Origin of the sequence: Erythrobacter sp. KY5 (assembly GCF_003264115.1) — a bacterium.
In the GTDB taxonomy this organism is placed as follows: domain Bacteria; phylum Pseudomonadota; class Alphaproteobacteria; order Sphingomonadales; family Sphingomonadaceae; genus Erythrobacter.
In genome coordinates, this window is sequence record NZ_CP021912.1 from 1,261,488 (window position 1) to 1,722,860 (window position 461,373).

General features: G+C 61.1%; 426 protein-coding genes, 9 tRNA genes, 1 other RNA gene, 2 pseudogenes and 1 riboswitch (2 of these 439 running past the window's edge). Of the genes and pseudogenes, 228 read left to right on the forward strand and 210 right to left on the reverse strand.

Annotated elements, in window-relative coordinates; all coding sequences use genetic code 11:
- From CD351_RS05990 to CD351_RS06005, 4 genes are all read right to left on the reverse strand, one after another.
- Positions 1–258, reverse strand: partial view of a P-II family nitrogen regulator gene (locus tag CD351_RS05990; protein WP_007163302.1) — the 5' portion only. Its footprint begins 81 nt before the window's first position; only the first 258 of its 339 coding nucleotides appear in the window; its start codon is at positions 256–258; the stop codon falls past the left edge of the window.
- 240 nt (positions 259–498) lie between these two features.
- Positions 499–1,425 carry an N-acetyl-gamma-glutamyl-phosphate reductase gene (gene argC / locus CD351_RS05995; RefSeq protein ID WP_111991757.1) on the reverse strand — a complete coding sequence of 309 codons (927 nt, stop codon included), beginning with the start codon at positions 1,423–1,425 and terminating at the stop codon, positions 499–501.
- 20 nt (positions 1,426–1,445) lie between these two features.
- Entirely contained in the window at positions 1,446–1,799 is a 354-nt protein-coding gene (locus CD351_RS06000; RefSeq protein WP_111991758.1) for a hypothetical protein, read from the reverse strand.
- 91 nt (positions 1,800–1,890) lie between these two features.
- Complete coding sequence (locus CD351_RS06005; RefSeq protein WP_111991759.1) at positions 1,891–3,288, reverse strand: M17 family metallopeptidase; 1,398 nt, start codon at positions 3,286–3,288, stop codon at positions 1,891–1,893.
- Between the two features lie 65 nt (positions 3,289–3,353).
- On the opposite strand from CD351_RS06005, the gene CD351_RS06010 reads away from it, so the two are divergent.
- The gene (locus CD351_RS06010) at positions 3,354–4,181 is read left to right on the forward strand and encodes a DUF4163 domain-containing protein (protein ID WP_162627629.1); all 828 of its coding nucleotides are present in this window, start codon (positions 3,354–3,356) and stop codon (positions 4,179–4,181) included.
- Between the two features lie 54 nt (positions 4,182–4,235).
- On the forward strand, positions 4,236–5,060 hold the full coding sequence (gene map, locus CD351_RS06015; RefSeq protein WP_111991761.1) for a type I methionyl aminopeptidase: 825 nt from the start codon (positions 4,236–4,238) through the stop codon (positions 5,058–5,060).
- Between the two features lie 3 nt (positions 5,061–5,063).
- Here map and CD351_RS06020 read toward each other — a convergent pair whose 3' ends face one another.
- The 3 genes from CD351_RS06020 to ccmA are packed head-to-tail and all read right to left on the reverse strand — an operon-like array spanning position 5,064 to position 6,990.
- Entirely contained in the window at positions 5,064–5,750 is a 687-nt protein-coding gene (locus CD351_RS06020) for a DUF2306 domain-containing protein (RefSeq protein ID WP_111991762.1), read from the reverse strand.
- On the reverse strand, positions 5,747–6,397 hold the full coding sequence (locus CD351_RS06025; protein WP_234027252.1) for a heme exporter protein CcmB: 651 nt from the start codon (positions 6,395–6,397) through the stop codon (positions 5,747–5,749). The genes CD351_RS06020 and CD351_RS06025 overlap by 4 nt, the downstream gene beginning before the upstream one ends.
- Positions 6,394–6,990: a heme ABC exporter ATP-binding protein CcmA gene (ccmA, locus tag CD351_RS06030; RefSeq protein WP_111991763.1), complete on the reverse strand. Its 597-nt coding sequence runs from the start codon at positions 6,988–6,990 to the stop codon at positions 6,394–6,396. The genes CD351_RS06025 and ccmA overlap by 4 nt, the downstream gene beginning before the upstream one ends.
- A gap of 60 nt (positions 6,991–7,050) precedes the next feature.
- Here ccmA and CD351_RS06035 point away from each other — a divergent pair, with 60 nt between their 5' ends.
- Positions 7,051–7,353 carry a 4a-hydroxytetrahydrobiopterin dehydratase gene (locus tag CD351_RS06035; RefSeq protein WP_111991764.1) on the forward strand — a complete coding sequence of 101 codons (303 nt, stop codon included), beginning with the start codon at positions 7,051–7,053 and terminating at the stop codon, positions 7,351–7,353.
- Here the strand turns inward: CD351_RS06035 and CD351_RS06040 are convergent.
- Both CD351_RS06040 and CD351_RS06045 read right to left on the reverse strand, forming a co-directional pair.
- Complete coding sequence (locus tag CD351_RS06040; protein ID WP_111991765.1) at positions 7,350–8,156, reverse strand: SDR family oxidoreductase; 807 nt, start codon at positions 8,154–8,156, stop codon at positions 7,350–7,352. The genes CD351_RS06035 and CD351_RS06040 overlap by 4 nt on opposite strands.
- Positions 8,157–8,211: 55 nt before the next feature.
- On the reverse strand, positions 8,212–10,158 hold the full coding sequence (locus CD351_RS06045; protein WP_234027253.1) for a S9 family peptidase: 1,947 nt from the start codon (positions 10,156–10,158) through the stop codon (positions 8,212–8,214).
- 225 nt (positions 10,159–10,383) lie between these two features.
- On the opposite strand from CD351_RS06045, the gene CD351_RS06050 reads away from it, so the two are divergent.
- The 3 genes from CD351_RS06050 to CD351_RS06060 all read left to right on the forward strand — a co-directional run bounded on the left by CD351_RS06050 (position 10,384) and on the right by CD351_RS06060 (position 13,535).
- A complete protein-coding gene (locus tag CD351_RS06050; RefSeq protein WP_111991766.1) occupies positions 10,384–11,259 on the forward strand; it encodes a hypothetical protein in 876 nt (291 codons plus the stop codon).
- A gap of 150 nt (positions 11,260–11,409) precedes the next feature.
- Positions 11,410–11,721 (forward strand): hypothetical protein, encoded by a 312-nt coding sequence (locus CD351_RS06055; protein ID WP_111991767.1) that lies wholly within the window; start codon positions 11,410–11,412, stop codon positions 11,719–11,721.
- Between the two features lie 134 nt (positions 11,722–11,855).
- Positions 11,856–13,535 (forward strand): alpha/beta hydrolase, encoded by a 1,680-nt coding sequence (locus tag CD351_RS06060; RefSeq protein ID WP_111991768.1) that lies wholly within the window; start codon positions 11,856–11,858, stop codon positions 13,533–13,535.
- A 9-nt stretch (positions 13,536–13,544) separates the two neighbouring features.
- On the opposite strand, the gene CD351_RS06065 is transcribed toward CD351_RS06060, so the two are convergent.
- On the reverse strand, positions 13,545–14,162 hold the full coding sequence (locus CD351_RS06065; protein ID WP_111991769.1) for a DNA-3-methyladenine glycosylase: 618 nt from the start codon (positions 14,160–14,162) through the stop codon (positions 13,545–13,547).
- A gap of 107 nt (positions 14,163–14,269) precedes the next feature.
- Here CD351_RS06065 and CD351_RS06070 point away from each other — a divergent pair, with 107 nt between their 5' ends.
- The 29 genes from CD351_RS06070 (at position 14,270) to CD351_RS06210 (ending at position 46,966) form a co-directional block, all read left to right on the forward strand.
- Positions 14,270–14,584: a 2Fe-2S iron-sulfur cluster-binding protein gene (locus CD351_RS06070; protein WP_111991770.1), complete on the forward strand. Its 315-nt coding sequence runs from the start codon at positions 14,270–14,272 to the stop codon at positions 14,582–14,584.
- 42 nt (positions 14,585–14,626) lie between these two features.
- Entirely contained in the window at positions 14,627–15,649 is a 1,023-nt protein-coding gene (locus CD351_RS06075) for a cysteine synthase A (RefSeq protein ID WP_111991771.1), read from the forward strand.
- A gap of 36 nt (positions 15,650–15,685) precedes the next feature.
- Entirely contained in the window at positions 15,686–16,069 is a 384-nt protein-coding gene (locus tag CD351_RS06080) for a hypothetical protein (RefSeq protein WP_111991772.1), read from the forward strand.
- A gap of 7 nt (positions 16,070–16,076) precedes the next feature.
- Entirely contained in the window at positions 16,077–16,898 is an 822-nt protein-coding gene (locus CD351_RS06085; RefSeq protein WP_111991773.1) for a DUF4350 domain-containing protein, read from the forward strand.
- A gap of 451 nt (positions 16,899–17,349) precedes the next feature.
- Positions 17,350–17,850, forward strand: a complete 501-nt coding sequence (locus CD351_RS06090) for a division/cell wall cluster transcriptional repressor MraZ (protein WP_111991774.1) — start codon at positions 17,350–17,352, stop codon at positions 17,848–17,850.
- Positions 17,847–18,788 (forward strand): 16S rRNA (cytosine(1402)-N(4))-methyltransferase RsmH, encoded by a 942-nt coding sequence (rsmH, locus tag CD351_RS06095; RefSeq protein WP_111991775.1) that lies wholly within the window; start codon positions 17,847–17,849, stop codon positions 18,786–18,788. The genes CD351_RS06090 and rsmH overlap by 4 nt, the downstream gene beginning before the upstream one ends.
- Positions 18,785–19,351 carry a hypothetical protein gene (locus CD351_RS06100; protein WP_111991776.1) on the forward strand — a complete coding sequence of 189 codons (567 nt, stop codon included), beginning with the start codon at positions 18,785–18,787 and terminating at the stop codon, positions 19,349–19,351. The genes rsmH and CD351_RS06100 overlap by 4 nt, the downstream gene beginning before the upstream one ends.
- Positions 19,348–21,180 carry a penicillin-binding protein 2 gene (locus CD351_RS06105; RefSeq protein ID WP_111991777.1) on the forward strand — a complete coding sequence of 611 codons (1,833 nt, stop codon included), beginning with the start codon at positions 19,348–19,350 and terminating at the stop codon, positions 21,178–21,180. Before CD351_RS06100 ends, CD351_RS06105 begins: the two co-directional genes overlap by 4 nt.
- Entirely contained in the window at positions 21,177–22,679 is a 1,503-nt protein-coding gene (locus CD351_RS06110; RefSeq protein ID WP_111991778.1) for a UDP-N-acetylmuramoyl-L-alanyl-D-glutamate--2,6-diaminopimelate ligase, read from the forward strand. The genes CD351_RS06105 and CD351_RS06110 overlap by 4 nt, the downstream gene beginning before the upstream one ends.
- Positions 22,676–24,136 carry a UDP-N-acetylmuramoyl-tripeptide--D-alanyl-D-alanine ligase gene (gene murF / locus CD351_RS06115; protein ID WP_111991779.1) on the forward strand — a complete coding sequence of 487 codons (1,461 nt, stop codon included), beginning with the start codon at positions 22,676–22,678 and terminating at the stop codon, positions 24,134–24,136. The genes CD351_RS06110 and murF overlap by 4 nt, the downstream gene beginning before the upstream one ends.
- A 20-nt stretch (positions 24,137–24,156) precedes the next feature.
- Positions 24,157–25,227, forward strand: a complete 1,071-nt coding sequence (gene mraY / locus CD351_RS06120) for a phospho-N-acetylmuramoyl-pentapeptide-transferase (RefSeq protein ID WP_111991780.1) — start codon at positions 24,157–24,159, stop codon at positions 25,225–25,227.
- A 10-nt stretch (positions 25,228–25,237) separates the two neighbouring features.
- Positions 25,238–26,620: a UDP-N-acetylmuramoyl-L-alanine--D-glutamate ligase gene (murD, locus tag CD351_RS06125; protein ID WP_111991781.1), complete on the forward strand. Its 1,383-nt coding sequence runs from the start codon at positions 25,238–25,240 to the stop codon at positions 26,618–26,620.
- Positions 26,617–27,825 (forward strand): FtsW/RodA/SpoVE family cell cycle protein, encoded by a 1,209-nt coding sequence (locus CD351_RS06130; protein WP_111991782.1) that lies wholly within the window; start codon positions 26,617–26,619, stop codon positions 27,823–27,825. Before murD ends, CD351_RS06130 begins: the two co-directional genes overlap by 4 nt.
- A complete protein-coding gene (gene murG, locus CD351_RS06135; protein ID WP_111991783.1) occupies positions 27,822–29,033 on the forward strand; it encodes an undecaprenyldiphospho-muramoylpentapeptide beta-N-acetylglucosaminyltransferase in 1,212 nt (403 codons plus the stop codon). The genes CD351_RS06130 and murG overlap by 4 nt, the downstream gene beginning before the upstream one ends.
- Positions 29,030–30,478 carry a UDP-N-acetylmuramate--L-alanine ligase gene (murC, locus tag CD351_RS06140; protein WP_111991784.1) on the forward strand — a complete coding sequence of 483 codons (1,449 nt, stop codon included), beginning with the start codon at positions 29,030–29,032 and terminating at the stop codon, positions 30,476–30,478. Before murG ends, murC begins: the two co-directional genes overlap by 4 nt.
- Positions 30,475–31,449 carry a UDP-N-acetylmuramate dehydrogenase gene (murB, locus tag CD351_RS06145; RefSeq protein ID WP_199797907.1) on the forward strand — a complete coding sequence of 325 codons (975 nt, stop codon included), beginning with the start codon at positions 30,475–30,477 and terminating at the stop codon, positions 31,447–31,449. The genes murC and murB overlap by 4 nt, the downstream gene beginning before the upstream one ends.
- The gene (locus CD351_RS06150; RefSeq protein ID WP_111991785.1) at positions 31,446–32,417 is read left to right on the forward strand and encodes a D-alanine--D-alanine ligase; all 972 of its coding nucleotides are present in this window, start codon (positions 31,446–31,448) and stop codon (positions 32,415–32,417) included. Before murB ends, CD351_RS06150 begins: the two co-directional genes overlap by 4 nt.
- Entirely contained in the window at positions 32,410–33,333 is a 924-nt protein-coding gene (locus CD351_RS06155) for a cell division protein FtsQ/DivIB (protein ID WP_111991786.1), read from the forward strand. Before CD351_RS06150 ends, CD351_RS06155 begins: the two co-directional genes overlap by 8 nt.
- On the forward strand, positions 33,333–34,655 hold the full coding sequence (gene ftsA / locus CD351_RS06160) for a cell division protein FtsA (protein WP_111991787.1): 1,323 nt from the start codon (positions 33,333–33,335) through the stop codon (positions 34,653–34,655). The genes CD351_RS06155 and ftsA overlap by 1 nt, the downstream gene beginning before the upstream one ends.
- Positions 34,656–34,880: 225 nt before the next feature.
- Positions 34,881–36,476 (forward strand): cell division protein FtsZ, encoded by a 1,596-nt coding sequence (gene ftsZ / locus CD351_RS06165; RefSeq protein WP_111991788.1) that lies wholly within the window; start codon positions 34,881–34,883, stop codon positions 36,474–36,476.
- 102 nt (positions 36,477–36,578) lie between these two features.
- Complete coding sequence (locus CD351_RS06170; protein WP_234027254.1) at positions 36,579–37,925, forward strand: SPOR domain-containing protein; 1,347 nt, start codon at positions 36,579–36,581, stop codon at positions 37,923–37,925.
- 156 nt (positions 37,926–38,081) lie between these two features.
- Positions 38,082–38,588 (forward strand): YbjN domain-containing protein, encoded by a 507-nt coding sequence (locus tag CD351_RS06175; protein WP_111993622.1) that lies wholly within the window; start codon positions 38,082–38,084, stop codon positions 38,586–38,588.
- 29 nt (positions 38,589–38,617) lie between these two features.
- On the forward strand, positions 38,618–39,427 hold the full coding sequence (locus CD351_RS06180; protein ID WP_111991790.1) for a pyrroline-5-carboxylate reductase: 810 nt from the start codon (positions 38,618–38,620) through the stop codon (positions 39,425–39,427).
- A gap of 149 nt (positions 39,428–39,576) precedes the next feature.
- The gene (locus CD351_RS06185; protein WP_111991791.1) at positions 39,577–40,335 is read left to right on the forward strand and encodes a Bax inhibitor-1/YccA family protein; all 759 of its coding nucleotides are present in this window, start codon (positions 39,577–39,579) and stop codon (positions 40,333–40,335) included.
- A 202-nt stretch (positions 40,336–40,537) separates the two neighbouring features.
- Positions 40,538–41,479, forward strand: a complete 942-nt coding sequence (locus CD351_RS06190) for a hypothetical protein (protein ID WP_234027255.1) — start codon at positions 40,538–40,540, stop codon at positions 41,477–41,479.
- Between the two features lie 17 nt (positions 41,480–41,496).
- A riboswitch (cobalamin riboswitch) is annotated at positions 41,497–41,717 on the forward strand.
- Positions 41,718–41,835: 118 nt separating this feature from the next.
- Positions 41,836–43,737: a TonB-dependent siderophore receptor gene (locus CD351_RS06195; RefSeq protein WP_111993624.1), complete on the forward strand. Its 1,902-nt coding sequence runs from the start codon at positions 41,836–41,838 to the stop codon at positions 43,735–43,737.
- A 40-nt stretch (positions 43,738–43,777) separates the two neighbouring features.
- Positions 43,778–44,854, forward strand: coding sequence for a GTPase ObgE (gene obgE, locus CD351_RS06200; protein WP_111991792.1), 1,077 nt, complete (start codon positions 43,778–43,780; stop codon positions 44,852–44,854).
- A 59-nt stretch (positions 44,855–44,913) separates the two neighbouring features.
- The gene (proB, locus tag CD351_RS06205) at positions 44,914–46,047 is read left to right on the forward strand and encodes a glutamate 5-kinase (protein ID WP_111991793.1); all 1,134 of its coding nucleotides are present in this window, start codon (positions 44,914–44,916) and stop codon (positions 46,045–46,047) included.
- 4 nt (positions 46,048–46,051) lie between these two features.
- Entirely contained in the window at positions 46,052–46,966 is a 915-nt protein-coding gene (locus tag CD351_RS06210; protein WP_111991794.1) for an NAD(P)-dependent oxidoreductase, read from the forward strand.
- A gap of 10 nt (positions 46,967–46,976) precedes the next feature.
- On the opposite strand, the gene CD351_RS06215 is transcribed toward CD351_RS06210, so the two are convergent.
- The 10 genes from CD351_RS06215 to CD351_RS06260 all read right to left on the reverse strand — a co-directional run bounded on the left by CD351_RS06215 (position 46,977) and on the right by CD351_RS06260 (position 55,964).
- Positions 46,977–47,549 (reverse strand): hypothetical protein, encoded by a 573-nt coding sequence (locus CD351_RS06215; RefSeq protein WP_111991795.1) that lies wholly within the window; start codon positions 47,547–47,549, stop codon positions 46,977–46,979.
- A 38-nt stretch (positions 47,550–47,587) separates the two neighbouring features.
- Positions 47,588–48,379: a phosphoadenylyl-sulfate reductase gene (locus CD351_RS06220; protein ID WP_111991796.1), complete on the reverse strand. Its 792-nt coding sequence runs from the start codon at positions 48,377–48,379 to the stop codon at positions 47,588–47,590.
- Complete coding sequence (locus tag CD351_RS06225) at positions 48,372–48,842, reverse strand: DUF934 domain-containing protein (RefSeq protein ID WP_111991797.1); 471 nt, start codon at positions 48,840–48,842, stop codon at positions 48,372–48,374. Before CD351_RS06225 ends, CD351_RS06220 begins: the two co-directional genes overlap by 8 nt.
- A complete protein-coding gene (locus CD351_RS06230; protein ID WP_111991798.1) occupies positions 48,835–50,478 on the reverse strand; it encodes a nitrite/sulfite reductase in 1,644 nt (547 codons plus the stop codon). The genes CD351_RS06225 and CD351_RS06230 overlap by 8 nt, the downstream gene beginning before the upstream one ends.
- Positions 50,478–50,777, reverse strand: a complete 300-nt coding sequence (locus tag CD351_RS06235) for a DUF2849 domain-containing protein (RefSeq protein WP_111991799.1) — start codon at positions 50,775–50,777, stop codon at positions 50,478–50,480. The genes CD351_RS06230 and CD351_RS06235 overlap by 1 nt, the downstream gene beginning before the upstream one ends.
- Complete coding sequence (gene cobA, locus CD351_RS06240; RefSeq protein WP_111993625.1) at positions 50,774–51,529, reverse strand: uroporphyrinogen-III C-methyltransferase; 756 nt, start codon at positions 51,527–51,529, stop codon at positions 50,774–50,776. Before cobA ends, CD351_RS06235 begins: the two co-directional genes overlap by 4 nt.
- Positions 51,530–51,628: 99 nt before the next feature.
- Positions 51,629–52,738: a mechanosensitive ion channel family protein gene (locus CD351_RS06245; RefSeq protein ID WP_111991800.1), complete on the reverse strand. Its 1,110-nt coding sequence runs from the start codon at positions 52,736–52,738 to the stop codon at positions 51,629–51,631.
- Complete coding sequence (gene metC / locus CD351_RS06250) at positions 52,735–53,952, reverse strand: cystathionine beta-lyase (RefSeq protein WP_111991801.1); 1,218 nt, start codon at positions 53,950–53,952, stop codon at positions 52,735–52,737. The genes CD351_RS06245 and metC overlap by 4 nt, the downstream gene beginning before the upstream one ends.
- Entirely contained in the window at positions 53,949–54,818 is an 870-nt protein-coding gene (locus CD351_RS06255) for a sulfurtransferase (RefSeq protein ID WP_111991802.1), read from the reverse strand. Before CD351_RS06255 ends, metC begins: the two co-directional genes overlap by 4 nt.
- Before the next feature lie 48 nt (positions 54,819–54,866).
- Positions 54,867–55,964 carry a hypothetical protein gene (locus CD351_RS06260; protein WP_162627630.1) on the reverse strand — a complete coding sequence of 366 codons (1,098 nt, stop codon included), beginning with the start codon at positions 55,962–55,964 and terminating at the stop codon, positions 54,867–54,869.
- Between the two features lie 55 nt (positions 55,965–56,019).
- On the opposite strand from CD351_RS06260, the gene CD351_RS15685 reads away from it, so the two are divergent.
- Together CD351_RS15685 and queF are read left to right on the forward strand one after the other, a co-directional pair.
- Positions 56,020–56,319 (forward strand): hypothetical protein, encoded by a 300-nt coding sequence (locus CD351_RS15685; protein WP_162627631.1) that lies wholly within the window; start codon positions 56,020–56,022, stop codon positions 56,317–56,319.
- A gap of 327 nt (positions 56,320–56,646) precedes the next feature.
- Positions 56,647–57,120, forward strand: coding sequence for a preQ(1) synthase (gene queF / locus CD351_RS06265; RefSeq protein ID WP_111991804.1), 474 nt, complete (start codon positions 56,647–56,649; stop codon positions 57,118–57,120).
- Positions 57,121–57,202: 82 nt separating this feature from the next.
- Here the strand turns inward: queF and CD351_RS06270 are convergent, their stop codons facing one another.
- From CD351_RS06270 to CD351_RS06280, 3 genes are read right to left on the reverse strand one after another with little or no spacing between them, the layout of a single operon-like run.
- Positions 57,203–60,247 (reverse strand): CHAT domain-containing protein, encoded by a 3,045-nt coding sequence (locus CD351_RS06270; protein ID WP_111991805.1) that lies wholly within the window; start codon positions 60,245–60,247, stop codon positions 57,203–57,205.
- Positions 60,247–70,809: a hypothetical protein gene (locus tag CD351_RS06275; protein ID WP_162627632.1), complete on the reverse strand. Its 10,563-nt coding sequence runs from the start codon at positions 70,807–70,809 to the stop codon at positions 60,247–60,249. The genes CD351_RS06270 and CD351_RS06275 overlap by 1 nt, the downstream gene beginning before the upstream one ends.
- A gap of 16 nt (positions 70,810–70,825) precedes the next feature.
- Positions 70,826–72,562, reverse strand: coding sequence for a ShlB/FhaC/HecB family hemolysin secretion/activation protein (locus CD351_RS06280; protein WP_111991807.1), 1,737 nt, complete (start codon positions 72,560–72,562; stop codon positions 70,826–70,828).
- Between the two features lie 376 nt (positions 72,563–72,938).
- Between CD351_RS06280 and CD351_RS06285 the strand changes: the two genes are divergently transcribed.
- A complete protein-coding gene (locus CD351_RS06285; protein WP_111991808.1) occupies positions 72,939–73,478 on the forward strand; it encodes a hypothetical protein in 540 nt (179 codons plus the stop codon).
- Positions 73,475–75,778: a GAF domain-containing protein gene (locus CD351_RS06290; protein ID WP_174214249.1), complete on the forward strand. Its 2,304-nt coding sequence runs from the start codon at positions 73,475–73,477 to the stop codon at positions 75,776–75,778. Before CD351_RS06285 ends, CD351_RS06290 begins: the two co-directional genes overlap by 4 nt.
- Before the next feature lie 7 nt (positions 75,779–75,785).
- Here the strand turns inward: CD351_RS06290 and CD351_RS06295 are convergent, their stop codons facing one another.
- The 5 genes from CD351_RS06295 to CD351_RS06315 all read right to left on the reverse strand — a co-directional run bounded on the left by CD351_RS06295 (position 75,786) and on the right by CD351_RS06315 (position 85,945).
- Entirely contained in the window at positions 75,786–77,435 is a 1,650-nt protein-coding gene (locus tag CD351_RS06295) for a DUF885 family protein (RefSeq protein WP_111991809.1), read from the reverse strand.
- Between the two features lie 68 nt (positions 77,436–77,503).
- Positions 77,504–79,288: a gamma-glutamyltransferase gene (gene ggt, locus CD351_RS06300; RefSeq protein WP_111991810.1), complete on the reverse strand. Its 1,785-nt coding sequence runs from the start codon at positions 79,286–79,288 to the stop codon at positions 77,504–77,506.
- A gap of 28 nt (positions 79,289–79,316) precedes the next feature.
- Complete coding sequence (locus CD351_RS06305; protein WP_111991811.1) at positions 79,317–79,844, reverse strand: PepSY-associated TM helix domain-containing protein; 528 nt, start codon at positions 79,842–79,844, stop codon at positions 79,317–79,319.
- Between the two features lie 57 nt (positions 79,845–79,901).
- Positions 79,902–83,165, reverse strand: a complete 3,264-nt coding sequence (locus tag CD351_RS06310) for a glycosyl hydrolase (protein ID WP_234027256.1) — start codon at positions 83,163–83,165, stop codon at positions 79,902–79,904.
- Between the two features lie 191 nt (positions 83,166–83,356).
- On the reverse strand, positions 83,357–85,945 hold the full coding sequence (locus CD351_RS06315) for a M14 family zinc carboxypeptidase (protein ID WP_111991813.1): 2,589 nt from the start codon (positions 85,943–85,945) through the stop codon (positions 83,357–83,359).
- A 162-nt stretch (positions 85,946–86,107) separates the two neighbouring features.
- Here CD351_RS06315 and CD351_RS06320 point away from each other — a divergent pair, with 162 nt between their 5' ends.
- Positions 86,108–88,522 carry a prolyl oligopeptidase family serine peptidase gene (locus CD351_RS06320; protein WP_111991814.1) on the forward strand — a complete coding sequence of 805 codons (2,415 nt, stop codon included), beginning with the start codon at positions 86,108–86,110 and terminating at the stop codon, positions 88,520–88,522.
- A 207-nt stretch (positions 88,523–88,729) separates the two neighbouring features.
- On the opposite strand, the gene CD351_RS06325 is transcribed toward CD351_RS06320, so the two are convergent.
- Positions 88,730–89,155, reverse strand: a complete 426-nt coding sequence (locus CD351_RS06325; RefSeq protein WP_111991815.1) for an SET domain-containing protein — start codon at positions 89,153–89,155, stop codon at positions 88,730–88,732.
- Between the two features lie 3 nt (positions 89,156–89,158).
- Positions 89,159–89,536 carry a hypothetical protein gene (locus tag CD351_RS15690; protein ID WP_162627633.1) on the reverse strand — a complete coding sequence of 126 codons (378 nt, stop codon included), beginning with the start codon at positions 89,534–89,536 and terminating at the stop codon, positions 89,159–89,161.
- A 36-nt stretch (positions 89,537–89,572) separates the two neighbouring features.
- Here CD351_RS15690 and CD351_RS06330 point away from each other — a divergent pair, with 36 nt between their 5' ends.
- Complete coding sequence (locus tag CD351_RS06330; RefSeq protein WP_234027257.1) at positions 89,573–89,824, forward strand: hypothetical protein; 252 nt, start codon at positions 89,573–89,575, stop codon at positions 89,822–89,824.
- Positions 89,821–90,771 (forward strand): calcium/sodium antiporter, encoded by a 951-nt coding sequence (locus CD351_RS06335; RefSeq protein WP_111991817.1) that lies wholly within the window; start codon positions 89,821–89,823, stop codon positions 90,769–90,771. Before CD351_RS06330 ends, CD351_RS06335 begins: the two co-directional genes overlap by 4 nt.
- A gap of 28 nt (positions 90,772–90,799) precedes the next feature.
- Here CD351_RS06335 and CD351_RS06340 read toward each other — a convergent pair whose 3' ends face one another.
- Positions 90,800–91,372, reverse strand: a complete 573-nt coding sequence (locus tag CD351_RS06340; RefSeq protein WP_111991818.1) for a hypothetical protein — start codon at positions 91,370–91,372, stop codon at positions 90,800–90,802.
- A 106-nt stretch (positions 91,373–91,478) separates the two neighbouring features.
- Positions 91,479–91,721, reverse strand: coding sequence for a hypothetical protein (locus CD351_RS06345; RefSeq protein WP_111991819.1), 243 nt, complete (start codon positions 91,719–91,721; stop codon positions 91,479–91,481).
- A 236-nt stretch (positions 91,722–91,957) separates the two neighbouring features.
- Between CD351_RS06345 and CD351_RS06350 the strand changes: the two genes are divergently transcribed.
- The gene (locus CD351_RS06350; protein ID WP_111991820.1) at positions 91,958–93,529 is read left to right on the forward strand and encodes an amino acid permease; all 1,572 of its coding nucleotides are present in this window, start codon (positions 91,958–91,960) and stop codon (positions 93,527–93,529) included.
- 40 nt (positions 93,530–93,569) lie between these two features.
- Complete coding sequence (locus tag CD351_RS06355) at positions 93,570–94,349, forward strand: sulfite exporter TauE/SafE family protein (protein ID WP_111991821.1); 780 nt, start codon at positions 93,570–93,572, stop codon at positions 94,347–94,349.
- A gap of 212 nt (positions 94,350–94,561) precedes the next feature.
- Here the strand turns inward: CD351_RS06355 and CD351_RS06360 are convergent, their stop codons facing one another.
- Positions 94,562–95,032, reverse strand: coding sequence for a universal stress protein (locus tag CD351_RS06360; RefSeq protein ID WP_162627634.1), 471 nt, complete (start codon positions 95,030–95,032; stop codon positions 94,562–94,564).
- A 15-nt stretch (positions 95,033–95,047) separates the two neighbouring features.
- A complete protein-coding gene (locus CD351_RS06365; protein ID WP_162627635.1) occupies positions 95,048–96,769 on the reverse strand; it encodes a cation:proton antiporter in 1,722 nt (573 codons plus the stop codon).
- Positions 96,770–97,232: 463 nt separating this feature from the next.
- On the opposite strand from CD351_RS06365, the gene CD351_RS06370 reads away from it, so the two are divergent.
- A complete protein-coding gene (locus CD351_RS06370; protein WP_234027258.1) occupies positions 97,233–98,228 on the forward strand; it encodes a DUF5694 domain-containing protein in 996 nt (331 codons plus the stop codon).
- Between the two features lie 176 nt (positions 98,229–98,404).
- Here CD351_RS06370 and CD351_RS06375 read toward each other — a convergent pair whose 3' ends face one another.
- Complete coding sequence (locus tag CD351_RS06375; RefSeq protein ID WP_111991825.1) at positions 98,405–99,946, reverse strand: PepSY domain-containing protein; 1,542 nt, start codon at positions 99,944–99,946, stop codon at positions 98,405–98,407.
- Complete coding sequence (locus tag CD351_RS06380) at positions 99,943–100,479, reverse strand: hypothetical protein (protein ID WP_162627636.1); 537 nt, start codon at positions 100,477–100,479, stop codon at positions 99,943–99,945. Before CD351_RS06380 ends, CD351_RS06375 begins: the two co-directional genes overlap by 4 nt.
- 124 nt (positions 100,480–100,603) lie before the next feature.
- Here CD351_RS06380 and CD351_RS06385 point away from each other — a divergent pair, with 124 nt between their 5' ends.
- Complete coding sequence (locus tag CD351_RS06385; RefSeq protein ID WP_234027259.1) at positions 100,604–102,808, forward strand: TonB-dependent receptor; 2,205 nt, start codon at positions 100,604–100,606, stop codon at positions 102,806–102,808.
- A 53-nt stretch (positions 102,809–102,861) separates the two neighbouring features.
- Here CD351_RS06385 and CD351_RS06390 read toward each other — a convergent pair whose 3' ends face one another.
- The 3 genes from CD351_RS06390 to rsgA form a co-directional block, all read right to left on the reverse strand.
- A complete protein-coding gene (locus tag CD351_RS06390; RefSeq protein ID WP_162627637.1) occupies positions 102,862–103,686 on the reverse strand; it encodes a hypothetical protein in 825 nt (274 codons plus the stop codon).
- Between the two features lie 496 nt (positions 103,687–104,182).
- Entirely contained in the window at positions 104,183–104,938 is a 756-nt protein-coding gene (locus CD351_RS06395; RefSeq protein ID WP_111991828.1) for a VOC family protein, read from the reverse strand.
- Positions 104,935–106,026 (reverse strand): ribosome small subunit-dependent GTPase A, encoded by a 1,092-nt coding sequence (gene rsgA / locus CD351_RS06400; protein WP_111991829.1) that lies wholly within the window; start codon positions 106,024–106,026, stop codon positions 104,935–104,937. The genes CD351_RS06395 and rsgA overlap by 4 nt, the downstream gene beginning before the upstream one ends.
- A gap of 624 nt (positions 106,027–106,650) precedes the next feature.
- Here rsgA and CD351_RS06405 point away from each other — a divergent pair.
- Positions 106,651–107,055: pseudogene (locus tag CD351_RS06405) on the forward strand (VOC family protein); the annotation flags it as partial.
- A gap of 114 nt (positions 107,056–107,169) precedes the next feature.
- Here the strand turns inward: CD351_RS06405 and CD351_RS06410 are convergent.
- Positions 107,170–107,245, reverse strand: a tRNA-Thr gene (locus CD351_RS06410).
- 202 nt (positions 107,246–107,447) lie between these two features.
- Between CD351_RS06410 and CD351_RS06415 the strand changes: the two genes are divergently transcribed.
- Positions 107,448–107,864, forward strand: a complete 417-nt coding sequence (locus CD351_RS06415; RefSeq protein WP_234027261.1) for a TM2 domain-containing protein — start codon at positions 107,448–107,450, stop codon at positions 107,862–107,864.
- A 106-nt stretch (positions 107,865–107,970) separates the two neighbouring features.
- On the opposite strand, the gene CD351_RS06420 is transcribed toward CD351_RS06415, so the two are convergent.
- Both CD351_RS06420 and CD351_RS06425 read right to left on the reverse strand, forming a co-directional pair.
- On the reverse strand, positions 107,971–108,885 hold the full coding sequence (locus CD351_RS06420; RefSeq protein WP_111991831.1) for a hypothetical protein: 915 nt from the start codon (positions 108,883–108,885) through the stop codon (positions 107,971–107,973).
- Positions 108,878–110,239, reverse strand: a complete 1,362-nt coding sequence (locus CD351_RS06425; protein ID WP_111991832.1) for a replication-associated recombination protein A — start codon at positions 110,237–110,239, stop codon at positions 108,878–108,880. Before CD351_RS06425 ends, CD351_RS06420 begins: the two co-directional genes overlap by 8 nt.
- A gap of 115 nt (positions 110,240–110,354) precedes the next feature.
- Here CD351_RS06425 and CD351_RS06430 point away from each other — a divergent pair, with 115 nt between their 5' ends.
- From CD351_RS06430 to CD351_RS06440, 3 genes are all read left to right on the forward strand, one after another.
- Positions 110,355–111,008, forward strand: coding sequence for a PadR family transcriptional regulator (locus CD351_RS06430; protein ID WP_234027262.1), 654 nt, complete (start codon positions 110,355–110,357; stop codon positions 111,006–111,008).
- 122 nt (positions 111,009–111,130) lie between these two features.
- Positions 111,131–111,535, forward strand: a complete 405-nt coding sequence (locus tag CD351_RS06435) for a hypothetical protein (protein ID WP_162627638.1) — start codon at positions 111,131–111,133, stop codon at positions 111,533–111,535.
- Between the two features lie 124 nt (positions 111,536–111,659).
- Positions 111,660–112,088 carry a hypothetical protein gene (locus CD351_RS06440; RefSeq protein ID WP_111991834.1) on the forward strand — a complete coding sequence of 143 codons (429 nt, stop codon included), beginning with the start codon at positions 111,660–111,662 and terminating at the stop codon, positions 112,086–112,088.
- A 19-nt stretch (positions 112,089–112,107) separates the two neighbouring features.
- Here the strand turns inward: CD351_RS06440 and CD351_RS06445 are convergent, their stop codons facing one another.
- Positions 112,108–113,307: a glycosyltransferase family 1 protein gene (locus tag CD351_RS06445; RefSeq protein ID WP_111991835.1), complete on the reverse strand. Its 1,200-nt coding sequence runs from the start codon at positions 113,305–113,307 to the stop codon at positions 112,108–112,110.
- A gap of 187 nt (positions 113,308–113,494) precedes the next feature.
- On the opposite strand from CD351_RS06445, the gene CD351_RS06450 reads away from it, so the two are divergent.
- From CD351_RS06450 to CD351_RS06460, 3 genes are all read left to right on the forward strand, one after another.
- On the forward strand, positions 113,495–114,673 hold the full coding sequence (locus CD351_RS06450) for a phosphoserine transaminase (protein ID WP_174214250.1): 1,179 nt from the start codon (positions 113,495–113,497) through the stop codon (positions 114,671–114,673).
- Between the two features lie 146 nt (positions 114,674–114,819).
- Complete coding sequence (gene serA, locus CD351_RS06455) at positions 114,820–116,400, forward strand: phosphoglycerate dehydrogenase (protein WP_111991836.1); 1,581 nt, start codon at positions 114,820–114,822, stop codon at positions 116,398–116,400.
- Positions 116,401–116,477: 77 nt separating this feature from the next.
- Entirely contained in the window at positions 116,478–117,596 is a 1,119-nt protein-coding gene (locus tag CD351_RS06460; RefSeq protein ID WP_111991837.1) for an ATP phosphoribosyltransferase regulatory subunit, read from the forward strand.
- Between the two features lie 41 nt (positions 117,597–117,637).
- On the opposite strand, the gene CD351_RS06465 is transcribed toward CD351_RS06460, so the two are convergent.
- Entirely contained in the window at positions 117,638–118,708 is a 1,071-nt protein-coding gene (locus tag CD351_RS06465) for an alpha/beta hydrolase (RefSeq protein WP_111991838.1), read from the reverse strand.
- A gap of 252 nt (positions 118,709–118,960) precedes the next feature.
- Here CD351_RS06465 and CD351_RS06470 point away from each other — a divergent pair, with 252 nt between their 5' ends.
- The 3 genes from CD351_RS06470 to CD351_RS06480 all read left to right on the forward strand — a co-directional run bounded on the left by CD351_RS06470 (position 118,961) and on the right by CD351_RS06480 (position 122,945).
- Positions 118,961–120,700: a hypothetical protein gene (locus CD351_RS06470; protein WP_162627639.1), complete on the forward strand. Its 1,740-nt coding sequence runs from the start codon at positions 118,961–118,963 to the stop codon at positions 120,698–120,700.
- Positions 120,701–120,985: 285 nt separating this feature from the next.
- Entirely contained in the window at positions 120,986–122,275 is a 1,290-nt protein-coding gene (locus CD351_RS06475) for an adenylosuccinate synthase (protein WP_111991840.1), read from the forward strand.
- A gap of 73 nt (positions 122,276–122,348) precedes the next feature.
- Entirely contained in the window at positions 122,349–122,945 is a 597-nt protein-coding gene (locus CD351_RS06480) for a murein L,D-transpeptidase family protein (RefSeq protein ID WP_111991841.1), read from the forward strand.
- Here CD351_RS06480 and CD351_RS06485 read toward each other — a convergent pair.
- On the reverse strand, positions 122,942–123,316 hold the full coding sequence (locus CD351_RS06485) for a DUF6768 family protein (protein WP_111991842.1): 375 nt from the start codon (positions 123,314–123,316) through the stop codon (positions 122,942–122,944). The genes CD351_RS06480 and CD351_RS06485 overlap by 4 nt on opposite strands.
- Positions 123,313–123,870: an RNA polymerase sigma factor gene (locus tag CD351_RS06490; protein WP_111991843.1), complete on the reverse strand. Its 558-nt coding sequence runs from the start codon at positions 123,868–123,870 to the stop codon at positions 123,313–123,315. Before CD351_RS06490 ends, CD351_RS06485 begins: the two co-directional genes overlap by 4 nt.
- Before the next feature lie 129 nt (positions 123,871–123,999).
- Here CD351_RS06490 and CD351_RS06495 point away from each other — a divergent pair, with 129 nt between their 5' ends.
- Complete coding sequence (locus CD351_RS06495; RefSeq protein WP_111991844.1) at positions 124,000–125,007, forward strand: MarR family transcriptional regulator; 1,008 nt, start codon at positions 124,000–124,002, stop codon at positions 125,005–125,007.
- On the opposite strand, the gene CD351_RS06500 is transcribed toward CD351_RS06495, so the two are convergent.
- From CD351_RS06500 to argH, 4 genes are read right to left on the reverse strand one after another with little or no spacing between them, the layout of a single operon-like run.
- Positions 125,004–125,840, reverse strand: a complete 837-nt coding sequence (locus CD351_RS06500) for a bifunctional precorrin-2 dehydrogenase/sirohydrochlorin ferrochelatase (RefSeq protein ID WP_234027263.1) — start codon at positions 125,838–125,840, stop codon at positions 125,004–125,006. The two genes, CD351_RS06495 and CD351_RS06500, sit on opposite strands and share 4 nt — an antisense overlap.
- 7 nt (positions 125,841–125,847) lie before the next feature.
- Positions 125,848–127,107, reverse strand: coding sequence for a diaminopimelate decarboxylase (gene lysA, locus CD351_RS06505; protein WP_111991846.1), 1,260 nt, complete (start codon positions 127,105–127,107; stop codon positions 125,848–125,850).
- Positions 127,108–127,119: 12 nt separating this feature from the next.
- Entirely contained in the window at positions 127,120–127,356 is a 237-nt protein-coding gene (locus CD351_RS06510; protein ID WP_111991847.1) for a hypothetical protein, read from the reverse strand.
- On the reverse strand, positions 127,356–128,744 hold the full coding sequence (gene argH, locus CD351_RS06515) for an argininosuccinate lyase (RefSeq protein WP_111993631.1): 1,389 nt from the start codon (positions 128,742–128,744) through the stop codon (positions 127,356–127,358). The genes CD351_RS06510 and argH overlap by 1 nt, the downstream gene beginning before the upstream one ends.
- Positions 128,745–128,784: 40 nt before the next feature.
- Here argH and CD351_RS06520 point away from each other — a divergent pair, with 40 nt between their 5' ends.
- Positions 128,785–129,384 (forward strand): TlpA disulfide reductase family protein, encoded by a 600-nt coding sequence (locus CD351_RS06520; protein ID WP_111991848.1) that lies wholly within the window; start codon positions 128,785–128,787, stop codon positions 129,382–129,384.
- A gap of 67 nt (positions 129,385–129,451) precedes the next feature.
- Here CD351_RS06520 and CD351_RS06525 read toward each other — a convergent pair.
- From CD351_RS06525 to CD351_RS06535, 3 genes are all read right to left on the reverse strand, one after another.
- Positions 129,452–129,527: transfer RNA gene (locus tag CD351_RS06525), tRNA-Val, on the reverse strand.
- Positions 129,528–129,593: 66 nt separating this feature from the next.
- Positions 129,594–130,928 (reverse strand): alkaline phosphatase PhoX, encoded by a 1,335-nt coding sequence (locus CD351_RS06530; protein WP_111991849.1) that lies wholly within the window; start codon positions 130,926–130,928, stop codon positions 129,594–129,596.
- Between the two features lie 109 nt (positions 130,929–131,037).
- On the reverse strand, positions 131,038–131,193 hold the full coding sequence (locus CD351_RS06535) for a DUF1328 domain-containing protein (RefSeq protein WP_111991850.1): 156 nt from the start codon (positions 131,191–131,193) through the stop codon (positions 131,038–131,040).
- A 153-nt stretch (positions 131,194–131,346) separates the two neighbouring features.
- Between CD351_RS06535 and CD351_RS06540 the strand changes: the two genes are divergently transcribed.
- Positions 131,347–132,327, forward strand: a complete 981-nt coding sequence (locus CD351_RS06540; protein WP_111991851.1) for an asparaginase — start codon at positions 131,347–131,349, stop codon at positions 132,325–132,327.
- A gap of 54 nt (positions 132,328–132,381) precedes the next feature.
- On the opposite strand, the gene CD351_RS06545 is transcribed toward CD351_RS06540, so the two are convergent.
- From CD351_RS06545 to fmt, 3 genes are read right to left on the reverse strand one after another with little or no spacing between them, the layout of a single operon-like run.
- Positions 132,382–133,497 (reverse strand): zinc-binding dehydrogenase, encoded by a 1,116-nt coding sequence (locus tag CD351_RS06545; RefSeq protein WP_111991852.1) that lies wholly within the window; start codon positions 133,495–133,497, stop codon positions 132,382–132,384.
- A 15-nt stretch (positions 133,498–133,512) separates the two neighbouring features.
- The gene (truA, locus tag CD351_RS06550) at positions 133,513–134,256 is read right to left on the reverse strand and encodes a tRNA pseudouridine(38-40) synthase TruA (protein ID WP_111991853.1); all 744 of its coding nucleotides are present in this window, start codon (positions 134,254–134,256) and stop codon (positions 133,513–133,515) included.
- Positions 134,253–135,158 (reverse strand): methionyl-tRNA formyltransferase, encoded by a 906-nt coding sequence (fmt, locus tag CD351_RS06555; protein ID WP_111991854.1) that lies wholly within the window; start codon positions 135,156–135,158, stop codon positions 134,253–134,255. Before fmt ends, truA begins: the two co-directional genes overlap by 4 nt.
- Before the next feature lie 53 nt (positions 135,159–135,211).
- Here fmt and recR point away from each other — a divergent pair, with 53 nt between their 5' ends.
- Together recR and CD351_RS06565 are read left to right on the forward strand one after the other, a co-directional pair.
- The gene (gene recR / locus CD351_RS06560) at positions 135,212–135,808 is read left to right on the forward strand and encodes a recombination mediator RecR (protein WP_111991855.1); all 597 of its coding nucleotides are present in this window, start codon (positions 135,212–135,214) and stop codon (positions 135,806–135,808) included.
- 261 nt (positions 135,809–136,069) lie between these two features.
- A complete protein-coding gene (locus tag CD351_RS06565; RefSeq protein WP_111991856.1) occupies positions 136,070–136,642 on the forward strand; it encodes a peptide deformylase in 573 nt (190 codons plus the stop codon).
- A 64-nt stretch (positions 136,643–136,706) separates the two neighbouring features.
- On the opposite strand, the gene CD351_RS06570 is transcribed toward CD351_RS06565, so the two are convergent.
- The gene (locus CD351_RS06570; protein ID WP_111991857.1) at positions 136,707–137,111 is read right to left on the reverse strand and encodes a four-helix bundle copper-binding protein; all 405 of its coding nucleotides are present in this window, start codon (positions 137,109–137,111) and stop codon (positions 136,707–136,709) included.
- Positions 137,112–137,661: 550 nt separating this feature from the next.
- Here CD351_RS06570 and CD351_RS06575 point away from each other — a divergent pair.
- Complete coding sequence (locus CD351_RS06575) at positions 137,662–139,083, forward strand: DNA recombination protein RmuC (protein ID WP_111991858.1); 1,422 nt, start codon at positions 137,662–137,664, stop codon at positions 139,081–139,083.
- Here the strand turns inward: CD351_RS06575 and CD351_RS06580 are convergent, their stop codons facing one another.
- From CD351_RS06580 to CD351_RS06610, 7 genes are all read right to left on the reverse strand, one after another.
- Positions 139,084–139,884, reverse strand: a complete 801-nt coding sequence (locus tag CD351_RS06580; protein ID WP_111991859.1) for an RNA methyltransferase — start codon at positions 139,882–139,884, stop codon at positions 139,084–139,086.
- Positions 139,885–139,920: 36 nt separating this feature from the next.
- Positions 139,921–140,199 carry an HPr family phosphocarrier protein gene (locus CD351_RS06585; RefSeq protein ID WP_111991860.1) on the reverse strand — a complete coding sequence of 93 codons (279 nt, stop codon included), beginning with the start codon at positions 140,197–140,199 and terminating at the stop codon, positions 139,921–139,923.
- Between the two features lie 7 nt (positions 140,200–140,206).
- Positions 140,207–140,638 carry a PTS sugar transporter subunit IIA gene (locus CD351_RS06590; protein WP_111991861.1) on the reverse strand — a complete coding sequence of 144 codons (432 nt, stop codon included), beginning with the start codon at positions 140,636–140,638 and terminating at the stop codon, positions 140,207–140,209.
- Positions 140,639–140,739: 101 nt separating this feature from the next.
- Positions 140,740–141,669: an RNase adapter RapZ gene (rapZ, locus tag CD351_RS06595; protein WP_111991862.1), complete on the reverse strand. Its 930-nt coding sequence runs from the start codon at positions 141,667–141,669 to the stop codon at positions 140,740–140,742.
- A 49-nt stretch (positions 141,670–141,718) separates the two neighbouring features.
- Positions 141,719–142,147 (reverse strand): HPr kinase/phosphorylase, encoded by a 429-nt coding sequence (locus tag CD351_RS06600; RefSeq protein WP_111991863.1) that lies wholly within the window; start codon positions 142,145–142,147, stop codon positions 141,719–141,721.
- The gene (locus CD351_RS06605; protein WP_111991864.1) at positions 142,147–143,733 is read right to left on the reverse strand and encodes a stimulus-sensing domain-containing protein; all 1,587 of its coding nucleotides are present in this window, start codon (positions 143,731–143,733) and stop codon (positions 142,147–142,149) included. The genes CD351_RS06600 and CD351_RS06605 overlap by 1 nt, the downstream gene beginning before the upstream one ends.
- Positions 143,734–143,738: 5 nt before the next feature.
- Positions 143,739–144,506, reverse strand: coding sequence for a response regulator transcription factor (locus tag CD351_RS06610; RefSeq protein WP_111993632.1), 768 nt, complete (start codon positions 144,504–144,506; stop codon positions 143,739–143,741).
- A 316-nt stretch (positions 144,507–144,822) separates the two neighbouring features.
- Here CD351_RS06610 and CD351_RS06615 point away from each other — a divergent pair, with 316 nt between their 5' ends.
- From CD351_RS06615 to CD351_RS06625, 3 genes are all read left to right on the forward strand, one after another.
- Positions 144,823–146,439, forward strand: coding sequence for a phosphoenolpyruvate carboxykinase (locus CD351_RS06615; RefSeq protein WP_111991865.1), 1,617 nt, complete (start codon positions 144,823–144,825; stop codon positions 146,437–146,439).
- A gap of 123 nt (positions 146,440–146,562) precedes the next feature.
- The gene (locus CD351_RS06620; RefSeq protein WP_111993633.1) at positions 146,563–146,925 is read left to right on the forward strand and encodes a hypothetical protein; all 363 of its coding nucleotides are present in this window, start codon (positions 146,563–146,565) and stop codon (positions 146,923–146,925) included.
- A gap of 30 nt (positions 146,926–146,955) precedes the next feature.
- Positions 146,956–147,504 carry a DUF937 domain-containing protein gene (locus tag CD351_RS06625; protein ID WP_111991866.1) on the forward strand — a complete coding sequence of 183 codons (549 nt, stop codon included), beginning with the start codon at positions 146,956–146,958 and terminating at the stop codon, positions 147,502–147,504.
- Here the strand turns inward: CD351_RS06625 and CD351_RS06630 are convergent.
- From CD351_RS06630 to CD351_RS06640, 3 genes are read right to left on the reverse strand one after another with little or no spacing between them, the layout of a single operon-like run.
- The gene (locus CD351_RS06630) at positions 147,501–149,141 is read right to left on the reverse strand and encodes an FAD-dependent oxidoreductase (RefSeq protein WP_111991867.1); all 1,641 of its coding nucleotides are present in this window, start codon (positions 149,139–149,141) and stop codon (positions 147,501–147,503) included. The genes CD351_RS06625 and CD351_RS06630 overlap by 4 nt on opposite strands.
- Before the next feature lie 44 nt (positions 149,142–149,185).
- Positions 149,186–151,051, reverse strand: coding sequence for a DUF885 domain-containing protein (locus CD351_RS06635; protein WP_234027265.1), 1,866 nt, complete (start codon positions 151,049–151,051; stop codon positions 149,186–149,188).
- Between the two features lie 36 nt (positions 151,052–151,087).
- Positions 151,088–151,462 (reverse strand): DUF3597 domain-containing protein, encoded by a 375-nt coding sequence (locus tag CD351_RS06640; protein WP_111991868.1) that lies wholly within the window; start codon positions 151,460–151,462, stop codon positions 151,088–151,090.
- A 99-nt stretch (positions 151,463–151,561) separates the two neighbouring features.
- On the opposite strand from CD351_RS06640, the gene CD351_RS06645 reads away from it, so the two are divergent.
- Complete coding sequence (locus CD351_RS06645; protein ID WP_369880803.1) at positions 151,562–151,789, forward strand: hypothetical protein; 228 nt, start codon at positions 151,562–151,564, stop codon at positions 151,787–151,789.
- Positions 151,790–151,814: 25 nt separating this feature from the next.
- Here the strand turns inward: CD351_RS06645 and CD351_RS06650 are convergent, their stop codons facing one another.
- Both CD351_RS06650 and CD351_RS06655 read right to left on the reverse strand, forming a co-directional pair.
- A complete protein-coding gene (locus CD351_RS06650) occupies positions 151,815–152,504 on the reverse strand; it encodes an energy transducer TonB (protein ID WP_111991870.1) in 690 nt (229 codons plus the stop codon).
- Positions 152,505–152,900: 396 nt separating this feature from the next.
- On the reverse strand, positions 152,901–153,557 hold the full coding sequence (locus tag CD351_RS06655) for an alpha/beta hydrolase (RefSeq protein ID WP_111991871.1): 657 nt from the start codon (positions 153,555–153,557) through the stop codon (positions 152,901–152,903).
- A gap of 174 nt (positions 153,558–153,731) precedes the next feature.
- Between CD351_RS06655 and CD351_RS06660 the strand changes: the two genes are divergently transcribed.
- From CD351_RS06660 to CD351_RS06680, 5 genes are read left to right on the forward strand one after another with little or no spacing between them, the layout of a single operon-like run.
- Entirely contained in the window at positions 153,732–154,655 is a 924-nt protein-coding gene (locus tag CD351_RS06660) for an aminotransferase class V-fold PLP-dependent enzyme (protein ID WP_234027266.1), read from the forward strand.
- Positions 154,652–154,909 carry a hypothetical protein gene (locus tag CD351_RS06665; RefSeq protein ID WP_162627640.1) on the forward strand — a complete coding sequence of 86 codons (258 nt, stop codon included), beginning with the start codon at positions 154,652–154,654 and terminating at the stop codon, positions 154,907–154,909. The genes CD351_RS06660 and CD351_RS06665 overlap by 4 nt, the downstream gene beginning before the upstream one ends.
- A complete protein-coding gene (locus CD351_RS06670; protein WP_111991873.1) occupies positions 154,906–155,985 on the forward strand; it encodes a cysteine desulfurase family protein in 1,080 nt (359 codons plus the stop codon). Before CD351_RS06665 ends, CD351_RS06670 begins: the two co-directional genes overlap by 4 nt.
- Positions 155,976–156,311, forward strand: a complete 336-nt coding sequence (locus CD351_RS06675) for a 2Fe-2S iron-sulfur cluster-binding protein (RefSeq protein WP_111991874.1) — start codon at positions 155,976–155,978, stop codon at positions 156,309–156,311. The genes CD351_RS06670 and CD351_RS06675 overlap by 10 nt, the downstream gene beginning before the upstream one ends.
- A 6-nt stretch (positions 156,312–156,317) precedes the next feature.
- Entirely contained in the window at positions 156,318–157,100 is a 783-nt protein-coding gene (locus tag CD351_RS06680) for an ion transporter (RefSeq protein WP_111991875.1), read from the forward strand.
- A gap of 156 nt (positions 157,101–157,256) precedes the next feature.
- Here CD351_RS06680 and CD351_RS06685 read toward each other — a convergent pair whose 3' ends face one another.
- Entirely contained in the window at positions 157,257–157,811 is a 555-nt protein-coding gene (locus CD351_RS06685) for a type 1 glutamine amidotransferase domain-containing protein (RefSeq protein ID WP_111991876.1), read from the reverse strand.
- Between the two features lie 170 nt (positions 157,812–157,981).
- Here CD351_RS06685 and parC point away from each other — a divergent pair, with 170 nt between their 5' ends.
- A complete protein-coding gene (parC, locus tag CD351_RS06690; RefSeq protein WP_111991877.1) occupies positions 157,982–160,276 on the forward strand; it encodes a DNA topoisomerase IV subunit A in 2,295 nt (764 codons plus the stop codon).
- A gap of 242 nt (positions 160,277–160,518) precedes the next feature.
- Here the strand turns inward: parC and CD351_RS06695 are convergent, their stop codons facing one another.
- From CD351_RS06695 to CD351_RS06720, 6 genes are all read right to left on the reverse strand, one after another.
- Positions 160,519–161,097: a hypothetical protein gene (locus CD351_RS06695; RefSeq protein WP_111991878.1), complete on the reverse strand. Its 579-nt coding sequence runs from the start codon at positions 161,095–161,097 to the stop codon at positions 160,519–160,521.
- Positions 161,098–161,360: 263 nt separating this feature from the next.
- Positions 161,361–162,551, reverse strand: coding sequence for a CCA tRNA nucleotidyltransferase (locus CD351_RS06700; RefSeq protein WP_111991879.1), 1,191 nt, complete (start codon positions 162,549–162,551; stop codon positions 161,361–161,363).
- Positions 162,552–162,609: 58 nt separating this feature from the next.
- A complete protein-coding gene (locus tag CD351_RS06705; RefSeq protein ID WP_111991880.1) occupies positions 162,610–163,209 on the reverse strand; it encodes a CoA pyrophosphatase in 600 nt (199 codons plus the stop codon).
- Positions 163,210–163,214: 5 nt separating this feature from the next.
- On the reverse strand, positions 163,215–163,763 hold the full coding sequence (locus tag CD351_RS06710) for a DUF1285 domain-containing protein (protein WP_111991881.1): 549 nt from the start codon (positions 163,761–163,763) through the stop codon (positions 163,215–163,217).
- A 72-nt stretch (positions 163,764–163,835) separates the two neighbouring features.
- Positions 163,836–164,369 (reverse strand): GNAT family N-acetyltransferase, encoded by a 534-nt coding sequence (locus tag CD351_RS06715; protein ID WP_111991882.1) that lies wholly within the window; start codon positions 164,367–164,369, stop codon positions 163,836–163,838.
- Between the two features lie 50 nt (positions 164,370–164,419).
- Positions 164,420–165,586, reverse strand: coding sequence for a PQQ-dependent sugar dehydrogenase (locus CD351_RS06720; RefSeq protein WP_111991883.1), 1,167 nt, complete (start codon positions 165,584–165,586; stop codon positions 164,420–164,422).
- Between CD351_RS06720 and CD351_RS06725 the strand changes: the two genes are divergently transcribed.
- From CD351_RS06725 to CD351_RS06750, 6 genes are all read left to right on the forward strand, one after another.
- Entirely contained in the window at positions 165,585–166,205 is a 621-nt protein-coding gene (locus tag CD351_RS06725; RefSeq protein ID WP_111991884.1) for a ribonuclease HII, read from the forward strand. The two genes, CD351_RS06720 and CD351_RS06725, sit on opposite strands and share 2 nt — an antisense overlap.
- Before the next feature lie 42 nt (positions 166,206–166,247).
- Positions 166,248–167,234, forward strand: coding sequence for a calcium/sodium antiporter (locus tag CD351_RS06730; protein WP_111991885.1), 987 nt, complete (start codon positions 166,248–166,250; stop codon positions 167,232–167,234).
- Positions 167,235–167,438: 204 nt separating this feature from the next.
- On the forward strand, positions 167,439–168,569 hold the full coding sequence (locus CD351_RS06735; protein ID WP_369880804.1) for a site-specific DNA-methyltransferase: 1,131 nt from the start codon (positions 167,439–167,441) through the stop codon (positions 168,567–168,569).
- 361 nt (positions 168,570–168,930) lie between these two features.
- Positions 168,931–169,713 (forward strand): outer membrane protein, encoded by a 783-nt coding sequence (locus tag CD351_RS06740; protein ID WP_111991887.1) that lies wholly within the window; start codon positions 168,931–168,933, stop codon positions 169,711–169,713.
- 352 nt (positions 169,714–170,065) lie between these two features.
- On the forward strand, positions 170,066–171,196 hold the full coding sequence (gene folP, locus CD351_RS06745; RefSeq protein ID WP_111991888.1) for a dihydropteroate synthase: 1,131 nt from the start codon (positions 170,066–170,068) through the stop codon (positions 171,194–171,196).
- Between the two features lie 72 nt (positions 171,197–171,268).
- The gene (locus tag CD351_RS06750) at positions 171,269–172,477 is read left to right on the forward strand and encodes an alkaline phosphatase D family protein (RefSeq protein ID WP_111991889.1); all 1,209 of its coding nucleotides are present in this window, start codon (positions 171,269–171,271) and stop codon (positions 172,475–172,477) included.
- A gap of 3 nt (positions 172,478–172,480) precedes the next feature.
- Here the strand turns inward: CD351_RS06750 and CD351_RS06755 are convergent, their stop codons facing one another.
- Positions 172,481–173,251, reverse strand: a complete 771-nt coding sequence (locus CD351_RS06755; RefSeq protein ID WP_111991890.1) for an SDR family NAD(P)-dependent oxidoreductase — start codon at positions 173,249–173,251, stop codon at positions 172,481–172,483.
- 47 nt (positions 173,252–173,298) lie between these two features.
- Positions 173,299–174,693, reverse strand: coding sequence for a sigma-54 dependent transcriptional regulator (locus tag CD351_RS06760; RefSeq protein ID WP_111993636.1), 1,395 nt, complete (start codon positions 174,691–174,693; stop codon positions 173,299–173,301).
- A 394-nt stretch (positions 174,694–175,087) separates the two neighbouring features.
- On the opposite strand from CD351_RS06760, the gene CD351_RS16020 reads away from it, so the two are divergent.
- From CD351_RS16020 to CD351_RS06830, 15 genes are all read left to right on the forward strand, one after another.
- Positions 175,088–175,210, forward strand: a complete 123-nt coding sequence (locus CD351_RS16020) for a hypothetical protein (RefSeq protein WP_007163447.1) — start codon at positions 175,088–175,090, stop codon at positions 175,208–175,210.
- 16 nt (positions 175,211–175,226) lie between these two features.
- Positions 175,227–176,351 (forward strand): NAD(P) transhydrogenase subunit alpha, encoded by a 1,125-nt coding sequence (locus CD351_RS06765; RefSeq protein WP_111991891.1) that lies wholly within the window; start codon positions 175,227–175,229, stop codon positions 176,349–176,351.
- 4 nt (positions 176,352–176,355) lie between these two features.
- Positions 176,356–176,637, forward strand: a complete 282-nt coding sequence (locus CD351_RS06770; protein ID WP_007163450.1) for an NAD(P) transhydrogenase subunit alpha — start codon at positions 176,356–176,358, stop codon at positions 176,635–176,637.
- A gap of 3 nt (positions 176,638–176,640) precedes the next feature.
- A complete protein-coding gene (locus CD351_RS06775; protein WP_174214252.1) occupies positions 176,641–178,098 on the forward strand; it encodes an NAD(P)(+) transhydrogenase (Re/Si-specific) subunit beta in 1,458 nt (485 codons plus the stop codon).
- 18 nt (positions 178,099–178,116) lie between these two features.
- On the forward strand, positions 178,117–178,482 hold the full coding sequence (locus CD351_RS06780; RefSeq protein WP_111991892.1) for a hypothetical protein: 366 nt from the start codon (positions 178,117–178,119) through the stop codon (positions 178,480–178,482).
- A 60-nt stretch (positions 178,483–178,542) separates the two neighbouring features.
- Positions 178,543–180,084 carry a tetratricopeptide repeat protein gene (locus CD351_RS06785; RefSeq protein WP_162627641.1) on the forward strand — a complete coding sequence of 514 codons (1,542 nt, stop codon included), beginning with the start codon at positions 178,543–178,545 and terminating at the stop codon, positions 180,082–180,084.
- A 60-nt stretch (positions 180,085–180,144) separates the two neighbouring features.
- Positions 180,145–181,329 (forward strand): parallel beta-helix domain-containing protein, encoded by a 1,185-nt coding sequence (locus CD351_RS06790; RefSeq protein WP_111991894.1) that lies wholly within the window; start codon positions 180,145–180,147, stop codon positions 181,327–181,329.
- The gene (locus CD351_RS06795) at positions 181,329–182,339 is read left to right on the forward strand and encodes an SO2930 family diheme c-type cytochrome (RefSeq protein ID WP_111991895.1); all 1,011 of its coding nucleotides are present in this window, start codon (positions 181,329–181,331) and stop codon (positions 182,337–182,339) included. Before CD351_RS06790 ends, CD351_RS06795 begins: the two co-directional genes overlap by 1 nt.
- Before the next feature lie 5 nt (positions 182,340–182,344).
- Positions 182,345–183,307, forward strand: coding sequence for an alpha/beta fold hydrolase (locus tag CD351_RS06800; protein WP_234027287.1), 963 nt, complete (start codon positions 182,345–182,347; stop codon positions 183,305–183,307).
- A gap of 116 nt (positions 183,308–183,423) precedes the next feature.
- Entirely contained in the window at positions 183,424–184,134 is a 711-nt protein-coding gene (locus tag CD351_RS06805) for an aspartate/glutamate racemase family protein (RefSeq protein ID WP_174214253.1), read from the forward strand.
- Positions 184,135–184,468: 334 nt separating this feature from the next.
- Positions 184,469–185,662 (forward strand): deoxyguanosinetriphosphate triphosphohydrolase, encoded by a 1,194-nt coding sequence (locus CD351_RS06810; RefSeq protein ID WP_111991897.1) that lies wholly within the window; start codon positions 184,469–184,471, stop codon positions 185,660–185,662.
- Between the two features lie 27 nt (positions 185,663–185,689).
- Complete coding sequence (locus CD351_RS06815; protein WP_111991898.1) at positions 185,690–186,418, forward strand: NAD(P)H-binding protein; 729 nt, start codon at positions 185,690–185,692, stop codon at positions 186,416–186,418.
- A gap of 23 nt (positions 186,419–186,441) precedes the next feature.
- A complete protein-coding gene (locus CD351_RS06820) occupies positions 186,442–186,885 on the forward strand; it encodes an ABA4-like family protein (RefSeq protein ID WP_111991899.1) in 444 nt (147 codons plus the stop codon).
- A 92-nt stretch (positions 186,886–186,977) separates the two neighbouring features.
- The gene (locus CD351_RS06825; RefSeq protein ID WP_111991900.1) at positions 186,978–188,540 is read left to right on the forward strand and encodes a long-chain-fatty-acid--CoA ligase; all 1,563 of its coding nucleotides are present in this window, start codon (positions 186,978–186,980) and stop codon (positions 188,538–188,540) included.
- Positions 188,541–188,556: 16 nt separating this feature from the next.
- Positions 188,557–189,156 carry a DUF938 domain-containing protein gene (locus CD351_RS06830; RefSeq protein ID WP_111991901.1) on the forward strand — a complete coding sequence of 200 codons (600 nt, stop codon included), beginning with the start codon at positions 188,557–188,559 and terminating at the stop codon, positions 189,154–189,156.
- Between the two features lie 9 nt (positions 189,157–189,165).
- On the opposite strand, the gene CD351_RS16025 is transcribed toward CD351_RS06830, so the two are convergent.
- The 3 genes from CD351_RS16025 to CD351_RS06840 all read right to left on the reverse strand — a co-directional run bounded on the left by CD351_RS16025 (position 189,166) and on the right by CD351_RS06840 (position 190,519).
- Positions 189,166–189,294 (reverse strand): hypothetical protein, encoded by a 129-nt coding sequence (locus CD351_RS16025; protein WP_007163463.1) that lies wholly within the window; start codon positions 189,292–189,294, stop codon positions 189,166–189,168.
- A gap of 113 nt (positions 189,295–189,407) precedes the next feature.
- The gene (locus tag CD351_RS15865; RefSeq protein WP_007163464.1) at positions 189,408–189,536 is read right to left on the reverse strand and encodes an entericidin A/B family lipoprotein; all 129 of its coding nucleotides are present in this window, start codon (positions 189,534–189,536) and stop codon (positions 189,408–189,410) included.
- Between the two features lie 53 nt (positions 189,537–189,589).
- A complete protein-coding gene (locus CD351_RS06840) occupies positions 189,590–190,519 on the reverse strand; it encodes a DMT family transporter (RefSeq protein ID WP_111991902.1) in 930 nt (309 codons plus the stop codon).
- Between the two features lie 64 nt (positions 190,520–190,583).
- On the opposite strand from CD351_RS06840, the gene CD351_RS06845 reads away from it, so the two are divergent.
- Positions 190,584–190,826: a hypothetical protein gene (locus tag CD351_RS06845; protein WP_111991903.1), complete on the forward strand. Its 243-nt coding sequence runs from the start codon at positions 190,584–190,586 to the stop codon at positions 190,824–190,826.
- On the opposite strand, the gene CD351_RS06850 is transcribed toward CD351_RS06845, so the two are convergent.
- Both CD351_RS06850 and CD351_RS06855 read right to left on the reverse strand, forming a co-directional pair.
- Positions 190,823–192,373, reverse strand: a complete 1,551-nt coding sequence (locus tag CD351_RS06850) for a CpaF family protein (RefSeq protein ID WP_111991904.1) — start codon at positions 192,371–192,373, stop codon at positions 190,823–190,825. The two genes, CD351_RS06845 and CD351_RS06850, sit on opposite strands and share 4 nt — an antisense overlap.
- Before the next feature lie 286 nt (positions 192,374–192,659).
- Positions 192,660–193,949 (reverse strand): sulfatase-like hydrolase/transferase, encoded by a 1,290-nt coding sequence (locus CD351_RS06855; RefSeq protein WP_162627642.1) that lies wholly within the window; start codon positions 193,947–193,949, stop codon positions 192,660–192,662.
- 526 nt (positions 193,950–194,475) lie between these two features.
- Between CD351_RS06855 and CD351_RS06860 the strand changes: the two genes are divergently transcribed.
- Entirely contained in the window at positions 194,476–195,939 is a 1,464-nt protein-coding gene (locus CD351_RS06860) for a hypothetical protein (protein ID WP_162627643.1), read from the forward strand.
- On the opposite strand, the gene pseI is transcribed toward CD351_RS06860, so the two are convergent.
- Genes pseI through CD351_RS06900 form a run of 8 tightly spaced genes read right to left on the reverse strand, consistent with a single transcriptional unit; the run spans position 195,936 to position 204,079 of the window.
- Positions 195,936–196,994 (reverse strand): pseudaminic acid synthase, encoded by a 1,059-nt coding sequence (pseI, locus tag CD351_RS06865; RefSeq protein ID WP_111991907.1) that lies wholly within the window; start codon positions 196,992–196,994, stop codon positions 195,936–195,938. The two genes, CD351_RS06860 and pseI, sit on opposite strands and share 4 nt — an antisense overlap.
- A 16-nt stretch (positions 196,995–197,010) precedes the next feature.
- Positions 197,011–197,694: a PIG-L deacetylase family protein gene (locus tag CD351_RS06870; protein ID WP_111991908.1), complete on the reverse strand. Its 684-nt coding sequence runs from the start codon at positions 197,692–197,694 to the stop codon at positions 197,011–197,013.
- Positions 197,691–198,383 carry a formyltransferase family protein gene (locus CD351_RS06875; RefSeq protein WP_111991909.1) on the reverse strand — a complete coding sequence of 231 codons (693 nt, stop codon included), beginning with the start codon at positions 198,381–198,383 and terminating at the stop codon, positions 197,691–197,693. The genes CD351_RS06870 and CD351_RS06875 overlap by 4 nt, the downstream gene beginning before the upstream one ends.
- 58 nt (positions 198,384–198,441) lie before the next feature.
- The gene (pseG, locus tag CD351_RS06880; protein ID WP_111991910.1) at positions 198,442–199,938 is read right to left on the reverse strand and encodes a UDP-2,4-diacetamido-2,4,6-trideoxy-beta-L-altropyranose hydrolase; all 1,497 of its coding nucleotides are present in this window, start codon (positions 199,936–199,938) and stop codon (positions 198,442–198,444) included.
- A 5-nt stretch (positions 199,939–199,943) separates the two neighbouring features.
- A complete protein-coding gene (gene pseF / locus CD351_RS06885; RefSeq protein ID WP_111991911.1) occupies positions 199,944–200,636 on the reverse strand; it encodes a pseudaminic acid cytidylyltransferase in 693 nt (230 codons plus the stop codon).
- Positions 200,633–201,790, reverse strand: a complete 1,158-nt coding sequence (gene pseC / locus CD351_RS06890) for a UDP-4-amino-4,6-dideoxy-N-acetyl-beta-L-altrosamine transaminase (RefSeq protein ID WP_111991912.1) — start codon at positions 201,788–201,790, stop codon at positions 200,633–200,635. Before pseC ends, pseF begins: the two co-directional genes overlap by 4 nt.
- Entirely contained in the window at positions 201,790–202,797 is a 1,008-nt protein-coding gene (pseB, locus tag CD351_RS06895; protein WP_199797909.1) for a UDP-N-acetylglucosamine 4,6-dehydratase (inverting), read from the reverse strand. The genes pseC and pseB overlap by 1 nt, the downstream gene beginning before the upstream one ends.
- Positions 202,790–204,079, reverse strand: a complete 1,290-nt coding sequence (locus tag CD351_RS06900) for a lipopolysaccharide biosynthesis protein (RefSeq protein ID WP_162627644.1) — start codon at positions 204,077–204,079, stop codon at positions 202,790–202,792. The genes pseB and CD351_RS06900 overlap by 8 nt, the downstream gene beginning before the upstream one ends.
- Before the next feature lie 162 nt (positions 204,080–204,241).
- Between CD351_RS06900 and CD351_RS06905 the strand changes: the two genes are divergently transcribed.
- The 4 genes from CD351_RS06905 (at position 204,242) to CD351_RS06920 (ending at position 211,081) form a co-directional block, all read left to right on the forward strand.
- On the forward strand, positions 204,242–205,726 hold the full coding sequence (locus tag CD351_RS06905; RefSeq protein ID WP_162627645.1) for a hypothetical protein: 1,485 nt from the start codon (positions 204,242–204,244) through the stop codon (positions 205,724–205,726).
- Between the two features lie 51 nt (positions 205,727–205,777).
- Entirely contained in the window at positions 205,778–206,692 is a 915-nt protein-coding gene (locus CD351_RS06910) for a DMT family transporter (protein WP_111991916.1), read from the forward strand.
- 98 nt (positions 206,693–206,790) lie between these two features.
- Entirely contained in the window at positions 206,791–208,614 is a 1,824-nt protein-coding gene (gene glmS, locus CD351_RS06915; protein ID WP_111991917.1) for a glutamine--fructose-6-phosphate transaminase (isomerizing), read from the forward strand.
- A gap of 103 nt (positions 208,615–208,717) precedes the next feature.
- The gene (locus CD351_RS06920; RefSeq protein ID WP_111993639.1) at positions 208,718–211,081 is read left to right on the forward strand and encodes an EAL domain-containing protein; all 2,364 of its coding nucleotides are present in this window, start codon (positions 208,718–208,720) and stop codon (positions 211,079–211,081) included.
- Between the two features lie 35 nt (positions 211,082–211,116).
- Here the strand turns inward: CD351_RS06920 and purQ are convergent, their stop codons facing one another.
- Positions 211,117–211,806, reverse strand: coding sequence for a phosphoribosylformylglycinamidine synthase subunit PurQ (purQ, locus tag CD351_RS06925; protein ID WP_111991918.1), 690 nt, complete (start codon positions 211,804–211,806; stop codon positions 211,117–211,119).
- The gene (purS, locus tag CD351_RS06930) at positions 211,806–212,057 is read right to left on the reverse strand and encodes a phosphoribosylformylglycinamidine synthase subunit PurS (protein ID WP_111993640.1); all 252 of its coding nucleotides are present in this window, start codon (positions 212,055–212,057) and stop codon (positions 211,806–211,808) included. Before purS ends, purQ begins: the two co-directional genes overlap by 1 nt.
- Before the next feature lie 301 nt (positions 212,058–212,358).
- Between purS and CD351_RS06935 the strand changes: the two genes are divergently transcribed.
- The gene (locus tag CD351_RS06935; RefSeq protein ID WP_111991919.1) at positions 212,359–214,593 is read left to right on the forward strand and encodes a TonB-dependent receptor; all 2,235 of its coding nucleotides are present in this window, start codon (positions 212,359–212,361) and stop codon (positions 214,591–214,593) included.
- Positions 214,594–214,700: 107 nt separating this feature from the next.
- Here the strand turns inward: CD351_RS06935 and CD351_RS06940 are convergent, their stop codons facing one another.
- From CD351_RS06940 to infA, 8 genes are all read right to left on the reverse strand, one after another.
- Positions 214,701–217,628 (reverse strand): pitrilysin family protein, encoded by a 2,928-nt coding sequence (locus tag CD351_RS06940; RefSeq protein WP_111991920.1) that lies wholly within the window; start codon positions 217,626–217,628, stop codon positions 214,701–214,703.
- A gap of 51 nt (positions 217,629–217,679) precedes the next feature.
- Positions 217,680–219,137, reverse strand: a complete 1,458-nt coding sequence (locus tag CD351_RS06945; RefSeq protein ID WP_111991921.1) for a caspase family protein — start codon at positions 219,135–219,137, stop codon at positions 217,680–217,682.
- A gap of 79 nt (positions 219,138–219,216) precedes the next feature.
- Positions 219,217–220,020 carry a phosphoribosylaminoimidazolesuccinocarboxamide synthase gene (gene purC, locus CD351_RS06950; RefSeq protein WP_111991922.1) on the reverse strand — a complete coding sequence of 268 codons (804 nt, stop codon included), beginning with the start codon at positions 220,018–220,020 and terminating at the stop codon, positions 219,217–219,219.
- Between the two features lie 27 nt (positions 220,021–220,047).
- Positions 220,048–220,122 (reverse strand) — tRNA-Phe (locus tag CD351_RS06955).
- Between the two features lie 123 nt (positions 220,123–220,245).
- Complete coding sequence (locus CD351_RS06960; RefSeq protein ID WP_111991923.1) at positions 220,246–220,467, reverse strand: DNA gyrase inhibitor YacG; 222 nt, start codon at positions 220,465–220,467, stop codon at positions 220,246–220,248.
- On the reverse strand, positions 220,464–221,465 hold the full coding sequence (locus CD351_RS06965; protein ID WP_111991924.1) for a ribonuclease E/G: 1,002 nt from the start codon (positions 221,463–221,465) through the stop codon (positions 220,464–220,466). Before CD351_RS06965 ends, CD351_RS06960 begins: the two co-directional genes overlap by 4 nt.
- Complete coding sequence (locus CD351_RS06970) at positions 221,458–222,030, reverse strand: nucleoside triphosphate pyrophosphatase (protein ID WP_111991925.1); 573 nt, start codon at positions 222,028–222,030, stop codon at positions 221,458–221,460. The genes CD351_RS06965 and CD351_RS06970 overlap by 8 nt, the downstream gene beginning before the upstream one ends.
- A 12-nt stretch (positions 222,031–222,042) precedes the next feature.
- Positions 222,043–222,288, reverse strand: a complete 246-nt coding sequence (infA, locus tag CD351_RS06975) for a translation initiation factor IF-1 (RefSeq protein ID WP_007163491.1) — start codon at positions 222,286–222,288, stop codon at positions 222,043–222,045.
- Between the two features lie 244 nt (positions 222,289–222,532).
- On the opposite strand from infA, the gene CD351_RS06980 reads away from it, so the two are divergent.
- Positions 222,533–225,703 carry a hypothetical protein gene (locus tag CD351_RS06980; protein WP_162627646.1) on the forward strand — a complete coding sequence of 1,057 codons (3,171 nt, stop codon included), beginning with the start codon at positions 222,533–222,535 and terminating at the stop codon, positions 225,701–225,703.
- 25 nt (positions 225,704–225,728) lie between these two features.
- On the opposite strand, the gene CD351_RS06985 is transcribed toward CD351_RS06980, so the two are convergent.
- The 4 genes from CD351_RS06985 to CD351_RS07000 all read right to left on the reverse strand — a co-directional run bounded on the left by CD351_RS06985 (position 225,729) and on the right by CD351_RS07000 (position 231,169).
- Positions 225,729–226,541, reverse strand: a complete 813-nt coding sequence (locus CD351_RS06985) for a triacylglycerol lipase (protein WP_111991927.1) — start codon at positions 226,539–226,541, stop codon at positions 225,729–225,731.
- Positions 226,542–226,627: 86 nt separating this feature from the next.
- Entirely contained in the window at positions 226,628–228,238 is a 1,611-nt protein-coding gene (locus CD351_RS06990; RefSeq protein WP_234027267.1) for a wax ester/triacylglycerol synthase family O-acyltransferase, read from the reverse strand.
- 188 nt (positions 228,239–228,426) lie between these two features.
- Positions 228,427–229,551: an NAD(P)/FAD-dependent oxidoreductase gene (locus CD351_RS06995; RefSeq protein WP_234027289.1), complete on the reverse strand. Its 1,125-nt coding sequence runs from the start codon at positions 229,549–229,551 to the stop codon at positions 228,427–228,429.
- Positions 229,552–229,720: 169 nt separating this feature from the next.
- A complete protein-coding gene (locus CD351_RS07000) occupies positions 229,721–231,169 on the reverse strand; it encodes a heme peroxidase family protein (RefSeq protein WP_234027268.1) in 1,449 nt (482 codons plus the stop codon).
- A gap of 221 nt (positions 231,170–231,390) precedes the next feature.
- Between CD351_RS07000 and uvrC the strand changes: the two genes are divergently transcribed.
- Together uvrC and CD351_RS07010 are read left to right on the forward strand one after the other, a co-directional pair.
- On the forward strand, positions 231,391–233,352 hold the full coding sequence (uvrC, locus tag CD351_RS07005) for an excinuclease ABC subunit UvrC (protein WP_111991930.1): 1,962 nt from the start codon (positions 231,391–231,393) through the stop codon (positions 233,350–233,352).
- A gap of 316 nt (positions 233,353–233,668) precedes the next feature.
- On the forward strand, positions 233,669–234,352 hold the full coding sequence (locus tag CD351_RS07010; RefSeq protein ID WP_111991931.1) for a DUF6445 family protein: 684 nt from the start codon (positions 233,669–233,671) through the stop codon (positions 234,350–234,352).
- A gap of 16 nt (positions 234,353–234,368) precedes the next feature.
- On the opposite strand, the gene CD351_RS07015 is transcribed toward CD351_RS07010, so the two are convergent.
- Positions 234,369–235,187 (reverse strand): universal stress protein, encoded by an 819-nt coding sequence (locus tag CD351_RS07015; protein ID WP_111991932.1) that lies wholly within the window; start codon positions 235,185–235,187, stop codon positions 234,369–234,371.
- Positions 235,188–235,322: 135 nt separating this feature from the next.
- Here CD351_RS07015 and CD351_RS07020 point away from each other — a divergent pair, with 135 nt between their 5' ends.
- Both CD351_RS07020 and CD351_RS07025 read left to right on the forward strand, forming a co-directional pair.
- On the forward strand, positions 235,323–236,939 hold the full coding sequence (locus tag CD351_RS07020; RefSeq protein WP_111991933.1) for a carotenoid oxygenase family protein: 1,617 nt from the start codon (positions 235,323–235,325) through the stop codon (positions 236,937–236,939).
- Positions 236,940–237,051: 112 nt separating this feature from the next.
- On the forward strand, positions 237,052–237,666 hold the full coding sequence (locus CD351_RS07025; protein ID WP_111991934.1) for a superoxide dismutase: 615 nt from the start codon (positions 237,052–237,054) through the stop codon (positions 237,664–237,666).
- 67 nt (positions 237,667–237,733) lie between these two features.
- Here CD351_RS07025 and CD351_RS07030 read toward each other — a convergent pair whose 3' ends face one another.
- From CD351_RS07030 to hisG, 8 genes are all read right to left on the reverse strand, one after another.
- Positions 237,734–238,651, reverse strand: coding sequence for an acyl-CoA thioesterase II (locus CD351_RS07030; RefSeq protein ID WP_111991935.1), 918 nt, complete (start codon positions 238,649–238,651; stop codon positions 237,734–237,736).
- 60 nt (positions 238,652–238,711) lie between these two features.
- The gene (locus tag CD351_RS07035; protein ID WP_234027269.1) at positions 238,712–239,593 is read right to left on the reverse strand and encodes a cupin-like domain-containing protein; all 882 of its coding nucleotides are present in this window, start codon (positions 239,591–239,593) and stop codon (positions 238,712–238,714) included.
- Entirely contained in the window at positions 239,590–240,753 is a 1,164-nt protein-coding gene (locus CD351_RS07040; protein ID WP_234027270.1) for a GNAT family N-acetyltransferase, read from the reverse strand. The genes CD351_RS07035 and CD351_RS07040 overlap by 4 nt, the downstream gene beginning before the upstream one ends.
- Before the next feature lie 203 nt (positions 240,754–240,956).
- A complete protein-coding gene (locus CD351_RS07045) occupies positions 240,957–243,080 on the reverse strand; it encodes a sodium-translocating pyrophosphatase (protein ID WP_111993644.1) in 2,124 nt (707 codons plus the stop codon).
- Between the two features lie 158 nt (positions 243,081–243,238).
- The gene (thiL, locus tag CD351_RS07050; RefSeq protein ID WP_111991936.1) at positions 243,239–244,096 is read right to left on the reverse strand and encodes a thiamine-phosphate kinase; all 858 of its coding nucleotides are present in this window, start codon (positions 244,094–244,096) and stop codon (positions 243,239–243,241) included.
- A 59-nt stretch (positions 244,097–244,155) separates the two neighbouring features.
- Positions 244,156–244,623 (reverse strand): transcription antitermination factor NusB, encoded by a 468-nt coding sequence (gene nusB / locus CD351_RS07055; protein WP_111991937.1) that lies wholly within the window; start codon positions 244,621–244,623, stop codon positions 244,156–244,158.
- A 307-nt stretch (positions 244,624–244,930) separates the two neighbouring features.
- Positions 244,931–246,223 carry a histidinol dehydrogenase gene (hisD, locus tag CD351_RS07060; protein WP_111991938.1) on the reverse strand — a complete coding sequence of 431 codons (1,293 nt, stop codon included), beginning with the start codon at positions 246,221–246,223 and terminating at the stop codon, positions 244,931–244,933.
- Positions 246,223–246,924 carry an ATP phosphoribosyltransferase gene (gene hisG / locus CD351_RS07065; protein WP_111991939.1) on the reverse strand — a complete coding sequence of 234 codons (702 nt, stop codon included), beginning with the start codon at positions 246,922–246,924 and terminating at the stop codon, positions 246,223–246,225. The genes hisD and hisG overlap by 1 nt, the downstream gene beginning before the upstream one ends.
- 67 nt (positions 246,925–246,991) lie before the next feature.
- Between hisG and CD351_RS07070 the strand changes: the two genes are divergently transcribed.
- Together CD351_RS07070 and CD351_RS07075 are read left to right on the forward strand one after the other, a co-directional pair.
- Positions 246,992–248,104, forward strand: coding sequence for a DUF2332 domain-containing protein (locus CD351_RS07070; protein WP_111991940.1), 1,113 nt, complete (start codon positions 246,992–246,994; stop codon positions 248,102–248,104).
- Between the two features lie 37 nt (positions 248,105–248,141).
- The gene (locus CD351_RS07075) at positions 248,142–248,597 is read left to right on the forward strand and encodes a hypothetical protein (protein ID WP_111991941.1); all 456 of its coding nucleotides are present in this window, start codon (positions 248,142–248,144) and stop codon (positions 248,595–248,597) included.
- Between the two features lie 6 nt (positions 248,598–248,603).
- Here CD351_RS07075 and CD351_RS07080 read toward each other — a convergent pair whose 3' ends face one another.
- From CD351_RS07080 to CD351_RS07105, 6 genes are read right to left on the reverse strand one after another with little or no spacing between them, the layout of a single operon-like run.
- Positions 248,604–248,831, reverse strand: coding sequence for an amphi-Trp domain-containing protein (locus tag CD351_RS07080; RefSeq protein WP_111991942.1), 228 nt, complete (start codon positions 248,829–248,831; stop codon positions 248,604–248,606).
- 43 nt (positions 248,832–248,874) lie between these two features.
- A complete protein-coding gene (locus CD351_RS07085) occupies positions 248,875–249,762 on the reverse strand; it encodes an alpha/beta fold hydrolase (protein ID WP_111993645.1) in 888 nt (295 codons plus the stop codon).
- Between the two features lie 5 nt (positions 249,763–249,767).
- Positions 249,768–250,580 (reverse strand): SDR family NAD(P)-dependent oxidoreductase, encoded by an 813-nt coding sequence (locus CD351_RS07090; RefSeq protein WP_111991943.1) that lies wholly within the window; start codon positions 250,578–250,580, stop codon positions 249,768–249,770.
- Between the two features lie 24 nt (positions 250,581–250,604).
- Positions 250,605–251,495, reverse strand: a complete 891-nt coding sequence (locus CD351_RS07095; RefSeq protein ID WP_111991944.1) for a pirin family protein — start codon at positions 251,493–251,495, stop codon at positions 250,605–250,607.
- On the reverse strand, positions 251,492–251,950 hold the full coding sequence (locus CD351_RS07100) for an NUDIX hydrolase (RefSeq protein ID WP_111991945.1): 459 nt from the start codon (positions 251,948–251,950) through the stop codon (positions 251,492–251,494). Before CD351_RS07100 ends, CD351_RS07095 begins: the two co-directional genes overlap by 4 nt.
- Before the next feature lie 10 nt (positions 251,951–251,960).
- Entirely contained in the window at positions 251,961–252,233 is a 273-nt protein-coding gene (locus tag CD351_RS07105) for a BolA family transcriptional regulator (protein ID WP_111993646.1), read from the reverse strand.
- Positions 252,234–252,305: 72 nt separating this feature from the next.
- Here CD351_RS07105 and CD351_RS07110 point away from each other — a divergent pair, with 72 nt between their 5' ends.
- A complete protein-coding gene (locus CD351_RS07110) occupies positions 252,306–252,899 on the forward strand; it encodes a DnaJ domain-containing protein (protein WP_111991946.1) in 594 nt (197 codons plus the stop codon).
- A 55-nt stretch (positions 252,900–252,954) separates the two neighbouring features.
- Here CD351_RS07110 and CD351_RS07115 read toward each other — a convergent pair whose 3' ends face one another.
- A complete protein-coding gene (locus CD351_RS07115; protein ID WP_111991947.1) occupies positions 252,955–253,806 on the reverse strand; it encodes an oxygenase MpaB family protein in 852 nt (283 codons plus the stop codon).
- 172 nt (positions 253,807–253,978) lie between these two features.
- Between CD351_RS07115 and cobS the strand changes: the two genes are divergently transcribed.
- The gene (cobS, locus tag CD351_RS07120) at positions 253,979–254,968 is read left to right on the forward strand and encodes a cobaltochelatase subunit CobS (RefSeq protein ID WP_111991948.1); all 990 of its coding nucleotides are present in this window, start codon (positions 253,979–253,981) and stop codon (positions 254,966–254,968) included.
- 45 nt (positions 254,969–255,013) lie between these two features.
- Entirely contained in the window at positions 255,014–257,149 is a 2,136-nt protein-coding gene (locus CD351_RS07125) for a transglycosylase domain-containing protein (protein WP_111991949.1), read from the forward strand.
- On the opposite strand, the gene CD351_RS07130 is transcribed toward CD351_RS07125, so the two are convergent.
- Positions 257,146–257,550, reverse strand: a complete 405-nt coding sequence (locus CD351_RS07130) for a PaaI family thioesterase (protein WP_111991950.1) — start codon at positions 257,548–257,550, stop codon at positions 257,146–257,148. The genes CD351_RS07125 and CD351_RS07130 overlap by 4 nt on opposite strands.
- Positions 257,543–258,055 (reverse strand): PaaI family thioesterase, encoded by a 513-nt coding sequence (locus CD351_RS07135; protein ID WP_369880807.1) that lies wholly within the window; start codon positions 258,053–258,055, stop codon positions 257,543–257,545. The genes CD351_RS07130 and CD351_RS07135 overlap by 8 nt, the downstream gene beginning before the upstream one ends.
- A gap of 131 nt (positions 258,056–258,186) precedes the next feature.
- Between CD351_RS07135 and CD351_RS15695 the strand changes: the two genes are divergently transcribed.
- The 3 genes from CD351_RS15695 to CD351_RS07145 are packed head-to-tail and all read left to right on the forward strand — an operon-like array spanning position 258,187 to position 260,217.
- Entirely contained in the window at positions 258,187–258,351 is a 165-nt protein-coding gene (locus CD351_RS15695) for a hypothetical protein (protein WP_162627647.1), read from the forward strand.
- Positions 258,352–258,373: 22 nt separating this feature from the next.
- Entirely contained in the window at positions 258,374–259,330 is a 957-nt protein-coding gene (locus CD351_RS07140) for a hypothetical protein (RefSeq protein ID WP_111991951.1), read from the forward strand.
- Positions 259,330–260,217 carry a transposase gene (locus CD351_RS07145; RefSeq protein WP_111991952.1) on the forward strand — a complete coding sequence of 296 codons (888 nt, stop codon included), beginning with the start codon at positions 259,330–259,332 and terminating at the stop codon, positions 260,215–260,217. Before CD351_RS07140 ends, CD351_RS07145 begins: the two co-directional genes overlap by 1 nt.
- Here the strand turns inward: CD351_RS07145 and ruvX are convergent.
- From ruvX to pyrE, 7 genes are read right to left on the reverse strand one after another with little or no spacing between them, the layout of a single operon-like run.
- Positions 260,214–260,684: a Holliday junction resolvase RuvX gene (ruvX, locus tag CD351_RS07150; RefSeq protein WP_111991953.1), complete on the reverse strand. Its 471-nt coding sequence runs from the start codon at positions 260,682–260,684 to the stop codon at positions 260,214–260,216. The two genes, CD351_RS07145 and ruvX, sit on opposite strands and share 4 nt — an antisense overlap.
- Positions 260,681–261,889, reverse strand: coding sequence for a DUF3089 domain-containing protein (locus CD351_RS07155; RefSeq protein ID WP_111991954.1), 1,209 nt, complete (start codon positions 261,887–261,889; stop codon positions 260,681–260,683). Before CD351_RS07155 ends, ruvX begins: the two co-directional genes overlap by 4 nt.
- A gap of 20 nt (positions 261,890–261,909) precedes the next feature.
- Positions 261,910–262,887: a signal peptidase I gene (lepB, locus tag CD351_RS07160; RefSeq protein ID WP_111991955.1), complete on the reverse strand. Its 978-nt coding sequence runs from the start codon at positions 262,885–262,887 to the stop codon at positions 261,910–261,912.
- Between the two features lie 24 nt (positions 262,888–262,911).
- On the reverse strand, positions 262,912–263,316 hold the full coding sequence (gene acpS / locus CD351_RS07165; RefSeq protein WP_111991956.1) for a holo-ACP synthase: 405 nt from the start codon (positions 263,314–263,316) through the stop codon (positions 262,912–262,914).
- Between the two features lie 3 nt (positions 263,317–263,319).
- Positions 263,320–263,601, reverse strand: a complete 282-nt coding sequence (locus tag CD351_RS07170; protein ID WP_111991957.1) for a pyridoxal phosphate biosynthetic protein — start codon at positions 263,599–263,601, stop codon at positions 263,320–263,322.
- Positions 263,598–264,341 carry a pyridoxine 5'-phosphate synthase gene (locus tag CD351_RS07175; RefSeq protein ID WP_111991958.1) on the reverse strand — a complete coding sequence of 248 codons (744 nt, stop codon included), beginning with the start codon at positions 264,339–264,341 and terminating at the stop codon, positions 263,598–263,600. Before CD351_RS07175 ends, CD351_RS07170 begins: the two co-directional genes overlap by 4 nt.
- Positions 264,342–264,350: 9 nt before the next feature.
- Positions 264,351–264,956, reverse strand: a complete 606-nt coding sequence (gene pyrE / locus CD351_RS07180) for an orotate phosphoribosyltransferase (protein ID WP_111991959.1) — start codon at positions 264,954–264,956, stop codon at positions 264,351–264,353.
- 240 nt (positions 264,957–265,196) lie between these two features.
- Here pyrE and coxB point away from each other — a divergent pair, with 240 nt between their 5' ends.
- From coxB to CD351_RS07255, 16 genes are all read left to right on the forward strand, one after another.
- Positions 265,197–266,300: a cytochrome c oxidase subunit II gene (coxB, locus tag CD351_RS07185; RefSeq protein WP_111991960.1), complete on the forward strand. Its 1,104-nt coding sequence runs from the start codon at positions 265,197–265,199 to the stop codon at positions 266,298–266,300.
- 60 nt (positions 266,301–266,360) lie between these two features.
- Positions 266,361–268,088: a cytochrome c oxidase subunit I gene (ctaD, locus tag CD351_RS07190; RefSeq protein WP_111991961.1), complete on the forward strand. Its 1,728-nt coding sequence runs from the start codon at positions 266,361–266,363 to the stop codon at positions 268,086–268,088.
- An 87-nt stretch (positions 268,089–268,175) separates the two neighbouring features.
- Positions 268,176–269,144, forward strand: coding sequence for a heme o synthase (locus tag CD351_RS07195; RefSeq protein WP_111991962.1), 969 nt, complete (start codon positions 268,176–268,178; stop codon positions 269,142–269,144).
- On the forward strand, positions 269,141–269,266 hold the full coding sequence (locus tag CD351_RS16030; RefSeq protein WP_007163544.1) for a hypothetical protein: 126 nt from the start codon (positions 269,141–269,143) through the stop codon (positions 269,264–269,266). Before CD351_RS07195 ends, CD351_RS16030 begins: the two co-directional genes overlap by 4 nt.
- Positions 269,267–269,269: 3 nt before the next feature.
- Entirely contained in the window at positions 269,270–269,866 is a 597-nt protein-coding gene (locus tag CD351_RS07200) for a cytochrome c oxidase assembly protein (protein WP_111991963.1), read from the forward strand.
- A gap of 33 nt (positions 269,867–269,899) precedes the next feature.
- Positions 269,900–270,769: a cytochrome c oxidase subunit 3 gene (locus CD351_RS07205; RefSeq protein ID WP_111991964.1), complete on the forward strand. Its 870-nt coding sequence runs from the start codon at positions 269,900–269,902 to the stop codon at positions 270,767–270,769.
- Positions 270,770–270,864: 95 nt separating this feature from the next.
- Complete coding sequence (locus CD351_RS07210; RefSeq protein ID WP_234027271.1) at positions 270,865–271,149, forward strand: DUF983 domain-containing protein; 285 nt, start codon at positions 270,865–270,867, stop codon at positions 271,147–271,149.
- Positions 271,146–271,718, forward strand: a complete 573-nt coding sequence (locus CD351_RS07215) for an SURF1 family cytochrome oxidase biogenesis protein (RefSeq protein WP_111991966.1) — start codon at positions 271,146–271,148, stop codon at positions 271,716–271,718. Before CD351_RS07210 ends, CD351_RS07215 begins: the two co-directional genes overlap by 4 nt.
- Before the next feature lie 73 nt (positions 271,719–271,791).
- On the forward strand, positions 271,792–273,198 hold the full coding sequence (gene thrC, locus CD351_RS07220; protein WP_111991967.1) for a threonine synthase: 1,407 nt from the start codon (positions 271,792–271,794) through the stop codon (positions 273,196–273,198).
- The gene (locus tag CD351_RS07225) at positions 273,198–274,085 is read left to right on the forward strand and encodes a class I SAM-dependent methyltransferase (RefSeq protein ID WP_111991968.1); all 888 of its coding nucleotides are present in this window, start codon (positions 273,198–273,200) and stop codon (positions 274,083–274,085) included. Before thrC ends, CD351_RS07225 begins: the two co-directional genes overlap by 1 nt.
- Before the next feature lie 12 nt (positions 274,086–274,097).
- Complete coding sequence (locus CD351_RS07230; protein ID WP_111991969.1) at positions 274,098–274,481, forward strand: dihydroneopterin aldolase; 384 nt, start codon at positions 274,098–274,100, stop codon at positions 274,479–274,481.
- A complete protein-coding gene (locus CD351_RS07235) occupies positions 274,481–274,813 on the forward strand; it encodes a Rossmann fold domain-containing protein (protein WP_111991970.1) in 333 nt (110 codons plus the stop codon). Before CD351_RS07230 ends, CD351_RS07235 begins: the two co-directional genes overlap by 1 nt.
- Positions 274,806–275,858 (forward strand): GTP 3',8-cyclase MoaA, encoded by a 1,053-nt coding sequence (moaA, locus tag CD351_RS07240; RefSeq protein WP_111993648.1) that lies wholly within the window; start codon positions 274,806–274,808, stop codon positions 275,856–275,858. Before CD351_RS07235 ends, moaA begins: the two co-directional genes overlap by 8 nt.
- Before the next feature lie 6 nt (positions 275,859–275,864).
- Positions 275,865–276,107 carry a MoaD/ThiS family protein gene (locus CD351_RS07245; protein WP_111991971.1) on the forward strand — a complete coding sequence of 81 codons (243 nt, stop codon included), beginning with the start codon at positions 275,865–275,867 and terminating at the stop codon, positions 276,105–276,107.
- 13 nt (positions 276,108–276,120) lie between these two features.
- Entirely contained in the window at positions 276,121–276,570 is a 450-nt protein-coding gene (locus CD351_RS07250; RefSeq protein ID WP_111991972.1) for a molybdenum cofactor biosynthesis protein MoaE, read from the forward strand.
- Between the two features lie 80 nt (positions 276,571–276,650).
- Positions 276,651–277,082 carry a hypothetical protein gene (locus CD351_RS07255; protein WP_111991973.1) on the forward strand — a complete coding sequence of 144 codons (432 nt, stop codon included), beginning with the start codon at positions 276,651–276,653 and terminating at the stop codon, positions 277,080–277,082.
- A 41-nt stretch (positions 277,083–277,123) separates the two neighbouring features.
- Here the strand turns inward: CD351_RS07255 and CD351_RS07260 are convergent, their stop codons facing one another.
- Both CD351_RS07260 and CD351_RS07265 read right to left on the reverse strand, forming a co-directional pair.
- The gene (locus CD351_RS07260) at positions 277,124–277,813 is read right to left on the reverse strand and encodes a Crp/Fnr family transcriptional regulator (RefSeq protein WP_111991974.1); all 690 of its coding nucleotides are present in this window, start codon (positions 277,811–277,813) and stop codon (positions 277,124–277,126) included.
- Entirely contained in the window at positions 277,813–278,271 is a 459-nt protein-coding gene (locus CD351_RS07265) for a hypothetical protein (RefSeq protein ID WP_111991975.1), read from the reverse strand. The genes CD351_RS07260 and CD351_RS07265 overlap by 1 nt, the downstream gene beginning before the upstream one ends.
- Positions 278,272–278,538: 267 nt before the next feature.
- On the opposite strand from CD351_RS07265, the gene rplU reads away from it, so the two are divergent.
- The 4 genes from rplU to CD351_RS07285 all read left to right on the forward strand — a co-directional run bounded on the left by rplU (position 278,539) and on the right by CD351_RS07285 (position 280,747).
- The gene (gene rplU, locus CD351_RS07270) at positions 278,539–279,057 is read left to right on the forward strand and encodes a 50S ribosomal protein L21 (protein ID WP_111991976.1); all 519 of its coding nucleotides are present in this window, start codon (positions 278,539–278,541) and stop codon (positions 279,055–279,057) included.
- Positions 279,058–279,072: 15 nt separating this feature from the next.
- On the forward strand, positions 279,073–279,342 hold the full coding sequence (gene rpmA / locus CD351_RS07275; protein WP_007163560.1) for a 50S ribosomal protein L27: 270 nt from the start codon (positions 279,073–279,075) through the stop codon (positions 279,340–279,342).
- 198 nt (positions 279,343–279,540) lie between these two features.
- The gene (locus CD351_RS07280; protein ID WP_234027272.1) at positions 279,541–280,083 is read left to right on the forward strand and encodes a GNAT family N-acetyltransferase; all 543 of its coding nucleotides are present in this window, start codon (positions 279,541–279,543) and stop codon (positions 280,081–280,083) included.
- 67 nt (positions 280,084–280,150) lie between these two features.
- Positions 280,151–280,747, forward strand: coding sequence for a TetR/AcrR family transcriptional regulator (locus tag CD351_RS07285; RefSeq protein ID WP_111991978.1), 597 nt, complete (start codon positions 280,151–280,153; stop codon positions 280,745–280,747).
- A 1-nt stretch (position 280,748) separates the two neighbouring features.
- Here CD351_RS07285 and CD351_RS07290 read toward each other — a convergent pair whose 3' ends face one another.
- Both CD351_RS07290 and CD351_RS07295 read right to left on the reverse strand, forming a co-directional pair.
- Positions 280,749–281,480, reverse strand: coding sequence for a folate-binding protein YgfZ (locus CD351_RS07290; RefSeq protein ID WP_111991979.1), 732 nt, complete (start codon positions 281,478–281,480; stop codon positions 280,749–280,751).
- On the reverse strand, positions 281,477–282,364 hold the full coding sequence (locus CD351_RS07295; protein WP_111991980.1) for a RimK family alpha-L-glutamate ligase: 888 nt from the start codon (positions 282,362–282,364) through the stop codon (positions 281,477–281,479). The genes CD351_RS07290 and CD351_RS07295 overlap by 4 nt, the downstream gene beginning before the upstream one ends.
- A gap of 82 nt (positions 282,365–282,446) precedes the next feature.
- Between CD351_RS07295 and pyrC the strand changes: the two genes are divergently transcribed.
- On the forward strand, positions 282,447–283,484 hold the full coding sequence (gene pyrC / locus CD351_RS07300; RefSeq protein ID WP_111991981.1) for a dihydroorotase: 1,038 nt from the start codon (positions 282,447–282,449) through the stop codon (positions 283,482–283,484).
- Here the strand turns inward: pyrC and rarD are convergent.
- Positions 283,481–284,401 (reverse strand): EamA family transporter RarD, encoded by a 921-nt coding sequence (gene rarD / locus CD351_RS07305; RefSeq protein WP_111991982.1) that lies wholly within the window; start codon positions 284,399–284,401, stop codon positions 283,481–283,483. The genes pyrC and rarD overlap by 4 nt on opposite strands.
- Before the next feature lie 367 nt (positions 284,402–284,768).
- Between rarD and CD351_RS07310 the strand changes: the two genes are divergently transcribed.
- Positions 284,769–285,491, forward strand: coding sequence for a hypothetical protein (locus CD351_RS07310; RefSeq protein ID WP_111991983.1), 723 nt, complete (start codon positions 284,769–284,771; stop codon positions 285,489–285,491).
- A 12-nt stretch (positions 285,492–285,503) separates the two neighbouring features.
- On the opposite strand, the gene astD is transcribed toward CD351_RS07310, so the two are convergent.
- A complete protein-coding gene (astD, locus tag CD351_RS07315) occupies positions 285,504–286,901 on the reverse strand; it encodes a succinylglutamate-semialdehyde dehydrogenase (RefSeq protein WP_174214308.1) in 1,398 nt (465 codons plus the stop codon).
- 331 nt (positions 286,902–287,232) lie between these two features.
- Here astD and CD351_RS07320 point away from each other — a divergent pair, with 331 nt between their 5' ends.
- Together CD351_RS07320 and CD351_RS07325 are read left to right on the forward strand one after the other, a co-directional pair.
- Positions 287,233–290,925, forward strand: coding sequence for an S-layer family protein (locus CD351_RS07320; protein WP_111991984.1), 3,693 nt, complete (start codon positions 287,233–287,235; stop codon positions 290,923–290,925).
- Between the two features lie 18 nt (positions 290,926–290,943).
- Positions 290,944–291,501, forward strand: a complete 558-nt coding sequence (locus tag CD351_RS07325) for a hypothetical protein (protein WP_234027273.1) — start codon at positions 290,944–290,946, stop codon at positions 291,499–291,501.
- Between the two features lie 9 nt (positions 291,502–291,510).
- On the opposite strand, the gene CD351_RS07330 is transcribed toward CD351_RS07325, so the two are convergent.
- A complete protein-coding gene (locus tag CD351_RS07330) occupies positions 291,511–292,908 on the reverse strand; it encodes a protein adenylyltransferase SelO family protein (RefSeq protein WP_111991985.1) in 1,398 nt (465 codons plus the stop codon).
- An 80-nt stretch (positions 292,909–292,988) separates the two neighbouring features.
- On the opposite strand from CD351_RS07330, the gene CD351_RS07335 reads away from it, so the two are divergent.
- The 5 genes from CD351_RS07335 to CD351_RS07355 all read left to right on the forward strand — a co-directional run bounded on the left by CD351_RS07335 (position 292,989) and on the right by CD351_RS07355 (position 298,813).
- Positions 292,989–293,852 carry an alpha/beta fold hydrolase gene (locus tag CD351_RS07335; RefSeq protein WP_111991986.1) on the forward strand — a complete coding sequence of 288 codons (864 nt, stop codon included), beginning with the start codon at positions 292,989–292,991 and terminating at the stop codon, positions 293,850–293,852.
- An 8-nt stretch (positions 293,853–293,860) separates the two neighbouring features.
- On the forward strand, positions 293,861–295,000 hold the full coding sequence (locus CD351_RS07340; RefSeq protein ID WP_111991987.1) for a glycosyltransferase family 4 protein: 1,140 nt from the start codon (positions 293,861–293,863) through the stop codon (positions 294,998–295,000).
- A gap of 115 nt (positions 295,001–295,115) precedes the next feature.
- Entirely contained in the window at positions 295,116–295,886 is a 771-nt protein-coding gene (locus tag CD351_RS07345; protein WP_111991988.1) for a tetratricopeptide repeat protein, read from the forward strand.
- 61 nt (positions 295,887–295,947) lie between these two features.
- Entirely contained in the window at positions 295,948–297,276 is a 1,329-nt protein-coding gene (locus CD351_RS07350; protein WP_369880809.1) for a PQQ-binding-like beta-propeller repeat protein, read from the forward strand.
- Positions 297,277–297,406: 130 nt separating this feature from the next.
- Positions 297,407–298,813: an isoprenylcysteine carboxylmethyltransferase family protein gene (locus CD351_RS07355; protein ID WP_111991989.1), complete on the forward strand. Its 1,407-nt coding sequence runs from the start codon at positions 297,407–297,409 to the stop codon at positions 298,811–298,813.
- Between the two features lie 7 nt (positions 298,814–298,820).
- Here the strand turns inward: CD351_RS07355 and CD351_RS07360 are convergent, their stop codons facing one another.
- From CD351_RS07360 to CD351_RS07380, 5 genes are all read right to left on the reverse strand, one after another.
- On the reverse strand, positions 298,821–299,120 hold the full coding sequence (locus CD351_RS07360) for a putative quinol monooxygenase (protein WP_111991990.1): 300 nt from the start codon (positions 299,118–299,120) through the stop codon (positions 298,821–298,823).
- Positions 299,121–299,209: 89 nt separating this feature from the next.
- Entirely contained in the window at positions 299,210–300,520 is a 1,311-nt protein-coding gene (locus CD351_RS07365) for a hemopexin repeat-containing protein (RefSeq protein WP_111991991.1), read from the reverse strand.
- A gap of 172 nt (positions 300,521–300,692) precedes the next feature.
- Positions 300,693–300,995 (reverse strand): putative quinol monooxygenase, encoded by a 303-nt coding sequence (locus CD351_RS07370; protein WP_111991992.1) that lies wholly within the window; start codon positions 300,993–300,995, stop codon positions 300,693–300,695.
- 44 nt (positions 300,996–301,039) lie between these two features.
- Positions 301,040–302,410 carry a glutamate--cysteine ligase gene (locus CD351_RS07375; protein ID WP_111991993.1) on the reverse strand — a complete coding sequence of 457 codons (1,371 nt, stop codon included), beginning with the start codon at positions 302,408–302,410 and terminating at the stop codon, positions 301,040–301,042.
- Positions 302,411–302,492: 82 nt separating this feature from the next.
- Positions 302,493–303,254 (reverse strand): 16S rRNA (uracil(1498)-N(3))-methyltransferase, encoded by a 762-nt coding sequence (locus CD351_RS07380; protein ID WP_111991994.1) that lies wholly within the window; start codon positions 303,252–303,254, stop codon positions 302,493–302,495.
- A 40-nt stretch (positions 303,255–303,294) separates the two neighbouring features.
- Here CD351_RS07380 and CD351_RS07385 point away from each other — a divergent pair, with 40 nt between their 5' ends.
- A complete protein-coding gene (locus tag CD351_RS07385; protein WP_111991995.1) occupies positions 303,295–303,699 on the forward strand; it encodes a hypothetical protein in 405 nt (134 codons plus the stop codon).
- The gene (gene ubiA / locus CD351_RS07390; protein ID WP_111991996.1) at positions 303,696–304,604 is read left to right on the forward strand and encodes a 4-hydroxybenzoate octaprenyltransferase; all 909 of its coding nucleotides are present in this window, start codon (positions 303,696–303,698) and stop codon (positions 304,602–304,604) included. Before CD351_RS07385 ends, ubiA begins: the two co-directional genes overlap by 4 nt.
- A gap of 80 nt (positions 304,605–304,684) precedes the next feature.
- Here the strand turns inward: ubiA and CD351_RS07395 are convergent, their stop codons facing one another.
- The gene (locus CD351_RS07395) at positions 304,685–305,089 is read right to left on the reverse strand and encodes a VOC family protein (RefSeq protein WP_174214254.1); all 405 of its coding nucleotides are present in this window, start codon (positions 305,087–305,089) and stop codon (positions 304,685–304,687) included.
- Positions 305,090–305,219: 130 nt separating this feature from the next.
- Between CD351_RS07395 and soxR the strand changes: the two genes are divergently transcribed.
- On the forward strand, positions 305,220–305,675 hold the full coding sequence (gene soxR, locus CD351_RS07400) for a redox-sensitive transcriptional activator SoxR (protein ID WP_111991998.1): 456 nt from the start codon (positions 305,220–305,222) through the stop codon (positions 305,673–305,675).
- Here the strand turns inward: soxR and CD351_RS07405 are convergent.
- From CD351_RS07405 to CD351_RS07420, 4 genes are all read right to left on the reverse strand, one after another.
- The gene (locus CD351_RS07405) at positions 305,672–306,214 is read right to left on the reverse strand and encodes a histidine phosphatase family protein (RefSeq protein ID WP_111993652.1); all 543 of its coding nucleotides are present in this window, start codon (positions 306,212–306,214) and stop codon (positions 305,672–305,674) included. The genes soxR and CD351_RS07405 overlap by 4 nt on opposite strands.
- A gap of 192 nt (positions 306,215–306,406) precedes the next feature.
- Positions 306,407–307,270 carry a sterol desaturase family protein gene (locus CD351_RS07410; RefSeq protein WP_111991999.1) on the reverse strand — a complete coding sequence of 288 codons (864 nt, stop codon included), beginning with the start codon at positions 307,268–307,270 and terminating at the stop codon, positions 306,407–306,409.
- Between the two features lie 110 nt (positions 307,271–307,380).
- Positions 307,381–308,463 (reverse strand): helix-turn-helix domain-containing protein, encoded by a 1,083-nt coding sequence (locus CD351_RS07415; RefSeq protein ID WP_111992000.1) that lies wholly within the window; start codon positions 308,461–308,463, stop codon positions 307,381–307,383.
- Positions 308,460–311,249, reverse strand: a complete 2,790-nt coding sequence (locus CD351_RS07420; protein ID WP_111992001.1) for an ATP-dependent DNA helicase — start codon at positions 311,247–311,249, stop codon at positions 308,460–308,462. Before CD351_RS07420 ends, CD351_RS07415 begins: the two co-directional genes overlap by 4 nt.
- 78 nt (positions 311,250–311,327) lie before the next feature.
- Here CD351_RS07420 and CD351_RS07425 point away from each other — a divergent pair, with 78 nt between their 5' ends.
- The gene (locus tag CD351_RS07425; protein ID WP_111992002.1) at positions 311,328–311,771 is read left to right on the forward strand and encodes a nuclear transport factor 2 family protein; all 444 of its coding nucleotides are present in this window, start codon (positions 311,328–311,330) and stop codon (positions 311,769–311,771) included.
- A 308-nt stretch (positions 311,772–312,079) separates the two neighbouring features.
- The gene (locus CD351_RS07435; protein WP_111992004.1) at positions 312,080–313,690 is read left to right on the forward strand and encodes a lysine--tRNA ligase; all 1,611 of its coding nucleotides are present in this window, start codon (positions 312,080–312,082) and stop codon (positions 313,688–313,690) included.
- 141 nt (positions 313,691–313,831) lie between these two features.
- Here CD351_RS07435 and CD351_RS07440 read toward each other — a convergent pair whose 3' ends face one another.
- Together CD351_RS07440 and CD351_RS15935 are read right to left on the reverse strand one after the other, a co-directional pair.
- Positions 313,832–314,500, reverse strand: coding sequence for a 2OG-Fe(II) oxygenase (locus CD351_RS07440; RefSeq protein WP_111992005.1), 669 nt, complete (start codon positions 314,498–314,500; stop codon positions 313,832–313,834).
- A gap of 87 nt (positions 314,501–314,587) precedes the next feature.
- Positions 314,588–315,805, reverse strand: coding sequence for an RcnB family protein (locus CD351_RS15935; protein ID WP_234027274.1), 1,218 nt, complete (start codon positions 315,803–315,805; stop codon positions 314,588–314,590).
- A gap of 124 nt (positions 315,806–315,929) precedes the next feature.
- On the opposite strand from CD351_RS15935, the gene CD351_RS07450 reads away from it, so the two are divergent.
- Positions 315,930–316,574 (forward strand): pyridoxamine 5'-phosphate oxidase family protein, encoded by a 645-nt coding sequence (locus CD351_RS07450; RefSeq protein ID WP_234027275.1) that lies wholly within the window; start codon positions 315,930–315,932, stop codon positions 316,572–316,574.
- Positions 316,575–316,579: 5 nt separating this feature from the next.
- On the opposite strand, the gene CD351_RS07455 is transcribed toward CD351_RS07450, so the two are convergent.
- Positions 316,580–317,263: a diguanylate cyclase domain-containing protein gene (locus CD351_RS07455; protein ID WP_111992006.1), complete on the reverse strand. Its 684-nt coding sequence runs from the start codon at positions 317,261–317,263 to the stop codon at positions 316,580–316,582.
- Positions 317,264–317,563: 300 nt separating this feature from the next.
- Entirely contained in the window at positions 317,564–318,061 is a 498-nt protein-coding gene (locus CD351_RS07460) for a hypothetical protein (RefSeq protein ID WP_111992007.1), read from the reverse strand.
- A 140-nt stretch (positions 318,062–318,201) separates the two neighbouring features.
- On the opposite strand from CD351_RS07460, the pseudogene CD351_RS07465 reads away from it, so the two are divergent.
- Positions 318,202–318,501: pseudogene (locus CD351_RS07465) on the forward strand (GIY-YIG nuclease family protein).
- Between the two features lie 107 nt (positions 318,502–318,608).
- Here CD351_RS07465 and CD351_RS07470 read toward each other — a convergent pair.
- Both CD351_RS07470 and ettA read right to left on the reverse strand, forming a co-directional pair.
- Positions 318,609–319,079, reverse strand: a complete 471-nt coding sequence (locus CD351_RS07470) for a DUF4375 domain-containing protein (protein WP_111992008.1) — start codon at positions 319,077–319,079, stop codon at positions 318,609–318,611.
- A gap of 66 nt (positions 319,080–319,145) precedes the next feature.
- A complete protein-coding gene (gene ettA / locus CD351_RS07475) occupies positions 319,146–320,819 on the reverse strand; it encodes an energy-dependent translational throttle protein EttA (RefSeq protein WP_111992009.1) in 1,674 nt (557 codons plus the stop codon).
- 204 nt (positions 320,820–321,023) lie between these two features.
- Between ettA and CD351_RS07480 the strand changes: the two genes are divergently transcribed.
- The 3 genes from CD351_RS07480 (at position 321,024) to CD351_RS07490 (ending at position 325,153) form a co-directional block, all read left to right on the forward strand.
- On the forward strand, positions 321,024–322,247 hold the full coding sequence (locus CD351_RS07480; protein WP_111992010.1) for a GGDEF domain-containing protein: 1,224 nt from the start codon (positions 321,024–321,026) through the stop codon (positions 322,245–322,247).
- Positions 322,248–322,384: 137 nt separating this feature from the next.
- Positions 322,385–323,644, forward strand: a complete 1,260-nt coding sequence (locus CD351_RS07485) for a GGDEF domain-containing protein (protein ID WP_234027276.1) — start codon at positions 322,385–322,387, stop codon at positions 323,642–323,644.
- Between the two features lie 48 nt (positions 323,645–323,692).
- On the forward strand, positions 323,693–325,153 hold the full coding sequence (locus tag CD351_RS07490) for a M28 family peptidase (RefSeq protein ID WP_111992012.1): 1,461 nt from the start codon (positions 323,693–323,695) through the stop codon (positions 325,151–325,153).
- A gap of 3 nt (positions 325,154–325,156) precedes the next feature.
- Here the strand turns inward: CD351_RS07490 and CD351_RS07495 are convergent, their stop codons facing one another.
- The 8 genes from CD351_RS07495 to CD351_RS07530 form a co-directional block, all read right to left on the reverse strand.
- A complete protein-coding gene (locus tag CD351_RS07495) occupies positions 325,157–326,326 on the reverse strand; it encodes a DUF1501 domain-containing protein (RefSeq protein WP_174214255.1) in 1,170 nt (389 codons plus the stop codon).
- A 7-nt stretch (positions 326,327–326,333) separates the two neighbouring features.
- Entirely contained in the window at positions 326,334–327,773 is a 1,440-nt protein-coding gene (locus CD351_RS07500) for a DUF1800 family protein (protein ID WP_111992013.1), read from the reverse strand.
- 88 nt (positions 327,774–327,861) lie between these two features.
- The gene (locus tag CD351_RS07505; RefSeq protein ID WP_111992014.1) at positions 327,862–328,488 is read right to left on the reverse strand and encodes an isochorismatase family protein; all 627 of its coding nucleotides are present in this window, start codon (positions 328,486–328,488) and stop codon (positions 327,862–327,864) included.
- A 1-nt stretch (position 328,489) separates the two neighbouring features.
- Positions 328,490–329,707 (reverse strand): CaiB/BaiF CoA transferase family protein, encoded by a 1,218-nt coding sequence (locus tag CD351_RS07510; protein WP_369880810.1) that lies wholly within the window; start codon positions 329,705–329,707, stop codon positions 328,490–328,492.
- Positions 329,671–331,566: a hydantoinase B/oxoprolinase family protein gene (locus CD351_RS07515; RefSeq protein ID WP_111992016.1), complete on the reverse strand. Its 1,896-nt coding sequence runs from the start codon at positions 331,564–331,566 to the stop codon at positions 329,671–329,673. The genes CD351_RS07510 and CD351_RS07515 overlap by 37 nt, the downstream gene beginning before the upstream one ends.
- A gap of 3 nt (positions 331,567–331,569) precedes the next feature.
- Complete coding sequence (locus CD351_RS07520; protein ID WP_111992017.1) at positions 331,570–333,627, reverse strand: hydantoinase/oxoprolinase family protein; 2,058 nt, start codon at positions 333,625–333,627, stop codon at positions 331,570–331,572.
- Between the two features lie 55 nt (positions 333,628–333,682).
- Positions 333,683–334,612: a hydroxymethylglutaryl-CoA lyase gene (locus CD351_RS07525; protein ID WP_111992018.1), complete on the reverse strand. Its 930-nt coding sequence runs from the start codon at positions 334,610–334,612 to the stop codon at positions 333,683–333,685.
- A gap of 5 nt (positions 334,613–334,617) precedes the next feature.
- Positions 334,618–335,286: a GntR family transcriptional regulator gene (locus CD351_RS07530; RefSeq protein ID WP_111992019.1), complete on the reverse strand. Its 669-nt coding sequence runs from the start codon at positions 335,284–335,286 to the stop codon at positions 334,618–334,620.
- Positions 335,287–335,465: 179 nt separating this feature from the next.
- On the opposite strand from CD351_RS07530, the gene CD351_RS07535 reads away from it, so the two are divergent.
- Positions 335,466–337,997 carry a TonB-dependent receptor gene (locus CD351_RS07535; protein WP_111992020.1) on the forward strand — a complete coding sequence of 844 codons (2,532 nt, stop codon included), beginning with the start codon at positions 335,466–335,468 and terminating at the stop codon, positions 337,995–337,997.
- Between the two features lie 150 nt (positions 337,998–338,147).
- On the opposite strand, the gene CD351_RS07540 is transcribed toward CD351_RS07535, so the two are convergent.
- The 3 genes from CD351_RS07540 to CD351_RS15700 all read right to left on the reverse strand — a co-directional run bounded on the left by CD351_RS07540 (position 338,148) and on the right by CD351_RS15700 (position 339,258).
- Positions 338,148–338,224: transfer RNA gene (locus CD351_RS07540), tRNA-Pro, on the reverse strand.
- A 303-nt stretch (positions 338,225–338,527) separates the two neighbouring features.
- Entirely contained in the window at positions 338,528–339,082 is a 555-nt protein-coding gene (locus CD351_RS07545; protein WP_111992021.1) for a sigma-70 family RNA polymerase sigma factor, read from the reverse strand.
- Positions 339,082–339,258, reverse strand: a complete 177-nt coding sequence (locus CD351_RS15700) for a NepR family anti-sigma factor (RefSeq protein ID WP_162627648.1) — start codon at positions 339,256–339,258, stop codon at positions 339,082–339,084. Before CD351_RS15700 ends, CD351_RS07545 begins: the two co-directional genes overlap by 1 nt.
- A gap of 175 nt (positions 339,259–339,433) precedes the next feature.
- Between CD351_RS15700 and CD351_RS07550 the strand changes: the two genes are divergently transcribed.
- The 3 genes from CD351_RS07550 to CD351_RS07560 all read left to right on the forward strand — a co-directional run bounded on the left by CD351_RS07550 (position 339,434) and on the right by CD351_RS07560 (position 342,853).
- Positions 339,434–340,210 (forward strand): response regulator, encoded by a 777-nt coding sequence (locus CD351_RS07550; protein ID WP_111992022.1) that lies wholly within the window; start codon positions 339,434–339,436, stop codon positions 340,208–340,210.
- Between the two features lie 50 nt (positions 340,211–340,260).
- Complete coding sequence (locus tag CD351_RS07555) at positions 340,261–341,358, forward strand: sensor histidine kinase (RefSeq protein WP_111992023.1); 1,098 nt, start codon at positions 340,261–340,263, stop codon at positions 341,356–341,358.
- Positions 341,359–341,449: 91 nt separating this feature from the next.
- Positions 341,450–342,853 (forward strand): sensor histidine kinase, encoded by a 1,404-nt coding sequence (locus tag CD351_RS07560; RefSeq protein ID WP_255413054.1) that lies wholly within the window; start codon positions 341,450–341,452, stop codon positions 342,851–342,853.
- Between the two features lie 35 nt (positions 342,854–342,888).
- On the opposite strand, the gene CD351_RS07565 is transcribed toward CD351_RS07560, so the two are convergent.
- The 3 genes from CD351_RS07565 to CD351_RS07575 all read right to left on the reverse strand — a co-directional run bounded on the left by CD351_RS07565 (position 342,889) and on the right by CD351_RS07575 (position 345,932).
- A tRNA-Ile gene (locus CD351_RS07565) sits at positions 342,889–342,964 on the reverse strand.
- A 79-nt stretch (positions 342,965–343,043) separates the two neighbouring features.
- Positions 343,044–344,030, reverse strand: a complete 987-nt coding sequence (locus CD351_RS07570; RefSeq protein WP_111993655.1) for a polysaccharide deacetylase family protein — start codon at positions 344,028–344,030, stop codon at positions 343,044–343,046.
- Positions 344,031–344,150: 120 nt separating this feature from the next.
- Positions 344,151–345,932: a histidine kinase dimerization/phospho-acceptor domain-containing protein gene (locus CD351_RS07575; RefSeq protein ID WP_111992025.1), complete on the reverse strand. Its 1,782-nt coding sequence runs from the start codon at positions 345,930–345,932 to the stop codon at positions 344,151–344,153.
- 296 nt (positions 345,933–346,228) lie between these two features.
- Between CD351_RS07575 and CD351_RS07580 the strand changes: the two genes are divergently transcribed.
- From CD351_RS07580 to CD351_RS07590, 3 genes are read left to right on the forward strand one after another with little or no spacing between them, the layout of a single operon-like run.
- Positions 346,229–346,690 (forward strand): Lrp/AsnC family transcriptional regulator, encoded by a 462-nt coding sequence (locus tag CD351_RS07580; RefSeq protein ID WP_111993656.1) that lies wholly within the window; start codon positions 346,229–346,231, stop codon positions 346,688–346,690.
- Positions 346,691–346,700: 10 nt separating this feature from the next.
- Complete coding sequence (locus CD351_RS07585) at positions 346,701–347,147, forward strand: GFA family protein (RefSeq protein ID WP_111993657.1); 447 nt, start codon at positions 346,701–346,703, stop codon at positions 347,145–347,147.
- Positions 347,148–347,199: 52 nt separating this feature from the next.
- Complete coding sequence (locus CD351_RS07590) at positions 347,200–347,583, forward strand: hypothetical protein (RefSeq protein WP_162627650.1); 384 nt, start codon at positions 347,200–347,202, stop codon at positions 347,581–347,583.
- On the opposite strand, the gene CD351_RS07595 is transcribed toward CD351_RS07590, so the two are convergent.
- Complete coding sequence (locus tag CD351_RS07595; protein ID WP_111993658.1) at positions 347,580–348,899, reverse strand: NAD(P)/FAD-dependent oxidoreductase; 1,320 nt, start codon at positions 348,897–348,899, stop codon at positions 347,580–347,582. The genes CD351_RS07590 and CD351_RS07595 overlap by 4 nt on opposite strands.
- A 287-nt stretch (positions 348,900–349,186) precedes the next feature.
- Between CD351_RS07595 and CD351_RS07600 the strand changes: the two genes are divergently transcribed.
- On the forward strand, positions 349,187–350,386 hold the full coding sequence (locus CD351_RS07600; protein ID WP_162627651.1) for a sensor histidine kinase: 1,200 nt from the start codon (positions 349,187–349,189) through the stop codon (positions 350,384–350,386).
- Between the two features lie 38 nt (positions 350,387–350,424).
- Here the strand turns inward: CD351_RS07600 and accC are convergent, their stop codons facing one another.
- The 9 genes from accC to CD351_RS07645 form a co-directional block, all read right to left on the reverse strand.
- Positions 350,425–351,774, reverse strand: coding sequence for an acetyl-CoA carboxylase biotin carboxylase subunit (gene accC, locus CD351_RS07605; RefSeq protein WP_111992028.1), 1,350 nt, complete (start codon positions 351,772–351,774; stop codon positions 350,425–350,427).
- A 6-nt stretch (positions 351,775–351,780) separates the two neighbouring features.
- Positions 351,781–352,299 (reverse strand): acetyl-CoA carboxylase biotin carboxyl carrier protein, encoded by a 519-nt coding sequence (accB, locus tag CD351_RS07610; RefSeq protein WP_111992029.1) that lies wholly within the window; start codon positions 352,297–352,299, stop codon positions 351,781–351,783.
- 118 nt (positions 352,300–352,417) lie between these two features.
- Entirely contained in the window at positions 352,418–352,867 is a 450-nt protein-coding gene (locus CD351_RS07615; protein WP_234027278.1) for a type II 3-dehydroquinate dehydratase, read from the reverse strand.
- Positions 352,868–352,963: 96 nt separating this feature from the next.
- Positions 352,964–354,553, reverse strand: coding sequence for a hypothetical protein (locus CD351_RS07620; protein ID WP_162627652.1), 1,590 nt, complete (start codon positions 354,551–354,553; stop codon positions 352,964–352,966).
- A gap of 170 nt (positions 354,554–354,723) precedes the next feature.
- Positions 354,724–355,122, reverse strand: a complete 399-nt coding sequence (locus CD351_RS07625) for a BLUF domain-containing protein (protein WP_111992031.1) — start codon at positions 355,120–355,122, stop codon at positions 354,724–354,726.
- Between the two features lie 59 nt (positions 355,123–355,181).
- Positions 355,182–355,595 carry a holin family protein gene (locus CD351_RS07630; RefSeq protein WP_111992032.1) on the reverse strand — a complete coding sequence of 138 codons (414 nt, stop codon included), beginning with the start codon at positions 355,593–355,595 and terminating at the stop codon, positions 355,182–355,184.
- Between the two features lie 92 nt (positions 355,596–355,687).
- Entirely contained in the window at positions 355,688–356,569 is an 882-nt protein-coding gene (locus CD351_RS07635; protein ID WP_111992033.1) for a CoA ester lyase, read from the reverse strand.
- A 40-nt stretch (positions 356,570–356,609) separates the two neighbouring features.
- On the reverse strand, positions 356,610–358,739 hold the full coding sequence (locus CD351_RS07640; RefSeq protein WP_162627653.1) for a TonB-dependent siderophore receptor: 2,130 nt from the start codon (positions 358,737–358,739) through the stop codon (positions 356,610–356,612).
- A 121-nt stretch (positions 358,740–358,860) separates the two neighbouring features.
- Positions 358,861–358,937: transfer RNA gene (locus CD351_RS07645), tRNA-Pro, on the reverse strand.
- Between the two features lie 265 nt (positions 358,938–359,202).
- On the opposite strand from CD351_RS07645, the gene yajC reads away from it, so the two are divergent.
- The 3 genes from yajC (at position 359,203) to secF (ending at position 362,279) form a co-directional block, all read left to right on the forward strand.
- Positions 359,203–359,523, forward strand: coding sequence for a preprotein translocase subunit YajC (gene yajC / locus CD351_RS07650; RefSeq protein ID WP_111992035.1), 321 nt, complete (start codon positions 359,203–359,205; stop codon positions 359,521–359,523).
- Positions 359,524–359,612: 89 nt separating this feature from the next.
- Positions 359,613–361,286: a protein translocase subunit SecD gene (secD, locus tag CD351_RS07655; RefSeq protein ID WP_111992036.1), complete on the forward strand. Its 1,674-nt coding sequence runs from the start codon at positions 359,613–359,615 to the stop codon at positions 361,284–361,286.
- A 12-nt stretch (positions 361,287–361,298) separates the two neighbouring features.
- Positions 361,299–362,279, forward strand: coding sequence for a protein translocase subunit SecF (gene secF, locus CD351_RS07660; RefSeq protein WP_111992037.1), 981 nt, complete (start codon positions 361,299–361,301; stop codon positions 362,277–362,279).
- Between the two features lie 131 nt (positions 362,280–362,410).
- Here secF and CD351_RS07665 read toward each other — a convergent pair whose 3' ends face one another.
- Together CD351_RS07665 and CD351_RS07670 are read right to left on the reverse strand one after the other, a co-directional pair.
- Positions 362,411–363,592, reverse strand: coding sequence for a glycosyltransferase (locus CD351_RS07665; protein WP_111992038.1), 1,182 nt, complete (start codon positions 363,590–363,592; stop codon positions 362,411–362,413).
- Positions 363,593–363,693: 101 nt separating this feature from the next.
- Positions 363,694–364,287: a helix-turn-helix domain-containing protein gene (locus CD351_RS07670; protein WP_111992039.1), complete on the reverse strand. Its 594-nt coding sequence runs from the start codon at positions 364,285–364,287 to the stop codon at positions 363,694–363,696.
- 106 nt (positions 364,288–364,393) lie between these two features.
- On the opposite strand from CD351_RS07670, the gene CD351_RS07675 reads away from it, so the two are divergent.
- The gene (locus CD351_RS07675) at positions 364,394–364,864 is read left to right on the forward strand and encodes a DUF6456 domain-containing protein (protein WP_111992040.1); all 471 of its coding nucleotides are present in this window, start codon (positions 364,394–364,396) and stop codon (positions 364,862–364,864) included.
- Between the two features lie 15 nt (positions 364,865–364,879).
- On the opposite strand, the gene CD351_RS07680 is transcribed toward CD351_RS07675, so the two are convergent.
- The 3 genes from CD351_RS07680 to CD351_RS07690 form a co-directional block, all read right to left on the reverse strand.
- Complete coding sequence (locus tag CD351_RS07680; RefSeq protein WP_111992041.1) at positions 364,880–365,242, reverse strand: nuclear transport factor 2 family protein; 363 nt, start codon at positions 365,240–365,242, stop codon at positions 364,880–364,882.
- Between the two features lie 188 nt (positions 365,243–365,430).
- Positions 365,431–366,015 carry a uracil-DNA glycosylase family protein gene (locus CD351_RS07685; RefSeq protein ID WP_111992042.1) on the reverse strand — a complete coding sequence of 195 codons (585 nt, stop codon included), beginning with the start codon at positions 366,013–366,015 and terminating at the stop codon, positions 365,431–365,433.
- The gene (locus CD351_RS07690; RefSeq protein WP_111992043.1) at positions 366,012–367,826 is read right to left on the reverse strand and encodes an ABC-F family ATP-binding cassette domain-containing protein; all 1,815 of its coding nucleotides are present in this window, start codon (positions 367,824–367,826) and stop codon (positions 366,012–366,014) included. Before CD351_RS07690 ends, CD351_RS07685 begins: the two co-directional genes overlap by 4 nt.
- Positions 367,827–367,922: 96 nt before the next feature.
- On the opposite strand from CD351_RS07690, the gene CD351_RS07695 reads away from it, so the two are divergent.
- From CD351_RS07695 to CD351_RS07715, 5 genes are all read left to right on the forward strand, one after another.
- Positions 367,923–368,681 (forward strand): SIMPL domain-containing protein, encoded by a 759-nt coding sequence (locus CD351_RS07695; RefSeq protein ID WP_234027279.1) that lies wholly within the window; start codon positions 367,923–367,925, stop codon positions 368,679–368,681.
- An 84-nt stretch (positions 368,682–368,765) separates the two neighbouring features.
- A complete protein-coding gene (locus CD351_RS07700; protein WP_111992044.1) occupies positions 368,766–369,104 on the forward strand; it encodes a PepSY domain-containing protein in 339 nt (112 codons plus the stop codon).
- A 129-nt stretch (positions 369,105–369,233) separates the two neighbouring features.
- Positions 369,234–369,911 (forward strand): response regulator transcription factor, encoded by a 678-nt coding sequence (locus CD351_RS07705; RefSeq protein WP_007163658.1) that lies wholly within the window; start codon positions 369,234–369,236, stop codon positions 369,909–369,911.
- A complete protein-coding gene (locus CD351_RS07710) occupies positions 369,862–371,388 on the forward strand; it encodes a HAMP domain-containing sensor histidine kinase (RefSeq protein WP_111992045.1) in 1,527 nt (508 codons plus the stop codon). Before CD351_RS07705 ends, CD351_RS07710 begins: the two co-directional genes overlap by 50 nt.
- A gap of 62 nt (positions 371,389–371,450) precedes the next feature.
- The gene (locus CD351_RS07715) at positions 371,451–371,888 is read left to right on the forward strand and encodes a hypothetical protein (RefSeq protein WP_111992046.1); all 438 of its coding nucleotides are present in this window, start codon (positions 371,451–371,453) and stop codon (positions 371,886–371,888) included.
- A 7-nt stretch (positions 371,889–371,895) separates the two neighbouring features.
- On the opposite strand, the gene CD351_RS07720 is transcribed toward CD351_RS07715, so the two are convergent.
- On the reverse strand, positions 371,896–372,216 hold the full coding sequence (locus CD351_RS07720; protein WP_111992047.1) for a chorismate mutase: 321 nt from the start codon (positions 372,214–372,216) through the stop codon (positions 371,896–371,898).
- A gap of 66 nt (positions 372,217–372,282) precedes the next feature.
- Here CD351_RS07720 and CD351_RS07725 point away from each other — a divergent pair, with 66 nt between their 5' ends.
- The 8 genes from CD351_RS07725 (at position 372,283) to CD351_RS07760 (ending at position 381,552) form a co-directional block, all read left to right on the forward strand.
- The gene (locus CD351_RS07725) at positions 372,283–373,293 is read left to right on the forward strand and encodes a polyprenyl synthetase family protein (protein WP_111992048.1); all 1,011 of its coding nucleotides are present in this window, start codon (positions 372,283–372,285) and stop codon (positions 373,291–373,293) included.
- Positions 373,294–373,312: 19 nt separating this feature from the next.
- Positions 373,313–375,739 carry an ATP-dependent helicase HrpB gene (hrpB, locus tag CD351_RS07730; RefSeq protein WP_234027280.1) on the forward strand — a complete coding sequence of 809 codons (2,427 nt, stop codon included), beginning with the start codon at positions 373,313–373,315 and terminating at the stop codon, positions 375,737–375,739.
- Positions 375,740–375,775: 36 nt separating this feature from the next.
- The gene (locus CD351_RS07735) at positions 375,776–376,054 is read left to right on the forward strand and encodes an ETC complex I subunit (protein WP_111992050.1); all 279 of its coding nucleotides are present in this window, start codon (positions 375,776–375,778) and stop codon (positions 376,052–376,054) included.
- A gap of 109 nt (positions 376,055–376,163) precedes the next feature.
- An RNA gene (ffs, locus tag CD351_RS07740) (signal recognition particle sRNA small type) lies at positions 376,164–376,258 on the forward strand.
- 57 nt (positions 376,259–376,315) lie between these two features.
- Positions 376,316–378,139, forward strand: coding sequence for a DNA polymerase III subunit gamma/tau (locus CD351_RS07745; protein WP_111992051.1), 1,824 nt, complete (start codon positions 376,316–376,318; stop codon positions 378,137–378,139).
- A gap of 19 nt (positions 378,140–378,158) precedes the next feature.
- Positions 378,159–378,500, forward strand: a complete 342-nt coding sequence (locus tag CD351_RS07750; RefSeq protein WP_111992052.1) for a YbaB/EbfC family nucleoid-associated protein — start codon at positions 378,159–378,161, stop codon at positions 378,498–378,500.
- A 111-nt stretch (positions 378,501–378,611) separates the two neighbouring features.
- A complete protein-coding gene (gene lon / locus CD351_RS07755; RefSeq protein ID WP_111993661.1) occupies positions 378,612–381,008 on the forward strand; it encodes an endopeptidase La in 2,397 nt (798 codons plus the stop codon).
- Positions 381,009–381,279: 271 nt separating this feature from the next.
- Positions 381,280–381,552: an HU family DNA-binding protein gene (locus CD351_RS07760; protein ID WP_007163670.1), complete on the forward strand. Its 273-nt coding sequence runs from the start codon at positions 381,280–381,282 to the stop codon at positions 381,550–381,552.
- 130 nt (positions 381,553–381,682) lie between these two features.
- On the opposite strand, the gene CD351_RS07765 is transcribed toward CD351_RS07760, so the two are convergent.
- Entirely contained in the window at positions 381,683–382,576 is an 894-nt protein-coding gene (locus CD351_RS07765; protein ID WP_111992053.1) for a hypothetical protein, read from the reverse strand.
- A 26-nt stretch (positions 382,577–382,602) separates the two neighbouring features.
- Entirely contained in the window at positions 382,603–383,400 is a 798-nt protein-coding gene (rlmB, locus tag CD351_RS07770) for a 23S rRNA (guanosine(2251)-2'-O)-methyltransferase RlmB (RefSeq protein WP_111992054.1), read from the reverse strand.
- 161 nt (positions 383,401–383,561) lie between these two features.
- On the opposite strand from rlmB, the gene CD351_RS07775 reads away from it, so the two are divergent.
- Positions 383,562–383,647: transfer RNA gene (locus CD351_RS07775), tRNA-Tyr, on the forward strand.
- Between the two features lie 611 nt (positions 383,648–384,258).
- Complete coding sequence (locus CD351_RS07780; RefSeq protein WP_111992055.1) at positions 384,259–384,915, forward strand: class I SAM-dependent methyltransferase; 657 nt, start codon at positions 384,259–384,261, stop codon at positions 384,913–384,915.
- A 283-nt stretch (positions 384,916–385,198) separates the two neighbouring features.
- Here CD351_RS07780 and CD351_RS07785 read toward each other — a convergent pair whose 3' ends face one another.
- From CD351_RS07785 to CD351_RS07795, 3 genes are all read right to left on the reverse strand, one after another.
- Positions 385,199–387,367, reverse strand: a complete 2,169-nt coding sequence (locus CD351_RS07785; RefSeq protein WP_111992056.1) for a S46 family peptidase — start codon at positions 387,365–387,367, stop codon at positions 385,199–385,201.
- A gap of 176 nt (positions 387,368–387,543) precedes the next feature.
- Positions 387,544–388,227, reverse strand: coding sequence for a DUF2490 domain-containing protein (locus CD351_RS07790; protein ID WP_234027281.1), 684 nt, complete (start codon positions 388,225–388,227; stop codon positions 387,544–387,546).
- Positions 388,228–388,474: 247 nt separating this feature from the next.
- Complete coding sequence (locus CD351_RS07795) at positions 388,475–389,059, reverse strand: phosphoribosyl-AMP cyclohydrolase (RefSeq protein ID WP_111992058.1); 585 nt, start codon at positions 389,057–389,059, stop codon at positions 388,475–388,477.
- A gap of 204 nt (positions 389,060–389,263) precedes the next feature.
- Between CD351_RS07795 and CD351_RS07800 the strand changes: the two genes are divergently transcribed.
- From CD351_RS07800 to CD351_RS07815, 4 genes are read left to right on the forward strand one after another with little or no spacing between them, the layout of a single operon-like run.
- Positions 389,264–390,355, forward strand: coding sequence for a sensor histidine kinase (locus CD351_RS07800; RefSeq protein ID WP_199797911.1), 1,092 nt, complete (start codon positions 389,264–389,266; stop codon positions 390,353–390,355).
- Positions 390,352–391,005: a response regulator transcription factor gene (locus tag CD351_RS07805; protein ID WP_111992060.1), complete on the forward strand. Its 654-nt coding sequence runs from the start codon at positions 390,352–390,354 to the stop codon at positions 391,003–391,005. The genes CD351_RS07800 and CD351_RS07805 overlap by 4 nt, the downstream gene beginning before the upstream one ends.
- On the forward strand, positions 391,002–392,951 hold the full coding sequence (locus CD351_RS07810; RefSeq protein ID WP_111992062.1) for a PAS domain S-box protein: 1,950 nt from the start codon (positions 391,002–391,004) through the stop codon (positions 392,949–392,951). The genes CD351_RS07805 and CD351_RS07810 overlap by 4 nt, the downstream gene beginning before the upstream one ends.
- A 4-nt stretch (positions 392,952–392,955) precedes the next feature.
- Positions 392,956–393,402 (forward strand): response regulator, encoded by a 447-nt coding sequence (locus CD351_RS07815; RefSeq protein ID WP_111992063.1) that lies wholly within the window; start codon positions 392,956–392,958, stop codon positions 393,400–393,402.
- On the opposite strand, the gene CD351_RS07820 is transcribed toward CD351_RS07815, so the two are convergent.
- Together CD351_RS07820 and CD351_RS07825 are read right to left on the reverse strand one after the other, a co-directional pair.
- Complete coding sequence (locus CD351_RS07820; protein ID WP_111992065.1) at positions 393,399–397,052, reverse strand: SDR family NAD(P)-dependent oxidoreductase; 3,654 nt, start codon at positions 397,050–397,052, stop codon at positions 393,399–393,401. The genes CD351_RS07815 and CD351_RS07820 overlap by 4 nt on opposite strands.
- The gene (locus tag CD351_RS07825) at positions 397,049–402,562 is read right to left on the reverse strand and encodes an AMP-binding protein (protein WP_234027072.1); all 5,514 of its coding nucleotides are present in this window, start codon (positions 402,560–402,562) and stop codon (positions 397,049–397,051) included. The genes CD351_RS07820 and CD351_RS07825 overlap by 4 nt, the downstream gene beginning before the upstream one ends.
- Before the next feature lie 248 nt (positions 402,563–402,810).
- Between CD351_RS07825 and CD351_RS07830 the strand changes: the two genes are divergently transcribed.
- Positions 402,811–403,977 carry a beta-ketoacyl-ACP synthase III gene (locus CD351_RS07830; RefSeq protein WP_111992067.1) on the forward strand — a complete coding sequence of 389 codons (1,167 nt, stop codon included), beginning with the start codon at positions 402,811–402,813 and terminating at the stop codon, positions 403,975–403,977.
- Here the strand turns inward: CD351_RS07830 and CD351_RS07835 are convergent.
- A complete protein-coding gene (locus tag CD351_RS07835) occupies positions 403,938–405,068 on the reverse strand; it encodes a phosphatase PAP2 family protein (protein WP_162627654.1) in 1,131 nt (376 codons plus the stop codon). The two genes, CD351_RS07830 and CD351_RS07835, sit on opposite strands and share 40 nt — an antisense overlap.
- A 152-nt stretch (positions 405,069–405,220) precedes the next feature.
- Here CD351_RS07835 and CD351_RS07840 point away from each other — a divergent pair, with 152 nt between their 5' ends.
- A complete protein-coding gene (locus CD351_RS07840) occupies positions 405,221–405,973 on the forward strand; it encodes a phosphatidylserine decarboxylase (protein WP_111992070.1) in 753 nt (250 codons plus the stop codon).
- A 43-nt stretch (positions 405,974–406,016) separates the two neighbouring features.
- Entirely contained in the window at positions 406,017–406,883 is an 867-nt protein-coding gene (gene pssA / locus CD351_RS07845; RefSeq protein WP_111992071.1) for a CDP-diacylglycerol--serine O-phosphatidyltransferase, read from the forward strand.
- On the opposite strand, the gene CD351_RS07850 is transcribed toward pssA, so the two are convergent.
- Positions 406,861–407,133, reverse strand: a complete 273-nt coding sequence (locus CD351_RS07850) for a hypothetical protein (RefSeq protein ID WP_111992073.1) — start codon at positions 407,131–407,133, stop codon at positions 406,861–406,863. The two genes, pssA and CD351_RS07850, sit on opposite strands and share 23 nt — an antisense overlap.
- Positions 407,134–407,454: 321 nt before the next feature.
- Here CD351_RS07850 and rpsB point away from each other — a divergent pair, with 321 nt between their 5' ends.
- Positions 407,455–408,237 (forward strand): 30S ribosomal protein S2, encoded by a 783-nt coding sequence (gene rpsB, locus CD351_RS07855; RefSeq protein ID WP_111992074.1) that lies wholly within the window; start codon positions 407,455–407,457, stop codon positions 408,235–408,237.
- A 110-nt stretch (positions 408,238–408,347) separates the two neighbouring features.
- The gene (gene tsf / locus CD351_RS07860; protein ID WP_111992075.1) at positions 408,348–409,274 is read left to right on the forward strand and encodes a translation elongation factor Ts; all 927 of its coding nucleotides are present in this window, start codon (positions 408,348–408,350) and stop codon (positions 409,272–409,274) included.
- 168 nt (positions 409,275–409,442) lie between these two features.
- Here tsf and CD351_RS07865 read toward each other — a convergent pair whose 3' ends face one another.
- Positions 409,443–410,900: a serine hydrolase gene (locus CD351_RS07865; protein WP_111992076.1), complete on the reverse strand. Its 1,458-nt coding sequence runs from the start codon at positions 410,898–410,900 to the stop codon at positions 409,443–409,445.
- 81 nt (positions 410,901–410,981) lie between these two features.
- Between CD351_RS07865 and CD351_RS07870 the strand changes: the two genes are divergently transcribed.
- From CD351_RS07870 to CD351_RS07930, 13 genes are all read left to right on the forward strand, one after another.
- Positions 410,982–411,509 carry a MarR family winged helix-turn-helix transcriptional regulator gene (locus CD351_RS07870; RefSeq protein WP_111992077.1) on the forward strand — a complete coding sequence of 176 codons (528 nt, stop codon included), beginning with the start codon at positions 410,982–410,984 and terminating at the stop codon, positions 411,507–411,509.
- 88 nt (positions 411,510–411,597) lie between these two features.
- Positions 411,598–411,849, forward strand: a complete 252-nt coding sequence (locus tag CD351_RS07875) for a hypothetical protein (protein WP_111992078.1) — start codon at positions 411,598–411,600, stop codon at positions 411,847–411,849.
- Between the two features lie 342 nt (positions 411,850–412,191).
- Positions 412,192–412,923, forward strand: a complete 732-nt coding sequence (pyrH, locus tag CD351_RS07880; protein ID WP_174214256.1) for a UMP kinase — start codon at positions 412,192–412,194, stop codon at positions 412,921–412,923.
- 3 nt (positions 412,924–412,926) lie between these two features.
- Entirely contained in the window at positions 412,927–413,484 is a 558-nt protein-coding gene (frr, locus tag CD351_RS07885; protein WP_111992081.1) for a ribosome recycling factor, read from the forward strand.
- A 77-nt stretch (positions 413,485–413,561) separates the two neighbouring features.
- On the forward strand, positions 413,562–414,203 hold the full coding sequence (uppS, locus tag CD351_RS07890; RefSeq protein WP_234027292.1) for a polyprenyl diphosphate synthase: 642 nt from the start codon (positions 413,562–413,564) through the stop codon (positions 414,201–414,203).
- Positions 414,190–414,924, forward strand: a complete 735-nt coding sequence (locus tag CD351_RS07895; RefSeq protein ID WP_111992085.1) for a phosphatidate cytidylyltransferase — start codon at positions 414,190–414,192, stop codon at positions 414,922–414,924. The genes uppS and CD351_RS07895 overlap by 14 nt, the downstream gene beginning before the upstream one ends.
- Before the next feature lies 1 nt (position 414,925).
- A complete protein-coding gene (gene dxr / locus CD351_RS07900) occupies positions 414,926–416,089 on the forward strand; it encodes a 1-deoxy-D-xylulose-5-phosphate reductoisomerase (RefSeq protein ID WP_111992086.1) in 1,164 nt (387 codons plus the stop codon).
- On the forward strand, positions 416,082–417,203 hold the full coding sequence (rseP, locus tag CD351_RS07905; RefSeq protein WP_369880222.1) for an RIP metalloprotease RseP: 1,122 nt from the start codon (positions 416,082–416,084) through the stop codon (positions 417,201–417,203). Before dxr ends, rseP begins: the two co-directional genes overlap by 8 nt.
- Positions 417,204–417,496: 293 nt before the next feature.
- Complete coding sequence (gene bamA / locus CD351_RS07910; protein ID WP_174214257.1) at positions 417,497–420,196, forward strand: outer membrane protein assembly factor BamA; 2,700 nt, start codon at positions 417,497–417,499, stop codon at positions 420,194–420,196.
- A complete protein-coding gene (locus tag CD351_RS07915; RefSeq protein ID WP_111992096.1) occupies positions 420,196–420,882 on the forward strand; it encodes an OmpH family outer membrane protein in 687 nt (228 codons plus the stop codon). Before bamA ends, CD351_RS07915 begins: the two co-directional genes overlap by 1 nt.
- A gap of 33 nt (positions 420,883–420,915) precedes the next feature.
- Positions 420,916–421,395, forward strand: a complete 480-nt coding sequence (gene fabZ, locus CD351_RS07920) for a 3-hydroxyacyl-ACP dehydratase FabZ (protein ID WP_111992098.1) — start codon at positions 420,916–420,918, stop codon at positions 421,393–421,395.
- A gap of 451 nt (positions 421,396–421,846) precedes the next feature.
- Positions 421,847–422,071, forward strand: coding sequence for a 50S ribosomal protein L31 (gene rpmE, locus CD351_RS07925; RefSeq protein WP_007163702.1), 225 nt, complete (start codon positions 421,847–421,849; stop codon positions 422,069–422,071).
- Positions 422,072–422,192: 121 nt separating this feature from the next.
- Positions 422,193–422,519 (forward strand): multidrug efflux SMR transporter, encoded by a 327-nt coding sequence (locus CD351_RS07930; protein WP_111992100.1) that lies wholly within the window; start codon positions 422,193–422,195, stop codon positions 422,517–422,519.
- Positions 422,520–422,528: 9 nt separating this feature from the next.
- Here the strand turns inward: CD351_RS07930 and CD351_RS07935 are convergent, their stop codons facing one another.
- Positions 422,529–423,164, reverse strand: coding sequence for a 2OG-Fe(II) oxygenase (locus CD351_RS07935; RefSeq protein ID WP_111992102.1), 636 nt, complete (start codon positions 423,162–423,164; stop codon positions 422,529–422,531).
- Between the two features lie 237 nt (positions 423,165–423,401).
- Between CD351_RS07935 and CD351_RS07940 the strand changes: the two genes are divergently transcribed.
- The 11 genes from CD351_RS07940 to CD351_RS07990 all read left to right on the forward strand — a co-directional run bounded on the left by CD351_RS07940 (position 423,402) and on the right by CD351_RS07990 (position 432,213).
- Positions 423,402–423,478, forward strand: a tRNA-His gene (locus CD351_RS07940).
- 60 nt (positions 423,479–423,538) lie between these two features.
- The gene (locus tag CD351_RS07945; protein WP_111992104.1) at positions 423,539–424,606 is read left to right on the forward strand and encodes a Glu/Leu/Phe/Val dehydrogenase dimerization domain-containing protein; all 1,068 of its coding nucleotides are present in this window, start codon (positions 423,539–423,541) and stop codon (positions 424,604–424,606) included.
- An 86-nt stretch (positions 424,607–424,692) separates the two neighbouring features.
- Positions 424,693–425,454: a heme ABC transporter permease CcmC gene (ccmC, locus tag CD351_RS07950; protein ID WP_111992105.1), complete on the forward strand. Its 762-nt coding sequence runs from the start codon at positions 424,693–424,695 to the stop codon at positions 425,452–425,454.
- Complete coding sequence (ccmD, locus tag CD351_RS07955) at positions 425,451–425,591, forward strand: heme exporter protein CcmD (protein ID WP_111992106.1); 141 nt, start codon at positions 425,451–425,453, stop codon at positions 425,589–425,591. The genes ccmC and ccmD overlap by 4 nt, the downstream gene beginning before the upstream one ends.
- Positions 425,588–426,058 (forward strand): cytochrome c maturation protein CcmE, encoded by a 471-nt coding sequence (gene ccmE, locus CD351_RS07960; RefSeq protein ID WP_111992107.1) that lies wholly within the window; start codon positions 425,588–425,590, stop codon positions 426,056–426,058. Before ccmD ends, ccmE begins: the two co-directional genes overlap by 4 nt.
- 6 nt (positions 426,059–426,064) lie before the next feature.
- Positions 426,065–428,080, forward strand: a complete 2,016-nt coding sequence (locus CD351_RS07965; RefSeq protein WP_111992108.1) for a heme lyase CcmF/NrfE family subunit — start codon at positions 426,065–426,067, stop codon at positions 428,078–428,080.
- Positions 428,077–428,604 carry a DsbE family thiol:disulfide interchange protein gene (locus CD351_RS07970; protein WP_111992109.1) on the forward strand — a complete coding sequence of 176 codons (528 nt, stop codon included), beginning with the start codon at positions 428,077–428,079 and terminating at the stop codon, positions 428,602–428,604. The genes CD351_RS07965 and CD351_RS07970 overlap by 4 nt, the downstream gene beginning before the upstream one ends.
- The gene (locus tag CD351_RS07975) at positions 428,604–429,038 is read left to right on the forward strand and encodes a cytochrome c-type biogenesis protein (RefSeq protein WP_111992111.1); all 435 of its coding nucleotides are present in this window, start codon (positions 428,604–428,606) and stop codon (positions 429,036–429,038) included. The genes CD351_RS07970 and CD351_RS07975 overlap by 1 nt, the downstream gene beginning before the upstream one ends.
- Entirely contained in the window at positions 429,035–429,676 is a 642-nt protein-coding gene (locus CD351_RS07980; protein ID WP_111992113.1) for a tetratricopeptide repeat protein, read from the forward strand. The genes CD351_RS07975 and CD351_RS07980 overlap by 4 nt, the downstream gene beginning before the upstream one ends.
- 116 nt (positions 429,677–429,792) lie before the next feature.
- The gene (locus tag CD351_RS07985; RefSeq protein ID WP_111992115.1) at positions 429,793–431,748 is read left to right on the forward strand and encodes a potassium transporter Kup; all 1,956 of its coding nucleotides are present in this window, start codon (positions 429,793–429,795) and stop codon (positions 431,746–431,748) included.
- Between the two features lie 66 nt (positions 431,749–431,814).
- A complete protein-coding gene (locus CD351_RS07990) occupies positions 431,815–432,213 on the forward strand; it encodes a hypothetical protein (RefSeq protein ID WP_111992116.1) in 399 nt (132 codons plus the stop codon).
- 1 nt (position 432,214) lies between these two features.
- Here the strand turns inward: CD351_RS07990 and CD351_RS07995 are convergent, their stop codons facing one another.
- The 5 genes from CD351_RS07995 to CD351_RS08015 form a co-directional block, all read right to left on the reverse strand.
- Positions 432,215–432,862, reverse strand: a complete 648-nt coding sequence (locus CD351_RS07995; protein ID WP_111992118.1) for an inner membrane-spanning protein YciB — start codon at positions 432,860–432,862, stop codon at positions 432,215–432,217.
- Positions 432,862–433,776 carry a signal recognition particle-docking protein FtsY gene (ftsY, locus tag CD351_RS08000; RefSeq protein ID WP_111992120.1) on the reverse strand — a complete coding sequence of 305 codons (915 nt, stop codon included), beginning with the start codon at positions 433,774–433,776 and terminating at the stop codon, positions 432,862–432,864. Before ftsY ends, CD351_RS07995 begins: the two co-directional genes overlap by 1 nt.
- A complete protein-coding gene (locus CD351_RS08005) occupies positions 433,773–434,963 on the reverse strand; it encodes a MiaB/RimO family radical SAM methylthiotransferase (protein WP_234027073.1) in 1,191 nt (396 codons plus the stop codon). The genes ftsY and CD351_RS08005 overlap by 4 nt, the downstream gene beginning before the upstream one ends.
- Entirely contained in the window at positions 434,945–435,754 is an 810-nt protein-coding gene (gene dapF / locus CD351_RS08010; RefSeq protein ID WP_111992122.1) for a diaminopimelate epimerase, read from the reverse strand. Before dapF ends, CD351_RS08005 begins: the two co-directional genes overlap by 19 nt.
- A 75-nt stretch (positions 435,755–435,829) precedes the next feature.
- Entirely contained in the window at positions 435,830–437,512 is a 1,683-nt protein-coding gene (locus tag CD351_RS08015; RefSeq protein ID WP_111992123.1) for a bifunctional diguanylate cyclase/phosphodiesterase, read from the reverse strand.
- Positions 437,513–437,708: 196 nt separating this feature from the next.
- Here CD351_RS08015 and CD351_RS08020 point away from each other — a divergent pair, with 196 nt between their 5' ends.
- The 3 genes from CD351_RS08020 (at position 437,709) to CD351_RS08030 (ending at position 439,213) form a co-directional block, all read left to right on the forward strand.
- On the forward strand, positions 437,709–438,119 hold the full coding sequence (locus CD351_RS08020) for an EVE domain-containing protein (RefSeq protein ID WP_111992125.1): 411 nt from the start codon (positions 437,709–437,711) through the stop codon (positions 438,117–438,119).
- An 84-nt stretch (positions 438,120–438,203) separates the two neighbouring features.
- Positions 438,204–438,953, forward strand: a complete 750-nt coding sequence (locus CD351_RS08025; protein ID WP_111992127.1) for an SDR family oxidoreductase — start codon at positions 438,204–438,206, stop codon at positions 438,951–438,953.
- A gap of 89 nt (positions 438,954–439,042) precedes the next feature.
- Positions 439,043–439,213, forward strand: a complete 171-nt coding sequence (locus CD351_RS08030) for a CsbD family protein (protein WP_007163721.1) — start codon at positions 439,043–439,045, stop codon at positions 439,211–439,213.
- Between the two features lie 64 nt (positions 439,214–439,277).
- On the opposite strand, the gene CD351_RS08035 is transcribed toward CD351_RS08030, so the two are convergent.
- Positions 439,278–440,966, reverse strand: coding sequence for a thiamine pyrophosphate-binding protein (locus tag CD351_RS08035; protein WP_111992129.1), 1,689 nt, complete (start codon positions 440,964–440,966; stop codon positions 439,278–439,280).
- Positions 440,967–441,132: 166 nt separating this feature from the next.
- Between CD351_RS08035 and CD351_RS08040 the strand changes: the two genes are divergently transcribed.
- Positions 441,133–441,408: a hypothetical protein gene (locus CD351_RS08040; RefSeq protein WP_234027074.1), complete on the forward strand. Its 276-nt coding sequence runs from the start codon at positions 441,133–441,135 to the stop codon at positions 441,406–441,408.
- Between the two features lie 3 nt (positions 441,409–441,411).
- Here CD351_RS08040 and CD351_RS08045 read toward each other — a convergent pair whose 3' ends face one another.
- Positions 441,412–442,827, reverse strand: a complete 1,416-nt coding sequence (locus CD351_RS08045; protein ID WP_111992130.1) for an MFS transporter — start codon at positions 442,825–442,827, stop codon at positions 441,412–441,414.
- A 147-nt stretch (positions 442,828–442,974) separates the two neighbouring features.
- Here CD351_RS08045 and pgsA point away from each other — a divergent pair, with 147 nt between their 5' ends.
- Positions 442,975–443,583 carry a CDP-diacylglycerol--glycerol-3-phosphate 3-phosphatidyltransferase gene (gene pgsA, locus CD351_RS08050; RefSeq protein WP_111992131.1) on the forward strand — a complete coding sequence of 203 codons (609 nt, stop codon included), beginning with the start codon at positions 442,975–442,977 and terminating at the stop codon, positions 443,581–443,583.
- A 16-nt stretch (positions 443,584–443,599) separates the two neighbouring features.
- On the opposite strand, the gene CD351_RS08055 is transcribed toward pgsA, so the two are convergent.
- From CD351_RS08055 to rnd, 3 genes are read right to left on the reverse strand one after another with little or no spacing between them, the layout of a single operon-like run.
- A complete protein-coding gene (locus CD351_RS08055) occupies positions 443,600–444,271 on the reverse strand; it encodes an HAD family phosphatase (RefSeq protein ID WP_234027075.1) in 672 nt (223 codons plus the stop codon).
- 7 nt (positions 444,272–444,278) lie between these two features.
- Positions 444,279–445,175: a hydrogen peroxide-inducible genes activator gene (locus tag CD351_RS08060; RefSeq protein WP_111992135.1), complete on the reverse strand. Its 897-nt coding sequence runs from the start codon at positions 445,173–445,175 to the stop codon at positions 444,279–444,281.
- Positions 445,176–445,182: 7 nt separating this feature from the next.
- Entirely contained in the window at positions 445,183–446,385 is a 1,203-nt protein-coding gene (gene rnd / locus CD351_RS08065; protein WP_111992137.1) for a ribonuclease D, read from the reverse strand.
- 192 nt (positions 446,386–446,577) lie between these two features.
- Between rnd and aspS the strand changes: the two genes are divergently transcribed.
- Complete coding sequence (gene aspS, locus CD351_RS08070) at positions 446,578–448,392, forward strand: aspartate--tRNA ligase (RefSeq protein WP_111992139.1); 1,815 nt, start codon at positions 446,578–446,580, stop codon at positions 448,390–448,392.
- Between the two features lie 169 nt (positions 448,393–448,561).
- On the opposite strand, the gene CD351_RS08075 is transcribed toward aspS, so the two are convergent.
- Together CD351_RS08075 and CD351_RS08080 are read right to left on the reverse strand one after the other, a co-directional pair.
- Positions 448,562–448,996, reverse strand: coding sequence for a PA2169 family four-helix-bundle protein (locus CD351_RS08075; RefSeq protein WP_111992141.1), 435 nt, complete (start codon positions 448,994–448,996; stop codon positions 448,562–448,564).
- Between the two features lie 142 nt (positions 448,997–449,138).
- A complete protein-coding gene (locus tag CD351_RS08080) occupies positions 449,139–450,152 on the reverse strand; it encodes a histone deacetylase family protein (protein WP_111992142.1) in 1,014 nt (337 codons plus the stop codon).
- 16 nt (positions 450,153–450,168) lie between these two features.
- On the opposite strand from CD351_RS08080, the gene CD351_RS08085 reads away from it, so the two are divergent.
- The 7 genes from CD351_RS08085 to CD351_RS08115 all read left to right on the forward strand — a co-directional run bounded on the left by CD351_RS08085 (position 450,169) and on the right by CD351_RS08115 (position 455,206).
- A complete protein-coding gene (locus tag CD351_RS08085; protein WP_111992144.1) occupies positions 450,169–451,005 on the forward strand; it encodes a hypothetical protein in 837 nt (278 codons plus the stop codon).
- 99 nt (positions 451,006–451,104) lie between these two features.
- A complete protein-coding gene (locus tag CD351_RS08090; RefSeq protein WP_007163734.1) occupies positions 451,105–451,341 on the forward strand; it encodes an acyl carrier protein in 237 nt (78 codons plus the stop codon).
- Positions 451,342–451,482: 141 nt separating this feature from the next.
- Positions 451,483–452,742: a beta-ketoacyl-ACP synthase II gene (gene fabF, locus CD351_RS08095; RefSeq protein ID WP_111992146.1), complete on the forward strand. Its 1,260-nt coding sequence runs from the start codon at positions 451,483–451,485 to the stop codon at positions 452,740–452,742.
- Positions 452,743–452,746: 4 nt separating this feature from the next.
- A complete protein-coding gene (mltG, locus tag CD351_RS08100; protein ID WP_111992148.1) occupies positions 452,747–453,715 on the forward strand; it encodes an endolytic transglycosylase MltG in 969 nt (322 codons plus the stop codon).
- A 2-nt stretch (positions 453,716–453,717) separates the two neighbouring features.
- Complete coding sequence (locus CD351_RS08105; RefSeq protein WP_111992150.1) at positions 453,718–454,251, forward strand: 2'-5' RNA ligase family protein; 534 nt, start codon at positions 453,718–453,720, stop codon at positions 454,249–454,251.
- A gap of 74 nt (positions 454,252–454,325) precedes the next feature.
- Positions 454,326–455,018, forward strand: coding sequence for a cyclic nucleotide-binding domain-containing protein (locus CD351_RS08110; protein WP_111992151.1), 693 nt, complete (start codon positions 454,326–454,328; stop codon positions 455,016–455,018).
- A gap of 111 nt (positions 455,019–455,129) precedes the next feature.
- Positions 455,130–455,206, forward strand: a tRNA-Met gene (locus tag CD351_RS08115).
- 52 nt (positions 455,207–455,258) lie between these two features.
- On the opposite strand, the gene CD351_RS08120 is transcribed toward CD351_RS08115, so the two are convergent.
- The 4 genes from CD351_RS08120 to CD351_RS08135 form a co-directional block, all read right to left on the reverse strand.
- On the reverse strand, positions 455,259–455,606 hold the full coding sequence (locus tag CD351_RS08120; protein ID WP_111992153.1) for a transposase: 348 nt from the start codon (positions 455,604–455,606) through the stop codon (positions 455,259–455,261).
- Between the two features lie 92 nt (positions 455,607–455,698).
- Positions 455,699–456,292, reverse strand: coding sequence for a TetR/AcrR family transcriptional regulator (locus tag CD351_RS08125; protein ID WP_162627655.1), 594 nt, complete (start codon positions 456,290–456,292; stop codon positions 455,699–455,701).
- A gap of 95 nt (positions 456,293–456,387) precedes the next feature.
- Positions 456,388–457,809, reverse strand: a complete 1,422-nt coding sequence (locus CD351_RS08130) for an efflux transporter outer membrane subunit (RefSeq protein ID WP_111992157.1) — start codon at positions 457,807–457,809, stop codon at positions 456,388–456,390.
- 47 nt (positions 457,810–457,856) lie between these two features.
- Positions 457,857–458,498, reverse strand: coding sequence for a TetR/AcrR family transcriptional regulator (locus CD351_RS08135; RefSeq protein WP_111992159.1), 642 nt, complete (start codon positions 458,496–458,498; stop codon positions 457,857–457,859).
- 285 nt (positions 458,499–458,783) lie between these two features.
- On the opposite strand from CD351_RS08135, the gene CD351_RS08140 reads away from it, so the two are divergent.
- Together CD351_RS08140 and CD351_RS08145 are read left to right on the forward strand one after the other, a co-directional pair.
- Positions 458,784–459,779 carry an efflux RND transporter periplasmic adaptor subunit gene (locus tag CD351_RS08140; RefSeq protein ID WP_162627657.1) on the forward strand — a complete coding sequence of 332 codons (996 nt, stop codon included), beginning with the start codon at positions 458,784–458,786 and terminating at the stop codon, positions 459,777–459,779.
- On the forward strand, positions 459,776–461,373 hold the 5' portion of the coding sequence (locus tag CD351_RS08145; RefSeq protein ID WP_111992163.1) for an efflux RND transporter permease subunit. 1,525 nt of this gene lie beyond the right edge of the window; 1,598 of the gene's 3,123 nt are visible here — the first part of the coding sequence; it begins with the start codon at positions 459,776–459,778; its stop codon lies off the right edge, out of view. The genes CD351_RS08140 and CD351_RS08145 overlap by 4 nt, the downstream gene beginning before the upstream one ends.

Here is a 461,373-nt window from a genome sequence, read left to right on the forward strand (position 1 = left end):
GATCCTGCCCGTCTGGGCCGCTGCGGCGACCGCTTCGACCACGCGGTCGGCCTGGTCATCAGGCACTACGACTTCAAGCTTCACCTTGGGGAGGAAATCGACGACATATTCAGCGCCGCGATACAGTTCGGTGTGGCCCTTCTGACGGCCAAAGCCGCGCGCTTCGGTAACGGTGATGCCCGAGACGCCGATTTCATGGAGCGCCTCCTTCACTTCGTCGAGCTTGAAGGGTTTGATGATCGCTTCGATCTTCTTCACTTGGAACGCTTTCCCCGTATTTGCACCCGAGCCCCGTATTTTCACCCGAGGCGGCGCGTGTTCTTGGCATTTATCGATCAAGAATCGTGCCAATGGCTGTCACACTTCGGTAGCCGATCCCCGCGCGGGCGCAAGGATCATTCCGAGTGCCCGGATTTAGTGCATGATTGTGCAGCGCAGCGCAACCGTGCTTAAGGGGAGGGCGGGCGCTGCCTAATTATTGGGCAGTGCGTGCGCGGATCAGAGGCGCAGGCCGGTGGTTTCGGGCAGGCCGCACATGATGTTGAGGTTCTGGATGGCCGCGCCGGAAGCGCCCTTGCCGAGGTTGTCGAGACGGGCGATCAGGCGGACGTTCCAGCCGCCCTCATTGCCGCAGACGAACAGTTCGATGCCATCGTTCGCCTCCGCGCCGTCGCGCAGGAGCAGCTCGGCAGGAGCTTCCCCTTCGCCTACGTGCACGATCCGCGATCCAGCATAAAAACTCAGCAACTCGGCTTGCAGAGTATGGGCGTGCGGATCGGTGCTCATCGCGCCAAGGTGCAGTGGCACCTCGACGATCATGCCGCGAAAGGCAGGCACGACAGAAGGTGCAAACAGCACTTCGTGTTTGAGACCCGCGTGCAGCTTCATTTCAGGCCGGTGCTTGTGAGCCAAGGTAAGCCCGTAAGTGCGAAACGCGATGTCCGGCTCGGCAGCGAAGCGATCGATCAGCGCGTTGCCGCCGCCCGAATATCCGCTGACCGCGTTGACGGTGAAGGGCCAGTCGGCTGGCAGCAACCCGGCGCGGACCAGCGGCGCAATCAGCGCCAGAAACCCCGTCGGGTAACACCCCGGATTGCTGACGAAACGCGCATTCGCGACTCCCTTGTGTCCAATCAGCTCAGGGAAACCGTAAGTCCATCCCTCCGCCACCCGGTGCGCACTCGATGCGTCGATGATCCGCGTGTCCGATCCCTCCGCCAGCTTCACCGCCTCGACAGCGGCGTCATCGGGCAGGCACAGGATTGCGATATCCGCTTCGTGCAAAGCCTCCTTGCGCGCACCAACGTCCTTGCGCTGCGCATCGTCCAGCACGAGCAGCTCGAACTCCTCGCGCCCTTCAAGCCGGTCGCGGATTTCGAGGCCGGTCGTCCCGGCAGCACCATCGATGAAAATGCGGGTAGCCATGGCGCAAAGCCATAGCCGGATCAGTCAGCGAGGCAATGGGCCTTCATGTAGCCGCTTGGCCCCTGAGGGCCGAGGCAACCCCAGATCCATTCGCCCGCGACGTCCAGAACCTCGATCATCGTCCCGGCTTCGAAGCGGGTGATGATCGGCGAATCGTCGCGGGTGTTCTCCATCACGTCCGCGCCGCTTTCTCCGATAATGCGGACATGGGGGATGACGTAATGCGCCGCGAGATGTTTCCCGGCGAGTGCGATGTGAGCAAGATCGCCGCGCAGCGCGAGCGTTCCGGGCGCAGGTTTTTCGACCGGGCCTTTAAGACCCAGTGCGCCTTCAGGAACCGTGTATTCGTGATTGTGGCTGCCAGCGCCGCTCATTCAGATCGTTTTCCTATTCGCCCCTGCTCGCGGCGCTTAGCGGCAGTCGAGTTGATCGGCAAGCCACGCGCTTTGCTTGGGCTGCTAACGTTCACCCGCCAAAGCGGTTCCGTAGCATATGCCAGCTTGCGCGCAGGCCATATGCCGCGCCTCCCTTGGAACGGCCCGGCTTGGCAAACGGGCGCCAGGCGAAGGTGTCGAAGTGCACCCAGTCGATCCCTTCGCCGACGAAGCGGTCGAGGAACAGCCCGGCGACGCTTGCTCCTGCATAAGGATTGGTGTGCGCATTCGAGATGTCGGCGATGTCGGAATTGAGATATTCGCGATAGCTGTCTGGCAGGGGCAGACGCCAGGGTTCATCGTCATTCGCCTTGCCCGCTTCGGTCATCTGGGCGGCGGTGTCGTCCTTCCTCGCCATCATGGCGGCGTAATCGGGACCAAGCGCCACGCGCGCCGCGCCGGTGAGCGTCGCAAAGTCGATGATGAGCTCCGGTTCTTCCTCGCTCGCCCGCGTCAACGCATCGCCAAGGATCAGGCGACCTTCGGCATCGGTGTTGTGAATCTCGACCGTGAGCCCCTTGCGGCTGGAGAGGACGTCGCCGGGGCGAAAGGCGTTTCCGGCAATCGCGTTCTCGACAGCGGGGACCAGCAGGCGCAGGCGCACTTTCAACTTCGCCTGCATGATCAGTTCGCCCAGCGCAATCGCGTGCGCCGCACCGCCCATGTCCTTCTTCATCAGGCGCATGCCCGTTCCCGGCTTGATATCGAGCCCGCCCGAATCGAAGCAAACGCCTTTGCCGACGATTGCGAGAACCGGATCGCTGTCCAAGCCCCAGGTGAGGTGCATGATACGCGGCGCGTGCTTGCGTTCCGCCGCGCGCCCGACGGCGTGGACCATCGGATAACCTTGCTCAAGCGCATCGCCGCGCGTCACTTCAAGCTCGGCCTTGTAGGTTTTGGCAAGCCGCTCGAACTGAGCTTCCAGCGCGGCGGGTCCCATGTCTTCGGCAGGCGTGTTGACGAGATCGCGCACAAGCAGCTCGGCGCGCGCTTCGGCCATCGCGGCGTCGATCTTACCGGCCTCTCCGGTCAGCAGAACGCGCGGGCCGGCCGCGTTCTCATCCTCTTTGTATCGCGTGAAGCTGTACTGCGCCGTGAGCCAGCCGAACATGGCCGGACCAGCGCCCGTCTCTGCAGCTTCCCCGGCGAGGCGATACGTGCCTTCGGGAAGCGCCTCGGCAAGCCTGGCAAGGCACCAGCTTGAAAGCTCCTTGGGGTTCGCCACCCCGCCAACCGCGAAGAAACGGTCGCCATCGGGCACAATGCCGACCTGGTATCCCTTGCCCTCGAATTTCTGGCCGGAAAGGCTCGCGCGCTGGCTGGCGGAAAGCGACTTGGTAAAATCGTCAAACCCGCTCTCATTGACGAGGTATATGTCGATCGCGTCCTGTCCGCGATCGGGTTGGATAAGGTCTTGGATGTCGGTCATGGCCTGTCCATAATCGCGCTGGCATGCATGTCACGCAGGAATTGGGCCGTGAGGGGAGTTTACGCATGATACGCTGGATGGTTGTCGCAGGTGTGGCCGTGTGCCTTGCTGCCTGTTCGACGCCCGAAGAAATGGATCAGTCGATCACGGATCAGGTTGGCGAAGGGCTGACCGAAACCGGGCGCGAGACGCTGGAACGCCGCGTGCCGGTCAATGCCGAGGCTGGCGAGGTACTGATCGAGAGCGACACCTATGAATTCGCCTATCGCTGGCCCAGACAAGCTGCGGCGATCCCTGCTCTGGATAGCGCGCTCAAGACCATGGCCGAACGCACCCGCGCTGAATTCGAAGCCAGCGCCGTGGAAGCAGAGGCGGATGCGGCGCAATTCGGTTACGATTATCGCCGCTATGCTTCCCAGTGGACATGGGAGGTCGCCGCCGACACGCCGCGTTTCCTTGCGCTTACCGGCAGCCGATATTTCTACACCGGCGGGGCGCATGGCAACTCGACCTTCGATGCGATCCTGTGGGACCGGGAGGGCGATGCATCCAAAGGCCCGCTCGAACCTCTCGCGGTGTTTTCCGACGTTCCCGCACTCTATGCAGCGGCGAGCAAGCCTTACTGCATAGCCCTTGGCAAGGTGCGGATCGAGCGTATCTCGGAAGCAGGCCTGGGCGATGCCATCGAGGACATATGCCCCGAGCTGAGCGAACTCACAATCTCGCTAGGCACGTCGAACGGCCGCACGATTGACCGGCTGGTGATGATCGCCGCGCCCTATGTGGTGGGGCCATATGCGGAAGGCTCCTATTCGATCGAAGTGCCGATGAATGCCGAGATGCTCGCGCTGGTAAAGCCCCGATACCGCGCGGGATTTTCGCTCGCGGATTAGAGGAGCGCGCGTGGCCTCTCGCATTCGGGCGCGCCTTTCGCTATATGACCGCGCATGACAGAATACCAACTCGTCGAGAACGAACAGACCGTCTATCGCGACGGCACGATCAAGCTTCACACGCAGGAAGGCTTTGACGGCATGCGCGCTGCGGGCCAGCTGGCCGCGCGTATCCTCGATGAGGTTGCGGACATGGTGCAGCCCGGCGTCACGACCGAGAGCATCGACACGCAGATCCGCGAAATGATGCTGGATGCAGGCGCGGTTCCTGCAACGCTGGGCTATCGCGGCTACACTCACTCAAGCTGTATCTCGATCAACCACGTAATCTGCCACGGCATTCCGGGGCCCAAGGTGTTGAAGGATGGCGACATCCTCAATGTCGACGTGACCCCGCTGCTAGACGGGTGGCACGGTGACACCAGCCGCATGTTCTTCGCGGGCGAGCCGTCGATCAAAGCGAAGCGGCTGGTCGATGTGACTTATGAATGCCTGATGCTAGGGATCGAGGCAGCACAGCCCGGCGCTCGTCTCGGCGACATCGGCGCAGCTATCGAGGCGCACGCCAAGCAGTTCCGTTACGGCGTCGTGCGCGAGTTTTGCGGCCATGGTCTGGGCCGCCTCTTCCACGATGCACCCGAAGTCGTACACGCGGCAAAGGCTGGCACGGGTCCGGAGCTGAAGCCCGGCATGTTCTTCACGATCGAACCTATGATCAATCTCGGAAAGCCCTGGGCAAAGGTGCTGGGCGACGGCTGGACCGCCGTGACCCGCGACAAGTCGCTCTCGGCCCAGTTCGAACACTCGATTGCGATCACCGAAGACGGGAACGAGATCTTCACGAAGAGCCCGACGGGTAGGGATGCGCCGCCTTATTGACGGCTACTCCCGGCTCGATACCGGGAGTGAACCTTCCAGCGGCACAAAGGCCAGCAACGCGCCGGCCATCACCACGATCAATCCCATGGAAAAAGCGAGCATGGCGAGCGTCGGCTTGGTCAGGCGCTTTTGCGTGACCCACTCATAGGCTAGAGCGACAACGATTGTGATTGGCGGCTGGATTGCGATGGCGACGGGGTCGGGCAGTTCGAGCACCTGAGTCACGCGTGCATAGGCTGGCGTCATGAAGGCGAGCGTCCCGATCAGCATCGCCATGCGGTGCTCGGCAATGCGCTTGCGGCGTGCGAACCATAGGGCCGCGATGTACAGCGGGATGAAGGTCGCAAAGGCGGCGATGTTGACGATGGTCACTTCGACGCGGCCCAACTCCTCACCGATATTGACCGACAGGATCAGGCCCGAAACGGTCATTATCACGACGAGCACAATGGAGGATCGTCCCAGCGTCCGGTGAAACGCGAACCTGCCGCCAGCCGCGAGAAACGCCTGCCCGGCCAGCAGCGCCAGCCAGGCGATCATCGCTACTGCGTGAGTGATGACGAGCGGCGTGTAGCGCACCTGCACTTCAGGGTGAGCGATTGCTTTGAGGCCGAATGCAAGAATGCTGGAAACCACCAGCGCAACGGCTATCCACCCCAGAAGCCGGTTTGCTTGCTCGAATGGGCTCATATCTCGCGTGCAGCCCTGATCGCCGCGCCCGCCGCAAACGGAGCGATGGCGACCAACAGCAGGCTGATCGCGGCGACAAAGCCAATGCTGGCGGCATCCGACCGGGCGAGCGCGCCTGCGCCGAAAATCAGGATCGGCAGTGCGAGCGGGATGAGCAGCAGGCCCGACAGGGCGGCTCCGGCGCGCAAAGATGCGGTGAGGGCGGCGATCATCAGGCCAATGGCCGCAAGCCCGGGAGTGCCTGCGAGCAGACCAAGGACAAGCAATTGCAACGTCGGCCCATCGAGCGCCAGCAGCGCGGCGGCCGGGAATGTCGCAAGGATCAGCGGCGGCCCAAAGCTCAGCCAGTGTGCTACAAGTCGCACCGCCATCATGAGTTCCTCGGTAACGCCGCGCAGCTTCAGTTGGTCGAAAACGCCCAGCTCGATATCCTGCGCGACCAGCTTTTCCAGCGGAAGGATCGCCGCGAGCAGGGCGGCGATCCACACGACGCCGCCGCCGGTGCGCGACAGCAGGTTCACGTCTGGTCCGACCGCGAAGGGGTAAAGCATCGCCACCGCCACGAAGAAAACCACCGGCAGCGCCGCGCCTCCGCCAGCAAAGGGGAAGAACTTCGACAGGTCGCGGCGAAGCATGGCGCCGATCACAGCGCTTCTTCCCGCGCGGCGAAGTCCTCAATCGCAAGCGTGCGCAATCCCGCAATTGCGAGCGGCTGGTGCGAAGCGATGAGAGCGATGCCGCCGCCGCCGACATGAAGGGCGATCAGCGCGGTCACCTGCTCGATCGCCGCCGTATCCAACCCGCTCAGCGGCTCATCAAGCAGCCAGATCGGCACTCCGCGATTAAGAAGTGCGGCAAGCCCGGCGCGCTTCCTCTGCCCGGTCGAAAGGTAACGCACCGGCACGTCGAGCAGCGGTTCGAGGCCAAGCACGCCGAGCGCCCGTGTTGGATCGGTGCATCCATCAACGCGCTCCCAGAAATTGAGCGCCTTGCCAAGCGGCAGATCGGGATCGAGCGCTGTTCGCTCATCGAGCAGGCCGAGCGCACCGTTCACCGTCACGTCCCCCGCAAATGGCGAAGCCAGGCCGGCCATGGTCCGGATCAAGGTCGTCTTGCCGGTCCCGTTTGCGCCCGTCAGGTGGAGAGCCTCGCCCGCGCCGAGATCGAACGAAAGCCGCTTGAAAAGCAGTCGGTCGCCGCGCCTGCAGGCAAGGTTTGAGGCTGACAGTTGAGCTTGCATCGTCAGTGCGTTAGGCAAAAGCGGTGCTCCCTACAACACAATGCAAGAGGTTCCTCCCCGATGGCCAATGTCCCCGAATTTGACGAAGCCGAACGCAATCAGCTGCTTGCCGACCACCCGGAATGGGAGCTGGCGCGCGAGGGCAAGGCGATCACCCGCACTTTCCAGTTCGGTGACTTTTCCGAAGCGTGGGGCTTCATGAGCCGCGTCGCGCTCGCCGCCGATGCACAGGATCACCATCCCGAATGGTTCAACGTCTACGCCAAGGTCGAGATCACGCTGACCACGCACGATGCAGGGTCGAGCGGCGGGTTGTCACTGCGCGATGCAAAGCTGGCGCGCGCGATCGACCGGCTGGTCTAGAGGTCGGTTCCCACACCTTGCGTGCGGACCTGTTTGCGAACCATGCCGGGCAGCCAGCGCGTCAGGAAGTGGAGGCGCTTGGCTGTTTTTCCGACCGTGTAATCCAGCTTGTCGCCATGGACCGCCTCCCAGACCACAGGGGGAACAGTACTGACGGGTGAAACCTCGATCCCGGCTTCTTCAAGCCGTTCCTTGCCCGTCTGGTTCGAATCGGGCGTCACGTTGTCTATGATCGGGGTGTCGATGAAGCCGGGGCAAAGCGCGGTGACCTTGATGCCATCTTCGGCCCATTCCGCATCGAGGCTGCGCGTCATCCCGCGCACGCCCCACTTGGTTGCGCAATAGACGGCAAGGTTAGGCGCGCCGATTATTCCGGCAAGGCTCGCCGTATTGATCAAAACCGATCCCGGTGCCGTTTTCCTGAGGTGGGGATGCGCAGCCTGCGCGCCGTAGATCACGCCTTTGAGATTGATGTCGAGCGTGGCCTCGATCTCATCGGAGGTCTGTTCACCGATCGGGCCACCGTGCCCGATACCGGCATTGTTGAACATCACATCGATCCGGCCACCCGCGGCAGTCGAGGCGGATTCAAGCGCGACATCCCACGCAGCCCGGTCGCGCACGTCAAGCTGATGCGAGTATTTGTAGCCGCCGGGGATCAGGCCAAGTGTATCGGCCATGCCCTGAACATCGACGTCAGCCACGGTGACGAACCAGCCACGCTCGCCAAAATAGCGAGCGACTTCGCGGCCGATGCCCGATGCTCCGCCCGTGATGAAGATATGGCGGCGTTGTTCAGCCATGTTCGTGATCCCTCTTCCCCGATTTCAATTTGAAACGGGTCTAAGGCGCGAGAGGCTAGCCGCCAAGTCCTTTCACATGGGTTTTGCCTTCCACGATTTGCGCTGTCGAAGGCTCCAGCACATCGCCCAGCGGCTCGGCGCGACCGCCCAGCGTTTCAGCAAGGAAATTCTCGGTGATCGCGTAAAAGGCAAGGTTGTTTTCGGGCTTTGCAAAGCCGTGGCCTTCATCCGGGTAGAGCACGTAAGTGACCGGAATACCCGCATCCTTCATCGCGCCGACGATCTGGTCGCTTTCGGCCTGCTTGACGCGCGGGTCGTTGGCCCCTTGCGCGATCAGGAGCGGCTTGGTGATCTGGTCCGCCTTGTAAAGCGGGCTTGCGGCCTTGAGCAGCGCGAGGCCTTCCTCGGTTTCGGGATTGCCCATGCGTTCGTGGAAGATCTTCACCATCGGCGCCCAGTAAGGCGGGATCGTGGAGAGCAGGGTTTCAAGATTGGACGGGCCGACCACGTCGATACCACAGGCGAACACCTCCGGCGTGAATGTCAGGCCAGCAAGCGTTGCATAGCCGCCATAGGAACCGCCCATGATCGCGACCTGATCGCGCGGGGCAATGCCTTGCTCGATCGCCCATTCGACAGCGTCGATGAGGTCGTCATGCATGGCAAGGCCCCACTGCTTGTTGCCTGCGTTGATGAAGTCCTTGCCAAACCCGGTCGAGCCCCGGAAGTTGACCGACAGCACGTGATAGCCGCGATTGGCGAGCATCTGGTGCTGCGAGTTGAACCCATATTCGTCGCGTGCCCACGGTCCGCCATGGACAAGCAGCACCATCGGTCCGGGCTCTTTCGGCTTGCCATCGCCGTCAGGGTCGCTTCCCGCAGCGAGCGTCAGGAACGAGGGCAGCGTCAGGCCATCACGGCTCGTGATCTCTATCCCGTGCATCGGTTGGAGCGGCGCGCCTTCAAGTTCGGGCCGCGACACGTAGAACGGGTCGAGCGTGCCCGCCTGTCGGTCATAGATGTATGTCGTCACCGGCGCTGTTAGCGGGTCGTTCCATATGATCCAGATGTCGTCATCTTCGGTCCGGCTCGAAATGCCGAAATCGCCTTCGAGCTTGGATTCCAGGAAATCGAACGATGCGCTGATCCCAGCGTCAAGCGCGGTGAACTCGCGGCGCAGATATGTGACGGTGTAGCCGAGTACCTTGCCAGACTTCTGGTCGCGCAAGGTGCCGCTGATATCGGCCTTGTCGTCCTGCGCTATGAGTGTGCGTTCACCGGTCGCCGTGTCCTGCGCATAGAGCGCAGCGGTATTTCGCCCGCGCCCGTCGAGCCAGTACAGGACACTGCCATCGACAGTGTAGCCTGCGGGCGAGGTGGTCATGGAATCTTCCATCGCGGTGGTCTCGAACGGTTCTTCTTCGACCGCGCCATCGCTAAAGCGGAAATAGTCGGTCCCGCCCGCATCATTCTGAGCCATCGCCATGCGCAAGGTCAGCGTGTCATCCGCCATGAACCCTGCATAGGCGTTGTTCTCATAGACGAGTTCAAGCTCGCCCGTCGTCAAGTTCAAGAGATGAACGTCATGCCATTGCTCATCGCGGTTGTTGAGGCCGATGAGGATCGCGTTCTTGATCGTCTCCGAAGAGCCGACAATCTGCACGCGGGTGTTCTCGAACGGGGTCAGCGTCGTTTCATCTCCGCTCACGACATCGACACGGTAGAGAAGGAAGTTCTCATCACCCGCCTTGTCCTGAATATAGAGCAGGCTGGTGCCGTCCGGTGACCACATGTGCTGGCGAATGGGCCGGTCTGTCGCCTTGGTCATCGCCTTTGCGTCATCAGGATTATCGCGCGGTGCCATCCAGATATTGAGCACGCCTTCATAGGGTGCGAGCCAGCTGAGCCACTTCCCGTCCGGACTGATCTGTCCCTGCGCTTTCGTCGGATTTCCGAACAGGTGACTGCGCGGGATCATCGGGATGGTGTCGAGTGCTGGCATGGTGTCTCCCAGAGAGTGTTTCCTGAATGCGGTCACACCTAGGAACCGCATCGCGCGATGCAACGTGAAACTCCACCAGCGGCACTTTTGCGACGAGCGGAGTCATTAAATCGCGATTTTATACCATCTGGGACATTCTTCACGGCAATCGCCGCGAATAGTTGGACGATCAGTCACGACGAAGGCCCCGACGGGCGGGGCCGAAATGACAAGGATCGTAAACTGATGAAAACCATGATGTTTGCCCTCGCTGGCGTTTCCCTCTCGGCCGGGCTTCTGGCTCATGCCGCGCCTGCCGATGCGCAATTCCGCAGCCTGCGCAACGCGGTCAAAAAGGTTGAAGACACCGCCAACGACGTGCGTGAAGCGGCCGAGGATGTCGAAGCCGCCGCACGCACTGTCGAAGGTGTCGCCAACAGCGATGGCCGCTCGATCGTCGGCGCTGTCACGGGCGGACGCGGCGCTGCTGTCAATCAGGCGATGCGCCAGCGCAGCAACTATCCGCAGACCGCGCGCGCACCGGACCATGTTGGCCGCGCCGCGCCGGCACCTGCCAAATTCGTCGACCAGATTTCCTGCGCGAATCTCAATGTCGGCGACGCTTTCGTTGCAGAAGCGGGCGACTACACATTCAGCCAGGGTATCTCGACCGAGACCCGCGGCGGCCTCATAAATCGCGCTCCAACGAGCCCGGCGAATGGCTGTTTCTTCCCCGGTCTGGGTGTTGGCGATGTGCTTTACGTGGAAGTCGACAAGGCGGCTTACGAACGCGGAACCTATCGGATCCAGTGCGTGTCCTACGACGGCAGTGAGCAGCTCGACAATGTGTACGGACCCAATCAGGGCAATTACACAGGCAAGGATGTGATGCTCCACACCGGCCACTCGCTCGGCTACACCCCGACGGCCACCGGCAGCAACTCGGACCGTTCAAACGCTTACCGCGACTACCTCAACCAGCGTGGCCGCGCGATGCTGACCTTCAACTTCGCCCCGCTGCACACGGACAAGTCGGGCACCGACTTCTTCTGCCAGTGGTACGACCGCGACACGAACAAGAGCGCGGTTGCCTTCACCTATCGTCGCGGACCGCAGGGCTGAGGCCAGGCGACGCGATACTCGAAAACACCGGGCAAGGATTAGCGTGCCCCCTTCTCGGTGTGCGGCGGTCGGTTTTCTCCACAATGCGACCCAGAGGCTAACCGGCCGCCGCAACCTTTATTCCTTTCAAGATCAATGAGAGTTCAAACCATGTTCAAACCCCTCATCGCTCTTTCCAGCGCCGCCATCATCGCGCTTGCGCCGATGGCCGCCACGCCTGCGATGGCCCAGTCGAGCTCAAGCTCGGTTCCCAAGGACGGATCGTGCCCCACCGGCTTCAAGCAGTCAGGCTCGAACTGCACCTCCAACAGCAAAGTGGCGCTGCCCAAGATCGGTTCTTGCCCCACAGGTTTCCGCGCTTCGGGCAATTACTGCGTGGGCGACGGTGACGATTATGCCGAGGTGCGCGATGGCTCGTGCCCGTCGGGCCTCAAGGCCTCGGGCCGCTACTGCGTGAAGTGATCGCACACCCCATCTGCGATTTTCTGCGGCGCAATGGCGGGGGAGGCCGGGCTTTCGGGTCCGGCCTTTACCTGTCATGTGCAATATTGCGAATCGGCTGGTTATTCAGGCGTTTGGTATAGGGATCGAAATCGATGAGCGACCATCAAAGCGAACCAAATCAGGACGTGAGCGAGGCGCTGCAGGCCGTCGTGGCCAAGGCCTATGCCGCCGTGGCCGAACCGCAAAGCTTCGTGCCGCTCCTCAACGACCTGATCGAAGCCGACGCGCAGATGGGCGGCATCGGCGAGGCTGCAGACATGCACTTCGCCAATGCCGAAGCGATCTTCGACAAGGTCTATCCGCTCGACGAAGCGGACTATTCCTCGATGCTGACGCACCTGGAAACCAGCCTTGAATGCGACCTTGCCATCGACAGCAAGCTGCGTGTGATCACGGTGAACGAACGCGTATTCGAAACCGGCGTCGAGGCGGAAAGCTTCGCGCCTGAATGGTTGTTCGATCCCGCGCGTATCAAGGTGGAGCAGGCGCGCCTGCGCAAGGCGGCAGTGGGCGATGACCGCATCTTCCTGCGTCTCTTCACCGACCCCGAAGACGAAGCGGGACGCTGGTTCTCAGCCTACCGCGTACCCTACAGCGGGGTTCACATCATCGCATTGCAGGCCGTGCGTCTGCGCTGGGACGAAAAAAGCGCCGAGGCATTCCAGCGGGCCTTTGCCCTGACCGAAACCGAAGTTGCGCTGACAAAGCATCTGGTTCGCGGCGGTTCGACCCGCGAATTTGCCGAGCTTCGCGGGCGCAGCGTTGGCACTGTGCGCAACCAATTGAAGGCGTTGCAACGCAAGCTCGCGATCAATTCCAAGGAGCAATTGCTGCTTCTTTATGCAGGCTTCATCCATTCGCTCGACCCGCCGCATGAAGGCGACATGGAATTCGAGCATGAATGCAACTTTCTCTACGCCGATCCACAGGGCCGGTTGATCGCCTGGGAGGAGCACGGCGATCCCAAGGGCAAGCCGGTATTGTTCTTTCACGCGCTTGAAGGCCCGTTGTTTACCCCGCAGGTGAGCGAGGCAGCGCGCGCAGCGGGGCTGAGGATCATCGCTCCGTGGCGTCCTTTCTATGGCGAGACGACAGGAGAGAAACAGGGGCCGCAATCGCCGCTGCTGTTCGCCGACCGCCTGACCGATTTCCTCGACCATCTCGGGGTCGATAAATGCGTTGCCCTCGGCACACAGGCAGGGACGCCGTTCCTCGCCGCGTTTGCGCAAAAGCATCCCGAACGGTTGCACCGAGCCATCGCCGCCGGACCGTTCCTTCCCATAGTGGACAGCGACGATTACCGGTTCCTCACCACGCGCCAACGCACCCACTTCAAGATTTCGCGCGTCGCGCCCGCCTTTGCCCGCGTCTATATGCGCGCAATGCTGGCAAGCATGGGGACAGGCGAATTCTACAAGTTCGTCGAGGATTATTACGACAGCTGCTCGCGCGAAAGCGCGACCGTCCAGCGGCCCGAAGTCGTGCGCAATTTCCGCAAGGCTGCCAACTACGTGCTGCCGCGCGGCAAGATGGGTCCGGGCGACACGATGCTGAACTGGTCGGCGCAGTGGGGCGGCTTGCTGGAAGGGCTGGGGGACCGGCTCACCCTGCTGCTGGGGGACGAGGACGCCAACACGCCGACCGAATTCGCGCGGCTTTCCGCCAAGCGTTTTGGCCTGAGCGAACCGGTCATTATCGAAGACGCAGGCAGCTTTCTCATCGAGGACCAGCCTGAGGCCGTGTTTGAGGCCGTGCGGAGCGCCTTTGCTTGAGCCAAGCCCTTAAAGCGCCGGGTTGGCGTAAAAGTGCCAGGTGAAGATCGCCATCGCCCCGCGATGCGGTGACCAGCGTTCGCCCAGCTCGCGCGTCTCCTTTTCCTTGGGCCGCTCTTCCATATCGAGCAGGCGTTTGACGCCTTCCTGCACAGCCAGATCTCCGGCTGGCCAGATGTCGGTGCGACCTTCCGCAAACAGCAGGTAGATTTCCGCCGACCAGCGCCCGATTCCCTTGATCCGGGTGAGCTCTTCTATCGCGTCTTCGTCATCGGCGGGAAGGTTGTCAAAATCGAGCTCGCCCGCGTCGACCAGCTCGCACAGACTGCGCGCATAACCCTGTTTCTGGCGCGACAAGCCGCAGGCACGCAGCGTGTCGAAATCGCGTTCCAGCAGGCATGCGGGCGTGAAGTCCTCGCCCAGTTCGGCTTCCAGCTTGTTCCACATCGAAGTCGCCGCCGCGACCGAGACCTGCTGCCCCACAATGGTGCGAAGCAGGGTCTTGTAGCCACGGTCACGCAGGCGCGGTGCGGGGTAGCCAATGCGCGCAAGTTCCTCTCCCACCCGCTCGTCCTTCGCGGCCAGTGCGTCCATTTCTCGAGTGATGATTTCGGCAGTCAGCCCCATGGTCCAAACCTCTAGGTTGCACTTGGCAATGGAACTCCCTAGCTGACAGGCCACATTTTCCAAGCGCACTTCCTTGCGCTCAACCTTTTCGAGAAGGACATGCCTTTATGCCCAAGCTGGTCGTCACCAATCGCGAAGGCGAAACTAGCGAGATCGAGGTCGAAAGCGGCCTCAACGTGATGGAAGCCGTGCGCGACAACGGCTTTGATGAATTGCTTGCGCTGTGCGGCGGATGCTGCTCGTGCGCGACCTGTCACATCTATGTCGATGAGGCACCGGCTGATCTTCCTGAAATGAGCGAAGACGAAGACGACCTCCTTGAAAGCAGCGACCACCGCAACGAAAAGTCGCGTCTGTCGTGCCAGATCCCGCTGACCGACGAGCTGAGCGGGCTTAAGGTAACTATCGCCCCTGAAGATTGATGTTGTTTGCGGCGAGGCGGGCCAGCGCCTAAATCGCTCATCATGAACATCACTCAACCGTTCGGCGATACACTCGCCCTTATCGGAAACACACCGCTTGTACGCCTTGCCGGACCCAGCGAGGCGGCGGGCTGTGACATCTGGGGCAAGTGCGAATTCGCCAACCCCGGTTCGAGCGTGAAGGATCGCGCGGCGCTTTACATGATCCGCCACGCAGAAGCGCGCGGAGAGCTGAGGCCCGGCGGCACCGTGATCGAAGGTACGGCTGGCAACACCGGCATCGGCATTGCGCTGGTGGCGAATGCGCTGGGCTACAAGACGGTCATCGTCATGCCCGACAACCAGTCGAAGGAAAAGATGGACACGCTAAGAGCGCTTGGCGCCGAGCTGGTCCTCGTCCCTCCGACAAAGTACGCCGACCCCTGCCACTTCCAGCACGTCTCGCGCCGCATGGCGCAAGAGACGCAAGGCGCGATCTGGGCGGGCCAGTTCGACAACACCGCCAACCGGCGCGCTCACATAGAAGGCACCGCGATCGAGCTGTGGGAGCAGACCGGCGGGAAAATTTCAGGCTTCACCTGCGCGGCTGGAACGGGCGGGACGATTGCGGGCGTGGGCATGGGGTTGAAAGAGAAGAACCCCGACATCCGCATCGCGCTGACCGATCCGCACGGCGCTGCGCTTTTCAATTACTACGCGCATGGCGAATTGAAGGGCGAAGGCTCTTCCGTGGCCGAAGGTATCGGGCAGGGGCGCATAACGGCCAACCTCGAAGGCGCGCCGATCGACACGCAATTCCGCATCTCGGACGAAGAGGGCCTCGTCTGGGTCGAGCACCTTCTTCGCAAGGAAGGGCTGTGCCTTGGTCTGTCGAGCGGCATCAACGTCGCGGGCGCTATCGAACTGGGCAAGCAGCTGGTCGCAGACGGGGTCGAGAACCCGCAGATCGCCACGATCCTGTGCGACACCGGCTTCCGGTATCTCTCGACGCTATACAACGCTGAATGGCTCGCTTCGAAGAACCTGCCGGTGTTTGACTGGCTCACGCAATCGACAAGCGATTAATCGACAGGCCAGCAAAGCCGCGCTAGGTCGTTTCACATGACCGGCGGACGATTTGAATCGAGCGCGAGTGAAAGCGAGGGGCCACCCGAAGGTGCACCTCTTGGCGGGACACGTGCAGAAGCGGCGCAGCGCCTCCAGGTGGGGGTATTCGGGATTGTCTCGATGATCCTGCTTGTGGGCCTTGCGAGCATTATCGGCACGCAGGCCGACCGGACCGAGAATGGCGCAGTCCCGGAAGCCGCTCCGACTACCGAACCCACAGAAGCTTCATCGCAGCGCGACCCGCTGGCCGATGCAGGCATCGTCCCCGACATGCCCGCAGAGCCGAGCCCGACGCCTACGGCAAGCCCGACCGGCCCGGCGCTGGACCTCCCGAATGCGCCCGCAGGCACGGGTCCGACCGGCACGCCCGACCAGTAGGATAGAAATGCGCACGATGCCTTGGCGGCTCCCCGCACTCTCGGCGATCCTTGTCGGCTCGGTGCTGGCCTTCGCCTACTTCTACGAGAGCGGCGAGGAAGTGGAGCGTGTTCAGTCGACCGTCGAAAGCGCCACTTCAGTCGGCGCCCCCGCCGATGGAGAATCGCAAGTCGGGCTGATGACCAGCTTGCCGATCTATTGGCCGCTTGAGACCGAGTTTGCCGACCTTGCATCGGGCGACGTTGAAGTACCGTGGCAGCGAAAGGTGATCGAGGCGCGCTACGAGGTCGTGCCTCTCGATACGCTTTCACCGATCCCGGCGCTCGACCCGCAAGCGCCGCCAACCGATCCGCTGGAAGGGTTGCAGTATCTCGCCGTGATACAGCCCAGGGGGCTATCTCCTGCGGACAATGTCGCGCTCGATGAGTGGGTGAAGGGAGGTGGACGGCTCCTGCTGGTGCTCGATCCGCTTCTGACCGGGCATTACCACATGCCGCTTGGCGATCCGCGCAGGCCTGTCGATGCGGCGTTGATCCCGCCGGTAGTCGAGCGCTGGGGACTGGCAGTCGAGTTCGACGAGGAGCAGGCTCCGCTTCGCGGCGTGTCATTCGCCAATAACAGGCTGGAACTCGCTATGGCCGGAGCAATCGTGGTTGACGACGCGGCGCGCGAGACTTGCGAAGTCACCGCTGGCGGAGCGATGGCCCGCTGCGATGTGGGTGAGGGGCGAGTGACACTGCTCGCCGATGCAGCCGCATTCGAAGCAGAGCGGCTATCGGACGACCGATCTGCTACGCTTCAGGCGCTCGCACGCTATGCGTGGGAGTGACAATCGGTTTGGGAATATTGCGGGAACGCTCCCTCGTGCAGCCGGAAATGGTGAGACTCGGGTGGGAATTGTTCGCGGATTCGCCCTCAAACACCCGCACTGGAACGGGAAAACGCGGGATTCATGGGATCAACAGGGGTTTGACAGGTACGTAGGTAGTCACAGAAAAATACCGTAAATCAGATATTTACCGCGTAATCCCTAGATATTCCTAGAAAAACCCTAGCCACCCGGTTGCTTCCCGGATATTAACGGGACCCATCGAACATGCCGATTTGCCCTGCGCTGGCCAGATGTAGCCGGCGCACTGCTCTCGCTCGCGCGGGGGTGGTGACGGGGAAGTCGTGTCTGCACTTGATCAGAGGCAGGCACACAATTTTCGGCATGAGCGAGGAGGAATGAGGCCAGCTCTCCCGTTTGCGGGTGAGCCAAATGGGTAGGGGTTCGACGCGTGCCAGCGCAGGGAGCATATAATGGACAGGCCTATTCGCCAGTTGGCGATAAGGGTCGCTATGTCCTGCCCCCTGCTTTTCGCAAGGCGGTGAAGGAAAGCTCGGACGGCTCGAAGACGCTGTGCCTTGCGGTCCACGACAAGTACGATTGCCTGATCGGTTTTGGCCTATCGCGCATCGACGAACTTCACGCGCAGCTTGAGAAAGAGGAAGAGCGCGCCATCCGCCTGGGTGACAGCGATTTCGACCCGGACGAGCGTGCGCAGCAGCTGTTCGGGTTCGAGCAGGTGCCTTTCGACGACAGCGGCCGCTTCGTGATGCCTGAGCATCTCAAGGAACTCGGCATGGTCGAGGACGGGCTCTACTTCCACGGCGCGGGCAAGTTCTTCTTCGTGTGGAACCCCGAAGAGCTTTCGCGCATGGGCCCTGCCTTCCGCGGCGCGCAGGCAAGCTGCCGCACGCAGATGGCGAAGGCCAAGGCGAAGGGAGCGAAGGCATGACCGCTCCTCATATTCCCGTCCTGCTCGACGAAGTCGCCGCCGCAATCCAGCCAGCGCCCGATATGGCCATCATCGACGCGACCTTTGGCGCGGGCGGCTATTCGCGTGCGCTGCTTGAAAAGGGCGCGCGCGTCTATGCGTTCGACCGCGATCCGAACGCGATCCGCGACGGGCAGGGCATGGTCGCCGAATTTGATGGGCGTTTGTCGCTGCATGCAGAGCGCTTCTCCGCCATGCGCGAAGAAATGACCCGCATCGGCGTGCCGCACGTCGATGCGGTGGTCATGGATATCGGCGTATCCTCGATGCAGCTCGACCAGGGCGAGCGCGGCTTTGCATTTAGCGCCGACGGTCCGCTCGACATGCGTATGAGCCAGGCTGGCGAGAGCGCTGCTGATTTCCTCAACACCGCCGACGAGGCCGCGATTGCTGACGTGCTCTACCAGTACGGCGAAGAGCGCCAGTCGCGCCGCGTCGCCCGCGCCATTGTCGCCGCGCGCCCGCTGGAGACGACCGGCGATCTGGCGCGCGTGGTGCGCAGGGCATTGGGGCACAAACCGCACGACAAGAAGGATCCTGCAACGCGCAGCTTTCAGGCGGTGCGCATCCATGTGAACGATGAGCTTGGCGAACTGCGCGCTGGTCTCAACGCGGCAGAAACTCTGCTGCGCGAAGGCGGGGTGCTGGCGGTTGTCAGCTTCCACAGCCTCGAAGACCGGATCGTGAAGCGTTTCCTCAAGGAAGCCAGCGGCGCAGGACGCGCCGTGTCGCGCCACCTTCCGGGCGAAGTCCCCGGACCGCCGCCGACCTTCACCAATGTCTCCAAAGCCATCCGCCCGAGTGATGCAGAGATCGAGCGCAACCCCCGCTCGCGTTCCTCGATCCTGCGTCACGCCATCCGCACTTCCGCCCCCGCAAGAGAAGGAGTTCAGCCATGATCACCCCCGGTTCGCGCATTCGCCAGATGGGCTGGGTCGCGGTGCTGGCGGCGTGCGTGGCGCTGTTCGCCCTGCTCAGCTTTCAGGTCCAGACCGTGCGCAGCGAAGTGCTTCTGGCCGAGCGCGAAATCATCGGGCTCGAACGCGAAGTGCAGATGCTGGAAACCGAGTTCCAGACCCGCGCCAGCCAGCGCCAGCTCGCAGAATGGAACGCTGTCGAGCTTGGCTATCAGGCCCCGCGTGCGGACCAGTATCTTGATAATGAGCGGCAGCTTGCAAGCCTCGGCGTTCCTGCCGGTCCCGATGCGCCTTCGCCGATCCGCGTGGCGCGCTCCGATCTCGCTGGCCCCGATGCGAGCCCGCGCGACATGGTCTCGCCCATCACCGGCGCTCCGGTAACGCTTGCATCGCTCGATGCCGACGACGATGCAGGTGCCGTGTTTACAGAGGCATTCGGCGACTTCCTGATCGAAGCGTCCCCAATTCGCGCCGCCAAGGCGCAGAGCGGTGCGCCGACACTTCGGTCTGATGCTGTCCTGATGTCAGCGGATATCTCGCAATGACGACGTTGGCCCTCGATCGGGGGCACCGTCCGACACGCACATCGACGCCGCGCGAAGTGAAACGGGTGGAGACCCGGCCGGAACCTGGGCTTGAGAACGATAGCGGACCAGCCATCCCGGCAGGCCGCATTCATTCGGTTCACATGCGCCAGTCGCTGCTGGTTACCGCGCGCCTCCGGCTCTTCATCATGGTCGCACTGCTTGGCGTTGTTGCGCTTATCTCGCTGCTTCGCATCGGGTATGTCGGTTTCGTCGGTGCCGCGCCAAGCCAGACCAGCCTTGCAGAGGCACTGCTGCCAAGCCGCGGTGAAATCACCGATCGGCACGGCACACCGCTCGCCCGGACGTTTCCGGCATATGCGCTCTGGTTCAACCCGCGCGCGATGGAGGATGAAGGCTCGCCGCTCGTCGCAGATCCGGCGGATGTGACCGCGCGCCTGATGGAAATCTTCCCGGACCTCGACAAGGAGCGCACTCTGGCGATCCTTAAATCTCCACGCGGAGGATATATCCAGCGCCGCATCCTACCCGAAGATGCCAACCGCGTATTTGGTCTTGGCGAGATCGCGCTCGAAATACCGCGCGAATCCGATCGCCACTATCCGCAAGGGGCGCTCGCCGCGCATATCCTTGGCTACGTCAAGGAGGACGAGAACCGCCGCTTCGAAGGGCGGCTTGGCATGGAACAGGTGCTCAATGAGCAGCTTTCCGACAAGGCGATGCGCGCTGAGCCCGTGGCGCTTTCGATCGATCTGCGGGTACAGGGCGCTCTGGAGGACGAACTGAGCAAGGGCATGCTCGCGACCAATGCGATTGGCGCAGCTGGCATCGTGCTCGACGTTGATACTGGCGAGATCATGGCGATGGCCTCGCTGCCTGCGTTCAACCCGAACCTTTCCGATGCGCACAAATCGCCCAACATCTACAACCGCGCGACCAACGCGACCTATGAGCTTGGATCGACGTTCAAACCGATCACGGTTGCCGCTGCCATCGATGCAGGTGTTGTTCGCAACATGTCGGCCGCATGGGACGCAAGCCCGGTCGAACTGGCCGGGCGCACCTTCCGCGACCTGAAGCCCAAGGGCGACACGCTGACCGTCCCCGAAGCGCTGGCGTATTCTTCCAACACCGTCACCATGCGCATCGCTGACGAGCTGGGCGAGGAACGCCTGCGCCAGACCGTCATTGATTTGGGTATGAAGGAACGCCCGGTGATCGAATTGCCAGCACGCGGCATGCCGCAATGGGCCGAAGAACGCCCAAATGGAACATGGTCGCGGCTCACGAACATGGTGGTGAGCTATGGCCATGGTCTGGCCGTTACGCCGCTGCACTTGGCGACAGCCTACTCCGCGCTTGTGAATGGCGGCATCTGGCGGCCTGCCACGCTGCGCAAGATCGAACCGGGCGCAGCGCCGCGCGGACGCCGCGTGTTCAAGGCATCGACCTCTTCGCGCATGCGTCAGCTGCTTCGCATGATCTCGATCTACGGCACCGGTCAGAGCGCTGATGCGCCGGGTTATCGCGTGGGCGGCAAGACCGGCTCTGCTGAAAAGCCGGGTGCTGGCGGCTATCGCCAGACCGCACTGATTTCGTCTTTCGCGGCCGCGTTTCCGATGGATCGCCCGCGCTATGTGGTCGTGACAATGCTCGATGAACCTAAGGGCACCAAGGCTGCGCGCGGGCAACGCACCGCGGCCTTTACGGCGGCTCCTATCGTAAGGGAGCTGGTCCCGCGCATCGGCCCGATGCTGGGTGTTCGTCCTGATACCAATCGCGATGTCGATATCTCCGACCTGCGCTATCTGATCGAGAACCGCAAATGAGACTGGCAGCCTTGATCGAGCGCGCTGGCCTGCCAGCGACTGATGCAGGTGATGCCAGCGTCACCGGTTTCGCCATCGACCATCGCAAGGTCGCGCCCGGCACAGTTTTCGGCGCTTTCCGGGGCGCGAACTTCAACGCCGAGGATTTCATTCGTGCCGCTATCGAGGCCGGGGCTGTCGCCATCGTTGCGCGCAGCGAGGCCAAGGTCGAAGGCGCGCTTCACATCGTGAGCGACGAGCCGCGCCGCGTCTTTGCTCAGCTTGCCGCCGGGTTCTTCACGCCCGCGCCGCAAACCATCGTCGCAGTGACAGGCACGAACGGCAAAACCTCAACGGCAGAGATGACGCGCCAGATCTGGCGGATGTGCGGAGAGCGTGCGGCGAGCATCGGCACGCTTGGTGTGACCACGCCCGATGGTAGCGTCTCGACCGGCCTCACGACCCCTGACATCGTCACGTTCCTATCGAACATGAGCGGTCTGGCGCGCGAAGGCGTTACCCATGTCGCCTATGAGGCATCCAGCCACGGCCTCTCGCAGTTCCGCAACGAAGGTTTGCGCGTCAAGGCGGGTGCCTTCACCAATTTCAGCCGCGATCACCTCGACTATCACGAAACGATGGACGCCTATTTCGAAGCCAAGATGCGGCTGTTCGACGAGGTGGTCGAGGACAACGGCAAGGCAATCATCTGGGACGGCGGGGAAGAATGCGAGTGGACCCGCCGCGCCATCGAGCACGCGCTATCGCGCAAGCTGCACGTGCTCACAGTGGGCGAGCGAGGCGATTTCCTGCGCCTTGCCGCCCGCGAGGCGACCCAGCTGGGGCAGGTGCTGACGGTCGAATATGATGGCGAAAGCCGCGCGGTCAAACTGCCGCTGATTGGTGCCTACCAAGCTGCCAACGCCCTTGTTTCGGCTGGTCTCGCAATCGCAACCGGATCGGCCAGCGCGCAGGTCTTCGACGCGATCGGACGGTTGCAGCCCGTGCGCGGACGGCTTGAACGCGCATGCCTTACTGCAAGCGGCGCGCCGGTCTATGTCGATTATGCGCACACGCCCGACGCGCTCGAAGCCGCGATTGCCGCACTGCGTCCGCATGTTGACGGCGAGAAGGGCGGCAAACTCATCGTGGTCTTTGGCGCAGGCGGAGACCGTGACACGGGTAAGCGCGCGCCAATGGGCAAGGTCGCTGCCGACAGCGCGGATCTCGTGATCGTTACGGACGACAATCCGCGCGGCGAGGATCCCGGTGAAATCCGCGCAGCCGTGCTTGAAGGTGCAGGCGGAGCGGATCATGTCCGGGCCATCGGCGGACGCCGCGAAGCCATCGCGGCTGCGATCGCGCAGGTTGGAGCACATGACATTATCCTCGTGGCAGGCAAAGGTCACGAGCAAGGACAGATAATCGGGTCGGGAGAGACAATGCGAGTTATGCCGTTCGACGATGTCGAAGTCGCGCGTGAATGCGCGGCGCTTGCTGCTAGGGAGGCGTCGCAATGAGCGCCGCTCACGCACTGCTCAAAGCCTGGCCCGCGAACCCGCGCGATGCCTTGCCGCTCGCCCTTTGGGACGCCGAGGGCATTGCTGCAGCAACCGGTGGCAAGGCGAGCCACGCCTTCCAGGCATCCGGCGTCGAGATGGACAGCCGGGACGTGCGGCCAGGCGATGTCTTCGTTGCGCTCAAGGGCGATGCGATGGACGGGCACAAGTTCATCGCCGCAGCTTTTGCCAAGGGCGCGGTCGCCGCGATCACCGACCGGCCCGTCGATTTTCCGCATGTGTTGGTCAACGATACGACCAAGGCGCTGCACGACCTTGCTCACGCGGCGCGCGAACGCGGCTTTGCCAAGCGTATCGCGGTCACCGGCTCAGTCGGCAAAACTGGCGTCAAAGAGGCCATCTTCGCCTCGCTCGACCGGGCCAGCCGCGGCGCGGCGCATCGCAGCGTTCGCAGCTACAACAACCATGTCGGCGTGCCTTTGAGCCTTGCCCGGATGCCAGCGCGCGCCAAATTCGGCGTGTTTGAAATGGGCATGAACCACGCGGGCGAGATTGCGCCACTTTCCGATCACGTTCGCCCGCATGTCGCGCTCATCACCACGATTGCCCCGGCTCACATCGAGAACCTGGGAACGATGGAGGCAATCGCCGACGAAAAGGCGCAAATCTTTACCGGCCTCGTCAAAGGCGGCACGGCGATCATTCCGGCGGACAGCGAGTATGCGAAACGCCTGATCGGCCACGCAAAGGCGCTCGGCGTGAAGATCGTGACTTTCGGACGCAGCGAAACGGCCGATGTGCGCTTGCTCGATGCCATTCCCGGCCCCAGCGGCGGCTCTATGGTCACGGCAGACCTTGGCGATACGCGCCTGTGCTACACCATTGCCGAGCCGGGAGAGCACTGGATTGCCAACTCGCTGGGCGTGATCGCTGCTGTGCGTGCGGCAGGCGGCGATCTTGCAAGCGCCGGCCTCGCGCTCGCCGAGATGGGCGGGCTGAAGGGGCGCGGCGCGCGCTTCGACATCCCGGCTGCTGGCGGTAAGGCTTTGCTGGTCGATGAAAGCTACAACGCTAACCCGGCTTCGATGCGCGCGACGCTGCGCGCGCTTGGCCAGACACCGGCGCACCGCCGGGTCGCGGTTCTGGGCTCCATGAAGGAGTTGGGCGACTTCGCGCCGCGCTTCCACGCGCAGATCGCCGAGCCGCTGATTGAGGCCAAAATCGACCACGTGATCCTTGTCGGCGACGAGATGCGCGCTCTTGCTGTCGAATTGGGGAGAAGGCCTGCCAACTCGCTTGGCTTTGCGCCCAGCTTCGCCCAATGCGATAGCCCTGCCGAAGCGATTGCGGCGCTCGAGGAATATGGCCTGACGCACGGGGACGCTGTGCTGGTCAAGGGCTCCAATTCGGTTGGTCTTGGCAGGTTGGTACAACACTTTACGAAGGCGCGTGGATGAAGCGCCTCATTGGGATCTAGATGCTCTACCTGCTTGCCGAATGGCTGGGGTTCGAAGGCCCGCTGAATCTGGTCCGCTACCAGACCTTCCGGTTCGGGGCGACATTGATGACGGCGCTGATCATCGGGATGATTATTGGGCCAAAATTCATCAACATGCTGCGCGTTCGTCAGGGCAAGGGCCAGCCGATCCGCGAAGACGGGCCGCAATCGCACCTCGCTAAGCGCGGTACGCCGACGATGGGCGGGTTGATGGTGCTGGTGGCGCTGACGCTGTCGCTGCTGTTGTGGATGGACCCGCGCAGCCCGTTCGTCTGGGCATGTCTCGCGGTGACGATGGGTTTCGGGATCATCGGTTTTCTCGATGATTATGACAAGGTGACCAAGGCGAGCCATGCAGGCCTGTCTGGCAAGGTGAGGCTGCTGCTCGAATTCGTGGTTGCCGGCATTGCGAGCTACATCATCGTCAGCCAGATCAGCACTGATCTTTATATCCCGTTCTTCTCTGACGTGCAGATTCCGTTAGGGCCTGCCTATTACGTCTTTGCCGCCGTGTTCATTGTCGGCTTCGGCAATGCGGTGAACCTGACCGACGGTCTCGATGGCCTGGCCATAATGCCGGTCATTATCGCGGCGGGTACATTCGCGATCATCGCCTACCTAGTCGGGCGCACCGATTTCACCCAGTATCTCGGCATTCCGTATGTTGAGGGGGCGGGTGAGCTTGCAATTTTCTGCGCCGCCATCATGGGAGCGGGGCTTGCCTTTCTGTGGTTCAATGCGCCGCCTGCCGCCGTGTTTATGGGCGACACTGGCAGCCTCGCTCTTGGTGGGGCGTTGGGCGCGATTGCGGTTGCGGCTCATCACGAAGTCGTGCTGCTGATCGTGGGCGGATTGTTCGTGGTCGAAACCGCCAGCGTCATCATCCAGGTCTTCTGGTTCAAGCGCACTGGAAAGCGTGTCTTTCGCATGGCGCCGATCCATCACCATTTCGAACAGCTCGGCTGGTCGGAAAGCAAGGTCGTGATCCGGTTCTGGATCATCGCCATCGTGCTGGCTCTGGTCGGCCTGTCCACTCTCAAGCTGAGGTAAGGACGCTTTCGTGATCACCTCATCCGCCTTTTCCGGCCAACGCTTTGCAATCCTGGGCCTTGCGCGCTCCGGGGCGGCAGCGGCTGAGGCCCTGTTGGCGAGTGGGGCGCAGTTGACGGTCTGGGACCGGCAGGATGTGGCGCGCACCCCGTTCGAGGGGCGTTGCGAGATCGCGGATCCACTGGAAATGGACCTCTCGGGCTTCGATGCGCTCGTCGTATCGCCGGGTGTGCCGCTCAACACCCACCCGATCGCCGGTCATGCCGCGAAGCACGGCGTTCCGATCATCGGCGATATTGAGCTGTTCGCCCGCGCCCGGTCACAGCTGCTGCCGCACAAGGTGGTCGGCATCACCGGGACCAACGGCAAATCGACGACCGTGGCGCTGGTCCATCACATTTTGAAGATGGCCGGCATCCCGTCGCTTCTCGGCGGAAATATTGGAGAGCCGATCATGGCTCAGGAACCGCTCGCGCCCGGAGAGAATGGCGAGGGCGTCTATGTGCTCGAGCTGTCGAGCTACCAGATCGACCTTACCACCAGCCTTGATTGCGATGCCGCCGCGCTCACGAATATCACGCCCGACCACCTTGACCGGTATGACGGCTTTGCCGCCTATGCTGCCGCGAAGGAACGGTTGTTCTTCATGCAGTCGGCGCGAAACCTTGCCGTCTTCGGAACGCTCAAGGAACCGGTGGGCGCAATCTATCGTCGCCAGCTTGAGCTTCGCGGTGAAGATCGCGCGGTGGCTGCCGATCTTGACGCGCTGCGGGAGCGGCAAGGCGAATGGCCCAGCCTCCAGGGGCCGCATAATCTTGAAAACGTGGCCGTGGCTGTCGCTATCGTCGAGGAACTGGGCGTAACCGAGGCGCAGTGGCAACACGCCCTGCCTCGCTTCAGAGGTCTACCGCATCGCATGGAAATCGTGTGCGAAGAGGACGGCATTCTCTTCATCAACGACAGCAAGGCAACCAACACCGATGCGAGCGCCCCGGCGCTTGTCGCTTTCCCGCGCTGCGACGGTGGCAAGGCGCGCATTCACTGGATCGTCGGCGGACTTGCGAAGGAAGACGGGCTTGGCAAGTGCGCCGAGCATCTGGAAGACATTGCTGCCGTCTATACCGTTGGTGAAGCAGGGCCACGTTTTGCCGACCTTCTCGAAGGCCGGGTTCCGCGCGTTGAACGGTGCGAGCTTGTGAGCGAGGCTGTTCGCCGTGCGAAGGAGACCGCTACCGAGGGAGATGTCGTCCTGTTTTCGCCTGCTTGCGCGAGCTTCGACCAGTTTCGCGACTACGAAAAGCGCGGCGAGCATTTTCGGCAGTTGGTCGGCGTGATCGCTGATTGCGACGTCGATTGCTCGGCAGCATGGTCGGCAAAGGACAGTGCACTATGAGCGGCGCCTTCATCCCCACGCGCGGCGATGCAAAGTTTCACGCGCCGGTGCCGCAGAACCGGGGTTTTGCCGATCGGGTGCGGATCTGGTGGCGCGAGATTGACAAGTGGCTTCTGGGCATGGTGCTGTTGCTCATGGCGCTCGGCACGGTCGCGGTCGCGGCCGCTTCACCAGCGGCGGGGCGTCAATATCAGGTCGCCGAATTCGCGTTCTTTCAAAAGCACGTGATCTTTCAGGTTCTCGGCATAGGCGTGATGCTGTTCGTATCGCTTGCGAGCCGCGATAACGCGCGGCGCATGGGTATCGTGATGGCGGTCGTCATGCTGGGCCTGATGCTGCTTGTCCCCGTGATCGGGGTCGAAGTGAATGGAGCGAGGCGCTGGATCAATCTCGGCATGCGCCTGCAACCGAGCGAATTTCTGAAGCCCGGCTTTGCCATCCTGCTTGCGTGGATGCTTTCATGGCGCCTGCGCGATCCGAGCTTGCCGGTGGTCGCCTATGCTACGCTCACCATGGCGCTCGTCGCTGCGCTTCTGATGCTTCAACCCAACCTTGGCGCGACGATCCTGTTCGGCGGGGTCTGGTTCGTGCTCGTCCTCCTCTCGGGTGTCTCGCTTCAGCGGCTAGGTGCTCTGATCGCGGTGGGTGTGAGCGGTTTGACGGCTGCCTATTTCCTCTATGACAATGCGCGCTATCGCATCGACAGCTTCTTTGGCGGCGGCGTCGCATTCGACCAGGTCGATCTTGCGCAGCGCACGATCCTCAATGGCGGCTGGACTGGCACCGGCCTGTGGCTTGGGCGGCGCAAGATGAGCTTGCCCGAAGCGCACACCGATTACATCTTTTCGGTTATCGGCGAAGAATTTGGCCTGCTTATGTGCGCCTTGATCCTGCTTCTGTATGCCGCCATCGTTGCGCGTGTGCTGATAAGGATGGTGGACGAAGACAATCTGTTCGCACTTCTCGCAGGAGCGGGGCTGGTGTCGCTGATCGGGGGTCAGGCTTTCATCAACATGGCGGTCAACCTGCAGCTGTTTCCGTCCAAGGGCATGACCTTGCCGCTGGTAAGCTACGGGGGATCATCTACGCTCGCTGTGTGTTTCACTCTTGGGCTATTGCTCGCCATCACCCGCCGGAATCCGTTCCTTGAGCGCGAAAAGCCGGGATTGAAGAACCTGTTCGAGAGGAAGGAAGGCCGCGCATGAACAGCGAAACCGCGACAGGCGCGTCACGCCACTTTGTCCTTGCCGCAGGCGGCACCGGGGGGCACCTTATCCCGGCCTTTGCACTGGCCGAGGAACTGCACCAGCGCGGCCACCACGTCGCTCTCATCACCGATGATCGCGGGGCCAACATTCCGGGCAAGCCCGATTATCTGACAGCACATGTTCTGCCTGCGGGCCGTTTCGGCAAGAACCCGCTCAAGTGGATTGGCGGTATCCGCGCAGTGCTCGAAGGGCGCAACATGGCGCTGCGCCTGTTCGAAAGCTTCGAGCCGTCTGCCGTGATCGGCTTTGGCGGCTATCCCGCTTTGCCAGCTTTGCTCGCCGCGACCTCCGCCGACATCCCAAGCGTCGTCCATGAGCAGAATGCGGTGCTTGGCCGAGTGAACCGGCTGCTAGCTGGCCGGGTGGAAGCGATTGCGACCTCTTATCCCGATGTTGCCCGGCTCAAACCGAAGTTCGCGGGTAAAGTCCATCTGGTCGGCAATCCCGTCCGCGAAGAGGTACTGGCGCTGCGCGATGAGGATTTTCCTGCCTTTACCGAAGAAGGCTTGCTGCGCGTTCTCATTACCGGCGGCAGCCAGGGCGCAAGCGTGCTTTCCGAGGTCGTTCCCGATGGCCTCGCCATGTTGCCCCCTGCGCTTTGCCAGCGCCTTCAGGTGACGCAGCAGTGCAGGCCCGAAGACGTTGACGCCGTGCGCGAACGCTATGCGAGCCACGACATCCCGGCAGAGCTCGGCACCTATTTTGAAGACATGCATGAACGCCTCGCAGGAACGCACCTCTTTATCGGACGTGCGGGCGCATCGACCATTGCCGAACTTACCGCAGTAGGCCGCCCGGCAATCCTCGTGCCATTGCCAATCGCAACCGACGACCATCAGGCCGCCAATACGCGCGAGATCGTGAAGGCAGGCGGGGCACGGATGATCCGGCAGGCGAATTTCACACCCAAGGAACTGGCAAAGCAGATACAGGCACTTGCTCAAAAGCCCGACAGCCTTTCAAACGCTGCACATGGCGCGTGGAATTGCGGTCGGCCCAAGGCTGCGCGGGATCTTGCCGACCTCGTTGAAAGCTTTGGCGGAGTGGACCTGATGGACGTAATCCGCGTGGGCGAACACAACACGCGCGGCGCATCACAGGAAGCTCCCGTCGCCAAGCCGGCAACGAAGGACCGCGCAGCATGAAGGGCGTTGGCACCGACATAGGCGTCATCCATTTCGTCGGTATCGGCGGGATCGGTATGTCCGGCATTGCCGAAGTCATGCACAATCTCGGTTACACAGTGCAGGGCTCCGACATCAAGGAAAGCCCGGTGATCGAGCGCCTGCGCGAACAGGGTATTTCGGTTCGCATCGGGCACGAGAAAGAGAACGTCGAAGGCGCTGCCGTGGTCGTGACGTCGAGCGCGGTGCGCCGGACCAATCCCGAAGTCGCTCACGCGCTTGAAAACCGCACGCCTGTCGTCCGCCGGGCGGAGATGCTGGCCGAGCTCATGCGCCTTAAATCGACCGTCGCGGTCGCGGGCACGCACGGCAAGACAACAACCACCAGCATGATTGCCAGCCTGCTCGATTGCGGCGAGATCGATCCAACGGTGATCAATGGCGGCATTATTGAGCAATATGGCTCAAACGCGCGCATGGGCGGCAGTGACTGGATGGTGGTCGAGGCCGACGAAAGCGACGGCAGCTTCCTGCGGCTCGACGGCACGATCGCGGTCGTTACCAATATCGACCCCGAACATCTCGACCATTACGGCGATTTTGACGGGGTGAAGAAGGCATTTGTCGAGTTCATTCACAACGTGCCATTTTATGGCGCGGCAATCCTCTGCGTCGATCACCCCGAAGTTCAGGCGGTGATCGGCGATGTGCGCGACCGCAAGGTCGTCACATATGGTTTCTCGCTTCAGGCCGACATTTGCGGGGTCAACGTCCGCCCTACCGAAAGCGGCAACACGTTCGACGTAATCGTGCGCCAGCGAGGAGAGGAGGACCGCCGGATCGAGGGCGTGCACCTTCCCATGCCGGGTCGCCACAATGTGCAGAACGCGCTCGCAGCGATAGCGGTAGCGATCGAGATGGGTTGTTCTGACGAGACCATCTGCAACGGCTTTGGCAGTTTTAGCGGGGTCCGCCGGCGCTTCACCAAGGTTGGCACTGTGCCGTTTCCGACCGGCCACGCTACGATCATCGACGATTACGCCCACCACCCTGTCGAAATCCGCGCCGTGCTTGGCGCAGCGCGCGAAGCGACCGAGGCGGCAGGGGTGGAAGGCCGCGTGATCGCGGTCATGCAGCCGCACCGCTACACACGCCTCAACGATTTGATGGACGACTTTCAGAACTGCTTCAACGAGGCCGATATGGTGTTCGTCACGCCTGTCTACGAAGCAGGCGAAGAGCCGATCGAAGGCGTGAGCTCCGAAAGCCTCGTCGCGGGCCTTAAGTCGCGAGGGCACCGATCGGCGCGCACGATAGAGGATCATGATGGCCTTGCGGCAACACTCGCCGAGGAATTGCGCGAAGGCGACATGGTCGTGTGCCTCGGCGCGGGGGATATCACCCGCTGGGCGGCTACCCTTGCCGAAGCGATTGAATCACAACGGCCAAAGAACAGGGGCGCATGAACGAAATGGTGCAACCGGGCGACTGGTACGACATGGACGATGGCTCCGCTCCGACAAGCTCGGTCGAGGGATCGGCTGGCGGCGTGGTTCCGACCGATGATATTCGCGGCACACTGACCAAGGATGCGCCGCTGGAGAAGCATGTCTGGTTTCAGAGCGGAGGCAAGGCCGACTGGCTGTTTGAGCCCGCTGATGTCGACGATCTGAAAAGCTTTCTCGACCGGCTGGACAGGCAGATGCCCGTGATGGCGCTGGGCGTGGGTTCCAACATGATCATCCGAGATGGCGGTGTGCCCGGCGTGGTCATCAAGCTGGGTAAACCGTTCATGGACGTTGAGATCACTGGAGACACCACGCTGAAAGCCGGTGCGGCGACCCCGGTCAGCATGGTCGCACGCCGCGCCGCGAAGGCCGGGATCGACGGGCTGTCCTTCTATGTCGGCATTCCCGGCTCGGTTGGCGGCGTCACCCGCATGAATGGCGGATGCTATGGGCGCGAGACCTGCCAGGTGTTGACCGATTGCGATGTGCTGATGCCCGATGGCGAGTTGGTGACGCTTACCAACGCGGATCTGCAGTATTCCTACCGCCATTCCGCGCTACCCGATGGCGCGGTGGTGGTCGAAGTCCGCTTCGAAGGCTTCCCCGGCGATCCCGACACGATCAAGGAGGAGATGGACCGCATCTCCTCGCAGCGGAAGGATTCGCAACCCATCGGTTCGCGCACGGGCGGCTCGACCTTCAAGAACCCCGATGGCCACTCTAGCTGGAAGCTGATCGATGATGCCGGCCTTCGCGGCTTCAAACATGGCGGCGCGATGGTGTCTGAAAAGCACTGCAACTTTCTGATCAACACCGGCGATGCCACCAGCTCCGATATCGAGGGGCTGGGCGAACTGGTGCGCGAGAAAGTCTACGCCAATTCGGGCATCCAGCTCGAATGGGAGATCAAGCGAGTTGGTAGGCCGTGAGCGACGCCGCGCCCCTCCATGTCGCGGTCCTGATGGGCGGCTGGGCGAATGAGCGTGAGGTTTCTCTGATGTCCGGCGCAGGTGTGTCCGATGCGCTTGAAATGAACGGCCACCGCGTCACTCAGATCGACATGGGCCGCGACGTTGCGCAGCGTATCGCCGAGATAAAGCCTGACGTCGTGTTCAACGCGCTTCACGGAGTGCCGGGCGAAGATGGCAGCGTTCAGGGCATGCTCGACCTCATGGGCCTGCCCTACACCCATTCGGGAATGGCGACCTCGGTTATTGCCATCGACAAGCAGCTGACCAAGCAGGCGCTGATCCCGCATGGCGTTCCTTTTCCGGGCGGACGGATAGTGGCGACGAAGGACATTTTCGAGCGCGATCCGCTTCCGCGCCCTTACGTTCTCAAACCCGTTAATGAAGGGTCTAGCGTCGGCGTCGCCATTGTTACGGAAGACTCCAACGTGGGCAACCCGATCAATCGCGACGCGCTCGGACCGTGGCAGCAATTCGACCGGCTTCTCGCCGAGCCCTTCATCAAGGGGCGTGAGCTTACCACTGCCGTGATCGACAGCGCTGATGGGCCGCGCGCGCTTGGCGTGACCGAACTCGTTATCGAGCACGGCTTTTACGACTACGAGCACAAATACACCGAAGGACGCACCCAGCATGTGTGCCCCGCCGACATCCCCGCCGAAATCGCTGCCTTGTGCGAGGACTACGCGATCCGTGCGCACACGGTGCTCGGCTGCCACGGCACCAGCCGCACGGATTTCCGCTGGGACGACGAGGCAGGCGAGGATGGCCTTTTCGTCCTCGAAACCAACACGCAGCCGGGCATGACGCCGCTCAGCCTCGTCCCCGAGCAGGCCAAGCATGCCGGTATCAGCTACCCCGAACTCGTCAAACTGATTGTTCGCGAGGCCCTCAGGGTTCACGCCGCGAAAGGAGGCGCAGATGGCTAAGATCAAGCGTTCGAGCGGCAAGGGCGTTCGCCGTGCTGCAAAGTCGCAAAGCCGAGCAGCAGGCGCACGCCGCGCAAAGGCCAGGACCAGCGGCTTCGTCGACAGCGCGATGGGCGTGCTGCCGTTTTCCGAAGAACAGTGGAGCACGATCTGGCTCACGGTGATCATCGGCGGTGCGGTCTGCATTGCATTTGTCATCGCTAACCTTGCAGGCGTGCCTGCCATGGCACAGGCGCAGGTTGCCGCCATGGCGTCCGACGCTGGCTTCGAGGTCAAGCGTGTGCGTGTCACCGGCACAGACCGCATGGACGAACAGGCCGTCTACGCCATCGCGCTCGCTCATCGCGACCGGCCTATGCCCGAAGTCGAGCTTGAGGCGCTGCGCGAGCAACTCAAGACGCAGCTTCCATGGGTGAAGGACGCGCGGGTGTCGCTCCAGCTGCCCTCGACGCTAGCCATTGATATTGTCGAGCGCACCCCTCATGCGGTGTTGCAAAAGCCGGATCGCCTGATGCTTATCGACCTTGAAGGCGCTGAACTTGAGCCGATTGCCCGCGAGGATGCTGGTGAGATGTTGCAAATTTCCGGCCCCGGCGCCGCGCAACAGGTCGCGCCGCTCGGTCAGCTTCTCGCAGCAGCCCCCGCGCTTCAGCCCCAGGTCGAGACTGCCGAATGGGTCGGCAATCGCCGCTGGAACCTGACTTTCAAGAGCGGGCAGGTGCTTGCACTTCCCGAAGGCGCGGAAACGTCGGCCAAGGCGCTGGTCAAATTCGCGCGCATGGACGGACAGAACCGCCTCATTGGCGGTGAAGTCGCGACTTTCGACATGCGTTCGCCGCCGCGCATTTATATGCGTGTGCCCGGCCGGGCCGATGCAATTGAACTGGCTGCCAATTCGTCTGCGGAGTCGCAGTGATGGCCTCCAAGCCCTCCGCTAAAGCTTCCGGTCGCCTCGCCAAGATTTTCGGCGCGGTGAATGTCGGCTCTTTCCGCATCTCGGCGATGATCATGGGCGAAACCGAAACCGGCGACCTTGTGGTTCTGGGTTCGGGACATCGTGCCAGCGCGGGGGTCAAGCGCGGCTATGTGACCGATATGAAGGCCGCGACCTACGCCATCCGCGATGCGGTTGAGCGTGCTGAGAAGAATGCGGGAACCAGCATTCAAAGCGTTTGGATCGCCTGTGCCGGGGCAGGGCTCAAAAGCTCTGTCAGCAAGGTCGAAATCGAGATCGGCGGTCGCCGGATCGAGGAAGAGGACATCGAGCACCTGCTGATTGAAGCGCAGGGCATGATCGAACCGGACGGGCGCAGCGTGCTTCACGCCATCCCTGCGCACTACACGCTTGATGGAGCGCATGGCGTCGCCAATCCGCGCGGTCTCCATGCAGAGCGGCTGGGTGTCGATATTCATGTCATGCTCGCCGATGGTGCGCCGGTTCGCAATCTGATGGAAGCTGTTCAGAACGCTCATCTCGAAGTCGAGGCCGTCGTCGCGACTCCGCTTGCCTGCGGATATGCCTGCCTGACCGAGGAGGAGCGCGAACTGGGCGTGGCGCTGGTGGAGATCGGCGCGGACGTTACCAATGTTTCGGTCTTTGCGGCAGGAATGCTGCTTGGCCTTCGCGCGATACCGATGGGATCGGGCGATATTACGGATGCGGTCGCGAGCGCTTTCGGGATCCGCCGGTTCCAGGCCGAGCGGCTGAAATGCGTTTCGGGTTCGGCCATTGCATCGCCTTCCGATCACCGCGAGATGATCCCCGTCCACGGTCCGAACGAGGGTCCTGGCGAAGCAGGTTCACCTCAGGCACGCGGTGCGGATGACAAGAACCGCATCCCGCGCGCAGAGCTTATCTCCGTCATCACGCAAAGCCAGTCGCAGTTGACGACAGAGATCGGAAAGGCCTTGAAACAAATGGGCTTTTCGGGGCCGCGCGCAGGTCAAGTTGTCATCACCGGCGGCGGCGCGGAGCTCGCTGGGTTGGCCGAATTCACGCAAAGCGCGCTCGCCATGCCAGTGCGAATTGGCCGCGCACCCACGCTCACAGGCCTTCCTGAAGCGCATGCGACACCGGGCTTTGCTGGCCTTGCAGGGCTGTGCCTTTATGCGGCGGAAGACCCGGTCGACATTCGCGCGATTGGAGCGCGCTATACCAGAACACGCGACTTTGGAGGGTCACTTGATCCCTTTATGGGTATTGCCCGTTTATGGAGAGCGCTGCGCGAGAATTTCTGAAACATGCGTCTTGCGGGCCTCGAATTAAGGCCAAGCGGGATTCAACTTGCGCGCGAGTTGGTATAGGAACGTTATTAACCGCCTGTGGATAAGGAAATGTGCGGTATAACTAGCCCATGACTATTATGTCACAGACGGTATGACGCCGCGGAAACTGGGCGAGACAGAACCTAAAACGGGCCCCCTAATGCGATATCTGACGGGGCGTCTGGAGGAATAAAAGCGATGAGCATCAATATCGGACCGGCAGCCACTGAAGAACTGCGCCCCCGCATCATGGTTGTGGGGATCGGCGGAGCAGGCGGCAATGCGATCGCCAACATGATCTCTACCGAGATCGAAGGCGTCGACTTCATCGTCGCGAACACCGACGCGCAGGCGCTGAGCCAGTCGCCCGCTGAAAAGCGCATCCAGCTAGGCCCGGATATCACCGGGGGCCTTGGCGCAGGCGCGCGGCCCGAAGTGGGTAAGGCGGCAGCCGAGGAAACCGTTGCCGACATCGAGGAAGCGCTTGAAGGCGTGAACATGGTCTTTATCGCAGCCGGTATGGGCGGCGGTACCGGCACGGGCGCTGCTCCGGTCATTGCCGAGGCCGCACGGCGCAAGGGCGTGCTGACCGTTGGCGTCGTGACCAAGCCGTTCCTGTTCGAAGGCACCCGCCGGATGCGCGCTGCCGAAGCCGGCATCAACGAGCTGCAGTCGCATGTCGACACGCTGATCGTCATTCCCAACCAGAACCTTTTTCTCGTGGCCAAGCCTGAGACGACCTTCAAGGAAGCATTTCAGCTTGCCGATGAAGTGCTTCAGCAAGGCGTGCGTTCGATCACGGATCTGATTGTCAATCCGGGCCTCATCAACCTCGACTTTGCCGACATCCGCGCGGTGATGAGCGAGATGGGCAAGGCGATGATGGGAACCGGCGAAGGCGAGGGCGAAAACCGCGCACTCAACGCAGCCGAACAGGCGATTGCCAACCCGCTGCTCGATGGTGTTTCGATGCAGGGCGCGAAGGGCGTCATCATCTCGATCATTGGCGGCGAAGACATGACGCTGATGGAGCTCGACGAAGCGGCGAATTACATCCGCGACCTCGTCGATGAAGATGCAAACATCATCTGGGGCAGCGCATTCAACCCGGACATGTCGAACAAGATCCGCATCTCGGTCGTCGCGACCGGGATAGAGGCAGGCGCAAGCGGAGAGGCGCCGATGCCGCGTCCGGCTTCCCTGATGGAATCGCGCGCTCCCAAGCGTCCTGTCCTCGAACTCTCGGAAGAAACCGATGTCGAGGACGAGCTGGCTGAGGAAGAAGAGGCGCTCGATGCACCGGCCATTCCCGAAGGAATGCCAGAAGAAACGGATGAAACCGACGCAGGCGAAGCCGAACACGAAGACAGCGAGCCCTTCGATCTGACCGGCATGCAGGCCGGCGATGATATGGGTGATGAAGGCGACGACGTAGACGAGATCGTCGACCCTCTCGCAGGACTTCGCGGTGCCGAGGAAGACGATCAGGATGACCTGCTCGACAGCGCTGACAGGCTTGCCGAGGAAAACCGGCCCGTCCAACCCAGCTTCGGCCGATCAGGCGATGGCGGCGGATCTGGAGGCTCCGGTGGAGGCGGTCCGGCTGGCGGAAGCACCCTGTTCGAGCGCATGGCGAACCTCTCGCGCTCGTCTGGATCCGACGATGACCCCGACGATGAAGAAGACGAGGGCGAGGACATGAGCGGCGACGCGTCCGATGGAGGCGATGAGGACGGTGACGATGCACCTGCACTATCGATCCCGCGCTTCCTGGGGCGTCAGAACAACCAGTAACGGGCGCGCGACAGATCGGCTTGCCGAACAAGGCGAGCCGTTCGCCTCGCATTCAGCGAGAGACGGCTAGCGCGTTTGTGAGAATTCGCTAGCGACCCCTACGTGACACTGTTTACCAAAACTCTCAGTCTTTCGCTGATGGCTGCCGCGCTCGGCGCCGCTACAGCCTCGAACGCTCAGGATCCGACTTCGCGAGCGGTTGTCCAGCCCCTGCCTTCGCCCGAGGTGCAGCGGCTGAATCGCGCGCTGATGGAGCTCGCGCGTCGACCGCGCGATCTGCGCAGCCTTCTTGAAGCTGGCGAGGCATCGCTTGAGGTGGGCGATTATGATGCGGCAGCCGGATTCTATGGCCGCGCTGCCGATCTTGAGCCCAATGATGCGCGCGTGAAGCTTGGCCTTGGACGGGTGTATCTGCGCTCAGGCCGACCGCTCGAAGCGATTCAGCTGTTCAATGCGGCGAATGCTTCCGGTGCAAGTGCGCGGGACTTGCTTCCCGATCAGGCGCTCGCCTTCGATATGGTGGGTGATCAGGAGGCCGCGCAGGCGGCCTATCTGCGTTCGCTCGAACTCGCACCGCAGAACAGCGAGGTGCGCCGCAGGCTTGCGCTCAGCTATGCGATTTCAGGCGATGCCGACGGCTTCCAGACAACGCTCGCCCCACTGCTCGAAGAGCGCGATCCGGCTTCTTTCAGGGCGCGTGCGTTTGGCCTCGCTATCCTTGGGGAGCAGGAGCGGGCCGAAGGGATCGTCAATGCGACGATGCCGCGCGATCTTGCTGGCCGCATCAATCCCTACCTCTCCTTCATGCCGCGCCTTACCGCGTCGCAGCAGGCCGCAGCGGCCAATCTCGGCATTTTCCCGCGTGCAGCGGATATAGGCCGCGAGGATCCCCGCATTGCCCGCTTCGCTGCCGAAGGAGCAGTCGGATCGCTGCTGGAGCCTTCGGGGGAGCCTTTTGGCGCTCCGGTCGCGACGAATAGCACCCCTATAACGCAGCCAGTCGCGCAAGTCGTGCAAGCCGATCCGCCGGTTCCGGCGGCACGGACAGAAGACGTGGCTAACGCTTTTGCCGATATCGGCGAAGGCGAGCTCCCGGTTGATGTGGGATCGGGCGACGCAGTGGATATCGCTGCGATTGATGTCCCGCGCGAGGCGCCGCCAGCACCGGCCGCGCCTCAACACCCCCGCCGCATCTGGGTGCAGCTTGCGACAGGCCGCGATATCGATGCGCTCAAGTTCGACTGGCGCAGATTCCGGCGTCAGGCTCCCGAATTGCTTGGTGACTTCGAGCCTCACACGACCCCTTGGGGGCAGGCAAACCGCTTGCTCGCCGGTCCGGTTGCCGATCGCGCGGCTGCTCGTGAACTGGTCAATGCGCTTTCGGCCAAAGGGTTGGACACCTTTGCTTATACCAGCCCTGAAGGTACGGAAATTCAAGGACTTGATTAATCGAACCGGCTCATCCCCGGCTTTCTTTGCACAAGCTTTGAACAAGCGAGATCGGTTCTCCCCAGCGCTGCGCGAGGCGCGAATTGCCAAGGCCCAAGGTTAACGTGCATTCGTAAATCCGATGCACATGACCAAACCTTTCACGAGCGCATGGCGATGAGACCCCGCGAATCTGAATACAACGCCGAAGACGATGCGGCGCCGGTAGAGATGCTGGCCGCGCTCTTCGAAGCGCGAGGCTGGGACTGCGAAGTTGTCTCTGACGATGAGATGGTTGGCGAGGTCCAGGGGAGCTGGGCCAAGTACCAATTGCGCGCAATCTGGCGCAGCGCTGACAATGTGCTGCAGTTTCTTTGCCTTCCCGATATCCGGGTCAGCAAGGAAAAGAAGCACAGCGCCTTCGAATTGCTCAGCCTTGTCAATGAACAGGTGTGGCTCGGCCATTTCGACATCTGGTCGCAAGGCGACGTGCTGATCTATCGTCACGGCGTTTTGATGGGCGATGATGGCATGCTTTCGATCGCTCAGGCGCAGGCGCTGGTTGAAAACGCGATCGACGAATGCGACCGTTTCTACCCCGCATTTCAGTTCGTCCTGTGGGGAGACAAGACCCCGCAAGGCGCTCTTGAAGCCGCAATGGTTGACGCGGCGGGGGAGGCATAACCATGTGAGCCCCCAAAGGGGACTTACCTGTGTCAGAAATCAACCAACTTCTCATTATCGGCTGCGGAAACATGGGCGGAGCGATGCTCGCGGGCTGGCTCGCCGCCGGGGTCGATCCTTCGCGTTTTGCAATTCTCGATCCGGGCATGGAAGCAGCGCCCGAAGGCGTGACCCACTACCGCGAGCCTGCGCAGGCAGAGGCGGCCGGCACTCACGATGCTGTGCTGCTTGGCTTCAAGCCGCAGCAGCTTGGAATGCTTGCACCAGGACTTCAGGCACTGACGGGCAAAGGAGTGACGATCTATTCGTTGCTGGCCGGGCTCACGCTTGATCAGCTTAGGCAAGCTTTCCCGGCAGCATCGGCACATGTACGGGTGATGCCCAATCTTGCCTCGCGGATAAACAAGTCGCCGATCATTCTCCTTGAAAACGGCTTGGACGAAAGCCAGCGCGACGCGGCGTACGCGCATTTCGACCTGCTCGGCACGGCGGTATGGCTCGAGGAGGAGAGCAAGTTCGACCTCGTGACGGCCCTGGCTGGATCAGGCCCCGGTTTCGTTTATCGCTTCATCGATGCACTCGCCGAGGCGGCGCGCGATTTGGGTCTGGACAGTGAGCAGGCCACCAGTCTGGCGCTGTCGATGGTCGACGGCGCGTCTTCGCTCGCTGCCGGGGCCGATGTCTCTCCGGGAGAACTCGCCGATCGGGTTGCCAGCCCCGGCGGAATGACTCGCGAAGGGATGAATGTTCTCGATGCAGACAAGGCCCTCGTCAGGCTGTTGACGGAGACGCTGACCGCGACGCGCGACCGCGGTGCCGAGCTTTCGGCTGATGGTTAAGCAAGTTTTCGTTAATCATACCGTCCGGTAAAATGAACGACTTTCGTCGAATTGGGTCCGGTTTCGCTTGAAAAGCCACCCGAAAGCACCGATATTCCCCGACAGAGGCGCGTATTTTCGCGCCGGCTTTTGGACACAAGGGATCCATAATGGCTGATTGGAAAGACACACAGCGCACCACCCAGGGCTTCGGCTCGGTGCCGCGCGCAGGCGGCGATGTAGCCAGCCGCGCGTCTTATGACGAGGGCCTGCGTTCGTACATGCTCTCGATCTACAATTACATGGCATCGGGCGTATTGCTGACCGGCATCGTCGCGATCCTGTTTTCCTGGGGCGGCAACGAGTCCGCTGTCGCGTGGCTGTACATGAATGGCGGCCCGCTGCTGTGGATTATCAAGCTCGCACCGCTGGGCTTCATTCTCGCGATGACGTTCGGCCTTAACAAAATGAGCCAGGCGACGCTCCAGATCGTGTTCTGGGCCTTTGCAACCGTAATGGGCATGTCGATGTCGACGATCTTCCTGGTTTATACCGGTGAATCGATCGCAACGACGTTCTTCGCGACGGCTGCAGCCTTCGCGGGTTTGTCGCTGTTCGGCTACACCACTAAGAAGAACCTGTCGGGCTTCGGCAGCTTCCTGATCATGGGCGTTATCGGCCTGATCGTTGCGATGATCGTCAATTGGTTCCTGCAGTCGGAAGCAATGGCTTTCGTCATCAGCGGCCTCGGCGTGCTGATCTTCGCAGGCCTTACAGCCTATGACACGCAGCGCTTGAAGAACGACTACGAGTACCTTCGCGGTACCGAGTTCATGGGCAAGGCGGTAATCATGGGGGCGACCAGCCTCTACCTCGATTTCGTCAACATGTTCATGTTCTTGCTGCAGTTCCTGGGTAGCCGCGAATAAGCGCTGATCCCACACTAAACTGTTGATATAGTTGAATGCCCGGAGCCTAATCGTAGGCTTCGGGCATTTGCTTTGCCATACAGCGCAACTAACCCACGGCGTGTCCGTATTCGGTACGCATGCTTCAGCGCCCAGAAAGGCGAGTGACAGTATGATAGCGACGCGGTGCGAGGGGGCACACTTTATGAGAGGCGACTTTGGTATGAGCATTGAGAATGCGACGCGCGGCAAGATACGCGCACCGCTGAAGATAACCGCCGTGGCGACAATGGTCGCCATGCTCTCTGCCTGTGCGACAACGCCGCCACCACCGCCGCCACCCCCTCCGCCTCCGCCACCACCGCCTGTGGTCGAGCGCACGCCCTATCGTCCGCTTCCACCGGGCGGGGCAGCTTATGTGATGAACATCCCCGCCAGAAACATGGTCGGCCAGCGCGAGACCATCAATCGCGGGATCACTGACGACGAGAAAGTGTGGCACTTCCGCTCCGCGTGGAATGTGGCGGCGCTCAACTGCACATCGGCGCAGTACGAGCCGGTCCTGTCTGCCTACAGCGCGTATATCGCAGATTTTGCCCGGCCTCTTCGCCAGGTCAACGAGAGGATCGATCGCACATATCGCCAGGAAATGGGTGCTCGGCGCGCCGGAATTCTGGCTCGTGAAGAGCAGATGACCGCCGTCTACAATTTCTTCGCGCTGCCCCCGGCGCGCGCGCGTTTCTGCCGCGCGGCACTGGATATCTCGAACCGCTACAATGCTGCCCGGCCTAGCGATCCGGCTGCCTTTGCAATCGATAACTTTGCCTTGCTCGAAGCGCCATTTGACCTGTTCTTCGACGAGTATGAGCAGTACCAGCGCGCGTCTTACGAATGGGACGTGAAGTATGGCGACATGTTCGGACCTTCGCAGCCAGGCTGGGTCGCGGTGCAGGCTGCCAAGGCAAATGGCGTACCCGTTCCCGGACCGACCAGCGATCCTTCGGCAGTGCTCGCCAATCCGACAGCCGCTGCAGGCACGGTAACGGATCCGGAAACCGGAGTCGCAGTGCCTGTCATACCGGTTCAGGAAAATGTCGTTTCTCAACCGGTCGTCGAACCGGTGGCAACTGAACCGCCTGCGCCAGATGGCGGCTCTACACTCTGACAATTGGCAGCTTGCCGAACATTCTGCACGCGGCTAGATCGCCAAATACGCATCGGTAACGGGAATGCGGTGCGCCCTTCACGGGCAATTCCGCAGCTGTCCCTGCAACTGTAAGCGGTGAGTTTCTCGCGCGTGCTCCCTTCATCGGGAGCGACCACTGAGCGGTTAACGCTTGGGAAGGTGCGAGAGAAGCAGCGACCCGCAAGCCAGGAGACCGACCGGAGCGTGTCGCTTGTTGCCCCTCTCAGGGATTGGAGAGGCGCGGATAACTTTCGTTTCGAGCGACGACTTTGAACTGCCGTGAGAGGTTCGCCTTTCGCGGTGCATTGTTGCTCATTCGGAAGGAATACCGGACGTTGAAAAATCTATTCTTGTTAAGCGGCGCGTCGATTGTAGCGCTGATTGGTTGCGCCCCTGTTGCGGCGCAGGTTGCCTCGCAGAGCGAACCTCGCATCGTAGTCAGTGCAAGCCGCGACGACGATGAGGTCCTCGCCGAGGATTACACCGGGTCGGTAACGATCATCACGGAACGGCAGCTTGAGCAGCGCCAGACCCGTGACATCGCTGACGTGCTGCGCGATGTGCCGGGAATTGCGGTAAGCTCGGTCGCAGGCCAGACACAGCTGCGCCTGCGCGGGACCGAGGCCAACCAGGTTCTCGTACTCGTTGACGGGATCGAAGTCTCCGATCCCGGCAGCGGGGAATTCGATATCGGGACATTGCAGGCTGAAATCGGCAGCCGCGTGGAAGTGCTGCGGGGGCCGCAATCGGCGCTTTACGGCAACGATGCGATCGGCGGTGTGGTCGCTTACGATAGCGGCTATTTCGACGGTTTTGGCATCCGGTTAGAAGGGGGCGAGAACAACACCATCAACGGCGCGGCGCGCTGGGGCGTCGATGACGGACCTCTCGCAGCCTCGCTTTCGGCAACAGTCGTGAGCACAGATGGCGAACCCAACGCACGCGCGGTCAATGGCAACGGGCTGCGCGACATAGGGCGCGACAGCTATACGTTCTCTGGGAAACTCGCGGCCCAGCTGTCAGAACGCTTCGAATTGCGCGCCACCGCCCGCTACGTCGAGACACAGGGCGAGACCAATGATCAGGATTTCGCATTCGGCAGCCCGACATTCGGCCTCGTTGTCGATAGTCCGGGCGTCGGGTTTGAGAACCAGGCGATCTACGCGCTGCTCGGTGGGCGATTGGATACCCTCGATGGCGACTGGACTCACGATCTGTCTGTTCAGGTCGCCGATGTTTCGCGGGAGACTTTTGCGCCAACCGGCCTGACGAGCGAGACAGAAAGCGACCGTTTCAAGGCGTCTTATGTATCAGCCTTCCGGGTCAATGATGAGGGCGGCCTCACGTTTGCAGTCGATTACGAGGTCGAAGGCTTCAACAACGTCGCAACCTTCGACGATCGCAAAGAGACCGAGAATGTCGGGCTAGTCGGCGAATACCGCCATTCAGGCGACAAGTTCGACTTTGCGGCAGCCATTCGACATGATTTCAACGACCGCTTTCAGGATACGACCACATTTCGCATTGGCGCTGGCTACGACTTGACCGAGACCACGCGTGCTCGCGCTGCCATCGGCACCGGGGTCAAGAACCCGACTTTCTTCGAGCTGTTTGGTTTCTTCGATGGCACCTTCATCGGCAATCCCGACCTTGAGCCGGAAGAATCGACCAGTTGGGAAGTGGGCCTCGACCAGACTTTTGCCGATGGCGACGCAGTCCTGTCGGTGACCTATTTCGATGCAGAGCTTGAAAGCGAGATCTTCACCACGTTCCTGCCGCCGACCTTTGTGGCGACACCCGGCAATCGGACCACCGAGAGCAATCAGCAGGGCGTGGAAGTCGCTTTGGCCGCGCAATTCGGCCCGCAATGGAGCCTCGATATTGCTTACACCTATCTGGATGCAGACGAAGACGGCGCGATCGAGGTCCGCCGCCCGGAAAGCATCGCAAGCGCCGCGCTCAATTGGACTGCCCCGGACAAGAAAGCTTCGGCAACTCTCGTGGTGCGCCACAATGGCGAGGCTTTCGACAGTGATTTCTCTGCCGGCACTTTCCCTGCGCCGCTGACCGCGCTCGACGACTACACGCTCGTCAATCTCAACGCGCGTATCGAGATTGCTGAAGGCATTGACGTGTTTGCCCGGGCTGAGAACCTCTTGGACGAGGACTATGAGCAGGTGTTTTCGTTCGTATCCCCGCGCCGAACCGTGATCGCCGGTTTCAGCGCGAGTTTCTAAACGCTCGCAATCTGTCGAGGAAATGCATAGATGCGCATCCATGCATTTCCTCGATCAGGCTAAAATCTATCTCAAGTCGGGCGCCGGCGGACCGGGAGCGGTCTCGTTCCGGCGCGAGAAGTATGTCGAATATGGCGGACCCGACGGCGGCAATGGCGGCAAGGGCGGGGATATAATTTTCGAAGCCGTCCCTGGCCTCAACACGCTTATCGATTTCCGTTATTCCCAGCATTTCAAGGCAAAGCGCGGCAATCACGGTCAAGGCAGGGACAGGACCGGAGCAGGCGCCGATGACCTTGTCATCAAGGTGCCGGTCGGCACTCAGGTCCTGTCGGAAGACAGGGAAGAGGTGCTTGCCGATTTTACCGAGGTTGGCCAGCGCTTGATCTTCCTGGAAGGCGGGATGGGTGGACGCGGAAACGCATCGTACAAAAGTTCGACCAACCGCGCCCCGCGCCAGCACCAACCGGGTGAGCCTGGTGAAGAAATGTGGGTCTGGCTGCGCCTGAAACTGCTTGCTGACGTAGGCCTTGTTGGCCTGCCCAATGCGGGCAAATCGACCTTCATCAATGCGGTCTCCAATGCGAAGGCTAAGGTCGGGCATTATGCCTTTACCACGCTGGTTCCCAAGCTTGGCGTGGTGCGTCACAAGGGCCGCGAATTCGTTCTTGCCGACATTCCCGGTCTTATCGAAGGCGCGGCAGACGGTGCCGGGATCGGTGACCGCTTCCTTGGCCATATCGAACGTTGCCGCGTGCTCATTCACCTGATCGACATCGCGGGCGACGATCCTGTCGAAGCCATGCGCATCGTGCGCGAAGAGCTTGAGGCTTATGGAGCCGGTCTTGAAGACAAACCGCAACTGGTCGCGCTCAACAAGCTCGATCTCGCTGATGAGGAACTGGGCGCTGCTTTTTCCGAAGAACTGATCGCGGCAGGTGCGGACAAGGTCTTCACTATCTCGGGCGCGAGCGGAGACGGGATCGATAAGCTTATGGATGCGGTGCTGGGTTATCTTCCCGATCGGACCGCAACCGAGAACAACGCTCTGCCTAGCGAGAGCGTTGGCGATGGTGAAGATGGCGGGGATGAAGCGGACGATTGGTCACCAATCTGATGGCGCACGAGTCCCGTGTCCCTTAAATTGGTCGCGCCAATCGTTAGGTGCACTGCAACATGACTATCGAAACCCTTCTCGATTTTCGCGATGTGTCCAAATGTCCGACCCTGGTCATCAAGATCGGATCGGCGCTTCTCGTCCATCCTGACGGAACTCCGCGCTTCGACTGGCTGCGTAGCGTTGCACACGAAGTCGCAGGAGCACGTGAGCGCGGACAGAAAGTTATCGTCGTGGCTTCGGGCTCGGTCGCGTTAGGCGCCGCGATGCTCGAGCTTCCCGGAGGCGGACGCGAGACGCTGGCTCATGCGCAGGCTGCTGCTTCGGTCGGGCAGGTCTTTCTGGCGAGCACATGGGCACAGATGTTCGCCGAACATAACCTGATGGCAGGTCAGATGCTGCTTTCGCTCGATGATCTTGAAAATCGCGGACGGTATCTGAATGCGCGTGCAACGTTGCGCGAACTGCTTGAGCGCGGGGCAATCCCGATCATCAATGAAAACGACACCACCGCGACGCAGGAAATCAAGTTTGGCGACAATGACCGCCTGGCGGCTCGTGTCGCGCAGGCGGCTGGCGCAAATGGCGTGATCCTGCTGACCGATGTGGAAGGGCTTTACACCGCGCATCCAAGCAATCCGGACGCCAAACTGCTCGAAGAGGTGCGTGGCGTCACACCCGAAATGCACGCGATGGCCACAGGTGGTTCTGGATCGGGTATGGGGTCGGGCGGCATGAGCTCCAAGCTGCTCGCTGCCGAGATTGCCGAACGTGCCGGAATCGCCCTCACGATCATCAAGGGGGTCGACGACTACCCGATTGGCAGGGCGCTCAGTGCAAATCTCGGAACGGTTTTTCTACCAAAACGCGATGACAACGCCTTCAAATCGTGGATCGGCGGTAGGATGCGGTTCAACGGTTCGCTCAGGATCGATGCCGGTGCCGTTGAAGCGCTGCGCGGTGGCAAAAGCCTGCTTGCTGCGGGTGTGACCGATGTGTTTGGCAAGTTCGAACGAGCGGATGTCATTGCTATCGAAGACCCCGATGGACGCATGATCGCCAAAGGCATGGTCGAATACGATTCGCAGCAGTGCAATTTGATCAAGGGGCTGCGCAGCGAACAATTGTCCGAAAGGCTCGGCACTATTCCGCGCTCTGCGGTGATCCACCGCGATCAGATGGTCCTTTTGTAGCGCCATGGCCACTGTAGCGATCACCGGAGCAACGGGTTTTGTGGGCAAGGCGACTCTCGACGTCGCGATTCACAAGGGCCTCAAGGTTCGAGCACTTACCCGGCGCAATGCCGAACCGCGCGAGCGTGTAATCTGGGTACCGGGTACGCTAGACCTGGTTGAGGCGTTGGAGGAACTGGCGAGCGGGTGCGATGCCATCATCCACATCGCCGGACTTACAAGCACGCCCAATCCTAGCCGATTTGAAGCCGCGAATGTGACGGGCACGGCCAATATGATCGCAGCTGCCAAGTCAAAAGGCGTCGAACGGTTTGTGTTCGTCTCCTCGCTCTCTGCGCGTGAACCGGAACTTTCCGCCTATGGCGCGTCGAAAGCGAAGGCTGAAACACTGGTTGAGCAAAGCGGGCTCGACTGGACCATAGTGCGACCTCCGGGCGTATACGGTCCGGGCGACAAGGATTATCTCGATCTTTTCAAGGCTGCCAAGCTTGGGATCGTGCCTGTACCCCCGGAGGGAAAAAGCTCCCTGATCCATGTCGAGGACCTTGCGCGCCTCCTGGTCGCGCTCGTCCCGGTCAACCCGGTGACCCGTGGGCAAACCTATGAGCCATGGGACGACAATGCGTTCGGCTATTCGCATACGGAACTGGCCGAGATGATCGGCGAAGCGGTTGGCAATTCCGGCGCTAAGGCAATCGCGCTCCCGCCAGCGGCGATGAAACTGGGCGCCCAGATCGACGGTTTCCTGCGCGGCGGGAAAGCAAAGCTGACGCAGGACCGGGTCGGCTATATGCTGCACGACGATTGGGTCTGCGACCTCAGGAAAGCGCCGCCGATCTCGATCTGGCAAGCGGTCTGGGGAGGCGAGGCGGGCCTGAAAATGACCGCCGAGTGGTACAAGGAGCAGGGGCTGCTCTAGTCCCGGTAGCTCACGGCCTGACGAAGCATTCTTCGGTGCCGTAGGCTTGCTTGTAGGTCTTGCCCCAGCACCGCGCGAAGCCCTCCAACACTGGCAGATTTGGCGGCCAGCTCATCTGGATCACGGTTCCGTCGGGACGTGTGAAGCTGTTGTTCTCAGGCTCGGGAACTTGCTTCAGTCGCTCGATTGCCGTGTCGAGCCTTTCCCGGTCATCCTGGAGGAAGGCGATGGTCCCATCGACGTAATGGTTCCATCCAAAATCGGTGTCCTGATCGGGCGACTTGTAGGTCAGCTCAAACAAGGCGATGGCCTCATCTGTCTGACCGCCCGACGCACGAAGTTGGCCCTCGTGCCAATAGAGAATGGAATCGTGAGCGCGCTTTTCGTGCCGCCATGCCCGGATCAGTTCGGCGGTGGCGATCTCGCAGCCTTCGCGCATGCCGAGCGGGCGCCAGCCGCCGTCCATATCCTGATCGAAGGATCGCTGATCCAGCTCAAGCATGGCTTGAAGATCGTATGAGCAATCGGGTTCCGCCTGCGCGGGTTCGGTCTGCGCCATGGCGAGTAAGAGCGAAGCAATCATGCCTCTTGGCTATCAAAACCCGCTCACCGATCAAGTCCTTACAGAAACGGTTCCTCGCCCGGCTTGTGGATACCGCATTCGGTCTTGTCCCAGCCCTTCCAGCGGCCTGAACGCGGGTCTTCGCCCGGTGCGACCTTGTGGGTGCAGGGCTCGCAACCGATCGAGGGGAAACCGCGCGCGACCAGCGGGTGGCGCGGGAGGTCGTGCTCCTCGAAATAGGCAGCGATATCCTCGGCGCGCCAGTCGATCAGCGGGTTGATCTTGAGCCGCCCTTGCGCGTCGCTGGTGTCGATTTCGAAACGCGGCAGGTTTGCGCGGGTCGAGGACTGGAATGCCTTGCGCCCGGTAAAGCTCGCGTCGAACTGGTCGAGGGCTTTTGCCAGCGGCTTTACCTTGCGTATCTCGCAGCAGCCATCGGGGTCGTAGGACCAGCGAAGCCCGCTTTCATCCTTCTCGGCCAGCTCGGCCTCGTCCGGCGTCAGGATCTGCAGATTGGTAAGGCCGATCTTCGCGACCACCTCGTCGCGGTATTCGAGAGTTTCTGCGAAGTGCTTGCCGGTGTCGAGAAAGAGGACAGGGATGCCCGGATCGACTTGCGCAATCAGGTGCAACAGCGCCGCGCTTTCCGCGCCGAAGCTCGATACGATCGCGATGTCGCCGGCCAAATTTCCCTCGATCACAGCTTCCAGCATTTCTTGCGTTGAGGAGCCGCGGAACATGCGGTTGAGGCGCACCGCATCATGCTCGGTAAAGCGCGGGCCTGTTTCAAGCCGATCAACCGCGCGAGCGCGCGCTTCTTCGGTGGTAAAAGGGGCTTGTGGCTTATTCATGGCGCAGCTCCGGGATAGTGCGCCGCGCCCCTCCACGTGTGTCTACGGCGTGCTGATAAACGTTCTCCCATGTCGCGAAAGCACGCTTTGCGTCCTCTTCGTTGAGCGGGGTGTCGGGCGCAAAGGCGTCGAAGCCGCAGCGCCGCATATGGCTCAACTGGTCTATGCCGATATCGCCCACGGCGCGCAGTTCGCCGGTATAGCCTTCTTCGCGAAGGATGCGCGCAGCAGAATAGCCGCGCCCGTCGCCAAAGGTTGGGAAGTTGACTTCGACGAGCGCGATCCGGTCGAGATAGGGTAACAACACGCGTGCATCGTCGCCCGGTTCGATGCGGACTGCCGTGGCGTTGGTCTGTTCGCAGCAAGCATCGACAGTGACAGTGCCGTGGTCGGCGACCTCGTCATCGCGGAACCGGAATTGTACGTCATCGGGGGAAGTGCCGAGGTCTTGACGTTCAGCCATAAAGCGCCTCCTTGAACGGCTCCATGCCGATACGGCGATAGGTGTCGAGGAAACGCTCCTCGCCTTGCTTGTTGGCGAGATAGACGTCGGTGACTTTGTCGACCGCTTCGATCACCCCGTCTTCGGTGAAGCCGGGTCCGGTGATCTTGGCGAGGCTTACGTCTTCGGCTTCCGATCCGCCGAGCGAGAGCTGATAGTTCTCGACGCCCTTTCGGTCGACGCCGAGAATGCCGATATGGCCTGCATGGTGATGCCCGCAGGCGTTGATGCAGCCTGAAATCTTGAGCTTGAGTTCGCCCAGTTCACCGGTCTTGCCCGAAGCATCGAAACGCTCCGATATGCGCTGAGCAAGCGGGATCGAGCGGGCATTGGCGAGGCTGCAATAATCGAGCCCCGGACAGGCGATCATATCCTCGATCGTGTCCATATTGGGTGAGCCTAGGCCAGCGGCCTCAAGCTGCGTCCAAAGCGCGTGCAGGTCCGCGATCTTCACATGCGGCAAGACCACGTTTTGAGTGTGCATGATGCGCAGCTCGTCGAAACTGTACTGCTTGGCGAGCTTCGCCATCAGGCGCATCTGCTCACCGGTTGCGTCACCGGGGATGCCGCCGACGGGCTTTAGCGAAATGACCGCGCTGACATAGCTGTCGTGCTTGTGGCGGTGCGTGTTGCGGTCGACCCAGGCAGCGAAGTCGGGGTCCGAGCGGTCGAGGTTTTTCGGCCCGTCCTCGAAGGGCGGATCGGCGAAGAATGGCTTGATCCGCTCCAACTCCTCGCGAGGCGGTTCGATACCCTGCTTCAGCATGTGAGCGAATTCGTCTTCAACTTGGCGCGTATATTCGTTCGCGCCGAGTTCGTGGACCAGGATCTTGATGCGGGCCTTGTACTTATTGTCGCGGCGACCGTAGCGGTTGTAGACGCGAAGGCAGGCCTCGGCATAGGTGATGAGCTGATCGAGTGGTACGAACTCGCGGATCATCGGCGCGATCATCGGAGTGCGACCCATGCCGCCACCAACGAAGAAGCGCGCTCCGATCTCGCCCTCACCGTCTTTGGCGTCGTTCCTGACGATCTGGATGCCGATATCGTGCAGCCGCATCGCCGCGCGATCCTTCTCCGCCGCGATCACGGCGATCTTGAACTTGCGCGGGAGATAGGTGAATTCCGGGTGGAAGCTCGACCACTGGCGCAGCAACTCAGCGTAAGGGCGCGGATCGACCAGTTCGTCATGCGTCGCGCCGGCGAAATGGTCGCTCGAAATGTTGCGAATGCAGTTCCCGCTGGTCTGGATCGCGTGCATTTCGACCTTGGCAAGGTCGGCGAGGATATCGGCAGCATCCTCCAGCTTGATCCAATTGTATTGCAAGTTTTGGCGCGTGGTGAAGTGGCCGTATCCGCGGTCATACTTGTCGGCAATATCCCCGAGCGCAATCATCTGCTCAGAATTGAGCGTGCCATAGGGGATGGCAACGCGCAGCATATAAGCGTGCAATTGCAGGTAGAGGCCGTTCATCAGCCGCAGCGGCTTGAACTGGTCTTCGGTAAGCTTGCCTTCCAGACGACGACGCGCCTGATCGCGGAATTCCTTCACGCGAGCATCGACCATCTGCTGGTCATAATTGTCGTACTTGTACATCAGATTACCCAGTCAATCGCTTCGGGGTCTTTGGGTTTGAGTGTGAGATCGGGCCGCACCGTAGGGCCAAGGGCGCGAATGCGGTCCTTGATGTGAGCAGGGCGCACGCTGCCATCGTCTTCGCGAGTAGCCTCGATCACGTAGGGGACGTTGACACGGCGTGCGGCTTCCTCGGCGGCGAGGATTTCCTCGACCCGTTCGCCCGCGTCGACCGCCTCGTCGACATGGCGTGACCAGGTCTCGCCTGTCCACCAGACAACATCGCCTGTCTTGAGATCGTTTCCTGTGAGAACTCTCATTGATGCGCCTCCACGGCGAAATGGGCGATGGCAGCGTCCTCGCGCGCGGTAACTTCGCCAATGACTATCAGGGCAGGGCTCTTGACGGCTTCCCGCGTGACGAGATCGGGCAGGGCGGCCAGCGGTCCGCGCAGCACGCGCATTTCGGGGCGCGCTGCGTTCTCGACCACGGCAAGCGGCATGTCAGGGGCAAGGCCATCTGCCATCAGCTTTTCCGCGATTTGAGGCGCGGTCTTGACGCCCATATAGATGACCAACGTTCGACCCTTTCCAGCAAGGCCGGTCCAGTCCTGATCGGACAGGCCCTTGCACTGGCCAGCAACGAAGCTGACCACGCTTGATGCGTCACGGTGAGTGAGAGCGATCTGGGCCGCAGCTGCCGCGCCATTTGCAGCGGAGATGCCGGGAACGATCTCGACAGCGACACCGGCAGCGCGCGCATCCTCGGCTTCCTCGCCTCCGCGACCGAAGATAAGCGGATCGCCGCCTTTCAACCGCACCACATCGCGTCCAGCCTTCGCCTCGCGGACGAGCAAGGCGTTGATCTGATCCTGTGGCAGAGTGTGCTTTGAGCGCTGCTTCGCGACCGAAATCAACTGCGCGTCAGGCCGCGCCATTGCGAGGATATCGCGACTGACAAGCCCATCATGCACGATCACTTCGGCCCGCTCGATCAGCCGGGCAGCGCGCACGGTCAGGAGGTCAGGGTCACCCGGACCCGCGCCGACAAGGTAAATGGTTCCGATTTCCATGGCTTGCGAGATGGGCGAACACGCGCCCACTCGCCAGTGAGAATGGATTGGGGGAGCGCAAGGAAAGCTTTCGGCAGTGCCTTCTGGCTATGCTGGCAGCTAGTCGCTCGCGACTTTTCCGCCGCTCATCATCTCGACAATCTGGTCGAGCTGTTTCGAGGAGCGCAGGTGCAAATCGCGCTGCGGGAACGGGATTTCGACATCATGCTCTTTGAACAATTGCCATATGCGCATGTATACATCGGACCGGATATTCGCGAGGCCTTCTTCGGGGTCCTGAATCCAGAAGCGGATCTCGAAATTTACCGAATTGTCGCCGAATTCCATGATGTTAACGCGCGGCTTGGGGCGCGAAAGAATTCGGTTTGTCTCATCGACCGCCCGATACAGAAGCTCGGTCACAAGCTCGAGGTCGCTGTCGTAAGAGACCCCCACGGGAGCTTTTACGCGCACATCGCGGCTTGAGTACGACCAGTTGACGACCTGGTTCACCATGAGGTTTTCGTTGGGGATGAGGTGTTCGGTCTGGTCGCGGGTGATGACTGAAATTGCGCGAATGCCGATCTTGCGGATTTGTCCGACCGCTTCGTTGCCGGCCTGGTCGGAAACAGAGATCACGTCGCCAGGCTTGATCGACTTGTCGAGCAGCAGAAGGATGCCCGAAATCAGGTTTCCGAAGGTCTTCTGAAGACCGAAACCGATGGCAAGACCAAATGCACCGCCGAAGAATGCCAGCGCGGTCAGATCAATCCCGACAAGGTCGACCGTGATCAGAAACGCCAGCGTCCAGATGACGATGGTCAGCAGCTTTTCGGCAAGCACCTTTTGCGCTTCATCGAAGCGCGAGACCTTGCCAATCACACGACGCGCAACGCGGGTGAGCGCCCAGGCAAACGTTATGACCAACCCGATCGTGGCAATCAGGAACAGAACGTCGAATGCCGAAATCCGGATATCGTCTACGACCAGCGCCCAGCTGTCGAGCGTCTCGATCAGCGCGCCCAGCGTTTCACTGCGCGATGCGATTGCTTCCTTGGAGCCTTCGGCAACTCCGACAATCTCTTCGATCTGAGCCGTTTCTTCGGCATAGCTCCAGACCTGACCCGGTTGCAGATCTTCGGGAGCCTGCTCGACAGGCGCTTCAACCTGTGCGCCTTCCTGGCCAGTCGTGTCGATCGGGTCTTGTGATGCAGGCGTAGTCGCGGTCATGAATTGTCCAGTTGCGAGAGAGCGCGTTTAAGGTCCGCAATCAGGTCCCCCGGCTCTTCAAGCCCTATCGATAGGCGAACGGCTGGCCGTGTACCACCCCCGCTTGCCGCTGTCGGCGACGCCATGACGTTGCGGTGCTGATGCGGGAAGATGGGAAGGGCAAGGCTTTCAAACCCGCCCCAGCTGTAGCCGATGCCGAAGAGCTCGAGTGCGTCGACAAACTTGCCGCTCGCGTCGGGGTCGGAGGATTTGAGGACGAAACTGAACAGTCCGCATCCACCCGTGAAGTCGCGCTTCCACAATTCATGGCCTTGCGAGCCGGGTAGCATCGGGCACATCACTTGGGCCACCTGCGGCTGCTCGCGCAGCCACTCGGCTATCTCCAGCGCGCTTTGCGTAGATTGTCTGAGCCGTACTGCCATCGTTCGCAGTCCGCGCGCGGCGAGTGCGGCGTCGTCAGGCGAAACCACCTGCCCCAATTGCTGCGATGTGAGGCGAAGCGCCTTGTACCAGCGCTCGCCAGCGCTGGCTGAACCCATCATAAGGTCGGAATGTCCGCCGACATGCTTGGACAGGCTCTGCATCGTGATGTCGCAGCCGTGAGCGAGCGCAGGAAAACCCAGCGCGCTTGCCCATGTGTTGTCTATCAGAGTGACAGATCCTGCCTGCCGCGCGATACGGGCAAGGGCAGGGATATCGCACACGTCCATCGTCAGGCTACCCGGATTTTCGAACCAGACAGCGCGCGGTGAATGTTGAGCGACCACTTTTTCGAAGGCAGGCAGATCGAGCGGGTCGAAAAAGGCGTGCGCGATGCCCATGCGCTTGAGCAGGCCGGTCGCCATGCTGCGCGACGGATCGTAGGAATTATCGCTCATCAGCAGAGTGTCGCCGGGCCTTAGGACGGCGAGCAACGCCCCGGCAATCGCTGCAACCCCGCTGGGATACAGAACGGTGCCAAAAGCGCCGGGCTCGATTTCGGTCAAAGCCTTGGCGAGCGCCCATTGCGTCGGCGCACCGCGGCGGCCGTAGAAGAATTCGCCATCCTCGTTTGAGCCTGTCGCGGCCTTGCGCTGTGCTTCGCTTTCATAAAGATGGGTCGAAGCGCGCCAGACCGGCGGATTGACCACCGGCCCTGTCCATTCCGCCTGGCGACCAGCGCGCGTGACGCGCGTTCCCGGACGCAGGTTCTTGTCGTCGCTCGAGCCGCTCATGAGCCGGTCGTATCCTTCGGGCCTTGTGCCTTGGGCGTTGCCGGATCGGCCTCCCACTCTTGCCAGCTGCCATCATAGAGCCTCACGTCCTCCTTGCCCGCCAACCTGGCAGCAAAAAGCAGGACGCTTGCGGTGACGCCGCTTCCGCAGGTTGTGACAAGGGGCCGCTCCATATCGACCCCTGCCTGTTCGAACTCGGCACGAAGCACGGCAGGCTGTTTGAAGGTGCCGCCTTCTGTGAACACCTGGCCAAAGGGCAGGTTCAAAGAGCCGGGGATGCGCCCATTTTGCCCGCCGTGGACGGGATCTATCCCTCTCCCGAACACCCGGTCGGCTGCGCGCGCGTCGAGCACCTGTTCGGCTTTGCTGCCAATGTTCGCCAGCATCTCGGCCTTTGTGGCTGCATCGTTGCCGTCGTGCAGAGCAACGGGAGCTGCAGCGGGGTATTCGCTTACGCCGCTTTCAAGCGGGTGACCCTCAGCCTTCCACTTGGCGAGCCCTCCGTCGAGGATCGCGACATGCTCAAGACCATGCGAGGTCAGGGCAAGCCACGCACGCGCGCTCGTCTTCACAGCGCTGTCGTCGTAGAGCACGATGCGGTGATCGGGTGTGACGCCAAGCAGGGCGAGCCTTCGTGAAACCTGTTCAGCCGTAGGCAGCGCGGCGGGAACCGACGATCCAGCATCGGTCAGCGTTTCTAGATCGAGAAAACGCGCGCCGGGAATATGGCTCGCTTCGAATTCGGCGCGCGGATTACGATTGGCTGCGGGCAGGTGCCGCGATGCGTCCAGCACGGCGATATCGGCAGCTTCGAGATTGCCTACAAGCCACTGGGTCGAAACGAGGATCGGGAACGCATCAGCCATGTCTTGCGATGACTAGCGCGGCTGGTTGCGCGCGCCAAGCTTTGCCGATCAGACCTCTTCCGTATCGCCCTGAGCTGGCTGGGTGACAGGCTGCTTGAGCGGCTGGGCACGCATGGGAGGAAGGCTGCCCGGAGGCCCGTCAAGCGGGAGAGGGTGCACCCGGTTGCCGCTCGCCGCGCTTGGAGTGCCAAGGACGAAGCTGCGAGTGGTGGAGTGGACGCCTTCTCCTTCGAAAGTGACGTGAAGAAGCGGGATGAAAAGCGGCTTTGACCCCTGACGGATCGCGGTCACTTCAGCGAGTGGCAGCTGCATCTTTCCTGTAACCCTGCGGCTTTGTTGGGGGCCGATACGTTCGATTGTGGCGATCGGTTGTCCGCCGGCTGCTGGCGCTGCGTTGCTCCCACCCTTGCGGGCGCAGGCGAGTTTGGCGGCGATTGTCAGGTCGCGAACAGCCCGGTCTGATCGGTTCGCCACTTCGAGGCTGAATTCGATCATGAACATCATCATGCTGCGCGAAGCCAGCGGGATATCGATATCAACGTCAATTCGCGCAGGTTCGACATCGGTGAGTGGCGGCGCCGGTGTCAACGGCTCAGGCGGAACGGCTTCCAGTTCCGGCTGCGCGCTGGCTTCTGGCTCAGAACCCTCAGGGCCGTCAGACGCAGGCTGATCAACTTGCGCATCGACCGGCCCGACATTTCCCGATGGCTGCTGCGGCTTGGGATTGCGACCAGGGATCGCGCCGAGCACGCCTGACGCAAGGACCGTGTTCGGTATCTCCTGCCCGCTCATTTCCTCACGTCGCCTGCGCCACCAGATGACGCCGGCAAGCACAGCAAGAAGGCCGAGGAGAGCTGCGAATGCGGCGATAATACGGTTCTGGGTGCTGTCCAGCGGACCTTCCGGAGTGAAGCCGGGCGTGGGCGTCGGCACGCTGCGGCGCAAACCGGCATTGGAGCTTGCTCCAACCTCTCCATCACGTCCGACATCGTACCAGCCATCGGGACCGACCGGCACAAGCTCTTCATTTTCCGGATCGAGCGTTTCAAACCCCGGGTTGATCCGGTCGCCCAGTGGTACTCGGGTGCCAGAGGCCGGATCGTCGATGAGATCGTCTGATGGCAATTCAGCGGCCGTTTCGGCCAATGGCTCTGACGGTGCCTGCTGAACCGGGGGTGCGGGTCGCCGCGTGAGCGTGCGATTGAGCCGCTGGGGTGCGCTAGGCGTCTGTGCTGGCGTCGACGTCGCCCTGTTTGTCGAGGGTGTCCGGGGAAGCTCCCTTTCCGATGAGGTTCGCGTTGAGGCGGAGCTTGCTGCGGGCTGGTTCGTGCCTACTGGCTCTCGCTCGACGATGGGCGTCTCTGCAGGAGCCGGTGTAGGTGTGGCAAGCGACTGGACAGGCCCCTGCGCAGCTCGCGGTGTTGGTGTCGGTGTCGGCGTTGGCTCGCGGATCACGCGCGGCCCGATTTGCACTCCCGCGCGCTCATCAATCGGTCCTTGAGGCGCGCTCGTTGACGTCGGAGTGGGCGTCGGCTCAGGCAGAGAAAATGTGCGCTGCGCTGCGAGCGGACTCGCCAAAATCAGCAGGGACGCCACCGCGGTCCCGCTTATCATCGGGATAAGACGGTTCGAGTGAAGCGATATCAGGGGCGGCGCGCGCATCATGCGGGTGTTTCTTGACGGTTCGTATCAATCGAGCGGCGAGCATTCGGCGGGCTGCCTGTCTCTCACCGCTTGGCGTAATCTTACCCTATGTCACATAATTCCCAAATCCTGCCCGTCCAGTTCCTCGCTTGCAAGCGAGCGCCTTTCACGGCAACAGCGCGGCATGGAAAGCACACCTGAAAACCCCCGAGGCGCGCCCGCATTTCTGGGCAAGGACACTCCGCTGCCCGCTTCACCCGAAGAGGCACAGCTTGACTATGTGCCCAATCCCCGCGCCGGATCGCTCTTCCTCGTGCGTTTCGCAGCGCCCGAATTTACCTCGCTGTGTCCGGTGACGAGCCAGCCCGATTTTGCCCATCTTGTGATCGACTACGCGCCGGGCGAAACGATCGTCGAATCAAAGAGCCTCAAGCTGTTTCTTGGCAGTTTCCGCAACCACAATGGTTTTCATGAGGACGTGACGGTCGGAATTGGTCAGCGGCTGTTTGAGGAAATGAACCCGAAATGGCTGCGCATCGGCGGCTATTGGTATCCGCGAGGCGGCATCCCGATCGACGTCTTTTGGCAGAGCGGCGCTCCGCCCGAAGGTCTTTGGCTACCCGATCAGGGCGTGGCGCCTTATCGCGGGCGCGGCTGACGCCAGCGATCGAGCGTAACAGGAAAACGGCGCGGTCACCTTATGGGGTGCCGCGCCGTTTTTCGTATCGATGCTGACCGGTTTAGTTGCTGCCGATCGGCTTGGTACCGTCGCCGAGCACGATGAAAGCCGCCCAATAGAACGGGTGTGAGGTGTTCGGGTCATCCATAAGCTCGCGCTGCGCATCTCCGAGCGAGCCTGAAAGTCCTGCACTCTGGTTGCCCGAAATGAGGCCCTGTACGAGCCTTTGCGTTGCATCGAAATCGTCCGGAACCGGCCAATGGCTTGCGACCACTGCCCGTGCGCCCGCTCCGACGAAGGCTCGTACCAACCCGTCGAGTGCGTAGTTGCCTCCCCCGACAACGCCCGCCTCGCGCGAGGCTGCGGTCGTGGCCATGCCTGCCGTGTCGCAAGCAGAAAGGATCACCACATCGGCATCCAGCTCAAGGTCGAAAATCTCCTTGAAGGTCAGAAGACCGTCCGATGCCTCGTTCCCGAATGAGGTAACAAGTGCAGGGCGGGCAGGGCAGTTGGGGCGAGGCGCGGTGACGAGGCCGTGCGTTGCAAAGTGCACCACCCGATATTCGGACAGATCATCGTTCTTGAGAAGCGCCGTATCCGAGAACTCCTCCTTGATAGCGACGTTGCTGTTCGCCTCGCCGTAGCGCTGGGCCGCGAAGAACAGCTCACCCGGATCGATCGGATCACGCCAGGTGTTGAGGCCCCACGCACACGGGTCGCTCGAAGGTTCACGCCCCGTGGGAAGGGCGTTCGACCCAAGGCCAAGATAGGCTTTGGTCGCTTTCGACGGCGCGATCCGGCGGATGTCGAGGAAGCCGCGCGGGCTCACCGCGATAGAAACATCGCGCGATTTTCCGAGCCAATCAATGCCGCGATAGTCGAACATTTCCTCGTCGGTTTGTGCGTCTGCGGTTCGGTCGAGGTAGGCATCCACGCCTTCCTGCGAGGCAATCAGCACCTGCGGCGGCAATTGCAGCATCGGACCGTCGGGTTCGAAGATCAGATGCTTGATGCTTGCCATTTCGGCTTCGACTGGCCCGAACAAGGTGAGATAAAGTTCACGCGCGCGCTCGACGTCGTAGGGGTAAGTCGTTGTCTCACCCGCTTCGTAGATCACGATGGAATCGCGGATGAAGGCGACCGCATCGTCCAGCTCGTCAAGGCCACCTTCGATCTTGAAGCTGCGCGCATCCTTTTGTGTGATCCACAGCGTGAAGACTTCTTCGCCCAGCAGCACAACCTTGTAATAGGCTTCGCCCGGCTTGAGCTCCGCCTGCAACTCCGAGAGCTGAAGGCGCGTTGGCGAAAGAGCCCGGAATCGGGGGAAATCAGCAAGCTTGGACACCAGCGCGGTCTGTTCGGCACGCAGATATTGGAGCGTATCGCGCGCTGCGATGAGACCTTCCGCCTGAAGCGGCGTCGGGTCGGTCAGCGCGGCAAGCCGGTCGGCGCGGGCCTGCGTTCGAGCGATTTCACGGCTGCGGTTGCGCGAAAGGCGGAAGAGCGCGGAAGCCTCGTCGTCCCCCTCGGACATCTGGCGAGCCAGAATGGCCTGCGTTTGCGCAACACCGGGGCGTTGGAGCAATTGTGAGGCCGTGAAGAATTCTGCAGTTGCTTCGGGTGTGCCTTGTTCGGCCAGCAGTTCGAAATAGGGCTGCAGAAGGTTGCGAAGGCTGGCACCGCTGTCGGTGGTGTTGGCAGCACGGTCGACCACTTCGCCAAACAGCGCGCGCGCTTCATTATCCCGGCCGATACGCAGGAGAAAGCCTGCTTTCCTTGCGAATGCGGCAAGTAGCACCGGCGATTGCGGATAATCGCGTGCGATAGCCTTGGCGGCGATGTCGTAGGCATTGATGGCAACATCGTTGCGGCCCAGTCCTTCGGCGACCAAGGCCCGTTCGATAGCGATCTCGGAGCGCAACCAGCGCGCCGAGGCGACCCGTCCTTCGCGGACATCCGCAATCCGTTCGTCAGCCTGCCTCAACAGCATGCGAGCGTCTTCGAGCCGGTTTTGCTGGCGTGCGATGGACCCCGCAATTGCATCGGCCTGCGCGTCGAGCAGTTCGGCCCGTTCGAGCGGCGACAGGCCTAGTTCAACTCCGCCGATACGCTGGAGTGCGACGTTTTCACGGTTGATCTGAGCGGAAAGCGGGTTGTCGATAAACCCTTCACGGATCGAGAGCGTTTCGGTTTGCGACGTGACTTCGCGCATCTCAGCTGCGAGCGCATCGAGCGCGGCTTCGGGGAAGCGGCGGTTGAGGAAGTTGATCGCCCGATAGTTGCGGATCAAACGCTGGGCGACGCCATCGTTGCGGGTAAGTGAGGCATCAGCCTGATTGAAGAGGCGTTCGGCTGCCCGGAAATTGCCAAGATTGCTTTGTTGAAGACCTTGATTGGCAAGAACCTCTGCATAAGCGGATGTGCTCTGCTCGGTGCGTCCAAGCAGGTTTTCGAAGAATTGCCCGCTTTCGGCAAATCGGCCTGAATTGTTGCGCAGATAGGCTTCGGTCAGGGCGTCAAATTCGCTCAGCGCACCAGCCTGCACACGGGCAAAGGCAGCAGCATCGCTCACTTCGGTCTGAGCCACTTCGATGGTGCCCGGGAGCGCGCGTTCGTTCACGACCGACGCAACGGCGAGGCGCAGGACCGGATCGTAGCCCGCAACACCTTCGACGATGTAAGTTCGGCCATCGCGTTCAAATGAGTAGCTGCGATAGGACACACCGACCACCTGGTCGGTGCAGGTCAGCTTGGTGACATCGCCGACCATGTCGATGTTGTCGGTTTCGGGCGACTGGCACTGGGTTTCGTTGCCCGCACCTGTTGGCTGAGTGCTCACACCCGATGGATCGCGCAAGACCAGCAGCGTGCCCACCGCTCCCGCCGCATCGCGACAGGTGAGGCGATAGGCGCGGTCGAACATGCCTTTGAGACGCGGTTCTGCGGGCGCATTCTGTGCAGTGCAGCGGACGCCTGCGTCGCCAACCCGGAAATTGGTGCGGATCGACAGCGGAACGTCCTGCGAGGCCGCAGGCGTTACCATCAGCGCTCCCGTGAGCGTCATTGCCGCGCCGGTTGCGGCCAAGGCGATGGTCCTGATTTTCATTACTGGCCTCCTGGTTCAGATATGGGACCAACTTCAATCTGTGGGTCGAGCAGGGCCGGATTACCGGCGCCGCTGATAGGATCGTTGATGGTGCCACGCTGTTCGAGCGTGTTGGTGTTGATAACCGGCGGTGGAGGATTGATCGGACCGCTGGTCGGGCCTTCGCTGTCCTCTTCTTCTTCAGAGGCTTCCTCTTCCGCCTCTTCCTCTTCGGATTCCTCCGATTCTTCGGTCTCTTCCGATTCTTCGCCCTCGCTTTCGCTTTCGTCGGACGAGTCGCCTTCATCGGAACTGTCGCCTTCGTCCGAGGAGCCGTCGGAATCGCTTCCACCGTCTTCGCCGCCGTCGTCGAGTTCGAAGTCTTCGTTCCCGCCGCCGCCATCATCGACATTGTCGGCGTTTACGTCGCCGCTGCCGTCGCTGCCGCCAGTAACGGTGCCTGCGCTTGCGCCTGCACCCGTATCGTCGGAATCTTCGCCGCCGTCATCGCTGCCATCGTCGCCGCCGTCACCACCTTCGCCAGTGCCACCGCCGGACTCGCCGCCGCTGGAGCCAGCACTTCCTGCGCCGGAGCCGGTGCCCGTGCCAGCTGTTCCACCAGAGCCGCCGGTGTTGACCGCACCATTGACGGAAGCCGAGACAGTCGAGGTCACTTCGCCAGCGGTTTCTGCGATGCAGCCGGTGAACAGGCAGGTGTTGATCTGACTTCCCGCTGTGAAGAGGCTGTTGCCTTCCAGCGCTCCGAGAATCGCAGTCGCTGCATCGTCGCCCGAAATCGTCACGCCGTCAGCGCCCAGGATCTGGCCGCTGATTATCGCCACCGCTCCTTCGTTGATGCTACCGCCGATCACGAGATTGCCAGCGCCGCCGACGAGGAAACCGGCAGGCAGTTCTTCGGTGCCAGAGTTCTGGATCAGCAGGCGGTCGTTTGCGAACAAGCTCAAGGTTACGCCGGTCAGCACGCCGTCAGGCTGGGCGTTCGTGGCCCCTGCATTGAACAGCTCTGCCAGCTGTTCGGCGGTCTCCTCGCCGGTCAGGCTGTCGAGCAGCGTGCCTTCGCCGATGAGAATGTTCGATCCGCTAATAAAGACATTGCCACCGCTGCCGATCAGGTCGATCCGGCCCGTGGTCGTGTCGAGTTCAAAGCGGGTGGTGAAGAAGCTCAGATCGACGCCGTTGCCTCCTTCGACCGTTCCGGTCACGCGAATGGTTCCGCCCAGACCCGGCGCGCCAAGGGACAGCGTATTGATGCCGCTTGTCGAACCAAGATCGAGGTCGGTGAGGGTCAGGCTGCCGCCATTGTCGCCGCCCAGCGCGGTAATGCGAACCTCGCCGCCCTGCAGCCGTCCGAGTTGATCGGCGTCGAAAACCTGGCCTTCGAATTCGTCTCCGCCGGTGCCAACCAGGACGCCGTTCGGATTGTTCGAAACGATGCGCAGGGTCCCGTTTTCACCGGCCGCAACCAGACCTTCCGCGCCGACAAAGAAGTCGGGGGCGGTCGCGCTGATGGTTTGCGCCTGCCACGTACCGCCAATTTCGATGACATTTGCGGCAACCGCGTTGACCGATCCCGCGGTGATATCATCCAGCCCGATCGCGTCGAAAGCCTCGAGGCTGACCGCACCAATTGTTTCGACAAGACCATCGCCGATTATCGAGCCGCCAAGCGCGCGCGAAGAGAGCGAGCCGGCGGTAACGTTTCCAAGCGAGACAAGGCCTGCTGACGTCAGCGTCACCGCGCCTTCGACGTCCGTCAGGCCAGAAAGCGAGATGTCGCCATTCGCTGTCCTCGCATCGAGAGCGCCTGCCGTCACATCGGCCAGAGTGATTGCTCCGAATGCATCAAGGTCGAGCAGCCCATCGAGAACGATCGGAGCGCTTGATGTGATGTCGCCTGCGGTCGAGGTCGCGACGATCGAGGATGCATCAATGCCGCCAAGCGCAATCGACGCCGCCGAATTGATCGCCACCGTTCCGTCGAGTGCTGTCAGCGTCCCGGTCGAAACGCCAGCACTCGCCGAACTCAGCTGGATGGACGACGCAACAATGCTGCCCGTATTGACCGCGCCGTCTGCAAGCAGGTTTAGCGTGCCAGACAGCGTGATATTGCTGAGCAGCGTCGCTGCACCGCCGCGCGCAAAGCCGGTGAAGCTTTGCGCATCGACCGAACCAAGCGTCAGTGCGCCCGCTGCGTCAAACAGCGCCGATGTTTCGACGTCGATGGCGTCCTCGCCTTCGATATCGCCGTTGGACGAACGCGCGAGCAGCGCATTTGCCGTAATCTGAGCAAGACGAATAAGCCCGGTCGCATCGAGTGTAAGCGCCGTGTCGACCGTTACCGGGCCGATCAGTGTGATATCGCCGCCGAGAGCTTGTGCGTTCAGCGACCCCGAAGCGATCTCGCCGATGGTGATACCCGTCGCCGAGACGAGGTCGGTAGCGCCCGCAATATCGAACACTCCATCAAGGGTGATGGCTCCGTTGGCAGTCATCGCGTTGAGCGATCCCGCCGTCACATCGGCGAGGGCAATCGATCCGAAGGCGCTGAGGTCGAGAAGGCCGGTCAGCGCAATCGGCGCGCTCGACGAGATATCGCCTGCGGTTGAGGTTGCGATGATCGAGCCTGCTTCAATGCCTCCAAGCGCAATCGAGGCCGCCGAATTGATCGCGACCGTACCGTCGATTGCGGTCAGCGTTCCGGTCGAAACGCCTGCGGTAGAGGAACGGAGCTGGATCGAGTTCGCGCTGATATTGCCCGTATTGACCGCGCCGGTAGCGAGCACGTCCAGCGCTCCCGCCAGGCTAAGGTCGCCTATCACCGTCGCATCGCCGCCCCGTGCGAACGCGGTTAGGTCTTGCGCTGACACCGACTGCAAGGTCAGGGCACCGGCGGCATCGAAGATCGCTGATGTTGCGACGTCGATGTCCTCTTCGCCTTCGATATCGCCATTGGACGAACGTGCGAGCAGCGCATTTGCCGTAACTTGCGCCAGCCGGATAAGGCCCGATGCTTCCAGGCTTAGCGTGGTGTCGACATTGACCACGCCGAGCAGGTTGATGTCGCCGCTCTGCGCGACGGCATCGATTGAGCCTGCCTCGATTTGCCCAATTGATACTCCGCCAGCTGAAAGCAGGTCGACTGTAGCGACAAAATCGAAGGCCCCGTCGAGCACGATATTGCCTGATTCAGTCACGGCATTCAGCGAACCCGCCGTCACGTCGGTAAGCTGGATTGCTCCGAAGGCGTTGAGGTCCATCAGACCGTCCAGAGTAATGGGCGCGATCGAGATTATGTCACCGGACTGCGCAACGGCATTGATTGAGCCTGCGCCGATATCGCCCAGTGTGATGCCCTGCGCCGAGAGCAGGTCGACGATACCGTCAAAGTCGAACACGCCGTCGAGCGTGATGTTGCCGCTGCGCGAGCGTGCGATCAGAGATGCCGCGACCACATCGGTCAGAGTGATGGCACCGGCAGCGTCAAGATCGAGCAAGCCCGTGAGCACGATTGGTGCGCTCGACGAAATGTCCCCGCCGGTCGAGCGGGCGATGACCGAGTCTGCGATGATACCGGCAAGCTCGATTGATTCCTCAGTCGTAATCGTGACCGTGCCACCCGGCGAATTGACCGCGCCGGTCATGATCATGCCGTTCGCTGCGTTAAGCGACAGGGTTCCCGCGGTGAGGTTGCCGACATCGATGCCGGCAGCGGAGTCGATCAGAAGCGTGCCCTGCGTTGCCAGATTCGCTTCCGTCGTAATGCCGCCCGAAGACGAAATGAGTTGCAGGCCTTGTGTCGCAGTGACCGTCCCTGGAACCGGAGCAGGGTCAGGTGGCGGCGCGTTCGGGTCGGCTTCAGGAAGAACAATCGCGGCTGCGTTGATCGCAAAAAGGCGCGAATTGATCTGCGAACTGTCGAGGGTGAGCTGGAATTCGCCTGACGTGGCGATGTCGATCACGTCCGAAGTCAGTGTCGCATTCTCGAGAACCAGGCCGAAAGGCGTGGTCGCCGCCGGGGTGCCATCGTCGAACAGGAAGTCTGCCGGCGTGTCGCCCATCAGCTGAATATCGATCGATCCAACCTGCGCGTCGGCCTGGCGAACGAAGAAAGAGCCAAACCGCGCAAAGTTGTTTGCGCCAGCAATGGCACCGCTGCCGCCGACCCCTCTTGAACGGGCGAAGAAGCTGCCAAGGTCGAGGCTGCCGCGACCCGGATTCTCGAACGCCTGGGTGACCGCTGCCTGCACGCTGCCGCCGACACCGTCGCCGCCATTGCCCTGCGTCTGGCCGGACCCGCCATTACCGCCGATCCCGTTGGTTTCAAACGTGATGCTGTCCGCTGTCACGTTGGCCCCGCGTACGAGCAGCGACATATTGCCGCCCAGAGCAAGGCCGCCATCGCCGCCTGTGCCGGTTGATGCGGCACCGCCATTGCCTGCTCTATTTTGCTGGAACGCCGTGATGGTCGAAAACGTCGCCGAGCCATTGACGGCATCGGGGATGGAAGTTCCGCTGGCCGTGCCGATGTTCAGATTGCCGCCAACGACATCGCCGCCGGCGCCGCCATTCACACCCGCACCACCGTTGCCGCCAAATGCCAGCAGGTCGATAGTAGTCGCGCCATCAACCACAAGCGTACCGTCGAAAGCGCGACCGAAGATGAGCCCGTTGATATTCGTGGCCTCGCCTCCGGCTCCCCCGTCAGCTCCGTTAAGGCCATCGCCGCCGTTGCCGCCCCGGATCGTGATATCGACGTCGAGCGAACCCAACGTGACAAGGGAGGGCGCTTCGCCCGGAAGATTGAAAGCGTCGACGCGGTAGATAGCACCGCTTGCATTGCCGCCGGCACCCGGAGTGTCGCTAGCCAGTCCGTTGCCGCCCGCTGCGCTGCCGCTGAGATCAAGGACGCCTGAAATGTCGAGCGTGCCCTGCTGCGCGAAAACATTCAGGTTCACACCCTCTGCATTGCCGCCCGTCTGTCCGTCACCGCCGGTCGCAAACGCGTTCAACACCGCGTCGCCATCAATGAAAATGCCGCCGCCGACAGCAACTACTTGAGCAGCACCGCTCAATGCGCTGCCTCCTAGCCCGTTAGCTGCCCTGCCGCCGGTCGCTTCGGTGAGAAGATCGACATTGCCGTTTATAACGCCATCGGCGCCACTGAAGGTCTCGATTCCGGCGCCGTTACTGTTGGCCTGGCCGCCATTCCCGCCGAGCCCCCCGGCATCACCGCCGGTTGCCGAAGCGACAAGCTCGACCTGGGTATTCAAAGTGCTTACGCCGCCGGGTATTGGTTCTCCGGTCTGACGATCGAAATCTGCCTCAAACCCGATAAACGACCGGTCAGCCGTTGCCTGCCCACCGTCACCGACGCCGCCCGCGCTTACCGAACCGCCCACTGCGGTAGTCGATGCCGAAAGCGACTGCGTATTCAGCTCTCCATCGGCGCGCGCAGCAATGAAGTTGGCGGCCACGTTCGCATTACCGCCGGCCCCGTTGACGGAGTTGCCGCCGATCCCGGTCGCGCTCACATCGACCGCGCCTGCGATATTGACCAGCCCTCCAAACGTCACCCCGATGAAGTCGGTGTTTGCGTCGCCACCTCGTTGGAGACCTGACCCGCCAAGCGAGGTCATCGAGGAGATGAAATCTCCCCCGATGGTCACCGTCGAATCTATGAAAGTGGGGCCGAGGTTGCGGGTGAAGGAATTGCCGCCGATCTGGCCTGAGCCGCCTTGTCCGAACCCCGCGAGGATCAAATCGCCTGCGACATCGAATATTGACTGGTCGATGTCGAAAGCCAGTGTGCCGACCTCGACGTTGCCGCCATTGCCGAGCCCGTCGCTCGATCCGTTGCCGCCAAAGTGGTCGAAGGTGAACTGATCGAGAGCGATCGAGACGTCGCTTCCAAAGACGTTGAAGCGGCTGAACTGCCCGGACGTGCTGCCGCCGCTTGTGCGCTCGGCATTGCCGATAGCCGAGCCGCCGCGAGCAAGCATCTGGATCGACCAGCGCCCAAGATCCGTGGCGGTGTTGGTGATGCTCCAGAAATTGCTGCCGGTTTGGGCGAAACCACCCTCCGCATCGCTGGCAGACGTGTCGCCGCCAATCGCGATGTTCGTCATCAACAGCGGGCTGCCGACCACATCGGGAAGCTCGACTTGCGCACCTTGCGACACATTGAAGTTCAGGCTGCCTGCGAAAGCGGATCCGCCATTGCTTGTGACGCCTTGCCCGCCGAAGGCATTGGCCGACATGAAGTCGAGCCCGCCTGTGGCTGGATTACCGGTGACGTTAGGGGACAGGACCCGCATCAGGCTGCCGGGATCAGATACGCTAATCTGAACCGATCCACCGATAGCGTCGCCAGCGATGTCACCGTTGTCATCGCCGCCACGCGCATCTGCGGAGAGACCAAGCTCGTTGACGGACAGGAAACCGCCTTGCGATACGAACACCTCTGCGGTTCCCGCGAATGCGGTGCCGCCGAACGCTGCGACCGCATCGGCACTGATGCGCAGCATGCCTGCAATGTCGACATCGCTGTTTCCGAACGCGGATATGCGGGCGAACCCACCCGCTGAACCCAGACCATCGATCGCATCGTCACGCAGGTTGCTGACATCGAGTGTGACATTGCCTTCGAAAATGGCGATGGCGTCGTTCTGAATATCGATCGTAGCGTTTCCGCTGCGGACGATGCCGTCTAGATCCTGATCGTCGACCGCACTCGATGCCAACGTCACGTCGCCGCGCACAGTGAGGCTCGATCCGCCGAAAGCGTTCAGGGCTGCAAAACCGGCATCGCTATCGAAACTCGGCGCGCTTCCGTCGAGGAAAACCGAGCCATCGATAAGGAGCGAGCCCGGAATGCCGGTGTTGAAATCCTGATTGACACTGATCTGAGCGAACCCGCCAACCAGAGCGACGTCCCCCGCGATCGTTGCAGCACCGCCTCTGAAATCAAAAGAGATGCCATGGGTGTTTCCGACAGTGCCATCGCCATCCAATGCGAAGGCCGAGGCCTGAATTCCCGAAAGAATGTCGACCGTGCTGTCTTCGAAATTGAAAGCAAGGGGATCTACTGTAAGCGTCCCGTCTCCGCCCAACCCGTCGTTTGATCCGGAGCCAGCAGTGGCGTTCAAATCAATGCTGCCGACACCGAACTCAATGTCCGAGCCAAAGATATTGAACTGACTGAAGCCTGAGAAAACGCTGCCGCCCGAGCTGCGCTCAGCGGGTCCGAAGGCCGAACCAGCCCTTGTTGTCTGGACGACCGAGAGAGTTCCAAGCCTTGCATTGGAACCTGTAATACTGACGAAGATGTTCCCCGTGGTTGCGTCTCCACCGAAGCTGTCGCTCGCCTCGGTATCGCCGCCCGTTACCACGTTTCGGATAACATAGGGGCTTGTCGGTACATCGACGAAGTTTACGCTCGCCCCATCCGCAATGTTGAAGTCGATAAAGCCACGGTCCGCGAAGCCGCCTGCGCCGACCACGCCGTTGCCGCCAAACGCTCCTGCGAAAAGCAAGTTGTCACCATTTAGGTTGCCCGTCGCGATATCCAGCGAGCTGCCATTACCGAACACGGTAAGGCGCGCCGAACCACCAGAAGCGGCGCCAGCGCCAAAACCGATATCGTCTCCGCCCCTTGCAAGCGAATTGACCGACAGTCCGCCTGTGTTCAATGCACTGCCGTTGACAATGTTCACTTGGGAATTGCCGCCGCGCGCCGTGCCGCCATCGCCAGCAATCGCATTGGTGGCAATTCGCGTCATTCCGCCAACGTCGATCGTGCCACCGGAATCAAGGAAGACTTCTGCAAATCCACCTTCAACCGCGATCCCGGAAGAGTCGCCGCTGAGGTTCACGCTTGCATCAAGCGTTACGTCTCCGCCAACGATGATAAGGCTGCCGGCGTCGCGGGCGCTGATTGTCGCGTTGCTGCTGCGTATCACACCATCGCCGTCGCTATCGCTCGAGGCGTTTGCGCGCGCCGTATAGTCGCCGCCGATGATGATCGAAGAGCCCTGCGTGGCCGTAAGTTCCGCTCCGCCCACATCGATGCCGAACGAGCCGAGGTTCGAGATGAGCGCTACGTCACTCGCTACTTCGATTGCCGATGGAGCGCCGGAGTTAAATTCAGTTTCCGCGAAGACCTGGGCAAAACCTCCGGTGAAGAAGATGCCTCCGTCGACGAAGACATCCGAACCATTGGCGAATAGCGAGAAACGCTGACCCTGACCGTCCTGCCCCTCGCCATCAATGCTGACTGCGGTCGCAACAAGGTCGGAGGTAATATTCAGGATCGAATTGTTTGGACTGATATCGAAACTGTTGGCCGTGATGTCGCCGACAAGTCCGGCGTCGGACCCGGTGCCTGAAATAGCAGTGTAATCGATGCCTTCGAAGGCAACGGTAACATCCGCGTTGAACATATCGAACCGTGTGGAGCCGAGGAATGCGTTGCCGCCCTGCGATCCAACCGCCGGAAAATCGACGTTCCCCCCAACAGCTCTCACTTCGAAGCTCAGGCGTCCCAGATCCGCCGTGCTGTCGCTAACCTGCCAGAGGCTGAACCCGGTTTCGGCATTGCCAGCCAAAGCACCGTCCGCACCGGTCGCTCCGCCGATCGCGACGTTCACAATCTCCAGCGGCCGACCGGCGACATCGGGAAGATTGATAGTCGCGCCGCCGATGACATTGAGGTTCGTACTGCCCGACTGTGCCGAGCCTCCGAACCCGATTTCACTCGATCCGCCGACTGCGACGGCGTTCATGAACTCGAGCGGGCCCACATCTGCTGGGCTAAGCACCGTCAGATTGCTGCCAACGCCATTAACGGTGATATCGGTCCCGCCACCAATGGCGTTTCCGCCATCGTCGGAATTGAAATCACCGCCAAGGAAGTCAATCGGACCGCCTGCCACCGCGGCTGAACTGAGGCTCAACTCGCCTGTCGTGAACTGCGCCCCATTGAGCACCTGAACCTGCGCAAGACCGGATGTCGCGTCGCCGCCCCTGGTTATCGCATCGGTGCTGACATTTGTGACGCCGTTGACATTCAGCGTGCTCGTGCCGTCCATCGTAACACCGGCAAAATTCGTGCGAGTACCGATGTTCGCGCCGCCGAATGGTCCACCGGTAGCGGTGCGAACGGTCAGATCGCGGCCCACATTGAGGATCGAGCCCGCGCCGCCGACGAAGACGGTCGCGACCCCTGATTCGACGATCCCATCGCCATTCACGTCATTTGGGGCAAGGCTCACGACGCTCAGATCGCCATCAATATTGGCAAGGGCACCGTCAGAAACATCGAAACGGGCAGACCCTGCATCGGCGCCAAATCGCGGGGTGAAACTCTGGGCGGTGAAGCTACCGAGCACGTCGAGTACTGCGCCGCCAAAAACGTTGGTGTTTACTTCACCCCCGCGCAGCGACACATCGCCGAAGAAGCCAGCGGTGTCTGAAATGGTCGTGTTGATGTTGCCGGCAGCAAGCGCGGTAAGACTGCTGTCGATGAAGACGTCTGTGCCGATGCCATTGAAGAAGGTGTCGATGACAATTGAATCGTCTTCGTTTCCTACGAGCGTGCTATCGGTATCGCCGACGATAATGTCGTAGCCTGCGGTCAGGACCACGGCGCCGTCGGCCACGAAAGCGCCCTGCGCTATGTCGAAGCCGAGATCGCTGCCGCCTTGGATGGCGAGGGTGGTCGCGGTGTTTTTTGAGACCGCCACCATGTAGATGCGGTGGTTGTCGCCCGCTCCGGTGCTGGCCGGACCGCGGATCGAACCACGCGTCGTGATGCCCTGAGGATCCTCGGTGCCGATAGCGACTTCGATGCTGAACAGACCATCAGGACTGAAGGTAATCGTACCGGCCTCGGCTGCGACGAGCGCAGCCTGTCCATTTACATTGATATCGCCGTTATGCTCGATCCGCGGGGCAAAGAGCGCGACATAGCTGCCCTCGGCCAGCGCATTGATCTGCGCGCCCTGGTCGACCGTGATGCTTGATAAAGGGTCGGCTTGGCCAAACTGAACCTGGTTGCTGCCATTGATAAAGCCGCCGCTGCCGTTGGTCACTGGCGCAGCGGTCGTCAAGCCAAGGCTGCCTACGTCGATAACGGCATTCGACCCGATGACGATCCCGCCGGGCGTGTAGAAAAAGACGGTGCCCCCGATATTGCCCTGAACCTGTGAGATGATGGTGCCATCGAGAATGATGCGGCGCGACAGGTCGAACGGCAGGATGCGGTTCAGAACGGCGAAGTCGGCGATTCCGGTGCCGTTCTCAAACGTAGCCGTGGTCCCGGCCTGCTGGAACAGGATGTCGCCGATGCCCTGATTGTCATCAGGCGTCCAGTCGATGACAGCGCTTTGGGATTCGACCGTGATATTGGTTGTGCCAGACCCTTCGGTGATCGTGGCTGCACCCTCGGCGACGACGCCTTGCCCTTCGAACGACTGCGCGAAGGCAGGCGTCGAGGCAAAGGCAATCCCCGTTGCAAGGGCCATTGCAGAACACTGCGCCATCTTCAGCTGGGTTTTGTAGGCCACGATCAATTCCTAACGCTTAGAAGCTTGCAGTGAGTGTGAAGAGCACGCGAACATCGCCCCGCTCAGTCTGAAGACCGGCGCGCTTGAGCGGCACCGCGACCAGCGCATCAAGGCCATAACGTCCTGCGAACGACAGGCGCGCACCTGCGCCGGTCGAGTACAATTCGTCATTTGGCTCTGCGCCCTCGTTCCAGGTTTTTGCGAGGTCGAAGAAGGCATAAGGCTGAATCGCCATGTTGCCCGGTCCACCAAGTGGAAGCGTGGTCGTGCGCAATTCGGTCGTCATGGCAACGCCATCGTCTCCGATAATCGTTCCCGGATCATAGCCGCGACCGACGGTAAAGTTACCGGCAGCGAACTCCTCAAATCCAAACAGTCCGCCGCCGAGCGACCATTGCGCTCGAGGCCTGAAGGACAGCGCCAACAGCTGCGAAAGGGCGAGTTCCAGATCGCCGGTCGCGCGAATGATCGACGAGGTCGGGCTGCCATCGAGCCTTCCCGGATTGATCTGATCCGCCGGGCAGGTCGGGCCGAGGCATACAGACGAGGCGCCGAAAATATCGAAACCCTGCCTGAACTCGAGGCTGGCGGATGCCTGATATTGCGGTACGCGGTTGGCGAGGTCGATGGAGTCGTACTCGACCCGCAACCAGCCCACGCGAATGCGGTCACGCGAGAGCGGGGCGATGAAATCGACGTCCTGGTCGATGTAGTCGAAGCCTGCGCTCGCAAAGACGTTCTCGCCCTGCGTTCGCAGGATGGGATAGCCAGCCGAAATCCCCGCAACCAGCGTTTCTGCCTGAAGGTCCGCGACCGGTACGCCGACGGCTGCAGCGGTCCCGAGATCGGGCGCTGTCCACGCGTAAGTGAACTGGCCCGCAATGACCAACCCGTCGCCACCGGGGCGGAATTCGTGCCCTGCATTGATGACGTGCTGCTCGCTGAAATCGCTGCTGGCGAAATAGGATAGCGAGGTCACATCGCCGAGGCCGGTCAGCCCAAAGAATTGCGCTTGCACCTGCGCACCGAGCGGACCTGTCGCATCAGCGCCATAATTCTGCATTGCGAAATTGAACGCGTATTTCTCGCGCTGGACGGTGACTTCACCGATCAGGTCGCCCGGACCTTCGCCGCCGGGGCGAAGCGTCAGGTTGACGGCGTAGCCGGGCAAATCGCGCGCGAGCAGCAAGGCGCGCTCCGCCTTGTTGCGGTCAAAGATCTCGTCTTCGGCTAGGCGGCCAAGATATTGTTGAAGCTTGGCTTCGGCGCCGCGCGTTTCGCCGCGTGCGCGCACCGCACTGATGCGGCCATACAGAACCTCGAAATTGACCGAGCCATCCTCGATCCGCTGGGTAGGGACCTGGGTCGCTGCCAGATATCCCTTATTGCGCAGGATCGTCGCAGCGGCATCGCGGATTTCGCAGAGAACCGCGACCGGGTGCTCCTCACCTTCAAAAGGTTTCCATGCCGGCTCAAGCTCTTCGGGCGCTGCGCCTTTCAGTCCGTTGAAATTGACTTCGCGGATCGTCAGTGTGACGTCTGCATATTGCGGGTCGGCAAGAGCGCATGGCGAACGCTCGATGCCCCCTTCGATGTTCAACCGTGGTGCGGGAAGCTGCTCGGTCCTGGCAATTCCTTGAAGCTCTTCGCGGGTAGGCGCGATTTGTGCATTCGCGGCGCTTGCGGTCATCATCGCAACCGGCCCGACCGATAGGGCCAGGCCACCTGCAATGCAGGCCTTCTTCGTGCTCATTTTTCCCCCTTGCCGTCCCCGAGCCGGCAAACCCCACGATTGTGGCATTTTCTTAGATAGAATGCGTCTTGGCGAAAATCGGGGTCTGCGGCAAGTGATTGGAATACTTATTTTTTGGGGAAACGATGTCTCATGGGACCGTTCACATACGCTTTTACCCCATATTTTGAGTTCATTAAGCTGTAATACGCCAGATCAGAGTTAATACGCGAACCGCCCCGCGCATTGTGCGCTAACAAGGTAACTCACAGATCTAGGGTAAATGCCCTTGATTCCTGCGCTTTATGGTTCGATGGTCGCGTGGGTGCATGGTCCGGTTGATCGCTCGACAGAAGCGAATTCCCGGTGTTTGGGGAACTTACGAAGCTAAATTAGCATGTCTGAAAACTTATCCGAATTCCGCAGCGATCCGCTTGCGGAGAACCGCCAGTTGCAACGTGCGATTGCGACTATGCGCGACGCGTTGGAAGACAAGGAACATGAGGCGCGCAGGCTGGTTCAGGAGGCCCAAGCCGAAGCCGCCGGCGAGATCGCTCAGCTCAAGGATATAGCGCAGGGCCTGCGCGATCGGCTGGAGGCGGAAGCCCATGAGGCTGCCAGTAAAGTCCAGGCAGTCCGGGCCGAAGCGGCCGCCGAAATTCGCGAGCTGAAAGACACGGCACAGGCTCTTCGGGACGCCTTGGAAGACCAGCGCGCAGATGCAGAACAGGCGCTGCAGGCCGAACGTCAGAGCGCCCATGCAGAAGCCGCTCAGTTGCAGCAGGCGCTTCGGGACCAACGCATCGTCATCGATAATCTGCGTGCCAGTCTTGCATCTGAAAAACAGGCGATGATCCGGGCGCACCGCGATGAAATCAGCGAGCTTGAAGCGATGGTCCAGAACCTGCGCGAACGGCTGACGGAGACTCAGGCATGAACGAGCAGACAACGAAGATCGAAGAGAGGGCGCCGGCGAAAAAGACGACCCTGACCCAGGCACAGCGCCTCAAGCAGTTGCAGATGATCCTCGACGTATCGCGCCAGGTGGCGTCGCTCGAAACTCTCGACGCGGTGCTCGACACGCTAGTGACGGTAGCGGTGGAGACGACCGGCGCGGCGCGCGGTTCGCTGTTTCTGCACGATCCGTCGACTGGCGAGTTGTACAGCCGGATTGCGCAGGGCCTGAAACGCCGCGAAATCCGTATTCTCGATACGATCGGGATTGCGGGAACGACGTTCCAGAGCGGCGAAGGGCTTATCATCCGCGATCCCTACAATGACCCGCGCTTCAACAAGAATGTCGATGCGCAGACCGGGTTCAAGACCACCTCTATCCTCGCCAGCCCGATCCGCAACGCTCGGGGCGAAACGATTGGCGTCGCGCAGGTTCTGAACAAGGTCACCGGCGAGTTTACCGAACAGGACCTGCAGGTGCTTGAAGGCATCACCTCGCAATGCGCGATTACGCTGGAATCGATGCAGCTGGTTGAGCGGATGGAAGATTCGCGCCGCCGCGAGATCGAATTCCTGAACATCGTTTCCGAGATGACTTCGGAACTCGAGCTCACCACCCTGCTACGCCGCGTGATGACGGAAGCGACAGCGATGCTGGATGCCGAACGCTCGACACTGTTCATCAATGATGAGAAGACCGCGGAGCTTTTCAGCCATGTTGGCGAAGGGCTCGACGCGATGGAAATTCGCCTGCCTAATCACCTTGGCATTGCAGGATCGGTGTTTACCAGCGGCGAGGCGATTAACATCCCTCATGCCTATACCGACCTTCGGTTCAACCCGGCTTTCGACAAACAATCGGGCTTCTTCACCCGTTCGATCCTTTGCGTTCCGGTGGTGAACAAATCGGGTGAGACGATCGGCGTGACGCAGGTGCTCAACAAGCGCGGCGGGCCTTTCAACGAAGAAGACGAGAGCCGCCTCAAGGCATTCACCGCGCAAATCGCCATCGGCCTCGAGAATGCCAAGCTCTTTGCCGACATCCAGTCGATGAAGAATTACAATGAGAGCATGCTCCAATCCATGTCGAACGGTGTCATTACCTTCGACGAAGAAGGCGCGAACCGCACCTGCAATCAGGCCGGCGCACGCATCCTGCGCTGCGAACCCGATGAATTGACCGGGAAGTCTGCGGCAGAGGTTCTGGGTGAAGAAAATCAGTGGCTGATCGACAAGATCGCCCGCGTGTCTGAGCGGCGTACGCCAGAAAGCCTGCCAGATACCGAGCTTGTCTTTGCAGGCGAGACCGTGTCCGCCAACGTGACCGTGCTGCCGATGGAATCGGGAGAGGGCACTTCGCTCGGCACGCTTGCCATGATTGAGGACATTTCCGACGCTAAACGCGCCAAATCGACCTTGTCGCGCTACATGGACCCCGGCCTTGCATCGCAAATGCTCGCAGGCGGGGGCGAGGACGACATTCTTGGCGGAAAGGATACGACAGCAACCGTCCTGTTCTCCGACATTCGCGGCTTTACCACCATCACCGAAAAGCTGGGCGCGCAGGGGACTGTCGCGCTGCTCAACGATTATTTCGAGCTGATGGTTGATTGCATCTCCGAACAGGGCGGCATGCTCGACAAGTTCATCGGTGACGCGATCATGGCCGCCTTTGGCATCCCTGTCGGCCATGACGATGACGAGGATCGGGGTCTTCGCGCGGGGATCAACATGATCTCCGAATTGTGGCGCTGGAACGAAGAGCGCGAGACACGCGGAGAGATGCCGCTCGACATGGGTCTGGGCCTCAACACTGACCGGATCGTCGCGGGCAATATCGGCTCGAAAAAGCGCATGGATTACACCATGATCGGCGACGGAGTGAACCTTGCCGCGCGGCTTGAAAGCGCGTGCAAGCAGTACTCGGCGCGCATCCTGTTGTCCGAATACACGGTCGCCAAACTGAAGGGCGTCTATCGCCTGCGCGAAGTCGACCGCGTCGTGGTGAAGGGCAAGTCGGAGCCAGTGGGCGTGTACGAATGCCTTGATTACCACTCCGATGCGACTTTCCCGAACCTCATGGATGTGCTCGGCAATTTCAATGAAGGCGTGAAGCTCTATCGCGGACAGCAATGGGACCGGGCGGCTGGCTTCTTCGCAAAGGCGATGGAAGCGAACCCTGACGACAAGCTCAGCCAGACCTATATCGACCGCTGCCAGCTGATGAAAGAGGCTCCGCCGGGCGATGACTGGGACGGGGTCTGGATCATGAAAGAGAAGTAGGCTCCGCTTACTCAGGGATCGGCGGCGTGTCCCAGAACAGCGCTACTTCCTCGTCCAGCTCGGTCATCTCGTAGCGCACTAGGGCGATCGGGAGGCGACCCGCGGCGAGGAATTCGTCGTGAAACTCGCGCAGGGAAAAGCCCGCTCCCAATTGGCTCGCCCGGTCGGCCAGCAGCGCGTCCATCTGTAGCTTGCCAATCGTGTAGGCGACGCCGTAGCCGGGCGGGCGGCGAAGATAAATTTCAGCGTCCACGCGCGCGACGTCTTCGTCGAGCCACGGGGTCTTCTCGCGCATGTAAGCGACCGCTTCGGGCACACTCCAGATGTTGTGCTGCATGTAGACATCGGCGGGCACGCGCGCGGCGCGGAAAATGCCGAAAATCTGCATGAATTCATCGGCACGCGGCGAGTGCGCGGTGCCGCCTGCGAGCATGGTCGCTTCCTCAAGATAGGTTGCCCAGCCTTCGGCGCGGCCTCCATCGCTGTAACGTCCACGGATCGGTCGTTCGTCGCGGGCGGCGAGGACTGCGTCGAAGCGGTGGCCGGGAATGACCGCGTGGACATGGTCTGGGATGGGATCGCGGAACTGGATCTGCTCCCAGAAATTGGGGCCGGTCGGGCGCTCGATATAGGGAGTGTTGCTGCCAAGCTCTCCAACCCAATCGGGGATGGTGACGAAGTCGTCCTCGGTCAGGAAGCGGCGCACAATGGCGTCGGTCGTGGCGATCTTCTGGCGCTGTTCCTCGGCGCTTTGCGACAGCTCAAGCTGCGGCAGATCGCGATTGCGATGGCGCAGCAGGGCGAGCGCGGCGGTCATGCGCTCATGCTCGCGCTCGGCCAAGGTCACCATCTCGCCCGAAGTGAGCGGGATCATGCGCACGTGGCGAATGTACCAGTCGTACTGCTGGGCCCCGACACCGCCTAGGGCGGTCATCGAGGGGCGCTCCGCCCTCAGCCAGTCGCGAAACTCAGTGAGAGCATCGCGCGCAGCGGTAATGTCGGTTACGAGGTCGGGGCGCTGTGTTCGGCTGCGTTCGAGCAAGTCTTCGTACCACCCGATAATGCCCGGCGGCGGCACTTCGCGGTAGGGATGGTAATGGTTCACCCCGTCGCTGTTCTCCAGATTATGGAGCGCGAGGTCCGCGAAGTCGCCAGCAACTTCGGTGAGGTTCGCGCGCGCAGAAGCAAGTAGCGGCGGGACGAGTCGCAGCCGCTCAAGCAGTTGCTCGACCTCTTCGCCATCCTCGGTGACTTCGGCAAAGGCGACGCGCATCAACGGATCGAGATAGAAGCCCGGATCGCGCTTCCACGGGCGAAGCACCACGAGATTGAAGCGGTATCCGTTGAGGATCGACTTCACCGCGAGGTATTCGACTTGGCCCGCGCGCGACCACTCGGAGACGGGCAGGGCGGACAATTCGCCGTCGAAATAGGTAAGCCCGCCAAGTTTTTCGGCCATCAGGTCGTCGCCGTAGACCTCTCCTATTCGCGCGCCTGAATCGAGTACCACGCCGGCGGTGAAGCCGGGGACCATGTATTCGCGCAGTTCCTCGTGCAATTCGACAAGGCGATCATAGCCGTCATCGCCCGCGTCCTGCGCTTGCGCTGCGCCGATGAAGAACAGCGCAAGGCTCACAAATCCAACGAGAAACCGCATACCCACCTCCTGTTGATGGGAGGATGCGGGAGCGCGCGCCCCATGTCCAGTGGGTTAGGTCAAGAGCGTCAATAGCCGCTCGCCTGACCGTCCTTGCGCATCTCGGTCGCGCCTGCATAGACGCCCGTTTCCGCATCGCGCATGATCGCTTGATAGCCGCCGAACATGATGCCGTTCGAAACCACGCGGACATTATGTCCCATCTCGCGCAGCGCCTCGACGGTGGCTTCGGGAATGCCGGGTTCGACGTTCAGCGTGCCCAGTGGATCGGCAGCAGGGCCGGTCAGCGCCTCGGTCGGCTGGCGGCCGCCATCGTGATTGATGCGCGCGGCATCGCCCGCTTCCTGAATGTCCATGCCAAAGTCGACCATGTTGATGAGCACCTGCACATGCCCCTGCGGCTGCATTCCGCCGCCCATCAGACCGAGCGTCATGAACGGCTCGCCATCCTTTTTCACGAAAGCCGGGATGATGGTGTGAAACGGACGTTTGCCCGGCTCGTAGGCATTGGGATGCGCCGGATCGAGGCTGAAGAGCTCGCCGCGGTCCTGGAACATGAAGCCCAAACCATCGGGCACCAGCCCGCCGCCCATGCCGCGATAATTCGACTGGATGAGGCTCACCATCATGCCGCTCTCATCGGTGACGGTGAGGTAAGTCGTGTCGCCTTCGCCTTCGAGCTTGGGTTCGCCGGGTCCGAATTCGGGCGTTGCGCGCGACGGATCGATCAGCGCGAAGCGTTCGCGGCCATATTCCTCGCTCAGCAGTTCCTCGGGGAAACGGGTGAAATCGGGGTCGGCATAGAAGCGCGCCACGTCGGCATAGGCGAGGCGCTTGGCTTCGGTGATATAGTGGATGACTTCCGGGCTACCGCGTTCCCATTGCGATAGGTCCACATTCTTCAGAATGTTGACCATCTGGAGCGCTGCGAAGCCCTGCGTGTTAGGCGGCAATTCGCACAGCTCGAACCCGTCGCGATATTCGGCGCAGGCGGGTTCCACCCAGTCGCTCTTGTGCGCGGCAAAGTCCTCCATCGTGTAGGCCGAACCTTGCTTTTGCAGGTAGTTGACCATGGTTTCAGCAAGCGCGCCTTGGTAAAACGCATCGCGCCCCTCGCGACCGATCGCTTCCAGCGTATTCGCGAGGTCCGGGTTCTTGAAGATCTCGCCCGCTTCGGGCGCCGTGCCATCGGCGAACCAAGTCGCGCGGGCATTGTCGAACTCGAAATCGTAGCTGTCGAGCCGGCGTGTGTAGGCGCTGAGGCTCCGATCGAGATACATTGCGATGATTGGCGCGACCGGATGCCCTTCGCGCGCATAGTCTACCGTGGGCGCGAGGATGTCGCTCATCGGCAGTTTGCCGAAACGTTCATGCATCGCGAACCAGCCATCGACCGTGCCGGGGATCGTGACGGGAAGGGGACCGACCGGGGGAAGCGCATCCGCACCGTCCAGCTTCTCCAGCAACTGGTCGAGCGTCTGCCCCATCGGCGAGCGGCCCGAGCCGTTTAGCCCATAGAGCTTGTCGGTCGCAGGATCGTAGATGATCGCGAAGATGTCGCCGCCGATCCCATTCCCGGTCGGCTCCATCAGGCCAAGCGCCGCATTGGCTGCGATGGCTGCATCCACCGCGCTGCCGCCATCGCGCAGGATTTGCAGAGCGATCTGCGTTGCCAGCGGGTGAGCGGTCGCGGCCATCCCATGCTCTGCATAGACCGGACTGCGCGACCAGCTCGCGCCTACCGGTCGCCCGCCAGCGCCGATCTGTTCCTCGACCGGCTTGGCCTCCTGTGCGAATACCGGAACGGCGGCGAGAGCGAGGGCCGAAATCCCGGCTGCTATAGCAAAACGCATGATTGTCTCCTTTGGAGGGAATAACGCTTCAGGCGGTCCTTTTGTCCCGCTTCTTTCGCGCTTTTACGATGCGGGGCAACAGGAACAGATAGCCACCTGTCCCCCACATGATGATGAGCAGTATGCCAGTCGGCAGAAAGATATAGAGCTTCACCCACTCGGCAAAGAATGACCCATCGTGGATCGTCTCGATCAGGTCGGAGCGGCGATAGGCGACCTTGAGTACTTCGGCCGTTTGCGTATCGACCTGAACTTCCCATCCTGAGTTGGCCCGCAGCTTCGCCAAGCCGCGATCGACGCGCAGGTCGATGCGGTCGATGTCGGACCATTCCTCAATGCCCGCTTCAGGGTGTTGGCGCGCGGCGGCGAGCATCTGATCGAAGCTCGCCTGCGGCAATTGCGCCTCGGCCACGCCGCGCTCGGTGCCTGGCTGAATCCACTCGATCTCTTTCTTGAGCATGAGAAAGCCCCCGGCGACGAACATGATCGCGGCGGGGACGAAAACGGCGAGGGACAGCCAGTAGTGGACCTGACGGAACAGGCGTTTGGGGTTCATGGGGTATTCCTGGCGCGGGGACCTACCCAAGGCAAGCCCCCGCGCTGGGTCTTTCAGTTATTGCGGAAGCGCGCTTCCCGGCACCCAGGGCGCGCCCGCCGCTTCCAGCTCTGCCTCGAAGGCGGGGATGGTGCTCTCGGTTAGCGTGCGCAGACGGTCGCGGATCGCGCCAAAGTCTGCCTGTGCATAGCCGAACTGCTCGCGTTGCGTTTGCGTCGGACCATAGGTCGACCCGCTCACCCCGAACATCACGCGGCCAAGGCGGCTGCGCACCGTCGGCTGGGTACGCTCATAGATCGCGTTGCGCGCTTCGTTGCCATTCAGCATTTCGTCGAGCGTGTGCACCTCTGCGCGGATCGCGTCGAGGCGGTTGTCGAGCGTGGTCGGATCGCCGCCCGGTGCTGCTCTGACTGCCGCAGCCATCAGGCCAACGCGGCGCTCGACATCATCAAGCGTCGATGAGACCGCCGAAACACGGCGACTGAACGCGGAGATCTCTGCCCAGAACTCGGCTGCGCCAGGCTGTGCCGGAAGCGCCCCTTCGCGAAGCCGTTCGACGGTGAAGGGCTGTGGGCCGACAAGTTCGGTCGTTTGCCCGCGTACGCGCTTGGACAGCGACACAGTGTACTGACCCGGCGTCACGAGGAAGCCCGACCGCTCCGATCCTTCGCGCGCTACCGATGTCGATGGGTAACGCAGGTCCCAGTTGACGCGGTGAAAGCCTTTCTTCGCAGGCCCCTGTATCCGGCGAACCACGTTGCCATCTGCATCGCGCACGGTCAGCCAGATCGCCGGGTCTTCTTCCTGCAGCTCTGCCGTGAGCGCATCGAAGCTCGGGAACGGCGTATCGTCGCCCGCTTTCACCAACGGACGCTCGCTCTCCTGCCGAATGGCTTCGAGCGACTGGATGTTCTCGGCAAGATAATAGGTGAAGTTCGCGCCGAATTCGGGGTTGGGAGCCATGTAGTAGCCATGCCCCTGCGAACCGCCGCGCGAGAAGGCGAGTTCGGGCTTTTCGATATACCACCATGCCTTGCGGCCCGGGAAAAGCATAGCTTCCTGCTCTAGGCTGGATTCGCTCAGCGTGCGAAGCGGCGAGATGTCATCGACGATGAAGAAGCCGCGTCCAAAGCTTGCGGCGACAAGGTCATCCTCGCGCCGCTGGATCGTCACGTCACGGAACGAGATGGTTGGCGCATTGCCCGAAAGCTTGGTCCACTTCGCGCCGCCATCGAGGCTGAAGAACAGGGCAAATTCGGTCGCGGTGAACAGCAGGTTGGGGTTCACGTGGTCCTGAACCAGACGCCAGACGATGTGGCGGTCGGGAATGTCGCCTGCAATGCTGCGCCATGTGCGCCCGCGGTCGCTGCTTTTGAGAAGATACGGTTTGAAGTCGCCATATTTGTGATTGTCGAGCGCGACGTAGACGGTGTTCACGTCATGCAGATCGGCGCGAATGTCGTTGACGAAGGCCGTCGCCGGAACGCCCGGAAGCGAGCCGACTTCGACCCGGCGCCAGTTCGCGCCGCCATCCTCGCTCACCTGGATGAGACCGTCATCGGTGCCGACATAAAGAAGGCTTTCGTTGAGCGGCGATTCCCCGATCGATGTGATCGTGTTGTACTGGCTCATCGCATAGATGTCCCACGGCGCATCCCAGCTCCACTGGCGGCCCATGACGGGCAGACGCATGCGGTTTTCGTTGCGGGTGAGATCGCCCGAGATCGCAGTCCAGCTGTCGCCGCGATTGTCCGAACGCCACAGGCGCTGCGAGGCAAAGTAGAGGCGGGTGGGCTCATGCTGGCTGACCCAGATTGGCGAATCCCAGTTCCAGCGCGGAATGTCATCGCCCGGCGCGGGCTGCGGCTGGATGTTCACCACTTCGCCGGTAATCCGGTCGATCCGGGCAAGGTTCCCCTGCTGCGACTGCGCATACATGATATTGGGATTGCCCGGCTCGGTCGCGGACTGGTGGCCGTCACCGCCAAGCGTTACGAACCAGTCGTCGTTGCGAATGCCCTGACGGTTGTCGGTGCGCGACGGACCGCCTTGCGAATTGTTGTCCTGCGTGCCGCCATAGACATAGTAGAACGGCTCGGCATCATCGACCGCCACCTTGTAGAATTGCGTGATCGGCAGATTGTTGATGAAGCGCCATGTCTTGGTGTGATCCCAGCTTTCATAAAGGCCACCGTCAGAGCCGAACATGATGTATTCTGGGTCGGTCGGGTGGAACGCGATGGCGTGATCGTCGACGTGCTTCAGGTCGTTGTTGAGGCCGTAGAATGTCTTCCCGCCATCGTTCGAAATCTGCGAGGTGTTAGAGACGAGGTAGATGCGGTCGAAGAAGTGCGGGCTGGCATAGAATTCCTGATAATAGTGCGGTCCGGTGCCGCCGCTGACCGTGTCGGACATCTTGGTCCAGCTCGATCCGCGATTGTCCGAACGCCACACGCCGCCTTCGCGACGGTCCAGTTCGATTGCGGCATAGACGACGTCGGGCTGCATGGGAGAGATGGCGAGGCCGATCTTGCCTTTGTTGCCGCCGGGAATGCCGCTCTTCAGCTCGGTCCATGTGTCACCGCCATCTTCGCTGCGCCACAGGCCGGTTTCCGGGCCGCCGCCGATATAAGCGGCGACGGTGCGGTGACGCTGCCACATGGCGGCATAGAGTCGGTCGGGGTTGGATGGGTCGATGACGAGATCGCCAGCGCCGGTATATTCGCCAGCGGACAGGACGTTCTCCCAAGTCTCACCGCCATCGGTGGTTTTGTAGACGCCGCGCTCACCGCCCGGTGACCAGAGCGGGCCTTGCGCTGCGACCCAGACGATGTTCGAATCTTCCGGGTGGACGATGATGTTGCCGATCCGCTCGGTCCCTTCGAGGCCCTTCTTGGTCCAGGTCTTGCCGCCGTCTTCGGAGAGGTAAATGCCATCACCAAAGCCTGCGTGACGCCCGCCGTGGTTCTCACCCGTGCCGACCCAGATGCGGCTGGGATCGGAGGGGTCGAGGCCCAGCGAACCGATTGAATAGGAGCCTTGTCCATCGAACAGGCTGGTCCATGTCGTGCCGGCATTCTCTGTCTTCCAGACGCCGCCGGAGCCGACCGCCACATACCATGTCGCGGGATCATCCTGATCGATCGCGATGTCGGCAATGCGGCCTGACATGAAAGCAGGCCCGATATTGCGAAGCTTGAAGGCGCTGAACGTGCCGCTCGAAAGGGCGGGTTTCTCTTCAGCCGTATCGTCCTGCGCGATTGCGACCTGGCCGAGCCCGAAAATGGCAGCGGCGGCTATGACAAGCCTCGAAAATTTCATGTGATTCAGCCCCTCGTACAAAGAACGCGAACGGTTTCTCCCCGGCCGCGCGCTCGCAAGCTCCAGCCGATGAACGGCCAACGAATATCGTTGGTCGTCGCAATTGGCGTCTCGGACAAGAGTGTAACGAAGTTGACCGACAAATCCAGCCTCAATGTAACACTATATCATTGAGACTGGATGGCAGGGGTTCAATCGTGCTGGTGCTCGCCCGCTTCGTACTCGCCGCGCGGGGCGTCGATCAGGCCGGAGAAGAATATTGCGTTCATCAGCAGCTTCTCGGTCCCGGCATAGGTGCCCCGGAAGACCGGGTTGTCCGCCATCAGGATGACCGTCCCGCGCCGCACACGCTCCGCAACGACCGACGGTGTGCCGCCGATCTCGTCGAGCCGTTTGCGCGAGGCATAGCCCGAAAGCAGCGGGCTCTCGTTATACTGCACCGGAACCGCATAGGGGTTCCCCTCGGGCCGCATCAGTGTGAAGGCGACGTTGCGATGGACAGGCAACTCGCGGTTCGCATAGCCGAAGCCGAGCGGGTGGCTGGTGTCGAGGTCGGCTGCAAAGATCGATCCACCGATCACGTCCTGCGCATCTCGAACGGCGAGCTCGGAGAAATTCAGACGCTCGGTCGGCTCTTCGCTTTCGCTTTCGTCTTTCTCCTCGTCCTCGTCTTTCTTGCGACCAAGGATAGCGCCTTGCGCCCAAAGCGCCGCGCTGCGCGTGGCGATCAGAGTGCCGCCATCCTCAATCCAGCCCTTGACCTCTTCGGTCACACCTTCGCTCAGAGCAGCATTGCCGCCGACAAGCACGAGATGCGTGTAGTCACTCCAGGGAAGCGAGCCGAGGTCATCCTTCTTGACCAACGTCACGGGCATGCGGTGATTGTGGTCAAGCGTCCACCATACCTCGCCGTAATCGTAGCGTGACAGACCGCCATCATAGGCAAGCACCACGCGCGGATTCTCAAGCGAACGGAAAACCCCTGCCGCGCCAAGGTCGCGGCCCGTGTCCGGCGTCGAGCCGGACGATACCGCGTAAACGGGCACTCCGTCTTCAGCCGCGATGGTCTGCATGATCGCGTGGATGTCGGCTTGCGACGTTTCCTGCCGCGCGAGCGGGACGAAGATCGAGCCGCGACCGAACTGGACGTTGCCAGCAGTAGTCGGGAACATCGCTTCCTCCATCGCGGCGCGAGCCATGATGTCCTTTGACAGAATGCGATTGAGCGCGCGCGGCGCGTAGGTGTGCGACCAGTCGAAGACATAGCCATACTGCGCCCGCTCAGGCGCAGGGGCGCTCTCGAATTCGCCGTCCGCGCTTGTCCCGGCATTGCCGCTGCCGATGCGCGCATATTCGAGATCGTAAGCGAGCGGGAGCGTCCAGCCAGAGACGTCGTAGAAGATGTTCTCTTCAAATTCGGTGATGCGTTCGAAGATGCCGCGGATCATCCGGTTGTTGCTCTGCGCATCGGGCACGAAATAGCTGGTCGAAGCGCGGAAAGTGCGCCCGTCCGCGGTGACGTCCGAACCCAGCCGGGTGACGCGAATGTCGTGCATGTTGAGCAGGCGAACGAAGCGAGCCGCGCGTTCTGGATCACCCTCGGCAGTGAAGACCCAGCCGCCAGCGCCGCCATTCCTCGCATTCTGGGCGAAGAAATCGCGCTGGTAGGCGGTGATTTCATTGCGCAGATCGAGCGAGCCCTGAATCGAGGTTAGCGCCGTGCGGAAATGCGTGCGCGCATTGTCGGCTGTGGTGACGAGGCCGCGCTCGGTCTGGATCGCGCCGCCGCGCGCTGCGCCCGCTTCGAACAGGATGCCCAGAGCACCGTTGATCTGCGGGTAGGTCGAACCCTTGCCGATGTAGAAATTGTCGAAGCCTTCCTCGCTGGAATAAAGGCGCGCTTCGCTGTCCATCCATGCGGCATGGCGCTGGGCGATCTGCTTGGTGAGGTCACGCGCGCGCATCGGGATGAGCGGATTGCGACGCAGCTCTTCGCCGGGGTGGAAGTAGTATGGCGAGGCCGAACCCATCTCGTGATAGTCGACCGACACCATCGGCTTCCACCTGTGCCATTCGCTGATCCACGCCTGGCTTTCAGGCTGCGTCAGCAGCAGCCATTGGCGGTTGAGGTCGAAGCCGTAATGGTTGGTGCGCGCATCGACCCACAAATTGTGCGCAGCATCGTTCGGGTCGGTGTTGTCGGCATAGGACCAGAACTTCTCGACATGATCGACGCGGCGCGAATGACCGTCGGGGTTGAAGGCGACGGTGAGCACGATCACTGCATCGCGAAGCTGCGCCTCGATCTCAGGTCCCTGTGCGGCGGCGAGGTGATAAAGCGTCGGGATCGAGCCGACCATGCCGGTCGTTTCCGCACCGTGCACGCCCCAGTTGATCCACAGCACCATCGGCGCAGCGCCGGGCGCGGCGTTGCCCTGCGCGCGGGCCAGGTGGGTCTGGCGAATGCTCTCGATACTCGCGTGGTTCTGTGGGCTGGTGACGGTGAAGGTGAGGATCGGGCGGCGTTCGTGCGAGTAGCCGATCGTTTCTACCGTGATCCTGTCCGAGCGCGCCGCAAGATCGCGCAGATAGGTGACGAGGTCGCCATATCGCACCGGACGCTCACCAATTTCGTAGCCCGCGCTGTCCTCAAAGGATGGGATGCTCTCGTCATAGGTGACGCCTGCAACCTGAAAGAATTCGACCGGCTCGGCAGCGGCGGGCACCGCAGCCAACGGCATCGAAAAAGCGGCAAGGGCGGCGAGAGCGCGGCGCAGCATGGGCAATCCTCGTGAACGTGACTGTTTGAGCCAGCGTCCTGGACAAGACGCCGTGAGTGCTTCTCGCTAGCTCATGGGCCGCGCAAGTCAAATCCCGATCGAAATGGCCGCTTGATGCGAGCCGCATGCCCGCTATGGTTTCGCCAAAGGGGAAAACAACTTATGCGCGCATCTTTTATCGCAACCACCGGACTTGCAATGGTTTTTGGTCTTGGAGCCACCGTGCCCGCATCGGCGCAGGACGGTTACCAGACCCCGCCGCCGGAGGTGACCGATATCGTCACCCGCGCACCTGCACCGCGCGTCTCGATCTCGCCTGATAATGACCTCATCCTGCTGATGGAGCGCGAGGCCCTGCCGCCGGTTGCCGATCTTGCGCGGCCGATGGAAAAGCTCGCCGGGATCCGCCTCGATGCGAGCGTCAACGATCGTTACGGCACGCGCGACTTTGTCGGCCTGTCGCTTCAGGACATCGCCACCGGAGAGGTACGCTCGATCGACCTGCCGGCCAATGCGGACATCTCGGACGTCGCGTGGTCCACCGACGGGTCGAAAATCGTCTTCACCAACACGCGCGCTGACGCGATGGATGTTCACGTCCTCGATACCGCCAGCGGGCAAGTTACGACATTGATGACCGGGGGAGTGAACCCGGTATTCCAAAGCCCGACATGGCTGCCCGGCGGCTCGCTTCTGACACTCGCCATCCCGTCCGATCGGGGCGAAAAGCCGATGGAATCGCTCACCCCGCAAGGCCCGGCGATCCAGGACGCATCAGGCGGCCAGGAAGCGCAGACCCGCACGTTTCAGGACCTGCTCGAAAACCCGCATGACGAGGCGATGTTCAAATGGCTCGCCACCAGCCAGCCGGTGATCATGGACGCCGATGGCTCGAACATTCGCATGGTGGGCGAACCGCGTATCTACACCAACGTCAGCGCATCGCCCGACGGCCAGTACCTGCTGATGGAATGGATCAGCGAACCGTTTTCGTACCAGGTGCCGTGGTATCGCTTCCCGCACACAAGCGCGGTCTTTACGATGGACGGCGACCTCGTCTCCACAATCGTCGAACAGCCGCTTGCCGACGCTCTACCCGTACAGGGCGTCGTCACCGGAAGGCGCAGCATCCAGTGGCATCCGGGCGAAGATGCAATGCTGATGTGGGTTGAGGCGCAGGACGGCGGCGATCCGAGGACCGAAAGCGACAATCGCGACAATGTGCTCGCCTTCGAGGCCCCTTTTAGGGGTGAGGGCAGAGTGCTCGCACGGCTCGAAGACCGCGCATCGGGCGCGATGGGGATTGAGGGGACCGACGACCTCATCGTCTACGAATATGACCGCGACACCCGCGAGCTTCGCCAGACACTGGTCGATGTGCGCGACGGCGAAGCGGCGCGCGAGATCGGCCTTCGCAACATTCAGGATGCGTACAACGATCCCGGCAGCCCGCTGATGACCACCAACGAATACGGCAAATATGTCGCTCGAAACGTTGACGGCAAACTGTTGCTGACCGGTTCTGGTGCGACACCGGAAGGGCTGCGCCCGTTCCTGAGGCGTTTCGACCTCTCAACGCTCGATACCGAAGAGCTTTGGCGCAATTCAGGAGAGCAGCTGGAATCGGTGATCGACGTCGTGACCGAGGACGGAAGCGAGTTCATCACCTTCTACGAAAGCCCGACCAATCCGGGCAATGTGAAGCTCTATTCCGGCGGGTCAGAACAATTCCTGACGAACTTCCCCGATCCGCACCCCGAACTGACCGGCATCAAGCGCGAACTCGTGACCTACACCCGCGAAGACGGAGTGGAGCTGACGGCAACGCTCTACCTGCCGCCCGAATACAAGGAGGGCGACAAGGTGCCGGTCGTGGTCTGGGCCTATCCGCGCGAATTCAACGACGCATCCACCGCAGGCCAGAACCGCGATTCGCCATACCGCTTCACCCGGATCGGAGGCTATTCGCATCTGTTCTTCCTGACGCAAGGGTACGCCGTGCTCGACCGGGCCTCGATGCCGGTGGTTGGCTCCGATCCGGAAACGGTCAACGACACCTTCATCGAACAGGTCGTCTCCAATGCTCAGGCCGCAGTCGACTTCACGGTCGAGCGCGGCTTTGGCGACGGAGTGCGGCTGGGTGTCGGTGGGCACAGCTATGGCGCTTTCATGACCGCTCACCTCCTGGCGCGCAGCGACCTGTTCCGCGCAGGCATCGCGCGTTCGGGCGCATACAACCGCACGCTCACCCCCTTCGGTTTTCAGGCAGAACGCCGCATCTTCTGGGACACGCCCGAGACCTACTACCGCCTCAGCCCCTTCATGGCGGCGAACATGATCAACGAGCCGGTGCTGTTCATCCACGGCGACAATGACAGCAATTCAGGCACGTTCCCGCAGCAGTCAGAGCGCATGTTCGCAGCGGTCAAGGGCACGGGTGGAACCGCGCGGCTCGTCATGCTGCCGCACGAGGACCACGGTTATCGCGGCCGCGAATCCGTGCTGCACACGCTTCACGAGATGTTCGAATGGTTCGATGCCCACGTGAAAAACGCAGAGGTAGAGACGGCCGAATGAAGCGCAACTTGGTTGGAAGGGATCACGCGTTCCACCAACGCTGAGTCAAATTTCAGCAGGCAGGCTCCCGATCGGCTGAGAAGCATGCGTATCCAATGGCGGCTTCGCGCCGTCATATTGGACATTCTGGCCATCAAGGTGAGGGCCCGAAAGCGGGACTTCTGTTTCGCCCGTTCCAGCTCCTGCACCTCTTTCAGCGAATAACGCTCAAAGAGGTGCAGGGTCCTGTTCGGGTCGACTGGCTGGAATGAATTGGCGCCCCTCGTCCATCACGAACTGCGGGTCGAATTCACCATAATCGCAAGTGATTTCTTCTCCGGCTGCAATGTCCCTGATCGCCCAACCTATGTTGGGATCGGTGAAGTCGGTATTCGGACGATCCGCATGGTTCATAAAGCGCCCGTTGTCGAACTCGACAACAGTGAGACCGGGACGCGTCATGTGCGGGTAGCCGTAGCGTGAGACGAAACGACGAAGAACTTCCGGGAGCGCGTCGATGTCGGTAATCGAGGACAACTGGTCGAAGCGTTCGTCGAGGGTCCAGATTGCGCAGCCGGAAGAGATGGGCTCCGCAGCGAAAACTCCGACCCCTTCGATAAGGCTGGGGCCGATATATGTAGGAACGATCAGCATCGCTCATGATCCGGGTGCGCAGGAAGCGGCCACCCACGCGCCATCGTGACCATTCTCGACAGCGGCGAATAATTGCTCGCGATTGCGATTCTCGACAATAGGAAATCGTCTGATCAACGATAAAAAATGGTCGTTTTTGGTGGCCCCGATCATCGACCGGGCTTTGCTCAAGAGCAACCGTTCGTCGTCTCTCCAGAGCAAGCCCTGCAAAGACAATCGCCAGACTGTTCGACGCGCGGATTTTTTCGCATCACAATCCTTGACGAAGCGTGCGCCTGACATAAATCGCAAGATGTCGCCGGGCCCCTCTGGCGAATGCCGCCGGTGCATTCGCGATGTCGGAACGATATTGTCCCAACGACCGGCCCGGTTTGAAACCATGCTTTCAATCCATGCGTCTAGCTACCTGTCCAGATGATGACGACGCTCATCGACACGCTCGATATTCTGATTGTCGTTGCCGCGCTTTCTTCTGCATGGCTGTGGTTCAGGTCCAGTCGCAGGAGAGTGCGCCGGGTCAGCCGACATGAAGAATTCAATCACGCCGACCTCAACCGCGTGGTCACCGCTCTCAACCGCACCCAACTTCTCAATTCGCGCGCCGCCCTGGCGACGGCCATCGCGGGTTTGTTCGCAGGCTTCCGGTGGCTTCTGGAGTTGTTCAGATGACCTATCTGGTGGTGCTCGGCGGGCTCGTGCTGCTTGCGATTGGCGGAGATCTCTTGGTGCGAGGCGCAGTGGGTCTCAGCACGAAGCTCGGCGTGTCGCCTTTGCTAGCCGGCCTGACAATCGTCGGGTTCGGAACGTCGACCCCTGAACTCGTCACCAGCCTTCAGGCAGCGCTGCAAGGGTCACCGGGGATCGCCATCGGCAATGTGGTTGGGTCCAACATCGCCAACGTCCTGCTTATCCTGGGGGTCTCGGCGGTCATCCTTCCGCTTGCGATAGAGCCTCGCGCGTTCCGGCGTGACGGGCTTGCGCTGATCACAGCAACGCTCGCTTGCGTAATCGCGGTGCTGATCGGGGAACTCACCAGACCTATTGGCATTGCGCTACTCGCGGGGATGGTCGGCTATGTCCTCTACGCCTATTTCGGCGAAAGACGTGCCGCGACGGTGGAAGGCGAAGTGCATGTCCTGAAGGCGCAAGATGCGGGCCCGGCCACGCGCTTTGGGTTCGTTATGCTTTCCGCATTCGTGATTGCGGGCCTCGCTGCGGCCATCCTCGGTGCCAATCTGCTGGTTCAAGGTTCCGTCGAACTCGCGCGCTCCTTTGCGATTTCGGAGGCCGTGATCGGGGTGAGCGTCGTCGCCCTCGGCACCTCGCTGCCCGAATTAATCGCCTGTGTCGTCGCCGCCTTGCGCAAACATGGTGACGTTGCGCTCGGCAACGTAATCGGCTCCAACATCTACAACGTCTTCGGCATCCTCGGCATCACCGCTATCGTCGAGCCACTCGATGTGCCAGCCGAGATTATCCGTCTCGATATCTGGGTGTTTGCCGCTGCCACCATGCTCTTGCTGGCATTCCTGCGTTCGGGCTGGCGGATCAGCCGGATCGAGGGGGCCACCTTCATCGCCGCCTATGCCGGGTACTGCGCTGTCATCTTCTCGTAGAGCCAGCCCCGCGCGAAGACTGCTGACATCAGGCAGTGATCGATGCCGCGACGTCGATCGCCACAAGAGCCGCGACGGCGAAAAGCACCAGATTGACCGGATGTTCGCGGGTTCCGTCCTGAATGACCCAGACGCGAAACAGCGCGATCAGCGCCGCCACGCCCGCAAGCAGGACCAGCAGGCGCTCGAACTGGGTTTGTCCGAAGAACACCTGACCGCATACGTTGGCGGCGAAGAACCCCGCCCAGATATAGAAGGCTGAAATACAGACCTGCGCGGCGGAGAACTGTTGTAGCGAATTTCTCATATGTGTGACCGGTTTGATCCCCACGATTTTGTGCAACCTCATCAAGAGTGTGCGACAAGAGAAATGATGCCGATCGCACAAATGACGATGGTTGCGAGGACCAGTGGGGCCTCGATGCAGCGCGATATCGCCTTCGCGTTTTCCGTTCGTAACTGCTCGGCCTTGCGCGCCAGATGAAGTTATGAGTTCGAAAAGCTTATCTTCCCGTTTTTCGGGATAGCGTCGAAGCAACGTTGCGATGCGATCGCGACGCGCCTGATTTCCTTCGGCGAGCGACGACATCGTATCGACCATGATGGACACTCCGCAACGCCGCCGGCATTCTGGCGGGCAGTGCTGAAGTTCGAAGGGTCAGGAGCGAGGATACCTTGCGATACCCCGCTCCTTGCCTCTCTCCTCCTTATTGCGTCGGAGCGGTTTCGCCCTCGGAAGGAGCTTCGGTTTCTTCTACAGCGCCTGGAACCGCGGCATCCGGTTCAGGAGCAGGTTCGGTGACAGCAGGAGTTGTCTCGGCGGGTTCGACAGGACTCTCAAGAACGGGCGTTTCCGTTTCGGTGGCGACCGGTTCGGACTTGGGGCCATCACATGCAGCAAGCGTCAACGCAGCGAGGCCGACGCCAAGCGCGAAATTCACCTTGTTCATCTTCGGTTTTCCTAAAAGACCCACGATCACAAGCGATCGGGGACGCGCGCAAATACTCCTCTCCAATGAGTCGCACCAGCCACATTTTTGCAATTCTTACCCTCTTGCGCAGGTATTTACGCCGAAATGCATGGCTCGCGTAACATTCGTGTTTGTACCGGGCATATTTGGTGTTAATTTGCTCGCTGGCTGGCAGGACGCAGATACGCGGTCGCGGGCCGTGGATTTGCTCCCGTATGTTTCTCGACCGGGTGAAGCCCCTCGACGCCATCCTTGCAGCGGCGGAGAAAAAATCGCTCAAGCGTTCGCTTGGCGGCCTTCAACTGATGCTGTTCGGCATCGGCTGCATCATCGGAACGGGCATATTCGTCCTGACCGCTGCGGGAGCGCAGAAAGCCGGACCGGGCTTGATGCTGGCCTTCGCCATTGCTGGGATGATCTGCGTGGTCGCGGCGCTGTGCTATGCCGAAATTGCCTCGACCATTCCGGTTTCCGGTTCGGCCTATACCTACACCTATGCGACGATGGGCGAGTTCCTCGCATGGACGGTGGGCTGGGCGCTGGTGCTCGAATACGCGATCGCGGCGAGCGCGGTCTCGGTGGGGTGGTCTGGCTATTTCGTCGGAACGATCCTTGGCGAAACGTTCGGCATCGTTCTGCCAGCATCGCTTTCAGGCGGTCCTTTGGCGCTCGGAGGTGTGGAAGGAGGTCTGATTAATCTGCCGGCGCTAGCAATCGCGCTGCTTGTTACCGTGCTGCTGATGATCGGCACTAGCGAGAGTGCGAAGGTCAATGCTATCCTCGTGACGATCAAGGTGTCCGCACTCACGATCTTCATCGCGCTCACCCTGCCTCAGGTCGATCCCGAAAAATTCAACCCTTTCCTGCCTGCGGGTGTCTTCGGAGGGTGGGGCAGCGGTCTTGGCGCAGTCGGAGCCGCAGCCACGATCTTCTTCGCCTATGTTGGGTTCGACGCGGTATCGACCGCCGCCGAGGAAACGAAGAATCCGCAACGCAACGTGCCTGTCGGCCTCGTGGGCTCGCTGCTGTTTTGCACGTTGTTCTACATCGCCGTCGCCGCAGGGGCGATCGGAAATATCGGCGGGCAACCGATCACGGGGCCTGATGGCATTCCCTTCCCCGCTGGCTCCGAAGAGCTCGCTCGGCAGTGCGCACTGCCGGCATATTCTGCGGCACTCGTCTGTTCGGACGAAGCGCTCGCTCATGTGCTGCGCGAGATCGGCTGGTCGGGTGTTGGCAACGCGCTTGGTTACGCAGCTTTTCTTGCGCTGCCGTCGGTCATTCTCGTTCTGTTGTTCGCCCAGACCCGCATCTTCTTCGTGATGAGCCGGGACGGGTTGTTGCCCGAAATCCTCAGCAAGGTGCACCCCAGATGGCAAACGCCTTATGTTGTAACGGCAGTGACGGGCATGGCGGTCGCCCTTGCCGCCGCCTTCTTCCCGGTCGGTCAGCTGGCAGACATCGCCAATGCCGGCACGCTTTATGCCTTTGCCCTGGTGGCCATTGCCGTGATGGTGCTGCGGAGGACGCGGCCCGATGTGAAGCGCCATTTCAGAGTACAGGGTCTCTGGTTTGTCGCGCCCGCAGCAGTTTCAGGCTGTCTGTTCCTGTTCTTCAACCTTCCGTTGGAAGCCATGATCGTGCTCCCGCTTTGGAGCTTTGTCGGTATCGCAATCTACCTTGGTTACGGGAGACGCAGGAGCCATCTTGGCCGCGGCATCATCGAGGTCGTGGATGACGTGGCCGGTGACGAGACCCTGATCCCGATCCACCCGCCGCGCTCCTGAAGCAGAGCGCGAAAGTCACTTGAGAATTGAGCAGGACGCGATGCTCGCCGAACTCCCCCAGTGGCTGATCGAGTTGTTGCCTTTCATCGCGATCGGCTTTGCGGCGCAAATCGTCGATGGCGCGCTCGGCATGGCGTTTGGAGTGATAACCCAGACCATGCTGGTCGGCGTCCTCGGCCTGCCCCCCGCCACCGCGTCCGCCAGCGTCCATTTCGTCGAAGTGTTCACCACCGGCGCTTCGGGCTCAAGTCATTTGTGGCGGCGCAACATCGACTGGAGGCTTTTTCGCCGTATCGTGCCTGCCGGTGTCCTCGCGGGCGCCGCCGGAGCCTACGTGCTGTCAAATGTCGATGCATCTATCGCCAGACCGGTCATCCTCGTTTATCTTGTCGCTATCGGTTTCTATCTTCTGTTCAAGGCGATCCGGTTTGGGAAGAGGCGGCGCGCAGGCAGGCCTCGCTTCATAGCACCGTTGGCGGCCGTCGGCGGCTTTCTCGACAGTGCGGGTGGCGGCGGATGGGGCCCGATCGTGACATCGAACCTTCTGGTGCAAGGAACGGACCCGCGCACAACCATCGGGACCGTGAGTGCATCCGAATTTCTTCTGACGTTGACTGTGTCGATCGCTTTCACGCTGACGCTGGGTCTTGCCGCGTTCACGAATGTGGTGGTGGGACTGATTATAGGCGGTGTGATCGCCGCTCCGTTCGGAGCGATACTCGTCAGCCGCATTCCGCCAAGGCTGCTGCTTATAGCGGTAGCGCTCGTACTTATCGCCACGAGCGCCTTCGGCCTATGGGCGTTCGTGTCCGCGAAGTGAGTGCGGCGAATGCGATTGGGCGCCTGGAGTGGTCTGGTGTCGCTTCACCTTCGCGTGTTCTTTGACTTTCTGTCCGCTCTCTCGCGCATATTCCAAAGAGCAAACCGTCCGTTCCCGGCCCATGTCGAGACCACATACGATGGTCGAAATCGAGCGATGAGCGAGCGGACTAGCGTGGCCTACATACGTTGAGACACGGGGTCAGCAGCGGCTCAAGGAGCCCGGTTGCCGGTCAAGCGATGTCTCTTCTGATCCCTCGACTGACGGACGACGATGACGTCGCACGGGGCGTCGCGAACAATTGCATGCGTGTTCGTACCAAGCAGAAGACGTCCGAGATCAAGCCTGTGCGCCGTCACGCAGATCACTTCCGCTTCTAGCGACCTGGCGAGCTTCACCACCTCACGCGCAATTGATCCAGACGGCGCGTGCACACCCGCCAGCGAAGTCGAGATTTCGTGGTGCGCCGCATAGTCGCGAAGCCATCTCTTCGCACCGCTTTGATCGTTCAAATCCCAATTCTTCGGCATTTGCGCCAGATACGAGCGGGGCAGGGGTGTGCGGACATGTACAAGATGAATTGCCATCTCGCCGTCAATCGCAAGCGCACGGCATCGCGCGCCCATCAATTCGGATCCGGCCTCGTCCTCCCGATCGAGCGCTATCAGAGCAGAGCGGTACACAGGCATGGTCCCTTCTCAGATTTCCGTAAGCGGACGTTCTAGTTCAACCACTTGATTGGCAACATCACTGTCGATCCCGAACTCGATCAACAGCATTTCCGCCAGTCGCAGACTTCCTTCTATTGTTTCAGGCACCGCGACATGGGCCCCATCGACGAGCAGCTTGTCCGCGTGAGAGACATCTCGCGCGCGGGCAAGGATCGGGAGGCGAGGGGCGAGCCGGTGGATTTCGTTTGTCAGAGCCTCGGTTGCGTCCTTGTCGCCGATTGTAATCACGACGGCGGCCGCTTTGTCGAGCCCTGCCTCGCGCAGAACTTCGAGCCGCGAAGCATCGCCCATGCGCACCGGCCGGCCATCACTTGCAGCCTTGCGCGCCAGCTCCGGGTCGCGGTCGATCGCGATGTAGCGGATATCCTGACGATCCAGCACATTTGCGATGGTCGCTCCGACCCTGCCATATCCGGCAAGGATCACATGCCCGCCGATCTCGCTCGCCCACGCGGTTTCCTCAAAGCCGGCTTCCGCCTCGCCGCGTTCGAGCGCGGCACCCACGCGCCGCGCCAGCCAATCCAGTCCCGGCGTTACCAGCATGGTCAAGCCCACCACGATCAGCATGAATTGCCCGGTGTCAGCGGGCAGCAGGCCCACTGTGATGGAAAGCCCGATGACAAGGAAGCCGAACTCGCCCGCTTGCCCGAGCATGATCGCGACTTTGGCCGCCCTGTGCCTCGGCAATCGCCAGGCGAGGCACAGGGCAAAGTTGATCGCGATCTTGATCAGGACGAGACCAATCGCGGAGGCAATGATCAAGAGCGGATTGTCGATCACCATCCGCCAGTCGATCCCCATGCCGACCGACAGGAAGAACAGTCCAAGCATCAGTCCCTTGAACGGCTCGATATCGATCTTCACCTGGTGGCGGAATTCGGTTTCGGCGATCAGCAAACCGGCAAGGAACGCGCCGAGCGCCATCGACAAGCCGGCAAACCCAGTGAGTGCCGCTGTACCGACCGCGATAAGCAAGATGATTGCGATAAAGGCTTCGCGGCTGTCCGTGCCTGCCACAAGTTGCAGAAGCGGCCGCAGGGCCAGCCGGCCGACGGCATAGATGGCAGCAATCACGAGGAGCGCCTGGCCTGCGGCGAGCCCGAAGCCGAGCGCAACATTACCGACGGCCATCGTCCCAAGCACGCTGACTGCAAACAGGATCGGTACAACGGCGAGGTCCTGCATCAGCAGGATCGAGAACGTTGCCCGGCCGCTAGGCGTGCCCAATCGCCCTTTTTCGATCAGCAGCTGCGTGACTATTGCGGTCGAGGAGAGCGCCAGACAGGCCCCCAGAATTATCGCGGGTGCCGTTGCATTGCCCCATAGCATGGCGATGGCCGCGATGATCGCACCGGTTACCAGAATCTGCGCGCTTCCAAGGCCAAAGACCAGTCGTCGCATGGTCCAAAGCCGCTCGAAGGAAAGTTCGAGGCCGATCACGAACAAAAGGAAGATCACGCCCAACTCGGCAAGGACGGTCACGCCTTCGACGTCGGTGATGACCAGATAGGATACCGGCTCGTAAACATCCGCCAGGAGGCCCAGTCCGAAGGGGCCGATAAGGCCCCCGACGATGAAATAGCCGATTACGGGGCTGACGAGGCGCTGCAGCAGCGGAACCGCAATCCCCGCTGCCAGCAGGAAAACGAGAACCTCACGCAGGAAGGGGATATGGACATGTGATTCCATGAATCCTTGTTCGGTCATAGCTTGGCCAGTTGCAAGCTAAGTTACCGGTGCAATTACGGATTAACGCATCCATGCTGAAAGTGAGGATGAGCTCAGCCAACGCCTGGCAAACCGCTGTGTCCGTAATCAGGGCCAGCGACCGAATGTCCGCTTCGTCAACAGGCTCACCGGAAAGCGGACTGACCGCTTTAGCCCAGTTCAAGTCATCGACGAACGTCTTAGACGGGGTGGGGAGCGGATTGTCTGCTTTCGAGGATCCAAGGAAAGAGAGCGGACTCAGCTTCTTTGGTATCGACACCGCCCCAGAAATTTGGCGTTGTGACTTGGATGTCATAGAAGCATAGTGTATTAATTCACTAAGGCGGTTGAAATGATTAGATGTGTCGCGATTCTGTTTGTGGTGTGGTTCCAAATGACTTCCCTAAACGCTCAACCATATGAACCAGCTTTTCAGCCCGATGAGATGGAAGATCGTCCGGCGGGACCGCCGAACGAAGTCTTGGTTCTGGGTACACCTCACTTGAGAGATCTCCCGGATAACTTTCAACCGAATATGGTCGGTCCGATTATTGAAAATCTCGCGAATTGGTCCCCGGATTTTATTGCGATCGAAAATACTTCCGGCCTGAGATGCGCGGCGATGAAACAGATGCCATCGAGGTTCCAACCATCCACAGTCTCGCGCTGGTGCTACGATACCTTTGCTGCAGGGATGGCTTCCGGATTGGATGTCTATGAAGCTAACGCTCAGATCGAAGACAGATTGGAAAAACGCGAGGAAGGTTTTTCCGCCGAAGATCGGCGGCGCAATGCGTTGCTCTTTCTAGCCGCCGGAGAGCCAGCATCCGCCCTGGTCCAGTGGCTGTATCTACAGATAGAAGAACGGATAGCCGCAGACGGACTGACCGAAGAGTTGGTGACTGGACTCGAACGCGCCCAGAATTACCAAAACGAGGTGAACCTCATCGCTGCACCTGTGGCCGTGCGCTCAGGCTTGGAACGGCTTTGGAGCGTTGATGCGCAGGACTTTTATGCTGGCAAAGGTGATGGTGACGATGAGGCATATGCCGCAGCGATCACTACTGCTTGGAATAATCCAGCGGGCGAAAAGCGCAGCAAAAAGGACGATGCCCTAAAATCTGCGCTTGGCGAGCCAGACGGCCTTCTGGATTTGTATCGAGCTTTCAATGCGCCCGAATACGCAGCTCTTGCCTATGCATCAGATTTTGGCGCGGCGCTCGTTGAACCCTCTCCCGGCCGGTATGGCCGCAGGTATGTCTCCTACTGGGAAACTCGCAACCTTCGCATGGTTGCAAACATGCGCGAAGTGCTGGGTAGGTCGCCCGGTTCAAAGATGCTCGCGATCGTGGGTGTCTCGCACAAGGGATACTACGAAGCGTACCTTTCCCAAATGCGTGATGTTGAGTTAATCGACGTGCTACCAATGCTGAGTGAGTAGTTGAGGCGAAACGCTGTTCGCCGATGTCGGCTTTTGGGTGTCGCCGACGATGAAGGAAATGACCGAGATCAGGGTCGTAACCTGAAAGGCAGCTTTTCGCCTTTTTGTGGCCAGAGCCGGACGGTCCGTAGCCGGCCCGTAGAGTTACACGGTTCGCGGTGTTAATCTGGAGTTGCTCACTCAGCCGGCTGCGGCGCGAGTTCGTTTGCTGTAGTCATTTTTCCGAGGGCAGGGGACAACCGAACCGCGCTTGCAATCAGCCCGAGAGCGCATGCGGCGATGACCGCGTTCACCAGCATTGATGTTGCGTCACCTGACCAGGACACCGCCATGTTTACGCAAACAGCGATTACCAACAGGCCAGCACTGATGAGCCATATGAACTTTACAATGACGACTGGCTGTTTCGAGAAGTAAACCGCTGCCAAACCGAGTGCCCAAAGCGCCAGACAGATCGGTGCCATAGGCAGCGTCATTCCACTTGTCGCCATCACAGCACCCGCTGCCAGGGAAAGCGTCAGACCGGTTGTCATACCCCGCCATGCCGCCTCTGTTTTCAGCTTCGGCTGACCCTGCTGCATCTTGCGCTTGAACCAGATCATCATTCCTGTGCTGGTGATATAGGTCAGCGCGAGTGCAAGGACAAAGTACAGCAGCTTTATCGGATAGCCTCCGAAGGTGCCGTAATGCAGGGGCTGAACTGCGCCGAATATACGGGCGCCTACCTCGCTTCCGCGTCCTCCGAACTTCTCAAGAAACTCTCCGTTGTTGCGGTAAATGTCGGAGGATCGCATGGAAAGAATGCCATTTTCGCCATAGACGATCGAGGTTGTCTGACCGCTGTCCTTCGGGTTGTTTGCGACCAACAAGGCGAACGAGCGACCCGGTTGTTCCGATCGACGCAGCATCGAGGCATAGTCCGGCGAACTTTCCATAGGAGGCGCACCCTCGATAGCTTGAGGGCCGTTGATTGCTGAGATCGCTTTCTCGGTATCGCCTTCAAACGCCACGAAAGCGAGTGCTGAAACGGTGATACCCGCCACTCCAAGGAACGCTCCGGTGAAAGTCAGTACAAGGTGATAAGGCAGTCCCCAAACGCTCAACCGGTTGTGCATGTCTGTCCATGCCAGACGCGCATTTCGATCGAGCCGCATTTTGAACGCGTCTTTAAAAATGGTCGGGTGTGCAAAGATTCCGGACAGAATAAGCGTGAACATCACCACGCCCACGAGACCGACGAGATAACGGCCCCACGGCCTTGGTAAGTGCAAGACGGTATGCAGATCCTCAATGAAGTGGGCATAAGGCGCATCGATCTCGCTTAGGAGTTCGCCGCTGTTTGGGTCCACTATCCAGTCGGTCGATATCAGCTCGCTTTGAGCATCAGGACGCTCATTGAGGCGCACGGTGGTGTAGTTCTTGAATTCGTCAGGCGCGTAGAGCACCACGTTGAGTATCTCATTACCCGGCTTCAGCTGGGCCTCGGCATTGTGTGCCGCTTTGGCCGCGATTTCAGGGGAGATGCTTTTCGAAGTGGCGACACCGCGATTTTCCCAAAGGGATATTTCGGGCACGAATAGCGTGAATGCTCCTGTTACGCTGACGATATAGATCAGTGCTGCAAGACCCAGTCCCAGCACCGAATGCGAGTCGATCATGCGACGCACGAAGGAGCCCTGCTTTTCGCCATCAGCGGCCGCTGCCAATTGGTCGGTCATAACAGGAAGAAAACTCCAAAGGTAATGATCGAAACGACGATTGGCACCAGCATGACGCGCCACAGGTTGAGATCGACAGTCGCGTGAAGCGCGCCAATCGACCAGAATAGCGGAGTGGAGAGGCCCCCGATAAATAACCGTGTGAGCTCCGTGGCCCAGGGTTTGGTGGCAATCAGCAAGCTGAGGCCGAGTGCTGCGATCAGGTAAAGTGGGCCTGCGGAGATCAGTTTTGCAGTCAGTCGCCACTTCGACCCGCTAGGAGGCGTCGGCATCCGCCGGGTTGAACGTGGGACGCGATCATGGCCGATTGCCTGCGCACGAAAGAACGGGTGCAGGATGAGGATGTAGGCGGCAACTGAGATCGTCGTGAGTGCCCAGGTGATGCCCAGTTCCCATCCGAGGCCTTGCCCCATCAGCCAAACCGATGCGGCGAACAGCAAAAGACTGCTCAACCAGATACCGAAGTTCTGGCGCTTCTGCGCTTCGCGCAAGATTGCGACGCCCGCCAATTGTGCAATGATTCCGCCAGACACAAACATTCGAGTCCCCAAAAAGCTGAACCCTCATAATTTCTTCTGCATACCTTGTAAATGCTAATCATTTGCAATAGCGGAGTGACTTACTGCGAACGACTCGCAGCATATGTAGGGGTGTCTCGTGCGTTTCAATCTTCTAAATTCGGCCTCGTGTGCCGTTATCGCAGCGGTCGCTTCAACAAGTGCTCTGGCAGAGACCAGTTCGGTCGAAGGATCGGCAGACGTCCTCGATGACGATCAGCCGGTTATCATCGTGACCGGGCAAAAAACCGAGCAGTCGCTTCAGGACGTCACCGCGAGCGTCGATGTGACGACCGCTGAGGAGATTGCACGCGAGCCGATCATCGACCTGTTCGACATTGTAGAGCGCATCCCGAACGTCACCGCGTCCTTTGGCGAGCAGGGTTTTGCCATCCGCGGGATCGACCAAAGGGGCATTGGAGGCACGGGCGCGACCCTCATCGTGTTTGTCGATGATAGTCCGCTCAGCAATCAGACTGCTTTCTTTGGGCCGACAGACAGTTGGGATCTGGGACAGGTCGAAGTCTTTCGCGGTCCGCAATCGACCAATTTTGGGCGCAACGCTTTAGCCGGGGCAATTTATCTGCGCACCCAGGACCCAACCTACGAGTGGGATTTTAGGCTGCGCGGGGAGGTGGGCGATAATGGGCAACGCCAAGCGGCGATTGCGGGCGGCGGCCCAATCATCGACGATGTGCTCGCCTTTCGTGTTGCTGCCAATTATCGCGAAAGCGATGGTTTCGTGTTCAACACCTTCTTGAACGAAGAATACGACAACACCGAACTCACCACCGGTCGCTTCAAGCTCCTGTTCGAGCCGACCGACAACCTCTCGATCATCTCGACCTCATCCTACACCGAGAATTTCGCAGGTGAGGACGGGATCGACCCGACCAATGGTAATCCCGGCAATCCTGTTTCACCCGAGGACGTCATTCGTGAGGTCGCCGTCGACGCACCGGGGCTTGAGGGAACAGAGACCTTCATCCAATCGATCAATGCGACCTGGGATGTTTCCGATCGCGTTCAAATTCAGTCGATCACAACTTATCAGGATACCGATTATGTTCGCCAAGAAGACTTCGACGGTACGCCTGCGCCGATAGCGGCGCTGGATCGAACCGGCGCTGATGAGGCCTTTTCGCACGAACTCCGGGTCAAGTATTTTGGCGATCGTCTCACCGTGGCAGGCGGTGCCTATTTCTTCACTAACGAAGATGGGTTCACGGACAATTTCACCGTTCCGGCGACCGCGGTGAACCCGGCATTGCCCGCTAGCATTCTTATCAACCGCGTGGCGCAGACCACCAATGAAACGACGAATTATGCTGTCTTCGCGGACGGTGAGTTTGCCCTGAACGACGCGGTCGATCTGTTGTTCGGATTTCGGTACGATCACGAGGAATTCGAAAACACGGCGATCGCAGACACATCGACTGTAGACCCGCTTCCTCCAGGATTCGTATTCCTCGCGGCGCTGCTTGGACAAACCGAGGCGATTACCGAGGCCGAATACGAAGCCTTTCTGCCCAAATTCGGTGTGCGTTGGAACATCAATCCGGACGCCAATATCGCCTTCGTGTCGCAACGCGCTTATCGCGCTGGTGGAGCGCAAATCTCGGTTCTGGACGGAGCGGTGAACGAGTTCGATCCCGAGTTCTTGTGGAATTACGAGCTTTCGGCCCGTACCATCTGGCTTGACGGGCGGCTGCGTTGGAATGCCAACATCTTCTATTCGGATTGGAGCGACCAGCAGGTGCTTGAACCGCTCCCTGGAATTTCGGATTTCTTCCGAACGGTCAATGCCGGCGAGTCCACCCTTTACGGCTTTGAGACGGACTTCAGTTTCGATGCGAGTGACGAGATCGAAATCTATGGCGGCCTCGGCTACTCTTTCACCGAATTCGACGACTTTCAAAATGGCCGTTTCGACCCAGCACTGCCTGCGAGCGAGACCAACCAGGAAAATTTCGCAGGCAACCGCTTCCCCTTCGCCCCGCGTTGGTCAGCGAACTTCGGGGTCGCCTACGCTCAGGAGCAGGGGCTGTTTGGCGGCGTGGACGCAAACTATCAGTCAGACGTCTTCAACTCCTCGGAGAACTTTGCGATCAATCGGTGCTGCCAACGCATCCTGGTCAATGCACGCATCGGCTACACGTGGCGAAACTTCAGCCTGAGCGCCTATGTTCGCAATGCGTTCGATGAACAGTATTTCTCGTTCCTCGACGCTTCGGCCCCCGGAGAGGAATTTTCCCGTCTGGGTGACCCGCGTACATTCGCAATCCGACTGGACGCAGACTTCTGAAGGAAGCAGGTTGGACGGCGAGGCGGTAAACACTCGCCCCGCCGTCCATCATCTCACCGTGCAGGCAGAGCAAGAAGAAAGGCCGAGCCAGAAGCAGTCAGGGCGCTTTGGTCTGCATCGAGCTTTGGCGGCATTTCTGCGCCAGGATATGCTTTTGCCAGAAGCGCCAATGCTGCGGTCAGGCGCGCATGCAGGTCCGCGTCCGCTTGTTTGATCTCGCTGTCTGACGCCGCGAAGATCACTTCTGCCGCTTTGTAGAAGCCATAGCCATCAAGGTAGGGCGGATAGATGCCGTCGCTCGCGGCTTGTCGGTACATCGAGATTGCACGATCGATCTGGTCGGCGACCACGCCCGCTTCGACCATCGCGTCGCTTGTCCCGTCGTCCGGCGCTTTTCCAGCGGCAGCTCGCAATGCTGACACAATTGCGTTGAAGCGCTCGTTTATCTGCGCTTCGCTCTCCCCGTTCAGGACCGCCGCCGAAGCGTCGCTGAACAAGGGTTTGAAGTCGTCTACGCCAAGCTCCGAGAAAACCGGGTCCATATTGAGCAGCACCTCTGACACGGGGTGAGCGAACATCTCAGCCGCTTCATCGGTTCTTCCGATTGCAAAAGCGTCGCGTGCGGCAATTGCGTGAGCCTCGGCTACTGCAAGCGCCGAGCCGTATTCGACCGGATCGGTGCTTGCAGAAGCGAAGTCGACACCGCCTTCTCCGCTCTCACCACCTTCTCCGCCTTCGCCCGGGCCCATTTCTCCGGGCTGGGAGGATTGCGAGGCGTCAGAAGTTGCCACAGGCTCATCCGAGCATCCGGCTAGCCCCGCGCCAGCAAGCGCCGTCGCCAAACCTAGTCCCGCCCATACCTTCAGTTCCACTTTCATCGCAATCCTTTCACAACAACCACACTGGAAGCAGTAGTGGCTTCGGCGCGTATTGCAAACGATTCGCAACTTGTGGGATGGGTGATCCTGACAATGTGTCTGACCAGCTAAGCGAGCAGCCTCATTTACGTCGGTCGGAGAATAGAGGCCGCTTCTTGGCAGGATGGTAGTAGCATCAAATCCAATGAGAAGCCGTCGTGACGGACGCGGCAGGCTGGTCTCGCTTTAGGTCGCTTGCCCAGGGTCTGCTTTTGCGTTGCCCGAGCCGAAATCGGCAGGACCGCTGAAGGCCTAGTCTGGGTCCTTCCACCGTGGTTCGCTCGAAAGGCAACATTTGGGCCTTATACGGACAGTCCGGTTCTGGCCGAGGAAGTAGCAAAAGCGGCAATTCGGCTTTCGACCCTAATGGCGGACGTTCCAGACCGACGAGGGTCAACCCAAAAGCGGACCTCTTCCGGCTCTGTAAGCCGTGTCCTGATGTGGTCGGCGTCCTCCGCTAGCTATCCACCAGGCATAAAGAGGCACCCCCGGGATCCCTCAGGAACACAGGATTGCTCTCCCACTCATTGGAGGACCTGCCCTCGAGCAGCTGGGCTCCCTGCACCTTGGCTTCCAGCGCGGCGCGATGCGCGTCATCGACCCGCACGCTCGGCAGCCACATCGCCTGCGTATCCTGACCACCAGCATTCAGAAGCCGCCCAATATCGGTGGAGGAAGGTCCGACGATGCGGCACTCTCCATCGGTGCGCGCCGATGCTGCCGAGAGCTCCCAGTCGAACAGCTCCAGATAGAACCCGGCGGGGAACGCGGACCGTCCCGACAGATAGATCTCGGGTCCGAACTGCCGGGTCGGAGCGGGATAGTCATGGCGCGAGAGCGCCAAACCGATCAGCGCACCGGCAGGGTCTCGCAACAATGCGTTTCGGCCCACCCCCGGAACCTCGAAGGGTTCGCGCAGGATGGTCCCGCCGAGCTCCTGCGCCTGGGCACATGACGCATCGACATCCGCGACTTCGACATAAGCAATCCAGCTGTTCGGAAACGCCTCGGGTGTTTGCGTACAACCGGCGCCGGCTTCCCCGTCCAGCAGCGCGAGAATGAAATCCTTCTCGCCCCCGCCCCACGCAAAGTCCGTCGCGTGCTCGTTCTCATAGCGCCAGCCTGCAACGCGCCTGTAGAAGTCCAACGAGCGCTGAAGGTCGCTCGAGAACAGGTCATGCCAGATGATCCGGCCGATCTTCTCCGAGTTCATGATGCTCCTCCTTCGTCGAATTTCGCTTGCTTGATCCGGCGGACGATCTTTCCGAATTCCTTGTCTCTTGATCGGCGTTCGGCGAGGCTGGCATTGTTGAAGGCCTCTTCCGCCTTGAGCTTGCGCCAGCGGTTCAGCCGGGCCTCGTCGATAGCGCCATGTTCGATGGCATCCAGGATCGCGCAACCCGGTTCAGCCTCATGCCGACAATCCTTGAAGCGGCACTGGGACGCCAGTTCGTGCAGATCGGCAAAGACACTGTCGATACCGGACGCTGCATCGGTCAATTGCAGCTCGCGCATGCCCGGCGTATCGAGAACGACGCAGCCGCCCGGGATCAAGTGCAGCTGACGCCGGGTGGTCGTGTGGCGTCCCTTGGCATCGTCCTCGCGTATCGGCTGAGTTGCGATGGCATCGCTTCCGGCCAGAGCATTGGTGAGGGTCGATTTCCCGACACCCGACGAGCCGAGAAACGCGACGGTTTGTCCCGGTTTGCACCATGGGCCGAGCTTCGTTCCGGGCTCGTCGCCTCGCGCATCGAGAGCAATGACCGGAACCAGATCGGAGATCGCCTGAGCTTTGGCGAGATATTCCTCGACGCCTTGTGCCAGATCGGACTTGGTCAGCAGGATGACCGGAGCGATGTCTGCTTCGAAAGCGATGGCAATATAGCGTTCCAGGCGCGCGACATTGAAATCCTGATTGCACGAGGAAACGATGAAAATCGTGTCGATGTTGGCAGCGATGAGCTGCACATGCCGGTCCGTCCCAGGTGCGCGACGCTTGATCAGGCTCTTTCTGGCGAGGATGCGGCTCGCGCCCGGTCGCTGGGGGTTCAGCATGATCCAGTCACCGATGGCTACGCCGTCGATGGGCACGATGGCCCGATCGATACCATCGCCGACCACATGCATGGCACCGCGATGGACTTCGACGATCCGGACAGGTGGAGTCTCAGACAGCTCATCGGCGCTGACTTGCCGAGAGAAGAACGGTTGCCAGCCAAGCGTTTCGAGAGGTGTCGGTTGTCGTTGGTCTCGTCCGCCCAAAGCCTTGGATGGACGGAACACGGAAAAATCCTTGGTCATTGTGAGTAGCTTTCATGTCGCTGCCGCGAGCGTTGCTCGGGCGCAAAGTGTCAGAAATTACTGAGGTCGCAGACGAAGGAAGTCACCCAGGCGAACCTGGCAACCGTGACGCTTCGTCAGATTTGCACCGGGAGGAATGGTCTTCCTCCCCACTTTAGCAGGACATCAAAGCTCCGTTTTTCCTGTAACCATTGATAGTCGTTTTTCGACCGAATCACAAGGTCCACAGGACGGGTGGTCTCTGGCAGGATGCAGACGCTGATGCTGCCGATTGAGCGTGTTGTCCCGCCAAAACCAGACCGTCCGCTTTCCACCCAATCTCAGCCGATTGCATGGAAGTATCTCGACCATGAAACCTGGCAGCCTTGTGCGTCCAGCTAATCGAAAAAATGGGGCCGTACACGGACAGTCCGGTTTTGGACGCGGTTTTACCGAAGCTGCCATTCGCCGTTCCAATATCAGTGCCCGTTTCCGAACAGATTGAGACATTCATTTCAGGCAGCACAAACGTCTCAATCTCACAAAAACAGTTTCTGGGGCTGCTTCAGTCCGTCCGGCGGGACGGACTACTGATTTCGGCGCTATCCGGCTTGTCGGTCGGTAGTATCGGGGTCGGAATTCTATGTCCCGCTCATCCCCGACAGCTCCATCGACAACGTGTTCGAGCACGGTCAGACCGACGATCCTATGATCGTCGAGTTCACCCTTGGCGGCGCACCGATGATGATCCTCACCGCAGGCCCGCATCACAAGTTGACACCGGCTGCGTCGATTAGCGTGCTGACCAGGGATCAGGCGGAGACCGACCACCTGTGGAGCGCACTCGTCGCCAATGGCGGAGAGGAAAGCCAATGCGGATGGCTGGTCGATCGCTTCGGCGTCTCCTGGCAAATCGTCCCGGAAAACCTGCCGCGCCTGCTTGGCCAACCCGACCGTGCAGCCGGAGCGCGGGCGCAAGCTGCGATGATGCAGATGCGCAAGATCGATATCGCCGCGCTCGAGGCGGCGGCAAGGGAACCCGCACGATGATCAGGCTTTACGGAACGGGCGCAGGTCGCGCATGTCTTCCCTGAATCAGCGGAAGTGAGCCGGTTCTCGGACAGTTGAGTCAGGCATCGTGAGGTCCGACAAAGAGCAGGGCGCTGGTGCCGGTTAGAGGATTCGAACCCCTGGCCTGATGATTACAAATCAACTGCTCTACCAACTGAGCTAAACCGGCGTGCCAGTGCGGCGTTCTTGCGAAGAGAGCGCCCGCTAGCCGCAAAGCGCCCCTTCTGTCCAGATGGCAAAACAACCAGACTGCAATCGGGCTGCACAATTCGGTTTGCCGAAGGCAGTTTGCGCTTTGTCGAATGGGGCGCAAATGGCCTTGCATCCCGCCTGCTTAAGATACATCTTAGTGCCACAGAAAGGGGCAAATGGTGGACGACAATCTGCACAAACAGATGGTATTTGAAGAGAACCGAAAGTCGACGGGGGTTGCATATCTCCTGTGGCTTTTCCTTGGCTGGTTCGGGGTCCACCGTTTCTATACCGGCAACACCAAATCAGGCGCGATCCAGCTTGTCCTTACGCTGACGGGGATCGGGTTCCTGCTTGTCACCTTCTGGTGGTGGCTGTTTGATGCACTGCTCGTGCCGGGCCTTGTGAATGAGCGTAACCGCAACACGATCGACATGATCAACGCGTCTATGTCCTATCGCGACGGCGAACATGTCGAAGAACCGCGCCGGATCGAGACCGAGGCCGACCGCAAGCGTGAAGCGATGCTCGAAGACCTGCGTCAGACCGGATACCGCAAAGAACGGCGCAGCGATTTTTCGCAGTTGTATCGTTGAGTTTGCGCGCCCGCATCCGCGGGTGCGTCCTCGCTAGACGCGCAGCAAAGCTGCGCCCGCTGCGGGCGGGCGGTCGCCCTTGCGGTCGCTGGCGCGACCGAAATTCCTACAACCCTCCAAACGTCCATCCTTCTGTCCAGGCGATTTCCGCCGTCAGGCAGCGCGGTTCCCAGCGCTCGGGTTCGCTCGCGGTCTTGCGCAGCCATGCGGCGGTCAGCAGCGCGTCCGAAGAGTGGTCGTCAATCTCGCCAAACTTGTCGACCGGCGGACTGTCCAATGCGCCTATGGCTGCGTTCAGGTCGGCAAAGGTGAGCAGTTTGGTGCGCGTCCCGTTTCTGCCGCCCAGCGCATCGGCGGCTTCGCGCGAGGCGAGGCCGGTATAGATCTCGACCAGCATCGAGCCGCCCTGTTTGAGCCGTTTTTCAGGCACCGGGTCCATCGGCCAAACCGGCAAAGACCCGCGCAGTTTGTGCAGCATCCGCATTCCGGTTAGCGAGCTTTTGCCCACCTGCGCCGCACCCACCAGATTGAAATTTGAAACAGGGCGGCACTTCTGGCGCCACTGGGCGACTTCGGCCTCGCGCAACCGGCCCGTCTTGCTCGCCGCATCGGGCAGGTGGAAGCGGTCGCCCTCATCGCCCTTGCCGTGTCGGAAGTATCGCCGCGCCTCGACATGTTCGACAAAACTGTGCGCGCCAAGCTGCGGGTCGCCCTCGCATATCTCGTCGATCAGTGCCCAGAGCTTCTTTGCATGGCTGGGAGAGCGGTCCCAGCCGGGAAAGAACGCCCCGCAATCGTTGAAGGGCAGCGAAATACCAAGGTCGATGCCGACAAGTGTGTTGGCGGGCAGTTCGTCGCGCAGCAGGCGATAGACATCGACCCGCGACCACCCGCCTGAGGGTGGCTCCACCAGCACCGGCGGGCCACCCGCCGCCTCGGCAATGGCGAGCGCTATGCCCTTGTGCCGCTCACCTTTCGCGCCCGACCAGTCGACGGCGAGGAAGTGGTCCCAATCACGCATTTTTTCGTCCTACCGCTTCGCTGCTTGAGGACGCAGGACTGCCGCGCTGCTCCCGCAGCTTGTCCCAATAGGCGATCCGCTCGCGCACCTTGCGCTCGAACCCGCGTTCGACCGGCTCGTAGAAAGTCTGCGGCTCCATCTCCTCGGGCCAGTAATTGTCGCCCGAAAAGCCTTCGTCGGTGTTGTGGTCGTAGGCGTAGCCTTCGCCGTATCCGATATCCTTCATCAGCTTGGTCGGCGCGTTGAGGATGTTGGCTGGCGGCATCAGCGAACCTGTCTCCTTCGCGGCGCGGAAGGCGGATTTTTGCGCTGCATAGGCGGCGTTCGATTTGGGCGCGGTGGCGCAGTAGAGGCAGGCCTGCACAATCGCGAGCTCGCCCTCGGGGCTGCCCAGGAACTGGTAGGCATCCTTTGCCGCAAGACACTGGGTGAGCGCCTGCGGGTCGGCAAGGCCAATGTCTTCAGAAGCAAAGCGCACAAGGCGGCGCAGCACATATAGCGGCTCTTCCCCGGCGGTGAGCATTCGCGCGAGGTAATAGAGCGATGCCTGAGGATCGGAACCGCGCAAGGATTTGTGAAGCGCGCTGATGAGGTTGTAATGCCCGTCGCGGTCCTTGTCGTAGACCGCAACGCGCCGTTGCAGAAAGGCGCCGAGAGCCGCCGGGTCAAGCGGTGCGTCAAGCTTCGCATTGTAGAGTGTCTCGGCCTGACCGAGCAGGAAACGCCCGTCTCCATCGGCGCTTGCAATCAAGGCTGCGCGCGCGTCCTCGGTAAGGGGGAGGGGGCCTTCGAGTTCCTCGGCGCGGGTGAGCAGCTTTTCCAGCGCTTCATGGCTTAGCCGTTCGAGGATCAGCACCTGTGCCCGGCTAAGCAGTGCAGCGTTGAGGGCAAAGCTGGGGTTCTCGGTCGTCGCACCGACCAGCGTGACTGTCCCGCGTTCGACAAAGGGGAGAAAGCCGTCCTGCTGCGCGCGATTGAAGCGGTGGATTTCGTCCACGAACAGCAGCGTTGTCTTGCCCGCCTGCGCCATCTTGTCTGCCTCGGCAAAGGCTTTCTTGAGGTCGGCGACGCCCGAAAACACCGCGCTGATCGAGACGAAGCGCATTCCCACCGCATCGGCGAGCAGGCGGGCAATGCTGGTCTTGCCAGTGCCCGGCGGACCCCACAAAACCATGCTGGCGAGCTTGCCCGCCGCAACCATCCTTCCGATTGCGCCTTGCGGCCCGGTCAGATGTTCCTGCCCGATCACTTCCTCCAGGGAGCGCGGGCGCAGGCGGTCGGCAAGCGGGGCGTCCGCGCGCGGTTCGTCGCTCGCGCGGGCGGACTGGGGTTCATCTGCAAACAAATCGGCCATTCGTGGATCGAGATAAGCCACTCGTCGGAAAAAGCCATATCGCGTGATCAGAGCTCTTGAAGAGATAGGTCAAAGATATATCTTGGGCGTCATAAGAACTATCAGGAGACCTATGATGACGAGAAGGTATGGACGTGGCGGCTGGAACCAGTTGGGCCCGATGCTTGCCATGATGGCCGCGCAGGCCGCGAATGAATGGGATTCCAGCAGCGAGCGTGACGAGCGCCGTTCGCGCCGCTCGCGCACCTGGCATGACGGAACGAACACGCGCAAGCGCCGCGGCCGCATGTTCGGCACGGGCGAACTTCGCCTCGCGCTGCTTGCGCTCATCGCCAAGGAGCCGCGCCATGGATACGAACTGATCCGCGCGATCGAGGACATGACCGGCGGCAGCTATGCCCCGTCGCCCGGGGCGGTCTATCCCACGCTCCAGATGCTTGAGGAAGAAGGCCTCATCAAACCGGCCAAGGTCAAGGAGAGCGCCGACGACGAGGACGCCAGCAGCAAGAAACCGTTCAAGGTGACCAAAGCCGGCAAGGCCGAACTCGCCGACCGCGAAGACGAGGTCGAAGAGCTCATGGGCCGCCTCGGCGAACACGCTGTGCGAGCCGAAAAGGTCAAGGCCAAGTCGCCCGACCTGTGGCGTGCAATGGGCAACCTTGCGACCGTGCTCAAGAACCGCGCGCGGGCGGGCAAGCTCGACCAGAAAGCGATCGACGAGATCGTCGACATCATCGACGAAGTCGCCAAGCGGATCGAGCGCCTCTAGGCGGTTTAACGCCTGCGAAACCACAAGGCTTTGCTTTAAGAACACGTCTCCGGGTGCATGAAGAACACTCGCGCGGGCCCGGATACGCGGTTCGCAGTCCTTCAGACCCGGAGACTTGATCCATGCGAGCCATTCTTTCCAGACGCGACGTACCGGGCGAGGCAATGCCGTGGCACATGCTTGCGGTGGGCGTGCTCGTGCTTGCGTGGTCGGTCATGGTGTTTGCCAAATACGGTGTGCTCGGCACGGCGTCGGGCGAAATCTCGGGCTGGACACAGGTTCACGTCGCGGCATGCGTCTGGGGTAACTTTGCAGGCGCGATCCTGCTGCTGGCCCGGTCGCGCTGGGCTGTGCAGGCTTTCGTGACCGGCATCGTGGGTATCATGGCAGCGTCATTGACGCTCATCATCCAGAACGGCCCTGCGGCCAGCATCTACCATATGCCGGCGCTGTTCGGCCTTTGGGTCATCACGCAGACCGCGCTGCTTTATGCACTGCGCGTACGCTCTCGCGGGCTGCTGCGCTAAAGCGCTTGGAAGAAAGCGATATGTTCCTGATCGAAGCCGCGCTTGCGAGGCGCAGCGCGATCTGACACTTCTCATACCCGACGGGTCGCCGATCAATGGTCGCGATATCGCGGGGAGAGACATAATGAACATAATCGGGCGCGCAAAGACACCGTGGCACCTCTGGGTGGTCGGCATACTCACTTTGCTTTGGAACGCGGTTGGCGGGTTCAGCTATACGATGACCCGGCTCGGTATGCTCGAAAGCCTCGGAATGAGCGAGGCCGAGATCGCCTTTTTTGAAAGCCACCCGGTCTGGGCGAACACGTTCTGGGCGATGGGCGTGTGGGGTGCAATCGCGGGTTCAATCCTGATCCTGCTGCGTTCGCGTTTCGCAGTTCATGCAACGGTGATTGCGATTATCGGCCTGATCGGCACGACCATCTTTCAATATGCGATGATCGAAGTGCCCGCGAGCCTGCAAAGCCCCGCGCTTACGATCATGATCTGGGTGACCACGCTGTTCATGCTGATCTACGCATCGCGCATGACGCAAAATGGCGTGCTTCGTTAACCAGCCTGCGTCGGCCAGCCTACTGGGCTTCGGCCGCCTGCAATGCGCGGCGGTCTTCGATGAGGCGGATATAGGTATCGGCGACGACCTGGTTGATCGCGTCCCAACTGTATTCGAAACTGCGTTCTTCGCCCGCGCGTCCATGCGCCATGCGAAGCGCGGGGTCGGTGCAATAGGGCGCGATAGCCTCGGCCAGTCCTTCGCTGTCGGGGGACTGATCACCTTTCTTGCCGGTAAGCGGGACAAGCCTGCCGGTGACGCCGTCATTGACGAGGCTCGATGCACCGGTTGCGCCAGCTGCGACGACAGGCAGGCCGCAGGCCATCGCTTCGAGCGTTACGTTACCGAATGTCTCGGTGACGCTGGGATTGAAGAAGATGTCTCCGCTCGCCAATGCCTGCCCCAGATCCTCGCCGGTCTTGAACCCTGCAAAGATCCCTCCGGGCAGCGCGTCCTTGAACCAGTCATGCGCAGGCCCGTCGCCGATGACCAGCACCTTGTGCGGGACCTGGCGCTTTCTCAACTGAACGATGGTTTCGGCAAAGACGTCGAGGCCCTTTTCCATCACCAGCCGCCCGAGGAACACGATCGCCACGTCGTCGTCCTCAAGACCCATGGAGCGGCGCCATTCGAGATCGCGCTTTTGCGATGAGAAGATCGTGCGATCCACCCCGCGCGACCACAGCGCGATATCGTCATGCATGTCCATCGCGAGAAGTTCGTCGATCATGCTTTGCGAAGGCGCGACCAGCGCATCGCAGCGATTGTAAAAGCGCTTGAGAATGCCGACCACCAGAGGCTCGGTAAAGGCGAGGCCGTAATAGCGCGGATAGGTTTCGAACCGGGTGTGAACGCTCGCCAGAACGGGAATGTCGTGCTGCTGCGCCCAGCGCAGCGCCGCGTGCCCCGCCGGATCCGGCGAGGACAGGTGGACGATGTTGGGCTGAAACTTTTCCAGATCGCGCTTGACCGCGCCGCCAAGGCGCAGCGGCAGGCGATACTCCCCGCGACCTTTCACCGGCATGCGCACATTGGGCACTCCGACAAGGTCGCCGGTCGGCGGAAAATCAGGCTCGGCAACCTTGGGGGAATAGACGCGTACCTTTGCGCCCTTGTCGAGGAGCGAGCCGACAAGGCGGTTCAGCGCCTGGTTCGCTCCATCTCGGGTGTAGTTGTAATTGCCGCTGAAAAGGGCAATGCGAAGGTCATCGGTCTGCATTGCCGGGCACATCTAGGGCACTCGCGCGTTGAATGCGAGAGCCTTGCGACAAGCATTTGATCTTTGCCCAATTCACTTTCACCGGTTGCGTGCGATTTCGCATTGACTCTTTCCAGCGCAACATTAGTTCGGCCAGCGGGCCACGCGGTCCCAACGCCGCGCGTGCTCTCTGTAAGGAGAGAATACAATGACTGACTACACCCGCGGGCTCATGCATGAGCCCCCGCTCAAACCTGAGCGCCCCCAATTTTCTTCCGGTCCCACGGTAAAGTTCCCGGGCTGGTCTCTCGACAAATTGAAAACCGATTCGCTCGGGCGCTCGCACCGCTCGGCAACCGGCAAGGCGCGTCTGAAATACGCGATCGACCTGTCGAAGGAACTGCTCGGCATTCCGGAGGACTATCTGGTCGGCATCATGCCGGCATCGGACACCGGCGCGCTTGAATGCGCGATGTGGACGATGCTCGATCCCGCGCGCCCGGCAACGGTCGCCGCGTGGGAAAGCTTCGGCAATGTCTGGATTCAGGACGCGGTGAAGCAGCTGAAGCTTCCTAATTTGCAAACGCTTTCAGCCGATTATGGCGAGATCCCCGATCTCTCCACCATCCCGCAGCGCAATGACGTGGTGTTCACATGGAACGGCACGACCAGCGGCGCGATGATCCCGAACACCGACTGGCTCGAACCGGGCCGTGAGGGCGTGACCATCAACGATGCGACCAGCGCCATTTTCGCTCAGGAAATGGATTGGCCCAAGCTCGATGCGACGACCTACAGCTGGCAGAAGGTGATGGGGTCCGAGGCCCAGCACGGCATGCTGATCCTGTCGCCAAAAGCGGTCGAGCGGATCGAAAGCTACGATCCGCCTTGGCCTTTGCCCAAGCTGTTCCGCCTCAAAAAGGGCGAAAAGCTCAATCGCGGCATCTTCGAAGGGGCGACGATCAACACGCCTTCGCTGCTGGCGACCGAGGATTACATCGCGGCGCTCGAATGGGCAAAGTCGATTGGCGGGCGTCAGGCGATGTTCGAACGCGCCGATACCAACGCCAATATCGTCAAGGACTGGATCGAGGCGAAGCCGTGGCTGCGCAACATGGTCTCCGACCCGGCGAAGCGCACCAATACCGGCGTCTGCATGATGTTCCAGGGCGACTGGTACGAAAGCCTTTCGGCAGACGATCAGGCAGCCGTGCCGAAAAAGATCGTCAAGATGCTCGAAGAACGCAATGTCGGTCTCGACTTTAATGGCTATCGCGACGCGCCCCCGAGCCTACGCATCTGGTGCGGCGGCACGGTCGAGGCGGAGGATATCAAGCGCCTCCTGCCGTGGATCGAATGGGCTTACGAATCCGTCAAGAACGGCTGATTTACCGCCTCTTACCTGATTTCTGGCGTCACCCCGGACTTGGTCCGGGGTCCCGCTAGTTCCCTTTTCTCCTCCCGCAACAAGAAGCGGGGTCCCGGATCAAGTCCGGGATGACGATTGGAGTATTTCCAATGAGCAAACCCCCAATGAAACCTCGCGTCCTCATTTCCGACGAGATGGACCCCAATGCAGCGCGCATTTTCGAAGAGCGCGGCTGCGACGTCGATGTCATCACCGGCGAAACGCCTGAAGAACTGAAAGCGCGGATCGGCGAATATCACGGCCTCGCCATCCGGTCCTCGACCAAGGTGACGGCCGAAATTCTCGATGCGGCGACCAACCTGAAGGTCATTGGCCGCGCCGGGATCGGTGTCGACAATGTCGACATTCCTTATGCGAGCGGCAAGGGCGTCGTGGTGATGAACACGCCCTTCGGCAACTCGATCACCACCGCCGAACACGCCATTGCGATGATCATGGCGCTTGCCCGGATGATCCCGGCGGCAGACGCGCGCACGCAAAAAGGCGAGTGGCCCAAGAAGGATTTCATGGGCATCGAAGTCACCGGCAAGACGCTTGGCCTGATCGGGGCCGGCAATATCGGCTCGATCGTTGCAAGCCGCGCGCTTGGCCTTCGCATGAAGGTCATCGCTTACGATCCGTTCCTGACCGAGGACCGCGCGGTCGAAATCGGGGTGGAGAAGGTCGATCTCGACGACCTGCTCTCGCGCGCCGACTTCGTCAGCCTGCATACCCCGCTGACGGACGAGACCCGCAACATCCTGAGCCGCGAACGACTTGAGAATGCCAAGCCCGGCATTCGCATCGTCAATTGCGCGCGCGGCGGGCTGATCGACGAAGCCGCGCTCAAGGATTGCCTTGAAAGCGGGCAGGTCGCTGGCGCCGCGCTCGATGTGTTTGCGCAGGAACCGGCGACGGATAATCCGCTGTTCGGTGCGCCCAACTTCATCTGCACCCCGCACCTTGGCGCATCGACGACCGAAGCGCAGGTCAATGTCGCGCTGCAGGTGGCCGAACAGATGGCCGATTACCTCGTCAATGGCGGGGTGACCAACGCGCTCAACATGCCATCGCTGAGCGCGGAAGAAGCACCGAAGCTCAAGCCGTATATGGCGCTTGCCGAGAAACTGGGCAGCCTCGTGGGACAGCTTGCCCACGGCAACCTCACCAAGATCAGCATCGAGCGCGAAGGCGCGGCGGCTGAACTGAACGGCAAGCCGATCACAGGCGCGGTGCTGGCGGGCTTCATGCGCCGTTATTCGGACACGGTGAACATGGTCAACGCGCCGTACCTTGCGAAGGAACGCGGCCTGGATGTGAGCGAAATCCGCCATCAGCGCGAAGGGGCGTTCAACACGCTTATCCGCGTGTCGGTCGAAACCGATGCGGGCACGCGCTCGGTCGCCGGCACCTTGTTCGGCAAGGACGCGCCGCGCCTCGTTGAGATTTTCGGCATCGGGATCGAAGCCGACCTCGAAGGCAACATGCTTTACGTCGTCAACGACGACAAGCCGGGCTTCATTGGCCGCATCGGTACGCTTCTGGGTTCGAACAGCATCAATATCGGCACCTTCAACCTTGGTCGCCGCGATGCGGGCGGGGAAGCGGTGCTGTTGCTCAGCCTGGACGATGAGCCGGGCGCCGAAGTGCTGGCCGAGGCCGAAAAGGTCGAAGGCGTGAAGATGGTCAAGGCGCTCAGCTTCTAGATTTTGCTGCCAATCCTCTCAAACTCGCCATCCGAGCTTTACGCTTGGGTGGCGATTTGAGTAGGGGTCGCCCCGACATGACCAAACCTTCAAAAAACCTTCCCGGCGATCTCCTCCCCGTTGGCCTTGAAGACAGGCTGCCCAAATCTGCCGCGCGGATCACCGCCGCGATGCGCGCCTGTCTCGATACGCTGGGGAGCCATGGCTATGACCGGGTGCGGCCGCCGTTGCTCGAATTTGAAAGCGCGCTTGCGGCCCGGATGGAAGGCGTCGCAACGCGCCGCACCTTCCGCATGGTCGACCCGGCGAGCCTTCGCACGCTTGCTTTGAGGAGCGACATCACTCCGCAAATCGGGCGGATCGCCTCGACCTCGCTCGCCAGCGCACCGCGTCCGCTGCGGCTCGCTTATTGCGGCGATACCGCGCTCATTCAGGCGAGCCAGCTCGACCCGGCGCGTGAACGATTGCAGCTGGGTGCAGAGCTGATCGGGGCGGACACGGTTGAAGCTGCTGGCGAGATCGTCAGCCTCGCGATCGAGGCGCTTGGTGCAGCGGGTCTCACCGGCATTTCGGTCGACTTCACGCTGCCCGATCTGGTCGACACTCTGGCAGCGCGCGATGGCCTTGAGCCGGGTACGATCGAAGCAATCCGGCGCGAGCTCGATACCAAGGATGCTGGCGGGCTGAAGCAGGCGGGAGGGAGCGATTACCTGCCGCTGCTTTACGCGACCGGCCCGTTCGAAGACGCGCTCACCAAACTGCGTGAGATTGACGCGGGCGGGGTGCTCGCCACCCGGCTCGACGGGCTCGAAGCGATTGCAGCGCGCGTGGGTGACACGGCGCGGATCACGCTCGACCCGACAGAGCGGCATGGGTTCGAATATCAGAGCTGGTTCGGCTTCACGATCTACGCGGACGGCGTGCGCGGCGCTGCCGGGCGCGGGGGTACGTATCGCATAGGCGGAAGCGAAGAGGCGGCGACCGGCTTCACGCTTTATGTCGACCGTCTGTCAGAGGCCGCTCCGCAGCCGGAGACCCCGCGCACGGTCTATCTGCCGACAGGTCACGACACTGCGAAAGCTACAGAACTGCGCGCCGATGGATCGCGCACGATTGCGCAGCTGGTCGAGGGCGAAGACCCCAAGGCGCTGGGCTGCACGCATGTATTGAACGGAACGGACTTGAGCGAGCTTTAGGAGCCGATGGCCTAGATCGACTTCATCCGCGACACATGTGATCAGTTGAAAACCCGCGCCAGAAACGCGTCGACCGCCTGCGTTTGCGCAGCGCCCGCCTCGGTGCCGAGCTCGCGGTTCATGCGGCTGTGGTCGGTGCCGCTAATGGGCACGGCTTCGGCCTGGCGCCCTTCAAGACCCAGCGCGCTGGCGAGCGTTTCGGCCTGTAATTTCGCTTCGGATCGTTCGGCGACATAGAGCGCAAGCCAGCTGGGCGCGTCCTCTCCGCCGACATGGGTGACCGGCGACAAGGCCGCCTGCCGCGCAGGATCGGTGCCAAAGGCGTTGTTGTAGATCTGGAACGCCTGCGGTTCGGCATCGGCCATGTTGGCGGCGATGTCATATCCCGCGCCATCAAGAAGCACGACGCCCCTGATCGCACCGAAAGCCTCGCCCGCATAGCTGGGATCGGTCGCCACCAGCGCGGCGAGATGCGCGCCCGCGCTATGCCCCATCAGTACAATCCGGTCCGCGTCAATTCCAAGGCTCGCCTGTCCACGCAGCGCCTTGATCGCGTTGCCCACGTCGCGCGCCTGTTCCTCCACCGGAGCGCCGGGGAGCACACGGTAGCCGGTCGAGGCGAAGTGATAACCTGACTTGTTGAAGTGGCCGGGCTTTGCCTGCACGTTCTCATGGCTGCCGAACGACCACCCGCCGCCATGGATAAACAGCACGACCGGCAATTCGTCCACTGCATCGTCGGGCGCATAAATGTCGATCTGCTGGCGCTGGTGGTTTCCGTAAATCACCGTGTGAGAGACTTTCGCCGGGATGTAACTCGCGGATATATCGGGCCTCTGCCCCTCCTCGCCGCCGCGTCCTTCACGCCCGCCACGGCGTTGCTCCATACGTTCGCGAATTTCGCCTGCGCAGCCGTCCGACAGTTCGGCAAAGCGTTCCTGGAGGCATGATCGGATTTGCGAGCGGTCGGACCCGCACAATTGCCGGATCTCGCTCATGCAGGCTCGCGAAGGGCGATCGCGCTGCTGGGCGTGCCCGGTGCTGGCAAAGACAAGACCGCCAAGTGCGACAAGACCTGCGGCCTGACAGGCAAGTGGACGGGAGAAGCGCATGCGGAAGGTTCCTCTCTTCGAACGGGGGGCTTTGGAATGAAGCCAATCGCGCTGCCAAGAGCAAGAGCAAGCGGGTCGCGCTTTGTAACAGCGCGCCGTGGCGCATGGCTCTTCCCGTCGGTTTTCGCGCACGAACTGAACGGGTTGCGAAGGCGAGCCCGGCAATCAAGCTGTCATTCACCTGTGAAACGCTATAGTCTTTTCCTCGAATCCACTCTCTCAAACCCCGCAACTCACACGAAGGGGACATCCATGATCCGGACCCACTGGCCTATGAAAGCTTCACTTTTGGCCGGGGCGGCAATGGCTGCTCTCACCGGTACAAGCGCTCATGCCGCGGTGGATGACTACACGATCGAAGCTGCGGGCCGCGTGACGATCAATCTCGATGTGTGTTCTGCAGAATCGCAGCTTGTGGTGCGCGGCGACACCGGCACCGATCTCGATTTCGTTGTCACCGACGCCGCCGGGAATAACCAGCATGAGGACACCGGCGTCGATGATTACCTGTCGGTCGTGCTCGAAAAGCAGGGCGATGAGTGTGAGACCTTTGCCCTGGGCGTCTCGAACCTTGGCGAGGAAGCCAATGCGTTCGTGGTCGTCCTCGAACCGATAACCGAGGGCACGACCCGCGTTCAGAAATACATCGTGCAGGCCTCCGAAACGCAGACCGTGTCGTTCAAGGCCTGCGGGACAAGCGCGCGGGTCAGCGCGCGCGGCGACGGGGACACCGATCTCGATTTCGTGATCCGCAATGCAAATGGCGGCGTGGTTCACGAAAACGACGACACGACCGACGAAACCAGCACCACTCTGGAAGGGCTGCTGGGCGATTGCGAAGTGTTCGAGATGGACATTGTCAATATCGGCGAGGTCTACAACGCCGTCATGCTGGTGGTCGATCCCGAAGGGACAAGCGACACAGCTTTTGCCGGTACGCAGCCGACCACAAGCCTCGCCTCTGCCACGCAGGCCGCCGGCTCAACCGCGCGCACCAGCAGCACTGCCGAAACCAGCGGGGCGGGCGAATATACGGCAGATGCCAACGCCTCGCTGAAGGTGAACTTGCCGGTCTGCGGCGCGACCCGATTGGAAGTGCGCGGCGATGGCGACACCGATCTCGATTTCACGATCAATGATGAGGCCGGGAATGTCGTCCATTCCGACTTCGATACGTCGGACGTGACCTTTGTGCTTCTCAGCCCGTCGCAGGAATGCGAGACTTTCGCGCTCGAAGTGGACAATCTCGGGGACGTCTACAACGTCTTCACCGTCGCCCTCATCGACCCCGAAGCGCGTGCCTCTCTTCAAGGTCCGGGCGAATACCGGGTCAGCGCAAATGCGGCGACCAAGGTTGCTCTGCGGGTATGCTCGGTTACCAAGGTCAGAGCGCGCGGCGATGGCGACACCGATCTCGATTTCGATGTGACCGACAGCGCGGGCACGTCGATCCATTCCGACTACGACACGACAGACGCGACCGAATTCACGCTCGATCCGGGAAGCGAGTGCGGCGACTTCCAGATGGCGGTCGAGAACCTTGGCGATGTCTACAACATGCTCACGATTGATTTCGGAGAGAACGACGTGCTGAACGCGAAAGCGCCGGAGCGCAGAGGGACGATGGAACGCGGGACGCCCAATCGCGGCGCGCTTGGAGCGGTGAAGTCGACGCTTGCACCGCCGGGCCAGCTTGTCGGAACCCGTCGTCCGGCCGTCAGCCCAGATGGGCAGGATCGGCGGCTTTCGATCCTCAACCAGACGGGCGAGACACTGAGCGAGATTTACTGGAGCAATTCGGCCACGCTCGAATGGGGTTACGACCGGCTTGGCACGGGCTACACCCTGTCGCGCGATCAGCAGTGGAACGTGACCGTGCAGGACGGATCGTCGGCTTGCATTTTCGATTTCAAGGCCGTGACTGAAAATGCGCGCGAGATCGAACTGCCCGCGATCAATGTCTGCGAAGAGGAAAGCATCGTGATCGAATAGGCGAAGCGTTCAACGCTTTCCTACTGCGGGGCGCTTGGGGCATGATGCGCGCATGGTCATTCGCATTCATCGACGTGTCGCGGGCGGGCGGGTTTTGCGCGAAACCGGAAAGTCACACGTCCAACACGCGATTTTGCAAATTCGCGCTATTCTTCAGCCACTTGCGGGAAAACCGTATTTTTCGAAGCATAGGCCTGTGTGGTCCACCCCCATGCGCACTTGCCCTTGCCCAGCGATGCCCCTAGGCCCCGCGCGGATTTGTATGCGTGAAGGACATTCTGACTGATGGCTAACGTTACCGTGATCGGCGCCCAGTGGGGCGATGAGGGCAAGGGCAAGATCGTCGACTGGCTCGCCAGCCGCGCCGATGCCGTGGTGCGTTTCCAGGGCGGTCACAATGCAGGCCACACGCTCGTGATCGACGGGACAACCTACAAGCTCTCGCTGCTGCCGTCGGGCATCGTGTCGGGAACGATGAGCATGATTGGAAACGGCGTCGTGCTCGACCCGTGGGCGCTGCGTGATGAGGTCGAGAAGCTTGAGGGGCAAGGCGTTGCCATCAATGACGACAATCTGGCGGTTGCCGACAACTGCCCGCTGATCCTGCCGCTCCACCGCGACCTTGATGGATTGCGCGAAACGGCGGCTGGCAAGGGCAAGATCGGGACCACCGGGCGCGGGATCGGCCCTGCTTACGAGGACAAGGTTGGCAGGCGCGCGATCCGGGTTTGCGATCTTGCGCATCTCGACAGCCTTGAACCGCAGCTGGACCGGCTTTGCGCGCACCACGATGCGCTGCGCGCGGGCTTCGATCAGCCGCCGGTCGACCGCGAAGACCTGCTCGCACAACTGCGCGAGATCGCGCCCTTCGTGCTGCGGTTTGCGCAGCCGGTGTGGAAGCGATTGAAGAAGGTCCGCAAGGCGGGCGCCAAGATCCTGTTCGAAGGCGCGCAGGGCGTCCTGCTCGATATTGACCACGGCACCTATCCCTTCGTCACCAGCTCGAACACGGTCAGCGGCACGGCGGCTTCGGGAAGCGGCCTTGGACCCAACGCAACCGGTTTCGTCCTCGGCATCGTCAAGGCGTATACGACGCGGGTTGGCTCCGGCCCGTTCCCGACCGAGCTTGAGGATGAGGTTGGTCAGCGCCTGGGTGAACGTGGCCATGAATTCGGCACGGTCACCGGACGCCAGCGCCGCGTCGGCTGGTTCGACGCCGTGCTGGTGCGTCAGACCTGTGCTGTCTCGGGCGTAACCGGGATCGCTCTTACCAAGATCGACGTGCTCGACGGGCTGGAGGTGGTGAAGATCTGCACCGGATATCGCCTTAACGGCAACGTCTACGACTACCTGCCCAGCCATGCGGCCGATCAGGCCGCGGTCGAGCCGATCTACGAGGAGATGGAAGGCTGGAGCGAAAGCACGGCGGGCGCGCGCAGCTATGCCGACCTTCCGGCAAACGCGATCAAGTACATCCAGCGCGTGCAGGAGCTTATCGAGACACCGGTCGCGCTCGTCTCGACCAGCCCGGAACGCGATGACACGATCCTGATGCGCGATCCGTTCGAGGACTGATCGTCCCCGCACGGGACATCAGGGAAAGGCCGCAATTGCAGCGCCGGGTAAGGGCGCTTAGGATGGCTGCGTTATGCGATGCCTGACCGTCTTCGTGGCTGCCCTCTCGCTCACCGCCTGTGCGGGCTCGGGCGGCGTCGGCACGGGCCAGCAGGCGGCTGCGACTTCCGACTTTCCTACTCAAACCCGGCCCGCTACGGATCGCGGCCCAACAAACCGCGGCTATGCCAGCAGGTCGATCCCGAACGGGCCGCTGGTCGCCGATTACCTGTTGGTCGACAAGTCCGAGCGGTTGCTGATCGCTTACAGACAGGGTCGCCCGATCAAGGCTTATCGCGGGCTGCAATTTGGCGATGCGCCCATGGGCCACAAGCGCTTTCAGGGTGACGAGCGCACACCCGAAGGGCTCTACACAATCGACACGCGCAACCCGCAGAGCCGCTTTCACCTGTCCCTGCGCATCTCCTATCCCAACCGCCAGGACCGCGCCTTCGCCTCGCAATATGGTCGCTCTCCGGGAGGAGACATCTTCATCCACGGCCAACCCACGGGCCGCCCCGGCAGGATGCGCGGCGACTGGACCGACGGTTGCATCGCTCTTTCCAACGCCGAGATCGAAGAGCTGTGGCAGATCGTGCCCGACGGAACTCCGATCGAGATCAGGCCTTAACCGCGCTCCTCGGACAGCATCGCGACCTGCACCTGCAACCGCTTCACCTCCGACAGCACGGTCAGCATATTCATCCGGGCAAACATCCATTCCTTCAGAAAGCCCTGCATGATCAGAAGGCCAAGGGTGGCGAGCCCCCAACCGACCATGGCATCGCTGGTGTCGGCGGTGACGGCGCGAAAGAAGCAATAGGCAAGGCCAAGCCCGATCACGATCGCAATCGCGAAACTGAACTTGGCCCATCCGCCCAGCGGCCCCTTCCAGCTGTCGCCGATCTGCTTGAACATGCCGCGATCCGTATCGAGGGTCGCCAGAAAAGCGTGATCGTCATGGTCGAGCGCGGCTGTGATCCGTTCGTCTTGAGTGGTCATAGGAGTTCTCCTTCATCAATCGGTGTAAGCGCTGCTTTGAGCTTGCGACGCGCATGGAAAAGGCGGCTCTTCGCCGTTCCTTCGGGGATGGCCTGCACCTCGGCAATCTCGGCCAAGGTCAGCCCTTCGGCGAAATACAGGTGAGCCGCGAGCCGCTGGTCAGGCGGCAGGGTTGCAAAGGCCTGAGCGAGCGCCGCGCTGTCCGCTTGCGTCGGCTCATGCCCGATGTCGGGGGAGGGAGGGGCGTCCGTCATCGTTCCGCGCTCCCTGACCACCCTGCGAAGCTGATCGGACCCTCGCCGATGCAGAACGGCAAACGCGTAACTGCGAAACCGGCCTGGATCGCGAAGGGAGCGCAGCCCCTTCCAGATCGCCAGCCAGCATTCCTGAACCAGATCGGCGACCATGGAACCGTCGCCGCAATATCGCCGCGCCGCTCGCAGCAATCGCGGATTCCAGCGGGCATAAAGGCGCTCTGCCGCGCGCTTGTCACCTCGCTGTACCTCGATGACCAAAAGCTGGTCGAACAGGTCGGAAGAGTCTTTGCGGGCCATCACACTGGTAGTCGCGCAACCGGGGCAAAGAGTTCAACCGCCAGCGCAAGAAATCAGACAAACCTATGATAATCTTGACTTGAACACGTTTTGTTCTACTCTCGTTCTCATTCAACAGGGGGTGATTCGATGAAGCAGCCGGAACACGTAATGCACGATTTCTCTTATGGCGCGGTTGAGGATGCATCGGGGCTCCCGGCGCGGGTCGCGATTTTTGCCGATAACGGCCCCGCGCGCGCACAGATTGAGGAAGATCTGAGCGGCGCAGGGTTTCGCACTGTCGATGGCGGCGCGATCTCCAATTTGCTCGATGGCCCGATCACCCTGATGGGCGATGTCGTGATGGTCGATTGTCCGCTGGTCGATGCAGGCGCGCTGGCCGCTCTTGCGCGGCTGGACATGCGGGTTGCACGCGCCGGGGCGAAACTGATCGTGATCACCGCGATTGACGCGCTCGATGCGGTGTTTGGATCGCTAGACCAGTCTGACCCGCAGATCCTTGTACAGCCCACTCGCGGCGAACGTATCGTCGCCGTAGGCCGGGTGCTTGCCGATATCGGTAACTCCCGCGTTCGGGAGATGACCGAAGAAGACCGGTTGAGCCTGCTGCACCTTTCGCGGCAGGTCGAAGCCATTGCATCAAAGCTCGAAGGACTGACCGGTTCATCAGGCGGCGCCGCTTCGCCGCAATCGGCTCTGCGTGCGCATGCCGAAAAGGGTCAGAGCACCGCCGGCGCTGTTGCTCCTTCGCAAACGCCATCTCTGTCCAATTCGCCGCGCGCTGCCATGCCCGACCCACGGCTGGTGCGCGGTATGATTGCCGCACGTCAGGCACGCTCGAAGTTCTTCGAGGCAGAGCTCTTCGCGGACCCGGCGTGGGACATGCTGCTCGACCTCACCGCTGCCAAGGCCGAGAGACAGCAAGTCTCCGTCACTTCGCTGTGCATCGCGGCAGAGGTGCCTGCCACCACTGCGCTGCGCTGGATCAAGCAGCTGGTCGATACGGGTGTCTTCCTGCGCGTTGCGGACCCGTCGGACCGGCGGCGTGCCTTCATTGCGCTTAGCGAACAGTCTTCAGACGCAATGGCGCGTTACTTTGCGGAAGTAGAGATGCCGCTGCTCCAGCAGGCAGCTTAGGAGACGTCGGGCAAACGCAGGACGACGGTGAGCCCCTCATTCTGACCAGAGGCGCGGGCCTTGGCACATTCAGAGCTGCCCCGACACTGCGCATTTTCGCATGTAAAGCGCACCGCATCGGCGCGCGCCTTGGCTAGAACGTCCGATGGGACCTTCTCGTCGGCACATACGGTGTCAGCCTCGCCCAGGAGGCGCGCTTGCTTAAGGGTGAGGTCTTCTGGATCGGCGCTCGCGAGCCAAAGCTCCAGCGTGCGGGCCTCCGCAAGCTTGCCCGGTTGCTCAAGCCACAGGTCCACACGCTTTGCCGAATCTCCATTGAGCGCATCCAGCGCGCCCCCTTCGCGCAGAGCCGCATCCAACGCACGGCGACGATCCGCGCCGTTCGGGAAAAGCGCGCGCAATCGCGGACGTGCCGCAAAGAGCGCTTCGGCCAACCGACCAAGCGATTGGGGAAGTATCCGTTCAAGCCGAAGCCGCACATGCTTGGCGAGCCCGGCAGAGGCACCTCCCGTCCCAACCGCTATCAGAACGGGATTGCGGTCGAGAATGCTCGGCGTGGTGAAATCGCAAAGGTCCGGGCGATCGACGACATTCACCAGCACACCGGCACAGCGAAGGTTGATTGCCGCTGCCTCGCAAGCCCTTCGGTCCTCATAGGCGATGAACGCCAGTCGCACGCCCTCGTCAATCGCGCGCTGTTGGTCATCAACCACCACTCCGCCTGCACGCTCGACCAGTCGCCGCTTCGGTTCTGCCGCTTCGCCCTCGCCAAGCACCAGAACGCTCTGCCCGGCGATGCGATGGAACAGCGGAAGGCTGGCAAGCTCGCTCAAGCTGACGCTATTCCAGCCATTCCGGCACGCGCTCGGCGTCCATGATGGCGCCTGCATCAATGCGGTCGGCGACCACGGCGAACTTGTCGCCATCGACGAGAACCTCGGCGACGAAGCCGCGCGAATTGTAGGACGAGGCCATCGTCGCGCCATAAGCGCCCGCCGTGCGGAACACCGCGAGATCGCCCGATTCCAGCTTGTCGGTCAGACGGCCCATGGCAAACGTGTCGCCAGTCTCGCAAATGGGTCCAACGATATTCGCGGTCATGTCGCTGCCCTTGGGCTGGACCGCGACAAAATCGTGATAGGCACCGTAAAGGGCAGGGCGCGCCAGGTCGTTCATCGCTGCATCGACGATTACGAACGGATCCTTGATACCGCGCTTTACGCGAACCACGCGCGTCAGAAGCACTCCGGCATTACCAGCGATGACACGTCCCGGTTCGAATATCAGGCGGACCCCCCAATCCCTCGTCACTCGGGCCACCATCGTCCCGTATTCCGCAGGTGAGGGAAGTTCGTCATCGGCCCGATACGGAACGCCAAGCCCACCGCCGAGGTCGACATGCGTGATCGTGTGACCCGCACCGCGCAGCGAGGTGACGAGTTCACCCAGCTTGGTGAATGCGCGCTCCAGCGGGTCGAGTTCGCCCAGCTGGCTGCCGATGTGGACCGCAACGCCGCGCAGGCGCACGCCCTCCTGCACTGCCAGCTTTCCGAAAATCTGGCCCGCCTGGCTGATCGGAACGCCGAACTTGTTGTCCGCCTTCCCGGTTGAAATCTTGTCGTGGGTGCCGGCATCGACATCGGGGTTGATCCGAAGCGCGCATTGCGCCTCGCGGCCCAGATTTGCGGCGAGTTCGGCAAGCTCCAGGCCTTCTTCCTCGCTCTCGATATTGAACTGGCCAATGTTCGCCTCGAGCGCAGCCAGAAGCTCGGCCCGGGTCTTGCCAACACCGGAGAACACGATCTTCTCAGGTGGCATTCCCGCCGCAAGAGCACGCCGCATCTCTCCGACCGACACCACGTCCGCGCCGTACCCTTCGCGGCTCAAAACCTTGAGAACGGAGAGGTTCGGATTGGCCTTCACCGCAAAAGCGATCAGCTTGTCAGGGACGCCATCCAGCGCTTCGCGGAAAACGCGCGCATGCCGCTCAAGAGTGGCTCTTGAATAGACGTAAACAGGGGTGCCGACATCCTCGGCTATACGCGGCAAGGGCACGTTTTCGGCGTGCATCACGCCGTCGCGGTAAGTGAAATGGTCCATGGTTCCGGGAAGTCAGTTTGGGGGAAGGTCAAACGGATCGTCTTCGCGCTCTTCGGAACGACGGCGCAATTCAACGCTGCGTTCAGGGGCGGCGAGCGCTTCGAGTTCGAGCAACTCTTCGGGCTCTGGCCGATCATTCGCCCCGTGCGGCGCAGGAGGCAGGCTTGTCCCTTCGAGCGGCGCAAGCGGCGCACGCGAACCGCATGCGGCGAGAGACAAGGCGGCAAGGGTGATCAGGGCGGCGCGCATCAATCCTCCGGTGAATTCTCGGACGCAAGGCTTACTCGCGCCTCGTCAACGCGCTGCTTTACCTGATCGGGCGCAGTCCCGCCATAGGATGCGCGCGATGCAACCGATGCGTCGATTGAGAGGGCCTTGAACACCCTCTCGTCAATGCGCGCGTCGATGGATTTGAGGTCGTCCAGCGACAAGTCTTCGAGGCTGCAAGCCTTGCTGTCCGCCAGCTTCACTGCCTCGCCGGTAATGTGATGCGCTTCGCGGAACGGAATGTCAGCTTCGCGCACCAGCCAGTCGGCAAGGTCTGTCGCGGTTGCGTGTCCGGCCTGTGCAGCTGCGCGCATGCGGTCGGGCTTGAAAGTGGTTTCGGCGATCATGCCGGTCATCGCGGCCAAGCTCAGGTCGAACAGGCCGGCGGCCTCGAAGACCGGCGGCTTGTCGTCCTGCATGTCCTTCGAATAGGCGAGCGGCAGGCCCTTCATCGTGATCATCAGCGACGTAGAGGCGCCTACGATCCGCCCGCTATGCCCGCGCACCAGTTCGGCCGCGTCCGGGTTGCGCTTTTGCGGCATGATCGAGGAGCCGGTCGAAAGTTGGTCGGGCAGCGATGCGAAGCCGAAGGGCTGGCTCGCCCACAAGATCAACTCTTCTGCAAGGCGGGACAGGTGGATCGAGCACTGGCTCGCCGCCATCAGATAGTCGAGCGCGAAATCACGGTCGGAAACTGCGTCGAGCGAATTGCGCGTAGGCGCGTCAAAGCCCAACGCCGCAGCGGTCGCCTCACGATCGATCGGAAAGCCCGTTCCCGCAAGCGCAGCCGAACCCAGCGGGCATTCGTTGAGCCGTTCTTGCGCTGCTGCGAAGCGCGCAGTGTCACGGGTCAGCATCTCATAATACGCCATCAGGTGATGGCCCAGCGTCACCGGTTGTGCAGTCTGAAGGTGGGTGAAGCCGGGCATGATCGTCTCGGCATGTTCGCCTGCGCGATCGACCAATGCCGAGCGCAACGCCCCAAGCGCCGCAAGCGCGCGGGCGTTCGCAGCGCGCACCCACAGCTTGAAGTCGGTCGCGACCTGATCGTTGCGGCTGCGCGCAGTGTGCAGGCGACCAGCGACCGGACCGATCAGTTCGGTCAGGCGCGCCTCCACCGTCATGTGAATGTCTTCAAGGTCCCAGTTTTCGGGAACGCCATCGCGCTCGTACTCCGCCGCGATCTGGTCGAGGCCGCTCGCTATGGTTTCGGCATCCTTGGCAGTGACAATGCCTTGCGCGCCCAGCATTGCGACATGCGCTTTCGATGCGCGGATGTCCTCGCGCCAGAGTGCCTTGTCGAAAGGGATCGAGGCATTGATTTCGCGCATGATCGCGCTAGGCCCTTCAGCGAACCGGCCGCCCCACATCGTGTTGGTGGCTTTGTCTTGCTGTGTAGGAGTGTCGCTCATGATCCGTTCGATTGCATTGGTGCTGCCAGTCGTTCTGGCTCTGGCGGCCTGCGATAGTGGGGCAGGGGGGCCTGCGCAAGAAAGCGCTGCTAATGGCGGGGCAAGCGAGGCTCCTCCTCCTCCGCCGCAGCTGCCAGGTCAGGTGGTAAGGGCGTTCGCAGGGACGCAGCTTCCGCCGCTGACTTTCAACGACCCTGAAGGCAACACGCTGGACCTGGGCGCGCTCGATCAGCCGGTTCTGGTGAACCTGTGGGCGACGTGGTGCGCCCCTTGCGTAATCGAGATGCCCGCGCTCGATAATCTGGCCGCGGAGTTCGAAGGCGATCTCAAGGTCCTCACCATCAGCCAGGACGTGCGCGGGGCAGAGGTCGTGCAACCATTCTTTGCAGCGCGCGATTTCCAATACCTGGAACAATGGCTCGACCCCGAAAACGAGCTGGCGCTCGCATTCAGCGATGGCGGGCTGCTGCCAGTGACGATCCTGTTCGACGCGCAAGGTCGCGAAATCCTGCGCGTGGCGGGCGGTTATGAATGGGACAGCGAGGAAGCGATCGCACGGGTCAGCGAGGCGCTGGCCGACGCTGAAGGGGCGTCCTGAACCGTTTATCTGTGCTGGGGAGAATTGGATTTGAAGCGCCGGTCCGACGTTTTCATCCAGTCAAATCTGGTGGGCGATGACAGGCTCGAACTGCCGACCCTCTCGGTGTAAACGAGATGCTCTACCAACTGAGCTAATCGCCCCAGAGACTTGGGAAGCGCGCAAATAGGCTCGAAGCTTTGCGCGGTCAAGTCACGCTTTGCGCAAAATCATGCAGCCCATGGTCCGGTGATCGCGAGCGTGCGGGTCGGGCCATAGGCATTGACAAAGAACCACTTGCCATCGGGTGAGAAACACCCGCCAGCGAGTTCAGTCTGCATGTTGAGCTTTGCAAAGTCGTACGGGCGACCATCGGGGGTGATGCCCCGAATGTGGTTGTCCACCACCTGCGTATACTGGTCCTCGCACACCAGCAGGTGGCCGTTGGGACCGACAGTCAGGTTGTCACCATAATTGAATTGGTCCTCGCTCTCGCTTTCGAAGAACAGCTCGAACCGGTCGGGGCCAGCACCGCGACCGGGTACGAGCCGGAAGATCTGACCGAGTTTCTTCGCACCTCCGCTGGTCGAGCAGATGTAGAGATCGTCCATCCCCATGTGGATGCCTTCACCGCGCGCGATAAGAGCGGCGCCTTTTGCAGCGGCACGGGTGCGCAGGTCATCTTCAGGAGCTTCGACATCGTCGAGGTCGACCCAGTTGACATTGAACGCACGGCGCAAGGGCATCGTTGCCCCGTCCCAGTTGCGCGTGTCTGGTGGGCCTTCGATCACCATTGCCTGAAGCTTGCCGCCTTCGATGAGTGTGCCGGGCGTGTTCGGGATGAAGCGATAGAGCACGCCTTCGTCGCGATCTTCGGTCTGGTAAACGTAGCCTGTTGCGGGGTCGACGCAGGCGGCTTCGTGGTTGAAGCGGCCCATGGCGCGAAGGGGGACAGGGTCCACCAGTCCGGTTGCATTGCCGGGCACTTCGAATACCCAGCCGTGATTGACCGCAAGCCCATCGCCATAGCGCTGGCCCGGACCGGTTGGCGCTTCCTCACAGGTGAGCCAGCTTCCCCACGGCGTCACTCCGCCCGAACAATTGCGGATCGTGCCGCCAAGGGTGCGGAATTGGCGTTTCACCTCCAGGGTGTTCGCATCGAGCACGATGTTGGTCGTGCCGCCGGGAACGATTTCGCCATTGCGGGTGCCGAAGCCCTTCGCGATCGGGCCGCCAGCATCGTCCATGGGCACAAGTTCGTGATTGCGGACGAGGACGATTTCTCCATCGCCAAGGTCGAGACAGCCCATGCCGTCGGCCTTGTCGGGCACGGTGCCGCCATCGCTCATCGCATCGCCCAGGCTCGATAGCAGGCGATAGGAAAAGCCTTGCGGAAGATCGAGCATCCCAGCGGGATCGGGCCGCAGGGGCCCATATCCTGAAAATGCCGAGCTGCCCGACGCCAGCGATGCCCCTCGCGTGTAGCACCCGCTCGCCATGAGGGCGGCGAAAGCAGCTGAGGTGGCACCGAGAAACTGGCGCCGGTTCGAATGGGCAAATGGCATGGACGAATCCCCTGACTGTGGCAGGGGATATCTAATGCACTTTTGCGAAAGGCAAGCGACACGCGTCCATTAGTGCGCGCGATGGCATTCGCGCGCACGCTGGGGCCGCTCAGGTCTTTCGGCGAACGAAGGCGATCACGGCAAGGATCAGGAATACGACAAAAAGAACGTAAGCGATATTGGTCGCTGCTCCGGCCAGTCCGCCAAAGCCGAGAATGGCCGCGACGAGCGCGATAATGAGGAATGTGATAGCCCAACCAAGCATGATATTTTTCCTTCAAATCAATGCCGTCCTGTACATCCAAGCGCCGGGAGACAGTTCGGTTCCAATTTACACGCTTCCAGCCAGAGTTCTGCAGCGGGCCGTGGACAGCCTGTGCTTGTCCCGGCGGCGCATTGGGGAGTAGGGCACGTGCCCATGACGAACCCACGAATCCTTGTACTCGGAACTGGCGGAACCATCGCGGGCATCGCGGGCGATGCGATGCGACACGACTATCTGCCCGGCCAGATCGGGATCGACCAGTGGCTTGAGGATGCGGGCCGCTATGCGCTTGATGTGGAGTTTGTCGGACAACAGGTCGCCAATGTCGGGTCAGAGGATATGGGGCCGGTCATATGGGGGAAGCTCCACCGCGCGATTGCCGAGGCAATGGAGGATGACAGCATTGACGGCGTGATCGTCACGCATGGCACGGACACCGCCGAGGAGACCGCTTTTCTGCTCGACCTGACTTTGCCTTTGAACAAGCCGGTGGTGCTTGTCGGCGCGATGCGGCCTGCCGATGCGGTGGGCAGTGACGGGATGCGCAATTTCGTGAATGCGGTGCGCGTCGCGGCTGCTGAGAGCGCGAAGGGACGCGGCGTGCTGCTCGTTATGGGCGACCGCGTTCTGGCCGCACGGGATGCACGCAAGGTGAGGACCCGCGGCACCGACGATGCATTTCGCGGTTTCCCGCGCGGCTCTGTCGCGATCGTGACGCCAAGCGCCCTTGATTGGTTTGGCAAGCCATGGCGGGACGATGCGCGCCCGCGTTTTGCATTTCCGGATGAGTTTCCCGAAGTCCCGATCCTCTATGCGGCGGGAGGAATCAGCCCTGCGACGGCGGAACGTCTGCTTGTGGATGCGAAAGGGGTCGTGGTCGCCGGGGTGGGCGAAGGCAACATGCCCGATGCCGTGCGCGCTGTGCTGGCCGACCGCGCATCAAAGGGGCTGCTTGTGGTCCGCGCGAGCCGGGTGGATGAAGGGTTAGTCGACCGCGAACCTGAAGACGATGAAAACCGCTTCGTCGCCTCGCGTGCTCTCAACCCGCAAAAGTCGCGGATATTGGCGATGGTGATGCTGGCAAACGGGGTGAGCGACCCTGCGGACTTTCAGGCGGTGTTCGACCGGCCTTGATGTTCGAAGATTGGGCAAGGTCAGGCCCCAAGACCTGACCTTGCAGCAAAGACACTATCCCCAAGGCGTGACGAGATACTTCTCGCCGGTCTTCATCTGGCGATAATCGAGGATCGCATCCTTGGTCAGCATCCCTTCCAGATTGACCTTGGCCTTGTAGCTGGAGGCGAAGGTGGTGGTGAGGTTTTGCTGCACGCGGGTGCGCATTTTGACCACGGTTTCCATGCCAGCCCTGGCAAGGAACGGCGTCAGCAGCCAGCCCGAAACGGTCCATTGCAAACCGTAGGACGGCGTGAGGATGGTCGGGTTCTGGAGGTCCAGACGCCCGTACATGTACATCTTTTTGTCCTGGTTCGAACCGTAGCGCGAATATTCGTCCATTTGGCTGACCGCGACCTGCTCCATGGCTTTGAGCACGTGATCGGTGTTCTGGCCGCCGCCAATCGGGTCGAAGCCAAGGAACGCGCCGGTCGCTTTGATCGCCTCGCGCAGCTGCTTCATGTAATCGTCGTCCGACGAGTTCACGACATATTCCGCGCCCTGCGATTTCAGCAGGTCGACATGCTCCTGACGGCGCACGATGTTGACGAGCTTCATGCCGTCTTCCTGGCAAATCTTGTTGAGCATCTGGCCAAGGTTAGACGCCGCGGCGAGGTGGATGATCGCGTCGTGCCCTTCCATTCTTGCAGTTTCAACAAAGCCGAGTGCGGTCATCGGGTTGACGAAGCTCGATGCGCCGACTTCCGACGAATGCTTGCCCAGCGGCAGGCACATCATCGCATCGGCGATGGCGTACTGGCTGAAGGCATTGCCCGGAACGCAGGCGACGCGCTGGCCCATGAGAGCCTTTGCCATGTCGCTGTCGCCTGTTGCCACGACTGTTCCCGCGCCTTCGTTACCGGCGGGAAGACGCTGCCCGTGACGACCGCGCTGACCCGACAGGAAGGGCTCGGGCATATCGGCAACGACCTTGCCCTCCGAATATTCCGCGTTCTCGAAATCAGCCGCACTCGTCAGGATCGCAAGGTCCGAAGGGTTGATCGGGGCAGCTTCCATCTTGACCAGCACCTGATTGCCTGTCGGTTCGGGAAAGCTTTCTTCGCTTACTTCGAGCGTCAGCTTGCCGTCGGCGCTCAGGGTCGTGAAAAGCTGTTTTCCGGTGGTGGTCATGCAGGAGTTCCTCTCTCAATCTGGATAAGTTGCCTCGACGAAGTATAGACCTTGCGGCGGCGCGTTAAGTCCTAATTTGCTACGGTCTTTTGCGGCGAGCGCTTCTGCCACCTGTTCTTCGCGCCATGAGCCTGCGCCAACCAGCTTGAGGCACCCGACCATCGAGCGCACCTGATGGTGAAGGAAACTGCGTGCGGCAGCGTGAATGTGGATTGCATCGCCGATCCGCTCGACATCGAGCCGGTCCAGCGTCTTGACAGGATCTTTCGCCTGACAATGGGCCGAGCGGAAGGTGGTGAAGTCATGACGTCCCACCAGCGCCTGTGCAGCGCGGTGCATGGCTTCGTGGTCAAGCTCATGCGCGACCTGCCATGCGCGGTTTCTGGTAAGCGTCAGCGGGGCGCGGCGGTTTGCGATTGTGTAGACATAACGCCGCCCCACGCATGAAAAGCGCGCATGCCAATCCTCCGGCACCACCTCGCATGCGAGGATCGCGATAGGGTCAGGCCGCAAATGTGCATTGAGCGCTTCGGAAAGGCGGAAAGGGTCAATATCCTTTTCCAGATCGACGTGGCTGCGCATACCAAGAGCGTGGACCCCGGCGTCGGTGCGGCCCGCGCTGTGCAGGGTCGCGTTTTCTCCGGTGATCCGGTGCAACGCCTCTTCGATAGACTGCTGCACGCTCGGCCCGTGTTTTTGCCGCTGGAGCCCCTGAAACGGCGTCCCGTCAAATTCGATGGTGAGCGCAAAGCGGGTCAAGGAAGCACCGTGCCTGGCTCGACCGGTCGCCCGCGCAGGAAATCGTCCAGATCCATTGCCGGTTTGCCCGCTCGCTGAAGCCGTTCGGGTCGGATGGCGTCGGAACCGCAGGCAATGCCCAATGATGCGTCGATCACGGTTCCGGGTGAGCCTTCAGCGCTGACCATGATGGCCTGAAGCACTTTGACCCGTTCGCCCTCAAGTTCGAACCAGGCCCCGGGGAAGGGGGCAAGGCCGTGAATATGGCGAACGATCTCGCTTGCGCCGCGCGACCAGTCGATGCGCGCTTCGGCCTTGTCGATTTTGGGAGCGTAAGTGGCGAGGCTGTCGTCCTGCGGCTGGGCCTCATACTGCGCGAAATTCGCCAGCACCTCGACCATCGCGCCAGCACCCAGTTCAGCGAGTTCAGCGGTGAGATGGCCCGTAGTCTTGGCGCCGATCGGAGTGCGAACGATGTGGAGCATCGGGCCGGTGTCCAGCCCCGCCTCCATCTGCATTATCGTAACGCCGGTTTCTTCATCGCCTGCCATGACCGCCCGGTGTATCGGCGCAGCGCCGCGCCAGCGCGGCAGGATCGAGGCATGGATGTTGAGGCAGCCATGCATCGGTGCATCGAGGATCGCCTGCGGAAGGATCAGGCCGTATGCCGCCACCACCGCGACATCGGCATCAAGCGCGGCGAACGCCTGCCTTTCTTCCTCGCCCTTGAGCGATTTGGGCGTGCGCACTTCGATGCCCAGCTCCTCCGCCTTTGCCTGGACAGGCGAGAGACGCAGCTTTTTCCCGCGGCCCGAACGGCTCGGCGGCTGAGAATACACGCACACGATCTCGTGTCCCGCTGCATGCAGCGCGGTGAGCGCCGGGACGGCAAAGTCAGGCGTTCCCATAAAGATAATGCGCATAAGCCTCGCTCTCACGCTTTGTGATTAACGCGCCAGCCCCTATCTCTCCCCCCATGGCATCGCAAGAGATCGAGGCGCTTTCCTCTGCGCTCGCCCGGTTGCCGGGTCTTGGCCCTCGCTCGGCGAGGCGTGCGGTATTGTGGCTGGTGAAGAACCGCGAGCAGGCCTTGCCCGCTTTGCTTGAAGCGCTCGATGCGGTTTCCGAGACTCTGGTCGAATGCGATATTTGCGGGAATGTCGACACGCACAAACCTTGCGGGATATGCGCCGATACACGCCGCGATCCCAAGAGCCTGTGCGTAGTCGAGGACGTTGCCGATGTATGGGCACTTGATCGCGCTCGGCTGTTCCAAGGGCGCTATCATGTATTGGGCGGCAAATTGTCGGCGCTCGACGGAATTGGGCCCGAAGATCTCAATATTGCGAGCCTGATGGAGCGCGTTTCGTCTGGTGAGGTCGAAGAAGTCGTGCTCGCGATGAACGCAACGCTCGAGGGACAGACAACTGCACATTACCTCGCAGAGCGACTTGAAGAATATCAACTACGTATTACCCAGCTCGCCCACGGGTTGCCAGTCGGGGGAGAACTCGACTATCTCGATGAAGGGACGCTTGCTCAAGCATTGAGAGCAAGACGGCCGGTGGGGTAGTAATGGTGCGGCGAATTCTATCAAAATTGCTCGGCGATGACGCCGATACTGAGTCTGCACGATGGACTGCGAAATGTCCCAAGTGCGGGCACGCTCAGGATCTCGAAGACCGGGGCGGCATTCGCTACGCGTCGCGTGGTCGCAAGCGTATCCTGCGAAGTTGCGGCTCCTGTGGTAAACGCACGATGTTAACGGTCAGTCGATCACGCTGATCGAAGCGAAGCGCTTGCAGCATCGCCGCCGCGAGCCTATTTTACCCGCATGGCTATTCGTGAAATCTTGGAAGTGCCGGATCCCCGGCTCAAAGTCGTGTCCGAACCTGTTCGCGAGGACGAGTTCAATGATGAGCTGAAGCAGCTTGCCGAGGACATGTTCGAAACGATGTATGACGCACCGGGTATCGGTCTCGCGGCGATCCAGGTCGGCGTGCCAAAGCGTTTGCTTGTTATCGACCTCCAGCCCGAAGATCCCGATGCGGAGCCCGTCGAGTGCGAGCATGATGGTCACAAGCACACGCACCCGGCGACCAAGAAAGAGCCGCGCGTTTTCGTGAACCCCGTCATCCTCGATCCGGCAGACGAGGTGTCGACCTATAACGAAGGTTGCCTTTCGGTGCCCGAGATTTACGCCGACGTAGATCGCCCCGCGACCTGCACCGTCCAATATCAGGACCTCGACGGCAATCATCACGAAGAACAGCTCGAAGGTCTGCTTGCGACCTGCCTGCAGCACGAGATGGATCACCTCGAAGGCATCCTGTTCATCGACCATCTCTCACGCCTGAAGCGCAACATGGCGCTCAAAAAGCTGAAGAAGCTGCGTCAGGCGGCGTAATCGGGTTGCGCGCCCGCAAGGGCGGGCGCGCCCCTCGCGGTCCGGTTTGGCCGAACCGGTCGCCTCAGTCGTGATCCTTCATTTCTTCCAGCGCCGCTTTGACGTCGCGGATGACTTCATTGCACATCCGGGCGCAGCGTTTGCAGTGCGCATCATCATGCATCGAGCAGTGTTGGAGGCACTGCTCGCAAGCGACGATTGTCGCCATGGCCATCGCCTTGATCGTCGTCACGTTGCCGCCGGTGCGGCGTGAGCCGATGCGATAGAACGCGGTGCAAGCGTCCGAGGCGTCCATGCAGCGGCGGATACATTCGAGCCGCTCGGCCACATTGGCTTCTGCAAGACACGCATCCGCGCATGAATTCATGATCGCCGCGCCGTACATGGCATGCTTTATCGCATTACCCAGCGCATCGTTGTAGTCGTCCCCGACCTGCGGGTGCTCCCGGATCATTTCCTTGATCGACATAGTGTTTTCTCCTTGTGCCAAGACCAACGGGCGAGGCTGAGGGATGGTTCCATGCTGGAGTGGGTTGGTGATAAGGACCTTAGGCCATGTGAAATCTTCGGAACTTGTGGTAAGAAGCGCTGTCCGGTCAGCATGGGCGGCACGGACTAGGGCGAATGCCTGAGTTTTGCAGGACCCTCGAACTTAGTTGTATCTTTTCAGACCAACCGCATCCCTCGCATAAGCGGAAAACCGAGCGAGCATAGCGGCAAAGCTGATAACGGCGACAAAGCGACGGCCCCCACAAGATGAGCCCGAAGCACAGGGAGGCTAGCCATGTTTTCATGGTCCGTTGAGCTGTGCTTGGAACAATCGAAGTGGTATTGGCAATGCCGTGACGTAGCAGGCAACTTTGTTTGCCGCTCGACTCGCTTTTTCAATACGAAGGATGCTGCAATGCGGGATTTCGAGCGCCAGTTCGAAGACCATTACGCATGTATGCGTTGCCGCTTCGCTTAGAAGAGCGCAGCCGGGGTAGCCTTCGGGCTACCCCAATGCGCAAGGAGTCGAAATGGAGCAGTCAGTTTTTCTCTCACTCGCGAGCCTTCTTGGGCTCACGGTTGGCATGGGTGTCGGCTGGTTTTTCGGATCGCGGCCCGTTGCAGACATTAAGGTACGTCTTGATGAGGCCGAAGCCGAGACCAAGGCTCTGAACGAGAAGTTTCGCAACAGCGTGACCGAGCTTGCGACCATGTCCGAACGCGCCGCGCGCGCGGATGGGCTGGCGCAAGAACTCAACAAGACGCGCGCCGAGAACGCCGATTTCCGCGCCGAGCGCGCAGGCTTCGCCGAGCAGAAGCGACTGCTCGAGGAATCTCGCGAGAAGCTGCTCAAGGAATTCGAAAACACCGGCGCCAAGGTTCTCGAAGCTGCGCGTGAGCGGTTTTCGAGTGAGGCGAGCAAGCGGTTGGGCGAGGCGGAAGCGCAGAACAAGGAAGCGGTTGCGAACCTGCTTAAGCCGGTGAGCGAGCGGCTGCAGAAGTATGAAGATCAGGTCGGCAAACTTGAGAGCCAGCGCGCCGATGCCTTTTCGCGGCTGCACCAGCAGATCGAAGGGCTGCGCCTGTCGCAGGACGAGGTTCGCAAGGAAGCGCAGCGGCTCGGCAATTCGCTAACCAACGCTCCGAAAGCACGCGGGCGCTGGGGGGAGCGGGCCTTGCAGAACGTCCTGGAGCAGTGCGGTCTTGCCGAACACACCGATTTCCATCTCGAGCAATCGCTGGATACCGATGAAGGGCGCCAGAGGCCTGACGCTATCGTCAATGTGCCCGGTCAGAAAAAGCTGGTGATCGACGCCAAGGTTTCGCTCAATGCCTATCAGGCGGCGTTCGAGGCCGATGAAGAGGAAGAGCGCAAGCGGCATCTCGACCTGCACGCGAAATCCATGCGCGGCCACGTTCAGACGCTCGGCAGCAAAGGCTATCAAAGCCAGTTTGACGACGCGCCCGATTACGTGGTGATGTTCGTGCCCGGCGAACATTTCGTGGCGGCCGCGCTCGAACATGATCCTGAGCTTTGGGACTTTGCGTTTCACAACAAGGTGCTGCTTGCGACACCGACCAACCTCGTTGCGATTGCGCGCACGGTTGCGCAGGTCTGGCGGCAGGATAAGATGGCCGAAGAGGCGGCTGAAATCGGGCGCGCGGGGGCTGAACTCTATGATCGCCTTGCCGTTGCAGCCGAGCACATGAAACGCGTCGGCGGGGGGCTTGAGACAGCCGTAAACAATTACAACAAGTTCGTCGGCAGCTTTGAGCGCAACGTCCTTTCGTCAGGACGCCGCCTTGCGGAAAAGGGGATCGAGATCGGCAAGCGCGAGATCGACGAGGTGCCGCTGGTCGAATCCAGCCCGCGTTACAACAACGATGATGTTGCCAAGATCGAGGACGCAAGCGAAGCCGCGCCCGAAGAAAAACGCGACGCCGCCGAATAATCAGCTCTCGATGTTCGCCAGAACCTCGTAAGCCAGCACCGCGCCCGCAACCGCCGCATTCAGCGAGTCCGCACGCCCGTTCATCGGCATGGTGACGCGCAGGTCGCACTCGGCCTCATACGCTTCGGGAAGACCTTGCGATTCGTTGCCGACAAGAATGAAGCAGGGCGCTTGGTATGCCGCCGCGCGATAGGGCACCGCATCGCGCAGCGAAGCCGCGACAAGCTGACCCGGTCCGCTGCGCAGCCACGCGACGAATTCATCCCATCGCGCCTGTGCGAGCCCTTGCGTGAACACCGCGCCCATGCTGGCCCGCACCGCTTCGGCGCTAAAAGGATCGGCGCAGTCATCGATCAGGATCAACCCGCCGGCTCCTACAGCGTCGCCCGTGCGCAGCATCGTGCCCAGATTGCCCGGATCGCGCAGATCTTGTGCCACCAGCCAGATCGGGGCAGCCGCCCGGTCAAGTTGCGCAAGCGACGTCTCGAATTCGTCGAACACGCCAACCACGCTTTGGCTGTTCGACTTGCCGGTGATCTTTGACAGAATGTCCGGTGTCGTGGTGATGACTTCGCCGCCCGCAGTCTCGACCTCTCCTTCGAGCCGGTCGATCAGAGCGTGAGGAGCACGGTTTTCCGCCATCACAAGCTGTCGCGGCAGATGACCTGACACGCGCGCATCCTCAAGCAACCGCAGCCCCTCGACAAGGAACTGACCCGCACGCCGACGATGTTTCTTGTCGCGCAGCGAGCGCAGGTACTTGACCGTCGGATTGGAAAAACCGGTGATGTGCTTGCGCATAAGGCGCGCCTTCGTCCCGTTTACGTGCCTGTCAGCTTAGTCTTCGCCGAAACCGTCTTCGACCAGTGCGACGAGTTGTGCCAGCACAGCCTCAGATCCATCGCCGCCTACGATCACTTCCACCTGATCGCCCTTCGCCGCGCCCAGCATCATCAGGCCGAGGATCGAGCCGCCGGCAGCTTCGTTTCCGCCCTTGGCAACGCGCACCTGACCCGGTTCGGGAAGGGCTGAGACCGCGCCGACGAACTTCGCGCTGGCACGCGCATGCAAGCCGCGCTTGTTGACGATGGTGACGGTCTGGCGAACTTCGCTCATCGCAGGGCTATTTCCCTCCGCCTGCTGCGCGTTTGGGCGTATCGTTGCCCAGCAATTCGCTGGCGACCGTGATGTAGTTTCGCCCGGCTGTCTGTGCCGCTTCGACCGCTTCGACCACGCCCATCGATTTGCGCGCACCAGCAAGACGGATGAGCATCGGCAGGTTGATCCCTGCAATGACTTCGACGCGTCCCGTGTCAAGCAACGAGATCGCGAGGTTCGAAGGGGTCCCGCCGAACAGATCCGTGAGGATCACAACACCCTCGCCCGCGTCGACTTTCTCGATCGCATCGGCGATTTCAGCGCGCCGTTGTTCCATGTCATCGTTCGGGCCGATGCACACGGTTTCGACGGCCTCCTGAGGACCAACGACATGTTCCATCGCTTCGACAAATTGATCGGCCAGGCGGCCGTGGGTAACCAGGATCAAACCGATCATACGTATTTCAGTCCGTTAGTATCCTTGCGGCTTATCGCGATATCGCAACATAGATCCGCTAACCCAATTACCACCATGCGATGCAATCTTTCGAGGTCGCTTCAGCGCGGCTCGCCTTCGATGGCATCTGCCGCCCGCGACTTCAGATTGCGGTGCCGGACAGTGGGCGAAAACCCCGCCTTGCGCAAGCCTTCAGCCATCGCTTCTGCGGTGAAGACTGAGCGGTGTCTCCCCCCGGTACAACCGAAAGCGACATGGACATAGGCCTTGCCTTGCGCCGAATAGCGGGGGAGCAAGGTCAACAGCAGCGCTTTGATCTGTTCGAATGCCTGCGCGAATGCGGGATCGGCCTGGATATGGTCGCCAACGGGCGCATCGAGCCCGGTTAACTCACGCAAGCCATCGATCCAGTGCGGATTATCGAGAAAGCGCATGTCGAAGACGAGGTCGGCCAAAGGTGGCATACCGCGCGCAAATCCAAAGCTTGAGATCGTCAGGCTCGGCTCGGTCGACTGTTCGTCATTGAACAATTCGCGCACGTGACCTTGCAGGTCATTGGAGGATAATTCGGTCGTGTCCACAACCACTTCGGCCCAGCGGCGCAGCGGTTCAAGCAGCTCGCGCTCGGCTGCGATGGCCTCTTTCACGGTCCGGTCCTGCGCCATGGGATGGCGGCGGCGGGTCTCGTTATAGCGCCGCTCGATCTCGGCATCGGCGCAGTCGAGAAAGACGAAGGTCAACGCGATGTCGGACCTGTCGGCCAGCGCTTTTACGAGGTCGATAATCTCGGAAGGGACAAAACCGCGTGTGCGCGAATCGAAGCCAATCGCCAGCGGCGTGCGGCCGGTGTCCCTCCCGCTTTCGGTGTCGCCGGTAAGACGTTCGAGCATGCGGACCGGGAAATTGTCGATCGTCTCCCAGCCAAGGTCCTCAAGGACGTCGAGCGCGGTCGATTTCCCCGCACCGGAAAGGCCCGTGACAAGCAAGAGCCGCTGTTGCGATTGTGCAGGATTGGCGGGGCCGGTCGTCATAGGCCTCTAGATGCGTCTTCGCGCTTCAGAATGGAAGGGCGGGTGGCGCTCATTTCGCCAATCCATGCATTCTCAATGCCCATTGTGCACGCTCGGCAGGGGCGATGCTGCCGGGGTTGAAGGGTAGGCAAGGAATATCACAGCCCATGATCGTTCTTGCAGGCACGCTTTCGGGCAGTCGCTCGCTCTCCACACCAAGCGTCAGGATCAGCGACACTGGAGCGGGCTGGGCGACCGGCAATTGGACAAGACCGACACCGCGCACTTCGATGAGGCCTGCGATATTGGGCGGAACGCTGGCGATCAACTGTTCGCCAGTTCGCGTGATCGTCACACCATCGTCTCCAATGAGCAGCGCGCCTCGGCCAATCAGGGCCAGCGCGAGCGACGACTTGCCGCTCCCCGGCTCGCCTTCGATCAGGAGCGCCCGCCCGTCAATTGCGACGGCGCTGGCCTGCATGATCAGGCTGTCGGCCATCAGGCGGCTGCCGGCAGGCGCAGCCTCAGACAGGCGCCCGGTTTCCCGTCGGGCCGCGCCACTGCGCTGAGCGATCCGTCATGCGCCTCGGCGATGGTGCGTGCGATGGCGAGGCCCAGTCCGGAGTGGTTGCCGAAATCCTCTTCATCGGGGCGAACTGAATGGAACCGCTGGAACACCTTTTCGCGCGATTCCTCAGGGATGCCCGGTCCGGAATCGCTTACGGTCAGCGTGACGCAGTTGCCGTCATTGTCGATCGCCACTTCGATCGGCGCTTCGGGAGGCGAGAAGGAGACGGCGTTATCAAGCAGGTTCTCGACCACACGTTCAAGCCGCGCACCCACCCCATCGACATTGGCCGCAAAACCGCGCGTGTCGAGCTCGATCCGGTGGTTTTCGTTCTCTGCGCGAAACTCGCGGCTGCCGATGATGGCGCGCACCAACTGCGCAAAATCGATCCGTTCGCGTGTGGCGCGCGACATTTCAGCATCGATCCGGCTCGCATCGGAAATCTCGGTGACCAGCCTGTCGATCCGGCGCACGTCATGCGTGATGATCTGTTCAAGCTCGCGGCGCGTGTCGGCATCGGTGACCTTGGGTAGCGATTCCACCGCGCTGCGCAGACTGGCGAGGGGGTTCTTGATCTCGTGCGCGACATCTGCGGCGAAGCTGTCGACCGCATCGATCCGTTGGCGCAGGGCGAGCGTCATGTCAGAGACAGAGCGTGCAAGCTGACCAATCTCGTCGCTGCGTTCTGGCAGGCGAGGGACCTCAACATCGCGTTCTCGGCCCTGACGCACCTTTTGCGCGGCGCTGGCCAGCAATTGGAGCGGAGAGACGATTGTGCGCGCCAGGTAAAGCGACAGGAGCGCCGATGCGCCGAGAACGACAAGCACGGCAAACATCAGCGCCGAGCGTGCAGAGCGCACGCTTTCTGTTATGTCCACCGGGTTGCGCACCGTGAGCAGGGTCGCGCCTTGAAGGCCGACCGGCGCGGCGGCCGTGATTACCGGCGTGCCGTCAACCCAGTCGTAGAGGCGGATCTGGCTGAGGCCGTCCTCTCGAGCCTGCACCAGCTCGGGCCATGCATCGGCTGTCTGTGCTTCGGGTTCGACATAGTCGGTGACCGCTTCGGCGCTGACGATCGTGTCGACCGTGCGGTCGAGCCAGCGCGCGAATTGCTGTTCCCAGTTGTCATCGGTGATGTCGTTCAACTCGAAAGCGGGTTCTGCCAGCGCAAAGCTGTCAGCGGTCAAGGCACCGTCGGCATCGAACAGCCGCATGCGCATTCCCTGTTCGCGGCCAATCTGTACCAGCAGCGCCTCCTGCCGCTCGCGCGTCGCCCCGGCGAGCGCCTCAGCAGTGATCTGCGCTTCGATACGGGCAAGCTTGAAACGCTCGTTGATGAGCTGTGTGCGGTAGGTGTCGAGATAGAAAAGCCCGCCCGAAAGCAGCGCGAGCGGAAGGATGTTCACCGCCAGAATACGCGCGGTAAGCGACAGGCGACCGGCAAGGTCTGGTCGTTCGGGCGCGCGACCGATCGCTGGCTGGGCATCACCCAGCGCTTCTCCTGCAAGTCTACCCATGTCGGCTAGCCATCGTTGAAACTGTAGCCGGCGCCGTAAAGCGTATCGATTGCGGAAAAGCTGGAATCGACGACCCGAAACTTGCGGCGCATGCGCTTGATGTGGCTGTCGACGGTGCGATCATCGACGAACACATCGTCGGGATAGGCGGCGTCCATCAATTGATTGCGGCTCTTGATCACGCCGGGGCGCGAGGCGAGCGCTTCGAGGATCAGGAACTCGGTCACGGTGAGGCTCACCGGCTTGCCGTCCCAAGTCACGTGATGGCGGGCCGGGTCCATGAAGAGCCGCCCGCGGTCGATGCTTGGGTGGACCGGATCGGGAGCGCTCGCCTCATGTCCGAGCGCACGGTCGGGTTCCGCCCGGCGCAAAATCGCCCTGATGCGGGCGGTCAGCAGACGCAAGCTGAAAGGTTTCGCGATGTAATCGTCCGCGCCCAGTTCAAGCCCTGCTTCTTCGTCGGCCTCGTCGTCCTTGCTGGTCAGGAAGATCACTGGGATAGCCTGATGCGCGCGGACCCTGCGCAAAAGCTCCATCCCGTCCATCTTCGGCATCTTGATATCGAACACGGCAAGGTCGGGCGGATTGTCTATCAATGCGCGCAAAGCGGTCTCGCCGTCTGAATAAAGGCGCGTGACAAAGCCTTCTGCCTGGAGGGCGATCGATACCGTGGTCAGGATATTGCGATCATCGTCGACCAGAGCGATCTCGATCGCTTCGCGCCGGGTCTCTGTGTTCGCAGACGCACCTGAGGCGACCTCTGTGCTTTGCATGTCGCTGATTTCGCCTGCCATGATCGATTGCGCGCCTCCTTATGCGCAAGGTCAGCGGTAGCGCTTTACGACGGGCGAAACAATCGGCTTGCGTCCATGAAGTCACGGGTGCGCGACGGCTCAAAATATTGTGCAATGCAGCGAAGTTAGGCCGGTTTGACGGAGGCCGAAAGCACGGATATGCCGCCCCTGGGATCGCGGACATTCCTCCGTTCGAATCGCTTTATCAGGCTTCATTGCACAGCGCTTCGCAACGGTTGGCGGGCCCACACGAAAATTCGGACACGAAACACTTGTCGTACCAGGAGAAGATACGTTGATCCCCCTCGCCCAGCCGCTTAGCTCCCAGGGCATTGAGACCGGAGCTGAAATCCATTCCAACCTTGGCACATCCGCGCTGGTCGAAGCGTCGATCGCTGCTGGCGAAGGCAAGCTTTCCAAGCACGGCGCGCTCGTCGTTCAGACCGGCGCAAAAACCGGCCGCAGCGCGAACGACAAGTTCATCGTTCGCGACGAAACGACCGAGGACACCGTGTGGTGGGGCAAGGTCAACAAGAGCATGACGCCGGAGCATTTCGCCAACCTCAAGGCCGACTTCATGAAAGCGGTCGGGGGCAAGGAAACGCTCTACGTCGCCGACCTGTTCGGTGGTTCGCAGCCAGAGCACCGCGTCAATGTGCGCGTGATCAACGAGCTTGCCTGGCACAACCTGTTCATCCGCACGCTGCTGGTGCGTCCGACTGCTGAGGAACTCGGGGATTTCGCGCCCGAATATACCATCATCGACCTGCCGACATTCAAGGCAGATCCCGAGCGCCACGGCACCAATTCCGAGACAGTGATCGCGGTGAACCTCACCGAAAAGCTGATCCTGATCGGTGGAACGCGTTACGCCGGTGAGATGAAGAAGAGCGTCTTCGGCATTCTCAACTATCTGCTCCCGACCAAGGGCGTGATGCCGATGCACTGCTCGGCCAATATCAGCGCCGATGGCAAGACTGCTGTGTTCTTCGGCCTGTCGGGCACGGGCAAGACGACGCTTTCCGCCGACGCTTCGCGCACGCTGATCGGCGATGATGAGCATGGTTGGTCCGACACGGCAGTCTTCAATTTCGAAGGCGGCTGCTACGCCAAGATGATCCGGCTGAGCGAAGAGGCGGAGCCGGAAATCTACGCGACCACGCGCCGTTTCGGCACTGTGCTCGAAAACGTCGTGATGGATGACGAAACGCGCGAGCTCGATTTCGACGACAACACGCTCGCCGAGAACACGCGCGGCGCTTACCCGATCGATTACATTCCGAACACGAGCAAGGACAACCTTGGCCCGGTGCCGAGCAACGTCGTGATGCTCACCGCCGATGCGTTTGGCGTGCTGCCTCCGATTGCGCGTCTGACGCCCGATCAGGCGATGTATCACTTCCTGTCCGGCTACACCGCCAAGGTCGCAGGCACGGAAATCGGCGTGACCGAGCCAGAGGCGACCTTCTCGACCTGCTTTGGCGCGCCATTCATGCCGCGTCACCCAAGTGTTTACGGCAACCTGCTGAAAGAGCGCATCGCCAAGGGCGGCGTGCAGTGCTGGCTGCTCAACACCGGCTGGACCGGCGGCAAGTACGGCGTCGGCAATCGCATGCCGATCAAGGCGACCCGCGCGTTGCTCAACGCGGCGCTCGACGGCGACCTTGATAATGTCGAATGCCGCAAAGATCCGAATTTTGGTTTCGACGTGCCCGTGCACGTACCTGTTCTGGCCGAAGCGGGGATCGACCAGTCGATCCTCGACCCGCGCAGCACTTGGGCGGACAAGGACGATTACGACGCCACCGCGCAAAAGCTTGTGCAGTTGTTCATCGACAACTTCGCCGAGTTCGAAGCGCATGTCGACGAAGGCGTCCGTCAGGCAGCACCTGCATCGCCGATCGCTGCGTGACCCACTGAATTCACAGTTGGAGAGGAGGCCCCGCCCGGTCCACAAGCCGGAGCGGGGCTTTTTCTTTGAATTGCCGTGCCTTTGCTCCACACTCGCCAGCGATTCGAAATGGGGGAGATTACAATGAGCGCGCTCGACAGCATTCTGAAACAGGTATCCGGTTCGCCCGACACCGTCGCCAGCCTCGCGGCGCAGGTCGGCCTTGATCCGGCACTGGTGGAAAAAGGGCTGGCCGCCCTTGGGCAAGCCCATGACGAGCCGGGCGACACCGTTGAGCACGCAGCGCAGAAAAGCCCGCTCGACACAGGCGCGCTTCAGGCCATCGTTGCGCAACTTGGCGGCGAATCTGCCCTTGGTGAAATGGCCAGCAAGGTTGAGGGCAGCGACCAGATTTCAGGTTTCGCCGCATTTCTCGACCGTGACGGCGATGGCAGCGCGATCGACGATATCGCGGGTATCGCATCAGGCCTTTTCGGTCGGAAGTAACGGGCTGTCTGCCCAAACAGGAGAATATATATGAGCCTTGCTGCAATGCTTCAGCAGACCGGAGCCATCTCCTCGATGGCGCGAGAATTGGGTGTCGATGAGGGCACCGCCAAGACTGCGGCGGGCGCTCTGCTCCCGGCAATCGTTGCCGGCTTGGGCCGGAGCGCGACCGGCGGTACGACCACGCCTGATCCGATGGGCGGGCTGGGCGGTCTTGCAGGCGCGATCCTCGGCGGCGGCGGCGGGTCTGCGGCTGGCGGGCTTGGCGGGATGCTGGGCGGCGGACTTCTCGACGCAGTCCTGGGGTCAAGTCCGACCCCGACCGCACCGGGCAACGACATTCTCGGCAACATATTCGGCAGCAAGGATGTCAGCCGTTCGGTAGCAGGCGAAGTCGCCGCAATGACCGGCCTCGATGAAGGCCTGCTCAAGAAGATGCTTCCGATCCTGGCGATGGCGGTGGCCGGCTACATGGCGAAACAGGCAACCGGGCAGGCACCCAGCGGCGCTGGCGGCGGATCGAGCAATCCGCTGGGCGGCATTCTCGGCTCAATCGTCGGCGGAATGATGAAGCGCTAGCCGTCGGTGGCTTCGTCTTCGTCGGCGCGCAATTTGTCGAGATAGGTCCATATCCGGCTGACGACGACGGAGCCTTCGCCGACCGCGCTGGCAACGCGCTTGACCGAGCCCGAGCGCACATCGCCAACTGCGAAGATGCCGTCTGTGCCGGTTTCGAACGGGGTCTCGCGCCCGACCTCTGCGCCTGTTCGCACAAAGCCATTGTCCTCTGTTTCGACGAGCCCTGAGAGCCACTCGGTGTTGGGGGCCGCCCCGATCATGATGAACAGTGCGCGCGTATCGAGCCGGCGCTCTCCATCATTACCGAAAAGAGTGACACCGTTCAGCCAGTCTTCGCCGTGAAGGGCGGTCACTTCGGTGTTGTAATGGATGTTGATCCGGTCATCGGCCTCCAGCCTGCTCGAAAGATAGCTCGACATGGACGAGGCGAGACTGTCCGAACGCACGACAAGGTGAACGCATCTGGCGCTGCGCGACAGGTACATCGCGGCCTGCCCTGCCGAATTGCCGCCGCCGATCACAACCGCTTCGGTGTTGGAGCAGAACCGCGCTTCCATTTCGGTCGCGGAATAGAAGATGCCGGCACCTTCGAGACGTTCGAGGTTGTCGAGCGGCAGGCGCCGGTATTGAACCCCGGTGCTCACCAGAACGGCCTTGGCACAGATTTCGTCGTCATCGTCGAGCTTGGCGCAAAACGAACCATCCTCGCGCTTGGTCAGTCCGATCACGCGGCGCGGCATGACAAAGCGCGTTCCGAATTTCAGCGCCTGTATCTGTCCGCGATAGGTCAGATCAGTGCCGCTGATGCCGGTCGGAAAGCCCATGTAGTTTTCGATCCGGCTCGACGTTCCGGCCTGACCACCCACTGCCATATCCTCGATCACCAGCGCATCGAGCCCTTCGGATCCTGCATAGACTGCCGCCGCGACACCTGCAGGGCCGCCGCCGACGATCAACAGGTCGAACTCGCGCTGTGAGCAGATGTCGAGGTCGAGATTGAGAAATTGCGCGACCTTGCGCGGGGTGGGATCGTTGAGCTTCTGATCGGTCCCGAGGATCACGCCGGGTTCGTGGTTCAGAATGTCGCACGCTTCCAGCGTCTCGCTATCGCCCGAATCCATATCGTAGCTCGAAAAGGGAATGCGGTTGCGCGACAAGAACCGTTCGACTTCCTGCACCGCGCCATCGCGGTCGGCTCCGATCACTTTCACCGAACCGTTGGACATTTCAAACTGAGCGCGGCGCCTCGCGGCGAAGACCGTTATGATGTGGTCCGACAGCTCCGGAATGCGCTCCATCAGCCTGAGCATGTCGGGGCGCGGCGCTTCAATCACGCGTGTGTCCTTGGCCGCCCGCATCTTGAGATAATTGGTGCCGCGATTGAGAAAGCCGATCTCGCCCATGAACTGTGTCGGACCCAGCGACGCCTCGAGCAAACGCTCACCCGTATAGGGATCGACCACTTCGATCTCGCCTTCGAGGACGTAGACGAAGGTGTCCATCGGATCGCCGATATCGGCCACGGTGTCGCCTTTGGAATAGCTGCGTTCGTGGCCGATCTTGCAAATCTCTTCGACATGGGAATCCGCCAGTGGCACGCGGCGCATCGTCTCAAGGTCTTGTCCGAGTTGCTCCACCTGATCTCACTCCAAATGCGGCCCGCAAAGGCGGCGGGGGCACCCTAGGCGCGGGCGTCCCTGATATAGCGACCGACTGTCTTGCCGACCACGTCGAGCGGCGCATTGCCGCCCAAGATGACAGCAGTGTTGAATGCGCGGAAATCGTAAGCACTGCCAAGCTCGGCCTGAGCGCGGCTGCGCTGGCGCAGGATCTCGGAGTGCCCGATCTTGTATGAGCACGCCTGACCCGGCCAGCTGCAATAACGATCGACCTCGCTTGCGACTTCCTCTTCCTTGGAGCCGTTGCGCTCGACGAAGAACTGGCGCGCCTGCTGGCGTGTCCAACGCTTGTTGTGGAGGCCGGTATCAACGACGAGGCGACAGGCGCGGAAGGCGAGGCTTTGAAGGTATCCGAGCCGTCCGACCTTGAAGTCGTCATAAGCGCCCAGCTCATCGGCCATCTGCTCGCCATAAAGCGCCCAGCCTTCGCTGAACGCGCCGAATGCCAGGATCGAGCGGATGAGCGGCAGGCGGTTTGAATATTCGCCCTCCCACACATGGCCGGGGATCGCTTCGTGGAAGGTGAGGTCTGGAAGGTCGTATTTGCGGTGCAGGTCGGTCGTGCGAAGGTTGATCCAGAACCGGCCCGGTATCTTCCCATCCTTGCTGCCAGCCCCGCCATAAGCGCCCGGCGCACCCGCTTCTTCAGCAACCGGAATGCGGCGCACTTCCATGTTGGGGTCAACCAGCTCGGTGAAGGCGCGCGGCATTTGCGCCTTGATCCATTGGATCTGTTCATCGATGAATTCGAAGATTTCCTCGCGCCCCTTGTCCCCTTCGGAAAACTGGTAGCGCGGGTCTTCGGATAGGCCTTGCATCCGTTCGCCCACGGTGCCCTGCGTGTAGCCAAGCTCGCGCAGGATCGGGTCCATACGGCCATGCAATTCGGCCAGCTCCTCGAGACCCTGCTCATGGATTTCGTCAGGGGTGAGCGACGTGGTGGTCGAGGCGCTGGTCGACCAGCTGTACCATTCCTCGCCCTCAGGCTGCGCCCACATTCCGGCACTTGAGCCTGCAAGGCCGCGCTGGATTTTCAGTTCTGCAAGCTGGCGCTGGAGCGCGGGGACGATTTTCCCGCTCGTAATCGCCTCGGCCTGCTGAGCGGCTGCATTCGCAGCAGCGAGATCGGAAGCACGCAGCGGCTCAGCATAGGCGCCGCCCGCATCGGCAGCTGCCGCGATGTTCGCTTCCATCTGGGCGATGGTCTTGTCGAGCAGGAAGTCGGGCGGGACAAGGCCCATGCCGCGCGCTTCCTGAATACGGTCAAGCTCGCCATCGAGGACCGCGCTGACTTCATTCAGTCGGCCAAGGTAATATTCAACGTCCTGCGCATCGCGCAGCGGCTGGGTCGCGCCGAAGAAACGCGGGAAGTCGATATAGCCGCCGACATTCTGGATCACGAGATAGGGCGCATTGCGCCAGCTGCCGACCGCGACATCGCCATAAGGCAGGTTCATGCCGTCGATAGCCTTGGAAAAGGCGCTTTCGACGACCTCGAAACCTACCTGCTGATCGGCGGTCAGACCTTGCTTTGGGTAGTTGCGCGCGTCGGCGAGCAATTCGGTAAGGGTGGTCTTGTAAGCCTCGCGCCCTTCGCCGCCACTCGCGCCAAGCGTACCGCGCCAGTCTGCGAACTCGCCGGTATCGACGCCAAGTCCGGTCGCACGGCCCGGTTCATGCCGCAGCATCGCATAGGCAATGCGGTCGAGCATTTCGTCGGGGCCATACGTGGCCGGTGCGCCGGTGACGGGTTCGTACGCCGCCCCCGCACATCCTGGGAGCAGCGCAATCGCAGAAACGCCGCCAAGCCCGGTGCCAATTCGACCCAGAGCTTGGCGGCGTGTGAAGTTTGTTGGAATGTCGTTCATGCGCTCATGGCTTACCGGGCGCATGACGCGTGTCAATCAGCTCTTCAGATCGCCGGGCACGACACCGCCAGCAAGCGCGATCTTGTTCATCACGGCGCGGTGGAGAGCGATGTTCTGCTCTGCCGTGCCCGAATAGTCGACCATCCCGAGTTCGGTGGCGAGTTCCTTGCGGTTCTCATAGCTCGGATCGATCTTCACCAGCTTCATCAGGTCGACGATCGAGGTCTGCCAGTTCAGCTTGTCAGCGCCCGGAATGTTGCCAATGCGGTTTTCCACCTCGTCAAGCGTGATTGCGGCGCGCTCTTTGGGTCCGCTTGTCGCGGTTGGTTTGGTGTCCGGCCTGTCGACCGGCTTCTTATCCTCTTCATCGTCGCCAAAAATCGCGTTCTTGATTGAGCTGAAAATTCCCATGTGTCTCTCCATTTTACCGTCCATCGGGCACGCTAAACGCTAGTCACCACTTGTGCCAGTGCTATGACAGTTTCGCGCTTTAAAGGAGCTTCTCGTAAAGTGACCGTAGACCTTGTTCTGTCGATCGTGATGCTTGCCGCGATCCTGCTTTTGCTGGGTGCCTATGCCATGTGGAAGCGCACCGGCGAGGCGAAACAGCCCGCGCTCATGGTCGTTCTTGCGATTGTGGCGATTGCGAATGTGCTGATCTGGACAATTCCCAATTCGGACGGGTCATCGCCGATGGGGAGTGCGCCGGATGCGAGCGGGGCGGCTGAAGGGCAATAGGTTCAGCCGCCCGCTTTTGCCCGCCTTACTGCGGAATTTCCCACGCAACCTGATTGGAATAGCGCCCTGCAACCGGCGCTCCGTTGCTGTCGCGCGCCGGATTAAACCGAGCGCGGCTCTCAATCAGGCGGCAGGTCGCCTCGTCTAGCGCCGTGTGCCCGGTCGAGCGGGTGATGGAGCAATCCGTGACCTTGCCACTTGCATCAATGCTGAGCGTGAAGCCGGCAACGCCCGAGTAACCGCGATTGATCCACGGCGTGAGATAATCACGGTCGGTGATCCAGCGGCCCGGGCTCCCGCGCGGCGCGGCCGCCACCGGGTCATAGCGCGGTGAAGGAGTGGGGAGCACGAAATCGCCGCCGACCCCGCCTGTATCAATCTCGCCAAGACCGGGCAGGCCCGTGATCGGTCCGCTTGTGTCCAGGCCAACGTCAATCGGTCCTGATGGCGGGAGAGGACGCGGGGCCGGGGTTTCCGGGGCGCGGAAGTCTGTAGGATCAGCCTTGGGCGGCTCAGTGGGATCGACCACTGGCTCGACCGGCTCCTCGATCGGTTCGATCGGGACGGTGACGCCCTTGATGCCCGGTATCTCGACAGGAGGGACGACCGTGACCGCCAGGCCAAGCACCAGAACGGCACCGACTGCGGCGGGTATTCCAAGCGCGCCTAAAGCGGCTGCGGGATTGGGACGATTTGCGGTGTTTGCATAACTCATGCGGACATCTCCTCTTCTTGTCGCGACGAGCGCTGCGGGGCCTGCCTGTCAGGGCCTGTTGACCTCGCAGAAGAGGAATGTTGCAACATTACATCGGGCTGGCAAGAACTATCGAGTTGCCAAATGCGACCCGTTCGCAATCGCAACCTATTGAGAAATGGAGATTATTTGCGCGTCGGCGCAACAATCGGTCGCGATGACTTTCCGGTTGTCATCCTCGCCAGAGAGACCGTTCCATGTGCAAGTGCGTGACAGGTCGTTCGACGATGCCAAAGGCGTCGCAAGCGCGACCGCGCGACCGCAGGCGCCCAATTGAGCGAAGCGATTGAGGAACAGCGCCGAGGAGTTCGCCCGGATGGGCGAACGCCATCTGGAAACGATCAAGTGGTCGTCAAATCACTTGATCGGACAATCCGGCGAGAGGCGGAAGTCGAGATAGTTGTCGACGCTCGCCATCATCTCTTCCATTTCGTTTTCGAAGAAATGGTTCGCGCGCGGGATCTCGTCGTGGTGGATCGTGATGTGCTTTTGCGTGCGCAGCTTGTCGACGAGCTTCTGAACGGCGTTCGGCTGGACCACGGTATCGGCAGCTCCCTGCACGAAAATGCCGCTTGCCGGGCACGGTGCGAGGAATGAGAAATCATACATGTTCGCAGGCGGCGCGACCGAGATGAAGCCGCGCACTTCAGGGCGGCGCATCAGCAATTGCATTCCGATCAGCGCGCCGAACGAATAACCTGCAACCCATGTGGTTTGCGCCTCGGGGTGGATAGACTGCACCCAGTCAAGCGCGCTAGCCGCGTCGGAAAGCTCACCGACCCCATTGTCGAAGCTGCCCTGAGAGCGCCCGACACCGCGAAAGTTGAAACGCAGGACCGCAAACCCCCGGTCGGCGAAGGTCTTGTAGAGCCGCTGAACGATCCGGTCGTTCATCGTGCCGCCGCCTTCAGGGTGCGGGTGCAGGATCATCGCAACCGGTGCGCGCGGGCGGGGCGGAGGAGAGAAACGACCTTCGAGGCGGCCCTCGGGACCGGGAAAGATGACTGATGGCATCTGTAGAACCTTGTGAAATGGGTTGCGCTGACAACCGGCTGGCAGCAGCGAGGCTGCGCTCTATATACGAGTCGCAATCCATTGTGCAATTTATCGAGAATCGTTCTCATTAAGACACGTATTTACCTCGACCACGCTGCCACTTCGCCCCTGCGCCCCGAAGCGCGTGCGGCGATGGAGGAGGGCTTTGCGCTGTGGGCGAACCCGTCCTCGCCCCATGCCGAGGGGCGCAAGGCGAAGCAGGCACTCGAAGACGCGCGCGATCGGATCAAGCGGGCGCTTGGGTGGGATGGCGAGGTGATATTCACCAGCGGTGCGAGTGAGGCGCTTGCCCTCGCGCTTGGCCGGTCGAAGGCAAAGCGCCGGGTGGTGAGCGCGATCGAGCATGACGCTGTATTCCGCGCTGCGCCAGATGCGCCGATCTTCGACGAGAACGACCCGCCCGATGGCGATACGATCCTTTGCTTGCAGCACGTGAATTCGGAAACGGGCACCATCAACCCGGTTTCGCAAATGGCCGAGACGGTGAGGCGCACGGGCGCGCTGATCCTCTCCGATTGTTCGCAAAGCGCGGGCAAGCTGGACCTTCCCGATGCGGACATGCTTGTGGTTTCCGCGCACAAATTCGGCGGACCGATCGGGATCGGCGCGCTGCTGGTCCGCGATTTCAATCTGCTTGAGCCTATGGGCGGGCACGAGCGGGGATACAGGCAGGGGACCGAAAATCTTCCCGGCGCAATGGGCATGGCGGCAGCGCTCGAAGCGGGTGAGTGGGCAACCACTGCTGATGAGCGCGCCAATTTTGCCAAGGCCCTGGGCGCAGACCGTCTGACCATCGGCGAAGCGGTCGATTACATCGTCGCACTCACGCACCCAACCATGTCGGCCCAAGCGCTATTGATCCGGCTCGACGCGATGGGCATTGGGGTGTCTGCGGGCAGTGCTTGCTCCTCGGGCACGCTCAAGAAAAGCCGCGTGCTCGATGCGTTCGGCGTACAGGACGATGTCGCCTCGCGCACGATCCGGGTGAGCATCGGCTGGTCGACTACGCCGCAAGAACTGGAACAATTTGCAGAAGCTTGGAGGTCGCTCTCGTGACGCTCAGCCAGTGGAAAGTCTATTTCAAACTCGGCCAGTTCGCATGGCTGATCCCCATGATCGAGGTTTGGGTCAATGACACCGCGTGGAGCGGCCTCGCCGTTCTGGCCGCGCTGTTCTGGCCGCTGATCTCGCTGCGCTGCATGAATTGCGGGCTTTCGGGTTTCAATCACAAGATTTCGGCCCATTTCCGGGGAGTGGAAACGCTTCAGAACTGTCCGAATTGCTCTAAACCCATGGTGCCCAGCGCATGATCTATCTCGACTACCAGTCCACGACCCCGCTCGCACCCGAAGCGCGCGATGCGATGATGCGGTGGCTCGACGGGCCTGACGGGATGGCTTTTGCCAACCCGCATTCGCCGCACAAGTTGGGGAGACTGGCCAAGGCGGCGATTGAACTCGCGCGTGAGCGTGTTGCGGCGCTGCTGCCACCGGGTGGACGCATAATCTTCACCGGCAATGCCTGCGAGGCGATCAACCTGGCGATGCGCGGATCGGGTAGCGGCGGGTCCATTTCGATATCGTCCATCGAACACGCCGCCGTATCCGAGACGGCCACCGCGCTGGGCGGTGCGCATGTCCTCAACGTGTCGAGTGAGGGCCAATGCAACACCAGGCAGGACCTGCCTGACGATTGCCGCCTTGTCGCGGTCATGGCAGTCAACAATGAAATCGGGACGATCCAGCCCACGATCGACTGGCATCGCAAGGCGAAGGAGAACAATGCGTTGTTCCTGATCGATGCGGTGCAGGCTTATGGAAAGATCGAGATAACCCATGCCGACATGATCGCGATCAGCGCGCACAAGTTTCACGGACCCAAAGGCATCGGCGCGCTTTGGGTCCGCGACGGGCTGGAGCTTCAACCGCAGATCACCGGCGGCCTTCAGGAAGGCGAGCGCTCAGGAACGCTCAGCCCGGCTCTCATCGCAGGGTTCGGCGCGGCAGCCGCGCTTGCGAAAGAGCGCATGGCTGGGGATGAGCAACACGTCGAAGAGCTATGGAACCGCGCCCGCGACCTGTTCGACGGGTGGGAATTGAACGGCAGCGACACGGCTCGTTACAAGGGCAACTTCAACATTCGAAAGGACGGCCTCGACGTTGCGCGCCTGATGAGCGAGTGCCGCGATGTGATGTTCTCTGCGGGAAGCGCCTGTGCCAGCGGATCTGGCCGACCGAGCCACGTGCTCAAGGCCATCGGGCTCAGCGACAAGCAGGCGAAGTCCTCGATCCGCCTGGGCTGGGGGCGCTATACATCGCCGGATGACATTGAGACTGCTGCCAAGGCGATCAATGCAGCGGCCAAGGAGCAGGAAAAGTGGGGCTGAAAGTCACATTTATCGACCCGCGCGGCAACGCCATCGAATGCGAGACGGAAGCGGGAGAAAACCTCCTGAAGGTCGGGCAGGCAGCCGGACTTCCGCTCGAAGGGACGTGCGAAGGGCAGATGGCCTGTTCGACCTGCCATGTGATCGTCGCGGCTGAATGGTGCGACAAGCTTGCCGAAGCTTCGGAAGAAGAGGAAGATATGCTCGATTTCGCCGCCGGCGCGCGGCGCACCTCGCGCCTGTCGTGCCAGATCGACCTCACGCCAGAGCTTGACGGGCTCACGGTCAGCGTGCCCGGCGAAAGCCACGACGCGAGGCGGATGTAGCTGCGCATGACCTTGCAGGAACGCGCCAAAGCGCTGGTCGAGACGCGCGGCTTTGAGCGCTTCATCATCACCATCATCGTCATCAACGCGATCGGTCTGGGGCTGGAAACATCCTCCGAAGTCATGGCGGCAGCGGGCGGGATCGTGTCGCTGCTCGACAGGATTGCGCTCGCGATTTTCGTAGTCGAACTTTCGATCAAGCTGTTCGCTTACCGCCTTGCCTTCTTCAAGAATGGCTGGAACGTCTTCGACTTCGTGATCGTGGGCGCTGCTTTGCTGCCGGCGGGCGACCAGTTCTCGGTCCTGCGCGCGCTTCGTATTCTTCGGGCATTGCGGCTCATCTCGGTCGTACCCAGCATGCGCAAGGTTATCCTTGGCCTTTTCCGCGCCATCCCGAGCATCGGGACCGTGATCGTGATGCTGCTCCTGCTTTTCTACATCAGCGCAGTCATGACGACGAAGCTGTTCGGTGCGGCCTTCCCGGAGTGGTTCGGCAACCTTGGGGCTTCGCTCTATTCGCTGTTCCAGATCATGACGCTTGAAAGCTGGTCGATGGGGATCGTGCGCCCGGTGATGGAGCAGTTCCCTTACGCTTGGGCGTTTTTCGTGCCTTTCATTCTGCTCACCAGCTTTATCGTTCTCAACCTGTTCATCGGTGTGATCGTGAATGCCATGGCGGAGGCGACCGAAGACGAGGCGCATGGTGAGCGCGAGGAAATCATCCATCAGCTCAAGATGCTGCGCGACGATGTCGCCGCGCTACGCAAAGAGCGAGACGCGCCGGACTGACCGCAGTTACACACGCAAAAACCCCGCCGCGCTTGGAGGGGCACGGCGGGGAAGGGAGCCGATGGCCGACCCCATGAAGGGGTGCGCCAAGGGCCGACCATAACTCCACATCTTTGAACAAAGGCGCGGTGTCAGGCCTTGAGGTGTTCGTCTGGATCAGGCGTTTTCGAGAACGCGGTCAGCTTCGCTCGAAATCGTCGTTGCATCCATCAGCGCTTCGGTGAAGGCGGGGACGTCGTTCGGATTGCGGCTCGTGATGATGTTGCCATCGACCGCTACGCGGGCGTCGATTACTTCACCGCCTGCATTTTCAAGGTCGGTGCGGATCGAGGGCCAGCCGGTCACGGTCTTGCCGTCGACGAGATCGGCTTCGATCAGAAGCCACGGTGCGTGACAGATCGCTGCGATCGGCTTGCCGGCATTGTCGAATTCCTTGATCAGGTTGATCACCGATTCCTCCATGCGAAGGATGTCGGGATTCATCTGGCCGCCCGGCAGAAGCAGCGCGTGATAGTCGCCAACGCTCACTTCATCGATGGTCAGGTCGACAGGCACGCTTTCGCCCCAGTCGCCATCTTCCCAGCCCTTGATCTCGCCATCTTCGAGGCTTGCGACGATGGTTTCGGCGCCTGCTTCTTCAAGCATCTGTTTGGGCTGCATAAGCTCCGATTGTTCAAAGCCATTGGTTGCGACGATAAGTACGCGTTTCATGTCTGTATCCCTTCATTGGTGTGTCTGTGTACGTCTAAGCTACAAAGACCGGGGCCTTTGCGTTCCAAATCCGCCGATTGCCCGTGCCAGAGATGAGATCAGCGGGAGATGCGCCTTTCCCTGTGGAAACGCCTCTCCACCCACCGGCAAGGCGTTGCTAAGCGGGTGGGATGGCTGAACCCACGACTACCGATGATTCTGATGAATTCGACACGATCGTCGATGCGCCGTTCGATGCGGCATTGTCCGAACGATACCTTGTCTATGCGCTCTCGACGATCACCGCGCGCTCGCTGCCGGACCTGCGTGACGGGCTGAAGCCGGTTCACCGGCGGCTGCTGTGGACCATGCGCCAGCTGAAGCTCGCGCCAGACAGCACGTTCAAGAAATCCGCGCGCGTCGTGGGTGAGGTGATCGGTAAGTATCACCCGCATGGCGACACCGCCGCTTATGACGCGATGGTCCGTCTCGCTCAGGATTTCTCGCTGCGCTATCCGCTGGTCGAAGGGCAGGGCAATTTCGGCAATATCGATGGCGATAACGCCGCCGCCTACCGCTACACCGAAGCGCGTCTGACCAAGACCGCGATCCAGCTGATGGACGGGCTGGATGCGGGCACGGTTGATTTCATCCCGACCTATAATGGCGAAGAGGAAGAGCCCGAGCTTATGCCGGGGCTGTTCCCCAACCTGCTCGGCAACGGGGCGAGCGGGATTGCGGTGGGCATGGCGACCAACATCCCTTCGCACAATGTCGCCGAAGTGATCGACGCGACGCTTGAGCTGATCGACAATCCGCATGTCGAGCATGAACGCCTGATGGAGCTTATGCCGGGGCCGGACTTTGCCACCGGCGGTCAGCTGGTCGACAGCGCGCAGGTGTTGTCCGAAGCATACCGCACCGGGCGCGGGTCTTTCCGCCTGCGCGGCGTGTTCCACGCGCCCGAAGCCGAAAAGGCCGAGGACCAGGCTGCAGGGATCGAGCGGCTGGGCGGTGGCCAGTGGCAGCTGGTGATCTCCGAAATTCCCTATCAGGTCGCCAAGGGCAAGCTGATCGAACAGATCGCGCAGGCGATCGCGGACAAGAAGCTGCCGATCCTGGAAGATGTGCGCGACGAGAGCGATGAGAGCATCCGCATCGTGCTCATTCCGCGCAGCCGCAATGTCGATCCGGAATTGCTGAAAGAGTCGATCTTCAAGCTGACCGATATGGAGACCCGCTTCGGGCTCAACATGAACGTGCTCGACGCGACGCGCACGCCTATGGTGATGGGTCTGAAAGAGCTGCTCCAGAACTGGACCGCCTCGCAGATCGAGATCCTCCAGCGGCGCACGCAGCACCGTCTCGACCAGATCGCGCGGCGGCTGGAACTGGTCGAGGGATATATCATCGCGTTCCTCAACCTCGACCGGGTGATCGAGATCATCCGTTACGAGGATGAGCCCAAACAGGTGATGATGGCCGAATTCAGCCTCACCGACCGACAGGCCGAGGCGATCCTCAACATGCGCCTACGGTCCTTGCGCAAGCTTGAGGAGATGGAGCTCAAGCAGGAGAAGAGCGACCTTCTGGCCGAGCAGGACGACCTGAACAAGCTGCTCGAAAGCCCGGCCCGCCAGCGGACGCGATTGAAGAAAGACCTGCGCACACTCCGCAAGGATTATGCCGAAGACACCGCGCTGGGTGCCCGCCGCACGCGGATCGAGGAAGCCGCTCCGGCGGTTGAATTCAGTATGGACGCGATGATCGAGAAGGAGCCGGTCACGGTCATCCTGTCGCAAAAGGGCTGGATCCGGGCGGCCAGAGGCCACGTCGATCTGAGCCAAGAGTTCAAATACAAGGAAGGCGACGCGCTCGCCTACATCCTTCACGCGCAGACCACCGACAAGCTGCTGATCGCAGGCAGCGATGGGCGGTTCTACACGCTGGGCGCGGACAAGCTGCCGGGCGCGCGCGGGTTTGGCGAGCCGGTGAGGACGATGGTCGACCTGCCCGCCGAAACGCAGATCGCCGCGATGCTGGTGCACAAGGAGGGCGGCCGACTGCTGCTCGCATCCAGCAACGGCAAGGGCTTTATCGCCGAGACCAAGGAACTGCTGGCCGAAACAAAGAAGGGCAAGCAGGTCGTCAACCTCAAGGGCGATGCAAGGCTTCAGGTCATTCGCGAAGTGCCCGAGAACCACGACCACGTCGCGGCAGTGGGCGAGAACCGCAAGCTGATCGTCTTCAATCTTGAGGAAATGCCGATCATGGCGCGCGGGCAGGGCGTGATGCTGCAACGCTATCGCGATGGCGGACTGTCGGATGCGACGACCTTCGTGCTGGAAGACGGCCTCAGCTGGCAGATGGGCGGATCGGGCGAACGGACCCGGACCGAGAACGAGATCTGGCAATGGAAGGTCGCGCGCGGTGCAGCGGGAAGACTGCCGCCGCAGGGCTTTCCGAAGAATAACCGTTTCCTTTGAACCTAGCCGTCATTGCGAGCGCCCGCAGGGCGCGCGGCAATCCATGGGTCGAACTTATCAACTCGCGAAAGCTAGATAGATTGCGCGATGGATTGCTTCGTCGCTGACGCTCCTCGCAATGACGAAGATGAACAAGCGGGTTGAACAGGCTACTTCCAAACAAAAAGCCGCAGTCACCATCCCCGATGACCGCGGCTCTTGTAAGACCCTCTTTCGAAGGCCCTTGCAATTTTAAGTGAGCGTTACTCGCTCGCGCCTGCCGTATCTTCGCTTTCGGCTGCCTTGGCCGCGGCCTGTGCCGGGGTCAGGATTTCAGCGCCTTCAGGAACGGCAGTGGTGTTCGCGGTCAGCTGTTCCATCGAATACAGAGCCATCAGCTGGCCGTTTGCATCCGTTGCGAAAGCTTCGCGGGTGAGGGTAACGATGCCGCCGTCATTCTTCACGATGACGGTGTCTTCGCTGTCGACGGTGTAGATGACACCGGCGGGCATGCCGTCTGCGCTCATGACCGTCGCGCCTTCGGTGAGAGCGGCGTCACGCGCTGCATTGGCCTGAGCGACCTGCTGGTCCATCATGCCGTCGATCTGCGCCTTGGTGGCGTTGACGGTCCACTTGCCTTCGCGTTCTGCGAGGAGGTTTGCGGGCAGCGGGGCGGCGTGCTTGCCGGTGTTGACGGTGACGATGCCGTCGGCGTTGGCTTCGACGGTGCCGATGGGCGCGTCGTCATTGCCGTAAACGGTCGCGCCAACATCTTGGGCGTTCGCTGCGATCGGGGTCACAGCCATGGCGGTGGCCAGGACAGCCAGCTTTGCAAACTTCATAGTGATAACTCTCCAGTTACTGTATTCCTCGGATGGCCGCCGTATGATGAGAGGGCAGCGCGCGCATGAAGAACTTACTGGTTCACGGCGCTCAAAACCGGCGCGTATACCTGATGGCAGTCCAACAGCGATGGAAGCGCGCAACAACCGATAAACGGCCAGGGCGCAGTGCGGTTCCCTAACGGCACGGGGCCAAATTGACAAGTCGATGACTTGAACCCCTGTCTAGGGAAGCCCGACTGAAGCTCACCTTAACGTAAAGGTCAGGCGGAAAATCCCGCCTGTTCAAGCTCTTCGCCAAGCAGCGCTTGGACCCGGTCTTCGGCGGGGAAGCCTTCCCTGACCCAACGCTTTTCGACGAGTTGAAGGATGCGCGCGACGTCCGGACCCGCTGCTACCCCGCGCGCGACGATCGCGCCGCCTTTGAGCGGGAAGGTCGGAGCCTGCCAATCGGCGATGGTCGTCGCGTCTTCGCCCAGCAGCAACAGACGGTCCACCGCAAACGCAGTCCCCAGCTCATAGGCGAGCACCTTGTGGCTGCTGATATCGTGTCCGAGCCTTTCGGATGCGGAGACAAGCTGCGCACGCTGAGCCCGGGACAGACGCAAGCGGGCCGCGACCCCTTCGGCGACGTCGGGGGAGGGCGGCAGCAGTGTCGCAAGACGGCGGATCGGATCGGCAGCAAAGCCTTGCTCGGCCTCGCGCTCGATCAGCTCGCGCAATTGTTCCACATGTCGCAGCGCGGTTTCGGGCAGGATCACGCGCAGCACTGCGCGGTCGAACATGCGCTCTAAAGTTGCGCCTGGATCGGGGAGGGAGAGGAGCTTGAGCAGTTCATCAGCGACCCTTTCCCGGCTGAGGCCCTTGAGCGTTGCCGACAGATCGGCGCAGGCTTCTTCGGCTTCCTTGTCGAGTTCGGCACCAAATCGCGCCTGAAACCGGTAATAGCGCAGGATCCGCAAATGATCCTCCGCAATGCGCTGACGGGCATCGCCGATGAACCGCACGCGCCGTTTTGCAAGGTCATCGAGACCGGTGAAGTAATCCGATATCTCCAGCGTTTCCGGGTGAGCGTAGAGCGCGTTGATGGTAAAGTCGCGGCGCGCGGCGTCATCGCGCCACTCGGTCGCAAAGCTAACGGTCGCGCGCCTGCCATCGGTCGCGACATCGCGGCGCAAGGTGGTGACTTCGACCGGTCCGTCTTCGAGGATTGCGGTGATCGTCCCATGGTCGATGCCTGTCGGAACGGTGCGGATACCCGCTTCGCGGCACAGATCGATCACCTGATCGGGCGTGTGGATCGTCGCGCAGTCAACATCGTGGACGTCGACGCCCAGCAAAGTGTCGCGCACCGCTCCGCCGACCCAGCGCATATTGTCCGCGCCAAGCGCAGCGGTGAGCGCGGCAAGGCCTTCGCGGCGGGGCCATTCGGCGTTTTGAAGCGGGTTGGTCACGGCTTTGTCCGCTAATCCAAGACAAGGGTTAAAAACAAGCGCTCGAATGACCCTGCGCTCACCGCAGGCGAGAGGCGTCGATGCGTTTCGACAGGTTCATGATGATCGCGGCGGTGACGCCCCAGATGCGAAAGCCGTCGTAATCCATCTCCAGATAGCGCCGCATCTTCCCGCGCCAGAAGACCTCGTTCATGGACCAGTTTTCAGCGTCGAGCAGAAGGTCGAGCGGCGCTTCGAACCATGCGGCGACTTCGGATGGGCTGGGTTCGAGCGGCAGATCGGGCGGGACGACGCCGACCACCGGGGTCACGTCAAAGCCCGTTCCGGTCTGGTAGAGATCGGTGGTGCCGATCAGGCGCACCTCGCTGCGGGGCAGAGCGAGCTCCTCCTCAGCTTCGCGAAGGGCGGCGGTTACCACGTCCTCGCCTCTGTCGACCTTGCCGCCGGGAAAGGCGACTTGGCCGGGATGATCGCGCATATCGTTGGGGCGCTGGGTCAGCAGCACGCCGGGCCGATCGCGCTCTGTAATCGCTATCAGCACTGCGGCCGGTGTCTGACGTTCGGTCTGCGCGAAGGCCGCGTCGGTCAAAAGGCCATCGACGTCGTGCGAATGGCCTTCTTCGAACAGCGACGAGAGCGTGTCGAAAAGCTCGCCCAAACGCCTCAGCCCCTCAGCGAGAAGAGCGCACCCTGGCTTGAGACGATCCAGTCATCTCCGCCGGTCTCAAGCGCGATTTCGGCAAGCTGGGTGTAGGTCGAACGGTTGAGCCGCGCCTCGCAACCGCGCCGGACGTGGAGATAGATGGCGGGCGTGTCGGGATCGCCAGCGACACGCAGCGCATGGTCCGGGCCTGCGATCACGAGGTCGTCGGTGTTCAGCCTGAAGGCGAGATCGCCTTCGGTCCGGGTGCAATCGACCGCGATGAAGGCGGCGTCCTCGACCTCGATGGTGAGCTTTTCAAACGGGGTGACGAGCCAGTGCTGGCCGCTTTCATCGCGGGTCAGCAGGCCTGAAAAGGCGCGCACCATGGCGGGGCGACGGATCGGATCGCCTTCGTGATACCATGTGCCGTTCGCTGCGATGCGCATCTGGCTGTCGCCCGATTTCTGCGGTGCCCAGCCTTCGACCGGGGGCAACTTTCGCTGCGCCACCTGCTCGGCGATTTGGGCAAGGGTGAGTTCGGCGAGATAGGGAGGGGGTTCGTAGGGCATCGCAGCGTGCGATGGCAGATCAGCGCCATGTAGTGAAGGGGTGTTTGTTACCGCACCCGCATCCGCGCTCTTTCACTTACCCCACGGCCCCAGCATCCCCTCCGCCGGCATTGCGCCCAGCGCTGCGCCGCGCGCAAGCAGGCGCTCTTGTTCATAAGGGCCGGGGCATTTCCATCCGCTGGTCGCCGCCGCGCTGAAGCCGAAGCGGCCATAATATTCCGCATCGCCGATCAGGACCTGCGCCAGCGGCGGCGCGCCGTCGGCGGCCATGCGGCGCTCTGCATCGAGCATCGCGGTCATGAGGCCCACGCCGAACCCTTCGCCCTGCCTTTCGGGCACAACAGCAACCGGCCCCACCATGACGAGCGGCACAGGGCGTCCCTCCCGATCATGGAGTGCCACCGGCCAGCACTGGATCGTCGCGACCAGCATGTCGTCGGCATCCAATGCGGCGAAGCTCAAGGCTTCGAGCCAGTTCATGCCCGCACGAATGCGATAGGCGGTGCGCGCATGGCGATCCCCACCGAAGACGCGGTCCAGCAATTGCTCGACCATGGCCGGTTCAACCGCGCTCAGCGGAATCAGGGTGGCGGTGTCGTTGCTCATCGAGCGGCGCGATTACTCGCTGTGACTGCGGCCTGCAACAAGGCGAGCAATTACATGCTGACCTTCATCACCTTGCCCTGATCGGTTGCCAGCCAGATCGAACCGTCGGGTGCCTGGTCGAGCGAGCGCACGCGGCCATCGATGTCGATTCGCTCCGCCTCGACCGCGCCGCCATCGCTGGTAAGCTCAACGCGCACGATGGCGTTGCTGGAAAGGCCCGCGATCAGCGCATCGTTCTTCCAGTCCGCGAACATGTCGCCGGTGTAGAAGATCATGTCGCCCGGCGCGATCACCGGGGTCCAGTGGACGGCGGGCTTGGTGAAGCCATCGTCTGGCGAGTGATCGGTGATCGGGTCGCCATTGTAGTGATTGCCGTAGGAGCGCGTGGGCCAGCCGTAATTTGCGCCCTCAGCCACAAGGTTGAACTCATCGCCGCCAGCCGGGCCGTGCTCGACATCCCAAAGGCGACCCTGCGCATCCCAATCCATGCCGAGAATGTTGCGGTGGCCATAAGACCAGATCTCAGCCGTCACGCCGCCCTGATCGGCAAACGGATTGCCCTGCGCAGGTGTGCCGTCAAGGTTGAGGCGCACAATGGTGCCGAGCGTGTTGGTGAGGTCTTGAGCAGGCGTCAGCTTCTGGCGATCGCCGCTAGCGACATACATGTATCGACCGTCGGGCGAGAAAGAGATGCGGTGCGAATAGTGGCCGCGCCCGGTGACCTTGGGTGTCTGACGCCAGATCACTTCGAGACCTTCGATGTTGCAGCTGTCGGCCTCGCCGCAGACAAGCTGGCCCCGGCCCACGACTGCGCCGCGCGTGTCTTCGTCGTCGCCGAACTCCGCCCAGCTCAGATAGATCGTCCGCGTGTCCAACGTTGCGGAAGCCTCGCTCTCAAGGAAGGCCACATCGCCAAAGCCGCCCTGACCACCAAAGGCCACTTCCGGCACACCTGTAACCGTACCCATCCGGCCCGCGCCATCATTGGCGGCGGTGTCGATGAAACGCATTGTGCCTTCCTTTTCGGTGATGAAAAGGACCGAGGTTCCCGGCGCGAATTCGATTGCCCAAGGCTGTTCGATATCAGCCATCTCGGTGATCGACATGCCATCCGCGCCTGCCGAAGCGGCGCTTTCCACGCTTTCCGCCTGCGCACAGCTTGCGAGTGCGAGAGCGCTGAGCGAAAATCCGGCGGTCATCTGAGCAAAGGTCTTCATGGTTCAATCTCTCAATCAGGCGTCTGATAGCCGGTCCATCACCATCGGGGTCGATGAGGCCGGGCGTGGGCCGCTTGCTGGACCGGTGGTCGCAGCTGCGGTTGTGCTGGGGGAGGGACTACCCGCAGGGATCGGGGATTCCAAGAAATTATCGGCCAAGCGGCGCGGTGCGCTCGACGAGGAACTGCGCGCCTGCTGCAAATGGGCGGTCGCAGTGGTCGAGGCGGACGAGATCGATCATCTGAACATCTTTCAGGCGACGATGGAGGCGATGACACGCTGCGTGCGCGACCTGGCCGCGCAATTGCCCGGCGCACCCGATATTGTCCTTATCGACGGCAACCAGACGCCCGAGCGGCGCTGCGGTGAATGGCGCTGGCCTGCGCGCGCTATTGTCGGCGGGGACGGGATTGAACCGGCAATCGGAGCCGCGTCCATCATTGCCAAGGAATGGCGCGACCGGATGATGATCGAAGCGGCCAAGCGCCATCCTGCCTACGGGTGGGAGCGCAACAAGGGCTACGGAACCAGGGAGCATATGGAGGCGTTACGCCTGCATGGTCCCACGCCCTTACACCGCCACAGTTTTGCGCCGGTCGCACAGGCAAGCTTACTCTGATTCATATTGTGATCGCGAAGCTCTGGCCCTAGGCCCCGCTGCATGACTGAAGCGATCCTGTTGAGCATTGCGGGCCTTGTGGGCCTAGCGATTGGTGGCGAACTGCTGGTGCGAGGATCGGTCGGGATTGCGCAAAAGCTGGGCGTCTCGACCCTGTTCACCGGGCTCGTCATCGTCGGCTTTGCGACCTCGATGCCTGAAATGGTGGCGAGCGTTCAGGCCAGCCTTGCGGGATCTCCCGAGATTGCGTGGGGCAATATCGTCGGCTCGAACCTTGCGAACACGCTGCTGATCCTCGGCGTGTCGGCGTTGGTCATGCCGATTGCCCTGATCGGGACAGGGCGGCGCGATGCGGTCGTGGCGCTGGGTGTGACGCTGCTCCTGTGGGCACTGGCATGGTCCCAGATCGGCGCGCGCTGGGTCGGGTTCGTGTTTCTGGCAGGGATCCTCGTCTATATCGTGTGGCGCTATCGCCATCCGGGCGCAGCCATGGTCGAAGAGGAGGATTCCTCGGACAAGCCAACCGGTATCGTCGTCGCGTCGGCCCTGTTTCTGGTGGGTTTGGGCATTCTTGTGGCGGGAGGAAACGCGCTGGTGACAGGCGCAATTTCGCTGGCGACGATTTTCAAGGTGCCTGAAACGGTGATCGGCCTGACCGTGGTGGCAATCGGAACCTCGCTCCCAGAACTCGCCGCATCGATTGCGGCGGCGCTTCGCGGCAAGTCGGGCCTCGCCATCGGAAACGTGCTTGGCTCCAACATCTACAACATCCTGCTGATCGGCGGGGCGACGATGAGCATCGCGCCTTTTGCGCTGCCTCAGGAGCTTGTCGGACTACAGATGGCCTTGCTGACGGCGAGCGCGGTGGGGCTGCTGGCGGTGCTGTGGTTCTTCAAGGAAATCGGAAGGGCGCTCGGCGCGGTTCTGCTGGTCGCGTTTGTCGCCAACACCTTCCTGCTGTTCAGTGCGCCCGAAGCGGCGGCCTCTGACGAGATCGAAATTGAGGCGACAGCCGAGTCTTTAGGGTAACACCACCCGATCTGGAGTCCGCGCAGCCAGCCCGGACTCAACATCTAGTGGGGTCTCGTTTCGTTCCGCCTTCGCTTGCGAGCGTTTACCAAGCATTAACCATAAGTCCTCAGAATCTCAGCGCTTGACGCGGAGTCCGTGAGGACTCATGCCTGTGGATAAGTTTGGCGAACACTATCACTCGAAGGCAGACCAATGGGCGTAATGGAAAAACAGAAGCTGCGCAGCGCAGGCTCTCAAAGAGTCTCAGAAGATGCGCGCAAGTCATTGCCATTGGGCCAGATTCTCGATGGCGACTGTATCGAGGCCATGCGTTCGCTGCCGGACAATTCGGTCGACTGCGTGTTCGCCGATCCGCCCTACAATTTGCAGCTGGGCGGCGATCTCAACCGCCCCGATGGCAGCGAAGTCGATGCGGTGACCGATCATTGGGACCAGTTCGAAAGCTTCCGCGCCTATGACGAATTCACGCGCAGCTGGCTTGCCGAAGCGCGACGCGTTCTGAAGCCCGATGGTTCGCTGTGGGTCATCGGCAGCTATCACAACATCTTCCGCTGCGGTACAATCCTGCAGGATCTGGGCTTCTGGATCCTCAACGACATCGTTTGGCGCAAGACCAACCCGATGCCCAATTTCAAGGGCACGCGCTTCACCAACGCGCACGAAACGCTGATCTGGGCGAGCCAGGGTGAAAAGGCGCGCTATCACTTCAATTACCGCGCGATGAAGACGCTGAATGACGAGCTCCAGATGCGTTCGGACTGGGTGCTGCCGATCTGTTCGGGCGGGGAGCGCCTGAAGGAAAACGGCAAGAAAGCCCACCCGACCCAAAAGCCCGAGGCGCTGCTTTACCGCGTGCTGCTCGCAACGACCGAAAAGGGCGACGTGGTGCTCGACCCGTTCTTCGGGACCGGCACGACCGGCGCTGTTGCAAAGCGCCTTGGCCGTGAATGGATCGGCTGCGAGCGTGAGGAATTCTATCGCGGCGTTGCGATGAAGCGGATCGAGAAAGAGCTGCCGCTCGATGAAAGCGCGCTCACCACGATGCAGTCCAAGAAGTCCGCCCCGCGCGTTGCCTTTGGATCGGTGGTGGAAAATGGCCTGATCCCGCCGGGCACGCAGGTGTTCGACAAGAAGCGCCGCTGGACCGCCACCGTGCGCGCCGACGGGTCGCTTGATTGCGGGGGCAAGGTTGGCTCGATCCACGGGCTTGGCAAGGATCTGCAAGAGGCGCCCAGCTGCAACGGCTGGACATTCTGGCACTACGAAAATGGCGGAGAGATCAAGCCGGTCGATGCCGCCCGCGAACTCTACCGCCTCGCTAACGAAGACTGAGCGCGCTTAGTCCAAAGCGGCGGTTGACAAGACTGCCGTATCGAAAACCACATATTCCTCGAACGCCGGACGCTGTGCCGGTTGTGCAAGGGAAGCGCGTGCACGAATTGCCCGATCCCGGCCGACTTTCGGTCCGGTTCAAACGGGGCAGCGCACGCTCAAGGGTAAGGCCGTCCACCCTCGGCAACGCTCCCTAAGCAATCGCGTTCGTCATCGCCCAGGATGCACGGGTCGTCGTGCTGATTTGCAACCTTTCGGCATCCTTCTTTGTAGCCAGCGCAAACTCCCCGCGCATTTCATTGCCGATGCGTGTGCTTGGCCAAACAGAAGGCCAAACAGAAGGCCCAAGAAAAGGAAAGCCATGAAATACCGAAGTAAGCTCTCGATCATTCCTGTCGCTCTTGCAGCTCTGATTGCCGTTCCCGCGGCGGCTCAATCCGAACCCGGCCCCTATGTCGGCGTAAGCGGCGGTGTGAGCCTGCCGGGCAACAGCACCAATGAAGGTGAGCTTGATTCCGATGTCCCGGCGACGAATGATTTTGCAGCGATCCCCGCCGGTGCCGAACTTCAGTGGGTGACCGATTTCGACGACGGCTATACGATTGCAGGGCAGGTCGGCTACGCATTCGAAAACGGCATCCGCATCGAGGCCGAGGGCGTCTATTCACGCTATGACGTTGGCAGCCACCGCGATCTCCAGATTGGCGGCGCGAATATCGGCGGCGTCGATTCCGCAATCCTGACGCGCACCGCTGCAAGTCCGACCAATGCGACTGTCGGCGAAGTCCTCGCAGACGGACGCGGCGATGTTCGGACCTATGGCCTGTTTGCGAACGTCTATTACGACTTCGAAACGGGCAGCAATTTCCGCCCCTATGTGGGCGCAGGCATCGGCTATCAGATGATCGACGTCGACTACCAGCCATCGGGCCTTGCGGTGGCAGATGATGATGACGGCGCGATCACGTACCAGCTGATGGCTGGCGCAAGCTTCGAAGTCAGTTCCGGGGTGGAGCTGTTCGGCCAGTATACCTATCGCCAGATGACCGACGAAGCTGACATTCCGCTGACGCTGCTTCCGGGATCGCTTGAAGTCGAAAGCCAGCAATCGCTCGTCACCGCAGGTGTTCGGATACGCTTCTAAAGCGGGACAATCCGCACCTTTCCGAAGAGCTTCAGGGGCCGTGCAGCGCTGCGCGGCCCTTTCCGTATCAAGTCTGGGCAATTCGCAGCCCGCGTGGCTGTCCTACATGGCCTTCGCGCGCTAAGGGCTTTGCCATGAGCTTCATGAGGATAGCGCAGTTGGCAATCGCAAGCGCCGGGCTGGCCGTGTCATTTTCTGGCGATCAAGGGTTACGGTTTTGCGCCCCAAGGTCACACAAATGGGCCTCAAGGTCACACTTTGCCCGCCCAGGGTTACACTTTGGCCGTTTTCGCCCTGGACCGTGTAACATGCGGTCCACTTCTCCCAACATCACCGCATCTGGAGGTGTCGCATGAGCGCTCGCGTCTATGTTCAGCCCATCGGTCTCGCCACCGGGCCACAGGCCGAAGACGGTGCGGCAATCCGCTTGGCAGGCACGATGGCCTATGCCGCGCGCTTTGCGTTGATCGTGCGCGAGGGCGGGGCGGTAACGCATCGCCGCGTCTTTGGCATGCGCGAGGCGGCAGAGGCGCTTTCGGAACCGGGCGGCGAGCTGGCATCTGAGGCCGAACGCCAATGGGCCAACCTGCAACTGGTTCACGCGCCGCTGCAACTGGGAGAGCGCACCGTGCGCCTCGACCAGCCGCAGGTGATGGGCGTGCTCAACGTAACGCCCGACAGCTTCAGCGATGGCGGCGAGTTCCTCGAAAAGCCCGATGCGGGCCGCGCTCACGCCTTCGCGATGCTGGAGGCGGGGGCGGCAATCATCGATATCGGCGGCGAAAGCACACGCCCCGGCGGCGCTGCGACTTGGGAAGGCGACGAGATCGAGCGCGTGGCCCCTGCGGTCGAATACTGCGCGAGCATGGGGGCCGCGATCAGCGTCGATACGCGGCGCGCAGGCGTGCTGGAGGCAGCGCTGACCAAAGGCGCGCATATGGCGAACGACGTGTCCGCCATGCGCTATGACCCGCGCATGGTCGAACTGGTCGCGGGTGCCGGTTGCCCGGTGGTGCTGATGCACGCGCCGGGGGCGGGCGACGATCTGCATGCCAAAGACAAGCTGGACGGCGGTGACTACGGCGACATCGTGAGCGAGGTGTTCGACACGCTCAGATCGGTGCGCGAAGCCGCGATTGCGGGCGGCGTTGCGGAAGAGCGGATCATGCTCGACCCCGGCATCGGCTTTGGCAAGACCCTCGCGCATAACCTCGCGCTCTTGAACGCCCTGCCGCTGTTCCATGCGCTCGGCAGTCCGCTGCTGGTAGGTGTGAGCCGCAAGCGGATGATCGGCGCGCTTTCGAACGAGGAGCCTGCTCACAAGCGGCTTGGCGGGTCGATCGCGCTGGCGGTCAAGGCGATGGATGCAGGCGCGCACATGCTGCGCGTCCACGACGTTCCCGTGACGGTGCAGGCGCGCAATGTCTGGCGCGGGATGCGCGATGCGGCGCTGACCGACTTCACCCAACTGCCGCCACTGTGACCGGCACCTTGTAGCAATAGAGTCACGCTGGCGCGGCAAAGGCGCTGGCACACGAACAGGAGATACGACCCGATGCGCACCATGACGCTTCTCACGCTTGGAACCGCTGCCGCCGCGCTCGCCGCTGCACCGTTGATGGCCGATGCCCATATGGAAGGCTCTCACGCAGCGGTGCACGCCCATCATCATGGCGACGGGCACGTGCCGATCTACCCGGAAGACCTGCTGGCGGCATACTATGACAAGCTGGAAAGCCGCATCGAGCTGCCCGTCGCGCCCGCTGGCGCCACGCTGAGCGAGGACACCACCATCACCCGCCTCGCTTTCGGCAGCTGCAACCACCAGCTGCGCCCGCAGGACATCTGGGGCGAGATTGCCGAGACCAATCCGCAGCTGTTCCTGTTCATCGGCGACAACAACTATGGCGACAACGGCTGGACCGGCGAGGCGACGTTGGAAACCTTGCGCGAGGCGTACCGGGTGCAGGCGAACACGCCCGAACTCACCGCCTTCCGCCGGCAGGTGCCGATGATGGCGACCTGGGACGACCACGATTACGGCATGAACGATGCGGGCGGCAGCTTCGCCTTCCGCAGCTGGGCCGAGACGATCTTCGAGACGTTCTGGGGATCGTCGGACGCAGTGAAGTCGCGCCCCGGCGTCTACGATTCGGCGATGTTCGGCGAAGAGGGCCAGCGGACGCAGGTGATCGTGCTCGACACGCGCTACTTCCGCTCCGACCTTGCGCGCCTGCCCTATACGCTCGAACGCCCACCGCTCGGGCCCTACGCGCCAAGCGACGATTGGGCCAAGACGATGCTGGGCGAAGAGCAGTGGAAGTGGCTTGAGCAGGAGCTCGCCAAGCCCGCCGACTTCCGCATCATCGCGTCATCCGTACAGGTCATCACCGACGCGCATGACTATGAGAACTGGGAGAACCTGCCGCTTGAGCGCGAGAAGCTGTACCGCATGCTGGCCGCGCGCGAAGAGAGCGGAATGGTGCTGCTGTCGGGCGACCGCCACGCGGGCGGCATCTACACTGATGTACCCGAAGCCGCAGGCGGTGAGCAGATCTGGGAGCTGACGAGCTCCTCGCTTAACTACGCGTTCTCCTCGACCGAGCGGAACACCGCGCGCGAACCCGATCCGAAGCGCGTGACCGACTTCATCTCGGAAGAGAACTTCGGCCTCGTCGACATCGACTGGAACGCTCGCACCTTCACCATGTCGATGCGCGGGAGCGAGGGTGAGGTCCGGGTGACGCGCACCGTCAGCTGGTAAGCGTCAGAGCGTGAAGCCGCCGTCGCTGACGAGGACGTGGCCGGTGATATTCAATCCGGCGTCTGAGAGCATGAAGAGGATCGTGCCTGCGATCTCTTCGGAGGAGGCGAAGCGCCCTGAAGGCGTGGTCTTGGCCATGCGCGAGATGGTCTTGTCGCGGCCGATGGCCTCGACCGAGCGGTTGAAGTCCTCGCCTGTCTCCCAGATGGCGGTGTCGACGCCACCGGGTGCGATGGCGTTGACGCGGATGCCGGCCTCGGCGTTCTCCATCGCGGCAATGCGCGCCATGTGCGCCACCGCGGTCTTGGCAGGGCCGTAAGGGCCGATGCCGGGCACGGGCTTCACGCCAGTTGAAGAGCCGGTGATGACCACGCTGCCGCCTTCGTCCTTGCCGTTTGCGCGGATGGCTCTGAGCGCGGCGCGAAGGGTCAGGAAGGCGCCGTCGAGGTTGACGTTCATCACGCGCCGCCACTCGGAAAACTCGAGGTCGGCGATCGCTCCGAAGCCGCCGATGCCAGCGTTGACGACAGCATGGTCGAGGCCTTCGAGGCTGGGCGCTAGGTCCATCCAGAGCCGTTCGTCGGCAACGCTGCCGGTGATGGCTTCCACCTCGCAATCGAGATCCAGCGCGGTCATGCCATCCTCATCGACATCGACAAGGATCAGCTTCGCCGCCCCGCGCTGCGCCAACAGCTTCGCACACGCCGCACCGATCCCCGATGAAGCGCCAGTGACGAGCGCGGTGCGCCCAGTGAAGTCTTGAAGAGTAGTCATGGCACCAAGCGCTAGACGCGGCGGTGACTGCGATCAAGCAGCCCGTGTCACGCCGCGTTGTCGATGCCCAGATCGGATAGCTTGCGGTAAAGCGTCGAGCGCCCGATGCCGAGCCTTCGCGCAACTTCGGTCATCCGGCCGCGATAGTGGCCGATGGCGAGGCGGATGACGTCGGCCTCGATATCCTCGAGCGGGCGCAGGTTGCCGTCTTCGGTGTAGAGCATGACGCCCACGCCTTCGTGCAGGTGCGAGCTGTCGCATGCTTCGAGCTCGCCCAGCAACTCGGAAAGCTGCGGGAAACTGTCTGCGGTCAGCGTGTCGCCTTCGCAATAGACTGCAGCGCGGAACAGGACCGATTGAAGCTGCCTCACATTGCCCGGCCAGTCGAACGCACCCAGAAGCCCAAGCGCGCCGTCTGAGACCGAGAGGTGAGTAAGGCCCGGCTGTTCGCCGATCCGCTGGAGGAAATGGCGGGTGAGGGCAGGGATGTCACCGGTGCGTTCGCGAAGGGGCGGAAGCTTGATCCGCGTAGCGCCCAACAGCTCTGCAAGGATCTCGTCGAACAGTCCGCCTTCCACGATCTGGGAAAGGTTGCTGTTGGCAGCCGACAGGATGCGCACGTCTACCCGAAAGCCATGCGATGCTCCGACAGGGCGAACGATGCCTGTCTCAAGCGCGTCACGCAGACGGGTCTGTACCGCCATGTTGAGCCGGTCGACCTCGTCGAGCACCAGAGTGCCGCCATCGCAATGCTGAAGCGCGCCGATCTGGCGATCAAACGCTCCGGGAAAGGCGTTGGGTTCGTGGCCGAAAAGCACCGACTCGATGGAATTGGGGGGAACGCTGGCAACATTGATGATGCGCAGGTTCTCCTTGGCGCGCGGAGAGGCTGCGTGCATTGCGCGCATCAGCATCTCTTTGCCGGTTCCGCTCTCTCCCTGGATCAGCGCGTGGCCGTGGCCGCGTGCCGCCTTCGCGGCTTGCGCCAACGCGGTGCGGAATGTGGGAGCGGTGCCGATCATCGCGTCGAAATCGAGGGTCGCCGACATCTTCTCGGTCAGGGGAGCAAGCTCGTCGCGCGGCGCTTCTCTGGTGGTGACAGCGCGAAGGGCTTCCATCAGGCGGTCGGGCGAGACGGGCTTTACAAGGTAATCGCTGGCGCCCGCGCGCATGGCTTCGACCGCCAGAAGCGGGGAAGCCGACGTCGTCAGCATGAGGATCGGCAGAGCAGGGCGGCGTTCTTTGAGCTCGGCAATAAGCGTGCAGGCATCATCGCCCGGAACCCACTGGTCGAGCAGAATCGCGGAAAGCTGCATGCCTTCGCGCGTGCCGAGCATGGCAATCGCGGTCTCAGCGTCGCCAGCAACAACGGTGCGCCAGCCTTCTCGGGCTGCGATGGCGGTGATCAGGCGGCTTTGCGCGGGCTCATCGTCGATCAGCATGACGATGCGGGTGGCACCCTGCTGCTCTGCCTGAGGCGCTTGCGCTCCGGCTGCGCCCGAGACCGGCACGCTATCAGTTGGCGCATCCGCGTGTGACATAGGCGAGCCTTTGATTCCTCCGGCCCCCGGCAATCGTCCCGGGGTGAAACGTTCCGATGGTTTAAGGCGCTCAGGTAAAGACTGAATTAAGGCTGTTAGCGGGAATTGCGGGTGTCGCATTTCGGCGCGCTTTTGCAGGCCGTTGTCGCGAAGGTGGGTTGAGCAACACCGCTTGCTTCGATACGGGATACCGAACCAATCGCTAACTGGCGCGCTTTGGTCAGTCGGGATCGCAATCCGGCATATCGAACCTGGAAAGGGGCGCGCCGCACATTTTGCAAAGGGATACGCAAGAATGAGCACGCATGACATGGACAAGGCACGCTCGACCTATGACAGGTTCATGGGATCGCTGAAGTGGATCGTGCCTGTGATCGCCGTGATCACGCTTTTCGTCGTCACGCTGATCGCGCCATAAGGAAACCCGACCCTATATGAAAATCGCAGTTCTGAAGGAGCGCAGCCCCGGGGAAACCCGCGTGGCAGCGACGCCCGAGACGGTGAAGAAATTCATCGCTCTAGGTACGCAAGTCGCTGTCGAATCAGGCGCGGGAGAGCATGCCTCCATCAGCGATGACGCTTTTGGCGATGCCGGGGCCACCACCGGCGATCTTGCATCGACGGTGAAGGATGCGGACATCGTTCTCGGCATTCAGGCTCCTGACGTAGAACTGCTGAATGGCGCGAAACCCGGTGCATGGGTGGCGGCGCTCTTCAACCCGTTCCAGAACGGCGATCTGGTCGAGGCATATGCCAAGGCGGGGCTTGAGGCCCTGAGCATGGAATTCATGCCGCGCATTACGCGCGCGCAGTCGATGGACGTGCTTTCGAGCCAGTCGAACCTGGCCGGCTACAAGGCGGTGCTGACCGCAGCCGACACTTATGGCCGCGCTTTTCCGATGATGATGACCGCTGCCGGCACCGTGCAGGCAGCGAAGTGCTTCATCATGGGTGTGGGGGTCGCAGGGCTTCAGGCGATTGCGACCGCGAGGCGTCTGGGCGCGCAGGTCTCCGCGACCGACGTGCGCTCCGCCACCAAGGAACAGATCGAAAGCCTCGGCGCCAAAGCGATCTTCGTGACCGATGTCGAGGGCATCGAAGGCGAAGGCGCGGGCGGATACGCCACCGAGATGAGCGATGAATACAAGGCCGCCCAGGCCAAGCTGGTGAGCGAACACATCGCCAAGCAGGACATCGTGATCACCACCGCGCTTATCCCGGGACGCGCCGCGCCGGTGCTCATCACCGATGAACAGATTGCGACGATGAAGCCGGGAAGTGTCATTTACGATCTGGCCGTTGCGCAAGGCGGCAATGTCGAAGGCTCAAAGCCCGACGACATGGTCGAGCGCCACGGCGTCAAGATCATGGGTTATGCCAACACGCCTGCGCACCTTGCCGCCGACACATCGGCGCTGTTCGCGCGCAATCACTTCAACTTCCTCTCCGCTTTCTGGGACAAGGAGGCGGGCAAGCCGGAACTTGACGAAGAGATCGGCGACGCGATCCGCCTGACCAAGGGCGGCGAAGTTGTGAGCGAACGGCTGAAGGGAGCCTGATCAAATGGATTTCATCAGCATTCTCTCGATCTTCGTGCTGGCGTGTTTCGTCGGCTATTACGTGGTCTGGTCGGTCACACCGGCGCTTCACACGCCGCTGATGGCGGTGACCAATGCGATCTCTTCGGTGATTATCGTTGGCGCGCTGATCGCGGCGGCAGAGTCGACCGATCCGGTGGCCAAGTATCTGGGGCTTGCCGGGGTGGTGATGGCCAGCATCAACATCTTTGGCGGCTTTGCTGTCACGCAGCGTATGCTCGCGATGTACAAGAAAAAGGAGAAGTAAGAGATGACCTTCTCCATTCTAGCAGGCGCCGCTGACAGCGCCGGAGCCACTCCCGCCTGGGCTATGCTTGCCTACCTTGCGGCCGGTGTGTTCTTCATTCTCGCCCTGCGCGGCCTATCCAGCCCCACAACGAGCCGCACCGGCAACCGCAATGGCATGATCGGTATGGCGATCGCTCTCGTGACGACGCTCGTCACGCACGACATTGCCAATATCGTCGAGATCGGCATTGCGATCTTCATCGGTGCCATTGTCGGCGTAACGATTGCGCGCAAAATCGCCATGACCGCGATGCCGGAACTGGTCGCTGGCTTTCACTCTCTCGTCGGCATGGCCGCCGTGGTCGTGGGCCTTGCCGCGTGGCTCAATCCGGGGGCATTCGGCATTCTCGATGAGGCGGGCCAGATCCTGATGGTCAGCCGGATCGAGCTGGGTCTTGGCATCGCCATCGGTGCGATCACCTTCTCAGGCTCGGTCATCGCCTTCCTAAAGCTTTCGGGCCGGATGAGCGGTTCTCCGATCCTTCTGCCAGCGAGGCATGTGATCAATCTCGGCACGCTTGCCGCGATCATTGGCATTATCGGCTTTTACGCGGTCTCGCCCGATGGCGGGCCGGGCGTCGGCTGGCCGATCATTGCGATCACCGTGCTGGCGTTCGCGATCGGCTTCCTGTTGATTATCCCCATCGGCGGTGCGGACATGCCGGTCGTCGTGTCGATGCTCAACAGCTATTCGGGCTGGGCCGCGGCTGCAATGGGCTTCACGCTGGGCAATACGGCAATGATCATCACCGGCGCTTTGGTTGGCTCGTCGGGCGCGATCCTGAGCTATATCATGTGCCGCGCCATGAACCGCAGCTTCATCAGCGTGATCGCGGGCGGGTTCGGTGCCGAAGACGGCGCTGGCGCAAGCGGTGAACCGCGCGAACAGCGTCCCTACAAGCAGGGCAGCGCGGACGATGCCGCCTTCATGCTCGAACAGGCCGAAAAGGTCATCATCATCCCCGGCTACGGTATGGCGGTGGCGCAGGCGCAGCACGCGCTGCGTGAGATGGCCGAAGTGCTTGAAGAGAAGGGCGTCGAGGTCAAATATGCGATCCACCCGGTCGCAGGCCGCATGCCCGGACACATGAACGTCCTCCTCGCCGAAGCCAGCGTCGACTATGACAAGGTGTTCGAGCTCGAAGACATCAACAGCGAATTCGCCACCGCAGACGTCGCCTTCATCATCGGCGCAAACGACGTTGTGAACCCGGCGGCCAAGACCGACAAGTCTTCGCCGATTTACGGAATGCCGGTGTTTGACGTGGACAAAGCCAAGCAGGTCTTCTTCATCAAGCGCTCGATGGGCGGTGTCGGCTATGCCGGGGTCGACAACGACGTGTTTTACATGAACCAGACGACGATGCTGCTTTCCGACGCCAAGAAGATGGTCGAGGAAATCGTCAAGGCGATGGACTAGGGCTCACTGTCGAAGGCCATGCGTTTCCTCGTCATCATGCTGCTGGTTCTGGCGTTCGGAGTGGGGGTCTACTACGTCTTTCGCGGCGACGGGATGCTCGAACGCGTTACCGAGCAACGTGTTGAACAGGCTTTGCTCAACAACGGGGTGCCTGCCAACATGTCCGAATGCATGGCTCCGCGCCTCGTCGACCGACTCTCCATCGCGCAATTGCGCAAGCTGGAACGACTTGCACCCGAGGAAGGGGAAAACCGCGTGCCGCTTTCCACCGGTGAGGCGATGGCACGCATTCGCCGTGTCGATGATCGCGACGCGGTTGAGCAGTTTGTGCGGGTCGCCGGTGGCTGCGGGCTGGAAATCGGATTTGAGATCTTCGGGCGCTGACCCGCTTGCAATCCTCCCCCGGCCTGCTGCACAATGACAGGTAAGCTAGGGAACTTTGCCATGAGAACAATTTCAGCGATCGCCGCGGCGCTTCTTGCAGGCTCTGCCGCGAGTACGAGCCTGCCGGTATCGGCCCACGAAAGCCATTCCGAAGAGCAGGAATTCGCGCCCAAACAGGTCGGCGCACAATTCATGGTCGTGGAAACCACGGCCAACGATGCGGCGCGTGAGCCATTCCTGCGCGGCCTCGCCCTTCTGCATAACTTCGAATACGATTACGCAGCCGAAGCCTTCCGCGCAGCGCAGGCGGCCGATCCCGATTTCGTCATGGCCTATTGGGGCGAGGCGATGACTCACAATCATCCGCTATGGGAGCAGCAGGATTACGAGGCCGCGACCGCCGTTCTTCAACGCCTGGGCGAAACGCGTGAGGCCCGCGCCGCCAAGGCTCGCAATGCGATTGAAGCCCAGTGGCTCGGCGCGATCGAGACGCTGTATGGCGATGGCGAAAAGGAAGCGCGCGACCTTGAATACCTGGCCGCGATGCGCGCCATGCTGGCCGATCATCCCGGCGACATCGACGTGCGCGCCTTCACTGGTCTTGCGGTGCTTGGCACCTCGCATGGCGGACGTCAGGTTCCGCTTTACATGGAAGCGGCTGGCATCCTCGAGCCCGGTTTCATGACCAACGAGTTCCACCCCGGCATCCTGCATTACCTGATCCATTCCTATGACGACCCGGTCCACGCGCCGCTCGGCAAGCGAATGGCAGAGCGTTATGCGGTGGTCGCTCCCGAGGCGGGGCACGCGCAGCACATGGTCAGCCATATCTTTCATGCGCTCGCCGATTGGGAGGCGAGCGAGAAGGCCAATATTCTGGCAGATAGAGTGGTCGATCAGCAGCGCGCTGCGTCCGGCCGTCCGTCTTCCGATTGCGGGCATTATAACGAATGGCTGGTCTATGCGTTGTTGCAGCAAGGTAAGGACGCGAGCCAGCGCGTTGCAGCGTGCCGCGTTGCTGCGCAGGAACAGCTGTCAACAGGCGCTCGCAATCGCCTCGGTTTTGGCAACGCGTCTAGCTATGCCTCGATCGCGGCATGGCACGGTGTGGATACCGGCAATTGGCCCGAGCCGATGGCGATCTCTGGCGACGGCTTCATCCTTTTGCGGATGATGCAGGCTCACATGCGCGCGCTTGAGCATATGGATGATCCTGCAATTGTCGGCGAAGCGCTCAATGATTTGCGAAGCTTGTCCGGCGAATTCGCCCAAGTGCTCTCTCAAGTTGCACCCGATGATCGAACCAGCACTCCCTGGCTGGAACGGGCGGTGGACCAGGTGGATGCAATCAGGGTTCTCGCATCGGGAGACACCGACGCAGGTCTTTCAGCGCTTAGAGCTGCAGCCGAAGCGGAAAGCGCGCTCCCTGTGGTGTTCGGCCCACCTGCCATCGCCAAACCGAGCTGGGAGCTTCTGGGCGAGCAATATCTCGCATTGGGACGCTTCGCAGAGGCTGCCGAGGCGTTTCGAAAGTCGCTCCAATTTGCGCCGGGACGTCGCCTTTCGCGCGAAGGGCTTGAAATGGCTCGGTCTGGCGGCTGAATAGGTCTTGTCTTGCAACCTCTTGGCCTTCATCATGCACGGCCGAGAGGGAGACACGCAATGATCAGGATTTCGTTCGCCGCCGTGCTGCTAGCCAGCGCCGCACCGGCTTTGGCTGAGACGCATACGGTAAGCCCGGGCGACGGCGCACAGGAGCGCTTGCAGGAAGCGCTAATCCTGGCTGAGCCGGGTGACACGATCATGCTGGAGGCCGGGCGTTACACGCTCACCGACGGGTTGAGCCTCGATGTCGAAGGCGTCACCATTCGTGGGGCCGGGATGGACGGAACGGTCCTCGATTTCACGACACAGGAAGGATCGGGCGAAGGCCTGCTTGTCACCAGTGATAATGTGACCTTGCGTGATTTTGCGCTTGAGAACCCCAAGGGCGACGGGATCAAATCGAAGGGCGCAGACAATATCGTCTACTACCGCGTTCGCGTGACATGGACGAATGGGCCGGATCCCTCGAACGGCGCCTATGCGATCTACCCGGTCGAGAGCACGGGTGTGCTGGTCGACGGCGTGAAGGTGACGGGCGCATCGGACGCAGGGATATACGTTGGTCAGTCCAATCGCATAACTGTGCGCAATTCGATTGCAGAGGCGAATGTCGCCGGTATCGAGATCGAGAACAGCCGCAACGCGCTGGTCGAGCACAATATCGCGACACGCAACACCGGCGGTATTCTCGTCTTTGATTTGCCGGGTCTCCCGGTGATGGGCGGCGGCAATGTAGTGATTGCGAACAACCTCGTGGTTGCGAACGACACCGCAAACTTCGCCCCTCCGGGCAATATCGTTGCTGGCGTTCGCAGGGGCACGGGCATCATGGTGATGGCGAATGAAAGCGTCCTCATCGAAGACAACATCATCGACGAGAACCCCACCGCGCCGATCATGGTAATCGCTTTCACCCAGCAGTTCGAAGACGAGCGCTATAATCCGCTCGCCCGCAATATCGTTATAGGAGAAAACCTTTATGGCCGCGGGGGCGATGATCCGCAGCTTGAGGGCGCGGAGATGCTGATGGCGGCTTTCGGAGGTTCGCTGCCCCCGGTGATGTGGGATGGACTTGGTAGTCTCTATGCGGTCGCGGACACGGCCGGATGGACGCTCAACTTGCCCGAGCCTGGCAAAGGCGTCGCTGGGGCCAGCCCTGCTCCGCTCAGTGTTCCTGAGCCAGACGGTGAATTCGACCGAAGCGGTATTGGCGCGCCGCCTGAACTTGAAGAGCGCATCTGATGCGCTTTGCCGCCCTTCTGCTTGCGTGCGGCGCGGTTGCGCTGGGCGGCACAATGGCCGAGGCGCGGCTGGTCGCACCCGAGGTGTCGGATTTAGCCATCACGCAGGATGGCTTTCCGCGCACGCTCGATGAATATGGGTTCTTCATCCACGCCGATGTGCAGATTCCGACAGCGGACGTCATGCCATACGAACTAAACACGCCGCTCTATTCAGATGGTGCGGACAAGTTGCGCTTCATTTACGTGCCCGATGGCGAGACGATCAAAGCGAATGCGGACGGGTTGCTGCAATTCCCGGTCGGTTCCGCGATCATCAAGACCTTTGCTTTTGGCGAAGGCAGTGACCGGCGGCTGATCGAAACCCGTGTGCTGTTGAACCGTGCAGATGGCTGGCTCGCGCTGCCGTATCGTTGGAACGAGGAGCAGACCGAGGCACGGCTGGCGCTGGCGGGTGGCCGCATTCCCATCATCACGCCGGCAGGCGAAGAGATCAGCTACCGGATCCCGAACAAGAACCAGTGCAAGGCCTGCCATTCGCTCGATGATGCGGTCCTTCCCATTGGCCCGAAAGCGCGCAATCTGGCACCTGAATTGCTCGAACTGCTTTCCGAGCAGGGTAAACTCGACGCGGTGCCGGACGTATCGAGACCAATGCCTCGCTGGTCCGATGCCAACGCCGCGAAAGAGCCGCTTGCAAGGGCATATCTCGACGTGAATTGCGCGCATTGCCACAGGCCGGGCGGCGGCGCGTCCAATTCAGGTCTCGACCTGCGCTGGGAGCAGGATGCCCCCTTCGCGCGGGGCGTCAACAAGCCGCCAGTCGCCGCTGGGCGCGGGGCAGGGGGGCTGCTTGTCTCGATCGAGCCGGGTGACCCTGACGCCTCGATCCTCGTGCACCGGATGAATTCGAATGAGCCGGGTGTGGCGATGCCTGAACTCGGGCGCTCCACGATTGACGAAGAGGCGGTCGCACTGATGCGAGACTGGATTGCGGAGATGGGCAATTGAAGTGGGTGCTGCGGATTGTCGGCGTCCTCGCCGCTTTATTGCTTGTCGTCTTCCTGATCTTCCGAACGCCTGACACCGACGCAGAAGAGATGCGCGCAAAGTATGGCGGCGCACCGTCGCAATTTGTCGAGATTGAAGACGGCGTGACCGTCCATCTTCGCGACGAAGGGCCGCGAGACGGCCTTCCCATTATTCTCCTGCACGGTTCCAATGCGGATCTTCACACCTGGGAGCCTTGGGTAGAAGGGCTTGCCGACACTTACCGCGTCATCCGTTTCGATCAGGTCGGGCACGGTTTGACCGGTCCAGATCCGGCGGATGATTACAGCCGCGCAAACTACGCCGAAGACATCCGCGAAGTGGCAGACGCGCTCGGCCTCGATCGGTTTGTCATCGGTGGCAATTCCATGGGCGGCAAGCACACGATGGCGTTCGCCTCGGCCTATCCTGAGCGCGTAATGGGCATGGTGCTCGTCGATGCGGGCGGCATCCCGATGAACCAGATCGAGGTTCAGGAAGAAGACGATGACAGCGGCAATATCGGGTTCGCGATTGCAAGGATGCCTGGCATCAACAAGATCGCCGAACAGATAACCCCGCGCAGCCTGATTGCCCAAAGCCTTGCGCAATCGGTGTCGGTCAAAGAGATCGTGACCGATGAAATGGTGGATCGGTATTGGGAACTGCTTCGTTACCCCGGCAACCGCGCAGCGACCATGGCGCGGTTCAGCACGGATTATGAGCCGCTCACCAAAAGCGAGATCGCCGAGCTGGACATGCCAGCACTGATCCTTTGGGGAGAAGAGGATCGCTTGATCCCTGTGAGCGCAGGGCGCTGGCTCGATGAAACGCTGCCCCAAAGTGAGCTCATTATCTATCAAAGTATCGGTCATCTCCCTCAGGAAGAGATCGTCGGACCATCACTCGCCGATCTTCGCAAATGGCTGGGAACACTTGAGCAAGGCTGACCGTTGAGACGGTGTTAGCCATCTAACCGGCTAATTCATCTAAGCAATCCACGCCCTATGGACGGATAGCGCGCTTGGTGGCTACATCGTTGTGCGGCGCAGTATGGATTCGAGGAATGGCTTTGCGAAAATTGGGACTGATCGGCGGCATGAGCTGGGTGTCGACCGGAATTTATTACGACCGGATCAACCGGATCGTGCAACGCCGCGCAGCTCCCATGGCTTCCGCTCCGATGCTGATCGAAAGCCTTGATTTCTGCCAGCTTTACGCGCTTCGCGAAGAAAAAGACTGGAAGCGCGCAAGCGGGATTCTTTCGGAAAGCGCCAAACGGCTCGAAGGCGCAGGCGCTGAAGCGCTCATCATCGGGGCAAACTCGATGCACAAGCTTTACGATGAAGTGTCGTCCAACGTCGGGATACCGATCCTCCATATAGCAGATTACGTGGGCAAGGCGCTGAAGCGCGAGGGGCACAAAACCGCTGCCCTGATCGGCACTCGCAACGTCATGACCGAGAGTTTTTATCGCAAGCGGCTCGTCGCGCACGGCATCGACCTGCTTCCGCCCAACATGGTCAACGTCGAAACGCTTGACCGGATCATTTACGATGAGCTGATGGTTGGCAAGGTAACGCGCGATGCGCAGCGCGCGATGAAGACAATCATCACGAACAAGGCTCAAGAAGGGGCGGACTCGATTGTTCTGGCCTGTACGGAACTCGACCTTGTCGTCGATGTCGATGCCAATGTTCTGCCGGTTTTTGATTCAACCAGAATTCACTGCGAAGCGGCAGCGGACTGGATCCTTGAACAGGAATTGGTGAATTAGTCTGCAACTCGACCCTTCCACGAAACGCTTGGCCGCATAGCAGCATTGCATGGGGTGCAACGTGGGCGCGCTCGCTATACCTGCGGCGAGGAATTTGTCATCGAAAAGTAACAGGCAGATTCCGGGTCTTCGGGTCGCTCCGAATGACCCAAGAGCTTTAGGGCTCTTGGGGCCGCCTACCACCCCCCCATTGCACCCGGTGGGCGGTCCCTTTTTTTCCGGACTTGTGCACAACCGCGCCTTCCCACACCTTGGCTTTGGCCCTGTCCACGGCATTCATGGGAGGTTGCCGTTCTGTTCCCGTTGAGCGCGTGGCATCGGTGACCTAAGCGATATGCCCGTGACCACACGTGCTCCCTACTCCGCTGACCCCTTTGCCCATGGCGGGCGCGAGTTCGCTTCGCAGGGTACCCCTTCGCCGCTTGACGTCGGTGGAGAGACGCGCGGGCCGCGCACCGATTTTCAGCGCGACCGCGATCGTATCATTCACTCAATGAGTTTTCGTCGGCTCAAGTCCAAGACGCAGGTGTTCATTGCCCCTGATGGCGATCATTACCGCACACGACTGACCCATTCGATAGAAGTCGCGCAGATTGGACGGGTGCTGGCGCGCGCTCTTGGCGTTGATGAAGATCTGACTGAGGCGCTGTGTCTCGCTCATGATCTGGGGCATCCGCCTTTTGGTCACGCGGGCGAGGCGGCCTTGTCTGAAGCGATGGCGCGACATGGCGGATTTTGCCACAATGCCCAGGCCTTGCGCACGGTCATGCGGATCGAATCCCCATATCCCGGCCATGATGGATTGAACCTGACCTGGGACCTGCTCGAAGGGCTTGCCAAGCATAATGGCCCGGTCGCGGCGCCCAATTGGGCACTTGCACAGCTGGACGAAGCCTTCCCGCTCAACCTTGGCACCTGGCCCTCGCTCGAAGCGCAAATCGCGGCGATTTCGGACGACATAGCTTATGACAATCACGACATCGACGATGGTTTGCGCGCAGGCTTCCTAAGCCTTGATGACCTGATGGAACTGGAATTCCTCGCAGACCAGTGGCGCTCGGTCGAAAAACGCTTTCCCAATGCCCCGCGTGAGCGCCTGCTGCGAGAACTCATCCGCGATCAGATCGGCCTGATGGTGAACGACGTGCTCGAAAACACGAAAGAGCAGGTGAAGGGCATCGGTTCGGTAGACGAGGTGCGGGATGCAGGGCGACAACTGGCGGGCTTCTCGCCGGATATGGAACACAACGAACGGGCGCTCAAATCCTTCATGTATGAAAAGCTTTATTACCACCCGGAACAGGTCAGCGCCGCTGAGCGGGCAAGGGACGTCATCGCGCGGCTCTTTGCTGCATATTCTCAGGACCCGCGCCTCATGCCCGAGGAATGGCAAGCTCGCCTGCCGGAGACTGAGCCGGGTCGTAGCCGCACGATCGCCGACTTTATCGCCGGGATGAGCGACCGTTTCGCCATTCGCGCATGTGAAGCGATTTACGGCGAGCAGCCGCAGGGGCTCGTCAATGTCTGATCGCATCATCGTTGAGCGGAGCGCAGGATGACCGAATACGGAGCGCACGAGAAGACGCCGGTTCGCATCGGCCTGGTCGGATCGACCGGCATGATCGGTCGGCGGCTTATCGAGATATCGAGCGCAGGAGACCAAGCTCGCATTGTGGGCATCGCGCGGCGAGAAATGGAACTGCCCAAGGGCGCGCGGGTCGAGATGTTTATCGCCGATACCGAGAAATGGGGCGAAGTCCTTGAGGCTGTCCGGCCAAGAGCGCTGATCTGTGCACTCGGCACGACATGGAAGAAGGCAGGCCGCGACGAGGCCGCGTTTCGCGCTGTCGACCACAATCTCGTTCTGGCGACAGCACATTCCGCCGTCGAAGCGGGCATTCCCAACATGGTGCTGATCAGCTCTGCTGGAGCCGATCCGCGCCAGAAAAATTTCTACCTCAAAGTGAAGGGCGAGGTTGAAGCCGAGGTGTCGAAGGTGGGCTTCAAGCGCCTCGATATATTGCGACCGGGGCTGCTGCGCGGCCAGCGAAAAGGCGATCTGAGGCCCGTTGAAGCGGTGGCGCGGTTCGCGAGCCCTGTGATCGATCCGCTGCTGCCGACGAAGTGGGAGATGTATCGCTCCATCTCATCAGATCTGGTTTGCGAAGCAGCGCTCGGCCTGGCGATGCGAAAGGCGGCGGGCCGCTTTACGCATGATAACGAGGCCATGAAACGAGCTGCGCGCGAATGGAGGGCAAAGGCCGAGGCGCCTCTGCCCGAATAACGGGTCTGGATAGGGGTACGATCATGGACTGGGGGACGGTATTTAACGGCGCCAATTTGATGGCGATGCTTGCTTGGGCTGCGCTGATTCTTCTGCCGCGATGGCCCGCTTTGCTGTCGGCGCTATTGTATCTTGGCGTGGGCGCGCTTTGCCTGCTTTATGCTGGAATTCTCGTAAGCCTGCTGACCGGTCTTTCGGCAGGAAGCGATGGCGGCAGCTTTACCAGTATCGAAGGGGTGCGCACCCTGTTCGGAAGCGATGCAGGGTTGACGCTGGGATGGGTGCATTACCTGGCTTTCGACCTGTTCGTCGGCCTCTGGATCGCGCGGGATGGCGACGCAAAAGGCATCTCGCGCATCCTTCAGGCCCCGGTTCTGCTCGCAACATTCCTGTGCGGCCCTGTCGGCCTGCTCGTTTGGCTGATCGCGCGCGAGCCCGCTGCACGCAAGCAGGGGCGGCCAGCCTGAACCTGCCGACACCATCAAAAAGTTGGACGCGGCGCCATTATCTTGGCTAACCCTACGGCAAGCGAAGAATCCGGGATTAGAGAGGGTAGCATATGGCGAGCGAGGCCGATCACGACATGTTGAGTTTCGACGATTTCCTGAGCTTTTGGAGCAAAGAGCGTCCTGACGGCATTGCTCTGGAAATGGGGGGCCGCGCCACGACCTATGGGGAAGCGGATCACCAGACCCGGCAGCTGATCGCGTGCTTTCAAAGCCACGGCGTCGGGCATGGTGACCGGATCGCCTGGCTGGGCAAGAACTCGGACCGTTACTTCATGCTTCTCTATGCTGCGGCACGTGTGGGCGTCGTGATGGCTCCGATCGGCTGGCGACTTGCCCCGCCTGAAATTGCTTACATCCTAGGCGACACCGGCACTAAGGTTCTGTTCGTTGAAGAGGCCTTCATCGACACGGCAAGCCAAGTGACCGGCTCGATGGAAAATGCCCCCAAAGTGGTGGAAGTCGAAACCGCCTTTCGGCAAGCTCTCGAAATGGAGCCTGCCAGCTATGAACCCGCGCATGGCGATGATCCGGTGCTCCAGCTCTACACATCAGGCACCACGGGCAACCCCAAGGGTGTGGGACTTTCGAACAAGAACCTGTTCTCGCTGCGCAAGCCCAGCCTCGATGAGCAGGCTCCGTGGCACAAATACGAAGAGGGCGACTGCATTCTCGCCGCCATGCCCTGCGCGCATATTGGCGGGACCGGGCTTTCGGCCATTGCTGTTGCCAACGGCATTCGGGGGCACATCCTGCCCGAATTCACACCCGACGGGGTACTCAGCGCGATCCAGAACGGCGCGACGCACATGTTCCTCGTGCCTGCTGCGATCCAGTTCGTGATTCAGCATCCTATGGCCAAGGAAACCGACTTTTCGAACTTGCGCTACCTCATGTATGGCGCGGCGCCCATGCCGCTTGAATTGCTGAAGGCAGCGGTGGGGACGATGCCTGGAACAGGCTTCCTCCAGGTTTACGGCATGACCGAGACGACCGGGACGGTGACCATGCTCCCGCCAGACGATCACTCGCTCGAAGGCAACGAACGCATGCGTTCGGCGGGCAAGGCGGTTCCGGGGGTGAAAATCGAGATCCGCGGAGAGGACAACACGGAAGTGCCGATTGGCGAGATTGGCGAAATCTGCATCCTGTCGCCTTCGAACACCGCGGGGTACTGGAAGCTTCCCGAGGCCACTGCCAACACGATCGACGCCGATGGCTGGCTGCACACGGGCGATGCGGGGATCATGGACGCGGACGGCTATGTCTATATTCAGGACCGCATCAAGGACATGATCATTTCGGGCGGTGAGAATGTTTATCCCGCAGAGGTTGAGAACGCCATCTTCGGGCACCCTGCGATTGCCGAGGTCGCCGTGATCGGCATCCCGTCGGAGCGCTGGGGCGAAGAGGTGAAAGCGTGCTGCGTCCCGAAGCCGGGCATGGAGATCGAGGAAGGCGACGTGCTGGCCTATGCACGCGAACGGATCGCCCCTTTCAAGGTGCCCAAGAGCATCGACATCATCGCGGAAATGCCGCGCAACGCTTCTGGCAAGATCCTGCGCCGACAGTTGCGTGCGCCCTATTGGGAAGGGCAGGACCGACAGGTTTCCTGACAAACTTGACTCGCCGATGAAGAAGCACGCGCCCGCCACCTTGCGCAATCGCGAAGCCATTGCGAAAATACTGGCAACTGAGTTGCCCGAAAGCGGGCGTGTGCTTGAGATCGCCAGTGGTTCAGGTGAGCACGCCGCTTTCTTTGCGGAGCGTTTTCCCGCGATACACTGGCAACCGAGCGACTGTGACCGTGACGCCATCGCCTCGATCCTTGCCCATCGCATCGATTACGAGGGTGCCAATCTGAGCATGCCGATGGTGCTCGATACGCAAAGTCCGGGCCCGTGGGAGGTGATGGGCGTTGATGCAATTGTGTGCATCAACATGGTCCACATCGCGCCTTGGGAGGCGACCAAGGGGCTGTTCAGGGGCGCTGCCCAATTGCTGGGCGGCAAGAATCTGCCGCTGATCCTTTACGGCCCATATTTTGAGCAAGGTGTTGAAGCGGCGCCGTCTAACATTGCCTTTGACGAAAGCCTGCGCGCCCGAAACAGCGAGTGGGGCATTCGTACTGCCGAAGATTTGGGCAGGCTCGCCAGCGAACATGGCTTCGCCCGCACTGCACGTTACGAAATGCCTGCCAACAATCTGACGCTGGTTTTCCGCAGCGCCTGAAGCCAGAGCTCAGGTTTCGTCGTCGACCGCGTCGGCAACCGATTTCAAGTCATCGCCCATGCCGCGAACGGTATTGCAGGCCGCGGTTGCGGTGAGCATTGCGCCAAGCGCGACGGCGGTGAGGATCTTGCGTTTCATGGGGTTAGGGCTCCTTTGCGATGATCTGATAATCGCTGTAGCCTGTACCGGGCACAACAAAAAAGGGCTCACCTGCGATAGGTGAGCCCTTTTTGCTTCGAGTGGGGGACTGCTCAGGTTTCTTCGTCAACCGCATTTGCTGCTGACTGAAGGTCTTCGCCAGCGCCGCGAACGGTGTTGCAAGCGGCAGCGCCGAGTGTCATCGCGCCAAGGGCGACTGCGAGAATTGTCTTGCGGATCATGGGGTTCTCCTTCGGGGGTTGGTGATCACCAAACCTCAACAAACCAGCATGCGCTAAAGTTCCATTGTTTCGATGCGACGCGCTTTTGCTGCGGCCAGCTGCTTCTCGCGCCATGCAATAAGAAGCCCTGCGGCGACGATCAGCGGGGCGCCGAGCCACAGGGTTGTAGGCGGAGTTCTTTCAAAGATGCTCCACCCGTACCAGGTCGCCCAGAGAAGCGAGGTGTAGTCCATGAGGAGAATCACTCCCGCCGAACCGAAGCGCAGCGAGGACGTAAGCAAAATCTGCGCGAGCGCACCGCACAAAGCCATCGCGATGATGAGCCCCCACGTATCGGCATCATGCGGACCGATCACAAAGGGCAGGGCAAGCGCCATCAACGGCGTAGTGAACGCCGTGAACCAGAACACGATGCTCCATGGGGCTTCGGTTTTGTTCAAATCCTGGATCTGAAAGCTGATGACCGCCACCAGTGCGGCTGCAACCAACGCAACGCCAGCGCCAATCAGGCTGATGGGCGTTTCCGAACCAAGGCCAAATGCCGGCTGGGTCAGAACCACGACTCCTGCAAAACCAAGTGCGACCGCGCCCCAGCGATACCGCCCGACTTTCTCCTTGAAGAGCAGCACCGAAAGCAAGACCGCGAAAAAAGGCGCGGTAAAGCTTAGAGCGGTCGCCTCCGCAAGCGGCAGGAGCATGACCGCGCCGTAGACGAAAAACATGCCGACAATGCCAAAGACTGCGCGCCTCGCATGGGCTCCCAATCGCTTCGTCTTGATATCGGCAAGTCGACCCATCGCTGCGAGAAGAACCGCGACGCACACCAGCGTGATGGCCTGGCGCCAGAAGATGAGTTCGGTCAGTTCAACGCCGCGCTCACCGGCCACTTTGACCAGCATCGACATGGTCGCAAGCGTTCCGGCGGTGGCCAGTCGCAGGCTGAGCGCCAGATAAGGGCGAGGGCGTGCAACCGAGCCATCCATGGCGCACGCTTTATAAGCATGCCGGGATTGCGCAATGGTCAGCGTTGCCTAAATCGTCGCCACCATGGAATTGCTCACACAGATAGCGCTTGCGAGCGACGCGGTTCAGCTTGCGCTGGTCGGAGCCTTCTGCTGGGCGTTGGCTGTGGTCTGTCTATTGATGGATCGGATGCGCGAAAAAAGGCGCTCGCCCGAAAGGCTGGAAAAGGTCGGCTTCATGCCGTGGACGAGCCTGTTCGTTGCACTGGCTATCATCGGAGGCGGGTGCCTCGCGACGAGTCTACCCGTCGTGCTCGGTAGCCTTTAGAGGCACGCCTCAAGATATGCCTGGTCGAAGCCGAACTGGCGCGCTTTTTCGAGTGTGTAGGGACGCAGGCCGGACGAACGAAACTCGCCCATGATCTTGCCGTCCTCGCTCTCGTCGAGATATTCGAATTTGAAGAGCTCCTGCGTCACGATCACGTCGCCTTCCATCCCGATCACTTCGGTGATGTTGGTGGTGCGGCGCGAACCGTCGCGAAGACGTTTCACCTGCACGATCAGGTCGACCGATTCCGCGATCTGGCGCGAAATGGCCTCCTTCGGGATCTTGATGTCGCCCATCAGGATCATGTTTTCCATACGGCCAAGGCACTCTCGCGGAGAGTTGGCGTGAAGCGTACACATGGAGCCATCGTGGCCGGTGTTCATGGCGGCGAGAAGGTCGAAACACTCCGCGCCACGAATCTCACCCAGGATGATGCGGTCAGGACGCATACGCAGGGCGTTCTTCACAAGGTCACCAATCGTGATCGCGCCTTGCCCTTCAAGGTTGGGCGGACGTGTTTCGAGTGGCAGCCAGTGCGGCTGTTGCAGACGAAGTTCGGCCGCGTCCTCAATGGTCAACACACGCTCACCCGGGTCGATCATCTTCGACAGGGCGTTGAGCATGGTCGTTTTACCCGAACCCGTACCGCCCGAGATAACGACGTTCATCCGGCATGCGCCCGCGATCTTCAACGCGGTACACATCTTTTCTGACATCGAGCCGAATTCCTTGAGCATATCCAAGGTGATCGGCTTTTCGGAGAACTTACGAATTGAGATGGCGGTGCCGCGCAGTGAAAGCGGAGGCACGATGACGTTCACACGCGAGCCGTCTTTCAAACGGGCGTCGGCAAGCGGTGTGGTCTGGTCGACGCGGCGGCCAACCTGGTTCACGATGCGCTGTGCGATCTGGAAGAGGTGCTGTTCATCGCGGAACCGGATCGGCGCGATGGTGAGCTTACCCTTCTTTTCAATGTAGGTCTGGTCCGGACCGTTGACCATGATATCGGACACGTCCGGGTCGTTGAGCAGCTCTTCGAGCGGACCAAAGCCCAGCAACTCGTCGATCAGCACCTTTTCGAGCGCAAATTGCTCGCGGCGGTTGAGCGTGACCTTGAGTTCGGCCAGCACTTCCATGATGATCGGACGGAATTCTTCCGACAGCTCTTCCTTCGTCAGGGTCGCTGCGGCTTCCGGGTCAACACGTTCAAGCAGGCGCGGGAGCACCTGTTCCTTGATCTTGTGAACGCTTGCCTCGAAGCCACCGGCTTCGCTTTCGGCAGCGTTGACCGAGTTCATCCGTTCGGCCAGACGATCCATCGCACTGGCGGTCGCGTTGCCGCCACCCTGCGCTGGAGATGGCGAGGCGGGCTTTGCCCTTGCTGGCTCTGCGCTGCCGCCGTCACCGGGGAGGGGCGGAAACTGCTCGCCGCCATTTGCTTCGTCACTTTTCGGGCTGCCGCCCTTCATCGGCCGGGCTACGCCGAAAGCGGGCTTGGCGCCTGGCCTCATACCGCCAGCGCCACCCTTTTTGCCGAATGCGCTCATTCTTAAGCCCCCAGGCACTAAATCAATCCATGCGCAATCGCGGGTTATCGCGAAGAGCGCCTCTCGAAATGTGGTGAATAAATGGGAAAGCTTATTTTTTTCTAAAATTTCCCGCAGGTTTCAGATGGATTGCGCTTCGCGGTCAGTGCGATGGGCCGGGCAAATCCCTCGCAAGCCATGGTAAATATGGGATTACGCGGCTGACTGCGAGGATTCCGATACGTGCAAAGAGTTTCCGACCGAGCAGAAATGATATTGGCAGGATCTTAAAAGCGGGACGCGAAAATCAGCCGCGCCATTTGAGCATCAACCACGGTACTCGATCCGGGGCGAATTGCTGCCTGTTGTGCCGGTCGAAATAGGGCGGCATGTGGTCGCCCACGATAAGGATGTCGGTAGGCGGGAAATCGGAAGCAAGGATTTCCTTCACCAGCGCTTCGTCCATCGCATCCCAGATTGCGAACTGGCGACAGATCATCGGATAGTCCCTTGCGAGTTGCGGCGAAATCCGCTCGCAATTCTCAACGTCGAGATTGCTCTCCAACGGAACAGGCAAATGCGAATTCACGGAGAGCCAATAGACGAATTGCGGCTCTGCCGTTTCCTTGAGGCGCGCCGCTATCTGGGCAGGAACATCGCGGTCGCACACTCCGGGGAACACACCCCCGCACCTTTCAGCGCCGCCTTCGGCCAGGGACTCCCGGAAATGCGCATCCTCGAAACCGATATTCGGATACCACAGGTTACGATCGAAAAACTTGCCGTCGAATGAGTGATAGGCGGTTGTTTGCACGCCTTGCGCGGCCAATCTTGCCGGGAGACAGCCTGAATCGGTTGTTTCGCGCAGGTCATGATACTCGCCCCAGCGCCCGCACAACTCGCGGATTTCGCCCGACGTGGTCGAGCTGTAATATGTGGTTGTCCCTTTCGAGACCTCGAAGCGCGATTGAACATTCGGATTGGCAAACTGGCGAAATAGTAGGGTGTCCATCTCTTCGTTTCCTACCGGAACACCCATGGATTCCACCATGATCACCAGCAGGTTGCGTTCAATCGCTCCCGAGGCCGGAACGATCTTCGAATTTTCAATTGCTGATTCAAATGGCGCTCCCGCGGCCGCCACGCGGTTGTAGTGACCGCGCATGCCGTAACCCATATACAGATCGACCAGCGCAAGCGATAAGGTTGCGCCAGCGGCGAGCAGGGTCATCCGCTGATCCTCGAACGATGTCGGACGCCGAAGCGCGAGCATCGCGATGACAATTAGCCCGCCAATGAAAATGCTCCCGGCGACATATTCATATGACTGGCTGACATCGAGCTCTGCAAAGAACATGATCGAATGCGTCAGCGATGCCATTCCCAGATTGAACAGTCCTGCGATGAAGGACAGGAGAGAGAAGGCCATCAAGGCGAGGAAGGCGGCCAGCTGAACGATGTAAGAACGCTTGCGCACAACAAGCCCGACCGCACCGAATATCATGATTTCGAAAAAGCGCGGGGGCGATCCGACAAGATACATAAGCGCAAAGCCCGCATTCGCGAGCACAACCCAGACCAGCAGCCAATTCCTCAAGGCTCGCCACTCGCCTGGTTCGACAGACGACCAGCGCGGTGAAGATACAGTCGCTAGTGCTGCCGCATCGGCCATGTTTGTCGTGTTCCCGTCAACAGAGCACCGGGCGTGCCGCGACGTCTCAATCGTCGCGCAAGGCATCCGGCAATTTGCGTTCTTTCTGCGTCACCTGTGAAGAATAAAGGTTAGGACGCGGTTAAGCGAGCGGCCATGGGATGCTATCGGAACCGACCGGGATCGAGGGTTGTTTGCTCGCGCAAAGGGCGCGGCGAACTGAAGTTCTTCGTGCTACGACTTTCTGCGATCGGGCCGGTCTATCGTTAACCAAGCTCAAATGGTTTAGCCCTAGTCACCTGCATCGGCGCAATACGCCTTGCGCCGCCAACACGATAGGGTGGGGATGAACTCCGAAAAGACAGACCGCATGGCGATACCCGTTCGCATCGGCACAGGTTCGGCTGGCGGGCTGAATGCGACCGGCTGGGGCGGTCCCGTGCTTTTCGCGGCTTTCGCAGCGACTTTCCTGGTGTGCGTTCTGGCCTTCTATCTGTTGATCTACTCTCCGCATCAGGATCTGGCGGGCATAGCGCTTTCTGCCCAACTGGCGGATGTGCTCGGCGAAGCATTTGGCGAATACAGCCTGTATTTCCCGCCGGCAGAGCGGGCATGGTACGGTCTGGCCGTTCCCCTGAGCAAGCTGTCAGGATTGAGCCTCGACCTCTCTGCTATCTTGCTGGCCGGTATCGCGACCCTCTTTTCTGCGACCCTCGCGTACCGAATTCGGCGTGAGACGGTGGGAGCCTCACCTCTATTTCTGCTCCTGTCTGCCGCTACGCTCGTCGTGCTGCCGGTCCTTTACAAGAACGTATTCGGCCTGCGCGAACATATGGTCGTGCTGGGGCTTTGGCCTTATCTGGTCCTTCGGCTTTCCGACCCCGATGACAGCAGGATTGGCTGGAAAACCCGGCTTCTGCTTGGGGCATGGATGGGGGCGACGCTCACTCTGAAATATCTTTATGCGCTCGTGGTTTTGCTGGTCGAAGTGGCTGACGCAGCGATCCAGCGTCGGCCCTTCTCGTTGTTCCGCATTGAAAACCTCGTCGCCGGCGCGGTTGTCGCCCTGTACCTCTTTTTCTGGCTAGTGATTGACCCGGCGGAGCGCGAAGCCATCGCCATCATGGTCAGCGCCATCGACGCCAATATCGACAATCCAGTCCGCAATTGGGCAAAAACGGCGATCCACTCGGCGCTCGCGCTCGCCTTTCTAGTTATTGCTTACATCTATAAGCTGCCTGCTCGGACGACTGTCATCGGCCTGGCGATGGTTGTTGGAGCGGTGATCGCGGCCTGGGTACAATCACGCTGGTACAGCCATCATGAATTTCCGATCACGCTGGCTTATCTGGGCTGGCTCTGGTTGATCCGCCGAGAATTGAAGCGCCTGTGGGTCTTGGCAATCTCGGTCTTCTTGGTCGTTCCGATCGCCGGGGAATTCAGCAGCACTGAATACTATCAGGAATCCGTCAGCGAGCTTGAAGGGACAATGGACAGCTCCGGGCTGTCGGTGACCGGCAAGCGGGTCGGCTTGCTGACCATGCATCCCTCACCCTTCAACCAGTATCTCGCGTCCGAAGGCGGCATGCGCTGGATTACGCTGATGAACAATGCCTACGCGGCGTCAGAACTGAAGGCCCATGACGTCACGGAAAATGATGGCGCCTTGGCACCGGCGATTTCGATCACCGCGCCAGAGCGTTTGATGCTCCATGACGAAATGTTGCGACTGTGGGAGGACATGCCTCCTGACATATTGATCCTTGACCACAGCACCAGTTGGCCGCTCGATCACATCAAGGTCAGATGGGAGCATGTCTTCGCCGAGGACGAACGCTTCCAGGCCATCTTGGCGCAATATCGCCCTATGCTGGAGCACGAGGGCGATCTGGTCAAATTTACATATCTTGTCCGTATCGAACCGGATGGCGGCTAAGCGATCAGGTCCCAATCAACCGGTGTACCTTTTGCCACGGCACGATTGACCCGTTTGCCAAGCAGTGTGTCGTAATATTTGGGCTCAAGCCCGTAGCCCGGACGCACTGAACGCAGGCTTTCGGCTGTAAAAGCTTCACCCTCGGCCATGTCTTTCGCGACATAGAGCGAACGGCGAAACTGTTTTGACGCGCTCTCCGCCTTGGTGCCGCCATATGTAATCTTGCCAAGCGCCTGCCATGCACGCTCGGTTTCTTCGCGGAGCAGGGCAAGCTCAGCAGGTTCGAGGCTGAAGGCGCTATCGACGCCGCCATCGGCCCGCGCGAGGGTGAAGTGCTTCTCGACCAAGACAGCTCCCAGCGCGGTAGCGGCGACGGCAACGCCGGTCCCCATGGTGTGATCGGACAGGCCCACGAGGCATCCGAAAGTCTCGCGCATATTGGGGATGGTGGCGATGTTCGTATTTTCGGGTGTTGCGGGATAGGTGCTCGTGCATTTCAGGATCACGACCTGATCGTTCCCTGCCTCACGGCAAGTTCGCAGGGCTTCGCCGATTTCAACCACGGTCGCCATGCCGGTTGAGATGATCATCGGTTTCCCGGTCTCTGCGACCTTTCGGATCAGCGGCAGGTCGATCATTTCAAAGCTGGCAATTTTGTAGGCCGGCATCCCCAGCTCTTCCAGAAAGTCGACGGCGGTTGCATCGAAGGGGGTGGAGAAGCAGTGCATGCCATGGCTGGCACAGCGGTCCATGATCGGTTGGTGCCAATCCCAAGGCGTATGCGCCTCAACGTAGAGTTCGTGCAACTGGCGGCCGTTCCACAGCGATTTCTCGTCCTCGATGACGAAGCCCGGCCCGTCGCAATCGAGCGTCATCGTATCGGCAGTGTAAGTCTGCAGCTTGAGAGCGTCGGCGCCGCTTTGGGCAGCAGCATCGACGATCTCCAATGCTCGGTCGAGCGAGTGATTATGGTTCCCGCTCATCTCCGCAATAACGTAAGGTCGCGCGTCGTGGCCGATGGTCTGGCCTGCAATCTGAATGCTTTTTGGTGTCATCGAATTTGATCCATTGTCAGACGCAGATGCGCCCGGTTTCAAATGCTTCCGCTGCCGCAACGCCAATCGATGCTCCGCGCGACCGGGCGAGATACTCCAGCGCTTCGATAGAGCGTGCGTGCGGCCACTCGCGCATCTCGGGAGCATAGGCGCGAAGGGCCTGTAATTTGGTTTCAAGATGATCGGAGATGTCGACGAAGTAGGTCGGCGCAAAGGGGGAAATCGAGGGGGCCGGACGCCATTCGGTGCTCGACATCGTTTCAAAAAACAGCAATTCGCGCACGGCGCTTCCGGGCTGCGGGCGCGTGGCGGCGATGACCGCATCGTGGATCACGCGGTGGTCGATGTTCACATCTGAATTCGAATGGGTCAGCACCCGGGTCGGTTTGTGCTTTGCCAGGTGTTGCTCGATCACCTTGACCACATCGAGAAGCTCGACCCCATCCATCCGGTTGTCGGGAAAGTGCTCAAGTGTGACCGAGGCCGCACCGACTATGTCGGCTGCGTTGTGAGCGCAGCGGGCCAGCTCGGACAGATCTCCATCGCGGGCCGCCACGTCGCGAGCATCGTCGCGCGACGTTGCTCCTTCGGCCAGGATGAGATGGTGCACCTCTTCTCCGGCAGCGCAAAGTTTCGCGACGAACCCCCCTGCGCCCAAAACCTCGTCATCGGGATGTGCGGCTATCACCATCGTGGTCATGTGGTGTCATCCTTTGCAATAATCCGCGCGCGCGCGACAAGGGTGCCATCTTCTCCGCGCTCGGCTTGTGTCAATTCGATCCGGAAAGTCGTCGTTTCCGCAAATGCGTGGGGGTAGCCTTCTGCATCGAGCATGCGGATGTGATCGTACACTGCGTCGAGAGTTGCTGCGCCGTCGATCGCGCTTTGATCGGGTGTTCGCCTCTTGAAGACGACCGGTTCACCTTGCTGCGGGACAGGTTGCAGGTCCTGCTCAACCATTTCGCGGATCATCGGAAGCATCAATCGTGCTGCGCGTTCGAAGATCTCCTCGGCGGTCCCTGCAAGAGACAAATCGCGCTTCAGATAAATCGGACCGGTATCGAGGCCGGCTTCGCATTGGAGCGCAGAAAGCTTGGTTTGTGTGTGTCCTCTCACGATGAGGTTTTGTAGCGGGCTGCCTCCGCGACCATAGGGCAGGTCGGTCATGTGAAAGATGACGGCGCGAAAGTTCTCATGAATTTCGGGCGGCACAATCCATGACCAATGCGGGAAGAAAACCCAATCGCAACCGAATGCCTCAAGGGCATCGTGCGTCAGAGCGTTCTTCTCGCGAATGCGCAAGACATCGTAATCGGCGCTCTTGTCTAACGCCGTGGTCAGCGCATCGTACCGCGCATGGGGAGTAGCAATGGCAATGCGATACGTCATGAGCGGAGCCTAACTCGCGCGACTGACGTCGCCAAGATCGCAGCAGCAACAAGGTTCGTCATTGCGCTATCTTTCGCCAGTCTTGCGCACCGGTTCGCTCATAGCCGCCGCGTTCGAACAGGACTTGCGATGGGCGGTTCTCGGCCAAGACGGTCGCTAGAAACTCCGATGCCCCGCTCTTCGTTTCTCCAGCTGTGAGGAGCTTGGGACCAAGACCCAGGCCGTGAAACCTGGGATCGAGATGGATCGAGACCTCGGCTGCTTTATTCTCATCGAAATCGAAGCGTATCGAGCCTACGTCCTGCTTGCCGACATGGCCAATGAGCAGTAAGCGTTTCCCATCGGTCAGGACGCGCCCGAGCCAGGCGACATGGTCATCCCATGCCAGCTCCTCAGGGTTGGTCATCATCGCCCTGTTTTCGGGCGCATTGCGCCACTCGTATAGGCATGACGCATCCTCGTGCGTCGCTTTTCTGACCGACAAAGCATCGTTCAGCATCGATAATCCGACCCGCACGGCTCCAAAGCCATCTATGGTTTGGCGCGCCTTCGCCGCGAGCTCTTCGCGTTCGGCTGGATTGTCGATCAATGCGGTAAGGCGAGCGGCAATGCGTTGCGGTGTTGGGTTATCCACCGCCGTAATGATGCCGCGCCCGGCGAGCTCAGGAACCACGATGTTCTGATTGTCCGCAGCAATGACAAGCAGCGTGGGCACCCCGATAAAGCAGCGCTCCCACGTTGCGCCGCCCCCTGCACCGATCTGAAGATCGTGGCGGGCAAAAAACGCGGCCAGGTCAGGCAGGTCGAGAGAAAGCGTGACATTGGGCAATCCCTGTACTCGCTCGCGAAGGCTTTCGAGGTGCGGGTTTGCCGAGGTGCTCACGATTTCAATCGGTCCATCGAAGCGTGCTTCTACAAGGGCATCGACCGCGAGCGCGCTGAAGTTTGGCGCGTCGCTCCCGCCCATGAAAACGCCGATGCTGCGCACTCGCCGGGAGAATTCATATCGAGGAGCTTTTGCATAGGCGGGCGCGAGAAGAGCGTAGCGCGTTCCGCCAAGTATCCGGGGCTTCCCCACGATGCGCTCAGCGTATTTGGCGCCGTGATCGGCGGCGAGATTGTGATCCAGCAGCAAATCGGCATGGATTGCCCGGTCGGCGAGATCGTCGATCACCGCAATTCGGCAATTCAGCGCGTCGCGAACTCGATCATGCCACCGCGCGTCGAATGCATAGTGATCCACTACGAGCCAATCCGGGCCAAACTCCTCAAGCGAGCGGATGGTCTCATCAGCATCGCGATCCTGCGAAACCTTCGCCCAGGAGCTGTGAGGGATCGCTGGATCTGGCTCGAATGGTTCGTCTGCTGCGGGCAGGGTCACGGTCTGACTGAAACCGCGATCAGACACCATCTTTGCGCTTTGGATGCCCAGATCGCGCGTTACGAACCGCACGTCGGCTTTCAGGTTACGCAACGCTTGTGCCAGTGACAGGCATCGCTGGAGATGCCCAATACCCATCGCGATGGATGCATCAGCCCGAATGGCGATCCTCACGGGTTCTACTCCGCCGTCCCAAGCGCGCGAAAAAGCAATTCGGCGCGGTCCCAATCTTCAGGCGTATCGATATCGACAACGCGCGATGCCGGCAGCACGATTGCACGGCCATTGGAATGTATGTCGTCGCCTGCAAGCCAGGTCTCGGCAGCGCCCCAATAGAATTGACCGGCATCATAATGGCCCGGATCAAGGTCTTGCGTGCGCGTGGTTACGTGCTCCGGTTGAAAAGGAGAGAGACTGCCATCTTCGGCCCGCTTTAGCGCCCGCTGAATGGGAGAGGGGAATTCGGCGACCGGGAAGGTGTAGCCCCTGCCACTGTTCTGATCCAACAGGGCAAACGCATCAGAAATATCTGCGGTGCGAATAAAGGGCACGCCGGGATAGATGCAGCATACGTAAGCGACGCCCCATCCAAGCTTCCCGCATTCCTTGACGGCATGGGCGACAACGGGCACCGTCGGGGTGAAGTCGTCGGCGAGCTCTGGAGGACGTTCAAATGGCACTTCCGCTCCCAGCTCGCGGGCAATGCGTGCGATTTCGGGATCGTCTGTCGAGACCACGACGCTCTCAATCTCGGCGCAAGCCATCGCCGCCTCGATCGCAAAACCTATCATCGGTTTGCCCGCAAAGGCCTTTATACTCTTGCGCGGGATGCGTTTGCTGCCTCCGCGTGCCGGAATGATCGCGATGTTCATGCCGACACCGCCTTTGCAACCTCGTCAATGACGCGGGCTTGCTGATCGGGCGTGATCGTCGGGAACATGGGAATGCTGATCGCTTCGGAATAATAGCTTTCGGCATTGGGACACAGCCCCCGCTCAAACCCCAGGCGTCGATAGTAGGGCTGGAGATAGACCGGGATGTAGTGAAGGTTCACCCCGATCCCGGCATCGCGCAGATGATCGAAGACCGCGCGGTGTTTTTGCGCTGCCACCCGGATAACGTAGAGGTGCCAGGCGGATTGCGCATCAGGATGCTGCCACGGTGTCGCGACCGGCAATGCGGCAAAGCCTTGGTCATAAATGCGCGCGATTTCGCGGCGACGATCAATAAAGTCGGCCAGCCTGTCCATCTGGCTCAGACCGAGCGCGGCATTGATGTCGGTCATGCGATAATTGTAGCCCAGGCGGTGCTGCTCATAATACCAGGGGCCGGCATTGTCTTCTTCAAGCAAATCAGCGTCACGGGTGATGCCGTGGCTTCGGTCGAGCCGCATGAGCTCGGCAAGCTCGTCCGAGTTGGTCACTGCCATGCCGCCTTCGCCGGTCGTCACGATCTTGACCGGGTGGAAGCTGAACACTGCAATGTCGCTGTATTCGCACGCGCCCACCGGCTTGTCGCGATAGCTTCCCCCGACTGCGTGGGACGCGTCTTCGATGATCTTGACGCCATGCCTGCTGGCGGCGACGTGGATTGCGGCCATGTCGCATGATTGGCCGGTCAGATGCACCGGTATGATGACTTTGGGGAGGGTGCCCTTGCTTGCGGCTGCGTCGAGTTTTTCGGCAAGGCGCACTGGGCACATATTGTACGTCCGCTCATCGACATCGACGAAGTCGACGTCTGCCCCGCAATACAGCGCCGCATTCGAGCTTGCCACGAATGTGAGCGGGCTGGTCCAGACGCGGTCGCCCGGGCCTACGCCCAGCGCCATGCACGCAATGTGAAGGGCGCTGGTTGCGCTGTTGGCCGCGACCGCGTGGGCCGCGCCGCACACGCTGGCAACGCTCTGCTCAAACGCAGGCACCACCGGCCCCTGCGTCAGGAAATCGGACCTGAGAACATCGACGACAGCGTCTATATCAGCGTCGCTGATCGACTGGCGTCCATAAGGAATGAAGTCAGACATCACACCTGGTGCGTCGGATCGACATGCTGCCTGATCAGCTCGCGTATCTGTTCGACGTTCAGGAAATCAGGGTTGGTCCCGCTGTTGTAAGCAAATCCCGGCTCCACCGGAGTGCCGCCGCGCTTCTTCATGTAATCCTCGACATATTCGTCGCCGGTGCTTGGAAGGATTGCGTAATACGGGCCAAGGTCGACGGTGTTGAGGCTGTCACTGGTGGTGATCATTTCCTCGTGGATTTTCTCACCCGGCCTGATGCCGACGATCTTGATCTCGCATTCCGGGCCAATCGCCTCGGCAACGTCGGTGATGCGGTAGCTTGGGATCTTGGGCACGAAAATCTCGCCGCCCATCGCGTTTTCCAGCGCCCACAGGACCATGTCCACGCCTTCTTCGAGGCTGATGTTAAAGCGCGTCATGGTAGGGTCTGTAATCGGGAATACCCCGCTTTCCCGCTTGTTCAGGAAGAACGGAACAACCGAGCCACGGCTTCCGATCACATTGCCATAACGCACCACCGACAAGCGCAGATCACGCGCACCGCGTATGTTGTTTGCAGCGGTGAAGATCTTGTCCGAGCACAGCTTTGTCGCGCCATACAGATTGATCGGAGCCGCCGCTTTATCAGTCGATAGCGCCACGACATTCGTAACGCCGGTATCGAGGCAGCTCTCGATCACATTCTGCGCGCCAAGGACATTGGTCTTGATGCATTCGAACGGGTTGTACTCGGCTGCCGGAACCTGCTTCAGCGCGGCGGCGTGGACGACAATGTCGATCCCTTCTAGCGCGCGGCGAAGACGGTCCTGATCACGAATGTCGCCGATGAAGTAACGCAGCGCAGGGTTTTCCTGTGGCGAGAATTCCTGTGCCATTTCATACTGTTTCAGCTCATCGCGCGAATAGATCACGAGGCGGCGCACACCGGGGTATTTCTTGAGCACGGTACGGACGAAAGCGCGGCCAAACGAGCCGGTCCCTCCGGTCACCAGAATGCTTTTGTTATCCAACAAAGGACTTCGCTCCTTTTTGCAGGTTTACGTATCGAAGGATTACGAGCACCCCGCTGATAATGAATGTCACACCGAATGACACCGCCGTCGCCAGCATAATACCCCGAATTCCCATGGTCTGCGCCCATGCCAGGCTGAGCCAGATATTGATGCCGATTGTAAGCGCACTGAACGCAGACATCATCTCAATACGCTTGTCGAAATGGAGGAATTTCATGTTGTGCATGAAGAAACCCTGCAAAACGATCGCGAGCATGATGTATTTGAGCAGCGGGATTGCGGTGTGGAATGCCTCGCCCAGTATGATGGGAGCGAAGACGAGCGCGAAGAAATAGAATGCGGCAGCGGCGATTGCGGCAAGCGCGAAATAAAGCACCGATACGGAAGCAACTTCCTGCAGACCGTCCTGCTGAGCGACTTTGAGCTTGCGAAACAGCCACGGGGTCCAGGCCATGACAAAGCTGAAATTGACCATCCAGAAGGCCGAGGCGAACAGGGCTGCAACGCCGTACATCGCGCTCGCCTCCACTCCAAGGAAGTGCGCTGCAATGACCTTGTCGGTGGTGCCAACGACCATCACCACCGCGCCTGCGGGCCAGTACAGGACGCCGAACGAGGCTATATTGCGATAGAAAGAGCGCTGAGGAACGCGGAAAAGGGTGGGCAGGGTGAAGCCGAGCGAGCGCAGCGAATAGATCGATGCACAAGCCATGCCCAGCATCCGGCCCAGAACCACACCGCGCCAGTCCCAGCCCGACATCAGGAACGCCACGATAAAAACCATGCTCAACACCGCCTGGATCAGCTGCGTTGCAAGAAATTCCTTGCGGCGGTTGTGGAACTGCTGGAGCGCCAGGACCATGTAGAACACTTCGTACAGAAGCGCTGCGACGACGATACTGACCAGCCAGGCCTGCGGAAACTTGGTCGCGGTTTCGATGAAGTCGCCGAACACCACCGTCACCAACGAAACGAAAAGCGCCAGCACCACCATCACGAACAGGGCAGTGTGGGTGAACTGATCGAGCTCTTTCTGTTCAAAATCGAGGAACCGCATGCGGATCGCATCTTGCGTCGTCAGGCCCACGATCGGGCGCATGAAGGTCGCGTAGGTGACGAACAGCACCCAGACACCGTAGCCGGTAGGATCAAGCATGCGTGTGAGAATTGGGGCGAGCAGCAACGGCACGAGCGCCTCGATGCTGTTCGCAAACGCATAAAAGAGAGACTGCAACGCCAGGAACTTCTTGGCATTCAATCTGAGTAATTTTTGAATCATCAGCCGCTCTTGTGCCCTGTTCCCCGTTCGCACTCGCATTCGGCCAGTGCTTGATAACTCGTAAACCTAAATTGTTAACGATTGCCTGAGATAAGCACATTCATTCTCAGCCGGTACATCCGGTTGGTCTTCGAGCAATAACGGTTTTCGGGGTAGATCAGAGTGGCTTTCAAAGCGGTAAAACTCGACCAGTCATTCCAGCAAGATACGCATAAATCCGGGGGGGCTTCTTTCGAAGGCGTGGTCGAGGGCGCATTCGCTGACGAGCCACTTTCGAGCCAGACTGCTTCGCCTGCGCACGATCTGAACGATCGGTATGATCTTGCCACCGCCCTGGGCGTAGTGCGCGCCATGGAAACCTCCGCCAGTCGCGCCGCTGTGTATGAAGAAATCAAGGCGAAAAACCCGGTCTACAGGCTTGTCGACAAACTGTACCGGGTGGCCGGAACGCAGGTTTTTCAGCCGCTGATCCTGTTCGCCTACATGCTCAAATGCGTGGTCTCGCTTGGCCCGTTCGGTGATAACAGCGCCGAAGCGGCAGCGATCTCGAATTTTCCGAACGAGCACAAGACAATCGCGAGAGTAACGGCGCTTGTGCCCGATGTGGCCATTCAGCGGATCACGATTGCGCGCGGCCACATCTTCTCGGTGGGCCAGATCGGTGCAGCCTTCAAAATGATTGCAGCGCTGCCGCGTCTTTGGTCATTCCTCAGAGTGCTGGTGCGCCATCACAGCTTCATGCCATCGGCCAGGATCGCCAGCGCGCTGGCTTTCTACATGCGCTTTTCGCGCTACTTCGCGAAGAGCCCGCAGATCAAGTCGGCTATCGTAGCGAGCAATTACAGTCCCGAGGCAGTCGGCATGGCTGCAGCCGCTCATCGGCATGGGCGACGGGTCATTTATTCCAACCATGCACCAGTCCCCGCCAACGGAGCCTTCGTGCCACCGGTGCTGGCGGACTGCGCGCTGTTTTACGGTGAGAAGATCACTCAGACATATCAGCGCCGCTCGCGTTGCAGCGCCGAGGTTGGCTTGATCGGGCAACCGGGAACGGCTGGCGAGATGCAGTGGCGCGATGCGGTCGAGACTATAGGGATATTCCTGACCGCAGGAACCAGAGCCGATGTGCTTCAAAGCCTTGTCGCGACAATTCGCGTGGACCTGCCCACGGCCCGCATAATCGTGCGCCAGCATCCGGTAACGCTCCTGAAAACCGATTTCTCGCGGATCGGCATCGACGATCCCCTGACAGAGCTCACGATTGGCAATCCGCTCGATGATGAAATCGCAGCGTGTGACCTCGTCATCTGCGGAAATAGTGGCGTTGCGATGAATGTTCTGAGTGGCGGGCGACCTGTCGCCTATCTGTCGAGCCTTGATGGGTTCAAATTCGACGCCAACGGCTTCGTCGAGAGCCGGCTTGTCACAGCGGTTCCATGGTGGACCGACGATATCTACGACAGGCTCAAGGGCTTCTACAGCGCTCCGGGCTGGCGCAGCGTCATGCAAAGCTATGACGCATCCTACGGAGCGGACATTGCGAGATTGCGCGAGGATGCCGTCGATGTGCTGATGCGGCATCTTCGGCCCGAAGCCGATGACGTTGTGCCTGACGGATCGACAGTCGATCAGCGCAAGGTCGCCTGACCGCGCTCCAAAACGCTTTCCAATCGCCCGTTGATTGAATACGGGCCGCGCATGAGTCCAATAGAGCGCAGCGGCGTTGCCATCGCCGTCGCAGGTTTTGCCATCCTTTCGGTTGGCGATGCGGTTGTGAAAAGCATGGCAAGTGAATGGCCCGCTTTCGCGGTCGCAGCCCTGCGTTTCAGCCTTGGCGCCCTGGGACTGTCCGCCCTACTTTGGCGCAGCGAAGGGCCAGCAGCTTTCGTCCCACAAAATTGGGGACTGCAGATTGCACGAGGGACATGTCTTGCGCTTGCCTCGGTCTGCTTCTTTTCCGCGATTTACATCATGCCGCTGGCTGAGGCGATGGCGATCGGCTTTCTTTCGCCGATCCTGACCCAAATCCTGGCCGGGCTTTTCCTCGGAGAGAAGGTGCGGCCCAAGGTCTATTTCATTTCTCTCATCTCGCTTGCAGGAGTGGTCATCATCCTGCGTCCCAATCTCGCCTTGCTGGGATGGGCGGCGCTGCTGCCGCTTGTTTCCGCGATTTTCTTTGCAACGATGATGGTACTCAACCGGGTCAGCGCAGGGCAGGGCAGTGCGCTTTCGGCTCAGGTTTTCGTGGCGGGCTTTTGCGCCCCGATCCTGATCGTCGGCGCAGCGGCAGCGCAGATTTCGGGCGTTCCGGAGCTACAGTTCGGCTGGCCGAGTTGGGACGTCGTGGCCCGCTGCATCTTTGTCGCGATCACGGCCAGCACCGCTCATTGGCTCGCCTATATCGGGACGACGCGCGCAGGCGCGGCGCAGGTTGCGCCCGCGATCTACGTTCAGATGCTGGTGGCAGTGTCGCTCGGCTGGGCGATTTTCGGGGACGTTCCCGATTACTACACCCTCCTCGGCGCTGGCCTGATCATCTCTGCGGGGCTTTACCTGTGGCGCGATGGATTGAAACCGAGCGGCAAACTGGCTTCGGCTGGCGAGAAAGTCTAAGCGCGGCTCCGGAACGGCTTCCTTCAAGCTTTATTCAACCTTAGACGGTCAACGCGTGAGCCCATCGGGCATCAAATTCAAAAGGGAACGGCAATTTTATGTGCGGCATTATCGGCATCGTAAGCTCCGAAGAGGTTTCCGACCGGCTTGTCGATGGACTGAGGCGCATGGAATATCGCGGCTATGACAGCGCCGGGATCTGTACTCTTCACGATGGCATGATGATCCGTCGCCGCGCTGAAGGTAAGCTCAACAACCTTATCGAAGTCCTCAAGGACAACCCCGCCCAAGGCACCACCGGCATCGCACATACGCGCTGGGCAACCCATGGAGCGCCGACCTCCTCGAACGCTCACCCGCACGCGACGGGCGAGGTTGCGATCGTCCACAACGGGATCATCGAAAACTTCAAGGAACTGCGCGCCGAGATGGCCGAAGCTGGCAGGGTCTTCGAAAGTGAGACCGACAGTGAAGTGGTCGCTCATTTGATTTCCCACCAGATCGAGCGCGGTCTTGACCCGCTCGACGCCGTTCGCGAAGTCTTGCCGCGTCTGCGCGGCGCGTTCGCACTGGCAATCACATTCCGCCAATACCCCGATTTTCTGGTCGGCGCCCGGCTCGGCTCACCGCTAGTCGTGGGATATGGCGAGGAAGAGATGTTTCTCGGCTCGGACGCGCTGGCTCTCGCCCCGCTGACGCAGCGCATTTCCTATCTGAAGGAAGGCGACTGGGTCGTGGTTGGTCGCACCAGCGCGCAGGTTTTTGACCGGGAGGGCAACCCGGTCGAGCGCGAAATCCAGACGTCGGGCGCTTCAGCTGCCGCTACCGAGAAGGGCAATTATCGCCACTTCATGCAGAAAGAGATCTTCGAGCAACCCACCGTGGTTGCTCAGACGCTCGGTTCGTATCTGCGCCGCGAAGATGCCTCTGTCGCCCTGCCGCAATTCGACGTCGATATTTCCGAGATCAGGCGCCTCACCATCGTCGCCTGTGGTACATCCTTCTACGCTGGACTCGTTGCGAAATACTGGTTCGAAAAGTTCGCCCGCGTGCCCGTCGATATCGATGTCGCGTCTGAATTCCGCTACCGCGAACCGGTGCTTGAAGACGGAGGCCTTGCGCTCTTCATCTCGCAAAGCGGGGAGACGGCGGACACGCTCGCAGCGCTGAGGCACTGCAAGGAGAATGGCCAGATTATCGCAGTGGTCGTCAACGTGCCGACCAGCACGATGGCGCGCGAGGCCGATATTCTCCTTCCCACCCATGCAGGCCCCGAAATCGGTGTCGCCTCAACCAAGGCTTTCACCTGCCAGCTTGCAGTTCTTGCAGCGCTCGCCGCTCATATGGCGGTCAAGAAGGGGCGCATCTCGCGCGAAGAGGAGCGCGAAATCGTCAATCATCTGCTTGAAGCGCCCGCATGTCTCAACGCAGCGCTCGACCATGATGACGATATCGCCGCCATGGCACCGCTGATCGCACCAGCGCGAGACGTGCTTTATCTGGGGCGCGGACAGGATTATCCGCTCGCGCTCGAAGGTGCGTTAAAGCTCAAGGAAATCAGCTACATTCACGCCGAAGGTTACGCTTCGGGAGAGATGAAGCACGGCCCGATCGCTCTCATCGATGACGAGGTTCCGGTGGTCGTGATCGCTCCGTCAGGCCCGCTTTTCGAAAAGACGGTTTCGAACATGGAGGAAGTGCGCGCCCGCGGGGGCAAAGTCGTCCTGATTTCCGATGCGAAGGGCATTGCGGAGGCGGGCGAGGGGTGCCTTGCAACGATCGAAATGCCGGTTGTGCACCCTCTGATCGCGCCGCTCGTCTATGCTATCCCCGTTCAACTGCTCGCTTATCACGTGGCAGTTGTTAAGGGTACCGACGTCGATCAACCCCGGAACCTGGCGAAGTCGGTTACCGTCGAGTAGCCTTTATCATCAGACATTTGCTGCATGGCGATGGAAGCTTTTTCCTTACCACACTGCGCAAACTTTACCCCGCCATAACCTTTCGGGGTTAACTCACGTGACCGTGAGCGATCGTAATAAACTTCCACAGACGGTAATCGAGCAGGATTTTTCGATTGCCGCGGTGTTCGGCCTTTCCCAGAAGGGACAGGTGGACTGGTCGCGGCTGCGCGGTCTTCGGGAAGCCGGCATTGAAAAGCTCACATTTTATCGGGCCTTTACGAACGCCGCGCTCGGTATTTTCGTAGCCCAGATGTACGCGGACTCGGTCGGCCACTTCATAGTGGGTTTCTGGTTCGCAACGCTCATCGCGATCCAGCTCTACGGAGCCTCCCGGGAGCGCCAGCATTCACGCACCGGCGACGGCGCGGTCCGCTCACCGTTCGGCTGGCACATGGTTTTCACGGTCGCCTGCGGATTTTTGTGGAGCGTTCCGTTCGTCTTTTTCTCGCAAATGGGCACGGCGGAGGAGGCATCGGCGCTTCTCGTGGTCGCGGCCTTGCTCATGGCGCTGAGCGTGTATTTCTTCGTAAGTCCGCCGCTCAACATCCTTGCCTATACGCTGCTGCTCGGCATCGGCGCCGCCATACCCTATGCGGTGTCTGGCGAATGGACTGTTGTCGGCGCGATCACGCTGTTCGAGATCGCTACGATCCTTGGCACGTTCGAAGTCGGTCGAAGCTACCTCGCAACCCGCCTCGCCGAAGATGCCATTGCCGAAAAGGAAGAGGTAGTCTCGCTCCTCCTGCGCGAATTCGAAGAGAACGAAGCAGACTGGCTTTGGGAAGTTGATACGCGTCGCAGGCTTCGTTCGGTCAGCCCGCGTTTTGCCTTTGCTCTCAACGGTGCCGAGCGCGACGTCGAAGGCCAGCCGCTGCTTGAATTGATCGCCGGCGACACGTGGGAAAGCGGCAAGTTCGCGCCAAGCCTACATGAACTCGCCGACAAGCTGCGCAACAAGGAGAATTTCTCCAACCTGATCGTGCAGGTTTCGATCAAGGGCGAGGAACGGTGGTGGGAATTGTCGGGCACGCCCATGCGCGACGACCGAGGCAAATTTACGGGCTTTCGCGGCGTTGGCTCGGACGTCACTGCGCAACGCGAGTCGAGCGAGAAGATCGCCTACCTTGCGCGCTATGACACGCTCACGTCCTTGCCAAACCGCCTGATGCTCACCGAAGCGCTGAGCGATGCGCTTGACTACGCAAATCAGTGGCGCACGCGTTGTGCGTTGCTGATGGTGGATCTGGATCGCTTCAAGGCGGTGAACGATTCCCTCGGCCATATCACTGGTGACAAGATGCTCGCGCAGGTTTCTGCCCGGCTCGAGGCTCTGATGAGCGAAAACGCCATGGTCGGACGACTGGGTGGAGACGAATTTGCGGTCGTCATTCGCGACGCGAGCGATCTCGACTTCATGCGTCAACTCGCGCTGCGCATCATCCAATCTCTGTCGGAACCTTACCAGGTCGACAATCACACGCTCTACGTCGGTGCCAGCGTGGGCTCCGCCATCGGTCCGCGCGACGGCAAGACCGTCGAAGAAATCATGCGCAATGCCGACCTTGCGCTCTATCGCGCAAAGGATGTCGGCGGCGGCGAGCACTGCCGGTTCGAGCCCGTGCTTCACGCATCCGCCGAAGAGCGCCGCCAGCTTGAATCAAGCCTGCGCAAGGCGCTCGGCCTCGACGAATTCGTGCTTCACTATCAACCGGTGGTCGATGCTCGCAGCGAAAACATCGTGAGCTTCGAAGCGCTGGTGCGGTGGAATTCCAGCGAACATGGCTTCGTGAGCCCCGGCAAGTTCATCCCACTGGCAGAAGACACTCGCCTCATCGTTCCGATCGGCAAGTGGGTGCTTCGTCAGGCCTGTTTTGAAGCGCGCAACTGGCCCGACCACGTGAAGGTCAATGTCAACGTATCGCCCGAGCAGTTGCTCGAACCCGATTTCCATCAGGAAGTCGTCGACGCTCTCGCGGCAAGCGGCCTGCGTCCAGAACGGCTGGAAATCGAAGTTACCGAGAGCATCTTCCTGCGCGATGCCAGCATTGCGCGCAACGCGCTGGAACAGGCGATGGCGCTGGGCTGCTCGATTGCGCTCGATGATTTCGGGACTGGCTATTCGTCGCTCGGCTATCTGCGCAAGCTGCGCTTCTCGACGATCAAGGTCGACCGGACCTTCGTCCAGGGCGCCGCCCAGGGTGCGAATGAGAGCCTTGCCATCATCAACGCGGTGGTCGCGATGGCCAAGAGCCTTGAAATGACCACGACCGCAGAAGGCGTCGAGGATGCAGAGCAGGCCGAATTGATCCGCAACCTTGGCTGCGACAAGATCCAGGGTTTCTACTTTGGTCGCCCGATGTCGCGTGAAGAGGCGCTACGCCTCTTCTCGGTCAAGAAGGAACGCAATGCGCGACTGAGAGCCTGACGGATTTCGCCGACTGCGCAGCGCGCTGAACGTCTTTACGCGCTGATGAGGCTGTCGATCAGATTGCTGAAGATCCTGCGCCCGTCACTGCCGCCCATTGAAGCATGTGCAGCAGGCTCCATCGCGCGTTCAGGGTGCGGCATCATGCCAAGCACTCTGCCATTGGCGCTAAGAACGCCGGCGATATCGCGGCGAGAGCCGTTGGGATTGTCGGTGTAGCGAAAGGCAATGCGGTCCTCGGCCTCCAGCGCGTCAAGCGTCGCTTCATCGGCGAAGTAATTGCCATCGTGATGTGCGACCGGCACGCGCAGCCGCTCACCGGGCTTGAAGCCGGAGGTGAACGGCGAGGCGGTGTTTGCCACTTCAAGTTCGACTGTCTTGCAGACAAAGCGCTGCGCCGCATTGCGCATCAGCGCGCCGGGCAACAGGCCGCTTTCGGTCAGCACCTGAAAGCCGTTGCACACACCAAGCACAGGGACGCCGCGCTCCGCTGCTGCGACGACCGCTTTCAGGATGGGGCTCTTGGCCGCCATTGCGCCTGAGCGCAGATAGTCGCCATAGGAAAAGCCACCCGGAAGCGCGATCAGGTCGAGGCGGTCGGGCAATTCTGCATCGCCGTGCCAGACGCGAAGCGCCTCCTCGCCCGATACGTCCTTGAGCGCCACGGCCATGTCGCGGTCGCAATTCGATCCGGGAAATGTGATTACCGCTGCGCGCAATGCCATCAGGCTGGCTCCCCGGCAGGCGTGAGCTTCTCGATGGCGAAGTTTTCGATCACCATGTTGGCCAACAGTTTCTCGCACATCCGGTTCAACGCCTCGTCGCTGGTATCATCCGCGACTTCCAGTTCGATCATGCGACCGATGCGCACATCCTCGACACCGTCGAAGCCAAGGCTTTCAAGCGAGTGATGGACGGCGCGGCCCTGCGGATCGAGCACGCCGGGCTTGAGGCGAACGAGGATGCGAACTTTCATGAATGAGTGTCCCGAGATTGATTGGCGTTGCGCTGCGATGCCTATAGCGCCTGCGAGCGCTGGCGCAACAAACTGAACAGCGACAATCACCCGACCGGGCACCAAAGACTGGGCGCAGTTGCGAAGTCTCGGTCAAAAGCCTGTCACAAACTGTAACCCAGTCGCAACAATCGCCTCCAGAACCGCCGCAAACGCCCGGATTTGCGCTGTGCAACGCGGCTGACATCTCGCTCGAATCGGCCAAATCTGTAAGGGCAAGCCTCGTTAATCCTCCCAAGCCACGCAAACATGAGGCTCAATCATGTCCACCCATATCTGCAATGCGCGCACATTCTGGGCGTGTTCTACCGCTATCTCGGCAGCAGCCATGCTCGCCGCCGCACCTGCCGCCGCGCAGGATAACGAAACCGATGAGGGTGCATCTGAAGGCCAGCTCGGCTCGATCATCGTCACCGCCAACCGCCGCGAGGAAAACCTTCAGGACGTCGCGATCTCGGCTGACGTTCTCGGGCAAGAGCGGATCGACAACATCTTTGCGTCGGCCGCAGACACGACTGCGCTGGCAGGAACCGTTCCCGGCCTCAACGTCGAAAGCTCGAACGGACGCGTCGCACCGCGCTTCTACATTCGCGGCCTCGGAAACACCGATTTTGACCTTGCGGCATCGCAGCCGGTTTCGGTCATCATGGACGACATCGTCCTTGAGAACGTGACGCTCAAGAGTTTCCCGATTTTCGACGTGGAGCGGATCGAAGTCCTTCGCGGGCCGCAGGGCACGCTGTTCGGCCGCAACACCCCGGCTGGCATCGTCAAGATCGACACCGTCAAGCCGAGCACGACCGACACCAGCGTCAACGTCGGCCTTTCGGGCGGTTCGTTCGGCACGATCACCGGTCAGGCTGCCGTTGGCGCACCGATCATCGACGACACGCTTGGTGTCCGTGTCTCCACCCAGCTCCAGCGTCGCAGCGACTGGATCGACAACGGCTTTACCGGCGAGGAAAACGTCCTTGGCGGTTACACCGATTTCGCGATCCGTGGTCAGCTCCTGCTGACACCGGATGAAGCCAACCGTTTCTCGATGCTGGCATCGGTACAGTTCCGCGATCTCGACGGCAGTTCGACCTTCTTCCGCGCCAACGCCATCGACGTGGGCGACAACGACCTGCGTGACGATTTCGACCGTCAAACCGTGTTCTACGATGGTGGTGGCGGCAACGAGGCCAATTACCAGCAGTTCGGCGCGTCGCTGAAGATGGATTACGAGTTCGACGGTGCTACGTTGACTTCGATCACCGGCTATTACGAAAGCGACGGATCGAGCCGTGGCGACGTCGATGGCGGCAACCTCGTTACCGGCCCGGGCTTCATTCCGTTCCCGTCGGACACGCAGGATTCGATCGATCTGCAGCAGTACACGCAGGAAATCCGTCTCGCCTCGAATGGCGACGGCCCGCTTAGCTGGCAGGTCGGCGGCTTCTATTTCGACAGCGACTTCGACGTGACCACGGTTGGCTTCACCTTCCCGCCGCCGGTCACCGTCAACCACACAAACGAAGCATGGGCTGTCTTTGGCCAGCTTTCATATCAGCTGACCGAGATGCTGCGCGTCACCGGCGGCCTTCGCTACACCGATGACGAGAAGGACTTCTTCGTCGTTTCGGGCGCTGCTCCGCAGCCGGTTTCGGTTCAGGATGACAACATCGACTGGGACATCAGCCTGTTCGCTGACCTGTCGGACGACACCAGCATCTATGGCCGCGTCGCGAATGCGTTCCGCGCTCCGACCATTCAGGGCCGTGACGTTGCCTTCTTCAACCCGCCGAGCACCGCCGGGAGCGAAGACATCACCAGCTTCGAAGTCGGCTTCAAGAGCGAGCTTGCTGACCGCCGCGTCCGCATCAACGGCGCGGTGTTCTACTACACCGTCAACGATCCGCAGTTCACTGCGGTCGGCGGCGCGGGCAACCTTGTTCAGCTGATCAACGCAAACGAAGGCGAGGCTTACGGCTTCGAACTCGACACCGCGTTCCAGATCACGCCTGACTTCGTCGTCACTCTGGGCGTTGCGTACAACGACACCGAGATTCAGGACCCGAACCTCGAAGTCGGCACCTGCGCACAGTGCACCGTCACCGACCCGACCCGCACGATTCCGGGCGCATTTGGCCCGGTGACATTCGCGAACGTGGACGGGAACCCGTTCCCCAACGCGCCTGAATGGAGCGGCGACTTCACCGCCGAATACACGCTGCCCGTCGGTGCGAATGACGAATTCTTCGTCTTCACCGACTGGGTGGTCCTCGGCGAGACGAACTTCCTGCTCTACGAAAGCCTCGAATTCAACGCCGACAGCCGCATCGAAGGCGGTCTTCGCATCGGCTATCGCGGTAATGGCGGCGAATACGAAGTCTCGGCCTTTGCGCGTAACATCACCAACGAGGTGAACGTTCTGGGCGTGGTCGATTTCAACAACAACACCGCATTCGTGAACGAACCGCGCGTGTTTGGGGTTGCAGTCAACTTCAACTACTAAGTATCAGATTGAACTGGGTCCGGTTGCTCACTTCGGGAGGCAATCGGAACTGAAACAAGGAGAACCGGCAGGAGGCGACCTGCCGGTTCTTTTTGTTTGTGAGCGGTTCAGCGCTGGATCACGCGGGCGGGCGGGGCCTGCCGCATCGTGCTGAGGTCAACAGGTGGGCGCGTGATGCCAGTCACTTTCGGCAGAACGAGAAATTCCACCGCATCCTCTGGCGAGAGGTACTGCGCAGCGGCGGTCTGCAAGTCCTCAGCCGTCACCGCTTTCAGCAATTCGGGGCTCTCGAACCAGCGGCCCAGCCTGTCGGCCTGGCTTTGCGCGCGGTCCGCCAGGTTCATCCAGCCACCCAGGCTCTTGAGCGCATTGTCGTAAGCCTCAAGCATGGGCTTTCGCGCCCGTTCGATCAGGTCGGGGTCGATCCTGCCTTCGCGGAAATCTGAAAGAAGTTCGCGAAACACGCCGCGTACGGTTTCGAGCTCGCTCGCCCCGACCGGTGCGAACAGGGTGAAGGTGCCATAGCCGGGATAGACGTTGCTTGTGAAACTTGTGGCCTGCGTCGAATAGGCCTGCCCCAGATCTTCACGCAGTCGGTCTGTAAGCGCGATCCGCATTGCCCGTGCAAGCAACTGAAGCTCGATTGTTTCGGTATGGTCGCTGTCGTCGCGCGTGGGCCAGATCATGCGCACCCATGCCTGATCCTCTTCGCCGCTATGGCGCACGACCTTCTCGCCGCGGTCCTCGGTAAAGGTTCGGGTCCGCGCAGCCTCGCGCGGTTGGAAGTCGATTTCGCGAGGGGGCAGGGCGCCAAGCGTCGATGCGACGCTCGCAATGGCGGCATCTTCGTCGATATCGCCGACCAGCGCGACTTCGATTGCGCCGTTTTCGAACCGGTCTGAGATCACGTTTGCCAGCTGGTCATAGTCCTTGGCGAAAAACGCCTCGCGGCTTTGCAGACTGAAGCGCGGGTCGCCATCCGACAGGATTTTTCCGCTGACCTCTCCATAAGCGCTTGCCGGGGTCGATCCCATCGCATCGAAGAAGTTGTCGATGTTCCGCCTGAACTGGTCGATGCCTTCCGGGCGGTAGCCGGGGTCTGTGATTCCCGCGGCGACCAGCTGCAACTGCAATTCAAGGTCGCGCGGCGTCGTCCCGCCTGCAAAGCTGAAAGTATCCGAGCCTGCCGCGACGTTGAGCCTGACGCTGCGCCCGGCAAGGATGGTCTGCAATTCATCGCGGCTGTGCTGCCCAAGGCCGCCAAGAGGGAGCGAGGTGACCAGATAGGTCGCAAGCGGGTCTTCACGCGTGTTCAGCAGGCTCCCCCCGTCGAGCAGCACGCGAAAGCTCACCCGATCCTCGCGGATATCGGTCTGTTTGATCGTCAGGCGCACGCCATTGTCAAAGGTGACGTAACGAAAGCCGAAACGATCATCGCGCGTGTCCGACACGATAGTTCCGGGCTCGCCAAAGTCGGTGTATGCGAACTGCGCAGAGCCCGTGTCGGCAGGCGCCGCAATCGGCAGGGCCATCGCTTCGACAAATGCCGCGCGCAGCGCCGCTTCGCCGCCTTCTGGCGCGGTTCGTCCCTGAAACCGGATGAGCGGATCGTCGATCGGCAAAAGGTCTGCCTTGAGTAAGGCGAAAACGTCTTCCGGAGTTATCCCTTCAACGGTCTGGTTGAACCGGACGAGCGCGTCCTCGGGTAAGGTCGGGACGACGTCGTCGGCGACAAGCCTGAGTGCCGAGCCCACGAAAAAGCCATTCGCCCGCGTTTCAGCGCCAGCGACCTGGTTCTCAATCGCGGTGCGGCCATTGGCGACCTGTTCGTCGACCTCGGCCTGTGTGAAGCCGTAGGCCAGCGCCTGATTGACCTCGCGCACGGCAGCGAGCAGGCCGTCGCGCCATTGGCCGTTTTCGGTCGAGATCGTGATAGAGTTTGTGCGCGCGTCCTCAAATATCTCGCCCATGCTGAACCGCGCGCCGGAGAAGGGTGCATCCTCCTGCCGTGTAAGGCGCGACAGACGCCTCGCAATGATGTTCATCCCGATGGAGCGCAGCAAATTCTCGCGCCGCGTGGCCAGCGTGTCGGGTCGGTCAATCCACGGGCCAAGCGCGGTGATGGTAACCGATTCCGAAAGCGCAGGGTCGATGTAGATATCGGTTTCACCGCGACGTGTGATGTCGACCGGTCCGGCCTCCGGCTCGACCGGTGCGGGTGCGGGGGCCCAGTCGGAGAAACGCTCCCGGATAGCGGCTTCCATCACTTCGACCGGGAAGTCCCCGACAATCACCAGAACGGTGTTGCTGGGCGTGTAGGTGCGCTCGTACAGGCTCCTCAATTGCGCTGCGCTCGCGTTTTCGAGCGCCTCCAGGGTGCCGATGGGCAGGCGTTCGATGAAACGCGCGCCCGGCGCCACGAACTCAAGGCCGTCCTCGCGCGCTTTTTGGGCGAAATTGCGCCTGTCGCGTCTCTCTGAAAGGACGACGCCGCGCTCGCGCTCAACCGCATCTTCGGCGATGGTCAGTTCGCTTGCTGTCTCACGCATCAGCATCAAAGCAGTGCCCAGCAGATCCTCGTCATTGCGAGGCAGGTTGAGCATGTAGGTGATCGCGTCGAAGCCGGTCGACGCATTCGTATCTGCGCCAAACGCAAGCCCCTCGCGTTCGAGCAGCGCGATCATCTCGCCCTCGGGAATGCCCTTCGATCCGTTGAAGGCCATGTGCTCAAGATAATGCGAAAGCCCGCGCTCGGCTTCGTTTTCAGCCAGCGAGCCGGAATCGATCCTCATGCGCACCATCGCGGTTCCCTCTGGCGTCGCATTTTCGCGCAAGATGTAGCGCATGCCATTTTCGAGCACCCCAAAGGTGTAGCCCGGATCGACCGGGATATCGCTCTGTTCAAAATACCATGTCGGCTCCCCCGAGTATTCCACTGAGGGGGCAGCATCCTGCGCGGCAAGAGTGCTGGTGAGAGCGATGTTGGGAAGGGCAAGCAGGAGGCCGGCAGCGAAAGCGCGCGTCGGAAAATTCATAAGCGGGGAAGTGTCCTAAAGTCTCATGGATAAATCGGAAGGTCGCCGCGCCTACCCGGCGGTGTCGCGGGCGAGTGCATCGGGATCGTCCAGCGCTTCGCGGATCAACACGAAATTGACAGGGAAGGGGAAGGTGGCGACGCGAACGTCGAGGTTGCCATCATCGCGAAGGGTCATGACGGTGTCGCCGTTCAAAAGGATATCGCGACTAAGATATTCGCCGTTCTCGCCCTTGCGCACGTTGATCGCCACGACTTGTTCGGGCTCCACGCGGAAAAGCAGCGCATGGTTCCAGCCATCGACCGCAAAGGCGCGGCCACGCTCTATCCTGAGGCGTTTGTCGTTGGTGGAAATGCGCCAGACCCCGTCAATCGCGAGCGGCGCGCCGAGGTCCACCGCATAGCGATCAGGCAGCGCCGCGCCGAGCGATATGATCCACGGTTTCTCGCTCTCGATCTCGCCTCCGGTGGCTGTCGGGTCCAGCAATTGCGCAATATTGGCCTCGGCAAAACGGGCGTAAGCGCCATCCGGGAATTGTTCTTTGTAGGCGCGGTAGGATTGCACCGTGTCGGTGCGCGCAGCGGATAGCCATGCCTGCTCGTCCAATGCGGCGGTGTCGGTGCTTTCGATGCCCCGCGTGGAGGAGAGCGCGTCGGTGGCATCAGCGAAATTCACCAGCGGCGCGGTGTTTGCTCCTGGCGCCTCGTCTTCGGAATAGAGCCCGGTCAGCCACGCCATCTGTGTGTCGGGCCCCTCGACAAGGAATAGCGGCCTGCCGGTCATCGACGCGGAGATGAAAGGCCGCTGTTCGCCATCGGTCGCGGCCAGCACATCGTCTCGCACCATTCCGCCGAGCAATTGCACCGGCAATCCGGGCTGCACGATCCGGCGTGCCAGCGCGAGCGCAAAGGGCGAGTTGCCGCCAGCCCCGTCGAACGCGAAATTGCCCGGCGCGGCGGCATAGATCACCAGCATGTCGTCGACCTCAAGCGGGGCAAGGCCGCGTGAGACGCTGCGATTGTCGTCGGTCCAGCGCACGGCGAAGGGGTTGTTGCGGCACGCATCGAGTACCGCGATCCTGAGCTTGGCGCCCTCGATCGTGTCGAGGACCCTGCCAAACTCGACCGCTTCGAACGGCAGGTCCTTTTCGGCGTTGAGAGCCGCATCGACGGGGAGCAACCAGTTGGTGCCTTTGCTCTCGACCCCATGCCCTGCGTAATAGACCAGAGCCGTCTGCGCTCCGTCAGCCTTCTGGCGAAAGGTGCGAAGCTGGTTCATGAATTCAGGGCGCGCGACGTTCGAGGCAAGCTCAACCGTGTCGAACCCCGCCTCGCGCAGTGCCCCGGCGATCAACCCGGCATCACGTCCGGGATTGGCAAGCTGCGAGGTGTGTTCGTAATCCGAATTGGCGATGACAAGCGCGACTTTCTGCGCGCTCGCGGCGGCAGGCAGTGCGAGCAGGAATGCGGCCCAAGCAAATGTCAGTAATGGATGCGCCCATCTCCCCATGCAGGTGAGAATACGCGCTCTTCAGATCAGGTCCAGTCTAATCGGGTCGCAGGTCCGCAAGGGCCCACATCCACCGCCACTACTTCTTGACAGGAGGCGTTCCGCGCAGGCGCGAGCGGTGGCTGGAAAGGTCGAACACTTCGCCCGGACCGTTGTCTTCCTGTTGCAGGAGGCCGAGACGGCGAGCGACCTCGCGATAGGCTTCTTCTTCACCGCCAAGATCGCGGCGGAAGCGGTCCTTGTCGAGCTTTTCGCCGCTCGCCATGTCCCACAAACGGCAGCCATCCGGGCTGATTTCATCGGCAAGGATCACGCGGCTGTAATCGCCATCGTAAAGCCGGCCAAACTCCAGTTTGAAGTCGACAAGGCGAATGTCGATTGCTGCGAACATTCCGCACAGGAAATCGTTGATACGGATCGCCATCGAGGAAATGTCGTGCATCTCCTCGTTCGAAGCCCAGTTGAAACAGGCGATATGCTCTTCGGCGACCAGCGGATCGCCCAGCGAATCGTCCTTGTAGTAATACTCGATCAGCGTGTGCGGCAGCGGTTCGCCTTCCTCGATGCCGAGGCGCTTCGAAATCGAGCCCGCCGCAACATTGCGCAAGACCACTTCGATCGGAATGATCTCGACCTGCCGCACCAATTGTTCGCGCATGTTGAGGCGGCGGATGAAGTGCGTCGGGATGCCGATATGCGAAAGGCGCGTGAAAACATGCTCGCTGATGCGATTGTTGATCACGCCCTTGCCGTTGATCGTGCCTTTTTTCTCGGCATTGAAGGCGGTTGCGTCATCCTTGAAATACTGGATGAGCGTGCCCGGTTCTGGACCCTCATAAAGGATCTTGGCCTTGCCTTCGTAGATTTTGGAGCGGCGGGACATCGACAGAAATTCCCCTTTTGCTGCGAATGGTGCCCGGGGGCGGAATCGAACCACCGACACGCGGATTTTCAATCCGCTGCTCTACCCCTGAGCTACCCGGGCATTCGCTGCGGCGACGAGGACGTTAGCGCATTTACGCTGCCCCGGCGAGCCAATGAGAGCGGCGCTATGGCGAAGCTGGCGGACCTTGGCAAGAGGGAAAAGGGAGCTAGTCGCCCCTTTTTCCTAATCCTGTGTATCCCAGTCACGTGATGCGGCGGTTTCCGGATCGACCGGCTCGCCGGGAACCGAATATCCATCGCCAAACCAACGCGCGAGATCGCGATCCTTGCAGCGCTCTGAGCAGAAGGGCGTGAACGGATTCTCCTGTGCGCTACCGCTTTGCTGCTTGAGCGCGTGGTCGCGCGGTTTCTTGCAGATCGGGCAGGGCTTGCTGGTTCTCGTCATGTGCTGACGACTTGGGCATGAGGCGCTTCGAGCGCAAGGCCGGGATCGGTCTCGATCTGCAAGGGGCGGCCTGTGCGGCGCTCCACGTCTGTGATCCAGTCGTCCTTGATCTTGGCCTTGAGCGCAGGGTGGATGCGCAGCAATGTGATACCCGCGCCCGTGGCGCGTTCTGCCACGCGTATCGCATAACGCGCGCATAAGGCGGTGCGCGACGCCGCGAAACGGTGGAGGAGCGAGGGACCTTCAAGCCGCGCGACGATCTGCACGAAGCCAAATCCGTTCATAGAGGTGCGCTCATGCGACCAGTTGGCGAGCGCTTGTTCGAGCGCTTCGTCAACCGCACGGCGATCCGCTTTCGCCTCCAGAGTGGGAAAGTCGATGCCGATATTCCCGCCAATATCGAACCAGCGCAGCGCCTTGGCGATGGCTGGCACAGCGGCGAGCGCAAGGTCGCGGGGTGCAAGGTCGCCATCGATGTCGATGACCGTCATGGCCGGGGTCACGCTGCACAGGATTTCACCGCCTGTAAATGCGATTGTGCCCGAAGATGCCGAGTGCCACACCTCTTCCCAGTCGCCCATCTCGAACTGGCTTACGCTGTCGCCGAGGACGAAGAGGTCCTTGGTCCGCGGTTCCTCCGCAGCGGTTTGTGCATCGTCAAAGGGCTGGCTGCCGACCATGAAGCAGCGACCCTGCGCGCGCTTGAGCCGACCGCGTTCCGCGATGGGAGCGCGGGTGATGCGTACTCCGATCTGAACGCCCTCGGTCGCTTCGGGCGGCAACTGGTCGACCAGCACTTCCTGCCCGGTTTCGAGCGTTGCGGTGCCTCGCTTTCTGCCTGCCGCCTTGGAAGTCAGCTTTGCGAAAAGCCTGTTGCCGGCGCTGATTTCGCCCGGCCATCTCAGCTTGGCTGCGACGATCTCGCCATTCTCGATCAGCAGCGCACGGGTTTCGCCGATCCCGTGCTCCACAAGCCAATTGGTCCCGGTATCAACCAATCTGGAAACCCGCCGCTTTCAGCAGCGCCCGTGTTTCATAAAGCGGCAGGCCCATCACGCCCGAATGGCTCCCGCGCATCCACTGGATCAGCGCCTCGGCCTGACCCTGGATCGCGTAGCCGCCTGCCTTGCCGCGCCATTCGCCGCTGGCAATATAGCTCGCGATTTCCTCGTCGGAGAGGTTCTTGAAGCGAACGATATTCTCATTCAGCCGTTCGCGCAGCGACCCGTCGGGTGAGCGAAGGACCACGCTGGAAAGCACCACGTGCCGCCTGCCTGAAAGCAGCTTCAGGCAATCGCGCGCTTCGCCTTCGTCCTCGGTCTTGGGGAGGATGCGGCGCCCTGCGGCGACCACGGTATCGCCAGCCAGAACATGTCCCTGTGCCGCCACGGCAAACGCCTTTTCGCGGCCCATGCGAAGCGCATAGTCGCGTGGCCGCTCATTCTTCAGCGGCGTCTCGTCGATATCGGCAGGTGTGACCGCATCGGGCGTCACGCCCAGACGCGCCAGAAGGTCGCGCCGTCGCGGCGAGGCCGATGCGAGAGTGAGGTGGAGCGCGCCCATCAGCGCGGCCGCTTACTGAGGTCCGGGACCGCCGCGGCCCGGCATGAAGCGATAGGTGATGCGCGCCTTGGTGAGGTCATACGGCGTCAGTTCGCAAAGCACTTCGTCACCCACAAGCACGCGGATGCGGTTCTTGCGCATCTTGCCCGCCGTGTGACCCAGCACTTCATGGCCGTTTTCAAGCTCTACCCGGAACATCGCATTGGGCAGCAGCTCGACGACGCGCCCGCGCATTTCGAGAAGTTCTTCCTTGGCCATGTAATTCCTTGCGTTTCTGATTGTCGGCGAAAGGTCGTTCGCCGTGCAGTTGGTCGTTCTGCGCGGGCCATTTAGCGATGGAAGCACGAAAAGGGAAGAGCGAGGCGTTACCGGGCGGTCACACGCGCGCGGGCGCACGGGGCGGTTTGTTGCATCCAGACGGACCTTTCTTGCGTTGCTCGCGTTGCACTTTGATACAATTCAGCCGCTTGCCGCTCGCAAGAATCCGCTCAAAAGGGCCTCGATGATCCTCACTCCCCTATCCCGCACCGCCCTTCTGGCGGGGGTAAGCTCTGTAGCATTTGCAGCCGCCCCGCTTTCGGCTCAGGACACGAGTACCGAAGAGCAGGCCCCTTCCGCTGAGGAGCAAGCGGGCTCACCCGATCAACGCGAACGTCAATCGGGTGAGGAGTTTGGTACCGGATCGGGCGAGATCATCGTCTCCGGCAACCGCCTTCGTGGACAGCTTGACGTCGAACAGGCGCCGCTGCTTGAGCTTGATACCGAGGCCATTGCTGCCGAGGGCGTGACCTCGATTGCCGACCTCATCACGCAGATCACCAACCAGACCGGTTCGGCGCGTGGCAGAGGCGATGGCGGTCGGCCCGTCATTCTCATCAACGGTATCCGCGTCGGCTCTTTTCGCGAGTTTGCAAACTATCCTCCCGAGGCGCTTGAGCGGGTCGAGGTCTTCCCCGAAGAGACCGCACAGCGTTTTGGTTTTCCGCCTGATCGCCGGGTTATCAACCTGATCCTCAAGGACAATTACCGAAACGCAGAGGTGGAGTTCGAATTCGAAGGCCCCACGCGCGGCGGATATTACCAGCGCGAGCAGGAGCTGGGTTTCCTCCAGATCGCCGATGGCGCGCGGATCAATTTCAACTTTGAGGCATCGGACAATTCGCTCCTGACCGAAGACGAGCGGGACATCATCCAGACGCCGGGTTCGACGTCCGACGTGGCGGGCGATCCCGATCAGGCCGAATTTCGCAGCCTCGTCGCCGATGCGCGCGGGCTTCAGGCCAATGTCAGCTATGCCAAAGCGCTGATCGACAGCGGTATCTCGCTTTCGGCCAACGCAAATTACAACCGCAGCGATCGCCGCTCTTTGCGCGGTCTGAACACGGTTACGCTGACCGATGCGGACGGTAACAGCGCGCTGCGCACCTTCGGAGCGGAAAACCCGCTCGAACAGATCACGTCGAGCGACAGCGCCTCGATTTCCGGCTCGCTCAACAAACCTGTTCGCGCTTTTCAGCTGACCACCACTTTCGATGCAAACCTTTCGGAAACGACGCAGGACATCGATCAACGCTTCGATGTTTCTGGGCTTCAGGCCGACGCGCTTGCCGGGACTCTGGCACTCGACGGCGCTTTGCCGACGAGCGCCGATGCCGGGTTCGACACTGCATTCACACGCTCTATCTCGGGCGAGACGCTGACGACCCTGCGCGGTCCCATCGCCAACTTGCCGGGCGGAGAGCTTCTGGCGACATTCGATGGGGGAGGGAACTGGCAAAGGATCGAAAGCGAAGACACGCGCTCGCTGAACGATATCGGCCTGACCCGCCGCGTGCTCACAACCGGTGCCAATTTCGTGGTTCCGATCACGAGCCGCCGGAACGGGTTCGCGGATGCACTTGGTAGCTTTACCCTGAACGCGCAGATCGGGATCGACGATATCTCCGATTTCGGCACGTTGGGAGATTACACTCTCGGCCTGACCTGGGCGCCGTTCGACAATCTCGACCTTTCCGCGACCTATATTGTGCGCGAAGTCGCACCGGGTCTGGGCGCGCTGGGTAATCCTCAGGTCGTCAACCTGAATACGCCCGTCTTCGATTTCACCAATGGCGAAACCGTGCTTGCGACCGTCATCACGGGCGGCAACCCGGACTTGCTCGCCGAAACACAGCGTGACTGGAAGTTCGCGGCCAACTGGGAGCTTCCATTCTGGTCAGGCACGCGCTTTACGGTTGAATACATTCGCAACCGTTCGGATGACGTGATCGCAGGCTTCCCGCAGATCACGCCTGAGATAGAGGCGGCGTTTCCGGGCCGCGTCATCCGCGATGGCGGTGGGCAGATTGTTTCGGTCGACCGCCGTGCGGTAACCTTTGCCGAGACGCGCGCGGATCGCTTGCAATTCAGCCTGTTTTTCCGGGGTAGCATAGGCGCTGGTGAGCAGCGCGGTGGGCCTCCCGGTGGTGGAGGCGGACCGCAGCGTGGGCGTCCGCCGCAGGCTTCGGGTTTAGGCTCCGGCGGACCGCCCCAAGGCGCTCGCGGTCCCGGTAATGGTGGCGGACCGCCCAGCGCGGAGCAGCGCGAGGCCTTCATGCAATTCCGGGAACGGATCTGCGCCGATGATGGTCTCGAAGTGCTGACCCGGCTTGCCGATGCTGTTGCCAATGGGGAGGACCCTTCCACGATCGTTCCCGGTTTCGATGCACAGCGTTTTGCGCGCCTGCTCGACCGTGTGCGCGGCGAAGACGGCGAGATCGATCCTGAGCGACTTGCGCAGGCCCGCACCCGGATTTGCAGTTTCGACCCGGCGAGCATGGGGCCAGGGGCAAGCAGCGGGAGCGGCGAGGGCGGATCTCCGGGCGCGCCGGGTGGTGGACGCCGCGAAGGCTTTGCTGCCTTCCGCGCGATCGCCTGTGCGCAAGATGGTGCCGAACGGATCAAGGACCTGATCGCCCGCATTGACGCAGGCGAGGACGTCTCGGATGAGCTACCCGGTTTCGATCCGGCCATGGCAGGGCCGATGCTCGACCGGTTGCGCGATGAAGATGGGAACATCTCCGACGAACGCATTGCGCAGCTTCGCGGTCGTTTTTGCCAGGGCGGTGAAGGCGGACAAGGAGGCGGTCAGGGCGCGAGTGCAGGAGGCGGCGGTCCTCCGGGCGGCTTCAATCCGCTTGCGCGCCGCAGTTTCCAGGGTTTCCGCTATTTTGTGTCGCTCAACCACACGATTGAGCTGGAAAACGAGATCCTGATCGCGCCGGGCCTTGCGCCGCTGGATCAGCTCGATGGTCAGGGAACGGGCGCGTTTGGACTACCGCGTCATTCATCGCGGCTTGAGGCGGGCATCTTCGGCTCTGGCGTAGGGATGCGGCTCTCGGGGCGTTACACCGGATCAACCCGGCTTGACGGTACGGGCCAGCCGGGGTCGGCCGACCTGTTCTTCGGCGATCTCGCAACCTTCGACCTGCGCGTTTTTGCGAATATCGACGAGGTGTTCAAAAGCGAAAGTGAGGTGCTGAAGAACCTGCGCATATCCCTGCGCGCCGACAACGTCTTCGATGCTCAGCGGCAGGTGATCGACAGCAACGGCGAGACGCCGATCAACTTCCAACCCTTCCTGATCGACCCTGTGGGCCGATTTGTCGGCGTCGACATCCGAAAGCTGTTTTAATCCCGAAGCGAAGCGAGCCTCGCGCTTAGTTCACGCTCAGCTTCGGGAACAGCCAGCGCTGGAAAAGCGAGGGCGAAAAGGGCTGCCATCCGCCTTCATTTTGCGAGAGCCGGTCCGCCAGCGCGACCATCACCGACGGGTTCACTCCAAGGCCGAGATGGCTTGCGTGGACCACGATGTTCTCACTCGGGTGATCGCCTTCTTCCTGCACGCTCGCGCGCCAGTGGACCACGCCATCGGTCTTGGTCAGGATCGAAGTCGTCGGGACAGGCGGGGCGATGTGAAGCTCGTCGAACTTGCCTCTCTGGATGACCTTGGGCTGCGTCCCGTTAAGCAGTTCGAACAGCCGCTTGGCCGAAGAATGGCCGCGATCGTTGGAAAGCGGGCTGCCGAGGCTCGCGACGAGGCGCACCTTTTCGGGATGAAGCTTGGCAAGTTCACGCGCAAGCACACCGCCGAGGCTCCACCCGATCAGCGACACCTTGCGACCTGAAGTCTTGAAGAGCCGCGTCAGCTGGTTCTCCATCTTCATGACCGTCGCTTCGTTGACGCGCACGTTGCGGCCCGATTCCCACCCATGTGCATCGTAATTGAGATCGGTGAACAGGCGGCGCATCGGCACGGTCGAACGGTTCGAGGCCATGAAGCCGGGCAGGAACATCACTGAATGCCCATCGCCGCGTGGCAGCATCCGCATGGCGGGGAGCGCGGCATAGAAGGCGGCGAATTCGCCCATCGCGCGCCCTTCGGTCAGGGTCCAGAGCCGGTTGGGCGGCTGCGCTGTCCGTAGCTGCGGAGCTCCGGCAAACCCGGATTGGCTGGGGGCGATGCTCGCCATATGTTTTCTCCTGCTTGTGCGCCCGTTATGGTCTTATGCGGTACGCACTTGTTATTGTTATGATCCCGCGAAAACTTGGGTAGTCTCTATTTGGCCGGTTTGCTCTCGATCTTCTTTGTCGTGGGCTTGGGTTTGCGCTTCGCCGTCTTGGCGGTCGAAGTGGTTGCCGCCTTTTTGGCTGGCGCCTTCTTCGCCGGGGCGGCGCGCGTTGTCTTCTTGGCTGCGGGCTTTGCTGCCGTTTTGCGGGCGGGGGCCTTTGCCTTCGGACCCGCGTCCAGCGCCTTTGCCGCGGCCAGCATCTCATCGAAGCTGTCCTGAATGCACTGCGAGTAGAATTCCGGATCGGGCAGGATGTCGCGGCAGGCGGTGAAGCTGATATAGGCCTCATCGACATAGGATTGCACGACATGCGCAAGGCCAAGCCCGTCGGTCAGGCAGATGAGCGAGAGCGCCATGCTCTCCATCCGGGCGCCGCTCGAATAGATGTGAACGGGCGGACCGGGAACATTCGTGACCACCGTGTTGAACGGCATCGCCACCTTGTGAGCGAGGCTAACCCGGCTGAACAATTGCGCGCCCAGTGCCATGTAGAGCAGCGGATTGACCTTGCTCACTTCGGTCATGGTGCGCGCGCCCAATGCGTTGGTCATCGCCTTGGAATTGCTGGTCTGCTTGAAAACGTATTCGAGCCGTTCCTTAGGGTCGGCAATATGCGATCCGAGCGGCGCGATCATGGCTGCGACCTGGTTGCCCATGTCGCCTTTCTCATCGGTAGAGCGCACCGAAATCGGTGCCATCGCGGTCATTGTCGACTTGGGCAGATCGTTCTTGGCAGTAAGATATTTGTTGAGCGCACCGCCCACGACAGCGAGCGCAACGTCGTTGACTTTGGCCTCCGGCAGCAGAGCGCGGATCGACTTGAACTCGCCAAGGTCAAAAGTGCGCCCTTCGATTACGCGGTGCGGTGAAATGCTCTTGTTGAAGCGGGTGCGCGGCGGGACGATGTCGCTCGTCAGCTTGAAATCGCGCGAAACCAAACCCTTGATCGCGCTCGCAACGCCCGGAACCGCCTGCGCTGCAACCTGGGCCTGCTTGAGCGGGTTGAGCAGCGCGTTGAAATAGCTCTTGCCCAGCAGTTCGACCGGGCCGGGGATTTTTTCCGGCTTCCAGTCGTCGGGCTTGTTCGGGGGCGTTGTTGTGGGCGTTGTCGTATGCGTTGCCTCCATCAGGTCGATCCCGCTCATCCCGTCGATCGCGGCGTGATGGACCTTTGTGACGAAAGCGAAGCAACCCTCGGGATAGCCGCGAACATTGTCGAGCCCTTCGACCACGGTAAACTCCCATGGCGGACGGCTGAGATCGAGCGGGCGGGCGTGGATGCGCGCGGCCTGAATGCACAATTGCCGCCAGTCGCCCGGCTTGGGCAGGGCGACGTGACGGACGTGGTATTCAAGATCGAAATTGGGATCCTCGACCCAATAGGGATAATCAAGGTCGAACGGCACGCGGACCAGACGCTGGCGCATGGTGGTGGACAGCTGCAGCCGGTTCTCGATGAAATTCAGGATATCCTTGAAGCGGACAAAGCCGCCGGGCGCGGTTTCCGGATTGTAGATGAGGACGCTGCCGATGTGCATCGGCGAATTCGGTGATTCCATCGCGACGAACGATGAATCCATGCCCTGCAATTGACGCAAGCTGCCTCTCCATCTCCTCGCACGAAGTTGGCGAGGGCTGTCCCATCCGGCCCGTTATCGAGCTCTTTGACGATTGGTAGGCACGTTTCATCTGCGTGACAACCTTACGCGCCCGTGAAGTGGCGCACTTGTCACAATCTGTGAAATTTTATTGCGTTGCTGCTCGATGCCGAAGTTGACGCCAGCGCTCAGGCCAAAGCGTCGCCTGCGGCCACGCCGCTCGCCCAGGCCCACTGGAAGTTGTAGCCGCCAAGCCACCCGGTCACATCGACCGCTTCCCCGATCGCATAAAGGCCGGGGACTTTCTTTGCCTCCATCGTCTTGCTCGACAATTCGGAGGTCGAGATGCCGCCGATGGTGACTTCCGCCTTGGCGAAGCCCTCGGTTCCGCTCGGGGTAAAGCGCCAGTCTGCCAGCTGTTCGCCCGCCTTGCGCAGTTCCTTGTCCGAGACATTGCCAAGCTCGCGCTCAATCCCGATCCGGTCCGCCAGCGCATCGGCGAGCCTGTCGGGCAGGTGTTCGCGAAGCACGCTTTTCACGCTTGCGCGCGGGCGGTCGCGTTTGAGTTCGATCAGCCATTCACCATCGGCTTGCGGGACGAATGTGATCCCGACCTCCTCGCCATGGCGCCAATAGGATGAGATTTGCAGGATGGCCGGGCCCGACAGCCCATTATGCGTGAACAGCGCCGCTTCATCGAAGACCGTCTTGCCCGCGCGAGCCCGCACAGGCGCGGAGACGCCGGACAGCTCGCGAAACAGGACATCGTCGCCGCCCAGCGTGAGCGGGACGAGAGCGGGGCGCGGCTCGACCACCTTGAGGCCGAACTGGCGGGCGAGGTCGTAGGCAAAACCGGTTGCGCCCATTTTCGGGATGGAAGGGCCACCGGTCGCAATGACCAGGGCGGGGGCTGCGTAGTTTTCGCCCGATGCTGATACAGCGAAATCTTCACTGTCCTTCACAACCGCGCTCACATCGGCGTTGCATATGACGTCGACGCTTTCGGGACATTCATCGAGCAACATCTGCACGATCTGCTTGGCCGATCCGTCGCAAAACAGCTGGCCCAGCGTCTTTTCGTGCCACGCAATACCGTGGGCGTCGACAAGGTCGATGAAGTCCTGGGGCGTGTAGCGCGCCAGCGCAGATTTGGCGAAATGCGGATTGGCAGACAGGTAATTCGCAGGCCCGGCGTCGATATTGGTAAAATTGCAGCGCCCGCCGCCCGAAATCAGGATCTTCTTTCCGGGCCGGTCAGCCTTTTCGAGGACCGCCACGCGCTTGCCGGATTGGCCCGCTCTTGCAGCGCACATCAGGCCAGCGGCGCCGGCTCCAAGGATTATGACGTCGTAATGCTTCACCGCCACGCCCGTAGGCGCGTGCGGGGCGCTTGCCAATCGCCGTTAGAGGATAAAGGCGCCAAACGAGGGGAAGCCGACACACCGGGGTTTGGTGCCGACCTCCCCTCTCCCGGGACAAGTGTCAGACCGCGGGAAGCGCGGGCTGAGCAACCGTGACAAGCTTGCCGAGAGTGTTCCACTCCTCGCGCGGGGACCAATTGCGGTTCGCGCCGAGATAGGAGTGGTCGTCAAGCTCAAGCAGTCCGATGATGACTTCGGCTACGATCGTCGCACCTACGGGGCCGAGCGCTTCGCCTTCCTTGTCGCTGCCATTCGCCTCTGCGCGGCCAATCACTTCGGCTTCAGCAAGGAGGTAGAGCCAAAGCGGGATGCCGTCCGCGCCCAGGTCGCCGTTCACGTCCGCTACCTTCTTGACCACTTTCTTGATCGTCGCCTCGTCGCAACCGATGGCCTCTGCAATCTTCTCGCCGCCGGGAAGGAGGAAGGTGTTGCCGCGCAGCAGGTTGCGCGTCGCGAGCGAGTTTTCGGCAGGGGGCGCAATGAAGGGTAGGGCAAGCAGGTCGCCTGCAAGCTTTGTATCGAGCTTTTGCGCGCGTTCGACCGAGCGGTTTTCAGGCGTGAACAGCAATTCGTGCCAGTCGACCACCGCCCTGGGATCGCCCACCGCATCAAAGCCCTGACCCAGCAGCGCCCCGAACAGCTCAAGCGCGCTCTCGCCCTTGCGGGTCTGGACCTTCATCGGGATCATCGAGTGGCCGAAGCGATAGGCGGCGACCGAAAACTCGATCGGGATGAAAGGAGCGGGGCCGCAATAATGCTTGCGACCGCAGCCAAGGATCCGCTCAACAACCGGAACGCCGCACATAGCTGTCAGGAAGTCGTTCACCAGCGCCCACTGGTAATGCCACGTGGTCTGTTGCCGGGCGATTTCATAAAGGTCGTGGCCCTCAAGACCCGTTTCGCCATGAAGCGTGTCGGCTACGTGATTGTGGAACCGGGTGATCGCCAGTTGGATCTGGCTGATGATCCGGTTCTCGTCATTGCGCGGGTCGCCGATGATCGCGCGGCCATTGGGAGCGCGCAGCAAATCGTGCTCGGCAAGGCCTGCCTGACCCGGATTGTCGGCCCCGGTGAGCAGCTTCACGCCGCCAAAGGTGCCGCCATTCTCGTAAAGGTAAGGCTGCGCCTCGGGACCAAGCCCGTAGATGCAATCGAGGTCGAGCGTCGGCGTGCGCACATTGGCGATCTCGCCCGGATTGTCGACGACGGTGTCGAAGGTGGTGCTCGCATCAAGCGTGATGTCATGATCGACGAACTGTCCGAAAAAGATCATGCCGACCGGCACGGTGTCGGTGCGATCGTTCTTCGCGCCGCCATCCATTGGGCCGCCTTTTGCGCCGATGGCAGATAGAATTGCGGGATTGGTGTAGGCCGGGCTGAGATGCGGGAACATCCGACCGAACCGGTCGTCGCGCTGACCGCCTTCGTTTTCGTGGCCGTACTTTTTCACGCTGCAATAGGGGGTGAGCCCCTCCAGCGGTTTCATTCCATGATGGTCGCGGTCAGCCATTATTTGCCCCCTTGTTAGTTAAACAGTAGGCAACCCGTTAGCTTTTTTATATATCGACTCGACTATCTCTTCTTCATGCTACTGTGATTGTATTGATCCGACATTCGGAACAGTGTGCGCTTTACTGTGCTTTAACTGCGGTGAATTACCTTTTCGAAGGGTCCGGGGAAGTGCGAAGGCGCGTCTTCCATCCCCTGCCAAAGCCTACTATCTGTGCGCCCATGTCCAAGACCAAGGCTGGATCTCCCCACGACCCGCGCGGGGCCGGGCGCTTCGATGAAGCTCGCGCGGCCTCCACCGTCGCGCGCGCCCAGCCCAATCTCGAGGCCGGGGTCGAGGCAATCCGCGAGACGGTGAAGACGCTGAAGCCGGTGCCGGGAGTGTACCGAATGTGTGACGCGCGCGGTGACGTGCTTTATGTCGGCAAGGCGCGCAGCCTGAAGGCGCGGGTCGCGAATTACACGCAGATCAATGGGCTGACCACGCGGCTGATGCGGATGGTTTCGCAGTGCCGCAGCATGGAGATCGTCACCACCAATTCAGAAGCCGAGGCGCTGCTCCTGGAAGCGCAATTGATCAAGCGCTTTCGCCCTCCGTTCAACGTGCTGCTGCGCGACGACAAGAGCTTCCCCTTCATTCTGCTGCGCGCCGATCACGAATTTCCGCGCATCCACAAACATCGCGGGGCAAGGCGCGCCAAGGGCAATTACTACGGCCCGTTCGCAAGCGCGGGGAGCGTCAATACGACGCTGAACGCGCTTCAGAAACTGTTCCTGCTGCGAAGCTGCACCGACAGCTTCTTCAGCAACCGCGACCGCCCGTGCCTGCTCTATCAGATCAAGAGGTGCTCTGCCCCGTGTGTCGGACGGATCAGCGGGGATGATTATGACGCGCTGGTCGGGCAGGCGAAGGATTTCCTCGCGGGGAAGTCTTCGCAGGTCCAGGCCGACCTCGAAAAGCAGATGGCGAAGGCCGCCGAAGAGCTCGACTTCGAAACCGCAGCGATCCTGCGCGACAGGCTGCGCGCGGCGACTTTCATTCAAGGATCGCAGGCCATCAATGCCAAGGCCGTTGGCGATGCCGATGTCTTCGCGCTCGCGGCCAAGGGTGGCCAGATCTGCGTGCAGGCCTTCTTTATTCGCGGCGGACAGAATTGGGGGCATCGCGCATTCTTCCCCAGCCATATCAAGGACGTTGAGGAAGATCAGGTCCTCGCGAACGTCATGCTGCAATTCTACGAAGAGGTGCCCCCGCCGCCCATGGTGCTGGTCGACCGCGACCTGCCCGAAGGCGAGTTGATGGAAGCCGCTCTTACCGAGCTTGCCGACAAGAAGGTCCAGATATCCATCCCGCAACGCGGCGACCGGCGCAAGCTGATGGCGCAGGCGAGCCGCAATGCCGTGGACGCTCTCGACCGGCGGCTGGCGGAGACCGGGACCAAGGCCAAGGTCAACCGCGAGCTTGCCGAATTCCTTGAGCTGGGCGAGCCGCCTGAGCGGATCGAAGTTTACGATAACAGCCACATTCAGGGCGCGAAGGCTGTGGGCGCGATGGTGGTCGCCAGCCCCGAAGGCTTCGAGAAATCGCAATATCGCAAGTTCAACATCCGCGAGGCGCAGACCAATGACGATTTCAGCATGATGCGCGAAGTGATGCGACGCCGCTTCCGCAACCTTGCCGAAAATCCCGATGGAGAAAGCGGCAAGAAGAACAGCCACGAGACCATCTGGCCAGACCTCGTCCTGATCGACGGGGGCAAAGGGCAGGTTTCATCGGTGATGGAGGTGCTTGGGGAACTGGGCATCGCGGACGAAGTGGCGGTCGTCGGTATCGCCAAGGGCCCGCATCACGGGCGCGAGGGGCGCGAAGTGTTTCACTTCCCCGATGGCCGCGAAAAGACCCTGCCGACCAATTCGCCGGTCCTGTTCTACGCGCAGCGCCTGCGCGACGAAGTGCACCGCTATGTCATCGGCGCGCACCGTGCAAAGCGGTCCAAGGCGATCACGGCCAGCCCGCTCGACGAAATTCCCGGTATCGGCCCGGCAAGGAAGCGCGCGCTGCTTCTCCATTTCGGGACGGCGTCGAAAGTGCGCGCAGCCGCGCTCGAAGACCTGCAACGCGCACTCGGCGTCAGCGATGCGGTCGCGCGCAAGATCTACGATTTCTATCACGCGGGGGGATAGGGTCTGGCCTGAGACTAGGCGAAGGGACCGCGTGTCGCTCCGCGGCCCCTTCTAACCAATCGCGCAGGCAGCGATGTGCCCGTGCTTTGATCCCCCAAGGCGGACAGTGTGCTACTGTGACCAGCCCGCGTAAACCGCGAATGCGGGTGCCTTGCTCAAGCGATTGAATCGAAGTGGAATCGAAAGCGATACGGCTCAGCGGAGTTGTAACTTTCGTATGCGGAGCCAATCGAACATTGCGCGACTCGCGCGTCCGCAGGGGAGCCGATGGCTGCTTAGGCATGATTTCTCGGACGAATGGCGCTAGGGGTGGTGGATGCAATTGCCTGAAGCCAGGGTCACGGTCGAAACGATCGGCGAAGAGCGCGAGCCGCTTGTCATCATCGACAACTTCACAGGCCAGCCAGAGCGCCTGCGCGATCTGGGATATCGCTCGCAATACTATCCCGCCGGGGTCGATTATCCGGGGCGGCGTGCGCCCGCCGACCCATCCTATCTCGATATCAGGCGCGACCTTATGATGCAGGTCATGACGCGCGTCTTCGGCCTGTCGCGTTCGATCCAGTGCGAGGTCGCCGCATTCTCCATCGTGAGCCTCGCCCCGCACGACCTAAACGCTCGCCAAAGCATTCCGCATCACGATCATTCCGATCCGGGTCGGGTGGCTTTGATGCACTATCTGGACGCGCCTGAGAGCGGCGGCACCGCATTTTACCGCCACCGCCGCACCGGTTTTGAGAGGATCACCCCTGAACGCGAAGCCGCCTATGCAGCCGCACTTGAAGAAGACGACCGCGAATTTGGACCGGTCGAACCGGGATACCCGGCAGGCGACAGCGAGCGTTTCGAACAGATCGGCGCGGTAGAGGCGCAGGTGGACAGGGTCGCGCTTTATCGCGGGCGATGCTTGCATTCCGGCATCATTCCGAACCCTGACGCGCTGAGCGATGATCCGCGTAAAGGGCGGCTGACAGTCAATATGTTCCTTTACGGAACCTGACCCCAGCCGCCCTCGCTTAGCGGCCGAGCAGAATGGGGGTCTGCGGCTCGCTCAGCATCCGGCGGGTCACCCCGCCGAGCAGCATTTCGGCAAGGCGCGAGTGGCCATAAGCGCCCATCACGATCATTCCGCAATCGCGCATCTGGGCTGCCGAAAACAGGGTGTCGGCAATCTTCGCATCGCCTTTGGGAATGGAGATGACCTCGGCCTCGATACCGTGGCGGCTGAGATAGATTGCGGCCTCGGTCGGGGGGAAATCGTAGAAGCTTTTCTCGTTCTTCTCGGCAACGCAGGCGATGTACACCTGAGAAGACTTTGCAAGAATTGGCAGCGCCATGCGAAGCGCGGTTGCCGCTTCGGGCGATCCGTTCCACCCGATCAGAACCGGGGCGGTGACTTCGAATTTCTTGGTATCGCCCGGCACCACAAGGACGGGGACGGGCGCATGAATGGCGAGCTGGCCGACCATCGACGAAGGGCCGCGCGAGCCTTCCTCGCCAACGTCGTGCGGGCCGACGATGATGATGTCATGCAGCGCGGATTGTTCAAGCAGGCGTTGTTCGGCCATGCCGTAGAGAAAGCGCCATTCCCAAGCGACGTCTTCGTTGGCGAGGTCGGTTTCGATCTCGCGGCGCAGTTCCTCGGCGGCTTCCTTGATGCGCGGCATCGCGGCGGCCATGGCCGAACCGTAAAAGTCGCCCGGCGCAAACACCTCGTAACTGACCGCCTGAAGGCAGGTGATATGTCCGCCCGAAGCGCGGGCAAGGTCCAGGGCAACCTGAAGGCGGGCTTCCATGCAACGATCGCCATCGACGTGAAGAAGAATGGATTTCATGTTTCGTCTCCCAGTGTTGAATTGCATTGTGAGCGGGAACGCGGACGCGGGCATTGATCCAAATCAAATTTCGCGAGATTGCTTTGGCGAAGGTCATGGATCGCGCTAGGATAGCGGGCGAAGAGGGAGACGCCCGTGACGATCACACGCCATCCGCCGGTCAGGACCAGCCTTGAGCCGTCGAACCACCCTTATCTGTCAGGGCCGTGGACGCCGTGCCACGAAGAGGTGGACGTCGACGAACTTGAGGTGATCGAGGGGGTGATCCCCGGTGATATTGACGGCATCTACCTGCGCAACACGGAAAACCCTGTTCACCAGCCGCTTGGCCGCCATCACCCCTTCGATGGCGATGCGATGGTGCATCAGGTCAGCATTTCAGGTGGACGCGCGAGCTACCGCAACCGTTTCATCCGCACCCATTGCTTCACCGAGGAGCAGATCGCGGGCAAGGCGCTTTGGGGCGGGCTGATGGACCCCCACGGCACAAGCGCACGGCCGGGATATGGCGCGCATGAGGGGCTCAAAGACACAGGTTCGACCGATATCATCGTCCATGCGGGCACGGCCTATGCGACCTTCTACCAATGCGGGGAGGCGTGGATGCTCGACCCCGTCACGCTCGCCAACAAGGGCAAGGCGCCGTGGGGACCGATAGACGGTGTATCGGCCCATCCCAAGGTCGACGAAGCGACCGGTGAGATGATGTTCTTCAATTATTCCAAATACGCGCCCTACATGCATTACGGCGTCGTCGACCGGGAAGGGAACCTTGCGCATTACGTGCCGATCCCGCTGCCCGGACCGCGCCTGCCGCATGACATGGCGATCACGAAGAACTGGTCGATCCTGAACGACATGCCGTTGTATTGGGATGTGAACTTGCTGGAGCGCAAGATCCACGCGGCGCGCATTCACGAGGGCGTGCCGACGCGTTTCGCGCTGATCCCGCGTCACGGCCAGCCGGAGGACATTCGCTGGTTCGAAGCCTCGCCCACCTATGTGCTGCACTGGACCAACGCTTGGGAGGCCAAGAACGAAAACGGCGACGACGAGGTCGTTCTCGAAGGCTATTATCAGGACAAGCCCATGCCCGACCCGATCGAGGAAGCGGGCGAATACAGCCACATGATGGCATACGTGGACGAGCACAGCTTCCAAAGCCGCCTCCACCGCTGGCGCTTCAACCTCAAGACCGGCGAAACCACTGAAGAGCGCCTGTCGGACCGCATCGTCGAATTCGGAATGATCAATCCCGACTACCTCATGCAAAAGAGCCGATATGTCTGGTCGACGACAACGCGGCCCGGCTGGTTCCTGTTCAACGGATATGTCCGCCACGATACGCAGACGGGCGAGGAGCAGGTCTATCAGCTGCCCGATGGCGTCTATGCGAGCGAAAGCCCGATGGTGCCGAGGAAAGGGGCGGCATCGTCCTCAAGTAGCGGAGCGGTAGGACAACCAGGATCGTCCTCAAGTAGCGAAGCGGTAGGACAACCAGGATCGTCCTCAAGTAGCGGAGCGGTAGGACAACAAAAACGCGAGGACGACGGATACCTCGTCACTTTCCTGATCGACGAGAACACCGGCACGTCTCAGCTTGCGATCCTCGATGCCTCCGACATCACCAAGGGACCGATCTGCCGCGCCGCATTGCCGCACAAGATTTCGAGCGGGGTGCACACCTGCTGGGTCGAGCACAGCCAGCTTGCCGCAGACGCCGCTTTCCGGCGCGCGTCTGAGGCGGCCTAGCGAAATCCGGCTCTTTAAATCTGTCTTGAAACCACTAGGTGTTTCGCGAGTTTAGACTACGAGCCCGAATTCACGAACCAAGCACACTCGAACCAAAGAGGGACCTGTACTCATGGCATTCAAACTGATCGACCTTCCTTACGCTGACACCGCGCTCGATCCGGCGGTCTCGGCTGAGACCCTCTCCTATCACCATGGCAAGCACCATCAGGCCTATATCGACAAGACCAACGACGCGATCGAAGGCACCGATCACGCCGACAAGTCGCTCGAAGAGATCATCGCAGCCGCACGCGGAAGCGACCAGGGCCTGTTCAACAATTCCGCGCAGAGCTGGAACCACGGTTTCTACTGGCATTCAATGGCGGGTGAGGAAACCGATCCGTCGGATGAATTGAAGACCATGATCGAAAGCACTTTCGGTTCGGTCGACAAGCTGAAGGACGAACTCAAATCGCGCGGCGCTGGCCATTTCGCAAGCGGCTGGGTGTGGCTCGCGGAAAAGAACGGCGGCCTCACCATCGAGGAAACCCACGATGGCGATACGCTTGCCGATCAGGACGGCGTCAACCCGCTGCTGACGATCGACGTGTGGGAGCACGCCTACTACCTCGACCACCAGAACAAGCGCCCCGCTTATCTCGACGCCGTTACCGGTTCGAAGATCAACTGGGCCTTCGCCAGCGAGAACCTCGCGCGCGGGTCGACCTGGACTTACCCGAAGTAAAAGCTTCGGTAGACGAACACTGGAAAAGCCCGGTCTGCGCATCGTCGCAGGCCGGGCTTTTTCGCATTCACCCCTTCGACTTGCGCCGCCGCATCATTCCTTCTTGCGCGACGCTTGCGACCAGATCGCCGGCGCGGTTGAAGATGCGCCCGCGATTGAAGCCGCGCCCGCCGCCCGACCACGGGCTGTCTGTGGCATAGAGAAGCCATTCATCGGCGCGTGCCTCACGGTGGAACCAGATCGTATGGTCAAGGCTCGCACCTACCAGCTCGCCGCGCATCCACGAAAGGCCATGTGGTAGCGCGCTCGTGCCAAGCAGCGTGTAGTCGCTCGCATAAGCGATCACTGCGCGGTGAAGCGCAGGATCGTCGGGCAGGGGAGCCGCCGTCTTGAACCAGCTATGCGCATGCGGAGCCTTGGGCTGGGAGTTCATCCAGTGCAGCTTATCGGTTGTGCGCATCTCGATCGGGCGAGGGCGCAGCATCAGGGCGCGCTGGGTATCGGACAGCTTGTCGCCCATCTTGTCCGCCATCGCGCGGCGCATCTCCATGTCGGACTTGAGCTCGTCAGGATCAGCGACGTCAGGCATCGGGGAATTCTCGTGAGCGAGGCCTTCCTCGGGTACCTGAAAGCTCGCGGTGAGGTTGAGGATCGGGCTGGGCGCGCCGTCCTCGCTCTCCTGGCTGGCGACCACGCGGCGGTTGGCAAAGGATCGGCCTTCAAAGTCGCGCTCGATCCGGTATTCTATCGGCAACCCCTCGCGACCGCCGCGCAGGAAATAGGCGTGGAGCGAATGGGCGACCTTGCCGTCGGAAACGCTCGCCTGCGCCGCCTGAAGCGCCTGCGCGACCACCTGACCTCCGAATACACGGCCAACGCCGCCCTTCTGCGGGGAGCCGAGATAGATGTCGGAGGCGCGTTTCTCGACGGTGAGGAGGTCGACGAGACCGGCGACAAGCTTTGCGGGATCGGAGCTATCGGTCATGGCGCCCGCATTGCGATGGCCTTACGCAAACGTCAAGCAGGCTTAGATCGGCCCGTCGCGTCAGGTGAGGCCAAGCTTGCGAAGCGCCCGGAAGGCGTAGGCCTTGGCCCTGTTGCTCGCAGGCCAGCGACCGGGAGGCGCAGGCGAAAAGCCGCGCTGGCGCAGCAGGTGGTTGAGCCCGCGCGCGTCGCTTTCGGCATAGCTCCATTCGCTGCGCCATGTGATCGAGAGCGAGATCGAGCTTTGCGGCCCGTTCTGGACGAAATGCGGTGCCATGACGGGTACGTAAACGGCCTCTCCCGGACCGATGGCAAAGCGGAGTGCGCCCTCCATCAGATCATCGCTCCAATGAAGCTCGCGCGGGCCGCCCGAATGGTAGCTTTCATGCGTCTCGTCAGGGGCAAAGCGGGTGTCACCCGCCGGAAACTGCGTCATCACTTTCGAACCCCGGATCTGGAGCAGGATGTTGTGCTCCGGGTCGAAGTGATAGGGCGTGACGGCGTTCGGACTGGAGATGAAGATAAAGCCCTGCGGTGTCAGCATCGCACCGGTCTTCGCCTCGATCTCCGGGCGGATCTCGTCAAGCAGGTTCAGCAGCAGCTCGTTATAGGCAGGGTTCTGTTCGATGTTCTTGAGCACCGCCCAGCTGTTAGACCTGGCGATCTCGACAATGGTTTCAGCGATGGAAAGCCCGTTCGAACCCGGCTTGCCGTCAACGCCAATCGGCAGGTCGCCGCGATTGTACTCGACGCTGGTTTCGGGAAGCGCCTCGGCCAGCTCGGCAAGCGCTTCAAGGTCGAGCAAGGGGTGGTCGCCGAAACCGTGCCTGAGCGTGTGCGGGATTTCGGGATAGCTCGATGCGAAAGTGTGCCGCGCCATCGCATCGAAGGTCTCGAGCGATGCGGCGCGCACTTTGAGCCACTTCTCTTGAGGGGCGTTCATGTCTTGTCCTTTGCGCGGGTCTCATAAACCATCAGCGCCCGGAAAACCGCGCGGCGGAGGGGGCCGCCAATCGCGATGTTGCGGCTGATGATGCGGCGCTTCTCGCGCCAGATGCGTTCAATCATTGAGTGGCCGGGGGCAGCACAGCTATCGGCCCATGCGATGTCCTTGCGGTCGAGCAGATCGAGGTTCTCGACTTGCAGCAGCAGGCCGGGCGAAAAGCGCGAATACGCCTCGTCGAAGGCGGTCTTGAAGCTGAAGACGCCGGGCGGTGTGACGAAATTCGCCAGCATGGCAATCGGTTTGCCATCGAGGCGCAGCGCAAGCCGTTCGAGCCTGCCTGCGCTCGCAGCGCCTGCCAGCGCATCGGCAAACAGGGCGCGGGTTCGCTGCGCATTCGCAAGGGCGGAGCCGCGCTCGCCCTTCCAACCGGCGGCCTCTAGCGCGAGAAACTCGGCGATCCAGCTCTCAAGCCCTTCGGCGTGGGCGTGACGCTCGAAGGTGAGCGAGCCTTCCTCGGCCAGACGCTTGCGCTGACGGCGCAGTTCCTTGCGCTTCTTGGCGCTCATCGCCTGTTCGAAATAGGCCTCGGCTCCAAGGTCGGAGCACAGCATGGCGCGCGATGCCTGATCGACTGTCACGGCGGGGCGCCCGGTCTCGGCCAACACGGCATCCAACGCCTTCGCGGTGCGGCTGTCGGCAGGAAGCTCTGGCAGGTGCAGGAAAAGCGAGTGACCCGGTGCATTGTCGAGCCGCTCCAGAACCGCTTTCCAGAAAGCATGTTCATACCCGCGCGCGACCAGCGGGCCAGAGCAAAAGGCATTGTCGTGCAGCCACGCGGCATGATGGGGAACCGGGTAGCCGTAATAGCGCGGCGGACGGGTAAGCGGCATCAGGCCGACAAGGCGACCGGCATCGAAATGGGCAGCGATCGCCGGCGAATTGCCGGTTGCGAAGTGAGCGAGCGAGGGCAATGCAAACCACGGTTCGAAAAAGGGGTTGGGTTCGCCAGCCTCGCTGCACAAAGCGTCCCACGCGGCGCCGAAATCGGGAGAGGCGCTTTCGGCCGCGGACACCAGACGCACGCCATGCCCGCCGCGTCGATAGCAGCTGTCATCGGGCCGCGCGTCGGCCAGTTTTGGCGTGCCTGCCAAGTCCATTCAATTAACCCTAACCCTGCGCCTTCATCGCCGCATTGCAGGCAAGTATAGGGGTTTAGCCTTAAGAAAGCCTTGGGTTTCGTGCGGGATATACCCCCTCGACCCGAAACGGCACACAGCTCTGGCAAAGTGCAAACAGGCAAGAAAAAACCCCGCCCGGACGCGTCCGGACGGGGTTGATGATGGTTGGTCGAAAGGAACGCTTAATGCGCGCCGCCTGCCAGTGCCGCGAGCAGAAGCAGCGCGACGATGTTGGTGATCTTGATCATCGGGTTCACGGCCGGGCCTGCGGTGTCCTTGTAAGGGTCACCAACCGTGTCGCCCGTCACCGCGGCCTTGTGAGCCTCAGAGCCCTTGCCGCCGTGATTGCCGTCTTCGATGTACTTCTTCGCATTGTCCCACGCGCCGCCACCGGCGGTCATGGAAAGCGCGACGAACAGGCCGCCCACAATCACGCCAAGAAGCAATGCACCCAGCGCCGCAAAGGCGTTGTCCTGACCTGCAAGGCCAAGGATCACGAAGTAGACCACGATCGGCGCAAGCACCGGAAGCAGCGACGGGATGATCATCTCCTTGATCGCCGCCTTGGTCACAAGGTCGACCGTGCGGGCATAGTTGGGACGGCTCGTGCCTTCCATGATGCCCGGATCGGCAGCGAACTGCTCGCGCACGTCCTTCACCACGTCGCCAGCTGCCCGGCCCACTGCGGTCATGCCCATCGCACCGAACAGGTACGGCAGAAGCGCGCCGAGCAGCAGCCCGACGATGACGTATGGGTTCTCAAGACCGAAATCGACGTTGGCTTCCGGGAAGAACTCCCGAAGGTCGGCGGTGTAGGCGGCAAACAGCACGAGCGCTGCAAGACCTGCCGAACCGATGGCGTAACCCTTGGTCACGGCCTTGGTCGTGTTGCCGACCGCGTCGAGAAGGTCGGTCTTCTCACGAACGCTTTCGTCGAGGCCCGCCATTTCGGCGATGCCGCCAGCATTGTCGGTGACCGGACCGTAAGCGTCGAGCGCGACGACCATACCGGCAAGTGCCAGCATCGCGGTTGCGCCGTAGGCGAGGCCGATCAGCCCGGCGAGCTGATACGCACCGATAATCGCCGCGATGATGACGATTGTCGGCAGAGCGGTCGATTCAAGGCTGATGGCAAGACCCTGGATCACGTTGGTGCCGTGGCCCGTTTCCGAAGCCTTGGCGATCGAGCGGACCGGACGGAAGTTCGTGCCGGTGTAATACTCGGTGATCCAGATGATGATCCCGGTCAGCGCAAGACCGATCAGCGAGCAATAGAACAGGTCCATGCCGTTGAAATCGACGCCGCCCGGACCTCTGCCAATGACGGTGGTCATATCGCTACCGAAGGTCGACAGCGCATATTGCGTGACCAGATAGATCAGCGGGATTGCGAGGACAGCGGTGACGATGAAGCCCTTGTACATCGCGCCCATGACATTCGTGCCGTTGCCGAGACGAACGAAGTACGTGCCGATGATCGAGGTCACGATGCACGCGCCGCCGATAAGAAGCGGAAGCGTCATCAGCGTGAGCAGGTTCTCGCCAAGCTGGCTTGCGAACAGCAGCGCGGTCAGAACCATGGTCGCACCGACCGTCACGACGTAAGTTTCGAACAGGTCAGCGGCCATGCCTGCGCAGTCGCCCACATTGTCGCCCACGTTATCAGCGATGGTGGCGGGGTTGCGCGGATCATCCTCCGGGATCGAGGCTTCGACCTTGCCGACAAGGTCAGCGCCCACGTCAGCGGCCTTGGTAAAGATACCGCCGCCCAGACGCGCGAAGATCGAGATCAGCGATGCGCCAAAGGCGAGGCCGACGAGCCCGTCGATAACGACGCGGCTGTTTGCATCGAGCCCCATCGGGCCAACGAGCACGGCAAAGAACACCGCGATGGCGAGCAGCGCGAGGCCTGCCACCAGCATACCGGTGATGGCGCCTGCGCGAAATGCGATGGTCAGACCTTCCTGAAGACCGGTCTCTGCCGCCGCTGCGGTGCGAACATTCGAACGCACCGAGATGTTCATCCCGATATAGCCCGCCACACCGGAAAGGACCGCGCCAACGACGAACCCGACCGCCGGAACGATGCCGAGGAAAAACCCGACAAGCGCGGCGGCAACGACGCCGACGATGCCGATGGTGGTGTACTGGCGGTTGAGATAGGCCTGCGCGCCTTCCTGGATAGCGCCTGCGATCTCCTGCATCTTTGCATTGCCGGCGCTGGCTCCCAGCACCTGGCGGCTTGTGACTATGCCATAGACGATGGCAAGCAAGCCTAACCCGATTGAAATGTATATAAGGTCCACGAAGTATCCCCTCTCAAAGCGTGGAAAGCGCGTCTGGGTGTTTCCCATTGACGCGAGGCCGGTGAGTGTAAGCGCAAGTGTCAAGCGCGCAAGGCGCAAAGCGAGCGTTTGGACAGCGTTTCGTCGCTTTTATGGGGGCAAATCCGCGATTGCGAGCGTCAGCCGTGCTGGTATCCCAGCCCTTCTGCATTCACGAGCGGTTCTCCATCGACCACCAGCGGTGCAAAGCCGCGCGGCGAGACGGTGCCGATCCGGGTTGCGGGCACGGGCAGGTCTATCGCGTCGGGGGCCGTGAAGAGCAATTCGTAATCGTCGCCCCAGCGCAGGCAGTCTTCGCGCCGGGTCTCGTCAGCGACCGGCACGTCGGTGCTTTCGATGCCGAGCGTGACCTCGCTCGCCTCGGCAATGCGGAAGGCGTCGAGCAGCAGCCCGTCGGATATGTCCATCATCGCGGTCACATGAGGAGCGAGCGCCCTACCTTCTGCAAGCAGCGGGGTGGGGCGGTTGAAGGCGTCTTCGTGATCGACTTCCCCTTCGAAACCCAGCATCGCGCGGCCGAGCGTCCCGGTGACGAACAGGCCGTCCCCGATCTGTGCTCCCTTGCGCCACGGCACGGGTGAGTGCGTCGCGCGTCCTATCGCTGTCATCGAAAAAGTGCTCGCCCCGGTGACGGCGACTGTATCACCGCCCAGGATCGAGACATTGAAAGCCGCAAGACCGGCACGAAGACCTTCGAGGAAGCGGCGATCGTTCCCGCCCAGCGAATGCCCCAGCAGAACGCCGATCGGGTCAGCGCCCTTGGACGCGAGGTCGGACAGGTTGATGGCGAGCAGCTTCCACGCGACATCGGCAAGGTCCGCTTCGGGGCGGAAATGTGTTCCCTCGGCCATCAGGTCGTGATTGATGATCAGCGTTTCATTGCCGAATTCTACAACGGCGCAATCATCTGTAAGCCCGCGCGCTCCGGGGTGGAGCGGCAAGGTGCGCAGGGCGCTGAGGAATTCGGCCTCGGACATGGCCCCTAGCTAGGCGCTTGCGCGAGCGTTGTCGAAGCTCACTTGCCGATAAGGGTGGATTAGTCGCGCGCTTCTTTCGCGATCGCGTCCAGAATGCCGTTCACGAACTTGGCTTCCCTGTCATCGAAGAAAGCCTTTGCAACATCGACATATTCGGTGATCGCACTGGCCCTTGGCACATCGGCGCGTGCGATGATTTCGTATGTTCCGGCGCGCAAAATCTGGAGCATGGTCTTGTCCAGACGAAGCAGGGTCCAGCCCTGTGCAAGACGAGCGGTCAGGATCTGGTCTATCTCTTCGCGCCGTGCATCGACGCCGCGCACGATGTCGTCGAAAAACTCGACTTCGGCATCGGCATAGACTTCGCCTTCGTGGTCTTCGTCATCGACTTCGCGACCAAGGCGGTGCTGGTGAAATTCGTCGAGCAGCTTGTTCAGCGCCGTGCCTTCCATCTGCTGCTGATACAGCGCCTGGACGGCGGCGAGGCGCGCGGTCGAGCGGGCCTGTGATCGGGCGGGAGTGTTCATCGGGGCAGGTGTTCCATGGATTGGTTCTTCAGGCGTCGCGCCTTGCCTGGGCAAGTTTTCCTACTCGCAGCGAGCGCGGTAATGCGAAGGGATGGGCGCGCGTTCTCATCCCGAAATTTCAACGTCGTCAAGATTTCCCGGCGCAGGTGACACTTTTGCGCGAAAAGGTGACACTTCGCCGCGCCAGAGTGACGCTTTCGGGGCCAGGGTGACGCTTTTGACGCCGACAGTGACACAAGAGCCGGTTTTGCCTCTGGACCGTGTAACATCCGGTCCACTTCTCGCAGCGAATCGGGCGCGGACACCCTCATTTGAGGCGCAGTTCGACCGACTTGGCGTGTGCGGGCAACCCTTCCGCATGGGCGAGGGCCGCAGCGGCGGGACCGATGCTGGCAAGGGAAGCATTGTCGAGCGAAATGAAGCTCGTTCGCTTCATGAAGTCGAGCACGGAAAGCCCGCTCGAAAAACGCGCCCGGCGACCTGTCGGCAGCACGTGATTGGGACCAGCGACGTAATCGCCCACGGCTTCGGGCGTGAGCCTGCCGAGGAACACGCTGCCCGCGTGACGGGTCTTGGCCATCACCGCTTCGGGATCGTCGATTGCCAGCTGAAGGTGCTCGGAAGCGAGAGCGTTGATGAGTGCGGGCGCTTCCTCGGGGATGTCGTTGACGACGATGATCACGCCATGTTCGTCCCAGCTGGTGCGCGCAGTCTTGCCGGTTGCAAGCTGGCTGATCTGAAGGTCGATGCAATCCTCGACCATCGCGGCGAAGCCCGCATCGTCGGTGATGAGGATCGACTGCGAGGTCGGGTCATGCTCTGCCTGGCTGAGCAGGTCGGCGGCGGTGACGTCCGGCTCGTTCTTGCCATCGGCGACAACGAGGATCTCGCTCGGTCCCGCAACCATGTCGATGCCAACCACGCCGTAAAGCTGGCGCTTGGCTTCCGCGACATAGGCATTGCCGGGGCCGGTGATGACGTCGACCGGCGCGATCCGGTCGGTGCCGTAGGCGAGCGCTGCGACCGCCTGCGCCCCGCCAACGCGCCACATCTCGTCGACGCCCGCAATGTGCGCGGCGGCGAGGACGAGCGGGTTCGATTGACCCTTTGGCGTGGGGGTTACGACCACCACACGCTCTACCCCGGCAACGCGCGCGGGGATCGCGTTCATCAGCAGCGAAGACGGATAGGCCGCGCGCCCGCCAGGTACGTAAAGACCGGCTGCATCGACCGCGCGCCACGTCGCGCCAAGGCGCACGCCGGTGTCGTCGGTGTAGTCGCGGTTCTCAGGGAGCTGCGCCTCGTGGTAGGCGCGAATGCGCTTGGCCGCGAGGTCGAGCGCATCGCGAAGCTCGGGCTCGAGTTCCTCGTAAGCATCGGCAAAACGCTCCTTCGTAACCAGCCAATCCGCATCGTCGATAAGCGAGTAGCCATCGAAACGCTGGGTGTAGTCAATCAGAGCCTTGTCGCCCGATCCCTTCACCGTGCGAAGGATGTCCTGCACCACACCGCTGACATCGCTGTCGGCTTCGCGGCGGGCGTGGACGATGCGCTTGAACTTGACCGCGAAATCGGGGTCCATGGTCGAAAGCAACTGCATTACGCGGCGTCCTTGTCTGCGCTACCGCTAACCCGCGCTTCGGCATCGGCGCGAAAGGCTGCGACCAGTTCGCCGACGCGCGGGTCGGTCTTGAGCGCAGCGCGGTTGACGATGAGGCGCGCGGTGATGTCGATGATGCGGCTCGTCTCAACAAGGCCGTTCATCTTGAGCGTCGTTCCGGTCGACACAAGGTCAACGATCTGGCGCGCAAGGCCGAGCGAAGGGGCAAGCTCCATCGCGCCGTTGAGCTTAACGCACTCGGCCTGGATACCCTGCCGCTCAAAGTGGCGGCGGGTGAGGCTTGGGTACTTGGTCGCAACCCGCAAATGGCTGGCGCCGGCATGATCGTCCTCGTCCCCGGCAAGCCGTGCGACAGACAAGCGACAGTGGCCGATATCGAGGTCGACCGGCGCGTAAAGGTCGTCATAATCGAACTCCTCGACCACGTCAGAGCCAACGATGCCTACCTGTGCGGCACCGTGCGCAACGAATGTCGCCACGTCGAACGCCCGCACGCGGATCAGCCGCATGTCTTCGCGGGTCGTGCCGAACGAAAGCGAGCGGTTGGCCTTGTCGTGAAAGCCATCCTCGGGCACCACGCCAGCGCGCGCCATGACGGGCAGCGCTTCGTCGAGGATGCGGCCCTTGGGCACGGCGAAGGTGAGTTGGTCGCCAGCGGGGGATGAGAGGTCGGTTGTCATTTCGCGGCGGGACTTAGGCACTGGGCACCCAAAGGGCAATACAAACCAAGGTGGAGATTAAAGCGGCATGACTGACAGCGGAAAGGTCGGAAGTGACTACAGAGCGGTCATGGCGATAGAAGATCTTGGCGCCGCAATCGAATGGCAGGCCGAACACGCCGAGATCAACGATGCACCGTGTACCGCACGCGTGATCCGCGCCCTGACCAAGGTCGCTGCGGGCGAGACCGCGACAGGGCGCCGAATTGCTGGCTGGCACGGACTCACGCTCAAGGATGCAATGCCCCTGAGAATTGCGGGCGGGCTGCACCATCTGGTCCTGAGCGGCGAGGACGATCGGCTGGCCCGCGTTTACAGTGGCCAGATCGCCGACCAAGGACAGGTTGACCGGCTGGTGTGCGAGTTGGTCGAGACCTATGATCACCGCTTGCTTCCATGGCTTGACGGGCCGCCTCAGACCAACGAGGCGGGTCGATCAGCGAGCATCACGGCAGGGTTATTGTGGCTCGCGCAGCGTGTGGCTCCGCGCTTCGAACTGTTCGAATTGGGCGCAAGCGCTGGGGTAAACACCATGCTTGATCGCTACCGATTCCGGCTGGGTGACACCGAGGTTGGACCCGCAGATTCGCCCATGCGGATCGAACCAGAATGGCGCGGTGGGGCCGGCTCGCCTCCCAACGCACCTGACGAATTCAAGATCGTGTCGGTTCGTGGATGCGACGTCGCGCCGATCAATCTCGCGGACGAGGCAAGCGCGCTGCGCCTCAAGAGCTATGTCTGGCCTGACGCTCCTGCTCGCATGGCCCGCATTGACGCCGCGATTGAACTTGCAAGCCAAGACCCGCCGCAAATTGTTCGGCAGGATGCAGGCGAATTCGTCGCCGATATGCTTAGCGAGCCTCAAGCCGAGGGCACAACGCGGGCGATGTTCCACTCGATCATGTGGCAATACATGCCCGCCGAAACGCAAGAAGCGATCACGCTGATGGTTGAACGCGAAGGGACAAAAGCTTCAGCCGAAAAGCCACTCGCATGGATCAGCCTCGAAACCGATCCCGCGACCTTCCGGCATGAATTGAAGGTGAGATACTGGAACGGCGGCGAGAGCGACGGAGAGACCACGCTTCTCAGCCATGCGCACCCTCACGGAGCATGGGTTGAATGGGCTGGCAGCGCATAAGGTTGCAAATTGCAACTAACATTGGTATGCATTGGGCATGAGAGAGAAGCTTCCCTATTCCGATCTAACCCTTGCGGAGGCGCTCGTCGCTTTCCGCCAGCATCATGGTCTCGATTTGAAGTACGCCGACATGCGGGAAGGCGCGAAGGCGCACTTTGAGAGGTACGACATGGTGCATGTCCTCTTTGGCCTCGACACCAGCATTCGCCAAGAAGCGCAAGCCGATGGCTGGACACTGTTCGGGACAGATATCTCGCTGCGAGACGTTCGCGACTTTATGGATCTCCCCGAAGAGAAGCAACTGATCAAAGAGGTGGGTTGGGCCACGATCGCAAAAGGTTACCTGCGTGCGATCACCGATTATCCGGTCATCGCTTGGAAATCGCGCAAGCTTCGCCGGAAGTGGAGATGGCCCGACAACGCCGACTATCGCAGCTGGACGGTCGCGCGCATCCGCCGTGAATTTGGGATCGAGCGCGCTCTCGCGGCCTGATCCGCCTCAGTCTTCGTCGCTCCAGCGGAACTGGAACTCGAGTTCATGGTCGCTGCCGCTTTGCTCGTGCTCGATTGAGAATTCGGTTCCGGCCGGAATGTAGAGCCGCTCGCCCGCTACCTGAATCTCGAACGCCTTGTTCTCTTTCAAGGCTTTGACCAGGCGCTCGAGCTTTTGGATGTTCTGTTCGGTCGTGTAGGTTTTGGTGACGTCGCGGCCTTCTTCGGTGCTCATTAAAAACGGTCCTTTGGTTTGATGATGTGCGTGACTTAGGCGCTCAAGATTGCAGGAAGGTTTCCATCGCCTCGATCATCGCCTCGGGCGCCTCCCACGTCACGAAATGGCCGCAGCCATGCACCGGCACGATGGTGAGCGGGTCGATGATCTCCTCCAGCCCTTCGAGGTTTTCGGCCGGCAAGGCGAGGTCGTCCATTGCCCAGACGACCAGAGTCGGGATCGTGAGTTTGGGCAGTGTGGGAGGCGAATAGTCGGCGGGCAATTCGAACGGCTCGTCCATCGTCGGCACCTGCATGGCGCTCGCGCGGTAATAGTTGATCATGCCGAAGCACGCATCGCGGTCTTCCCATTCGTGCAGCATGCGCTGGCGCTCTTCGACCGGCATTTCGCCGGGGCGGTCCCAGTTCACTTCCTGCTTGAGTATCCCGGTGATCCCGTGCTCGCGGATAAGTTCGTCATTTGCCGGATCGCGAAAGCCGCGAATGTATTGGCTGGATTCGCGCTGGCCGGGATGGGTGTAGAGCAGCTTCTGGAAGATCGCCGGATGAGGGGCATTGGCGATGATTGCGCGGGTGACCCGCGTGTTCTGTCCGGCAAGCGCCACGCCCCAGGCCACAGCTCCGCCCCAGTCGTGCCCGACGATAGTGAATGTCTCGACCCCCAGCGCATCCGCCAGCAGAAAGACATCGCCGATGAGCTTGTCGGGCGAGTAATTCTCGACGCCCTGCGGTTTGGAAGAACCCGCATAGCCGCGCTGGTCGGGCGCGATGCAGCGATACTGCTTTGAGAAATGCGCGATCTGGTGGCGCCACGTGCGGTGGTTTTCGGGAAAGCCATGGAGGAAGACGAGGACAGGCGCATCGCGCGGCCCTTCGTCGACCACGTCGAGTTCGATCCCGTTGGCGAGCGTGACGCACGTCTGCTCCATGCCGCTCATTCGGTTTCCTCCATCCGCTCCATGTAACCGCCTGCGACCATGCCGGCGATCTGGTCGAACAGCGCATCGGGTGTGCGCCGCATCTCGCCCATCTGTTGTTCCATGCCTTCGGCGACGATAATCTCGCGTTCGCCCGCGGCGATCCCATCGAGCATGGTCTTAGCGGCGTCTGGTGCAGGGATGCCCTCATCGATCACCTTGTCCGAAACGCCTCGCTTGCTGCCATCGCCCTTGAGGGCATTGCGCGAAACATTGGTCGCGACCGAGCCGGGATAGATCACGTGGACGCTAACTCCGGTTTGCGACAGCTCTCCGCGAAGTGCATCGCCATAGCCGGCAAGCCCGAACTTCACCGCGCTGTAGGCGGTGCGCATCGGCACGCCGACCTTGCCTGCGATCGAGGAGATGAAAGCGAGCGCGCCAGAGCCGCGCTCGACCATGTGCCCGATCAGTCCTTGCGCGAAGGCGATCTGTGCGGTGAGGTCGATGTCGATGATGTCGCGATAGACCTGCATGTCGGTCTTGAGAGCGCGGCTGCGCTGGGAAACGCCGGCATTGGCAATCGCGATATCGACGCCGCCTTTCCACGCGATGGCTTTAGCGGTTGCCTCTGCAAGGGCCGCGTCATCGCGCACGTCAAAGGGGAGGATCAGGGTCTCGCCGCAATCCTTCGCCACCTCGGCCAACCTTGCCTCGTCGCGGCCCGACAGCACGAGATGAGCGCCACGCGATGACAAATCGCTCGCGAGCGCCGCTCCGATGCCCGATGACGCGCCCGTAACCCAGGCGACCTTACCGGTGTAGTCCATCAATTCCCCTCCCGATGTCTCTCTCTATGGATAGCTGACGGTCTTGGGCACGTCCGGCAAGGGGATAAACTCCCCTTCGTCATCCGGTACCTTGCCGAAGCGCCCTTCGCGCCAATCGTCTTTGGCCTGATTGATTCGCTCGCGATCGGAACTGACGAAGTTCCACCAGACGTGGCGGCGCGTGGTGAATGCCTCGCCGCCCAGCAGCATAACCCGGCCACCGCTTTCGCTCGAAAGCGTCATCGTTTCGCCGGGCTTCAATACGGCCAACTCATAAGGCGTGAGCGTACAGTTCCCGATAGTTGCCTCGCCGCCGACCAGCATGACCGCGCGTTCGTCGGCTTCGGAATCGATCGGGATCGAGCCGTTCGGGCCAAGCAATATCTCGGAGTAAATCGTGTCCGCATGGGTCGTGGTCGCCGCGCGCTGTCCCCAAAGCTCGCCCATGATGACGCAGGCGGTTACGCCCTTGTCTTCAATCTTCGGCAAATCGCTGACCGCTTCGAAGGCAGGGTCGATCTCCTCCTTGCCATCGGGCAGAGCCAACCAGGTTTGCATCCCGTAGAGCATGGGCCCTTTGCTACGCTCATCCTCGGGGGAACGCTCGGAATGGGCTATGCCGCGACCGGCGGTCATCAAATTGACGGTGCCGGGACGGATTGTCGAAAAGGTGCCCAGCGTATCGCGGTGGTCGATCGCACCTTGGAACAGCCATGTTACGGTTGCGAGGTTGATATGCGGGTGAGGGCGCACGTCCATGCCTGTGCCGATATCGAGCTGACCGGGACCGAATTCGTCAACGAAAATGAAGGGACCGACCATCTGCCTCGCCTTCGAAGGCAGAACGCGGCGCACTTCAAACTGGCCAAGGTCATGTGTTGTGGGAGTCACGATCTGGGTGATGAGGTCAGTCATCGCATTTCCCTATTCTGCATAATGATTTGCGCGAGCGTTTCGGGAAAGACGGCTTCTGGCCAATCGCCGAGTTCTGCAAGCTCGAACCAGCGATGCCGTGTCATGACACGCTGTTCGAGAGCGGTGTGGCCTTGCGTTGAAATCTGCGTGCTGGAGACGCGGATCACGAAATAGCGCTCATCAGCCTGAATCGGTTCACCTTCGACCGTAATGAATTCAGGAGTGGTGCGCGCGACCTGCTGGCCCGGATCGGCTACGATACCGGTTTCCTCAAGCAGTTCTCGCCGTGCAGCCTCTTCGAAGCTTTCGTGCGGCTCGCATTCCCCGCCCGCTGTCACCCAGAAAGGTGGTCTGTCGGCAAGACTAAAGCGGAACAAGAGAACGCGCTGCACATCGTCGAGCACGATGATCCGCGCCGCGCGCCGAACGCGTTTGGTGTTCCCAAATTCGTTCATCGCTGAGCTGTTACCCGGTGGGCGCGCTGGCTTTGATCGCAACCGCGTGGACGCGTTCGCCCACAATGTCGCCGAGTGCTTCGATGACTGAACGCTGCCTTGCGAGGCGTGACATGTCACCAAAGGCGGGCGCTTCGATCACGACGGTAAAGTGCGATTCGCCTGAACCGTTATCACCAGCGTGACCCGAATGTTGGGCGCTGTCATTGATGATCTCAAGCTGCGTTGGCTCGAAAGCTTTGGTCAGCAACTCACGCATTTCTTCCGCTACTGTCCCGCTCATCTCACCACTTTCCTTCTTTGCAACATTGGCCAGCTTGGAATTTGGCATCTTAATCGCCATTCTCAAGGGTTCATGTCTCAGACGCGATTTCATGGACGGTTCGAAACCGATGAGAGGGTGTGCGAACACCCGACGTGCCGCGAGCCGGGGGAGTTCCGTGCGCCGGGATATCGTCCCAACGGATTTGACGGGCCGGGCGAGTGGCGCTGGTTCTGCCTTGATCATGTGCGCGAGTTTAACGCCGGGTATGACTGGTTCGAAGGAATGAGCGCAGAGGAAATCATTTCGGCCCAGTCGCCTGCCAGCGGCTGGCGAACCGAAAGCCCCAGTTTTGGCGCGCGCGCCGCGGTTGACGGTATGCCGCGCTGGGCTGACTTCGACGACCCGCTCGACGCGATTTCGGCCCGCGCAAACGGCATTCGCAGCCGCGCTCAACGCGAAGCGACGATGGCAATGGACGGGCGCTTTTCGAAGGACGAAGCCGAAGCGCTCGAGACGATGGGCCTGGGTTCGAACACAGACCGCCGCCGCCTGCGCCGCCGATATTCCGAGCTGGTGCGCCGCTACCACCCCGACCGCAATGGCGGGGATCGCAGCCACGAAGCGCGGCTCGGCAAGGTGGTCGAGGCCTACCAGCTGTTGAGGAAAAGCACGGCCATTGCGTGAGCCGGCCTGCGAATGAGCCCGCCCGACCTCTCTTTGCTCACTGAAGAGGCAAAGATCAGTTCTGGCGAAACGCCCAGCGCAGCGTCCGGCCCATGCCCCAGGTCGCCGCGCGGGCTGGCAGGGCAGTCAGGACCGGCCGCTGAAGGTTCAGCATGGATCGCGCAAAAGGCGGAAGCATGGCCACCGCTTCTGCGCCAAGCAAGGTCTGCAAGGCGGGCGGCGTGTTCTTTGGACGCTGATTGAGGACCAGCTGCGCAATCTCGCGGGCCTGTGGCGTTGCCCGCAGGTCGCCGCGAAGTTCGCGAAAAAGCGCATCCGCCTCGCGCCGGGTCTCTGGCACCGGGTCTGCGCCAAGAGCGCGGGCGATGACTGCGATCTGGCGATAATATTCATCCTGCTGGGCACCGGGCATGTCGGGTCGAACATGGCGCAGATAGCCTGCGAGAAAACTCTGCGCTTCGGTTACGTGAACCCAGGCGAGCGTGCGCGGATTGGTCGCCTCGTAGCGGCTTCCATCCGGCAGCGTGCCGCCAACTTTCGCGTGTATGCGATTGACGCGGTCTATGGCTTTCATCGCATCATCACGGTGCCCGAAGGTCGTTACCGCGATGAACCGGGCGGTCCTCTGCAAGCGCCCGTGCATGTCCTCGCGAAAGTTGGAATGGTCGAGCACGCCTTGCAGCGCATGCGGGTGAAGCATTTGCAACAACAGCGCGCGAATTCCGCCGGTCATCATGCCGACGATATCGGCATGCACCATGCGGATCGGCGTATCCTTCTCGAACAGCGCGTCGTCAGATGGCGGGACCGGCTTTTGTCGGCTGGAAGAATCGTTGAAGGTGCTACGAACCTGCTCGACCAGTTTGAGGCGAAAGCGTTCAATCGGGATGTCGAGCGGGGAGGGCATGGGAGCTATCTAATCACCCTGATCGGATTTTTCGAGAAGCGCGACACTTAATTCAAGCGGGGGCACATGAGGAAAATTCGCGTGCCACATCAAGCCTGGCCGAGAATGTCAGGTCTAGATTTGAAACCGATACTTGCCCGCGCGGCGCTTGGCCTTTAACGGTCCGGTCGAAATGAACTCACACTCCTCCGAAGAATTCGCTGGCAAGAGCGCCATTCCCTCCGAACCCGACTCGACGGTCGACGTGCGCGACACGTTCGGCATCGATGTCGACTGGCAGGTTCCGGCCTTCAGCGCGAATGATGAGCATGTGCCGGAGCTCGACGAGAGCTATGTATTCGACCCGGATACGACCCTCGCGATTCTCGCAGGTTTTGCTCACAATCGCCGTGTGATGGTGCAGGGCTATCACGGAACGGGTAAATCCACCCATATCGAGCAGGTTGCCGCGCGCCTGAACTGGCCGAGCATCCGCGTGAACCTTGATGCGCATATCAGCCGTATCGATCTGGTGGGCCGCGATGCGATCGTCCTGAAAGACGGCTTGCAGGTTACCGAGTTCAAGGAGGGCATTCTTCCTTGGGCGCTTCAGCACCCGGTCGCGCTGACCTTTGACGAATACGATGCGGGCCGCCCTGACGTCATGTTCGTGATCCAGCGTGTGCTCGAATTCGATGGCAGGCTGACACTGCTTGACCAGAACCGTGTGATTACGCCCAACCCCTATTTCCGCCTGTTCGCGACCACCAACACGGTAGGCCTAGGCGACACCAGCGGCCTTTATCACGGCACTCAGGCGATCAACCAGGCGCAGATGGACCGCTGGAACATCGTGGTAGCGCTGAACTATCTGCCGGCAGAGACCGAGCAGAAGATCGTCAAATCGAAGACGCCCGAATCCGACGACGCGCTTATCGCTGACATGGTCAAGGTCGCAGAGCTCACCCGTCAGGGCTTCATGAGCGGCGACATTTCGACCGTCATGAGCCCGCGCACCGTGATCACATGGGCGCAGAACGCCGCGATTTTCAATTCTGTCGGCTTTGCCTTCCGCCTGTCGTTCCTGAACAAGTGCGACGAGGCCGAGCGCACGTTGGTAAGCGAATACTATCAGCGCGTGTTCAACGAAGATCTGCCGGAAGGTGCAGCGAAGGGCGTATAAGGCCCACTTGCGCAAAGCTGTGTTAGGCTGTTAATACAGTTCACCATGGCGCTTTTCGAACGATTCTGGAAACGGTCAGGCAATCGAGATCCCCAGCGCGGGGATGCAGGCTACTACGCGCTTTACGAATCGCAGCGTCCTCTCGACATCGATGATGAAGCGCCTCGACTTCGAGCGGCGGGTTCACCCGATTTCGCAGCCTGGGACGACCGTCTTTCGAGCATCGATGGCCACGTCGCTCGCGAAGAACGCAGGCGGCTTCCGTTCTGGACGAAGGATTACTGGCGCGCGCGTCGCAAGCGCTGGTGGGGCGTTCGCATTGTCGCAGCGATTTTCGCGGTGCTCATTGTCCTGTTCGCATGGCTTGCAATCACCGCACCTCTTTCAAAGAGCCTAGAACCCATTGCTGCACCTCAGGTAACGCTGCTCGCCAGCGACGGGACACCCATTGCGCGCAGCGGTGCGATGGTGGCGGAGCCGGTTGAGGTTGCAGACCTCCCCCCGCACGTGGTGCAGGCTTTCCTCGCGATTGAAGACCGGCGGTTCTATTCTCATTGGGGGATCGACCCGCGCGGCATCGCGCGCGCTGCTTGGACCGGGCGCGGCGGTGGGAGCACGATCACGCAGCAACTCGCCAAGTTCACCTTCCTCACGCCTGAGCAAAGCCTGTCGCGCAAAGCGCGCGAGGCGCTGATCGCACTGTGGCTGGAAGGATGGCTGACCAAGGACGAGATCCTGTCGCGCTATCTTTCGAACGCCTATTTTGGAGACAACCAGTACGGGCTTCGCGCCGCATCGCTCCATTACTTCTATCGACAACCGGAAAACCTGCTGCCCCAGCAGGCGGCGATGCTCGCAGGGCTGCTTCAGGCGCCGTCGCGCTACGCGCCCTCCCATCATTATGACCGAGCGAAAGCGCGGATGGATCTGGTGGTGGGCGCGATGGTCGAGGAAGGGTATCTCACCGCGGCGCAGGCCGCATCGTTGTCTGATCCCAAGCTCGACTTGCGAACAACGAACGACCTGCCCACCGGGACTTATTTTGCAGACTGGGCCCTGCCTCTCGCGCGTGAGGGCATGGAAGCTGGGTACGAACGGCAGGTGATTGAAACCACGCTCGATGCGCAATTGCAGGCGCTGGCAGGCCGGGTTGTCAGCCGTGCAGGGCTTGGCGATGCTCAGGTCGCACTGGTCGCCATGCGCCCGTCGGGTGAAGTGGTCGCAATGGTTGGCGGCAAGGATTATGCGCAAAGTCCGTTCAATCGCGCAACGCAGGCACGACGCCAGCCAGGGTCGACCTTCAAGCTGTTTGTTTATCTCGCCGCGCTGGAAGCTGGCTGGTCGCCAGAGGACAGGATCGCCAACACCGCCATCGAAGCGGGCTCCTACCGGCCCAAAAACGCGCGCGAGCGCTATTCGGAGACCATCACGTTGGAAGATGCCTTTGCCTCGTCCAGCAATGTCGCAGCGGTTCGGCTGTTCAATGAGGTCGGCAGTGAGCGAGTGATCAGCACGGCGCGTTCGCTCGGCGTCACGTCGAAACTGCCTGAGGGCGATCCAAGCCTGGCGCTTGGCACCTCGAGCATGACTTTGCTCGAACTGACGACCGCCTATGCCGGGGTGGCTGCCAATCGGTTCCCGGTCAGGGCCCGTGCGTTCGAGCAAGAGGAACAGGGCTGGTGGGAATGGCTCACCACTCCGATCGACAGCGCTTCGGACCGAACACACGAGGATATCGAGCGCATGCTGCGCGCGGCAATCAACCGGGGGACGGGTGAGGCTGCGGAGCTGCCCATCGCGAATTATGGCAAAACCGGGACCACTCAGAATTACCGGGATGCCCTGTTCGTTGGTTATGCGGGAGACCTGGTTGTCGGCGTATGGGTCGGTAATGACGACAATTCGCCGCTCGATCGCGTGACCGGGGGCGGGCTCCCAGCGCGCATCTGGAAGGACTTCATGCGCGGCGCTCTCAACCTGCCGGCACCGCGGCCAAGCGCCTCGCCCGACCCTGAAGGTCCGGTGCAGCCCTTCGATATCGGAGAAGGTGAGGAAATCCCGCTGGGTGAAGATGGCACGGTTCTGCGGTTCGAAGAGGACGGGGTCGTCCTCTCACAGGATGGCGTGCCGGTTGAGATTCGAATTGACGAAAACGGCTTCAACATCGACCCGATAGACTAGCCGGTCCCTGTTTCCGCCATCAGTATATTCATGACAGCGCTAGCAATCGGGCGGTCGCGATCGTCCTGCCATACCTCGACCGTCAAGTTGGCGTTTCGCCGACCGATCCGTGTGATGCGCCCCTTCGCGAAACTCGCCTGCGACTTACCGGCAGACAGGTACTGAACGGTGATATTGACCGGCTTCAGCTGTGCATCCCGGCCATCCTCCTGAAGCCGTGCGCGGAGCGCAGCGTAGCCGGCATTCTCCAGCAATCCTGCGGTCGCACCCCCGTGATAATGAGCAGGACGCCCTTCGACTGACGAACCGAAATCCACCGTCAGAACCGGAACGCCGTCTTCCATTGCGTGGAGTCTGATCCCGAGTGCGTTGGCATATGCAGGCAGTTCCATGTCACTCATCGCCAGTCCCCGCTTCGCTGGCTTCACCTTGGCCGGTCACGATCTTGCGTGACCGGGGGTCCTTGCTCAGCGTCATGAAAACGCCTGCCATTGTCGCAAGCTGATCGTTGGCGTCGCCGTCGTGAGCGAACCCCCGAACAAAAGCGGCAGAGCGGGTGATGCGATGGCATTCGACGCGCCCCCAGATCGCACTGCGTTCTCGCGAGGCGCGCTGGTAATCCACTCTCAGATCAAGCGTTGCAATGGGCATGAAAGCGCCTTTGGTCGTCCAGATTGCCATCCCGCTGGCCATGTCCATCAAGCTGATGACGGGACCAGATGCGAGCACCGCGCGGTCCGGTTCGCCGATCAGGTCCTCTCGCCAAGGCAGCTTGAGTTCGACCCAGTTGTCGCCGTGGGCGCTGTATTCTAGGCCCAGCCAGCCCGAATGACCATGCTGGAAAAACATCTTCCCCGCAGCCTCGACGTCGAAGCCTTGCGTCGGAGTCCGGCTTCTTTCGCTCATTTCCGCAAGTTTCTTTGAAATTTACTAATCATTACAATCCTTTAATTTCACGCACCGGGAGTTTTCTTGCAGCCATCCATGTGCATCGGCGCTTCTCGCCCGGTGCGGGATCAGTAGCAAGGAGAAGTAAAATGCCAAAGATCGAGCTGGCCAGTATTCCTGGCCTCGAAACAGCACAGGCGCTGTACGGAGCGGTCAGCGACAAGGTCGCGACCTACGACGATTCGATCATTTCACTCATGGTCTATGTCTACGATGTAGCGCCCCCGCCACCACCGCCGCCCGGCATCTTTTGATCGCTACGGGATGGCTGAGTAGATGATTGTTCATCCTGCCATAGCAAAGCTGCGGAGCGATCACGCTTTGCAGCTTTGCGCCCGTGCCGAGATGACGTCGGCTCATGATGCCTGGCTTCAGCGCAGCGATGTTCGCGCTGTTGATCGCGACATCCGCAGCTATTCCGAGGGACAGGCCTTGGAGGCATTACCGACGCTTGGCGGATTGATCGGCGACCTTGCGCGAGGAAAGGCGTTTGCGCATGGAATGATCGATCAGTTCGTCCCGGCATTGCGCAGCCAATCGCTCGGAGAAGTTCCTTTGCGGCATACTTCGACAGCCGGCTTTGCGCGAATGCAGCTGATGAAGCAGGGCGGGGTGGTGCTATCGCTTTGCGTGTACGAACCGGCAACGGCGAACCGCCAAGCCAACTGGGCCCAGTTTGCCGATTGCGAGCTGTGCGAACTGGTTTTGGCCGGTTCGGCGACTGGCCGGATGCACAGGATCGTTCACAACGGGTTGGGGCAAGGCGGCATCCGTTCAACAGACCTGAACGTGGGCGAGGGCAGTTTTCTTGCGCCAAAGCCTCGCGTCGAAGCGCGGCAATTCGAAGTGGTGCACCGTTCTTTGCTGGTGCTTCAGTTGACCCGCACGCGCCCCAATCCCCGCGCAACTCGCGAGCTGCGCCTAAGCGATGGCGCGCTGGTACGGGAGGTAAGCGCGGATCGGCGGGCGAGCGAGAAGATGATGGCGCTAGGTGTCCTGGGGGCGCTCGGCATGGATCGCACAATCGATCCGATCACGGCATTTGCTCGCGATCTTGATCAGGACAAGCACGCGCGATGGGAAGCGGCGCGTCAGTTGCTGGCGCTGGATGGCGAGGCTGGCTGGCTGGTTCTCAATGAAATTGCACACAGACCTGAAGATCCTCTCGCCCAGCCTTCAAGATCGCTGATGGCCCAATTGCGCGAACAGCACGAAATCCCGGAGGCACAGTGATGCCGCTGCTTTTTGATCTTGGCGAAGATGCCCCCTGTTCTCTTGCCGAAGCGGTCGAGGCTCTCGCCGCGATAGATTTCGACCCTCGGGATGAAGGTGCGACGCTTGAAGCTGCTCGCTGGCTTAGGAGATTGAGCAGCAACCGCGAGTTCCTCGCAGACGTCCTTCTGGACCGCCTTGCCGGGCGGACTTTGGGTGAGATCGAAAGCGGGTACGGCCCGCAGGCTGTCGTACTTTCCCCGTTACGAGGGAGCATGTTTCTGCGCGCCAATATCTGGCCTGCCGAAAGCGATCTGAGCTTTCAGAACTCCGGCGCGAAGACGTTCGTCTACGGAGTGCCGCACGACCACAATTTCTCGTTTCTGACGACAGGATATCTCGGCCCCGGCTATCGAAGCGATTACTTCGAATACGATTATGACAAGGTTCGCGGCGTGCCCGGCGAAGAAGCGGGCCTGCGCTTCATCGAACGCAGCGCTCTCCATGAGGGCAAGACCATACTTTACCGCGCACACACCGATGTGCACTCGCAATTGCCGCCCGAAAGCCTCTCGGTCTCGCTCAATGTCATGCATGTCGACCCGGCACAGTGCTGGCACGATCAATATGGCTTTGAACTCGAAAGTGGGACGATCACGCGCGTGCTCAGCCCCAACGCGACCGAGGTATTCCTGCGCACCGCCGTGGCGAGCGGATCTGAAATCGCGCTGGATTATGCTGAGTGGATAGGCCGCACCCATCCAAGCGACAGGTTGCGGCTTGCCAGCTTTGAGGCGCGCAGCGGCATTTCCTGCAATCGGCACGCGCTGTGGGCAGAGGCGGAACGCTCAGGGAGCCTTATGGTCTCGGCTGTCGCCAAACAGAAGCGCCAGGCAATCGAGGCTTAAAGGACACCTCCGGCCAGACGATCAATCGCGCCCTGCAGAATTACGGCAGCCGCATGGCTGTCGATTGCTTCGGCGCGTTTCCTGCGGCTCATATCCTGCCCGATCATCGCGGCCTCGGCGCTTTGCGTGGACCAGCGTTCATCCCAGAGGAGGAGCGGGAGCGCAAATGCGTCTTGCGCATTGCGAGCAAAGGCACGGCTTGCCTGAGCGCGGGGACCCTCGCTTCCATCCATGTTGCGTGGGAGGCCTAGGACGATCCCTTTGACCTCACGTTCGGCAATAAGGGCGCCAATCCGCTCGCGATCCTTGCCCCATTTGCTTCGGCCAAGGGTTTTGCCATTGGTCGCAAAGCGCCATCCCGCGTCGCAGAAGGCGGTGCCGATCGTCTTGGTGCCAAGGTCGAGCCCAAGAAGAACGCCGCCATCGGGCAGTGCCTGGCCGAACTCGGCTGCGTCCTCGGTAATCAGTTTGCGTCACCCGATGCGCGCGCGAAGGCACCTGCACGCCTTGCGACATCGGCCTTGGTGTTGGCCCAGAACAGCGGGATGTCGTAGACATGATAGTTGTTCCCGGGCAGCACATAGGACCCCATTTTGGGCGGGTCGCCGATGAGCAGTAATCCGCGATCATCGCAGCGTGCAGGAACTGCGCCTGCCACAAGCTCGCCGGTCGAGATGGAATCGTCGGGAACAAGTGTGCCGAGATTCGCGCTTGCCTGCGCGCTTCCACCGAACGTCCCGGTGATCGGATTGGTGCAAAGGATCTGGCTGTCACCGCGCGGCTGACCATCGAAGCCGGTCGAATTGGCGTAAGTCTCCATGACAGCGGACGGGTCCGCTGGTTCGGCAAAGCTCGACCATGACAGGATGCAACCTGTCTGGGCGGGCGTGGCGCAGGCAGCAAAGCCGAGCGATGGAACGTCGCGTTCGACCGAAATCGGCCATCCAATCGCATAGGCCGCCACGAGGCGTCGGCTGACATCAGAGCCGTTCACCTCTTCACGCAGCAGGCGCAGAAGATGCAACGCGCCCTGGCTGTGCCCCGCCAGAACGATCGGGATATCGTCGTCGATTGACGAGAGGAAATAGCGATAAGCCTCAAGCACGTCGGCGTAAGCGGCGTCGATGGCCTGCTCGCCCTCTGGCGCGTCAGTGAGGAATGAACCCATGGTCGCCTGGCGGTATCGCGGTGCCCAGATTTCGTCGGCTGCGTTGAACGGACTTGCCATGCCGCGCACATAGATGCGTGCGACGCGTTCGGCCTCTTCGTCGCCAATCGGCGCGTTCCAGTTGTCACGGCTGAGATAGCTGGTCGGGTGGATGAAGAAGACGGCGAAATCGGGCACGTCGCCGCTCGTACCAAGTTCGCTAGATTCAGGGTCCACGGGACGCGACCCGGCGGCCTGGCGCGCGGTCAATTCCTCAGGACGCGCGGTTGCCTCCGCCAAAGCCGGCTGCCAGCGGGCTGGATCGTTTACGCCGATGCCGGGACGCGAATACCAAAGGGCGGGGTCCTGATAGGCGTTGGCTTCCAGCGGCTGTGTCGGAGTGAAGTCAGCGCTTGGGACGAGCGCGAATTCGGCAAGTTCGTCCTGAAACATCTCGTAGCCGATACGCAGCCCGAGAAATAGGACGATCACCACCGCCACGAAATAGAGGAATTTCCTTGCCATTGGCGTCCTTGCCCCTTGGGTTATTCAGCCACTTCGCGAGCGCGTTCGCCATCTTCGGCGAGCGCCGGGCGCAGCGTAGTCCATGCGCGCTCGCCCCGCATCGCAGAGAACCACGTCAACGGGTTCCACGTCGCAGAGCCGTCGAGAGAGAAGGTGATGAATTCAGCGCGACCTCCGATATTTTCGAGCGGAATGCCGCCCCCAAGTCCGCGTGCCTGAGCAGGTGCTCGGCTGTCTGCGCTTTCATCACGGTTATCGCCCATTACGAAAACATGGCCCTCGGGAACCGCATAGGGACCGAAATTGTCGAGATCATTAGCGCCCGAACGCGTGCGACTCTGGTCGACATGATCAATGATCAGATATGTCGCACCGTTCGGCAGAGTTTCACGGTAAGTAGGCGGTTCGAAGAACTGCTCGCCGCTCTCGCTGCGCACGCGGTAAGGTTCGAAAGCGGTTAGGCAGGGGCCGTTCTCGCACATCAATTCCGGTTCAAACGGAATGCGCACCGGTGGAACCACTTCGCGTTTTACCGGCGTGCCATTCAGGATCACGCGACCGTCACGCACTTCGACCGTATCGCCGGGCAGGGCGATCACGCGCTTGATGTAATCCTCGTCGCGTGTCGGGTGCACGGGTATGACGATGTCGCCATATTCGGGCGTCGAGCCGAATATGCGCCAATCGCCGCGCGGAAGCAGGTGAAAGCTCGCTGAAGCCCAGGACCAGCCATAGGGATACTTGCTCACCACCAGGCGGTCACCGACATGCAGGCTCGGCATCATCGAGGTCGACGGAATGTAAAAGGGCTTGGCGACGAGGCTGTGGAACGCGAGCACTGCAAACAGCATCAGCGCAAGGCCGCGCAATTCGGCGAACCAATCGACCTTGTCGTTTTCTTCCTCTTTTTTCTGCGCGAGCTGTTGCTTCAGCTCGACATGGGGATGCACGTCTGCCTTCTGGTCCGTGTCGGAAGCGGGCGTATTGGTCTGGCTCAAAGTCGGTGTTCGTTTCTTTTCGGATCAGCTTTTGGGCAAAGCTTCGATGATGACGAAGCACTGCGCCCATGGATGATCGTCCGTGAGGGTGAGATGAATGTGCGCCTCATGGCCCGGTGGCGTCAATTCTTCAAGCCGCTTCGCAGCCCCGCCGGTGAGCGCCAGCGTCGGCGCGCCGGACGGAGCGTTCACCACGCCGATATCCTTCATGAAGACACCGCGCCTGAAACCTGTACCAACCGCTTTGCTGAATGCCTCCTTGGCGGCAAAGCGTTTCGCATAGGTTCCAGCGATCGTGTAGGGGCGCTTGCGAGCCTTGGCGCGTTCTACCTCTGTAAAGACGCGATTTTCAAACCGCTCCCCGTAGCGGGCGAGCGAATTGCCAATGCGTTCGATGTTGCACAGGTCTGAACCCAGGCCGATGATCATAGGTTATAGAGCCCTAGAAAAGCTGAGGACGAGCAAGGCGAGACCGATGATGTGAATCATGACCTGCGCCTTGAAGATCGGGTGGGCGAAATCGCCATTCGCGAACTTGAGCGCTCCGACGAATCCGAAAATCTGCAAGGCGACCCATCCAATCGCAAAGGGGCGAAGTACCCCGGTATTCAGCGCAAAGCCGAGGAAGCCAATCGCGATCAGGAACAGGAGCGCTGCAAGACCGGCCCAAAGTTTCTGCGCCGGGGCAAGGGTGGGAAGGTCCGGTTCGCTCATCCGCGTGCCTCGTCCATCAGTTCGCGCATCCGGCGGATCGCTGGTTCGAGCCCAGAAAAGATCGCTTCACCGATCAAATAATGCCCGATATTGAGTTCGGCGATCTGCGGGATGGCGGCGATCGGCTGGACATTATCATAAGTCAGCCCGTGGCCGGCATGCGGTTCGATCCCGTTCTTGGCGGCCAGCGCCGCCATGTCGGTGATTCGGTGCAACTCCTTTGCGGTGCGTTCGCTGTCGCCATCAAGAATGGCGTGCGCATATTCACCGGTGTGGAACTCGACTACAGGCACGCCCAATTGCAAAGCAGCATCGAGCTGGCGCTCGTCCGCTTCGATGAACAGTGACACGCGGATGCCGTGGTCCTTCAATCGGTACACAATCGGCGTAAGCGTGTTGTGCAGTCCTGCTGCGTCAAGGCCGCCCTCGGTCGTGCGCTCCTCGCGTTTTTCCGGAACGATACAAGCTGCATGCGGTTTGTGGCGCAGCGCGATCTCGAGCATTTCCTCGGTCGCTGCCATCTCAAGGTTCAGCGGAAGGTCGGTCGCGTCCTGAATGCGAGCAAGGTCTTCGTCCCGGATATGCCGGCGATCTTCGCGCAGGTGAGCCGTTATCCCATCGCCGCCAACCTCGGCGACGATCTGTGCAGCTCGAACAGGGTCAGGATGATCACCTCCGCGCGCATTACGGATGGTCGCGACGTGGTCGATATTGACGCCGAGGCGGAGAGGGTTGGTCATTGGCGCTGTTTATTCCTTGCGGCTTCCCGGTTTCGTGACAGCTACGCGGGCAAGCTCTTCCGGGATTTCATCTTCTGCGTAAGTCGGGAAATCGAACGCTGCGAGAGGATAGAAGGGCACGCCCAAATCGACCGAGCCCATCGAGCGGTCGATAAGCGAGCATTCGGCAATCACCTCGCCGCCTTCCTTGCCCACTGCCGCGATTGCCTCGCGGCTGGAAAGTCCGGTGGTCACGACATCTTCAACCATCAAGACCTTGGCGCCCGGTTCCAACGCGAATCCCCGGCGCAGATGAAAGACGCCATCGGGCCGCTCGAGAAAGAGGGCGTCTTTCCTGAGCACGCGCGCAACTTCATGGCCGATGATGATCCCGCCCATTGCCGGTGAAACCACGACGTCGACTTGTGCAATGACGTCATCCGGTATGGCGTTGACTACAGCCTGAGCCAGACGTCCGGCGCGGTGCGGGTTCATCAGCACGCGCGCGCATTGCAGGTAGTGACCGCTATGACGGCCTGACGAAAGTTTGAAGTGCCCTTCGAGAAGCGCGCCAGAGTTGCGAAACTCGGCAAGAACATCGTCCAGGGTCGAAGGAATGGTCTCGTTTGAAGTCATGGCAGGTGCAGTTTCGAAGCTCTTGTTAACTGGGATCGAAGGGATGTTGCGGAGGCTGATTGCGCCAACAACATGTGGGAGTGCATAATTTTCTCCCTAGAAGCGCTTGAGGCACTGGGCAAGCGCGGCTAAGGGGAACCCGAAGATGGCTGGAATGCCATCGACGCGCGGGGCGTTCAGTGCTTTTGACAAAGACACGAAACAGCCCGCACATGGGATAAATTTTTGAACCGATTAGGCATGATTATGGGTCACGCACTCGACCGCATGAAGTTTGGAATTGTCGCTCTTATGGCAGCGGTGATGGCATTCGGCCTCGCTTTTGCTGCTCCGCAGGCGATCGCGCAGGACGCATCGGGCACCGATGTTGGTGGCGGCGCTGCTGGCGCGGCTGCCGATGCTGACGCGGCGGCTGCTGCGGCTGACGCATTCGAAGGCGGTGTCGAAGCGCCGACCGGCGAAGTGAACGCTGCTTTTGCAGGTGGATACGCGCCCATGGCCCCGACCGAAGGCAAGGGCATGCCGACTTCCTATCAGGAAGACGCTCTCAAGAGCATGACCTTCCAGGATCAGTACACCGCTGATGGTGCCTATGCGCTTGGGATGCACGATTACATTTTGATGCCGGTCATCACGGTGATCAGCCTGTTCGTGCTTTTCCTGCTGCTTTACGCGGTGGTGAAGTTCCGCCGCGGCGCCAACCCGGTCGCTTCGAAGACGACTCACAACACGATGATCGAGGTCGTCTGGACGATCGTTCCGGTCATCATCCTCGTTATCATCGCTGTCCCATCGATCACGCTGCTCGCGCGCCAGTATGAGACCCCGCCTGAAGAGGCGATCACTATCAAAGCTGTCGGATACCAGTGGTATTGGGGTTACGAATATCCCGACCACGACGTCGAAGTGATTTCGAACATGCTCGAAGCCGACGAGGCTCTGAGCCGTGGTGAGCCTTACCAGCTCGCAGTGGACAACCGCATGGTTGTTCCCGCCGGAGTGCCGCTGCGCATCCAGACCACTGCCGCAGACGTAATTCATGCATTCGCAGTGCCTTCGCTCTGGTTCAAACAGGACGCAGTTCCCGGTCGCCTCAACGAGCGCATGCTCGTAATCGAAGAGCCGGGCGTCTATTACGGCCAGTGCTCTGAGCTTTGCGGTTCGCGCCACGGCTATATGCCGATCACTGTCGAAGCGCTTCCGATGGAGCAATTCGAAGCCTGGGTTGTAGAGCAGGGTGGCAGCATTCCGGGTTCGGCCGAACTCGAAGACAACAACGATCCGATTGAAACGGGCGACGAATCGCCTGAAGCAGCGGATCCGGAAGAAGCTGCCGACGCGTAATTCGCGCCAGACAGCCGACTAGAAACGACGATTAAAGTACGAACGCGAGAGACCAAACAGATGGCCACAACCGCAGACGATTTCGCACCAGGCGCCGGCGCTCACGCAGGTCACGGTGGAGACCATGATCACGATCATGCGGACCACAAGCCGGGCTTTTTTGCCCGCTGGTTCATGTCGACCAACCACAAGGATATTGGTTCGCTCTACCTGATCTTCGCGATTATCGCGGGCGTCATCGGTGGCGCGATTTCGGGCATCATGCGTGTCGAGCTCGCCGAGCCTGGCATTCAGTACCTCCAGTGGTGGGCCCAGTTCATGGGCGGCGCGAATGACATCAACACCGCGCTCCACATGTGGAACGTGTTTATCACCGCGCACGGTCTTATCATGGTGTTCTTCATGGTCATGCCGGCCATGATCGGTGGTTTTGGTAACTGGTTCGTCCCGCTCATGATCGGTGCGCCTGACATGGCGTTCCCGCGCATGAACAACGTATCGTTCTGGTTGACCGTTGCCGGTTTCTTCAGCCTCCTCTTCTCACTCTTCGTTCCCGGCGGCTCGGGTCCGGGTGCGGGTGTTGGCTGGACCGTTTACGCGCCGCTTTCGACCACCGGTTCGCCGGGTCCTGCGGTCGACTTCGCGATCTTCTCGCTGCACCTTGCGGGCGCTGGCTCGATCCTTGGCGCGACCAACTTCATCACGACCATCTTCAACATGCGCGCGCCGGGCATGACCCTGCACAAGATGCCGCTGTTCGTGTGGTCGGTGCTGGTCACTGCATTCCTGCTGCTGCTCGCGCTTCCGGTGCTTGCTGCCGCGATCACCATGCTGCTGACCGACCGTAACTTCGGCACGACCTTCTTCGATCCTGCCGGTGGCGGTGACCCAGTTCTTTATCAGCACCTGTTCTGGTTCTTTGGTCACCCGGAAGTGTACATCATGATCCTGCCGGGCTTCGGCATGATTTCGCAGATCGTTGCGACCTTCAGCCGCAAGCCGGTCTTCGGCTACCTCGGCATGGCTTACGCCATGGTCGCTATCGGCGTCGTCGGCTTCATCGTGTGGGCGCACCACATGTATACGGTTGGCCTCGACGTAAACACGAAGATGTACTTCACTGCCGCAACGATGGTGATCGCCGTTCCGACGGGTGTGAAGATCTTCAGCTGGATCGCGACGATGTGGGGCGGCAGCCTCGAATTCAAGTCGCCGATGGTCTGGTCGCTGGGCTTCATCTTCCTGTTCACCGTCGGCGGTGTGACCGGTGTTGTGCTCGCCAATGGCGGCATCGACGACAACCTTCACGACACCTACTATGTGGTTGCTCACTTCCACTACGTGCTGTCGATGGGTGCCGTGTTCTCGATGTTCGCAGGCTTCTATTACTGGTTCCCGAAGATGAGCGGCCGGATGCACTCCGAACTGCTCAGCCACATCCACTTCTGGACCTTCTTCGTCGGCGTGAACGTGATCTTCTTCCCGCAGCACTTCCTCGGAATGCAGGGCATGCCGCGTCGCTATCCCGACTACGCAGAAGCCTACACGTTCTGGCACGAGATCAGCACTTACGGCTACTACATCATGGCCGGTTCGATGATCTTCTTCTTCGTCAACATCGCTTACGCGCTGATGGCTGGTAAAAAGGCCGAGGGTAATCCATGGGGCGAAGGCGCGACCACGCTTGAGTGGACCCTGCCGAGCCCGCCGCCGTACCACCAGTTCGAAACCCTTCCCGTGATCGAGGACCATCACGATTACCACGATCACCGTCCGGCAACGGCCTGAGGTTGAGGGTTGCCTGCGCAGGTGGGCGAACAGACAAGAAAAGGAGGGGGCGCGCCGCAAGGTGCGCTCTCTCTCACAGATACGACAATGAACCAGACCGCTGACATCATTCCTGGCGAAAACGCGACACGCGCGGTTGCTGCAAAGCTGCCGACCGAATGGCGCGACTTCTTCACGCTGACCAAGCCGCGGGTCATGACGCTGGTGATCTTCACCGCGATCTGCGGGCTTTTGGCTGCGCCCGGTTCCATCCATCCGGTGCTTGGTTTCACCGCTGTACTCGCGATTGCGATGGGTGCAGGCGGGTCTGCGGCTCTCAACCACTGGTGGGAAGCCGACCTCGACGCGGGGATGAAGCGCACCGCTAACCGCCCGCTCCCCGGAGGCCGCATGCGCCGCGAGGATGCGCGCGACTTCGGCATTTTCCTTTCGGCAGTGTCCGTCTTCGTCATGGGTGTTGCGATAGGATGGCTTGCCGCTGGACTGCTGTTCGCGGCCATCATTTACTACGCAGTCATCTACACGATGTGGCTCAAGCCGCGCACGCCGCAGAATATCGTCATTGGTGGCGGCTCGGGCGCGTTTCCTCCGCTGATCGGATGGGTTGCAGTCACCGGCGAACTCACCGCAATGCCGATCCTGCTGTTCGCGATCATCTTCATGTGGACGCCGCCGCACTTCTGGGCGCTCGCGCTCTTCGTGAAGACGGATTACGCAAATGTCGGCATTCCGATGATGCCGGTGGTTAAGGGCGAGCGACACACTCGCCACCAGATCCTTGCCTACACCGTTCTGCTCGCCCCGGTTGCGGTCGCTCCGTGGCTGATCGGCGGGACGAGCTGGATTTACGGTTCGTTCGCCGTCGCGCTTTCAATCCTGTTTTTCGCGCTCGCCTGGCCTGTCGGGGTTCGCGATCGTCAGGAAGGCGAGGACATGAAGCCGGAAATACGGCTGTTCAAATTCTCAATCTACTACCTCTTCAACCTGTTCGCAGCGTTGGTTGCTGATCGCGTGCTTGAGAACAATGGGATCATCGGCGCAGGGATGCTCGCATGACGCCTGACGAAGAAACCGAATTCAAGCGCCGCCAGAAGGCACGCAACTACGTGGTCGGCGGAACGCTCCTGTTCTTCGCCGTGCTGTTCTACGCCATCACCATGGTCCGGATCGGCGACTGATCGATGGCGAGCGCTCCCCTTCACGACGATACCGCGCGCAAGAACCTGCGCACCGGCATCCTCGCGATGCTGGGCGCGCTGGCAATGCTCGGCATGGGCTATGCGGCTGTACCGCTCTACGACCTGTTCTGCCGTGTCACTGGGTTCGGCGGGACCACGCAAGTGGCGAGCGAAGCAGACGCCAACCGCGCAGCCTCGATGGGCCTTGGCCGCGAAATCTCGATCCGCTTCGATGCCTCGATGGCGCGCGACGTGCCTTGGGAGTTCAAGCCGACCCAGTCGACCGACACCGTTCGCATCGGCCAGCGCGACATGGCCACCTACACTGCTCGCAACCTGTCGGACGAACCGATCACCGGCACCGCGACCTTCAATGTCGAACCCGCACAGGCGGGCGCTTACTTCAACAAGATCCAGTGCTTCTGCTTTACCGAGCAGACGCTCGCACCGGGGCAGGAAGTCACCATGCCGGTGCTCTATTACGTCGATCCGGCGATCCTCGAAGACGACGTGATCGCCGACGTTGAACAGATTACCTTGAGTTACACTTTTCACCGCGCGAAAGAGCCCGTATCGAGTGCTCTTGACCACTCGCAATAAGTCACACGCATCCTAGGGACGGGAACGACCATTATGGCTGGCAACGTAAACCACGACTATCACATTCTTGAGCCCGATATCTGGCCGCTGGTCGGCTCGATCTCGGCTCTCAGCTTCACCAGCGGAATGGTGCTCAATTTCTACCCTGACCTGTTCGGTTCGGTCGGTTCAATCGTGATGTATCTCGGTCTCGCCGGCCTGATTGCGACCTTCTTCATGTGGTTCAAGAACATCGTGGTCGAGGCAGAGCGCGGTGATCACACCCCGGTCGTGCAGCTGCACATGCGCTACGGCATGATCCTGTTCATCGCTTCCGAAGTCATGTTCTTCGTCGGCTGGTTCTGGAGCTTCTTCGACTTCGCGCTGTTCCCGACCGCGCTCGAATATGACCCATCGGCTGACACCACGCGCAGCCTCTTCGGCGAAGAAGGCGCGATCGCGCAGTTCATCCCGGCGAACATGGAAGTGCTCGACCCGTTCAGCCTTCCGCTGCTAAACACCCTGATCCTGCTGTGCTCGGGTACCACCGTTACCTGGGCGCACCACGCTCTGATCCACGGTGATCGCGAAGGTCTCAAGCAGGGCCTCTGGGCGACTGTTGCTCTCGGCATCCTGTTCAGCTTCATCCAGGCTTACGAGTACAGCGTTGCTCCGTTCGGCTTTGGCGGCAACACCTACTCCTCAGCCTTCTATATGGCGACCGGCTTCCACGGCTTCCACGTTCTGATCGGAACGATCTTCCTCGCGGTTTGCCTGTTCCGCGCCTACAAGGGCCACTTCACCCCGCGCCAGCACTTCGGTTTCGAAGCGGCTGCGTGGTACTGGCACTTCGTTGACGTGGTGTGGCTGTTCCTCTTCATCGTCGTCTACATCTGGGGCGGCTGGGGCGCTGAATACCATTGATGAGCGGGGCCAATGGCCCTGACCAAGCCAAAGGGCAGTCCGGGATAGTCCGGGCTGCCCTTTTGGGTTTATGTCCCCGATGCGGAGAACGTAGCTTGTTCGAAGCGCCTGCACGTGTCGCGCTGATCTGTTCACATTGCCAGCTTGATCTGGGAGCGCTCGAACGCGGTGGCCGGTTCGCAGGCGTGCTGACGGCGCTGATTGCGATCATCCTCATCATGATCGCTTATGGCATAGAGGCGACCCTGCGACCGCCGCTCTGGCTTCAGGCGCTTGTATGGGCACCGCTTACGGTCGGCGTCGTCATCTACGCGCTGCGCTTTTTCAAGACGACGCTCCTCTACGCATCCTATGAGAACCTGAAGGACGCAGGCGAATGAGTTCGCGAATTCCGATCATCCCGACGATCCTTGTCCTGGCGGCCGCTGCCACCATGGTCGCGCTCGGCGTCTGGCAGCTTGGCCGGGCGGACGAGAAGTCGGCGCTGATCGCGAGCTACTCCGCAGCCTCCGACATGGCTGGTGAAGTCGACTTCCCCGATGAAGGCGATGCCGAAGACGCCTGGTTCCGACGCAGCTCCGTCAATTGCGACCGAGTGGTTGGCATCGATCCGGTTGCGGGCACTGCCGAAAACGGGGCGAAAGGCTGGGCGATGCGGGTAACTTGTGCGGGGGATATCCCCGGGAGGCCGGTAACGGTCGACCTGGGCTTCACCCGCGATCTCGCCATGCCCGAATGGAGCGGCGGCGAGGTCAGCGGCATCATCGCGCCAGGTCCGCGACTGGTCGCCGATCCTCCTGCGGCCGGTCTCGCACCGCTTGCCAAACCCGATCCGGGCGATCTTCCCAACAACCACCTCGCTTATGCAGGCCAGTGGTTCTTTTTCGCATTGACGGCGCTGGTGATTTATTTCCTTGCTCTCAAGTCGCGCAGGGCCAGGCGGGACTGAAAGCCTCTTTGGGGGAAGGGCAATATTGCGTTTCTTGCCCCGGCACTGGCACCCGGCTATTCGCGGTCGCACAATGGACTACATCTCCACCAGAGGCTCTGCGCCCACACTCGATTTCGAAGGGGCCACGCTCGCCGGGCTCGCGTCCGATGGCGGACTGTACCTGCCGCGTGAATGGCCGCGCCTGAGCATGGAAGAGATCCGCGAGCTGCGCGGTCTGTCCTATTCGCAGCTCGCCGCCCGGATCATGCGACCTTTCGTCGAGGGCTCGTTGACCGATGATGAGCTCGATAGTCTTTGCGAAACTGTCTACGGCGATTTCGGCCATGCGGCGGTGGCCCCGCTGGTGCAGATGGACGAGACACATTGGCTGCTCGAGCTTTTCCACGGACCGACGCTGGCTTTCAAAGACGTCGCGCTGCAAATGCTCGGGCACCTGTTCGAAACGTTTCTGGCCCGCCGGGACGAGCGCCTGACCATCGTCGGAGCGACCAGCGGCGACACCGGCTCTGCCGCAATCAACGCGGTGGCTGGCCGCGACCGGGTCGAGATCTTCATGCTCCACCCCTCGGGCCGCGTGTCCGACGTCCAGCGCCGCCAGATGACTACGGTGCGCGCGCCCAATGTCCATAACCTCGCGATCGAAGGCAGCTTCGACGATGCGCAGCGCCATGTGAAACGCATGTTTGCAGATGAGAGCGTGACCGGGACCCTCAATCTGGGCGCAGTCAATTCGATCAATTGGGCGCGATTGATGGCTCAGGTGGTTTATTATTTTTACTCTGCCCTTCAGCTCGGAGGGCCCGATCGCAAGGTCGCTTTTAGTGTACCGACAGGCAATTTCGGTGACGTGTTTGCAGGCTATGTCGCGGCGCAGATGGGACTTCCGATTGAGCGGCTGATCGTTGCGACCAATGTTAACGATATCCTCCATCGCGCGCTGACCAATGGTGACTATTCGGCAGGCGAAACCACCGCGACGATTACGCCCTCTATGGACATTCAGGTCAGCTCGAATTTTGAGCGCTTGCTGTTCGATGCAGGCGGCCGCGATGGCGCTTCGATGGCGGAGCAGATGGCGGGTTTCGACGCTTCGAAAGCGATGCAGCTGACCAACGCTCAGCGCGACGGCGCATCCGCCTTGTTTTCAAGCGCGCGTGCAGATCAGGAGCAAACCGCAAGGGCCCTTCAATGGGCTTATCGCAATGCGGGGCAGGTCATCGATCCGCATACCGGCGTCGGTCTTCACGCTGCGCAGGTTGTCGAAGGGATCGGGCCTGGAACGCCCATTGTAACGCTTGCGACCGCGCACCCGGCCAAGTTCCGCGATGCAGTCGAGCGCGCCGTCGGCGTTCGCCCGTCGCTTCCCGCGCGCGTTGGCGATCTCTTCGGGCGCGAAGAGGTGTTCTCCGAGCTTGGCGGTGACTACGAAGCCTCGCGCGATTTCGTGCTTCAGACAGCGACCCCGTCTGCCGGCTGATGGCAAAGCTCGTCCAGCAACCGGTGGTGATGGAATGCGATGGGTGGGACGCTTACCGCCTCCTCGACAGCGGGGCAGGGCGCAAGTGGGAGGCGTTTGGTCCTTTCACCTTCATCCGTCCCGAGCCGCAGGCCATGTGGCGACCGCGCCATGATGACTGGCGCGCGGATGGCGAATTCGTGCCCGGCTCGGACGAAGATGGCGGCGGTCGCTGGAACCTGACGCCGGAAGTGCCCGATGGATGGGATCTGGCATGGAACGACGTCCGCTTCCGTGCGCAGCCGACGCCCTTTCGCCATCTCCAGTTTTTCCCGGACATGGCCGCGGTATGGGACTGGATGCGTTCGCAGCTGACCGGACGAACCGATGCCGAAACGCTCAACATGTTCGGCTATACCGGCGTGGGCACGCTGGCTTTAAGCGATCATGGCCGTGTCACTCATGTCGATGCCTCGAAAAAGTCGGTCGCGCAGGCCCGCGAGAACGCGGCGCTTTCCGGCATGGAAGATCGCCCAATCCGCTGGCTGGTCGACGACGCTGGCAAGTTCGCCGCGCGCGAGGTGCGCAGAGAGCGGCGCTATGATGGCATTATTCTCGATCCGCCCAAGTTTGGCCGTGGCCCGAAGAATGAAACATGGCGGCTGGAGGAAGGACTTCCCGACCTTATCGGCGATTGCGCCCGGATGCTGGATGACAAGAGCGCCTTCCTGTTCCTGACCGTCTACGCCGTGCGGATGAGCAGCCTCGCCATCGCGGGATTGCTTGAAGAAGCGCTTGGCCATTTGCCTGGTAAGATCGAGCACGGTGACCTCGCCGTGCGCGAGGAAGGCGCGGGCGGACGCTTGCTCCCCACCGCAATCTTCGCGCGGTGGAGCAATCCGGGCTAAGGCGCGAAACCGATGACACACACCGATTCGCTCATTCTCGAAGTTGCCGACCTCGAAGTCGATGTCCTGACCGGCATCTACTCAGAGGAGACTGGCAAGCCCCAGCCGCTGCGTATCACGATCCAGGCGCGTTACGACGTGGCGGATCGTTATGAGCCGGACACGCCGCTCGATGCCAGCAAGAATTACATGGACCTCAAATTCGCGGCAGGGGAGGGCCTGCCCAAAGGCGTTCACTTCAAGCTGATCGAGGCGGTAGCCGATCACATCTGCGAGACTTTGTTCGTGCAGGACAGGCGCGTTCAGGCCGTTACGGTAAAGATCGTCAAGCTCGCCATTGCCGAAGCAAACGAGAAGATCGGCATTACCCTTCATCGCGAACGCCCGGCTGATTGATGGGCGAAGCGCGGCACGTCGATTGGGAATGTCAGCGCGATCTGCCAAGCGGCGCGCTCGAGGCGCATACGTTTTTCATCACACACATGCTTCAGGCGGTGCGCGAGGCAATCGAGGACGAGAGTTGCGCGTCGCTGACCATCGCGCTCCCACCGGCGGCATCCGACCACGATGACTGGCGAAAAGCGTTGGCAAGCGACCTTGCACGCACCTTCACGCCAAAGCGCATCAATATCGCCGGAGGAGAGCCGGGATCGGCTCTCGATGAAGTGCTTCGCTATTTGAAGGATGCGCCGGGCGTGACGGGGCATTATGTTCAGGCACATGACTGAGCTTGGCGATCCCCGCGAACGCGATACGCTGGATCTGAGTGGCGAGAAGCTTGCACCTCTGGTCGATACTTTCAGCCGGCGAATTTCATATTTGCGTTTGTCGGTGACCGACCGCTGCGACCTGCGATGCACCTACTGCATGCCAGAGCGCATGACTTTCCTTCCCAAGAGCGAAGTGTTGACGCTGGAAGAGCTCTATGACCTCGCCTCCGGCTTCATTGATCGCGGCGTCACGAAGATTCGCATCACGGGCGGTGAGCCGCTGGTGCGGCGTGATATTATCGACCTCTTCCGCGCCCTGGGGCGCAAGCTGGGCGACGGTCTTGAGGAATTGACCCTAACCACCAACGCAACTCAGCTTTCGAGCCATGCGGATGATCTGTTCAAGGCGGGTGTGCGCCGGGTGAATGTGTCGCTCGATACGCTCGACCCTGAGCTGTTCGCGAAACTGACGCGGCGGGATGCGCTCGGGCGGGTGCTTGATGGGATCAAGGCTGCGAAGGAAGCGGGGCTTATGGTCAAGCTCAACGCGGTCGCCTTGCGAGGTGCGAACGAAGAAGGATTGCCCGAGCTGATTGAATGGGCCCATGGGCAAGGCCACGATGTGACGCTCATCGAAGTCATGCCGCTGGGGGATGTCGAGGAAGAACGGCTCGACCAGTATCTCCCGCTCGATACGGTGCGTGCTCGCCTCAAAGAGCGTTGGACGCTGACCGACAGCCCGGCTTCGACAGGTGGCCCTGCGCGGTATGTCGATATAGCGCAAACGGGCGGCAGGCTTGGCTTTATCACTCCCCACACACACAATTTCTGCGATGGCTGCAATCGCATCCGCGTCACCGCGACGGGCCAGCTTTACCCGTGTCTGGGAGGTGGGGAACGGGTCGATCTGCGCGCGGCTTTGCGTTCCGAGGCACCACAGGAGCAACTCGCCCGCGCGTTTGATCAGGCGATGCTCATCAAGCCGGAGCGCCATCATTTCCGCATGGATGAACGCGGTGCCGACCCGGCGCTCGCCCGCCATATGTCGATGACCGGGGGTTGAGCGCAAATGGCTGTGACCATCCTTTTTCTTGGCCCTCTTCGCGACATGGCAGGAGAAGAAACGCTTGAGGTTGAGGCGCCGCTTGATTGGGCAGGACTGCTTCGCGCTGTCGGCGATGCGGTTGCCGAGCAGCTGAGGCAGGAACGCGTCAACGTCGCCTGCGCGGGCCACGTGCTCGCCGACAAGACGGCGCTTAATGCGCAAGACGGTGACGAGGTCGCGCTGCTCCCGCCTGTCAGCGGGGGTTAGATTGGTGATCAGTATGGTTTTTGAGGATGTGCGGCTTTGCGCCGAACCATTTGATCCGCAGCAGATCATCAAGAGGACAGCCGACGCCACGATCACCAAGGGCGGCGTCGCAAGCTTTGTCGGCTATGTCAGCGCCCATGGAGGCGTGGAAGCGTTAGAGCTGACGCATTACGAGCCGCTCACTCTGCCGGGCATGGAAGACCTCGCGATAGCAGCGCAAGGACGCTTCGATCTGAAAGCCATCACGCTGGTCCACCGCATCGGGACGATGCAGCCGGGCGATCCGATCGTGCTTGTCGCCGCTGCCTCGCGGCACCGGCGCGATGCGATCTCGGCGGTCGATTTCTGCATGGACCACCTCAAGAGCGCGGCATGGTTCTGGAAGCGCGAGAAGCGTGGCGGCGAATGGCACTGGATCGAACCTCGCGGCGAAGATCACGCCGACCTTGCGCGCTGGAGCTAGAAAACCGCATTTGTTTGATCTGCATCAAGGTGAGGTGCTCGCGGTCTGACTAATTCTTCTTTCAACGAAGGAGAACAGTCATGAGCAAGCAGATTCAGGAACAACTCGCCCGCGGCAATGCGCGCATCGTCGAAGCGCCCGCTGCCCCGCGCAATCAGGTCGAAAGCGACCGTAATTTCGGACTTCCGACGTTCTTCTACGGCGCGACCGTTGCTTGCTATTTCGGCTTTTTGGGCCTCATGACAGCCGCATTCGGAAACGCTGAACTGGCCATTCCGATGGTCATCTTCGGTCTGTTCATCATCGCAGGTTTTGGTGTCCCTGCCATCTGGACCCGCCTCAAGGACAACGACACCCGCCCCATGACCCTGGGCAATTTCGGGCGCGGCGGCATCATGACCGCCACCGGACGCCTCGCACCGCGCGACGCCGCTATCCAGGTGCTGATCCTTCCGATGCTGATTGTCGCATGGGGCGTTGCGATCGTGACGATCGCGGCTTTCGTGGCCTGACCAGTATCTCCCAAGGACGGGAGAGGGGCGCTGGAGAAACTCTAGCGCCCCGATAAATCCTGAAGAAGCGCGGGGTCGAGCACATCGATCCCGCGTTTTCCATTGCGAGCGACCGCTCCCATCTCCTCAAGCTCGCCCAACTTGCGGCTCACCGTCTCGATGGTGAGGCCCAGCATGTTTGCGATCTCGCCGCGCGTGAGCGGCAATTCGAAGGACGACGCGAGATGACATGACGAATCGCTGGCTGCCGCAGCGAAGTCGTGAAGCAATGCGGCAAGACGCGCCTCGGCGCTCGCATGCGCGGTCAGTTCGAGAAGGTTGCGGGTCGCCAGCAAGTCTTCCTGACTGCGGCGCAGGAGAGCGCGGGCAAGCGCCGGATAGTCCTCAATCGCTCGCTCGATATCTCCGCGCGCGAAGGTGCAAAGACGGCTTTCCGTGAGCGCGACTACATCATGGTGCGCGAAAGGCGTGAAGAGTTCGCCGATAAAGCCCGACGGATGGACGAGGCTCAGAATTTGCTCGTTTCCGTCCTGGTCATAGGCTGTCACCTTGAGCGCCCCGCTGACCAAAGTTGCGCAGGCGGCCTCGTCATCGCCTGCTGCGAACAGCATTTCTCCTCGCTTCAAGGTGCGCGTATGGCCAGCAGCGGCTAGCGCGTCACGCTCCTCGGTCGTCAGGACGGCGCAGGCCGCACTGTCCTTTACCGGGCAGGTTGCGCAGGCAAGGTTCATCAGCGCATCACCTCGCTCAGCGATTCCAGAATGTCGTCCTGTTCCTGTGCGAGCCGCGCAACATAGCTTTGAGCGGTCCGGATGTCGTCAGTGGCAGCGAAACTGGTCGCAGCCTCGACCTCCAGCCGGTCGAGATCGGCGAGCGCGGTCGCGGTCTGGCCCCTGAGCGACGACAGACTGGCAACCGCGACCAGCGCACGCGACCTCACATCGCTGCCATCGCCTCTGCCACTCGCCGACCGGGCAAGGGTCAAGGCGGCTGGCTGTTCGGCGAGAAATCTTTCGTGCGCGGTGCGGGCGCTTTCAAGAGCGGCGCCAATGGCGGTTCGGTCAATTGTCGCTGTCGCAGCGGGGGTGGTCGGTTGTGCCGGAGTAAACTGCCCCGTCGTCCGTTCCGCATCGCGGATCGCAAGCGAAGGATAGCGGCCAGAATCGCCAGCGCACCCTGCCAGCGCCATGATGGCTGTTCCTGACAGCAAAGTTTTACAAAAGAAGCTTTTCATCGTCCCTGTCTCGACTATCACGGGATCGTAGACACGCAAATACGCCATTTGATGCGAATTCACCGCGATTTTGTAGGTTGTGAGGCGTTGACTTGTCGCACCCTTTCCCTTAACGGCACCACTCTTTCCGGCGCTGCAACCTCGCGGCGTCGTAATGTCGTTCGGTTGTCGCGCCGCCAAGTCGCTCCCCGGACACACACGCAAGATTGAGAGTTACAAGCCATGTTCGCGATAGTGCGCACAGGCGGCAAGCAATATCGGGTTGCCGCCGGAGACAAGATTGCCGTTGAAAAGCTCGCTGGTGAAGCGGGCGATACCGTCACCCTGGGCGACGTCCTGCTCGCTGGCGAAGGCGACTCGATCGCTGACGCTTCAAAGGTGACCGTTTCGGCTGAGATTATCGCTCAGGCTAAGAGCGAGAAGGTCGTCGTTTTCAAGAAGCGTCGCCGTCACAACTACCGCCGCAAGGCTGGCCATCGTCAGCAGATGACGCTCCTGCGCATCACCGATGTCGGCGCCAATGGTTCCGGGGCAAAGAAAGCTCCTGCCAAGAAAGCTGCTGCTCCGAAGACGGAAGAAGCAGACGCCAAGGCAGCGCCTGCGAAGAAGCCTGAAGCCAAGAAGGGCGCCGCTGCCGAAGCAAAGGCAACCGCGACCGAAGCGAAGAAGGCTGCCCCGAAGAAAGCACCAGCCAAGAAGGCACCGGCTAAGAAAGCCGCGCCCAAGGCTGAAGACAAGTAAGGACGTAAGAGACCAATGGCACATAAAAAAGCAGGCGGTTCATCGCGTAACGGTCGCGACTCAGCTGGCCGTCGTCTTGGTGTGAAGAAGTTTGGCAGCGAGCAGGTCCTCGCCGGCAACATTATCGTGCGTCAGCGCGGCACCAAGTTCTATCCGGGCACCAATGTCGGAATGGGCAAGGACCACACCCTCTTCGCACTCGAAGCGGGCGTCGTGCGATTCCACAAGGGTAAGCAAGACCGCAAATACGTGTCGGTAGACATGCTTGCGGAAGCAGCCGAATAACCGGACGGTTCAAGAAAAGGATCGTCCACCGGGACGGTCCTAGTCGATCATCGCAATCGACAACGAAGAGGGAGATGGGGCCGACCCGTCTCCCTCTTGTCGTTTCTCCCTCTCAGCTCGGCGAAATTATCTTTCGCTGCCACGCAATTGTCACGCATCGTGCCTAAGTGCACTCGCGGGGCGAGATGGAGAGTTCTCGTGTTTCATCGCAGTCAAAGATTGCTGCTCAGACCGATCTGGCCGGAAGACTGGCAAGGCGTCCTCAATGGCATCGCGGATGAAGGCGTCGTGCGAAATCTGGCGCGCGCCCCATGGCCCTATTCGGCGAAGGACGCGCGTGAGTTCACCTCGCTTCCGTGCGAGCCGCTTTTCCCGCGCTTTCTGATCACACGTGCCAGCGATGCGCAGGTCATCGGGTGTGTCGGGATCGACCGGATGGGTGACAGCGGCGTTATCGAACTCGGCTACTGGATCGCCCGCGAGCACTGGGGCCAAGGCTATGCCACCGAAGCAGGCGAAGCGACGCTCAAGATCGCGCATACACTGGGCCATACGCGCGTTCATGCCGGGCACTTTCTCGATAATCCCGCCTCTGGCCGAGTGCTGGAAAAGCTCGGTTTCGAGCCCACCGGCAGGATCGTGGAGCGGCATTCGTGCGGACGCGGCGAATCGGCGCCTACGGCCGAATTCGTACTCGATCTGGCGGCGCAGATTGCGACAGGTGAGAAGCGAGCCGCGTAAGACCTTCGGGTAAGGCCAATCCGCAGCGCTTGAGAGGTGCTGCCGATTGGCCTAAACTCTTGCGCATATGAAAAGTCGCAAGAGATTAAGTCCGGAAGAATCGCGCAAGTCCGCCCTAGAAGCGGCGCGGGCGCTCCTGATCGAAACGGGCCCGCAGTCGGTCACGCTCAAGGCCGTGGCAGCCCGCATCGGGCGAACGCATGCGAACCTGCTTCACCATTTCGGTTCGGCATCCGGCCTGCAAAAGGCGCTCGCCGAACATTTGGCGAAGACGGTTTGCGAAACAATCATCGAGGCCGTGCGTGCAAGCCGCGCCGGGCTTGGTTCTGCGCGCGAAGTGGTGGATCTCGCGTTCGATGCGTTCGATCGCGAAGGCGCAGGAGCACTCACCAGCTGGATGTTGCTCACGGGCAATGAGGACGCGCTCAATCCGATCATCACCACGATCCATGAGCTGGTTGACGAGGTGGCTCCTGAAGAGGCTGAGATACACAGTGACCCGAAGCATGTGCACAAGGATACGCTCGGCCTTGTCCTGCTGGCGCTCGGTGACGCTTTGATCGGGGCGGCGCTTGCAAAATCGCTCGGCCTGCCGCGCGATACGGCACGCGAAAGGGCCGCGGCCAATCTCGAAGCCTCAATGGCCGAACATTACGAGGCTTGAGTCATTCCGCAATGCCCGCTGCCTGCCATTGGGGCAGGGTGGCTGGATCGAGGTCGGCGACGCGCAAATGGTCGATGGCGAGCCCGAGGTCGGGATAGCTGGCCTTCCGGCGCTTTTCCTCCGAACGTTCAAGCGGGACCACGACCAGTCTGCGATTGACCTTCTGCCGCCAGTTCATCCGTGCGGTGTTCTCCTGACCGACATAACAGCCTTTCTCGAAGCTGACGCCGTGAAGTTCGACGGCGTTGGTTTCGAGCCACAGGATATCGGCCAGCTCAGAGCGGCCCTCGGGCACACCGAGGCTTAGGCGGTGAGCGAGGTATTCCTGATCGGCTGGTTCGGCTTCGCTGCGCGCTGCGACAGCGCGGTATCCCAGATGGGACAGGCGCGGGTCGGGCTTTGCTCCGTCGAACATTTCTCGTGACCAGAAAACGGCCTGTGTCTCGTCGCGCACGATGTCGATCTTACGACGAAGGCGATAGAGCGAAAGCCGTTTTGCCAGATCATTGGCCACGACCGCTTCGCAATCGAGCAGGATTACGCCATCTTCACCCTCCCATACGAAGAAGTCGAACATGGCCTTACCCTGCGCCGAGAGGAGCGCTGCATAGACCGGCAGCTCACCTGAGACATCGTTGGTCACGAGGCCTTGCAAAAACCCGCGCACATCTTCGCCATCATCCGTGGCAGCGAGGCGAATGATTGCCCGGTCGTTCAATTTATTGGCGGTCATGTCTTCAATCTCTTTGCAACAGCACGCGCGATGCGCTCGCCCAGATGCGGGGCTTGTTCCGGGTAGAGATAGGGTTCGATCAGCTCCGCTTCCATAACCATCAGCGTATCATCGTCAGCGCGCAGCATGTCGATACGCGCATAGAGCGGGGCATCGAAAGGCAGCGCGTCGATGATCGCGCGTGCAGCGGTGGCTTCGCTATCAGAAGGCTCGTGCGCGCTTTCGGTGCCGCCGTAAAGCGACTGGATGCGATACTCGCCATCCGCTGCTTTCTTGCGCAGAGCGTGGCTGAGCTCGCCGTCGATGAAGATGAAGCTGAGCTCGCCTTCTTTCGTGATCGCCTCAAGGAAGGGCTGTACCATTGCGGGATGTTCAAACTGCCAATCGCCGGGCACTTCGCCGCGCATGAGCAGTTCCTGTCCCTCCGCACCGGCACCGACCTGGCGTTTTACCACGATGCGATCGGTGCCGAACCCATCCATCGCCGCATGCGCATCGTCAGCGTTCAGCCTGTCGAGCCAAAGCGTGGGTATGGCTGCAGCGCCCCGTCCGGCAAGTTCGCGCAGATAGGTCTTTGTGATGTTCCATCGCACGACATGGGCAGGGTTGCTGACCACTATCCCAAGAGCCTCGAGAGCTTCGAGTTTCGCAAGGAAGGCCATTGACTTGTCCTGATAATTCCAGGCTGAGCCGAGCATCACGAGGTCGACGTCGTCGAACGCCTCAAGCGGTGCCTCCCAATCAATCACGGCGAAGTCCAAACCTGCAACCTGCAAAGCCGGTTCGAGCGATTTCACCATCAGATCGTGTTCGAAAGCGTCGCCGCGACGGTGACCAGAGCCGGGGAGAGTGGTTTCGCAAGCGAGAAATGCAATTCTGGACATGGGTATGCGGCCTTAAGGCTGATTGTGGAGGGTGGAAAGCCCCGTTGCGTGAGCGTGAACCCCAGCCTAAGGCTCGCGGTCGATGACCGACATTCTGACCATCCGCCGCCCCGACGACTGGCACCTGCATTTCCGCGATGGGGACATCATGCGCGGCGTTGTGCCTTATACGGCACGCCAGTTTGCGCGCGCGATTGTTATGCCGAACCTTACGCCTCCGGTCACGACGGCTTCAATGGCGGCTGAGTACCGCGAGCGCATTCTGGCAGCGGTGCCCGAAGGTGTGAACTTTACACCCCTGATGACCTGCTATCTCACCGACACGACCGACGCCGACGATCTCGCTCGCGGGGCGGCTGACGGGGTGTTCACGGCGGCCAAGCTGTATCCTGCCAACGCGACCACCAATTCCGCGCACGGGGTCAGCGATGTTTCCAAGATCTACCCGGTGTTCGAACGTATGGAGGCCGAGGGCATAGTCCTTTGCGTCCATGGCGAGGTCACCAGCGCCGACATCGACGTGTTCGACCGCGAAGCCGAGTTCATCGAGCGCCACCTGCGCGATATCGTCGCAAGCTTCCCGAAGCTGAAAGTGGTATTCGAACACATAACCACCAGCGATGCTGTGGACTTCGTGCTGGAGAGCGGCCCCAATGTTGCGGCAACGATCACGCCTCAGCATCTTCACATCAATCGCAATGCGATGTTGGTTGGCGGGATTCAGCCGCACAATTACTGCCTGCCTGTTGCCAAGCGAGAAAGCCACAGGCTGGCGCTTCGCCGCGCGGCTGTGAGTGGGAATGCGAAGTTCTTTCTCGGCACCGACAGCGCCCCGCATCTGCGCGGCGACAAGGAAAGCGCTTGTGGGTGTGCGGGCATTTTCGGCGCGCCTTATGCACTGGAAAGCTATCTCACGGTCTTCGATGAAGAGGGCGCTATCGACAAATTCGAATGCTTTGCCTCTCTCCATGGCCCCGCCTTTTACGGCCTTCCGGTAAACGACGACACGGTCGTGCTGGAACGTGCCGAGGTCGAGGTGCCGCAAAGCCTGCCTCTGGCTGGAAACGAAATCGTCCCCTGGCATGGCGGCCAGACAATCGGCTGGCGCTTTGTGGGTTAAGCTATCGCAGCGGCTTTCGCTCTGCGGCTGCGGAGCCAGAGATCTGCCACAAAGATAGCCACGGCAGTCCAGATGAGGATGAAGCTGCCCAATTGAACCGGGCGAAGCTGCGCGCCGAAAACGGTGAGGCCGAGGAAAAAGACGATGGTGGGCGCGAGGTACTGGATGAAACCGAGCGTCGAATAATCCATCCGCCGCGCCGCAATGGCGAAAAGCAGCAACGGTACTGCGGTGACCACCCCTGAAAAGACGATGGCGAGGCTGAGGAACCAGTCATTGCCGAATGATGGCCCAGCCGGCCCGGCGGCATACCACATGACGATGCCGATAGCTGGCACGAGAAGGATCATGCTTTCAATCGTGAGGCCGGGAAGCGATCCGACATCAACCTGTTTTCGAACAATGCCATAAAGGCCAAAGCTGAAGCCGAGTGTCAGGCTGATCCAGAGCGTTGTCAGCGCGCCCGCAGCCAGCAGCGCGACCCCGCTCGCCGCAACGGCGACCGCCAGCCATTGCCAGCGGCTAAGGCGCTCTTTCAAAAACAGCGTTCCCAGAAGCACGTTGAGAAGCGGGTTCAGGTAATAGCCAAGACTGGCCGCGTAGACCTGATTCTCCATGATCGCCCAGATGTAGACGAACCAGTTGATCGCGATGAGGATCGCACTGGCGAACAGGGCAAGCATCGTCCGCCTGTTGCTAAGAGCGCGGCGCAGTTCTGCGAACTGGCGGCGGAACGCGACGATCAGAAGGCACAGCGGAAGTGTCCAGATAATCCTCCAGCCGACAAATTCGAACGGCGGCACGGCCGTCACCAGCAGCAGGTAAAGCGGCAGGAAGCCCCAGATTACATAGGCTCCAAGCGCCGCTGGGAGGCCGGACGGATTGGACGAGGCGGAGGGGGGCTCGGATTGGGGCATCAGGCTCCGGCCACTAGGCGGCAGGGCGCGTAGGCGCAAGCATGCCGATTGCGGCCAAACAGCAATAAGGTGGCCCGCCAACCTGAACGAGAACCAACACACGCTTTCGCGTTTCGTTCAGTTTAGTGCCTCTATAGATGAACACACACCGAGAGCACCACTCCTCCCTCTCCACCCCTTCTCCTGTGAGTGGGGCTCTCATTCTGACCTTGGGTCGCTATCCACCAAGCGGTCCGGGCGCGGCTCCCACCAGTCGCGGAAAGCGCCCCCACGACCCCACAAAGGGGCGCGGGGGCGCTTTCATCTTTGCGCGGGTTCTTGCGCGAATTCTCAGCGAAAATTAACCAAGCTCGGGCAACAGGGCCGGATGGAAATCCGCGCCTCTCGTTCCACCTGCCTCGCGATTGCGCTCGCGCTTCTTGCCGGCTGCGGCGAAGAGGCGACAGAAATGCCGAGCGAAATCCTGACGCAGGACCCGCAATTGGCGCGTGCTCTCAATGACCCCCTGATGATCGACCCGGATCTGGCTTGGCGCAGCGAGGCCAATGCCGTGATTGCCTATCGCGATGGTCATCCGCTGCCCTTGATTGAGGCGAGGGAGGACAGCGCCGCGCGAGCACGGGAGGAGGCGCGTCTCGAACTGCTCGAAAACGGTCAGATTCCCGCACCGTCCCCCGCGATCTCGCAGGCGAGCGATGCCACCTTTGCGGACCTGGTGACGGCAGATCAGATGGTCGAGGCTGCGGGCGCGCGCACTGATTGCATTGCCCGCATGAACAGCGACCTTGAGTGGTCGACACGGATGCCTGCCACTTCTTCGATCATGCCGCATGGCATGGTGCAGCAGGCCGCAGGTGTGGACGAGGGCACGTGCGTTGTGCGGGTCGTGCGTTACCTGACGCCGGTCGGCATTGAAGACGCGCTTGAATACCACTGGGCCAAGGTTGAGCGCGCGCGGTTCGATCTGACCCGCTATGCCCGTCCCGCTGCGCAGCTTCATGGTGAGCGCCGCGATCAAAAAGTGATCTTTGAGTTTCGCGAAGGCCCAGGCGGGATGACAGCCGTGGATGTGGTCCACTGGCGCAAATAATGCCGGGACGGCCTATTCGCCGATCCCGATCTCGATGTTGGCGCGCGGTTGCTCCATCTCATTGCTCGCGACCGGGTAAGCGCAGTAATCTGCGGCGTAATAGGCGGCGGGACGATGATTGCCCGACAGGCCAATCCCGCCAAACGGGGCCGAAGAAGACGCGCCGTTTGTAGGGCGGTTCCAGTTGATGATCCCGGCGCGCGTATTCGCCCAGAACCGTCCGTAATCTTCAGGCGATCCTCCGATCAGCGAAGCCGACAGGCCAAAACGGGTGTTGTTCGCTTCGGCAATGGCTGCATCGAGGTCAGGGACGCGGATCACTTGCAGAAGCGGGCCGAACAGTTCGATGTCCGGACGATCCTCCATCTCCGTGGTATCGATGATGCCGGGCGTCAGGAATGGCCGATCGGGATTGGGCCTGCGCATGTGCAGCAGCGCTTTTCCGCCAGAGGTAAGCAGCGCGACAAATGAATCGCTCAGGCCGTCGGCTGTGGCGTTGTCGATCACCGGCCCCATGAAAGGCTGCGGGTCATCGAACGGATCTCCGACGATCAGACGTTTGGCCATTGGCAGCAATTCAGCCATCAGCGGTTCGTACATCGAGGACTTGACGATGAGCCGCCGTGCCGCGGTGCAGCGCTGGCCTGCCGAGGTAAATGCGCTCTGGATGATGAGAGCGCAGGCATCCGAAATCTTCGGCGTATCAATCACTACAAGCGGATTGTTGCCGCCCATTTCGAGGGCGACGATCTTGCCCGGGTTCGCGGCGAGCTTGCGGTTGATGGCGATGCCGGCCTGCGCGCTCCCCGTGAACAGAACGCCATCAATTCCTGGATGCGAGACAAGCGCCTTGCCCTGTTCCGGACCACCGATCAGTCCTTGAACCACGCCATCGGGTATTCCCGAACGGCTCCAGCATTCAAGCAATGCCATCCCGACAGCGGGTGCCTTTTCAGAGGGTTTGAAGACCACTGTGTTCCCGGCGATCAGCGCCGGTACCATGTGCCCGTTAGGGAGGTGAGCCGGGAAGTTGTACGGCCCTAGCACGGCCATGACGCCGTGCGGCTTGTGCCGCAGCGCTGCTGTCCCGAGCAGAGCGCTGTCGCGTTTTTTCTTTCCGGTCCGCTCTGCATAGGCCTGAACCGAGATGTCGACCTTGGCGACGACCGCATCGACTTCCGTGCGTGCTTCCCAAAGGGGTTTGCCCGTTTCGCGGGCGATCAGCTCTGCCAGCTTGTCCGCGTCTGTTCGCACTTCATTGGCAAAACGACGGGCGACCTCGACCCGGTGGCTCAACGCCTGCGCCGCCCATGCGGGCCATGCCTTGCGGGCGCGGCTTACGATTGTGTTCACCTCGCCCACTGGCCCGCGCCACACGGTCTCGCCCGTCGAAGGGGAATAAGATGTCAGAGTGTCGGGCGCTGCTTGGTCTGTCACGTTCACGTTCGCTTGGTTTTCAAGATTTGCGTTGCAAGACGACCGGTCCCTGGGCGTTAACCCCTTGCGCTTCAGGCGATCTGGTAGCGACCACAAAGTCCCATGCATAGCCCCAACATTAGGTTAACAAGTGAACCCAAAAGGGTTTCCCTTCTACGTAACATTGCGTATGCAAGTTAGGCACGTGTTAGGGGGGGAGCTGCCGTTATGGTGGTGCGTGACATCAAGATCATACCCCTCGCCGGGTCGCGGAGTTGCAATCCGTAAAGCGTCTCTCGGGCGCTTTGGTTAGGGGAAAATTTAAATGAAATACTCGAACATCAGCCTTTCTGCGCTGGGCCTTTCGGCTTCCAGTGCGGTGATCGCTGCAGTCGTCGGGCTGGGTGCGACAGCCACACCGGCAGCTGCACAGGACGTATGTCTGCTCGATCCGGGCGTAACCGGCGGTGCGACGGCGACTGGCGTCGATGCGCTCGCCTGCGGCGAGAACGCAGACGCCAGCGGCGATGAAAGCACGGCAGTCGGCACCGATTCGGAAGCTTCGGGCGAAAGCGCAACAGCTATCGGCAATTCTGCAGTCGCAAGCGACCTCAATGCGAGCGCGCTTGGTCAGAACGCCCGTGCAACTGACACGGGTGCGACCGCGATTGGCGCAAATACCCTTGCTAATCAGGTTTCTGCCACGGCTATCGGTTCAACCGCACAGGCGCTGGCCAATGAAGCGACCGCACTTGGTCACAACACCCTTGCCAGCGCAAACCGCGCAACCGCAATTGGTACAGGCGCAACGGCGAACAGCATTTCTTCGATCGCGCTTGGCCGCGAGGCGCTTGCCAATGGCTTTGGCTCGTTTGCAGCCGGTGAGTTCGCAGAAACTGCGGGTGACGGCGCAATTGCAATCGGTAATTCGACCGTTGCTTCGGGCATCGATGCTCTCGCCATCGGCGGTGACGATGCAGGCGCTGGTGCCTCGGCACTCGGCAACTCGACCACCGCAGTCGGCGGCGAAGCTTTCGCGCAGGGTCCGGGCGCAACCGCAATCGGTTGGCGTTCAAATGCCGACGCTGAACGCGCTCAGGCATTTGGTCACCTCGCAAGCGCAACGGGCGTACGCTCGCTGGCAGTCGGCGAAGCGGCCAACGCATCGGCTGACTTTGCCATTGCACAAGGTGACAACGCCGCAGCTAGCGACCTTTCGTCGATTGCAATCGGTAACTCCTCGGTAGCGGACGGTATCGACGCCGTGGCTTTGGGTGGTGACGATGCAGGCACGGGCGCACAGGCGCTTGGCAATTCGACCACCGCTCTGGGTGGTGAAGCATTCGCGCAGGGCCCTGGCGCAACCGCAGTCGGCTGGCGTTCGGTCGCTGACGCAGAGCGCGCACAGGCCTTCGGTCACCTCGCAAACGCGCTGGGCATTCGCTCGCTTGCAGTGGGTGAAGCGGCTCTCGCAAACAGCGACAGCGCCATTGCGGTCGGTAACCTTTCGATCGCTAACGGCGTCGGATCGATCGCGGTCGGCGATCTCTCCGAAACGGCTGGCGACGGCGCAATTGCTATCGGTAACTCGACCGTTGCTTCGGGCATCGATGCTCTCGCCATCGGCGGTGACGATGCAGGCGCGGGTGCCTCGGCACTCGGCAACTCGACCACCGCAGTCGGCGGCGAGGCTTTCGCAGAAGGCCCCGGCGCAACTGCTGTCGGTTGGCGCTCGGTCGCTGATGCGGAACGCGCACAGGCCTTCGGTCACCTCGCCAATGCCGGGGGCATCCGCTCGCTCGCAATTGGTGAAGCGGCCAACGCTGCGGGCGACCAGGCAATCGCGGCGGGCAACCTCGCTTCGGCAGCAGGTATCCAGGGCATCGCGATCGGCGGTGACAATGACGGCGACCTGACCGGTGCCACGGCAGACGGTGACGGCGGCGTGGCTGTGGGCGCTGATGCGAACGCGTCAGGCTTTGCCAGCACGGCGGTTGGTCTTAACGCGGCCGGTACGGGCGACTTTGCTACGGCTGTGGGCGTAGGCGCTGAGGCTTCGGGCGAAGCTTCTTCGGCAGTGGGCCTGCTGGCAGTTGCTTCCGACTTCAACACGACCGCATTGGGCGCCGGCGCGACCGCATCGGCAGAAGATGGCTCGGCGCTTGGCGTCGATGCAGAAGCAAGCGGCGTTGACTCAACAGCGCTTGGTACATCTTCGCTCGCATCTGCGGACGAAGCGACCGCTGTCGGTGACAGTTCGGAAGCTTCGGGTGTGAGCTCGACGGCGGTTGGTTTTGCCTCGCAAGCCACCGAACAAAACGCTTCGGCTTTTGGTCGCAATGCGCGCGCGACCGGTCAAGGTTCACTCGCACTGGGCCCGAATGCTCAGGCAACTGAGCTTTCGAGTACGGCCATCGGTTCTGCGGCAGACGCCTTCGGAATCGACTCGACGGCAGTTGGTACTGACACCGCAGCAATCGGGCAGAACTCGTTCGCTGGTGGTGCAAACGCTACTGCGAACGGTCGTGCGTCGGTTGCTCTGGGTCGTCTCGCGACCGCAGACGGCGACGGCACGGTTGCAATCGGTGAACTCTCCGCAACTGACGGACAGTCGGCCATCGCGATCGGTGACGGTTCATTCGCACAGGGTACCGACGCGGTTGCTCTTGGTGGTGACGATGCCGGCACCGGCGCTCAGGCGATTGGCAACTCGACCACGGCAATCGGTGGTGAAGCCTTCGCTTCGGGTCCGGGTGCTTCGGCCTTTGGCTGGCGTTCGAGTGCAAGCGCAGAGCGCGCTCAGGCAATCGGTCACCTTGCAAGCGCATCGGGCATCCGTTCGCTGGCAGTTGGTGAAGCAGCCGATGCCTCGGGCGACGGTTCGGTTGCCATCGGTAACCAGAGCGATGCTGACGGCACCGACGCGGTTGCCCTGGGCAACGGATCGTCGGCACTGTTCGACAATTCGGTAGCCATCGGCGCTCTTGCTGCCACCACGCGGGCCAATCAGGTCGTGCTTGGCGGTGCGGGTACTTCGGTGACGATTGGCGACCTTGCAGCAAGCACTGCGGCACAGACGGGCACGGCATTCGTCGCAACCGTCGATGCTTCGGGCACGCTGGGTCAGGCGATTGCGGTCGATGATCTTGCAACCGATGCCGAACTCGCAGTTGAATCCGCGGCCCGCATGGCTGCCGATGCGACCCTTCAGGGGAACATCGACACCAACTCGGCAGCGATTTCGACCAATGCGACAAACATCGCTACCAACACCGCTGACATCGCGACCAATGCGACCAACATCGCATCGAACACGACGGCCATCGGTGCCAACGCAACGGCGATTGCCGGTCTCGATACGCGGGTGACCGCTAATGAGGGCGCGATTGCCACCAACGCCACCGGCATCGCGACCAATGCGACGAACATCGCTGCGAACACCACCTCAATCGGTGCGAATGCAACGGCGATTTCTGGTCTCGACACTCGTGTGACCACGAACGAAAGCGGCATTGCCGCCAACGCTCAGGCGATCAGCGACAACAATGCGCTGGTGGTCGGTCTCGATACGCGGGTGACCGCTAACGAAGGCGCGATTGCAACCAACACCGCAGGCATCAGCACCAACGCAGCGGGCATCGCTTCCAACACGACAGCGATCAACACCAACGCAGCCGGTATTGCGGCCAACGGCACGGCGATTGCAGGTCTTCAGAACCTGACCGCCAACAACCAGGCCCAGATCAACACCCTGTTCGGCGAGACAGCCGCGAACCGGGATGCGATCGACCGCGCGAACGAAGGTGTCGCCATGGCTCTCGCCATGGAAAGCCCGGCGCTTCCGGCTGGCACGAGCTTCGCTCTGTCGGGCGGCATTGGCTACTTCGAAGATCGCGGCGCAGGCTCGATGGCCCTTTCGGCCCGCGTGTCTGATAACGCTTCGATCTCGGCGGGTATCGGTGTCGGTTTCGACAGCGGTGAAGTCGGTGCACGCGGCGGCTTCCAAGTTGCCTGGTAAGCCGGTAGACATCAGGTCATGACTGTTTTGACTTTGAAAAATACGATGCCGGGGCCCAGCGCCCCGGCATTTCGTTTTGCCACCCTTGCGGCTGTGTGCGCTGGACTTTGGTTCACCCCGGCAAGCGCTCAGGCGCAACAACAGCAGCAGGCTCAACCGAGCTTCCAGCCACCGCCATCCGTGCGTCCCACGCCGAGCCAGCTTGAGCTTTCCAAGCTGCTGTGGTCGACCGTCGCGGCGGTTGATCATGCGAACCAGTCAGGCAATTACTCTGTGCTGCGGGATATCTCGGCGCAGAACTTCCAGATCAATTTCAATCCGGCCCGCCTGACCGAGATTTTTTCCGGGCTTCGCAATCTCAACATGGATCTGTCGAACGCGCTGCTGGTCCCGCCGACCTATTACGAAGCGCCGCAGATGATCAGCAACGACGTATTCCGCGTGCGCGGCGTTTTCCAGCTGCGTCCGATCTCGATCGGCTTCGATGTGTATTATCAGTGGGAACAGGGCCGCTGGAAACTGTTCGGCATCGACCTCCAGCCTCAACAGATGGTCGAAGCACAACCGGTTCGATAGGCTGACGCGCTAGGCATGTCCGGAGGGAGTGGGAGCAGGGCCATGCGCCTCTCCCATCCGACGCAGCGCCGACACTTTGTCCATGAGCGGGCTCCAGTCGTCGCGCTCATCGATAGCGGACCAGATGGATTCGACCTCGTCGATGACCATGCTTTGCGGTGCCTCGTCGGACCAGTATTCGTGCGTGTCCTCGACCGCTTCGTAATCGGACAGCGCATCGCTCAGTTCGCCATCCGCTCCGCGTCCGCCGCGATGATTGAAGAAAAAGGCGTCGGGCTGCGCCTCGCTGTCGCGCATGGCCTTTTCGCACGCGGCCACCAGCTGTGAATCGGCTTCGGGGCCGCGAGACTGCACACCCAGCCGCCACGTCCAGCGCCGCGCAACCGCTTCCATGTAAAGCGGACCAAACCGCTCCATTGCTGCGACCAGCGGCTCTGAGTCGGCAAGCAACCGCAAGGCCACCGCAAACTGGCCAGCATTCCAGTGCAGCGCTTCTGGCTGGCGGCCAAAAGCATAAAGGCCAGCATGATCGAAATAGGCGGCGGTAAAGCCCGGCTCCCACTTCGGAAGCCAGCGCCACGGGCCGTAATCAAAGCTTTCGCCGGTGATGTTCATGTTATCGGTGTTGAGCACGCCGTGAACGAAGCCTGCGACCATGTAGCTTGCGGCGAGGTCGGCCATTCGCTCCACCACATGATGCATCAGGCGTACCGCTGGCTGTTCGCGTCCCGGTGCGTCCTGTGGCGCAGGCGGGCCGGGGAAATGCTCAAGACAGTAATCGACCAGCGCTTCCATGTGGTCTTTTTCTTCATGGGCCAGCAGACGCTGGAATGTGCCGATGCGGATGTGCGAATGCGACAGCCGCACCATCACGGCAGAGCGCGTGGGTGAGGGCTCGTCACTGCGCATCAATTGCTCGCCCGTTTCGATGACTGAAAACGTCCGGCTCGTGTTTACGCCAAGCGCTTCGAGCATTTCTGTTGCAAGTATTTCGCGCACGGCCCCTTTCAATGTCAGCCGTCCATCGCCTGCCCTTGAGTAAGGGGTCGTCCCTGACCCTTTGGTGCCGAGGTCCATCAGCCGACCGTCGCCGTCGCGCATCTGCGCAAACAGGAACCCGCGGCCATCTCCGATTTCGGGATTGTAAACGCGGAACTGATGACCGTGATATTTGAGCGCGAGCGGCTGGGGCAGGTTGCCGTCCAGCGGTTCGAAACGTCCGAAGTGGCGCGCCCAATCCTCATCGCTCAGGCTCGCAAGGCCCACGCTTGCCGCCGCGCGATCGTTGCGAAATCGCACCTCAGTCTGCGGGAAATCGGCGGCCTCGACCGGCGAGGCGAGCCAGTCGGACAGGGATTGAATTGCAGGATCGGGGCGGTAGATGGCTGCTTGCGGTTCATCGCTCATGTAGCGATAGTGGGGACAAGCGAGCGAGGGCGCAAGCGCTCTGACGCTCACACAGATTCACCGGAGATTCTCGCCACATCATGGCCAATCCATACGAAGACAAGAGCTGGACCAGTGCGGACGGCCTGTCGCTCCATTATCGCGACTATGCAGGCCCGGATGGTTATGACGGCCCACCGGTCGTCTGCCTTCACGGCCTTACCCGCAATGCGCGCGATTTTTCGCGGCTGGCCGAACATCTCAGCGCATCGCGCCGTGTCATCGTGCCAGAAATGCGCGGACGCGGGCAGAGCGATTACGCGCCTGATCCCTCGACCTATCACGGCGGCCAGTATGCCGATGATGTCAAACGGCTGCTCGACGAGGTTGGCATCGACCGATTTATTTCGGTCGGCACGTCGATGGGAGGTCTCATCACCATGATCTTCGCCGCGGCCAATCCGGGGCGTCTCGCGGCGGTGGTGATGAACGATATCGGTCCCGAGATAAATTCTGCCGGGATTGAGCGGATCAATGGCTATGTCGGGCAAGGGCGCAGCTATCCCACCTGGGTTCATGCCGCACGTTCCTTGTGCGAAGTGCACAGCGCGGCTTTCCCCGAATTCGGCCTCGACCAATGGCTTGAAATGGCAAAGCGCACTCTGGTGGTGAGCCAGAACGGACGCATCAGTTACGATTATGACATGGCGATCGCAGAGCCTTTCAAGAAAGCCGACAACGCGGCGCCGCCAAATCTGTGGCTCGCATTCGAAGCACTGCGCGGGGTGCCGATGCTGCTGGTCCGCGGCGAATTGTCCGACCTCCTGACGCCGGAGACGGTCAAGCAGATGGCGGCGCGCAATCCGGCCATGACCAGCGTCACCGTGCCGCAGGTGGGCCACGCGCCAACACTCGATGAGCCTAAGGCGCGCGCGGCGATCGACGCGCTGCTGGCGCAGGTCTGAGCCGCAGCATGGTCACGAAGAAAAGCGCGCCGCGCATCCTGCATTGCCATTCGACCTTTGCTGCGGGCGGCAAGGAACTGCGTGCGGTCAAGCTGATGAACGCGTTCGGCAAATCGCTCGATCATACGATCATTTCGGGCGAGCCGGATGAGAAGGGCGCGCGCTCGCTCATCAACAGGACCGTCGCGGCCCATTTCCCGACCCGTTTCCCCTCGCTCAAGGGCTGGCCGACACCCGGCAGGCTGGTCGCGATTGCCAAGGCGATCAGCGACTATGACCTTGTCCTCACCTACAATTTCGGCGCGATGGATGTGGTCATGGCGCACACGGTCTTTGCCGAGGCTCTTGGCCTGCCGCCGCTCATTCATCACGAGGATGGTTTCAACGAGGACGAGGCGAAGGAGCTCAAGGCGCGCCGCAACTGGTATCGCCGGATCGCCACCGGTCGCACTCACAGTCTTGTCGTGCCGAGCCGCACGCTTGAGAAGATCGCCATCGAGACGTGGAAACAGCCGCCCGCGCGTGTTCAGCGCATCCCCAATGGGATCGACACAAAGGCCTTCGCGAAACGTCCCAAGCCGGGCGCATTGCGCGTGGTAAAACGTGAAGGCGAGCGTTGGATCGGAACGCTGGCGGGCCTTCGCCCGGTAAAGCAGCTCGATCAGTTGGTAAAAGCCTGCGCCAACTTGCCGGAAAACTGGCATCTTGTGATCCTGGGAGACGGGCCGGAAAAGGACGCCATTCGCGCAGCTGCCGACGCGCACGAGATCAGCCACCGTGTCCATCTGCCCGGCGCGGTCGAGGATCCGGCAAAGGTCGTGGGCCTGTTCGACATTTTTGCGCTCTCATCCAAAAGCGAGCAATTCCCCATCTCGGTTGTCGAGGCGATGGCGGCAGGCCTGCCCGTCGCCGCCCCCGATGTGGGCGATGTGAAGACCATCGTTGCTGAGGCAAACCGCCCCTTCATCGCTGCACCGGGCAGCGCCGACGCGCTTGCTGCGATGCTGGACGAACTGGTCGCCAATGAAAGTCTGCGTAAAGAAATCGGCGCGGCCAACAGGGCCAAGGCGCGCGAGCATTATGACGAGGCGCAAATGATCGAGGCCTATCGCTCGCTCTACTGGGGGGCCTTGGGGCGCGATGGCTGAGGGCGAGCGGTAGTTTCCATCCGGTGAGAGCCAGTTTTGAGCCATTGCGCATGGGCGTTGCCCTCCCTAAAAGCGCGCCCGAAGCTAAAAACAGACAAACAAGGATCATCGCCAAGTGGCGCGCACTCCGACCGAAAAGAACAAAGACCAGCCAGGCACCCCGTCGCGCGAGGATGAAATCCTCATGCGGGAAATCGACGAGGCAGTGCGGCAGGACGACACCAAGGAATTCTTCCAGAAGTTCGGCGTGCCCCTCGGCCTCGCGATCTCGCTGTTGCTGGCCGGCATGTTCGGTTTCTACTTCTGGGACGGCCGCAATGAGGCCGCGCTGGAACGGCAGTCCGAACAGATCATCAGTGCGCTCGATTCCGTCGATGCGAACGATTTCGAAGGTGCATCGCAAAAGGTCGATACGCTGATCGACGATGGCTCGATCGGTGCGCGCTCCTCTGCGAAATTCCTTCAGGCGGCCGCGGCACTTGAAGCGGGCAACCGCGCCAAGGCTGTCGAATTGTATGCAAGCATTGCTGCCGACCCGGAAACCCCCGGTCCGCTCCGCAACCTCGCCATTATCCGCGAGGTTTCGACCAATTTCGACGAGCGCGACCCGGCTGACGTGATCGCAAAGCTCAGCGACCTTGCGGTGCCGGGAAATCCGTTCTTCGGCAGCGCTGGCGAACTTACGGCAATCGCCCATCTCGAAGCGGGTAACCGCGACGAAGCGGGCGCTCTTTTCGCCGAAATGGCGAATGATGAGGCCCTCCCTGAAACGCTTCGTTCACGTGCGCGCCAGATGGCTGGTCTATTAGGTGTCGATGCAATTGAAGATGTCGAGCAGCTGCTCGAAGATGAAGGCGTCACTCCGGCTGAAGGGTCCGCTGAATAAGCGTGAAGCCGGTGTGTGCCCGGAACACATGAATGCAAGTTTGGACGAAACGGTGCGAAATATGAAGTATAACAAGCGTTTGAACGGCGCGATCGCGGCTGGCGCGTTGGCTATGGTGCTGACCGGCTGCGGTGGGGATAACAAGACCACGCCGACCATTGGTGAGCGTACGCCAATCCTGTCGCGTATCGAAAGCGGCGCGACCGTCGATCCCGCGCTTGCATCTGTTACCGTCGTTTTGCCGCCTGCGCAGGTGAATTCCGAGTGGGCGCAGGTCGGTGGCTCTGCCAGCAAATCCTACGGCCACCTCGCACTGCCTGAGAATCCGACCAAGGTCTGGACCGCTCGCGTCGCCGGTTCGAGCGACAAGGAGCGGCTTGCCGCAGCCCCGGTGATCGGTGCTGGCAAGCTGTTTGCCGAAGGCACTGACGGCGTCATCCATGCGTTCGACAAGAACACCGGTTCGCGCCTGTGGGATGTCGACGACGAAGAGATGGCCGATGACATGCGTCCGTCGGCCTTTGGCGGCGGCGTCAGCTTTGACAACGGCCGGGTCTATGCGACCAACGGTGCGGGCGATGCCAAGGCTCTGGATGCCCAGACCGGCACTGTGATCTGGAAGACCACGCCGTCCGGCCCGCTGCGCGGTTCGCCGACCATCGCCTTTGGGCAGGTCTACGTGATGACGCAGGACAACCAGATCATTGCGCTCAACTCGGAAAATGGCGAATTGCTGTGGAACGAGTCGGGCTCGTCGGCGCAGTCCGGCGTGTTCGGTGTTGCCGCTCCGGCAGCGGGGCAGGGCACGGTGATCGCAGGTTATTCCTCGGGCGAATTGTCGGCCTATCGTTACGAGAACGGTCGCACGCTGTGGGCTGACGCGCTTGCGCGGACCAATATCTCGACCGTGGTGAGCTCGCTTACCGATATCGACGCCGATCCGATCATCGATTCGGGCCGTGTCTATGCGCTGGGCCAGGGGGGCCGTATGGCCGCGTATGAGCTGGTCACCGGACAGCGTATCTGGGAACTCAACCTCGCTGGCATTTCCACCCCTGCAATCGCGGGCGAGTGGATTTTCACGTTGACCGACGATGCGCGCCTCCTCGCGATCGCACGTTCGACGGGCCGCGTGCGCTGGATCACGCAGCTGGCGCCTTTCCGCAATGTCGAAAAGAAGAAAGACCCGATCTTCTGGACCGGTCCGGTTCTCGCCGGCGGCAACCTGTGGGTGGCAAGTTCGGAAGGCGAAGTGTGGAAGGTGAGCGCTGGCGAAGGCTCGGCGCAGCTGTTTGCCGATATCGATCAAGCAGTCAGCCTGCCTCCGGTCGTCGCAGACAACATGCTCTACATTCTCGACGATTCAGGCACGATCCACGCCTGGCGCTAAGGGTTCGGTCGGCGGGTCTTTAAGGCCCGCCCTCAACCCATTAACCTTTAAGGCGGCCTCGTCCCCTTGCGGCACGCAGGGGTCACGGTGGGCGGACAATTAACCCTTTGGCGCTAAGCGCCTGAGGGTAATGAGCGCAGATTCTCACCCCGCCTCGGCAACGAAGCCGCTGACCCTGCCCAAGAGCGACGTGTCTTCGGGCGTAGGGCTGGCGGGACTGCTTGGCCTTGTGGTGTGGATCCTGTTCTGCCGCACCTTTCCCGTCATTGCGGAAACCGCGGGGCTGGGCGAGGGATATGGCGTTCTTTCCGGCCCCTACGCCGCGCTCACCGCGATGGCTTTTACTGCGGGGCCAATGGCGGTCTGGTCGCTGCTCGTCGACAAGGTGCACCTGCGCCCATCGACCGGCCTTGACTGGTCATTGCGGCGCAGCGTTGAAGAGGTTCTGCCTGTTTCAACGGTCAAGATTATCGGCCTTTGGGCAACCTGGGCGATCATTGCGGCGCTCTATTGCCTGTGCCGATGGTACTGGGATGGCAATTACCTGTTCGCGATGGAAGTGCTCGCAGCGCTGATCGTGCCGATGGTGGTGCTTTCCGTGCCCTACATCATCTGGCTCGATCGTTTCATGACCGATCAGCGCGACAGCACCTGGCATTTCGGAGCCGCCTTGCTGGTCCGCGAAGGCGTCGATCTTGAGCAAGTGAAGAAGCACTGGCGCGCCTGGATCATCAAGGCATTCTTCGGCGCGTTCATGATCTCGATCCTGCCGCCCGGTTTCGCCTATATCGTGGAGGCCAACCCGGCTGCGATCATCGCCAACCCCTTCGAATTCGGGATGCTGCTCATCACGCTGCTCTTCGTGGTCGATGTGCAGATCGGGACGGTCGGCTATCTCTTCACGCTCCGCCCGCTTGACGCGCATATCCGCTCGGGCAACCCGTTTGTCGCTGGCTGGCTTGCAGCGCTCCTGTGCTATCCGCCATTCGTATGGGGGATCATCGGCAATAGCGGCCAGATCCTGAGCTATGAGGGCGCGACAGCGGGCTGGGGGCACTGGATGGCCGGACAACCGGCCTTGCTGTGGGTGTGGGCCGCGTGGCTCATTTTCCTCACGGCGATCTATGCCTGGGCGACGGTCGTGTTCGGCATCCGCTTTTCGAACCTCACCTATCGCGGCGTACTGACCAACGGGCCGTACCGCTTCACGCGCCATCCGGCCTACCTTTCCAAGAACCTGTTCTGGTGGTGCTCGGTCCTGCCATTTCTTGTGACCAACGGTTCGGCGGTGGACGCGATCCGCAACACGTTCTTTCTGCTGGTTGTGAACGCGATCTATTACTGGCGCGCGCGTACAGAAGAGGCGCACCTACTGGCCGAAGACGAGAAGTATCGTCAGTATTACGACTGGATGGAAGCAAACGGCCTGATCACGGCGCCGCTCGCCCGGCTGAAGCGAAGAGCTATCGACCGGTTCAGCGGTCGCAAAGGTTCATCCGCTGAGCCCGAAGCGGCAATTCAGGAGCCAGCCGAGTAGAGGTTGGTCAAAGGTAGAAGCCCTCGTCGGTTTCATGCGCCACGAGGTCGCGTTCGGACACTGCAAGCGCAGATACCTGCGCACGCCATTCCGCAATATGCGCGGTACGAAAATGCGCTTCGAGCGCGGCGCGATCCCGCCATTTCTCGCACACACGCACCAGCCCATTGTCAATCACGTCGAGCGCATAGGCGTATTCGATGCAGCCTTCCTCTCGGCGGCTGGCGGTGATCATCTCTTCCATCACCGGACGCACGACCTCGACCATGCTGGGCGGGATGCGGAAACTCCCGATAATGACGATCACGCAATTCTCCCCCCTGCAGCCCGCCAGGATGCGGGCTGCAGGAAGCTTAAGAGCGAAGCAACTGAAATGCTATCACTTTTGACGCCCGACTAACCGAAGTGGGTGTTGTGCCCGGCCAGATTGTCGGCCTGCCAATGCTCGGCTGTGAAGAAGTGCCCGTTTTTGCTGGCCGGGTCGATCACGACGGCGTTGAAGTTGCCGTAGAGATACGGAAACTGGGTGCCATCGCGCGGGTCGCGCAGGTTCATGAGCGCGCCGGCACTGCCGCCGAAACGGTATGTGCGATAATACGGGCCGTAGAAAAACAGGGCATGCGTACCGTTGGGATGCACGACGGCTGCGTCGATATCTCCTCTGACCCCGCCCCAGCCGGACGAACCGATCGTGCGCACGTCGTCATGATCGACGCGGTCAATCCCCGCGCTGGGGTCAAAGCGCCAGTAGCGGTTGCCTTTGAAGAAATAGATCTTCCCGTTTTTCGGGTGGAGCAGGGCGGCATCGAGATTGGTGGGCACCCCCTGCCATCCATCCTTGCCAATCTTGCGCACATTGGTGTGGTCGACCGCGTTCTTTGCCGGGTCATAGCGCCAATAACGGTCGCCTTTGAAAAAGTAGATCTTGCCGTTGGGATGATTGACAGCCGCGTCCGGGAAGGCGGGCACACCTTTGTAACGACCCGTTGCATTGCCTTTGGGAAGGGGGATCATCGCAGCGGTCTTGGTCCGCACCCGCTCACGATAGACCAGGAATTGTTCGATGTTTTCAGCGCTCTTGTAAGCGCGGTCAGGTTCTGCACCTGCAAACGCAAGTGCGCGATCTTCGCCGTAGACGGTGCTTTTGGACGCGTCTTTCTGGTCCTTTGTACCGAGCCCCCCAATCGCATGGCAAAGCTCATGCGCGATTATGCTGGCGCGGTAATGATCCTGAGACACCTGCAGCGGGCTGTTTTTCTCCCGTTCGAGGTTGAACCATTTCGGGCAAAGATGAAATCTGCGTGGGCGCAAGCTGCCTAGTGTCTGGAACGCGGTGTATCCATCCGCACACCCTCGCGCGCGCCGGCCTGTTGCGGGACGGCAGCGGATATTGAGGCCCTTGTCGATGCGCTGAAATATCTCGTTGAAGCGCAATTCGAGCCGCTGGAGCATCTGTTCGGGATTGTCGTCATCCCAGCCGAACCAGATTGGAAAACTACGCCCGAAGCTATCGTAATAGGCGCGTTTAACCCGGTCCATCCCTTCGCCAACGCCGCCGCCCGCGAGCCTGATCTTGCTCAATTCGTTGCTGGCATCCTTCGCCATGTCGCGGCAGATTTTGATGGCTTTTTCCACCACAGAGCGCGGTGAATTGGTATCAATATGCGCTTCGGCTTGTCGGATGAAAGTAATATTGTGATCGGACATTGCATTTCCCCCATTTGCTTTAAGGAGGTGCACAATTGTCAGCTGCCCAATCTAATTGATTGTATTCAAACGGCAAAATTCTTTAAATAAATCAGTCAGTTTAGCTCGTCGAAACTTATTTTTTCGGCGGAGGGTCTTCGAAATATTGGCTGATGAGACTAAAAGCGACAAATCACATCAAGGGCGAACCGTCATCGGCCTGATGCTTGGCAAGCTCGGTGATCTCGATGTCGAGGTCTTGCAGCGCTTTCTGGAACGCGGCCATGTGCGGGGTCTGGAAGTGGTATGCGAGCGCGGCGTCATCGACCCATTTTTCGACAATCACGAATATCGAGGCGTCGAGGATATCGACTGCGTAGGAATAGCCGAGGCAACCGTCCTCCTCGCGCGACGCTTCGATCATGGCGCGAAAGGCATCGTGCCCTGCGTCAAGGGCGCCATCACCCAGTGTCGCCTCGGCCAGGACTATCAGCATTTTCCCTCTCCCCTTGTTGCCCTCGATAGGAAGGAAAGGGGCGCTCAGAACGAGTATTTGTAAACTCGCGACACGTCCTCGCCCCATTCGCCGTAATAGGCGTCGAGCAGCCTTTGTGCGGGCACTTTACCTGTCGAGACGATTTCGTCGAGCGTTTCGAGATAGCCGGTTTCGTTGTCGCCGCTCGCGTTCAGTTTGCCGCGCGCCGCGAGGCCTGAATGCGCGATCCTGAGCGCTTCACGGCCAAGATCCTGCATCGTGCCGCCACCCGGTATCTTTGCGGCAAGTCCCAGCTTGGGCGCGTCGGTGCGCAAGGTTTCGCGCTCTTCCATCGTCCAGTCCTTGACCAGATCCCACGCGGCATCAAGCGCCCCTTGATCATAGAGCAGGCCGACCCACAGGGCGGGAAGCGCGCAAATGCGGCTCCACGGCCCGCCATCGGCTCCGCGCATTTCGAGGAAGCTTTTGAGACGCACCTCGGGAAAAGCGGTCGAAAGGTGGTCCCACCAATCGCTCGCCGTTGGACGTTCGCCGGGCAGGACCGAGAGCTTGCCGTCCATGAAGTCGCGAAAGGAAAGGCCGGCTGCGTCGATATATTTGCCGTCGCGGAAGACGAAGTACATCGGCACGTCGAGCATGTACTCAGCCCAGCGTTCGTATCCGAAGCCATCTTCGAAGACGAAGGGCAGCATGCCGGTGCGGTGCGGGTCGGTGTCCGACCAGATATGGCTGCGGTAGGAAAGGTATCCGTTCGGCTTGCCCTCGGTAAATGGCGAGTTTGCGAACAGGGCCGTCGCCAACGGTTGCAACGCGAGCCCGACGCGGAACTTCTTCACCATGTCGGCTTCGGATGAATAGTCGAGATTGACCTGGATGGTGCAGGTCCGCAGCATCATGTCGAGACCCAGATTGCCCACCTTGGGCATGTGGTTCATCATGATCTTGTAGCGGCCCTTGGGCATGACCGGCAGCTCTTCACGGGTCTTGTCGGGCCACATGCCAAGGCCGAGATAGCCCACGCCGCAACGCTCACCGATCTTCTTCACCTGCGCCAGATGTCGCCCGGTTTCGTTACACGTTTCGTGCAGGTTTTCGAGCGGTGCACCTGACAGCTCCAGCTGACCTGCGGGTTCAAGGCTTACCGTGCCGTCTGCGCCTTTCATGGCGATGACGTGCCCGTTTTCCTCGATCGGCTCCCAACCGAATTCGCGAAGGCTCATCAGGATATCGCGAATGCCCGCTTCCTCGTCATAGGACGGAGCGTGCTTGTCGCCTGTGTGATACACGAACTTTTCGTGTTCGGTCCCGATGCGCCAGTCCGCTTTCGGTTTTTCCCCTTTCCGCATGGGAGCGGTGAGGTCGTCCATCCCTTCGAGGATCGGCTCGTCGGAGGAGGATGCTTCGCGTGTGCTCATTCAGGCTCTCTTTCGAAAGTTGCCCTAGGAAACGGAATTGACGCTGGAAAGTGTAATTTGCGTTTGATCGCGCAAAGGCATTCTATGGCTCGCCAATGTCGGGCCAGTCGCCCGCCTCGGCCATCCACACCGACAAGGCTGCAATCGCAGCGGTTTCCGCGCGGAGGATACGGGGCCCGAGCGATACAGCGCGCGCTTGTGGATGAGCGCGGATGGCGGCGCGCTCCGCATCGTCGAAGCCGCCTTCGGGACCGATCAGGATGGCGGCTGGTCCTTCGTGAAAACAGAACGCATCGGCTGCATGGTCGCCGCCTTCCTCGTCTGCGAAGAACAGCGCACGATCCTGCGGCCACTGGGCCAGCATCGCGTCGAGTTTCAGAGGCTCTTCAATGTCCGGCAGCGCCGTTCGCGCACATTGCTCGGCGGCTTCGGTCGCGATTGTGCGCGCGCGCTCCATATTGAGCTTGTCCGCGACGCAGCGGCGGGTGATCACCGGCTGAATGCTCGCCGCGCCCAGCTCGGTCGCCTTTTCAAGCACGAGGTCGAAGCGGTCTTTCTTGAGCAGGGCAGGGCACAGCCACAGGTCGGGCACATCTTCGCGAGGTCGCAGATGGTCCGTCACCGTCAAGTCCACGCGGCGCTTTTCCACCTGCCCGACCCGCGCGGCCCATTCGCCGGTTATGTTGTCGCAAAGGATCACCGTATCGCCCGGCGCGACGCGCATGACCTTGCCGAGATAATGCGCCCGGTTTCCATCAAGCGCGAAGATGCGTCCTTCGCCAAGCTCGTCCTCGACGAACAGGCGCGGTGCGGATTTCGGGGGCCAGGCGGGTGTAGCGGGCATGGCTTTGCCCCTAGGCGCGAGCGAGGCTAGGGTGCAAGTCATGACCGCGCGCATTTGCCAATATCTTATCGCCGCTGTGTTCCTGATGCTTGGAGGGTGGGCCTTGTTCGCCCCGTCCAGCGTCATCGAACTGGCGCTGAGCGAACCCTATCGCGAAAACACTTTCGTCACGCGCTTCATGATGGCTTGCTTCGGTGCGCAGGCGGTGATGTTCGGGATCATGGCGCTGGTGGTCAGATGGGGTTCGCGCGCCTTTGCGACCTTCGCTGTCGTCCTTTTGCCGTTCTTCGCGTTCAACTGGTACTTTCATTACGAAGTGCCGGTTCTGACTTCGCTTGGGATGCTCGATTTCGCAGGCAACTTGACCATGTTCATCGCCTGCGTCATCGGCTGGCGAGCCGCAAAGCTCGATGAGCATGACAGCCGGGGAATCAGAAGCCTGTGACAGCCGATATCGTCCCAGACACAGAGCATCGCGGGCTGATCGAGCGTCTGCCGCAATTGCCGCGTGATCTGGCGCAGCTTGCGCGCTTTGACCGTCCCATTGGCTGGTGGTTGCTGCTTTGGCCATGCGTGTTTGGGGTGTGGCTCGCAGGGGCGGGACCGCAATTCGCTTTGATCGGGTGGTTCCTGCTGGGCGCCATCGCGATGCGCGGGGCGGGGTGCGTCTACAACGATATTGTCGATGCGAAGCTGGACGCAAGCGTCGCGCGCACCGCCGCGCGGCCCGTGGCGAGCGGCCGGGTGAGCAAGAAGGTCGCGTGGGGCTGGCTCATTTTCCTGTGCCTGATTGGCCTTCTGGTGCTGCTGCAATTGCGGCTAGAGGCGCAGATTGTTGCTCTCGCAAGCCTTGCTCTGGTCGCGGCCTATCCCTTCATGAAGCGCATCACATGGTGGCCGCAGGCGTGGCTCGGCATGGTGTTCAATTGGGGGCTGCTGGTTGCGTGGACGCAGCTGCGCTTCGACAATTGGGACGCGCTTGCCGCGATTTACGCTGGCTGCATCTGCTGGGTGATCGGTTACGATACGATCTACGCCCTGCAGGACCGCGAGGACGATGCGTTAGTCGGCATCAAGTCGAGCGCGCTTCGCATGGGATCAGGCTTTCGTGGGGGAGTTGCCGCTTTTTATGCCGCGACCATCGGCCTGTGGGGGCTGGGGGTGTGGCTCTATCGCCCGGATGTGTTCGCGCTGCTCACGCTGTTGCCGGTGGCACTCCACCTGACCTGGCAGGTCGCAACGCTCGACCCGGAGGATCCCGCCAATCCGCTTGATCGGTTCCGTTCGAACCGGTGGGCGGGCGCTCTGATGGCGATTGCGTGTTTCATCATCGGGAATGCGGGGGCGTAAGAGAAGCGCGCGCCACAAGCGGATCGCGCTATCGCCGCCCGGGCGCGTCCTGAACATCGGTTCGCGCAGGATCGGCTCGTTCATGATGCAGCTCCTGCATAGCTGACGACTTCGAATTCAATGCCGTCCCAGTCGAAGAAGTAGAACCTCTTGCCCGGTTCATAATCGTCATGCCCGAACGGTTCGAGACCGGCTGCGATAACCACCCGTTCCGCCGCCTCGAGATCGTCGACAAGCAGGCCGACATGGTTGAGCGGCTGGCCCTTGGAATAATGGCGGTCCTTATCGGCGCGCACGTCATCATTGGTGTAGAGCGCCATGTATGTCGCGCCATTGCCGGGCTGGCCGACATGGATCGTGTCGCCCCCCATCTGCGAATGACCGCTCCAGCGGGTTTCCCAGCCGAGCATCTGCCTGAACAGTTCGGCGCTGCGGGCGGGGTTGGTGACGGTAAGGTTGGCGTGTTCGATACTTCCTTTTGGCATGGCAAAGTTCCTTTCGTGCGGGTCGCTCGATTCGAGCGCCTTGGATGGGCACAGCGAATCATCGTCGCCACTGACTCTGCAATCTCAACCTAACTTGAGATCAAGCTATTTCTGCGCTAACCTGAAAACCATGGCAAAAAAGCTCTCTTCGAAAGACCTCGTCCCCATCGGCGAAATGGCACGCCGCACCGGCCTGTCGGTTTCGGCAATCCGGTTTTACGAAGACAAGGGGCTGGTCGAGCCTGTCCGAACCGGCGGGAACCAGCGACGCTTTCTGCGCTCGGACATCAGGCGGCTCAGCTTCATCCTGATTGCGCAGCAGCTTGGCCTGACACTGGGCGAGATCGACGAGGTGATGCGCGGACTGCCCCATGGGCGCACGCCCAATGCGCGCGACTGGCGGGCGATCAGCGCGAAAATTCGCGACCGGATCGACAGCCGCATCCGGGAGCTTGAGCGTACCCGTGACAGGCTCGATGGCTGCATCGGCTGCGGGTGCCTCAGTCTTGAGAAATGTGCGATCTACAATCCTGATGACCGGCTGGGCGAAAAGGGGCCCGGACCGCGACAGGTGCTGGAAGACTAGGCGCCGGGGCCCAGATCCGGATCAATATCGCGGGGCCTCGCGAAGTGAATGAGCTTTGCGCAGCGCGGCTTCAGCTGGGACCAGCTTTCGATATTGCATTCCAGCACGGCAAAGGTCGCCGTCGGGAATTTCACCACGGCTTCGCGGAACAGATCGTTTTCGTGGCTGGGTGAAACAAGGTCGAGCACCACTTCCTGCATTCCGGGATTGTGACCCGATACAAGGATGGAATGGGCTTCGTCCTCGCCCTCTCCGGCATGGGCCTGCGCGACTTCGAGAATGGTGTCGGAGCTCGCCAGATAGAGCCGCTCATCATAGATTGCGGGCATTTCCGGCAGGGCGCCTTTCAGCGTATCGACAACGCGAATGGCCGGACTACCGATCAGGCGATCCCACTGGGTCCCGTGCGCGCGGATATGGTCGCCCATCACGGCAGCGCCCTTGACGCCGCGTTCGTTCAGGCCGCGGTCGAAGTCGCGCTGCGCTCCGTCGCCCCAATCGCTTTTGGCATGTCGGAAAAGGCCAAGTAGTTTCGCCAAGTGCCTAAAATCCCCACCATAGAAGCGGCCCACCGCCGCGGCGCCGCTTTGCACGTTCTACACCATGCCATGCAATCCCCCATGTGAAAATGCGGCAGCCTGTCGTCAGCGCCAATCTGGGGAGAGCGCTGCGATAGGCTGCCGCCCTGGGCAGCCGCGCGAGGAGAGCGGGCTGCCCGTTCAGGAGAAAATTCAGGTGGTGGGAGCCGCCGGACGCTCGCTTTCGCGCGTCCCCCACATGATCACCGGCTTGGCGTTCCGGCGGAAATGCGCGGCATAATCGGGGTGTTCGGTCCCCATCCAGCGATCCCACCACGTGAAGTAGAAACCGTAATTGTAGCGGCCTTCGGAGTGGTGGAGGTCGTGATGCGTCGTGGTGCTGATCCAGCGTGTCAGCCCGTTATCGACCCAGCCGGCAGGGAACAATTCGCTGCCCGCATGGGCCATGACGTTGCGGATGATCATGTGCCACATGAACAGGAACACTGCGAGGCCTGCATAGGCGATGCCAAGCTGGCTCGTGACGAACAGGAACAGCGGCATGTATGCGGCCTCGAACGCGGCTTCCCAGGTGGAAAAGCTGTAGGCGGCCCACGGTGTCGGCGTGCGCGATTTGTGGTGGTGCAGGTGGGTCGCGCGGAACAGGCGCCTGGAATGCATCGCCCGGTGGATCCAATAGAAATAGGCATCGTGGACGAGCACGATCAGCGCAAACTGCCACGCGATCAGCAACAGGCTGGCCGATTCCAGCTTCAGCGTGATCCACCCCATCTCGCGCCCGACCAGCGTTGCCAGCGTCATGAAGGCAAAGACCAGTACGGTGCGGATCGACGAGAAAAACTCGCGCTTGTAATCGCTCCCCGTCGCGCGCCGGTTCTGAATGCGGCGATTGTCGGCCCACACTTTCAGCACGATCAGAAACGCGCTGAGCACTCCGGCGGCGATCAGATAGCGGCTCAAGTCGAAATAGAGGACGTCGGCAAAATGGTTGGCGACCTTCGCCAGCGCATATTCGAGCGACCCTTTTTCAGCCGTTTCAGAAACCGGGATGATCATGCGTCAGATGTCCTTCATGCAAGTGATGCGGACTTTGTTGCCAGACCCGGCGCTCGCAGGCTCGTCGACGCTGGAAAATGTCGGTCATTTTCGGAATCGACCAGCTTTTTTCAGTTCTGAAGTCCCTGTGTAACGCCCGCTTCGTCGGAACCGTTCGCAATCGACAAGCGCCTGAATTCGCTGGGAGTTGTGCCTGTCTGCTCGCGAAATGCGCGGTTGAACGGGGTGAGCGAATTGTACCCCAGGTCCATTGCGATGGTGAGCACGGGCAGGTCGACCGCCTTCTTGTCCGAAAGCCGCTCTTTCGCCTCAGCGATTCGGTGGCGGTTGAGAAAGGCGGAGAAATTGCGATGGCCGAGCCGCTGATTGATCAGCGCGCGAAGGCGATGTTCGGGCGTATCGAGCTGCGCGGCAAGCGCCGGTATCGTGAGGCCCGGTTCGCGATAGGCACCCTGCGCCATGGCGGCCTTGAGCTTTTCGTGAAGCACGCTTTCAGAAGGGGACAGGTCGAGCAAGGGCGCGGTTTCTTCGCCGGGCGCGTCGTCTCGTGTCTCGACAAGCAGCACCGGGTCCGTGCGCAACAGCGCCACTCCGGAAAACAGCATCAGGATCATGATGAGCATCGAATTGATGAGGTTGGCGATCGGCAAGCGACCGTCCAGACCCGAGAACAGCTCGAACAGTTCGAAGATCAGTATCCCGGCAGCCTGAGCCGAAATCAGCGCGGGAAGCCATAAGCGGATGATGCGGCGTTGTTCGACCAGATCGTCCTCACGCTCGAACAGGCCGACACGCACCACGTCTCCGATCAGAGCGAGCAGGGCAAAATGCAGGATCAGAAACCCCGCAGGCCATGTCGAGGGCACAAAATTGCCGATGATCCAGCCCACAAACAGCACAGCGACCGCGCCGTAAAGCATGCGGGGATCGGGCTCGCTCTCGAACAGCCGACGAGCGAAAAGCCAGATCCAGAACGGCGTGCTGATGGAGAAAAGGTCGATCCATGGGTCGAGCGGGCTTTGCGCCATCATCAGCGGCGATGCACTGATGAGATAGAACACCGCGCCAACAATCATGCCGGCGAGCGGCAGCTTGATCTTTGCGCGCACCTCGTTCGACATGGTCAGAGCGAGCAGCAAAAGGCCCGTGCCGATGGTGATGAGCCTCAAGTGGTAATCCACCAGTTCTATCATGTGAGCCTATCTGGAATATTGTCGTCCAGCGCGCCAGTGTTTTGGGCGGTTTCGCTCGGTTCTTCGCCGATAAGTCCCTCGCGCACACGCGCCAACGCCTCGTCGAGCGTGACGCGCCGAACAGCTGTTCCTTCCGGAAACGCCGACAGCAGGCGCGAGGGGAACGCGGAGGACAGGACCACGAAATGCCCGGCATCGTCCTTGTTGCGGATCAGCCGTCCGAAAGCCTGCGCGAGCCGCGCGCGGATAATGCGGTCGTCATACTGGCTGCCGGTCCCGCCGTCCTGCGCATTGGCGGCGCGGCGGGCCTTGTGGAGGATATCGGGGCGCGGCCACGGCACCGCCTCCATCACCACGCAGCGCAGGGACCGGCCCGGCACATCGACACCATCGCGCAGCGCATCGGTGCCAAGCAGGCTCGCGCGCGGATCGTCGCGGAAGATATCGACCAGAGTGCCCGTGTCGATCGGATCGACATGCTGCGCGTAAAGCGGCAGGCCTTCGCGTGCGAGCCGGTCCGCAATGCGGCCATGCACCGCGCGCATCCGCCGGATCGCGGTGAACAGGCCAAGGACGCCTCCGCCCGATGCCTCGATCAGCCGGGCATAGGCTCCCGCAAGGCCGGGGAGGTCACCTTTCTTCACATCGGTTACGATCAGAACCTCGGCGCGACTCGCATAATCGAACGGGCTTTCCGCTGCCGAGAGCGTGGGAGTGCTCTCGATATGGTTTGCACCGGCGCGCCGGATTGCGCTCTCCCACGGATCGCCGCCGGTGCCGATGCGGTCGGTGAGTGTCGCGCTGGTCAGCATCACGCCGTGAGAAGGCTCCAGCACGACCCGCGCAAACGGTTTCATCGGGTCAAGCCAGCGACGATGGATCGCGACGTCAAACTCGCGCGCATCGGAACGGTCGACCGCAAGCCAGTCGACGAATTCGGGGTCCGCAGGACCGCCCAGCCGGTCTAGCAGCGATTCCCACGCAGCCAGCAGATCGACGCGCCATTGCAGGGAGAATCGCGCCCCTTCGATCCGCGCGCGGCCTGCCCCGTCGAGCCAGTCGGGCGGATCGGCAAGGATCGCCTCCAGCCTGCCGCCCAGCCGGATCAGCGGAGTGCGGATCGCGGCGAGAGCCTCGCCCGCCGCGCTTGCCGCTTCGATCACCTCGCCGGGAAGCCCGCTCGCCTCGGTCTCGATCCCGTAGCCTGCCTCCTGCCCGCTCTCATCGCGCGCATAGGTCGCCGTGCGCACCGCGCCGAGCAGGGTTTCGATCGGGCCTGAGGGTTCGTTTTCGATCAGGCGTTGCAGCCAGCCTTCGCCGGGGAAAGCCTGTGCCGCTTCGCACGCCGCCTCGATCGCTTCGCCGCCTTCATCGTCATAGCTGGCCACATCTGCGAGGCGTGCGGAAAGGCCGCGCCTGCGTCCCCGATTCTTGCGCTCCGGTCCGATGATCCAGCGCCGCAGCTCGATTGCCTCCTGCCCTGAAAGCGTCGCGGCGAAGGTGCTGTCGGCGGCTTCGAAGACGTGATGGCCCTCGTCGAAGATGATGCGGGTGGGGCGCTGTGCGTGGTCGCGCCCGCGCGCCGCGTTGACCATCACAAGCGCATGGTTGGCGATGACAAGGTCGGCCTGAGCGCTGTCGCGTCCCGCGCGCTCAATAAAACACTTTCGGTAATGCGGGCACCCGGCATAGACGCACTCGCCGCGCTGGTCGGTCAGCGCCGCGATCCCGCGTTTTCGAAACAGCGTGCCGAGCCAGCCGGGCAGGTCGCCGCCGATCATGTCGCCATCGCGGGTAAAGCTCGCCCAGCGCGCGACCAATTGCGCAAGCACCGCCGGGCGACCCGCAAACCCGCCTTGCAGCGCGTCTTCGAGGTTGAGCAGGCAAAGGTAATTCTCGCGCCCCTTGCGCACAACGACAGGCGGCGTGCCATCGGGGCGTTTCAGCGGCCATGCGCGCCTGCTTTCAGAGCGAAGCTGGCGTTGCAGGTTCTTGGTAAAGGTCGACACCCACACAGTCCCGCCCGATTGCTTGGCCCAGAGCGAGGAAGGCGCAAGATAGCCCAGCGTCTTGCCGATCCCGGTCCCCGCCTGTGCGAGCGCCACATGCGGCAGTTCGCGCCGGTCGCGCGGGGCGAAAATGCGCGAGACCTCGGTTGAGTATTTGCGCTGCCCCTCGCGCTTTTCGGAGCCTTCGCCGGTCAGCGCGTCAAGCTCGCCCAGCACATCGGCCTCGGGCAATTCGACCTGGCGCGGGGGTGCGCGCTCGCCCGTCTCCTCCCATTCAGGCAGTGCGGCGAACAGCCACTTTTCCGCTTTCTCGGGACGCTTGATATGTGGTTTGAGCACCTGCGCCCACGGCCAGCGCAGCCGTTCGAGCGAATGAAGCGAGCTCCACGCGCCGGCGCGTTCGAACCATTCGGGGTCTTCGCAGGCGGCAACCAGCGCCCCTGCCGCTTCGAGCAGGAAGCCGGGCACATGCTGGTCGCTTTCCGGCTCCTCCAACCCCAGCGCCTGTGCAAGCCCCCGCGGCGTCGGCACGCAGAAGCGCGCCGGGTGAACGAACGCGAACAGCTCCAGCACGTCCAGCCCCGAAAGGTCGGGATAGCCCAGCCGGTTTGCCACCAATGGCGCATTCAAGAGCACGACTGGCGTATCGGCCGCGGCCATGATCGCATCGCCTTTAGACACCGCTTCGGTCGCGCCATTGGCAGGGTGCAGCCAGTTGCCACCATGGCTGGCGTGAAGGGCGGGCAAGGGGAGGGGAGCAGGAGACGACACTGACACCCAAGATGGCCCCGCCTAAACCAGTTGTAAACGAATGGCCTCAATAGTTCTGTGACTAGCTATCGAAGGAGACCAATCATGCGCATTGCCCTTGCTCCGCTTGCCTTGCTTGCGATGGGTGCTCCGGCGGCCGCATTGGCTGAAGAACCCGTGCAGAAGGCATCTGAAACGGTCAGTGCAGATGCGCAGCAAGCCGCCAAAATCGCCGCGATTCAGCGCCATGTCGACGCCTATCGTTCAGGCGATCTCGATGCCTTTGTTGCGACATTCGCTCCCGATGCGGTGGTGCGCGCTGATGGTTTTGTCGCCATGGGCCGCGAACAGATCCGCGCTCTTTATGAACTGAACTTCATCCCGGGCGCGCCGCAGCTGAAGGTCCACGAAAGCGGAGTGAAGGGCGAGAACGTCTTTCTCTCGCTTGGCTATGTATTTGAAGGGGGCAGGGAGATGTGCTGCTCATATTCGGAATACGAAATCACGAACGACGGCAAGGTCGCGTTTCTGGAAACCAGCAGCGGATAGGGCGACAGCTGGTCTAGCGGTCCAGTCTCGCGCAGGGCCGCGCTGTCCTACAATCAGGCACTTTGGTATGATCGGCGCGGGCCTTTCGTTGCCCGAACCATGTCGCCTGTTTGAATTGCCGGAACCTGAAAAGTCACACATCCAACACGCCCTTTTCGCTTCAAGCCCGCAGGAAACCGGGCTCCGCGCCGGGCTTGCGGTTTTTCCAAACGGGGCCTTGCGTGGTCCATGTTCCGGCCAGTTTCGGGAACCAAGCGCAAGCCTTCGCGCTTGCAACATGGCTTCGCTTGCTTAAAGGCCGCAAAACTATGACAGACCAAACGCTCATCGAAACCGCACGCAATTCCAAAGCATGGCCCTTTCAGGAGGCTCAGCGCCTCGCAAAACGGCTGCGCGGTGGAAAAGCGAACGGTGAGCCTGTGCTGTTCGAAACAGGTTACGGCCCGTCGGGCCTGCCGCATATCGGCACCTTTCAGGAAGTGCTGCGCACCTCGCTCGTTCGCCGCGCCTATGAGGCGTTGACGGGTGAGCCAACGCGCCTTGTCGCGTTCAGCGATGACATGGACGGTCTTCGCAAGGTGCCCGACAACGTGCCGAACAAGGAGCTGCTCGAAGCCAATCTCGGCAAGCCGCTGTCGCGCATTCCGAACCCGTTCGGCACAAGCCATGAAAGCTTCGCCGCGCACAACAACGCCAAGCTTCGCGAGTTCCTCGACCAGTTCGGCTTCGACTACGAGTTCGTGAGCTCGTCCGACCGCTACAACTCGGGCGCGTTCGACGATGCCTTGCGCGGAGTGCTGCGCAATTTCGATGCGATCATGGACATCATGCTGCCGACGCTGGGGGCAGAGAGGCAGCAGACCTACTCTCCAGTCATGCCCGTCAGCCCGACCACCGGCGCGGTGCTTCAGGTGCCTATCGAGGTGGTCGACGCGGACGCCGGTACGATCCGCTTCACCGATGAAGACGGCAGCATGGTCGAACAAAGCGCGCTCGGCGGCATGGCCAAGTGCCAGTGGAAGGTCGACTGGGCGATGCGCTGGGTCGCGCTTGGCGTCGACTATGAGATGTACGGCAAGGACCTGACTGATAGCGGCGTGCAGTCGGGCAAGATCGCGCGCGTGCTGGGCGGCAACAAGCCCGAAGGCCTGATTTACGAGCTGTTCCTCGATGCCAAGGGCGAGAAGATCAGCAAGTCGAAGGGCAATGGCCTGTCGATCGACGAGTGGCTGCAATATGGAAGCGAGGAGAGCCTCGGCTTCTACATCTTCGCCAATCCCAAGAGCGCAAAGCAATTGCACGCAGGCGTCATCCCCAAGGCGATCGACGATTACTGGCAGTTTCGCGAACGCCTTGCCGAGCAACCGCTCGACAAGCAGCTGGGCAATCCGGTCTGGCATTTGCAACGCGCGAACGAACGGATCGAAGGGCCTGATGCCCCCGGCGCAGGCGATGCTTTGAGCGTGCCTTACAGCCTGTTGCTCAACCTCGTCAGCGTGCTGGGGCTGGAAGCGACGCCTGAGAACCTCGCCGAATACGTGGCGGCCTATACTGGCGAACCGGTTGAGGATCCCGCGCTGCTGGGCCTGATCGATGCGGCGGTGAACTACAACCGCGACTTCGTGGCGCCGACATTGAAGAAGCGCGCTCCGGCAGGGGGCGAAGTGCTGGCTCTGACCGAGCTCGATACGCAGCTTGCGGCAGCTCCCGAGGATGCGGATGCAGAGGTGCTGCAGACGATGGTCTATGAGATCGGCAAGCGCGAGGAGTTCGGTTTCGAATCCTTGCGCGACTGGTTCCGTGCGCTCTACGAAACGCTGCTTGGTTCTGAGCAGGGGCCGCGCATGGGCAGCTTCATCAAGCTCTACGGCATTGCGCCAACGAGGAAGCTGATCGCGGAGGCGTTGGCGCGGGCTTAGTCGCGCGCAAAGGTTAGGTCCCACCAAACGGCGCAAAGCGCCGCAAGGGCGACCGCCCGTCCGCAGCGGGTGCGTAGCGAAGCGGAGCACGTCTAGCGAGGACGAAGCCGTGGATGCGGCTTCGCAACGTCAACCCCTTTCCTACTTCCATTTGCGCGTGCGATACCACTTGGTGATGATGTACTTCGCGCCTTTCACCACAGGGGTGCCGGCGTGCATCGTGTCTTCGTTGGGAGTGCCGTCGGGAAGCGCGTTGTTCCAGATCAGCAGGACGCCGGGCTTGGGCTCGATCTTGATGCCAATGTGCGTGAAGTGGGTTTCGCCGCCTTCTTCAACGTCGTTCAGGAACGCCATCGTTGTCCAGCTGCGCTGACCGCCGCGCTGGCGTTCGTCCTTCCAGTAATTTTCGCTCGTATAGAACCAGTCATTGTGCGGCTTGAATTGCTGGCCAGGAAGATAGCGCTGCCCCTGGATCGCCTCGCCGATCTCTGATGGCAGGCCGAGCAGATCGTCAATGCGCCGCCCGATCCCTTTGACGAAGCTGTCATGGGGATCGAGGTCGCCGGAATAGGAGGTGCGAAAGCCGCTGTCGTAACCGATCTCGTGCAGTGAAGAGGGGCGCGCGGTATCATCGACCATCAGGCAAAGCCGCTCGCATTCGGCGAGGCTCAGGAAGTCTCCGACCGCGTAGAGTTCGGCCATGGGCGTGTCGATCTTGTAGACGCCGGCATCGTTTTCGAGGCGCTCGCGAACCTGTCTGCCTACACGGCGCAGCGCGTCCTGATCGGGGATGGTCTGGGTGCTGGACATTGCGACGTGCTACGCAAAGGTGGGGCAAAAGCAAACCCCCGCCGCTGTGAAGCGACGGGGGTGCAAGTTTGGTTGAATTGCCGGGTCTTACCAGAAGAAGTCGTGGATCACGTCGACCACTTCTCCGGTGTAGATATCGACCAGCACAACGTCATCGTAATAGCGGACCCAGCGATAGGGGCCGTAGACGTCCGGCAGGCGATAGCGCCACGGATCGTTGATGTAGTAGCGCGAGCCGAAGAAGCCTGCATCGAGGAAGAACCCGATGTTCAGCCGGTTGTAGAAGTGCCCGCGGAACGGTGCGTGATACCGGCCCAGACGGTAGATTCCGCGATTGGCGAAGCGGTGCTGACGCCAGCGGAAACGGCGGTCGTTGCGCCATGCGTTGCGGTTCCAGCGGCGGAAGTCGCGGCGGCGTTCTGCACGCCGTTCGAAACGCCGACCATCCCTTACGCCATCGCGATATCCATCGTGGCGGAACCTGCGAGCATCACGCCTGTCGAAGCGACGATCAAAGCGGTCACCCCGACGGTCACGCCGGTCATAGCGGTCGCCGCGACGATCGCGCCGGTCGAAGCGGTCATCGCGACGATCTGCGCGACGATCTGCGCGCCGGTCAGCGCGGCCGTCGAACTGGCCGCCACGGCCATTGCGGATCCGATCTCCGCGACGATCGCTGCGCCGGTCTATCCGGTCAGCCTGGCGGTCTCCGCGACGTTCGATCCTGTCGGCCCGCCGGTCGCCGCCGCGTTCGATCCGGTTGGCACGGCGATCACCGCGCTGCTCGATCCGGTCGGCACGCCGCTCGCTGCGACGGTCAACACGTTCGGCTGCCCGCTCGTTACCGCGGCGCTGGAAGCGCTGGGCCTCGCGGTCACCGCGCCGTTCGACCCGGTTTGCACGCTGCTCGGAGCGACGGTCCACGCGATCAGCGCGGCGTTCGGAGCGGTTGTCAACGCGGTTAGCGCGGCGTTCTGAACGGCGGTCAACTTGCTGTGCGCGGCGCTCGCCACGGCGTTCGACACGTTGTGCACGCTGGCGCTCGACTGGCCGCGCATCGGGTTCAGCAGAACGCGCACCGCGGCGTTCGAAACCGCGATCCTGACGCTGGGCACGGCGTTCGCCGCGTGCCTGGCGTCGTTCGCTACGTCGCTCTGCGCGCCTGTCCTGACGCGATTGCTCAGCCGAGGACGATGCCTCCGCCGAACCGGTTGCCGCCTGAGCGGTCTCGGGCGGTGCGACCAATGCCAACGCCAAGGCGAGGGCGGAGAGCGCACTACCCTTTAGAAACAGGGTAAGATCCATGAAATGCCTCCAGTGTTGCCGCCCACCACCTACGGCCATTGATACGCTTCGATTTGAAGTGATGTGGGCGGTCTAGGCCCCGGTCGCTGACTTCTACCTTAACCGCACGTTTAGGGCTGTGTTCATGTTGGGCGCACCTTTTCTGAATGGCTTGACCGGACCAGCCAATGCTCCGATGGCACGGCTCATGTTCGATGATCTCGACGAAGTGCGAAGCGATCTGGCACGGCGCCTCACCCGCGCTGCGAAGGACCGCCGATCGCCGATGCATGTGCCCGCAGTCGTAACCAGCGATGTCGATGCGCGCACCATGGTCCTGCGAGCGTTTGACCCGCAGGAATGGACCCTGCGCTTCCACACCGACACCCGCGCGCCCAAGGTCGATGCGATCAAGGCCGATCCGCGCATGGCGGTGCTGTTCTACGACAAGGGCGCCAAGATCCAGATCCGCGTTCGCGGCACAGGCGAGGTGCTGGAGCAGGATGCACTTACCGACGCGGCATGGGCGAACAGCGCCAATTTCGCGCGCCGCTGTTACCTGGGCGATGGGCCGGGAGCGGTGAGCGATGCGCCCACATCGGGTCTTCCGACACAGTTCGAAGGGGTCGAGCCGACCGAAGAGGAAGTGGCACCGGGACGCCCCAACTTTGCAGTGCTTCGCATCACGCTTGATGCGCTCGACTGGTTCTACCTTGCCCATACCGGCCATGTTCGCGCGCAGTTCGTGCGCAATGGAGAGGATTGGGAAGGGCGCTGGGTATCGCCCTAGGTCGCTCAGGCAGCCTTGGTGTCCTTGGCCGGTGAGGGCTCGGGAGCGGGCAGCAGCATGATCTCCTCCCATTCGCCCGCCGTGATCACGCGGTCCTCGCCCGCCGCCTGAGCCGCAGCGAGCGCGACTTCGGCGCGGTTGCGCGCCTCCTCCTCGCTTTCGCCCGGCTGCCTCGCAGCGACCCCGAAACTTGCGCTCACCCGCATGTTCGGACCCATGCCCGGCATAGGCATCTGTGCAAGCGTATCGAGCAGCCGGCGTGCAATCGCCCCCGCTTCGGTTTCGCTCACATCGGCGGTGTGAATCTCGAGCGTTTCTGTGTTGCTGACCGGATCGCTCACGGTTTTCACAACGTCGCCGTTGCGAACACCGGCGCGCATCACCTGCGCCACTTGCGCGATAGCCGCTGCCCGGGTTTCCTGCCCCCACAACTGACCCACCTGCGGCAGGTGATCGACCCGCGCGCGCAGCACCGCACCAGAGCGGCCCGCAAAGCTGCGGCGTTCGACGACCTTGTCCATTTCCTCGCCAAGACTGTCTTTGGTGAAGAGCCCTTCGAGCGAGTTTGACGAGGGCCGGGTGCGCGCTCGAAACCGCTGGATTACAAGCACCAACAGGGCGCCCGCGACAACTCCCGTTGCCAGCGTGAGCGCCGGATTGGCTGATAATACGAGCGCGACCTCTTGCATCGATGCTGCCTCTGTTTGCCTCGATTGAAGCAACTTGTGCCCGACCCTTGGTTAAGGCCGGGTAAAGCGGCGGGGCGCTGTCGCTTTTGACTTGGGATGTTACACGCAAGGGGGTGGTTTGGAAAAACGCGCCATCCGTAAAAATGCCATGTCCTGAGAGGTTTAGAGCGAAATCCGCTGTAGGACGTGTGACTTTCCAGTTTTGGGCGGCAAGCGGGAATGGCCGCGAGGGAGAAGGTGAGGGCGCCTCAAACATCACCCGACGCTATCACCTGCATTCGGAGTAGGAAAACGCCTGCGTCAGACGTCGTCGCCCGGAGTGATCTTGGACATCACGCGCTGCAAGGTGCGGTAGATCATCACCACGGTCGCTGCGATCAGCGCGACCATCAGGACGCTGCCTGCAAACAGCACGTCATAGAGAATAGTGTACCACCTGTTGGGAAGCTCTTCGAATTCGCCGATCGGCAGGACGAACGCGAGCAGCACGACAAGGCTCATCATCAGGGCAGAGGTGGCGAGCTTTGCCACGAGATCGACATTGTGAAACGCCTCTCTGTCAAACTCCTTCTCCATTCGGTTGATCATGCCGATCAGCGTCAGCATCAGTGCCAGCACCGTTGCCGAAGCGGTCGCGATGGCCGAGCCCAGATAAAGCCCCGCCCGGCTCAGCGCCTCGAGCAATTGCCTTGCCTCGGCAGCCGAATAGACATCGCCAATGGCAATCCGCGCGCCGTATCCGACGAGGCAGATGAAAACAAACGCGGCCAGCGGCCAGATGCGGTTCCTGTTGATCATCGATTCCCTCTCATTCGTTAGTTGCAACAAACGAAAGGGTCAGGGCGTTCCGGATTGGGGTCGCCGCAGTGTGCGCGCCGACACCGAGCAACGTCGCCCCGGGCTTGACCCGGGGTCCCGCTTTCCTTCAACCCACTGAAATGGATCGCGAAACGCAGGGCGGCTGGGTCTACATCATGTCGGACCGCTATCGCGGCACGATGTACGTCGGCGTGACGGCTGATCTGGCAGCGCGCGTGACGCAGCACCGTCTAGGAGCGGGTTCGGACTTCTCTGCACGGTATGGTTAGAAGCAACTGGTCTGGGCCGAACGGTTCGACACCATCGAAAATGCGATAAGGTTCGAAAAACGCCTCAAACGTTGGCGGCGCGAATGGAAATTCGAGTTGGTGGAGAAGGCCAATCCCGATTGGGACGACCTGTTCGCGCAACTGATCTGAGTCCCTTGTGTCATCCCGGTACCCGAGCCGGGATCCCGCGTACTTCTGAATCCGCGCCAATTCATAAGAAGCGGGACCCCGGATCAAGTCCGGGGTGACGGAATCGCTTAGCCTTGAGCCGCGTATCGATCAGCAAACGGAACGAATTTTGGAAGCTTCCGGAAGAATTGTTCGGTATCTGCCAGTTCGTAGAAACGATCATCGAAGTCTCCAAAGTCGAAGTCTTCATCAAGAGTCTCGAGTCGGTCCCTTCGCGCGTCAGTGGTGTCGCAAGGGTAGGGCGAACCTAGGACCGCCATCGCGTCCTCGATAAGGCTGGCCACTTCCGACATCCCGATTGCTCCGAATCCCCTAACCGCTTCGGGCGCAGACGTTCCAGTCGAGTTGAAAAAGTACTGTCCGAAGCCGCCATTGTGGACCTCGGCGTGAAGGCAATGGACGGCGAACAGATTCACGGCTTTATCGGGAATCTTCTCGATCGACTTCAACCAAGCCGCTCGTCCATCATAGAAGTTGAAGTCGTCCCAGTATGGCTCGAATACCTTTGGGTACTCACGCGGCGCGTTGAAGATTCCCATCACTTGGTCCCTGTAGTTTGGGAGCAAATAACACCGAAAAATTAATGCTTTGTGCTAGCGGAACGATCACCGAGTCAGCTTCTTATAAGCCAACCGCGTAGGCCGATCCGCCGCATCGCCCAGACGACGCCGCTTGTCTTCTTCATACGCCTCGAAGTTGCCCTCAAACCACTCGACGTGTGAGTTGCCCTCGAACGCCAGGATGTGCGTCGCGAGGCGGTCGAGGAAGAAGCGGTCGTGCGAGATGACCACGGCGCAGCCGGCGAAGTTCTCGATCGCGTCTTCAAGCGCGCCCAAGGTCTCGACGTCGAGGTCGTTGGTCGGTTCGTCCAGCAGGAGGACGTTGCCGCCCTGCTTGAGCATCTTGGCCATGTGGACGCGGTTGCGTTCGCCGCCTGACAGTTTGCCGACATTCTTCTGCTGGTCCGCGCCCTTGAAATTGAACGCGCCGACATAGGCTCTGGTCGACGTGTCGTGGCCGTTGACCTGCATGTAATCGAGCCCGTCGGAAATCTCTTCCCAGACGTTGTTCTTCGGATTGAGGTCATCGCGCGACTGGTCGACATAGCCGAGATGAACGGTCTCGCCGATCTCGATTGAGCCGCTGTCGGGGGTTTCCTGCCCTGTAATCATGCGGAACAGCGTGGACTTGCCCGCGCCGTTGGGGCCGATCACGCCGACAATGCCGCCGGGAGGCAGCATGAAGGAGAGGTTTTCGAAAAGCAGCTTGTCGCCATAGGCTTTCGAGATGTTCTTGGCCTCGATCACCTTGCCGCCGAGGCGCTCTGGCACCTGAATGACGATCTGCGCCTTGCCGGGAGCACGGCCCGCCTGCGCTTCCTGAAGCTCTTCGAATTTGCGGATACGCGCTTTCGACTTTGTCTGGCGCGCGGCAGGCGTCTGCCTGATCCATTCCAGTTCGCGGCTGAGCGCTTTCTGCTTTCCGGATTCCTCGCGGCTTTCCTGTTCGAGGCGCTTTGCCTTCTTTTCCAGATAGGTCGAGTAGTTGCCTTCGTAAGGGTAGTAGGTCCCGCGATCGAGTTCGAGGATCCATTCCACCACATTGTCGAGGAAGTAGCGATCGTGGGTGATCATCAGCACCGCGCCCGCATACTCTTTCAGATGGTTTTCGAGCCATTCGACGGATTCTGCATCGAGGTGGTTGGTCGGCTCGTCCAGCAGCAGGATCGAGGGCTTCTGGATCAAGAGGCGGGTGAGCGCGACGCGGCGCTTTTCACCGCCAGAGAGGTTTTCGACCGAGGCGTCCGACGGCGGGCAGCGCAGAGCCTCCATCGCGATCTCAAGCTGGTTGTCGAGCGTCCAGCCATCGACCGCGTCGATCTTGGTCTGAAGTTCGGCCATTTCGTCGCCCAGCGCGTCGAAATCGGCATCGGGTTCGGCCATTTGCGCGGACACGGCGTTGAAACGCTCGACCAGTTCGGCGGTCTCGCGCGCGCCATCACGCACGTTTTCGAGCACGGTTTTCGAAGGGTCGAGTTCCGGCTCCTGCGGGAGATAGCCGACGGTGATGTTCTCACCTGCCCATGCTTCGCCGGAAAAATCGGTGTCGATCCCGGCCATGATCTTCATCAGGGTCGACTTGCCCGCGCCGTTGGGTCCGACGATGCCGATCTTCGCGCCCTGATAGAACTGAAGATTGATGTTCGAGAGAACCGGCTTGTTGGCACCGGGGAAGCTCTTGGTCATGCCTTTCATGACAAAGGCGTATTGCGCGGCCATGGGGGTCGTTCCTTCTTGAAACTGGCGTAAAACGTGTCTGGGTGTGCTGAATTTGACTGCGCAGATAGGCGCGCAAGAGCGGCGGGGCAAGCGCTCCGGGTGACAGGGCTGAATTCGATTAGGTTTTCGCACCTAGGATGGCCTTGAGCGTTTCTGATCCATGAAAGCGCCATACCCTGACGCAAACGTCAAGATCGCGAGCTCATGGACTATACCGAATACGTCATCCCACTTTTCGCATTCATTTTCGCGGTTGCTTTTACCGCGCTGTGGCTGCGCGACACCTCGCGCATTCACGTGCTTGGCCTGACCGTGACCTATGCAGCGATGGGAGCGTCCTGGATAATCGATCTGCTGTTCTACAACCATTATGGGCCGACCGTTGACGTCATTTCACACCTGCTTTCGGCGATCAGCATCAGCGCATTGGGATGGGCCATGTGCAGGCGTGCGGGCGGAGAGTTTCCGGTCACCGCGATTGCGCTGGTCTTCGCGATCTCCACGCCGCTGATCTATATCGCTTCGGCGCACGACAACATCGAAGCGATCGTCGCGGTCGCAAGCACCACCACCAGTTTTCTCTTCATCATCGGCGCTGTGGCATGGTGGGCGACCAAACCGCGACATTTCGCCGAACTTGGCATGCTGGGCCTGATGGCAGTGCTGGTGGCGATCGGGTTCGTCAATCCGGTTTACCGCCAGCTGACGATCGACAATCCGGCTCTGACTTCGGTCGGGTCGGTCTATCTGACGGTCAATCTGGTTTCGATGGCGGTCATTCCCGTTATCATGGCAATCTGCGCCTTCGGGCTTCTCATGATGGACGAATGGCTGCGGCTCAAGAACCTTGCGCGGCTTGATCCCCTGTCGAACCTTCTGGCACGAAGCGCGTTCGAGGCCGAGGTTGCCGACATGCTGGCAAGGGGGAGAAAGGATGGCGTGCCGGTCTCTTTGATCGTTGCAGATATCGACCACTTCAAATCGGTCAACGACACGCACGGCCATTCGGTCGGTGACGAAGTGATCGCCTATTTCGGAGCGACCATCGCACACAAGATCCGCACATCGGACGCTGCAGGGCGTGTCGGAGGAGAAGAATTCTGCGTCGCGGTCTGGAATTGCCGCGATGAAGCCGCAGCGGGGCTTGCCGAAAGAATTCGCCAATCGTTCCAGAACGCCTCCGCCCCGCGCAAGGAAGGCCTGCCGAACTGCACGGCAAGCTTCGGTGTAGCCGAGGCGTGCGACAATGAACCCTATCCATCCTTGTTCGAGCGCGCAGATGCCGCTCTCTACAGAGCCAAGAACACGGGCCGCAACCGCGTGGCCATGGCCTCGCGCGGGCCCGATCCGATGACCTTCGACGTTGGCGAAGCGGAGGATGTATCGCTGGATCGCTCGCGCGTCGTGCCCCTGCGCAAGTTCAAATAAGCACGTAAGCCCGAGTTAGGGCGTGGCGGGCCAAATAGGCCCATTGACTGGATTTTCTGCCCAGAAGCAGGGTTCCCCCTAAAGGGCCTCTTAACCTTATTGGCCTATCCGATTTCTCACGTGGAACGGACGGCACGATGCAAACGCAAATTCTGGGACTTCTAACACCGATGATGGCGCTGTTTTTCGCAGCGACATTTGCCGTGTTCTGGAAAGCGGGGCGCATGAAGCGTCACGTCCTTGGCTTTGCAATCGGCTACCTTTTCTTTGCAGTCGGCTTTCTCGCCACGCATTTCCTTCCGCCCAACGCCTTTTACACCTTCCACCTGACGCAGTTTTTCTACTCCGTCGGTTGCGGGATATTTGTGGTTTCGACCTGCGAGCGGGTGGGGCAGCGCCCTCATTTGCCGGTTTTGCTCGGCATTTACATCTTCAGCGCCGTGGTTCTGGCCATATCGGTCAATGTCACGAATGATGTCGGACCGCGCCTGATACTCTTGAATATCGGGTATGGCGCGATGTTCCTCGTGAACCTCGTCGCATTGCTTTCGGCACAGCGCAGCGACTGGATAGACAAGGCAATCATCGCGGTCACAGCGCTCCAGATCGCCGATTTCTTCATTCGTCCCACACTGACCATGATGTTCGAACAGAGCATCCCGTCAGAGGAATATCGCGGTACGGTCTATTACTCGCTCATCGGGCTTGTTCTGGGGGTAAAGACGATCGCCGGGGCCATGGTCCTGCTGGGAGCGACGATTGTCGAATGGACCAATTCCCTGCGCGAAAGCAGCGACAAGGATGCCCTGACAGGCCTCAACAACCGCGCCGCTTTCGAAGAAGTGATGGGCCGCAGCATCGCGCGCGCTCACACTCAGGAAGTGCCTTTCAGCCTTGTCGTCGCCGATATCGACCACTTCAAGCAGGTGAACGACATCTGGGGCCACCAGGCGGGCGACAGCGCAATTTCTGGCTTTGGCAAGCTGATCCAGGAAATGATCCGTGGCTGCGATACGGCTGGCAGGATCGGGGGCGAGGAATTCTGCATCGCGGTGTGGAACTGCCCCAACGAACCGGCAGAGCGTCTTGCCGACCGCATCCGGACGGCGTTCGGACGGCTCGAACATGACGGGCTGAACGACGATATCCGACTGACCGCAAGTTTCGGTGTCGCAACCGTCCGCGAAGGCGAATCCTACGAACGCCTGTTCGCACGCGCCGACGCAGCGCTTTACCGCGCGAAATCGGGCGGTCGCAACAGGGTGGAGAACGCCGAGCACGAGGTCGAAAGCGCCACGCCAAACCGGGTATCGGCTGCCCCGAGCACGCAACACGGCGAGGCGCAGGCACCGGTCAAGGAGCCGGAACTCGTCGAACTCAAGCGGGCAGGGGGATAAGGTCAGCCTTCTGGACAGGCACGCGCGTCGCGACTAGCGATTGTGTCCATGAAAACAGCACTCCTTTCGGCCACCGCCGCTGCCGCATTTTTCCTGACCTCTCCCGCTCTTGCTGAGGCTCATCAGGACACGGGCTCAACACCATCGCTTGAACAGGTCGCCGATATGGCGCTCGAAAGCGACACCTATGCGTGGGACTTCGTCGAGGGGATCACCACCGAAGTAGGGCCGCGACAGGCCGGGACCGAAGCCGAAGCGCGCGGTCGCAAATGGGCGATGGACTGGATGGTGAAGCACGGTTTTGCCAACGTCGCCGACGAACCTTTCGAGATGGAAACATGGGTTCCCGGCGACATTCATCGTGCCGAAATCACCAGCCCCTTTCCGCAGCCACTGGTGATCCAGCCTCTGGGCGGCAGCGCTTCGACCGGACCAGACGGCATCACCGCCGAAGTCGTGATGTTCGAAAACGCCGCCGCGCTGGCCGCTGCTCCGATGGGCAGCCTTGAAGGCAAGATTGCCTACATCAGCCACGCCATGACCCCGACCCAGGACGGCTCGCAATATGGCTTCGCCGGGCCCGCTCGCTGGGTCGGCGCGCAGCTTGCCAAGGAACGCGGCGCGGTTGCCACGGTGATCAAGTCGGTCGGCACCGATTACCACCGCAACCCGCATACTGGCGGGACGACCTTCCGCACGGTGGAAGGCGGTGCGGACGTGGGGCGGCCTGTGCCAACCCCGGCGGGCGCGCTGACGCTGCCCGATGCTGCCAACCTTGAACGCATGTTCGAGCGCGCCGATGGCCGAGCGATCATGATGAAGCTGACGCTGACTCCGGAAAACCTTGGCACCACGCTAAGCGGGAATGTCGTGGGCGAGATCGTGGGCCGCAATCCCTCGCTGCCCCCGGTGCTGGTCGCGTGTCATATCGACAGCTGGTGGAATGCGCCCGGAGCCTTTGACGATGGCGTGGGCTGCGGGATCGTCGCTGCCGCCGCGCTGAATGTCGCGAAGAGCGGTCAGCCGCTGCGCACCATTCGCGTGCTGATGGCGGGCGCAGAGGAAGTCGGCCTATTCGGCTCCAGCGCCTATTCCGAAGCGCACATCGATGAAAAGATCGGCGTTGGGCTCGAAAGCGATTTCGGCGCGGACCGGATCTGGCGCTTTGAGAGCAATTTCCGTGAGACGAATGAAGATTTGCACAATCGGCTGGCCGCTTCGGTCGCGCGGTTCGGGGTTGCGAATTCGACCATCGTTGCGCGCGGCGGGGCGGATATCAACATCTCGCGCGATCAGGGCGGGGCGATTATCGACCTGCAGCAGGACGGAACACGCTATTTCGACCTGCACCACACGCCTGACGACACGCTCGACAAGATCGACCCGGTGCAACTGCGCCAGAATGTCGCGGTGTGGACGCAGGTCGTGGGCATCCTTGCGAATGAAGCGCGCTCGATCCAGACTGGCGGCGTCATGCCGAGCGCCCCTGCGATCATGGACGCAGAGTAAACGTCAGACTTCAATCAGGCCGCCGGTCGGAACGGCGCTTCTGCCCGGGAAAAGCTGCGCCATGGCGCGCGCCGGGTCGAGCCGCAGATGGTCGGCCAGAGCGCCCGCGAGCACGCTTTCCAGCGCGATGGTGGGCCGCAGGTCGCGGCCTTCGTGAAGCTGTCTGGTCGCAAGTCCCGGCCAGTCGGCGAGCACGCGCCCGCCCTTGACCGCGCCGCCCATCAGGATCGCCGCGCCTCCCGTGCCATGGTCCGTCCCGCCGGTCCCGTTGAAGCTGGCAGTGCGCCCGAACTCGGTCGCGACGACGATCAGGGTGTCATTCCAGTTGCCCCCGACACCCGTGCGGTAAGCACCCAGCAGCGCATCGAGCTGGCGCGCGGCGCGTGCGAAGGCTCCCCGCTGATTGGCGTGGGTATCCCATCCGCCAAGCTCGATCATGGCGATCTGTGCCGCACTATCGCCGCTCATCAAGGAGGCGGCGAGCTCGCCTGCCGCACGGGCATCGCGCAGGTTGCGCATGGTGCTGTCGCCAGCCATGGCCTGTGTCTCCAGCGCACGCTCCCACAAGGCGCCAAGCTGCGGATCGCCCTCGTAGAGCAGGCCCACGCGCTCCAGAAACGCATCGCTCGCCTGCGGCAGCGCGCTTGGCGCATAGCTAGATGCGGGCGCATCGCCGCGCAGGGCAAGCGGCATGGTGGGCGCGATGGCGAGGGCACGGGGCGCCTCGGCGCCGCCGTCCGCTGCGATCATTCCGACAAGCCGGTTGAGCCACCCGTCACGCGCTGCGTAGGGCGATGCTCCGCCGGTTTCGAGCATGTTCTGCCCGTCGAAATGCGAGCGCTCGCGGTATGCGGTCGCGGCGGCATGCACGAACAGGGCATTGCCCGATGCGTAAGCCGCGCCGATGCTCTCCAATGCCGGGTGGATGGCGAACATGCCATCCGCGCGGGCCGCGCCTTCGTATTCGCCGAGGCTCGCCTCGCGCAGGGCCGCAAACCCCGGATCGCCGATCGGAGCGGCCATGGCCATTCCGTCAGCCGCCCCGCGCAGCAACACGAACAGCAGCTTTTTGGAACCAGTCCCTTGCGCAAACGCCATTCTGGGAAGTGTGAGGCCGGCGGAAAGCGCCAGCGATCCGGCGATCATCGTGCGGCGGTTCAGGTTCATCGTCATGGCTTTTCTACCTCCGCATCATTTCGGGTGAGACCAGCAGCAGTCCAAGCGCCTGCTGCCCGCTTTCCGCGCGGGCAAGCCACGTGCGTGTGTGATCGGATAGCGCGCCGGGAAAGGCCCGCTCGGCGTGTTCGAGAACCGCATCGCTGCGCACATCGCGGGCGAGCCGTTCGGCCAATTCGACGCGGCGGAACAACGCATCGGGCCCGGCCCAGCTGCCTTCAAGATCGTCATAACCCGCGGGCGAGGGCGCGCGCCAGGGAAGCTGCCCCAACTGATCGAGCGCGCCCGTTATCCGTCGAAAATCGAGCTCATCCACGCCCGTCAGGCGAAGGCTCGCGACGAGCCACTCATATGGCTGGCGGTATTTGACCGGTCTGGCGACCCAGCTTTCCGGCGCATTGACGAGGGTGCGCGTAAGGCTGGCGAGGTCGCCGCCGGTGGTGAGGAAATCCTCTTCAAGCCGCGCAACAAGGCTCGTAGGCGGTTCGTCGCCAGCAAAGTGCCGCGCGAGTTTCGTTGCGATGAAACGCGCGGTCGAAGGATGGCGCGCAAGATCGTCCAGCACTGCCAGCGCCTGATCCGATCCGGTGTCGCGGTACGTCTGGCCCATGATCTGCCGCGATCCGGGTTCGTGCGCAGGGGCGACGAAGGCGGAACCGTTGGGCTTCTCCTCGGCAAACCTTTCGATCCGGCCAATCCCCGAGAGCGTCCACCCGGTCAGCGCCTTGGCGAACTCGGTTACGTCGACCTGCGAATATCCACCATCGACGCCCAGCGTGTGCAGCTCGAATATCTCGCGCGCGAGGTTTTCGTTCAGCCCCTGCGGCCCACCGTCAGCGCCCTGCGACCTGCGCCTGCGAGACTGCATAAAGCGCGAGCCCGGTCCCACAGACTGGAACTGATCGAGATAGAGCAGCATGGCCGGGTGCAGCACGGCCGCTTTCAGCATGTCGGAAAAGCGCCCGAAGACATGCGGGCGGATCGCGTGGAATTCATGCGCGCCGACCTGATAGTGTGTACCGGGCTTTTGCGCGCTGACGCTGAAATGGTTGGACCAGAAATGGACCAACCGCTCGGCAAAGGGCGTGTCGCTCGCGATCGCGACATTGGTGCGCAGCCCGATATCGGTGCGCAGGAACCGGCCCGCGTTCATATAGGACTGGCGCACCTCGGTCGGGATCGCCCCGTCCTCCATCGACATACCTGTCATCGCTGTCTCGCCGCCGCTGCGCTGACGCTCGCGCCGCAAGCGCCGCAGCATTTGCAGAACCTCGCCCGGCTTGTCCGACACATCCTCGCGCGCGGCAATCGCGGCGGGTGTGGGTTCGAAACGCTCCATCTGGCGCAGCAGATAGCGCCGCGCATCATCAGGCGGACTGTCACCGGGGCGAATGCCGTAGCCGAAGCGATTGAGAGCAATGTGCGCGGAAATGTCGGTGCTCATCTCTTCCCTTTCCTCGGGAAGCGAAGGTGCCTTAGAGCCGCGCCCGTGTCACGTCGCCGCTCGTCGCAAATTGTCGCAAGGCGGGCCGTCAGTCGCCGGGCAATTCGCCGCTGTCGAGCATTTGGGGCACTTGGCTCGCGCGCACGATCTCGGAATATTTCGCGCCCAGATCGCGCAGGTTCGATCCGTGCAGTTCCTCGTCGCGGTCCGCGCACGCGTCGGAGATCGCGATCGGCACAAAGCCATGTTGCAGCGCATCCAACGCGCTCGCCCTGACGCAGCCGGAAGTCGAGAAACCGCCGATATAGAGCGTGTCGACGCCGTGATCGTGCAGCCAATCGTCAAGCGCTGTGCCGAAGAAAGCGGACGGGTACTGCTTGAAGAAAACCGGCTCCTCTCCGTGAGGGATCAGCTGTTCGGGGAACGAGCCGGCTGTCGTGTCGCCGACGAAAATCTCAAGCGCGGGGACCTTGCGGAAGAAGTGCCCGCCATCGCCGCCGCCTTCGGAATAGCGAACCCCGGTCCAGATAACGGGCAAGTGGCGCTTGCGAAATTCGTCAGCCAGTTGCGCCATGTGCGAGATAGCCGCGCTTCCGCTTTCAAGGAACAGCGGGAAGGCGGGCTCGACATAGGCGCGCACCGGATCGACCAGCAGGAGCGCCGGGGACTTGCCGGGGGTGAGCTTCCCCGCGAAGGCACCGTCCCAGTCGGTCATCTCAGATTGCCGCGCTTTGACTGAGCTGCGCCATCTCGTCCGCCCCCATGCCAAGCAGTTCTGCGAACACCTCCACATTGTGCTGGCCCGGTGTCGAAGGGGCAGGGCGGCGCACACCCGATGGCGTGGCGGAAAGCTTGGGGAAGGCGTTCTGCATCTTGAGGGGGCCGTGCTTCTCGGTCTCCACCTCGATGATCGCCTCGCGCGCCTGAAAATGCGGGTCGGCGATCATATCGGGCGCGCGGTAGACGCGGCCTGCGGGGATCGAATGCTCGATCATCGCGGCTTCGACTTCGTCCACGGTCAAGGTGCTGGTCCACATATTGACCAGCGTATCAAGGTCAGTCTGGTTCCTGCCGCGTGCGATGTGGGTCGCATAGCGTTCATCGGTGGCAAGGTCCGGCTGCCCCATCGCCTGCGCCAGCCGCGCAAAAATCTCGTCCTTGTTCGCGCCGATCATGAAATGCCCGTCCTTGCACTGATAGACGTTGGACGGGGCAATGCCCGGCAGGATCGAACCCGAACGTTCGCGAATGAAGCCGCCCAGATCGTATTCGGGCACCAGCCCCTCCATCACCTGCAGCACCGCTTCGTACAAAGCGGTGTCGACCACCTGACCCTGACCCGTTTTCTCGCGGTGATGCAAGGCGGCAAGGACACCCATCGTGCCGTATGTGGCGCAGAGCGTGTCGCCGATAGAGATGCCCATGCGCGCAGGCGGACGGTCCGGGTCGCCGACGATATAGCGCCAGCCGCCCATCGCCTCGCCAATTCCGCCGAAACCGGCGCGGTTCGAATAGGGGCCGTCCTGACCGTATCCCGACATGCGCGCGATGATAAGACCGGGGTTCTCTTCGAGCAGGCTTTGAGGCGACAGGCCCCATTTTTCGAGGGTTCCGGGCTTGAAGTTCTCGACCAGCACATCGGCCTTGGCGATCAGCTTGCGGGCGAGTGCCTGGCCTTCGGGAATGCGCAGATTGCAGGTGACCGATCGCTTGTTACGCGCGATCACTTCCCACTGGACCTTCTCCTCACCCTGACCCCACAGGCGCATCGGGTCGCCTTTGCCCGGCGGCTCAAGCTTGATCACATCAGCGCCCATGTCGCCGAGCAACTGACCGCAGAAGGGACCGGCGAGAAGCTGCCCCATCTCGATCACGCGAATGTCGCCTAGCGCGCCCATTACTCCGCCGCCTCGCGCATTTCGGAAGTGTGCCATTCGGGCTGTTTGGGCGGTTCGAGGCCGGTTTCCTCAAGACAGTTTTCGCGCAAGGCTTCGATACCGGGCCCGTAATCGAACAGGGGCAGCTCGCCGCGCTCGGACTTGATCTGGTTGCGCAGAGCCTCGGTTGCGCCGGTGTCGATCACGCCCGATCCGTCGGCGACGACGCCGTAATTCCTGGCGCCTTCGGGCGTGACGAGGCCCTGCCGGATTTCGAGACCGACCAGTTCGGGATCGCGCTCAAGCGGATCGCCCCAGCCGCCGCCGCCCCAGGTGATGAAGTGGAGCAGATCGCCTTCCTTCACCTCGACATCTTCAATCTTGTTGCCGACGATTTCTGTTGTGCCATCAGCGCGTTCGAGCACTTTCTTCGCGCGCATTCCGGGATGTCCGCCATTCACGCCCCAAGGCGGCACGAACCAGCGGTCGTCATGGATCGCGATATTGCCGTCTGCGAGGAAGCGGTAGGTGAGGTGGATGCCGTTCCCGCCGCGATGCAGGCCTGCGCCGCCGCTATCGGGCTCGGTCGAGTAGCGCTCGATCCGCAAGGGGAAATACCGCTCCAGAAACTCGTTTGGCACATTGGTGAAGCCCGGCCACAGCGAATGCCCGTCCGGCCCATCGCCCAGCGGCCTGCCCGGAATCCCGCCGAAGCCGATCTGGAACAGCTGGAACCATTCGCGCTCTCTCCCCCCACGTTCATCCCAGCCGGAATAGAACAGGTGAGGGGAGGAACTGAAGCCCGCCGCGTTGAGGAATTCGGGCGTCTTCTGGCCCAATAGTCCCCCAAGAATGTCGAAGATCCGACCAAGGGCGTGCGTGCGACCCGACAGGGCTGCCGGGAACTTGGGTTTGAGGAGCGAGCCTTCGGGGATGCGCACTTCGATAAGGTCGTAGAACCCATCGTTGAACATGATCTGCGGGTCGAAGACCATGATCATGTAGATCCCGAAGAACATCTTGAACATGTTCTCGTTGAGGTAGAAATTGATCGAGGCGGCGGACTGCGGATCGGTCCCGTCGAAATCGAGAATGACCTTGTCGCCCTCGCGCCGCATCGTGCATTTGATCCTGTAAGGGCCGAAGCCCTTGCCGTCGTCGCAGATGTAATCCTCGAAGCTCACGGGCTCCTCGGCGACCGCCATGCCGATCAGTGCTTTCATCGCGCGGTGGTTGCGGTCGAGCAGTTCCTGTGTCGCCGAATAGTAGACATCGTCGCCAAAGCGGCCTGCCATTTCGATCACGCGGTTGGCGGCGACGCGGCAGCTTGCGATGAGGGCGTTGAGGTCGGCCTGGCACCAGTCGGGCTTGCGGGTCTGGTGCATGACGAGCTTCATCAGGTCGTCATTATATTCGCCCTTGCGCCAGATCTTGACCGGCGGAATGCGCACGCCTTCCTCGAAGATGGAGGACGCGCCGATCGGCATGGAGCCGGGGACCATCCCGCCGATATCCGACTGGTGGCCGAACATCGCGGTGTAGGCGATAAGGCGTCCATCCTTGAACACGGGCAGCAGGATCAACCAGTCGTTGGAGTGGCTGATCGCGCCTTCGCAGGAATAGGGATCGGAGAGGAAGATCATGTCGCCATCTTCAAGGCTACCGTCGAACCCGCGCAGAAAGCCGTCGATGAAGCTGCCGAACTGGCCGACAATCATCTTTCCCGAAGGGTCGGCGATCAGCGGGAAGCTGTCGCCCTGTTCGCGGATGCCGGGGCTCATCGCGGTGCGCACCAGCGTCGCATCCATCTCGATCCGCGCGTTCCGAAGCGCGTTTTCAATGATGTCGAGCGTGACCGGGTCGATATCGACGCGCTCGAACGGCTTGTCGTTGGTCTCGATAATTGTCGCGGGCATGGCTCAGCCCTCCTGATCGGGGTTGATGAGGATGTTGCCGACCGCGTCGATCTTGGCGGTGCAGCCGCTTTCGACGAGGGTGGTCGAATCCATCTCGGTTATGATGGCGGGGCCGGGGATGCGGTCGCCCTGTCTCAGTTTCGCGCGGTCGTAGATGACTGCCGCCTGCTCGCGTCCGTCCATCCAGACAGTGTGGTCGCGGATCTTCGCCGCCGACGGGTCGCCGTCGCCTTTGTCGAGTTCGTTGGCTGGAAGGGCTGGGGCCTCTCCCAATGCAACGGCACGAAGGTTCACGATCTCGTGCGGCGTCTCCATGTTGAATGTGAAGAGCCTCAGGTGCTCATCGTCGAACCGGGCAAGCAGCCCAGCGATCCCGTCCGCGTCCAGCACCGCCTTGTTGATGGTGAGCGGCACTTCGAAGGCCTGGCCTGCGTAACGCACATCGACTTCGAACTGGGTGGTGATCTGTTCTTCGGGCACGCCATCGGCGAGCAATTCACCGCGCGTCTGCTTGGCCATTTCGTCGAGCACTGCGACGAGGTCGGCGACCGATGTGTCGCGTGCAAGCCGCGAAAAACTGCGCGCCGTCTCTGTCCGCATCTGAGTCGTCGCATCGCCCAGAGCGCACAGCACGCCGGGGGAAACGGGAGAAATAGCAGGCCAGCTTCCCATAAGCTTCGCGACCGCATTCACGTGGAGCGGGCCAGCCCCTCCGAAGCCCATCAACGCAAATTCGCGCGGGTCATAGCCCTGCTGGACGCTGATCATGCGCAGCGCGCCGAACATGTTCTCGTTCACAATGTCGATAATCCCGCGCGCCGCTTCCATCAGGCTTACGCCCAGCGCATCGGCGATGGTCTGCACCGCGGCCTTCGCGCCTTCGCGGTCAAGCTTGAAGCTGCCGCCGAGCAGGTCTTCGGGTAGATAGCCGAGCACGACATTCGCATCGGTGACGGTGGGAAGCTCGCCGCCCTTGTTGTAGGCGACCGGGCCGGGCACCGCGCCCGCGCTTTCAGGGCCGACGCGCAGCGCGCCGGTGAGTTCGGGTACGTGAGCGATAGAACCGCCACCTGCGCCCACGGTCTTCACGTCGAGCGCCGATGCACGCACCGACAGATGCCCGACTTCGGTCGTGCGCACGCGGCGGGCCTCGAGCCCTTCGATCAGCGCAACGTCGGTCGAAGTCCCTCCCACGTCGAGCGTGAGGATGTTCTCAAGCCCCGCATTCTGAGCCACCCACTTCGCGCCTGTAACTCCGCCAGCAGGGCCGGACATGAGGATGTTGACCGGGTGCTCTTCAGCCTTGTGGCTCGACATAAGGCCGCCATCGGAACGCAGCAGCGACAGCCGCCCCTCGACGCCTTCATCCTCCAGCTTGGTCCGCAGGTTCGAGACATATTTGCTCACAACCGGACGCACCGCCGCGTTGGCGACGGTGGAGAGCGTGCGCTCATATTCCTGCATTTCGGGCAGCACTTCGTGGCTTAGCGATACGGGGATATCGGGCAGCTCCTCGGCTGCGATTTCGCCGATGCGCTTTTCATGCGCGCCGTTCGCGTAGGCGTTGATCAGGCTGACGGTCAGCGCCTCGATCCCCTGATCCTTGAGCTTTCGAAGGGCGGTGCGCACCGCGTCTTCGTCAAGCGGGCGTACTTCTGCGCCGTCTGCTCCCATGCGTCCCGGCACTTCGACCGTATCTTCCAGATGCGCGAGCGGCTGCTGCTTGGGCCAGACGATCCACGCGGCAAGCCCGCCGGGCACGAAACTGCGCGCGATCTGCATGATGTCGCGGTACCCTTCGGTGGTGACGAGGCCGACCTTCGCGCCTTTCCCTTCCAGCACGGCGTTGGTCGCAACGGTCGTGCCGTGGAGGAAATAGCTGATTTCGCTCGCGGCAACGCCCGCTTCTTCGGTAATCGCCTTCACCCCGTTGAGGATGCCTTCGGAGCTGTCATGCGGGGTCGAAGGGGTCTTGTGCCGCCAGAAACGGCCATTGGCCTCATCAAACAGCAGGAGGTCGGTGAACGTGCCGCCGACATCAACGCCCAATCTGTAAGTCATATTTTCTCCGTGTGGGATCTGTTGGAGAGGGTGAGAAAACTATCCGCCGCGCATTTCAGGCTGCCTTCGCAACGAGAGAGGGGAGGGGGCGGCCAAGGACCGCGCTGAAATCGTGATTGGCTGCGATTGCCGCATCAAGGTCGATGCCGGTCGCAACGCCTGATTGCTGCATGAGGTAGATGAGATCCTCGGTCGCGATGTTACCGGTGGCCTTGGGCGCGAAGGGACAGCCCCCAAGCCCGCCGAGCGAGGCGTCGAAGGTGCGAACGCCCGCCTCGTAAGCCGCCCAGGCATTGGCGATGCCGGTTCCGCGCGTGTTGTGAAAATGGCAGCGCATCGGGATTTGGCCGCCGAGAAGCTGTCCCAGCTGGCCGAAAAGATCGCTCACCTGCGAAGGAACGCCGACGCCGATTGTGTCGGCAAGGGCGATCTCCTCGGGGCCTTCGCTTGCCAGTTCCTGGGCAATACGAAGCACGGTTTCCGGTTTGACCTCGCCTTCGAACGGGCAGCCGAAAGCGGCGCTGATCGTGACCTGCGCGCTCAAGCCTTCGGCCTTGGCGAAGCGGATCATGTCGCGGTTTTCTGCGATGCCTTCTTCGATGGTCTGGCCCTGGTTCTTTTGACCAAACGTATCGCTGGCGACGATCACGCAGCCTGCCTGATCGATGCCGCGCTTTCCGCCTTCGCGGGTGGCAAGCCCGCGCATGATCCCGCGCTTGTTGAGGGTAAGACCGATATAGGTGACGTCGCCGCGATCCGGCAGAGCTTCGATCACGGCCTCGGCATCCGCCATTTGCGGAACGCGCTTGGGGTGCACGAAGCTGGCAACTTCCAAACGACGCGCGCCATAGCCGATCATGGCGTCAATCAGGTCGAGCTTGGCCCTTGTCTGCACCGTTTCCGGCTCGTTCTGTAGCCCGTCGCGCGGGCCAACTTCGACAAGTTCGATTGCGGGCGGGGACGAATTCGACGCTTCTGTATACATTTTTGTCACGCCGCATCTTCAATGCTGGCAAGGCCTCGATGCGCATCGGCATACACGTGGAAAGCGCGGCGAATGTGGCCGGCCATGATCGCTTCGGCCCACGGGCCATCCTTGCGCGCGAATGCGGAGAGCAGGTCGTCATGCTCGTTATGCGACCGGTTGAACGCCTCCGCGCCGTAATGCTGCGCGGTGCGCCACACGACCGGCTGTTCGATCAGAGCGCTGAGCAAGGTGGTCAGGCGGCGCGAGTCGGCGGCCTTCAGGATCAGTTCGTGGAACTGCTTGTTATGCTCAAGAAAGCCGGCAATGTCTGGCCCGGGGCGCTTTTGAATAGCGGCGCAAAGCTTTGTATTTATTCGTCTTAGGTCGTCGAGCACTTGCGGGGTCATGCGCTCCGCAGCGCGCTTTGCGGCATGGCCTTCCATCATCGCGCGCAGCTCGAATGCATCGGCTACATCGTCAACGGACCAGTCGGCAACGAAACTGCGCTGCGATTCGTTTTTGCGAACCAGCAGCTCGGCTTCGAGTCGCCGCAAGGCATCGCGCACCGGCGTTCTGGATACACCGCAACGTTCCGCCAACGTCTCTTCGCTCAGCTGTTCTCCGGGGGAAAGTTCCCCCGAAAGCACCATCGCTCGAATGGTCTCATATGCAAGATCGGATGCCTTGGCCACGATTGCCCCTGCTATTGACTCGGACAAATTGTATACAATAAGGAGCAGGTAACGCAACCGGTTCGAGGTGAGGGGTCAATCGACGGATTGGACGCGGGTGAGAATTTGCGCCGCATAGGGGAGCGGCATTTCGTTCCCTTGGCGACGTGTCTTTCATTCACGGCTCTGAGGAACTGAAAATGCGCAATACAAAGACCATTCTGGCAAGCGGCGTCGCGCTTTGTGCGGTGCTCCCGCTCACCCCCGCGATGGCTCAACAGACCACTGCGGTGAGCGCAGATGAGGACGATAACGCGATCATCGTGACTGCGCGTCGCCAGTCTGAAACGCTCGCCGAGGTGCCATCGGCCGTCACAGTCTTCACCGCCGATGCGATCCGGTCAGCCGGCATCGAAAATGCGGACGATTTTGCGCAGCTAACTCCCGGCGTCACCATCGTCACCGGTACCGCCGAAGCTGGGGATACCCAGATCAACATTCGCGGTATCAATGGTGCACGCGACGCGGAAAGCTCGGTCGCGCTCTTGGTCGACGGCATCCTGAAGACCAACACCGCACAGCTTAATCAGGATCAGGGCACGCTGCGTCAGATTGAAATTTTGAAAGGTCCGCAAGGCGCACTTTACGGCCGCAACGCTGCGGCGGGGGCAATCGTCATCCAGACATTGAAGCCGTCAGACCGCTTGGAAGCCGGCGGCCTAATCTCCTTTGCCGAGGACAATACCTACCGCGCCAATGGCTACATCGCGGCTCCGGTCGGCGAGGGTGCGGGGATCGTCCTGTCGGGCAGCTATTTCCACACCGACGGATTTTTCTTCAACCGCTTCCGGAACGACGATGTCGTCGACAATCAGGAAACCTTCACTATCGACGGTCGGTTCGTCGCCGATCTTGGCCCCGATACCGAGCTCGACATCAAAGCGCGCTACGCCGATGTTCAGGGCGCTTCGATCAACTTCAACGCCTCGTTCCACCTGCCCGAATTCGGAGCGGTCGATCCGGCCTTCTTCGAGGACGTGAACGAGCACCCTTTCGATTTCTACGGCAATATCCGCCCGGTCAACGAGCAGGAGACCTTCGAGGTGTCTGCCAAGGTCGAACATGATTTTGGCGGGCTAATTCTCACCGCATGGGGTCTTTACAGCGACGTCGACCAGCTGCTGATCGCGGATGGCACCTCGGCTGATTTTGCGCGCTTCACCTTTCCCGGAGCGACACCGGATTCGGTCGCGGCGTCCAACGCCTGTTTCGCGAGCACCGCGCAGCTGACAGGTTTCCCGCTCAACCCGCCGACCTTCATCGGCGCAACGCCGGTGCCCTTCATCTTCGACCCGGCGAACGGTTCGACCTTCGGCGCCTACAGCCCCACGACCTGCGACGGCACGCAGCTGCAGATCCGCAACCAGAGCGATTTCAGCGCCGAGGTCCGCCTCGCCTCCGACAATGGCGGTCCGGTCGAGTGGCAGGTGGGCGCATATTTCCTGACTATCGACCGCGAGGTTGGCGTCGCCATCGCAGCCGATCTGGGGCAGGGCGTATCGCGCGAATTGTTCAATCCCGCCGGTTCGTTCAACCCAACCTCGCAGCTGCTCAACGACGATTTCTCGACCAACGTCTACGCCGCGTTCGCTTCGGTTGAGTGGGAAGTCAGTGACCGCTTCGATGTGAGCATTGCAGGCCGCTATGATATCGAGGACCGCTCAACCAGCAGCCTCGTGCCTGCCGTGCTCGATCCGTTCACCGGCGGCCCGATCAATCCGGGTCAGCAGGTCGTAAACGGCGTGGTGCAGCCGATCCCGGACCAGTCGGAAACCTTCAAGCAGTTCCAGCCGAAAATATCGCTGCGCTACGAGGTGACGCCCGATCTCAATCTCTACGCAAACTGGGGCATCGGGTTTAAGTCCGGCGGCTTCAACAATCAGGGTTCGGCGGCGATTGTCGACCAGACCTTCAACCAGTTCATCGGCACGAACGTCCTAATCGAAGACCAGTTTCGCAAGGAAACCTCCTCCGCTTTCGAGGCGGGGATCAAGGGCGAGTTGCTGGATGGCGCGGTGACGTTCGACCTTGCGGGTTACTACACCGACATCGACGACCTTCAGTTCTTCGAATTCTTCGTCGGTCCATTCGGCCTGTTGCGCGTGGTCTCGAATATCGATGAGGTCCAGATTTACGGCGCAGAGATCAACCTGAACGCCGAACTGCTCGACGGTTGGAGCATCTACGGCTCTGCCAACGTGACCGAGAGCGAGATCAAGGCCAATTCCTCGCGACCTGTCACGGTCGGCAACGAATCGCCCTACACCGCCGATTACACGATCAATATCGGTACTCAGGTCGATCTGCCGGTCACCAGCACCGTCAACTTTATCGGTCGTGCGGACTATCGCATCACCGGCCCGACATGGTTCCACACCGTTCAGGACGACACTTCGCCGACCCTGTTCAGCGGATTGCTGCCCGGATCGGCGCTCGGTCTGCCGGCATTCTTTGGCGATGCAGATTATTCGGTCACGCAGCGCGACAGTTTCGGAGTTCTGGACGTGCGCGTCGGCGTGGAGATCGACAACATCTCGATCATCGCCTTTGCCGAAAACCTCACCGATGAGCGTTATCTCAACGAGGTAATCCCCGCGATCGAGTTTGGCGGATCGTTCCTGTCACCCGGCGGTCTGCGCCGCTTCGGTGTGGAGCTTGGCTTCGAGTTCTAGAACGGCGTCAGGCCAACCAAGTTTGTCATCCTGGTTCGCCATTCTCTGATCCCACTTGGAGCGAACCACGATGTATCAGCCCGGGCCGCCGCAAAGGTGGTCCGGGCTTTCTTGCATGGTGTGAAGATCGGCAAGGATCCAAGATTGAAATGGTCGGGGAGACTGGATTCGAACCAGCGACCCCCTGTACCCAAAACAGGTGCGCTACCAGGCTGCGCCACTCCCCGACGTTTCAATCGTTCGAGCAGGAAGGTTGTACCCTCCGCTTGATGCATCGCCACTGAACCCGACAGGTTGGCGGGACCGGAAGGAAACCAACCGGCCACCGTCTGTAGCTAACGAAAACGCTAGCTTAGTCATGGTTGTGACGGCGGTTGTGTCACTTGGATGTGTCACAACTGCGCGGCTCTTACTTTTGCTGATGAAGCAGGTCAAGAAGATGGTTCGCCAAGGTTGAAATCCCTTGCGCCGATCCATTCGCGCCACGAACCCATGCAGGATCGCAAAGACCCCGGCAGCGACGCTGTCAATCAGGAGGCGAGAGGCTTTTGGGTCGCGGCGCTAATTGCGACATCGCCCATGAAAACCCTCATGGTTTCGCGGGCACGACTGACACGGCTTTTTACCGTCCCGATATTTGTGCCGACAATGATGGCGGCTTCTTCGTAGGACATGCCTGCCCCGGCCACCAGCCAGAGTGCCTCGGCCTGCTGGGATGGCAGGCGTGACATGGTGCGCTCCACATCGCTTACGTGGATGCCATTTTCCTGCGTCGCCTGTTGGATCAGAGCACGTTCGGCCTGTTCGGGTTCAAGCGACGTTTCGCGCTTGGACTTGCGCAGAGAATTGTAGAATTCATTGCGCAGGATCGTGAACATCCACGCCTTGAAATTTGAACCGGGAATATAGGTTTCACGGGCCGCCCAGGCGCGCGTCATAGCCTCTTGTGCGAGGTCATCCGCGAGATCGCGGTTGCGGCAAAGGCCGCGTGCAAAAGCACGTAAGGAGGGGACCAGCGCGACCATATCTTTCTTGAACTGGGAAAAATCTTCAGGTCGCGAAGGCCGCTCGAGGGCGATCGCCATCAATTGTCCTTCGACTGGTTTTGCTTGCGGGCGAACTCTGCGATCAGGTCGCTGAATTCGTCCGGCACGGCTTCGTCTTCCACTTCATTGAACATCTGGCGCAGGGCGGCGTCAATTGGGTCGAATGACGTAGGCCGCTGTTTGCTCTCGTTTGTCATCGAAGCTGCATAGCTCATATGTCTTTCCAACTCGGCGCAAGCGGCGCCGTTTTTGCTCTGGTGTCAAGAGCGGAATTTTCGGGGTGCCGCTCGTTAGTCATGTCTGTGCAATGAAACCGCGGTGCAAAAAGTTCCAACAAGCTGGGAACATTTTTGCCCGGGCGATCTTGGTCCATCAGGGAGTCTACTGATTATGACCTTTGAAAATGATGTCGCGCGCGAGCTTCCATTCCTTCGCCGCTACGCAAGAATGCTCACCGGTTCGCAAGCTGCTGGCGATGCCGCCGTGCGCGAAACCTTGCAGGCGATGATCGCCGCACCCGACGAATTCCGCACCGATATTCCCGTTCGCAACGAACTGTATCGCGTGTTCCACAAGCTCTGGACCGACGCGTCCCTTCGCTCCATCGACCTTTCGACCGCAGTGATCGGCGCTTTGCCGCACAAGGCGCGCAAGGCGCTGTTGTTGACGACGATCGAAGGTTTCGCCGAAGACGAGACCGCCTTCATTCTGTCCATCGAGGAAAGCGAGGTGCGGACCTGCGTGGCAGAAGCGCGTGACGCGATCAGCTCGATGCTTTCCTCCCGCGTGCTGGTTATCGAGGACGAGGCGATCATCGCCCTCCACCTCAAGCAGCTGCTGGTCGACATGGGCAACGATGTCGCCGCCGTCGCCCGCACGGCGAGCGAAGCGGTCGAAGCGGCAGATCAGGTGCAGCCCGAACTGATCCTTGCCGACATCAATCTGGCCGACGGCTCAAGCGGGATCGATGCGGTTGACGAGATTCTGCAGAAGATTGACGTTCCGGTCATCTTCATCACCGCCTTCCCCGAAAAGCTGCTGACCGGCGAACGCCCTGAGCCTGCCTACGTGATCGCCAAACCGTTCAGCCCCGACCATGTCGCGGCAACGGTCATGCAGGCGCTGCTGGTGAGCCGCGAGACTTCGATGGATACCGAAGACGCCTGATCACCGGCTTGGCGTAGCCCGGCAAAAGCATTGATCGAGAGAGCTGACAGATGACCTCTGGCACAGGTTCCATGTGCATACTTTATGTCGATCCCGACGAAGCAACGGCAATCGACGTTGCGCGCCAGCTTGGCGGGATCGGGCATGATGTCACGCATGTGGCTCATGGCACCGCTATCGTGGCGCATCTTGCAGACAGGGCATTCGATGCCGTTCTGCTAGCCGACAGCGAAGGTGAGGAGGCGCTGCAGGCCGCGCTGCATTCGCTGGACGGCGCAGAAGATGTGCCTCCCGTCGTCTGCCTGCTTGCATCGCAAAGCGCTCCGCTCGCGTTGGGCGCGCTGGAAGCGGGTGCCCAGGACTATCTTGTCAGGCAAGACGACCCCAGCTTCGCCAACTTGCTCGAAGCGGTTCTGGCGCGCAGCATCGCTTATGACCGTGCGCAGCGCGAAAAGCTGATTGCTGAGCAAGAGGCGGCCGCGTCGCGTTCGCGGTCCGAAGTGCTGCTGAACGAGATGAAGCACCGCATTGCCAACAGTCTCGCACTCATCGTCTCGATGGCTCACATGCAGGCGGGCGCCTTGCCCAGGGGCGAAGCGCACCGGGCCATGGACGATTTCGCCAGCCGCGTCCATGCTATCGCTCAGGTGCACAAGGGGCTGTACGCCTCGATGAAGATCGGCACGGTCGCGGTCGACGATTACCTGACGCGGCTCGCTCGCGAATTGCGCAGTGAACATGTCGGCAGGCGCTCGCTTGCCGATGTGAAGTTCGATTGTATCGAGGCCACGGTCTCGGTTGATCAGGCGATATCGCTCGGCGTGATCCTTTCCGAACTTGTCGGTAATGCGGCGCGCTTTGCCTATCGAGACAGCGTCAAGGGCGAAGTGCGCGCTTCGTTACGGCGCGAAGGCGATGGGGATGGCGAGGGCGAGGTTGCCGCCATCCTCCTGGTCGAAGACGATGGCGTTGGCATTGCGGACATCGGGATGAAAAACGCAGGCCTCGGCTCGCAGATCGTTGGCGTGCTGGCGCACAGTCTTGGTGGCCGCTTCCAACTTGAACCCAAATCGAAAGGGGTAAGGGCCGTGCTGCGCTTTCCCCTGCCGCAAAAGGGTGGCGCGAACGTGCCGGGCGCTGCATCGTGACAGATCGAATTGATTCGCCACAAAGTGCGCCGCTACGTAAAGGCACTGCATGAACGCAGCCCCTTTCAGCAAAGCGGTCGAATCAGCGAAAATGCTGCTGAGTGATAGCCCGTCATCCATGACGCTTTTCACTCCCGACCTGACTATGCTGTACATAAACGAAGCGCATGCGAGGATGACCGGGCGCGGTTATGACGAAGTCGTGGGGCGCGGCATGTTCGAGGTTTTCCAGCCTAATCCCGACAAGCCCGAAGACGAGAGCGCCAAGCGCGCAATCGAACAGGGCGTTGCACACATCGTGCGCACGCGCGAACCTTTCGAGATCGAAGAGCAGCAGCACGACCTGCTCGACGAAAACGGCGTATACGAATTGCGGTTCTGGTCACTGGTCATGTGGCCGGTTGTGGAGGATGGAGAGGTCGTTGCGATCCTTCAGCGTTCGGAAAACGTGACCGAGCGCGTTCGGCAACGCCGGCTTACCGACGCGGTGAGGATTGCCGCTGAAGAAGCGTCGGGACTGTCCTTCTTCTCCTACGACCCGCTGACCGACCGATTTGTGCGCAATATCGCAATTGACCAGATGTTTGGTTTCGAACCCGACGAAGCCGGCGAGACAGCGGCACCCTTTTTCGATCGTATCGCGACCGAAGACGTGCCCGCCATTCACGCCGAGGTCGAGCGCGCTATGGCGGGCGGGGCCGGTACGAGCGCAGCATTCGATTATCGTGTCCTCATTCCCGAAACCCCGGATCCCCGGTTCATCCGCGTGCGCGCCGGGATCGAGCGCGATCCGGTAGATGGCAAGCTCAAGCTGTTCGGCGCCTTCATCGACATGACCGATGTGGAGGAAGCCCGCGCGCGCATGGAGGAGCTGTCACAGCGCAACGCGGCGCTGGTGGTCGAAAGCAATCACCGGATCAAGAACTCGCTCGCGATTGCAGCGGCGATGCTGTCCTACCAGATCGGCGCGACCAAAAGCGACGAGGCGCAAGAAGCGCTCAAGGCGTCTGCGAACCGGATCATGGCGATATCCGACGTTCACGGCGAACTGTATGCCGACACCGGCGTCGAATATGTTGACGCCGGGCATTTGCTCGAACGCTTTGCCAACAGCTTTGCCCGAACGATCGACGGTGACGCGAGCGGATGCAGCATCGTTGCTGAAACGCAGTCGATCAAGTTGCCCTCCCGCTTTGCGGTAACACTGGCGCTCACACTCAACGAGCTGCTGACCAATGCCGTCAAATACGGTATGGCGCATGGTCAGCAATGCGAAATCAAAGTGGCGTTCGTTGTTGAAAATGACACGATCCACTTGAAGGTGGAAAATCCCATCTCCGAAGAACGCTTCGCCATGATCGTTTCCGAAGGCGTAGGCAGCGATCTTGTTCATGCCTTTGCACAGCAACTTGGCGGGGAAATCGTCTCGCAAGAGGATGATCGCGTTTTCAAGGTGCGCTGCAGCTTCCCGGTTCCGAGCGAGGAACGGGAGTGAGCTAGTAAGCCCTGGCGTTGGTGCGGGGGAGGGTTTGGTGGGCCCGGCAGGATTCGAACCCGCGACCTAGCCGTTATGAGCGGCCAGCTCTAACCGCTGAGCTACAGGCCCCCCGGAAGTATCAGCGTTTACTGTGACGTAAAACAGCACGGCCACTACATCTACAACGCCGCTTAGACAAGCGGCTCAATCACCTTTGTGTGGCTTCGATAATATCGGCGACATTCGCCGTGCGCACGCCGCGTTTGGCGAGATAGGCGTAGACCTCGCTCAGCCAATCGTAGAGCCGCTCGACATCGCGCGTATCCGCCGCATAGGGCGTGAAGCCGGGTGCAAGTGTCGGGCTGTGGAAGGACAGGACCAGCAGCGGCAGGCCTTCATCCAGAGCAACATCGATGCCGCGTATCGCTTCTGCGCTGGTCACGCCTTCCGGGGTAAGAGCAATGCGTTCCAGCAGCTTCAACCGCGAAAAGCCCGCGAAGAATGTCGGGATGTGACGCTGCAACCGGTGGATGTGCCTGCCCAGCATGCGCAGCGGACCCCAATAGACGCTCGTCACAGGCAGTTCGAGCAGCTCACGCGCGTCATCGACCCAGTAGGGCGCGAGCGGGTGGTTTGAATAGTCCGGGCCGTACTGCGCGGCGTAATCGAACAGCGAGCGCACCGACGTGTCGATGCGGATGCCATTGTCTTTCAGGATTTGCGCCGAATGCTCGCCGAGGCCGTACCTGCCTGCGCGATAGATCAGCGGTGCTGTTCCAAACGCCTCCTCGATCCGGTCGCGCAGCGCCTTGAATTTGGCGGCTTCCAGTTCGGGCGGGAGACTGCCGGCGTAGGAATTCCGCGCGCACACTTCTTCGTCGAAGGGTGGGTTGACCCAGGGGTGAAGCTGCACGCCGACATCCGCGACCCCGCGCCCGACCGCATCGCTGATAATCTCGACCGCGCGCGCATCGGTCGCAATCGGCCAGTCGACGAGGTAGACGGGATGAGCGCCGATTTTTTCGCAAAACGCCTGAAAACGCGGAATGGCCTCGACATGGCGCAGGCCGTGCTGGTCGCGGGTGAAGGGGCCGTCCCAGTCGAACTCTTCCTCAGTGTCGACCGTGAGCAGGACGCGCTGACCGAAATCAGGTGCGAAAGACGCTGTCGCCGAGGCGAGCGGGGGCTCGATCATCGATACGCCTTGCGCGCCGACAGGGGTTGGCGCTTCTGATTTGAGTGCAGCCTGCATGGCATGACCCTATAGCGCCAATGTGTAAGCGTAGCCTTACCGGCGACCTCACCTGTTGCGCGGTCAGTTTCTTGCGAGGCGCAGGGTCAGGATCATGATCTCGTCTTCGCATACGAGATCACCGCCGCCCGAACGCGCCTCGGCACGGGCGAGGCGCAAGGCAAAACCGGCGCCGAACAGGCCGGCGTTGATCGTCGTTCCAAGCGGCCGGGCGTCGGCGGCGAAGATGTTTTCCTCGCTGAGAAGCTGCGCGGGCACCTCGCAGGTGAGTTTGGCGAAATCGCCGTCACGCTCGACCGTCGCGGTCAGCATCTCTCCGGCTGCGCATCCCCCTCCAAGCGTTGCCAGAAGCCGCCACAAGAGCGCCTCTGCCTGATCCGGGTCGATGGAGGCCATGACAGCTTCATCGCCCCCATCAGGATCAAGCGCGGCAAGTTCGATGCCTGACATGCGGGGCCCGAGAACCTGGGCGAGCTGGCCCACCGTTCGCTGAGTTAGGGCGGCGAGGTTGGCCTCTCCGCTGTCGATCTCGATTACGCCGGTTTCCAGCCGGGCAAGGCGGTCCAGTTCCTCAAACCCGGCAAGGATGCGCGCAGCGTCAGCCGCGATGGCCGCAGCAAGTGCACGGTATTCGTGCGGGGCGTTGCCGAACAATTGCTGCTGGATCACCTCGGCATAGCCTTGAACCGCTGTCACCGGAGTGCGCAGTTCGTGGAGAAGCTGACGGATGCGGTCGGCCTCCCTCTGCGCAGCGGTTTGCGCTGGCTTGGCAGAGTTTGCAGGACGGCGGAACCTGCCGACATAGCCTGCAAAATTGCCGCCTTGAGTAAAGCGAGGCTGCGCATCGACCACCCATTCACCGGCAATCGCCTCCGCCCCATCGAGGCTGAGGCTCGCGCCGCTGATAGGTTGCCTGCGCGACACGGCGCGTTCGAGCGGGCTTTGCACCGCCGCGCTGCCAAGGCGGGCAGGGGCCACCAGCCGGGCGCCAATCACCATCGGCGCAACTTCGCCGTCGGCCCACTCGATGCGGCCCGCTGCATCGCCTGCAAAACCGAATGCGGCGACCTGACGGACCGACCCACCAACCTGCTCTCCCAGCGGGAGGCGCGGCATAAGCTGGTCGTCCTCGCCGCGCGGCTTGCTCTCGCGGTTGCGTTTGAAAGCGGCGATCCGTTCGACCAGCGCTGAGATCTCGCTGCGTCCCTCGCTCTGGGGATCGTTTTCCAGCTCGTCCTCGTCCTCGTCCTTGCCGTCGTGGTCGGGCGCGAGCTCCTCGATCGGCTCGGGCGTTTCGATGAACACGTCTTCGAGTTCGAGAGGTTCGTCCTCATCCTGCGCGCCGGGGACGATCAAATCGCGCTCAACCTCTGCAAGGACGCTGTTTTCAGGCGATGGCAGGCCGCGATCGTAGACGCCCAGCTTTTCAAGCAATTTCTCGGTATCGGGCGGCAAGTCATTGCGCAGCCGAAGAAAACCGCGCGCGCGAACCGGCAGGCGCGGGATCAGGGCTGCCCAGTCATCGTCGGACAATTGCGCCCGCGACAAAGCTGCGGAGGCAACATCGGGCTCGGCATCCGCAAGATGTGCTGCAAGCTCCGGGTTGCGAAACCGCCAGCCCGGCTCGCGCACCATGCGGGCGCGGTCGGCAGACGGTATCGTTTCTGCCAGTGCATCCATTCTGAGCCAGGCGGCAGCCGCGAGGCTGGGATCGCGCGAGGCGTGGGCTGCGCCCATCCGCTCTGCACCGAGAATATCCAGCAATTGCCGGTATTGCGTGCGCTTCGACCCATCGCTTTGCGCGCGCTGGCGTAACACCGTCGCAAGGCGATCATCGAAAAACATTCAGGCTCCAAATCCATCAGCTGCACCGCTTGGCGGCAAGGAGCCGTTTGCGAATCCATGGCTGTCACATGGACGCAATTCGGCAATTAACTCCTAACACCGTTGGAGTTTTGTCGCATGACCATCGCACACTGCGTTGCAAAGCGGGACAATTGCTGGCACACATAATAAAATTAGCTTTACCCAAGCAAAACCGTTCAAGTTCTTGCAAAACGTTGTTTATGGGTAAGGCTTTGTGCCGCCCCAGAGCAACGGGGCGTTCATACATGCAGGCCTTCAGGGGGTTCTTGGTTTCGATGGCAAATCTGGATGAAATCGATAAGCGTCTGCTCAGCGAGCTTCAGGCCGAAGGGCGTGTGACGAATGTGGAACTGGCGCAGCGCGTCGGCCTTACCGCGCCGCCGTGCCTTCGCCGTGTGCGGGGCCTCGAGGAAGACGGCGTCATTCGCGGCTATCACGCCGATCTCGACCCGTCCAAGCTCGGCTTTGCGATCACCGTTTTCGCGATGGTGAGCCTGAAGAGCCAAGCGGAAAGCTCGCTGCGCGAGTTTGAAGAGCATATGGCCGACCTTCCCGAGGTTCGCGAATGCCACATGCTCAATGGCGAGATTGATTTCATTCTCAAGATCGTCAGCAAAGACCTTCAAAGTTTTCAGGAATTCCTGACCAGCAAGCTGACCCCTGCGCCCAACGTCGCGAGCGTGAAGACCTCGCTGACGATCCGCACGTCCAAGCACGAACCGGGCGTCCCCCTATGAGGTGGTCGGCGTGAGCGAAGCGGAGCGCCTCGCTGAGCCGCTCCACGGACGCTGCCTTTGCGGCAGCGTGAAGATCACCCTCAATGCCGCTCACGCCGAAGTTGACGTGTGCCATTGCGGCATGTGCCAACGCTGGGGCGGCAGCATGTATGCCGGGATCGAGGCGGACGATTTCTCGCTCAGCGGTGAAGACGCCATCGCAACTTACCAATCGAGCGAATGGGCAGAGCGCGCCTTCTGCAAGAAATGCGGCAGCAATCTGTGGTACAAGTTCCTGCCGACCGGCAATCGCACGTTCCTCGCCGGATTGTTCGAATTGCCCTCGGGCCTGCCGATCAAGCACCAGATCTTTATCGACGATAAACCCGACTGGTTCGACATTGCGCAGGACAGCCCGAAGAAAACGGGCGAACAGATTATTGCCGAAGCGAGGGCCGCCGGCTTCACTTTCGAATAACTGTTTACCGCAGGGCCTGATGATCTGAAACGCGAGAAAAGGTGGTGCGACAATGCTGGATGAGCCTCCACCGATGATCGTGATCGAACTGCCCGAGCCGAGGGAAGACAGCGAGGGCCTGCCCACGACAACGCGCGACGATGGATCGCTTCTCATCGACCTCACCCCGCTTGCCCCGCCGCCCACCGAATGTCTCGACGAGAGCGAGCCCGATCCGTTCAATCCGGAAATCATCGTGTGCCGTGAAACGGTGCTATCGCCCCGCATCGGTCCGACCTACGGCCCGACAGCCGCCGAACTGACTGAAGGCAGCGCGGTTCCGCGCGCTCGCATGCGACTTAGCGAGGATGCGGAGGCCGAAGCGAACGTCATAAAGAAAGGCGTTGGCGGCTTTGATGCCGATGGCGCCGAAGTGCGCGTCAAGATCGACTTTTAGTGAAGCTTGAGCTTGGGCCGCACGATGCGGTTCACCCGGCCGATCACGATCAGTCCCAGACCCTTGAGCCAGCCGTGAATCGCGATTAGGTGCATCCGGTAGAGCGAGGTGTAAATGAAGCGCGCAATGCGCCCCTCCACCGCCATCGCGCCGCCGACAAGGTTGCCCATCAGGCTCCCCACGGTCGAAAACCGGCTGAGCGAAATGAGCGATCCGTTATCCTGATAGACGAAGCGTTTGAGCGGGCGGCCCTGTTCGCGCAGGCGAAGGTTCTTGAAAACCGTGTCGGCCATCTGGTGTGCCGCTTGTGCGCGCGGGGGGATCGGGGGCGCGTCGCTATCGGGCGAATAGGAGGCGCAGTCGCCGATTGCGAAGATATCGGGATCGGTGACCGTCTGAAGCGTTTCGGTGACGATGATCTGGTCGCGCATGGTCGTCTCCAGCCCGAGCGTGCTGAGGAATTCGGCGCCCTTGACCCCTGCGGCCCAGACCATGAGATCTGCGTCGATGGTGGTGCCATCCTTGGTGACAAGCTGGTGGCGCTTCGCTTCCACGACCTGCACGCCTTCGCGCACTTCGACGCCAAGCGCGGTCAATTCCTTGCGCGCGGAGGTGGATAGGCGTTCGGGCAGGGCGGGGAGGATACGCGGCCCGGCCTCCAGTATGGTGACATCAAGGCGGTTTTCGTCAAACACTTCAAGGCCGTAATGCTTGAGCGCGCCAGCCGCGTTGTACAGCTCTGCGGCGAGTTCAACGCCGGTCGCACCGGCCCCGACAATGGCGACCCGAACACGTGCATCAACGCCCGGATCTTCGATCATCGCCCGGCTTACGCGAAGGCAATGGTTGAGGAGCAATGTGCGAAACCGATCCGCCTGTTTGCGACTGTCGAGATAAAGGCAATGCTCGGCGACGCCAGGCACGCCAAAGTCGTTCGACACTGATCCGATTGCCAGGACCAGCATGTCATAACGGATCGTGTGAGCGCCGATAATCTCCTCATCCTCGTCATCCATCACCGGGGCGAGACGGATGGTCTTGGCCTCGCGGTCAATGCTCTCAAGCCTGCCCTGAAAGAACCGATAGCCCCAGCGTGCACAGTGCCCGCGATAGCCGACCTCGTCGAGATTGGCATCGAGAGAGCCAGCCGCGACCTCGTGCAGCAGCGGCTTCCAGATGTGGGAGAGGTTCTGGTCGACAAGGATGATATCGTGACGCTTGCGACCATATTTGGCGCCCAGCTTGCGCACGAGCTCAAGCCCGCCAGCGCCTCCGCCGACGACCACAATCTGGGTTTTACGCTTTGCTTCCGGAATGGCGGCGGGATGCCGCTCGGAATCGCTGCGGGATATGACGTCTTGCTTCAAGAGTGGCCCTTCGAAGGTGAGTGGCCCCTGATCCCGCTGGGGCGATTTGGTCGTCCTATAGCATCAATCACGCCCGATTCACCAAACCCCGAGAGGCAGAAAACTGCGCAGGCCCACAAAACGCCACCAGATCGGAGCGAGCCTACGTGTTTTCACGGAAGAATGCAGTGCGCGCTTCAGGCTAGACCCGGCAATGCGGCGAAGGAAGCGCCGCGCTGCGAAAGTGAGGGTGAGGGGTGTTCGATTACGATCAATATATGCCGCATGGCATGTGCCTCTTGTGGGAGCCGTGGCTTGTCTTGTTATGGGCCGGCAGCGACCTCATGATCTTCGTCGCCTACATGGCTATCCCGCTCGCCCTGATCACGGTTCTGCGTCGACGCGGCGATTTTCGTCACCGTGCGCTGGTGGCGCTTTTTGCTTCCTTTATCCTGCTTTGCGGTGTCACCCACCTTATGGGGATCGTGACCCTCTGGTATCCGATCTATCCCTTAACCGCTGCGTTGAAGCTGGCCACTGGCATCGTCTCGCTTGCCACTGCCTTCGTGCTGTTCCGGCTCATCCCGGTGCTCCTGCGAATACCCACGCCGGACACGCATGACGAGGTGATCGGACAGTTGGAAGTGACGCTTGCCGACCTGTCGCGCTCTCGCGATGAACTTGAAAACCGCGTCAGACAGCGCACGGAAGAGCTCAAGGATGCGAACACGCGGCTTGCCCTGACCGCTCGCGATGCGGTTCAGCGCAGCCGCAATCTTATTCAGGTCGTCTCCTCACTCACACGGCCGGGGGTCGAAATCAGCCAGTATCCCGAACGGTTCCTGCGCGAACTGCGAGGCCGGATCAACGCGCTCGCCATAGCGACATCGACGGTGATGGAGCAGGACGATACCGCACGCGCCAGTCTTGAGCGGGTGATCCGCCGCCAGATTGAACCACTCTTCAATGCGCCCGCGCAGCAATTGAGCACAGACGGACCCGTTGTCGAAGTCGGCGCTCAGGGCGCGCAGCAATTGAGCCTCATCGCATGGGAACTTGCATCGCGCTTCGTCCAGATCGGACGGGCGGAGCAGGCTCGCGGACACATTGCTGTGACGTGGACGATAGAGAGTTCAGACGCTGACGAGAATGGCTCGAATCTGGCGCTGGAATGGCGGGAGAGCTTCAAATCATCGCTCGACACCGATCATGATAGCGGTGCGGAGCAAACGCCGGGAGGCACGCCCTTGCCGCTCGATGAGTTCAGCGAAACCTTGCTAACGCGCATCATACCGCGCCTGCTAGACGGGAAAGGTCGTTTCGAAATCGCGCCCGCTCTGTTCCTCTACCGCCTGACCTGTCCGATGAACGCCATCACGGCGCGCAGCGCAGCGATTGAAGCCGAGATAGACGAGCGCGGCTCCCGAGCGACGGACATCCCAACCGAGGCCGCCTGACCACGCAGTGCCAGCCGACGATCAGAGCGCGGCCCTGATCAGTTCGATCGTTCCTCGAGCCACTCTTCCAGCCACTTGATCGAATAATCGCCGTTCAGAACGTCATCCTGACGCAGCAACTCCTGATGCAGCGGGATGTTGGTTTTCACCCCCTCGACCACCATTTCCTCAAGCGCGCGGCGAAGGCGCATGATGCACCCCTCGCGGTTGCGGCCATAGACGATCAGTTTGGCGATCATGGAATCGTAATAGGGGGGGATCGAATAGCCCGCATAAAGCCCTGAATCCACGCGCACATGCATGCCGCCAGCCGGGTGGTAATAGGTCACCTTTCCGGGCGAAGGCGCGAAGGTGAAAGGGTCCTCTGCGTTGATGCGGCATTCGATCGCGTGGCCGTTAAAGCGCAGGTCTTCCTGCGAAACCGACAACGGCTTGCCCGCAGCGATGCGGATCTGCTCGCGCACGAGATCCACCCCGGTTATCGCTTCGGTCACGGGGTGTTCGACCTGCAGGCGGGTGTTCATTTCGATGAAGTAGAACTCGCCGTTCTCCCACAGGAACTCGATCGTGCCCGCACCGCGATAGGCCATGTCGCGCATCGCCTTGGAGCAGACCTCACCCATGCGCATGCGCTCATCTTCGCTGATGACGGGGGAGGGCGCTTCTTCGAGCACTTTCTGGTGGCGGCGCTGGAGCGAGCAATCGCGCTCGCCCAAATGGATCGCATTGCCGTTGCCGTCACCGAAGACCTGAAATTCGATGTGGCGCGGGTTGCCGAGATATTTCTCGATATAGACCGTCGCGTCGCCGAACGCTGCCTTGGCTTCGCTGCCGGCCTGCTTCATCAGCGTCTCGAGCTTGTCCTCGCTCTCGCACACCTTCATGCCGCGGCCGCCGCCGCCGGACGCCGCCTTGATGATGACGGGATAGCCGATTTCGGCTGCGATTTTCTTGCCTTCTTCCGGGTCGGAGACCGCGCCATCTGAGCCGGGGACCAGCGGCAGGCCGAGATCGCCAGCGGTCTTCTTCGCCTGGACCTTGTCACCCATCGTGCGGATGTGTTCAGGCTTTGGCCCGATCCACGCGATATCGTGCGCCTCAACGATTTCGGCGAACTTGGCGTTCTCCGACAGGAAACCATAGCCCGGATGGATCGCGTCACACCCTGCGACTTCGGCAGCCGAAATGATGTTGGCGTGGTTGAGGTAGCTTTCCGCTGCGGGCGGCGGTCCGATGCAGACCGCGTGGTCTGCAAGGCGGACGTGCATGGCATCGGCATCGGCAGTGGAGTGCACCGCGACCGTCTCGATCCCCATTTCATGCGCTGCGCGGTGGATGCGCAGCGCAATTTCGCCGCGATTGGCGATCAGTATGCGAGTAATGCCCACGTCTGATTACCCGATCACAACAAGCGGCTGGTCAAACTCGACCGGCTGAGCGTTGGCCACGAGGATAGCCCTGATCGTGCCGGATTTGTCGGCGGTGATCGGGTTCATGACTTTCATCGCCTCGACGATGAGCAAAGTGTCGCCTTCTTTCACGCTGTCACCGACCTTGACGAAATCGGCAGCGCCCGGCTCGGGAGCGAGATAGACAGTACCGACCATGGGTGATTTCAGAGCATCCGCATGCGCATCGACGGCGGGCGCTTCAGGTGCCGGTGCCGCTGCAGGAGCGGCAGCCGGAGCAGGCGCAGAAGCTGCCGCACCGCCGACGAGACTTCCAAAAGCCGCGATTTGGGCCGGGGTAAGGTTCGCACCGCCGCCACCACCGCCCGGGAAATTGCGTGCAACGCGGATCTTGCGATCGTCGTCCTCAACCTCGATTTCCGTAAGGCCGGTTTCGTTCAGAAGCTCTGCAAGTTCGCGTACGAGAGCGGTGTCGACATTCATGCCGGACTTATTTTCAGCCATGCGTTTCCCTAAGATGGCGCCGATTATCGGTCGGATTGTTGGTTTCGAATGTGACTATTGACGCGAATTGCGGCTGGCAAGTGGCAAAGCGTGCAAAATTCGCAAAGTGGTGGACGGACTAGACTTCGCCCGACGCTACGGCTTCCAGTGCGATGAGGTAGGATTGCGGGCCGTGGCCTTCCACCGTCTTTGCCGCTGCCATGCCGATATATGAGGTGTGGCGAAAACTTTCTCGCGTTTTTGGATCGCTGATATGCACCTCGATAACCGGAGTGGTTATCGCCTTTGCCGCGTCAAGAAGCGCAATCGAAGTGTGAGTGTAGGCGCCTGCATTGATCAGAACAGCGCGCGCACCCTGCGCCTGCGCTTCGTGTAGCCAGTCAACCAGCATGCCTTCGTGATTGGTCTGGCGCATGTCGATCGTCAGCCCCAGTTCCAGCGCGCGGTCCTCAAGCATCCCGGCAATCTCGTCGAGCGTGGTGGAGCCGTATATCTCAGGCTCCCGCAGGCCGAGCAGGTTGAGGTTGGGTCCGTTGAGGACGAAGACTGTCTTCGAGATTTCGCTCATCAGGTCGGATTAGCGGGCTTGGCCGGGCTTAGAAAGCATGAAGGGCCGCGATGCGATGATCGCGGCCCTTCGGATTGGTGTGCCCTCCGCTCCAGATCAGGGGAAGTTCTGCGACACGGTCGCGACATTTCCGGTTCCGATCTGCGAGGTCGAGGAGAAATCGCCCGTTCCGCCTTGATTGGTGGTCGCCATGTTGGACGTCCCGTTCTGGGTGATCACGCTGATGTTGAACGTGCCGTCCTGGTTGAGGATCGACATGTTGCTCGTGCCCGACTGCGTCATGGTGGATGTGCCGTTGTCGCCATCCTGGTTGACGTCAGCAGTGTTGAGGTCGCCGCCCAGGTTCTGTGTCACGGTCGAGGTGTTCATGAATCCGATCTGGTCGACAAACACATCGCTGTTGTTGCTCGACGCGGTAACGGTTGATGTGTTCATCGCACCGGCCTGACGGATGGTGACGTCGATATTAGTCGGCAAAGGATTTGCACCGACCGTGTCATCGCCAATCAGTGTCGTGCTTCGGTTGAAATCACCCAATTCCTGTACCAGCGTGTGCCTCGTATTGTTCGAGAGCTGATCAACCACTGCCGTGTTGTCGTTGCTCGACTGGGTGATCATGCTGGTGTTGAAGTCGTCGTTCGGGCCAGACGCGTCGGTTCCCTGCTGAACTTCTACGGTGTTCCGGCTGCCCGATTGAATTATGGTGCTGAACTGATCGCCGGAAACGTCACCCTGGACAACCGTGGCCTCGTTGTTGCTGCCCGACTGGGTGATGGTGCTTTCGCTGTCATCCGAACCCTGATCGGTGTCGGCGACGTTCTCGTTCCCGCTCTGAGTGTGCGTGATGATCGAATCGTCGTCGTCTTGAAAAGCGTCGGACTCGTTCTCGTTCCCGCTCTGAGTGATCAGTATCCGGCCGCGATCGGTGTTGTCGTCCTGGTCGACAAAGCTGTCATTGTCGATGCCGGTCTGATCGACATCGACGTCGCCTTCCTCACCATCCTGAATGATCTCCGACCGGTTCTCTGCCATCGTCTGCAGGACGTCGGCATTGTTGGCGCGTTGCGACTGGAAGATGTCGGAGAAGTTGTCATCGCCGGTCTGCCGGACAGTTGCGGTCTGCGTGTTCTGTTCCTGCTCGATGAAGGACTGAACGTTGACACCCGCGGTCTGTGTGACCGTCGCGGTCTGGCTCTGGTCACGCTGGGTCACCACGCTGATTGCGTCGGTGGTGCCGATGTCCTGAGTGACTTCGATGTCGCCATTCGTGCCTTCTTGAATGATGAAATTGCCTGTGCCCGAACCAAAGCCCGAACCGGCACCACGCTGGATAACGTCGGCCTGGTTGCTGGTGCCCCCGCCGGCATTGGTCTGGAACACTTCGGAGTTCATTGCGTCGCTTTCGGCCGTCTGTGTGACGTTGAGAATGTTGTCGCCGGTCTGCGTCGCTTCGGAATATCCGTTTGAGCCTGCCTGAACGATGGTCGCCTCATTCGCGATCCCGTCCACACCGGTTGCGGTGCCGTCCTGGTCGATGACCGATTCGTTCAGGTCGCCAGTCTGCGTCACGTCGGCATCGTTGCCGGCCCCGGTCTGGATGACTTCGCTGATATTGTCCTGAGCCAGTGCAATGCCCGGCATTGCAAGCGCGATTGCCGAAACGCCAATCAAAAACGTTCTGTTCATTGTAACCCCCCACTTAGTCCGTCTATTGCCTGGCATCCCCCTTCCAATGGTCGAGGAGTGCAAATAAACGGACATCGGTCACAATACTCAGACCAAAGGAACGTGGTTTCCAACCCGTAAATGGCTCTCTCTCGTGGAGATCGAACAGTGTAGGGCTCACGTCTTCGCAGCTAGACGGGCCTCGCTCGTCGGAGAAATCCGTTTGCGGCTTGCCTTACATGCGCAGGCGCCGAGGCGAGATCGGATGGTATCCGCAAGAAGGCGTTATCGTCCAATCCTTCAAAAACAAAGCGCTTCATTCGCCACCGCGAGAAAGACAACTTATCGACTGTGCGTTCATCAAGGATAGTAATCGAATGATGACGCGCATCTTTGCTCAAACGGTCCATCAAGTCGGTGATGCCTTGAGCGGGTCCTTCGATCACCTGAAAAAAGCGATTATGGGCAAAAATGAGGAACCCAGAAAGGCCGGAATCGCCATTGTTGCGGACCGATTTACTGATGATGTCGAACACGTCGTCAGCGCCGAGACCTGGACTGGCTTCGCTCTCGTAGGTCACCTGTTTCATCAGCGCTCCCTAACGTACGAGTTTTAACAAAGCTGGAAATGCGTCCTAAGGCCAAACGCTTACCGGTCTACGCCCTTCACTTTTCCCCACTGGCGCGCGGCGGTATAGCCAAGATAGCCGGTGCCGAAGAGCGCGTAGAGCGGCTCGGGCAGGCCTGCGAGATAGGCATTCATCCCGCCTGCAATGTCACGCGCAGCAGCGGGGTTGAAGGCGCTGAGCAGTCCCATCGGCAGGGCGGTCAGGATCAGGATATACATCACATAGAGAAAGCTTGGCCGAGCGCGGCTGGTCCAGGGGTCTTGCGACTGCGCTTCGGCGACGATGGCTTTCAACCGCGCCTCGATCATGGCGAGATCCTGCGTGCTCTCCAGCCGGATCAGCTCAAGCTGGGCCCGCGCGCGTGCTTCCTTGTCCGGGATAATCTTGTCGAGCAGGGAAGTGATCGGACCGATGAGGGTTTCGAGAATGGCCATGAAAGCGCTCCTGTTGAAAAATCGGAGCACTACACTAACCAAATAGGTTCGTGTAGGAGAGTTAAAAGTTTAATTTGGCTCGATAATCGATCTTATTCGCCCGCTTCAGCGAGCAACCGTTCAGCCAAAGCGAGGTGCGGTCGGTCGATCATTGCCCCATCGAGCTGGAGCGCGCCTGCTCCGGGATTGTCGGCAAATGCCTGAACAACCGCGCGGGCATGAGCGATCTCCTTTTCGCTCGGAGTGAAGGCGGCGTTGATGGGTGCGACTTGCGCAGGGTGAATGGCCAGCATCCCGCGAAACCCCTGTGCGCGAACGCGCCGGGCGCGGGTTTCGAGCTTTTCAAGGTCACGAAATTCAGGCTGCACCGTCTCGATCGGAGCAACGCCCGCCTTTACCGCGCCGAGCAGGCACAGGCTGCGCGCCATCTCGTAAACATGGGTGTATTCGCCGTCCGGGCCGCGCTGCTCGCTGGCTCCCAGCTCGCTCGACAGGTCTTCGGCGCCCCAGCTCATCGCGGCGAGGCGCGGCGTGTTGTCGTAAGTGCCGGTGGTGAACATCGCCGCCGCCGTCTCAGTGACGAGCGCCGCCACGCGGATCGATCCGGGGGCGAGCCCCGCAGACACTTCGCGCGGCGTGATGAGCGCGTCGAGAGCCTCGACATGATGGCCCCCTTCCGCCTTGGGCAGAAACAGCCCGCCCGGACCCGCCGCGACAACGGCATCGAGGTCCGCTTCGGTCCATCCGCCAGCGAGAGGATTGACCCGGACCCAAACGCGCGACGTATCGGGCGCAGCGGCGATCGCATCGGCGACCATCTTGCGCGCCGCGGCCTTGCGGTCGGGAACCACTGAATCTTCCAGATCGATCAGCGCAATGTCGGCATCGCTCGCGATGGCCTTGGTCATTTTCTTTTCGCTGTCGCCGGGGGCAAACAGCCAGCTGCGCATCCGGGGAAGGGGTGTGGTCGTCATCTGCCGCGTCCTCTCTCGTTTGTTCGAGCGCCTAGGACGGTTAGAACGAACCTTCAATCTCGAGCGTGAAAATCGTCCCGAACTCGCGGTCGCGGTCTTCGATGAAGTCGATGATGCCGGCCTTGCGGTCGACGAAGACCGTCCTGTCAAAGCGGTTGTCGCGGTCGGCGATGTTGGCGACATTGGCGCGGATCGTAAGGCCTGCGACATCCTTGTTCTCGACAAAGGCGCTGACGAAACCGGGGAAGCTTTCGGTTCTGAGCGCGATTTCGTCGAGGCGCACATTGGGCGCGTTGTCTTCGTAACTGGCCGAAGAGCCGATGGCCCATGACGTGCCCTGAAAATCGTGGCGCAGGTCCATGCCGAGGTCTAGAATGTCGTTGCCCGACAGCCGCCGCGTCGTACCCAGCAGCGGATCGGTGATCGAGCTGTCGCGCACCGAGGCGCTGAAATCAAGCCGCGTGCCGCGCCAGCCGAACCCTTCGGAAAGCAGCGTTAGATCGCCCGAGATGCCATAGGACTTGGCCGAGGGGAGGTTGCCCGGTGCCTGACCGCCGCCTTTGATCGGGATCTGGTCGACGATGTCGGAAATGTCTTCGTAGAACGGGCGCAGGTTGAGCGTACCAATCGCACCCAGATTGATCGCAGCCTCGATCTCGAAGACCCAGCTTTGCTGCGGGACAAGGTCAGCATTGGTGACGTCGGCGCGTTCCTGATCGAGGTCGACCGAGGCGATGAAGTCGAAGAAATTGAGCTGACCCACGACCCGTTCGACGCGGCCTGCGATGTTGATGTCCGGGCTCGCCTTCCAGTCGAGCGCGACGAAACCCATGGGCCGATAGAAGGTGCGCGTCTGGCCGAGCGGCCCGCTCTGGCTGATCTTCGAATATTCAGCGCCAAGCGAGGTCTGGAACTGCAGCGTAGGGGCAAGCGCGCGGCTGTAGATGAGGCTTGCCTCTGCGCGGTCCTCATCGACGCGCGCGGTCGCTCCGGGCAGCGCGACGGGCTGAAAGTCGCCGCCCGCGTCGATCACCTCAAACCCGGAGGTGATATCGAGGAAATTGCGCACGCCTTCGGCTGCAACCAGCAGGTCGCCGCCAAATGCGCCGAAGCTGTATTCGGATCGCAGGATCGTCTCGGCTTCGTCTGCATCGCGGGTGAAGCGGCTGCCGACGACCGGCGAACCATCTTCGAAGGTGGTGATCGCCTGGCTGACGGTGGGGCTGTCTTCGTATCGGTGATAGGCGATGACTTTCAGGCGCCCGCCGCCAAGGTCGAACTGATAGTCCGCTCCGACCTCGAAATTGTATTCATCCTCCTGCGCACGAAAATCGCGCGCGCTGTTGCCCAGGCCGATGATCCCTTCCTGGATCGAAATCTCGCTCTCGCGAAAGATGAAGCCGTTGACCTCGCCGGTGAGGTTCAGGACGTTCTCATTGTCGGCGACGCGGGTGTACGAACCTGAAAGCCCGATCCGGTCGGAATTGAAATTCGCTGCCTCGTCTCGCAACGCAACAAGAGTGCGTGCCGCATCGAAAACGCGTTCTATGCCCTCATCGCCGCGGCGACCGGAATCGTTAGCGAGCTCAAGCGTCCATTCGTCTTTCTGACCGCCGCCCGCAATCGCGACGCGTCCTTCGTAAAGGCGCGCGGGCGTGCCGAATGAGCGGAATTGCGGGGCGTAGCGGAACTGGCCGGAAATGCCTCCTCCGCTTGCGGTGATGACGTTGAGCACCTGTCCGGTGAGGCCGCCGATATCGAGGCTCGCGCCGTCGACCAGAACCAGTTGCACGACCTCGTCCGTTGGGATGCGCTGCAATGCGGCGACCGGGCCGTTCGATTTGCCCGAAATGCGCCTGCCATTGATGATGACGTTGGTGTCCGCCTGACCAAGTCCGCGATCGCCGCCACCTTCACGGATCGAAAAGCCGGGTATCTGGCGCGCCATGTCCAGCGCGCTTCGCGGCGCGAAACGGGCGAAATCCTCGGGCGTGAATATGCGGCGCGTATTGGCTTCAGCGGATGCTTCACCAGTCTCATCGAGCGCCTCACTACCGCTTGTCTCAGCCGCAAGCGGCACAGGACAAAGGGCAGCAGCGGCGCATGTCGCCAAAAGCGGCTTGGAATGGGCGAGGGGATTCATCGAGCCAGAGAAACGCAGAGCCAACATGAAAGTTCCTTGCGCATCGCTAGAATGAAAGAACAGGCGCAAGGGACGAACGGTCATCCGTGTTCGACGGAGAACGTGGACAAATGAGCCGGTCGCAATGGCTTTGAAGGATATTCTCCACTGGTCGGGAAGACAGGATTCGAACCTGCGACCCCCACACCCCCAGTGTGATGCGCTACCAGGCTGCGCTACTTCCCGTATCCAGTGGAGGAGGCGGCCTATAAGGGGGGCGTTTGTCGCTTGCAAGGCGAAAGCTGATCCATCTCACTGGCTATCGGGGCGATACACGCAGCTGTGGCCTGTTTGCCACCATGCACGCCAGCCGAATTGCGGCTTGCTTGTATTGCTGCTAACCGCGCCCACTTACCCTGATTAAGGGTAGAGCGGACCCGCCGGTTGCCACGCATCCGGGGCCCGTTCTTTGGGATTATTCATAACAGCAAAACGAACGGGCTTTTGACACATGCTTGACCTTCTTGCCGCTGCCGGAGCCGCTGATGCGCCACCGGGCTGGATCAACTGGCTGCCGATTGTCGGCATGGTCGTGATCTTCTGGTTTCTGATCATCCGTCCGCAGATGAAGCGCCAGAAAGAGCACCAAGCAAAGGTCGCTGGCCTGAAAAAGGGCGATCAGGTTGTCACCCAGGGCGGCCTTGTCGGCAAGGTCATCAAGGTCGATGACACCTATGCCGAAATCGAACTCGCCAAGGATGTTCGCGTAAAAGCGGTCAAGCACACCATCGCTGACCTGATTGAGCCGGGTGGCAAGCCCGCCAACGACTAGGACCACCATGGCGGGCGTGTTGCGCACGATAATGCGACACCGGCCCGGCCATCGACGGTAAATCTCTAAAGGTTCAAGACTGAACGGCAATGCTTGATACACCACTCTGGAAGAAGATTTCGCTCTGGATCTTCACCCTCGCGCTGGCAGCGGCGGCGATCCCGTCGCTCGTCGCCAGCTTCACCTCGTCGGATGAACCGGCGCCGGTCGCGGCTGACGATGTGACAGCCGAAGCTCCCGCTTTCCCGGAAACGGATCGCGGGGAGGATGAGGAAGAAAGCTCGCTTCCGCGGATCAATCTGGGTCTCGACCTTGCCGGCGGTTCGCACCTGCTGCTTGAGGCGAACCCGGCTGATGTCGCGAGCCAGCGGCTTGAGAACATGGAAGAGGCGGTCGAATCCGCGCTTCGCCAGGCCGTTCCCGAAATCGACTTTGGCGATACTTCGCGCTCGGACGGGCAGTTGTCCTTCATCCTCGATAGTGTGGCCGATATCGACCGTGCACGCGCCGTTCTCGAACCGATCATGATGGGTGACGGGCTGCGGCGCGAATGGGACATGTCGGTGGTGGACGGACAGCGCATCGTGCTGACCCCGACCGATGCCGGGCAGGCGACCGCATTGAACAGCGCGATGGAAGGCGCTGTCGAAGTCGTTCGCCGCCGTATCGACCTTCTTGGCACGCGCGAGCCGACGATCATCCGTCAGGGTGAAAACCGCATCGTGGTTCAGGTGCCGGGCCTTCAGGATCCGGTCGCGCTCAAGCGTCTGCTCGGTGAGACAGCGGAGCTTGAATTCAAGCTGGTCGACCAGCAGGCTTTGCCAACCAACACCGCTGCCGGTGTCGCAAATCCGGGAAGCCAGATTTACCCCTACGCGCCCGAAACCGCCTTTGCCGGTCAGTTCGAAGCGGTCAAAAGGCTTGGCGGTATTCGCGGCGACAGCCTCATCAATGCGCGCGCGGGCGTCGATCCGCAGACCAACGAGAACGTCGTCAACATCCAGTTCGACCAGCAGGGCGGCCAGAAATTCGCCCAGCTCTCGACCGAGAATGTGGGCGAACGCTTCGCGATCATCCTTGATGGCGAGGTGATTTCCGCGCCGTTCTTCAATGAACCGATCCTTGGCGGAAGCGCGCAGATTTCGGGCGCATTCACGCCTGAGACCGCAAACGAGCTTGCGATCTCGCTGCAATCGGGCGCGCTGCCTGTGCCGCTCACCGTGGTCGAAGAGCGCACGGTCGGACCCGACCTTGGCGCTGAATCGATCCGCAGCGGCCTCATCGCCATGCTGATCGGGTCGATTGCGGTGATCGCCTTGATGGTCGCAACCTATGGCCGCTTTGGCGTCTATGCGACGATCGCTCTGGTGTTCAACGTGCTGATCCTGCTCGGCCTGATGGCTATCGGCAATTTCACGCTGACATTGCCGGGTATCGCAGGCTTCGTGCTGACCGTCGGCGCGGCGGTGGATGCGAACGTGCTTATCAACGAGCGCATCCGCGAAGAGCGCAAGCGCGGCCGCAAGGTCGTGACAGCGGTCGAGAACGGCTACAAGGAAGCGAGCCGTGCGATCTATGACGCAAACGTCACCAACTTCATCGCAGGTGTGCTGCTGTTCTGGTTCGGCTCCGGCCCGATCCGCGGCTTTGCCGTGGTGCTGGTGATCGGCCTTGCGACATCGGTCTTTACCGCACTGACCCTGACCAAGATGTGGGTGTCCGGCTATCTCGCCGCCAAGCGCCCCAAAGACATCACGATTTAAGGAGGACGAGACATGAAACTGCTCAAGCTCGTACCCCAGGACACCAACATCAGGTTCCTGAAACTGCGCGTGCCCTTCTTCATCCTCAGCATCGTGCTGATCGTGGGAAGCTGGGCGGCGGTTCTGACTCAGGGCCTCAATTACGGCGTCGACTTTGCCGGCGGCCAGGAAATCCGTGCTACCTTCACTCAGACGGCGGAAGCGCCGGTGGTCGAATTGCGGCAGGTGATCGGGGACATCGAAAACATCGAAGACCCGATCGTTCAGCGCTTCGGCGAACCCAACGAGGTTTCGATCCGCGTCAAATTGCCGCCCGAAGCGGAAGGCAATCCGGAATTTGCCAATGCGATGACGAACGCGATCGTCACCGAAATCCAGCAAAGCTATCCCGACATCCGGATCGACGGCGTCGACAGCGTGTCGGGCAAGGTTTCGGGCGAATTTCGCAACGATGCAGCGCTCGCGCTGATTGCGGCCATGGTGATGGTGGCACTGTATATCTGGCTGCGCTTCGAATGGCAGTTCGGCGTGGGCGCGCTGTTCGCTCTGTTCCACGACGTTTCGGTGACGCTCGGCCTGTTCGCGCTGACACAGCTTGAATTCAGCCTTCAGATCATCGCGGCGATCCTTGCGATCATCGGTTATTCGCTGAACGATACGATCGTCGTTTACGACCGCATTCGTGAGAACCTGAAGAAGTATCGCAAGATGCCGCTGCCTGAGTTGCTCGATCTTTCCGTGAACGAGACGCTGGCGCGGACGGTGATGACCTCGCTGACGCTGCTGGTGGCGCTGTTGCCGCTGCTGTTCTTTGGACCGGCCAGCCTGTTCGGCCTTGTCGCGGCGATCACTGCGGGCCTGTTCATCGGCACCTATTCGAGCGTCTATCTCGCAGCGCCGCTGCTGATCTGGATGGGCGTCACCTCGGACAGCTTCGTGCCGAAGGAGACAGAGGCGGACTTGCAGGAAAAGAAGGTGCTGGGGCAGGTTTGATTGTATTTCGCAGGCCCATCCGGGCCTGCGTCCTCGCTAGACGGCCTCCGCGTTGCTGCGGCCCCGCTGCGGGCGGGCGCCCATGGTTTCTAGGCGCCCCTGCGGCCCAGGGGGTCGATTGCAGTCAGGCGTTAGCGTCCGATCAAATCATCATAATGCGCTGCTAGTTCGAGCGCATTGGTCTCCCAGCTGTACCGCTCCGCCATCGCGGCGACGGCGCTGCGCATGGGCGGATTGTTGAGCACCTCGTTCACGCCCGCCGCCACGGCCTCAGGGGTGCGCGCTACCAGTCTTCCGGCGGTGTTGTTGGTGATGATCTCTCGCGCGCCGCCAACGTCACAGGTCACCACCGGCGTCCCGCAGGCAAGCGCTTCGACCCAGGCGTTGGCTAGCCCTTCATTGGCGGTGGGCAGCACCATCACATCGGCAGCCGACAGCACCAGCGGCAGCCGGTTGTGGTCGAGCGATCCTGCGAAATGGACGCGGGCGTTAAGGTCCATCGTCTTGGCAAGATCGCGCAAGTGTGCCTCGTCCTCGCCCTTGCCGACCAGCACCAGCCGCGCGCCCGGAATGGCCTTCAAGGCGGCAATCGCGATGTCCTGGCCCTTGCGCTTGATGAGCGCGCCGACACAGGTCAGCAGCGGCGCATTGTCGGGCATGTGGAAGCCCAGCTCCTTACCAAGCTGCGCGCGCAATTGCGTGTGTTCGAGCGGGCGGAAACGGTCGCGGTCGAGGCCGGTATAGTGGATGCGCATTTTGCGGCGATCCATTCCGACATCCTCCATTTCGCGCGCCAGACTTTCGCTCACGACCAGCAGCCGGTCGGCGCGCTCGGCAGCTTCGCGCATCTGTGCGCGGGCAAAATCTATCCCGCCCCAATAGGTGATGTCGCTGCCCCGTGCCTTGATCGACAGCTTCGCGCCGATAGCGTCGGCGATTTCGGCAGCGGCAGGGCCGTCGGGGAAGAAAAACTGCGCATCAATCACGTCGATGAGTGATTCGGCGTGAATTCGCTTCACGACCGGCAATGCGGCTTTCGCAATGGCAGAGGCGTTGCGGCGCGCGCCTACCGCAGGAATCAGGCGAAAGCGCGGGCGATGCACCGTGATGCCGCGTTCGTCCGCCCTATCGTCAAGTCCGGCCAGTGCGCGGTAACGGCCCACAGCCACAGGAGGCAGGCCAATCGGATTGACCACCGTGACGCGCCAATCCCCGCGCCGCGCCAAGGCTTCAAGCGAGCGAGCGACGAATGTGCCGAAGCGCGGATTGGTTTCGTTCGGATAAAGCGTGCTGAGCGACAGGACGTGCTTCATACGCGGCCTCCTTGTCGCTGAATCTTCACCAGATTTCTCCTCACTATCGGGGCCAGGTTAGGGGGATTGCGGTTAAGACCGACTGACAAACAGGATTAACGTCACAGCGGCCTCACAAGCATCGTTGCCACCGCAATCCAGGGCGGATTATCGATAACGAGTTGCTTGTTGCCCGCCTGCGCCGGGAGAAGTCCGACCAGCGTGCCCTTGCGGTCGATCAGCCGACCGAACGCGAAACGACCGCCGGGGCGCGGGATCAGGCAGTCGCGGTTCATCGCGCCAAGCATGTTTGCGCCCGCTTCGTCCGGGTCGATCTGGCGCAGCCACACCATGTCGCCGGGGCGATATTCGCCAACCGATGCGGCAACTTCGAGGACGAGCATGGTCGCATCGCCGCCGCTCGCCGCGATTTCCGTAGGCAGGATCGCCTCGCGCGGGGACTTGAGCGCTTCTGGCTCCGACAGGCCCAGTTCGGCCACGACCTGAGCGCGCTTCTGCTCCTCCGAACGAACCAGTACCTCCGGGTCAATGTCGAGCGCTGCACCGATCCGGTCCATCCATTTGATCGAGAGATTGCGCATCCCTGTTTCCAGCCGGCCGATTGTCTGTGCGGTGGTTGGCGGGTCACACGCCTCTGCGAGATCGGCGAGGGTCAGTCCCTTGGCCTTTCGGATTTCCCGGATGCGATTGATCATGCTTTGAACCCCTTGGCGAACCCTTTTGGCAATTTTGGACTTTCCTACAGCACTGGATGCAATGCAAGCCTCAAATCACCCATTTGGTGATAAAGGAGTGTCGGTCATGCGCAAACTGGTCGAGCGGGAGCTTACATCCGAAGGTCCAAGGCGCGAGGGCACGGCCCGCGCCAAGGGGCGCAGCGTCACAGTCAATGCGGCAGAATCGCCGATTGCGTGGCTGCATTCGCGCGGCCACTTGCCTGCGCGGCTGTTCGACGCGGGCGAAGCCTTGCGTGCCGATTATGAGCGTGCGCAATTGTCGCCCAATGTCACGATGCGCTGGGACCCGGTGCGCATCAAGACGACCGGCGATACAGGGTTGAACGCCAGTGAACGCCAGATCGCGGCGAAGCAGCGTTTCGATGGCGCGATGAATGCCGCGGGAAAGGGCCTCGAAGACGTTTTGTGGCGCGTCGTTTGTGCAGGCGAGGGATTGCCGCAGGCGGAAAAGACGCTGGGCTGGCCCGCGCGAAGCGGCAAGCTTGTGCTCAAACTGGCGCTTGAACGGGTGGCGGATTTCTATCGGATCAGGTGAAGCGTGGCGCTGTCTTCAGGCGTAATCGCCCGCGCCGTAGAAAAAGCGCTCCTCGACGATCTTGCCGTCCTTGACGGTGTAGACGCCGACTTCCGCCATCTGACTGCGTTCACCGTCCATCGTGACATCCATGGTATAGCGCACCGCAAACTGGTCGCCGAAGATGTAAGGCCCCTGCATCGAGGAGGAGTGCGTCTCGGCATTGTCTTCCCACCATTGGTGTTTCTGGATCAGCGCTTCGCGACCCTCGACCCGCGCCATCGGGTCGTCGGTGGGTTCCAGACTGACGATGTCGTCAGACCAGTATGCCTGATACCCTTCGGCATCCTCTTCGATCATCAGCTTCATGAAGTCGGTGGCGAGTTGCTCAATGGACATGGCTGGCTCCTGCGATTTGGCAAAGGCGGCGGCTGCACGCCGAGAGTTACACTCTTATACGCGAAGAGTGACACTTTCGCGAGCCATGTTGACGCTTTGCGTCCTGAGGTGACGCTTTTGCGGCCTATGGTGACACAGTGCGGGTTTTTGCCTCTGGACCGTGTAACATGCGGTCCACTTCTCGCCCCTCAGCCGAGCCGCGCGGCAATCTGGCGGCGAAGGGCGGGGAGGGTCTCGGCTTCATACCAAGGATTGCTCGCCATCCACATTCGCACGCGCCAGGCGGGGTGGGGCAGCGGGAAGAAGGGCGCGAACTCGGCCCCCCGCTTCACCCGATCGGTCATCGAAAGCTTGCGCGTTGCGGGCAGGTAGGCGGCTTGCGCATAAGCGCCGACCAGCAATGTCAGCCGGTCTTCGGGGAGCAGCGCGAGGATGCGGTCGTGCCATGCGGGGGCGCACTCCTTGCGCGGCGGAGCATCGCCGCCCTTGGCCTTGCCGGGATAGCAGAAACCCATCGGCATCAGCGCGACCTTGGCAGGGTCGTAGAAGGCGTCCTTCTCCATCTCCAGCCAGCCGCGCAACCGGTCGCCGCTGTCATCGTCCCACGCAATGCCGCTTGCATGGACGCGGGTTCCGGGAGCCTGTCCGATGATGAGGATGCGGCTGGCTGGCGAGAACTGGACGACGGGGCGCGGGCCCAGCGGCAGGTGCTCGGCGCAAAGGGTGCAGGCCGCGATCTCCGTATGGAGCGCCTCGGCCCGCTGCGCGCTCACCCCTCGACCTTCTCGGCGATGTCGAGCCAGCGCTCCTCTGCTTCGTCCTTCTGGCGGCGGGCGTTCTCAAGCCCCTTTGAGATGGTCGCAAAGCGCTGCGGGTCGGAGGCGAAGAGGTCGGGATCAGCGAGGATACCCTCGGCCTTGGCGATGGCGGCTTCGAGCTCCTCTATGCGCGCAGGGAGCTGCTCGTAATCGCGCTGGTCCTTGTAGGAGAGCTTGTCCGACTTGGGAGCAGGCGGAGGCGGGGCGGGGGTGGAGGAAGGCTCGCTCGCCTTCGACTTGCCGACCACCGGCCTGCGGCGCTTGGCCTCCCAGTCGGCATAACCGCCCGCGACGATATCGACCCGCCCCGTGCCATCGAGACCGAGCGTGATCGTAACCGTCTTGTCGAGGAAGTCGCGGTCGTGGCTCACGATCAGCACGGTGCCTTCGAAATCGGCGATGACCTCCTGCAAGAGGTCGAGCGTTTCGAGGTCGAGGTCGTTGGTCGGCTCATCCAGCACGAGCAGGTTGGCGGTGCGCGCAAACTCGCGGGCGAGCAGCAGCCGCGAACGCTCGCCGCCCGACAGGATGCCGACCTTGGTGTCGACGATCTTGGGATCGAACAGGAAGTCCTTGAGGTAGGCCTGCACATGCTTGCGATTGCCACGCACGTCGATCCAGTCGCCGCCCTCGGCAAGGATCTGGCGCACGGTCGCGCCCGGTTCGAGGAGCTTCCTCTGCTGGTCGATCATCACTCCGGACAAGGTGCGGGCATGGGTGATCGTGCCGGTGTCGGGCTCAAGCTCCTTGGTCAGCATCTTGAGCAGGGTCGTCTTGCCGGCACCGTTTGCGCCGACGATGCCGATGCGGTCGCCGTTCTGGATGCGCAGGGTGAAGGGCTTGATGACCGCGCGGCCATCGTAGGATTTGGAGATGCCCTCGGCGACGATGACGGACTTGGACTTGAACTCCTCGTCATTGCCAAGCTTGAGCTTTGCCGCGCCGCTGTCGCTGATCATCGCGGCGCGGGCCGCGCGCATCTGGTAGAGCTTCTCCAGCCTGCCCTGATTGCGCTTGCGCCGTGCGGTCACGCCGCGTTCGAGCCAGTGCGCCTCAAGCTTGAGCTTGGCGTCGAGCTTCTCGGCGGCGCGCGCTTCCTCGGCGTAGACCTGCTCTTCCCACGCCTCGTATCCGCCAAAGCCGACCTCCTTGCGCCGCAGCGAGCCGCGGTCGAGCCAAAGCGTCGCGCGGGTCAGGCGCTTGAGGAAGGTGCGGTCGTGGCTGATCGTGATGAACGCGCCCTTGTACCGGGTGAGCCAGTCCTCAAGCCAGTCGATCGCGCTGAGATCGAGGTGGTTGGTCGGCTCATCCAGCAACAACAGGTCCGGGTCTTGAGCGAGAGCGCGGGCGATAGCCGCACGGCGACGTTCGCCGCCGCTAGCTGTCGCCGCATCGGTACTCATGTCGATGCCGAGCTGGCCTGCAATCGCTTCGACCTCATGCGTTGCTGGCGCGTGATCGCCATGGAGCGCGAAGTCCATCAGCGTGTCGAAGGGCGAGAAGTCAGGCTCCTGCTCCAGAAACACGATCCGCGTTCCCGGCTTCACTCGCCGCTGACCGCGATCCGCTTCGATCCGGTTGTCGATGAGCTTGAGCAGCGTCGTCTTGCCAGCCCCGTTGCGCCCGATCAGCGCCAGCCGATCTCCGGGGAGGATATGCAGGTCAATCGGCTCTGCGCCTTCGCCCGGCTGGGGGCCGCCAAAAAGCCAGCGCCCGCCTTGCTGAAGGCCAAGCCCTTCCCAGGAGAGGATCGGAGGTTGTGCCATAGAGCGCGCCAAGTAGGGGCTTGCAACTGTGCTGCCAAGTCGGTTCAGTGCGCCGAAAGCCGCAATCCCCCATCTGCGCGGCAAAGGAGGACGTAAATGATGACCCGTACCGCTCTAACCCTCGCTGCCGCTGGTGCCCTTGCCATGCCATCAGGCCTTGCCGCCCAACAGGTTGAAATCGAAGCCGAAGGTCCGGTGATCGAGCTTTCCGTGTTCGAAAGCGTGACTGCTGAACCCGACCTCGTCACGATCGGTGCAGGCGTATCCACCGATGCGGCTACTGCGGTCGAAGCCATGCGGATGAACGCTGAACAGATGAACCGCGTCATAGAGCGGATCATCGCACTGGGCGTTCCGGAAAAGGACATCCAGACGACCGGCGTCAACCTCAACCCCCGCTACGATTACGACCGGGAGAACCAGCGCAATGTCTTCCGCGGATATCAGGTGTCGAACCGGGTGAGCGTCAAGCTGCGCGATGTCGATGAAACCGGCGCGGTGCTCGATGCGCTGGTGGTGGCGGGCGCGACCGACCTTTCCGGGCCGGACTTCTCGATAGAGGATGACGAGGCAGCCAAGGACACCGCGCGCGCAAGCGCCGTCCAGCGTGCACAGAGCCGCGCCGAAGCCTATGCCGCGATGATGGGCTATGACGGGGTCGAGGTGCTCTCGATCAGCGAGGCGATACAGGGCCGTGCTCCCATGCCGGAAATGGCCATGCGCGACGTTGCGGAGAACGCCATTCAGGTCACCGGATCGCGCATTCAGCCCGGCATGGTGAACACCGGCGTCAGCATCACGATCAAGTACCAGATGGTCGATGACGATGCCGAAGCAGCCGAGGAAGGTGAGTGACACGCGCGCCATTCCAGTCTGAACAAGTGGACTTCGCCGTATTCACAGCTTGTTCAACGCACTGGGCCTAGGCATGACAGCACGATGACGAACAACCGCCTCCTTCTCGCCGCAGCGGCCGCCTTGATGGCGGTCGGTCTCGGTGCGGGCTCCACGACGTCGCTTGTCGCTGCAACGACGGCTGCGCAGGAGCAGTCGCGCTCGGATCAGGGCGAGGCTCGGCGGGAGATGCGAGCCGGGAACCAGCTGTCCCTGCGCGAGATCGAGCGGCGCATCCTGCCGCGCATGCGCGGTAGCGAATATCTCGGCCCGTCTTACGACAGCACCGCGCGCGCATACCGGCTCAAGTTCATCCGCGAGGGCCGCGTGACCTATATCGATGTCGATGCCCGCACTGGCCGGATCATCAACCGGTCGAATTGAGAGCGGATCCGCAGCAATCATGATCATTCGCCGGGGGACGAAGCACGATTTGCGACACGTCGCTCGCTTGACGTGCGTCGCACAAACGCGCAGGCATCCTCCCGAAAACTCAAAGGATAATGGTGGACCATGCGCATTCTGATCGTTGAAGATGAGCCCACTCTTGGTCAGCAGCTGAAATCGACGCTGGAGCAGACCGGCTATGCCGTCGACCTGTCGACCGATGGCGAAGACGGCCATTTCCTCGGCAGCACAGAGGATTACGACGCCTGCATCCTCGACCTCGGCCTGCCTGAGATAGACGGGCTGAGCGTGCTCGGCATGTGGCGCAAGGAAGGCCGCGATTTCCCCGTGCTGGTCCTGACCGCGCGTGACAGCTGGTCGGATAAGGTCGCCGGGCTCGATGCGGGCGCTGACGACTATCTGGCAAAGCCGTTCCAGACCGAAGAGCTGATCGCTCGCCTGCGCGCGCTGATCCGCCGTGCGTCGGGCAACACGTCGTCGGAACTGACAGCAGGCGGTGTCCGGCTTGACACGCGCTCTGGCCGCGTGACGCTTGACGGGGAGCCGGTGAAGCTCACCGCGCAGGAATACAAGCTGCTCAGCTACCTGATGCACCACAAGGGCAAGGTCGTCAGTCGGACTGAGTTAATCGAACATATCTACGATCAGGATTTCGACCGCGATTCGAACACGATCGAAGTGTTCGTCACCCGCATCCGCAAGAAACTCGGCGCAGAAGTGATAACAACGATACGTGGCCTCGGTTACAGCCTCGACGACCCGGCAGACGCTCCAAGAGCCTGACGCCGCGCGTGCGCCTTCCGCCCCGGTGACCGCCCCGGTGACCGCGCCGGGGGCGGACGAGGCCGCGCCTGCTGAAGACACCTCTCAGCTTGCGCAAGTCCCCAGTGACAAACCACGCGCCAGCCTTGCGCGGCGCATGGGCTTCATCGCGGCTGGCTGGATTATCGTCCTGCTGCTTGGCGGTGGTATCGCGCTTGAGCGCACGCTGACGCGGCAGGTCGAAGCCAATTTCGACGAACAGCTCGAATACCAGCTCACCGCCATGATCGCCTCGGCTGAGATCGACAGCTTTGGCGAGGTGTGGTTTTACAGAAGCCTCGGCGATCAGCGTTTCCTGGAACCGGGCAGCGGTCTCTACTGGCAGATCAGCGGTGAAGGATATGAACCCTACCCCTCGCGCAGCCTGTGGGACACGCCGCTGAACCTGCGCGGACCGGAAGAAGGCGAGGACTTCAACAGCGAGCCGCAATTCTACAATTCGAACCAGATACCGGGCGAACCCGTGCGCATCGTCGAACGCACCGTGATCTTGCCCGGAAGCGAAACCCGATGGACCTTCGCCGTGGCGAGCGCGACTGAGGAGATGGACGCCCAGATCCAGCAGGTGCGCTCAATCCTGATCTGGAGCTTCGCCGCTCTCGGTCTTGGCCTGATTGTCATGGCGCTGCTGCAAATTCGCTATGGCCTTTCGCCGCTTCGCCGGGTGAGGGCAGCGATCCAGAAGCTGCGCACCACCGGTGACAACCGCATAACCGAACCGCTTCCGGCAGAGGTTCAACCGCTGGTGGAGGAAGTGAACGCGCTGCTCGAACATACCGAGCGGCAGGCGGAGGAAGCGCGCATGCATGCAGGCAATCTGGCGCACGCGCTCAAGACGCCGCTGACCGTGCTCACCAACGCTGCGACCGCGCGCGATCCCGATCTCAGCACTGCCGTATTCCGCGAAACGCGAACGATGCAGCGCCATGTCGATCACCATCTTGCCCGCGCAAGAGCCGTGGGCAGGCGCGCGGTCGGGCAGGCACGCACCAATGTCCGCCAGAGCGCCGAAGCCGTGCGCCGCGCGGTCGAGAGGCTCTATCCCGAAGGCCGGCTGGACATCGCGGGAAGCAAGGATGCGCTGGTCGCCATCGAGCGTCAGGACCTTGACGAAATTCTCGGCAACCTGATCGAGAACGCGGCCAAATATGGCGGCGGCAGCGTCTTCGTCACCATCGATCCTGACGATGACGATAAAGAACCCGACAGCCAGCTCTGCCGGATTTGGATCGAGGATGACGGCACCGGTATTCCCGAGAAGGAGCGCAAACGCATCTTCGATCGCGGCGCCCGGCTCGACACCGGCAAGCCGGGCACGGGCCTGGGCCTCGCTATCGTGCGCGACGTGGCGGAGATATATGGCGGATCGGTCACGCTTGGCGAAAGCGAGGATCTGGGCGGTTTGCTGGTGGACCTGAGGCTTCCGCGAGCTGGGTAGATTCAGCTTTCGTTCAAAAGCCTGCTGGCCTTTTATGCGCGGTCGCAAGTGGAGCGCTCAGCATGGTTCGCAATGTCGCAATTCTGTCCGCCGTCGGTCTCGCACTTGGCGCCTGCGCCACCTCATCCGACACCCCAAACAACTTCGCGGCCGAGCGCGGTATCTTCGGCAGCCCGTATGTTGCTCCCGAACTCAACCGGCGCGCGGAGGGGCCCGGCGCGCTCGACGAAATTCGCCGGTGGAGGCGATGGGATGACGACCTGCTTTACCCCGGCGGCGGCGAGTTTGCCTATGACCGCGAAGGCAACCGCGTCCGACTGTCCCGCCGCGAACTGCGCGAATTGCGCGAGCTCTACTTTGCCGATCAGGCCCAGGCGGTGCAGGACGAACGCATCGACGAATTCAATGCTATGCAGGCGAGAGCGCCAAACGCGCCGCCTCCACCAAAGCCGAGCGCACCGCCAGTTGCTGGCAATGGCAAGGGCGACACCCCTCGCTAAGCGTGACTTAGATTTCGCGCGCCTTTTCGTGGTGGCGGATAACTTCGTCGATGATGAAGCGCAGAAACTTCTCGCTGAATTCCGGGTCGAGGTCGGCTTCCTCCGATAGCTTTCTCAACCGTTCGATCTGCCGCTGTTCGCGCGCCGGATCGGCGGGAGGAAGTGTGACCTTGGCCTTGTATTCGCCCACCGCCTGAGTGATGCGAAACCGCTCCGCCAGCATGTGGATGATTGCCGCATCGATATTGTCGATGCTCTTGCGATAGGCCGTCAGAACCGGATCATCTGCGGCCTTGGCGGTGTGTGAAAGTTGCGTCTCGTGCGACATAGGCTTTGAAAGTAGCAGCAATTCAGCGCTTGCCAAGCGCGCGCAGCACACCCTAAGGCGAGGCCGATGACCGCAGACGTCGTACCCCTGCCGCGCAAACAACCGACGCTCGAACCAATGCTTTCGCTGACCGCGAACGGCATGAATTCGGTCAACTCCGTTATTCTCGAACGCATGCAGAGCGAGATTCCGCTCATCCCGCGCCTTGCCGGACACCTGATTTCGGGTGGCGGAAAGCGTCTTCGCCCGATGCTCACGCTCGCCGGGGCCGCGCTGGTCGGGTATGAGGGCACACGCCATCACAAGCTCGCCGCAGCGGTCGAGTTTATCCACACCGCGACGTTGCTTCACGACGATGTCGTCGATGGCAGCGAGCTTCGCCGGGGCAAGGCGGCGGCCAATATCGTGTTCGGCAACCCTGCGACGGTTCTGGTCGGTGACTTTCTGTTCAGCCGCGCTTTCGAGCTGATGACCGAAGACGGGTCGCTGCGGGTTCTCAAGATCCTCAGCCACGCCAGCGCCGTGATCGCAGAAGGCGAAGTCTCACAGCTCACCGCGCAGCGCCAGATCGAGACGAGCGAGGAACGCTACCTCCACATCATCGGCGCCAAGACCGCCGCGCTTTTCGCTGCCGCCAGCCAGATCAGCGCGGTCGTTGCCGAATGCAGCGACGAGGAAGAGCGAGCGCTCGAAGATTACGGACGCAATCTGGGTGTCGCATTCCAGCTGGTCGACGATGCGATCGATTACGATTCCGATGCTGCACAGATGGGAAAGGATCAGGGCGACGATTTCCGCGAAGGCAAGATGACGCTGCCGGTCATTCTCGCTCATGCGCGCGGAGACGAGGCGGAACGCAAGTTCTGGAAGGACGCGATCCTCGGTCATCGGTCCTCGGATGAAGACTTTGCCGATGCAATCCGCCTGATCGAAAAGCACAATGCTCTCGAAGATACGCGGGAAAAGGCGCGGCACTTCGCGCAGCGCGCCATCGATGCGATCTCGATCTTCCCCGATAGCAAGGCGCGCGCCGCAATGGCCGAAGCTGCCCAGTTCGCTGTCGCTCGCGGCTACTGATCGCGTTATCCCTACGAGTGTGAGCTCGAACCTTCCCATCGTTGCAGTCCTGCCCGAACTCGTCGCCGCCCTGAGCGACGCGGGAGCGGCTGTCCTGATCGCGCCGCCCGGAGCCGGCAAGACCACCGCCGTGGCTCCCGCTTTGCTGGAAGAGGATTGGTGTGACGGCCAGATCATCCTCACCAGCCCGCGCAGGGTCGCAGCCCGCGCCGCGGCAGAGCGCATGGCCGAATTGCTGGGCGAAAAGCCCGGCGAGACGGTCGGCTACATGACCAGGCTCGACAGCAAGGTATCGGCCAAGACCCGCGTCCTGGTCGTGACCGAAGCGATATTGGTCAACTGGCTGGTTGATGACCCCGAATTGCCGGGCGTGTCTGCGGTCCTGTTCGACGAAGCGCATGAGAGGCATCTTGATAGCGATCTTGGCCTCGCTCTTGCGCTGGAGACGCGAGACATTTTGCGCGAGGACCTGTGCGTTCTGGTCATGTCGGCCACGATCGACGGCGCACGGTTCGCCAAATTGCTTGGCGATGATGCCCGTGTGGTGGAAAGCGAAGGGCGCAGCTTTCCGCTTGAAATCAGGTGGCTTGGCGCAAATCCGTCTCAGCGGATCGAGGATCAGGTCACCTCAGCAGTCCTCACTGCGTGGCGCGAGGAAGAAGGCGACATACTCGCCTTTCTTCCCGGTGTTGGCGAGATCGAGCGCACGCGCGAACGGCTTGCGGCGAAGCTGCCTGATACGCCGATTCTCGCTCTGCACGGACAGGTCGAACCGGCTGCTCAACGCGCAGCTATTCGTCGCGATGCGGATGGCCGCAGACGCATCGTACTGGCGAGCGCGATTGCCGAGACATCGCTTACTCTCGATGGCGTGTCGGTCGTAGTGGACAGCGGGCTTGCACGGCTCGCCGAATATGACCGAGCCGCCGGGACCACGCATCTGGTCACCCGCCGCGCCAGTCAGGCCGCTGCGGCGCAAAGGGCAGGGCGCGCGGCGCGACAGGGACCGGGCGTTGCGTATCGATTGTGGGAGGAAGGCGGGCACCTTGGCCGCCCGGAATTCGCGCCGCCTGAAATCGAGACGGCTGACCTCACCGGCCTGATCCTCGACCTTGCCAAATGGGGATCGAGCGAGCCGCAATCCTTGCGTTGGCTGGATGCGCCCCCCGCAGCTTCTGTGGCGAGCGCGCGCGCTTCGCTTCAAACGCTTGGAGCACTGGACAATGAGGGGCGGATCACCCCCTGGGGCAGGGCCATCGCGGCGATGCCCATGTCACCCGACCACGCGGCAGCAGTGCTGCATGGGGCGGCGAACGGATGCGGTGAGAACGTGGCGCGGCTGGTCATGCTGCTTCAGGAGCGCGGGCTTGGCGGACGCAGCGAGGATTTGTCGGAGCGCCTTGCGCGGTGGAGGAACGAGGGTTCAGGGCGCTCAAAAAGCGCAGCTCGTATCGCGCAGGGCTGGGCGAAAAAGGCGGGCTCATTGGTCAGCGACGCAGACGATCGCCAGCTTGAGCCAGCCGAATGCCTAGCGCTGGCACGTCCCGACTTTGTAGCGCGCCGCCGTGATGCGAACGGCGAAAGCTGGCTGAGCGCGGGGGGACGCGGTTTCCAGCTTGATCCCGCATCGCCGCTTGCGCGGGCCGAATGGATGGTGATCTGCGATGCGCAGGGGCAGGCGAAGGGCGCGCGGATCACATCGGGTATAGAGCTTGGCGAAGGGCAGGTTGAAGCGCTGTTCGCCGACGAGTTGAAAGAGCGCTCAATAGCGCGTTGGAACGCGCAGAAGGAAAGGGCCGAGGCGCGGCGTGAAAGGCGGCTTGGGGCGATTGTCCTTGCGAGCGGGCCAGATCCCAAGCCCGACGCGGACCTGTTCACCCAGATTCTTGAGAAACGCGCTCACGAACGGATCGACGACCTTTTTCCGCCAGGTTTTCTCGCGCGCGCAGCCTTTGCCGGGATCGAAGAACTGTCAGCAGGACAGCTGCGAGAGCAATCCGCGCTCTGGCTTATCCCGCTGCTGGAGGGGCGACGCGATCTGGGTATTGCGCCAGCGGTGATTGCTGATGCTGCGCTGGGGCTGGTGGGGTGGGACACGAAGCAGCGTCTGGATGCACAAGCGCCAAGCCACTTCACATCGCCCGCGCAAACACGCCACACCATCGACTATGCCGGTGACGATGCGCCCAGCGTCGAAGTGCGCGTGCAGGCACTGTTCGGGCTGGACCAGCACCCGATGATCGGGACCACACCCCTGTTGCTCAAGCTCACCAGCCCTGCCGGCAGACCAATTCAATCGACCCGCGACCTGCCCGGTTTCTGGCGCGGTTCATGGGCTGATGTCGCCAAGGATATGAAGGGCCGCTACCCCAAGCATCGCTGGCCCGAACAGCCATGGCTTGAAAAGCCGAGCCTAAAGACCAAAAACGCCTTCAATCGCGGCTAGGTTTGCATTATTGGGCGGCGCATAAAGGGATTCACAATGACCGCTATCATTTATCAGCAGCCCAAGAGCGCAATGCAATCGGGCAAGGCCAAGACTGACACATGGGTGCTCGAATTCGAGCAGAGCGAAGCGCGCAAGCCCGATCCGCTGATGGGCTGGACCGGTAGCGGCGATACTCAGGCGCAGGTGAAGCTCACTTTCCCGAGCAAGGACGCGGCCAAGGCTTACGCCGAAAAATACGGCATCACCGCGCGCGTTCACAAGACGCCGCCCAAGAGCCTCAAAATTCAGGCCTACGCGGATAATTTCAGGTAGACGTTTTGCGGCAGAAGCCGCGGCAGGCGGTGGCCGTTGGCGCGCTGCGAGCCGGTCGAGCAACGCTTTTCCATATTGAAATCTTCATTCACCCCCGCCATATGGCGATCCGGGAGTCGGGTGGACGTTTGCGTTCGCTCACCGGGTCAGGTCCGGAAGGAAGCAGCCCAGGTGAATTGCGGCGGGTCGCTCGGCTCCTTTTCCAACATTTCGAATGATCGGCGCGATGACAAACGCGCGCCAAGCGCCTAGCTTGCGCGCGTGACTGATTCCGATCCAGACCTGCCCGACACCCAAAAGGAAGAAGCGCCGAGCGCTGCCGAGCTTGAGGCTGCGGGGCAGGATTCCATGTTCGGTGGCGAGGGAATGGCCACGCCAGAGCCTTCTGCTCCCGCTCCGACTCCGGTTGAGGACCACTCCAAGTCCACTCCAACAGGCGAGGTCGCACAGGCTTACCGTGTGCTGGCGCGCAAGTACCGGCCCCAGACCTTCTCCGAACTCGTCGGTCAGGAACCGATGGTGCGCACGCTCGCCAATGCGATTGAGCGCGACCGGCTGGCGCATGCCTTCCTGATGACCGGGGTGAGGGGCGTCGGCAAGACCTCTACCGCGCGCCTGATCGCCAAGGCGCTCAATTGCGTTGGGCCCGACGGGAGTGGCGGACCCACAATCGATCCGTGCGGCGTGTGCGAGTTCTGCACCGCGATTGCCGAGGGACGCCATATCGACGTGATCGAGATGGACGCGGCTTCGCATACCGGGGTCGACGACGTTCGCGAGATCATCGAACAGGTGCGCTACGCCGCTGTTTCGGCCCGCTACAAGATCTACATCATCGACGAGGTTCACATGCTCTCGCGCAACGCTTTCAATGCGTTGCTCAAGACGCTTGAGGAACCACCTGCGCATGTGAAGTTCCTCTTCGCGACCACCGAGGTCGAGAAGCTTCCCGTCACCGTGCTCAGCCGCACGCAGCGCTTTGACCTGCGCCGAATTCCGGCAAGCCTGCTCGCCGAACATTTCGGCAAGGTCTGCAAGGCCGAGGGTGTCGAAGCGGAAGACGAGGCCCTGCGCATCATCGCTGCCGCTGCCGAAGGTTCTGCGCGTGACGGCCTATCAATTCTCGACCAGGCGATTGCGCATGCCGACATGGACAGCGCCGACGGTTTGGGAGCAAAGGTAACGGCAGAGCGCGTTCGCTCGATGCTGGGCCTTGCCGACAAGAGCGCGCAGCGGCGGCTGCTTGGCAGTTTGCTTGAAGGCGATGCGAAGGGTTTGCTTGCCGGCGTTGATGAACAATATGCTCTGGGCGTCGAACCGCTTGCCCTGATGCGAGCGCTCATGGACCTCGTCCACCGGGTGACACTCGCGCAGGTCTCGGGCGGCGAACCCGATGCACCGAGCGAAGAAGAGCGAAATGCGCTGGCAGAGTTTGCGAGCAAGCTGGGCGCGCCGGAGCTTCACCGCCTGTGGCAATTACTGCTGAAAGGCCATGAGGAAGTTCGCACCAGCCCCGATCCCTTGGTGGCGCTGCAAATGGCGCTGTTGCGGGTGCTCCACGCTGCGCAAATGCCTGATCCCGGTAAGCTCGCAGCCCGAATCGAGGAGATGGCGAAGAACGGCGTTTCCGCCGCACCTGCCGGCGCAAGTGGCGAGGGCGCACCTGCCTCAGCGCCAACCTCTTCCGGCTACACCGGGATGGAATGGGGCGCGCTGGTCGACAAGATCGACAATTCAGGCCAGCTTCGCGTTGCACAGATGATGCGCGATCGCATCCGTGTGATCGAACTCGCCTCTGAAAAGCTCATTTTCGAGCAGGCCGACAATTATCCAGACGATCCTGCACCCGATATCCGCGATGCACTGTTCAAGCTGACCGGCAAGCGCTGGCTGGTCGAGCGCGGTTCGGGCGAAGCGCAGCCAAGCTTGCGCGAAGCCGCCGATGCCGAGGCCAAGGCGACGCAGGATCGCATTCGTGCGAACCCCCTGGTAAAAGCAACGCTTGAGGCGTTCCCCGACGCTGAACTGGTCGACCCTGAAGAAACGCTCGCCCGTGCATCAGGCTCGGGCCGCAAATGGAACTGAAACAAAGGAGCCCCCAACCATGAAAAGCATGGAAGAAATGATGCAGGCCGCCCAGCAGGCCGCCGAGACGATCCAGAACCAGATGAACGACATGCAGGTCAAACTCGACAGTATCGAGGTTGAGGGCACCGCTGGTGGAGGTCTGGTCAAGGTCCGCGCAACCGCCAAGGGCCGTATTCTTGGCGTCAACATCGACGACAGCCTGATGGTTGCCGAAGAGAAGAACATCGTCGAAGACCTCGTCACCGCCGCGTTCAACGATGCGCGCGACAAGGCCGACCGTGTCTCTGCCGAGAAGATGAAGGAAATGCAGGGCGGCATGGGCCTGCCACCGGGCTTCAATCTGCCGGGCATGGGATAAGCGGCTGACACCGCATCCACAGCTTCGTTGAAGGGGGCATTGCGAGGCTAGGGCAGGCTACCCATATTCGACATCAAACGGCGCGCCCAAATGGCGGCCACGGACAAGAATATGACACAGCATTTCCCTCTTCTACCCCTTCGCGACATTGTCGTCTTCCCCGGCATGGTCGTGCCGCTTTTCGTAGGGCGCGACAAATCGGTTGCCGCACTCGAAGCTGCGATGGAGGCGTCGAAGGACATCTTCCTCCTCGCCCAGCTCGATCCGTCCTGCGACGATCCCGAAGGCGATGACCTTTACGACGTCGGCGTTATTGCGCAGGTTCTACAGCTGCTGAAATTGCCTGATGGCACCGTGCGCGTGCTGGTCGAAGGTACTCAGCGAGCAACCGCCAAGTCGCTGCGCGACGAGGATGATTACGTTCTCGCCGAAGTCGATATTCACGAGCCCGAAACCGTTGCCGGCAGCGAAGTCACCGCGCTGATGCGGCAAGTGGTCGAGCAGTTCGGCGAATATGCCAAGCTCAACAAGAAGATGGGCGAGGAAACCAACGTCGACCTCACCGATGTCGATGATGCGGGGCAACTCGCCGACACGATCGCCGCTGCGGTCAACGCCAAGGTTTCGGACAAGCAATCGCTGCTGACAGAAGCCAATCCCCTTAAGCGCCTCGAACACGTCATGGCCTTCATGGAAGGCGAGCTTTCGGTGCTTCAGGTGGAGCGCAAGATCCGTGGGCGCGTGAAGCGCCAGATGGAAAAGACGCAGCGCGAATATTACCTCAACGAACAATTGAAGGCGATCCAGAGCGAACTTGGCGGATCGGATGACGGCGAGGGTGACGAGATCGCCGAGCTGACCGAAAAGATCGAGACCACCAAGCTTTCCAAGGAGGCCAAGGCCAAGGCCAAGGCGGAACTCAAGAAGCTGCGCGGCATGCAACCGATGAGCGCTGAGGCGACCGTCGTGCGCAACTATCTCGACATTCTGCTCGGCCTGCCCTGGGGCAAAAAGAGCCGGGTGAAAAAGGACATCGGCAAGGCACAGGAAATCCTCGACGCGGATCATTATGGCCTGGAAAAGGTCAAGGACCGGATAATCGAATATCTCGCTGTGCAGGCGCGCACCAACAAGCTCAAGGGTCCGATCCTGTGTCTCGTCGGGCCTCCGGGTGTCGGCAAGACCAGCCTTGGCAAGAGCATCGCCAAGGCGACGGGCCGCGAATTTGTTCGTCAGTCGCTGGGCGGCGTGCGTGACGAGGCAGAGATCCGTGGCCACCGCAGGACCTATATCGGCTCCATGCCGGGCAAGATCGTCGCCAACCTCAAGAAGGCAGGCACGTCGAACCCGCTGTTCCTCCTCGACGAGATTGACAAGCTCGGACAGGACTTCCGCGGCGATCCCGCATCGGCACTTCTCGAAGTGCTCGACCCGGAACAGAACAACAAGTTTCAGGACCATTACCTAGAACTCGACCTCGACCTGTCGAACATCATGTTCGTGACCACCGCGAACAGTCTCGACCTGCCTCAGCCCCTGCTCGACCGGATGGAGATCATTCGTCTCGAAGGCTATACCGAGGACGAAAAGGTCGAGATTGCGAAACGTCACCTGATCAAGAAGCAGGTGGAGGCGCATGGCCTCAAGGAAGGCGAATTCGAGCTGACCGACGAAGGCCTTCGCGACCTTATCCGCTATTACACCCGTGAGGCGGGCGTGCGTACGCTGGAGCGCGAGATTGCGCGGCTGGCGAGAAAGACGCTGCGCAAGATCCTCGAAAAGGAAACCAAGGGCGTTGTCATTACGCCTGAAAATCTCGGCGATTTTGCAGGTGTCCGCAAGTTCAAGCACGGCATGAGCGAAGACGAAGCGCAGGTCGGCGCGGTCACGGGCCTCGCCTGGACCAGCGTTGGCGGTGAGCTTCTCACCATCGAAAGCGTCACGACGCCGGGCAAGGGTGAGATCAAGACCACCGGCAAGCTTGGCGACGTGATGAATGAAAGCGTCGCGGCGGCGTTCTCCTTCGTGAAGGCACGCGCTCCAAGCTATGGCATCAAGCCGAGCTTGTTCCAGCGCAAGAACATCCACATCCACTTGCCCGAAGGCGCGGTGCCGAAGGACGGACCGAGCGCGGGCGTCGGGATGGTCACTTCCATCGTCTCGACCCTTACCGGTGCAGCGGTGCGCCCCGATATCGCAATGACCGGCGAAGTGACTCTGCGTGGCCGCGTGCTGGCGATCGGCGGTCTCAAGGAAAAGCTCCTCGCAGCGCTTCGCGGAGGCATCACCACGGTCCTCATCCCGGAAGAGAATGTGAAGGATCTCGCCGAGATTCCCGACAACGTGAAAGAGGGTCTGGAAATCATTCCGGTAAGCCATGTCGATCAGGTGCTGGATCACGCGATCATCGATCTGCCATCGCCGATCGAGTGGACCGAAGCAGACGATCTTGCGTCTCAACCGGGTGGTCAGACGAACATCGGTTCGGACGTGCCAACCGCTCATTGATCCGCTAGGGAGAGTGAACTTGTCGCGATTCGCGGCAGGGTCGTAAATCTGTCCGGTAAGTTGGTTTGAAACAGGCTGTCCCGCTGACCTGAGGCGCAGACACGCGCAGGGTTTGCCACGGTTCGTCGCAAATCGGCTGTCGAGGTGCCAGAATGGCGCTTTTCCGGGCGAATTGCCTTTGACAGTCTGCCCAAACAGGGTTCAACTTGTGCCCTTTCGGGGAGGCGATTCACTTAACCCGAATTCGACCGATAACGAGGGGACGAGAATAATGAACAAGAATGATCTGATCAGCGCAGTTGCCGAAAACAGCGGCCTTACGAAGAGCGATGCTGCAAACGCCGTAGAGGGTGTTTTTGACGCTATTCAGAAGGCTTTGGCTGATGGCGACGAAGTGCGACTGGTCGGGTTTGGCACCTTCGCCGTGGCGAAGCGCAAGGCCTCGATGGGCCGCAACCCGCGTACGGGTGAGCCGATGCCGATCAAGGCTTCGAACCAGCCCAAGTTCAAGGCAGGCAAGGGTCTCAAGGACGCGGTCAACTAAGACCGCGCGGCCCTACCGGCAAACTTACCCGGCGCACCGTCTCGCGCCAAACAGACACCAGGTACGAAAGGCCCCGCTGACCGGTTTGGTCGGCGGGGCCTTCTCGTTTCAAGACTATTGAACCGCCCGTTTATTGCGAGGTGTCAATCAAGGCTGTCGGTGCCTGAGCAGTGCGCGGGGAAATTGCCCATTCGAGCATTTCGCCTCCCGTCGCCGCACTTGGACCTTCGTCGGTGTTGTTGGCGAGGATGCGTCCGCTGGTGACGATGCGGAAAGTGCCTTCCATGGCTGGAATGTTGGGCATTTCCGCGCTTTCGCCGTCTTCGGAAGACTGACCCATCGCCGCCATCCCGGCCAGGCCCGCCATACCGCCCATGGCTCCCCCCATCGCTGCCAGGGGGTTGGCGTCGTTGTTCGCTGAAAAGCCCGGCGCATTGATGCGCACCACCCCTTCGTCGCGCAGTACCATCTGCACGAACGGATTGGTCATGGGCACGTCTTCAATCACCGGGAACATGAAGTCGTGAGTAAGCTCGCCCTCGACCCGATAGAGCACGTCAAACACCCCGTCGCCCTTATCCTCGACCCGCTCCCAGCCTTTTTGCCGCATCAGCAGCCTGACGAGTTCAGCGGATGCCTCAGGATCGTTAGGATCGATCCCGCCCATCATCGCTGACATCTGCTCTGCCTGCTGAGCAGCCTCGGCAGCGCGCATTTCCGCACCCGCATCCCACTCGGCCCGTTGCTCGGCGAGTTCGGCCTCGGTGCATTCGCGCTCATCAAAGGTGTCGTCGTCGTAGCATGTGCTCGGCTCGAACTCTTCCGCACCAGCGCCCATGGCAGCGAGGTTGGACAGGCCGATGAAGAAGATCTCGCCCTCATAGGTGAAGCTGAAGCGGTTATCATCGGTCAGGACCAGCTCGCTTTCGAACTTGCCCGGCGTGATGAAACAGCCTGTGAGGAAAAGCGAAAGGCTCGCCAGGATCGCTGTCGCAACGGCTCGCGGCTTGTGTCTCATGGTCATCACGTCATTTCCCCCTTCAGATCGTATCAATCGCCTTTGCGGGTTGCGGCAGCATACAACGCAATTGCTGCTGCATTCGAAACGTTAAGGCTTTCTATCGCTGACGTGATCGGCAGCTTGGCGAGCGCGTCGCAATGCTGAGCAATATTGTGCCGCATGCCTTCGCCTTCGGCCCCCAGCACAAGAGCGACAGCACCGGTGGTGAGGCTCTCGGCGAGTGTGGCTTCGGCCTCTCCCGCAAGGCCAATGCGCCAATAGCCCGCATCCGCCAGCTCATCGAGAGCGCGCGCAAGGTTGACGACGCGCACCCACGGCACGGTTTCAAGCGCTCCCGATGCGGACTTGGCGATCACACCTCCTTCGGGCGGCGCGTGACGGTCCTGCGTGACGATGCAGCCTGCTCCAAAAGCGGCTGCCGAACGAAGGATAGCGCCGACATTGTGCGGATCGGTCACCTGGTCGAGGACGACGACCGGGCGGGCCGGATCACCATTTGCCACATCGTCGAGGAAAACATCGTCAAGCGGTTCACATTCCAGCACGAGACCCTGATGCGGCGCGTCCTTGGCGACAAGGCGCGCCAGATCGGTGACATCGGCATACTCCACCGGAAAATCGGGAGGCAGTTCTCCATCGAGCGAATCGATACCGTCGCGTGTCGCCCACAATTTACGATGCTGGCGTGCCGGGTTCTTCAGCGCCGCTTCGACCGGATGCCGCCCCCACAGGCGCACATATCCCGCGGAAGCCTTGCCCGAGCCGCGCCCGCCCTTCATTCGACCTGCACGACCACGCAGCGCCTTTTTGCGCTCACCTTTTGCCATTGGAAATCCTGTTTTTCTGCAATTGCCAAGCTCCCTGCCAGTAGCCCCATTGACAGGCAAGCGCAGCTTCGCCAAAGGGGCGCCTCTCGGCAGCGAAGCGACATTTCGCTTCACCCATTGAAAGGCGCCGCTCAGCAGCGTTTTCGTCAGGGCCCATGTGTGGACAGGTGGCCGAGTGGTTAAAGGCAGCAGACTGTAAATCTGCCCGCGCAAGCGTACGCTGGTTCGAATCCAGCCCTGTCCACCACCGGCTCTTCGCTCACAATCACGCATCCGCGATTGGCAGGCCCCTCGACCGTTTAAGACGGTGTATTGGCAATCGCTCGCTCTGACGAATGCCGACGCGATGCGGGTGGCGACCGATTTCCTGAGATACTGGCTGGAATGGCTAGGCGGTAAGCGGCCTACATTCGGACGCAGGAAAATCGCGATGGCAAGGTTCGCTTCTGCACATCCTAGCCCATCTGCCGAAAGGGCACGAGACAAGCGAGCGGCGAATGATGCCGTGGGTCGCGTGCATCACGGGCCAGCCTTATCGACTTACAATTATTCCAACTGGGAAGAATCGGGGGCGCAGGCAAGCCGGGCGGCGCGCTCTCCGCCACAAATTTGAGTGCGGCGCTGACCCATGTCCTGAAAGGCGCGGAGCCGGACTCGGCGGCGGCGGCGATCGGGACACGGCACTAATACAGCGGGCGCATTATCGGCAAGCGGTGCGAGACGAGTGAGAACCTATCTGTCTTCGAGTTCGTCGTGCATTGCCCGCTCATCTAAAGCCGGTCTGATCGAAGTGTTATCTTGCTATGCTGGGACCTACTGTTAGGGTGTGTAGTGCTCAAGAAAATTTAAGGAAACCAAATGGATGATCCAGTGCTCGAGGCACGCAACCAGGTAAACACCTGCCTCGCTGAATTGCAAACCGCTCTGTCAAATTATTGGCGAGAGGCTGGCGAGCCGCCGAGCTTTATTCTGGAGGCTGCAGCCCCAGCTCTCCCGCAAGGTGCACTGAAAAATGCGAAACTGTACGCTGATCGCGATCTGTTGATGCAAGAAACCCTTATGGAGGGGGCAATTGTTGCTGAAGTCGGCACATTGAACGGTAACTGGGCTGCAAGAATGCTTGAGCAAAAATCGCCCGCTGAATTGCACCTTTTTGATAAAACATTCGATAGAGTTAGAAAAGATGTTCGTGCGAACCCCGTCGTCACAGAACATCAAGGCCATTCATGGGGCGAAATATCCAAACTTCCTGACAGTCACTTCGACTGGATTTATCTTGATGCAGCGCACGATCTTCAAAGCGTCCGCCGAGACAGGAATGCGAGTATTCCCAAACTGAAGCCGACGGGCATACTTGTGTTTAACGATTATGTTCACTGGTCGCACATGCTTGCTCAGCCGTATGGCGTCGTCGTTGCAGCTAACGAGATGGCTCAATCAGGATGGGATGTAGTTGGCCTAGCGATTACTCCTCACGGCTATTGGGACATCGCGTTCAGACGAAGCGGCAGCTAATACTGGGCTGCGATATCGCTAATCCAGTTTTTTCCAGCGCGCGCGGCTTCACCAAAATAGAGGCAAATAGTCGATAGAGCCGCCGCGCTTTCGACACACCGTGGGCGAAAATACCGAGGAATTCCCAAAACCTGAAAAACAATCGACGAAAATCATTTTTCTAGTGGCGAGACTCTACATAGCGTTTGCCACCACCGGCTCTTCCATTGCTTCTTGATCGGTACAGCGATCGTATCGCGCAAAGCGAAACCGGGACGCAGCATTGTGCGTCCCGGCATTCTGGTTATCGGACGATGTCCATTTCCTCGATCAGCGCATCGGCGCCGTCGACCTTTTCCATTACCCACAGCATGTAACGCGAATCGACGTGGATCGAACGGGTGGTGCGCGGGTCGAAGTCCCAGTCGGAATTGACGCTTTCGAACGTTCCGTCGAACAGCAGGCCGACAAGTTCGCCCCGTGCGTTGAGCGTAGCTGAACCGCTGTTGCCGCCCGTCACGTCGAGGTCGGAAAGGAAGTTCACCGGGACCGAATTGATCGATTCCAGCTCGTACTCGCCGTAATCTTTCGCCTCGATCAGATCGAGCTGGCCCTGGGGCGAGTTGAAGGGCTCTTCGCCAGTGTCTTTTTGCGTGATGCCTTCAAGAGTGGTGAAGGGCAGGTATGCCATCCCGTCGAACGGCGAGCCGCCCATGACGTTGCCGAACGTGATGCGCAGCGTCGAGTTTGCATCGGGGTAAGGCAAGCCGCCTTGCTCTCGCTGCCACTGGGTGATGGCCTCCATGTAGGCCGGGCGCAGCGCGAGCGAGCGACCGGAGCGCTCCTCGGATTCGTTTTCGAGGCCGCGCTCATAATCGTAAAGAGCAACGGCCAGCTGGACGAAGGGATCTTCGCTTGCCTCGAACGTGCCCGCATCGGCTTCCATCAGGGCAAGGCGGGTTTCGGTGTCACCCAGCGTGGTGCTGGCATAGTACCGGTCGAGCAGGGCCGGGAGGTCCGCTGCTGTCGTCTCGGCAGTCAGACCCAGCGCTTCGTCGAATACGGAGACACGCTCTTCGACCGGCTGCTGGAGATAGCCGCTGAGGAACAGAACCCACTCCGCCTTGTCGACAGCTGCATCGTAGCGACGATCAAGCGCCTGCAGACCCTGGCGGAAGAAGGTCATGTCGCGATCCTGATAGCCGGGCTCACGCTCGGCATCGGGAAGCTCGCGCTCTTTGGACAGGCGGTAAAGGCGCTGTACCGCAGACAGGAGAGCAGGGCGCGTCGCGTTGTTGTACCAGAAGTTGGTGCGCGAGGCAGTGGCGCTTTCCTGTGAGAGCGCCGCAAGAGCCGTGATTGTTTCGCCATAGCCGGCGCGAGCAGGATCGGCTGCGATCCAATCAGACAGAGCAGCTTCGCGCGCTGCGCGACGTTCAACGAGGCCGACGCGGCGCGCGCCTTCGATCTGGCCTCGCAGGTTTTTCTCATAATTGTTGAGGCCAGCAAGGCGGCTTTCATACTTCACGCGCGCGTCAGAGCCTTCGGGTGCGGCGTTCTCGATCGTCGCGATCCAGCTGGTCAGCAGACCCTGGAAGGTCGGGTAGGTCCAATTGAAGGTGTTTTCGACTTCGGCCAGCAGCGTGTAGCGGCTGGTCGATCCGGGGTAGCCTGCGACCATCACGAAATCGCCATCGTCCAGCCCGGCTGCGCTTACTTTGAGGTGATGGTCGGGCTGATACGGGACGTTGGCTTCGTCGAAATCGGCAGCCGATCCGTCGGGTGCGACATAGGCGCGGTAGAACGCGAAGTCGCCCGTGTGGCGCGGCCACATCCAGTTGTCGATATCGCCGCCATACTTGCCGATAGAATCCGCCGGCGCATAGACAAGGCGCACGTCGCGCACTTCGAGACGCTTGATGAGCGTGTATTCGGCGCCGCCATAATAGCTTGCGACAAGGCAGCGATAACCGGCTTCGGCCTCGCATTCAGCAGTGATGTCCTTGCGGCGCTGTTCGATCGCGGCGTAGCGGTCGATCGGGCTCATCGCTTCGGTCCCTTCGCGCACACGGGCGGTGACGTCAGTCAGTTCGGTCGTCACGTAGACGCGCGAGCCGGGCGCTGCGGGAAGTTCGGCGCCCTTGGTCTCGGCCAGAAAACCGTTGGCGAGATAGTTGTTCTCGGCGGTCGAATTGTACTGAACGGATCCGCGCGCGCAGTGGTGATTGGTCACCACGAGGCCTTCGGGCGACACGAAGCTTGCCGAGCAACCGCCAAGCGACACGACCGCACCCATCGGGAAACCGGTAAGGTCGGTCAGCATTTCTGGATCAAGTTCGAGGCCTGCCTCCTGCAAGGCTTCGCTGATGTCAGGCAACTGTTCGGGCGTGAACATGCCCTCTTTCGCAGCAGTAGGGGCGGCAATCACGGTTCCGGCCAGAAGGCCGAGGACGAGCGACTTGATAGGCTTCATTTTTGCGAGTTCTCCGAACGGATGCGTGAAGTGCAGGAGAAATCACCTGTTATGATCAATCGCCCGTCACCTCGGCCCTGCCTCTTTGCGGGCAGTGGCCTTGTTGGCGCGAGGCAATGCAAACAGATGCGGTGCCTGTCAATGACATGGGATATCCTGATGCGCGCAGGAAGCCTTCAGAAGTTCATGAACACATTAACGTTGGCCACGTGGTCGGCGCGGTTCTCACCATCGCGAAACACCGTCTGGTTGAGGTAGCCCGGCACGACCTCAACGCCCTGCGCCACCGGGATCGAGAAACCGACGAAGTTACGCCAGATCTGCAATCCGTCATCCTGAAGCGGGGTTTCGTTCAAAGCGAAGAAAGGTTCGGTGTAGGCGACCAGCTTGTTGTTGTCGGTGATCGGCACGCGCAATTGGAGGAAGGGGCGGAAACGCAGAGCGACCTCGCCATCTTCCTCGAAGGTGCGCTGTTCGAAACGATTGCGCGAATCCAGCGTGATGCCGCCCGGCGTCTCAATCAGGCGGATGTTTAGCTCCTGATAGAAACGATGCTCGTTCGTTTCGACCGGTCCGATGGGATCGGTCAGGATATAGGCATAGCCAGCACCGATGCTGACGCGGTCGCTGATCCGGTATCCGACAAGCGAGCGGAGCAGCAACTGGCCGAGCCGGTCGGCGTCATTGGTGAAACGTTCCTGCGCTTCGCCGCGCACGAACCACTCGCCTTCCTTGTCGAGATCGAGAACGATGAACTGGCCGGTCCAGATGTTGAAATCTTCTTCCGCTGCCGCCGGCGTTGCTGCGAACGCGGTAAGGCTCGCCGCGAGAATGGCGGCGCGCATAGCGGTGGGTTTCACGATGGATGTCATTCGATCCTCGAACCTGTGTTGTGTTTTCAGGTACCTTGAAACGCACAACCAGAGCGCGCGTTTCCAAAAAAGAAGAGCGACTGACAGCACGAATGGGCGCCGCAGCCGCTCAAGTTTTTTCGTAGGGTACGAATTTTCCCTCGGGGGGGTAGGGAACTGGGGTGATGGGCGCGAGGACGGAGGGGGGTTGTTAGGGGCATGAGGACCGCCCCCGCGCACCATCGGGGTAAAGGGTTTAATTACCGCTCTGAGCAACTTGGTCGGGTGCAGGGTCAAACGGCATCGAACTGTGGTGAGTGTTGATCTTCAGGTTGCCGTCCTCGTCACGGACGTAGCCGAAGGTGTACTCAACCTTGGTCACGCTGCCGTCGGGGCCGGTGAAGTAATAATTGCCCATGGCCATCGCGTTGTCGTCATCGGTCACGATGCCTTCGTTCTCGAAACGAACATCGGTCCAGCCCTTGATGGCAAAACCACTGTCTTCAGCGCGCATGCCCTTAACGAAGTAGCTGAGCGCTTCGTTATAGGTGCCGCGAAACTGGTCTTCGGCAGCAAGGGTCGGCTTGAACAGCACCATGCCGTCATCATAGTTGTAAAGCGTGTCGAGGTGGTTGCGGGCAACCGCTTCGTAGTCCTGGCCGTTCGCATGAGCGGTAGAAATCCTGACGATGCCTTCGCCCCAGGCCTTCTGTGCGGCTTCGACTTCTTCAGTCGTGATCGGCGCCGAATCCTGAGCCATGGCAGGCGCGCTGAGTGCAGCAAAAGCAGCTGCGCTGCCTAGAAGGGCGGTAGAAAGCGATCGGCTGGCGAAAATCTTCATGTGACAATTCCTTGTTCTGTGGGGCGCCGGAGAGTTTCGGCTGCCGGAAATCTTTGATTGCGTTGTCGTATTCTCGACTTGCAACGATGAAATAGGGGAGAAGGGGGAGGCTAAAATCAGCCACTTGGCATGCGTTCCGGCGTAGGCCGATTGGCCTATGTGTTTTGCGCCAGAGGCTTTAGATATGTCTGTATGAAAGCGGTCATGTCCACTTTGCCAACCGATGGCGAAACTATTGCCGAACTGCGCGAACTGTACCGCGCGGCAGAGGCGCGTGCTGCGCGATTGCGGCTTCTGTCGACGTCTGGACGCGAATTGGCCGAAGCCGATCCTTCCACAGTGGATGTCATCCTTTCGCGCTGTGCCGAGCGGCTGGCTTTCTTCGTGGGAAAACGTTCGGCCGTTGTCGAAAAAGGCGTTTCTGCCGACGGGATAGCGATTCATGCGCCAGGCCCCAATGGAAAGAAGCTTGCCGCAATGGTCATCGACGGCATCGAAACACTTAACGATGTCGCCGACGAAGAAGACCGCGAGGCCGTGCGCATGGAGCTTGAGCTCATGGGCGCGACGATCGATCGCATCGAAAAGGAAAACGAGCGGGGCGAATTGCTTGCCGCTCTGCGCGAACGTGAAAAGCGCCTCGAAATGCTGCTGGAGAGGATCTTTACCGCACAGGAGGAAGAGCGCCGCCGGGTCAGTCACGAATTGCACGATGGCGTGGCGCAAACCGCAACTGCGCTGGTTCGCATTCTCGAAGGCGCTGAAAAGACCGGCTGTAAGTCGGGCACGAGTACGGAGGGAGTTTCGCATGCCGATGTCGCGCGCAGCCTCGTTTCCGAATTGCGCCGCGTCATTGGCGGTTTAAGACCCACCTTGCTTGACGATCTGGGCCTGCCCGCAGCGCTCCAGTCCTTGTGCGACGGGTTGGAGGCGGAAGGCTTCGAAGTCTCGCAACGGATCACTCCGCGGGCGCAGCGTCATTCTCCGCTCATTGAAACAGCGCTGTTCCGGGTGGCTCAGGAAGCCATCGCGAACATTCACAAACACGCAGGCGGCCCCTGCGAGGTCTCGGTCGAAGCGGACCTCCACAGCGATCCGGTCGTTCTTCGCATCGCGGACCATGGAAAGGGTCCGTCGGAAAAAACACGGTTGAACGGTGATGGGCCGGGCCACAATGTCGGCATCGAGGTGATGAAGGAGCGCATGACAGCGATCGGCGGAACACTGGACTGGCGAGCAGGCAATGGCGGCGGTGTGACTGTAATTGCGTGCCTTCCAGCAAGAGAACCTAAATGACCGCGCCGCGCATCCTGATTGTCGATGATCACCAACTCGCAAGGGAAGGCCTGCGCGCTGTTCTCGCAGCAGACGGATTGGACGTCGTCGGCCTCGCCTGCACTGGCGAAGAAGCGGTGGAGCTTGCAGGCTCGCTTGTTCCTGATGTCGTCTTGATGGACGTGCGGCTTGGCGATGGAATTGACGGTCTTGAAGCCACACGGCAGGTCGTCGCGCTTGGACTGCCGATCAAGGTGGTGATGCTGACCTTGCATGAAATGCCCGGTTATGTGCGCGAGGCTCTGGCTGCGGGCGCGGCGGGATATGTCCTCAAAGACACCGAAATCGGCGACCTGCGCGCTGCCATCAATCAGGTGATGGCGGGTCAGTCGGCTCTGCCGCTCGACCTGGTCTCTGCCGCGATGCGCGCTGAAAGCCGGCCAGAGCCGAAAGGCGACCTCTCGCAGATACTGACATCGCGCGAGCAGGAAGTGGTCGAACTTGTCTCAGAAGGTCTGACGAACAAGGAGATCGCCCGAAAGCTCGATATAAGCCCCGCCACCGTCAAGGTTCATGTCGAGCGGCTGATCGGCAAGCTTGGCGTTGCCGACCGAACACAGGCGGCGGTGGTGGCGGTCAAACTGAAATCGGGGCAGGCCCGCCCGTTGTGAGCACCTTTCCCGATTCGCGAACGACCCGTTTCTGGGCTGACCGTCCGCTTGCCTATAAAGGCGTGGTGGTCATCGCATTGCCGCTTGCCATCCTGATCGGCGCGCTTGTGTCGCTCTATCTTGCAAGCAACGCGGAAGCCGAAGCAGAAGACGATGTGCGCCGCGCCTTTGCGATCCAGCGCGATATCTATCAGGTTCGGGCGATGCTGGCAGAGGCAGCGGCGGGTGTCGGCGATTATGCCCTGACCCGCGAGGATCGCTTCCTCGAACCGTTTGAGCGCATGGAGAACCAGCTCACTCCTACGCTTCGGCGGCTCGATGTCGCAATCGAAGACGACAGGGTTCGTGCCGAATTCGAAGACCTGATGGTCGTGGTTGAACGAAAGCGCGACGGGCTGCGCGAAACAATTGCGCTGGCGCAGGACCCGCAGCCAACCTCGTCCGCCGAGATCCAGCAATCTCTTCTCGCAAGCAAGATCACCTTGGATGCCGTGCGACGCGAGATCGACAACATCCAGCGCCAGGAAGCAATCGTTCTCGATGAACGACGCGCATTGGTGGACGATGTGCGCGCACGCTTTTTTGCGCTGACGGCGGTGAGCGGGATCATCGGCCTGCTCGGCAGCCTTATGGCGGTTTACCTGTTCTCGACCGGGATCGTGCGCCGCGTGAGCAAGCTTGAACAGAACGCCGAGATGCTGGCGCGCGGCGAGCGGCTGACCGAGCTTCCCGAAGAGGCCGATGAAATTGGCCGCCTTTCCCAGCGGCTGGTCGGGGCGAGCGCGCTGCTGCGCAAGCGTGAGGACGATTTGCGGGCGAGCGAGGAACGCTTCCGCCTCGTTATCGAACGTGTGCGCGATTACGGGATCTTCACGCTCGATACTGACGGGGTCGTGACGAGCTGGAACCTTGGTGCAGAACGCATAAAGGGCTGGCAGGCAGACGAGATCCTGGGTCAGCATTTCAGCCAGTTCTACCCTGACGACACGCGCGATTTCCTTCCGGACCAGATGCTTGAACGGGCCCGCGAGCAGGGCGCTGCCGAGGATGAAGGGTGGCGTGTTCGCAAGGACGGTTCGGTGTTCTGGGCGAATGTCGTCATAACCGCGCTTCGTAACGAAGCGGGCGAGCTACAGGGCTTTGCCAAGGTCACGCGCGACATGTCGGAACGCCGCCGAAGCGAGGAAGCGCTAAGGCTGGCACGCGAAGATGCGGTCGCGGCAAGCCTTGCAAAGAGCGAGTTTCTCTCCCGCACCAGCCACGAATTGCGCACGCCGCTCAATGCCATTCTCGGCTTTGGACAATTGCTCGAAATTGACCTCGATGATTTCAGCCAGCCCCATCAGGAAGCGGTTGAGCGGATCACCAGAGCAGGCCGTCACCTTCTCTCGCTCATCAACGATTTGCTCGATATCTCCAGTATCGAGGCGGGCGGGGCAGAGCTAGAATATGAGAAGGTCGATCTCGTGACCATGCTCGAAGAAGTGCACGATCTTGCCGAACCGATCGTATCGAGCGCTGGCCTGTCGTTCGAAATGGCATTGCCCGCAGCGGGTTCAAGCCTCGTCGCCGATCGCCGCCGCATGACGCAGGTGATCCTCAACCTTGTCGGCAATGCCGCCAAGTACAATGCCGAAGGCAGCTTTGTGCGGCTGGGGGCAGAGCTTGACGGTGAAGGGGGCGCCACATTCTTCGTTGACGATGACGGACCCGGCATCGACCCGGCCAACGCCTCGCGGCTTTTCACCGCGTTCGATCGCCTCGGACAGCACAAGCGTGACAAGACCGAGGGCACGGGGCTTGGACTTGCCTTGTCCAAGGCTTTGGTGGAGTCGATGGGCGGGGAAATCGGCTACATCCCCCGCAAACCCGGCAGCCGTTTCTGGTTCACCTTGTCCAGCCAGCCCATCGAGCCGAGCCGCCCAAAGGCCCATCAGGAGTCCTGACGAAATGCCCCAGCAATTGATCGTGGCGGAAGAAATCCTTTCGCGCCGCATTCTTGCGATCGACGATGAGGAAGCGAATGTCGCGCTTCTGCGCAACCTCCTGCAACGCGAAGGGTACGAGGATGTTCACTGCCTGACCGATTCAACCAAGGCGCTGGCAACCTATATCGATCTGGAACCCGACCTCGTCCTGCTCGACCTGATGATGCCCGAGGTCGATGGCTTTCAATTGCTCGAAGCCTTCTCACGTCACGATGCAGCCGATGAGTTCAGGCCCGTTCTGGTGCTGACCGCCGACACCACCATTCAGGCGCGGCGCAAGGCGCTGGCGCTGGGAGCGAAAGATTTCGTCGCCAAACCCTTCGACGTGATCGAAGTGGGTCTTCGCATTTCGAACCTGCTCGAAACGCGGCTCCTTTACGAACGCCTGCGCGCCTCGCCCAGCGACTAGACCGTCATCGACGTGCCGCGATAGATTTTCGAGCGGTAGCGCGAATCCTGCGCATCGGGCAGCGGCGCACCAACCAGCAGCACGGCGCGCGTGAAGCGCCGCAATTCCTCGGCATGTTCGTCCGCATCGCGCGGTTCTTCGCTGGAGACGCGGCGGGTGAGGTTGATCTGGTTGACCGGCACGTCGTGGACCAGACGCTCATTCTCGACCGCAACCGTCGCGGTGAAGGCATGCAGGCTGGTCTTCACGAAGTTCGCGAGGGCAACGCCGGGACCGTCCGACCCATACGGCACGTCGGGCGACACCAGTACGACCTGGCACCCGTCATAGAGCGAGGCTTTGCGCGTCACGCGATAGTGGCGGGTGATATTCGCCTCGACCATCTGGGCGAATTCGCTGGTCGACAAGGGATTGCCGTCTTCGAAAAGATGATCGGGCAAAGGTTCGCCAGGCATTGAGAGGACCGTGGTAGGCTTGCCCCAGTTACCCAGCGCTTCGTCCATCGCCTCTTCGATCCCATCCCCCGCGATCAGAACTTCGAGCGCGTCTTTCGAAAGGTCGCCGGGCAGGAGGTCGCGCACGGCCTTCTCGCCGGTCTTGTCCTTGGCGATCAGCACGACCTTGGCGACGCCGCAGCCCGAAACAAGCTCATCGATCGTGGCTGCGACATAATCGGAAAGATGCTCGCCGATGATCCAGACGGTCTTGCCCTTCATCTTGTCGATGCGCTCCTGCTTGGGGCTACCGAACATCTCGCGTTCGGTGTTGGAGCGTTCGACCCTCAGGCCGCCTGATGGCATGAAGGTCTCGCCGCTCACCGCACGGTCGGCGAGGAAGAAGACGGTCGCCTGCGCAACCTCCGCCTCGGTCGGCATCGCACCCAAGTGAAGCTGAGAGATCACGCCCTTGCCGACGCCGCTTGCGACCTTGTCAACTTGTGCGGCAGGCAGGAACGGCTTGTCCTCGGGAGGGGAGAGCTTGAGCCATGTAGCATCGCCGCTGCTCTTGCTCGCCCATTCGTTCGAGCCAAGCAGAAATCCACCAAGCTGAAGGCGGACGAGCAAGCGCTGCGCCATGGCTTCGGTCAGGAGGTATTGGTCCCAGGTGCAAAGCCCGTCACCTTCCGATGCGAAATCGAGTGCCAGCTTTCGCAGCTCTTCGGGCGCTTCGGCATCGTGGCTGAGCGTCGAAGTCGAATTGCGAGAGAGGCGAGTAAGGATCTTCGCCGCATCTCCGCCCTCGCGAATGGCGTGGATCACGGCGGAATAGACCGCGTTCAATCGCTTGTTTTCAAGGATCAGCCTGGCACGGCGCTGGAACAATCCGGGTTTGCCGCCGGTGCCGGACAAACGGTCGCCATCGACGGGGCCGGGAGCGATCGCGTTGCATTGCACCTCTGGTCCAAGGAACGGCGAGAACGCCTCGACCATCGCGCGCTGGCCCGCTTTCGAAAGGCCATAATCGGCGCGGTTGGGATATGCGACCGCTAGGAACTTCTCTCCGCCGAAATAGGACGAGACGTTGAGGACGTAGCCTGAGCCTTGGCTTTTCATCAGCGGCACGACACGCTGCATCAGGTGGTAATTCGAAATGAGGTTCGCATCGAGCGTGAAGCGCCATGCCTCGGGCTCCATGTCGATCACCATGTCCTCGGCGCCCGCAACGCCTGCATTGTTGATGAGGTAATCGATCCGCCCGAACTCCTGAAGCGTCGCGTCAACCGCCTTGTCGAGCGAGGCGAAGTCGCTGACATCGATATCTGCCATGTATTTGACGCGGCGTTCGACCCCGGCAAAGCCGATATCCTGAAGCTCGCCCACGATCCGGTCGCGTGCGGCGACAAGCTCGCTTTCGCGCCTTGCGACCATCATCACCTTCGCGCCCGCGAGCGCGAGCAGCCGCGCAACCTGACCGCCGATCCCGGCCGAACCGCCGGTAATGAAAGCGACTTTGCCCAGGTGCAGCCCGGTAATGTTCTCGGCAAAGCCCACCATGGCTTTGCGTGATCCGGTTTCCTCGCTGATATTGGCGGGCAGTTTCAGGTCGATTTCTGCAATGCGCTGCTCCCGGAAAAGGACGCGCGTCGCGTGCCCGGCGGCGAAGCGGGTGTTCTCGTCTTCAGTGTTGGTGTGGCGAATGATCTGGTTCGACCAGACGGCGTGCTGCGTCGATCCGTTGCCCGCCTGCACACGCTCCTCATCGCGCCAGATGCGGATCAGCTGGGTGATGCCGGCGGAGAGGACCGAGGCGAATGAATTGCCAAGCGGGTCGCCCGGATTGGTCATGAACACGCAGCGGGGAGGGGACTGGAGGTCCTCCCGCCCATGCCAATACCGCGCAAAGCTGCGCGAGGCGGCGATGGCGCCCACCAGTTCTGTGTCCATGAACTTGATGACCGTCTCGTCATCGGCGGCGAGGAGCGATCCGGTGAAGTGGCCCGATGGTTTGACCGGCAGGATGATCGCGCCGGTGATCGCCCCGTCAACGTCACCTGAGAATGCGGCGAGCGCGTCTTCCATGGCGTCCGGCTCGCTGCGGTTGAAACGGGTGACGGTCAATTCGTCGCCGACCCCTTGTGCTTTCAACCGCGCATTGGCTTGCGCAACGTCGGCATTGCGCGCAAGGCCGATGCGGACCCGCGCGCCCGATCCGATCAGTGTGTGAGCGGCGACCAGCGCATCGTCCCAGTTCTCTCCCGAGACGATGAAGATGTTGAGACCCGCCCCGTCGAGCGAGCGCATTGAGGGCCGGGTCATGTAAGTTGAGGCCGACATGCGATTGGCGGAAAGGCCGTGGGTTACGTCCACCTCCTCACCCGCAATCCCTGCGGCTTCCTCGCTCGCAAGAAACAGGCAGGTGCCCGCGATATCCTTGGGGTTTGGCAGGGGCTTGCCATCGACTTTGCCATTGACGCTGCGGGTCAACGCCATTCGACCAGTGAAGTAATCCGCGGTAGTGTCCTTGGGCTGGTTTTGCACCTCGTCCATCGCGGCAAAGACGGTGCGGATGCGGTCGCTTTCGATCGGGCCGGGAAAGACGGTGTTCACCCGGATGCCGCGCGGGCCAAGCTCGCCCGCAAGCTGGTTCGACAGCGCGTTGAGCGCGGCCTTGGGCACTACATAGGCGGTGCGCCCGTAATAGCGCGTGTGGCTGAATATGGTCGAGATATTCACCATCGCGCCGCCCACCGGCATCATCGGCGCAACGATGCGCGCCATGTTCCATGTGACGCCAAGGATGTTGAGCATTGCGTCGCGCACGGTCTCGGTATCGCCGCAAGCCTCCATTTCCTGAGCGCTGAGCGGTACGTTGTGGAGCGGCTGCTTGGGACCAGCAGAACCTGCATTGTTGATGAGAATGTCGATCCGGCCATATTCTTTGCGCAGCTTTGCCATCGCGGCACGGATCGAGTCCGGATTGCCGCCATCGAGGACAGCAGTGTCGATCCGCTCGGGTGCAACGCCGGTGTCCTTGATCAGCTGCTCGCGCGCTGCCGCAATGCGATCCTCGGTGCGCCCCGTCATCACCACGAAAGCGCCTTCGCTGGCAAAGGCGCGCGATATCTCGCTGCCGAGATTGCCAGCCGCCCCGGTGATCAGCGCGACCTTGCCTTCGAGACGGCCCTTGGCGGCGTTTCCTGTTTTGCTCAACTCGTCTCTCCGGTGTCAGATTGCGCGGCGGCCCAGTATTCGAGCAGCTCGTCTTTCGTGGTGAGGCCCATCGCGGGCATGGCGTGATTGACCACGTAGGTCGCGCCCGAATGGCGGTTGTCCCACATCGCCTGATGCGCTTGCGGGAGCTCTTCCCAAGGCACCATCGTGGGCTCTGTGACGTCGAGCAGGCCGGCGGCGACCATCTCGTTCATCATGGTCACTTCGTATGCGTTACACAGATGCGTGCCGAAAATCTCGGCGCTGGGCATGCAGATGCGCCGCTGCCGGGTCCAGACCTGTGGGGCGTAGAAGGTGTAGCGCCGCCCTGCCATTTCCTCGGCATAGATCACGCGCCCGCCGAACGGTTTGACCAGTGAGGTAGAGACGCCGAGCGTGTCCTGCCCGGCGCGTTCGATCACGAGGTCGGGCACACCGCGCGGGTTGCCGGGAGAACGTAGCAGCTTGCCGACCGCTGTCCCGAACGGCTTCATCGTGTTCTGCTGATAGGCGCGCACGCCAATCTTGAAGTTCTCGATATCGGTGCGCGCATCGGGCAGGCGCGGCAGCGTGTCGGGCCAGTGGAAGTCGGCATCGCGGCGTTTCAGCCCCTCGATGCTGACGATGCCTTCGACGGCGTCTTCGAGGCCCAGCGATTGCAGGAACTCGCGCTGGCCATCGCTGGTGGTGACGATGACCATGCGCGCTTTCATAAGACGCGCTGCCTCGATCATTTCGAGGCCCTTTTCGTCCGCAAGCTCGCGCGATCCGGGGCCGTAATAAAGCAGCACGCTCTCCCCACCGCGCAGGTTAGCACGCGCCAGCATCTCTTCGGGCCGCGCTTCGCCGCGCTTGCCCATGAAGGAGAAGTGGTATCCCGATGACGCGCCGTAAAAGGCGAGCCGCCCACCTTCTGCCAGCAGCTGAAACGAACGCGGGAAAGCGCGTTCGCCTGCATGGCTGACGACGTAGTCGGCGAGTTTTCCGCCATTCATCGCGCGGTAGGCGTCGAGCAGTTTCTCGCCATCCGCCTCCCATTGGCGCGCTTCGTCAGGTTCGTCTGGGACGGGCGTGAAACAGTCGGCAATCTCGGGGTCCTTGCGATTGATTGCGCCGACGGCGCCATGCGATTTCACGAACTGCGCCCGGTCCTCGCTGGAGACGAGCCCGGTGACGGCAAGGCCAGTACGAACCGAGGATTTGAGTGCATCAAGACCTGTGCCCGTGGCCGATCCCTCCACAAAGGCGGTCTTGCCCGCCTGTATCTCCAGCGTCGTGAACAGGCAGCGCGCAACCGTGCCGAGGTTGAGCGTGTAGGCGCCCGCCTGCTCAAGTGTGAGATCGGCTGGCGGGCGGTGCAATTGCGGGCCCTGAACGGTCAGGAATTGCGCGTGGCTGCCGGTCTTGGTCTCGTAGCCCTGGATCGCAAAGCCCGCATACATCGGATCATCGCCTGCAAGCGGGGAGAGCAATTCGCTCGTCCCTGAATAGACCGAGACAAGGTCGCCCACTTGCAAGCGGCCTTCTTCCTTCAGTTCGCTGCCGAGCGCGGCGACGAGCGCAAGACCGCCCGATCCGGTAATCTGCACGTCCTCGTCATGCGCATCGAAGGGCGAGACCGGGATACCGGTGAGCGCCCAGATGTCGTTGAAGTTCACTTCCGATGAGAGGAGGTAGATGAGAGCCTCGTTGGCCCCCGGCTTGGGCGTGTTCACCACAAGTTCGCGCTCATGCGTTTCGGGCGGGCCAAAGCGCGGCGTGCCTGTATCGGGATCGCGGGCGATGCCGAAGGCGAGTTGTTTTGGCGGGATCGCGGTGACGCCCGGATAGAATGGCGCGCCCAGAGGCAAGAGGTCGCCCGCCTCGATCAACGCGGCCTTGGTTGCCTCATGTCGGTCATCTTCCCACACACCGTCGCGGCGCACGGGGAGGGGCGGGGACTGCTTGTCCATGAATTGCTGGATGCCGGTCTTGCCGCCTTCGGGATCGATAATGGCCTCAGCAAAGCGCTGAGCCTCGCGCTCAAAACCGGCCGCCATACCTTGCTCCCAGCCGGTGCGGACCGCGTCCAGCGCTCGCTCTCCCGCCTTGTCGCGGCCTGCCCATTTGAGCTGTTTGAGGATGCGTTGCAGGAATTCGTCTTGAAGCACCGCGTCGAGGTCGATGCTTGCGGGCTCGTGCCAGCTTTGCGTCTGAGCCTTGCGCGCGGCAAAGGCTTTCCCGAGCGCACTTTCCTCTCCGGATCGAACGTATTCGCGAACCATCGCGTGGGCGTGGCTGAGCGCATTGTCCGATCCATCGGCAATCGCATCGACCGCGCCGATCGCGAGCGCAGCGTCCGCGTCAATCGCTCGCCCGCCTAGGATCATGTCCAGCGCATCGCGAAGGCCCCTCTCCCCGCCGCGCTCCGCCAAAAGGCGCGGGAGGCGCTGCGTTCCGCCATAGCCGGGGAGCAGGCGAAGGTTGATCTCCGGCTGGCCGAAACGCGCCTTTGGCTCGGCGACGCGGTAGTGGCAGGCGAGCGCGAACTCCATCCCGCCACCCAGAGCAACGCCCTGAATCGCAGCGATGCACGGTTTGTCCATTTCCTCGATCGTGCGGAATGCAAGCTGGGCGTTGTCGGGGAGCGCCTTGGCTTCCTCGACGCTGTTCACTTCCTCCAGCATCTGGCGGATGTCGGCGCCTGCAACGAAGCTCGCCGTGCCGCTGCCGGTGAAGACGACGGCGGCGACATCGTCCTTGCGCGCAAGGTGCTCGGCGATGATGACCAGCTCGTCGAGCGCGCGTTCGTTGAGCGCGTTGACCGGCGGGTTTTTGACCGTGACGGTCGCGACCCGCTTGCCAGCCGACAGCGTGTTGTACTGGATGGTGAAGAAGCGATAGCGTTCGAACAGGGCCTGTGTGTCCGACAGCGATTGCCGCCGTTTCCACCCGTCCACTGCGCGCGCGAGTTCGTCTAGGCTCTCTGGATTGCGCAGGGTTGACGCATCGCCGACCTCGCCGCCTTCGACCACGGCGCGCACCATGCGGCGCATATATTTGCCCGAGCGCGTCTCGGGGAATTCAGCGAGTTCGATAAAGTCCTGCGGCACAGCCACCGCGCCCTTTTCCGTGCGCACCAGATCGGTGAGGCGGCGCTTGTCGTCCTGCGTCAGGCGGCGGCCTTCGACGGGGGTGACAAAGGCAAGCGGGGTCACGCCCTTTTGCGAATGAGGCGCGCCGATCACGATCACGTTGCCGACCGGCGAATTGGGATCGAGCGCCTTGTCGCGCAGGATTGCGCCTTCGATTTCCTCGGTCCCGATGCGGTGGCCCGAGACATTGATCACATCGTCGGAGCGCCCGTGGAGCGAGAACGAGCCATCCGGGTGCCGCATGGCAAAGTCGCCCTGGGTGTAAGCCCACGCGCCCTTCCATCGCCGCCAGTATGTGTCGGCGTAGCGGACCTCATCGCCGCGCCAACCCCCTGCCACGCGGGCCAGATTGCCGACATGCTCGACTGTGAAACTCTCTGCATCGCCCCAGATTGTGCGGGTGAGGTAGGGGTAGGGGAGCGCGATGACGATTTCGCCCTTCTCGCCGTCCTCGGCCACCCGCCATGGCGCACCGCCGGTGCCCGTGTCGCGCTCGTATTCGACCGGGCCATTGCTGGAACCGTCGGCATCTTCGATCCAGACATCGCCCATGATCCACGGCAGCGGATAAGTGTGCGCGTCCGCTTCGAGCGGGAAGCCGTCCGCATCGGCAAAGTGCGTCCACACCATCCCACCATGCTCGGTCGCCCAGTAGGAATTGATGTAGCGATCAGTGATATGCTCCATCGCAAAGGCCTGAACCGCAGGCGAAACCGGCTCTGCGCAAAAGGTCGCGACCTTCAGGCTGGAAAGGTCGTAGCGCTGAATGTCTTTCAGGTTCTCGGGGTTCTGCATCACCGACTTGAGGAAGGTGACGCCCGCCTTGAACACGTTGACGCCATATCGCTCGATGATCGAGGCAAAGCGGCCCGCGTGAGGGAAAACGGGCGAACCTTCGGTGATGACCGTCGTCACCCGCGAGAGGAGCGAGGCGGCGATCTGGTAGCTTTGGCCGGTGATCCAGCCCGGATCGGCGACGACATACATCACATCGCCCGGCTCGGCTCCGAAGGCGGCGGGCATGGTCGCGGCAACACCGCTCGCATAGCCGCCGTGGACATGGACGACGCCCTTGGGCTTTCCGGTGGAGCCTGAGGTGTAGATGATGAAATTCGGATATTCGGCATCGACCGCGAGCACCGGCGCACCGGCCCAGATGGCGCGCGTGAAGTCGGTGTCGGGAAGGGCGAGAAGCGCATCCTCATCGGACAGATCGAACCCGGCATCGCGCGCGGCCTCCAGCAGCTCTTCGCCAGCCGCAGCGGTGAGATCGTCGCTCCAATGGTCGCGCGCCTCGTTCCATGGAAGGTCGGGCTGCGCGGTGTGCTTGACCACGACCACCGCATCGACGCGGGGAGGGGAATCGACCAGCGCGCTGGCGATGGCGATGCGCAATTGTGCCGCCTGTCGCGGCGTCATCGCGCCGCCCGCCGCCCCTCCCGATGCGATCGCGGTCAGCGCCTTGCCGACCCCGCGCATCACGTCGGATCGTTCGACCGTAACCTCTCCATCGAGCAGTTCGGCAACCTCGCTGCGGATCAATCCTGCATGTTCCGGCGCAACTTCAAGCTCGCCATGTTCGAGCGCTTGCCCGAGCAGTTCCATTGCCACCGGGACCGCGATGAAGTTGTCGAGCGCCGGGTCGGTGTAGCTCGGCTTGAATGGCACCATCTGCGCGTTGCGGTAGGAGCCATCGGCGGTGACCACCACGCGTGCGCCTGCATCGGCAATGCGGTCCGAGAGGGTCTTGTCGCTGAAGCCGCCGAAGACCGGGGTGTAGACGATCCCCATCCGCTTTGCGCCCTGCGTCCAGTAAATCTGTTCGGGGATGCTCGGCATGTTGAGCGCGATGCGGTCGCCTGCTTTGAGGCCCAGCGCTTTCAGTGCCAGCGCGCATTTTGCGCTTTCGAGGAGGAGCTTTCTGCGCGAGATGACTTCGCTGTCGACGGGGCCACCGCGGCCGCCTTCGCTCGCCATGTTCCAGCGGTCGCCTTCGAAGATCATCGCGGCTTCTTCGCCATGGCCCGACAGCACATGCCGGTCGACCTCGTTGAACGCGGTGCTGGTCAGCCCGCCTTCGAACCAGCGCCAGTTGGGCGGGTCGTCATCGTTGAATGCGCGTTCCCACGGCTCGAAACTTTCGTGCAGGTCGAGCGTGATCGGGGCGGCGCTCGACGCGTCCCACCCTGTCCACTTTTCAGCCGCTTCGTCGTAAAAGGCCCATGCCGGATTTCCTCCGTGCCCTTCGACCAGCCAGCAAATCTGTTGTTTGGCCAGCGCTCCGTGAAATGCACCCGGATCGTTCCGGCATTCTTCCCTGAGGCGCGTAAACTCATCCCGGTCCGAAATTGTCAGGCCGCGAGACTGTTTTCCCAAAATATTGGACGAACCGATGGCATCGCCCTCCCCAATCGTTGTGATGATCCCACAAGACGGTTGACCGCGCTTACGCAAAAAGTGTCGCACGCGAAAGGCCTTGCGCTCTTTTTGTGCCTTTCAGCACGGTTTCGGCGCAATTTTCAGTCAAGAAACGGTGCCTGAGGGAAACGGTTCCTTGCGGCGGAAAAACGGGCTGTCCACACGGGTCTTGCGGCGGGTTTCGCGCCTACGTATTGACGCGGGTCATGCAACAGACTGTCTCCGATAAAGCATCATCCGCGCGCCCTCTGACGGGTCGCCCTGTGATTTCAGCCACCGGCCTCTTCACACCCGAAGAATCGATCTCGAACGAAGAGCTCGTCGCCAGTTTCAACGAATATGCGGATCGCTTTAATGCCTCCAATGCGGAAGCAATTGAGGCAGGTGAGATCGAGCCGATGCCGCACTCCTCGGTCGAATTTATCGAGAAAGCGAGCGGGATCAAATCGCGCCACGTGATGAGCAAGGCGCCGATCCTCGATCCTGACATCATGACCCCGCGCATCGAAGACCGTGGCAATGACCAGATCTCGCTGATGGCGGAAATCGGCGTGATCGCAGCCAAACAGGCGCTGGAGCGGGCGGGGCGGGATGCGAAGGACGTGGACGCGGTTCTGTGCGCCGCCTCCAACATGCAGCGCCCCTATCCGGCGATGGCGATTGAAATTCAGCAAGCGCTCGGCATCGAAGGCTTTGGCTTCGACATGAATGTCGCGTGCTCCTCCGCCACCTTCGGCATCCAGACTGCTGCCGATTATGTCCGCGCTGGCAATGCCAGGAGCGTGCTGGTCGTCAGCCCCGAGATCACATCGGGCCACCTCAACTGGCGCGACCGCGACAGCCACTTCATCTTCGGCGATGTCGCGACCGCTGTGCTGGTCGAAGATGCCGCCATCGCGCCTGAGCAGCATTGGGAAATCCTGAGCACCAAGCTCAAGACCGTATTCTCGAACAACATCCGCAACAATTTCGGCTTTCTCAACCGCGCTCACCCCGAAAGCATCGGAGAGCCCGACAAGTTGTTCGTCCAGGAAGGCCGCAAGGTCTTCAAGGAAGTCGTCCCGATGGTCGCGGAAATGATCATCGAAGAGGCCGAGAAGCTCCAGATGAACCCCGCAACCCTTCGCCGCCTCTGGCTGCACCAGGCCAATGCCGGCATGAACCGCCTGATCGCTCAGCGTGTGCTTGCCCACGAAGCCAATTCGGACGAAAGCCCGACCGTGCTCGACACCTATGGCAATACGTCAAGTGCAGGGTCGATCATCGCGTTCCACCAGCACAGCGATGATCTGGCCGCGGGCGATAACGGCCTGATCTGTTCTTTCGGAGCGGGTTATTCCGCCGGTACGGTGTTCGTGCGCAAGGTTGCCTGAGCACGCGCTTCAAGGAAGCGGTCCCATGCAGCGATGATGCGCTGCGACGCCCACCAGATCGCTGCCACTGCGAGCAGCGAAACCAGCCCGTCGACCGCATAGTGGTAGGCGAGGTGGACGCTGCTGATCCATGTGATGAAGAAGAACACGCCAAAGAACGCGCCCCACTTGCTCGACACGCGCCGCACGGCAATCCAGTAGAGGAACGCGATGGCGCAGTGCATGCTGGGCATGGCGGTGATGCCGCTGCCAAGGCCGCTATCGGCGTTGGTGTAGCGTTCCAGCAGCATCTCCTGAACGGACAGGACCATGATCGGCACCTCTTCGTTCGCGGCATAGAGATACGCCATCTGCGCATCGAAGGTCGAATTGCCGAGCATGGGGCCCACAAAGCATGGGCCAACCGATGCAAGCAGCGTTGCCATCAGGCCGCCGATCAGGAGCCAGCTCAGAACATAGGTCAGGAAGAACTGGCGACGCACCCGGCTGTCTATCCGCGCAAACACAAAGAACAGGACGCCGGGGTACAGAAGCAGGAACCACAGATGGTAGAGAAGGGCGAGAAACGCGGTTACGATCGGGAAGCCCAGCACCGGTTGCAAGACTTGCCACGGGTCATTGCCAAAGAAGAGTGCACGGTCCCAGTCGATGAAGGCCTGATCCCAGACATAGTCCTGAAACAGCGGGATCGCCGATTTCATCTTCGAGAAGAACGGCAGGACAAGGATCGCAATGCCGATAAGCGGCAAGCCGGCTGCGATTGCCCGCCACAGCGGCTTTGCGAAATAGCGTTCGCGCAGGAAACTGATCGGGCTTTTCGGGCGGTGGCGGACGATCTGGACTGTGCTGTCGTAACAAAGCAGGATCAGCACGAACATCAGGAACAACTGGCTGTTGACCAGCGCTCCGCCGAGGCTCGGTGAAACACCATACGTCATCAGCAGTCCGATGCAGAACGACATCAGCGTCAGCGAAATGACATAAATCGGCACTTCGCCAAGGTATCGCCGGGTCAAAGCGCCCGCATCGCCAAGCGAGGTGCTCATTTCGCTCGAGGACGCGCGCGGCGATGCTTTTGAAAGGGTGCTCATCACGGTTTCGCGAATTATGGTAAACACCTTAAGGAACGGTTGATCTTCGGGCGGTTGCGAGCGTTTCATTGCGGCGATGGAAAGGCGCAAACCGTGGGCCGCGCGCGCAAACGGCTTGCCTGTATGCGGACCGGTTCTTAGATGCAGCATCTATGGCAGGCGAAATACTCGATAATCAGGGCCGCGGCGATGCAAGCTGGGGTTGGCCCCCAATTCACTCTGAAGGGCGCAAATACGGCGTAATCGCAATCGCGATTGCGCTGATTCCTTTGCTCATTCTCGACTGGGAGATCATCGGCTGGCCGATGCTGTTGCTGTCGGCGGGCGTCTTTGCGTTCTTCCGCGATCCCGAACGGGTGATCCCGCAAAGCGATAATGCGATTGTCGCGCCTGCCGATGGGCTGGTGACTCTGATCCAGCAGGTCGAGCCGCCTTCCGAGCTTCAGATTGATGACGGCTCCGGCAGTCCGGGCCTCGCAAGTGGACCGGTCACGCGCATTTCCATCTTCATGAGCGTGTTCGACGTGCACATCAATCGCGCGCCCGTGGCAGGCACGATCCGGCGCGTGGTCTATGTGCCGGGCAAGTTCGTGAATGCCGACCTCGACAAGGCGAGCGAAGAGAATGAGCGCCAGCACATCCTGATCGAGCGCACCGACGGGCTGAAGATCGGTTTTACCCAGATCGCAGGTCTGGTGGCGCGGCGTATCGTGCCGTTTGTGAAGCCGGGCGACCTGGTGGCCAAGGGCCAGCGGGTTGGTCTGATCCGCTTTGGAAGCCGCGTCGATGTCTATCTTCCGGCAGGAACCGATCCCAAGGTCTTGATGGGACAGCGGATTGTTGCCGGCGAGACGATCCTTGCCGAAGTTGGCAGCCAGGCGCTGCTCGAAGGCATCGCACAATAGCGCGCGCAGGGAACCTAAGCCATGCGCCACGAGTAGGTCTGGCATGACCAACCGCTTTTCTCGCAAGAATGTAGACAGATCGCCCGCACGCGTCGGGCCCAAGGGCTATGAGGGCGAGGAAGGCGAGCCCGGAGACGACGATGCTCACGGAGGTGGGCTGACGCTTCGCGCGATGCTTCCCAATGCGATTACGGCTGCTGCGCTGTGCGCGGGGCTTACCGCCGTGCGTTTCGCGATCGAGGAGCAATGGGCCTACGCCATCCTGATGATCGCGCTTGCAGGCGTGCTCGATGGCATGGATGGGCGCATCGCGCGGCTGCTCAATGCACAATCCCGGTTCGGTGCGGAGCTGGACAGTCTGGCGGACTGCCTGTCTTTCGGCATGGCTCCTGCGCTTATTCTGTACATGTGGGCGCTTCAGGATCTGAGCCGTTTCGGTTGGTTCGCAGCGCTCGCCTTCGCCATCTGCTGCGCGCTCAGGCTTGCGCGGTTCAATGCGAGGATCGACGTCGAGGATCAGCCGCACAAATCGGCCGGTTTCCTCACCGGCGTTCCCGCGCCTGTCGGGGCAGGGCTGGCCTTCACGCCGTGCTATTTGTGGCTGGAGACCGGCGAACCGATTTTCCGCGACCCGCTCATCCTCGCCATCTGGGTCAGCCTGATCGCGGTGCTGCTGATCTCGAACATGGCAACGCTCAGCTGGACGGCCATCCGGCCCAGCCGCGGCATTCGCCTATGGCTGATCGCGCTCGTCGCGCTCGCCTTCGCAGCGCTTTTGATTGAGCCCTGGTGGACGCTGACCGCGATCAGCGTGACTTACCTCGCGCTGATGCCATACGCCTTGATGCGATATGGCAAGGTGAAGCGCCGCCGCGCCATGCGCGCTGCTAACCGGCAAGCTGAAGCTTAGCGAGAGCGCGCTTGCGATCGTGCGAGCGCATGGCGGCCGCAACCGTTCGGCGCGGCTGCGACGAAGCGGGACGACGCAAGCGCAAATCGCGCGCCTCAACCGCCGGAACGAAGCCCGCATCGAGCAGGGCCTGTTCGCGCCGCAGCACACCATAAGCGCTGCGACCGCGAATCCAGCTGTCGATGAGGCTCAGCCCGGTGGCAATCGCCGTCACCGTGAACAGCGCTGTGAGGATCATTGCGAGCATCATGTGAGCGGTCCTTTCCTTCCCTTCGAAACCCCCGCCAATCCGTAAAGTTCAGCGTTTGTTCCTCACCCCTTGTTCACCAAGTGTTCCACAGGGTCAAGAAGTTTGTTCCATTTGTGTTCTAATCGTTTCACTTGGCACTAGATTTTGTGGGTCGATGCCCGTATGTGCGCGGCCTCGCTTGTCTGCGAAGGCGAATCACCGCCCCAACCGGCCAGGCGAAATTCACATGGAAGGCCACACATACCGGTGCTTGCCGAGCGGGATCTCCGCCAGTTCAAGTTTCCACGGCCTTCCAGAGGAACAACCGGAAAGGAAATACCTATGGCGGCCACTACCGTCACCATGCAGCAATTGATCGAGGCCGGCGCACATTTCGGCCACCAGACCCACCGCTGGAACCCGCGGATGAAGCCGTACATTTTCGGCAACCGCAACGGTGTTCACATCATCGACCTGTCGCAGACCGTTCCGCTTTTCGCGCGCGCTCTCGATTTCGTTGAGCAGACCGTTCGCGCAGGCGGCAAGGTCCTGTTCGTCGGGACCAAGCGTCAGGCGCAGGAGCCGATCGCAGAAGCCGCTCGTCAGTCGGGCCAGCACTTCGTCAACCACCGCTGGCTGGGCGGCATGCTCACCAACTGGAAGACCATCAGCGGTTCGATCAAGCGTCTCAAGACCCTTGAAGAGCAGCTTTCGGGCGACACCAGCGGCTTCACCAAGAAGGAAGTCCTGCAGCTCACGCGTGAGAAGGACAAGCTTGAGCTTTCGCTGGGCGGTATCCGCGACATGGGCGGCATTCCGGACGTAATGTTCGTGATCGACGCCAACAAGGAAGACCTCGCCATCAAGGAAGCCGCCGTGCTCGGCATTCCGGTGATCGCGGTTCTCGACACCAACGTTGATCCCTCGAACATCGCATTCCCGGTTCCGGGCAACGATGATGCGAGCCGTGCCGTTCGTCTTTACTGTCAGGCCATCAGCGATGCGGCGAATGCCGGTCGCGGCCAGGCTGTCGAGCAGTCGGGCGAAGATTTCGGCGCATCCGAAACCCCGCCAGCTGAAGCGCCTGAAGTGACTGGTGCCGAAGAAGCTCCGGCAGAAGCCTGATCCGATCCCGGTGGCGCGCAACCTGCGCGTCACAATTCAAGACTAGCGCGCCGGGCACACCTTTGAACGGGTGCTCTCCGGCGCCCCCTAACTTACAAGAGGAAATCACCATGGCTGCATTTTCCGCCGCTGATGTGAAGAAATTGCGCGAAATGACCGGCGCTGGCATGATGGACGCCAAGAAGGCTCTCGAAGAGACCAACGGCGACCTCGAAGCAGCGCAGGACGCGCTGCGCGCCAAGGGTCTGGCCGCTGTCCAGAAGAAATCGTCGCGCACCGCGGCTGAAGGCCTCGTCGGCGTTGCTGTTGAAGGCACCAAGGGCGTCGCTGTCGAAGTGAACTCGGAAACCGACTTCGTTGCGAAGAACGACCAGTTCCAGGACTTCGTGCGCAAGACCACCCAGGTCGCGCTCGGCATGGACAGCGACGATGTCGAAGCTCTCAAGGCTGCCGACTACCCCGATGGCGGCACCGTCACCGAAAAGCTGACCAGCAACGTCGCCACCATCGGCGAGAACCAGCAGGTCCGCCGCATGCAGACCGTTTCGGTATCGCAAGGGTCGGTCGTCTCCTACGTCCACAATGCGGCCGCAGAAGGCCTCGGCAAGATCGGCGTTCTCGTCGCTCTCGAAAGCGACCTTGGCGCAGACGTGCTTGAGCCGTTCGGCAAGCAGCTTGCCATGCACATCGCATCGATGTTCCCGCAGGCACTCAACGCCGAAGGCCTCGACCCCGAAGTGATCGAGCGTGAGCGCAAGATCGCCGCGGAAAAGGCAGCCGAAAGCGGCAAGCCTGACAACGTGCAGGAAAAGATGGTCGATGGCGCGATCAAGAAGTACGCGAAGGAAAACGCGCTTTTGTCGCAGATGTTCGTCATGGACAACAAGACCAGCGTCGAAGACACCGTCGCCAAGTTCGGCAAGGACAATGGCGGCAGCGTCAAGCTGACCGACTATGTCCGCTTCCAGCTTGGCGAAGGCATCGAGAAGGAAGAAAGCGACTTCGCAGCAGAGGTCGCAGCAGCCGTCGCCGGCTAAGCTTCTTTTCGAAGCTACAGGCTAATTCGAAAAGGCCGTCGCAACATCGCGTTGCGGCGGCCTTTTTCGAATCCGGAGCCGATGACGGTCCGGTTGCGGTCCGATTGCGGATATTCGAGCCGATGCCATGTTCGGGGCGCTTGCATCGTTACGATGGCAGAAAACGGGTCAGTCTTGGGCCAGCTCATCAATGCGGGCTTTGGCCTCTGCATCATCTGGGACACGCTCCAGATATCTGCGGTACATCGTGAGTGCCGATGCGGTTTGACCTGTGACACGCAGGCCCTCGGCCAACCTGTAGATAGCATAGTCGGAGTTTGGATGCAGCGCGCTGTTAAGTCGCAGCAGGTCGATCCCGACAGTGTTCTGTCTGCGATGAATATTCCTGAACGCGGCGAGATCCATCATACCCTCGCGCGTTTTGCGACCATCAGCCTCTGTCCGGGCGCAAGCCATGCTCGCTTCGACACCATTGAGTGCGGCAAAATCGATTAAATCCTGAGTGAAACGGTAATTGCGCGTCTCATCTGTCGGGCCTGCAACGAGTTCATGCACGAAGGCCTCAATATCCCAATATGCGTCCACATCTCCATTGGTAAGGACGATGAAGGTCGTGTCGATCTCGGGAAACATCATGAGTTCGCAAGCGACCCCATAATGGCCGCCAGAATGCCCCAGAAGACGGACACCGTTGAGGTCTTGTTCGATGACCCCGTAGCCATAGCTCCCGACGGGCGTCTGCGAGCGGCCTTGAAGCAATACCTGTGTCATTTGCCGGGAAAGCAAACGGTTGCGGGTGAGCGCGGTGGCAAAGTGATGCAGATCTCGAGCCGTCGAGTAAGCTCCGCCCCCTGCGCTCCCGCGCGGTTCTAGACGACTGCTGCAATCGACCCATTCTCCGGGTGTTTCTTCAGAACGCATATACGGGATTGCACGGTTGGAGACATCGGCATCCAGTCGCCAGTTGCCGGTGTTTGCCATTCCCGCTCGCTCGAATATCGCTTGCTGCACATGCTCGTAATAGCTCTTGCCTGTCACCGCTTCGATGATCAGCCCGAGTACGACATAGCCGCCGTTCGAATAGGAGAATGCACTGCCCGGTTCATGCTCGAGAGGAATGTTTGCGAACAGCGGCAGATAGTCGCGATGACTTTCAGGATGCGGACCGTCCAGCTCTGCCAGTCCCTGCCAGTAATTGCCGATGCCAGACCTGTGCATCAGCAAATGGGCGATCGTTGCCCGTTCAGCCGCATCGCGACCGGGGTAGTCCGGCAGGTGCATGCCTACAGTATCATCAAGCGAGATCGCTCCAGCCTCGACCAGTTGCAGGATGCAAGTGGCTGTGAACATTTTCGGTATGGAGGCGAGGTTGAACTTCGTGTCGATGGTGTTGCGCTCGCCGCTGTCCCTGTCTGCTAATCCGAAGCTATCGGAAAATTCGACATTCTCCCCGCGTGCAAGCAACACGGTTCCGCTCAGATCCATGGTTCGAACCAGCGCTTGTGAATGACGTGCGAGCTTTTGGCCCTGTCCTTCGTGGGAGGTGCAGTTTGCGAGGGCGAGCGCCGAAGCAAGCTTGCCGCCAAGTGAAAGCGCCTCGCGCCGTGACGTTCTTGGAAAATGCATGTCGACCACTCGCTCTTGCAATTCTTCGGTGCAGGGCCATTGTGTAACTGGTTACCCATAATTACGTAATTGGTTACGGATATGTCAAGCAGATTGACCGCGAGAGCGGATGAAGATCGCGAGGATGGTCTCGCAGTTTACGGGGCCTTCGCTCTCGGAGGGCGTTTGAGGCGCCTCAGCGACAAGATCGATCGCGATGCGAAGTCGATCTACGACAAGATGGGCGTTCAATTCGAACAGCGCTGGTTTCCCATCTTCAACTGTTTGCGCGGTGGGGAAAAGCTGAGTGTTACCGAGATTTCGGACCGGCTCGGCCTTTCACATGTCAGTGTCAGCGTGACGCGCAAGTCGCTTGAGGCGGCACAGCTCGTCACCTCGATCGCGGATGAGAATGACGGCAGACGTTCTGTCCTGACCTTGACCGAAGAGGGTGAAGCCCTCTCGGAGAAGCTTGCACCGTTGTTCGCTGCGCTGGATCTGGCAGCAGCAGATCTGAATGCAGAGGCAGGAGACGCCATTGCTGCGATCGCAAAGCTTGAACACGCGTTGGACAAGAAGTCCCTGTCAGAGCGCACCGCTCATTTTCTGGATGAGAGTAAGGCGCAATAGATTCAGGTCTTTGTCGGGTCCAAGCCAGCTTGGCCGGGGTCACGGCGGCCTTTTTCCTTATTAGTCATTCGTTTGTGGGGCGCGGCTTATGCATTCGCTTATGAACCGCTTCGCCGTTCCATTTGTCATAACAGGCCTCGTCGCTCTCGCGATTGCGATGGGGTATGAGGAATCGATTTCGGGCCGCAGGGCGGGCGGGGTTCGCTTGCTCGGTCAGTTTCTCGACTGGCTGCTGGTTGAGCCGCTGACGCTGCCGGGCGCGCTGGCTTTTGTGTTCGTGGTGAGCCTGTTCTTCACGCTTGTCTTCACCAGTGGTGGCAAGCCAAACAAGACGTCCTGACAGCGCTGCCACGCTTCGGTGGTCGCCATGGTGCCGCGCCGTTTTCCTACACAGGTTCAAATCGCTACCACTAACGCTGTTCTTTGACATTGTCGGGCATAGCGGAGCAGGGCGGGGGCAAAGTGTAACCCTGGCCGATCTGGAAAGTCACACATCCTACACGCGATAACCGGGATTACCGCTTGAAAACACTCGCAAAACAGGCAGGGCGCGTTTTTTGGAAACACCCCTTTGCGTGTATCGCATCTGCGGAAGCGCAGCGCTAATCCCCTTGGCATTGCCACGCCTCCCCGATAAGGGCTGCGCAACGTCGCGTTACGACAACGAGGGAACCCGTCCTACATGATACAGCCTTCCGAGATGCCTTCGATAAAGCGCGTCCTCCTCAAGCTTTCGGGCGAGGTGCTGATGGGAGAGCAGGAATACGGGATCGACCCGGCTTACGTGGCGCGGCTGGCCGAAGAGGTGAAGACAGCGAAGGAAGCGGGACTTGAGGTCTGTCTGGTGATTGGCGGGGGCAACATCTTCCGCGGCATCAGCGCAGCGGCCAAGGGTCTCGATCGCACGACCGGCGATTACATGGGCATGCTGGCGACCGTGATGAACGCGCTGGCGATGCAGAACGCGCTTGAGCAATTGGGCGTTCAGACGCGGGTGCAGTCGGCTATCCCGATGAGCAGCGTATGCGAACCTTACATCCGTCGCCGGGCGGAACGGCATCTGGAAAAGGGCCGCATCGTTATCTTCGCAGCCGGCACGGGCAATCCCTTCTTCACCACCGACACCGGCGCTGCCCTGCGCGCTGCCGAAATGAACTGCGACGCGTTGCTCAAGGGCACGAGCGTCGACGGCGTCTATGACAGCGATCCCAAGCACAACCCGGATGCCCAGCGCTTTGACACGATCAGCTATGACCGCGTCCTGTCCGACAATCTCAAGGTTATGGATGCAACCGCGGTTGCGCTTTGCCGCGAGAACGACATTCCGATAGTGGTGTTCTCGATCCGCGAAAAAGGCAACGTTGCCCGCGTCCTGTCGGGCGAAGGCACGCAAACGATAGTACAGAAGGACTAGAACATGCCTCAGTATGACAAGGCAGACACCGAGCGCCGGATGAAGGGCGCTGTTGAATCGCTCAAGGGCGACCTTTCAGGCCTGCGCACCGGGCGCGCCAACACCTCGTTGCTCGATCCGGTGGTGGTCGAGGTTTACGGCTCGATGATGCCGATCGGCCAGGTTGCGACCGTCAACGCTCCCGAACCGCGCATGCTCGCGGTGCAGGTGTGGGACAAGAGCAATGTCAGCGCGGTCGAGAAAGGCATCGCCAAGGCCAATCTCGGATTGAACCCGATGACCGACGGGCAGACCATCCGCCTGCCGATGCCCGACCTTACAGAAGAGCGCCGCAAGGATCTGGCAAAGCTTGCCGGGCAATATGCCGAGAAAGCCAAGATCGCGATCCGCAACGTGCGCCGCGATGCGATGGAAGCGTTGAAGGCCGACGAGAAGAAGAAGGAAATCTCGGAGGACGATCGCAAGCGGATGGAAGACGAAGTCCAGAAGCTGACCGACAAATACGTCGCCGAAACCGATGAAGCGGCGGCGAAGAAAGAACAGGAAATCCTGACCCAGTAAGCGCTTCGACAGGGGGCCAGGGGATCGAGGAGAGGAAACGCTTGGGCGAAGGTCGCGCCAAACATGTCGCCATCATCATGGATGGCAATGGTCGCTGGGCCAAGAAACGCGGGCTTCCGCGCGCCGTCGGCCATCAACGCGGTGTCGAGGCGGTGCGCAGGCTTGTGCGCGGGCTCGACCCGATGGCGCTCGACTGCCTGACGCTTTACGCCTTCAGTTCCGAAAACTGGAAGCGTTCCGAAGACGAGGTCGATGACCTCATGAACCTGATGCGCAAGTTCATCAAATCCGACCTTGAGGAATTCGTCGCGAACGGCGTGAAGCTCAAGATCATCGGCAATTGGAAAGCGCTCGCGCCCGACATCGTGGCGATGCTGGAGGATGCTCTGGATCGGACTTCGGGCGGATCGAAGCTTCTTGCCGTTGCGCTCAATTACGGCGCTCAGGATGAGATAGCCCGCGCTGCTGCCATGGCGGCCGAGGCTGGCGAGATCACTGCCGACGCGATTGAGGCGCGGCTCGACACGTCGGACCTGCCCCCGCTCGACCTGCTGATCCGCACAAGCGGAGAGATACGCCTCTCGAACTTCCTGCTGTGGCAGGCGGCCTATGCAGAAATGCTGTTCGTCGACACGCTGTGGCCCGATTTCAAGCCGGAACACCTGGCGCAGGCGCTCGACGACTTTGCCCGCAGGGAGCGCCGTTATGGCGGACGCTGACACCAAGGGCAGCAAAGGCGGCTCGGCGATGAGCGACCTGCTCGTGCGGTTCGTTTCCGCAGTGGCCATGGTGGGCGTTGCCTTCATCGCCCTGTGGCTGGGGGGATGGTTCTGGGTCGGCTTCATCGTGCTGCTGGCCGGGCTGGTCCTGTGGGAGTGGAACCTGCTCGTCAAGGGCTTCGGCATCTCGCCCGTGGCGGAGGTCGCGTGGCAGTTCATCGGGGCGCTGTATGTGGGGGCGGCGGCGCTTGCGATGGTGCAGGTTCGGATCAACTACGACATGTGGACGGTGGCGCTCGCTTTCCTCGCGCCGATCATCGCGGTCGATGTGGGAGCCTATTTCGCGGGCCGACTGATCGGAGGACCAAAGATCGCGCCAAGCATCAGCCCGTCCAAGACATGGGCCGGACTGTTTGGCGGAGCGGTCGCGGCGGGCATATTCACGATCGGCATCGAAATGAGCGACGTCGTTGCCACGACGGCACCGGGATATACGCTTGGCGCGATTGGAATTGCCGCGCTTTCGGCTCTGCTTATCGCGGTGATCGCGCAGGCAGGCGACTTCTTCGAGAGCTGGATGAAACGGCGCGCCGGTGCCAAGGATTCCTCCAATCTCATTCCGGGCCACGGCGGCATTTTCGACCGGCTCGACGGCTTTATTGCGGTGTACTTCGTCCTCTTCCTGGTCGCCGTCGTACCTTCCTATATCGGATTGCAGTGAGATGACCCGCTCGATCACCCTTCTCGGAGCAACCGGCTCCATTGGCGCTTCGACGCTCGACCTCGTGCGGCGCAACCCGGACGATTGGAATGTCGAGGCGTTGAGCGCGAATTGCTCGGCGAAGGAGCTAGCGGCGCTCGCACGCGAATTCGGGGCGAAGGTCGCGGTTGTCGGGGATGAAAGCTGCCTTGATGAGCTCAAGGATGCGCTTGCCGGGTCAGGGATCGAAGCCGCTGGCGGCTCTGAAGCGCTATGCGAGGCGGCAGCGCGTCCCGTGGACATGACGGTTGCGGCCATCGTCGGCTGCGCGGGACTTGCGCCCACCATGGCAGCGGTCAGGCGCGGCGGGACAGTAGCGCTTGCGAACAAGGAGGCGCTGGTCTCTGCCGGTGACGTCATGATGTCAGCGGTCGCGCAGAACGGCGCAACGCTGCTCCCGACGGACAGCGAGCATAACGCCATCTTCCAATGCCTCGCGGGTGGCAAGATTGAAGACGTTGCCCGCATCACTCTCACAGCCAGCGGCGGCCCATTGCGCACGTGGTCGCGCGAGGCCATCGACGCGGCGACGCCTGAACAGGCGGTAGCGCATCCCAACTGGTCGATGGGCGCGAAGATAAGCGTCGATTCTGCGACGATGATGAACAAGGGGCTCGAATATATCGAGGCCTTTCACCTGTTCCCCGTCGGCCTCGATCGCCTGCGCATCGTGGTCCATCCGCAGAGTGTGATCCACTCGATGGTCGAATATCGTGACCGCTCGACGCTCGCGCAGCTTGGCCCATCCGACATGCGCGTGCCGATCGCATCGTGTCTCGCCTGGCCTGAGCGGATGGAGACGCCGCTTGAACCTCTTGACCTTTCAAGCATCGGCGAATTGACCTTCCACGCGCCGGATGAAGCGCGCTTCCCCGCAACCCGCATAGCGCGCGAGGCTATCGAAGCAGGCGGAGGTGCCCCTGCGGTCCTCAACGCCGCAAACGAGATCGCGGTGGAAGCGTTCCTTGCCGGTCAGATTGGGTTCAGCCGGATTACGGCAGTGGCAGAAACGACGTTGGCAAGCTATAGCGCTGCCGCGCCGGCCAGCCTGGAAGACGTGCTGGCACTTGACGCAGAGGCGCGCATCCGCGCCCGCGATGCTCTGGAGAACACCGCACTTGTTTGAACAGCCCCCTTTCTGGATGTACTTCGTCGGCTTCCTGCTGTTGCTGGGGCCGTTGGTGACGGTTCACGAGCTTGGTCACTATCTGGTCGGGCGCTGGTTCGGGGTTAAGGCAGAGGCGTTCTCGGTCGGTTTCGGCAAGGAAATCGCAGGGCGCACCGACAAGCACGGCACCCGCTGGAAACTCTCGGCGCTGCCGCTGGGCGGATATGTCCAGTTCAAGGGCGACATGAACCCGGCCAGCGTGCCGGACCCGAACGCTCCTGCCGAAGCGGGCAGCTTTCAGAGCGCATCCTTGTGGAAGCGCGCATTGATCGTCGCGGCAGGCCCGGTCACGAACCTTGTCGTCGCCATCGTGATCCTCGCCGCATTGTTCTCGATTTACGGGCAGCGTGTGGTCGCGAACCCGGAAAGCTCGACCGAGATCGGCGGCTTCTCCGAAACCTCGGTCGCGCAGGCTTCGGGCATGGAAGTGGGCGACCGGATCACCGCAATCGACGGTCAGAAGGTCGAGACGTTCGACGATATCGTTCGCGAGATAGCGCTCTATCCGGGCCGCGAAATGACCATCGTGGCGGAGCGCAGCGGCAATGAGATGGCTTTCGACGTAACCGCTGCACGCGTCACCGAAGAGGATGGCTTTGGCAACAGCCACACGGTTGGCCGGATCGGGGTTGCACCGGCAGCGCTCGAATACGATTTCCAGCCTGTCTCCATCCTCAGGGCAATCCCGCTTGCCGCATGGCAATGCTGGGACATGACCAAGATGATGGTGACCGGCATCAAGCAGATACTGTTCGGCGACCGCTCGATCAAGGAGCTTGGCGGACCGATCAAGATTGCCAAGTTCTCCGGCGAACGTCTCAGCCTGGGGCTGACGGAGTTTGTGTTCTTCGCCGCACTCATCTCGCTTAATTTGGCATTCATCAACTTCTTGCCAATCCCCGCACTCGATGGCGGGCATCTCGCGTTCTACGCGGCTGAGGCAATCCGGCGCAAACCGGTCGGGCCTCAGGCGACGGAGTGGGCGTATCGCACCGGCATCGCGATAGTGCTGGCGTTCATGGTGGTGGTTACCGTGAACGACGTGGTCTCGCTGCCGATCTTCGGAAGTTAGACCAGCGCAGTTAACCGGGCAGTCGCAGTCGCTGGACTGCGGCAGTTTGCCGGGGAAAGCGGGCACTCCATCCGGCATTGTGCGTATAGCCTGCTTGATTGCAGGTGACGCATCGGGCACAGGCGGGTGACGTTTTGGGACAGGCAGGGCTGACAGGCCATGCCGCGCGCTTTAAGGGGGCCCTAAAGAGGGCTGGGCGCGTTTACGAATACGGGTTGGACGGGAACATACTTTCCATGAATCGATGCGAGAATGCAGGCGCCCAGTCTGTGAAATCCACTTCTGTTAAAGCCATGAGTGCCACCGGGCGTTTGGCGATTGCGCTGACCGGCGCAACCATGCTGGCCGGGGTCCCGTACGCCGCGCTCGCGCAGGATGAAGCAGAGGCGCAAGCACAGGCACAAGCCGCTCCCGAAACCGCTCAGCCTGCGCCGGAGCCGACACCTGCTCCTGCACCCGCGTCGAACACGATCCGCACCATCAGCGTGACCGGTGCCGAGCGTCTCGAGCCGAGCACGATCCTTTCCTATATCCGCCTTCGCGCGGGCCAGGATTACTCGGCCGCCGCAGCTGACCAGGCCCTGTCCGACCTTTACGCGACCGAACTGTTCGCGAACGCCTCGATCCGCAATGAGAACGGCAACGTGATCATCACCGTGGTCGAAAACCCGGTGATCAACCGCATCGTTCTCGAAGGCAATGATCGCCTCGACGCTGAGAAGATCCTGCCCGAAATCAGGCTCGCCCCGCGCCAGATCTTTACCCGTTCCAAAGTCCGCGCCGACGTTGCGCGTATCGTCGAGCTGTACAAGCGGCAGGGCCGTTTCGCCGCGACGGTCGAGCCGCAGATGGTTCAGCTGCCGCAGAACCGCGTCGACGTCGTCTTCGAGATCACCGAGGGGCCAAAGTCCAAGGTTCGCCAGATCAACATCATCGGGAACGAACAGTTCTCCGATGGCGAACTGCGCAGCGAGATGGTGACGAAGCAGTCCCGCTTCTTCCGCTTCTTCAGCTCGAACACGTCCTACGACCCGGACCGTCTTGCCTTTGACCAGCAGAAGCTGCGTCAGTTCTATCTGACCGAAGGCTATGCCGACTTCCGCGTCGTATCTGCCGTGGCAGAGCTTACGCCGGATCAGCGCGACTTCATCATCACCTATGTTGTCGAAGAGGGTGAGCGTTACTCCTTCGGCGATGTCGAGGTGGAAAGCCAGCTGCGCGACTTTGACAGCGACGCCCTCCAGGCCGGCCTCGCCATGAAAACCGGCGACTTCTACAACGCCGCGTCGGTCGAAGACACGGTCGAGCAGCTGACCGAGCTTGCCGGACGCTTCGGTTACGCATTCGCCGACGTGCAGCCGCGCTTCAATCGCAATCCCGAAGACCTGACGATGGATATCACATTCATCCTGCGTCAGGCGCCGCGCGTCTATATCGAGCGGGTCGATGTGAACGGCAACACGCTCACACAGGACAAGGTGATTCGCCGCGAATTCCGCCTGTCGGAAGGCGATGCGTTCAACTCTCTGGGTGTTGCCCGTACGACTGCGCGTATCAACTCGCTTGGCTACTTCCAGGAGAACTTCGAGGTAAACCAGGTCGAAGGCTCCGCGCCTGACCGCATCGTGCTCGAAGCCAATGTAGAGGAGCAGCCCACGGGCGAGCTTCAGTTCTCTGCCGGCTTCTCCTCGATCGAGCGTTTCATTCTTGCGGGCAGCATCCGCCAGCGCAACTTCCGCGGGCGCGGTCAGACAATCGGGCTCAGCCTCAACTATTCGCAGTTCTCGCGCTCTGCACAGATCAGCTTTACCGAGCCTTATCTGTTCGATCGCAACATCTCTGCTGGCGCTGACATCTATCGCCGCGACTTCAACAGCTTCAACTTCAACCGCAACGACCGTCAGACGACATTCGAACAGGCGACCACGGGCGGCTCCGTGCGCGTGGGTGTTCCTCTGACCGAGTTCATGTCGCTGGTCGCCAGCTACACGCTCAACTACGATGAAGTGAGCCTCGACGAGGACCTGTTCTTCTCCGACATTGACGGCGATGGCGATATCGAATGCGATCCGTTGCGCGCCGGTCGCTTCCTGTGCGATGCGCTGGGCAATCGACTGTCGTCCATTGCTGGTCTCAGCCTCCAGTACAACTCGCTGAACTCGCTGCTTCGCCCGACGCGTGGCCGCCGCGTGACGCTCAGCACCGAGTTTGCCGGGCTGGGCGGCGACGTGCAGTATCTGCGTTTGCGCGGCCGCGGGCAGCAGTTTTGGAACGTCTTCAATTCGGGCTTCATCTTCTCGCTCTCGCTTGAAGGCGGCACGATTATCCCGCTCGAAGAGCGCGGTGGTGGCGGAGTTGATGACATTCTGCTCACCGACCGTTTCTTCCTGGGTGAGCCGCAGTTCCGCGGCTTCGACATTCGCGGCGTCGGCCCGCGTATTCTGACGCAGCCCTATGTCCTTGATGCGTTCAACAACAACCAGCTCGACGAGGATGGCAACCCGATCCTCATCACCGAGCGTAACCGCATTCGTGACGACTCGCTTGGCGGGCGCAACTACTATCTTGGCCGTGCAGAGCTTGAGATCCCGCTCGGCACCGGCGCGCGCGAGCTTGGCCTTCGCCCGTCGATCTTCCTCGATGTCGGCGCGCTCTGGGGCGTCGAACAACCGATCCTTCAGGACAATCCGACGGGTCTTCCGCAAACCGACACCAATGGAAACCCGCTGTTTATCAGCACGGATACGGGCGAACTTACGACCGATCCGATCGCCAGTGACGGCGTAACCCCCAACACCCGCCTGATCCGCACCAACAGTGCGATCCGCGAAGTCTTCCTGGGCGATTCGCCCAGCCCTCGCATCACGGCAGGTATCGGGGTCAACTGGAACTCGCCCTTCGGCCCGTTCCGCATCGATTTCGCCCAGACGATCCGCAAGGTCGAGGGTGATGACGACAAAACCTTCACGTTCAACGTAGGAACACAATTCTGATGAAGCTTACCACCAAACTCCTCGCCACCGGCGCGCTCGCGCTTGGCGCGCTCGCTGTAACTGCTCCGGCACAGGCACAGGTCGATGGCCGCGTCGCCACCGCCGACATCAGCCGCGCCATCATCGGCACGACGGCGCTCCAGACCGCATACAGCCAGATCGGCACCACCTATCAGGCGCAGATCGAACAGCGCCAGACCAAGCAGCAGGAACTCACCACGCTGCTTCAGCCGTTCGACACCAACGGCAACGGCCAGCTCGACGAAGCTGAACTGCCTGCCGTGCAGAGCGCGTCGAACTTCTCTCAGATCCAGACGCTCGAGCAGGAAGTCGCCTCGCTCACCAGCCAAGTGAACGCCGCCCGCATCTACGCGGTCGAGCAGATCCTCGCTCAGTACCCGGCAGCGCTTACCGAAGTGACCACGCAGCAGCAGGTCGTCATGGTTCTTCAGCCCGACGTGATCCAGTTCGCTGCACAAGGTGCCGACATCACGCAGCTGATCACCACCTCGCTCAACGCCAAGGTGCCTTCGGTCCAGATCGTTCCGCCCGCCGATTGGCGTCCGCAGCGCCAGACCGCGCAGATCTTCCAGGACATTCAGCAGACGCTCCTGACCGCCCAGATCATCCAGCAGCAGCAACAGCAGCAGGGTCAGCCGCAGCCGCAGACACCTGCGGGCCGTTAAGGCCAGATTGCGCGAAGTTTGAAGGGGCAGGGCATGAGCGAAGCCAGCAAAGAGTCGCAGCCGATCACCGACTACGACATCCACAAGGTCCTCAAGGCCCTGCCTCATCGCTACCCGCTTCTGCTGGTCGACCGGGTGAAGTCGCTCCATCTCAATGAGCGCATTCACGCGGTGAAGGCGGTGACCATGAACGAGGAGTTCTTCCAAGGTCACTTCCCCGGCGCGCCGATCATGCCCGGCGTCCTCCAGATCGAGGCGCTGGCGCAGGCCGCGGCGATCCTTGGCATCGAAACGCTTGAGCTCGCCGGGACCGGCAAGCTCGTCATCTTCATGGGTATCGAGAGCGCCAAGTTCCGCAAGCCCGTGACGCCCGGCTGCCTGCTCGATCTCGAAGTCGAGTTCCTCCAGCAACGCCGCACGATCTACAAGTTCAAGGGCCGTGCGAGCGTCGAGGGCAAGGTCACCTGCGAGACCGAGTTTACCGCAATGATTGCGGACCCGCCGGAAGGCTGAAGCTTTCCTGTTGGTGGCATTGAGCTCGCCCATCCGGGCGAGCATCCTCAGCGCTATTCCCTTCGCTTTACTTCGGGGCACCTGCGGGCGGGCGGTTGCCCTTGTGGCGTCTTCGGCGCCGATGGGCTCTCTTTCTTGGTGTCTTGTTGGTCTTTTGGACCATGCAAGGGGGTGGTTTCGAAAAACGGTTCCTGCGGGTATGGCTCTGTTATATTGGGGATTTTCGAGAATTCCGCTGTAGGATGTGTGACTTTCCAAGATCAGGCTCGCTCAAGCGTCTGCGTTTACCGGCAAAAGGCGCGGCGCGAGCAAGGATAGCTTCCCCATTCCAAGTAGGAAAACGCGGCTTCACAAGGCTTGCTTTCGCAGGCGAACCACATTAAGTGGCGCGCTTTCCCGCAATACAGCTCACCCGGTCGGTACCGGGCACCCGCTAGCAAGGACAGTTACGATGAAAGCCGAAGGGCATCCCGAATATCACATGATCACGGTCAAGATGACCGATGGCACCGAATTTCAGACGCGCTCCACTTGGGGCAGCGAAGGCGACACCCTGTCGCTCGACATCGACCCGACCAGCCACCCGGCCTGGACCGGCGGCAAGCAGCAGCTTCAGGAAGGCGGCCGTGTGGCAGCATTCAACAAGCGCTTTGGCGGGCTCTCCTTGAAGAAGTAAGCAGCCTCAAGAGGCAAGCAGCTTTAAAAAGCTTCGCGTCCTTCGGGACGCAGGGGAAGGGCGGTCCGACGGGGCCGCCTTTTTCCTTTGTCGGCCAACAATACGCTTGTATTCTTGCGCTATGAACGCCTGGATATACCTTGCCTTCGCCATTGCGCTCGAAATTGCGGGCACATTCCTGCTCAAGCTCTCGAACGGGTTCGAGAAATGGCAATGGGGAGTGCTCTCGATCGCATGCTATTCCGCCTGCTTCTGGGCACTCGCCCCTGCGATGAAGGTCCTTCCTGTCGGTATTGTCTACGCCATTTGGTCAGGCATCGGGATCGTTGCGGCCAGCCTTATCGGCATTTTTGCCTTTGATGAGCGGCTTGGCGCGCTACAATTCTTCTTTATGGCAATGATCCTGATCGGGGCTGTCGGCTTGAACCTGACTGTCACACACGGCTGATCCCTCGGCTCACCAAGGCCATTCCCTCTCGCGATACCACTTCGTAATCACGTATTTGACGCCCTTTCGCACCTTCATCCCGTGGTGGAGCGTGGCGGGGTTCACGCTGCCATCGGGCCGCGCATTGTTCCAGCACACGAGCTTTCCGGGCTCGGGCTGAAAGGTTTTCTTGATTACCTTGAACCGGGTCGCGCCGCCTGCTTCTACCGCGTTCAGATAGATCATGAAGGTCCAGGTGCGCTGGCCGCTGTGTGAGCAGAACTTCTCGTAATCCGCCCCGCCGGGTGTGAAGTAATCGGTGTGCGCCTTGAATTCCTGCCCCACGTCATAGCGCTGACCCTGAACGGGCTCACCCAGCTTCGGGTCGATGCCGCCAAGCGTCAAAAACCTCGCTTCCAGCTCTTTGACCGCAGGCTCGCCCGCGTCGAGGTCGCAGGTTTCGCTGGTGCGGAAATAATCGTCGCCATTGGCGTCCGCGATCGTGCTGGGGCGCCGGTCCTTATCAATCAGGCGCATAAGCTCTGCGCACAGGTCGGGGCCGATGAAGTCTTTCAGCTGAAACTGCTCGATCTTTGGATGCGGAACCCGCTGCATCCCGTCGTATCGGGCAAGCCTTGCGGCCACAGAATCGGTCACCGTATCCATGGCGTTTGACCTTAAAAGCCGCGCTGCCACTGGCAAGCTTCTAAGCGGGTGCGAAATAATCTTGCGCACATCGCTTTCAAACACAGTTTTCGCTTCCCTTGGCCGGTGGATTGTGCAACAGGCTCGCGCCCATCCACAGCGGCCTTGACGCGCCAAGCGCCGTCATTAAGTGCGGCGCTCTTGCGCAGCACTTGGCAAACGGTCTTGAATTGGATCGACGCTGGGGAAGGGCATGTGGCGATCGTAGCTCAGTTGGTTAGAGCGCCGGTTTGTGGTACCGGAGGTCGGGGGTTCGAGACCCCTCGATCGCCCCATTTTCTCCCAGGCTTTCAGGCTATGAGCCTTCCGCTGCGCCTTTATTGGGGGCTTTGCTCATGACCGCTTTCTGGACCGAACCCGACTTTGACGACCACGAGATGGTGCATGTCGTGCGCGATCGCGCATCGGGACTGATGGCGATTATCGCGGTCCATTCCTCGCATCTTGGCCCCGGCGCTGGCGGTACGCGCTTCTGGCACTATCCCGATCCCAAGGACGGCCTTCGCGATGCGCTGCGCCTGTCGCGCGGGATGAGCTACAAGAACGCGATGGCCGGCCTTGCGCTGGGCGGCGGCAAGGCTGTGATCCTCGCTGACGAGGCGCGCACGAAGACGCCCGAGCTGCTCGCCGCATTCGGTGACGCGGTCGAAGGGCTGGGCGGACGCTATGTCACGGCAGAAGACGTGGGCATTTCCGAGGCTGACATGGTGGCCGTGTCCAAGCGCACGCAGCATGTGAGCGGCCTTCCCGTAACGGGCGAGGGCAGCGCTGGCGGCGATCCCGGTCCGTTCACCGCTTACGGCATCTATCTCGGCATCAAGGCGGCTGCCCGGCACAAGCTCGGCACCGACAGCATGGACGGCGTGCATGTCGCGGTGCAGGGCACGGGCAGCGTCGGCGGCGGCGTGGCGCGCCTGCTGGCGAAGGACGGCGCGCGATTGACGCTGGCAGACATTGACGCGGACGGCGTCAAGGCGCTGGCTGACGAACTGGGCGCGGCGGTGGTCGCTCCCGATGCGATCATGACGACGCCATGCGACGTGTTCAGCCCCAATGCTCTGGGCGCGATCCTTGACGATGAAAGCATCGACAAGCTCGATACCAAGATCGTTGCAGGCGGCGCGAACAACCAGCTTGCCCGCGCACGCCACGGTCAGGCCGTGTTCGAGCGCGGCATCCTTTATGCTCCCGATTACGTCATCAACGCAGGCGGCATTATCTCTGTCGGCACCGAATATGCTGCGCGCCGTGATGGACGCCATGCAAGCCGCGACGAAGTGAACGCGCTGATTGAGAAAATCCCTGCGCGTCTCGGTGAAGTCTGGCACAAGAGCGATGCCGACAACACATCGCCCGACGTGGTTGCCGACCGCATGGCGCAGGAACTGATCGGGCGCGCCTGATTAACGGGGTGCAACCCGGTGTTGCAGTCTTTGCGCTCTTGCCCGGTGAGCCATTGGCTCTAATAGTACGCGCAAGGGAATAACCGGTGCATATATACGCCAATCCAAAGCGCTTTTTGTCGCTCGCCAAATGGCTCACCCCGCTTCTGTTCTGGAGCGGGTTGGTCCTTTCGCTGGGCGCGGTCGCTTGGGGTCTGTTCATGGTGCCGCCCGACCGCCTGATGGGCGAGAGCGTGCGCATCCTTTTCATTCATGTGCCCGCCGCGTGGCTCGGCATGGGCGGCTGGGCCGGCCTTGCGATTGCGAGCGGGGCTCTGCTGATCTGGAAACATCCGCTCGCAGGGCTTGCGGCGCGCGCGATCGCGGTGCCGGGTATGGTGTTTTGCGCGATCTGTCTGGCGACCGGTTCGATCTGGGGGCGCCCGACATGGGGGACCTGGTGGGAATGGGACGGGCGGCTGACCAGCATGCTGGTGCTGCTGTTCCTTTACGGCGGTTATATCGCCTTGACTCAAGCGTCGGCTCGCGAAGGCGGATCGTACAAGATCCCGGCGATTTTCGGTCTGGTGGGCGCGATTAACGTGCCGATCATCAACCGATCCGTGGTATGGTGGAACTCGCTTCACCAGCCACCTTCGATCACTGTCGGGAAGAGCGCGATTGACCCGACCTTTCTGTGGCCGCTGCTGGTGGCGGTGCTGGGTTTCTCGCTGTTGTTCGGAGGCGTGGTGCTGATGCGGATGCGCGCTCTTATTGCAGAGCAACAGGTGGAAGCGCGCCTGCGCCGCCGCGCGCTTGATGATGATGCGCCTCGCGCGGCGTCCACTATCGCGGAGCCTGCGGAATGAGAGAGGCGCTCGACCACTGGCCCTATGTCATCGGGGCATATGCCGTTGGCGCGGTAGCGCTGGGATTGCTGATCGCGTGGAGCTACACCACCATGCGCCGTGCAGAGAAACGTCGTGAGGACATGAGGCGCAAATGAAAGCCAAACATCAACGCATGACCCTTGTGGTGCTTGCCATCGTCGCGATCATCGGCGCTGGCCTGATTGCGACATGGGCGCTGCGCAGCCAGGCGAACTATTTCTACCTGCCCGAGCAGATGGCCGCAGAGCCGCCCGCCGTGGGACAGGCCGTCCGTTTGGGAGGCATGGTTCAGGAAGGCTCGATCGAGACGCAGGCTGACGGGATCACCGTCAACTTCGTTGTGACCGGCAATGGCGACAGCACGATCCCGGTGACCTATTCGGGCATTCTGCCAGACCTGTTCGTCGAAAATTCCGGCGTCGTGGCAGAGGGCAGCCTTCAGGCTGATGGCACGTTCCTTGCGACGAACCTGCTTGCCAAGCACGATGAGAATTATGTGCCGCGCGAGCTTGAAGGGCTCGAGGGGCATCAGGCCGATGAATATGCGGAAACCGTCGCGCAGACCACGCGAGGGATCGAGTAAGCCCCAATGATTGCAGAACTTGGACTTGTCGCCCTGTGGCTTTCGGCTGCGCTCGCCGTCTTGCAGATGGCCTCTGGCGCGATGGGCCTTGCGGGCGGGTACAATGCCCGGTTCGCAATCTATGCCCGCCCGGCTGCCGTGGTGCAGGCTTTCCTTGCGACGCTCGCTTTTTTCCTGCTGCTGTGGGCCTTTGCGATAACCGACCTGTCGATCAAACTGGTCGCCACCAATTCGCACTCAGCCAAGCCCTTTATCTACAAGCTTACCGGCACCTGGGGAAACCACGAGGGCTCGATGCTCCTTTGGGTCGCGGTGCTTGCGCTGTCGGGCGGATTGCTTGCCGGGCTTGAGCGGCGTTTGCCCGAAAAGACGATGAGCGCGACGCTCGGCGTGCAGGGTTTTGTAGCGCTTGGTTTCTACGCGTTTCTGCTCTTGTCCTCGAACCCGTTTGAGCGGCTTCCGGTCCCTGCGCTCGAAGGGTCGGGGCTCAACCCGCTGCTTCAGGATATCGGCCTCGCGATCCATCCGCCGACACTCTATGTCGGTTATGTCGGGCTTTCGGTCGCCTTCAGCCTGTGCATGGGCGCGCTCATCACCAAGCAGGTGACGCCCGATTTCGCCAAGGTCATGCGCCCGTGGGTGCTGGCGGCGTGGGTCTTCCTGACTTTCGGGATTACGGCGGGTTCTTACTGGGCCTATTACGAGCTTGGCTGGGGCGGCTGGTGGTTCTGGGACCCGGTGGAGAATGCCTCGCTCATGCCGTGGCTTGCCGCGACCGCGCTCTTGCATTCGGTCAGCGTGCTGGCCGCACGCGATGCGCTGCGCACGTGGACGATCATGCTGGGTGTGCTCGCATTCTCGATGTCGATGCTGGGCACGTTCCTTGTGCGCTCTGGCGTCCTCACCAGCGTCCATGCCTTCGCAGTCGATCCTGAGCGCGGTACGTTCATCCTGATCCTGCTTGGCCTGTATATCGGCGGCGCGCTCGGTGTTTTTGCCCTGCGTGCAGGCAGCATCGCCGAGGGCAAGCGCTTCTCTTTCACAAGCCGCGAAGGCGCCTTGGTGTTCAACAACGTCATGCTGTCGGCGATCCTTGCGATCGTGCTTCTGGGCACGCTCTATCCGCTACTGACCGAGGCGTTCGATGTGCGCGTCAGCGTGGGTCCGCCTTACTTCAACCCGGCCGGTGCGATCTTCGCTATCCCGATGTTCCTGGTCATGGCGGTGGGTCCGTTGCTGCGCTGGAAGGACGACAAACCGGCGCGCATCCAGTTTGAACTCGCAATGCTCGCTGCCGTGGTCATTGCGGTCTGTGCGCTCGTCGCGATCCTTGGCGATTACAGCATCTTGTCCGTTCTTGGACTTGCGCTCGCCATCGGGCTTGGCATCGCCGCTTTCCTGCCACTGCGCGGACGCAATCTGCGCCGTGTGCCGACGGCAACATGGGGCATGGTGATGGCCCATTTCGGGGTCGCGGTGGCCCTTTTCGGAATGGCCTGCGAAACGGCGTTTACTTCAGAGAAGCTCGCAGCAGTCGCGCCCGGCGGCGTGGAAGAAGTTGCCGGCTGGACCATCGAGCTTGAAAGCGTCGATCCTGTGGCCGGCCCCAACTGGACCGCTGTCGAGGCCCGCATCTTCGCTTCACGCGATGGAGGCGAACGGATCGAACTCAACCCGCAGGCGCGCAATTTCTGGTCGCCCCCGCAGGCCACCAGCGAAAGCGCGCTCGTCACCCGCTGGGACGGGCAGCTCTACGCCGTGATCGGCGATCAGGCAGGCGTTGATGCCAATGGCAACATGCGCTGGCAGCTGCGCGTCTGGTGGAAGCCGTTCGTGACCTTCATCTGGTATGGCGGTCTGCTGATCGCGTTCGGAGGCGTGTTGTCGATTGTCGGCCGCATCCGCGTCGACCTCAAGCGCCGCAACGCCAAGGCGCTTGGCGATGCCCGGCGTGAGGATATGGACGCGCTTACCAGTGGTGACCTGGGCACACGCGGCCCCGTGCCGGAGCCTGCGGAATGAACCGCGCGCTGTACCTCATCCCGCTCGGCCTGTTCCTGTTCTTCGCAGGGCTGGCTGGGTATATGCTGACCCAGCCCAAAGCAGACCAGATCCCCTCGCAGATGATCGAGCAGCCGCTACCCGAATTCACGCTCGAGCCTGCGCTCGGCGGGATGCCGGGCGTCAGCCGCGCAGATTTCGTCGGTGGCGAGCCTCGCCTGCTCAACATCTGGGCCAGCTGGTGCTTGCCCTGTATTGCAGAGGCCCCTCATCTTGAGCGTCTTCGCGAAGAGGGCGTCGAGATCATCGGCGTCGCGGTGCGCGACCGGCCCGAAGCGGTGGCGGACTTCCTTGGCCGCTATGGCAATCCATATACCCGCATTGGCGCGGACGAGATCAGCGAATTGATGATCGAGATCGGAGCATCCGGCGTGCCTGAAACCTACGTGATCGATGCGCAAGGCAACATCCGGTATCAGCATATCGGTGACGTGCGCGAGGAAACGGTGACGCTGCTTCTCGAAAAGCTGGAGGAGGCGCGCTGATGGCCAACCTTATGCGAGTTATCTTCGCGGTCCTCGCGCTGATCGCGGTCCCCCTGGCTGCGCAACAGAACATGCCGGCTGCGCCTTACGCCTACACCCAGCTTGAAGATCCGGTTCTGGAAGCCGAAGCCACGGCGCTGATGGAGACGCTGCGGTGTCTTAAGTGCCAGTCGCAAAGCATCAATGACAGCGATGCGCCGATGGCAGGCGACATGCGCCACCAGGTGCGCTCTCGCTTGCTTGCGGGCGAAAGCCCCGATCAGATCCGCAGCTTCCTGACACAGCGATATGGCGATTATGTCAGCTATCAGCCGCAAGTCAGCTCGACCACCTGGCCGCTTTTTGCGATCCCGCTGGTGCTGCTGGCACTCGTAGGGCTAATCCTGCTGCGGCGCCTCGGCAAAAAGCGTTCTGATGGTGAGCCAGCGCAATGATCGGTGCATGGATGGCAATCCTCGCGCTGGCGCTGGTCAGCTTCGCAATCGCTGCCTTCACGCTGCGCCTGCCGAAAGAAGGCTACGCGGTATTCGGGGCAACGCTGTTATTCGGCCTCGCCGCATATGGAATGCAGGGTTCGCCGGGGCAACCCGGTAGTCCGAAGCAGCCCGAGACGACGCAGCAGCGATCGGGTGAGGAAATGGTCGAGGCGCGCCGCCAATTATTCGATTCGATGACGCCCAAACCCGATTACCTGATGTTGTCCGATGGTTTTGCCCGGCGTGGAAAGTTTGCCGAGGCGGCACAGCTGCTCAGGCGCGGGTTAAATGACAACCCGGAGCATTTCGAGGGTTGGCTGGCGCTTGGCATGGCGCTGACAGGCCATGCGGACGGAATTGTCACGCCGGCGGCCTTCTATGCTTATGGAAAGGCGCGCGCGATCGACCCGGACAATCCGGGCGCGGATTACTTCCTCGCGGTTTCCTTCCTGCGATCGGGCGAGATCATCGCCGCGAGAGACACCTTCGCGCGCCTGCTTGAAAACACGCCCGAGGATGCACCGTGGCGCGCAGATACCGAGGCGCAGGTTGCCCGGCTCGACCAGATGATCGCCAACGCGCCGATGCTCCAGTAGGGGGCACGGTGCGGGGCGCGATATTGCAGGTGCGAACGCGCAGTGCTAAGGGCCGCGACCTTGGCCGAGACGCGGCGTAAACCGCCAACTCGCGCGCAGCAGGATAGCCGCTATTTATGAGCGATAACGCAGCCTCCACTTCGACAAGCAATGGCCCAGAGCACCTAGGCGCGCACACAGGCGCACACGCTGGCTCTCACAAGGGCTCGAAAGCTGCGCTTGCCGTGGGCGCGATCGGCATCGTCTTCGGCGATATCGGCACAAGTCCGCTCTACGCCTTTCGCGAGACTTTCGCTGGTACGGCAAGTGTTGCGATTGACCGGATGCATGTGCTGGGCGTGGTCAGCCTGATCTTCTGGTCGATGCTGCTGGTAGTGGCGATCCAGTATGTCACGATCCTGATGCGCGCCGATAACAAGGGGCAGGGCGGCTCGCTCGCTCTCGTCGCGCTGTTGTCGCGCCACATGGGCAAGTCGAAATATGGCTGGCTCGTGGTGCTGCTGGGCGTTTTTGCGACATCGCTTTTCTACGGCGATTCCATGATTACGCCCGCGATTTCCGTGCTCTCGGCGGTTGAGGGCCTGACTGTGGTCGATGCCGGTCTGCAGCAATATGTGATTCCCATTGCGCTGGGCCTGCTGGTCTTCCTGTTCATGCTTCAGGCGCGCGGAACGGCGAAGGTCGGCGCGCTGTTTGCGCCGGTGATGATCGTCTGGTTCCTTGTGCTCGCTTTGCTGGGCGGGTGGCAGATCATCAACAACCCCGATATCCTGTGGGCGCTCAACCCGTATTACGCGGTGATGTTCTTCGTCACCGATGGCTTCGTCGCGTTCCTCGCGCTGGGCGCGGTGGTGCTCGCGGTGACCGGGTCCGAGGCGCTTTATTCCGACATGGGGCACTTTGGACGCGGGCCGATGCGGCTCTCTTGGTTCGGATTTGTCATGCCGTGCCTGCTGCTCAACTATTTCGGGCAGGGCGCGATGATCGCAGGGCTCCCGGCAGAGGAAGCGGCTGTCGTCGTGCAGAACCCGTTCTTCCTGCTGGCAAGCGAGGAATGGCGCCTGCCGCTCGTTTTCCTCGCGACCGTTGCGACCTTCATCGCCAGCCAGGCGGTGATTTCAGGCGCGTTCTCGATTACGCATCAGGCAGTCCAGATGGGCTTCATGCCGCGCCTGTCGATCCTCCATACGAGCGAGACCGAAGGCGGGCAGATTTATATCCCGGTGGTGAACTGGGCGCTGATGGTGGCGGTCATCATCCTCGTGCTGACCTTCCAGAACTCGTCGAACCTCGCCAGCGCTTACGGCATCGCGGTCACGGGCGCTGTCACGATCGACACGCTTCTGATGGGCCTTCTCTTCGTCAGCGTCTGGAAGTGGAAGTGGTGGTACGCCGCGCCTGTCGTGTTGCTGTTCCTGATCGTGGACGGAGCATACTTTGCAGCCAACCTCACCAAGGTGCCCGATGGCGGCTGGTTCCCGCTTATGGTCGGCTTCATCGCCTTCACGCTGCTCACCACATGGTCGCGCGGGCGCAAGCTCATGCGCGAACGGATGAGCGAGGTCGCGCTGCCGATGGAGATTTTCGCCAAGTCGGCCAAGAACTCGGCCCTGCGCGTCCCCGGCACCGCGATTTTCATGGCGTCGAGCACCGCAGGCGTACCCTCAGCGCTGCTCCACAATATCAAGCACAACAAGGTGCTGCATGAACGCGTCGTCATCCTGACCGTCGATATTCAGGACGTGCCCTATATCGACCCGTCCGAGCGATGCGAATACACCGACATGGGCGACGGCTTCTATCGCGCGGTTCTGCGATACGGCTTCATGGAGGAAACCGACGTGCCCCAGGGCCTCAAGGGCATGGGCATCTATTGCGGCGGCGATTTCGACATGATGCAGACCAGCTTCTTCCTCTCACGCCAGACGCTGCTGGCTTCTGACAAGCCGGGAATGCCGATCTGGCGCGAGAAAATCTTTGCGTGGATGCTGAGGAACTCGGCGAGCGCGATGGACTTCTTCAAGCTGCCGACCAACCGGGTGGTGGAACTGGGCAGCCAGGTCGAGATCTGACTTCAGAATTCGATAATCCGGATGCGCTAAACCCTTGTCATGGCAGGGGTTGCGAAAAGGATTGGAATGATCGCGGTTTGGTGCCTTACCTTGCCGCTCTTGGGTTTTTCGCTTTTCGCATTGACCACACTATGGCCGTTGCTCGGGCTCTTTCTCGGACCGTATCTCTTCTACATCATTTATTCCGCCGGTGCAGTTCCATGCCTTGTCACGGCCAGCCTGTTCGAGTTTTGGTATCGCCGCATGTCGTTCCGGCGACAGTTGATCGTGACTGCTGCGACCGGCGCACTCGCATCGGTTTGCTGGATAGCAATTCTCGCCTCCAGCTCCCTCAGGATGAGCGCAGGATCATTTTATGCGCTGGTGGCGCTCGGATTCTCGGGCGGGGTGTCGGCACTTGTCATGCCGGTGGTAACCTGGGAGCTGAACGCCAGAGCCATCCTCAAAGCGCGTCTGGCGGAGTAGCTCAAGCCGTCGGCGGTTCGTCCTTGATCGCCTCTTCCTCGCCTTCAAGGCTCAGCCCGTGCTTCATCAGCATCGGCAGCTGGGTGAAGGTGAAAAGGAAGCTCAGCGGCATGAACACCCAGAATTTCGCCCAGAGCCAGCCTTCAAAGCTCATCTGAGCGCGCAGCACTTCGTTGAGACCTGCGAGCACGAGGAAGAACACCCCCCAGTTGCGTGAAAGCTTGAGCCAGCCTTCGTCCGACAGCCCCTCAAACGCGGCTTCGAGCAGGATTTTGAGCAAAGCGCGGCCCATGAAAAACCCTGCGAGCAAGGCGACGCCGAATACCGCGTAGATGATCGTGGGCTTCAGCTGCACGAATACCGGATCACCGAAGAAGATTGTGAGCGCGCCGAAGCCGACGATCAGCGCGGTCGAGAACCACAGCATCGGCGAGACCTTGCCCAGCCTCCACTTGGAGATAATGAGCGCCGAAATGGCCGCAACCATGAAGGCGCCCGTGCCGTACATGATGGCGAGAAGCTCACCCGCCGGGTTAGGGTCGGCGGGCGCGTTCCATCGATAGACGCCGAGGAACACCAGCAGCGGCCCATAATCGACCGCAACGTTGAGCCAGCTTGATCCGGCTTTCTTGGCTTCTTCGCTCGGCATCAGGCCACTCCTGCGATTACGCGCGCGACCAGATCGGGGTCGAAGGGCCGCAGGTCTTCCATCTTCTCGCCGACACCGATGGCATGGATCGGAAGGCCATATTGCTCGGCAGCTGCGACCAGCACGCCGCCGCGCGCCGTGCCGTCCAGCTTGGTCATGATGAGGCCGGTGACGCCCGCGACTTCCTGAAACACGTCGATCTGCGAAAGCGCGTTCTGACCATTGGTTGCGTCGAGCACGAGCACCACGTCGTGCGGGGCCTCTTCGTTGAGGCGGCCAAGGACGCGGCGGATTTTCGCCAGCTCTTCCATCAGCTCTTTCTTGTTCTGGAGGCGTCCGGCGGTGTCCACCACCAGCGCGTCGATCCCGGTGTCGGTCGCCTGCTTGACCGCATCGAACACGATCGAGGCCGGATCGCCGCCCTCGGGTCCGCGCACGAGGTCCACCCCGGCGCGCTCCGCCCAGGTGGCGAGTTGTCCGATGGCTGCCGCGCGGAACGTGTCGCCTGCCGCCAGCAGCACGCCGTAATCGTCCTCGGTAAAGAGGTGGGCGAGCTTGGCGATGGTGGTGGTCTTACCCGATCCATTGACCCCGATCACAAGGATAACCTGCGGGCGCGGGAAGGCCGTGATCTCAAGCGGCTTGGCAACCGGGCGAAGGATTTCCGCGATTTCTTCGGCGACCGATTCCTTGAGTTCGCGCTGCGTGATCTCGCGCCCGAAGCTCTTCTCTTTAAGCTTGGCACGGATGCGGGCCGCTGCTGCCGGGCCAAGGTCCGAGATGATCAGCGCGTCCTCGACATCGTCGAGCGTCGCCTCATCAAGCCGCGTCGCGACACCGGTCAGGTTAGCGCCCAGACGTTCGGAAGTCTTGCGAAAGCCGCCGAGCAGCCGGTCGCTCCAGCTGGTACTCATCTAAGCAGGCCTCCTTCAATGGCGCGGGGTGTGATTGATACGATGCGTCCGGCACGAGTGCCTTCGGGCAGGTCGACCCGCGCATAGGATGGCGCATAGCCCGTACCGTCGCGTTCGGCGAGGACTTGCAGGTTTTCGCCCACAAGCGTGCCGAGCCATGCGCTGCGCCGCAGTGCAACCCGTTCGCGCAATTCGGCAGCGCGCGCCTTGACCACGCGGCGCTCGACCTGCGGCATGCGCGCGGCGGGCGTGCCGGGGCGGGGCGAATAAGGGAAGATGTGGCCATGCACGATGCCCAGTTCGTCGATGATCGAGAGGTTGGCCGCGTGATGCTCTTCGGTTTCGGTGGGAAAGCCAGCGATCAGGTCCGCGCCGATGGCGATATCCGGGCGGCGCTGCTTCAGGCGCTCAACCAGCGTGACCGCATCCTTGCGCGAATGGCGGCGCTTCATGCGCTTGAGGATAAGGTCGTACCCATGCTGGAGCGAGAGGTGCAGGTGCGGCATCAACCGCTCCTCGCTGGCGAAGAGTTCGAACAGCGCCTCGTCAATCTCGATCCCGTCGAGCGAGGACATGCGAAGGCGCGGTAAGTCGGGAAATTCCTTAAGCACCGCGCCGACCAGCGCGCCGAGCGGCGGGGTGCCGGGCAGGTCGTGGCCCCAACTCGTCACATCGACGCCGGTCAGAACCACTTCCTTCGCGCCAAGCTCCAGATGATGTTCGACCTCGCGCAGAACCTCGGCAATTGTCATCGAACGGCTTTCTCCGCGGCCTTGCGGGATGACGCAGAAGGTGCAGGCGTGGTCGCAGCCATTCTGAACCGCGATGAACGCCCGCGTGCGCGTCGGCGGCGGCGGGGCTTCGGGCAGCGGGATGTTCCAGCTGCGCGGGTCGAGCTTCGATGCGTTGGCGATCAGCCCGTCAACCTCGGGCATGGCGGCGATTTGTTCGCGTTCGATATCGGCAGCACAGCCGGTGACGATCAGGCGCGCGTCGGGCCGTGCCGCGCGCGCCTTGCGGATCGCCTGGCGGGTCTGGCGCACGGCTTCGCTGGTTACAGCGCATGAATTGACGACCACCACATCGCCCGCTTCGGCCAGCATGTCTTTCATGCGCTCGGCCTCCGCGATGTTGAGGCGGCAACCAAGGCTAATCACTTCGGGCGCGTTCACGCGAAATCGTCCCATTCGAAGCTTCCGCGAAAGCTTTCGGTCGCCGGGCCGGTCATGACGATGCTCTTACCGCGCTCCCAGGCAATTTCGAGATCGCCTCCGGGAAGCGAAACCGTCACCGGACCTTTCATTTGAAGCCGCGAAATGGCAGCGACCGCAGTGGCGCACGCGCCTGTGCCGCAAGCACGCGTCAGCCCGGCTCCACGCTCCCAGACGCGCAGTTTGATGTGGTTTTCGCCGACCTGGCTGGCAACGTTTACGTTGATGCGCTCAGGAAAAAGAGCATCGGTTTCTATCTGAGGCCCAAGCTCGGCAAGATCGACTGCATCGGCATCCTGCACGAAGAAAATCACATGCGGATTGCCGACATTCACCGCTATTGGCGCTTCGAGCTCGCCCCAACCGACCGGCATATTCGCGGTGTCCATCGCGTAGGCGAGCGGGATCGCATCCCACTCAAAGCGTGGTTTGCCGATAGCGACGCTCGCGCCGCCATTCGCGGGTTCGAGGCTTATCGCTCCTCCAGCAGTTTCAATAACGGCAGGTTCGCCATGCAGCATCGCCACAGCGCGGCTTGCATTTCCGCAGGCTTCGACCTCTCCGCCGTCGGCATTGTAAATCCGCATCCTGAATGCGTGGCTGTCGCTTGGTTCAAGCACGATCAGCTGATCGCACCCAATGCCGGTGTTGCGGTCCGCGATGGCGCTTGCAATTGCGCTCGATATGGCGGGCAGGCGTTGTTCACGCGCGTCAAGCACGACGAAATCATTGCCGAGGCCGTGCATTTTGGTGAAGTCTACGCGCATAGCCCTGCGCATCTATGCATCGCGCGGCCCGGCGTAAAGGTCAGTGAGTGCTAGGGGCGCGCAGGTGCACGCGAGCTATTGGTTGACGATGCGCTTGCCTGATGGCTGGGGCAGCTCATGGTGCTCTTCGGCTCTGGCGCTTTCCCGCACTGCAGGAACCTCTGGCACCCGCTCGCGCACAAGACGACCAGAGCGCTTCAGGCGCTCGGCAACTTCCTCGGCATTTTCGGGCTGGCCATAATAATATCCCTGTCCCTTGAGCTTGCCCATCTTCTTGAGCGCGTCGAGGATATCCTCATCCTCGATGCCTTCCGCCGTGATCGGCAGGTCCAGCCCGCGTCCCAGTGAGACGATCGCATCGACGATCCGCGACTTGTTCGACGGATTGCGAAGCTCGCCGACAAAGCTGCGGTCGATCTTGAGCCGGTCAAAGGGCAGCGTGCGCAATTGTTCCAGACTCGAATAGCCCGTGCCGAAATCATCGAGGCTCACACGCACACCCTGATTGCGAAGGCTCGTAATGATCGAACGGACCATGCCGATGTTTTCGTGCAGGCAGCTTTCGGTGATCTCGATTTCAAGCCGGTGCGGCGGGAAGTTGTGCTTGGTCAGCGCCTTCAGGATTTTCTGCGCAAACCACGGATCGCGCAGCTGGACCGGCGAAATGTTGATCGAAAGCGTCAGGTCTTCATGCCATGCGCGCGCATCGGCAAAAGCCTGCGCCATCAACTGGTCGGAGAGTTCGGTTATGACGCCAATGTCTTCGGCCACCGGGATGAAGATTTCCGGGCTGACCTTGCCCATGGTCGGCGAATGCCAGCGCGCGAGCATTTCGAAGCCGACAAGGTCTCCGCTCTCGATATCGACCTGCTGTTCATAGTAAGGGACAAATTCGGAATTCGCGAGGCCGCGGCGGATGCCCGATTCGAGTTCGTGGCGGAACCGCAGCTCGTCTTCCATGCTGGTTTCGAACCAGAAATAGCGGTTCTTGCCTTCCTTCTTGGACTGATACATCGCCATATCGGCGCGTTGCATCAGCGCATCGGAATTCGACACACTGGGATCGAGACCCTTGTCATCGTGATCGGATGTGACGCCGATCGATATCGTTGCATCGATGCTGATACCCTTATGTTCGAACGGGACAGCCATGCTTTCGAACAGGCGCACCACCAGATCGTCAACGCGTTCGCGGCTTACGGGGTCGTAGGGCGTGACAAAGGCGAACTCATCTCCACCCAGCCGCGCAAGGCGGGCTTCCTTCGGCAATTGGTTGCGGATGCGCGATGCCATCTGGACCAGCACGCTGTCCCCGACGGAATGCCCGTGCATGTCATTGATCTGTTTGAAATTGTCGAGGTCGATCATGACATAGGCAATCGCCAGGCCGCGCACTTTGGCGAATTCCTGCAAGGCACCGGTCGCCCCTGCCATGCTGCGGCGATTGAGGCATCCGGTCAGTGGGTCGATTTCGGCCAGTTCGCGCGCGCGTTCTTCGGCGCGACGGCGTTCCTCGATCTCGCTTTGAAGATCGCGATAGCGACGCCAGCAAAAGATGATCAGAACGATGTTGAGAAGCAGGGCGCTGGTCAGAAGATTGTCCGGCGAATTGCCGTTGCCGAGTATGGAATTGATCGCGGCTGGAACCACCGAAGTGCCGGTCGCCACGAACAGGATGATCGCAGCAATCGCTACTCCAAGAGCAACGAGATCGCGCTCTGCGCTTCCAATCGGATTGTCAGGATTAGTGTCGGCCAATGTTTTGTTATGCCAATGCCGCCTGCGGCACGCCCCTTATGAAACACTTGTTGCGTGGTATTGCTCAGACATATTGAAGTTTCCGTTAACCCTTGGGGGAGGGGTGTTCGCAAAAGGGTGGAAGAGAGCGCGCGGGCGCACTAGGTCGGGCTGCACAATCACGCAGCACAGATCCGCAAACAAGGAGAGCGAGCCCATGCCCAATTATTGGCTGATGAAGTCGGAACCCTTCAAGTACAGCTGGGACGATCTGGTCGCCGAAGAAGAGGGCACCTGGGATGGCGTGCGCAACCACTCGGCCAAGCTCAACCTGCGAGCCATGGAAGTGGGCGATGAGGCGTTCTTTTACCATTCGCGCGAAGGATTGGAGATCGTCGGGGTCGCCGAAGTGACCGTTGCTGGCATCGGCGATCCGACCGATGAAACCGGCAAGTGGGCGGCGGTGAAGATCAAGCCCAAGCGCAAGTTCGACAACCCGGTCACGCTGAAACAGATCAAGGCCGAACCCAAGCTTGCCGATTGCGAGCTGGTGCGCCTGTCGCGTCTTTCGGTTGCGAAGATCAAGCCTGAGGAATGGAAGCTGATCTGCAAAATGTCCGAGGGATAGATCGGCACGAGGCCACTCGATTGGAACGATAGGCCCCCGCGCTTCGTAGATTGAGGGACACACCCTTAAATTACGGAGACAGACATGAACAGGTTCGAAGGCAAACGCGTACTCATTACCGGCGGCACCAGCGGCATGGGGCTTGCAGGCGCGAAAATGATCGTTGCCGAAGGCGGCGAAGTGGCCGTGACCGGCACCAGCCAGGATCACTTGGACGAAGCAGGCGAGGCGCTCCCGTCGGGTTCGCTCGTGCTGCGCAACGACGCATCCGATCCCGAAGCGGCAAAAGAACTTGGTGCCAAGGTCAAGGAACAGATGGGCGGGATTGACGGGCTGTGGCTCAATGCCGGTTTTGGCAAGTTCGGCCCGAACAAGAAGGTCGACAAAGACATGTTCCGCGGCATGACCGATGTGAACGTCATGGGCCCGTTCCTGCAAATGGCTGAGCTTATCCCCGCCATCAATGACGGCGGTTCCGTTGTCGTGACCGCTTCGGTCTCACCTTATCTGGGCCAGCCGATGGGCGCGGTCTATGCCTCGACCAAGGGCGCCATCCGCGCGGCATCCCGCAGCTGGGCATCCGACCTTGCAGAGCGCAATATCCGCGTAAACTCGATCGCGCCGGGCCCGATTGAGACCAATTTCTTCGACGGAATGGGCCTTGATGAGGAACAGGTCGAAGAGATGAGCGAACAGATCAAGAGCCAGGTCCCGCTGGGCCGTTTCGGCAATTCCGAAGAGGCCGCGCAGGTCGCGCTGTTCCTGCTTTCGGATCAGGCGTCCTACGTCACCGGTTCGGAATACATGGTCGATGGCGGAATGACGCTGCGGTAAGTCTTTTTGCCGCAATAATGGAACCAAGTGCCCCCTTTCACAGTCCTGTGAATGGGGGCATTTTTGTAACAACCTCAAGGAGCTAGACCATGGGTGAACTGACCGACAAGATCAAAGGCAACTTCAAGGAAGCCAAGGGCGAACTGAAGCAGCAGTCGAACGATCCGGAGACCCGCGCCGAAGGCAAGGCCGAGGAAATGGAAGGCAAGGCCGACCAGGCCAAGGGCGAAGTGAAGGGCGCTCTTGGCGACGACATTTAAGCCGCCTGCGCTACTGAAATTGAGGCCGCTCCTTGTCAAAAGGGGCGGCCTTTTTTCATCTGCGTCAGGCTTTGGCCCTCAGGCCACTCACCGTCGCTCCGCTGGCTGCAAGCTGTTCGACGTCGATCTTCATATGAATGAGACGCAGGCCGATGCGTTCCTTGGCCTCGGCGAGTGCGGCGGTGAACTCGTCCGTCGTGGTCGCAGTTGCGCTCCACGCGCCGAATGATGCGCCCAGCATGGCGAAATCAGGGTTCGACAGCTCGGTCCCTGATACGCGGGCGGGATATTCGCGTTCCTGATGCATGCGGATCGTGCCGTATGCGCCGTTGTCGACCACCAGCACGATCAGATTGGCGTTGTATTGAGCGGCGGTCGCCAGCTCCTGACCGTTCATCAGGAAATCGCCATCGCCCGCGACGGCGACGATTGTCCGGTCCGGATAACGCAGCGCGGCTGCAACCGATGCGGGCACGCCATATCCCATCGCGCCTGCGGTGGGGGCGAGCTGGCTCGGATAACCGGCATAGCGCCAGTAACGGTGCCACCACCCGGCGAAATTTCCCGCTCCATTGCAAATGATCGTATCGGCAGGCAGCGCCTCGCGCATGGCGGTGACGCAGGCCCCCATATCAAGGGCAGGGGGATTGTCCGAAACCTTGTGAGAGGCCCACGCTTCCCATTCGGCATGAGCCTCTTTCCCGGCGTCGAAGGGTATGATCGAGTGATCTTCCCACAGCGCCGCAGCTTCCGCGAATTCATCCACAGAGCAGGCAAGCCCCAGCTCGGTAAGATAGACCCTGCCAAGTTCATTCGGATCGGGATGGACATGAATCAGCAACTGGTCGGGATGATCGGTTGCCGGGAATGTGTAGCCGTCAGTGGTCGCCTCTCCCAATCGCGCGCCCACGGCGAGGACGAAATCGGCTTCCTTCACGCGCTTCACCAGTGCCGGATTGGGGCCATAGCCAAGGTTTCCAGCGTAAACGGGCGAGGACGGTGAGATTGCGTCCTGCCGGCGAAAGGCAGTTGCAACGGGTAGGCCCACGCTCTCGGCAAAGGCATGAAAATGTTCGCGCGCCTTGGTGTTCCAGCCCGCGCCTCCGATAATGGCGATCGGGCTTGCTGCGTCGGCCAGCATGGCGAACATGGCCTGCATCGCATCGGGGCAGACAGCCTGCGCGGGCCTGACAATGGCTGGACGCGGTTTGATGTCAGCGCTGACGGGGTCGCACAACATGTCTTCGGGCAGGGCGAGCACCACGGGACCGGGCCTGCCGCTCACCGCAACGGAGTATGCGCGCGCGATGTATTCTGGTACGCGGGCAGGATAGTCGATCCGTGCTGCCCATTTGGCGATCGGACCGAAGAAGGCCTCGAAATTGACTTCCTGGAAGCCCTCACGATCCCGCATTGGGCGCGCCACATCGCCGACGAACAGGATCATCGGTTGGGAATCCTGATGGGCGACATGTACGCCGATTGACGCGTTTGTCGCGCCCGGCCCGCGGGTGACGAAAGCAACACCGGGGCGCAGGCAATCGCCGGCCGCGCTCATCGCCCCGTCCGCGCATGCCATGAACGCCGCGCCGCCTTCCTGCCGGCACACCACGGTTTCGATATCCGAACGCTCGTGAAGCGCGTCGAGCACCGCGAGAAAGCTCTCTCCCGGCACGGTAAAAACGCGGTCAGTGCCTTGTTCTTTCAGGCAATCGACCAGCAGTTCGGCGGCAGTCTGTTGCGCTTGGCTCACATGTCCTCTCCTCTTGCTCGCGCGCTTAGCCGGGGCACGGTGAAGTGGCAAACGCGCGCTTTCACGCGTTCCACCGATTAACCACAAAAGCGGCTAACTGTCCCCATTTTGGGCAGGGGAAAGCGGGCACTCGTAAATCATTAAGAAAGTGTTAACGCCTGAACCCATGAAACAGAGCATAGTCGCACTCGACACCATCCTGAACGGACCCACTGGCCCCGAAATTGAGCGCAGACGCCTTCAAGGCCGAAAGCGCCGCTCGCTTGTGTTGACCGATGAAGGCGCTGGTCACCCGTTCCGCCGCAGCCTGCCGCCGCAAGTGAGGGCTGAGCTGATCGAGGAACCGGCAGAGAGCCTCTGGCGCTTTACCGCTGACGACATGCGCGGCTTTGCCAGCGTCTACTTCGCTGCCTTCGCCGCGATGCTTGTCTTCATCATATAAGGATCATTCGGCGGGGGCGGGGTCCGCGAGGTTCCTGGCCGCCGCTGCGTCCTTTTCGGCGCGGAACAGCAGCGTTCCGAGCCATGCCGAAATGACGGTCATCGCACCTGCGAAGAGCAATTGCTCGACCACCGGGATGCCGAGCCCGGTCAGTCCGATCGCAATCAAAGAGCCCAGCACCATAGCCAGCGAATTGACGATATTGTTCGCCGCAATCGTGCGGCTGGCCGCGTCATGCGCGCATCGGGTTGTCAGGAACGCATAAAGCGGAACGACGAAGAATCCGCCAGCGGTCGCGATACCCAGCAGCATAAGCGAAAGCGGGATCGCAAGCGGTTCGAGTATCCACAGCTCGATAGGCAGCAATTCGCCCGCAGCGTTGGGTGTCCATGCTTTCGAGACCAGATAGAACCCGATCACGAAAATGCCCATCACGATAACCGACGCGGGCGAATAACGCGCCGACACTTCGCCTTTCAAAAGCGCGTTGATACCGATCGAACCGATGGCAATGCCGATTGAAAAGATGACGAGGAACAGGCTCGCCACTTCCTTGGACGCAAGCAACTGGTTTTTGGCAAGCGGCGGGAACTGGATGAACAGCACCGCGCCAATCGTCCAGAAGAAGCTGATCGCGATGATCGCCAGAAAAATCTCGCGGTTGTGCGCGGTGTCTCGCACCAGTTTGTAGCTCATCATCGCCTGGTCAGCGATTGCGACGAACGGATAGCCAAGCCAGCGCAGGAGCTTGCTTCCCACCTTCTCCCGGTAAGGCTCAAGCAGCGGGTAATGCATTTCGTAATCGCTTTGCGGCGGCGCATCGGGCACATGCCGGCTGACCCAATAACCCACAAAAGCGGTGATAATGATCAGCACCATCGCGATCTCGACCGCGATAAATCCGGCAAGGATCGTGCCGGTCAGGATCGCGATATACGTTCCTGCTTCAATCAACCCGGTCCCTGACAGGACCTCTTCTTTTTTAAGATGCTGGGGCAGGATTGCGTATTTGATCGGCCCGAGGAATGTCGATTGCGTCGCTGCAAGAAACACGACGAACAGCAGGAGCGGGATCGCAACCGTGTGGACCATGATGCCCTGCCATGCCATGAACAGGCCAACCGCTCCCAAAGACGCCCAGCCGATCTCGCATATCTTAACGATGCGGATAATCCGCGCCTTGTCGCGCGTGTCGGCGAGCTGTCCTGCAAGCGCAGAGAACACGACGAAGGGCACGATGAAGATGACTGAGGCAAGACCGCTGAAAAGCGCCTCCTGCTGTTCGTCATTGTAAACGGTGTAGACCACGAACAGGACGAGCGCGGTCTTGTACAGATTGTCGTTGAAAGCGTTGAAGAACTGCGTGACCATAAGCGGCAGGAAGCGCTTACGGCGCATGAGGTGCGTCGATGTGGTCATGCGTTAAAGCAGTGCTTGCCCGTTCTCTCTTCTTTCACCCACATAGCGACGATGCCGACGGGAGCAAGTGCGAGGGGGTTTAGCTGTTAGCAGATCGTTCAGGATCATTTGCTTGGTGCATCGCCCGCGCTAAGGGGGACTTCGAAGATGCTGACACTGCCAAACATCCTGACCCTGTCGCGAATTTTCGCCGTGCCACTGCTGGGCTTCCTGTTGTGGTGGCCGGATTGGCAACTCGGCTACCTGATCGGTTTCGCGGTCTATTGCGTGATCGCGATCACCGACTTCTTCGACGGCTATCTGGCGCGGGCGCAGGGAACCGTCTCGAAGCTTGGCATCTTCCTTGACCCGATTGCCGACAAGATCATGGTCGCCGCAGTGATCCTGATCCTGACCGCACAGGGATTCCTGAGAGGCCCTTATGTCGGCGACATGCATGTCATTGCGGGCACGATCATCCTCATCCGCGAAATCACCGTCAGCGGTTTGCGCGAATTTCTCGGCGGGATTCAGGTGTCGGTCCCGGTAACGAAGCTCGCCAAGTGGAAGACGACGTTCCAGCTGGTGGCGCTGGGCGCGCTGATCCTTGGCGGAGCCGTGCACGGACAGCCGTGTCAGTCCCCGGGACCGGATTGCCAGACGATTGCCGAAAGCTGGGTTCATGTGGTCGGCCTGGCGTCGCTATGGGCCGCCGCAGTGCTGACCTGTATTACCGGCTGGGACTATCTGCGGGTTGGTCTGAAGCACATGGAATGATGCGGGTTGGCGTTGCCTAGATCATGGATTTGAGCATGGCGTGATTTGAAACGACCGCGTCCGCGCCGCTGGCTTTGAGCCGTTGATGAAGCCCCGGATCGCAGTGCCCGCCCCCGGTAAAGCCGATTGTAGTCATCCCGGCTGCTTTCGCAGCGCGAACTCCATTGACGCTGTCTTCGATCACCACGCAAGTTTCGGGAGAGACCTCGATCTGCCGGGCGGCGTGGAGGAAGAGATCGGGTGCTGGCTTCCCGTTTTCTACGTGGTCGGCGGAATAGATGTGGGGTGCGAGCAGGTGGAAAAGCCCCGCAATCTTCAGCTTCTTTATCAGACGCTCGTAAGGTGCGGATGATCCTACGGCTACTTTGCCGCCAAACGCTTCGATCAGTGACGGGACCCCGCTGATAGGCAGCAATTCTGCCTTCACCCGCTCCCAGATTTTTTCCTGAAGCGTCTCCCCGAAGTCGCTCGGCAATTCGCCGCCGACGATGCGCGCGTGATCGGCCCGCAATTCAGCATAGAAGTCGCGGTTCGACAGCCCGACGAAACGGGTAAGATAATCCTTCAGGTCGTATTCGAGGCCCATCTGGGCAAGCAACTTGCGCTCAACGTCGAGATGGATGATTTCAGAATCGACCAGCACCCCGTCATTATCGAAGATGATCGCGTCGAAGTCGCGCAGCCTCATGCTTGATTCAACCCGCGCGCAACTCATCCGCGAGTAGCCTGAAATCGGCCTCGCGCGGCGAATTCTTGCGCCACGCCAGAACAATCTCGCGCTTGGCGTTTTCGCTTTCGACGGGGCGCGCGACGACTTCGGTGCCGTTCAGGATGCCTGCGTCAATCGCCATTTCGGGCAGTAAGGTAAGGCCAAGGTCGTTGTCGACCATCTGGACCAGCGTATGCAGGCTTGTGCCGATCATGCTGGCGCTCGCGCGCAGTTCGCTGCGGTTGCAGGCTGCGAGCGCGTGGTCGCGAAGGCAATGGCCATCTTCGAGCAGCAGCAGACGCCCCTGATCGATCATTTCAGGCGGTATCGCTGCAGGCGGATCGCGCGGGTCGTCCTTGGGGAAGGCCACGAACAGCGGGTCATCCGCGATATGCACCCAGTCAGCCTCGCCCGTGTCGAACGGTAGCGCAAGCAGTACACAGTCAGCCCTGCCATGCTGGAGCGATTCGAGGGCGTCGTGCGATGTTTCTTCGCGCAGCATCAGTTGCAGGTCGGGGCGCTCTTTCTTGAGGCGTGGCAGCAGGCGCGGGATCATGAAAGGCGCGATGGTCGGAATAACGCTCATGCGCAATTGACCCGACAAGGGCTTGCCCGCCGCTTGCACGAGGTCCGATAGCTCTTCGGCTTCGCGCAGCAATTTGTTGGCCTTGGCCACCACCTGCTCACCCAGAGAGGTGAACCGCACAACGCGGCGCGAGCGTTCAACCAGGGTCACGCCCAACAGCGATTCGAGTTCGCGGATCCCCGCCGAAAGCGTCGATTGCGACACGAAGCTTGCATCGGCAGCGCGGCCGAAATGGCCGTGCTCATGCAATGCGACGAGATATTGCAGTTGCTTGATGGTGGGCAGGTAGGTGCTCAATGCCGCCTCACTCTGCTGCCAGCGCTTCTTCCATGCTTGCCTGCATGTCGTCGATATGGGTCATGGTGAGTTTGCCTTCCCTGACCGCGAAAGCGAGCTTGCCTTCAACCAGTTCGAGCGCATCCTTGCCGAAGATATCGTAGCGCCAGCCCTGCAGCACCTGAAGGTCGCGAACACCGGCAGCGAGCGCTTCCATCTCATCGGCTCGCGTCAGAAGGCGGGAGGCAACGTCGATTTCTCGCGCACGGATTTTCAGCAGCAGCTTGAGCAAGTCGGCCACCAGTGCGCCTTCCTTGCCCAGCGGCGCACCGCGTTTCATCTTTTCAGGCATTTCGGACTTGGGCAGCGCTTCGGCTTCGGAAATGACCCTCATCAGGCGCTTGCCGATGTCGTTGTCCTTCCACGAGGCCGAAAGCCCTCGCACCTTCGCGAGATCGCCCTGTTTCTTGGGCGGGTGAGAGGCGATGTCAGCGAGCGTTTCGTCGCGCATGATGCGGCCGCGCGGGATATTCTTGTGCTGCGCCTCGCCCTCGCGCCATGCTGCAAGCGCTTTCAATCGCCCGAGCACGAGCGGATTGCGGCCCGGCTGTCGGATGCGTTTCCACGAAGCGTCGGGATCGACGATGTAATTCGACGGATCGGCCAGCTTTTCCATCTCCGCATCGAGCCACACACCGCGCTCGGTCTTCATCAGTTTTTTGAGGATCTTGGGGAAGATCTTCGAAAGGTGAGTCACATCGCCGATAGCGTATTCGATCTGGCGATCGGTGAGGGGACGCCGGCTCCAGTCGGTAAAGCGCGCGCCCTTATCAACCGTGATGTTCAGCCAGTGATCGACGAGATTGGCATAGCCGATCTGTTCGGACTGGCTGATCGCCATCATCGAGATTTGCGTGTCGAAAATGGGGAAGGGCGTCTTGCCCGTCATGTTGACGATGATCTCGACGTCCTGACCGCCAGCGTGGAAGACCTTCAGAACCTCATCGTTCTCGGTCAGCAGCTGGAGTAGGGGAGTGAGGTCGATACCGTCAGCCAGCGGATCAATCGCGGCGGCTTCTTCGGTGTTGGCGATCTGTACCAGGCACAATTCAGGCCAGTATGTGTTTTCGCGCATGAATTCGGTGTCGACTGCAACGAATTCGGATTGAGAGAGGCGCTCGCACAGGTCAGCCAGAGCGTCGGAAGTTGTGATCAGGTCGTGTATTTTCATGTCTATCGTTTCTATTCAGTTGAGCGGAGTGCCGCTCTCGGGTCTTCATGGACCCAGCAATTCGAGAGGTGCGCGACTTGACAAAGCGCAGGTCATGCCCTGTTAGCGCGCGCATATCCACGTGGGACAAATTGTCCTACGAGGCGCTGGCGCGCCCTTAGCGCCATACACCCAAACAGGACAAGAATTTAGATGCACGCCTACCGTTCCCACACTTGCGCACAGCTTTCGGCTGAAAATGTCGGCGAAACCGTCCGTCTTTCGGGCTGGATGCACCGGAAACGCGACCATGGCGGCGTGTTGTTCGTCGACCTTCGCGACCATTACGGCATCACGCAGATCGTGGCGGACGAGGATTCGCCCGCGCTTCCCGTGCTGGAAAAGCTGCGCGCCGAATCGGTCGTGACCATCGATGGCGAGGTAAAGGCTCGCACGCCAGAGACCGTGAACAAGGATCTGCCGACCGGCGAAATCGAGATTTTCGCACGCTCGATCACGGTTCAGAGCGCCGCCGACGAGCTGCCGATGCCGGTCGCGAGCGGAGAAGAGTATCCGGAGAACATCCGCCTCAAGTATCGCTTTCTAGATCTTCGCCGCGAGGTCATGCACCGCAACATCATGCTTCGCAGCCAGGTCATCACCTCGCTGCGCCAGCGCATGATTGGACAGGGTTTTACCGAGTTCCAGACCCCGATCCTCACCGCATCGAGCCCCGAAGGCGCACGCGACTTCCTCGTGCCGAGCCGCATGCACCCGAACAGCTTCTACGCGCTCCCGCAGGCGCCACAGATGTTCAAGCAGATGCTGATGGTGTCCGGCTTCGACCGCTATTTCCAGATAGCGCCGTGCTTCCGCGACGAAGACCTGCGCGCTGATCGCAGCCTCGAATTCTACCAGCTCGACTTCGAAATGAGCTTCGTCACGCAGGAAGACGTGTTTCAGGCGCTGGAGCCGGTCCTTGCTGGCGTGTTCGAAGAGTTCTCGGGCGGCAAGACCGTGACGAAGTCGGGCGAATTCCCGCGCATTCCCTATGCCGAGGCGATGCTGAAGTACGGCACTGACAAGCCTGACCTGCGCAACCCGCTGATCATCAGCGACGTCACCAGCCACTTTGAAAAGAGCGGGTTTGGCCTGTTCGAAAAGATCGTTGGCGGCGGCGGCGTGGTTCGCGTCATCCCGGCACCCAAGACAAACGAGAAGAGCCGCAAGTTCTTCGACGACATGAACAACTGGGCGCGTTCCGAAGGCTTTGCAGGCCTCGGCTACGTCACCCGCAAGGGCGGCGAGTTCGGCGGTCCGATTGCCAAGAACCACGGCCCCGATCGCATGGAAGAGCTCTATAACGAGCTTGGCCTTGGCGCAGATGACGGCCTGTTCTTCGCCGCTGGCAAGGAAAAGGACGCAGCCAAGCTCGCAGGTGCTGCGCGTACGCAGATCGCCGAGCAACTGGACCTGATCGAGCCCGACTGCTTCAAGTTCTGCTGGATCGTAGACTTCCCGATGTACGAGTACGACGACGAAGCGAAGAAGGTCGATTTCAGCCACAACCCATTCTCGATGCCGCAAGGCGAGATGGAAGCGCTGGAAAGCATGGACCCGCTCGAAATCAAGGCGTGGCAGTACGACATCGTTTGCAACGGCTATGAATTGAGCTCAGGCGCGATCCGGAACCACAAGCCGGAGATCATGTACAAGGCCTTCGAAATCGCCGGATACGACAAGGATACTGTCGACCGCGAATTCTCCGGCATGATCGAGGCCTTCAAACTCGGCGCACCGCCTCATGGTGGTTCGGCACCGGGGATCGACCGCATTGTCATGCTGCTCGCTGGCGAGGAGGCGATCCGCGAGGTGATCGCTTTCCCGATGAACCAGAAGGGCGAAGACCTGATGATGAGCGCGCCATCCACAGCAACGCCAGCGCAACTGCGCGAATTGCACCTGCGCCTGGTCGAACCCGCGCAAAAGGCACCGCCCAAGCCAGACATCGTTTCCGACGGAAGCTGACAGCAAAAAAGGCGCCCGACCTGAAAAGGTGGGCGCCCAAGGCTGTTAGGGAAAATTATAGTTTGAACTAGGTGAGCGGAGCGCAGCCAAAGTCTGGCGATGCGTAGGCGCCACTCTGGCGCGCTCAACGCTCATTCGCAGGTCCCCACCTGCGATCGGTGTCAGTCGGTTATGCGTATTGCTTTTCCAGCATGTCGCTAAACCGTTCGCCTTCCGAAATTTCCTGATACGTTTGCTGGATCAGGCTGCGGAACGAGGCATCAAGATCATCGTCTTCGAGTGCGTCGCGGAACTGACCGGCGATATAGTCTTCGCCTTCTTCAACGCGCTCGACCGCGGCTTCGTTGCCGTTTTCAAACGAGTCGGCGATGCTCATGAACGTCTGGTGTGTCGATGCGGTCATGCTCGACGAGGTAATCCGCTCTTCGCCATTGCTCTCAAGCGCTGAATTCAGCTTCGAAAGCGTCTGTTCGCGCGAGGTCAGGCGGCGATTGAGGGCATCCTTCAGCGCGGGGCTGTCTGCCTTGTCGACGGCCTTGCGATAGCCTTCGACCGAATCGAACGTGGTCTGGGTAAGCGATTTAAGGGTGCTGATGTTAGTCATGTGTCTCCTCGATGGGGTTGGGGTGGAGTTGCAGTGCGCCGACCGCGCCTTGCTTTCACCTATCTTATGGATTGAGGGTAGTGATCGTTCCATCACGCCGCTGGACCGTTCACCAGCTGCGATGGCCTGTGATTTCAACGATTTATAGCTCAAATCCGCTCAGAAATGCGGCAACATTGTGCCCAAGCGCATCGATCCGGTATCCCCCTTCCATCACCACCACGCTTGCCAGGCGGGCCTGCGCAATCCGTGCGCCGATACGTTCCATATCGGGCGTGGTTAGTCGGAAGTGTGAGATCGGATCCTTCTCGAACGTGTCCGCGCCGTAGCTGACGACGAGGAAGCGCGCGCCAAAGCCACCGATGGCTTCCAGAGCTCGATCCAGCGCCGCTTCGTAACCGGTCCACGTCGTGCCACGGGGCAGCGGCTGATTGGAGGTTGTGCCTTCACCCTCACCCTGGCCCCTCTCATCCGCATGGCCCCAGAAATACGGATAGTCGCCCGCCGGGTCAGCGTGGATCGAGGCGAAGAACACGTCTGCATCTTCGTAGAAGATGTCCTGCGTCCCGTTTCCGTGATGGTAATCAACGTCGAGGATCGCGACAGGACCCAGCCCACGATTGCACGCAGCGCGGGCGACGATGGCCGCATTGTTCATGTAACAATAGCCGCCAAAGTAGTCGCGGCCCGCATGGTGCCCCGGTGGGCGGCAAAGCGCGAACGCCTGGCGGGCTTGGCCGTCTGCGACCGATTCGAGCGCACTGACGGCGCTTTGCGCGCTCCAGTAGGCAGCTTCCCATGTTCCCGCCGATATGGGGGACGCCGCATCGAAGCCAAAGGCACCCAATTTCGCGTCAATCCGGTCGAGCGACAGCTTCCTGCGCCCGCGCACAGGGAATGCATAACCAATGGCATCGCCATCGCGTCCCGCAGCAAGCCACTCATCATGGGCACTTTTCAAGAAAGCGAGATATTCGCTGTCATGCACGGCCTCAATCGGTGCCATCCCGTGATCTTTTGGCGCTTCACCCATGCCGATAGATGCGTGGATCGATGCCAGCCTCGCGGGGCTTTCGGCAAAGTCCATCCACTCGCCGTTGTTGAGTTCGCGCAAGGGCGCGTGGGCGGACTGGTGGTCGCAGTAGAATGTGAGCATGGAAACTTTCTGACCGATGACGGATCTGTTGGGTTATCTGTTTGCAAGTAACCTTGATCGCCCCGCCTGCGAAGGGGATTGCATGACTACTACGCGCCGCACGTTTCTCGCTGGAAGCCTCGCCACCCTGGTCGCAGCGCATCCCCTGATAGGCTGCAGCGCGGCGTCCACAGCGACCAAAGTCCATGTGATGGGCGTGATCCACGCACGGCACCGGCGTAGCGAGCGCTATTCACTTGCCGTGCTGGAAAAAGCGATCCGAAAAGCCGCTCCAGACGTGATCCTGACCGAGATTCCGCCAGACAGGATCGGGCGTGCCATTTCTTCATTCGAGGCCACGGGAAAGGTTGAAGAGCCGCGAACGCAGGTTTTTCCCGAATACACCGACGTCGTTTTTCCGCTCCGCCGAGAGATGAAATTTCGCCTCTTCGGATGCGCCGGCTGGACCCGAAAAATCGCCGATGAACGCGCTCATGAACTTGACCTCATCGAGAACGATCCCGCGCGCGCCAGACAGTGGGCGGAGCATCGCGCCGCGCAAAGCAAGTTTGCCAGGCTGGTGTCAGGTCACAGCGATGATCCGCGTTTCATCCATACGGAAAGTTTCGACCAACTCGTTGAGAAGTCTAGAGAACCATATCATCAACACTTCGATGCCGTCCTTGGGGCAGGCGGTTGGACGCAGATCAACAAGGCTCACACCGATCTGATTAACTTGGCGCTTGATCAGATTTCTGGGGAAGGCCTCACCGCGCTGATAATGTTCGGCTCTGCGCACAAATACATGATCCGCCGAAGCCTTTCCCAGCGCGGCGACATCAACCTGCTGGACACCACCGATCTGTTTGCGTGACACACTCGCGGAAAACCATGCCGATCTTGACTTGCGCTTGATCGAACCGACCTTTAGGGCCATTCACGAGTTTAATACCCAATCTCAAGAGGGATACACATGAGCGATACTGCCGACCGCGTGCAGAAAATTGTCGTCGAACATCTCGGCGTCGAAGGTGACAAGGTCACTCAGGATGCGAGCTTCATCGACGATCTTGGCGCAGACAGCCTCGACATCGTCGAGCTTGTCATGGCTTTCGAAGAAGAATTCGGCGTGGAAATTCCCGACGACGCGGCTGAGAAGATCTCGACCGTCGGCGATGCCACGAAGTTCATCGAAGAAAACAAGGGCTAATTGCCCAGCAATCTGCGCGTCTCATCATATATGGGGCGCGCAATTGACCAACAGGCCCGAGCCCTTTGTAAAGGGCCTTCGGGCCTGTAGTGTTTTAAACGTTAATTCGAATTTCGCCCTCCCGGGCACTGGAGATATCTGATGCGCCGCGTCGTCGTAACCGGTCTTGGCCTTGTCACACCGCTGGGCGGTGATGTCGAAACCTCTTGGAAGAACCTGATTGCCGGCGAAAGCGGCGCTGGTCCGATCACGCGCTTCGACACCGAGGGCCAGAAATGCACGATTGCCTGCGAAGTGAAGGGCAAGGACCATCCGTGGGGCTTCGACGCCAACAAGCGCGTGGACAGCAAGGTTCAGCGGCAGGTCGACCCGTTCATCGTCTACGGTATCGACGCTGCTGGACAGGCGCTCGAAGATGCAGGCCTGACCGACCTTTCCGATGAGGAGAAGGAGCGCGTGGGTTGCTCGATCGGTGCAGGGATCGGCGGCCTTCCAGGTATCGAATACGAAAGCGTCAACCTGCATGAGCGTGGGCCTGGCCGGGTCAGCCCGCACTTCGTGCATGGTCGCCTGATCAATCTCGTCACCGGGCAGGTGCAGATCAAATACGGCTTCATGGGCCCGAACCACGCGGTTGTGACCGCCTGTTCGACCGGCGCTCACTCAATCGGTGATGCCGCTCGCATGATCGCGATGGACGATGCCGACGTGATGCTAGCCGGAGGCGCGGAAAGCACCATCAATCCGCTGGGCATCGCCGGCTTCGCGCAGGCCCGCGCACTCAACACCAGCTTCAACGATCGGCCCACCGAAGCAAGCCGCCCTTACGACAAGGACCGCGAAGGTTTCGTCATGGGCGAGGGCGCCGGTGTCGTCGTGCTCGAAGAATATGAGCGCGCCAAGGCACGGGGCGCGACGATCTACGCCGAAGTCACTGGATATGGCCTGTCGGGAGATGCCTACCACGTCACCGCGCCGCACCCCGAAGGAAAGGGCGCGGAACTCGCCATGAAGATGGCGCTGCGCAAGGCAGGCCTTGGTCCCGGCGACATTGATTACGTCAACGCGCACGGCACCAGCACGATGGCCGATACGATCGAACTCGCCGCTGTAAAACGCGTGCTGGGCGACGATCTCAGCGGCGCGTCGATGAGCTCGACCAAGAGCGCGATTGGCCACCTTCTCGGCGGTGCCGGCGCTGTGGAGGCGGTGTTCTGCATCCTCGCCATGCGCGATGGCATTGTCCCCCCGACGCTTAACCTCGACAATCCGGACGAGGGGACCGAAGGCATCGATCTGGTGCCTCACACGGCGAAAAAGCGCGAAGTGCGCGCGGTTCTGAATAACAGCTTCGGCTTTGGCGGCACCAACGCCTCGCTGATCATGCAGAAGGTCGACTGAGCCGGTGCGTAAGGCGGGGCTGCTCATCATCAGCCTGATCATGCTGGCAGGCGTCGCGCTGCTTCTCGCGCCGCAATTTCTTGGGCAAGCCCAGATCGAAGAAGAAACACCGTTTATGATTCCGGCAGGTTCTTCGCTGAGCGCCGTTGCCCGGGATCTGGAGGAGAAGGACCTGATCAGCTCAGCTGATGGCTTCCTGCTCTCCGCCCGTTTGTTCGGTTCATCCGATCCGATCCAGGCAGGCGAATTCGCCCTCACGCCCGGGATGAGCCAGCAGGACATTCTGACCGCCTTTCAGTCGGGAGACGTCATCCGGCGCTTTGTCACCATACCCGAAGGCATGCCCTCGGTGCTCGTGTGGGAACGTCTCATGGCGGAGGAACTGCTGACCGGCGAAATCGATGTGCCCGCAGAAGGATCGATCCTGCCCGACACTTACGCCTTCGAGCGCGGACAGCCACGTGCCGAGCTGGTCGAACAGATGCAGTCGGCAATGGATCTGTATCTCGCTGAAGCCTGGGCCGAGCGTGGGGAGAATATAGCGGTCGACACGATCCGAGAGGCGTTGATCCTTGCATCCGTGGTCGAGAAGGAAACCGGCACACCCGAAGAGCGTCGGACCGTGGCAGGGCTTTATTCCAACCGGATCGAGGTGGGGATGATGCTTCAGGCCGACCCGACGATCATCTACCCGATCACCAAGGGAAAGCCGCTGGGCCGCCGCATTCGCCAATCAGAAATCGCCGCGATAAACGGCTACAACACCTACACCCGCGTTGGCTTGCCCGAAGGACCGATCACAAATCCGGGCCGCGAAAGCATCGCCGCTGTCCTCAACCCCGAAGATCACGAGTACCTGTTCATGGTAGCTGACGGCACAGGCGGGCACGAATTCAATGCGACGCTGGATGGCCATAACGAAGCGGTGGGGCGCTGGTTTGAGCTGCGCCGACAGCGCGGAGAGATGAACTAGGTTTGGGCGCGCAGCCGTTCATCCTGACCGCTTCGATCCCCGAACCGGTGCGTGGCTGGGCAGAGGGTCTGAGGCGCGCGCATTTTCCGCCGGAACGCAACCACCTTCACGCACACGTCACGCTTTTCCATGCTTTCGCGCCTTCGCTGCGCGAGGAACTTCTCAATTTCGTGCCTCAGGTTTCGAAGGAGTTCGCACCGCCTGAGGGCCGCATCACCGGCTTGCTCGACTTCGGCAAGGGTACTGCAATCAGGCTGGAGGCTCCGGGGCTGCTCGCTGTGCGCAGGATCATCGCGGAGCACTTTCACGGGATGCTCACCGATCAGGACCTGCACGAGCCACGCCCGCACATAACCATCCAGAACAAGGTATCGAAAGACGAGGCTCGCGCGCTCCAGGCCGAGCTGTCACCGCAGCTCGACCCGTGGATCGAACGCGGCTGGTTCGCCTTTCCTGCGCTCGAATTGCACCTTTACGAAGGCGGGCCGTGGAAAGAGGTAAAGCGAATGCCATTTCGCGGACGCGAGCGCTTGTAGTATAGGTACTTAGGCCACGCGCGGGCTTGCGCGATTCCGGACGCAATGTGCCGGTGCACTTTGGGGGGAAACAGATGGAAGAGGCGAGCACCATGGCAGGCTGGGCGGCCGGCGCCGCTCTAGTCTTGGCGATGCTGCCGGGCCAGGTGCGCACGATCCGCATCATCGCGCTTGTGGCAGGTATCCTCGGCGTTGCGCATTTCGCCCTTAAAGGCGAACTCAGCGTTGCGAGCCTGCTTGCTGCGGCGTTCCTGCTGGTCAACGGCTTGAGGCTCGTTGCGCTGTATCGTCGCGCTCGCACAGGAGTCATGACCAGTGAAGAGCGCGAGTTGTTCGACCATGTCATGCAGATCGAGGATCCTGCTCGTCAAAACCGCCTTCGCGACCTTATGGTCTGGAACGATATGGAAGTGGGCGAGGACCTGATCGTTCAGGGTCAGCTTGATCCCCCGCTGATCTACATCGCGAGCGGACGCGCTTCGATTGTGCGCGACGGCGAAGAGGTGAACGAGTGTGGGGCGGGGGAATTCCTCGGCGAGATGAGCCACATTTCCGGACACACCGCGAGCGCCACCGTGAAAGTGACGAAACCGATGCGCTGCGCGCGTATCGACCGTGATGCTCTGGCCCAATTGTCGAAGAGCTTGCCGGAGATTGGGCGGGCCGTGGACAACGCCTTCAACCGTTCGTTGGCGGTCAAGGTCATGCGCATGAACAGGGCGAGTGCACCTGCAAATCAGGTCGGCGGCGAGCAATCGCAAACTTGAGGTTGACCGGGGCAAGGGAGCGCCCTAAATGCGCCGCTCGCTAGAGGCGTTAAGCCTCGCGAATCCCGGTTGCCAACCGACAATCGGGAGCCCCCACGGGCAAACTGGTACGGCGGAGTAGCTCAGGTGGTTAGAGCAGCGGAATCATAATCCGCGTGTCGGGGGTTCGAGTCCCTCCTCCGCTACCAATCTCGAATCCGCATGGGTTCGCTTGCTTCCGCATACATCCGTAAAACTCAATTAAAACAGAATGATGTGAGTGATTCGCGTCCGCTTGCGTGCGCATGCATTCGCTTGAAGCCGGATTTGGTGTGGGGGTATTTTGGGGGTCACGTCAGCGGCAAGGTCGGAAAAAATGCGTTCCCATACTCCACGTTCGGCCCAGCGCCGGAACCGGTTGTAGAGCGTCTTCTTCGGACCGTGGACATGCTCCGGGCAATCGCCCCAGCGGCCACCGCTCTTTAGTGCGCGGACAATCCCCGAGAGCACCCGCCGTTCATCGACCCTCGGCATCTGGCGTGTGTCTTTCGGCAGCAACGGCTCAATTCGCGCCCACTGCTCATCCGAAAACCAGAAGAAATCCGCCATTCAACAAGCCTCCTTGCTGGTGGCACGTGAATCACATCTCCATGCAGATGGGAATCCCGTTTATGGATCCGGACCCTAAAGGAGGCTCTAGATCAGGTTTGATTTCGCCCTTCGAGTACTCCGGAGTACCCAAAGAGGAAAAGCGCCACACTCTGTCGGAGGCGCTTTTCGACGAGCTGACGAGCATCTGCCTGTCCGATTCTAGCTAAATGAAGTTCGACACCCTCTAGCAATGAGACAAAAAAGCTAGCCGCGGCATGGATGCTTTTCTCATGTTCAAGACTACATTGCTCAAAAGTCTTTAGGTGTTGAGCAACGCGGTGATTGATCGGATCGAGGCAAATATACCTGAAGTGTTCGTAGGCTTCGGGGCAAGATCGAACTTCGCTCAGTACCAGTCGCTTCAAGTTAAGGTAGCTCTGGTCGCTTAACAATGAATTGAGCTGTGTCGCGAGATCATCAAGAACACTTCGCAAATTGGTTCCCAACGCTCGAATACTCTCGATGGCGGTACTGAATCCTTGGCATTGCAGCTCGATAGCCGAAACAAAAAGATCGTGCTTAGAGCCTGAAAAGTGCCGGTAGACGGTCACTTTCGATACGCCCGCTTCCCTTGCTATGGCCTCGAACGTGGCCCCGTGAAATCCTGACTTCGTAAAAACTAGGTACGCCGCGAGCAGGATCACCGCGCGTTTGCGCTCCTTGCGTACTTGTCCGTGAGGCCGTTTGGCCACTGAGCTTTCACCTTCGCTTCATTCGGCTTGGTCGACATTAAGCTAAATTAACCGGGGGACGACAATGTTTGGGCACCGCCTAGCGCTTTGGCGAGCACGGAATAGGATATGAAAAGGTCGGCACGGGCTATTGCTTCCTGCATCTCTTGATTCTGGAACTCTAGCTCTTCCCTCAACAAGGCGAGCCGCTCAATATCGCCGAATTCATACTTGGCACGGGCAATGGCAACCTCTGCGCGCTTGAGCTCTGCAATCTGGGTCCGGCTGACCAGAACATCGGAGAGGGCGCCGAAGCGGGATACCTCACGCTCGATTTCTTCGATCGCCCGTAGCATTGCGAGGCGATAATCCGCATATGCCTCTTTCTCCGCACCGCGCGCCTGCGCGACAGCCGCGTCAATGGCACCAAAATCGAGAATTCTCCAATTGAGGCTTGGCCCTATCGAGAAGGTTTGAGAGCGCTGGGTCAGCAGATCGCCAGGGTCTTCGGCCTGCGAGCCGATCGAGGCGCCAAGCTGGATCTTGGGGTAATACTCGGCGATCTCCACATCGACTTGTCCATTCGCTGCGCGAAGTCGATACTCCGCAGCCACGATATCGGGCCGCGCGCTGAGGACTTCGCCGGGTGAGGGCAAGTACAGCATCCGTGGGTCGGTGCTCTCACTGTCTTTCCATAGTGCCAATAGCTCCACAGGCTCCAGCGCGAGAAGAACTGCCAAGGCAAACTGGGCAGCTGCCAAATCTGCTTGGTGCACTTGTGCGTCGCTTTCCAAATCAGCAAGCGCTCGGCGCTCCTGGAGGAGTGTTTCCGGCAAGGCATCACCAAACCGGACTTTGGCGGTGGTGATATCGATTATCCGGCGCCGAGCGGAAAGCTGCTGCTTGGAAATTGCAATCAAGGCTTCAGCGCGCCTTGCCTCAAAATAGGTTCGCGCAACTTCCGCTGCTATGCGTAGCTCTGAAGCCTGTCTATCGGCCCTGACAGCGACCAGTTCGGCGCGCGCGACACGCAGCGCCTTTTTGTTTGCACCGAAAAGATCGAGTTCCCAGATGAGATCGCCGCCTACATCAAAGGTGTCAGCAGGATTTGGAAAGTTAATCCCGGAGTTTTCATCACCCGCAAGGGCTCCCAGGCCAGCGGTTGCCTCAGAAATGCGATCGCGGCTCATTCCTGCGCGCAGGTCGGTTCTGGGAAGCAGAGCGGTGCGGGTCAACCGCGCACCTGCCCGTGCTTGCTCCACCCTGGCCGATGCCTGATCTATCTCCAGATTGTCAGCAAGTGCGCGCTCGACGAGGGTATCCAGAAACGGATCCTCAAGCGCCTCTAGCCATTGCGGTATTGCCACATCACCGCCGTTTGCATTCGCCGATACAAACTTCTCTGGCGGACTCGTAAGAACTACCGGTTCCGAGCCTGCGCAAGACGCCAGCAGAAAGGCTGAAAGACAGGAGAAAGGGGCGCGGTACATTCCACGCACATAAAATAGACGATGGCGTCAGTCAATTATGATCTAGATCACAGTTCGGAATTCGACCCAGTGCCATAGAGTGCTAGGAAATTCCGGGTCCCCTTCGCCACTTTCTTTTTTATCTGCGCGCGTGTTGGCGTTCCTCGTTGAAGAAACCGCCGCTCCATTGGCCATACGCCCTGCCAAAGCGCTATAAGATCCTCCGCAGCTTCATTCGCATCTAGCAGTTTGAGTTCTCCGCGCTCTGCGCGCTGGGTGAGATTTGATGCAATCACTGCCTGTAGCTGTCCGGGGCCCGCCTTGTAAAAGCGTTTCGCGATAGCGGTGTGCTTCTGCGCTTCGATCGTAAGAAGCCCGTCGAATGCGAGCATTTCCTCGGACGACAGCATCGTCAGGATCTGCTCGCCCGCTTCGTTTAGCGCGGCCTCGATGCCTGCCGTCGACAGACTGATGCGGCCGACGATCTGCTGCAAGCCTTGCGACAGCTCACTCACCATAGACTCAAAGACACCCTCCTTGTCTTTGAAATTCGAGTAGATCATCATCTTCGATACGCCCGCCTCAGCGGCTATGTGTTCGATCGCTACGCCTTCAACGCCATTTGCGAAGAACAAGCGTTTGGCTGCGGCGAGCACAGCTGCATGCTTTTCCGCGCTTTTGCGTCTCCCGCGACGCGCCTGCTCACTCATCGAACTTCCTTTTACTTGACGATATCGTATGCTAAATATATTAGCCCCGTCGTGTGGGCCAGAGGTCGGCTCCGCTAGATACCCCGCAAAGAGGAATAGCGCGAGATTGTGAATAAGCTCTCCCACATGCTGCGAAGCCGGTTGCCCCCCCCCGCATCATCGGCGGCTCGCGCGCTCCTTGTCTTGGCCCTTATTCTGGGCCTTATCTTAATAGCACGGGCTGTTACCGGCGGCCAAGATGAGGATACAGCAAGCAATGCGGAACCGTCGTTACGGGTCACAACGATGGTTATCAGCTTGCAGGAAGGTCTCAAGGTAGACCGTCGGTATCCTGCGATAATTCGCGCTGAGCAGACAGCTGAACTTGGCTTTGAGGTCGCCGGCAGGGTTTCGATGGTTGCCGTCGAGATCGGCGACCAAGTGCGTAAGGGGGCCGTGATCGCCCGGTTGCAGGCGGACAGATTGCGCGCAGCGTCAAACGAAGCGCGAGCGCAGGTTGCAGAAGCAAAAGCTTTGCTTGATCAGTACGAAGCGGAACTGGCCCGACAGACACAATTGCGAAGCCGTGATGCTACCTCGGGCCGCGCGGTGGACGATGCTCATGCAAATGTGCTGACCGGCCGAGCACGTCTTAAAAGCGCTCAAGCTTCGCTCGATCTCGCGGCTGCTGACCTTCGCGATACTGTGCTGCGAGCACCTTTCTCAGGTCTTGTTATCGAGCGCCAGGCCTCGGTAGGGGATCTCGCGCAGGCGCAGACCCCGATCGTCACGATGATTGAATCCGGAAGTCTCGAAGCCCGTGCCTCGCTGCCGGTCGATGTGGCCAGAGCGTTGCGACCAGGTTCGAGCGTAAACCTTTTTGTGGACGACCTCGTCTTCTCAGGACGAGTGAAATCTGTGCTTCCGACAGTATCGGATGCAGCACAATCCGCGACGATTATCGTTTCAATACCCCAAAACGCATCGATCTCTGAAGGTAAGGCCGCAGAAATAGCTATAGAACAATCGGTGTCTGGCGAGGGCATCTGGGTGCCTGTCACAGCTCTTGTTAGTGACCTGAAAGGCCTGTTTGCGATTCAGGTGGTCGAAGAACGTGAGGCGGGCTGGGTTGTGAGGCGTGTGCCGGTGGAAGTCCTCTACAGCTCTTCAGATCGAGCTTACGTATCGGGTTCATTTAAGGGGCAAGCCGAAGTTATTGCAGGCGGTTCTCATCGTGTTCTGCCCGGGCAGGTCGTCGAAACCAAGCGTGTCGCTGGTCGCAGTGTCGAGCCGACACCGTGATTTCAGCGCTCTTCAATCGGCGTTCGTTGATCCTGGTGGTCGCGTTCATCGCCGCAGTCGGTATCGCCGCGATCCAGAATTTGCCCCGCGCAGAGGATCCGACAATCAAGGCGCGCAGTGCGGCCATCACAACACTCTATCCCGGTGCTGACGCACAACGGGTCGAGGCGTTATTGAGCCAGCCCATTGAAGAAGAAGTCCGCACGCTTGAGCAGGTCGATAGTGTTTCATCCGTATCACGTGCTGGCGTTTCGATTGTTAGCATCGTCCTCAAAGACGAAATTACCGAAACAGCGCCGGTCTGGTCGCGCGTTCGTGATTTGCTATCCGATCTTGAGGGCACACTTCCCGACGATGCGTCTACGCCTGATCTCGATGATGAGGGCGGGTACGCGTATACAGTAGCGGTAGCGGTAAAGTGGGACGCGCCCTCGCCTGCCAACCAGATATTCCTGCAACGTTATGGAGATGAGCTGGGCGACAGGCTTCGTTCAATACCAGGTACCGATCATGTCGAAGTCCATGGCAGTCTTCCGGAAATCATCCGGGTCGATATCGACCAGCAGTCAATACGTGCCGCTGGCTTAACGCTCGAAGACGTCGCGCGAACGCTCGCTCAGGCCGATGTCCGCGGATCGGCCGGGAACGTTGCAAACGCGCAGACAACCATGACGGTGGAATTGACCGGGGCTTTTGACAGCTTGTCGCGGCTTCGGTCCGTCCCTTTGATCTCAGCAGGGGGAGAGACCCTGAGTCTTGGCGACGTCGCAACGCTTACCCGCACGACGTCAGATCCACCATCTGTAGTGACGACCCACAACGGTGTCACAGCGGTGATTGTGGGCTCCCGAATGCAGCTTGGCCAGAGGGTGGACCTTTGGGTTCCGCAAGTGCTCGCGGCAGTTGAGGAGTTCAGAGCTCGACAGGCCGATGGCATCGCGGTCGAAGTGATCTTCGAACAAGCAAGTTATACGACTGATCGGTTGACCAGTGTCTTGGTTACACTGCTCCAAGGCCTTCTCATCGTCGTCGCGGTGCTGATCCTCACAATGGGCATCCGGTCTGCGATCAGCGTCGGCATCACTATTCCTTTGGTCGCATTGCTAACACTTGGTGTGTTTCCTTTTGTCGGTCTTGAGCTGCATCAGATGTCGATCGTCGGCATCATCGTCGCTCTAGGGCTGATGGTCGACAACGCGATCATCATGACAAATGATATTCGTGACGATCTCGCACACGGCGAAAGTTTTGCCCAGGCTGCGACCGGCGCCATCCGAAAGCTGTTTTTTCCGTTATTGGCATCAACCACAACTACCATGCTCGCATTCTCCCCGATCGTGATGGCGCCGGGAGCGGGCGGCGAATTCGTTGGGCCTATGGCTTTCGCAGTGCTCTGCGCTTTGTTCAGCTCTTTTGTGATTTCGATGTTCATCGTGCCGGCCTTGTCACCAATCCTTTTCAAGGAAGGGCCCAGAGCATCGGAGACCACAGGGCGATATGATTGGCTCAAAAACGGGGTCGAATTACCAAATCTTGCCCGGCGGTTTCGCGGGATCGTCGGTTTTTTTCTGCATCGCCCTCGATTGGCCCTTGC

Coding starts and splice junctions, on each gene's coding strand:
- CD351_RS07080 (WP_111991942.1), bottom strand. CDS start 248,831: ATGAGCACCGAAGAAGGCCGCGACGTCACCAAAACCTACACGACCGAA.
- ccmA (WP_111991763.1), bottom strand. CDS start 6,990: ATGCAAGCTCAACTGTCAGCCTCAAACCTTGCCTGCAGGCGCGGCGAC.
- CD351_RS06245 (WP_111991800.1), bottom strand. CDS start 52,738: ATGACCGCGACTACGCCTGCATCACAAGACCCGATCGACACGACTGGC.
- CD351_RS06000 (WP_111991758.1), bottom strand. CDS start 1,799: ATGAGCGGCGCTGGCAGCCACAATCACGAATACACGGTTCCTGAAGGC.
- CD351_RS07015 (WP_111991932.1), bottom strand. CDS start 235,187: ATGAAATCCATTCTTCTTCACGTCGATGGCGATCGTTGCATGGAAGCC.
- CD351_RS08005 (WP_234027073.1), bottom strand. CDS start 434,963: ATGGGACGATTTCGCGTGAACGCGCCCGAAGTGATTAGCCTTGGTTGC.
- CD351_RS06395 (WP_111991828.1), bottom strand. CDS start 104,938: ATGAACTCGGAGAAGATCGGCCGGATCATCTGGCATGACCTGTTCTCG.
- CD351_RS07490 (WP_111992012.1), top strand. CDS start 323,693: ATGAAAACAGCACTCCTTTCGGCCACCGCCGCTGCCGCATTTTTCCTG.
- infA (WP_007163491.1), bottom strand. CDS start 222,288: ATGGCCAAGGAAGAACTTCTCGAAATGCGCGGGCGCGTCGTCGAGCTG.
- CD351_RS07155 (WP_111991954.1), bottom strand. CDS start 261,889: ATGGCAAGGAAATTCCTCTATTTCGTGGCGGTGGTGATCGTCCTATTT.
- CD351_RS06480 (WP_111991841.1), top strand. CDS start 122,349: ATGCGATGCCTGACCGTCTTCGTGGCTGCCCTCTCGCTCACCGCCTGT.
- CD351_RS07555 (WP_111992023.1), top strand. CDS start 340,261: ATGACCTCTGGCACAGGTTCCATGTGCATACTTTATGTCGATCCCGAC.
- CD351_RS07375 (WP_111991993.1), bottom strand. CDS start 302,410: ATGAGCACACGCGAAGCATCCTCCTCCGACGAGCCGATCCTCGAAGGG.
- CD351_RS07235 (WP_111991970.1), top strand. CDS start 274,481: ATGGGCGAAGCGCGGCACGTCGATTGGGAATGTCAGCGCGATCTGCCA.
- CD351_RS06570 (WP_111991857.1), bottom strand. CDS start 137,111: ATGTCGATCAAGGAAATGATCCGGGAGCACCCGCAGGTCGGGGACGAC.
- CD351_RS07115 (WP_111991947.1), bottom strand. CDS start 253,806: ATGCCCTCCCCGCTCGACATCCCGATTGAACGCTTTCGCCTCAAACTG.
- CD351_RS06435 (WP_162627638.1), top strand. CDS start 111,131: ATGCGAGCCATTCTTTCCAGACGCGACGTACCGGGCGAGGCAATGCCG.
- CD351_RS06270 (WP_111991805.1), bottom strand. CDS start 60,247: ATGAAAATCAGGACCATCGCCTTGGCCGCAACCGGCGCGGCAATGACG.
- CD351_RS07915 (WP_111992096.1), top strand. CDS start 420,196: ATGAAGCTTACCACCAAACTCCTCGCCACCGGCGCGCTCGCGCTTGGC.
- CD351_RS07705 (WP_007163658.1), top strand. CDS start 369,234: ATGCGCATTCTGATCGTTGAAGATGAGCCCACTCTTGGTCAGCAGCTG.
- CD351_RS08130 (WP_111992157.1), bottom strand. CDS start 457,809: ATGTACCGCGCCCCTTTCTCCTGTCTTTCAGCCTTTCTGCTGGCGTCT.
- CD351_RS07215 (WP_111991966.1), top strand. CDS start 271,146: ATGAGTTCGCGAATTCCGATCATCCCGACGATCCTTGTCCTGGCGGCC.
- CD351_RS06805 (WP_174214253.1), top strand. CDS start 183,424: ATGGCTTTGCGAAAATTGGGACTGATCGGCGGCATGAGCTGGGTGTCG.
- CD351_RS07800 (WP_199797911.1), top strand. CDS start 389,264: ATGTCCACTTTGCCAACCGATGGCGAAACTATTGCCGAACTGCGCGAA.
- CD351_RS07075 (WP_111991941.1), top strand. CDS start 248,142: ATGAGAGAGAAGCTTCCCTATTCCGATCTAACCCTTGCGGAGGCGCTC.
- CD351_RS07500 (WP_111992013.1), bottom strand. CDS start 327,773: ATGAGCACCGACATTTCCGCGCACATTGCTCTCAATCGCTTCGGCTAC.
- CD351_RS06785 (WP_162627641.1), top strand. CDS start 178,543: ATGAGAACAATTTCAGCGATCGCCGCGGCGCTTCTTGCAGGCTCTGCC.
- CD351_RS06470 (WP_162627639.1), top strand. CDS start 118,961: ATGATCCGGACCCACTGGCCTATGAAAGCTTCACTTTTGGCCGGGGCG.
- lysA (WP_111991846.1), bottom strand. CDS start 127,107: ATGGACCATTTCACTTACCGCGACGGCGTGATGCACGCCGAAAACGTG.
- CD351_RS07795 (WP_111992058.1), bottom strand. CDS start 389,059: ATGAAGATTTTCGCCAGCCGATCGCTTTCTACCGCCCTTCTAGGCAGC.
- CD351_RS06640 (WP_111991868.1), bottom strand. CDS start 151,462: ATGGGAATTTTCAGCTCAATCAAGAACGCGATTTTTGGCGACGATGAA.
- uppS (WP_234027292.1), top strand. CDS start 413,562: ATGGATGGCAATGGTCGCTGGGCCAAGAAACGCGGGCTTCCGCGCGCC.
- CD351_RS07090 (WP_111991943.1), bottom strand. CDS start 250,580: ATGGACTACACCGGTAAGGTCGCCTGGGTTACGGGCGCGTCATCGGGC.
- proB (WP_111991793.1), top strand. CDS start 44,914: ATGACTATCGAAACCCTTCTCGATTTTCGCGATGTGTCCAAATGTCCG.
- CD351_RS15935 (WP_234027274.1), bottom strand. CDS start 315,805: ATGGATCTTACCCTGTTTCTAAAGGGTAGTGCGCTCTCCGCCCTCGCC.
- CD351_RS07850 (WP_111992073.1), bottom strand. CDS start 407,133: ATGATGCTCGCAATGATCCTCACAGCGCTGTTCACGGTGACGGCGATT.
- CD351_RS07665 (WP_111992038.1), bottom strand. CDS start 363,592: ATGAAGCACGTCCTGTCGCTCAGCACGCTTTATCCGAACGAAACCAAT.
- ftsZ (WP_111991788.1), top strand. CDS start 34,881: ATGAGCATCAATATCGGACCGGCAGCCACTGAAGAACTGCGCCCCCGC.
- CD351_RS06845 (WP_111991903.1), top strand. CDS start 190,584: ATGGAATTGCTCACACAGATAGCGCTTGCGAGCGACGCGGTTCAGCTT.
- CD351_RS07175 (WP_111991958.1), bottom strand. CDS start 264,341: ATGACCAACCCTCTCCGCCTCGGCGTCAATATCGACCACGTCGCGACC.
- CD351_RS07760 (WP_007163670.1), top strand. CDS start 381,280: ATGAACAAGAATGATCTGATCAGCGCAGTTGCCGAAAACAGCGGCCTT.
- CD351_RS07835 (WP_162627654.1), bottom strand. CDS start 405,068: ATGAGCACCCTTTCAAAAGCATCGCCGCGCGCGTCCTCGAGCGAAATG.
- yajC (WP_111992035.1), top strand. CDS start 359,203: ATGCTTGACCTTCTTGCCGCTGCCGGAGCCGCTGATGCGCCACCGGGC.
- CD351_RS06320 (WP_111991814.1), top strand. CDS start 86,108: ATGCGCGCATCTTTTATCGCAACCACCGGACTTGCAATGGTTTTTGGT.
- CD351_RS06210 (WP_111991794.1), top strand. CDS start 46,052: ATGGCCACTGTAGCGATCACCGGAGCAACGGGTTTTGTGGGCAAGGCG.
- CD351_RS06420 (WP_111991831.1), bottom strand. CDS start 108,885: ATGCGTGATTGGGACCACTTCCTCGCCGTCGACTGGTCGGGCGCGAAA.
- CD351_RS07325 (WP_234027273.1), top strand. CDS start 290,944: ATGACTGTTTTGACTTTGAAAAATACGATGCCGGGGCCCAGCGCCCCG.
- CD351_RS07470 (WP_111992008.1), bottom strand. CDS start 319,079: ATGGGAATCTTCAACGCGCCGCGTGAGTACCCAAAGGTATTCGAGCCA.
- rarD (WP_111991982.1), bottom strand. CDS start 284,401: ATGCCCCAATCCGAGCCCCCCTCCGCCTCGTCCAATCCGTCCGGCCTC.
- CD351_RS06175 (WP_111993622.1), top strand. CDS start 38,082: ATGAGACCCCGCGAATCTGAATACAACGCCGAAGACGATGCGGCGCCG.
- CD351_RS07590 (WP_162627650.1), top strand. CDS start 347,200: ATGCTGGATGAGCCTCCACCGATGATCGTGATCGAACTGCCCGAGCCG.
- cobS (WP_111991948.1), top strand. CDS start 253,979: ATGAACTCACACTCCTCCGAAGAATTCGCTGGCAAGAGCGCCATTCCC.
- CD351_RS07485 (WP_234027276.1), top strand. CDS start 322,385: ATGCAAACGCAAATTCTGGGACTTCTAACACCGATGATGGCGCTGTTT.
- CD351_RS07625 (WP_111992031.1), bottom strand. CDS start 355,122: ATGAAACAGGTGACCTACGAGAGCGAAGCCAGTCCAGGTCTCGGCGCT.
- coxB (WP_111991960.1), top strand. CDS start 265,197: ATGATTATGGGTCACGCACTCGACCGCATGAAGTTTGGAATTGTCGCT.
- CD351_RS07495 (WP_174214255.1), bottom strand. CDS start 326,326: ATGACGATGAACCTGAACCGCCGCACGATGATCGCCGGATCGCTGGCG.
- map (WP_111991761.1), top strand. CDS start 4,236: ATGACAGAATACCAACTCGTCGAGAACGAACAGACCGTCTATCGCGAC.
- thrC (WP_111991967.1), top strand. CDS start 271,792: ATGGACTACATCTCCACCAGAGGCTCTGCGCCCACACTCGATTTCGAA.
- CD351_RS07110 (WP_111991946.1), top strand. CDS start 252,306: ATGTCTCAGACGCGATTTCATGGACGGTTCGAAACCGATGAGAGGGTG.
- purC (WP_111991922.1), bottom strand. CDS start 220,020: ATGTCCCGCCGCTCCAAAATCTACGAAGGCAAGGCCAAGATCCTTTAT.
- CD351_RS06130 (WP_111991782.1), top strand. CDS start 26,617: ATGAGCGGCGCCTTCATCCCCACGCGCGGCGATGCAAAGTTTCACGCG.
- CD351_RS07870 (WP_111992077.1), top strand. CDS start 410,982: ATGTCAAGCAGATTGACCGCGAGAGCGGATGAAGATCGCGAGGATGGT.
- CD351_RS07830 (WP_111992067.1), top strand. CDS start 402,811: ATGCAACAGACTGTCTCCGATAAAGCATCATCCGCGCGCCCTCTGACG.
- CD351_RS06910 (WP_111991916.1), top strand. CDS start 205,778: ATGAGTCCAATAGAGCGCAGCGGCGTTGCCATCGCCGTCGCAGGTTTT.
- CD351_RS07140 (WP_111991951.1), top strand. CDS start 258,374: ATGATTGTTCATCCTGCCATAGCAAAGCTGCGGAGCGATCACGCTTTG.
- accB (WP_111992029.1), bottom strand. CDS start 352,299: ATGGCTGAAAATAAGTCCGGCATGAATGTCGACACCGCTCTCGTACGC.
- CD351_RS07700 (WP_111992044.1), top strand. CDS start 368,766: ATGACGAACAACCGCCTCCTTCTCGCCGCAGCGGCCGCCTTGATGGCG.
- lon (WP_111993661.1), top strand. CDS start 378,612: ATGACACAGCATTTCCCTCTTCTACCCCTTCGCGACATTGTCGTCTTC.
- CD351_RS06350 (WP_111991820.1), top strand. CDS start 91,958: ATGTTTCTCGACCGGGTGAAGCCCCTCGACGCCATCCTTGCAGCGGCG.
- CD351_RS16030 (WP_007163544.1), top strand. CDS start 269,141: ATGACGCCTGACGAAGAAACCGAATTCAAGCGCCGCCAGAAGGCACGC.
- CD351_RS06075 (WP_111991771.1), top strand. CDS start 14,627: ATGAACATCACTCAACCGTTCGGCGATACACTCGCCCTTATCGGAAAC.
- CD351_RS06960 (WP_111991923.1), bottom strand. CDS start 220,467: ATGACGAGAACCAGCAAGCCCTGCCCGATCTGCAAGAAACCGCGCGAC.
- CD351_RS07200 (WP_111991963.1), top strand. CDS start 269,270: ATGGCGAGCGCTCCCCTTCACGACGATACCGCGCGCAAGAACCTGCGC.
- CD351_RS08055 (WP_234027075.1), bottom strand. CDS start 444,271: ATGAGGCTGCGCGACTTCGACGCGATCATCTTCGATAATGACGGGGTG.
- CD351_RS07970 (WP_111992109.1), top strand. CDS start 428,077: ATGAACCGCGCGCTGTACCTCATCCCGCTCGGCCTGTTCCTGTTCTTC.
- CD351_RS06445 (WP_111991835.1), bottom strand. CDS start 113,307: ATGCAGACCGATGACCTTCGCATTGCCCTTTTCAGCGGCAATTACAAC.
- pseC (WP_111991912.1), bottom strand. CDS start 201,790: ATGTCTGACTTCATTCCTTATGGACGCCAGTCGATCAGCGACGCTGAT.
- CD351_RS07695 (WP_234027279.1), top strand. CDS start 367,923: ATGATGACCCGTACCGCTCTAACCCTCGCTGCCGCTGGTGCCCTTGCC.
- CD351_RS07410 (WP_111991999.1), bottom strand. CDS start 307,270: ATGATCATCCCGGTTTCTGAAACGGCTGAAAAAGGGTCGCTCGAATAT.
- CD351_RS07545 (WP_111992021.1), bottom strand. CDS start 339,082: ATGGCGATCGCCCTCGAGCGGCCTTCGCGACCTGAAGATTTTTCCCAG.
- dapF (WP_111992122.1), bottom strand. CDS start 435,754: ATGCGCGTAGACTTCACCAAAATGCACGGCCTCGGCAATGATTTCGTC.
- CD351_RS07335 (WP_111991986.1), top strand. CDS start 292,989: ATGGCCAATCCATACGAAGACAAGAGCTGGACCAGTGCGGACGGCCTG.
- CD351_RS06600 (WP_111991863.1), bottom strand. CDS start 142,147: ATGGCCGACAGCCTGATCATGCAGGCCAGCGCCGTCGCAATTGACGGG.
- CD351_RS06545 (WP_111991852.1), bottom strand. CDS start 133,497: ATGACCACCACCGGAAAACAGCTTTTCACGACCCTGAGCGCCGACGGC.
- CD351_RS06055 (WP_111991767.1), top strand. CDS start 11,410: ATGTTCAAACCCCTCATCGCTCTTTCCAGCGCCGCCATCATCGCGCTT.
- recR (WP_111991855.1), top strand. CDS start 135,212: ATGGCATCGCAAGAGATCGAGGCGCTTTCCTCTGCGCTCGCCCGGTTG.
- CD351_RS07640 (WP_162627653.1), bottom strand. CDS start 358,739: ATGTTGGCTCTGCGTTTCTCTGGCTCGATGAATCCCCTCGCCCATTCC.
- CD351_RS06325 (WP_111991815.1), bottom strand. CDS start 89,155: ATGCTGATCGTTCCTACATATATCGGCCCCAGCCTTATCGAAGGGGTC.
- CD351_RS06010 (WP_162627629.1), top strand. CDS start 3,354: ATGATACGCTGGATGGTTGTCGCAGGTGTGGCCGTGTGCCTTGCTGCC.
- CD351_RS07230 (WP_111991969.1), top strand. CDS start 274,098: ATGACACACACCGATTCGCTCATTCTCGAAGTTGCCGACCTCGAAGTC.
- murB (WP_199797907.1), top strand. CDS start 30,475: ATGAACGAAATGGTGCAACCGGGCGACTGGTACGACATGGACGATGGC.
- CD351_RS07000 (WP_234027268.1), bottom strand. CDS start 231,169: ATGGCTGACCGCGACCATCATGGAATGAAACCGCTGGAGGGGCTCACC.
- CD351_RS06635 (WP_234027265.1), bottom strand. CDS start 151,051: ATGAACGACATTCCAACAAACTTCACACGCCGCCAAGCTCTGGGTCGA.
- CD351_RS06520 (WP_111991848.1), top strand. CDS start 128,785: ATGATCCGTTCGATTGCATTGGTGCTGCCAGTCGTTCTGGCTCTGGCG.
- CD351_RS06790 (WP_111991894.1), top strand. CDS start 180,145: ATGATCAGGATTTCGTTCGCCGCCGTGCTGCTAGCCAGCGCCGCACCG.
- mraY (WP_111991780.1), top strand. CDS start 24,157: ATGCTCTACCTGCTTGCCGAATGGCTGGGGTTCGAAGGCCCGCTGAAT.
- pssA (WP_111992071.1), top strand. CDS start 406,017: ATGACCAACCGCTTTTCTCGCAAGAATGTAGACAGATCGCCCGCACGC.
- bamA (WP_174214257.1), top strand. CDS start 417,497: ATGAGTGCCACCGGGCGTTTGGCGATTGCGCTGACCGGCGCAACCATG.
- CD351_RS06425 (WP_111991832.1), bottom strand. CDS start 110,239: ATGGCCGATTTGTTTGCAGATGAACCCCAGTCCGCCCGCGCGAGCGAC.
- CD351_RS07320 (WP_111991984.1), top strand. CDS start 287,233: ATGAAATACTCGAACATCAGCCTTTCTGCGCTGGGCCTTTCGGCTTCC.
- CD351_RS07105 (WP_111993646.1), bottom strand. CDS start 252,233: ATGAGCGGGACAGTAGCGGAAGAAATGCGTGAGTTGCTGACCAAAGCT.
- fabF (WP_111992146.1), top strand. CDS start 451,483: ATGCGCCGCGTCGTCGTAACCGGTCTTGGCCTTGTCACACCGCTGGGC.
- CD351_RS06660 (WP_234027266.1), top strand. CDS start 153,732: ATGGAGGAGGGCTTTGCGCTGTGGGCGAACCCGTCCTCGCCCCATGCC.
- CD351_RS07380 (WP_111991994.1), bottom strand. CDS start 303,254: ATGCCCGCTACACCCGCCTGGCCCCCGAAATCCGCACCGCGCCTGTTC.
- CD351_RS06220 (WP_111991796.1), bottom strand. CDS start 48,379: ATGAATAAGCCACAAGCCCCTTTTACCACCGAAGAAGCGCGCGCTCGC.
- CD351_RS06740 (WP_111991887.1), top strand. CDS start 168,931: ATGAAATACCGAAGTAAGCTCTCGATCATTCCTGTCGCTCTTGCAGCT.
- CD351_RS06440 (WP_111991834.1), top strand. CDS start 111,660: ATGAACATAATCGGGCGCGCAAAGACACCGTGGCACCTCTGGGTGGTC.
- CD351_RS06765 (WP_111991891.1), top strand. CDS start 175,227: ATGAAAATCGCAGTTCTGAAGGAGCGCAGCCCCGGGGAAACCCGCGTG.
- CD351_RS07720 (WP_111992047.1), bottom strand. CDS start 372,216: ATGTCGCACGAGACGCAACTTTCACACACCGCCAAGGCCGCAGATGAT.
- CD351_RS07840 (WP_111992070.1), top strand. CDS start 405,221: ATGGCAGGCGAAATACTCGATAATCAGGGCCGCGGCGATGCAAGCTGG.
- CD351_RS07805 (WP_111992060.1), top strand. CDS start 390,352: ATGACCGCGCCGCGCATCCTGATTGTCGATGATCACCAACTCGCAAGG.
- CD351_RS07535 (WP_111992020.1), top strand. CDS start 335,466: ATGCGCAATACAAAGACCATTCTGGCAAGCGGCGTCGCGCTTTGTGCG.
- CD351_RS06830 (WP_111991901.1), top strand. CDS start 188,557: ATGAAGAAGCACGCGCCCGCCACCTTGCGCAATCGCGAAGCCATTGCG.
- CD351_RS07265 (WP_111991975.1), bottom strand. CDS start 278,271: ATGGCGCTGGCAGGGTGCGCTGGCGATTCTGGCCGCTATCCTTCGCTT.
- CD351_RS06045 (WP_234027253.1), bottom strand. CDS start 10,158: ATGCCAGCACTCGACACCATCCCGATGATCCCGCGCAGTCACCTGTTC.
- purQ (WP_111991918.1), bottom strand. CDS start 211,806: ATGGCATTGCGCGCAGCGGTAATCACATTTCCCGGATCGAATTGCGAC.
- CD351_RS06510 (WP_111991847.1), bottom strand. CDS start 127,356: ATGCGCGCCGCCCTGATCACCCTTGCCGCCTTGTCTCTCGCCGCATGC.
- CD351_RS06450 (WP_174214250.1), top strand. CDS start 113,495: ATGACTGACTACACCCGCGGGCTCATGCATGAGCCCCCGCTCAAACCT.
- CD351_RS07130 (WP_111991950.1), bottom strand. CDS start 257,550: ATGAGTGACATGGAACTGCCTGCATATGCCAACGCACTCGGGATCAGA.
- CD351_RS07260 (WP_111991974.1), bottom strand. CDS start 277,813: ATGAACCTTGCCTGCGCAACCTGCCCGGTAAAGGACAGTGCGGCCTGC.
- CD351_RS07350 (WP_369880809.1), top strand. CDS start 295,948: ATGAAGTATAACAAGCGTTTGAACGGCGCGATCGCGGCTGGCGCGTTG.
- CD351_RS07520 (WP_111992017.1), bottom strand. CDS start 333,627: ATGACTTACAGATTGGGCGTTGATGTCGGCGGCACGTTCACCGACCTC.
- ccmD (WP_111992106.1), top strand. CDS start 425,451: ATGAGAGAGGCGCTCGACCACTGGCCCTATGTCATCGGGGCATATGCC.
- rapZ (WP_111991862.1), bottom strand. CDS start 141,669: ATGACGACCGGCCCCGCCAATCCTGCACAATCGCAACAGCGGCTCTTG.
- pseF (WP_111991911.1), bottom strand. CDS start 200,636: ATGAACATCGCGATCATTCCGGCACGCGGAGGCAGCAAACGCATCCCG.
- CD351_RS06315 (WP_111991813.1), bottom strand. CDS start 85,945: ATGCTGCGCCGCGCTCTCGCCGCCCTTGCCGCTTTTTCGATGCCGTTG.
- cobA (WP_111993625.1), bottom strand. CDS start 51,529: ATGGAAATCGGAACCATTTACCTTGTCGGCGCGGGTCCGGGTGACCCT.
- CD351_RS07630 (WP_111992032.1), bottom strand. CDS start 355,595: ATGGCCATTCTCGAAACCCTCATCGGTCCGATCACTTCCCTGCTCGAC.
- CD351_RS06780 (WP_111991892.1), top strand. CDS start 178,117: ATGCGTTTCCTCGTCATCATGCTGCTGGTTCTGGCGTTCGGAGTGGGG.
- CD351_RS06695 (WP_111991878.1), bottom strand. CDS start 161,097: ATGAAGTTTGCAAAGCTGGCTGTCCTGGCCACCGCCATGGCTGTGACC.
- CD351_RS06295 (WP_111991809.1), bottom strand. CDS start 77,435: ATGCGGTTTCTCGTTGGATTTGTGAGCCTTGCGCTGTTCTTCATCGGC.
- moaA (WP_111993648.1), top strand. CDS start 274,806: ATGACTGAGCTTGGCGATCCCCGCGAACGCGATACGCTGGATCTGAGT.
- CD351_RS06590 (WP_111991861.1), bottom strand. CDS start 140,638: ATGATCGGTTTGATCCTGGTTACCCACGGCCGCCTGGCCGATCAATTT.
- CD351_RS06680 (WP_111991875.1), top strand. CDS start 156,318: ATGACCTTGCAGGAACGCGCCAAAGCGCTGGTCGAGACGCGCGGCTTT.
- CD351_RS07455 (WP_111992006.1), bottom strand. CDS start 317,263: ATGCAAGAGGTCGCGCTCGTATTATCAGCCAATCCGGCGCTCACGCTG.
- CD351_RS07550 (WP_111992022.1), top strand. CDS start 339,434: ATGACCTTTGAAAATGATGTCGCGCGCGAGCTTCCATTCCTTCGCCGC.
- CD351_RS07515 (WP_111992016.1), bottom strand. CDS start 331,566: ATGCCCGCGACAATTATCGAGACCAACGACAAGCCGTTCGAGCGCGTC.
- CD351_RS06940 (WP_111991920.1), bottom strand. CDS start 217,628: ATGAATTTTCCGACGCGCGCTTTCGCTGCCGGCCTCCTGCTTGCCCTT.
- CD351_RS07735 (WP_111992050.1), top strand. CDS start 375,776: ATGACCGCTATCATTTATCAGCAGCCCAAGAGCGCAATGCAATCGGGC.
- uvrC (WP_111991930.1), top strand. CDS start 231,391: ATGTCCAAGACCAAGGCTGGATCTCCCCACGACCCGCGCGGGGCCGGG.
- CD351_RS06235 (WP_111991799.1), bottom strand. CDS start 50,777: ATGAGAGTTCTCACAGGAAACGATCTCAAGACAGGCGATGTTGTCTGG.
- CD351_RS08090 (WP_007163734.1), top strand. CDS start 451,105: ATGAGCGATACTGCCGACCGCGTGCAGAAAATTGTCGTCGAACATCTC.
- rsmH (WP_111991775.1), top strand. CDS start 17,847: ATGACCGCTCCTCATATTCCCGTCCTGCTCGACGAAGTCGCCGCCGCA.
- CD351_RS07750 (WP_111992052.1), top strand. CDS start 378,159: ATGAAAAGCATGGAAGAAATGATGCAGGCCGCCCAGCAGGCCGCCGAG.
- CD351_RS07225 (WP_111991968.1), top strand. CDS start 273,198: ATGGCAAAGCTCGTCCAGCAACCGGTGGTGATGGAATGCGATGGGTGG.
- CD351_RS07095 (WP_111991944.1), bottom strand. CDS start 251,495: ATGACTGACCTCATCACCCAGATCGTGACTCCCACAACACATGACCTT.
- CD351_RS07085 (WP_111993645.1), bottom strand. CDS start 249,762: ATGGAGCAGACGTGCGTCACGCTCGCCAACGGGATCGAACTCGACGTG.
- CD351_RS07480 (WP_111992010.1), top strand. CDS start 321,024: ATGGACTATACCGAATACGTCATCCCACTTTTCGCATTCATTTTCGCG.
- CD351_RS08140 (WP_162627657.1), top strand. CDS start 458,784: ATGGTTATCAGCTTGCAGGAAGGTCTCAAGGTAGACCGTCGGTATCCT.
- CD351_RS07010 (WP_111991931.1), top strand. CDS start 233,669: ATGCAATTGCCTGAAGCCAGGGTCACGGTCGAAACGATCGGCGAAGAG.
- ggt (WP_111991810.1), bottom strand. CDS start 79,288: ATGCGTTTTGCTATAGCAGCCGGGATTTCGGCCCTCGCTCTCGCCGCC.
- CD351_RS07990 (WP_111992116.1), top strand. CDS start 431,815: ATGATCGCGGTTTGGTGCCTTACCTTGCCGCTCTTGGGTTTTTCGCTT.
- CD351_RS07255 (WP_111991973.1), top strand. CDS start 276,651: ATGAGCAAGCAGATTCAGGAACAACTCGCCCGCGGCAATGCGCGCATC.
- CD351_RS06280 (WP_111991807.1), bottom strand. CDS start 72,562: ATGAGCACGAAGAAGGCCTGCATTGCAGGTGGCCTGGCCCTATCGGTC.
- CD351_RS16020 (WP_007163447.1), top strand. CDS start 175,088: ATGAGCACGCATGACATGGACAAGGCACGCTCGACCTATGACAGGTTC.
- CD351_RS06580 (WP_111991859.1), bottom strand. CDS start 139,884: ATGCGCAAGCACATCACCGGTTTTTCCAATCCGACGGTCAAGTACCTG.
- CD351_RS07250 (WP_111991972.1), top strand. CDS start 276,121: ATGGTTTTTGAGGATGTGCGGCTTTGCGCCGAACCATTTGATCCGCAG.
- CD351_RS06215 (WP_111991795.1), bottom strand. CDS start 47,549: ATGATTGCTTCGCTCTTACTCGCCATGGCGCAGACCGAACCCGCGCAG.
- CD351_RS07415 (WP_111992000.1), bottom strand. CDS start 308,463: ATGATAGAACTGGTGGATTACCACTTGAGGCTCATCACCATCGGCACG.
- CD351_RS07980 (WP_111992113.1), top strand. CDS start 429,035: ATGATCGGTGCATGGATGGCAATCCTCGCGCTGGCGCTGGTCAGCTTC.
- murC (WP_111991784.1), top strand. CDS start 29,030: ATGAAGGGCGTTGGCACCGACATAGGCGTCATCCATTTCGTCGGTATC.
- CD351_RS07245 (WP_111991971.1), top strand. CDS start 275,865: ATGGCTGTGACCATCCTTTTTCTTGGCCCTCTTCGCGACATGGCAGGA.
- CD351_RS07435 (WP_111992004.1), top strand. CDS start 312,080: ATGACAGACCAAACGCTCATCGAAACCGCACGCAATTCCAAAGCATGG.
- CD351_RS07670 (WP_111992039.1), bottom strand. CDS start 364,287: ATGATCAATCGCATCCGGGAAATCCGAAAGGCCAAGGGACTGACCCTC.
- CD351_RS06535 (WP_111991850.1), bottom strand. CDS start 131,193: ATGCTTGGTTGGGCTATCACATTCCTCATTATCGCGCTCGTCGCGGCC.
- CD351_RS16025 (WP_007163463.1), bottom strand. CDS start 189,294: ATGAAACGCAAGATCCTCACCGCCGTCGCGCTTGGCGCAATGCTCACC.
- CD351_RS07510 (WP_369880810.1), bottom strand. CDS start 329,707: ATGGCACACTTCCGAAATGCGCGAGGCGGCGGAGTAATGGGCGCGCTA.
- CD351_RS06005 (WP_111991759.1), bottom strand. CDS start 3,288: ATGACCGACATCCAAGACCTTATCCAACCCGATCGCGGACAGGACGCG.
- CD351_RS07785 (WP_111992056.1), bottom strand. CDS start 387,367: ATGAAGCCTATCAAGTCGCTCGTCCTCGGCCTTCTGGCCGGAACCGTG.
- CD351_RS06760 (WP_111993636.1), bottom strand. CDS start 174,693: ATGCTGATCGACGATGAGCCCGCGCAAAGCCGCCTGATCACCGCCATC.
- CD351_RS08030 (WP_007163721.1), top strand. CDS start 439,043: ATGGGTGAACTGACCGACAAGATCAAAGGCAACTTCAAGGAAGCCAAG.
- CD351_RS06585 (WP_111991860.1), bottom strand. CDS start 140,199: ATGAGCGAAGTTCGCCAGACCGTCACCATCGTCAACAAGCGCGGCTTG.
- CD351_RS07895 (WP_111992085.1), top strand. CDS start 414,190: ATGGCGGACGCTGACACCAAGGGCAGCAAAGGCGGCTCGGCGATGAGC.
- CD351_RS08135 (WP_111992159.1), bottom strand. CDS start 458,498: ATGAGTGAGCAGGCGCGTCGCGGGAGACGCAAAAGCGCGGAAAAGCAT.
- pyrH (WP_174214256.1), top strand. CDS start 412,192: ATGATACAGCCTTCCGAGATGCCTTCGATAAAGCGCGTCCTCCTCAAG.
- serA (WP_111991836.1), top strand. CDS start 114,820: ATGAAACCTCGCGTCCTCATTTCCGACGAGATGGACCCCAATGCAGCG.
- CD351_RS06020 (WP_111991762.1), bottom strand. CDS start 5,750: ATGAGCCCATTCGAGCAAGCAAACCGGCTTCTGGGGTGGATAGCCGTT.
- thiL (WP_111991936.1), bottom strand. CDS start 244,096: ATGTCCGAGGCCGAATTCCTCAGCGCCCTGCGCACCTTGCCGCTCCAC.
- metC (WP_111991801.1), bottom strand. CDS start 53,952: ATGAGCGGCTCGAGCGACGACAAGAACCTGCGTCCGGGAACGCGCGTC.
- ftsA (WP_111991787.1), top strand. CDS start 33,333: ATGGCCTCCAAGCCCTCCGCTAAAGCTTCCGGTCGCCTCGCCAAGATT.
- folP (WP_111991888.1), top strand. CDS start 170,066: ATGAGCGCTCGCGTCTATGTTCAGCCCATCGGTCTCGCCACCGGGCCA.
- CD351_RS06540 (WP_111991851.1), top strand. CDS start 131,347: ATGACGAACCCACGAATCCTTGTACTCGGAACTGGCGGAACCATCGCG.
- CD351_RS06735 (WP_369880804.1), top strand. CDS start 167,439: ATGGAAAAACAGAAGCTGCGCAGCGCAGGCTCTCAAAGAGTCTCAGAA.
- CD351_RS06305 (WP_111991811.1), bottom strand. CDS start 79,844: ATGAACCCCAAACGCCTGTTCCGTCAGGTCCACTACTGGCTGTCCCTC.
- CD351_RS07070 (WP_111991940.1), top strand. CDS start 246,992: ATGACTGACAGCGGAAAGGTCGGAAGTGACTACAGAGCGGTCATGGCG.
- CD351_RS07385 (WP_111991995.1), top strand. CDS start 303,295: ATGACCGCGCGCATTTGCCAATATCTTATCGCCGCTGTGTTCCTGATG.
- CD351_RS08110 (WP_111992151.1), top strand. CDS start 454,326: ATGGAAGAGGCGAGCACCATGGCAGGCTGGGCGGCCGGCGCCGCTCTA.
- dxr (WP_111992086.1), top strand. CDS start 414,926: ATGACCCGCTCGATCACCCTTCTCGGAGCAACCGGCTCCATTGGCGCT.
- CD351_RS06935 (WP_111991919.1), top strand. CDS start 212,359: ATGTCCACCCATATCTGCAATGCGCGCACATTCTGGGCGTGTTCTACC.
- ettA (WP_111992009.1), bottom strand. CDS start 320,819: ATGGCCGCGCAATACGCCTTTGTCATGAAAGGCATGACCAAGAGCTTC.
- CD351_RS06840 (WP_111991902.1), bottom strand. CDS start 190,519: ATGGATGGCTCGGTTGCACGCCCTCGCCCTTATCTGGCGCTCAGCCTG.
- CD351_RS15695 (WP_162627647.1), top strand. CDS start 258,187: ATGCCAAAGATCGAGCTGGCCAGTATTCCTGGCCTCGAAACAGCACAG.
- soxR (WP_111991998.1), top strand. CDS start 305,220: ATGGCAAAAAAGCTCTCTTCGAAAGACCTCGTCCCCATCGGCGAAATG.
- CD351_RS07395 (WP_174214254.1), bottom strand. CDS start 305,089: ATGCCAAAAGGAAGTATCGAACACGCCAACCTTACCGTCACCAACCCC.
- CD351_RS06285 (WP_111991808.1), top strand. CDS start 72,939: ATGTCTGAAAACTTATCCGAATTCCGCAGCGATCCGCTTGCGGAGAAC.
- parC (WP_111991877.1), top strand. CDS start 157,982: ATGGCTGAACCCACGACTACCGATGATTCTGATGAATTCGACACGATC.
- pseI (WP_111991907.1), bottom strand. CDS start 196,994: ATGACACCAAAAAGCATTCAGATTGCAGGCCAGACCATCGGCCACGAC.
- tsf (WP_111992075.1), top strand. CDS start 408,348: ATGGCTGCATTTTCCGCCGCTGATGTGAAGAAATTGCGCGAAATGACC.
- CD351_RS06185 (WP_111991791.1), top strand. CDS start 39,577: ATGGCTGATTGGAAAGACACACAGCGCACCACCCAGGGCTTCGGCTCG.
- CD351_RS06290 (WP_174214249.1), top strand. CDS start 73,475: ATGAACGAGCAGACAACGAAGATCGAAGAGAGGGCGCCGGCGAAAAAG.
- frr (WP_111992081.1), top strand. CDS start 412,927: ATGCCTCAGTATGACAAGGCAGACACCGAGCGCCGGATGAAGGGCGCT.
- CD351_RS06035 (WP_111991764.1), top strand. CDS start 7,051: ATGGCCAATGTCCCCGAATTTGACGAAGCCGAACGCAATCAGCTGCTT.
- CD351_RS07025 (WP_111991934.1), top strand. CDS start 237,052: ATGGCATTCAAACTGATCGACCTTCCTTACGCTGACACCGCGCTCGAT.
- CD351_RS06110 (WP_111991778.1), top strand. CDS start 21,177: ATGAGACTGGCAGCCTTGATCGAGCGCGCTGGCCTGCCAGCGACTGAT.
- CD351_RS07525 (WP_111992018.1), bottom strand. CDS start 334,612: ATGTATACAGAAGCGTCGAATTCGTCCCCGCCCGCAATCGAACTTGTC.
- CD351_RS06945 (WP_111991921.1), bottom strand. CDS start 219,137: ATGGGGAGATGGGCGCATCCATTACTGACATTTGCTTGGGCCGCATTC.
- CD351_RS06155 (WP_111991786.1), top strand. CDS start 32,410: ATGGCTAAGATCAAGCGTTCGAGCGGCAAGGGCGTTCGCCGTGCTGCA.
- argH (WP_111993631.1), bottom strand. CDS start 128,744: ATGTGGGGCGGCCGGTTCGCTGAAGGGCCTAGCGCGATCATGCGCGAA.
- secF (WP_111992037.1), top strand. CDS start 361,299: ATGAAACTGCTCAAGCTCGTACCCCAGGACACCAACATCAGGTTCCTG.
- CD351_RS06100 (WP_111991776.1), top strand. CDS start 18,785: ATGATCACCCCCGGTTCGCGCATTCGCCAGATGGGCTGGGTCGCGGTG.
- CD351_RS08120 (WP_111992153.1), bottom strand. CDS start 455,606: ATGGCGGATTTCTTCTGGTTTTCGGATGAGCAGTGGGCGCGAATTGAG.
- CD351_RS07995 (WP_111992118.1), bottom strand. CDS start 432,862: ATGCCGAGCGAAGAAGCCAAGAAAGCCGGATCAAGCTGGCTCAACGTT.
- CD351_RS07505 (WP_111992014.1), bottom strand. CDS start 328,488: ATGACCGACTGGGACGGTGCCTTCGCGGGGAAGCTCACCCCCGGCAAG.
- CD351_RS07330 (WP_111991985.1), bottom strand. CDS start 292,908: ATGAGCGATGAACCGCAAGCAGCCATCTACCGCCCCGATCCTGCAATT.
- CD351_RS06770 (WP_007163450.1), top strand. CDS start 176,356: ATGGATTTCATCAGCATTCTCTCGATCTTCGTGCTGGCGTGTTTCGTC.
- aspS (WP_111992139.1), top strand. CDS start 446,578: ATGCACGCCTACCGTTCCCACACTTGCGCACAGCTTTCGGCTGAAAAT.
- CD351_RS07370 (WP_111991992.1), bottom strand. CDS start 300,995: ATGCTGATAGTCCTGGCCGAGGCGACACTGGGTGATGGCGCCCTTGAC.
- argC (WP_111991757.1), bottom strand. CDS start 1,425: ATGGCTACCCGCATTTTCATCGATGGTGCTGCCGGGACGACCGGCCTC.
- CD351_RS07340 (WP_111991987.1), top strand. CDS start 293,861: ATGGTCACGAAGAAAAGCGCGCCGCGCATCCTGCATTGCCATTCGACC.
- CD351_RS07690 (WP_111992043.1), bottom strand. CDS start 367,826: ATGGCACAACCTCCGATCCTCTCCTGGGAAGGGCTTGGCCTTCAGCAA.
- CD351_RS06330 (WP_234027257.1), top strand. CDS start 89,573: ATGACGACGCTCATCGACACGCTCGATATTCTGATTGTCGTTGCCGCG.
- CD351_RS08045 (WP_111992130.1), bottom strand. CDS start 442,827: ATGACCACATCGACGCACCTCATGCGCCGTAAGCGCTTCCTGCCGCTT.
- pyrC (WP_111991981.1), top strand. CDS start 282,447: ATGACCGACATTCTGACCATCCGCCGCCCCGACGACTGGCACCTGCAT.
- CD351_RS07815 (WP_111992063.1), top strand. CDS start 392,956: ATGCCCCAGCAATTGATCGTGGCGGAAGAAATCCTTTCGCGCCGCATT.
- CD351_RS06985 (WP_111991927.1), bottom strand. CDS start 226,541: ATGGCGAGCATCGCCCCCAGCCAATCCGGGTTTGCCGGAGCTCCGCAG.
- rsgA (WP_111991829.1), bottom strand. CDS start 106,026: ATGACCAAGGATTTTTCCGTGTTCCGTCCATCCAAGGCTTTGGGCGGA.
- CD351_RS06870 (WP_111991908.1), bottom strand. CDS start 197,694: ATGACCACGATGGTGATAGCCGCACATCCCGATGACGAGGTTTTGGGC.
- hisD (WP_111991938.1), bottom strand. CDS start 246,223: ATGCAGTTGCTTTCGACCATGGACCCCGATTTCGCGGTCAAGTTCAAG.
- CD351_RS06670 (WP_111991873.1), top strand. CDS start 154,906: ATGATCTATCTCGACTACCAGTCCACGACCCCGCTCGCACCCGAAGCG.
- CD351_RS07935 (WP_111992102.1), bottom strand. CDS start 423,164: ATGGATACGGTGACCGATTCTGTGGCCGCAAGGCTTGCCCGATACGAC.
- CD351_RS07675 (WP_111992040.1), top strand. CDS start 364,394: ATGCGCAAACTGGTCGAGCGGGAGCTTACATCCGAAGGTCCAAGGCGC.
- hisG (WP_111991939.1), bottom strand. CDS start 246,924: ATGACAACCGACCTCTCATCCCCCGCTGGCGACCAACTCACCTTCGCC.
- CD351_RS06810 (WP_111991897.1), top strand. CDS start 184,469: ATGCCCGTGACCACACGTGCTCCCTACTCCGCTGACCCCTTTGCCCAT.
- queF (WP_111991804.1), top strand. CDS start 56,647: ATGGAAAGCACACCTGAAAACCCCCGAGGCGCGCCCGCATTTCTGGGC.
- CD351_RS06430 (WP_234027262.1), top strand. CDS start 110,355: ATGACGAGAAGGTATGGACGTGGCGGCTGGAACCAGTTGGGCCCGATG.
- fmt (WP_111991854.1), bottom strand. CDS start 135,158: ATGCGCATTATCTTTATGGGAACGCCTGACTTTGCCGTCCCGGCGCTC.
- CD351_RS07975 (WP_111992111.1), top strand. CDS start 428,604: ATGGCCAACCTTATGCGAGTTATCTTCGCGGTCCTCGCGCTGATCGCG.
- CD351_RS06875 (WP_111991909.1), bottom strand. CDS start 198,383: ATGACGTATCGCATTGCCATTGCTACTCCCCATGCGCGGTACGATGCG.
- CD351_RS07145 (WP_111991952.1), top strand. CDS start 259,330: ATGCCGCTGCTTTTTGATCTTGGCGAAGATGCCCCCTGTTCTCTTGCC.
- CD351_RS06725 (WP_111991884.1), top strand. CDS start 165,585: ATGGTTCAATCTCTCAATCAGGCGTCTGATAGCCGGTCCATCACCATC.
- rplU (WP_111991976.1), top strand. CDS start 278,539: ATGTTCGCGATAGTGCGCACAGGCGGCAAGCAATATCGGGTTGCCGCC.
- CD351_RS07135 (WP_369880807.1), bottom strand. CDS start 258,055: ATGAGCGAAAGAAGCCGGACTCCGACGCAAGGCTTCGACGTCGAGGCT.
- CD351_RS06335 (WP_111991817.1), top strand. CDS start 89,821: ATGACCTATCTGGTGGTGCTCGGCGGGCTCGTGCTGCTTGCGATTGGC.
- CD351_RS06365 (WP_162627635.1), bottom strand. CDS start 96,769: ATGGAATCACATGTCCATATCCCCTTCCTGCGTGAGGTTCTCGTTTTC.
- CD351_RS06345 (WP_111991819.1), bottom strand. CDS start 91,721: ATGAACAAGGTGAATTTCGCGCTTGGCGTCGGCCTCGCTGCGTTGACG.
- CD351_RS07620 (WP_162627652.1), bottom strand. CDS start 354,553: ATGAACAGAACGTTTTTGATTGGCGTTTCGGCAATCGCGCTTGCAATG.
- CD351_RS07100 (WP_111991945.1), bottom strand. CDS start 251,950: ATGAACGAATTTGGGAACACCAAACGCGTTCGGCGCGCGGCGCGGATC.
- CD351_RS06970 (WP_111991925.1), bottom strand. CDS start 222,030: ATGGGCGCGCTCCACCTCACTCTCGCATCGGCCTCGCCGCGACGGCGC.
- CD351_RS07930 (WP_111992100.1), top strand. CDS start 422,193: ATGAACGCCTGGATATACCTTGCCTTCGCCATTGCGCTCGAAATTGCG.
- obgE (WP_111991792.1), top strand. CDS start 43,778: ATGCATTTCCTCGATCAGGCTAAAATCTATCTCAAGTCGGGCGCCGGC.
- CD351_RS15690 (WP_162627633.1), bottom strand. CDS start 89,536: ATGGTTTCAAACCGGGCCGGTCGTTGGGACAATATCGTTCCGACATCG.
- pyrE (WP_111991959.1), bottom strand. CDS start 264,956: ATGACTTCAAACGAGACCATTCCTTCGACCCTGGACGATGTTCTTGCC.
- CD351_RS06475 (WP_111991840.1), top strand. CDS start 120,986: ATGGCTAACGTTACCGTGATCGGCGCCCAGTGGGGCGATGAGGGCAAG.
- CD351_RS07035 (WP_234027269.1), bottom strand. CDS start 239,593: ATGAACGCCCCTCAAGAGAAGTGGCTCAAAGTGCGCGCCGCATCGCTC.
- CD351_RS07365 (WP_111991991.1), bottom strand. CDS start 300,520: ATGTCCGATCACAATATTACTTTCATCCGACAAGCCGAAGCGCATATT.
- CD351_RS06495 (WP_111991844.1), top strand. CDS start 124,000: ATGAAGCAGCCGGAACACGTAATGCACGATTTCTCTTATGGCGCGGTT.
- secD (WP_111992036.1), top strand. CDS start 359,613: ATGCTTGATACACCACTCTGGAAGAAGATTTCGCTCTGGATCTTCACC.
- CD351_RS06795 (WP_111991895.1), top strand. CDS start 181,329: ATGCGCTTTGCCGCCCTTCTGCTTGCGTGCGGCGCGGTTGCGCTGGGC.
- CD351_RS07560 (WP_255413054.1), top strand. CDS start 341,450: ATGCTGCTGAGTGATAGCCCGTCATCCATGACGCTTTTCACTCCCGAC.
- CD351_RS06310 (WP_234027256.1), bottom strand. CDS start 83,165: ATGAAATTTTCGAGGCTTGTCATAGCCGCCGCTGCCATTTTCGGGCTC.
- CD351_RS06995 (WP_234027289.1), bottom strand. CDS start 229,551: ATGTGCGCTGCAAGAGCGGGCCAATCCGGCAAGCGCGTGGCGGTCCTC.
- CD351_RS07295 (WP_111991980.1), bottom strand. CDS start 282,364: ATGTCCAGAATTGCATTTCTCGCTTGCGAAACCACTCTCCCCGGCTCT.
- fabZ (WP_111992098.1), top strand. CDS start 420,916: ATGAGCGAAGCCAGCAAAGAGTCGCAGCCGATCACCGACTACGACATC.
- CD351_RS07285 (WP_111991978.1), top strand. CDS start 280,151: ATGAAAAGTCGCAAGAGATTAAGTCCGGAAGAATCGCGCAAGTCCGCC.
- CD351_RS07725 (WP_111992048.1), top strand. CDS start 372,283: ATGACCGCAGACGTCGTACCCCTGCCGCGCAAACAACCGACGCTCGAA.
- CD351_RS06775 (WP_174214252.1), top strand. CDS start 176,641: ATGACCTTCTCCATTCTAGCAGGCGCCGCTGACAGCGCCGGAGCCACT.
- ftsY (WP_111992120.1), bottom strand. CDS start 433,776: ATGAGTACCAGCTGGAGCGACCGGCTGCTCGGCGGCTTTCGCAAGACT.
- acpS (WP_111991956.1), bottom strand. CDS start 263,316: ATGATCATCGGCCTGGGTTCAGACCTGTGCAACATCGAACGCATTGGC.
- CD351_RS06460 (WP_111991837.1), top strand. CDS start 116,478: ATGACCAAACCTTCAAAAAACCTTCCCGGCGATCTCCTCCCCGTTGGC.
- CD351_RS06390 (WP_162627637.1), bottom strand. CDS start 103,686: ATGAAAGTGGAACTGAAGGTATGGGCGGGACTAGGTTTGGCGACGGCG.
- CD351_RS07040 (WP_234027270.1), bottom strand. CDS start 240,753: ATGGACTTGGCAGGCACGCCAAAACTGGCCGACGCGCGGCCCGATGAC.
- CD351_RS06225 (WP_111991797.1), bottom strand. CDS start 48,842: ATGGCTGAACGTCAAGACCTCGGCACTTCCCCCGATGACGTACAATTC.
- purS (WP_111993640.1), bottom strand. CDS start 212,057: ATGAAAGTTCGCATCCTCGTTCGCCTCAAGCCCGGCGTGCTCGATCCG.
- CD351_RS06485 (WP_111991842.1), bottom strand. CDS start 123,316: ATGACCACTCAAGACGAACGGATCACAGCCGCGCTCGACCATGACGAT.
- CD351_RS06080 (WP_111991772.1), top strand. CDS start 15,686: ATGACCGGCGGACGATTTGAATCGAGCGCGAGTGAAAGCGAGGGGCCA.
- CD351_RS06340 (WP_111991818.1), bottom strand. CDS start 91,372: ATGGTCGATACGATGTCGTCGCTCGCCGAAGGAAATCAGGCGCGTCGC.
- CD351_RS07440 (WP_111992005.1), bottom strand. CDS start 314,500: ATGTCCAGCACCCAGACCATCCCCGATCAGGACGCGCTGCGCCGTGTA.
- CD351_RS07580 (WP_111993656.1), top strand. CDS start 346,229: ATGGCAAATCTGGATGAAATCGATAAGCGTCTGCTCAGCGAGCTTCAG.
- CD351_RS06620 (WP_111993633.1), top strand. CDS start 146,563: ATGAGCGCGCTCGACAGCATTCTGAAACAGGTATCCGGTTCGCCCGAC.
- CD351_RS07290 (WP_111991979.1), bottom strand. CDS start 281,480: ATGACCGCCAATAAATTGAACGACCGGGCAATCATTCGCCTCGCTGCC.
- CD351_RS06070 (WP_111991770.1), top strand. CDS start 14,270: ATGCCCAAGCTGGTCGTCACCAATCGCGAAGGCGAAACTAGCGAGATC.
- CD351_RS07570 (WP_111993655.1), bottom strand. CDS start 344,030: ATGATCGAGCCCCCGCTCGCCTCGGCGACAGCGTCTTTCGCACCTGAT.
- murG (WP_111991783.1), top strand. CDS start 27,822: ATGAACAGCGAAACCGCGACAGGCGCGTCACGCCACTTTGTCCTTGCC.
- CD351_RS06190 (WP_234027255.1), top strand. CDS start 40,538: ATGAGCATTGAGAATGCGACGCGCGGCAAGATACGCGCACCGCTGAAG.
- CD351_RS06610 (WP_111993632.1), bottom strand. CDS start 144,506: ATGCAAAGCACAGAGGTCGCCTCAGGTGCGTCTGCGAACACAGAGACC.
- CD351_RS07945 (WP_111992104.1), top strand. CDS start 423,539: ATGACCGCTTTCTGGACCGAACCCGACTTTGACGACCACGAGATGGTG.
- CD351_RS08075 (WP_111992141.1), bottom strand. CDS start 448,996: ATGACTAACATCAGCACCCTTAAATCGCTTACCCAGACCACGTTCGAT.
- CD351_RS06230 (WP_111991798.1), bottom strand. CDS start 50,478: ATGTACAAGTACGACAATTATGACCAGCAGATGGTCGATGCTCGCGTG.
- rlmB (WP_111992054.1), bottom strand. CDS start 383,400: ATGGCAAAAGGTGAGCGCAAAAAGGCGCTGCGTGGTCGTGCAGGTCGA.
- CD351_RS07715 (WP_111992046.1), top strand. CDS start 371,451: ATGGTTCGCAATGTCGCAATTCTGTCCGCCGTCGGTCTCGCACTTGGC.
- CD351_RS06490 (WP_111991843.1), bottom strand. CDS start 123,870: ATGGCCCGCAAAGACTCTTCCGACCTGTTCGACCAGCTTTTGGTCATC.
- nusB (WP_111991937.1), bottom strand. CDS start 244,623: ATGAACACTCCCGCCCGATCACAGGCCCGCTCGACCGCGCGCCTCGCC.
- CD351_RS06710 (WP_111991881.1), bottom strand. CDS start 163,763: ATGCCCTACGAACCCCCTCCCTATCTCGCCGAACTCACCCTTGCCCAA.
- CD351_RS07575 (WP_111992025.1), bottom strand. CDS start 345,932: ATGTTTTTCGATGATCGCCTTGCGACGGTGTTACGCCAGCGCGCGCAA.
- CD351_RS06650 (WP_111991870.1), bottom strand. CDS start 152,504: ATGAGTTATGCAAACACCGCAAATCGTCCCAATCCCGCAGCCGCTTTA.
- CD351_RS07865 (WP_111992076.1), bottom strand. CDS start 410,900: ATGCATTTTCCAAGAACGTCACGGCGCGAGGCGCTTTCACTTGGCGGC.
- rpsB (WP_111992074.1), top strand. CDS start 407,455: ATGGCGGCCACTACCGTCACCATGCAGCAATTGATCGAGGCCGGCGCA.
- CD351_RS07195 (WP_111991962.1), top strand. CDS start 268,176: ATGAACCAGACCGCTGACATCATTCCTGGCGAAAACGCGACACGCGCG.
- CD351_RS06375 (WP_111991825.1), bottom strand. CDS start 99,946: ATGACCGACCAATTGGCAGCGGCCGCTGATGGCGAAAAGCAGGGCTCC.
- CD351_RS06730 (WP_111991885.1), top strand. CDS start 166,248: ATGACTGAAGCGATCCTGTTGAGCATTGCGGGCCTTGTGGGCCTAGCG.
- CD351_RS07170 (WP_111991957.1), bottom strand. CDS start 263,601: ATGAGCGAACCGGACCTTCCCACCCTTGCCCCGGCGCAGAAACTTTGG.
- CD351_RS06720 (WP_111991883.1), bottom strand. CDS start 165,586: ATGAAGACCTTTGCTCAGATGACCGCCGGATTTTCGCTCAGCGCTCTC.
- CD351_RS06685 (WP_111991876.1), bottom strand. CDS start 157,811: ATGAAACGCGTACTTATCGTCGCAACCAATGGCTTTGAACAATCGGAG.
- ctaD (WP_111991961.1), top strand. CDS start 266,361: ATGGCCACAACCGCAGACGATTTCGCACCAGGCGCCGGCGCTCACGCA.
- CD351_RS06980 (WP_162627646.1), top strand. CDS start 222,533: ATGATCCTCACTCCCCTATCCCGCACCGCCCTTCTGGCGGGGGTAAGC.
- CD351_RS07680 (WP_111992041.1), bottom strand. CDS start 365,242: ATGTCCATTGAGCAACTCGCCACCGACTTCATGAAGCTGATGATCGAA.
- CD351_RS08020 (WP_111992125.1), top strand. CDS start 437,709: ATGCCCAATTATTGGCTGATGAAGTCGGAACCCTTCAAGTACAGCTGG.
- CD351_RS08040 (WP_234027074.1), top strand. CDS start 441,133: ATGAAACAGAGCATAGTCGCACTCGACACCATCCTGAACGGACCCACT.
- CD351_RS06565 (WP_111991856.1), top strand. CDS start 136,070: ATGGCTATTCGTGAAATCTTGGAAGTGCCGGATCCCCGGCTCAAAGTC.
- CD351_RS08080 (WP_111992142.1), bottom strand. CDS start 450,152: ATGCTCACATTCTACTGCGACCACCAGTCCGCCCACGCGCCCTTGCGC.
- pgsA (WP_111992131.1), top strand. CDS start 442,975: ATGCTGACACTGCCAAACATCCTGACCCTGTCGCGAATTTTCGCCGTG.
- CD351_RS07615 (WP_234027278.1), bottom strand. CDS start 352,867: ATGAGCGAAATCTCGAAGACAGTCTTCGTCCTCAACGGACCCAACCTC.
- CD351_RS06355 (WP_111991821.1), top strand. CDS start 93,570: ATGCTCGCCGAACTCCCCCAGTGGCTGATCGAGTTGTTGCCTTTCATC.
- ccmE (WP_111992107.1), top strand. CDS start 425,588: ATGAAAGCCAAACATCAACGCATGACCCTTGTGGTGCTTGCCATCGTC.
- CD351_RS06625 (WP_111991866.1), top strand. CDS start 146,956: ATGAGCCTTGCTGCAATGCTTCAGCAGACCGGAGCCATCTCCTCGATG.
- CD351_RS07205 (WP_111991964.1), top strand. CDS start 269,900: ATGGCTGGCAACGTAAACCACGACTATCACATTCTTGAGCCCGATATC.
- murF (WP_111991779.1), top strand. CDS start 22,676: ATGAGCGCCGCTCACGCACTGCTCAAAGCCTGGCCCGCGAACCCGCGC.
- CD351_RS08025 (WP_111992127.1), top strand. CDS start 438,204: ATGAACAGGTTCGAAGGCAAACGCGTACTCATTACCGGCGGCACCAGC.
- CD351_RS07780 (WP_111992055.1), top strand. CDS start 384,259: ATGGATGATCCAGTGCTCGAGGCACGCAACCAGGTAAACACCTGCCTC.
- CD351_RS06255 (WP_111991802.1), bottom strand. CDS start 54,818: ATGGCTGATGCGTTCCCGATCCTCGTTTCGACCCAGTGGCTTGTAGGC.
- CD351_RS06040 (WP_111991765.1), bottom strand. CDS start 8,156: ATGGCTGAACAACGCCGCCATATCTTCATCACGGGCGGAGCATCGGGC.
- rpmE (WP_007163702.1), top strand. CDS start 421,847: ATGAAAGCCGAAGGGCATCCCGAATATCACATGATCACGGTCAAGATG.
- CD351_RS06605 (WP_111991864.1), bottom strand. CDS start 143,733: ATGGGTAGACTTGCAGGAGAAGCGCTGGGTGATGCCCAGCCAGCGATC.
- CD351_RS15865 (WP_007163464.1), bottom strand. CDS start 189,536: ATGATCCGCAAGACAATTCTCGCAGTCGCCCTTGGCGCGATGACACTC.
- CD351_RS06900 (WP_162627644.1), bottom strand. CDS start 204,079: ATGATTCAAAAATTACTCAGATTGAATGCCAAGAAGTTCCTGGCGTTG.
- rnd (WP_111992137.1), bottom strand. CDS start 446,385: ATGAAAATACACGACCTGATCACAACTTCCGACGCTCTGGCTGACCTG.
- CD351_RS07030 (WP_111991935.1), bottom strand. CDS start 238,651: ATGACCGATAGCTCCGATCCCGCAAAGCTTGTCGCCGGTCTCGTCGAC.
- CD351_RS06715 (WP_111991882.1), bottom strand. CDS start 164,369: ATGAGCAACGACACCGCCACCCTGATTCCGCTGAGCGCGGTTGAACCG.
- CD351_RS06825 (WP_111991900.1), top strand. CDS start 186,978: ATGGCGAGCGAGGCCGATCACGACATGTTGAGTTTCGACGATTTCCTG.
- CD351_RS15700 (WP_162627648.1), bottom strand. CDS start 339,258: ATGAGCTATGCAGCTTCGATGACAAACGAGAGCAAACAGCGGCCTACG.
- CD351_RS06060 (WP_111991768.1), top strand. CDS start 11,856: ATGAGCGACCATCAAAGCGAACCAAATCAGGACGTGAGCGAGGCGCTG.
- CD351_RS06850 (WP_111991904.1), bottom strand. CDS start 192,373: ATGAGCGCATTCGGCAAAAAGGGTGGCGCTGGCGGTATGAGGCCAGGC.
- CD351_RS06465 (WP_111991838.1), bottom strand. CDS start 118,708: ATGCGCTTCTCCCGTCCACTTGCCTGTCAGGCCGCAGGTCTTGTCGCA.
- CD351_RS07875 (WP_111992078.1), top strand. CDS start 411,598: ATGCATTCGCTTATGAACCGCTTCGCCGTTCCATTTGTCATAACAGGC.
- CD351_RS06755 (WP_111991890.1), bottom strand. CDS start 173,251: ATGACTACTCTTCAAGACTTCACTGGGCGCACCGCGCTCGTCACTGGC.
- CD351_RS07355 (WP_111991989.1), top strand. CDS start 297,407: ATGAGCGCAGATTCTCACCCCGCCTCGGCAACGAAGCCGCTGACCCTG.
- rpmA (WP_007163560.1), top strand. CDS start 279,073: ATGGCACATAAAAAAGCAGGCGGTTCATCGCGTAACGGTCGCGACTCA.
- CD351_RS06065 (WP_111991769.1), bottom strand. CDS start 14,162: ATGGGGCTGACTGCCGAAATCATCACTCGAGAAATGGACGCACTGGCC.
- CD351_RS07310 (WP_111991983.1), top strand. CDS start 284,769: ATGGAAATCCGCGCCTCTCGTTCCACCTGCCTCGCGATTGCGCTCGCG.
- CD351_RS07635 (WP_111992033.1), bottom strand. CDS start 356,569: ATGACGACCACACCCCTTCCCCGGATGCGCAGCTGGCTGTTTGCCCCC.
- CD351_RS06050 (WP_111991766.1), top strand. CDS start 10,384: ATGAAAACCATGATGTTTGCCCTCGCTGGCGTTTCCCTCTCGGCCGGG.
- CD351_RS07965 (WP_111992108.1), top strand. CDS start 426,065: ATGATTGCAGAACTTGGACTTGTCGCCCTGTGGCTTTCGGCTGCGCTC.
- CD351_RS07125 (WP_111991949.1), top strand. CDS start 255,014: ATGGCGCTTTTCGAACGATTCTGGAAACGGTCAGGCAATCGAGATCCC.
- CD351_RS06370 (WP_234027258.1), top strand. CDS start 97,233: ATGGAAGATCGTCCGGCGGGACCGCCGAACGAAGTCTTGGTTCTGGGT.
- CD351_RS07460 (WP_111992007.1), bottom strand. CDS start 318,061: ATGATCAACAGGAACCGCATCTGGCCGCTGGCCGCGTTTGTTTTCATC.
- CD351_RS06085 (WP_111991773.1), top strand. CDS start 16,077: ATGCGCACGATGCCTTGGCGGCTCCCCGCACTCTCGGCGATCCTTGTC.
- CD351_RS07985 (WP_111992115.1), top strand. CDS start 429,793: ATGAGCGATAACGCAGCCTCCACTTCGACAAGCAATGGCCCAGAGCAC.
- CD351_RS07425 (WP_111992002.1), top strand. CDS start 311,328: ATGCGCATTGCCCTTGCTCCGCTTGCCTTGCTTGCGATGGGTGCTCCG.
- CD351_RS06105 (WP_111991777.1), top strand. CDS start 19,348: ATGACGACGTTGGCCCTCGATCGGGGGCACCGTCCGACACGCACATCG.
- CD351_RS06575 (WP_111991858.1), top strand. CDS start 137,662: ATGGAGCAGTCAGTTTTTCTCTCACTCGCGAGCCTTCTTGGGCTCACG.
- glmS (WP_111991917.1), top strand. CDS start 206,791: ATGTGCGGCATTATCGGCATCGTAAGCTCCGAAGAGGTTTCCGACCGG.
- CD351_RS06750 (WP_111991889.1), top strand. CDS start 171,269: ATGCGCACCATGACGCTTCTCACGCTTGGAACCGCTGCCGCCGCGCTC.
- CD351_RS06655 (WP_111991871.1), bottom strand. CDS start 153,557: ATGCCATCAGTCATCTTTCCCGGTCCCGAGGGCCGCCTCGAAGGTCGT.
- CD351_RS07765 (WP_111992053.1), bottom strand. CDS start 382,576: ATGACCATGAGACACAAGCCGCGAGCCGTTGCGACAGCGATCCTGGCG.
- CD351_RS06815 (WP_111991898.1), top strand. CDS start 185,690: ATGACCGAATACGGAGCGCACGAGAAGACGCCGGTTCGCATCGGCCTG.
- CD351_RS08085 (WP_111992144.1), top strand. CDS start 450,169: ATGACGGATCTGTTGGGTTATCTGTTTGCAAGTAACCTTGATCGCCCC.
- CD351_RS07450 (WP_234027275.1), top strand. CDS start 315,930: ATGTTGGGCGCACCTTTTCTGAATGGCTTGACCGGACCAGCCAATGCT.
- CD351_RS06820 (WP_111991899.1), top strand. CDS start 186,442: ATGGACTGGGGGACGGTATTTAACGGCGCCAATTTGATGGCGATGCTT.
- CD351_RS06530 (WP_111991849.1), bottom strand. CDS start 130,928: ATGCCATTTGCCCATTCGAACCGGCGCCAGTTTCTCGGTGCCACCTCA.